This is a genomic window from Pseudomonas sp. RIT-PI-a, assembly GCF_001187875.1.
Taxonomy (GTDB): Bacteria; Pseudomonadota; Gammaproteobacteria; order Pseudomonadales; family Pseudomonadaceae; genus Aquipseudomonas; species Aquipseudomonas coleopterorum.
Genome location: NZ_LGIR01000011.1, coordinates 1 through 452,159, shown reverse-complemented (window position 1 = coordinate 452,159; position 452,159 = coordinate 1). Strand labels below are relative to the sequence as shown.

Genomic DNA, 452,159 nt, shown 5'->3' with positions numbered 1-452,159 from the left:
CGGATTTTCGCGCGAGCAAGCAGTACCGCTTGCTGACCGCACAAAACCTGCTGCGCAAGTGCTTCATCGAATTGCAGTCGCCCCACCTCCAAACGAGGGTGATCGCCCATGTCTGAACATCAAGCGCCCGACAGCCAGGCACGTATGGCTGAACTGTTCGCCCAGGGCCTGACCACCGGCGTTGGCCGGGGCATCAAGCACGACAGCGCCGACAAGCACGTCACCGGTGAGGCGGTGTACATCGACGACCGCCTGGAATTTCCCAATCAGCTGCACGTGTATGCCCGTCTTTCCGACCGGGCCCATGCGCGCATCTTGCGCATCGACACGTCGGCCTGCTACGACATCCCTGGTGTGCGCCTGGCGATCACCCACGATGACATTCCGGGCCTCAAGGACATCGGTCCGCTGCTGCCGGGCGACCCGCTGCTGGCGATCGACAAGGTCGAGTTCGTCGGCCAGCCGGTGCTGGCCGTGGCAGCCCGCGACTTGGACAGCGCCCGCCGCGCGGCGATGGCCGCCGTGATCGAATACGAGGACCTGCCGCCGGTGCTGGACGTGGTCCAGGCGCTGCGCCAGCAGCATTTCGTGCTCGACAGCCACACCCACCAGCGCGGTGACTCGGCAGCGGCACTGGCCAGCGCACCGCATCGCCTGCAGGGCAGCCTGCACATCGGCGGTCAGGAGCATTTCTACCTGGAAACCCAGATCAGCTCGGTGATGCCCACCGAGGACGGCGGGATGATCGTCTACTGCTCGACGCAGAATCCGACTGAAGTGCAGAAACTGGTGGCCGAGGTGCTGAACGTGCCCATGAGCCAGGTGGTGGTGGACATGCGGCGCATGGGCGGCGGTTTCGGCGGCAAGGAAACCCAGGCCGCCAGCCCGGCCTGCCTGTGCGCGGTGGTGGCGCACCTGACCGGGCAGCCGACCAAGATCCGCCTGCCGCGGGTCGAAGACATGCTCATGACCGGCAAGCGCCACCCCTTCTATATCGAGTACGACGTGGGCTTCGACGACAATGGGCGGCTGCAGGGGATCGATCTGGACCTGGCCGGCAACTGCGGCTATTCGCCCGATCTGTCGGCGTCGATCGTCGACCGGGCGATGTTCCATGCCGACAACGCCTATTACCTGGGCGATGCCACCATCAATGGCCACCGCTGCAAGACCCACACCGCGTCCAACACCGCCTACCGCGGCTTTGGCGGCCCCCAGGGCATGGTGGCCATCGAGGAAGTGATGGACCGCATTGCGCGCCACCTGGCCCTCGACCCGCTGGCGGTGCGCAAGGCCAACTACTACGGCAAGACCGAGCGCAATGTCACCCATTACTACCAGACGGTGGAGCACAACCTGCTCGAAGAGATCACCGCCGAGCTCGAAGCCAGCTGCGACTACGAACAGCGCCGCGAGGAGATCCGGGTGTTCAACGCCGACAGCCCGGTGTTGAAGAAGGGCCTGGCGCTGACCCCGGTCAAGTTCGGTATCTCGTTCACGGCCAGCTTTCTCAACCAGGCCGGCGCGCTGATCCATATCTACACCGACGGCAGCATTCACCTGAACCACGGCGGCACCGAGATGGGCCAGGGCCTGAACGTCAAGGTCGCGCAGGTGGTGGCCGAAGTGTTCCAGGTTGACATCGCGCGTATCCAGATCACCGCCACCAACACCGACAAGGTGCCCAACACCTCGCCCACTGCGGCGTCCAGCGGTGCCGACCTGAACGGCAAGGCGGCGCAGAACGCGGCGCTGATTCTCAAGCAGCGGCTGGTCGAGTTCGCCGCGCGGCACTACCGGGTCAGTGACGAAGACGTGGAGTTCAGCAACGGCCACGTGCGCGTGCGCGACCAGTTGCTGACGTTCCAGAGCCTGGTGCAGCAGGCGTGGATGGGCCAGGTGTCGCTGTCCAGCACGGGCTACTACAAGACGCCGAAGATTCATTACGACCGCAGCCTGGCCCGTGGCCGGCCGTTCTACTATTTCGCCTATGGCGCGGCCTGCTGCGAAGTGCTGATCGACACCCTGACCGGCGAGTACAAGCTGCTGCGCACCGACATCCTCCACGACGTTGGCGCCTCGCTGAACCCGGCCATCGACCTGGGTCAGGTGGAAGGCGGTTTCCTCCAGGGCGTGGGCTGGCTGACCTGCGAGGAGCTGGTGTGGAGCGATCAGGGCAAGCTGCTGACCAGCGGCCCGGCGTCGTACAAGATTCCGGCGGTGGCCGACATGCCCCAGGACCTGCGCGTGCGGTTGGTGGAAAACCGCAAGAACCCGGAAGACACCGTGTTTCATTCCAAAGCCGTGGGCGAACCGCCGTTCATGCTGGGTATCGCTGCCTGGTGCGCGATCAAGGATGCCGTGGCCAGCCTGGGTGACTACCGGCTGCAACCCAGCATCGATGCCCCGGCCACGCCGGAACGGGTGCTGTGGGGCTGCGAGCAGATGCGCCAGACGGCGTCGGGGAGCGTGTCTCATGACTGACTGGATCGGTGCCCTGGCCGAACACCAGGCCCGTGGCGAAGCCTGCATGCTGGTGACCATCATCGAAGAGAAAGGCTCCACGCCGCGCAATGCCGGGGCGAAGATGGTGGTCAGCGCCACGGCGCTGTTCGACACCATTGGCGGCGGTCACCTGGAATACAAGGCGCTGCACATCGCCCGCGAGATGCTCGCCGAGAACACCCGCGCCACACGCCTGGAGCGTTTCAGTCTGGGCGCCAGCCTGGGGCAATGCTGCGGCGGTGCCACGGTGCTGCTGTTCGAGCCGGTGGCGCAAACGCAGGCGCAGGTAGTGGTGTTCGGTGCCGGCCATGTCGGCCGTGCGCTGGTGCCGCTGCTGGCGAGCCTGCCATGCCGGGTGCGCTGGGTCGACTCGCGCCCCGAGGAGTTTCCGGCCAGCCTGCCCGACGGTGTCTGCCAGGTGATCACCGACGAGCCGGTGGACGAAGTCGCGAGCCTGCCGGTGGGCAGCTACTGCATCGTCATGACCCACGATCACTCGCTGGATCTGGAACTGACCCGAGCCATCCTCGAGCGCAACGACTTCACCTGGTTCGGCCTGATCGGCTCCGCCACCAAGCGCGCGCGATTCGAGCACCGCCTGCGCGAGCGCGGCATCGCGCCCTCAGCGGTGCAGCGCATGCGCTGCCCCATGGGTCTGGCGGCGGTGAAGGGCAAGCTGCCCATGGAAATCGCCGTTTCCATCGCCGCCGAGATCATCGCCACCTACAATGCACACTTTGGCGCCCGCGCCGAGCCGGGGACAGCCAGCTCGCCGGGGGTCGCCCAACTGCTGCCGCGCTCGCGCCGCAGCCCCGTTCCCTTGAGAGATGCACCATGAGCCTTACCCGCAAAGCCTATCGCGCCGCGATCCTGCACAGCCTCGACGACCCTGCCCTGGTCGGTGTCCAGGCCTCCTACGAATACTTCGCCGATGGCGTGCTGGTGGTCGAGGACGGGCGGATCAGTGCGTTGGGCGCCGCCAGCGAGGTGCTGCCGACGTTGGCAGACAACGTCGAGGTGACCCATTACCCCGATGCCTTGATCACCCCCGGCTTCATCGACACCCACATCCACTTCCCCCAGACCGGCATGGTTGGCTCCTATGGCGAGCAACTGCTGGACTGGCTGAACGAGTACACCTTCCCCTGTGAAGGCCAGTTCGCCGACAAGGCACATGCCGATGGTGTCGCCCAGATCTTCCTCAAGGAACTGCTGCGCAATGGCACCACCACCGCGCTGGTGTTCGGCAGCGTTCACCCCGAATCGGTCGACGCCCTGTTCGAGGCCGCCCAGGCCCTGGACCTGCGCCTGATCGCCGGCAAGGTGATGATGGACCGCAATGCGCCGGACTATCTCACCGATACCGCCCAGAGCAGCTACGTCCAGAGCAAGGCGCTGATCGAGCGCTGGCACGGCAAGGGCCGCCTGCACTACGCGGTGACGCCGCGCTTCGCGCCGACCAGCAGCGAGGCCCAGCTGACCCTGGCCGGGCAACTGCTGCGCGAGTACCCGGACGTCTACCTGCAGACCCACCTGAGCGAGAACCTCCAGGAAATCGAATGGGTCAAGGCGCTGTTCCCCGAACGCAGCAACTACCTGGACGTGTACGACCACTACCAGCTGCTCGGCGAGCGCTCGGTGCTGGCCCACGGTGTGCACCTGTGCGACGCGGAGTGCGCGCGCCTGGCCGAAACCGGCTCGGCCATCGCCTTCTGCCCCACCTCCAACCTGTTCCTGGGCAGCGGCCTGTTCAACCTGCCCCAGGCCGAGCGCTTCAACGTCAACGTCGGCCTGGGCACCGACGTCGGCGCTGGCACCAGTTTCTCGCTGTTGCATACCCTGAACGAGGCCTACAAGGTCATGCAGTTGCAGGGTGAGAAGCTCAACCCGTTCAAGTCGCTGTACCTGGCGACCCTGGGCGGCGCCCGCGCGCTGCGCCTGGAGGACCGCGTCGGCACGCTGCAGCCGGGCACCGATGCCGACTTCGTGGTGCTCGACTACCATGCCACGCCGTTGCTCAGCTACCGCATCGCGCAAGCCAAGACCTTCGAAGAGGTGCTGTTCGTACTGATGACCCTGGGCGACGACCGCGCGGTCTTGCAGACCTACGCCGCTGGCCGTCGGGTGCACAGCCGCGACTGACCGCCGTACAGATTCGCATGGAACTTTTGCAGGAAAACCGCCCCTCAATCGGGTACCCTGCCCACTTTTTCAGAAAGGAGAATCATCATGGCTAAAGCCACTGCCCGCCACATCCTGGTTGCCGACGAAGCCAAGTGCAACGACCTCAAGGCCCAGATCGAAGGCGGCGCCGATTTCGCGGAAATCGCCAAGGCCAATTCCACCTGCCCATCCAGCCGCCAAGGCGGCGACCTGGGTTCGTTCGGTCCAGGCCAGATGGTCAAGGAATTCGACACCGTCGTGTTCAGCGCGCCGATCAACGTCGTGCAAGGCCCAGTGAAGACCCAGTTCGGTTACCACCTGCTGGAAGTCACCAGCCGTCAGGACTGATTCGTCCGCGGTCTGCGTTACACCCGAACGGCCCGTCTATCGCGGGCCGTTCTGCGTTTGCAATACCACCGGGCCATGATGTTAGGCTGCACCCTTCGCTTTTCGACCCAGGCAGACAATGCGCGCAGTTTTCCTCTCTTTCGTTCTTTGTGCCCTGTTCACCACGGCGGCCCACGCCCAGGCCGCAGCGCAGCATGCGCTGACCGTCTACGGCGAAGCACCGCGCTACCCCGCCGACTTCCAGCATTTCGACTACGTGAACCCCGACGCGCCCAAGGGCGGCAGCCTGCGCCGTTCGGCCATCGAGATCGGCCAGTACGACCATATCCTGCCGTACATCGACAAGGGCATCGGTGTCAGCCAGGTCGACGGCCTGCTCTACTCGCCCCTGGCCGTGCGCTCGCTGGACGAGCCCTACACCGTCTATGGATTGGTGGCCGAGCGCATGGAGCGCGGCGATGACGGCCTGTGGCTGCGTTTCTACCTCAACCCCAAGGCCGTGTTCGCCGACGGTCAGCCGATCACCGCCGAGGACGTGCGCTACACCTTCGAGCTGCTGATGCGTGAAGGCAGCCTGGGCTATCGGACTCAGTTCGCCAACGTCGCCGATGTGCAGGTCGAGGGTCCGCGACAGGTGCGCTTCAATTTCAAGAATGCCGAAAGCCGTACCCTCCCGCTGGACCTGGCCACCCTGCCGGTGCTGCCCGAGCATTGGTGGAAGACACGCGACTTCGCCAACGGCGGCGGTTTCGAGGCGCCCTTGGGCAGCGGGCCTTACTCGATCGAAAAGATCGACAACGGCCGCAGCATCACCTTCAAGCGCAATCCCGACTGGTGGGGCAAGGACCTGCCCGAAGCGCGCGGCATGTACAACTTCGACCATTTCAGCATCGAGTACTTCGGCGACACCGACGTCGCCCGCCAGGTGCTGCGTGGCGGTGGCTACGACTACAACCGCGAGTTTTCCGCCACGGCCTACACCATCGGCTACAACGGCCCGGCGCTCGACGACGGTCGCCTGCAGCGCGCGCACTTGGCCAAGCAAGGCCTGCAACCGGCCCAGGGCTTCGTGTTCAACCTCCAACGGCCGGTGCTCCAGGACCGACGCGTGCGCCAGGCGCTGGCCATGCTCTGGGATTTCGAATGGAGCAATCGGCAGATGATGCGCGGCATGTACATCCGCCAGCAGAGTTTCTTCTCCAACAGCCCGCTGGCCGCTCGGGAACTGCCAAGCGACGGCGAACTGAAAATTCTGGACAAACTGCGCGGCCAGGTGCCGGATGAAGTGTTCACCCAGGTGTTTCATGCCCCGGTCAGCGACGGTTCCGGGCTGATCCGCGACAAGCAGTTGCAGGCGCTACGGCTGCTCCAGCTGGCCGGTTGGCATGCCGACGGCGACCGTTTGGTGAATGCCGAAGGCAAACCGCTGAGCTTCACCTTCCTCAACACCCAGAACGGCCTGGAGCGCCTGCTGCTGCCGTGGAAGCGCAACCTGGCGCAGATCGGCATCACCATGGAGATCCGCCGCATCGATTCGTCGCAATACGTCAACCGGCTGATGGCCCGCGACTACGACATGATCATTACCGGCTATCCGGTGACCCCGACGCCGGGTATTGAACTGTACGGCTTTTTCGGTTCCAGCGTGGCCACCGACCCGGGTTCCAACAACCTGATGGTGCTCAAGGATCCGGCCGTGGACGCGCTGATCAACGGCCTGGGCGCGGCCAGCACGCAGACGCAGATGCGCGACTACGCCCACGCCCTGGACCGGGTGCTGCAGTGGAACTACTACTGGGTGCCCAATTACTACCCGCCGGGCACCTCGACGGTGTGGTGGAACCGCTTCGGCATGCCCGCCTCCCCGGCGCCCAATGACCCGGCGATCGAAACCTGGTGGGAGGTCAGCCCCACGGCGCTGACCACCGAACAGATGCGTGACCGCCTGACAGGGAAGACTCACTGATGCTGGGTTACACATTACGTCGCCTTTTGCTGATCGTGCCGACCCTGCTGGCGATTCTGCTAGTCAACTTCGTCATCGTCCAGGCTGCGCCGGGCGGCCCGGTGGAACAGGCCATCGCGCGCTTGCAGGGTGTGGGCGGCGGCAGCGTCACCGGCGGTGGCGGCGACACCTTGCAAGGCGGTTCGCGCGCCAGCCGTGGCCTGGACCCCAAGCTGATCAAGGACATCGAGCGCCAGTACGGTTTCGACAAACCGGCCCATGAACGCCTGTGGCTGATGATCAAGAGCTACGCGGTGCTGGATTTCGGCAACAGTTTCTTTCGTGGTGCCAAGGTCACCGACCTGATCCTGGACAAGATGCCGGTGACCCTCTCGCTGGGGTTCTGGGCGACGCTGATCACCTACCTGGTGTCGATTCCGCTGGGCATCCGCAAGGCGGTGCACCACGGCAGCCGCTTCGATGTGTGGAGCAGCAGCCTGATCATCATCGGCTACGCCATGCCGGCATTTCTGTTCGCCATGCTGCTGATCGTGGTGTTCGCCGGCGGCACCTCGTTGAACTGGTTTCCGGTGCGGGGGCTGGTCTCGGACAACTTCGCCGAGCTCAGCCTGCTGGGCAAGATCGCCGACTACTTCTGGCACCTGGTGCTGCCGGTGACCTCGCTGGTGATCGGCGGTTTCGCCACCCTGACCATCCTCACCAAGAACTCGTTTCTCAACGAGATCACCCGGCAGTACGTGGTGACGGCGCGGGCCAAGGGCCTGAGCGAGCGACGGGTGCTGTACGGCCATGTGTTTCGCAATGCCATGCTGTTGGTGGTGGCCGGCTTGCCCCAGGCGTTCATCAGCGTGTTCTTCGCCGGTTCGTTGCTGATCGAGGTGATTTTCTCCCTCGACGGCCTGGGCCGCCTGAGCTATGAAGCGGCAGTGTCGCGGGACTATCCGGTGGTGTTCGGCTCGCTGTTCATCTTTACCCTGCTGGGGCTGCTGATCAAACTGATCGGCGACCTGTGCTACACCCTGGTCGATCCACGCATCGACTTCAGCGCGAGGAATGCCTGATGCGTCTGTCGCCCCTGGCCCGTCGTCGCCTGGACCGCTTCAAGCAGAACCGCCGTGGCTGGTGGTCGCTGTGGCTGTTCCTGGCCCTGTTCGCCCTGACCCTGGGCGGCGAACTGGTCGCCAATGACAAGCCGCTGGTGCTCAAGTACGACGGCGAGTTGTACTTCCCGGTGTTCAAGCGCCACACCGAGCAGGAGTTCGGCGGGCAGTTGCCGTTCCAGGCCGACTACCGCAGTGACTACGTGCGCCAGTTGATCGCCTCGCGTGGCGGCTGGATGCTGTTTCCGCCGATCCCGTTCAGCGCCGACACGCCCAACTACGACCTGACCCAGCCCGCCCCGAGCCCACCGTCGACGACCAACTGGCTGGGGACCGACGATCAGTCCCGCGACGTGCTGGCGCGGGTGATCTTCGGTGCGCGGGTGTCGATTCTGTTTGCTCTGGCGCTGACCTTGATCAGCTCGCTGATCGGCATCGCTGCCGGAGCGTTGCAGGGCTACTACGGGGGTTGGGTGGATTTGTTCGGCCAGCGCCTGCTGGAGGTCTGGTCGGGGCTGCCGGTGCTTTACCTGCTGATCATTCTCTCCGGGTTCGTGGAGCCCAATTTCTGGTGGCTGCTGGGCATCATGGCGCTGTTTTCCTGGCTGGCGCTGGTGGACGTGGTGCGCGCCGAGTTCCTGCGCGGGCGGAATCTGGAATACGTGAAGGCCGCACGGGCGCTGGGTTTGTCGGACCGTAAGATCATCCTGCGGCACATCCTGCCCAATGCCATGAACGCGACCTTGAGCTTTCTGCCGTTCATTCTGACCGGGGCGATCTCGACCCTCACGGCGCTGGATTTCCTGGGCTTCGGCATGCCGGCCGGCAGTGCTTCGCTGGGCGAGTTGATCGCGCAGGGCAAGCAGAACCTGCAGGCGCCGTGGCTGGGCTTCACGGCGTTTTTCACGCTAGCGCTGATACTGTCGCTGCTGGTGTTCATTGGAGAGGGGCTGCGCGATGCGTTTGATCCGCGTGCTTGATGTGGGGTTTTGTGGTGGGTTTGGGGGCCTCTTCGCGGGCAGAGCCCGCTCCCACAAGGGCGTGGTGGGAGCTGAATCTGTGGGAGCGGGCTGTGCCCGCGAAGAGGCCCGTACCGTCACCCCAAAAGGCCACTGCCTATGACCGCTGAAAACCTCATCGAAATCCGCCACCTCACCGTGGCCTTCAATGGCCAAACAGTGGTCAAGGATGTCGGTTTCGACATTCCTGCCGGCCAGTGCGTGGCGCTGGTCGGCGAGTCGGGTTCGGGCAAGTCGGTGACCGCCCACTCCATCCTGCAACTGCTGCCAGTGAGCGGCTGCCAGAGCAGCGGCAGTGTCCGCTATCAGGGTCAGGAACTGCTGGGCGCCGATGCGGCCACCCTGCGCCGCATGCGCGGCGATCGCATCGCCATGATCTTTCAGGAGCCCATGACCTCGCTGAACCCTTTGCACACGGTGCAGAAGCAGATCGGTGAAACCCTGCTGGTGCACAAGGGCATGGGCGGCAAGCAGGCCGAGGCGCGCATTCTGGAGTTGCTGCAGATGGTGGGCATCCAGGAACCGCACAAGCGCCTGAAGGCCTACCCGCACCAATTGTCCGGTGGCCAGCGCCAGCGCGTGATGATCGCCATGGCACTGGCCTGCGAGCCGCAGTTGCTGATCGCCGATGAGCCCACCACCGCGCTCGACGTCACGGTGCAGCGACGCATCCTGCTGCTGCTCAAGTCGTTGCAGGAGCGCCTGGGCATGTCGCTGCTGTTGATCAGCCACGACCTCAATCTGGTGCGCAGCATCGCCCAGCACGTGTGCGTGATGCGCGCCGGGGAAATCGTCGAGCAGGCCCCTTGCGAACAGCTGTTCAGCGCACCGCAACACCCCTACAGCCAACTGCTGCTGGATGCCGAACCCGCTGGTGTGGCGCTGTCCCACGAGGCTCGGCCCGAGCTGTTGCAGGTCGAGCAGTTGAAGGTCTGGTACCCGCTGAACGGCGGGCTGTTTCGCAAGCCGCGCGAGTTCGTCAAGGCGGTGGATGGCATCAGCCTGAGCGTGCGGCAAGGCAAGACCCTGGGTATCGTCGGCGAGTCCGGCTCGGGCAAGTCGACTCTGGGTCAGGCGATCCTGCGCCTGGTCGATTCGCAAGGGGGTATTCGTTTCCAGGGCCAGGCGCTCGATGGCCTGGATCAGAAGCAGATGCGGCCGTGGCGCAAGCAGATGCAAGTGGTGTTTCAGGATCCGTTCGGCAGCCTCAGCCCGCGCATGTCGGTGGCGCAGATCATCAGTGAAGGTCTGGAAGTGCACAGCGGCGCCAACGCCCGCGCGTGCGATGAACAGGTGATCCAGGTGCTGCGCGAGGTGGGCCTGGACCCCGAGGCGCGGCACCGCTACCCCCACGAGTTCTCCGGCGGCCAGCGTCAGCGCATCGCCATCGCCCGCGCGCTGGTACTGCGCCCGGCCTTGATGCTGCTGGACGAACCGACCTCGGCCCTCGACCGCACGGTGCAGAAGCAGGTGGTGCAGCTGCTGCAGCAGTTGCAGGAGCGCCATGGCCTGACCTATCTGTTCATCAGCCACGACCTGGCGGTGGTGCGGGCGCTGGCCCATGATGTGATCGTGGTCAAGGATGGCAAGGTGGTGGAGCATGGCCCCACCGATCGGCTGTTCAGCGACCCACGGCACCCCTACACCCAGGAACTGCTGCAGGCAGCGATGGTGTAGCCTGGTATAGCGTGCATAACTACCACAAGGACACTGCACATGGCACTCCACGGCAAGACGGCTTTGGTTACCGGTTCCACCAGCGGCATCGGCCTGGGCATTGCCTCGGTGCTGGCCGCCCACGGCGCGAACGTCGTGCTCAACGGCTTCGGCGATCCGACGGTGGCCCTGGCCGAAGTCCGTCGGCACGGCACCCAGGTTGCGCACCATGGCGCTGATGTCAGCGATCCAGCGCAATTGGCCGAGTTGTTCGAGTACGTCCGAACGAGCCTTGGCGGTGTCGACATTCTGGTCAACAACGCCGGCATCCAGCACGTCGAAGCGGTCGAGGCCTTCCCGGTGGAGCGCTGGGACGCGATCATCGCGATCAACCTGTCTTCGGTGTTTCACGGCATTCGCCTGGCGCTGCCCGGCATGCGCGACAAAGGCTGGGGTCGGATCGTCAATATCGCCTCGGTGCATGGCCAGGTCGGGTCGGTCGGCAAGTCGGCGTATGTGGCGGCCAAGCATGGGGTGATCGGTCTGACCAAGGTGGTGGGCCTGGAAACGGCCACCACGCAGATCACTTGCAATGCCATCTGTCCCGGCTTTGTCCTGACCCCGCTGGTGCAGAAGCAGATCGACGACCGCGCGGCCAAGGGCGGTGACCCGGCGGCCGCCCAGCGCGAACTGCTGGCTGAAAAGCAGCCGTCGCTGGAATTCGTCACCCCCGAGCATCTGGGCGAGTTGGTCCTGTTCCTGTGCAGCGAAGCCGGTAGCCAGGTGCGTGGCGCGGCCTGGAACATCGACGGTGGCTGGCTCGCGCAATGAGGCGGGGAACCGCCCAGTGCCGGCAAAGTCGGAGTAAGGACATTCTCATGTGCAAGGAGCTTCTGTGACCATCGCTCCCCCCAGCGACCCCCTCGGCCCGCAAACGCCGGACCAGCCTCGTGAAGTGCATCGCCTGCGGGTGCTGACGGTGAACACACACAAGGGTTTCACCGCCTTCAACCGCCGTTTCATCCTGCCCGAGTTGCGCGAGGCGGTGCGCAGCACCAGCGCCGATCTGGTGTTCCTGCAGGAAGTGCTGGGCGGCCACGATGGCCATGCGTCGAAGTTCTCCAACTGGCCACAGATGTCGCAGTACGAGTTTCTCGCCGACAGCATGTGGAGTGATTTCGCCTACGGGCGCAACGCGGTGTATCCGGACGGCCATCATGGCAATGCGGTGCTGTCCAAGTACCCGATCCTGCGTTACACCAACCTCGACATCTCGATCACCGGGCCCGAGCGCCGCGGCTTGCTGCACTGCGTTCTGCAGGTGCCGGGGCATGATGAGGTGCATGCGATCTGCGTGCACCTGTCATTGCTGGAAAGTCATCGGCAACTGCAATTGAAGCTGTTGGGTCAACTGCTTGATTCATTGCCTAAAGATGCGCCAGTGATCATCGCCGGGGATTTCAACGACTGGCAGCTGCGCGGCAACGCGACGCTGGCCAAGCGCCAGGACCTGCACGAAGCGTTCGAGCGGCACAACGGGCAGCTGGCCAAGACCTACCCGGCACGCTTCCCGCTGCTGCGCCTGGACCGGATTTACGTCAGAAACGCGACCAGTCATGGGCCGATCATCTTGGGCAACAAGCCGTGGACGCACTTATCGGACCATTTGCCCCTGGCAGTGGAAATCCACCTGTAGCAGCTGCGCGAGCTGCGTCGGCGGCATACGCGGTGTGCCTGGATGAACGCGGTGGACCCGGACGCGGCTTGCACCGCTGCTACAGGGGACCGCGTTCGATCAACAGCGTCTGCGATGCAGCTGGAACACCGTGGCCTTGGGTATTTCCTGTAGCAGCTGCGCAAGCTGCGTCGGCGGCATACGCGGTGTGCCTGGATGAACGCGGTGTGCCCGGACGCGGCTTGCGCCGCTGCTACAGGGGTCCGCGTTTCATCAACAGCGTCTGCGGTGCATCTGAGATAATGCGGGCGGTGGTGGGTCAGTGCGGGGTTTCTGGGTCATCTGCCACGAGGCCCCAATCTGCGCTTTTGCGGTCGGGGGCAGGTGTGGGCGGGGCCGGCGCGGTGGTGTGTTGCACGCCTTCCTCGCCTTGCAGTTTCAAGCGCAGGCGCAGGTTGTTCACCGAATCGGCGTTCTTCAACGCCTCTTCTTCACTGATCGCCCCTTCCACCGCCAGCTCGTAGAGCGCATGGTCGAAGGTCTGCATGCCCAGGTTCACGGATTTCTCCATGATGCCCTTGAGCTCGGAAAACTCGTTGCGGTGAATGAAGTCGCGGATGGTCGGGGTGCCCAGCATCACTTCCACCGCCGCGCGGCGCTTGCCGTCGGTGGTGCGCACCAGCCGCTGCGAAACGAACGCCTGCAGGTTGTTGCCCAGGTCGTTGAGCAACTGCGGGCGGCGGTCTTCGGGGAAGAAGTTGATGATGCGGTCCAGGGCCTGGTTGGCGTTGTTGGCGTGCAGAGTGGATATGGCCAGGTGACCGGTGTCGGCGAACGCCAGCGCATGCTCCATGGTTTCACGATCGCGGATCTCGCCGATCAGGATGACGTCCGGCGCCTGGCGCAGGGTATTCTTCAAGGCCGCCTGGAAGCTGCGCGTATCGACCCCCACCTCGCGCTGGTTGATGATCGATTTCTTGTGCCGGTGGATGAATTCCACCGGGTCCTCGATGGTGATGATATGCCCGCTGCTGTTGCGGTTGCGGTAGTCGATCAACGCTGCCAGCGACGTCGACTTGCCCGACCCGGTGGCGCCGACGAACAGCACCAGGCCGCGTTTTTCCATGATCACGTCGAGCAGCTTGCGCGGCAGCTTGAGGTCTTCGAAGCTGGGAATGTCGAGCTTGATGTTGCGTGCGACAATGGACACTTCGTTGCGCTGCTTGAAGATGTTGACGCGAAAGCGCCCTACCCCGTGGATCGACAGCGCCAGATTCATTTCCAGCTCGCGCTCGAAATCGATACGCTGCTCGGCGTCCATGATGCCGGCCGCGATCTCGGCGATGTCGCCGGGCTTCAACGCCTCGGCGCTCAAGGGTTTGAGCACGCCGTTGAACTTGGCACAGGGCGGCGCACCGGTGGACAGGTAGAGGTCGGAGCCGTCCTGACTGGCCAGGAGCTTGAGCAATGCTTGAATTTCCATGTGCTGGGGTCCTGCGAAGGCCGTCGATAGTAAGTACGCTATAGCTTGGCTGCATCTGCAGCCGCGGTAAATCAAAGGATAACGCAATGAATGCCTCACCTGTGGGCGGCAAGGTCGCGACATTGATCGCAAGCATGGACTGGGCCGACAGTCCCCTGCCCGCCCCCGATGCCTGGCCGCAGAGCCTGCGCACTGCCGTGGACATCGTCACTCACTCGCCCATGCCAATGCTGCTGCTGTGGGGCACGCAGCTGTGCCAGCTGTACAACGATGCCTTCGCGCTGCTGGTGGGCAGCAACCACCCGCGCGCCCTCGGCCAGCCGGTGGACAGCATCTGGCCGGAACTCAAGGCGTTCACCGACCCGATCTACGCCGCCGTGTTGCAGGGTGAGGTGCGCACCTTCAGCGAAAAGGATTTCAATCTGCCGCGCGAGGGCGATTCCGAACAAGTCTGGCTGGACCTCACCTACAGCCCGATCCGCGACGAAAACGAGCGGGTGGCCGGCATTCTGGTGACTGCTATCGAGGCCAACGAGCGGCGTGAAGTCAGCGCGTTGGGCCGTCGCGCCGAGCAGGATCTGCGCGACCGGGAAGCGCATTTTCGCATGGCCATCGAGCTGTCACCTGCCGTGCACTGGACGGCCGAGGCCAATGGCCGGACCGACGGCAAGAGCCAGACCGAGCGCTGGCGACAACTGACTGGCATCCGCGGCCTGCAGGCGGATGAAGACTGGGCGCATCTGATGCACCCGGATGACCACCTGCCGACCCTGGACACCTGGCAACTGGCAGTGAGCACCGGCCGCCCCTACGACGCCGAGTACCGCTTGCGCATGGCCGACGGCAGCTATCACTGGATGCATGCCCGCGCACTGCCCCAGCGCGATGCCGATGGCGTGATCCGGCAGTGGTTCGGCATGACCGAGGACGTGCAGAATCGCCGTCAGGTCGAGCAGGCCCTGCGCGAGCTCAACGAGCACCTGGAAACCCGGGTCAGCGAGCGTACCCAGGCCTTGGCCGAGGTCAACCTGCGGCTGCAGAACGAAATGCAGGAGCGCGAGCGCGCCGAAGAGGCGTTGCGCCATGCACAGAAGATGGAAGCGCTGGGCCAGTTGACCGGCGGTATTGCCCACGATTTCAACAACATGCTCACCGGCATCATCGGCAGCCTGGACCTGATGCAGCGCTACATCGACGCCGGGCGCAGCAGCGAGATCAAGCGCTTCAGCGAGGCGGCGATCAGTTCGGCGCATCGCGCGGCGGGCCTGACCCACCGACTACTGGCGTTTTCGCGACGCCAGTCGCTGGACCGCAAGCGCCTGGCGCCCAACGAGCTGGTGCACTCGCTCGAAGAGCTGTTCAGCCGCACCTTGGGCGAGCACCTGCAACTGCGCCTGCAATTGGCCGAGGACGTGTGGCCGGTAAACACCGATGCCAGCCAACTGGAAAACGCCCTGCTCAATCTGGTCATCAACGCCCGCGACGCCATGCCCGAGAGCGGCGTGCTGACCATCGAGACCGCCAACTGCGAACTGGACGCCACGCCGGAAGGCGCGACCCTGGAACCGGTCAAGCCGGGCGCCTATGTCATGTTCCGGGTCAGCGACAATGGCAGTGGCATGAGTGCACCGATACTGGCCAAGGCGTTCGACCCCTTCTTCACCACCAAACCGATCGGCCAAGGTACCGGCTTGGGGCTGTCGATGATCTATGGCTTCGCCCAGCAATCGGGCGGTCAGGTGACGTTACAGAGCCGGCCTGGCGAGGGCACCTGTGTGCGCCTCTATCTGCCGCGCCACAGCGAACCGTTCGGCGACACCGCCGAGCGACGCACTCCAGCCGTGGCACCGATGGCCCAGGCCGGGGAAAGCGTGCTGGTGGTCGAAGACGATCCGGCGGTGCGCATGCTGGTGCTGGATGTGCTGGACGAACTGGGCTATGCCGCGCATTCGGCAGCTGACGCCAGCGCCGCATTGGCGCTGCTCGAAGCAGGCCTGCACATGGACCTGCTGGTCACCGACGTGGGTCTGCCGGGCCTCAACGGCCGGCAATTGGCCGAGATTGCGCGTCAGCAGCGGCCTGGACTGAAGGTGCTGTTCATCACCGGCTACGCGGAAAAGGCCGCCGAGCGTTACGGGTTCCTGGCCGAGGGCATGGACATGATCACTAAACCGTTTTCCATCGAACGACTGGGCAGCAAGATCCGCGACATGATCAACCTGTCCTGATTTGCGGCATAATCAGCGGCTTTTTTCAGCGAGCATCGGGTCATGAAGGCACAAGCAAGGCACATTCTGGTCAAGACTGCCGAGGAAGCGGAAGCGCTGCGCCTGCGGATAGCCAAGGGCGAAGCGTTCGATGTGCTGGCGAAGAAGTATTCGACCTGCCCGTCCGGCAAGCGCGGCGGCGATCTGGGCGAGGTCCGCCCTGGGCAGATGGTGGGAGCGATCGATCAGATCATCTTCAAGAAACCGCTGCGCACGGTACATGGCCCGGTGAAGAGCAAATTCGGTTACCACTTGGTGCAGGTGTTCTACCGCGACTAACACCACATCGGCAGACACCGCGCTCCATCAGAGCCACCGCCCACTTGCGATGTCGCATGGACGAACGCCGTGGTCCCTGAAAACGACCACCCCCTGTAGCAGCGGCGCAAGCCGCGTCGGAGGCACACGCGGTTCGTCGAAATGAACACGGCACAGTCGTTGCTGATTCAGAGGTACTCGCCGACAGCCCTCGGCATCTGATGCTGGCGCTTGAGGTCGGTGCGCATGCCCGCAATCAGATTGGAAATCGCTCGGCTGCTGGTCAACTGCTCGGTGCGGATTCCGCTCAGTGTGTAGTCGACCTTATGCGTTGCCTGATCGAACACACGTACGGTCAAGGAACGATCGGTGGCTTGGGTGCACTGGCAGCGCTGGGGCAGGAAACTGCTTTCAATGATGTTACGCAGTTCAAGGGTGGACAACATGATGACACTCCATTCTTGGTCTTATCCCTGAAGTCGGGCTTGCCCGAAGACAGTGCACCTTTCATGCCCTCTGCACCAAAGCGTACTTCCTATATCAATCAAAGAGTTAGCATTCAGACCTGATCGACGCGTCGTGCATTGTGCAAGATCACGGTGCACAGCCGTTGCAATTTGCATAACCCTAGGCCATTGAAACTTTGCCGATCCCCGTAGGGTCCCCTGCAGACACACCGCTCAGGGGCAATTCTCACCATGGCAAGAGCAATCTGGAAAGGCGCGATCAGTTTCGGTCTGGTGCACATCCCCGTGGCCCTGGTTTCAGCCACTGCCTCACAGGGCGTCGACTTCGATTGGCTGGATAAACGCAGCATGGACCCGGTCGGCTACAAGCGCATCAACAAGAAGACCGGCAAGGAGATGGACAAGGAAAACATCGTCAAGGGCGTCCAGTACGAGAAAGGTCGCTACGTTGTCCTGAGCGAAGACGAAATCCGAGCGGCCCACCCTGTATCGACACAAACCATCGATATCTTCTCTTTCGTCGACCGCACCCAGATCCCCCTGCCCAATATAGACACACCCTACTTTCTCGCCCCGGATCGCCGTGGCGAAAAAGTGTATGCACTGTTGCGGGAAACATTGATCAGCACCAAGAAAGTTGCACTGGCCCTGGTGGTATTGCATACCCGTCAGTACCTGGCTGCGCTGATGCCGCTGGACGGTGCACTGGTGATGGTGAAGTTGCGCTGGCCTTCCGAAGTGCGTGACCTGGATATTCTGGAACTGGGCAAGGAAGTGAAAAAGCCCGAACTGACCAAGAAAGAACTGGACATGGCCAAGCGTCTGGTCGAAGACATGAGTGGCGACTGGCAGCCCGAAGAATATGTCGACAAGTTCGAGCAGAAGATCATGGCACTGGTCGAGAAGAAGGCCAACAAAGGTGAAATCGAAGACGTGGAAACCGAGTCCGACCAAGCGTCACGGCAAACCGCCGACGTCATCGACCTGACCGAGCTGCTCAAGCGCAGCCTCGCTGGCAAGCCTTCCGCTGCGGCCAAGCCCAAGCCGGCCAAAGCGAAAACCGCCGCGAAAAAAGCCCCGGCCAGACGTAGCCCGCGCAAGGCTTCTTGAGCACAAACAGCCAGGAACACCTTTGCAACTAATAGCGGCATCGATGAATAACTTTTTTCATCCATGCCGCTATTGAATAACTTCATACCACTCTGCCTTTTAAAGCAACTTCCAACATTCGTCGACTACACTCGTTGCACCATGTGATTCCATTAACCACTTGATCGCTCACCGCGCCTTGTTTCGCGGCGAACGCGTGTGTGGGAGTTGTCGATGAACACCAACGAGTTGTTTAGATACCGCTGTTTATTGACCGCGTCGTTGTTGACCAGCTGGGCCGCCTCCGACATGGCGTCGGCCGACTGCACGTTCGCCCCCGGCCTAGGCAATGACGCCTACGTGTGCGACAGCGGAACAGCTCCCTCGCTGAGCGATCTGCTGGGCAACAACAGCCTGACCCTGCCCCCAGGCGGCACCGGAACCATTACTGGAGCGGTCGAATTCGGCCCTGGCCAGGACAGCGTGTTGCTGGGCTCGGGCAGCATCGAAGGCGTGCTGAACACCGGTGCAGGCGCGGACACGGTGCTCGTCAGCGGGGGGCGATTGTCTTCCCTGATTCAGGGCGATGGCGCCGATACGCTTGAAGTGATAGGCGGTACCATCAGCGGCCCGGTCAGCCAGGGCAGCGGCATCGACAGCTTCATCATGCGCGGCGGGCAGATCCAGTCGCTCAGCCAAGGTGACGGGCTGGACACCTTTTCCATGACCGACGGCACTATCGTTGGCGCCTTCGAGGACGGTGATATCGCGCGAATGAGCGGCGGCACCATTGGCCGAGTCGACATGAAGCTGGACAACAACCTGTTCGAACTGTCTGGAGGCCGCATCAACGGCAATCTGGTCGCCGGCTTCGGCAACGATACCATCGCCGTGTCGGGTGGCAGCATCGGCGGCAACATCAGCGTCAGTGGCGGCGTCGACGAGGTCACGGTGAGCGGTGGCGACATCGGCGGCAATGTCTTGCTGAGCTTCGGCGACGACCGCTTCATCTGGCGCGACGCGGGCCTGATCCACGGCACCATCAGCATGGGCGCAGGCGACGACACGGCGCTGTTGAGCAACCTGGAGGAAACCCAACTGGCATCGCCGCGCCTGATCTACGGGGACGCCGGCATTGATACGTTGACCCTCGACAACAGCAGAACAACTGGCGGCGCACGCTACAGCTACTGGGAAACGATCAACCTGAGCAACGGCTCGGTGCTGGACTTGCCTGATCGCCTGAGCCTGGCGGACGATTCGACGCCGCCGAACAGTGGCCTGCTCACTCTCGACCGCAGTAGCACCCTGGGCGCGACCCAAGGCACGGTCGGCCCGATCGTCGAGGGTCAGACGATCACGCTGAACAATGCCGGGCTGATCGACCTCACCCGCAGTGGCGCCCAGGCGGAAGACCGCCTGACCGTCATCGGCAACTACGTGGGCAACGACGCGCGCCTGAAACTGCAGACGGTGCTCGCCGGTGACGACGCCCCTTCCGATCGGCTGGTCGTGGCTCAAGGCACGCTCAGTGGCCTCACTGCCATTACCGTCGACAACCTCGATGGCCGTGGCGCGCAGACCACAGCCAACGGCATCACACTGGTGGAGGCCACTCAAGGCGCGACCAGCACCAACGGTGCCTTTACCCTGGCCAACAACCTGTCGGTCGGCGCCTATCAGTATTACCTGTTCAAGGGTGGGGTCACTGCGGGCAGCGAGAACAGCTGGTTCCTGCGTTCGTCCGTGGTGGCACCGCCCGTGGTGGTACCGCCGGTCACTGAGCCGCCCGTGGTGGTACCGCCTGTCGTTGAGCCCCCTGTGGTCCAGCCCCCCACGGTCGAACCGCCTGTCATCGAGCCGCCAGTGGTCGAACCCCCTGTAGCCGAGCCGGAACCACCGGTCATAGAACCGCCCGCAGTCGAGCCACCCGTCATCGAGCCGCCGGTCCAGCCGCAGCCTCCTGAACCCGAGCCAACGCCACCCAGCCCTGCGCCGGGCGCTCAGGAACCCATCGCGGCGATCGGCACGCCGAACCTGCCACACCCGGCCCCCGGTCAGAGCATCGTGCTGTACCGGATCGAAGTGCCTGCCTACAGCGTCGTACCGCCCGCTGCCGCCTTGCTGGCGCTGGACAGCCTGGGGAGCTTCCATGAGCGTCAGGGCGAGCAAAGTCTGCTTACGGAACGCGGCGTCCTGCCTGCCGGGTGGGCCCGGACCTTCGGCAGTCACGGGCGGCAGCAGTGGGCCGGCGCAACGACTCCCAATCTGAGCAGCAATGTCAGTGGCTACCAAGTGGGTCATGATCTGTTCGCCACCCTTGGCGACAGTGGCTACCGCCATCACGCCGGGCTGTTCGTCGGGAACGCTCGACTGGATGGCAGCATCCGCGGCTTCGCCTTGGGGTTCGAGGACACCCCTTCGGGCAACATCCGCCTGCGCGCCGACAACCTCGGCGCCTATTGGACGGTTATCAGCCCCGCAGGGGCCTACCTTGACCTGGTCGCGATGAGCACTCGATTTGAGGGGCGCAGCCGCTCCGAACGCGGCTATACGCTCGACCTCGACGGACACGGAGTGGCTGTTTCCCTGGAAGCCGGTTACCCGCTAAGACTCACCGAGCAATGGCTGCTGGAGCCGCAGGTGCAGGTGGTCGGACAGAAAATCACGCTGGACACGGCGCGTGATCCTGTGTCGAAAGTGGCATTCCACAGCGAGCACTATTGGCAGACACGCCTGGGAGTGCGTTTGAAAGGTGAGTGCCGAGTGGGCGGTACGCCGGTCGAGCCCTATGTACGAACCAACCTTTGGCACACGTTGGACGGCGAAGACGCAGTGACCTTCGATGACATCGATACCCTGCACAGCCAGCATCGGGCGACCCAAGCCACACTGGGCGTGGGCCTGGCCGCGCGGCTCAGCGACGACGTCAGCCTGTACCTGAACACCGACTACGCCCGCAGCCTGGATTCACAACCCCAGGAAAGCCTGCAGGGCAGCCTGGGGTTGCGAATCAGCTGGTAGGCTCAGGCCGGATCGTCAGGGCTCACGTCGGCGTCGCCGGTCTGGGTGCGCACCTGGCGCGGGTCCAGCTCAGGGTCGCGGTCCATCGGCACGGGCGACAGGCCTTCGTCGCCAGGCCGCACGTCCTCGTCGAGCTTGCCCTCGGCGAAGGGTTCGGGCGCGACCGGGTCGTTGGGACGGTCCAGAGGGTCGGGAATCTGCGTCGAACTGCTGGGTGCCATATCATCCTCACAAAGCACAGTGGTTTCAGTGGATCGATGAACTCATGGCATCAGACGTGATCGCGACGCAGGGGTGCAGATTATTTTGTCGCAGAATCAAAGCGTTTCACGCTTAGAGGCAGGTGGCCAGCGATGCCAGTCGGCGCGTGGCGACCTCGCCCTGCTCGCGGGCGTAGAAGCTGACCTGACTACCGGCACCGCGTGGGCGGATGTCGGCGAAGTACGTGGCTGCGGGAGTGAACACGGTGTAACCGCCATCGCTTGCTTCACTGGACGCATCGGTCATCACGCCGAACATGGCTTCGTCCTGCCAGCTGAACTGCACGCATTGGGCGATCTTCTGCGCCGGTTTCTCCGACGTCACGGTCTGCACCGGCGCACTGCTGCGCGCCTGTTTCATGTTGAGGCTGGTGCAACCAGTGAGTACGCACAGGCCAAGTGCTGCAGCGATGATTCGCATCGTCGTTTCCATTCCGGATTCAGATAAACCGCGAATGTAGCATCGACGTGAACGGGCAGCACCATTGCCGGAGCATCATTGGCAAAGGTGCATGGCGGTGAGCAGCAGGAAGAAGGCACCAAGCACCTCGAAATGGCCGAGCAACCAAGTGCCGAGGCGCGAGCGCCCGACCGTCCCGGAGCGGCCACACCATTGCGGCCACAGAGCGGCCGAAGTCGCCAGCACGGCGCCTGCCAACAGCAACAACACGTAGGCCATCGCAAGGTCCTGCGGTGATGAATGGAGATAGGCCTTAGTGCTCGCCAGGCACCGCGCGTTCCACTGGCTTACGTGCACTTCGTCACAAAACCGCACGCACCCAGCATTGCCTGCATCGACGGGGGCCTGCACAATCGTGCCCTTTCCCACACCGATCGAAGGCCCCATGGCAGAACCCGATTCGCGTCACCAGGCCGCACTGGACCGTTTTCTCGAGATGAGTCCCGAGCTGCAAACGGAACTGGGCAGCCTCAACCCCCTGGCCGCACGTGCGGCAGGGCTGAGCATCGAGGAATATCGCGCCGAACGTCTGCACGAGGCCTTCGAAGAAGCCGCCAATGGCCAGGACCTGTTCGCCTGGGAACTGACCCTCAAGCTCACCGCCGACACCCCGGAAGACTTTCAGGCGCAACGGCTGGAGGTTCACAGGGAAGTGGCCGAGATGGCTGGCATGCCGTGGGAGGAGTACATGCAGCTCAATGGCCTGAAGGACGCCTCGGGCTCGGCGTAAAACGCAAGCACCCTGCGCAAGGCAGGGTGCAGGTTCACTGGGCAGGCCGGGCTTTTATCTGGAGGATATTGGCTAGAGGCTATTGCCGGGCGAAGGCTCTTCGTCTTCGTCGACGGGTGGATTGGCCTCGGTATCGGGTTCTCCCACCGCCTTGTTGCCAGGCGAGCCGTCCTGTTCGTCATCATGCTCGTCTTGGATATCAGGGTAGCCCTCTTCCCCGCTACCTGGCTCGGCGGGCCCTGGATACGGATTCTGCGGGGGGTTGTTGTCTTCGACCATGATATGTCTCCTTTCGTGGAGCGGTTCATCCGCACCTGATAGTGGGAGATCACCGCAACCCGGGAAGTGCCACTGACGTGACGAGCGGTTTGCTCTTCCCTGCAAACCAGCCACTGCCTTGTCTTCTGAGGTTTCTTTGCTATAGCTAAAGGCCTCTCTGATCATTCAGGCAATGGAGTGGCCGTCATGAAAAAGATGAGTGTGAGTCAGCTGACCATGCTGACAGCCGTCAACATGCTGGGATCCGGCATCGTTCTGTTACCCACCAAGCTCGCCGAAGTCGGCGGCATCTCGATCCTCTCCTGGCTGATCACGGCTACCGGCTCCCTGGCCCTGGCCTATGCCTTCGCCCGCTGCGGCATGCTCAGCCGCAAGACCGGCGGCATGGGCGGTTACGCGGAATACACCTTCGGCAAGTCGGGCAACTACATCACCAACTACACCTACGGACTGTCCCTGCTGATCGCCAACGTGGCGATCAGCATCACGGCGGTGGGTTACATCCAGACCCTGTTCGATATCAGACTTGATTCGCTGCAGGTGGGCCTGGCGACCATCGCGCTGTTATGGCTGACCACCTTCGCCAACTTCGGCGGGGCGAGCGTCACCGGCAAGATCGGCTCGATCACGGTGTGGGGCGTGATCGCACCCGTGGTGCTGGTGTCGACGATCGGCTGGTTCTGGTTCGACAGCGGCACCTATGCGGCGGGCTGGAATCCCCACGACATGCCCTGGTACGAAGCGGCCGGTGCCTCGGTGGCAATCACTCTGTGGGCGTTTCTTGGCCTGGAATCGGCGTGTGCCAACGGCGACGCCGTGGAAAACCCGGAAAAAAACGTACCCATTGCCGTGCTCGGCGGCACGTTGGGCGCGGCGGTGATCTACATCCTGTCCACCAATGTGATCGCCGGCATCGTCGACAATGCCGAGCTGGTTTCCTCCACCGCGCCGTTCGGCCTGGTGTTCGCCAAGATGTTCACGCCGACGATCGGCAACCTGGTCATGGGCCTGATGGTGCTCGCCTGCATCGGTTCGCTGCTGGGTTGGCAGTTCACCGTGGCCCAGGTCTTCAAAAGCTCAGCCGACACGGGCTACTTTCTGCCGATCTTCGCCAAGATCAACAAGCACGGGGTGCCGATCATCAGCATGCTGATCCTGCTCGCCATCCAGACCGCGATGGCCTTGCTGACCATCAGCCCAGACCTGGCCAAGCAGTTCGACACCCTGGTGAACCTGGCGGTGGTCACCAACCTGGTGCCGTACATTCTGTCGATGGCCACCTTGATGACCTTGCAGAAGGTGTCGAATGTCCCGGCCAACAAGGCCTTGATAACCAACGTCGCCGCCGCGGTCGCGACGGCCTACAGCTACCTGGCGCTGTACAGCTCCGGAGCCCAGGCCCTGATGCTGGGCGGCGTGGCGACCATCGTCGGCTACACGCTGTTCGGCTTCGTCAACAACCGCCTGATTCGCCTGGAAGCGCTCAACAACAGCGCCCCGACCCAGACCGTTGCCGCCCAGCACATCGTCGGCACGCCGATTCTGGTGAACAGCCTGCCCCGTACCCCAACCAACCCCCTGCCCTGGAAGCGCGACCATGACGGACCATAGAAACCTGCTCGGCATGCTGGCTTTGTTGATCAGCGATCAACCCGACAAACGCACTGTGTTCGGACGGGCGCTGATTCAGCTGATCACCGACGTGGAGGAGCGATCCATCAGCGTGATCACCTCCGAGCGTCTGGACGATGCCAAGTCGATCCTGAGCACCGACCCGGCGATCCAGTGTGTATTGCTCAGTTGGGAAATGGACAGGAGTGCCGACCATCAGCAATGCATCGATCTGCTCGCCCGCCTGCGCGAGCGCAACACGCGCGTGCCGGTGTTCCTGATCAGCGACCGCAGCACCGCATCCAACGTGCCGTTGATCGTCATGCAGCACGCCGACGACTTCATCTGGCTGCCCGAGGACACCAGTCGTTTCCTCAGTGGGCGGATCCTGGCCGCCATGGAGCGCTATCGCCAAGCGGTGCTGCCGCCCATGTTCGGCGCCCTGCTCAAGTTCGCCCGCAGTTATGAATACTCCTGGCACACCCCGGGCCACGCCGGCGGTACGGCCTTTCTGAAAAGCACGGCTGGCCGGGCGTTCTATGAGTTCTTCGGGGAAAACCTGCTGCGCTCCGACCTGTCCATTTCGGTTGGCGAACTGGGCTCGCTGCTCGACCACAGTGGCCCCATTGGCCAGGGCGAGCGATACGCGGCCAAGGTATTCGGCGCCCATCGCACCTACTACGTCACCAATGGCTCGTCGATGTCGAACCGGGTGATCCTGATGGCCAGCGTCACCCGCGATCAGATCGCGCTGTGCGACCGTAACTGCCACAAGTCTGCCGAGCACGCGATGACCCTGTCCGGGGCCATCCCGACCTACCTGGTGCCGACGCGCAATCGCTTCGGCATCATCGGCCCGATCCTGCCGCAGACGTTGAGCGCGGCCGCGGTACGCGCGGCCATTGCGAGCAACCCGCTGGTCGGGGCGCACATCGACCCCACGCCGGTGCACGCCATCGTCACCAACTCCACCTATGACGGCTTGACCTACAACGTCACGCGGGTCGAGGAGTTGCTCGGGCAAAGCGTCGACCGCCTGCACTTCGACGAGGCGTGGTATGGCTACGCGCGGTTCAATCCGTTGTACAAGGACCGCTTCGCGATGCACGGCAGCCCCGATGACCACGACGCCTCCAAGCCGACGGTGTTCGCCACCCAGTCCACCCACAAACTGCTGGCCGCGCTGTCCCAGGCATCGATGATCCATGTGCGCAACGGGCGCAATCCTATTCACCACGCACGCTTCAACGAGTCGTACATGATGCATGCGTCGACCTCGCCCAACTACGCGATCATGGCCTCCTGCGACGTCAGTTCGGCCATGATGGAGGCGCCGAGCGGGCAGATCCTGACCAATGAATCCATCGAGGAAGCCATTGCGTTTCGCCAGGTGATTTCACGGATGCACGCTGACATGCGGGCCAACGACGACTGGTTCGTGTCCTGCTGGCAGCCACCGTCGATAGACATCGGCGGGGCCGCCATCGACTTCCATGAAGTCGATCCGGCGAAGCTCAAGTCCGACCCGAACTGCTGGGTGCTGCACCCCGGCGAAGTCTGGCATGGTTTCGGCGACATCGAAGACGGTTACTGCATGCTCGATCCGATCAAGGTGTCGATTCTGACCCCCGGCATGGGCGACGACGGGCAACTGCTGGACTTCGGCATTCCGGCCTGTGTGGTGAGTGCGTATCTGGGCCGGCAAGGGATCGTGGTCGAGAAAACCACCGACTTCACCCTGCTCTTCCTGTTCTCCATCGGTATCACCAAGGGCAAGTGGGGCACCTTGGTGAACGCACTGCTGGATTTCAAGCGCGACTACGACGCCAACCTTGAGCTGGAACTGTGCCTGCCCGACCTGCTTGCCGTCACGCAGCAGCGCTACGGCGGCATGGGCCTCAGAGACCTGGCCGAAGAGATCTTCACGGCGATGAAGGCCAATCGCACCACGGCCGCCATGGCGGCAGCCTTCGGCATGCTGCCCCAAGCCGAGTTCAGCCCGGTACAGGCCTACGAAAAACTGGTCCGCAACGAGGTGGAACTGGTGACGCTGGACGATGCGGCTGGACGGGTGGTGGCGACGGGCATCGTGCCCTACCCGCCCGGCATTCCGTTGCTGATGCCCGGCGAGAACGCCGGTGCGGCGGACGGCCCGCTGCTCGCCTACCTGAAGGCGCTGGAGAGCTTCGACCGCGCGTTTCCCGGCTTTGCCCACGACACCCATGGGATCGACAACGATGCCGGGGTGTACCGACTGTCGGTGCTCAGGTAGGGAGACCAACGGCAGTTTTCAGCTTTACGGCCGTGCTATCGGCTCGGCCGCATTTCTGAGAAACTGGACCGTCGGGCACCTCGCCCCGTACCTCTCTCATCCATCGGAGATCCGCTTGCACATCGTACCCAAGGGTCTCGACAGTGATGAACGACTGTCCCACGTGCTGCAGGCCAGCGAACGACTGGCCATGGCCGAGTCCATCGACGAGGTGGTGAGCGTTCTTCGCGACACGGCTCGGGCGACGGTGGGCGCCGAGGGCATCGCGATCGTCATCGAAAACGGCGGGCACTGCACCTACGTCGCCGAGGATGCGATTTCCCCGCTGTGGAGCGGCAAGACGTTTCCGATCGATCGCTGCGTGTCCGGCTGGGCGATGCTCGACAACAAGACGTATGTCATCCCGGACGTGCGGCTGGACCCGCGTATCCCGCGAGAAGCCTACGACCCGACGTTCGTGCGCAGCCTGGTCATGGTCCCGATCGGCAAACCGCTGGCGGTGGCCGCGCTCGGCGCGTACTGGTCACAGGTGCGCCCTCATAACCGCGACACGATCGAACGCCTGGAAAGCCTGGCGCGTCTGGCCACCATTGCCATCGAAAACGCGCGCCTGACCCAGGCGCGCAACCGCGCGGCCGCCATCGGCGCTGCGCAGAACCGCATGCTCGCGCTGGCAGTGGCCGAAGGCAGCCTGGACGTGACGCTGGAAGCGATCGTGCGCGAGGTCGAAACCCTGTCCACGTCCGGTCTGCTGGGAAGCGTTCTGCTGCTGGACGACCAGGGGCGGCGCGTGCAGCGCTTCGTGGGCCCCAGCCTTCCTGGTCACTACACCGGGGCGGTCGAAGGTCTTTGCCTGGACTTGGACGCTGGCAAGACGAACGCCGGCGACAGTTCGAACGAAGTGTTGGCAAACCAGCTGGCAGTGTTGGCCAACGAGCATGGCTTGCAGGTGTGCTGGTCGACTCCGATCCGTTCCACGCAGGGCGTCGTGATGGGTGCCTTTGTGCTGTATCACCCAGAGGTACGGCAGGCCGTGCCAGCCGATGTGGAGATCATCGATTTCGTCGTGCAGACCATCGGTCTCATGGTGCACCGCGCGCAAGTCGATGTGGCCGTGCGCACCAGCGAGGCCCGGTTGCGTCTGGCGGTGGACCACGCCGATGTCGGGTTCTGGGACGTGGACCTGGTGCAGAACACGCTGGTGTGGCCACCGCAGACCAAGGCGATGTTCGGCATCTCGGCCGATGTGTCGGTGACCATCGAGGATTTCTATCAGGGCCTGCATCCTCACGATCGCCGGGCAACCCTGGAGGCCTTCAGCGCAGCCATGGACCCTGAACGCCGGGCGCTCTACGACGTGGACTACCGTACCATCGGTCGCGAGGACGGCGTGGTCCGCTGGGTGGCCGCCAAGGGACGAGCCGTGTTCGATGAGCACGGACGCTGCCTGCGCGTCACTGGCACGGCGATGGACATCACCGCCCGCAAGAACGCCGATGAGAAACTGCGCGAACTCAATGCCACCCTCGAAGGGCGCGTGGCCCAAGCCATCGCCGAGCGTGAAGAAGTCCAGTTGGCTTTGCGGCAGAGCCAGAAGATGGAAGCCATGGGGCAGCTCACCGGTGGCGTGGCCCACGATTTCAACAACCTGCTCACCCCGATCGTCGGCACGCTGGACATGCTCCAGCGCCGGGGCGTGGGCGGCGAGCGGGAGCAACGGCTGATCTCCGGCGCCGTGCAATCGGCGGATCGCGCCAAGACGCTGGTACAGCGGCTACTGGCCTTTGCCCGACGCCAGCCGCTGCAGGCGGTCGCCGTCAACGTCGGCAAGCTGGTCAGCGACATGGGCGACCTGCTGGCCAGCACCACCGGCCCGCAGATCAAGGTCGTCGTCGATGCGCCGGAGCATCTGCCCGCGGCGATCGCCGACGTCAACCAGCTCGAAATGGCGCTGCTCAACCTCTCCGTCAACGCCCGAGACGCAATGCTCGAGGGCGGAACACTGCGCATATCCGCCTGCACGGAATCGATCGAGGCAGGGCATCGGTCGGGACTTGCCGTGGGCAACTACCTCTGCCTGTCTGTCGCGGACACCGGCTCGGGCATGGACGCCGCCACGCTGGCGCGTGCAGTGGAACCGTTCTTCTCCACCAAGGGCGTCGGCCAGGGCACCGGCCTGGGGCTGTCGATGGTGCATGGGTTGGCCTCGCAGCTGAACGGCGCGCTGACCATTCAAAGCTCACCGGGCCTGGGGACCAACGTCGAGCTGTGGCTGCCACGCAGCGCTACCCTTCCCGCCGAGGCCCTGCGCTTGGTCGACACGCCGGAGCTGTCCTCCAGCCGCGGCGTCGCGTTGCTGGTGGACGACGAAGAGCTGGTACGGGCAAGTACCTCTTACATGCTGGCCGAACTGGGCTATTGCGTCATCGAGGCCGCATCCGGCGAGGAAGCCATCGCCCTGATGGACACCGGCGAGGCCTTCGACCTGCTGATCACCGACCACCTCATGCCGGGCATCAGCGGCACCGATCTGGCCAGGCAGGTCCGCTGCTCCCGGCCGGGGACCGCGATCCTGCTGGTTTCAGGCTATGCCGAGCGCGAAGGCCTCGACCCCGACCTGCCGCGGCTGAGCAAGCCGTTCAGGAAGAATGAGCTGGCGACGATTCTGGCGCAGCTGGGGCGCGAGGGCTGACAGTGGAGACACGGTCCGTCACACGGCCGTGGCCTTGCGATGGACCAGGCTTTCGCCGAACCGAGAGTACGTCGAGCAGACGTACAACTACCACCGTACCTATGCGACAATAGCCGCACTGTCCGGTCTGCATCCCGCCTTTATTGCCCGGCTCCAGCGTGGTATCGCGTCGGCCATCGAATCGATATCACCTGAACCCATCGCTCCCCCAGTTATTGATAGGTAAGCTCCTTGATCTCCACAGCTAACATCACCATGCAGTCTTGAGTGGTTGCTGAGGTTAGCTGTTGATCAATGTTTTCGGGCAATTGCCGCTCGATAGCACTCACCGCATATCAACGAATAACTGCCATTGGTATCAAAATTGGTATCAGATGACTCCTCCTATCCGTATGCCGGTTCGGCATACGGATCCCCGCTCCCTGCTACATCCCATCCTGTCCCCTACCCATCCGACACACCCGAATGGCCGACATATACACCTTGCCTTTCCAGCTAGTCCGCACATACGAGTTCGTCACTGTCCCAGAACAGGGCTGTTCAAGCAGTAGAAGGGCCCGCAGCCTGGGTTTTGCGCGAATCGATGAAGCGTCCTGCCGCTCTGTGCGGACAAGATTCTGGTGTATCGTGATGCGAGCAATCACAGGCTTATTGACACCCAACCTTTCTGCAGGAAGCAGTGATGTCTGAAAAAAAGATTTCGCGCCGACTTTTCTTCGCCACGGCGACTTTGCTTTTCAGCAACACAGGTCATGGCCGCAGCGGAGGCCACGGAGGGAGTAGAGGCAGGTCGAGTAGCGGAGGATCAAGCGGGTCAGGCGGGTTGATCTTTATCGGAGTACTACTCGCCGTAGGTGCTACGTTCTGGATAATCTCGACCATCTCTGGAAGAAGTAGGACCGGCAAAGCTAAGGCTCAACCACCTGATACTTCACACCATCTCGACGATGAACCTAGAAAGCTAACTGCGGCTGATATCGAACAGCGAAATCGGCTGGGGCTTTGTCCCTTGTGCGGGAAAAGTATGCAAAGGCGCGTTGCCAGCTACCCGGGCCGGACATTTTTTGTGTGCAAAACCCACCCAATATGCCTCGGAACCCGACCAGGGTCCAGGTTGCCGTGAATCGCTACAATCCGGTAGGGCAACATTAGTGGTGAAAAAAAGGCCCAGCGCCTGAACGGCGTGGCCTAGAGCAATTTGCTGTCTAAATCTCAAAGCCTTCATCGCGCCTTTTACAGGCAACATGCGCAAGGTAGCAGCCGCCAGTATTAGACAGGCTTTCCGCCCTTTCTCCGAGCGTTCTGCTCACCCTCACCCAACATTCCTGCACCATCCATCGACCCAGCCTTGAGCAATCCCCCTCACCTCCAATACTGTACGCACATACAGTATCGGTGAGAAGCAGTATGGAAATCGAAGACGAAGAGTTCGGATGCCTTGGCATACCCACCGAAGCGCAGATATGGAAGCAACAGGCCGAGCTGGTCCAGGCAGAGTATGAGCAGGTGGCCGCCGACCTGCGCCAGGCCCGGACGAATATCCTGAAGTTGGTCGACATCCACGCCGTCACTGCGCGCGAGCGCGATCAGGCGCTGCATTTGCTGGCGTCGTACAAGCGCGACCTCTCCGCCGCCCACGTCGAGCTATCAGCGCTCGGCAATCGGATGCGCGGGATGCAGATGGCAGCGCGGCAGTCAGCCGAGAGCCCCTATCCTTTCCGCGAAACATTGGCGGCGCCAGATCCGAAGCCACCCTTGCCCGCGCGTTGCCCGAGCGAAGAGCAGCAGAGCCTACTACGCTTGGACCAGGACAACGGAGGCGCACATGGACACGCTGGAATGGCTGAACCTAACACCAAAGCTCAGTGATGTAGACACCTGGACCAGATTCTGGTCCGTGCACGATGATCCCTTTCCACACATCCGCTGCAGGAGTTGCGATGGGTGGCAGTCGCTACAGGATTCGGTAAAGCCATTCGTGCATGGTCCATCCTGCAAGCTGACTCAGGTTCAAAGCGTATTCCCCTGGCGAGACCTATTGTGGATCGTCGGCAATACTGACCGAGGATCCTTGTAACCGGCAAAGAGTCAATCGGTACGCTGCTCCTTTCCACCGTACTATCCAGTTTTTGTCAGAGTAGAGTGGGTCGTGGCAGTAGCAGGCACCACTGATTGGTAATGGTCGGCCCAACGCCTTCAAGGCTTTGCGATCCGCAATGATGCCGGAGCGAACATTGAAAACAGATCGTCTAACGGTTCCAGCAAGGACTCATGCCAGAAAACTCTGATTACCGGATAGGGATTCGAACCCTATCGGGTCGTATCGCAGTACCTCGCAGCCCCCATAATCATTGGCTTCTGGTGGGACCTTGATGGACAGTGACGTACCCGAAAGGACCCTGTTTTGCCCTAAATTTGCCCTAGAAACCCAACACGCTGCCCGGCCTCTCGTTCGCGAACCCCTGTAGCTATTCAGCCTCGCCAGGCTTATACATTCTTGGTCTGGCCATGGTGTAGGAATGAAACAGAGAATCCTTGAATCTGTAAAATCGCTCACGGATTTTTTCCAGTTCTGCACCATACTCTTCTGTAACCAGTTGGCCTACGTACTGGCTAGAATTGTCGACTCCCATTTCCAACGCTGCTTTGTAAGCGTTTGTTGTGAGGATCTCATTTGCCTCATCCCGTGCCCCAGCCATTGCTTTGAGTACGGTTTCTCGCTGAGAAGATGAGCCCACGGCACGCCGATATTTACCCTCAAGCACAGGATCTGCCTTCCTTTCAGCAATTCCTGCAAGAGTGGCATTTATATCGTCCAGAGTTATCACATCACTCTGCTTGTTATAGCTGGACCTAAGAGCAAACTTACCAATCAAATGCACCATATATGGGTGACCCTGAGCCAGACTGATAATACGCTTACGCGCCCCGGCATCGAAAGTTATATGCTTTCCAATTGACATTTCGGCATTATCGATGATTTCTTGCAATTCCTTTTCATTCATTGGATCCAAACTAACGATACTTCCTGCAAAAAGTCTATCTGTGGATTCATGCTCCTTCATGAGGGACTGAATATCCTTGGCGACTCCAACTATACAAAACTTAACTTGTGGGCAATTAGTGGCGAGCGCTTTAATGAATGAAGCGAACCCGTCAGGATTAGCTATTTGATCGAATTCATCTATGATGATAAGTATTCCATTCTCGGCTACTTTGGCATCAGCTATAGCTCCGACGACATTCGAAAAAACCACGTCAACGCTGTGGCTTGTAAGGGCTGGAGCGCTTGAACTTTCGTTGGATTTTACACCCCCTAGCTCAGCGCCAATACCAAAGACTTTTGCACTAAATTTGGGCGAATAGGATCCCATGACCTTCGATGCCTGAGGTATGTCATAAATCCAGCGACCCAGGCAACTCGCAGAAGTGAGCAATGTTTCAAGCAGTTGCTCAGTACTCTTTATACTATTGCCGCAGGCAAAGTACACGGTTAAAAAATCCAACTTGCTGTCATGGCGAACTCCGGTTTTATCGAGAATAGAGTTATCTCCACTCCCAATAGCAACAACCTGCCTGGCCAATGACGTCTTACCTATTCCTCTATTCCCTACAATGGCAATATTAGAACCATCTGCGAGCAGAGCGTAGAAAACATCTTCTATTGCAGATTCCCGACCTGCAAACTTAGCTGAGTCACTTATTTCCTTGGCGGGAATAAACGCGTTTTCAATTGCAGATATAGTTGGAGTAGCCATTTGTGATTCCATTCGTTGGTTTCCGCGCTAGTAAATGCGCTTTCGAGGCATCGAATGTACAGGTATTGGTCATTTCAGCCAAGGGGATCGCCCATCAGCAGTACCTTCCATTGCACGCGTTTCACGCGGCACATAGCAGTATGGCACCCACATCACTTACCGCTATTGAAGTAGTCGCGGTAAGGCTGCACGGTTGCATCCTTGGTGAGGTTGAGCTTCATAAGCCGCAACCGGCCGACGCCGCCCAGACCCTGGAATCGGATCCAGACCTTCTTCGTATCGGCGCCGGTGGTGAACTGCAGTGACCAACGAGTTTCGGCCGCAGCTGCCGTGAATCGCATGGAGCTCAGGGTGGTGCCGGGGAAGGCATGGCCGGCGCCGTCATCTGCGCCGGTATTGATCTGCACCTGAGGATAGTTCCCGGTGAAGCTGGCGGTTCGGGTGCCGCTGACGATGTAGGTCGTGGACGGCTCCACTAGCATCCCCGAATCAGCATCGTTCGAAGTCGTGAAGTTGTCGAAATTTCCTGACATGCCGTTGTACTCGACAAACGGATCGCCGCCGTTGAACCCTGGCTCCGTCTTTCGAGCGTAGGCAGGGTCGGCAGCCCATCCGGCTAGGTCGGTGGCGAACTTGTAGTTCTGGATCAGCTGCAGCCCGCGGCGATCCTCTTTGCTGGCTATGACGCCTTGAATCGACGCTCTGCTGCCTGGCCCCGCACTGCTCCCATTGCCTGCCGTGACCGTCATAGCTCATCCGTCTCATACAGGGCTTCCCCTGTCGGGGTCACGCGGAAGCGGCCGCGACCCAGCCACAATGCTTGGCAGCCGGTTTCGGTGAATGTGAAGGCGGGAACCCACGTATCGCCCGCCTGCTTCTCGACGACTATCGTGCCGGATTTAACCACAGCGGTGATCACGACCGGCGAATTGGAGAGGCGCCAAGGGAATACATTTTGAACGGTGTATGCAGCCATGGTGGTCACCTTTAGAAAGCCGCGCAGTGGAGCGCATGATTGTTGGTCAGGTCACGCGATACCCAGGAACAGGCCTCGCTCGGCGGCGCGGCGATTTACCAGGCCCGGCAGGACTTTGCCGCCAGCGTTGACCCAGCGGGAGAACTGCTCGGCGCCGCCGGGGGTATCGCCGGCATTCAGCTTGCGCAGCAGCGTCGACTTGGTGAAATTGCCCTCCCCCACGTTGTAGGTGAACGACACCAGCGCATCGAACTGGCCTTGGTTGAGCGGCACCCGCACCAGGCGCTCCACGATGCGCTCGAACCGCACCAGGTCGGCCGCCAGCATCTGCTCGGCCTGGGCTTCCGTAATGACCATGTTCCGGGTGACGCCCGACGTGCTGCCGTACCCGATCGTCCAAGGCAGGCCACCGGTGCCGGGATCTGGGTATGCCTTGAGCCGCAGCCCTTCGGCGGATTTAATCAGGGCGATGCCCTTCGGTGAGGTCTTCATGCTTTTCTCCGGACGTAAAAAAGCCCGCTCGAGGCGGGCATATGGAGTAGTGAGTTTTACTCAGCAGCCGGCGATTCATCTGCGGCCGGCGAAGGCTCCGGAACGGCCTTGGTGCTGATCGTCACCTTCGCGCTGTAGCTGTTGAGCAGCTGAGCGGTCCGGATCGACGATTGGGGGAACGACTGCAGGATCTCCCGCGCTTTGGCATCCGCCTCGGCTTCGGTGGCGTATTCCACCTGGTTATTCGGGTCGTACGAGTTCGCACCGTTGATGACGATGTAAGGCATGTGAATCTCCAAATGAAAAAGCCGCTCTATGGCGGCAAAGGGTTCTAAATGAATCGTTTAATTAAAAGGAAACGGCAAGTTTGACGTGCGCGTTACCAACGCTACAGGCATCCGGTCGAAGACCATCGAATAATAACCAACACGCTGGCCACCCGCTTGAGTAGACGGCGACCCGCCAGCGGGTCCAAACATGAATTGAACGCCACCAACATAACCGCCTGCGCCTTCAATCACGCTATAACCCATTGCACCACCGTTATCTACAACTGCTGCGTTACGGCTGAATGGCAAGTGTACCGCGTACTCTTCATTTCCTAGTGGTACGCGCACCTTTGAATACTGGATTGATGGATAACTACCCTTGATCAGCTCGTTATTTCCACCTGCATAGGCAGTCACATACGTGTTTCCTTGCTGCGTTCCTGGGCCGGGCGCTGCTACTTGGGCAATAATATTCAGCGGCACCATGTATGAATTGAACGTAATAGCGCCTGTTGCGACATTTCGGCAACGCAGCCTGGGGCCAGAGCCCATTTCACGCATCTGATCAAATGCGTACACCCTCGTCGATCCCGAAGCGTTGCCGAAAATGTAGGTTCGAGTATTGCCCGAGGCGCTGACGCCATTCAGACACCCATCACCCACCAGAAACAGCATGGGTGCTACACAATCCGGCACTGTGAAGATCCACTGTTGATCGCCAGTACCCGGAGCATCGTCGGCCCAGCTCGTCCCTTGGGAAGGGTCGAGATTGATCGAACGAATGCGCTTGCGCGGCCATACCTCGCCTTGCGTCAGGTATCCGCTTTTGACCAAGCCGTAAGTGATCTTTTCACTATCGAGCAACATTGTGCCGTCCAGCTTCCTGACTTTTAGGCCAGCCATTAAAAGTACCCATAGGCAATTCGGCAGTTCGCCGAAAAGAAGCCCCAACCGTTTGTGTTGTATGAATACGCCCATGAGAGCGTACTCCCTGAAATGGTAATGCCTGGGCGCTTACCTTTTTCTCTCTGCAGATCGACCAGCGGCAAGATGCTATAGAACAACGTCTTCCCAGCTGGAGGTGCCGGAATGGTCACTGAGCCGTTGTTACCATTCGTTATAACCGATCCTAAATCCTGACTGTAATTACCGGTCATGCTTAGAATCTCTTGACCATTTGCAGGATTACGCAAAATCAATCCAGCCATTCTTTGATCACCCCATACTCAGCTCCACTACAACCACGCCGTTCTGCACCATGAATATCCCGTCCTGCCGGATAAACATATAAGCACCGTTGGTTGTTCTGTTTTGGATAAGAATCTGCCCAGCATTAAAGTCCACGTTCATTACCGGCGCGCCGTAGTTCGTAAATGTTTGCGAGTACAGGCCTTGCCCCACGATACCCTGCTGGATTGTGGCTTTCTTGATGTAAGCATCTGCGATGAAAACCTGGCCGTTTTCGACAGCAAACGGTGACGACAACGTTGCCCCGCCCCCCAAGTTTGCATTCAGGACAACAAACCGGTCAGCGCTGACTGCGAAGGTGGATTGCGTTACCCCTCCTTCACTTTCCAAGCCCAGGCCAAATCCTGCAGCCACCTTCATTCCGCTGCTGGTCGTCATGACTTTCACGGAATACTGGGCGTTGACCTGACCGTTCAGCCCGGCCAGCGCTGTCGAGGTCTGCTGCACCGATGCATTCGTATCGCCCAAAGAGCTTTGCACCGTATCAATGCGCTGCCCCAAAGCCGCATCAGCATTGGCTCGGGTAGACGATTCGCCTTGGATCAAAGCATTGGCACTGCCCACAGAAGACTGCACAGTGTCGATACGCCGACCAAGTGCGGTATCCGCATTGGTACGCGCTGTAGCTTCGGTCTGGATGGCTGTGTTGGCATTACCAACCGCCGTTTGCAGCGAAGCCACTTGTGAGGCCTGACTTGTGAGTGTTGCCCCTTGCTGGGTTACCTCGCTCGTCAAAGCCGAGACCGCCTGCGCAGACGCTGCAGCCGATCGGCGTCCTACGGCAATGTAGGCGATATCGATGCTACCGTTTGTATCGGTCGAAATCATCATATCCAGACGGATTGCCCAGATCTTCTTACCGTTCCAGCCCACATGCCCGGACAGGTCAAACTCGATGTCTTGCCAGTCCTCCGTGGCGATATTGATCGGCCAGTTAAACCGCCGGGCTTCGGCCAAACCGCCATCTTCGTTCGCCCAGTACATAGCTGCCGTTGCACGATTAGTACCGCGCCGGCGCAAGCGCACGCGCATGTATGGGTTCTCGGCACCAATTATGGTGCCAAACGAAGACGTAGCCTGGATGTTCGTGTACTTCGAAACCGTCGCGAACAAAGGCCCGGCGCTGATGGTTGCTCCAGATGATTCAGCCGTCCAATTACGCGTCGAATTGACGAACTCCCATGAGTACCCAGCCACGAACGGCGATGCACCGCCCACAGAATTCTTGAGCTGGGTGATATCGCTGCTTTGGCTGGTGAGCGAGTTTTCTGCCGAAGCTACACGATTGGATATGTCACTGACCGCACTGGCGCTGGCTTTAGTTGCAAGACCGTTGACTGTGCTGTTGATGGTATTTTCGAGAGAGGTTGTCCGCCCGGATACGCTGGTGAGGGTACCCCCTTGCTGGATGACGGTCGAAGTTACCGCGTCCAGTGCTTTGCTGGAAGCAGACGGACCCACTCGACCGATAGCGATCCAATCCACGTCAAAGATGTCAGACGCAGTACTCCCGAGATCGATGCGTATGCCCAAGATTGTATTGTCTACCCAATCCGATCCCCCGGACGAAAGCGCCGCCATGTCGTACTCAAGAACCGTAGTTTGCCCCACGGCCAGATTTGGATTCGGCTGATCTTTAAACCAGGCACCCCAGCTATGAGCGGCTGTACGCGTAAACAACCTACCATCCCACCCAGAGCCCGCAACACGTGTAACCCGAAGCCGAATCCGCGTGTAGATTGAGCCTTGTAAAGACAGAATCGGCGAAAGGATCTGTGGGTCGCTTCCTGAAGAAGCCACCCGCAGCAATCCTTTTGAAACAGAAATGGACGCCCCCGCACTGGCCCACCCTTCCAAGTTATCGTCGAAATTCCAAAGAGCGTTTGCCGCTGGATCAAGGCCTGACGATCCTATTCCAGACTGTATGCCTGTCACGGTATTGGACAGACTCACCAAGTTGCTGCTGGTGGATGTAAGAGTAGCCCCTTGTTGATCCACACGACTGCCAAGCGTAGAAACTGCCTCGGACGTAGCCAACAAGTTGGAGGCATCCACTTGCCCGTTGTTGCTCCAGCCAGTGGGCACAGTCCCGTACTCAATCTGGGGCCGAGCCATGTCGATAAAGCCATCTGTCACCGAGGCACTGCCGTACACCCGGTAGAAAATCGCGAGAGATACCGTGTTTGCCACAGGTGCGGGTACTGCCAGAGCGATCCGCTGAATAGCATCGGTGAGGTAGTACATGATCGTGTTAGTTGTGGAGATCGTAGCCCCTGCCGCGTTCACTTGTTGAATGAACATCCGGAACCCTAACCCCGGCGTGCCTTTTACGTTGATCGAAGCACAAACCGGCTGACCTGCGATGATCTTAGGCAGACGGTTCTGAGCGTTCCGAATGGATCTATAAAGCGTACTCTCATTCAAGCCTGTGACGGTGATCCTCTGAGCCTTCTCACCAGAGTTCATAAACGATGGAACAAGCGAAAACACCCCAGTGGATGATCCAGCGTTTCCAGGCCCATCAGCGAGATAACCCTCAGGCAAATCATTAGCCGTTCCTGCGGCTTTATTGAAGTCAGGGTTATAAGCTAGGTTTTCGCCCCCAGCATTGGATAGGCTATTGCTCAAGCTGGTGACGTTGTTACTTACTGATGTAATGGTGGTTTCGGTTGCGTTGACCCGATTACTCAATGCCGTCACGGCGGAAGCATCGGCTTTGGCTTGCACCTGGGTCAGTGCATTGGACGCTGCTGCTGCCGCATCCGTAGCCACCTTGTCAGTCACCGGCACCCAGGCCGAACCGTTCCAGCGCTTGGGTGTGTTGGCCCCGCCTGTGATATCGATCCACAGGTTCTGCGCCAGCTGGTCCGCCGCCGCCGGCGCCGCCGTCTGCACCAGCACCTTGCCTTTGCTACCGGCCAGCGTGGCCGCGTTGTTTGCAGCGGTCTGAGCAGCGCTGACGTTGGTGTTCGTGGTGTTGAGGCTGCTGTTCAAGCCGGTCAAGGCCGAGCCTTGGCTGCTGATCGAGTTCTCGGCAGTCGTCACTCGGTTGCCGATGCTCTGCACACTGCTCGCCGACGCCTTGCCGTCCACGTCTGTGCGCAATCCGGTGATCTGCTGCGCCTGGGCGGTGTTCACCCCTTCCACCGAAGTAACCTTCGTCTCTACCGTTTGCACGCGCGCAGCGAGGCCGTTCGCAGTGACCACCGCCTGACCGACGTTCAGCCAGAACGTCGTGTTAGGTGGCGGCGTCTTGACCGGCACATCCTTGACGGCTTGGTAGATGACACCATCGGTACCCAAGACGCCCTGGCCCGAAGCATAGGTCTGGTCGGGTTTGTACGGCATCGAGTCAGCAAGATCGGCGACTGCATCAATCTGCGCTTGCAGGTCGTTCTTCACTCCTTCCAGTTCGGTATCGACAGCGGCTATCTGCTCACCCAAGCGTGCGCGCGCTTCATCTGCCGAAGCCTTCGCTTCGTCCAGGCGTTCGTTCACCGAACCTGGCCCGATGCCGGTGATCAATTCGATGTCTGACGCCAGTTCCTTGCCCAAGGCAGATTTCTCTACCTTACCTGCGATAGCCTGGAGGTATGTACTGACATCGTTGGATGTCGTGGCAGGGACATACAAAAAGTCGCTCTTTCCGTAGGCGTTCACCGAGCGGATGAAGTAGTAATAGATCGTCGAAAAAGCCAGACCTGCGTGGGTGAAGCTCAGGCCCTGCCCCAAATACTGCGCGCCCGCTGCGGTAGCCTTGGGATTCATGCTGTAGAAGAATTCGTAGAACCCGCTATTCAATCCGTTGCGTGCATTGCTTGGGACAAGCGTGATCGAATCGATTGAAGAGTGAACCGCACATGCCTCTGGTGTGGGCGGCCCGTTGATTGAAACGTTGATCGAGACCTCGCCTGACCTGGTCATGGGTCCAACAGCCGCCACACTCATCGTATAGTCGCCAGAAATCAGCCCCGTGATATTACAGTTGAGGCTGCTGGCGGGAACGGTATGAGCCTGCACTACCGAAGTGGCCTGCCGGACAGTGACCACATATTCCGTCACGATACCGGTCGGTGGTGCCCAGGACAGAACGCCCTGAATGACCTCAGCCACTGTCTCCGCCGCCCATGCAACACCGGAAGGCGCCCCCAGCCCACCGGAAGGCAGATTGATGAAGCCCAGCGGGTTGTAGGGCTGGCCCACGGCGTCATCGAAGAATGCCTGCTCATACTGCGCCACGGACACCGTGCAGCCTTCCTTGGCACCCATCGCCCAGTTGGTGACGATGAACTCGCCTAGGATGTTCAGCGAAGGCAGGTTCACGCGCACCACGCGGCCGGGCCGGCAGTTGTACCCAGCAAAGTTCATCGGGATGCTGATCGCGCCGCCCGCGCGCCGCCGGCGCAACTCGATGTTGGCCAGGCGTTGCGGCTGATAGGCGTCCGTCACATAGGGATAGCTCAAGGTCTCCGCCGCTTCGCCGCCGTCCTCAACCAGCCACTGGCTGACTACCACCTCGGGATAGTCCGTTTCGGCCCAAGCCTGGGTGGTATCGATGAACGTGCCGCGCACTGTGTTGATGGCCGCATCATTGGTGGACTCGGTACCGCCCTTGATCGTGCCAATCACCATGTCTTCGGTGATTTCGAAGTCATACGGGCCATAGTAAGCACCGGCCTGCAGCATCCAGCGACCGCCGACCCGTATAAGTTTGCCTGCGCAGGAAGCTTCCAGTTTTTGAATGACCTGGGTGCGCTGCTCATTGGCCGCAATCACGCAGGCCGTGGTGTAGCGCTTACTGCTGGTCCCGTCAGCGTTTGTCACCAGCTCGTCGCACACGTTGGCCCCGCTGGCGAAGGTGGAAAACACGATCTCGTCGTCAGGCACGCCGCAACGGGTGCGCAGATACCAGAGGATGTGCAGCGCCGTGTTCTGGGTGTAGCCGGAGGCGCCGGTGCGCGGATCGTAAATGTCGTCGCGCCCTCGCACCACAAACCGCACGTCCGGAATGCCTGAGGGGAATTTCTCGGCGTTGTAACGCAACGAGAGGCGCACATAGGACAGGCCCCGGCCGATCTGCGTGTCTTTCCAGTCCGGGCAGTTCGCCTTGAGAAAGGCGTTGACCGTGGTCGGATTGACCACCAGCTCGTACGTGGCATCGTCGCCAAATTTGCTGATCGATTCTTGCCCCAGGAAAATGTCTTCCAGCCTGCTGACGGGGCCTTCGCTCAGGACATAAACCAGGTGCACCCACTCCCCTGCCCCTTGAGCGCCACTCTGCTCCTGGGCCCAGACAAGCACCCCGCCTGTGCTGACGCGACCCAGGATGAACCGGATCGGCGCCTTGGATGACCGCACCGTCTGAGCAGACGGCTCACTGGCACGTGTGGACGAATTGTTGGTGAGCGCTTCCTGCTGAGAAGCAGCATAGAACGCCAGGCCAGCGCCAATAGCCGCGCCGATCGGACCGCCTTGAACAAAACCCACGACAGCGCCCACGGCCACCTGGGCTATTTTCTTGACTCCGCCGCTCATTCAACTCTCCACACAGCTGTCGCTTCACACACCACCCGTGCGGCGCCGTCATCGGTCGCTGCCCAGAACTCACCTGCCCAGAACACGGCAATTGCCTTACCCTGCGGCCCTTCGTACATGGCGACGTCACCACGCTGGACGAATGCCGGCGCCACCCTGGCAAAGCAGGCATCCCACGCTGCCTCGAGGCTGCCGTGATTTTTCTTCAGCGCACGTTTGGCGCCCGCCTCGGTGCTGTACTTGCCGCGGTACAGCGCAGCAGGATCGACCCCGCAAACGGCCACCGCGCAGTCGGCAGCAAACAGGCAGCAGTCAAATTCGCCCCATGAAAAAGGCCGCTCTAGGGCGGCCTTGATGACGTCGTGCAGACGCGTGGTCCAATCTCGATTTCGCATAGGGTCACTTTTCGTAGGTGAACGCCGGAGCATCCTTGCCAGCGCCCCAGTACAGGGGCCATTCGGCCATTTGCGCGACGGCGTAGAAGAAGCGATCGCCGTCGTGGCGGGCCTGGTGATTTTCATCCGTCCAGCGCTCGGTGCCCGTGCGGTTCCACTCCGCCATTCGGTCGATCACCGGGACGGTGATGCTGTTGCCGTCGCTACCATTTCCGCCGAACTGAAACTCGGCGGCGTCCATGCGGCCGGAGAACAGGATATCGGCCGCGTAGTTGCCGGCCTCGTCGAACGCGACAAACATGAGCTTGCCAGGCCTGCCGCGACAGCCCCGGATGTTCGTCTCGCGCAGGATGTAGGCGTCCAGGCCGGACAGCTTCAGATCCACCGACATGGGCGACCCAGAGTTATCGCTCTCCTGCGACTGCCCAATCTCTCCGAACTGACCGACGCCCTCATAGGTGATGCCATCGATGACGATCTGCCCGGTGCCCGTGTGCGCGTACACCATGCCGTCGATGAAATCCAACTGGCAGGCATAGACCACCATAAAGCGACCGGTGGACAGGATGTCGATGACGCCCTGGCTGAAGGGAACGGATGTAGCCATCAGAAGGCCTCCCGGAATTGCAGCGTGCAGTTGGATACAACCGGCTGGATGGCCACCTCGTGGGTGTCCACAACGCGGCGCATCTCCGAGTACGGGTTGCGGTACTCCACCGCGGCGTCCACCTTGAGCGCTCGGCGGATACGCTTGTTCAGCATCACCGTTACCCGACCCTGGGCATTCGCGTAGGCGTCCTGCACAACCTCGAACATCTCGCCTTCGATCGTCAGGTAGTCGCCCAGGGAAAAAACCCTGGCGTTTGGAGTGACGCCCCCGATGATCATGGTAGTGGCCTGGGCGACTCCGGAAACGACCACCGCCGCGCCAACATCATCCTCACGGGTGCGTGTGAGCGCGGGAATCTTTACCGTGCCGAACATCCCGTGCAGTCGACCGATCAACGCCGTCAGCTGCCGCTCATCCTCTTCAAACAGCACGCCGAAGGTCAGCGTGCACATCCAGTAGGCGCCAGGGTAGCCAACGATCTGCTGCGCGTTAGAAAGCGTCGAGGTGAACGCCTGGTTGTTGTAGGTCATGCCCCACGAAGTTTCGGTCGGCTCCAGCGATTCAGGCCACTCAAGCGCCATGGGTACTCCTAAAGCCGGTCACCGGCGATTGATCAGTTGTCGGGCTGCCCCGTTTCTTTTGAGGTCGCCGAGCACCATCTGGTAGCCGGCCTGTGCGCCTTCCTGCGCCGCCTGCTTGAGCTCCGCCCTTGACACCGCATCACCGCCGCCACTGAAGTGAAAATGCTGAGTCACGCCCGCCAGGGTACTGGCGGCCTTCGAGCTTGAGTCGGTATCGCCGCCGCCCAAAGCACGTACGCCCAACGAGCCGTCCGCACCACGCGTCAGTGGCATGATCGCTTCCGGACCGGCTTCGGCGAAAATCCCTGCACCCTTGGCGAAGGCAAATGTCTGGGGCGTGTTGTAGACGCCGTTTGAGAAGGTCGAAAGACTGGGCGAGTCGTAAACTCCGCCCTTGGCGTTCGCGACGAAAGATCCCCCGCCGAATCCAGTCATGGTTCCCTGACCCAAAGCCGCGCTACCACCGGACAGAAAGCTGAAGGCGGAACTGGCCAGCCCGACCAGGGCCTGCTTGGCCTGGATACGGATCAAGTCCTCCACCACGGAGTCGGCCAGGCTTTTGAACGACAGCTTGCCGGTTTTGACGAACTGCACGATCGCGTCTTCGGTGCTACTGAGCGCATTGGAGAACAGCGATTCAGTCTGGCCAGCAACATCGGCAGCGCTGTCGCGGTAGTTTCCCCACGCCCGGCTTACGCCATTGCTCCAGTCGCTTTGGGCCTGGTCGATCTTCTGCCAGCCTTCCTGCATAACCTGCACTTGCCGGGTGCCGTACTCCTCGGTCAGCTCGATCTGCTTCTGCAGGTCCTGCCGTTGCTTTTCTGTGGTAGCCGTGGCCAGGTCGGTGCGCAGCGACAGGATCTTGTCGTTCGTCTGACGCTCCAGATCGAGCCGCGCCTGTGCGCGCTCCGATTCCTTGTCGCCCATGCCGACAGCCGATGCCATGGAGTCGTAGGAGGCACGGGCGTTGCTCAGCTGCTTTTCCAGATCAGCCTGATACTGCATTGCCTGGGACAGGCCCGTCGCCGAGGCAACCGTTGTGTCGTACTGATCCTTCAGCCAGCCGAGGCTTTTGGTGTACTCGTCAAGCGAAAGCTTTTTGCTTTGGAACAGCAGGTCGAGCTCTTCGGTTTTGGTCTTGAGTTCGTCTTGCGCAGCGCCTACTGGGTCAAAAGCCTTCTTCAGAGCATCGAACGATGCCTGCGCCGTTTTGACCCGCTGCTCCAGTGCACTATCAGCGGCCTTGCGCGCCTTCTCAGCAGCCGACTCTTCCTTCGTCGCGGCTTTATCAGCCTCCTTCAACGCATCGACGGCTTTGGCGCGCTCGCGAATCTTGGCGGCCAACTCGCTTTCGGGGTCGATCTTCTCCTGAAGGATCAACGTCTCGGCCTGCTCGAGCGCTGTCTTATCCTTCAGCGTCTGGATCTGCTTGTCGAGCTGCTGCAGGTAAGTGTTGCCGGCGTTGATCGCAGCCGTGTTGTCCGGCACAGGTGCCGTCGGGCCGGCCGCCAGGTCCTTCGTCAGCGCCTTCTGCGTTTTGGTGAGTTTGGCAGCGGCCTCATTGGCCGAGCTGAATGCGCCTGCGCTCTCACGGATCGATCTGAGGTTTTCCTCAGGAATGTTGAAACGCTTCGTAAGGTCGTCGACGACCGTTGAAAGCTGTTTGCCGGATGCTCGCGCTGCATCGAATTCAGCGCCTACGCGCGTCCCCACCGTAGAGCCCAGGTTCTGCCGGACTGTCTTCAGGAAGTCGCCGTAGGCCTCATCGGCGGCGGACACGGCCCGCTCCTGGTCGCGCGCCACTTTTACCAACTCGGCGCCCTGCTGATCCTGAGTCAGCTTTCGAAACTCTTCGCGGACTTCCTTCAGCGGACGCTTCAGGGCGTCCAGGCTACTGGCTACCTCGTTGGTGTTGTCGCGCATGGTCAGAAAAGCGATGCCAGCGCCGACCGCCAGAGCTGCAATACCGGCCGGGCCACCCAGCAATGAGAGGATGCCGGTTGAAACAGTCTTCAACGTGGCCTGCGCCACGGCGACTTGCGCAGTTGCTGCGCGCTCCGCCATCCGGGCCTCGGCCAGCTGGATCGACATCTGCGTTTGAACTGCCGTGCCGCGCGCGGCGATGGCTTCCTTCTCCGCCCGGAGCGTGGCTGATTGCGCCGCGATCTGATTGGCGGTGGCCACCTGCACTGCGCTGGCTGCCTGGGCAATGTTCGCGGAACGAGACTGCACGCTGGCCGCGGTACTGGCCGCCAGGTTCGACAGGTAGCCGACAAAGGCTGCTGCCACCTTGCCGCCGAGGATCGCCACCAGGATATTCAGGTTGTCGGCAAGAAAGCCGATACCAGCGCCCAAGCCTTCGGTGACGCCATTCTTGGACATCGCGTTGAGGCGCTGCGTAACGCTTTCGATACCAGGCAGCATTCCAGCCACCAACTGGTGCGAAGCCCCGGCAAACGATGCCTCAAGCGTCTTGATGGACTGGTTGACCTCAACCAGCCGAGCCACCTGGATATTCGAAAGAATGTTGCCGGCCGACTCCGCTTGATCGCCAAGCTGCTTGAAACCTGCGCCGTTGTTCCTGAGCAGTGGAATCAGCGCTGTCGCTTCATCCGCCATGGCCTCCATGTAGGTGGTCATCTGCTGCTGGTTGAGCCCCGCCTTTTCCAGCGAGTTGTAGTAGAGCTGCAAGGCCTGAGGCCCGGACAGGTTGGCGAACATCTGGGCAGTGACGCCTACCCGAGGCGCGATCTCCTTGAAGAAGTCCGCCATCTCGCCACCGCCCCGCGAGATGAATTCCCCGGCGCGGTCGGTGGTGTCCTTGTAGATATCGGCCAGCTTTTCCTGCTCGACACCCACGGTTCGGGCGCCGGCGGCCATGCGCTGGAACTCGGTGGTAGACGTGTTCGACAACGTGGAGAGGTTACGCACTTCCTGCGCATAATCGGCCGTCTTGATGGTGATCGCCACCAGCCCCGCGATCGCAGCTGTTGCGGCCAGGCCCATGCCCGTGAATGCCGCGCTGATCGAGCGCTGTAGCACGCTGGCATTGGCACCGGTGCGGTCGAAGGCTTTATCGACCGCACCCAGGCTGTTATCGATTTGGCCGGACGTTTTGGCCACGGCCGTTTCGCCCCGCGCCAGCTCTTGGCGCAACTGAGCGGTGGTGGCCTCGATGCGTACGAGCATCCCCTGGACGTCGGAATCAGCCATGCAGGGCCCCTAATGATGGTTCACGGATCTACTGCGCAGCCTTGCGCCCGGTCAGTGCCTGGCGCAGTTTTTCAGCCACGGTGGTGGGTTTGGGTTTTTCGGCCGATCGGCCACTGCCAAATGGGTTGGTGATACGAGCCCATTCGATCTTGGCGTCCATGGCAATGAAGAGTTCGGGGAGAGGCGTTCGCCAGGCAACGTCTGGTGCCCAACCTAACCAGCCGGTGGCCACCGCAAATAGGCGGTCCACATAGCTGCCGTCTTCGACGGCGCTTACGCCTTCCCCGCTTCGACGTTTCCCGGCGTGTCGCCGCGGGGGTTGTACAGCGCACCGAGGTAACCGGTTAGCTGCGCGGCAATGCCGGACACGCCGGCCAGCCAGACCTTTTCGGGCATTTCGCGGGAGGCATCGGCGCTGAGCCCGGCGCCGGCGGCGATGATCAGCGCCACACTGTCAACGCTCAGCACACGCAGCGATTCAGCGGCGCCGCGCAGGCCACCAAAGTGCGCTTCGATCTTGCGCACCGCCGCCAGGGTAATGGTCAGGTCGAACGATTCGTCACCGACCTGCACCGAGGTCGCGCCGTGTAGGGTTTTGCTCATGGATCAATTCCTTGGGAAGCGGGGCCGCAGCCCCGGCAATCAGGCGGCAGGGCCGGCGATCACTTCGATGATGTCGGAGTTGATGCCCATGGTGATGTTGCGGCGGACGACGTTGTCGGCAGCGCCCGGCGCCACGGTGTTGTTCATCACCTTCACCCGGAAATAGAAGGTGGTCGGCAGCACTGCCGGGTTGGCCGTCGGGTCGCCATCGTTCAGAGTGACCTTGATGTTGTAGTCACCCTTAGTACGGTCCTTGTGCGCGACCTTCACAGCCTTCTGGCCCAGGTCGCCGTTATCGAGGCCTACCGTCAACGTCAGGTCGCCCGCATCGGCGGTGCCCTTGTACTTGCGCACGCGGCCATCCTTGAGCGACGTGAAATTCACGCTGCTGAAGGTGTCGCCGAACTCGCCCAGATCCTCAATTTCGCCCACGTCGACGTAGACGTCCTTTTTGTAATCGGCTTCGGTGTTGGCACCGGTCTTGGTGCCGATGCCGAGGCGGCACCCGGCGGCGGTGTTCAGATTGTCGGCCATGGAAATTCCTCCAAAAGGCACATTGGATAAAGCCGCGAGGCGGCCGATGTTGAATCAGTGAGTGGTGATGACGCGGACCGTGATAGCGCCCATGTAGGTGACGCCGTCGGCATCGCGCTGCGCATCCGCGCGCTCGACCCGGACAGACACCGCCCGGCCCTCTTCCAGCGGCAGGCGGCGCTCATCCAATGCGGCTGTTACTTCGGCGTTGAGGCGCTTCACCTCGGCCTGTCCATGGGCATCTGACCAGACGGTGAGATAGATCAAGCGCATCTGCCGCTTGCGGCCGACTATAGGGCTGATGTTGGTCGAGATTTCGCGGTCGATGGAGAGGTACGGCATCGGCGTGTCGAGTGGCGCGCCATCGTAAATGGGGCATGACACTTCGGCCTCCAGCCGCGCAACCAGCGCAACCTGAAGAGCAACGGATGGATCAGCCATCGCTCACCCCCTGGCTGGCCTTCTTCAGCGTTCGGTTCACAGCAGCGCGAATGTCCGCCAGCACCACCTCACGGTTCACGTCCAGCGCAGGCCGCAGCCATGGGTGTGCCGGTAGCGCGGGAATGTCTGGGTACTTGCCGAAAAAATGGCTACCGTCAGATTTGTTCTTGACCGAGCGGTTGCGGTTGCCAGCGCGCTTCTTGCCGTCGTAACCCTTGGTTCCATACTCCAGAAACCGCAGATAGAAAAACCGGCGGTTGTCCTTTTTGCCCCGGATGCCGATCTGCGCATCCAGCCCGCTCTTGGACACGAACGCCTGCAGGGCGCCGGCAGCCTCACCCGTGTCGCGCGGCACGGTCGCCTGCATGGTGGCCAGGATCTTGTTGGCGGCCTCCTGCATGGCCGGGCGCAGTTCGTTGTCCATCGTCTGATGGATATTGCGTAGCGTCCGGCGCAGCTTGAAGTCGCCGGACATGCGGGACCGGCGCGCCACGGCTTACTCCTTGGCCTTGGTGGGCTTGGTCGGGGTGCTCGCGTCGTCATCGACTTTTGCCACTAGGCCGCGGTCGATCAGCGACTGGGCGGTGGTGGCGTCGGTGACAAACTCGTCGCCGGCGGCGCGATCGCCTACGGTACCGGACAGATCGGCCAGTGCTTGAACTTTCATCGGAACATCCTCAAGGGTTGGGAACGTTGGTGCAGAGCAGACGGAGCATCGAAAGCTCGTTGTCCGGCAGCGCTGCCACGATCAGATAGGTGACACCCCTGTTCTCCAGGCGGCAGCCGGCGACCAGATCAGCGCGGGGCCTGACTCGCACTTCTGCGGTCACGATCGCAGATAGCTGTTCAGCCACCGCTTCGATGCGGCCGGTGGGCAAAGTGAACTCGGCCCACAGCTGGCCAGAATCGACCCAGGTGTCATCAAAGCCACCGGTTCGATTCTTGACCCGCACAGGTTTGTAGAGGGTGGGACGATGTCGCAGAGGCCCGGCTCTCATCAGAATTTCTTCCTGTACCAGAGCAATCGATCAACCGCCAGCGGCACCTCGGCAGGCGCGCCACCGATAACCACCGCTTCACGGTTGGCGTACCAGTGGCCTACCAACAGCAGGACCGCCTGCTGAACATCCTTGGTCAGCGCCATCTGGTCCGGAAGTACAGGGACGCCCTCGACGAGCACACGGTCGCAGTGCTGTTCGACGTGAGCCAGCGCGGCCGCCATATAGCCTTCGATCAGTTGATCCTCTTCGACCCCGTCGACGCGCAGGTGCGTCTTGACCAGGGCGAGCGCGATCATTACGAGGCCTCTTTCTTGGCCTTTTCCTCGGCCTCGAGGCGATCGGCTTCATCCTTCTCGGCCTGCTCCTTCAGCCGCTCCTGCTCAGCTTTTTCAGCTGCCGCCTTTTCTGCTGCCGCTTTCTTTTCGGCTGCCGTGGCCGGCTTGGTCTCCTTCGGCGCAGCACCGTCGGTAACCTGAACGGCCAGGCCCTTGCCGATCAAGCCATAGGCATACTCGTCCTCAACATCCTCGAGGACTTCGCCGGCGCGGATCCGCGCGAACACCACGCCCAACTTGGTCGGGTCACCTTCAAAGCCCCACAGGGTTCGAATTTTCATGCATCACCTCAACAAAAAGGGGCCCGCAGGCCCCAGCGACTGGAAGGGTTACTTGGCAGCCGCGAAGCGGCCTTTGACGAAAGCGTATGGACGGCGAACCGCCAGGCCCAGGCGCTCTTCCACCAGCAGCACGCGCTGGTTCTTCACGAAGTCGTCATTGATCCAACCCACCTTCACGGTGAAGGCCATGCGGTCGTACAGGCGGGCGCCCCGGGCAAACGAGCCAACCCCGAATTCACCGCCGGTCGCCGCTACACCGCCAGCAGCAGGCACGCCTTCGTCCATGCTGTCGGACACCACGACCGGGCGACCCCACAGCACAGGAGTGACCATGCCCTGCAGGTTGGCGAACAGGTAGCGGCTGTCCGCATCCTTGAGCAGCTCGATGTTCATCCAGTCCAGGTCGGTCATGACGATCGCGTCAGCGCCGCGTTTGGACTGCTTGCGGACCTGGTAGATCGCACGACGCACAGTATCGATCGCCGTATCGCCAGCCTGGCCTAGGGCAGCGTTGAAAGCGCTGGCCTGGGTCATGATGCCGTTCAGGTTGTTGCCCTGACCGTCGCCTTTGAGGATCTGCCCTTCTTCCTTGAGCTTCAGGTCGTAGCGCAGCAGTTCCTGGATGTAGCTGTACAGCTGAGGGATATCGTCGAGCGCTTCGTCGGTGACCGGCATCCACACGGCGATCTTGCGCACGTTGTCGGTTTTCTGCTCGAACGTGACGTCGCTGGACGGCTTGGCCGCGCCTTCGGCAACCATGCCGGCACCGCGGGTATGCAGCTTCTCGAGGAAGTAGCTGTAGCTCTGGCCATCCACCGGGGTGGTGGGGATCAGGTCGCGGATCACCAGATCCTGGCGGGGTCGATCTTGGATGACAGGATCCCACTGCGTGGGCACCAGACCGGCGCTGGTCAACTTGGTTTCGGACATGGAAGCCATGTCGGACTTGGTGATTTCGATCTCGGCCTGGTTCTGGTTCTTCTGCTGCAGCGCCTTGTAGGCGTCGTTGCCCTTGACCAGATCGATGAAGCTTTTCTTCTCGCCGACCTGGTTGCGCAGCTGGATGCCCTTTTCTTCGAGCTTCTGCACTTGCTCGATGACGCGCTCGATCTCGCCTTTATGCTTCTCGATGTTGGACTTCATTTCCAGCGTCACGGAGTTGCCTTTCTGCAACTCTTCGGTGACGTGGTCGTACTTTTGCTGCAGGCCCTGGAAGCCCTCTTTCAGTTGCTTGTCCAGGGAATCGCGCAGCTCTTTCACTTCGCTCATTGTGATGCTCCGAAATGTTGGGTGAAAAGGGTTGAAATGTCTTTCAGCTCATCCACGATCACCGTGGCCGCTGCGCCACCATCACGGTGCACAGCGGAGTAGCCGAGCGAAGCGACAGCCGCCGCTTCCTTTTGCGAAAGGCCCATGCGGTCGCGCAGCGCCTTCTCAAAAAGTCTGATGTCCGATTTGACGTCGGTGACGGTGGCTTCCGGGTTCATGCCGAAAGGCACCAGCGAGGCTTCCCACAACTCAGCCTGCTTGATAATCCTGATGCTGCGGCCCTCGCGCTCTTCGTACGCGGCCAGCAGCGTGTTGAAGCCGATGGACATGCTGTCCAGCGTGCCTTCCTTCATCAGCTCATACGCATCGCGCGCATAGCTCACAGCCAGGTTGACCTTGCCCTTGATGTAGAGGCCGTGTGCATCCTGGGTGAAGTCCGCAGAGCCGATCAGCCGGGTCAGGTCATGAAACAACGCCAGCTTCAGACGGCCCGCGCGGGTGGTTTTCACCTTCGTGAAGGCGTCCGGCAGAATGACGTCGTCACCCAGGTCGACGTTGTTGAACACCGCCGCATAGCCTTCGAAGTTGCCAGCGTCGTCGACGGCCTTGACCTCGAAGGGAAACTCAATTTTTGTCAGCATTGCCTTGCGTCTCCCACCGGGTGACCCGGTTGTATTCGTCGCCTACCAGCGGCGGCAGGTTTTCCTTTTCGCGGACCTCATTGATGGTCATCCAGCCAGAGCCACCAGAGCCGCCAAGCGCGCCTCCAAAATAGGTCGCACGAGCAGCGCTGTCGGCACGAAGCAGACCCTCGACGACGAACTCGACGAACCGATTAGTGCTCGCATAGAGCTTGTCGTTGAGCTCGTCTTCGATGGCATCGAGGTAGGGCTTCACGCCGAACGTCACAAAACCGCTGGTTTGCTGCTCCAGGTTGGAACCCATGATCGAGGTCTTGCTGGCCCGGTTGGCCAGGTACAGCGGAACGCCCCAGACGCCGGCCAAGGCCTCTTCCTGGAACTGCTGGGATTCAATGAACTGGCTATCTTTCTGGGTCAGGCCGGCGGGCACGATCGTTGGCCCGCCCTGAAGGATGGCCATCTTGCCGAGGTCTTCGGTGTCGGCCTTGCGCACGTCGGGAAACTTGGCCATCACCTGAGCCTGCTGCTCAGCAGTGAGGAAGTTGTCGTAGATGACGTAGCCGCCGGTGAACCCACCCTTGCGCATGAACCGCGCCGACCAGTCGTGCGCCGCTTTGGCCAGGCCGATGGTCTCCGCCTGGTGCTCCACCGGCGACATGCCATTAATGCCGTCGGTGCTGAACAGCTTGAAGTGCAGCATGTTCTCCGGGGAAACCGGAACACGCTTGCCATCGAGGTTGACGTAATAGATCAACCGAGATTCGAGCGTGTCGACGGTGACGTTGTCGGGAGATACGAGGGTGAATCCAATCGGATCGCCCGACCCGTTGCGTTCGATGATCGCGTACGCATTGCCGCGCAGCGCCATGTTCACCACCACGGCCTTGAGGAAGTTCAGCCGCGTCATGTACGGGTTCGGCTTGCGCAAGATACGACTGGCCCGGTCGTTCGCCCTTACTATCTGACGCTTGCCGTCTTTGTCGTCGTAAAGCTTGAGAGGCAGTCCGGATACCGTTTCACTGAGGATCTTCACGCAGGCCCAGACAATGCTGATATTCATCGCCTTCGTCGGCGTGATGCGCACACCGGCTTTGGTCGCCTTGCCGCCAACAGTCATGTCGACTTCGACGTAGTCGCCGGTTTTCGGATCCTCATAGCCGAACATCCGCCAGGACAGCGGGTTGTACCAATGAGATGCCATAGTCAGCCTACAAGGTCGAAGAAACCGTTTTTCAAGTAGTCATCCATCCCGCCTTTGCTTTCGGGGTTGAGTGACATGAGAGATACCGCGTTGAAGGTCGCCATGAGCGGGTCGATCTTTGCCGAGCCGGAGGCCTGCTTGGTGATCAGGATCGAGTTGCCGCGCGGCTCGACGCGGGCGTTGCCGCAGCACCAGGCCATCATCGGTTGCCCGCCATGGATCAGGCCGCCCTCGGCCAGCTTGCGCTCGGTCGTCTTGATCGCGCCGCCCAGCTTCCAGCCCTGCGAGATGCCGATGATCTTGTCTTGGGGAACACCTGCCGCGACCAGGGCGTCGAGCACGCCGCCGATGCCGGCCGGGTCGACACCGACCTGGTCCAGCAGGCCAGCCTTCTCAACGCGCGCGGCCAGATCGGCGACCTCTTCCAAGTCATCGCCGATCAGCTCGACCATGGTCAGGTGCTTTTCCTTGGCGAAGTCATGGAGCCGCGGCGCCTCGGCCTTGCGCCGGTCGAGCACTGAGGGATGCGCCCAGGCATGGGTCCACAGCAGCCACTGGCGTGTGGCCTTGTCGCGGCCAATCGCCGCGAACCCCAGCAGGTCGTCCAGACCGCCGCCATCGATGCCGATATCGATCACTTCGCAGCGCTCGATCAGGTCATCCAGCGTCAGGCCGGGCGCCTTTGCCTGGACCTCCCAGAATTCGGCGCCCGCCCAGCGATCGGAGCGCAGCGCCAGCCCGATCTCGACGTTCAAGTGCTTGGCGAGAAAGCCACGAAACGACTCTTCGCCGTCGATTTGCGCCTGCGCAAACCCGCGCTCAATGAATGGCTCGTCCACCGACAGCCCCAAGTTGGGGTTGGTGATGTACGCGTTCTTCACATCGCGGTGAGCGCCGGCGTCGATCATGTGCTTCGGGAATTCGTAGAGCACTGGCAGAAACGACTTGTCGACGATGCCGCCGTCTCGCACCTGGCGGGCATAGAGCAGCTTCTGCCGGAAGACGCCTGCAGGTGGCTCATCGGACTGGGTCGTTGCCCAGATGATGAAACCCTCAGGCCTCGAGGCCAGCCCACCGGTAGCCTCGCGCAACATGGCCTCGGCGTTGGCTCGCTTGCCGAAGACCCAGAGTTCGTCGATGAAAACGCCGATGGCTTTCTTGCCCGAGACAGTCTCGCTGTCGGCCGCCACCACCTTCAACGTGGCCCCTGTCTGGTGATGAGTAACCGTGCGCAGGTGATCCTGCACCTTGAACAGGTCCTTGAGTTCGTCGTCGGCTTTGACCATGTCCCGGATCGGGATATAGGAGTTGTCAGCGATCTCCTTGGTCGGGGCCAGGATGATGAACTCGCCCGAGGTCCGCCAGTTCAGCACCAGGGCGGTCAGCATGATGCCGGCGGCAATGGTCGACTTGCCGTTCTTCTTGCTGATCAGGAGCATGAACTCGCTGATCATCCGGCGACCGCTGTATGGGTCATAGGCGCCGAAGATGGCAGCGACGAACTCGTTTACCCAGGACCGCACGGTCTCGCTCATCAGCGGCCTGCCGGTGGCATCCACCATGCGCAGGCCGCCGAATACTTCCAGCGCCTCGGCCGCTTGATCTGGGAACAGCGGGTCAAACGGGATCAGGCTCTGGCGGGCAACGATGCGCTGCTCCCAGTCTGTGCAGGCGGTTGACCACTCCATCATTTCACCACCGCCAGCGGGCCTCTACGCACACCGAACTTGCCCTGAGCGGCACCGGCCGCCTTGTCCTTGGCCACCTCTTTCTTGCCGCTCTCCCCCTTGCGCGGGTGAATGAATGGCATCAGTGCTTTGGCTGCGTCCAGGCGCAGTTTGGCCTCGGCCTCGAAGTCATTCATCGTCGCCAGCAGGAAGTCCTTCGGATCGGAAAACCGCAAAGCCTTCGACAGATCGAAGCTTGGGTCGGGCTCATCAGTCGGCGCCTGGTCAAGTGCGGCGGTAGCCTCTGGGCCTTTAACAGTTTTAACAGGCGCTTTAACAGGATGCAGTGCATTCAGCTTGAGCAGCTCGGCAATCACATCCGGGTCTTTGGCGAGCCGTGAACCAGCCGCGGAGGCAGTCTTTTCGGGGCATCCAGCGGCAATGGCTGCATCTTTGTTAGACGCACCTTCCCTCACCGCACCGATGAACGCGCGTTTTTTGGGTGTTAAAGCCATTAACAAAAAATCCTGAGCGGGAAAAAATCTGTACGTGCGGTCGAGGGCGGTCTAGGGTGTATAGATTACCTATATTTAGACCACCCCCTCCATAGGGAAAACCTATATGCACCAAAACCGTGCAAATTCGACGCGAACCGGTCAAATCGCCCGACCCGCGGCCTCCTCGCGCTGCTTCACGCCGTCATGACAGGGCTTGCAGAGGGATTGCCAGTTGGCGCGATCCCAGAACAGGGTCTGGTCACCGTTGTGGGCGGCGATGTGGTCGACCACCGATGCAGCGACTACCAACCCGGCTCGGTCGCAGTACACGCACAGTGGATGAGCTGCCAGATGCACCAGTCGCGCCTTCTGCCAGGCGTAGTTGTAGCCTCGCTGGTTGGCCGTGGTCTTACCCGCGCGCCATGTGGCCGGAGGGGCGATACCCACTCGGTCAGCTTGAGTAGCTACTCGGTTAGCAAGGGTCTTCAATCGTGCCATGTGCCGCCTCGCTGTCTCTCAGTGCGCGTCGACCGCTCCGGGCCAGCACAATGTCCTGGCACCGATGGATAGCAGCACAGAACTCGGCCTGCTCCATTGGGTGCTCGACAGGCAGCGCCAGGTAGGCGTTCCACACCTCGCCGAGCAGCCGCGCTACGACGGTTTCCTGTTCGGTTGGCATTGGCTATTTGCTCTGGCTGCGCTTGATCTGCGCATCAACTTGATCAGCACAGGTATCAAGCAGGTTGATGGCCCGATCCTTCAGCGCCCAAAGGTCGCCGTTTAGCGCCAGGTTGTCATCGCTATCGCTGACCCGCTCGCACGGCACCATTTCCGGCGCTTCCAGCCTTACCGCTGATGTCTTTTCCGGCGCTGGCTGCGGGCTTGCCGCGCAGGCCGTCAGGCAAAGGCTGATCAGCCCACTTGCGAACAGCCGGGCTCTTACGCTTGAGGTCTTCAAAGTCCTTCCTCGCTTGGCGGGCCTTGTCTTCGCTGGCCTTGAGGCGCTGCTGCAGATCGGCCAGGTAGTTGGCGTTGCGTTTGGCCTCGGCCTGGAGTGTGGTGATGGTCTTCAGGCTTTCAGTGTTGGCTTCGGTTGCATCCTTCGCCGCCCGCGTCTGCACCGTCACCTGCCCTTCCAGCGCGATCACGCGGTACTGCTGGATGGCAATAAGCAGTGCAGCCACCAAACCGATGATCAGTGCCGCGGCGATGCTTTTGAGCATGTTCATAGGCCGTCCGCCTTGCGTCCGAGGAATTTCACGATCATTTCGCGGATGACGGTCACACCGACAAAGCCGATCGCACCGCCGGCGGCAACGGACAGGCTCGAGGGCCATTCCATCCACTCGATCACGCTGCTCGCGGACAGGCTCAGCCCACCACAAATCAGTGACTCCAGCAGGATGCGGCGCTTGCTGGTCTCTTTGGCCTCGTACAACACACGAAGCCCAGAAATTACCGTTGCCATGATCGCTCCTTGCCAGAGAGGGTTGGCCAGGTACAGGCGTAGGTGCAGCCATACCTGAGCCCAGAGGTCGGGGTCTTTCTCTGGCATGATTGAAATCCGAATGCCTCCCCAAACTGGGGAGCTAGAAACGAAAAAACCCGGCGCAATGGCCGGGTTTCGGATGTTTTATTGTCGTTGCGTATCAGCGCACGCAAGATCGACATGATGGGGATAATTTACGGCCAATCGGCCATCCCGGTCAAGCGGCGTCCAGAAAGATTTGCTCGGCGTCAAATATCTCAGTCGCGTGGATCACGGCGGCTTCCTCCAGCTGCTCAAGGCGCTTGTGAATTCCAGCGCGCCAGTTGCGGCGAGTCCGCTCTGGCGATGCCGCAGGATCCCAAGTGTTCATGTCGTAGAACTCGGCCGGCAGGATGATCATGTCGGTGGAGCGCTTGCCAGACTGCTCACCCTTGAGCTTAGGGATAGCCCAGGCGGTGAGCGCTTTGAAGACGAACAGTTGCGGCGCCGGGCTTGTCATGCGGCTCACCAGACGGCCAATGGCGGCGACCTTGTTGGCCTTGTGCGTCGAGTACTTGGCGACCAGCACATCCCAGTGGGCCGAGGCCAGTTCGCGGTGCAGCAGTGCGTACAGGCAGCAGTCGTAGTCGAACTTGTCGCGAACCGAGATAGTGCTGCCGGTACCACCTTGGCGCAGATCGGCATCGATCAACTTCTGCCAGGACTGCTTGGTGCTGTTGTCGATGTTGTCGGCGGCCAGCACGCGCACCAGGGTGCCCATCACGTCTTTATAGATGCCCATCGCTCAATCCCCTGTGTAATTCGTGCCGCCGGCGCCGCGGCGGTTGTTCTGTGTGTACTGGGCGGTCGGGCCATTCATCGGCACCGACCGCTTCAACTGTTCGATCTGCTGTTCGGCGGCCTGTAAGCGGAGGCTGAGCTGCGTCACCAGCACATCAAGCGGCAGCGCCTCGCCGGCCTCAGCCGAAACCCAGCCGGACGCATTGCACCGGTCGCATGGCAAATCATGGAAAACGCCCTGCACCACAGCGCGACCACGGCAGGCCGAGCACCTGGTGAGCTTGATGCGAGCAGCACGGAAAGCAGGCCCATGGCTCTTTTTCATGCTTTTGAAACCTCGCCTATGGTTGATTCTTGAATTGGCTCGCAGCCCATGTGCGGCGCGGCGTCCAGACCGCTGCTGGACTCTTTGTTTTCGACGCCCTCCAACCCGTGAATCACGCTGAATCCCTTGGCGTCTAAATGGCTGTGCCACTTCTCCAAGGCCTCGCGCTTGCGCTCTTCAACTGTGGTGTGGATGTAGGCCTGCACGTTGTGGCCCATGGCGTGGTTGATCAGCATCTCGCCGATCAGGAAGTCGATACCAAGGTCCGCCCAGCCGGTGCGGGCCAACTTGCGCAGGTCGTGACTGGTCCACTCGCCCTGCCCCAGCTGCGTGAATACCAGGCTGGCCTGACCCTCGCTCATGCCTTTGCCATGACGGGCCGGAAACAGGTATTGCCCGGTGTAGCCGATATCGGTCTGGCGATGACGGTAGCGGGCCAGCAGCGCACGCACCTGATCGGTCAGGGGGAGCGAATGCTCGACTCGGGTCTTGGTGTGCACCGCCGGGATATGCCACGTGCGGTCGGCCAAGCTGATATGCGACCAGAGCGCCATGCGGGTCTCACCAACGCGCGTACCGTGGCACAGCATCATCAAGGCCAGCATGCCGTGCGCCGGACGCCGCTCGAAGGCATCGGCCAGTTGCTCGAGCAGATCCTGGACCTGCACACCGCGCAGCCGTGCCGCTTTGGCCTTGATCTTCGTCTTGGAGAAATCGCTGAACTTGATCCCGGCCATCGGATTGGTGGGGATCATGCCGAGCACGAATGCCTGCCGGCATGCCAGCACCAGCAGCGCGAATATCAGCCGAACGAACTCCAACGACAGCTTCTCCTGCAGCGGCCACATCAGCTTGGTGTCGAGCGTAGCGCGATCAATCTCAGTGAAGGCCAGGCCGCCCACGCGCGTGATCAGATGGCACGCAATGGCGGACTTGGCCGTGGCCTTGCGCTTGGCGGACAGATGCCGGTCTCGACTCATCCGGTCGCTGTACCAGGCCAACAGCTCGCCCAAGGTGGCCCACGGGCATACCGCAGCGGTAGCGCTGGCGTCCGCGCCCAGCCGCTGCCGAGTCTCAGGCAGCGCCGCCAGCACAGCCTTGGCCGACAGATCAGGGTAGGAGCCGATCCGCATCCACTTCTTGCGCACCACCAAGCTCCACGTGCCACGCGGGCGGGCTTCGGTAAACCGGAAGTACAGGCCGGGGTGACGCGGGTCGCGCATGAGCACAGCAGAGGGGTCATCTGCGCGGCGGCGCAGCTCGGCATCGGAGAAAGCGACCAGCAGCGTCATACCGCGACTCTCGTTGGTTCCAGGCGCAGGTAGGCCCGCAGCTGCTCCATCGCATCGAAGTGCCCGCGGCAGACGATCGCCAGATAACCCTGCTCACTGAGCTGACGTATCCATGTGTACTGGCTGATTGATACAGCGGCGTCGTTTGGCGGAGTGGCCTTGAACTCGATGTACAGGCCGAAGAACCCGCCCCGCGCCATCGGCAGGACCAGGTCCGGCACGCCGGCCTTCACGCCCTGCCCTTTCAGCTTGGCGGCGACGGCCTTGTGCCGTTGCCCGCCGTTGGGGACGTGGTAGATCAGCGCGAATACATCGGGATGGCGCAGCTCAATCTCGAGCATCAGGGCGGCCTGCTCGTGGCCCTCGCGGTCGCCGGATTTGGCGCGCACGGCTTTGGGCTTGAACAATTTCAGCTCCACAGCATTCATCACTTCACCTCAGCCATAGGCCAGATACTGCGAGCCGTGACCAGGGCCTCGGCGTAATCCATGTCAGAACCGCCCATGGTGAAAGGTCGGTAGCCAGGTACGGTTACCTGCCAGCTGCGCTTTTTCACAGGCGGACGCTCCACTTACAGGCTCTTCAGCAGGGACTGGAGCTGCTTGAGCTTGCCCAGCGCCTCGGCGTTGCCCTCACGCTCGACTTCCACTGACAAGGCAACCTCTTCGATCCGCCCGGCCAAACGCTTCATGCGCTCACCGATATAGTCCGAAAGCTCCACGACCTCTGCAGACAGGCCGGCCAGCGCATCAAGCGCCTGGACTTCCGGCCGCTTGATGGCGACGACGGTTTCTTTCGCTGCAACGGGCATGGCGATTTCCTTGACGGTTTTTTGTGAGTAGGCGTCGCGCTGGAACTTGCCGCCCGTGGGCTCACGGATGATCCCGGCGTCTTTCATTTCGTTGAGCGCGCGGCGCACAGCATGTACGGCTACAGAGGTGGCATTCGCTGCAAGAGCAGCGATCTGGATATCGTGGGCACTCCAACTTTCCTGGATGGGCACGTGCGGGAACACCTTGCGTGCTGTCGAGGATTGGCCAGCCAGAAGCTGGACTACTCGCGATTCGGACATAGCCATCAGGCCACCTTCCCTTCACGAATCAGAATGTCCTGGGTGCGCATGACGCCCTCGGCGTGAAGCTGGCGAGCCACAAGCCGATCATCAGCGCGACGGCTACCGCGACGGCCGTCGACGTAGTCGTGGCAAGCCGAGCACGCCCAGGCGCCCTGGAAGTCATTCGGCTTGCAGCCCATGCCGCTTGTACCGGCCAGACGGTAGTGCGCCAGCACGGTCGTCTCCGGGTTGCCATTGCACACACCGGGCACACGCACCTGGCAGTCACGGCCGCGGGCGGCCTTGGTCAATTTGGTCTGGCTGACGCTCATGGGCCTGCTCCTGATACTTTCGAACGAAGGTTTGCCAGGGCAGCACGGGCCACCTCTGGGTTGCGCGGCGCGGCCGGCGCGGAGAGCTCTGCCACCGGGACAGCACCCAGCTGCTCGCCCTTCCAGATCTTCCGGCACTGGTCCAGATAGTGCTTTTCGAACGAGGCCACGCCCAGTTCGCGGGTGAGCAGCGGCAGGCTGTGGAAGCCGGCGGCGGCCGTGGCGTGGTAGACCGCCGGGTGCATCCACTTGGCTTCTGCGCGCATGGCCGGATGGCAGTTGCGCAGGCCCTGGGCATAGGCCTTCTCGACACTGGGCAAGCCCAGGCCTTCTGGCGCGAAACACCAGCTCACGAACTCGCCTGGGGTGGGCACGAATGCCCGCTTGCTGGCGCTCACAACGCGCATCCCGTGGTCAATCTGTTCCATGCGGTTGATGCCCGCGCGCATGAACTCAGCCAGCCATTCCAGCTTGGAAGCGTTCATCACAGCCTCGGTCGGCCAAGACTGGCGCCAGGCGCCGCACGCGCCGCGCAGGCGCAGGAACAGGTCGTCGATCACGTTCTGTGTGGCAGCGTCTACCGCCACTGCACCGGGCTGGACGGATGATTGATAGGCTGGGTCGGTACGGCGAGTCGCGATGAGTTCGCGGACGTTGGTTGGCTTGTTCACAGGCGAACCCCCTTGGCTGCCCAGTCGTTCGATCCTTCGTCAGCGGCAGCGCTCTCGGTCGCTTGGCGCTTGATCCACTTGGCCAGGCGGTGATGCCAGCCGCCGTCGGTGTCGCGGATATCAGGCTTGGCGATGTGGAAGCCCATGAACGACCCGAAGGTCTCGTCGGTGAGGGCCGTGGTGATCCCCATGATCTTGAGCTGGGCAGCCAGGGCGGCGTGGTTGACGGCCCATTCGGCGTGCATCGAGAAGCGCTGGCGACCTTCGGCAGATCCATCGAGCGCTGCAGCGGCGGCCATGTCCTGCTCAGCGATGACATCCGCAAACTCGTGCGGCTGCTGCTGTTCGGTTAATTGATGGTTAAGTGATGTATTGGGTGCAATGGCTGCACCCCGTTCTGTCGTAGGTTGCACCCCGTTCTGTTGCTGGCTGCACCCCGTTCCCTCTTCACGGGGTGCATCTACTGCACCCCGCTTGAGCATCAAGTCGTAGACCACCGGGCGGCGGTCATGGCGGTCGATGTACACGGCGGCCAAGGCCTGGTTGCCACGAACGATGAGGCCTTGGGCTTCGAGCAGATCGAGCTTCGAACGCACGGTGCGCTCGGACAGGCCAGTGTCTTCGGTCAGGGTCTTGGCCGATGGGAAAGCGCCACGGCCGTCGGCGGCGGCATAGTTGGCCAGGCACAGCAGCACATGGCGCGCGCTCGAGTCTTTACCGAGGTCGCGGCGGGAGAGTGCCCAGGACATTGCTTGAACGCTCACAGCGAGGCTCCAATATTCATCTCGGCCAAGCAGGCGAGGCTTTTCGGTGTAACGAGGAGTTGACAGGCGGCACGTCCGGCGCTGGGTTCGTCTTGATAGCTGTCCCCAAATTTGGGGCCAGTTATTTCCAGCTTGAACAGCATGCGGCGGACGTCGCGAATAACATGGTCTCGGCGCTTGCCGGTTAGTTCGGCGATCGCGCGCGACGACATGACATGACGCTTCATGGTTTGATGATTCTGAACTGGTGCCGAATCATCGAGGGTATTGCGGGGTGTGATCTGGGTGTGCATAATCGGTCCCACGTTTTGTTGTTGAAGAAGCCGCCCGGCCAGGCGGTTTTTTTTCGTCTGCGCTTTTGTTACTGGTTAAATCAACAGCCCTACAGTGTCCCTGGCGGCTTTGTGCTACCAGCGTCAGAATCTAACCACTCAAGATGCTTAAGGCCCGGGTCATGCTGCTTTGCGCTTGGCCTTTAAAGTTTTCTTGTGCAGAAGCTCAATCGCCTTACCGTTCTGGTAACTGGTGTCGCCACCCTTGGTGATCCTGAAGATCGTTGGCTGCGTAACCCCGCACTGCTCGGCAATGCGTGCTTGGCTCCAACCTAGCTCTGCCAAATCGGCCAGCATTTGCGTGATGGTCATCGTACGTCACCAATGCGGTTTGTAATTAAAATGATAATACGCTACCGAATTAGCTCAGGCAATACACTTCGCCCTCCTCAAGTTCGCCGAGTCGAAAACATGACGATCGCGACGCGATTGCGCTCGAAGATGAATGAAAAAGGTCTAGGGGAAAATGAGCTTGGCCGGCGGGCCGGAGTGCCCCAACCGACAATTCATAGAATCCTTAACGGCGATAGCAAGACCCCAAGGAAGGCAACCATCGAGAAGCTTGCCCGCGTGCTTGGTGTCACACCTGAATGGTTGCTTTTTGGCTCAAGTCATGGAAATGTCGAAGCTGCTCCCGCTCCCCACCGCGCGGCTAAGGAGTATCCCCTGATCAGCTGGATCGCTGCTGGAGCCTGGGCCGAGTCCTGTGGAACATTCCAACCGGACCCAAGTACTGAGCAGATAGTTTCAGATGCTTATGCCGGAGAATGTGGCTATTGGCTTGAAGTACTCGGTGATTCGATGACGCCCGCACAGGGAAACGGCTTCATGCCAGGTATGCGCGTTTTGGTCCAACCGGAAGGATTCGATCTGGTGAGTGGAAAATTCTACATAGCCCGGCTCGGATCAACAGGCGAAACGACTCTGAAACAATACGTTAGGGACTCAGGAATAAGCTACCTGAAACCTTTGAACACTGAATTCAAGATGATCGTAATCACTGATGACGTTGAGATTATTGGACGCGTTGTTGACGTGAAATTCCCTAGCACCTTCTTGTGATGGATCACACATGCACCCTCGTAAAACCCTCCTCGCGACCCTAATTTTGGTGGGAGGTCCTGTTTTGAGCGCTGAGCCTTCACCCTCCAAAACATCAGATTTGTGCACTGCAATGGATGTGGTGGCCAAGACGACCATGGAAGCTCGCCAGGCCGGCGCGCCGATGATCGAGCTTTACAAAAAAGCTGATGCCTACGGGGATGACGTAGCTCCGACTTTGAAACCAGTCATTCAACGAGCCTACAAAGAGCCGTTAGGGCAAACTGACAAGGAGAAAGCTTGGCTGATATCCGAGTTCAGGAACGCGATCTATATGGCCTGCATTGAGGCTCACCCTCAAACCTAATGAGCCAGACTAGACAACCCGCTTCGGCGGGTTTTTTTACGTCTGCTGCCTGACCAATTCGCTAGCGAATTAAAAAAGCTTGACTCGTCTAATTCGCTTTCGTATTGTCTGCATATCGAGACGCACAGCGACTCGGGACACGACTGGTGAAGCCGCCAGTTAGCACGGGGTCAGCGAATTGGCCTCCCAGCCCCGCGAGGGATCGACTGGAACCAAGTTCTTTAAGAGAGACGGATTTCACTGGCTGGCCTTGGCGACAGGGCCAGACGGGAAATCGAACGAGCTACCAAGTCTGAGGAATCATCATGGAAACCATCATCAGCGGCGAATGGAAAGGCCACCTCGGACGAGGCCTGGCGCCCAAAGAGCTGCAGTACTGCATGTCCGTCGCTGCTGGTATGACGGCCAAGGAAATCGCCAAGGTGTTCGGCATCTCGCCGGGCACCGTGAAGAAGCGGCTGGACGTGGCCATGTTCAAGCTAGGTGTGCACCGCCGGGCCGCGCTGGTGGCCGAGGCCATGAAGCGTCAGATCATTTCACCGGTGTGCATCCTGCTCGCCGCGCTCATCACCATGCATGCCGTGGCTGATGACCATTCAATGCGCCGCGACCGCCGCGCGCCGGAGCGCCGTACCGCCGAGGTACGTGTGATGCGCAAGGCCGAGGCCTTCGAATACTGCGCTTGAGGGGTGCCGCTGCCATACCAGCGGCGTACGAATGGAGGGTTGAGCCAATGAAGCGATAACCAGCGCCCGCCCAGGGCAGCACGCACCGCTCTCGTAGGGTGGTACCACTTGAGCGCAAAGCCCGGCATGTCCGGGCTTTTCTTTGGCCGTCGATATGAGCCAGCACCCTGCCCCAGGGTCCTGACCAATGCCTTCTGACAAGGAGAAAGACATGCACCCTTTGATGCATCAGCGCGTAACCGTCCTTGAGGCCGTGCGCGCTCGAATGAACACCGCCACCGTCGACCTCTTCACCCGCATCGGGAGACGCTCACCAGTGCAGCAGATTCGCTATCAGATCGTGGGCAAGGGCCCAGGCGCCTTCCAAGTCACGGAGCGCTCGACCGGTCAGGTAGTTGGCGAGCGGGACACTTGGAAGGAAGCGAGCAACTTCGCTCAGGAGATGGAATCGCGCGCTGACGCCAAAGCGCTGATCGATGGCTCCGGGTTCGAATCCTGACGTGTTTCGCCAAGACGCTAAGCCAGCGGCGACGCCTGGCCTGGCTGGATTTACCGACGGGCGACTGTATGCAAAAGATCACTCGAAACCACACGAACCATCGCTGCGGCGCCAGCCACCAGCGGGCAAAACTTACCACTGAACAGGTAGCCGCCATGCGCGCCGAGTACGAAGCGGGCGTTGGCGGTTACGAATATCTGGCGGCCAAGTACGGCTGCGGTGTTTCCACTGCTCGGGACATCGTGAAGTACCGCACCCGCTGGGCTAGCTGAACAACATTGTCTTGAGATACGTGATGCCTACACGAACAGATACCACCGAGTTCCTCGAGGAATTGAACGGCGACGCTCGCCTTGGGTTCGTTCGACCCACGTTAACGGGACGGGGGGCCCTGAGATGGGCCTGCCCTCCTGCAGGCTACCGAGGTACCAATGCCCGCAAGTAAAAAGCCCAGCAAGCCCCAGCTCGAAACGCTCGAGCACATCCGCCAGTACATTGCAAAGCACGGTTACTCGCCTACCTTGGCTGACCTTGCCGAACTCGCCGGCGTGCGACAGAACTGCATAGCAGAACGCCTTGGCGCCTTGGTGAAGCTCAGGCTGATCACGAAGACCCCCGGAATTGCTCGCAGCATACGTCCGGTAGCATGCTGATGATTAAGCAGGATCCGGGGAACTAAATTATTTCATCGTTACGCGTCGGGCCATAAAGAAACGCCAGTCTTAACAATTGCTATTAATGACGCGGCGACCTTGGTAACTCTCTCAGTGGCGCCGAGAACAGTGCCAAGTTTAGATCTGGCAACGGTTTCTGTCATTTCTTGGTCGGTGGCGTTTGGATGCTTTTTAAGCTCGGCAATTACTGCCTTGATGTCTTCCGGATTTACGTCGGTGGGGATGTCTAGCTTGTGCATTACCTCCGGGTCGAATAGATCAAATCCTTTTTGACAGCCTTGTATCACGGTGTTTTTCGCGACTATGTCTATGGTACTAGGAGCACGGACAGCCGTGCCACAGCTGATAAAAGTACAACCATCTATAGTGAGACCCATTTCATTCTCCATCCGGCCTCATGCCGGCCAATACTTATAGTCCACCCCACCCCTATTTGCCACTCACCGAGATATCGGAGGGCGGGATACGGCGTGAGGTCAAGAGTCGAGAATTTCGCCGGCAGCTTTCAGCACTGCCTCTATAGCCGCCTCATTGGATTCCCACGGCCCCTGGATGACCTTGCTCTTCAGACCGACGATCACGTTGATGATGCGCAGCGGAGGCGATTCACCGGCTCCACACGTCCAGTGAACAAAGGCCCGGACCGTATGCCCTTTGTAGCTCAAGGGCTTTGCATCATTGATTCCTGCGTCCATGGCTGTGACATCCAGAGCAAAAATTCATTTTAACGGGCATTGCTTGCTTCCGGATACGGATGGCGGCGTCTGAAACGGAGGTCGCCCTGGGAAGCTGAGCGAGCTGATGCACAGGGCGGGATCATTGATAACACTGGCTTTCGAGCGCAAGAGTATGCTGATTCCGCCAGATTCCAGGTTGGAAGATGCTAAGCCCTATCAGCGGGAAAGATGATCGAGATAGAGGTCGAGTTCAATGAATTTCGTTGCAATCTGCTCGAGCTCAAGGGAGGCATGCGTCCAATAGACCACACGGACGGTGATGCCGCGTGCCTTCAGTTTCTCGATGGCAGGGGCATAGTCTGAGCCACCGGCAACAAGGGTCATTTCGTCGCCTGGCTGCAGAGCGAGAAAGGAGTCCTTGATCATCGTCACCACGAGATCTGTATGGATTTGGTGCTCTTGATTTGCCGCACTGCGATCGCAGATTTTCACATCCCATCCGTTTCTACGGGCTGCTTCCCACAACGAGTCATTGTGCGGTGGCCGGCGCCCGAATAGCGCCACTTTCGCGACATTCGTCGTACTGCCACCAGCACGGGCAATGAGTTTTCCGAAATCTAGATTCCAGCTGTTGTCACAGATGTTGTTGGTGACCGCGTCACAGAGGCTGGGCGCCAAACCGTATGCGTAAGCTGCTACATGCTGCCCCTCAATGCATGTGACTGAATTATCGACGTAGATCAGATTTGCCATTTCAGCTCCTTGATCCAGACCTCAACTCGACCAGCGCCTAAACCTCATCACGATAAACGGCTCGGCAGGGCGTCGCTGTCGGATGTGTCCCTGCGTCTCACCAGATCAGCTAGCCAGCGTGATGGCTTCCACGATTTGGTCGACAGCATTTTGGGATTCACTTACCAATTCGGGACCCACAAATCTGTACGCGGAACCTGATTCGATTCCCTGCTTAGCGAAATCAGCACTCACCGCTAGATCGCCTCCAGATATGTGCATTTCAGCGAGCAGAGCAATGGTCGCCTGCTCAATAGCTATGACATTTTCAACGCGGCTGGACATTGACTCTTCCTTTGTCCGGCCGAATGCCGGGCCCCATCTATACGCTAACGCACGCCTACTGGCCACTCATTGAGCAGTCACAGGCCGCACACGTCAGGAACGGATGACTGGATCCATCACAACTGTGAAGCTGCCTGATAGATGTTTTCTGAGCAATGCGGGCATGTCGTAACTGAAGCTGATGACCCACAACCCATCCATGCGTCGTGACGAGGACTGGCGGTAAAGGGCCACTTCGTCCTCGGTAATCCTGATAAGCGCAGAGACTTCAGCATTGGTCGGCATCGTTTTCATGAGCGGAACACTCGCCGACGGGATGCCGGACCACACTCTTACTTCTTGACACAGAAAATAGCCACTTCCGAGCGACGGAGGGGCGCCTGCAATGGAGATTGCCATGAGCGAGCAGCATCGCATTCTGGTCGGCGACTGCATCGAGATGATGCGGACGCTGCCGGATGAGAGCGTGCACACCTGCGTGACAAGCCCGCCCTATTACGGCTTGCGTGACTACGGTGTCGAAGGCCAGATCGGCCTGGAACAAAGCCCGGCCGTATTCATTGCCCGCCTGGTCGAAGTTTTTCGCGAAGTGCGTCGGGTGCTCCGGGCTGACGGTACGATCTGGGTGAACATGGGCGACAGCTACGCGGGTAGCTGGGGTGCTCATGGCCGTGACGATATGGGAGTCGGCGCTTCGACTATCAGTCAGCGCCAGGTAATGGCAAGCCAGCGGAAATCGAAAGCTACATCTCACGTCGAATACAAGCCGAAAGACCTTATGGGCATGCCTTGGCGTCTCGCTTTCGCGCTGCAGGATGATGGCTGGTACCTGAGGCAGGACATCATCTGGCACAAGCCGAATCCGATGCCCGAATCGACACGCGACCGCTGTACGAAGGCTCACGAATACGTGTTCCTGCTTAGCAAGTCACGCCGATATTACTGCGACATGGCCGCAATCAGAGAGCCTGCTGCCGAGTCCAGCTTGACCAGATGGGGGCAGAATCTGGAGTCGCAGGCCGGCAGCACCCGTTCGCCTGGCAAAACAAATGGACCAATGAAGGCAGTCGGCGGCGATCGCAGCAGGCGTGACAGCTTCCAGCGTGAAGACTCGAAGCGCGAGCAGCCAATTCCCGGCCAGTCCAAGGGTACGCACCGGCCAGACCGGCTGGAAAGCAACCACGATGTGCTGACGCGCAACAAACGAAGCGTATGGTCAGTCTCGACAAACAGCTTTAAGGGTGCCCACTTCGCAACCTTCCCGCCGGATCTGATCCGGCCATGCATACTCGCCGGCGCGCCGCGCGGGGGCCTGGTGCTGGACCCCTTCGGCGGCGCTGGCACCACGTCGCTGGTTTCGATGCAGGAAGGACGACGGTCAGTCATCTGCGAACTGAATCCCGAATACGCCGCACTTGCTCAAGCACGAATCAACGGGGCCTGGCTCGACGGGGCAGCGCAGATGGACGTGTTCCATGACGCCATGCCGGCAGCCCGATGATTAGATCAACCCCTTTTCCCTGAGTGAGTCACACCATATCTCGGCTTGCCGGACGCCATAGTCGGTCGCCTCTTGCAGGGTCCCCCAGTTTTGATCTTTCTCAATGGAGCCGAGCGTGGAGTGCTGACCAGGTCGTCCAGTGCAGTTGATAACTACGGATGACGGAACATCTATCCCGTTTCTCCACTTGAAATCGACGATCAGCGTTACGCCTTTGTACGCGTGGTGGACTGGCCACCAAGTATCTATCCCTGCCATGTATGCCTCCTAATCGGCCCTATGCCGGGTCGATACAAATAACCCAATTCCACGAATCACGCCACCGGCGAGGCCGCCCTATGTCCGAACATCAGAAGAAACACCCGCTCGACTTCAAAACCCAGTATGGCCTTGGCTTTGACCCGATAGATGACGAGATCGTGGTCGACTTTTTCTGCGGCGGAGGCGGCGCCGGTACCGGGCTGGAAATGGGCCTGGGTCGCGCAGTGACAGTTGCCAAGAACCACAACCCCGCAGCGATCAGCATGCACACCGCCAACCACCCGGCGGCACGGCACTACACCACCGACGTGTTCGAGGGTGACCCGGACGAGGAATGCGGCGGACGCGCCGTCGGCTGGTTCCACATGAGCCCCGACTGTACCCACCACAGTCAGGCGGCCGGCGGCCAACCGCGTAAGCGTGAGATCCGCAACCTGTCGTGGATCGGCCTGAAATGGGCCGGTAAGAAGCGGCCCCGGGTCATCAGCCTGGAGAACGTGAAGCAGATCCTGCAGTGGGGCCCGCTGATCGCCAAGCGCGACAAAGTCACCGGGCGGGTGATGAAGCTGGGCGGCCAGGTCGCTGCGCCTGGCGAGGTTGTGCCGGTACATCAGCAGTTCCTGGTGCCCGACCCAAAGCGCCGCGGCACGACTTGGCGACGGTTTGTTGCACTGCTGGAAGGCATGGGCTATTCGGTCGAGTGGCGTGTGATCAAAGCCTGCGACTTCGGCGCGCCCACCAGCCGCGAACGGCTGTTCATGATTGCCCGATGCGATGGTCAGCGCATCGTGTGGCCAGAGCCAACGCACGCTCGCAAGCCCGCCAAGGGCCAACAGAAGTGGCGCACTGCCGCCGACTGCATCGACTGGTCGGTGCCGAGCAAAAGCATCTTCGGCCGCAAGAAGGACCTAGCCCCGGCCACCCTGCGCCGGGTTGCCAAGGGTATGAAAAAGTTTGTGATCGACAGCCCCAGCCCATTCATCGTGCCGATCGCTAACTGGTCCGGCGAACTGGCCCAAGCAGCCCATGAGCCGCTGCGCACGGTGACGTCGTGGCCACGCGGCGGATCATTCGCCATGGCCAGTCCAATCATCGCGCCAGCCACGCATCAGGGTAGCGACCGGGTCAACGATCCAGGCCAGCCGCTGCCAACTGTGACGTGCGCCAACCGGGGCGAGCTGACATTGATCAGCCCTGTGATGGTCACCGCAGCACATGGTGAAGGCAAGCCAGGCGGCGTCCAGCGATGGGGCCAGGGCACCAAGGACAGTGCGGAACCTCTAGGTACCGTCACTGCATCCGGTGGCCATGCAATTGCTGCGGCCCACTTGGTGAAGTTCCGGTTCGATGATGCGGGCAAAGCGATTGATGAACCTCTGCCAACCATCACCAGCGGCGGCAACTACCAGCGCCCGGCCGGCGCCGCGCATGCCATGGGCGTGTGCACGGCATTCATGGCCCAAATGAACGGCGGATTCAACACCACCGATGCCAAGCCCATGGACGAGCCCATGACCACTGTCACCAATACCGGAAGCCAGCAGCAGCTGGTCACCGCCAACCTGGTGCACCTGCGCGGTAATTGCGATGCGCGAGACGCCGCCGACCCGCTGCACACGATCAGCGCCGGCGGTACCCACCACGGACTGGTCACCGCCTTCATGGAACGGCAGTTCGGCGCCAGCGTCGGCCAGGCTATCGACGAACCCGCACCGACAATCACGGCCGGCGGTGGCGGCAAGAGCTCGCTGGTGGAGCTGAAGCTGTCGCCCGAGCATGAAGAAGGCGCGCTACGCGTTGCGGCGTTCCTGATCAGCTACTACGGCACGGAGAACGTGAGCGGCTGCGACAGCCCGGCGCCGACGATCACGACGAAAGATCGGCTGGCACTTGTGACCGTCATGGTCAAAGGCACCCCCTATGTGATCGTCGACATCTGCCTGCGCATGCTGCAGCCGCATGAGCTGTACCGCGCCCAGGGCTTCCCCGCCGACTACATCATCGACAGAGGCGCAGACGGCCGGAAGTTCACGAAGACAGAGCAGGTGCACATGTGCGGCAACAGCGTCAGCCCACCGCCAATGGCCGCACTTGCTCGAGCAAACGATCCATGGCGCGCTGCGGCGCGTGAGGCGGTAGCAGCATGACCATCATCATTGCCCAATGCGTCATCGTGTGGCTCTGCCTGCAGCTTCCTCTGGGCATGATCCTCGGCCGCTACATCGCAAGCGCCGACGTCATCGCCAAGTAACCCCTTCCCTCCCATCTATGCAGTCTGCCGGTGATCGGCGGGCGGAGCTATGCCATGACAAAAGATGAACTCGAAGGGCTGCCAGAAAAGATCCGGATAGCCGTGGCCGCAGGCGTCGAGGCCGCTAACGCTCAGCCAGACGATGGCGGTAGCGCAAATCTTGATCGCGTTGTGATCCCGATGCGCCCGGTGCGTGAATCCACAATCGCAAAACACGGCTTGCCTGGCTATCTCTCTGCGGCCAGCCGCTGGCACGGACGAGCGCTTCACCTTGATGCGCCATTTAGGGGCCAGGGGAATCGTCGCTATGCCGGCGTCCAGGCCATGCACAAATCGCTGCAAGCTCAGGGCGTCAACTGCTACGTCTATTACCAGATCGATTAACCCCTGCTACCGCCAAGCGCGGCATGCTTCCAACTAAGGGCGCCGACTGCCCGAGTGCGGGCCGAAATTCAATTGGAGAGGTACCAAAACATGAGCGCAGAGCGCGAGGTGGCCGTTGTCCACGAAATGGACAAGGTATCGGAAGAGAAAATGGCGGACCTGCTGGGCACCACCGTATATGCGTTGCGGGCCAGGCGTGCACGCCGCCAGATCCCCATGGGAGTGTGGATCAAGCAAGGCAGCCGAATCATCTACAGCATCAGGAGATACGAAGAATGGCTGGAAAGTCAGTGGGTATGCCCCGAGGGGTGGAAGTCTTCCGGAACGCTCTCCGTGTCCGGTTTACCTACAACGGGGTCCGGCGCTGTGAAACGCTCCCCTATCCCCAGACACAAAAAGGCATCGCAGCTGCATCCAAGCTTCGCGATCAGGTAGTCAGCCTCATCAAACATGGGCTGCTTGATGACGACAAATACGCCGAGCTGTTCCCCGGCTCGGCAACCGTCTCCGGAAGCGCGCTCAGCTTCGGCCAATATGCCCAGCTTTGGCTGGATAGTCGGGAGATCGCTGCAGGCACCAGAAACAATTACAAGGGTACGCTCAACCTATACTGGGTGCCGCGCCTGGCACTGGTGCGGATCGATCTGATCACCCCTACCCTGATCCGCACGATCATCACTTCTACGGCCTGGGCTTCACCTGGTGTGAAGCGCAACGCTCTGACCAAGCTTTCTACAGTGCTGAAGTCGGCCGTCTCCGACGGGCTCCTGGCGAAGAACCCCGCCGACTCGATCGAACTGCCCAAACGCAACCGCAAAGAGATAGACCCATTCACCCTAGAAGAGGCCAACCGGATCATTGTTCAGCTCTACGCCCACAAGCACTGGCCAGGAACAATCTACGCAGCCTTTTACGAGTTCGTCTTTTTCACGGGCCTGCGGCTCTCTGAAGCACTTGCGTTGCGCTGGGACGCGATCGATTTCAACAAAAAGATCGCTCACGTCTGTCGGACAGTCGCCCTAGGAGAGATCGAAGAGCGCACGAAAACCGGCGGCGATCGGTTCGTATTGCTGAACGATCGCGCGCTTCACGCCTTGGAGTTCGCGCGAGATTATGCAGAACGTCGGAAAAGTGGAGTTGGTAAGGTGCTTGAGACTCCCTACGTTTTCCCCCCCTCGAAGAACGGAGAGTACGTAAAACAGACATCGGACATCCACAAGCAGTGGCGTCCAGCCCTGCTGGCGCTGGGAATTCGCTACCGGCCGCCATACAACTGCCGCCACACCTATGCGACAATATGCTTAATGTCCGGTTTGAATCCCGCCTTTATTGCTCAGCAGCTCGGCCACAGTGTGCAGATGCTGCTGTCAACGTATGCGCGATGGATCAACTCAAGCTCAGATTGGAGCGAGATGGAAAAGCTCCAAAATGGTATCAAATCGGTATCAACTGAAACCACCGCTCCTCAAGTTATTGATAGGTAAGCTCTTTGATCTCCACAGCTAACATCACCATGCAGTTTGGCGCCAAGCCGCTGTTCGAGAACGTTTCCGTGAAATTCGGCAACGGCAACCGCTACGGCCTGATCGGCGCCAATGGATGTGGCAAGTCGACGTTCATGAAGATCCTGGGCGGCGATCTGGAGCCCTCGGGTGGGCAGGTCATGCTCGAACCGAACGTGCGCCTGGGCAAGCTGCGTCAGGATCAGTTCGCCTACGAGCAGTTCAGCGTGATCGATACGGTCATCATGGGCCACGAGGAGCTGTGGAAGGTCAAGGCCGAGCGCGACCGTATCTACTCGCTGCCGGAAATGAGCGAGGAAGACGGCATGGCCGTCGCCGAGCTGGAGACCGAGTTCGCGGAAATGGACGGCTACACCGCCGAGTCCCGTGCCGGCGAGCTGTTGCTGGGTCTGGGCATTCCGCTGGAGCAGCATTTCGGCCCGATGACCGAAGTCGCGCCGGGTTGGAAGCTGCGGGTGCTGCTGGCACAGGCGTTGTTCTCGGATCCTGAAGTGCTGTTGCTCGACGAACCGACCAACCACCTGGACATCAACACCATTCGCTGGCTGGAAAACATCCTCACGGCGCGTAACAGCACCATGATCATCATTTCCCACGACCGGCACTTCCTCAACAGCGTCTGCACCCACATGGCCGACCTGGATTATGGCGAGCTGCGTCTGTTCCCAGGCAACTACGACGAGTACATGACCGCAGCGACCCAATCACGCGAGCAGCTGCTGTCGGACAACGCCAAGAAGAAAGCCCAGATCGCCGAACTGCAAACCTTCGTTTCACGCTTCTCGGCCAACGCTTCCAAAGCCAAGCAGGCGACGTCGCGGGCCAAGCAGATCGACAAGATCCAACTGGCCGAGGTCAAGCCTTCGAGCCGTGTCAGTCCGTTCATCCGCTTCGAGCAGAACAAGAAGCTGCACCGCCAGGCGGTCACCGTCGAGCGCATGTCCAAGGGCTTCGACGGCAAGCCGTTGTTCGAGAACTTCAGTTTCGTGGTCGAGGCTGGCGAGCGTGTGGCGATCATCGGCCCGAACGGGATCGGCAAGACCACCCTGTTGCGTACCCTGGTCGGCGAGCTGACCCCGGACGCGGGCGCGGTGAAGTGGACCGAAAGCGCGGAGCTTGGCTATTACGCCCAGGACCACGCGCACGATTTCGAAGACGACATGAACCTGTTCGACTGGATGGGCCAGTGGACACAGGGCGAGCAGATGGTGCGTGGCACCTTGGGCCGCATGCTGTTCTCCAACGACGAGATTCTCAAGTCGGTGAAGGTGATTTCCGGTGGTGAGCAGGGGCGCATGCTGTTCGGCAAGCTGACCTTGCAGAAGCCCAACGTGCTGATCATGGACGAGCCGACCAACCACTTGGACATGGAGTCGATCGAGGCGCTGAACCTGGCGCTGGAGAACTACCCTGGTACGTTGGTGTTCGTGAGCCATGACCGTGAGTTCGTCTCCTCTCTGGCCACCCGCATCATCGAGCTGAGCGCCAGCGGCGTGGTCGATTTCAGCGGCACGTACGACGACTACCTGCGCAGCCAAGGCGTGGTTTTCTAAACCCGAAGTCCGTGTAGCAGCGGCGCGAGCCGCGTCCGGGGGCGCCGCTGCTAAAGGGATTCGGGGCGGCCGAGGAGGAAGCCTTGGGCGTTGGCGGCGCCCAGGCGTTTGAGTTGCGCCAGTTCGGCTTCGGTTTCCACGCCTTCGGCGACGATCACGCTGCCGGTCTCCCGGGCGAAGGCGATCAAGGCCGACGCCATGGCGCGGCGTTGGAAATCCTGATCGATACCGCGGGTCAGGCTCATGTCGAGCTTGATGATGTCCGGGCGCACCTGAAGGATGTGGCGCATGCTGGCATACCCGGCGCCCGCATCATCGATCGCCACCCGTACGCCTCGCACCCGCAATGGCTGCAACGCCACCTGCAACGATGCGTAATCCTGCACCACGGCATGTTCGGTCAGCTCCAGCACCAGGCGCTCGGCAGGATACTCTTGGAGAACCCCCAACAAGACGCCGCTGAGCACCAGCTCCGGCGAGCAGTTGATGCTCAGGTAGGTGTCCGGCGCCAGTCGTGACAGGCCGGCCAGCGCTTCGCGGATGGCGAGGCATTCCAGCTGCGTTCCCAGCCCGACTTCGGCGGCTTCCTTGAACCACACGTCCGGAGTGCGTGCCGGTACGCCGCTGAAACGTGACAGGCACTCCCACCCGGCCACACGCATGGTGTGGAGGTCGAAGATCGGCTGATAGACCACCCGTGGCTGACGCGACTCGATGACTTCCAGCACTCGCGAGGTCTTGACGTCATGGTCACGGGCCCTCTGCAGATCGGTCTCGAGCCGCTCGGCGATCAGTTCGGCGAAGACGTTCATCATCTTCAGATCGCGCTCGCTCAGCCCCGGATCGGGCGTGTGACTGAAACAGCAAAAGGTCCCGTACAATCGGCCATCGCTCAAGTGGATGGGCACGCTCATGTGCGCACCGACCGGCAGGCCTGGGGTTTGGGGCACGGCCATGGCGGCCGGCAATTGACCGGTGTCACGAATCAATCCGGGCAGTTCGCCGCTGACAACGCCGCGACAGTAGCCAGCGCTCATCTCGAGGACATCCCCTGGGCTGAGCGGCACCGGGCTGGCGGCATCGACGTGAGTGAACACGCGGTCGCTGTCGCGAAAATGGGAAACGAACGCTACATCCATGCCTAGATGTGTGCGCATGGCGCGCAACACACGATCCACGCAGCCTGCCTCGGTGGCAGACAACGGCTTCAGCGCAACCAGGTCCATCAGGTTATCGGCTGTCATGACGCACTATCGCCTCCTAATGTGATAGTGCCATCAGTGTAGATGGACCTCCCCCCCTCCCTTCAAGTAAAAAACGACGAGACGCCCAACGGTAGGCTCGAATCGCTCCGCAATCAGCGGCAGCGAACCGGCGTGCCGTCCACCGTGGCACTGCTACACTTCGGCATCCAACCGTGCAAAGGACACCGTGCCCGATGCTTGCAATCTTCAACGTCGCCTTTCCAGTGTTCGGCTTGATTCTGGTGGGTTTCGTCTGCCGTCGGCGCAACGTCCTGGGCCCCAATGCCTCCATCGAGCTCAACCGATTCGTGATCTACCTGGGCCTCCCTGCCCTGCTGTTCGAAGCCATGGCGCGGCTGGGTACCTTGCAGGGTCTGAACCTTGGCTACGTGCTGGCTTTCGGCCTGGGCATGGGCATCGTTTTTCTGCTGACCCTGTGGCTGCGGTTGCGCGCCCACGCGCACTTTCTCGACGCCACCATCGACGCGTTGGGCGCCGGCTATCCCAACTCGGGATTTCTCGGTATTCCCCTGTGCCTGCTGACCTTCGGCGATCCCGGCATCGCTCCGGCGGTGATCGGTGCGGTGATGACCGCCTGCCTGTTGTTCGCCGTGGCCATCATCATGATCGAGACCTTCCAGCAGACCGAGAAACACTTGGGGCGTACGCTGCTCAAGGTCGGCCACTCGCTGTTGCGCAATCCGATCATGGTGGCTCCGGTGCTGGGCTCGCTGGTGGCCTACAGCGGCCTGGTGCTCCCGGTGGGCGTTCGCCAGTTGTTCCAGTTTTTGGGTGCTGCGGCCGGGCCCTGCGCGCTGGTGTCGATCGGGCTGTTTCTGGCCGCGGAGAAATCGCAGAAAGCCGACAGCAAGACCCTGGCCATGCTGGTAGCGATGAAACTGCTGCTGCAACCGGCGCTGACGGCGTGGTTGGCGTTCTGGGTGTTCGACATCCCGGCGATGTGGGCGTGGGCAGCGCTGCTGGTGAGTGCCCTGCCCATCGGCAACGGGCCGTTCATGCTGGCCGCGCTGTATGGCCGCGAGGCCGATACCATGTCCCGCGCGATTCTGGTATCGACCCTGTTGTCGCTGGTCACGGTGTCGCTGATCCTGGCGTTGATACCGGCTGCGGTGCAGCGCTAGTCGCGCATGTAGCCGCCGTCGACGTCCATGATCTCGCCGGTGACGAAGCTGGCCGCATCGCTGGCGAGGAAGCACACGGCTGCGGCGATGTCCCGCGGTGAGCCGGCACGGCCCAGGGGCATGTCGGCGAGCACCCGGGCGCGCGCTTCAGGGGCCAGGGCTCGGGTCATCTCGGTGTCGGTCAAGGCCGGGGTGATGGCGTTGGCGGTGATGTTGAACGGCCCGGCTTCGCGGGCCAGGCCCTTGGTCAAGGCGATGACGCCGCCCTTGGCCGCTGCGTAGCAACTGTTGCCCAACAGACCACCGCCGCGCTTGCCGGCCACCGAAGCGATGTTGATGATGCGCCCGGCGCGCCGCGCCATCATACCGGGCAGCACGGCCTTGGCGCAGAAGAACACGCTGGTGAGGTCGATGGCCAGGACCCGGTTCCATTCGGCCGCGCTGACGTCCAGCAACGGCCCGGTCGAGACGATCCCGGCGTTGTTGACCAGAATGTCGATACCGCCCAGCGTTCGTTCGATGGTCTCGACCATGGCCTGCACTTGGCCTTCGTCGGCCACGTCCACGGCCACGCCGATGGCGTCGATGCCCAGTTCACACAATTGCCCGGCAGCGGCGCTGGCGGCCGCGCCGTCGAGATCGGCAATCGCGACCCGCGCACCGCATTGACCCAGCGCCTGAGCGATGGCAAAGCCGATACCGCGCGCGGCACCGGTCACCACCGCCACCTGGCCGGTGATGGCAAGACTGATAGGGGCATTCATTATTGTTGTTCCCTTGGTTGAAGAGCATGCAGCGCAAAGCGGGTCGTCAGGCCGGCTGGTAAACGCCCTGGGCGAGTTGGTCCTTGAGCGGCGGGATACCCAGCCGGCGCAACACCCGGTAAAGCGACGGCCGACAGATGCCCAGAGCACGGGCTGCCGCGGACATGTTCCAGCGGCAGGCGTTGAGCACATCCAGCACGTCGGCGCGCTCGTCGACCGGCGTGGCCAGGGTGGCCGGGCGGCGGATCGGCGTGACGTTGGCAGGCGCTGCCTGGGTGGACGTAACCTGTTGCGCAACAAAGTCCGCGGGTAGATCGCTGCGCTGGATGCGGCTGCCCTCCATCACCGCGCAGGCGTAGCGAATCACTGCACGCATCTGCCGCAGATTGCCTGGCCAGGGGTGATTGAGCAGCAGCGGCCAGACATCCGAAGCGATGACCTGCCGCGGGTCGCAGCCGGGCAGTTCGCTGGCCACCATCCGGCAGACCAGTTCGGCGCGATCGGTACGCTCGCGCAGCGGCGGCAACTGCACGACACCGGTGGCGATGCGATAGAACAGGTCTTCGCGAAAAGCACCCTGCTCGACCAGGCCGGTGAGGTTCTGGTGGGTGGCGCAGATCAGCGCGAAGTCGACCTTGACGCTGCGCTCGGCACCCAGAGGGCTGACTTCGCGTTCGGCGATGACCCGCAGGAGGCGGGTTTGCTGCTCGAAGGGCATGTCGCCGATTTCGTCGAGAAACAAGGTGCCGCCGTCGGCCTGCTGAACCTTGCCTTTCTTGCCGCAGGGCAACGCGCCGGAAAAGGCGCCGCGCGAGTAGCCGAACAGCTCGCTCTCGATCAGGCTTTCCGGAATGGAGGCGCAATTGAGCGCCACGCACTGGGCCTGATGGCGTTGACTGTGGGCATGCAGCGCGCGGGCCAGCACTTCCTTGCCGGTGCCGGTTTCGCCCTGAACGAGCACGGCGATGCCGCGTTCCATCAGGCGCAGGGCGCGGCGGAAGGCTTGGCGCACCTGGGGGTCGCTGTCGTTGGCGATATCGGATTCGGGCAGTGCCGCGCAGGACAGTGCGGGCGAAGTGGTACGTGCAGTGTGTTCGCGAACGGAAGACATCGGCGTCACCTTTTATTGTTTTATAGCTCGTGACTATCTCGAGGTCTGGCGCTCGTGACGCAAGCCTCGACGCTGTGGCCATTTCACAATACGGCAGGCGGAGTTATGTTTTCCAATCCATAATCAGGTACCCACTGATACCTTTGCGAGCATCATGATCGAGCTCAGGCATTTACAGTATTTTCGTGCGTTGGCTGAAACCCTGCACTTTGGCCGCGCCGCCGAGCGCCTGCACATCTCCCAGCCACCGCTGTCGCGACAGATTGCGCTGCTGGAGCAAGAGCTGGGCGTGAAGCTGTTCGATCGCTCGCGGCGCCACGTGGAGCTGACCGATGCCGGCCAGCGGTTCTATCTGGACACCGGCACGGTGTTCGCCGCGTTCGAACAGGCCAAGCGCAATGCGCTGGCGGCGGCGCGGGGGGCGGCGGGTGAGTTGTCGGTGGGGTTCATGATGTCGACGGCCTACAGCGTCACCCCGGCCATCACCCGGCGTTACGCGGCGCAGTACCCGCAGGTGAACCTGAAGCTGACCGAAACTCTGCCCATGGACCTGGCCCAGGACATCAGCAGTGGCAGCAAGGACGTGGCGATCATGTACCGGCCGCAGGATTGCAGCGGGCTGGAAACGGTGACCATCTACCGTGAAGAGATGACGGTGGTGCTGCCGCCGGGGCATCGGTTGCTCGAACAGCCGCTGATCGATCCGCGCGACCTGGCGGCGGAAACCTTCATCATCGTGCCACGGCGCATCGCCCCGGCGCTGCATGACATGATCGTCAATTACTGCCTGCAGCATGGCGTAACGCCCAATGTCGGGCTGGAAATCAACATGCAGCAGACCATCGTCAACCTCGTCGGCGAAGGCCTGGGCATCGCCATCGTGCCGCGCTCGATGCGCAACATGCGCCTGACCACCACCACCTTCCGCCCGCTGGTGGCGCCGCCGGTGGTCGAGGTGGTCGCGGTGTGGAAGGCCGACAATCACAATCCTTGTATTGCCACTTTTGTGGAAAGCGCAATGCGCGCGGGTGAAGAGGCGACGCTGCTGGATCAGTGAGTGTCCGGTATATCGAAGTGCCCCTTTCGCGGCCGATGACCGCTCCTACAGTGGGATGGTGATCGACCGCAGTGTGTGACCGGCCGTAGGAGCGGTCTGTGGCCGCGAAGGGTTGACGGGGTATGCCAGACACACCGCGTTGTTTATGGCTGGGCGCTCAGATTTCCAGAATGCCGGACGCCATATAGCCGCCATCCACAGGAATCACATGACCGCTGATGTAGGAAGCATCGTCGGAGGCGAGGAAGGCCACCGCGCCGGCCATTTCCGCCGGGGTGCCGTAGCGACGCATGGGGACGGCGCGGGCATAGGAGTCGCGGGTGGCACTGGAGTGCAGGCGCTGGGTCAATGGGGTGTCGACCGGCCCAGGCGCGATGCCATTGACGGTGATGCCGTACTCGGCCAGTTCGACCGCCATCTGCCGGGTCAGACCGATCACCGCGGCCTTCGACGTGCCATAGGCGGTCCGCCCCATGCTCGCGCGCATGCCGCTGATGGACGCGACGTTGATGATCCGCCCCCAGCCCTGCTCCTTCATCAGCCGCGCGGCCTGCTGACCGCACAACAGCGCGCCGGTCACGTTGATGTTCAACACCCGCTGCCAATCGGCCAGGTCGCAGTCCAGAAAGGCCTGGGTCCTGGCGATGCCGGCATTGTTCACCAGCACGTCGCAGCGCGACAGACCGGCGAACACCTCGGCGATCGACTGCGCATCACCGATATCGATCATCACCGCCCGCGCCTCGATACCCTGGGCGCGCAAACCGGCGACCATTTCCTCGGCAGCGCCGCGGTTGATGTCGGCCACCACCACACTGTGGCCGTCCTCGCCAAGGCGCTGGGCGATCGCCGCGCCAATGCCCATGGCCGCGCCGGTGATGAAGGCCACCCGGCCCTCGCCGCTCTTGCTGGGAAGCTGTCTGACTGCTTGGCTCATGACCAGGACTCTCTTAAAGGAAACCGATGGAAATCCACGGAAAACAGGCAACGATGACCAGCGCCACCACCAATGCTGCCAGGTAACCCCAGACGCGGCGGATGACATGGTCGGACGGCGTCTTGCTGATCGCACAGGCGGCGTAGAAACCCACGCCCAGGGGCGGCGCGAACAGGCCGATGCCCATCGCCAGGATCACCACCATGGCGTAGTGCACCGGATGGATGCCGAGCATTTCGGCGAGCGGGAACATCAGCGGGCCGAACAGCACGATGGCTGGAATGCCTTCGAGCACGCTGCCCAGAATCAGGAACGTCACGATGGTGACGAACATGAAGCCGATGGCGCCGCCCGGGATTTCGCTGATCAGGTCGACCAGATTGGCCGAGAACCCCGACTGGGTCAGCGCCCAGGCCATGGCCGAAGCCATGCCGATGATCAACAGGATCGCCCCGGACAGCGCCGCGGCCTCGATCATCATCGGGTAGACCTTGCGGAACTCGATGTGGCGCATGAACAGGTGCATCACCAAGCCCACCAGCACCACATAGGCCACGCCGATGGTCGAGACTTCGGTAGCCGTGGCTGCACCTTCGAGCACCGCCACGCGGATCAGCAATGGCAAGGCCAGGGCCGGCAGCGCGACCATGAAGGTCTTCGCCACCACCGACATCGGCGCCCGCTTGACGGTGGGCATGGCTTCCTTGCGCGAGCGCCACCAGCAGACGATGGCGATGACCACGGTGGCCACCACCGCCGGCATCAGGCCGCCGATGAACAGCGCGGTGATCGAGACACTGCACACGGCGCCAATGGTGATCAGCACCAGGCTCGGCGGAATGGTTTCGGTCATCGCACCGGTGGCAGCTAGCAAGGCGGCCAGCTCTTCGGGCTCGGAGCCGCGCTTCTTCATTTCCGGAAACAGTGCCGGTGCCACCGCGGCCATGTCGGCCACTTTGGAGCCGGAAATCCCCGACACCAGGAACATGGCGCCGAGCAGCACGTATTGCAGACCGCCGCGCACATGCCCCAGCAGCGAGGCCATGAAGTCGATCAGCGTGCGGGCCATGCCCGACAGCTGCAGCACCACGCCCAGCAGGACGAACAGCGGTACGGCGAGCAGCACCATGTGCGACATGCCCTCGTCCATGCGACCGACGACGATGGACAACGGGGCATGGGTCGCCAGCGCCAGATAGGCCATGGTGGCGGTGCCGAAGGCGAACGCGATCGGGATGCCCCCGAACACGCAGGCGCCCAGCAGCACCAGGAAGAACACCACCAAGTTGTAGTTGCCGATCTCGGCGAGCAGCGGCTGGGCCAGCCACAGCGTACCGCCCACCACGGCGACCACGGCCACCCCGGCCACGAACTGACGCAGGGTGGAATAGCGGGCCATGCGCGCGACCGCCGCCAGCAGCATGAGCATGGCGCCGACCGGCAGTGCGGCGGCACGCACGCCGTCGGGAATGCCCAGGGCCGGCGTGGTGATCGCCATCTGCTCATGGGAGTGGACCATCGCCGGGGTGATGATCATGGCCACGAACAGCACCACGATCAGCGCCGACAGGGTTTCGCTGAAACCGCGCCAGGCCGGGGGCAGCTTGTTGACCAGCGCCGACATGCGCATGTGCTCGCCCCGATCGAGCGCCAGCACGGCGCCGAACATCGCCAGCCAGATGAACAGCGACGAGGCCAGCTCGTCGGTCCACACCAGCGGGTTGTGAAACACGTAGCGCGAGACGACGCCGGCGAGCAGCACGCAGGTTTCCACCAGCACCAAGGCCACGGCAAGCACCTCGACCACGCGCATGGCGCAGCGATTGAGGCAGGTCAGCGCCCGGGCCGGCAGGCGCATGGCAACGGTTTCGGCCGGCATCGCCTCGGCGCTCATCATGCCAGCTTCCCGGAGTATTTTTCGAGGATGGCCCAGGCGGCCTCACCAAACTTCTCGTGCCAGTCGGCGTAATAGTTGGCGCTGCGCAGCTTCTCGCGGAACGCCTGCGGCTCGGTGTCGGCCAGCTCCAGGCCTTTTTCCTTGAGGGTGTCGCGGATGCTGCCCTGCAAGGCGGCCAGGTCGGCGCGCTGGCCCATGACCGCAGCATCGATGTGCTTGCGCACCACCGCCTGCACGTCGGCCGGCAGGCGGGCGAACGACTTGCTGTTGCCGAGCATCCAGAATCCGTCCCAGACATGGTTGGTCAGCGAGCAGTACTTCTGCACTTCATAGAGTTTGGCCGACGACACCAGGGTCAGCGGGTTTTCCTGACCCTCGACGATGCGCGTCTGCAGGGCCGAATACACTTCGGCGAAATTGATGCTGGTGGGCGCCGCCTCGAATGCCTTGAAGATCGACATGATGATCGGACTGGGTGGCACGCGCAGCTTCATGCCCACCAGATCTTCGGGCTTGAGTACCGGGCGAGTGCTGGTGGTGGTGACGCGAAAGCCGTTGTCCCACATCTTGTCGAAGGCGAACAGGGTTTCGGTCTTGGCGATCTCGCTGCGTACATGGGCGCCCAGGTCGCCGTCCATCGCGCTCCAGACCTGATCGTAGTCCTTGAAGGCAAAACCCACGGCGCTGATCTGCACCGAAGGCACCAGGGTACCGAGGATGACCGGCGACAACGCGAACAGGTCCACCGCGCCGGAACGCACCTGAGCCAGGGTATCGGTGTCGCTGCCCAGCTGGCTGCTGGGGAACACCTGGATCTGCACCGCACCGTTGGTTTCTTCCTTGATGGCCTTGGCCATTTCCCGCGCCCGCACGTTCATCGGGTGAATCATGGGCAGGTTGTTGGCGAACTTGAGCCTGAAATCCGCCGCCTCGCTGCGTGGGCTGAACAAGCCCAGCCCCGTGGCGGCGACGGCCGCCGATGCGAGGGTGGCGGTCTTGATGAAACGGCGGCGCGAGAAATCACTCATGTAGCTCTCCTGACCTTCTTGTTTTTATTGACCAGCTTTCATTCACCGGGCTGCCGGGGCAGGCGCTGGGGTACCGGTGAGAAAGCAAATCGGGTGCCACCCCTGCCCGACCCGCGGAAAAACCGTGCCCATCGGCGTGAAGCGGACAGCAAGCTGCTGTTTTGCCTGAACAAACTCGCACCGATGTGAATGTATCTGCAGATGTCAGGCGCCAAGCCCTGCCCGGCTCGATGTAACAGGTGTCTCCCTCAGGTGTCGCCCATCACCGACGAAGCGACACCTGGGGCGACACCCGACGTCTGCGGGGTAACAGCCAGCCCGCCACCGGCTGGCGTTTCAAAGCCTTGGCACCGCTCTTGCTATCGCCCTTGGCAAACAACATCAACAAGCCTTCAATCGAGGACACACCTCATGGGTTCGCCAGTCATCAGCGGTTGGTTCCACTCCCCCTTCGGCAAATTCGACCAGCTCGACCCCGAGCAGATGATGGCCGATGCGGCCGTGGGCGCGCTCGAACATGCCGGTCTGGACGCCGAGCAGATCGATTCGGTCCACGTCGGCCATTTCAATGCCGGCTTTCTGTATCAGGACTTTCCTTCCGCGCTGCTCGCCAATCATATTCCGGCGGTGCGCTTCACCCCGTCGGTGCGCCTGGAAAACGCCTGCTCCACCGGCTCGGCAGCCATCCACTCGGCGCTGCAGGCGGGGCTCTCGGGGCAGGCTCGGCACGCGCTGGGGGGGGGCTTCGAGAAGATGAACACGCTGCCCACTGACGAGGTCGGCAAGATCCTGCTCAAGTGCTGCTACGCCAAGGAGGAAGCGCAGATCGAAGGTGGCTTCGCCGGGGTGTTCGGCACCATCGCCCAGACCTACTTCGAGCGCTACGGCGACCAGTCCGACGCGCTGGCGATGATTGCCGCGAAAAACCACGCCAACGGCGCACTGAACCCCTACGCGCACATGCGACGCGACCTGGGCTACGACTTCTGTCGCGAGCCGTCGGCGAAGAACCCGTTCGTGGCCGGACCGCTCAAGCGCACCGACTGCTCGCTGATCACCGACGGCGCCGCCGCGCTGGTGATCAGCCGCGACGACCACGCGCCCGGCCGGGGCCAGGCGATCAGCTTCAGGGCGGCGGTGCAGGTCAACGACTACCTGCCGCTGTCGCGCCGCGACCCGACGGTGTTCGAAGGCGCCGCGCGGGCCTGGCAACAGGCGCTGGATACCGCGGGGCTGAGCCTGGCTGATCTGTCGCTGGTGGAAACCCATGACTGCTTCACCATTGCCGAGCTGCTGGAGTACGAGGCCATGGGCCTGGCCGAGCGTGGCCAGGGCGCGCGGGTGATTGCCGAAGGCATCAGCCGCAAGGACGGCCGCCTGCCGGTCAACCCGTCCGGCGGGCTCAAGTCCAAGGGCCATCCGATCGGTGCCACCGGGGTGTCGATGCACGTGATGGCGGCCATGCAGCTCAGCGGCCAGGCTGGCGACATGCAGTTGGCCAAGGCCGATCGCGCCGGCGTCTTCAACATGGGCGGCGCGGCGGTGACCAACTACGTGAGCATTCTGGAGCGCGTGCAATGACCGGCATCGACAACGTGATGAACCTGGGCGAACTGCTCAACCAGATCGCCCGGCGCTACCCCGACGCGCCGGGTTTCATTCGCGGCGAGCAGGTGCACACCTGGCGCAGCATTTCGCAACGGGTCGACAGCGTCGCCGCGGCGCTGCGCGCGCGTGGGCTGGGCAAGGGCGATAAGTTGCTGGTGCATTCGCGCAACAACCTGCCGCTGTTCGAGAGCGCCTGGGTGGCGTTTCGCCTGGGCGCGGTGTGGGTGCCGACCAACGTGCGCATTACCCCGCCGGAGGCCGCCTACCTGGGCAGTTCCAGCGGTGCGGTGGCGATGCTCTACGACGAGGGGCTGGCGCATTACGTGGATGCGGTGCGCGCCGAGTCACCGGCGCTGGCGCAGGTGATCGCCATCGGCGAGCCACGCGCGGGCGAACTGAGCTACGGGCAATTGCTCGACGAAGGCGCGCCACACGCCAGCACGTTCCGCGCCGCCGACGTCAATTACCATGACCCGCTGTGGTTCTTCTACACCTCAGGCACCACCGGTCATCCAAAGGCTGGTGTGCTCACCCACGGGCAGATGGCCTTCGTCATCAACAACCACATCGCCGACCTGATGCCGGGGCTCTCCCAGCATTCGCGCTCGCTGGTGCTGGCGCCGCTGTCTCACGGGGCCGGCATCCACGCGCTGGTCAACGTGGCGCGTGGCGCCGCCTGCGTGCTGCCGGCCAGCGACCGGCTGGACTGCGACGAAGCTTGGCGCCTGGTGCAGGAACACCGCGTCGACAACCTGTTCACCGTGCCGACCATCGTCAAGATGCTCACCGAAGACCCTGCCGTCGACCGCTATGACCACAGCAGCCTGCGCCATGTGATCTACGCCGGCGCGCCGATGTATCGCGCCGATCAGTGCCACGCCCTGCGCAAGCTGGGCAAGGTGCTGGTGCAGTATTACGGCCTGGGCGAAGTCACCGGCAACATCACCGTGCTGCCCGCCGATTGCCACGACGCCGAAGACTCCCCCGCCGCCAAGGTCGGCAGTTGCGGCTATCCGCGCACGGGCATGCAGGTGGCCATTCTGGACGACGCCGGCAACGAGTTGGCCACCGGTGAGGACGGGGAGATTTGCGTGCGCGGACCGGCCGTGTTCAGCGGGTACTACAACAACCCGACGGCCAATGCCAGCTGCTTCAAGCACGGCTGGTTCCACACCGGCGACCTGGGTCATGTCGACGAGCACGGTTATCTGTTCATCACCGGGCGGGCCTCGGACATGTACATCTCTGGCGGCTCCAACGTGTACCCGCGCGAGGTCGAGGAAGCGCTGCTGACGCATCCGGCGGTCAACGAGGTGGCGGTGCTGGGCATGCCGGACGAGAAATGGGGCGAGTGCGGCTGCGCGGTGATCGTCACCACCGGCCAGGTCAGCGACGAGCAGTTGCTGGCGCACCTGGAACCGCGCCTGGCCCGCTACAAGTGGCCCAAGCGCTTCGTGCGCTGGGACGCCATGCCCAAGTCCGGCTACGGCAAGATCGTCAAGAAGCAGATCCGCGCGTTGCTGCAGGAACGCGAGGAGGTGGCCTGATGAATCCCCATTTCGAGGAGCGCGACGGCGTGCGGGTTTTCGTTCACGGCGGGCCGGCCCAGCAGCCGCGTCGGCTGGACCGCAGCGTGGCACAGGGTGAAGAACTGCGCCTGGTGCTGCCGCTGGCGTGCAACGTCGGCGCAGGCGTACTGCAAGCCCTGCAGGGGCGTCGGTACGGCAGCGCCGTGGGCCGCATCCTGTGTGGTGGCGCGGCGCACCTGAGCTACCACCGCATGGTGGTCACCGACAAGCCGGAGCGGCCCTACGACTACGGCGCCCCGGTGGTGCTGGACGGCTACATCACCTTCATCAGCGGTGCCATCACCGTGGGCCGGGATGCGCAGAACAAGCCATTGCTGCACTGCCACGCCGGTTTTCTGGATCGCGATGGCCAGCAGCACGGCGGCCATCTGCTGCTCGACAGGCTGGTGGTCGGCAGTGAAAACCTGGTGATCCGCCTGTGCCTGTTCGATCACGTCGCTTATCAATCGCAACCCGACGCCGAAACTCATTTCAGCCTGTTGCACCCGATCGACCAGGAGGCTTCATGAACGCCAGCGCCGTACTCGAACCCGACCTGTCCGCCTCAACCGTTCAGACCGGTCGCCTGGGGCGTCTGGTGGTGGCGCGGCTCAAGCCCAACGAAGACATCGTCGAAAGCGCCGAAGCCCTGTGTGCCCGTCACGGCATCGAGCTGGCCGTGATTCGCGGCGGGCTGGGCAGCCTGATCGACGCACAGCTGGGCTATCTGGGACGACAGGGCATGAAGACCCTGACCGTACCCGGGCCCGGCGTGGAGATTTTGAGCATCAGCGGCGAGATCGTCATCGGTGAGAGCCGACTGCAAGCCGTGGTGGCCGACGCCGACGGCAACATCTTCGCCGGACGCCTGGAGCGCGGCCGCAACCTGTCGTTCATCACCGTGGAACTGACCCTCCAGGAATGGCTGCCCGACTGAATCGGCGGCAACCCTGTGAGCGAGAAACAACGGTGACCCTTGGACAAGAACCAGTGGTGCCCCTGTGGGAGCGGGCTCTGCCCGCGAAGGGGACGCCGCGGTCTACCAGATGCACCGCGTCGAGTTCTTCGCGGGCAGAGCCCGCTCCCACAAGAAACGGCGGTGGCCTTATGGACAAGAAACGGTGGTGGCCACTGGACAAGAAGCAGTGGTGACCCTGTGGGAGCGGGTTCTACCCGCGAAGGGGACGCCGCGGTCTACCAGATGCACCGCGTCGAGCTCTTCGCGGGCAGAGCCCGCTCCCACAAGAAACGGCGGTGGCCCTTTGGACAAGAAACGGGGGGGGCCCCTGGACAAGAAACCGTGGGAACCCTTGGACAAGAAACAGTGGGGCCCCCGTGGGGGCGGGCTCTGCCCGCGAAGGGGACGCCGCGGTCTACCAGATGCACCGCGTCGAGCTCTTCGCGGGCAGAGCCCGCTCCCACAAGAAACGGCGGTGGCCCCTGGACAAGAAACGGTGGTAACCCTGTGGGAGCGGGTTCTACCCGCGAAGGGGACGCCGCGGTCGACCAGAAGCACCGCGTCGAGCTCTTCGCGGGCAGAGCCCGCTCCCACAAGAAACGGCGGTGGCCCTTGGACAAGGAACAACGGTGACCCTGTGGGAGCGGGTTCTAACCGCGAAAGGGACGCCGCGGTCACTCGTGCCAGTGGCGGCACTTCGAGGTCTGGCCGACACCCGGATTGAAGGCGTTGCACGGGTCCAGTTGCTGATAGAAGGCCTTGAGCGCCGGCTTGGCCGGGTACAGATGGCCGACGTTGTGCTCGGCCGGATACTCTGCGCCGCGTTCGTCGAGCAGGGCCCACATGCGATGCTCGACCGCCAGACAATCGCTGCCCTTGCGCAGGATGTAGTCCTGGTGGAACACGTGGCAGAAGAAATGCCCGTAGTAGAGCTTGACGATCATCTGCTGATCGATGTCGGCGGGCAGCGTCTCGAACCACTGGCGATCATTGCGCGCCAGGGCAATGTCCAGCGCCACGATGTCCTCCACCTCCCGATCGTGCACGGCGCGATAGCGCACCGCAGCACCGGCGGCAGCGAAACGATGCAGGAAGGCCTTGCTGCCCTCCTCCACGGTGCACCGGAAGAAATCACCGTCACGTCCGGCGAACAGCTCTTCCAGCAGCTTCTGGGTTGGCGCCACCGAGCCGGCGGACACCTTGAGCATCAAGTAGTGTTCATAACGCTGACGGAACTCGCGAATGCGCGGCGGCAGGTGCTCGGGAAAGCAACGCGCCGCCAGTTGCAGGACACGGTCGGCGAGGTTGGCACGCAGCCAGGGAAAGCGCTTGAGAAAAGTGTCGGCGCGGCTCTTCAAGGCGAACAACTTGGGCAGGCGCTGGGTGCCCAGGTGATGGATCATCAGAAACGTGTCCTTGCCGTATTCGGCGGCCACGTCGTAGGCGTCGCGGTGCATGTACTCGCCGGCGATCGGCAGCTCGTCGAACCGTTCGAGCATGTGCCGGCGGATCTGGGTGAGGTTGGCGGTGTCGTTGCTGCCGATGTAGAACACCGCGGTGTCGCGCTCGGCGGCGAAGGTGTCCAGGCGTACCGCGAACACCGCCAGCTTGCCGGCACTGCCGCTGGCCTCGTACAGGCGCTGGTGGTCGGCATTGAACCGTGCGGGCGTGGGCGCGTCGACTTCGCGCACATAGGCGGCGTAGCCATGGTCGGAGCCCAGCCCGGCGTCGGCCTTGATATCGGCGGCGGTGTAGCGCTGGGCGTCCAGGTTGCCGAGGATCTGCTCGGGCGTATCGCCCAGTTCGACGCCCAGGTGGTTGACCAGTTGCAAGGTGCCATCGGCGTCGAGCTGGGCGTACACCGCCATCTGCGTGTAGGCCGGTCCGCGACGCACCAGCGAGCCGCCTGAATTGTTGCAGACGCCGCCGAACACCGACGCGCCGATGCACGAGGAACCGATCACCGAATGGGGCTCGCGGCCCAAGGGTTTGAGGACCTTCTCCAGCTGATCGAGGGTCGAGCCGGGGAAGCAGATGACCTGACGGCCCTCCTCGATCACGTGCACCGTGCGCATGCGCAAAGTACTGATGATCACCACTTCACGGTCGTAGCCACCGTCGGGGGTGGAACCTCCGGTCAGGCCGGTGTTGGCCGCCTGCATGATGACGATCACGTCGGCCGCCACGCAGGCCTTGACCACCTGCCACTGCTCCAGCAGCGAGCCGGGGCGGACCACTGCCAGTGCCTGGCCGCTGCCGAAGCGGAAACCCTGACGAAAGCGTTCGGTCTCGGCCGAGTCGGTGAGCACATGGCTGGCGCCGACGATGTCGCGCAGTGCGCTGATCAATTCGCTCATTGCGGCATCACCGCCACCGCATCGACTTCGATGAGCATGCCGTCCAGGGCCAGGCGCGGAACCGGGATCAAGGTGCAGGCTGGCGTCATGGCATCGCCCCACGCCTCGCGCAGGGTGTCGATCCAGATGGCCAGGCGCTCATGGTCGTGGTCGACGATCAACACGGTCAGCTTGGCGACGTGGGCGTAGTCGGCACCGGCTGCACCGAGGGCAGTGCGCAGGTTGGCCAGGGCCTGCCCGGCCTGTAACTGAAAGTCCGCGGAAATGCTGCTGTCCAGGCTTTCACCGCCTTGCCCGGCGATGAACAACAACTTGCTGCCACCGGCGACCTCGGCCACATGGGAGTAACCATAGGGCGCCGGGTCGAACAGGCCGGGCGGATTGCTGAGCTTGAGCGGGACGTGGTCGGGCATGGGCAGGCTCCTGTTGGCTGACAGACCTTACCCTAGCACGGCTTGCCGGGCGCATCGCGGCTTCTTCAGGCGTCTTTCGGCCAGCCGCCGCCGAGGGCCCGATACAGACGCACGCGGTCGATCGCCGCGGCAGTGGCACTGTCCACCAGCTGGCTTTGCGTGGCCAGCAGCGCACGCTGCACACCGAGCACGTTGATGAAATCGGTCGCGCCCTGATTGTAGCGGTCGCGGGCGGTACCCAGGGCCACCGTGTTCTGCCGCACCGCCTCGCTCAACGCAGCATGGTGCTGCTGTTCGGCGGCGTAATCGCTCATGGCATCGTCGACCTCGTGCCAAGCGGCCAGTACCACCCGCTGATAGTCCAGCGCCGCTTCCTGCTGCTGATGTTCGCGCAGCTCCAGCGTGCCCGTCAGGCGTCCGCCCTGGAAGATAGGCAGGTACAGGCTGGGGCCGAACGACCAACTGCGCGAATCCCAGCCGCCCAGGTCGGAGCCATTCAGGGCCTGAAAGCCGAAGCTGGCGCCCAGGCTCACCCGTGGATAGAAATTGGCCTTGGCCACGCCAATGGCGGCCGTGGCCCGATGCAATGCTGCCTCGCTGCGCTGGATGTCAGGCCTGCGCTGGGCCAATTCCGAGGGCAGACCCATGGGCACGTCCGGCGCCGGGTCGGGAATGGCGCGCGAGGTGCGCAGTTCGTTGGCCAGGGCGCGCGGCGGTTCGGCCAGCAGGTAGCTCAGCGCATTGATCAAACGGTCCTGCTGCGCCTGCAGCACGGGCAGCGAGGCTTCGATGGTTGCCACCAGGGCAGCGGCGTTGGCGGTGTCCAGGTTGGTGGTGACGCCATTCTCGTAGCGAGTCTGGGTCAGGCGCTGGCTCTGCCGGGCGATCTCGAGATTCTCCCGCGCCACAGCCAGGCGCGCCTGCACGCCACGCAGGCGGATGTAGTCGGTGGCCGTGCGCGCGGCGATGCTCAGGCCGACCGCGTCGCGCTGGGCCTGGCTGAACTGGACGTCGGCGTCGGCCATCTCGACGCTGCGCTGGACGTGCCCCCACAGGTCGACCTCCCAGCTGGCGTCGAGCGCCCCGCTCCACAGCTCGAACGGTGCTCGGCCGCTCTGCCCTGACGGGTCGTTGAGGCCTTCGGCGCTGTTGCGCTCGCGCTGATAGCCACCGCGCGCGCTGAGCCCCGGCAACTGCTCGCTGCCGCTGACCTGGCGCAGGTCCTGGCTTTGCTGCACGCGGTTGGCCGCCGAACGGATGTCCAGGTTGGCCTTGGCGGCGCGGGTCACCAGCGCGGTCAATTGCGGGTCGCCCAGCTGTTGCCACCAAGCGCTGTCCAGCGCTGCGTCGGCTCGGGTACCGGCGCTGTCCTGCCACTGCGCAGGCAGCGCCGCTGCGGGCCGCTGGAAGTCCGGCCCGACGCTGCACGCGGCCAGGCTGCTCAAGGTCAGGGCAAGCAATGCACGTTTCATCTCAGGGCTCCTGGGTGGTATCGACCGACGCAACCACCGACAAGCCAACGCGCAGCCGGTCCAGATGGGGCTGATCGGTTTCGAACACCACCTTGACCGGAATGCGCTGGACCACCTTGGTGAAGTTGCCGGTGGCGTTGTCCGGGCTGATCTGCGCGAACGACAGACCCGTGGCCGGCGCGACGCTGTCGATGTGGCCGTGGAAGACCTGGTCGGGAATGCTGTCGACATGAATGTCCACGCGCTGGTTGGCGTGCATGTGCGCCAGTTGCGTCTCGCGGAAGTTGGCCACCACGAACGCCTGGTGCAACGGCACCACGGCCAGCAGGGGTCGACCGGGGGCGACATAGGCACCGACGCGCACCGAGCGCTGACCGATCATGCCGTCGGCCGGTGCCAGAATCTGCGTATAGGACAGGTTCAGTTCGGCCTGTTCCAGCGCCGAGCGATCCTTGTCCACCGCCGCTTCGGCCACTTCCAGTTCGGCCTTGAGCACATCCAGGGTGCGCTGGGCGGCGACCCGTGAGGCGCCATCACGGTCGCGCGAGGCTTCCCAGCCCTGCAACTCGGCCTCGGCCTTCTGCCGCTCTTCCTGGGTGCCAGCGCCGGCCTGGGACAGGTTGCGGTAACGCTGGGCATTGGCCTGGGCGAACTTCAGGGATGCGGCGGTGGCACGCGTGGCAGCGCTGGCTTGGTCGATCACCGCCGCCTGCCGCTCGATGCTGGCGCGCAGGTTCTTCACCTGCGCCTGCGCGGCATCGACGTTGGCCCGGGCCGCTGCCACCGAGGCCGTGTAGTCGCGCGGGTCCAGGCGCGCCAGCAGCTGCCCGGCCTTGACCGACTGGTTGTCCTGCACCAGTACCTCGGTGACCACCCCGGCCACCCGCGGCGCCACCAGCACCGAATCGGCGCGGATGTAGGCGTCGTCCGTGCTCTGTACGCCGCTGCGGTGCAGCACCTGGTAGAGGCCATAGGCGGCGCAGACGAGGATGACAGCAACGATGAGAAAGACAGCGGTGCGATGTTTGATGACAGATTTCATGACGGTACCGGGGGTTGCGGTGGATAGGCGCGTTTGGGCAGGGTCAGCAACACCACCAGCAGCACGGCGATGAAGGCCAGCAGCGCCAGGAACGCGTCGCTGTAGCTGAGCACGAAAGCCTGGGCGCGAACGCGGCCGGCCAGTTCGGCAGCCGGCTCGCCGTACAGCGGCAACAGGCTCTGGTAGCTGTTGCCGACCTGATCGAGCAAGGTATTGGAATGCAGATGCTCACGGGCGGTGACGAAGTTTTCCAGCACCACGCCGGCGACCACCGACGACAAGCCGCGCAGGGTGTTGACCATGGACGAGGCGAACGGCCCCTCCAGCGGATGGATGACCCCGGTGGCGATCATCAGCAGCGGTACCACCACCATCGGCTGGCCGAAGGTGTGCAGCGCCTGCAACAGATAGAAGTCATCGCGGATCCATTCGCCGGTGAGCTGCGAGCCACCCAGCAGCGCCAGGGTCAGCAGACCGAAACCGGCGGCCATCACGTAGCGCGAGTCGACCCAGTTGCGGTTGATCACGAACGCGACCAGCGGCGCGATGAGCAACTGCGGGATGGCAATGCACAACGCGGTGGGCATGGTCTGCAACGGCCGATAGCCCTGAATGTGAGTCAGGTACCCCGCCGGAATCGCGCTGCCGGCCATGCCGACGAACAGGAACAGGCACAGCGTGGTGATGCCGAAGGCGAAATTGCGCCGCCCCAGCAACTGCAGCTTGAACAGTGGCAGCGGGTGAAACCATTCGTTGAGCAGAAACAGCGGCAGGCACATCCCGGCGCCGATCAGCAGCAAGGCAATCAAGGGCGACTCCAGCCAGTCCAGCCGTTCGCCCTGGGTCAGGCCGATGATCAGCATGCTCAGGCCGGCCGTGCCCAGCAATGCACCGCGCCAGTCGGCCTGCTTGAAGCGCTCCAGACGCAGTGGATCCTGCGGCAGACCGTAGGCGATGCACGCGGCACCGATCAGGCACGCCGGGATGATCTGCCAAAACACCATCCGCCAGTCGCTGCCCTCGGTCCACAGCGCGGCGAGGGGCATGGCCAGGTTCGGTCCGAAGGTCGCGGTGAGCGCGTAGGCCGACAGCCCGTACAATTTGATGTGCCATGGCAGGAAACGCAGTGCGGCGGTCATCAGCAGTGGCGGAAGCGCGCCTCCGGCCAGACCCTGAAGCACGCGCAACAGCAGCAGGCTTTCCAGGTTGGGGGCGAAAGGGCACAGTGCGCCGAAGCCGGCGAAGGCCACGGTCACCACAATGGCGAAGCGCCGCAACGAAAAGGTCACGGCCAACCAGGGCGCCAACAGCATCGCCGACACCTCGGCCGCCGCGTAGGCAGAGCTGATCCAAGTGCCTTCGTCGTGGCCGAAGCCATAGATCCCCAGCAGGTCAGCCAAGGTGATGTCGGTGACGCGGTCGTTGATGCCGGAAGTCAAGGCGGCGATCAGCACGCCGACCAGCCCGATGGCCAGGCGCCAGCCGAACGGCGCCGGGACCGGAGGTGAAGGTGGGGACACGAATGAAACCTGCTTGCTGCAAATGACGATGAATCAATAATTGCGATACACTGTACCGAACAGCGATACAAAAGGCAAATTGGATGAGCAGCGACAACGACCGTAGCGGCATACAAGTCATCTCTCGGGCAGCAGCGATCCTGCGCTGCCTGGAAAGCGAGCCCGACGGCCTGAGCCTGGGCGCGATCGCCAAGCGCATCGACCTGCCCCGCTCCACGGTGCAACGGCTGGTCGATGCGCTGGCCCATGAGGAGCTGCTCAAGGTCCAAGGCGCCGGTGGCGTGTGCCTTGGCCCGGCATTGATGCGCCTGGCGTCGAACAGCCATGTCGACCTGATCACCCAGGTGCGTCCTTATATGGAGGCACTGACCGAACGCACCGGAGAGACGGCAGTGCTGGTCAACCGCAACGGTACCCACCTGATGCTGCTGCATTCGGTGGTGTCGCCGCAGCCCTTGCGCGTAGCGCCCTCCTCGGGCAGCTTCCTCAGTGTCTACGCGACTTCGGGCGGCAAGGCACTGTTGGCCAAGATGAGCGACGAGGCCGTGGTGCAACTGCTCGGCCCGGTGTTGGAACCACTGACCCCGAGCACCCCGGATCTGCCACGCCTGCTCGAACAGCTGGCCGAGGTCCGCGATCGAGGGTATGCCTGCGACGCCAATGAGCACATGATGGGTGTCGGTGCCATGGCCGTGGCCCTGCAGACCTCGCAAGGGCAGTACGCCTTGGCACTGGTGGGCCCGGTATGGCGAGTCGAGGCGCAACACGTGCTGTTTCGTGAGGCGCTGTTCGATACCCGCGAGGCCTTGGCCGGTGTCCTCAGTGCTGGACTGCGCGCAAGCGAGCCATCGTCAAGTTGAAACAAAATGCCATTAACTTGAGCCGGGCAAGTCGTGAACAAAATGGCAACATGGCACTCAGAGAGTCGTCCCTGCCACTGGATAACGGGCAGGAAAAATAAAGACAGGGAGAACCCGGGCGTCTGCGTGCAGCGCGCATCGGTCGGGTGTGTCGGCTAACCCAACGAGAGTTAAAGACCCTTCCCATGAAAACCTTGAGCGACTGCGTCCGGCAGTTGAAACGCTACTCCTACGCCTTGCCTGCCCTGCTGCTGGCGGGTACCTGTTCCTTCCTCGCCCTGGAAATCAGCGACAGCCGCGCCGAGTCCGTCGATGGCACGCAGACCCTGGTGTTCCTGCGTCACGCCGAGAAGCCCGCCGGCGGCCTGGGCCAGCTCAACTGCCAAGGTCTCAACCGCGCACTGAATCTGGCCGAGTTGCTGCCAGAGCGGTTCGGCAATGCCGATTACGTGTTCGCCGCCGATCCCGGCCGGCATGTAGAAGAAGGCGAGAACGACGAATCCTACAGCTACCTGCGTCCGCTCATGACCATCAGCCCCAGCGCCATCAAGCTCGGCCTGCCGGTGAACATCGACTACGGCGCCAACGACACACAGGACCTGGCCCGGGAGCTGATGCGCGACAAGTACCACAACGCGGTCATCTACACCGCCTGGTCCCATGGCTACCTGCCCGAGCTGATCAACGAAGTGGCCGGCCGCGCGGTGGGCCAGGAAATGAACATCACCGACGATTGGGCAGCCAACGACTTCGATTCGGTCTACGTGCTCACCCTGACCTGGCACGACGGCAAGGCCAGCCTGCTCTCGCGCAACGTCAAGCAAGGCTTGGACAACGGCCACACCGCCTGCCCGGCCTAGCAGCGGGCCTGGGTTCACACGCAGCACCAAGCGTTGCAAGGGAGGCTCGGGTATACTGCCGCTCCCTTTCAACGTGCTGCCCCGGAGTCACCATGCCTGCCAATCAACATCCCGATGCCGAGCCGATCGTTCAGGACGCCGAAGTCGATGGCCAGGCAGCGATCCCGGCCTTCGCGTTCCCGTTCAAGCCCGGCGCGTTCGCGACCAAGCAAGCGGCCAGCTACCCCGGCGCGGGCAAGTCAAACCATGACAAGACCCCAGGCCGCGCCCCGAACGGCACTCGCCGCTCCATGGGCAAGCGCTGATCCCGTTTGCCAGGACGCCAGAATGAGAAAGCCACCCGAGGGTGGCTTTGTCGTTTTCAGGGGGTACGGCGTTCAGGGCTTGTCGCGCTGCTGCGCATATTGCCGCTGCTGCGAACGCTGGCGCAGGATGATCGGCAGGATGCGCCGTCCGTCGTTCCAATAACGTCCGGCCAGGCGGCTCGGTTCGCTGAGAATACGGTGCAGCCATTCCAATGAGAGCTTCTGCACCCACATCGGCGCACGTTGCACCTTGCCCGACAGGAAGTTCAACGCCGCACCGGTGCACAGGCCCACGCCATGGGTGCGGCCGCGGTCGGCGATCAGCTTGCACAGCAGTTCCTGGCGTGGCGAGCCGACCGACATGATCAACAGCTGCGCCCGATGCTGCTCGACGAACTGCAAGGTGGCCTCCACTTCCGCGGGGTTGTCGATGAAGCCCATCGGCGGGTTGTAGTGCAGGAACGTCACCGCCGGATAGCGCTGGGTCAGTATTTCCACCACATCGGGGGTGGAGCCGACGACCGTCACGGTCCAGCCTTCGCGCTGGGCTTCGTCCATCATCAACACGGTCAGGGTGCTGCCGGGAATCGCCTCGGGCACGCCCGCGTCGAACTTGCGCAGCACCGGCATCAGTACCCGGCTGTCGCAGATCCGATAAGCGGCCCCATCGTAGGCATTGCGGAATTGCGGACTGTCTTCGAGCAGTACAACATGGTTGACGTTGGCGGTGACCACGTAACCAAAAGGCTTGTTCACGTCGCCCTTGATGGCACGGATCAGGTCCCTTTGGTCACCTTTGTAGAAATCTATCCCAAAAACTTTCATCCAGGCCGTCCTATCAGTTCTAGAATGCGTTGATGCAGCGCCGTAGAAAGGCTGCGGGAGCTTGGACGATTCGGCTTGTTCGTCTAAAGCATGTAATTGATTGTCTTCTATCCATAGGCTTAGCCGATGAACATCAAAAGGTTGTTTTCACGTGCAGAGTTCGAGCGCGCTGTACCTTTCGTGCTCAGGCCCGACCCGTTACGTCCCCGTCGCGCTTTGTTGAGTGCGACGATGGCGTTGCTGTTGGGCTCTGGCGCTGCGTTCGCGGATGTGCCGATGACACAGGTCAACGTGTCGGGGGCCGAGTTCTCCGAAAACGTGTTTCCGGGCGTGGAAGGTACGCACTATTTCTTCCCGCGCGAAGGCTTCTTTGCCAACTGGAAGCGTCGTGGCGTTCAAAGCGTGCGCTTCCCGTTCAAATGGGAGCGACTGCAGCCTACGCTGGGGGGGCCGCTTGACCCTGTCTACGCCAAGCTGATCGACAAGATGCTGGTGCAGGCCGCGCAAGCGAACATGCAGGTGATCCTGGACGTGCACAACTACGGGCGCTACCGCGGCAAGATCATCGGGACCCGGGACGTCACGGTGGATCACTACAAGAACCTCATGAGTCAGATAGCGCGCCGCTGGAGCGGTTACAGCGCCCTGGCCGGCTACGACCTGATGAACGAGCCCCACGACGAATCCGATGCCATCTGGCCGACGGCCGCTCAGGCGGGCATCGATGCCATTCGGGCGATCGACAAGAACCGTCCGATCTACGTCGAGGGTCGTTCGTGGGCCAGTGCCGAGCGCTGGCCGAACTACAACAACGATCTGCTCAAGCTCAAGGACCCGTCCAACAAGCTGATCTTTTCCGCGCATATCTACCTCGATCCTGACGGCAGTGGTAACTACAAGAATCGAATTTCCGGCACATGGAATCCGGACATCGCCGTGAACCGGGTCAAACCCTTCGTCGAGTGGCTCAAGCGCAACGGCAAGAAAGGCCACATCGGCGAATTCGGCATCCCTGACAACGACCCACGCTGGCTGGACGCGGCCGAACGTCTGCACAAGTACCTGGCCCAGCAGTGCATGCCCCTGACCTACTGGTCGAGCGGCCCCTACTGGGGTGGTTACTTCATGGCGGTCGAGCCGATCAACGGCCAGCCTCGTCCTCAATGGACAGTCATGGGCAGGTACCTCAAAGAGCCGAAGTGCAAGGCTATCGGCCCGACGTAACCGCCAGGCCCGCAGTACCGGCCGGTCGTCCCAGCGGACGATCGGCCGATTGCGAAGCCGGCACCCTCGCCTGCCCGTAATACACGAATGCCGCAACCGCGAGCGCTGCGATGTTGCCGTCATACATCATGGCCGGCGACAGGAACAGATTGATCAGGTTGAAGCACATGTCGAGAACAAAGGCAGCAAGCAGGTCACCTTTGTTCCGGCACTGGCGACTGATTCTCCAGAATCCGACGAAATACACCAGAATGATCAGCGGCATGATGAAGCCGTAGCGGTACATCACGCCCAGCACACCCACGTCGGACAGGTAGAAGTAAGAGCTGTACAGGCGCGAGAAACCACCCTGCCACTGCAGCGACAGTGCGCCCATCCCCACGTACCAGTTCGCGGCCGTATCGCGCAGGATGATCGCGGTGGTATCGGCACGTACCCCACCCGGCTCGGTCGCTTCCTGCACCAGGGCCATCAAACGCTCGTACTGGGCTTCGAACGGCGCTGGCATCACCATGTAGGCGACCCCACCCACGACGATGATCGCCAAGCCCAGCTTGACCAGCACGTGTAGGTGCGCGCGGAAGATCCACAACGCGGCCAGGGTCCACACCAGCATGGTGTTACGTGTCTGCAGCACCAGCCACAGGTAGGCGGCGAACAGGCCCAGCAACAGCACCGGTACCAGCTCGATACGGCGGCGCAGGCGGTACATCAGCATCATGGCGCACAGCGAGACGTAGGAGCCGCCGATGCTGAAGCGGTCCGGACGCAGCGGATTGAGGCCGTAGTCCTTCTCGTCGACGTTGAAGGCGACCGCAGCGTTTTCCGGGACGATCTTGAAGTAGTAGAGAAAGCCGACCGCCACACATGCCAGGCCGCCGATCAGGAAACAGCGCTCGAGCTGCTCCTGGGTCGGCTGTGCCTTCAGCATCAGGTACAACGCCGGAAAGAACAGCAGGTACAGGAAGTTGCGGCGTTCTTCGAGCAGGCCGTAGAACAGTGGCTGCTCGAAGTGATACCAGGAGAACAGTGCCGACATCACCGGCAGGGCCACGCCCATGAACAGGATCCACATACTGGCCCGCGACTGCCACGGGCGTTGCCACATGGCCAGCAGCAGCACGGCCGAGCCAACCACGCCAGCCAGGTACAGCTCGCGCAGGTATGGCAAGCCTGCCAGCTTGTTGTCGGTCAGGAAAAGAAAGCCGGAGTTGACCACCACCAGCAGGCACAGCAACGTGCGTGGATTGAGCAAAGCCTGGAGCATGTCCGTTACCTCGTGGACGATAGATCACTCAGCGCCATTTGAACGCCAAGCCCTCGGTGATGCCCTTGATGCCGAACTTGATGTTCTTGGCACTGCCGCGGTTCTGCAACACGGTGATCGCGCCCAGGGCGACCGCCGAGACGAAGGTGCACGCGGTCGAATGGAAGCGCTTGTTGTACATGATCGCCGCACGGTTGCGGTAGTAATGAAACATGTGGCTGCGCCCTTTGGTGCTGCCGCTGTCGCCATGACGGGCGAAGCTGTCGAGGGCCACGCGGCCATGCCAGCCCACGGCGGCGGCACGACGTTCCCAGTCCACTTCTTCGGAGTACATGAAGTAGCGGTGGTCCATCATGCCGACCTCTTCGATCACCTCGCGGCGTATCATGAGGCTCGCGCCCATCAGGTAGTCGGGCTCGGGCAAGCCGGCGGTGGCCAACTGCGCGCGGTCCATGTTCTTGCCCATCAGCTTGGTCTTGCCCAACCAGGGGAACAAGGTGCCGCCACCGACGCACTGGACCACCTGTGGGCGGTCCGAGTAGACCAGCACGGAGGCCGAGAAGCCACATTTGGGCGACTGTTCCAGGGTGTCACGCAGTGCTTCCAGGGCGCCGGGCTCGACGGTGACGTCGTTGTTGAGCAGCCAGATGTAGCGATAGCCTGCGCGCACGGCGTAGTCGATGCCGACGTTGTTGCCGCCGGCGTAGCCGTGGTTGCCTTCGTTGATGATCAATACCCGCTCGTGCGGTGTGTCATAACTGCCGGCTGCGCGCTCGTCGATGACTTGAACGTCCGGGCCGGTCGAGTCGTTGAGGAACTGCTTGAGGCGCGACACGCTGTCGTCCTTGGAATCGTTGTCGATCACCACCACCGGGACGCGGCAATGGGCGTCCAGGGCGCGGATGCAGTCGATGGTGGTATCGGCGCCATTCCAGTTGAGGATGATCGCGCACACGTCGTTGTTGGATCGGGTCATGCTTGAGCCTCCTGTAGAGTGCCACTCTGGCGGTTCTGCCAGGCACGCGCCTTGAATACGACGATCGACATCATCGCCAGATAGATGAAAATGTTTGCTGCCGCGATAGCGATCACCACCGCCAGGGCCGAGCCGCCCCACAGGGCGCCGATGGCCACGGCGCCGAAGCGCAAGGACGTGGCGAAGACTTCGAAGCCCAGGAAGTAGGCCTGCAGGCGCAACGCCGGGATGGCGACTTCGCACGGCATCGCTGCGAACCGGGCCAGTTCTGCCAGAGCCAGCCAGCGCGCGTATTCGCCCGCTTCGTGCCACTGGGCGCCGAAGGCCAGGGTGAACAGCCACGGCCCGGCGATGACCAGAATCAGAAAGCCTGATGCGCCGATCGCGGTCATCGCGCCGACGCCCTTGAGCAGCAGGCCGACCACCGCCTCACGAGCGTGCACCGCGGCGGCGATACGCGGGTAGAAAACGCTGCCCATGGCCTTGCCGATGAAATTGCTGGGCATGGCCAGCACTTGCAGGCACAGGGCGAAATAGCCTGCCGGTATGGCACCGAACAGCGAGGCCAATACCAGTGTGGGCATGTGCACCGACAGCGCGTTGATCAACACCTGCGGGGCACGGAAAAGGGGGAAATCGCGGTATTCGCTGGCCAGTTGGCGCAGGGTCTTGCGCGGGGCCTCGTCGACCTCGGTCGCGTCGGCCGGTGCTGCCTTGCTCATGGCCATGCCGATCAGGATCAGCAGGCTGTGCACCACGTAGTACAGCGCGCTGGTGACCACCAGCATGGTCGCGCTGTTGTTGAACAGGCCGCCGACACTGCGCATGCCGTTGTAGACCAAGGCATGGCTGGTGGCCGCGCGGGCGGTCAGGCGGTAGCGGCCATGGCGATACAGCCACTGCTGCAGCACTTCGAGGACCGCCGAGCTGAACATCACCAGCGGCAGCAGCATCAGGTACGGGGTGAGCAGTTCCAGGTTCCAGCGCTCGGCCAGCATCGGCCCCCAGAACAACAGCACGACCGCCACCAGCAGGGACACCAGCAAGGCGACCACGGTCGCCAGCTTGGCCAGCCCGCTGGCGTCGCGATGGCGCTGCGGCAGGACGATGGCCATCGACCAGGTCAGGCTGCAGGCCGGGATCAGGATGATCGTCAGGCTGAGGAAGGTACCCACCACCCCGAACGCTTCGGGGCCGTAGATACGCATGATCACCGGGATCAGCGCCAGGTTGATCAGCTGCGCGCCGGCCGAGCCGCCGAGCGCTGTCGCCAGGTTTCGCACCATGCGGTTCTGGCGCAGCTGCTGGATCAGGCCGGGGGCCGCTGCCGGCCCCTGGCTCAAGTCGTGTTCCATCCCAGCCTCCGGGCTCAATAGATGTTCCGTGAGAACAAGGTGAACGGGGTCTTGATGAGGATCTTGATGTCCAGCCACAACGACCAGTGATTGATGTAGGCCAGGTCACGCTCCAGGCGCCCCTGCATCTTGTCCAGGGTATCGGTTTCGCCGCGGAAACCGCTGACCTGGGCCAGACCGGTGATGCCCGGCTTGATGCGATGACGCGCCATGTAGGCCATCAGCTTGTCGCAGTAGTAATGGTTGTGGGCGATCGCGTGGGGACGCGGACCGACCAGGGCCATTTCGCCACGCAACACGTTGATCAGTTGCGGCAGTTCATCCAGCGACGAGCGACGCAGGAATGCACCCACGCGGGTCACTCGCGAGTCGTTGCGGGTGGCCTGCTTGACTTCCTGGTCGTCGTGCATGCGCATCGAGCGGAACTTGAAGACGTGGATCACGGTGCCATTGCAACCGTCGCGCCCCTGGCGGAAGAACACCGGGCCTGGCGAGGACAGCTTCACCGCCACCGCGCAGGTGATCAGCACCGGTGCCAGGACCACGATCGCCAGCAGTGCCAGGCTGCGGTCGATCAGATCCTTGGCCATGGCGGCGGCCGGGTGCGAACTCAACGGGGTTTCGTTGAGGTAGATAGCCGGGAACTGTTCGATCTGCGAGATCGACTGGTTGAGCAGCATCATGCTGCCGAAGTCCGGCACCCAGACCACGTCCACTGCCAGGTCGAGCAGGTCGACGTAGATCGATTCGATCTGCACCATGCGATCCAGTGGCAAGGCGATGTACACCCGGCGTACCTGTTCGCGCTGGACGATGTCGCGCAGTTCGTCGAAACCACCCAGGTGCGGTACACCCGGCACCGGCACCCAGTCGGCATCGACTTCGGCATCGGGTGCGATCACGCCCAGCACCGGAACGCGCGGCTTGAGCTGACGAGCCAGCTTGCCGGCCAGTTCCCCGGCACCGATGATCACTGCCTTGCGCTCGTTCTTGAGCCGCTGGTTATGGCGGTTGAGCAGGAAGCGCAAGGGAATGAACGTCGCCGCCTGGGCCAGGAAGCCGTAGACGATCAGCTTGACGGCCATGCCTGGCGCCAGGCTCTGCGGACTGCCGCTGAGGTAGATGACCACGGCCAGCGCGGCGACCAGGGTCAGCCAGCCGCCGAGCAGGCGCAGCAGGCCGCTGAGGTAGTTCAGGCGTTTGTGGTAGACGTGCAGGAAGCTGTAGACCGGAACCGAGGCAAGCACCCCGATCATCATCAGCACGCGGTACTGCGGCGGGAATTCATTGAAGTGTGCGTACAGCACACTGAATGTGAGCGCGCATGCCAGAGCGGCACCCGCGAGCCACATGGTCCAGAACGTCAGGCCCCGGCGGTTTACCATCGGGTGCAAGCGAGGCGCAATCATGGAAGTTTCCTCAGCAGACAAATGCGGCGTGGATTGGCATTTTCCGTAACGCGGCCAGCCGGGCGCACTGCTCGCCCCAAGGGGTGAGCGGCGCGGCTGCAAGGTCGGAAAGGTTTATTGGGCCGGGGCTGCCGGCAGGTAATCGTAGTAGTGGTCGCGACGCTGACCGGGCTCGGGACGCGAGACCTGGTTGAGCACCACGCCGGTGATCGGCGCGCCGGTCTGCAACAGCTGACCGATGCTCTTGCGTACCAGCGGCATGCTCGTGGCCTCGGACTTGATCACGTAGATCACCGAATCGGCCATGCCGCACAGCAGTGCCGCATCGCTCACCGACTGGCTGGCCGGGGTGTCGAGGATCACGCGGTCGTAGCGGTGACGTGCCCACTCCAGGAAGGTCTGCATGCGCGTGCTGGCCAGCAGTTCCTGCGGGTTGTAGGGCATTTCACCGGCGCAGATCACGTCCAGGCTGCCGATGCTCTGCAGGCAGTCATCGACGCCCGCCTTGCCGGCCAGCAACTCGGCCAGGCCGATGTGGTGAGCGTCCAGGCCCAGGTTGGTGGCCACTTTCGGACGGCGCAGGTCGGCTTCGACCAGCAGCACGCGTTCGACACGAGCCATGGCACCAGCCAGGTTGATGGCCAGGGTGGTCTTGCCTTCGCCCGGCGTGGTCGAAGTCAGTACCAGGGTCTTGCGACGGACATCGTCGTCGTTGAGCATCACGCCGGTGCGCAGGGTCCGTACGGCTTCGGCGAAAGCCGCGTCGTCGTTGCGCTCGAACTGGCGATGGATGCGCGAGCGGTTGCGGCGCTTGAGCATCGGCACCACGCTGAGCACCGGCAGGTGCAGATTGCGTTCGACGTCGGCGCTGTTCTTGAAGCTGTTGTTCCAGGCTTCACGCAGCAGGGCAATGGCGCAACCGGCAATCAGCGACAGCAGTGCAGCCAGGACCACCAGAATGGCCTTGCGCGGCGTGGTCGGGAACAGCGGAGCGATGGCCGGATCGACCACGCGGGCATTGCCCGAGACCAGGTCGGCGGTCGCCATGGTTTCGCGCAGCTTGGTCATGAAGGTGTTGTACACGTCACGGTTGCTGTCGACGTCACGCTGCAGTTCACGCAGGGCGAACTCCTTGCGGGAGATGTCCTGGATTTCCTGCTTGTTGCTGTTGAACGAGGAGCGCAGTGCGTTCTCGTTGTCCTGCGCCAACTGATAGTTGTGCTGCAGGCCGGCGACGACCTGGCTCACCTGGCTGCGCAGGCTGGCCTGGGCGGCTTGCAGTTCCGAACGGGCGGCAACCATCTGCGGGTGCTTGTCGCCGTAGCGCTGGCTGTATTCGTCGACACGCGCCTGGGCGGTGGCGGCGACGGCCTGGAACTGCTGGATCACTGGGTTGTTGATGACCGCAGGCACGCTGGACAGGTCCAGGTTGCCGCCGCGGGCCAACAGACCCTGCACCTGACGGTACTGGCTCTGGGCATCGGCACGTTCACGGCGCGCATCGACCAGACGGTCGCTGGTGCGAGCCAGCTCGTTGGCGGTGATGGTGGCAACGCCGCCGACGTCGACCAGGCCCTGGCCATCGCGGTAGGCCTGCAGCTTGCTTTCAGCCTGCTGCAGTTGGGTACGCAGTTCCACCATGCGGGTGTTCATCCAGCGGCTGGCGTTCAGCGATTCCTGCTGCTGCGAAGACTGGCGGCTGGCGAGGTAGCCCTGAGCCAGGGCGTTGGCGGTAGCCGCGCCGGTTTCGGCGTCGGCCATGGTCACGCCGATGCTGACCAGATGGCTCTTGCCCACGACCGTCACGCTGGTGCGCTGACGCAATTCCATCACCGCACTGTTGAAGGCCTGCTCGTCGGTGTAGTTCAGCTCCTGGTGCCAGCTCTGCGGGAACCAGTCGGCATGCCAATTGGACAGTTGCGCCTTGATCTTGGACAGACGCGAGGCTCTCTGGCGTGGGTCCAGTTCTTCATGGTGCGACAGGTCCAGCTCACGCACGGCGCGCTCGGCCACTTCGCGGCTCTGGATCAGGCCCATCTGGGTCTGCAGGTAGTCGCTGTTGGGATCCGGACGGTCCGGCGTCTGCTGGAACGTGATGACCTGGTTGCCACTGGGCTCGATCACCAGGGTGGCGACGGAGCGATAGGTCGGCGTCATGTTCAGCGCGTAGATCACGGCGGCAGCGGTGCCTACGGCGAAGACGCCGAGGATCATGCCGCGGCGACGCCACAGCGTGCGCCACAGTTTACGCGAGTCCAGTGCGTCGCGATCTTCCGGCGCGGGCGAGGCCTGCCATGGGGCCATGCCCTGGCTGTTTCTTACGGCAATCTGGCTCATCTTAGAAGAACCCCTGATCAATAGTGATGGTGTCGCCCGGTTCTACCGGTGTTGCCAACTGGGCCGGCTTGGCGCTGCCGCCGCGGTTGATATTGATGCGGTTGACCGAAGCACGCTCGGTCAGACCGCCCGCCAGAGCGATGGCGCGGTCCATGGTCAGGCCCGGCTTGTAGGGATACCCGCCCGGCGCCTTGACTTCACCGCCGATGTAGAAAGGACGGTATTCGACGACGCTCACGGTCACTTTCGGATCCTTGAGGTAGTCACCGCTCAGGCCCTTGGTGATGACCCGCTCGATCTCGTCGGTGGTCTTGCCGAGCGCTTTCACGTTGCCCAGAAAGGGGTACGAGAAGGTCCCGGAGTCGTTGAGGTGGACTTCTTCGTTGGTCAGGTCAGGTTCACCCAGGACGGAGACCCGGATGACGTCGCCCGAAGCGAGTTTGTAGGCATCGGCCTGGGCTCCCAGGCTGAACAGTGCCAGTACGACGATCAATGCTTGCTTGAACATGGTGGCTTCTCCCCTTTAGGTCAGGTTCACAGGGACAGCTTGAGGCTGAGCAGGTAGATGTTGCGAACGTAGTCTTCGCTGTCCACGTTCGAGTTGTTGTCCACGCGGTTGTAGCCCAGGGAAACCTCGGCCCAACGGCTGGCGGTGTAGATGATCTCGGCACCGGCGGCATTCTGGGTGTCGTCACGACCACCCGTGCCCAGGTACTCGCGCTGTGCGTGGCGATAGTTGACGTCGGTGGCGAAGAACGACGACCAGCTGTGGCGCCAGCCCAGGCGGCTGCTGGTCACGTGCACGGTGTTGGCACCGTCGTCACCTTCGTCGAAGGCGCGGCGCATGTTCACCGAGATGGTGGAATAGGTGCGTGGCTTGTAGTCCATGCCCACTTCCCAAGTGCCGCTGCCGTAGTCGTTGCTCTGCGAGCTTTCGAAATCCTTGCGCTCGTAACCGGCGCGGGCGGTACCGCTGAGCTTGGCGGTGACGTCACGGTCGATACCGAACAGCACGCGGTTGCCCTTGCTGTTACGGCGGTCGAAGTCCAGGTAGTCGTAGTCGACGTGGTCCAGCTGGACCAGGGCGCGGGTGCTGCCGCCCAGGCGATGGAACCAGGTACCGCTGACGCTGGTGGCGTCGTATTCCTTGTCGTCGTTGATGCCATCGGCGTTGCGATAGCGCTGCTGACGGTAGCCGCCACCCAGCTCGATCTGGTTCATGGCGCTGAGGGCGCCGAACGTGTACTTCAAGCGACCGCCCTGGCGGGTGTACTTGTCGTTCTCGCGCTCGTCGGCGGAGTCGACGGTTTCTTCGCCGCGCTTGTAATCGAGCGTAGCGTCGAGGCGATTGCGCGAATCGAAAGCCCAGATGCCGCTCAGCTCGGCATCGTGGTCGATGTGGCTGGCGTCGGCGTGGTCCAGATAGGTCTGGCTGTCGGCCGAGTACTGGAACTTGTAGCCGGTGTTGCGGGTTTCGCGGGTAAACAACAGGGTCGGCTTGACCGAGGTGATCCAGGACGCGTCCTCATTGCGATCCACGGCGCGAAAGTTGTCGTCGTAGCGTTCGCTTATCTCCAGTGTCGGAGTGAAGTTCACGGGGCCCAACTCGACCTTTGCCGGTTCCAACGCCCAAGCGCTCAAGGGCCAGGGCGCCAGCGCCAGGCATGCCATCCACTGTTGTTTATTCATATCCATTCCCACTGCGTAATTCGGGTAGACGCCAGAGGCGCCTAGAAAGAAAAGCCGATTTCATTGCGTCGCAGATCGGCCTCGACCATCATCCGGCACAGCTCTTCGAGGCTGGTCTGCGGCTGCCAACCCAGCACTTCACGCGCCTTGGCCGGGTCACCGATCAACAGATCGACTTCGGCCGGACGGTGGAACATCGGGTTGACCTTGACCAGCACCTTGCCGGTCGCGCGGCAGGTGCCGCATTCCGAATCATCCTTGCCCGACCAGTCCAGGCTGATATCCACAGCCTTGAACGCCATGCTGACGAAGTCGCGCACGGTTTCGGTACGGTTGGTGGCCAGCACGAAAGTGTCCGGCTCATCGGCTTGCAGCATGCGCCACATGCCTTCCACGTATTCCTTGGCGAAACCCCAGTCGCGCTTGGCGTCCAGGTTGCCCAGTTCGAGCACGTCGAGCTTGCCCAGCTTGATCTTGGCTACGCTGTCGGTGATCTTGCGGGTCACGAACTCACGGCCGCGCAGAGGCGACTCGTGGTTGAACAGGATTCCGCTGGTCGCGAAGATGCCGTAAGACTCGCGGTAGTTGATGGTCATCCAGTGGGCGTACAGCTTGGCGACGCCGTACGGGCTGCGCGGATAGAACGGCGTGCTCTCGATCTGCGGAATCGCCTGCACCTTGCCGAACATCTCGGAGGTGGACGCCTGGTAGAAGCGGATCTTCGGGTTGACGATGCGGATCGCTTCAAGCAGGTTGACCACCCCTACCCCAGTGATCTCGGCCGTGGTCAACGGCTGCTCGAAGGACACGCCGACAAAGCTCTGGGCCGCAAGGTTGTAGACCTCGGTGGCCTCGGTGTTCTGCAGCAGGCGAATGCTGGCCGACAGGTCGGTGAGGTCGTACTCGACCAAATGCAGGTTGGCATGAGTCGCGACACCGAGCTCTTCCAGACGCCAGAAGTTCACCGAACTGGTGCGGCGGTAGGTCCCGTAGACGGTATAGCCTTTTTCCAACAAGAGCTGCGTCAGATACGCCCCATCCTGGCCGGTTACACCGGTGACAATCGCTTTCATGCAAATCTCCAGAGTCTTTGGTAAGCAATAACAACCAGTGCAACGCCCGACGGTACATCCGGAGGAGCTGACCTTGGACAAGCTATTGCAGCAAGGTTCAGTACGGACATCGTATAAGCGTGGCATTGGCGCAAAATAAATCAGGTACACGCCCTGCCCAGCACTGTGAGGCGCTGCAACTGTGGTGTACCCATGGCATTGGCGATCGTGTGCGTCCTGTTCGGTCGCTCTTTGTCAGTGCCGACTCTGGGGCGGCATCGGTAAGGCGAGGTGATACTAGGTGTCGAAACTCCGGCAGTGCAAGCTGAGTGCTATTACCCGCCTCCAAATAAATAACAACGCGCGTGATTTTTTATAAAAACGTTATAAATCAATAGCTTATATATTCTGTAATGATGGCGCCAAATATCTGCAGGCCCATGGTGTTATTTTTATTGGCGCCAATAAACATTTGCTCAGCAATGCAAGTCGAAAGTCCGTCGAGGCGCGACGGTTCATTGGCGAAACGGTACCAACTTCGTGTGTGGCTCAGGTGCAGCCCACGGTTGGCGAGGGCCGCAATGATCAGGTCAGGTCACCATGTGCAACACGCACGAAACAGGTTTGTTAAGAAATGGCTTCACACCCATCCGTGTCGTTCTGGATAACCGCCAGTAAACCGACTTGCAGGCTGCTTGGTCATTGCACGGCGTGCAGTCGCGCCCCTTGCTTCGCGTTGGCTGACATGCTGGTATCAGCACCCGTTTGGCTGCTGCAGTGGCCCATTGGTTAACACAAGGAAGTCCTGTGTCATCGTCTGAATCTGTAAAACGTTGGTGGGTGCTGGTCGCGGTCATGATGGTGTTTCTGCCGGTGGTGCTGGACGTGACCATCCTGCACGTGGCGATCCCGTCACTGACCTTGGCCTTGCAGGCCACCGGCACCGAAGTGCTGTGGATCATCGACATCTATCCGCTGCTCATGGCCAGCCTGCTGATTCCCATGGGCACCCTCGCCGACCGGATCGGCCATCGGCAACTGCTGATCACCGGGCTGTGCATCTTCAGCCTGGGTTCGGTAATGGCCGCCTTTTCGCCCAGTGTCGCGGCGCTGATTGCCGCGCGGGCGTTCATGGCGTTCGGCTCGGCAATGATCATTCCCTGCACCTTGGCCATCCTCCGCCAGACCTTCGACGACGAGCGCGAGCGGGCGCTGGCGTTGGGTATATGGGGCGCGACCGGTTCGGCAGGCGCGGCCATCGGGCCCTTGGCGGGCGGCGCGTTGCTGGAGCATTTCTGGAGGGGCGCGGTGTTTCTGGTCAACGTGCCAGTGATGATGATCGTGATGCCGCTGGTGCTCAGGCACGTACCCCGTACCTCGATCACTGGCGACGGCAACTGGACCATTGGCCAAGCCTTGATCCTCATGCTCGGTATCATGGCCTCGGTCTATGCGCTCAAGTCGGGGTTCAAGCCTGGCAGTTCGGCGTCGCTCACCACGGTGTCGGCAGTTTTGGGCCTGGGCATGCTGGGCTGGTTCGGGCACAAACAGTTGCATGCCCCGCGACCGATGCTGGATCTGAGTCTGTTCCGCTCGCCGGCGATCAGCGCCGGAGTGGTCATGGCGCTGGTGGTGATGGGTGCCTTGGCGGGGGTGGAATTGATGCTGGCGCAGGAGCTGCAATTCGTCCTCGGACAGACGCCCTTGCAGGCTGGGATGTTCCTGTTGCCTTTGATGGTCGCCTCGGCGATCGGCGGGCCCATGGCGGGGTTGCTGCTGCGCGCCATCGGTCTGCGCTGGGTCGGCAGTCTGTCACTGGGCGCCGCCAGCGCCAGCCTGGCGGGCTTGGCCATGGCTGACCTGCACCAGAGCGGATGGGCGGTGATCGGGCTGCTGGTGGTCCTCGGCCTGTCCCTGAGCATCGGCCTGACGGCGTCCTCGGTGGCGATCATGAGCAGCACCCCGCCGCACAAGGCGGGCTCGGCCGGCGCACTGGAAGCCACCAGCTATGACTTGGGTACGGGCTTTGGGATCACCGGCTTTGGCCTCGTGCTGGGCAGCGGCTACATCCGCTCGATCCGGTTGCCCGATGGCTTGCCGCCGGAAATCGCCGAGAGCGCCCGGCAGTCGATCGGCGAAACCATGAGTGCAGCGAAGACCCTGGAAGGTCAACAGGCGGCCGATCTGGTCGCGGCCGGTCAAGCGGCGTTCAGCACCTCGCACAGTCTGGTACTCATGTCCGCCGCGACATTGATCGGCATCCTGGCCGTGGTCATCTGGGTAACATTGCAGCGCCATGGGCACAGCCACAGCCAGACTCCCTGACCGCAAGGCACGCCCCCATCCACTGCGATCGCTGTAGCAGCGGCGCAAGCCGCGTCCGGGTGCACCGCGTTGTTCCAGGCGAACCGCGTCCACCGCCGACGCGGCTCGCGCCGCTGCTACAGGAGCGCCGCGTCCGGGGGCAACGCGTTACCGATGCCGTGCTCCGAAGCTGTCGCGGTAGAAGGAAGGCGCCAGACCAACGGTCCTGCGAAACGCCACCCGGAAACTTTCCGCCGACGCGAACCCACAACGTTGAGCTATCTGTTCAGTGTCGAGCCCACTGGTTTCCAGCAACGAACGGGCTCTGGCCATTCGTTCGTGCTGCAGCCAGGCTTTGGGCGTCATGCCGGTCGCGTCATTGAAGCGCCGCAGAAACGTGCGTTCGCTCATCAGCGCCCTGGCGGCCATCTGTGGAATCGTCAACGGTTTATCCAGATGTTCGCGAACCCAATCCAGGACCACGGCCAAGTCGTGCCGCGGGGCCTGGGCGACCGGCGCGGCAATGAACTGCGCCTGCCCACCACCGCGCTGTGGCGCCATGACCAGCCGACGCGCCACGGTATTGGAAACGTGAGCGCCAAAACCCCGCTCGACCAGATGCAGGCAGGCATCGATGCCCGCCGCACTGCCTGCCGAGGTGATCACCTGCCCGCTGTCCACATAGAGCACCGAGGAATCGACAGCGATGCCCGGAAACCGCCGCGCCAACTCGTCGCTGTAGCGCCAATGGGTGGTGGCCCGCTTGCCATCCAGCAACCCAGCTGCGGCCAGCACGAAGACACCGGAGCAGATCGACAGCAGGCGCGCACCCCGTGCGTGCGCCTTACGCAGCTCCACAAGCAGGGCCTCGGGCGGCGGCTCATCGCGACTGCGCCATCCGGGGACGATGATGGTATTCGCCTGGGCCAGCACCTCCAGCCCGGCGTCGGCGCCGACAACAAAGCCGCCCGTCGCACGCAGCGGCCCCGGATCGACGGCAACGATGCGATGCGCGTACCAGGCGAAATCGAATTCCGGCCTGGGCAAGGCGAATATCTCGATGGCAATGCCGAATTCGAAGGTGCACAGACCATCGTAGGCCAGGATGGCCACCAGTCCGGGGATGTCTTGCATTGGCGGAAAATTACCGGTCGATGTCGAGTGCGCCACTGTAGCTCAAGCTCTGCCCTCCCTTAAAGTGATGTCACACGAACCTTGAACGGAGCCACCTGATGCCAAGCCTGATCACTGAATACCCGGCGGCCAGCGCCGAGCAAGCCCTGGCCCACTTCAGCCAGCGGCTGCGCTTTGAAACCGATTGCGCCGATGTCTACCACAGCCAGCAGGCGGGCCAGGTGGACTATGTCCTGGTGGATGTTCGCAATGCCACTGCATTCGCCGCCGGCCACGTGCCAGGCGCGATCAGCCTGCCAACCCGTACGATCACGCCCGAGCGCCTTTCCGCATTTCCGGCCAACAGCCTGTTCGTCATCTATTGCGCCGGTCCGCATTGCAATGGCGTACACCGCGCAGCGGCGCGATTGGCCGGTCTGGGCCACTCGGTCAAGGAGATGATCGGCGGCATCACCGGTTGGCTCGACGAAGGTCTCCCGCTTGCAGAAGCGGATGAGCAACCCGCGGCTACGACAACGGTCACGTCGTGCGCCTGCTGAGCGCCTTCAGATGCCGCTGAACCAGTTGTAGCCCTGATCTTCCCAGTAGCCGCCGGGGTAGTCGTTGCTGACGAAGATTTCGACGATGTGCTTGGGGTTCTTGAAGCCCAGCTTGGTCGGCACCCGAACGCGCAACGGGTAGCCGTATTCGGGCGGCAGAGCGACTTCAGCGTAATCCAGGGCGAGCAGCGTCTGCGGGTGCAGCGCGGTGGGCATGTCCAGGCTGGAGTAGTAGCGATCGGCGCACTTGAAGCCGACGAACTTGGCGGTGGTGTCGGCGCCGATGCGTTCCAGGAAGGTTTTCAGCGGTACCCCACCCCACTGGCCAATGGCGCTCCAGCCCTCGACGCAGATCAGGCGGGTGATGTCGGTGCGCTGAGGCAGCTTGCGCAGGCCTTCCAGGGTCCAGGGGGCCTTGTCGCGGACCAGGCCGGACACGGCGAGGGAATAGCCGGGTACGTCGATATCGGGAATGTCGTCTTCGCCGTAGAACGCGTTGAACGGGAACGGCTGGGTCATCTGCGCCTTGCTGTAGGTGGGTGCCAACCGCTGGCCGCTGAACAGCCAGGCCTGCACGCGATCGTTCCAGCGCGACATGGCCCACAGCACTTTGTCGACCTGATCGCCGTCCTGAAGGTTGCAGCCGCTGAGCATCGCCATGGCGCCGACGGTCAGGCCGCCACGCAAGAAGTGCCGGCGCTGGAGGTTTTCCAGCTGAGTGCGCTGGGCAGGCTCGAGTCTGATCGGGGCGCTGCGTCGGGGTTTGGGTTCATTCATGGTCAGTCTTCCCGGTGTTCAGCGGTCGTACGCCGCCAGTGATCATCGGTGGTAGGGTCTTGGGCACCAGCAGCACCAGGACCAAGTGCACGATCACGAACGCGCCGATGGCCGACATCGCCGCGAAGTGCACATAGCGGGCGAAGTCATAGCCGCCCAGCAGAGCGACCAGTTCCTGGAACTGAATGGGCTTCCAGATGGCGACGCCGGAAATCAGGATCAGCACGGCAGCCGCCAGCACCAGCCAGTACATCAGGCGCTGCACGGCGTTGTAGACGCCCTTTTCGTGGACCAGTCGCAGGCGCAGGGCGTCGCGCAGATCACGCTTGACCGCGCTGGGGGTCACCGGTAGCAGGTCGCGCTTGAAGTGGCGGCTGCCCAATCCGTAGAGCACATAAATGAGGCCGTTGATCACCAGCAGCCACATCACCGCAAAGTGCCAGGCCAATGCGCCGCCCAGCCAGCCGCCCAACGTGAACGAGGGCGGGAAGCGGAAGGCGAACAAGGGGGAGGCGTTGTAGATGCCCCATCCACTCATGAACATGCAGGTCATGCCAAAGGCATTGATCCAGTGGGTGAGACGTACCGTGAGTGAATGTATGCGTTGCACGGCCATGGAAAGGGCCTCCCCTGTTTAAAAAACCACTGCCCCTGGTGGGAGCACCGCCCATGTGGGAGCCCTGCCATTGTGGGAGCACCCCCCCTTGTGGGAAACCTGCCCTTGTGGGAGCACTACTGTCCCTTGTGGGAGCACTACTGTCCCTTGTGGGAGCACTACTGTCCCTTGTGGGAGCGGGCTCTGCCCGCGAAGCAGGCGCCGCGGTATGGCTGAAGCCCCGCGGCGCCTGCTTCGCGGGCAGAGCCCGCTCCCACAGGGGTTCTCCTCACAGAGGTCCTCCTCACAGAGACCCTTCTCACAAAGCCCCCCCTCACAGAGATCTTCCCCACAGGGAACCGGCTCACTCAGGGGCCTGGCACCTATGGGGAGAGCATCACCCGCTGCTTACATCGGCGGCTGGAAGCCGTCCTTGCCTACGGCCACACCGCGTGCGGTCTTGCCGTCATCGGCTGGGAACACGACGATCTTGGCGCCCTTGACCAACTGCTCCGCCTTGCCCGCTTCGACGTAGGCGATCGGCACGTCTTCAGGCACCACCACTTGCTTCTCGCCGCCTTTGTAGTTCACGGTCATGGTACGGCCGTTGGTCTGGGCCAGCTTGCCCACGGTACCGTTGGTCATGGTGCCGGTAGTGCCGTCGGCGTTTTCCCAGCCGTAGTGCCCTTCGCCGCTGCCCTTGAGGCTAGGTTCGAAGACCGTCACTTCCAGCGCCTTCAAGGTGCCGTCCGCCTGAGGCGTGGCGGCCGAGCCGATGAAGCTGTCGGCCTTGATCGAATCGATGTTGGCCTTGGACACCAGGCGGATGCCGGTCTTGTCGGTCAGGCCGATGGTCTGATGCGCACCGCTGCGGGTGGTGAAGGACAAGGTGTTGTTGTCAACGCCATCGACCGTGCCCCGCATTGGCTTCACGACTGGCATGTCCGCAGCCGACGCCATCACGGCGGCACTGAGCAGCAACGTGCCGAGGGTGGTCGACAGGGCAGTTTTGATCTTCATCGGTACGACTCCTTGGGGTAGGTGTGCATGCATCCTCGGCCCTCGATGGGTACGCGTGCATGACCGGGCGATGACATTTCTGTCATTCAAGCAACGACGCTATCGATGACAGGAATGTAACCGACAGCGTCGTGCCGCTCGTTTAGACTGCACGGCGCGGGCCCCGTTCGCCGCGCAGTCTGAACCCGAACCGTCAACGCCCCAGCGAGCCTGATCGATGCACATCCTGTTGATCGAAGACGACATCAAGACCGGCGAGTACCTGAAAAAAGGCCTTGGCGAGTCCGGCTACAACGTCGACTGGGCGCAGCACGGCGCCGACGGTTTGCACCTGGCCTTGGAAAACCCCTACGACCTGCTGGTGCTCGACGTGATGCTGCCCGGCATCGACGGTTTCCAGATCATGGAAGTGCTGCGCGCCCGGCAGGCCGTGCCGGTGCTGTTCCTGACCGCCCGCGACCAGCTGCAGGACCGCATTCGCGGCCTGGAACTGGGCGCCGACGACTACCTGGTCAAACCCTTTTCCTTCACCGAGCTGCTGCTGCGCATCCGCACCATCCTGCGTCGCGGCACCGCCAGGGAAGCCGATCGATTCCATCTGGCTGACCTGGAACTGGACCTGCTGCGCCGTCGAGTGACCCGGCAGCAGGAGGTGATCACCCTGACCAACAAGGAGTTCGCCCTGCTCCACCTGCTGCTGCGCCGCGAAGGGGACGTTCTGTCGCGAACCCAGATCGCTTCGGAAGTGTGGGACATGAATTTCGACAGCGACACCAATGTGGTCGACGTCGCGGTCAAGCGTCTGCGCAGCAAGATCGACCAGCCGTACCCGGTCAAGCTCATCCACACCGTGCGCGGCATCGGCTACGTCTGCGAGGTGCGCGCATGCGACGCCGACGCCCAGCATCCCTGACCCTGCGCTCGACCCTGGCCTTTTCCCTGGTGGCGATGCTCACCGTGGCGGGCGCCGGCTGGTACCTGTACGAGTCGATGAAGACGTCGGTACTTGCGCGCAGCGACAACGCCGTGCTGGGGCGGCTCGATCACTTTCGCAAACTGCTGCACTACGACCTGACCCTGGACAAGCTTTCGAGCAGCCCGCAGATCTTCCAGAACATGCTCGGCAGCGAAGACGACATCTTCGTCATCGCCGAGGTCGGTCAGCCGCCGGTGATCCAGGTCAATCCGCTGCGCGCGACCCTACCGCCCCTGCCCGAGGTGGCCCAGGACGCCGTGCCCACCGCTTCCGACCTGCGCACCGGTACGGCGCCGTCCGGCATACCGCTGCGCGCCGCGAGCGTCTTGACCACGTCTGGCGGGCGCGAGGTGACGCTCACCGCTGCGCACATCATGGTCAAGGAAATGGCCATGCTCGGCGAGTTCCGCCAGCGCATCTACCTGGCCGTGGGCATGGCCTTTCTGCTCACCGCCCTGCTCGGCTTCGTCCTGCTGCGGCGCGGCTTGCGGCCCCTGCGCGAGATGGCGGCGCACGCCACCGACATCTCCCCTGCCCGCCTGCACAGCCGCATGAGCAGTGACAACACGCCCGTCGAACTCCAGCAACTGAGCGACGCCTACAACGCCATGCTCGATCGTCTGGCCGAGGGCTACCAACGGCTGACCCAGTTCTCCGCCGACCTGGCCCACGAGATCCGCACCCCGGTAGGCTCGCTGATGGGCCATTGCCAGGTCGCCTTGCGCCAAGGCCGCAGCGCCGACGAGTACCAGGCGCTGCTGGCATCGAACCTTGAGGAGCTGGAGCGGATTTCACGCATCGTCGAAAGCATCCTGTTCCTGGCACGCGCCGAAGACACCCAAGCCGTGGTGCAGCGTCAGCCGCTGCAGGTGCACGACGAACTGGAACGGGTGACCGAGTATTTCGAGGGGCTTGCCGAAGAGCGCAGGATTCGTCTGTCGATTGCAGGCGACGCCACCCTGAACGCCGATCCGCTGCTGCTGCGTCGGGCCGTGAGCAACCTGGTGGCCAACGCCATCCGCTATGCCGACCCGCACAGCGAGGTGCAGATCGACGTGGCGTCGACGCCGACACAGTGCGTGATCAACGTAGAGAATCAGGGCCCTGCGCTGGACCCGGCAACGCTGACCCACCTGTTCGACCGGTTCTATCGCGGCGACGCGTCGCGCCAGCACAACTCGGACTCCAACGGCCTGGGCCTGGCCATCGTCGCGGCGATCATGCAACTGCACGCCGGTGAAGCCAGCGTCAGCCAGCCGCAGCCCGGACGCATTCGCTTCGCCCTGAGCTTTCCTGTCTTGGGCAGGTCCTGAAACGGGACTATTCAGGTTTCTTCCGGGCACGAAAGGCCGCCACCTTCATGCGATTGCCGCAGGTCGCCATGCTGCACCAGCGCCGTCGGTGCGACTTGCTCAGGTCATGGAACAGCAGTATGCAGTCATGGGCCTCGCACTGGCGCACGAACTCGAACTTGTCACCGGCAACCAGGCTGACCAGCGCGTCGGCCACCGGCCACAGCAGGCTTTCCGGACCAGCATCCCTGGGCCGGGTGGCGACACGAAACGCCTGGGCTGGATCCTCCCAGCGCAAATAGCTAACCGGACGCCCTGTTTCCAATACCTGATTGACCACCGAGGGATCGGCTTCCACCCCCGCCATCGCTGCCTCCAACACCGCCCTGGAATTGCTGCGCAGGGCGTGGGCCTGAGCCAATAGCCCATCGAAAACCTCGGGGCGATCCTGCGCGGCGAGCAGCCCTGCCGACTCAAGCCACGTCAGCACATCCTCGTCGTCGCGCAGGCAGTCCTGGCGTTGCTCGCCGACACCGTATTCGGTATTGAGGAAATCCAGGGCGATATTGTCCGCCACAAAAAGCGTATCGGGCGCGGTGCGGGTCGAGCTCATGATGACCTGTAACTTATGAAATGTGTTTGACAGGTTACCAAATTAGTCCGTAACCTTCAAACACATGCATATCAGGTTACACAAGGAGACATCATGACTACGCCCACACCCACAGCAGCAGCCGCGCTTGCCGCGTCATTGCTCATCGGCGGTACCCACGTAGCCCAAGCCGACGACACCGTCCACTACCGCCACGAGCAGGTCGGCGATGTGAAGGTGTTCTATCGCGAGGCGGGCAACCCCAGCGCGCCTACCGTGTTGCTGCTGCACGGCTTCGCCGCCTCGTCGTTCATGTTCCGCGACCTGATCCCGCAATTGGCCGACCGCTACCACGTGATCGCCCCGGACCTGCCCGCGTTCGGCTTCACCGAAGCGCCCGCCCGGGGGCAGTACGCCTACACCTTCAGCCAACTAGCGCAGACCATCGGCCAGTTCACCGAACAGCTGAAGCTGGAGCGTTACGCACTGATGGTGCATGACTACGGCGCGCCGGTGGGCTGGCGCCTGGCCGTGGCTCACCCGGAGCGCGTGACCGCGATCATCTCGCAGAACGGCAACGCCTATGAGGAAGGTCTTGGTGCCGGATGGGCGCCGATTCAAACGTACTGGCGCGAGCCTACGCAGGCGCACCGCGACGCCCTGCAGGACTTCCCGACACCGGCGTCGATCAAATGGCAGTATCTGGAAGGTGTGAGCGACCCGAGTGTGGTCTCGCCGGACGGCTACACGCTGGAAGGCCTGCAGATCTCACGCCCCGGCAATGCCGACATCCAGCTCGATCTGGTGCTGGACTACGCCTCCAACGTGGCGATGTATCCCAAGTTCCAGGCGTACTTCCGCCAGTACCAGCCGCCGCTGCTGGCAGTCTGGGGCAAGCACGATCCGTTCTTCCTTCCTGCGGGCGCCGAGGCCTGGAAGCGTGACCTGCCCAAGGCGGACATCCGGTTCTACGACACCGGGCACTTCGCTCTGGAAACCCACGGGCGGGAGATCATCCCGGTGATCCGTGAGTTTCTGGACGAGCACCTGAAGTAACGGCGCTACTACAGGTCCTGCGGCTGAAACCGCACTGCCAGCGTGTCGGCGCGGACCTTGGTGGCCTTCAACAGGCACATCTGAGCGTTGATCCGGTCGAGCGTACCGCCGGTCAGGCCCGCCTCGATGGCGCAGTCGGCGTCGCGAAACTGGATCCACAGCCGCTGCGCATCGCGCATCGCCGTGCGCTTGGTGCCTTCCAGGGTTTTCATGCCGGCCTGGTAGTTGGCATTCAAGCGTGCGTCCTGCCGCTTGGTCTCGTCGGCGGCGCAGCTGACCATGCCGGTGGTGGAACTGTTGCTGTCCATGCAGGTGGTGTACGCCGAGCTGTAGTCGGACGCCGAAGTGGAACCTTCGGCCGAAGCCAGGGTGGCCTGGCCTGCGCAGAGCGACAGCAACGCAGCAGTGAGTAAAGGCTTGCAGAGGGGTGTCATAAAAGACCTTTCGAATTCATGAAAAGGTCTGGATCTTACCAGCCCCCACCCTCCAAGGATCCCACCCATGCTTTACATCGTTTTACTTGGCGGCAAGCACCCCAGAGCGCGCATCGAAGTGCACGACATCGCCTGCGCGGTCGCCGACAGCCTGGAGGCCAGCTACCCGCAGTTGCGCGCAGACTGGTTCGGTACTCAGAAAGGCTTGCACATCGATGCCTGGATGGCCGTGGACGGCGTGGAGCAATGGAAGGTCGAATTCAGCCCGCTGGCGCCCGCCGCGGGCATGCCGCGTCTGTATGTGATCAATCTGGGCGGGTACGAGGCGCGCTCGTTCGGCGAAGCGCACCACTACGTGCTGGTGGTGGCGCAAAACGCTCGCGATGCCAGAAACCGCGCCCGGCGCCTGTACCTGGAGCAGTGGCGCCAGCCCCACACCGACGCCGTCCTGGATGTGGACGATTGCGTACCGATCGAGCTGGTGGGTGGCCGCTACGTGCACCTGGTCGAAGGGCCTCATCGGGGCGTCGAGCAGCGCAATGAGTACATCGTGCTGCCGGCGGGCTGACCGGAGCCTGGGGTCCGGATCACCCGAGAATGAACTTGTGACCATAACCCGTTACAGTCACGCTCTGTCGATCCACGCCCAAGAGCCCACCCGCAGCCATGACCCGTCAGCCCCCCACGTTCCCCTCACGAGGCCCGTCCGATCACAGCGTTCGCGATCAGATCGTCGAGGCCGCCATGCAGCATTTCGGTCACTACGGTTACGAAAAAACCACGGTGTCTGACCTGGCCAAGGCCATCGGCTTTTCCAAGGCCTACATCTACAAGTTCTTCGAATCCAAACAGGCCATCGGCGAGAGTATCTGCGCCAGTCGGCTAGCCATGATCATGGCCGTCGTCGACCAGGCGATGGACGAAGCCAGCAGTCCGTCCGACAAGCTGAGCCGTCTGTTCAAAGCCTTGGTGGAAGCCGGCGCTGAACTGTTCTTCCACGATCGCAAGCTGTATGACATCGCTGCCGTTGCGGCCCGTGATCACTGGCCCTCGGCGGAGGCCCACCGCGAGCGCCTGCACCGGTTGATCGAGCAGATTCTGCGCGAGGGCCGGGACAGCGGGGAATTCGAGAGCAAGACGCCGCTGGAAGAAGCCAGTCATGCGGTGTTTCTGGTGATGCTTCCCTATATCAGCCCCGTGCAACTGCAATACAACCTGGAGACCGCCGCCACCGCTGCGCAGCAGCTCCCCGCGCTGATACTGAGAAGTCTGTCGGCGCCATAAGTGACCATTGACTGAATTAGTCACTCGTATCAAAATCGGGTTCCTTTCCGTTTGTGCCCGTAAGGAATCCCATGTCTCGGCTTCGCGCCTCCGCGCTCGGTATCTGCCTGCTCCCTGTGCTTCTCACGGCCTGCGACCGTCCGCCGAGCGTTGCCGACCCGCGCACTCAGCCGCCCAAGGTCAGGGTGGTCGAGGCAGGTCCTGCGCCGGAGGGTCATCGCGCCTTTACCGGCGTGGTCACGGCGCGCGTGCAAAGCGATCTGGGCTTTCGGGTGAGTGGCAAGGTGATGGAGCGCTTCGTCGATACCGGCCAGGCGGTGATCCGCGGACAGCGCTTGATGCGCCTCGATCCGGCCGATCTGGCGCTGCAGTCCAACGCCCGCGAGCAGGCAGTCGCCGCCGCCCAGGCTCTGGCCACGCAGACCGCGAACGATGAGCGACGCAATCGCCAACTGGTCGCCAGCGGTGCCATTTCCGCCGCCAACTACGACCGCTTCAAGTCGTTGGCCGACACCGCCCGCGCCGATCTGGTAGCGCTTCAGGCCCAGGCCGCCGTGAGCCGCAACGAGCAGAGCTATGCCACCCTGAGCGCCGATTCCGACGGTGTGGTGGTGGCCACCCTGGCCGAACCAGGTCAGGTGGTGAACGCCGGGCAAGCGGTGGTGAGGCTGGCCAAGGCAGGCCTTCGCGAAGCGGTGGTGCAACTGCCCGAGACGCTGCGGCCAGCATTGGGCAGTTCGGCACAGGCTACCCTGTTCGGCGCCTCCGGCAATGGCGGCACCGCCACGCTGCGGCAGCTGGCCGACGCTGCAGACCCACAGACTCGCACCTTCGAAGCCCGGTATGTGTTGGGCGGCGAGCAGGCCAATGCGCCGTTGGGTTCGACCGTGACCCTGTCCATCGCATCGAACCCTTCCGTATCCGACGCCCTGAGCGTGCCCATTGCTGCCATTCATGACCCAGGCACCGGGCCGGGTGTGTGGACCGTCGAAGGCGAGCCTTCCAAGGTCGTGTGGCGGGCCGTTCAGGTCATTGGTCTGAGCGACGCCATGGCCACGGTGCGTGGTTTGCACCCAGGCGAACGCTTGGTTGCCCTGGGCCCTCACCTGCTGCACGAGGGGCAAGAGGTGCTGGTGGCGCCGCAGGATCTGCGCGCCCAGACCGGGGACCAGCCATGAGCGGCAGCCGCTTCAACCTCTCGGCGCTGGCTGTGCGGGAACGGTCGGTCACGCTGTTCCTGATCCTTCTGGTCGCCGTCGCCGGCACCCTGTCGTTCTTCAAACTGGGGCGCGCCGAGGATCCGCCGTTCACCGTCAAGCAGCTGACCGTGGTCACGGCCTGGCCCGGTGCGACCGCACAGGAGATGCAGGACCTGGTCGCAGAGCCCCTGGAGAAGCGTCTTCAGGAGCTGCAATGGTACGACCGCAGCGAAACCTATACCCGTCCGGGCCTGGCCTTCACCCTTCTATCGCTGCAGGACAAGACGCCGCCGGCCCAGGTCGAGCAGCAGTTCTACCAGGCCCGGAAAAAGCTCGGCGACGCGGCGAGCACCTTGCCGGCAGGCGTGGTCGGGCCGCTGGTCAACGACGAGTTCGCCGACGTCACCTTCGCCTTGTTCGCCCTCAAGGCGCGCGGCGACCCGCAACGCCTGCTGGTGCGTGAAGCCGAATCCCTGCGGCAACGGCTGCTGCATGTGCCAGGGGTGAAGAAGGTCAACATCATCGGCGAACAGTCCGAACGGATCTTCGTGTCCTTTTCCCATGAGCGTCTGGCGACCCTGGGTCTGTCACCCCAGGACCTCTTCGCCAGCCTGAACGACCAGAACCGGCTGACCCCAGCCGGCTCGATCGACACTCGAGGCCCCCAGGTGGTGGTGCGGCTCGATGGTGCCTTCCAGACCCTGGACGCCATTCGCAACACCCCGGTGAACGCTGGCGGACGCACGCTCAAGTTGGCGGATGTGGCGACCGTGGAGCGTGGCTACGAAGACCCAGCGACCTTCATGGTGCGCCATCAGGGCGAACCGGCGCTGATCCTGGGCGTGGTCATGCGCGATGGCTGGAACGGCCTGGATCTGGGCAAGGCGCTGGCCGCCGAGACGGCGCGGATCAACGCGGCCATGCCGCTGGGCATGACCTTCGCCCAGGTCACCGATCAATCGGTGAACATCGGTTCGGCGGTCGACGAGTTCATGATCAAGTTCTTCGTCGCCCTGCTGGTGGTGATGGTGGTGTGCTTCCTGAGCATGGGCTGGCGCGTCGGCGTGGTGGTCGCCGCGGCGGTACCGCTGACCTTGGCCATGGTGTTCGTGGTGATGGAAGCCACTGGCAAGCACTTCGACCGCATCACCCTGGGTTCGCTGATCCTCGCGCTGGGATTGCTGGTGGACGATGCGATCATCGCCATCGAGATGATGGTGGTGAAAATGGAGGAAGGCTACGACCGCATCAAGGCGTCGGCCTATGCCTGGAGCCACACCGCCGCACCCATGCTCGCCGGCACCCTGGTGACCGCCGTGGGCTTCATGCCCAACGGCTTCGCGCAGTCCACGGCCGGTGAATACACCAGCAACATGTTCTGGATCGTCGGCATCGCGCTGATCGCTTCCTGGATCGTGGCGGTGGTGTTCACGCCGTATCTGGGGGTGAAGATGCTGCCGCCTATTAAGGCCGTCGAAGGCGGTCATGCGGCCATCTACGACACCCGTCACTACAACCGCTTTCGCACCTGCCTGAGCTGGATCATCCGCTGGAAATGGCCGGTGGCGGGCATCGTGATACTGGCCTTCGCGCTGGCCATCGTCGGCATGGGCCTGGTCAAGAAGCAGTTCTTCCCGACCTCCGATCGCCCGGAAGTGCTGATCGAGGTGCAGATGCCCTATGGCACGGCCATCGAGCAGACCAGTGCGGCCACGGCCAGGATCGAAGCCTGGCTGCGCAAGGATGACGCGGCCAAAATCGTCACCGCCTACATCGGCCAGGGTTCGCCGCGGTTCTATCTGGCGATGGCGCCCGAGCTTCCCGACCCCTCCTTCGCCAAGATCGTCGTGCTCGCCGACAGCCAGGCGGCTCGGGATGCCCTGAAACTGAGAATCCGCGAGGCGGTGGCGCAGGGTCTGGCGCCCGAGGCGCGGGTACGGGTCACGCAGCTGGTCTTCGGGCCCTATTCACCCTACCCCGTCGCCTATCGAGTCATGGGTCCGGACCCGCAGGTCTTGCGGGACATCGCCGGCAAGGTCGAAGCGCTCATGCAGGGCAGTCCGATGATGCGCACCGTCAATCAGGACTGGGGGCCGCGGGTTCCTGCCTTGCATTTTTCCCTGAACCAGGACCGGTTGCAGGCGCTGGGCCTGAGTTCGGCCGCCGTGGCCGAACAGTTGCAGTTCCTGCTTTCAGGGGTGCCGATCACCGCCGTGCGCGAAGACATCCGTTCGGTGCAGGTGGTGGCCCGCGCCGCAGGGCCGGTGCGCCTCGACCCGGCAAAAATCCAAGGCCTGACCCTGGCCGGCGCGAACGGCCAGCGCATACCGTTGGCGCAGATCGGGTCCGTGGAGGTGCGCATGGAAGATCCCATCCTGCGACGCCGCGATCGCGTACCGACCCTGACCGTGCGCGGAGACATCGCCGAGGACCTGCAGCCGCCGGATGTCTCCACGCAAATGACCAAAGCGCTGCAACCGATCATGGCGGCGCTTCCCGACGGCTACCGCATCGAGCAGGCCGGGTCGATCGAAGAGTCGGCCAAGGCCACCGCCGCACTCGCGCCGCTGTTCCCGATCATGATTGCCATCACCCTGCTGATCATCATCGTGCAGACACGCTCGATGTCCGCCATGGCCATGGTCTTCCTCACCGCCCCGTTGGGGCTGATCGGCGTGGTGCCCACGCTGCTGCTGTTCAACCAACCCTTCGGTATCAATGCCCTGGTCGGTCTGATCGCGCTGTCCGGGATTCTGATGCGCAACACGCTGATCCTCATCGGACAGACCCACCTCAATGAGAAGAATGGCCTGGCGCCTTTCGATGCCGTGGTCGAAGCCACCGTGCAACGCGCCCGGCCGGTGCTGCTGACGGCACTGGCGGCAATCCTGGCGTTCATTCCGCTGACCCATTCGGTGTTCTGGGGCACCTTGGCCTACACGCTGATCGGCGGCACGTTCGGCGGCACGCTGATGACCCTGATCTTCCTGCCCGCCATGTATTCCATCTGGTTCCGCATCCGCGCGGGTGGCGATACAACCCATCATTCAACGAAAGACCTGGAGAGACACCCATGAACAATCGAGATGGCCAGAAACGCATCGTCGTCACCGGAACCGGTCTGGTCACCCCGCTGGGCTGCGGCGTCTACGAAGTGTGGCGCCGACTGCTGGCGGGCACGTCGGGCATCGGTGCGCTGCCCGCGCACATCGGTGAAGGCACGGGCGTTGCCGTGGCTGGGCAGGTGCCCACGCTGGAAGCGGACCCTGTGGCCGGCTACAACCCGGAGGCGCTGATACCGGCCAAGGAACGCAAGAAAATGGACCGCTTCATCGAGTTCGCGCTGGTCGCCGCCCATGAAGCGCTGGCCCAGGCGCAATTGCATCCCACCGACGAAGCTCGGCAACAGCGCACGGCGACCGTCATCGGTTCCGGCGTGGGCGGGTTCGGCGCGCTCGCAGGCGCCGTACGCACGACGGATGAACGTGGGCCGCGACGGTTGTCGCCGTTCACCGCCCCGTCGTTCCTGGCCAACATGGCCGCCGGACACGTCTCCATCCATAACGGCTTCAAAGGCCCCTTGGGCGCGCCAGTCACCGCCTGCGCCGCGGGCGTGCAGGCCATCGGCGATGCCGCGCGGCTGATCCGCAGCGGAGAAGCGGACATCGCTATCTGCGGTGGCACCGAGGCGGCCATCGACCGGGTCACCCTGGGCTGTTTCGCTGCCGCCCGTGCCTTGTCCACCGGCTTCAACGACCGCCCTGAAGAGGCCAGCCGCCCCTTCGACCGGGATCGCGACGGGTTCGTGATGTCCGAAGGTGCAGGTCTGCTGGTCATCGAGTCCTTGGAACACGCCCTGGCCCGCGGCGCGACACCGCTGGCGGAATTGATCGGCTACGGCACCAGTGCCGACGCCTACCACCTCACGGCAGGTCCGGAAGACGGCAGCGGTGCTCGCCGCGCCATGGAACAGGCCTTGCGCCAGGGCGGTATCGATGCGCAAGACGTCCAGCACATCAATGCCCACGCCACCTCCACCCCGGTCGGCGACAAAGGTGAGCTGGCCGCCATTCGTGCCCTGTTCGGCACCCGTAGCGGACTGGCCATCACCTCGACCAAATCCGCCACCGGCCACCTGCTCGGCGCCGCTGGCGGCATCGAGGCCATCTTTACCGTGCTGGCCTTGCGCGACCAGATAGCGCCGCCGACGCTGAATCTGCAAACGCCGGATGAAGCGGCCGAAGGGCTCGACCTGGTGGGCCCGATCGCCCGCAAGACGGCAATCACCCACGCGCTTTCCAATGGCTTCGGTTTCGGCGGCGTGAACGCCAGCGCGCTGTTTCGACGCTGGGAGGGTCAGTGATTCAAAGATCAGATGAAAGGTTTCAGCTTCAACCCCCGCGGGCATTGGGCCGCGCGGCATTGGTGCCCCGCAGTGAAGATATGTTCATCCTCGACCCCGCTTTTCCGCCCTAGACTCCAGGGGTAAACATCATGAACTGACAGGAGTTGACCATTATGTTTTCCCACGAAAGCACTGGATTGATCGCGTTGTACGTCATTGTCGCGCTGATCGTGGTAAGTACCGCTGGACACATCGCGCACAGCCACTGGCAGTATCGCCAGGGCAAGCGTGATCGGTCTTTGGAGCGTAATGGACGGGACTGACTGGGTTGGGGCCCGTCGCTCGGTTCGTGGGGAGAATGATGTGCTGGATCTTCGGACGGATCGAGCGGCTGGATAAGTGAACGCGTGTAGGCAGGCCACTTCGCGACCAAAAGGGCTCGCTGCCTGCCCCGCTGAATCGATCGCGCTAATGATGACTATCAAGGCTCACGCCTCGGTGATGGTCGCAACCCTGCCTTATACTCGCCGCCAATCCCCCCGTTACCTCCGCCTGCTCACAGGCGACTGTCTCCTTGGAATCCATTCCCATGCCAAGTCCCCATCTGGCCGCCCCAGGCCTTTCCGAACCCAATTCGCAGAGCGTCAAGCAGCAGTGGCTGGCCATTCTTTCGGTAGCCGTGGGCGCCTTCGCCTTGGTGACCAGCGAATTCCTGCCCGTGGGCGTGCTCAACGATGTCGCCAGCGACCTGGGCATCAGTGCCGGGCAGGCGGGCCTGATGGTCACCCTGCCCGGCATCATGGCCGCCCTGGCCGCGCCGTTGCTGTCGGTGGGCATCGGTGCCATGGACCGCCGCTACCTGCTGACCGGCCTGACGCTGATCATGATCATCGCCAACTGCATCGTCTCCTTCGCCAATGACTTCAACGTGCTGTTGTTCGGCCGGGTATTGCTGGGAGTCAGCATCGGCGGCTTCTGGGCCACCGCCATTGCGTTGAGCGGTCGCCTGGCACCCAGGGGTGTCGGTGTGGCCAAGGCCACGTCGATCATCATGATGGGCGTGACCCTGGCCACGGTGCTGGGCGTGCCCGTGGGCACCTGGCTCAGCGGCTTGATGGGCTGGCGCATGACCTTTCTGGTGACCGCGCTGGTGGGTGTGCCGGTGCTGCTGGCGCAGATCTTCCTGCTGCCACCGCTGCACCCGGACCGCGCCATTCGGGTCAGCGACCTGCCGGCCCTGTTCACCAATCCCCAGGCGCGGGTGGGTTTGATCGCCGTGCTGCTGATCGGTCTGGCGCACTTTGCCGCGTACACCTATGTCGCCCCGTTCTTCAAGCAAAGTGCCGGTTTCGACGGGCCGACCATTGGCTCGCTGTTGCTGCTCTATGGCATGGCCGGGGTGCTGGGCAACGTGTTCGCCGGCTTCGCCGCCAACCGCAACGTGCGCTACACCTTGCTGCTGGTGGCGCTGATGATCGGCACCAGCACGGCCCTGTTCCCGCATTTCGCGACCGGCCTTGTCGGTGCCGCGATGCTGATCGCTCTGTGGGGTTTTGCCTTCGGCGCGTTCCCGGCCTGCTCCAGCATCTGGATGTTCGTGGTCGCACCCAAGGACGTCGAGCGCGGCATGCCGCTATTCGTTGCGCTGTTTCAGGTGATCATTGCGCTGGGATCGTTCTTCGGTGGGCAGATCGTCGACCAGCTGGGCAGCTCGGTGCTGCTGAGCCTGGCCACAGCCTTGGTCGGCGCAGGTTTTGCGACGGTGCTGGTGTTGGGCCGCAAGGTCAGCAACAACGTGGTGGCCCAGCCCTGCTGAGCCCGCGTGCGCTGACGATCCCGGCAGGATTGTCAGCGCACCTGCGCAGATTGCAAAAAAATTTTGAACTGCGTTTCCGCCCATTCACCTAATGATCAGCCTGTGAATATTCCCACAGGCATTGTGTCAATATCGGCACTCTCCGAGAGGTGGTCAACGTGGCTAAAGACGAAAAGAAAACCAAAAGTGACGCTTCGAAAGCCAGCAAGGAATTGAAGGACAAAAAGTCGTCACCGGAAAAGAAATCTGCCGCAGCCTCAGCGCTTTCGAAGTCCTCCGACAAGGAGAAAAAAGACAAGAAGAAAGACGCCGAGCCCAAGAAAACCGCAAAGAAAGCTGACAGCAAGCCGGAAAAGGCTGAGAAAGCCAAGAAGTCCGACAAAGTGGAAAAAGCTGAAAAGCCTGCGAAGAAGAAAAAGTGACATTCGCTGTCTGCTAGGGCCCCCGCGCCCTAGCGTTCCCTCTGTAGTCCCCTGCCTCCCCTCCCCCGCCTATCCTGTTTTCGACTCCGTTCACGCACGCGTCTGATTCACCACCACCACGGTCAGCCAAGGCATTCGATAGATCCGTACCGGCTGAGTGCGGGCAAGCATATCGAGCATGCCGGGAACATCGTCCAGGTTGAACACACCGCTCACCGCTGTGCTGGGCAAGCGACCGGCGATGACCAGTGAGCCCGGCAGGTAACGTTCGATGTCAGCGAATACCTCGGCCAGCGGCTGCCGATTGAAGATCAGCTTGCCGCGCTGCCACGCCGACGCCGTACCCAGGTCCAGAACGCCTGTCGCCGACGGTGTCGCGCCAGCGGTGTACGCCAGGCGCTGAGCGGCCTTCAACGGCACCACGGCGCCGCCGGACGAGACCCTCACTTCTCCTTCCGTTACCCCCACACGCACCTGTTCACCCTGGCGATCGACATCGAAACGAGTGCCCACCGCCTGCACGCTGCCGCCCGAGGCCTGAACCACGAACGGCCGCATGGCATCCTTGCTGACTTCGAACAACGCCTCGCCCTTGAGCAGGCTGATCTCTCGACGCGCTGCCGAGTAATTCACCGACAAGGCCGAGCCGCTGTTCAACCAGACCTGGCTGCCGTCTTCCAGGGTCAACGCCCGGCGTTCCCCGACCGCCGTGGCGTAGTCGGCGAAATAGACCTTGGCCGGCTCGCTCAAGCCGGTCAACGCCAGCGCGCCCAGCCCGGCGGCCAATGCCGCCCAGCGCAGCGGCCGTCGCTCGCGCCTGGGTGGGGCGACGAAGGTTTGCGCTGTGTGGGTCTGTGGCAGTGCCTGCCACATCGTTTCGGCCAGCCGTGCTGCGGCTTCATGGCCCGCACTCTGCCCACGCCAACGGGCGAAAGCGTGGCGATCGGCATCACTGGCCTGGCCGGACGTCAGGTGCACCCACTGCTCGATGGCCTGGTCTTCCAGGTCAGTGGCGCAAGGGACGCGGTTCAAGGGTTCGGTCATGGTGATGGGCTCGCAGGCGCCGCCGGAAGGAAGTCGGTTGCGTGCATTCTAGAGGCACTCCGACTGACGAAGCCAATCGCGGCAATGGCGCATGGCGAGCACCAGGTACTTGCCCACCGAGCTTTCCGAGACCCCGAGGCGCAGGGCGATCTGCGCGTGGGTCAGGCCTTCGAGACGGCTGAGCAGCAACGCCAGGCGGGCGTTGCTGGGCAAATGCTGCAGGGCATGGTCGAGTTGCTCGATGGCCTCGGCAGCCAGGAACGTGCGCTCCGGCGAGGCGATGGGATCGCAGGGCTCCTCGTCCGGCTCCTCGACCTGCAACGCGCAATAGCGCCGTTCCTGGCGCAGGCGGTCGATGGCCAGATTGCCCGCGACGCGGAACACGAACGCGCGAGGTTCGAGAATCTGCGCCGTGTCTGCCAACCCCGCCAGGCGCACGTAGGTGTCCTGGGCCACGTCGGCCGCCTTCTCCACATTCCCCAGGCGCCGCGCCAGAAAGGCCAGCAGGTCGGCATAGTGCTCCTGAAAGACCATCAGCAAAGGGTTGGAATTGGGTGACACGGACATTCGCACGGCCCCGGCAGTTGAGGGCCGCATCCTATCCCAATTGAGAACCCTTATCATCAGAATGGCGGATGATAATGAAAATAATTTCAATCTGGACGGCAAGGTTTGGCCTGCTCGGTCGTCGTTGGAGAGAGAACCCTGATTCCCGGGCATTTCATCTCCATTCGATAACGGACGTTTCAGATGCAGGCACGTTTTCCGCACTTCGCTCCCGCTGCCAGTCGCACCCTGACCCTGGCGCTGATGCTGGCCATGACGACCGGCTTGCCGACGCTTTCACTTTCGGCACAAGCGGCCGAAGCCGGCACGGCGCTGGACCTGCAATCGGTCGAGCAGTCGCTGGACCAGGCATTGACCCGGTTGGCGGACCAGGCCAACGTGCGGTTGATCTTCAACTCGGCGGACGTGGCCAACCTGCGTGCTCCTGCCTTGAAGGGCCGGTACACCCTCGGCCAGGCCATGGAAATCCTGCTGCGCGGCAGCGGCTTCACCTGGCAACTGCTGGACGAGCGCACCCTGGTGCTGCAGAAACTGCCCGCCCGCGATGACCCGGCCATGGCCCTGGGCGCCACCACCGTCAATGCCATGAACGATCTGGGCAGCACCACCGATGGCACTGGTTCCTACACCACCGGCAGCAGCAGTACCGCCGCCAAGCTCAATCTGAGCCTGAAGGAAACCCCGCAGACCGTCAGCGTGGTGACCCGTCAGTTGATGGACGACAAGAAGCTCACCAGCCTGGACAAAGTGCTCGAACAGACTCCGGGCATCACCTTCCAGTACCGCAACTTCGGCGGCCACGTGTACACCTCTCGCGGGTTCTCCCTGCTAGCGGAAAGCTTTCTGGTCGACGGCGTTCCCGGTCAGGGTTACCAGATCACCGGCTGGATGAAGCCCGACACCGCCATCTACGATCGCGTCGAGGTCCTGCGCGGCGCGAGCGGTCTGTTGGTGGGGGCCGGCGAGCCGGGTGGTGCGGTGAATCTGGTGCGCAAGCGCCCGACCGCCGAACCGCGGCTGACGGTGCAAGCCAGTGCGGGATCCTGGGACCGTTACCGCATGGACCTGGACGCCAGCGGCAAGCTCAACGATGCCGGCAATGTACGCGGCCGGCTGGTCACTGCCTACGAAGACAACGGTTCCTATCTGGACGAGCGCAACACGCGCACGCCGCTGGTGTACGGCATCATCGAGGCCGATCTCGACCCCGACACCACGGTGAGCCTGAGCCTGCGTCATCAGCAGAACGTCATCAACGGCTATTCGATCTACGGCCTGCCGCGCTACAGCAACGGCAATGCGCTGGACATCTCCCGCTCCACCTCCCTGGTGCAGGACTGGAACCGGCACGAAAGCGAGATGAGCGAGGCATTCGCCGAAATCGAACATCGCTTCAACGAGCGCTGGTCGAGCACCACCTCGGTGACCGTGTCCCAAGGCAGCTTCGATCAGCAGATCGCCTACGCGCGGCGCGCCATCAGCCCGGTGACCAATACCGGCTCGGTGTTCCAGGCGGCGCTGTTCCGCCAGGACGAAGTCACCAGCACCGGGCTGGACAGCCATGTCAGCGGCAACTTCGATGCCTTCGGCCTGACCCACGACATCACCGTCGGCGGCACCTGGTCGCGCCAGGAAGCCAATACCCAGCAGGCCACCGCCAGCCTGCGCAACCAGCCACTGAACATCTTCGACGTGGATCACCATGCCATCGCCAAGCCCGCCCGGCCGGCCTGGACCACGGACATCGACATGACCGAGGAGCGTGCGGGCCTGTACGCCAACTCCCGGCTGCGCCTGAGCGAGCCGCTGAGCCTGGTGCTCGGCGGCCGCGCGAGCTGGTACGACTACACCTACGACATCAAGCGCGGCGCCGCCCTGCCCTACGAGTCCAAGGTGACGCGCAAGGTCACGCCCTACGCTGGGCTGATCTACGACATCAACGATGACTGGTCGTGGTACGCCAGCTACGCGGAAATCTTCAACGCCCAAGGCAACTACGTCGACACCCGCGGCACGCCGCTCTCCCCGTCAGAGGGTGACAACTACGAGACCGGCATCAAAGGCGCCCTGTTCGACAACCGCCTGAACCTGTCGATGGCGCTGTTCTACATCAAGCAGACCGACGTCGCCCTGGTGGACCTGGCCAACACCAACTGCACCAGCAACGACTCCGAGGGCACCTGCTACGTCAATGGCACCATCAAGCGCAGCAAGGGCATCGACCTGGAGGCCAGCGGCGAGATCCTGCCGGGCTGGCAAGTGTTCGGCGGCTACACCTTCAATCTGCTGCGCAACAACACCGAGGATGTCGAAGTTGCCTACGAGACGCCCAAGCACATGCTGCGCCTGCAGACCAGCTACAACCCGCCCGGAACCTGGGACCGGCTGACCGTGGGCGGCGGTGTTTCGGCGCAGTCCTACTACAAGGCATCGTCGACCACCGGGCTGGACTTCGGCAGCCAGGGCTACGCCATCTGGGATGCCCGCGTGGCCTGGAAACTGGACGATCACTGGCGGGTGCAACTCAACGCCGAGAACCTGTTCGACAAGCGCTACTACACCACCGCAGTGGCGGTCGACCGTTCGAACGTGTTCGGCGAGCCGCGCAGCTACATGCTGACCTTGCGAGGCGATTTCTGATCGCATCGGTGCAGGACGCATTGCAGTGAAGGGCACGCTGCGCCGGTCGATGGCGTGGCTGCACACCTGGTGTGGCCTGGTGTGCGGCTGGGTGCTGTGCGTGATCTTCCTCACCGGTTCGTTGAGCGTGTTCCGCGAACCCATCACGCGCTGGATGGAGGCGCAGCCAATCGCCACGTCCGACGCTGGCGCTTGGGTGAACGAAGGGCTGGCCGCATCCCAGGCGCAGCGCTACCTTGCCACACATGCCTCGGGCGCACGGCTGTGGCGGGTGCAGCTGCCGGCGCATCCGGGTGAAGCGGTGCGCCTGCTCTGGCGGGACGGCAGCGGCACCCGGCAGATCGCCCTCGATCCTGCGACCGGCACACCGTTACCGCCGGCGGCGCTGCGCCAGACCGAAGGGGGCCGGCATTTCATGTCGTTCCACTACATGCTGCAACTGCCGGTGCTGGGGTTCTGGATCGTCGGCGCACTGACCGTTGGCTTTCTGGTGGCGCTGGTCTCCGGCGTGATCATCCACCGGCGCATCTTCGCCGACTTCTTTACCTTCCGGCCCGGTACCGGCCCGCGCGCCTGGCTCGATGCGCACAACGCCGCGGCCGTACTGACGCTGCCGTTCCTGCTGATGATCGCCTACACCGGGCTGTGCATCTTCGCCAGCAGCTACATGCCCTGGCCCGTGCAAGCGGTGTACGGTTCGGACGATGGCGCCTACGCACGCTTCACCGCCGAGCTCGCCGCCGAACCGACCGTGGTCCGCTCCGTGGCGCAGCCGACCGGCGCTGAGCCGGGCTGGGCAGCGCTTCTGGACCAGGCCCGCACGCTCACCGGGCAACCGGCGCAGATGCTGCTGGTAAACGCGCCCGGCGCTGCCAATGCGAGCGTACGCATCATCGGCCGTGCGGACCCGGGGCAGCCTGCGGACCACCTGTTCACGCCCCTAGCCAGCGTGCTGTTCGACGCAGCCAGCGGTGACGTGCTGCAGGTCCGGCGGCCAGACCCGGCCAGCGTGTCCCTGGGCTCCCGGATCGAAGGCGTGGTGCGCTCCCTGCACTTCGCCGACTTCGGCAGTTGGGCACTGCGCTGGGTGTACTTCGCCAGCGGCCTGCTGGGTACATCGATGATGGTGGCGGGCACCGTGCTGTTCTCGATCAAGCGACGGATCAAGGGCCAGCGCGAATTTGGCGACGCCACGCGACGCTTCTACCACTGCGTCGAGGCCTTCAACGTGGCATGCAGCGTCGGCATCGGGATGGCGTGCTGTGGTTACTTCTACGCCAACCGCCTGCTGCCGCTCGAGTTGCCGGGCCGTGCCCAATGGGAGATACGCGCCTTTGTGCTGATCTGGGCGGCGACCTTGCTGCACGCACTGTGTCGGCCACGCCTGCGGGCATGGACCGAGCAACTGGGCCTGACCGCGCTGTTGTGTCTGTGCCTGCCGCTGCTCAACCAATGGACCACAGGCCAGGCGTTGTGGCACTACGCACGCGTCGGCGACTGGCAACGGGCGAGCGTGGAAGCGGTATGCCTAGGCTTTGGTGCGTTGCTGATAAACATCCTGGTGAAGCTGCGCCGGCGCCGGTTGCGCCAGGGCTTGGTGCGCTAGGCCGATGGATGCCGATTCAAGCGGGGAAAAAGCGTATACCCTATACGCTCAATCCTTCGAATGACCCAGTGACGTGGCCCAGACCAAACTCAACGCGCCGGACCTCGGCAACTCCCCCTCGACCTCGGAGATCATCACCCGGCACCTGCGCGACGCGATCGTCGCCGGGCATTTTGCCGAGGACGAACCGATCCGGCAGGACGACATCGCGCGCCAGTTCAATGTCAGCAAGATCCCGGTTCGCGAAGCGCTCAAGCGTCTGGAAGCCGAAGGCCTGGTGATGTTCCAGCGCAATCGCGGGGCGATGGTCACGCGGTTGTCGGACGCCGAGCTGGCGCAGTTGTTCGAGGTGCGCATGCTGCTGGAAGACAAAGTGCTGCGCCTGGCCATCCCGAACATGACCGAGGCGACCTTTGCCCGCGCCGAGAGCATCTGCCGCGAGTTCATCGGTGAAGACGACGTGGGTCGCTGGGCAGAGCTGAACTGGGAGCTGCATGTCTGCCTGTACGAGCCCGCCCAGCGTCCGTTCCTGGTGGGCCTGATTCGCTCGGTCAACGACAAGCTGGAACGTTACCTGCGCATGCAGATGAGCTTGTCGGCCGGTAAGGATCGCGCAGACCACGAGCACCGGGAGATCCTCCAGGCATGCCGCGAGGGCGATGTCGAACGTGCCGTGCGCCTGCTCGACGAACACATTGCCGGGGTCTGCCAGACCCTCTTCGAGCACCTGCCGAGCGCGCGCTGAGCGCGTCGGCTGGTAGCCATCCTTCGCATCGGACACTGTGCCGAATTCGTCATCGGCATGCGCTAAATCGCTCAAGCCCGACGGCTTCATCTGCGCCACCCTAAGGTTCACTGAACCAACTCGACAGGTGGCCCGATGAACCGCATTGAAGTGATCGACTCGCATACCGGGGGTGAGCCCACGCGTCTGGTGATCGAGGGTTTCCCGGATCTTGGCACGGGCACCATGGCCGAGCGCAGGCAACTGCTGGCCGAACGGCACGATGCCTGGCGGGCCGCCTGCGTGCTGGAGCCGCGCGGCAGCGATGTGCTGGTAGGTGCGCTGTTGTGCACACCAGTGGACCCCAACGCCTGCGCAGGGGTGATCTTCTTCAATAACACCGGCTATTTGGGCATGTGCGGCCACGGCACCATCGGGCTGATCGCCTCGCTGGCGTATCTGGGCCGGATCGGCCCTGGCGTGCATGCCATCGAAACCCCGGTGGGTACCGTTCAGGCGACATTGCATGAAGACGGCTCGGTCAGCGTGCGCAACGTGCCCGCCTATCGCTACCGCAAGGACGTAGCGCTGCAGGTGCCGGGTATCGGCACAGTCATCGGCGACATCGCCTGGGGTGGTAACTGGTTCTTTCTGGTGGCCGAGCATGGGCTGGCGGTTGCCGGGGACAACCTCGAAGCCCTGACTGCCTACACCATCGCCGTGCAGCAGGCACTTGAGGATCAAGGCATACGCGGTGAAGACGGCGGCCTGATCGACCACATCGAATTGTTCGCCGAAGACGATGACGCCGACAGCCGCAACTTCGTGCTGTGCCCCGGCAAGGCCTACGATCGCTCGCCCTGTGGCACGGGGACCAGCGCCAAACTGGCTTGCCTGGCGGCCGACGGCAAGCTGCAGCCTGGCCAGATCTGGCGTCAGGCCAGTGTCATCGGCAGCACGTTCGAAGGGTCCTACGAGCCGCTGGAGCCGAGCGCCGATGGGCGGGTGGTGCCGACCATTCGTGGGCAGGCGTATGTGAGTGCCGAAGCCACGCTGATCTTGCACGGTAACGACCCTTTCGCCTGGGGCATTCGCCTGTGAGCACCCAGGCCGTGGCGGACGCCATCGTGATCGGCGCGGGCATCGTCGGCGCCGCCTGCGCCCAGGCGCTCGCCAAACGCGGCCTGAACGTTCAGGTGCTGGACGCCGGCCAGCCCGGCGCTACGGCGGCCGGCATGGGTCACCTGCTGGTGCTCGACGACAACGCCGCCGAACTGGCGCTGAGCCAATACTCGCTCAGGCGCTGGCGCGAGATGGCCTCTGCGCTGCCGCAGGGCTGTGCGTACCGCAGCAACGGCACCCTCTGGCTGGCTGCGAACGATGAGGAAATGGCCGTTGCCGAGCACAAGCTCAAGGTGCTGCGCGAGCATGGCGAGGCGTGCGAAATCCTTGGCGCAACCGCCCTGCGCGCGCGTGAGCCGCTGTTGCGCGAGGGCTTGGAAGGCGGTCTGTTGATCAAGGGCGACGGTATCGTGTATGCACCGGCGACCGCGCAGTGGATGCTCGACCATCCCTTGATTCGTCAGCAACGCGCCACGGTCATCGAGGTGGACGGCCACCGTGTGCGCCTGGCCGACGGTCAATGGCTGAGCGCCGATCTGGTGCTGTTGGCCAATGGCATCCAGGCCACCGAGCTGTGCCCCGAGTTGCCCGTCCAGGCCAAGAAAGGTCATCTGGCGATCACCGACCGCTACCCTGCGCAGATTACCCACACGCTGGTGGAGCTGGGCTACGTCACCAGCGCCCACACCGCCAGCGGCCCGTCTACGGCCTGCAACATCCAGCCGCGCCCGACCGGGCAATTGTTCATCGGTGCTTCGCGACAATTCGGCACTACCGAGCCTGATGTCGAAGGCTGGATGCTCGCCAAAATGCTCAGGCGCGCGGCCGAGTATGTCCCTGCCCTGAACGACATGAACGTGATTCGTGCCTGGACCGGTTTTCGCGCGGCCAGCCCGGACGGCTTGCCCTTGGTGGGTGAGCATCCACAGCGTCCGGGCCTGTGGCTGGCGGTGGGTCATGAAGGCTTGGGAGTGACGACCGCGCCGGCGACCGCCGACCTGCTGGTGGCGCAACTGTTCGACGAATCGCTGCCGCTGGCCGCAGCACCGTACCTGCCACAGCGTTTTCTCGGAGCACGTGCCCATGCCTGAATTGACCGTGAATGGCCGCACACTGCGTGTGGCTGCCGGCACCAGTGTCGCAGCCGCGCTGGCGATCGCCGGTGACGGCTGCATGCGGACCTCGGTCGGCGGCCAGCGGCGTGCGCCCCTGTGCGGCATGGGCATCTGCCAGGAGTGCCGGGTCACCATCGACGGTTCCCGGCGCCTGGCGTGCCAGACGCACTGCCGCGACGGCATGCAGGTGCACACCTCATGATGAACGAACACGCCGAGGTCCTGATCATCGGTGCTGGCCCCGCTGGCCTCCATGCGGCACTGGCAGCGGCGCCCAGCGGGGCTCGCATCGTGCTGCTCGACGACAATCCGGCCCCCGGTGGGCAAATCTGGCGCGACGGGCCCCACGCCGCGTTGCCGACTCAGGTGATTCGACTGCGCGAGCGTTTGCAGGGATATGGCAATGTGCAGGTCCACACCGCCACCCGAGTGATTGCCCGGCCCGCGCCCTACCGCTTGCTGGTGGAGAACGAGGAGCGCGGCTGGATCATCGACTATGCCAAGCTGATCCTGTGTACCGGCGCCCGTGAGCTGTTGCTGCCCTTCCCCGGCTGGACGCTGCCCGGCGTGACCGGCGCGGGAGGCTTGCAGGCTCTGGTCAAGGGCGGCCTGCCCATCGCGGGCGAGCGTGTGGTTGTCGCGGGCAGCGGTCCGTTGCTGCTGGCCAGCGCCCACACCGCGCAAAAACAGGGCGCTCGGGTGATCCGCATCGCCGAGCAGGCCAGCCCCGGCGCTGTCGCGCGCTTCGCAGCGCAGTTGCCACGCTGGCCGCACAAGGCGCTGCAAGCGCTGCAACTCGGCTCAGCGGTGTATCGCACCGACAGCTACGTACTGGCCGCGCTCGGCAGCGAACGGCTCGAAGGCGTGCGCCTGATGCAACGGGGGCGAATCGTGGAAATACCGTGTGAGCGCCTGGCCTGTGGCTTCGGCCTGGTACCCAACACGCAGTTGGGGGAGGCCCTGGGCTGTGCGTTGCAGGCCGGAACTATTGCCGTCGATGGCTGGCAGGCGAGTAGCCTGGCCGACCATTTCGCCGCCGGCGAATGCACGGGTTTCGGCGGCAGCGAGTTGGCTTCGGTCGAAGGCAGCATCGCTGGGCACGCTGCGGTGGGCGATCAGGCTACAGCCGCACGGCTTTGGTCGAAACGCAGCCATTGGCAGGGCTTCGCCGCCGTGCTGAACCGTGCATTTACCCTGAGGCCGGCGCTCGCCACCCTGTGCGAACCGGACACACTGGTCTGCCGCTGTGAAGACGTGCCCTACGCGGCCGTTCAACCATACGGCTCCTGGCGCGAGGCCAAGCTGGCCACCCGCTGCGGGATGGGCGCCTGCCAGGGCCGGGTGTGTGGTGCTGCCACCGCGCAGCTGTTCGGCTGGCAGCCGTCCACACCCCGCCCGCCGTTCAGCCCAGCCCGGATAGCGACCTTGCTCTGCATCGACGACCACCCGCCTACTTGATCCCATCGCCAGCGCTTTGCGCAGCAGGCAGGGGGCACTATGCTCCGAGCGTCCTTTCCGGAGCCTGACGCCATGCTCGCCGCCCTCGTTCCTGCCAGTCCCTGCCACCTGCCCGACCTGCTGGTCAGCCTGCAACCGTTGGCGCCACTGCTCGATGCGTTAGCCGATGTGGTGTTCTTCATCAAGGACGACGCCGCCCGCTACGCCTTCGTCAACACGACCCTGGTGCAGCGTTGCGGCTTCAGGACCGGCCAGCAACTGCTGGGGTTGACTGCGGAGCAGGTGTTCCCGGCGCGCTTCGGGTCGCTCTACACCGAACAGGACCGCAAGGTGCTGGGCAGCGGCCGCGCGCTGGCCAACCAGTTGGAATTGCACCTCTATTTCGGCAACCAGCCGGTGTGGTGCCTGACCCACAAGATCGCCCTGCACAATGAACAGGGCCGGATCGTTGGCCTGGCGGGCATCTCCCGCGACCTGCAACTGCCGCAATCCAACCATCCGGCCTTCCAGAAAGTGGCGGCGGTCGATGCGCACATCCGTGCCCACTACCACCGTCCGATCAGCCTCGCGGAGCTGACCGCAATCGCCGGGCTGTCGGTCGCACAGCTCGAGCGTCACTGCAAACGGATCTTCCAGCTCACGCCGCGCCAGCTCATTCACAAGGCGCGTCTGGAAGAAGCCTCGCGTCTGCTGCGCGATGAGGACCTGCCGATCACCGACATCGCCCTGCGCTGCGGCTACACCGACCACAGTGCCTTCAGCCGACAGTTCCGCGCCCTGACCCACCTGTCCCCGAGTCTGTATCGCGACAGCCACCGCTGATGTTCCGTTAGCGGGCAGTGCGGCCTTGCGATGCTCCCTTATGTAACACCTCTCTCTTGTTAACACCTCGTAACTGCACCTGCACAAAAGCGTGATTCGCCGCTGAACGAGCACTGTCGCGGCTTCAGCGGGACTGTATCCGAAATGGGCACGCCTGTTGCATTTGAAATATCGTATACGAAATTCCATAAATCCCAGCGATCACTTAAACGTCGAGGCTTCCATGAAAAAATCTGCTTTTGCCGTCGCCTTTGCCGCCGCGCTCAGTACCGCTTTCATGGCAAACGCCCAGGCTGACAAACTGGACGACATCATCGGCTCCGGCAAACTGCGCTGCGCGGTGACGCTGGACTTCCCGCCCATGGGTTTCCGCGACAGTGCCAACAAACCTGCAGGGTTCGACGTCGACTACTGCAATGACCTGGCGAAGGTACTGGGCGTGGATGCCGAAGTCGTCGAAACGCCCTTCCCGGATCGGATTCCTGCATTGGTCTCAGGACGTGCCGACGTTATCGTCGCTTCCACTTCGGACACCCTTGAGCGTGCCAAGACAGTCGGTCTCAGCGTGCCCTACTTCGCGTTCCAGATGGTGGTGCTGACCCGCGACGACACCGGCATCAACAGCTTCGAAGACCTCAAAGGCAAGGCGCTGGGCAACACCAGCGGCACCTATGAGGCCATCGCCCTGGAGAAGGATGTGAAAAGCTGGGGCAGCGGCAGCTTCCGCGCCTACCAGTCGCAGAACGACACCATCCTGGCCGTCGCCCAAGGCCACATCCAGGCCACCGTGGTCACCAACACGGTGGCTGCCGCAACCCTGAAGTCGGGTAAATACAAGAACCTCAAGGTCGCCGGCAACGCACCGTACGTGATCGATTACGTGTCCCTGGGCGCCAAGCGCACCGAGTACGGGCTGCTCAACTACCTCAACCTGTTCGTCAACCAGCAAGTGCGCAGCGGCCGCTACAACGAGTTGTTCGTGAAATGGGTCGGTACCGAGATCGCGCCCACCTCACTCACCGTACCCAACGTCTACTACTGAGATGAAGACAATGCCCGGTATCGTCAGTGGCCGCTGCCTGATCGATGGCAGCGCGCAGGGCGCCCTGCTGTTCGCCGACACCGGCCTGAGCTTCTGGGGCGGGGTCGATCCCTCCAGCGGCGAGGTCATCGATCGGCACCATCCGCTCAGTGGCCAGAGCGTCGCGGGCCGGGTTCTGGCGATTCCGGGCAGTCGTGGTTCCTGCACCGGCAGCAGCGTCATGATGGAGCTGATCAGCAACGCCCATGGACCGGCAGCATTGGTGCTGGCTGAACCCGATGAGATTCTGACCTTGGGAGTGCTAGTGGCGCAGCACTTCTTCGGCCGCTCTCTGCCCGTGCTGTGCGTGGGACAACACGCCTTCGACACGCTGCGCGGTCAGCCATGGGCGCGAGTCGACGGCGCATCGTTGAGCCTCTACAGCCAAGCGCCAAATGACGCTTGGCTGCCTCACGAAGCCGAAAGCGAAAACGAAAACGAAAACGATACAGCCGACGGCGCCATCGAACTGAGCCGCCGCGACCAGGAACTGCTCGACGGCGCCCACGGCAAGGCAGCCCAGGTGGCGATGCAGATCGTCCTGCGCATGGCGCGCCTGCAGGGCGCTCGGGAACTGATCGACATTACCCAGGCGCATATCGATGGGTGCATCTACACCGGTCCCGCCAGCCTGCGTTTCGCCGAACGGTTGGTGCAATGGGGTGCCCGGGTGCAGGTACCCACCACGTTGAACGCCATCTCGGTAGACCAGCGCCGCTGGCGCGAACTGGGCATCGACCCGGCCCTTGGCGAGCCCGCGAGCGCGCTGGGCGATGCGTACATGGCCATGGGCGCGCGACTGAGCTTCACCTGCGCGCCCTATCTTCTCGACAGCGCGCCGAGCCTTGGCGAGCACGTGGTGTGGGCCGAGTCCAACGCCGTGGTGTACGCCAACAGCGTGCTCGGCGCACGTACCTTGAAATACCCCGACTACCTCGACATCTGTATCGCCCTGACCGGCCGAGCGCCGTTGATCGGCTGCCACCTCCCGGAGCGGCGCCAGCCGCAACTGCAGATCCAGGTGCCGCCCCTGGCTGGAGCCGATGACAGCGTCTACCCGTTGCTCGGCTATCACATCGGCGGCCTGTGCGGCAGCCGTATTCCGTGGATCAGCGGTCTGCATCAGCAGCATCCTGACCTGGATGACCTGAAAGCGTTCGGCGCCGCCTTCGCCACCACCAGCGCCGCACCGATGTTCCACATCGCCGGGGTCACCCGCGAAGCCCTGGACCCGGAACTCTCGAGCGGGTTATCGGAGGCACTGCCCTGCGTGTCGATCACGCCACAGGATCTCCTCGCAAGCTGGAAGGAACTCAATACCGCTCGGGACACGCAGGTGCGGATGATCTCTCTGGGCAATCCACATTTCTCCCTGAGCGAATTCGCCCGCCTGGCCGCCCTCTGCCAAGGCCGACGCAAGCACCCGGGAGTGGTGCTGGCCATCACCTGTGGCCGGGCGGTGCTGGAACAGGCCCGCGCGGCAGGTCACCTGGCCGGGCTCGAAGCCTTCGGTGCGACGCTGATCACCGACACCTGCTGGTGCATGCTCGGTGAACCGGTAGTTCCCGTGGACTGCCGCAGCCTGATGACCAACTCGGGCAAGTACGCCCATTACGCACCGGGTCTGGTCGGGCGACGCGTTCACTTCGACAGCCTGGGCGCGTGTGTCGACAGCGCGTGCAGCGGTACCCGCAGCGGTCGACCACCGGCCTGGCTGTCGCCCATTTCTCTCGCGGAGCCTGCAGACCATGTTTGATTACACCTTTCAGTGGCGGGCTGCGTGGCGCGCCTTGCCCGACATGTTGCAGGGCGCCTGGGTGACATTCGAAACCGCGGCGCTGTCGATGGTCTTCGGTGTGCTCATCGCCTTGCTCTTGACGGTGATGCGCGCCGGCACCCACCCGGTGCTGCGCGGCTTCGGCGACGGCTGGGTGTCGATCGCACGCAATACCCCATCGCTGTTCCAGATCTACATCCTTTACTTCGGCCTGGGCTCGATGGGCCTGCACGTCAGCTCGTGGCTGGCCCTGCTGGCCGGTATCACCTTCAACAACGCCGGCTACCTGGCGGAAAACTTTCGCGGCGGCCTCAAGGCAGTGCCCGAGACGCAGATGCGCGCTGCACGGTCGCTGGGCATGAGCGCGTTCCAGGCATACCGGATGATCATCGTGCCGCAATTGCTGCGCGTGGTGTTCTACCCGCTCAGCAATCAGATGGTCTGGGCGGTCCTGATGACCTCGCTGGGTGTTGTGGTCGGTCTCAACGACGACCTCACTGGCGTCACCCAGGACTACAACGTCAAGACCTTCCGCACCTTCGAATATTTCGCCATGGCCGCGGTGCTCTATTACCTGATCGCCAAGCTGATCGTCGGCCTCGCCCGACTGTCGAGCTGGCGCCTGTTTCGCTACTGAGGAGCGGCGCATGTTCTCTACCAGCCTCACCGCGACAGACCTGGTGTACATGCTCGACGGCGCCTGGGTCACCCTGCAACTGACGTTCTGGGCAATTCTGCTGGGTTCGTTCGTCGGTTTGCTGTGTGGCCTGCTGCGGGCTTTGCTGCCACGCGCCAGCTTGCCGCTGGCCTGGGTGCTGGACGTGTTCCGCAGCGTGCCGCTGCTGATTCAGTTCGTCCTGCTCAATTCGTTCAAAAGCATTGCCGGGCTGAACATCAGCGCCTTCAGCGTCGGCTGTCTGGTGCTGGGTGTGTACGCCGCAGCGTACTTCACTGAGATCGTACGCAGTGGCGTGCTGGCCGTGTCGCCGTCAGTGCGCCGCGCCAGCCGCTCGCTGGGCCTGAGCTACTGGCAGGACCTGCGCTACATCGTCCTGCCGATGGCCACCCGAGTGGCCTTCCCCGGCTGGCTCAACCTGGTGCTCGGGGTCATGAAGGACACCGCACTGGTGATGTGGATCGGCATCGTCGAACTGCTGCGCGCATCACAGACCATCGTCACGCGCATACAGGAGCCGCTGCTGGTGCTGTGCATCGCCGGCCTCATCTATTACGTCATGAGCCTGGTAGTCGCACGCCTGGGCGCTCGTCTGGAAAGAAGGTGGCAGGAAAATGATTGAGATCGACAACGTACACAAATCCTTCGGCGAACTGGAGGTCATCAAGGGCGTCAGCCTGACGGTGAGCAAGGGTGAGGTGGTGTCGATCATCGGTGGCTCGGGTTCGGGCAAGTCCACCCTGCTGATGTGCATCAATGGCCTTGAACCGATCCAGAAAGGCAGCATTCGGGTCGATGGCGTCGAGGTTCATGAGCGCAGCACCGATCTCAACCGGCTGCGCCAACGCATTGGCATCGTCTTTCAGCAGTGGAATGCGTTTCCCCACCTGACGGTGCTGGAGAACGTGATGCTGGCGCCGCGCAAGGTGCTGGGCAAGAGTCGAGAGCAGGCCGAGGCGCTGGCCGTCCAGCAGTTGACCCATGTTGGCCTGGGCGACAAGTTCAACACCTTTCCCGGCAAGCTGTCGGGTGGCCAGCAGCAGCGCATGGCGATTGCCCGGGCGCTGGCCATGTCGCCGGACTACATGCTGTTCGACGAGGCCACCTCGGCGCTCGATCCGCAGTTGGTCGGCGAGGTGCTCGACACTATGCGCATGCTGGCCGAAGACGGCATGACCATGGTGCTGGTGACCCACGAGATTCGGTTTGCCCGTGATGTATCCGATCGTGTCGCTTTCTTTCGCAACGGCTTGGTGCATGAGATCGGCAGCCCGGATCAGGTCATTGGCAATCCCTTGCAGCCGGAAACGGCTGCGTTCTTGAAGTCGGTCAAATAGCCTCAAGCAGGCGATAGCTGACTTGCAACAACCGGCTTCATCAATACCGCTCACTTAAACCGTATACGAAATACTTAATCCCTGGAGACATTCTAATGAGCAAGCGCATTAACTGGAGTGGCGTATTCCCGGCCGTCACCACTCAATTCAACGATGACTTTTCCATCAACCTGGAGAAGACCCACCAGGTGATTTCCAACGTGATCCGCGACGGCGTGTCCGGGTTGGTGGTCTGTGGTTCGGTGGGCGAAAACACCTCGCTGACCGCCGAGGAAAAGATCGCGGTTACAGAGGTGGCCGTGGACGCCTCCGGTGGCCGAGTACCGGTCATCTGCGGCGTGGCCGAGTTCACCAGCGTCGCTGCCGCGAAAACGGCCAACGCCGTGCGCAAGGCCGGAGTCGATGGCGTCATGTTGATGCCAGCGCTGGTGTACGGCTCGAAACCCTTCGAAACCGCCGAGCACTTTCGCTACGTGGCCAGGCATGCCGACGTGCCGCTGATGGTCTACAACAACCCGCCGATCTACAAGAACGACGTCACTGCCGAGATCCTCATCTCTCTGGCCGACTGCGACAACGTGGTGTGCTTCAAGGACTCGTCTGGCGATACCCGACGCTTCATCGACGTGCGCAACGAGGTAGGCGACCGTTTCGTGCTGTTCGCCGGGCTCGATGACGTCGTCCTGGAGAGCATCGCAGTGGGCGCCGAAGGCTGGGTGTCGGGCATGTCCAACGTCTTCCCGCAGGAAGGCGAAACCATCTTCCGCCTGGCCAAGGCCGGACGTTTCGCCGAGGCCATGGAAATCTACCAGTGGCTGATGCCGATCCTGCACCTGGACGCCCGTGCGGACCTGGTGCAATGCATCAAGCTCTGCGAAGCCATCATGGGCCGCGGCAGCGCCCTGACCCGCCCGCCACGCCTTGCCCTGCCGGAGGAAGACCGCCTGTTCGTCGAGCGCATCATGGCCAAGGCCTTGGCCAACCGCCCCACCCTGCCCGACGTCGGTCTCTGAGTTACGCCCGGGCCAGGCATATCCGCCAGGCCCGGCCACCTGCCATCGCCCTCTCAGGAAGCCTGATCATGTCCACATCTTCCACCGCGACCACCCCTGCGGGACTCAAGCGTGTCGTGGCGGCCGCCATGGCCGGCACCGTCGCTGAATGGTACGAGTTCTTTCTCTACGGCACGGCGTCGGCGCTGGTCTTCGGTCAGCTGTTCTTTCGCCAGACCGACAGCCCCATCGACGGCATCATCGCAGCTTTTGCGCTGTATGCCGTGGGTTTTCTGGCGCGACCACTGGGCGGGCTGGTGTTCGGCCATTACGGGGACAAATTCGGTCGCAAGCGGCTGCTGCAACTGAGTCTGGTGGTCGTGGGCATCACCACTTTCCTGATGGGCTGCCTGCCAGGTTTCGCCACCATCGGTTACGCCGCGCCGGTATTACTGGTGCTGTTGCGCCTGATCCAGGGTTTTGCCTTCGGCGGCGAGTGGGGCGGAGCGATCCTGCTGGTGTCCGAGCACTGTCCCGACAACCGCCGCGGTTTCTGGGCCAGCGGGCCGCAGGCAGGCGTGCCGGCGGGCAACCTGATCGCCACGGTCGCTTTGCTGGGGCTGTCCAGCGGGCTTTCCGAAGAGCAGTTCCTGGCCTGGGGTTGGCGTGTGGCGTTCTGGCTGTCGGCCATCGTCGTGCTGATCGGCTACTGGATCCGCAGCAGCGTCGACGACGCGCCCATCTTCAAGGAAGCCCAGGCGCGGCAGGCGTTGATTCAATCCGAACAACTGGGTGTAGTCGAGGTACTGCGCCACCATTGGCGTTCCGTGTTGGTGGGCATCGGCGCGCGGTTTGCCGAGAACATTCTGTACTACACGGTGGTGACCTTCTCCATCACCTACCTCAAGCTGGTGGTGCACAAGGACACGTCGCAGATTCTGCTGCTGATGTTCGGCGCACACTTGCTGCACTTTTTCATGATTCCGCTGATGGGTTACCTGTCCGACCTGATCGGCCGCAAACCGGTGTACCTGACCGGAGCGGTATTGACGGCGTTCTGGGGCTTCGTCGGCTTTCCGATGATGGACACCGGCAACAACTGGCTGATCATGGCAGCCATCACGCTAGGGCTGGCCATCGAGTCCATGACCTATGCGCCCTACTCGGCGCTGATGGCCGAGATGTTCCCAACCCACGTGCGCTACACCGCCCTTTCACTGTGTTATCAAGTGGCACCGATTTTTGCCGGTTCGTTGGCTCCGCTGATCGCGATCACCTTGCTCAACAAATACCAGAGCTCCACGCCTATCGCCTTTTACCTGGTGGGCGCCGCGGTGATCTCGATCATCGCCGTCAGCCTGACCCGAGAAACTCGGGGCAAATCGTTGCGCACAGTGGACGCCGAAGCGGCCACACGCGTGGCCGCCCGTGAGCAGGCTGAAGTAACGCGCGCCAAACTGGTCTGAGCGGTTGGCGCTGCCCCCCCCCGTCAGCGCCTCCTCAAAGCCCCAGATCACTCAAGCCTGGGTGATCGTCGGGGCGGCGGCCCAGGGGCCAGTGGTATTTGCGCTCGGACTCGGCGATGGGCAGGTCGTTGATGCAAGCGAAACGCCGTTGCATGAGCCCGTTGGCGGCAAACTCCCAGTTCTCGTTGCCGTAGGAGCGGAACCAGTTGCCCGAATCGTCGTGCCACTCATAGGCGTAGCGCACGGCAATGCGGTTGTCGGCGAAGGCCCACAGTTCCTTGATCAGGCGATAGTCCAGCTCTTTACGCCATTTGCGTTCGAGAAACGCCTGGGCCTGGGCGCGTCCTTCGATGAACTCGCTGCGGTTACGCCAGTACGTGTCCTGGGTATACGCCAGTGCCACCTTGGCGGCATCGCGGGAGTTCCAGCCATCCTCGGCGCCACGCACCTTCTGGATCGCGGTTTCGAGGGTGAACGGCGGCAGTGGCAGGCGTTTCTCTTCGCTCATGTCGATGCTCCTAGAGTCGATGCTCCTAGAAAGGTTTGTAGGGCAGGAATTTGCCGTCCAGGGTGATCACGGCGCGGGATCCGCCTTCTGGATCTTCGACCTTCTTGATGTCGAGCTTGAAATTGATCGCGCTGATGATGCCATCGCCGAATTGCTCGTGCACCAGCGCCTTCAGGGTCGTGCCATAGACCTGGACCATTTCGTGGAAGCGATAGATGGTCGGATCGTTCGACACGTCTTCGGCATTGCCGCGTAGGGGTATGGTCTGCAGTTCGACTACCGCCTCGGCGTCCAGCCCCAGGCGTTCAGCCACCACTTCGGCCACTGCCTGAGGCAATGGATGCTGGCCCAAAAGCGCGGCGGTCACATACACCGTGCTCAACCCGGTGCCTTCGGCCAGGCCCGCCCAGGTCAGGTTGTTCGCGGTCTTGGCCTGCAAGACGCGCTCGGTCAGGGTCTGGCGTGGTGCCTTGGAAACGTTGCTCTGGGACATGGTCGATTCTCCGGATGGGAACGCAAGGTCAGGTGTAACGCTTGGAGGCACAGAATCAACAAAACCCACCATAATGGCCAAGACTCATTTCAGATCATTTCCATAATTCCAACTTATGGTGAATCCGTGCTGCTACGTCATATCCGCTACCTGCTGGCCGTTGCCGATCACGGTAATTTCACCCGCGCCGCCGAGGCCCTGCATGTGTCCCAACCTGCGTTGTCGCAACAGATAAAGCAACTGGAATCGAGCATGGGCGTGCCCTTGTTCGACCGCAGTGGCCGCAGCATCGTCCCCACCGATGCCGGTCGCGTGTACCTGGAACATGCGCGGCGCTCGCTGCGAGAGCTGGAGGCGGGTCGGCGCGCGGTGATGGACGTCAGCGATCTGTCGCGCGGCCAATTGCGCCTGGGCGTCACGCCGACTTTCAGCGAATACCTGGTAGCGCCGCTGATCGACCGCTTCTCGGCACGGTACCCAGGGGTTGCGATCAGCCTTACGGAAATGTCGCTGGAACAGATACTCGACGCCCTGGCCCGCGATCTGCTGGATGTGGCCATCGGCTTCACCGGCGAGCATGGCGCCGATATCGATGCGCAGCCCCTGTTCGAGGAGAAGCTGTGCCTGGTCACGGCAGGCTCGGCGCTGGACCCCGGTCAGCAGAACAAGGTGCTGACCCTGGCCGATCTGCAGACGCTGCGCTTCGCCCTGCTGGCCCCGGCCTTCGCCACGCGTATCTCGGTGGATGCCTGGTGCCGCAAACAGCGCTTCACGCCCAACATTGCTCTGGAAGCCAATTCGATCGCCATATTGCTCAAGGTGATCAAGCAGGGGCGCATGGTGACCATCCTGCCCGATGCCATCGTGCGCGAGCAGCGCGACCTCTACGAGCTTCGTACCAGACCGGTGCTGCCCAGGCGCACGGCGGCCTTGCTACGGCGCAAGAACGGCTATCGCAGCGTCGCCGCCGATGCATTCGCCACGTTGGTGAAGGGGTTGCAGGACTGAACGCATCGGTGCCGGCGCAAACTTTTTCCTGATTCAGGCGTCAGCTTGAGAGCGACCTTTCGCCACCGCACTTTCGCCTTTGCACTTTCGTCATTGAACAGGGACTCACCATGGTTTTCTTCATCTTCCTGCTGGCCTGCGCCGCTGCGGCCAGCACCGGCATCATCTTCAAACCCGGCCAGTGGTACGCCTCGTTGGTCAAGCCTCGTTTCACCCCGCCGAACTGGGCATTCCCCGTAGCCTGGACGGTCATCTACCTGCTGCTGGCCTGGGCCGGCTACCGCCTGACCCAACTAATCGGCAGCGAGACGGTCCTGGCACTCTGGGCCGCGCAGATCGCCCTCAACACCCTGTGGACACCGGTATTCTTCGGCGCCCACCGCCTGCTGGCCGGTCTGGTGATCATCGTACTGCTGTGGCTGGTGACCGCCGCCATGGTGGTTCTGGCCATCCGCCTGGACCTGATCACCGGGCTGATTCTGTTCCCCTATCTGGCCTGGCTGTGCGTGGCGGCCGCGCTGAACTTCTCGATCCTGCGCAACAACCGCTGAGCTCGGTGCTACGCCGCCTGGCTCAGGTCAGATGGCGAACTCACCCACCAATGCCGTCAGACCGACCGCCAGTCGCGACACTTCGCCACTGGCGGTCGCCGTCTGGGGGGCACCCGCAGCACTCTGCATCGAAAGATCGCGAATGCTGGTGATGTTGCGGTCGATCTCCCGCGCTACCTGAGCCTGCTCTTCGGCGGCGGTCGCGATCACGGTGTTGCGTTCGCTGATCAGGTTGATCGATTCGGAGATCTGGCTGAGCGAGGTACTGGCGTGCTGCGCCACGGCCGACGAATCGCTGGCCATCTGCTGGCTCTGCTCCATGGCCTGGACGGCCTGCACCGAATCGGTCTGCATCGAGCCGATCATCTTCTCGATCTCCTGAGTCGACTGCTGCGTACGGTGCGCCAGAGCGCGCACTTCATCGGCAACCACGGCAAAGCCTCTGCCCTGCTCACCGGCGCGGGCCGCTTCGATGGCGGCGTTCAATGCCAGCAGGTTGGTTTGTTCGGCAATGGCACGGATCACCTCGACCACCGTGTTGATCTCACGCGCCCGAGCCGACAGCTGTTTGACCTGAGTGCTGGTGCTGCCCACGTTGGTCGCCAGCGCCTGGATAGCGGTCAGGGTCTGTTCGACCTTGCCCAGACCATCCCTCGCCAGCGATTGGGTGGTGGCCGAGGCGTCGGCGGCTTCGGCCGCGTTACGCGCCACCTCGTCGACCGCCGAGCTCATCTGGGTGACCGCACTGGCCGCCTGATTGACCTCATCGTTCTGGCGCACCAGCCCCCGGCTGGATTCCTCGGTCACCGCGCTCATCTCTTCCGAGGCGGCGGCCAGTTGGCTGGAGCTGTCGGAAATGTGCGCGATCGTCTGCCGCAGGTTGGCCTGCATCCGTGCCAACGCCGTGAGCATGCTGGCGGCTTCGTCCTGGCCAACCACGACGATCTGTTCGGTCAAGTCCTTGCGCGCGATGCGCTGGGCGATCTGCACGGCTTCCTGGATGGGCTGGGTGATGCTGCGGATCAACAGCGCCGCAAGCAGGATGGTCGCCAGCACGGCCGCAGCCATCAGCCCAATGACCCAGGCACGGCCCGACTCGAAGGTCGCGAGCGCCGCATCCCCGGCGTCGGTGGCACCGCGGTCGTTCAGCGCCATGAGCTCGTTGACCTTGCCTTCCAGGGTGTTGGTCAGCGGGCGAATGGCCGTGTTGATCAGGCCGGTTGCCGCCGTGGTGTCGGCAGCGCGCAGCATGGGTTCGAGCTGGCCCAGCAGTTGGTCATACGCAGCCGCATCGGAACGTATGGAGTCGTAAAGTTTGCGGTCATCGTCGCTGGCAACGGTGCTTTCATAGTGCTTGATGGTTTCCTGAAAAGCACGGCGATAGCCGGGAAACGCAGCGATCGTCTGTTCACGAAGCGCGGAATCGGTGGTGGTGGCGCCGCGCATGCTTTCGAGCCGCAACCTCAAGAGCCCACTGTTCATCTGGCCCGCGTCGCGGATACCCAACATCCAGTTGGTTTCCACATCCTGCTCGGCCTGGTACAGCTTGTCCATCTGGACGATGGAAAGACTTCCAAGAAGGATGACGACCACGACAATGGCCGAGAAGAATGCAATAGCGCGGGGGGCGAGGTTCAGGCGTCGAATGATCATGCAGGATTCCATTGCGATCAGGGGTTGATGCCTTCAGTCATCGGCCTGCGGCGCAAACACTTGAGCTAGAGGGCCCTGGGCAAATGTAAGCAAGCGCGAGAACAGGCCAGCTGTATGCCTGTACAGCCATTCAAGGGCAACCTATGTATAATCGCCCGCTTCAACGAAAATGGGTCCGCGCATGTCCAACGCCGATTACGAGGGTTCGCTCCCGCCACCTGCCGAAATGACCGTCATCCCCGTCATTCTGCGCCTGGTCAAAGAGGCGACCGGTCTGAGATTTGCGGCAGTGGCCAGGGTCACCGCCACGCGCTGGGTCGCCTACGCGGTGGACGACTCGGCCCACTTGGACATACGCCCGGGCGATCAGCGGCCACTTGCACAGACGTTGTGCAACGAAGTCCGCCAGCGTCGCCAGTCGCTTGCCTACGGCGAAGGCATGCACGTTCTGGCCGACGGACGCTACGAGCCGGAAACCCAACCAGGCCTGGAAACATTCAAAAGCCATATCTCGGTGCCCATCATCACCTCAGCAGGCGTGTTCGTAGGGACCCTCTGCGGACTGGACCCGGAACCGGTCGCGGTCGAAAATGCCAGCGTGATCGACACCCTCGAACTGTTCGCACAACTGCTGGCCAGCCATCTGGAACTTCACGCGCGGCTGCACGACAGCCAATCCGAACTGGGGGCATCCGAAGAAACCGGGCGATTGCGCGAGCAATTCGTGGCGGTACTGGGGCACGACCTGCGCACGCCGATCAGCGCCGTGCGGATGAGTGCCGATCTGCTGGACCGGCAGGTCACCGATAAGCGCTCCAAGACCCTCGTGGCCGCGATCCAGAGCAGCGCCAAGCGCATGTCGGCGTTGATCGACGACGTGCTGGACTTCACCCGCTGCCGCCTGGGCAGCCGCTTCGTGATCAACCTGAACCGCGTCGACAACTTGTTCGAAGCGTTGATCCCGGTCATCGCCGAAATCCGCCATGCCCACCCGCTGGCCGATGTCAGCTATCACTACACCGATGCCAAACCCGTTCAGTGCGATTTCGGACGCATCAGCCAGTTGGTCTCCAATCTGCTGTCGAACGCCGTACACCACGGCGCACCCGGCGGCCCGATCAGCATCGATGGACGCATCGAGCAGGACAGCCTGGTGCTGTCGTTTTGCAACGAAGGCCTGCCCATCCATCCCGACCGGATGGATCTGCTGTTCAAGCCGTTCACCCGCGCCGACAACGACCGGCAAAACGAAGGACTGGGTTTGGGTCTCTACATCTGCTCGCAGATCGCAGAATCCCATGGCGGACAGTTGCAGGTTACTTCCAGCGATCTGCACACCGTGTTTACCGTGCGATTGCCGGTACTCCGATAGCGCTGCCACCACGCTCCTGTAGCAGCGGTGCAAGCCGCGTCACGGCGTGTGCGTTCCATCAGGCCAGCGCCAGATAACACGCCACACCCACCACCACCTCACGCTCTGCCAAACAGAAGCTTCAAGCCTGCTCCGGCAAACACCATCGCCAAGGCGCCCTCGATCCAGCGGCGCGCCTTTTGATAGGCGCGCACCATCGGCGCTGTGGAAAACACCACCGCGGAGCCGCCGAAGATGGTCACGCTGAGCACGGCGCAACCGGCCAGGATGATGGCGACCGTCGAAGTGGTAGCCCCTGGCCCCAGACCGAGGGTCATCGTCGCGATCCAGCTCAGGATCGCCTTCGGGTTGGTGAGGTGCATCAACAGGCCACGCTGATAGAGCTTCCATCCGGATGCCTTGGGCGCCGATGACAACTCGTTGGCAAAGCGTTCGTTGGAGGTCAGCGCCGAGCGGCAGGCCTTGCTGGCAAGAAAGAGCAGATAGGCGCCCCCTATCACCTTCAAGACGATGAGCGCCTCGGCGTATTGAACGATAACGGCGGAAACCCCTGTCGCGGCCATGGATCCCCAGAAGAACGAACCGCTGATGACACCCCCTGCCAGCATCAGCGCCGGCCGTCTGCCCTGATGCATCGCCACGCTCATGATCCGCATGTTGCTGGGGCCGGGGCTGGCGGCACCAACGATGTAGGTCACGAACACCAGCAGTAGAAGGTGAATATCGAATGACATTGAAGGACTCCATTCCAAGGCGGCAGGTTATCGGTTTGGATACCTTATAGTACCGTCACGCTTTGAAGTATCCCCAGCCGCCACTTTCAATACCGAGGAGCTCTTGCATGTTCACAGGTCTCAGCGCGTTCCCATTGACCCCGCTGCGCGATGGCAAGGTGGACGAAAACGCCTTCGTCGGCTTGATCGAAAACCTGGTCTCGGCCGAGGTCGATTCCATCGGCGCCTTGGGATCGACAGGCAGCTACGCCTATCTCAACCGCCAGGAGCGGCGCCTCGCCGCCCAGCTGGCCGTCGCCGCGGCAGGTGACGTCCCTGTGATCGTCGGCATCGGCGCGGTCGCCACGCGGGACGTGCTGCTGCTGGCCGAAGATGCCCAGGCTGCCGGGGTGTCGGCGCTGCTGCTGCCGCCGGTGAGCTATCAGGCGCTTCGTGCGGATGAAGTGTTCGAACTCTATGAAACGGTCGCCCACCGGGTATCGTTGCCGTTGGTTGTCTACGACAACCCCGGTACCACGCATTTCCAATTCACCGACGAGCTTCACGGGTGCATCACCGCCCTGCCCAACATCGCGTCGATCAAGATCCCGGCTGTCCCGGCCGACCCGACACAGGCGTCAGCCAGGGTCGTGAGCCTGCGGGCGGTCATCCCCGGTCACGTCAGCATCGGCGTGAGTGGCGATGCGGCCGCAGTGAACGGCCTGAATGCAGGCTGTGAGTTGTGGTACTCCGTGATGGGCGGCCTGTTTCCGCGAACCGCACGGGCACTGGTCGAGGCAAGCCGATCCGGGCAGGCCGAGCGAGGCCTTGAGGAATCGGCCCGGCTCGAACCGTTGTGGGCCCTGTTTCGCGAGTACGGTAGCCTCAGAGTCGTCGCAACGGCCGCCGAAGTCCTCGGCCATGCCGCAGCGAACTGCCTGCCGCGGCCGCTCAAGGGGCTCGACGGGCCATCGACCCAGCGAGTCGCACAGGTCGTGCAGACACTGCAGCTGGCCTGAGGCGCTTTATCGCCCCGTGACCATGCCCAGGCTCAGGGCCGGGCGGTTACCAGGCCCACGTCCGACGGTGCCTGCAGCCTGTAACCCATGCTGTGCACGGTATGCAGCAACGGCACCTCGAACGATTTGTCGATGGTTCGGCGCAGCATGTAGATGCCGGTTCGCAGGCTGTCCGAATCGGGCGTTTCCTCACCCCACAGCGCCAGTTCCAACTCGCGGCGCTTCACGATGGCGGGGCTCTTGCGCATCAACAGTTCCAGCAGCACGAGGGTGGTGGGGTTGAGCTTGAGCAACCTGCCCGCCCGCTTTACCTCCAGTGAATCCAGATCGAAGCTCAGGTCATGGACTTCGAGCACGTTTTTCCTCATCCCGGCCGAACGTCGACTCACTGTCTCGACGCGGGCAAACAGCTCGGACAAGGCGAACGGCTTGACGATGTAGTCGTCGGCGCCAACGCGAAATCCCGTCAGCCGGTCCTCCAGCTCGTCACGGGCAGTCAGCATCAGAATGGGCGTGTGCCGCCGGGAGACCGAGCGCAGCTTGTGACAGACCTGGTTGCCGTCCATGCCGGGCAGCATCACATCGAGAATGATGGCGTCATAATTGCCGGTCATCGCCAGGTGAAGCCCGGTCACGCCATCCAGTGCACCGGTCACTTCACACCCCTTGAGCACGAAGTATTCCGAGACGTTGGCGAGGATATCGGCATGATCTTCGATGACCAGTATGCGCATGGGACTCTCTTTTTATGTAAGGCACGAGTACGAAACACAACTACCCACTCAACGCTGGACCGGCATTTGTTTCGTGGCCACAAGCGCATTGCCGCTCACCCCTCTGCAGCCGGCAAACATGTCCAGCGCGCTGTTGTAGACCCGCGTCTGGACATTCAACAAGCCTAGCATCGAGTGAAAGAGATTGTCCTGACTCAGCGGATCGTTGCGTGTGCGCTGCAAACAATGACTGTCGACGGCAAGCGCACGTTGGTAACTGTCGGAGAACCATACCAGCAGTGGGACGTGTTTCTGCTGGTCAGGTGCCAACATGTAGGGCGTGCCGTGCAGGAACACGTTGTACTCGCCAAGAGACTCGCCGTGATCGGAGAGATAGATCATGGCGGTGGCCACACGGTCCTGGTTGTTGCGCAGGGTATCGATCAGCCGCGCCAGAACGTGATCGGTGTACAGCACGGTATTATCGTAGGCATTGACGATACTCTCCCGGCTGCAGGCGTCCAGCGCGTTGCTCTTGCACACCGGAGTGAAGTGCTCGAAGGCTTGCGGATAGCGCTTGAAATATTCAGGCCCGTGGCTGCCCATCTGGTGCAGGACCAACACGGTATCGTTGGAAAGGTGGTCGATAAACGCCTGCAAACCCTGCAGGAGGATCTCGTCCCGGCACTCGCTGTCAGCGCACAGAGCCGGGTCCTTGCCGTGGCTGACATCCAGCTGGGTGACCCGGTCGCAGGTGCCCTTGCAGCCGGACTGGTTATCCCACCACACCACGTCCAGGCCGGCACGCTTGAGCACGTCCAGCAACCCTTCCTGGTTTTTCGCGACGGCTGGTTTGTACTGCTTGCGGCCCATGTTGGAAAACATGCAGGGCACCGACACAGCGGTTTCGGTGCCGCAGGAATGCACGTCGGTGAACGACACCAGACCCTGCTCAGCGGCCAGTTGCGGTGTGGTATCGCGCCCATAGCCGAGGATGCCGAAGTTATCGGCCCGGGCACTTTCGCCCACCACCAGTACGGTCAATGATTTGGTGGGGTGGTTGCCCACGTTCACCGCACGCATCGCATCCTCACCCAAGGGCACGAAAGGATGCTCGACGGTCGACACCTGCTCGCGGGCATAACCGATCGAGGCGCCGATGTAGTTGCTGGGCACCACCATCAGGCGCAACTCGTGGTGATTGCGCAACAGTGACGACAGCCCCTGATAGTCCAGCAATGCGACGCCGGTGATGATGCCCGCACAGCCGGTGCCGATGAGCACTTTGTGGAGCAGCTCGCGATGGGGTTTGCGATACGCAATAGGTGTCTTCCATAACAGCACACACGGCAGCACGCCCAGCGCCAGCAGGTAGACCCACAGCAGGGGCGACAGCAGGCCTTCCACTTCGGTCACGTTGGTTTCGACAAGATTGCGGAACATGCCCGCGTCGACCACGATTCCGTACTGCCCCATGAAATACGCCACACAGGCGCTGACCAGAAACAACACCATCAGCAGCGGTTTCAACAGTTTGGGAAAGGCCAGCATCGTCAACACGAAGTTGAAGACGCACAACAGCAACACCCCAAACGCCCAGGCCAGTTGCTTACCTGCGCCCTCGCCGCCCGTGATGGACGCCAGGTGTTGCCAAAGTGGTGTGTTGAAAGCAATCAAGAGAAACAGGCTTGCAGCCAGTGTGACTAATTCCGGACGAACAGGTTTTATCTTGAACATGCGAGTCTACTGTCAGGCAGATAGGCGGGCCGTGCGCAATGCGCCGGGTATCGACAGCGCGGACTGTAATCTCGAATAACTCAAACTTTCGTGAAAGATTTGCGAGGAAAAGCTTGCTGGAAAAAAACCCGAAGTGTGCTTATCCGGCGCATTGATCATCAGTCGCAGTCACCTGCTGAACGCTGCGCACCTAACGCATTTTTCACATCTTCTTCACCCATCACTGAAGGCCGGAAATCTATCGTCGCCAGCACAGCACGCTGCAGGCAGGACCTCTGGCTGAGCAACGCTTGCGAGACTTCGTGCCTACCGTCCTCATTGACTGTCTACCCACCGATCGGAGCCGTTCATGGCTATCGAAGTACCTTCCCGTGCGTCCCGGCCTTTTGACTTTCGTTTCGCCCTGGGTGTGCCACTCGCCCTCATGGCAGTGATGCTCTGGCTGTATCCGCCGGCACTGGACTTTGCGCTTGCACAAGTGTTCTACGTACCCGGCAGCGGCTTCATCGGGCGGCAAAGTTACTGGCTGGAAAACATCCTGCACGACCGCGCCAAACAGGCCGTGATCGCCTTCGCCGTACTGGCGCTGGCCGGATTCATCGTCAGTCTGTGCAGCCCGAAGTGGCGGCAATGGCGCCGGCCTTTGGGCTACGTGGTGCTGTCGATGGCCCTGACGACTGCGGTGGTGATGCCACTCAAGGTGCTCACCGCAGTGCATTGTCCGTGGAGCTTGAAGGAGTTCGGCGGCCAGGAAACCTACACGCCCCTGCTCAGCCCACGCGCCGAGACCGAAAAACCCGGTTTGTGCTGGCCGGGCGGTCACGCGTCGAGCGGCTTCTCGCTGCTCGCGCTGTTCTTCTTCTGGCGCGACCGCCGCCCACGCACCGCGCGAATCGCCCTCGCCGTGGCGCTGGGATTGGGCGCGATCTTTTCCCTGGGCCGCATGGCGCAGGGCGCGCATTTTCTCTCCCACAACATCTGGACCCTGCTGATCGATTGGATGATCTGCGTGCTGTGTTACCGCTGGATTCTCTATCGCCCTGCGGCGTCCCGGATCACTCGCAGCCAGGCCACGATGCTCACCGGAGATCGCTGAAATGAGCGCCAGACGCCAGCCGTTCAAACAGACGAGCCTGCTGTTGGCTCTGGCAATGGCTGCCGCCCTGCTCAGCGCGTGCCAGACGACACGCGAGCGTCTGTTGGCCGAAGGCTACCCCGCGCCGTTCGCCAACGGCTTCGAGGACGGCTGCAGCAGTGGCCGCAACGCGGCGCAGGCGCTGGGGGAATTCCGCAAGAACGTCCCCACCTACCTCGCGGATCGCCAGTACGCCACCGGCTGGGACGACGGCTTTCGCCAATGTCAGGCCAGCGTCGCCAGCGATTTCCAGCGCCGCATCGGTACCGACAGCAAGGCCGACCGCGACTGGCGGCATGCCCGGGATCAAGACATGGGCAGGGCCTTGGGTCGTACGTCGCGTGACTAGGCAGATCGGTTAGATTGCCGTCACTTCGCGACCATCGTTCGGATGCTCCGCATCGACGATCAGCGTCGCGCGGGCCAGACGAATACGCGGCGGCGCCGTCGTAGTGATAGCGCAGATGAGCAAGCAACATACCGATTGGCGCACGCGGCGACTGCCACGGTTCGCGTGACCTCCGTATCCACCCGCCAACAGTCCTTCCATTATGCGAGATCCCAATTCTGCAACAAGCCGAAAGATATGCTGTGTCGTTGAGCTCGCTGCAAGACAGCAACTGCGTTAAAAATGGCGTGAATGGCTGAACGTGGTGTCTATGTAGCGTGAAGAACATTGCCTCGTTTTCAGGCGCCGCTTGCCAATACCCACACGGAACGCTCATCGATGCACGAGAACCCCCACTGGCCGCTGACACTCTACTTCGACGGTGACTGCCCCCTGTGCGCTCACGAGATCAAGGTCCTGAGCGCTCGCGCCTCACCCGATCGCCTGCGTTTCGTCGACATCAGCGATCCGACGTTCGATGCCCCATCCCTGGGGTTTAGTCGTGCACACATGGAGTCGTTGCTGCACGCCCGCTTCGCCGACGGAACATGGGTCACCGGCCTGGACGCCACGCTCTGGAGCTGGCGAGCCGCAGGCCTGGGCGTGTGGGCGGCGCCGTTGTCGTGGCGCTGGGCCCGGCCGCTGTTGAACGTGGGCTATCGCCTGTTCTGCCGCTGGCGCCCGCACCTGGCATGGCTGCCCCACCCCGACGGCAGCGCGCGCTGCCGTGGCGACAGCTGTGCGCTTCCCGATACGGATCGTACGACGCGCAGGCAGCCGCCTTCTGAGCCTCGGTGAGCGCCCGGGCAGTCGCTTTCACGCCCTGTGTCGCATGGCAAACGAACCCATCAAATCGTCGCATGTTGTCAAAATTGACAACATGCGTATGATGGACTACAACGCAAGGAATGCTCGTGGACGTACTCAAGAAGGATCGGTTCGATGAAGCCTGTCGAAGGCATCCAACGTGCGCCAACGCACTCCGGACGTGCTATCGAGTGCTGTGCGCTATCGAACCTGAAAGCTACAACGACTTGAGCAATGCCTTCGGCAGCAGGCTCGATCTGTTCAAACCTCGTTCTGGTGCAGGATGGGTTGTGATTGATATTGGCGGTAACAAGTTAAGGCTGATCGCGGGCATAAACTACGAACGGAAGAAGTTGTACGTAAAACATATCTATACACATGCGGAATACGACGCTGCAAACCAATGGTATGCCAGAAACAGTCAAGGAGTGAGGCCATGACCGCTGTGCTTGAAAACTCGCAAGCTATTCGCGCTGCTCTGGAGAGCCTTCAGCGGCTGGTCGAGCAACTTCGTGAGTCTTTCGTTGGCGGAATCCATACGCCTGACGAGTACCAACGTGCGTCTGTTCTGCTGGACGAGCTGACCGATGGCCACCCCCTTAACAAGTACGAGACACAAGTTCTGATCGAGCTTGAGGAGGCCATTGAGCTATATGAGCGCGAATCCGAACAATTCGCGGCTATCAATGCGAACCTGACATCCGCCGTCACGCCCGTGCAGCTCCTACGTGACTTCATGGACGTGCTTGGGCTCACCGGTTCGGACTTGCCTGAAATTGGAGACAGGCACGTAGTCTCCAAAGTGCTTTCGGGCACGCGTCCGATCAGCCACAAGATGGCCTATGCGCTGGCCGAGCGGTTCAGCACCAAACCGGATGTTTTTTTGGAGAAGCAAGAGCGGTCCTGACGTTGCTCGATCGTCTCGGCGAAGACTATCGGCGTCACGGAAACTGCGCCGTTCACGAAAGCGCAGTGGTGGAAGAAGGCGCTGTACTCAACGGCGCGATCATCATCGGTGAAGAAGCCTTCGTCGCCGCGGGTGCGTACCTGCGTGGTGGCGTTTACCTGGGCAGGCAGTGCATCGTGGGCCCCTGCTGCGAGCTCAGATGCAAGCAAGTGACACGTTCACTTTCCTGAAAAAACACAGAAACATTTTGAAACACGCGGCGCATCTCCCTACTCCAACGTCTTTCTCTCAAAGACTAATCCATGAAGACGCCCCGTCCTGCCGCACGTTTGGAACCGCTCGAGCAACTGCGTAACTTGAAGATGGCGCGATCCGCCCATGCCTATGTGCGGGGCAGCACGGTGCAATTCTATGACTGGCTGCAGTCGCAATCGGGCCGACGCTTGCCCAGTGGTCCGCCGGTGTGGATCTGCGGCGACTGCCATGCCGGCAACCTCGGCCCGACCGGGGATTCGAAGGGCCGTATCGATATCCACATCCGCGACCTGGACCAGACCGTCATCGGCAACCCGGTGCACGATCTGGTGCGGCTGGGCCTGTCGCTGGCGACCGCCGCACGCGGCTCGGACCTGCCGGGCGTGGCCACGGCGCGCATGCTGGAAGAAATGATGGTGGGTTATGAACAGGCCTTCGAGAACAACCACGACGAAGAACCGCAACGCCCCGCCCAGGTGAAGGCCGGCATGCGCAGCGCCGTGCAGCGGACCTGGAAGCACCTGGCTCAGGAACGCATCGAGGACATGCGCCCGACGATTCCATTGGGCAAGCATTTCTGGGCCTTGTCCAAGACCGAGCGCAGCGCCATCAAAACGCTGTGCGCCACCGATGAGATTCATGCCTTGGTCACGTCGTTGAAAGGGCGATCGGGGAGCGACAGCGTCGAACTGCTGGATTCGGCTTACTGGGTCAAGGGTTGCAGCTCTCTTGGGCTCAAGCGCTACGCCGTGCTGCTGGGCGTGGGCGACGATGACGATCAGGAGTTGTGCCTGCTCGACATCAAGGAAGCCGTGGCGGCCGCAGCGCCGCGCACGGTTCGCGCAGGGATGCCACGGGACAACGGCAAGCGCGTGGTCGAAGGCGCCCGGCACCTGTCACCGGGTCTGGGCAATCGCATGCTGGCCACGCGCATGCTCGACCATGGCTTCTTCATTCGCGAACTGCTGCCTCAGGACATGAAGCTCGAGCTCGATCAGTTGAGCGAAACCGAAGCCATGCGTGCGGCCAGTTACCTGGCCAGCGTCGTCGGCACGGCCCATGCCCGGCAGATGGACCTTTCGACCCGAGCCGCCTGGATCCGCGAGCTGCAGACCAACCGCTCCAACACCCTGGATGCGCCTTCCTGGCTATGGTCCAGCGTCGTGCATCTGGTAGGCAGCCACGAGCAAGGCTATCTGGAACACTGTCGCCGTTACGCGCTGCAGAATTGAACATCGGCGCTTGCGTCGAGGACTAAATTGAAACCTTGCGCAGCCCCTCACTTAGGAACCCCGTGTATGCATATTCTTCATATTGCCAGCTCTCCTCGCGGGGAGCGTTCGGCCTCCCTGAAACTGGCCGATCGCTATCTCGAAACGGCTGCTTCGGTTGAGCCCGGCACGACCGTCGACGTACTGGATGTCTGGACCACCGACCTGTTGCCGTTCGACGGCCCCGCGTTGAAAGCCAAATACGCGGACCTGGAAGGTGTGGAAATGACCGCCGAGCAGGCGGCCGTCTGGAAGCAGATACATGCCTTGGGCGAGCGTTTCCACCGCGCGGATGTGATCGTGTTCAGCGTGCCGATGTGGAACTTTGGTGTGCCCTACCGCCTCAAGCACCTGATCGACTCGGTGTCGCAGCGTGGCGTGCTGTTCGACTTCGACGACAAGGGCATGGTCGGCCTGCTCAAGGGCAAGAAAGTGGTGGTGCTGGCCACCCGCGGGGTGGCGCTTGGCGAGGATTACCCGACCGAAGACTTCGACCATCAGGTGGCCTTTCTGCGGACCTGGGCCCGCATGGTAGGGATTCCGGCCATCGATACCGTCGAATCGGAAGGCACGCTCGGCGATGCGGCAACCGCCGAGGCCAACTTCAACGCCGCCCTCGATGCAGCCGCGAAGCTGGCCAGGACACTGACTTCCTGAAGCGGCCAGCCACACTAGACTTTGGTATGCCGATCCGCCGGTTGGCGCGGATCGGCACCGCTCACCTCCCCTCCTTACACCTTGAACCGCGAGACCACCGTGCGCAGCTCGGTCGCCAGCAAGGTGAGTTCTTCCGCCGTCACGGCGTTGTCCTTGATACCTTCCATGAGCGCCAGGCTGCCATTGCGGATCTGGGTCACGTTGCGGTTGATGTCCTCGGACACCGCGTGTTGCTGCACCGCCGCGCTGGCTATCTGGGTGTTCATGCCGACGATCTGTTCGACGCCATCGCTGATGGCATCCAGGCTGGTCGAAGCGGCATCGGCCGACTGCAAACATTCCTGAGCACGCTGCTTGCCGGCCTTCATCTGCTCGACGGCCGCAGAGGTGGCCGATTGCAGTTCCTGAATGATTCGGCGGATTTCTTCGGTGGAGTTCTGCGTGCGTGAAGCCAGGGTCCGCACCTCGTCGGCGACCACCGCAAAGCCACGCCCCTGCTCCCCGGCACGGGCGGCTTCGATGGCAGCGTTCAAGGCCAGCAGGTTGGTCTGGTCGGCGATGTTGCGGATCACCTCGATCACCCCGCCGATCTGCTGGCTGTGCTGGGCCAGTGCCGAGACCTTCTGCGCGCTGCGCTCCACCTCATCGGCCAGGGCCTCGATGGTGACTTTGGTTTCATGCATCTTCGCCAGACCGGCCTGGGACGACTGACTGGCGTGTTCGGCAGCGTGGGCCGCCCCTTCGGTGTTCTGCGCCACGTCGGCCACGCTGGTGGTCATCTCGTTGATGGCCGTGGCGACCTGTTCGGTCTCGCTTTGCTGAGTGTTCATCGATTGCTTGGCCCGATCGATGGACACGCCCATGCGCGCGGCGGCATCCGAAACCGACTGCGAGCTGCGCTCGACCTGGGTCAGCGAGCTGCCGAAGGCCTGCACCATGTGGTTCAGGCTGTTGCCCACGTCGGCCATTTCGTCCTTGCCACGCACCTGGACACGTGCGCTCAAGTCACCTTGGCCGATGAGCCGGGTGGCCTGCAGCACATCCTCGATGCTGCGGCGCATGGCACTGTAGATACCGCAGAACACGTACACCAGCAGCAGGCCGACGACGGCGAACATGCCAAGAATGAACAGCCGCTCCGAGGTCTTTTCCTGAGCCCGCTGGGCCAGGCGGTTGAGCAGTTCTTCCTGCAGCGTGTCCTGTGCCTTGTACAGCTCGGCCACGACCGCGTTGCCTTTGGCGGGCACGTTCTGCACGTTGACCAGCGTGTCACTGGTAGAAGACGTGACCGCTTCCAGGTCCGCACGGAAGCCGGTCAGGCTCATGAACGCACTGTCGATAGGTGCCTGAATGCGATCGGCCAGGGCGGGCTCTCGGCGACGCAGCAGCTCCAGGCTTTGCTGAAGCTCCTTGTGGATCAGCAATTCGGTCTTGAGCATCGACCTGATCACGCCACGCGTCGCGGGGCTCAACGGCTGCCCCTCACGCAGCCCGCTGGCCAACCCGCGCAATTGCCCGACGATGTTGATCTGGCGAGGCAGACGCAGCGTACTCAGGTCGATCATGAACAGCGATGCGTAATCCTCATCCAGCACCATGCCCGACGTGGCGGAGACGTAGTAGACGAAATTCAGGGTCTCGATCAGTTGGTCGTTCCATTGATCGAACATGCCCCCAGGATCGACACCGGGCTTGGCCAGCGACATCAAGCGTGTGGCCGAGGCATGCAGGCGTTCCACGCGATCGCCGGTCTGCAGGGCGTCGTTGAACTGGCGGTCAGTGGTGGCCAGTTTCGAGAAGGCGTCTTCGATCTTTGCCTGATTGGCCAGCACATCGGCCTGTGCGGTCTGATCGCCGCTGAGCAGGCGGTTGGTCAACGCGCGCTGCATCATGGACAGGCGCAGGATCGGCGTCACATCCAGCAGGTAGCGCTGGCCGGTCTGCTCCGAGCGTATGACCGCCAGGCTGTCATTGAGCTGAACGATGAAGCGGGTACCGAGCAGGAGCAGCGGGACCAGAACGATGATGGCGAGCACCGCGAATTTGGTCTTGAAGCGTAATCGGTTGGCGAGCGTTACGGCAGGAGCAAGGATGTTCATAGGGTTCTCACAGCCCGGAATGGACGGTTAGTGGTTAATCGTGAGTGAGAACGGTCCATTTCTCGGACGCCGGGGCTCTGTCCGGCCCCTTGGCCGAGCACAGGTGTTCTGTGCTCAAACGTCCGTATCGGTTGGGTTTCGGATAACTTTACGAGGATTTGTACAAATATCTTTATTTGTACAGGTTTTGAACTTCATGAACTGAGTAATGTCGCGGCGACATCACTGCGGGGATCAAAAAAATAAAGATTGAATACTCACAGAAAATGTTATTTAAATAACATAAATAACAGCCGACGGTGGGTCCGTCGGCGCTGGCGAGGTCACAACAACAATGAGCAAGATCGCAGTCATCGGCAGCAACATGGTCGACCTGATCACCTACATCGAGCGCATGCCCGCCCAGGGCGAAACCCTCGAAGCACCGCGTTTCGCCATGGGCTGCGGCGGCAAGGGGGCCAACCAGGCCGCGGCGGCGGCCTTGCTGGGTGCCGACGTCCTGATGCTGAGCAAGGTCGGCGACGACGGCTTCGCCGATACCACCCTGGCTAATTTCCAACGGCTGGGCATCGACTCGCGCTTCGTCGAGCGGGTACCGGGCGTGTCCAGCGGCGTGGCGCCGATCTTCGTTCAGGAGAACTCCCACAACAGCATCCTGATCGTCAAAGGCGCCAATGCCCATCTGCATCCGGCCGACATCGATCGCGCCGAGGCGCAATTGCGTGATTGCGCCCTGATCGTGCTGCAACTGGAAATCGAACTGGCGAGCGTGTACCACGCCATCGAATTCGCCCGACGCCACGTCATTCCGGTGCTACTCAACCCCGCCCCTGCCCTGGCCGGCCTGAGCAACGACCACCTGGCGCTGCTGGACTTCCTGATTCCCAACGAGAGCGAACTGGCGCTCATCAGCGGGCTGCCGGTGAACTCTGCCGACGAAGCGGCGCACGCCGCGCGAACCCTGGTGGCCAAGGGTGTACGCCACGTCATCGTCACCTTGGGTGAACAAGGCGCCCTGTACGTCGGCGCCGAAGGCGAGTGGCAGGTCCCGGGCGTCAAGGTCGAGGCGCGCGACACCAGTGGCGCGGGCGACGCCTTCATCGGCTGCTTCGCGAGGCACTGGAGCCAGGACGCCGATATCCATCAGGCGATGCAACAGGCGGTGGCCTACTCGGCCTGCTCGGTCACCGGCCTCGGCACGCAGTCTTCCTACCCGGATGCAGAAACGTTTGCACGCTTTCTGGATGCATCGGCTCGCTGACACCTCACCAGCACTCTCGCGGAGAACAATAATGAACAAACCTGCGCTGCAACAAACCCCGGACGGGTTCTACCTGGACCGTACGCCATGGTTCGCCTTCATCCTGCTGTGTCTGATCTTCGCCCTGTGGGCCGCTGCGGCCGGCATGAACGACGTGCTGATCGCCCACTTCAAGAAGGCCTTCCTGCTCAGCGACTTCCAGTCGGCCTTCGTCCAGTCGGCGTTCTACCTGGGCTACTTCTTCGTCGCCATACCGGCAGCCCTGGTGGTGCGCCGTTTCAGCTACAAGACCACGATCCTGGTCGGCCTGATGCTGTACCTGTTCGGCTGCGCGCTGTTCTTCCCTGCCGCGTCCACCGCCAAGTACGGCATGTTTCTGATCGCCCTGTTCGTCATCGCCGCCGGCCTGTCGTTTCTCGAGACCGCCTGCAACACCTATTCGACCCTGATGGGTCCGCGGGAAACCGGCACGCGGCGCTTGAACATCTCCCAGACCTTTCACCCGTTCGGGGCCATGACCGGGGTGTACGTCGGCAGCTTCGTGATGTTCAAGGACACCGACGCCAGCCACGAGCAACTGGCGCAGATGAGTGCCAGCGAAGCGGCCGTGCAGCAGTTGCAGATGATCCAGTCGACCTTGCTGCCGTACAAATGGATGATCGCGGTGCTCATTCTGATGTTCATCCTGATCGCCATCACCCGCTTTCCCGCCTGCAAGGGCAACCGCACCGGCAGCGAACCCCGGGCCAGCCTGGGTGAAAGCCTGGGACGCCTGCGCCGCAACCCGCGCTTCTGTTTCGGCGTGCTGGCGCAGTTCCTCTACGTCGGCGCTCAGGTGGGCGTCTGGAGCTTCACCATTCGCCTGGCCATGCAGATGGGTGGCATGAACGAACGCAGTGCCTCTTGGTTTCTGTTGATCACCTTTGCCGCCTACTTCGTCGGCAAGATGGTCGCCAACGTGCTGATGCGCAAGCTGCACCCCGCCAAGGTGCTGGCTCTGTACGGCGTGCTGTGCATCCTGTTGCTGGCCTACACCATCTTCGTACCCAACATCACCGCGGTGTACGCAGCAGTGGGTGTCAGCGTCTTTCTCGGTCCTTGCTGGCCGACCATCTACGGCCTGACCATCGACGGGCTCGGCGAAGACACGGGTGTCGGTGGTTCGCTGCTGGTGATGAGCATCGTCGGCGGTGGCGTGATCCCGATCTTCCAAGGCCTGCTCAGCGACGCCAACAACGGCAACATGCAGATCGCCTATACGGTGCCGCTGCTGTGCTTCGTGGCGATCGTGCTGTACGCGGTGCGCTGCATGCGCCAGCCACAGCCGAGCTTGAGCGGCTCGGCCGCGGCGGTGGCGCAATGAGTACCGAACGCCTGCGCCTGCCACTGTACCCGCAACTGTGGGCCAGCACCCGCCAAACCCTTCTCGAATCGCGTCATTTCACCGTACATGCCTGGACCTACCCCAGCGGAGTCAAGGCACTGTCGCTGGAGAACAGCCGCGGCAAGCTGGTGATACTGCCCTGGCAGGGTCAGATGATCTGGTCGGCCGAGTTCGATGGCCACGACCTGACCATGCGCAACATGTTCAGCCAGCCCCGCCCCAGCGACACCATCATCGGCCCCTATGGCTGCTTCATGTTCCACAGCGGCCTGCTGCGCAACGGTTGCCCAGGCCCGGAAGACACCCACGCGCTGCACGGCGAGATGCCCTGCGCGCCGATGGACGAGGCCTGGCTGGAAAGCGGTGAAGACGAGCATGGCGCCTACCTGCGCCTGGGCGGTACCTGCGAGTACGTGCAGGGTTTCGGCGACCACTACCGGGCCAGTCCCAGCGTCACCCTGCGCCCGGTCAGTGGGGTATTCGAGATCGGCATGGAAGTGGTCAACCTGGCGGGCAAGGCCATGGACCTGATGTACATGGCGCACATGAACTATGCCTATGTCGAAGGCGCGCGGCTGAGCCAGCCGCTGGGCTGCGATCGCACCCGAGTACGCAGCAGCGTGCCGGCCCACGTACGGCCGACGCCAGCCTGGAGCGACTACATGGCGCAGCTGAGCCAGGATCCGCAAGCCCTGGAAGTGCTCGACTCCCCTGCCCTGTACGACCCGGAAATCGTCTGCTTCTTCGATGAAGTACGCTGCGATGCCGAGGGGCAGGCGCATTTCTTTCTGGAACACCCCGACGGCGCGGCCTTCTACACCGGCTACAGCCCGCAGCAGTTCGAGCATGCCGCGCGCTGGATCCTGCACAACGCGGATCAACAGGTCGCCGCGTTCGTCTTGCCCGCCACCTGCGAACCGGAGGGTTACCGCGCCGAACTGACCAAGGGCAACGTGCGCAGCCTGGCACCCGGTGCGCGCGCCGAGTTCAGCGTGCGCACCGGTTTTCTCAGCGCCACGGAACGGCGAGCGTTGCCGACGTGACCTGCCTACACCACCAGTTGAGCACCGCCGGCCTGGATGGCCTCGCGGTACGCGCGGGGGATTTTCTTGTCGCTGACCACGCACTGGAAGTCGCTCAACGCGCCGAAATGCGCCGTGCGCACGGCGTCGAACTTGGAGTGATCGGCCAACAGCAGGCACTGCCGCGCCTGACGCATGACCTTCTGCTTGACCTCCACCTCGTGGAAATTGAAGCAGGTGACGCCGCACTCCAGGCTGACGCCGGCCGCGGAAACGAATGCCCAGGTGAGCCGTACGCTGTCGAGAATGCTGGCTTCGGCCTGGCTCTCGAATACCTGGTTCTTGCGGTGGAAAACGCCGCCGCACAGGACGATGTTGCAACGGGTTTTCTGCTGCAGCTTGAGCAGCACGTTCAGCGAGTTGCACACCGCAGTGAACTCGAGATCGTCGGGAATGAAGTCGACCACGAAGGGCACCGTCGTACCGCAATCGAAGAACACCGTGTCGCCCGGCTGAATGAAGGCGGCCGCCAGCTTGCCGATCCGGCGCTTTTCCTCGACATGCCGGGTGTCCTGCTCGCTGACCCGGTAATCCCCCGGCTCCGGGTCGTCGTGGGCGCGGGTGATGTAGCCGCCCAGCAGCCGCAACTGTTCCGGATGCCGGCTCAGGTCGCGGCGCAGGGTCATTTCGGACACGTCGAGCAAGGCCGCCATTTCGCGCAGATGCACGGCTTTCTGGTCTTGCAGGACCTGTTGGATCTGTTTGATTCGGTTGGTTTTCTTGACGTCCACGGGCATCCAGGCAATCCGTTGGTGAGGTAGATACGGTTGATACCGCGAACAAAGTAACACCAATTGTTAATTTTATAACGTGTGGGCCAAGGCCCCGTGTTTCCATTGATGACAGGAATCGCTTCATGACTTCACTCGACCCCACCGCACTGGCGCAGACCATCGATCACACCTTGCTGGCGGCCGATGCCAGCCGCGAACAGATTGCCACGCTTTGCGCGGAGGCCCGTGAGCACGGTTTCTACTCCGTGTGCGTGAATTCCAGCCAGGTGCCCGTCGCGGCCCGGCATCTGGCGGGATCCGCCGTCAAGGTCTGCGCCGTGGTGGGCTTCCCGCTGGGTGCCGGCCTGAGCGCCGCCAAGGCAGCGGAAACCGTGCTGACCATCGCCGCCGGCGCACAGGAAATCGACATGGTGTTGAACATCGGTTGGCTCAAGGAAGGGCTGTACACCGACGTCCGGGACGATATCGCTGCGGTGCTGCAGGCCTGCGGCGAGGTACCGCTCAAGGTGATCCTGGAAACCTGCCTGCTCGACGATGCGCAGAAGGTGCGCGCCTGCGAGATCTGTCGCGAGCTGGGTGTGGCGTTCGTGAAAACCTCCACGGGTTTCAGCCGCAGCGGCGCCACGCTCGAAGACGTCGCCCTGATGCGCCGGGTGGTTGGCCCGGACATCGGCGTCAAGGCGTCGGGCGGCGTGCGTGACGTCGCCACCGCCCGGGCGATGATCCAGGCCGGCGCCACCCGTCTGGGCACCAGCTCGGGAATCGCCATCGTCACCGGCGGCCAGGCAGGTAGCGGCTACTGAGTCCACGTGCGATTGAGGAATGTTTTTCACCAGTGTCGATCCAAAAGGTCGGAAACAGACGTCAGGCTGACCGTTAGACTGATGTCATCTCTTGAATCTTGGACAGACACTATGAATGTACGAAATCAGGACACTCGATCGCACGATCTGGCTGACCATGACGCGTTCAGCCGTACCTTCCAACAGGACCAGTTGAGCATCGGCTTCATCGCCCCGGCCTGCGGCTATCCCGACAGCCCGTTCCCGAGCCTGTCGGACCAGGCCGAGATCGTGCAGAGTCTGGACCGCAGCGACGCCGCAGCCCTGTGGCTGCGCGACGTGCCGTTCTACGACCCCTCGTTCGGCGACACCGGCCAGGTCCTCGATCCGCTGGTGTACGCCGGCTGGCTGGCCGCCCTCACCCAGCGCATCGCGATCGGCACCGCCGGATTCGTCACGCCCCTGCGTGAACCGGTGATCACCGCCAAGCAGATCACCACCGCCGACCAATTGCTGGGCGGACGCTTTCTGGCCGGCATGGCCTCCGGTGACCGACCCACCGAATACCCGGCCTTCGGCGTCGACTTCGGGACCCGTGTCGAGCGCTATCGCGAAGCCGTGGCCTTGATCAAGACGTTGACCTCGGTGTCATTCCCACGCCTGAAGACCGAGCATTTCGGCCATTTGCGCGGGGACATCGACCTGGTACCCAAGCCGGCAGCCTCGCGCATCCCGCTCATCGCCATAGGTCGCGCCGGGCAGAGCCTGGAGTGGCTGGCCGAACACGTCGACGCCTGGATCTGGCACGGCGACGCTCAACGCATGCCGGAAGTGGTGCCGCACTGGCGCGAAATGACCGAATCGCGCGGCTTCGTGCCCTTCGGCTACGGTGCGATGTTCGATCTGGACAGCAACGCCGACGCCCCATTGCAGACCGGCCGAGTCCTGCGCGGCGGCCGCCATGCCTTGAAGCAGTTCTTCGCGCAGCAACGCGATGCGGGCATCAACCACGTCGCCCTGAACCTCAAGCCGACTCGACGTCCGGCATTGGAGGTGATTGCGGAGCTTCAGGAACATGTGCTTCCCGAGTTCTCGCTGGCATAAGGTTCATCAGCCCCTCTCGCCTCGGTGTGCTGTAGGCCGCCTGGGATAGCAGGGTCTAGAGCTTGTCCCGGCGCATCTGTGACACCAGAGTGAAGCGGTCCTGGGGGTGGGTGGTTTCCGAAACCACCATTACCGCCCCGTCCTTGTCGCGGTATTGCCGCAGAATGTTCAGGCCGGGTGAACCGACGTCCGCATTGAGGCTTTTGGCAATCTCGACCGAGAGCAGTACCGCACGTACCTGCTGATCCACCACATCAATGTACCGGCCGAAATGCCGTTCGATCAGGGCGGCGATCAGCTCGTCGGGATGCTGGTTGGCTAGCTCGATCACTTCCGAATAGATATCTTGGGCGTACACATCGGTCCAGCAGAGCGGCGCGCGCGGGTTTTCCTGATCGACGCGCAGGCTGGATACTCGAAAGTAATGCTCCCCAGGCTCAAGGCCCAAGCGCTTGGCCTGCGCGATGTCGGCCACGAAATGCAGGACGTTCTGAATGCTGCGCACTTGGGTTTCGGCCAGGTGCACCAGATCCGATACCGAGGCCAGCGACTGCGAGTATCCACCGATGGGTGTGGCCGACTCGACCCGTGTGCCGACTCGCTTGCGGCGTGACACCAGGCCCTGATTCTGCAGCTGGGTAATCGCCGCGCGCACGGTGTGCCGACTCACCCCATAGAGGTCGCACAGCTCCAGCTCGGTGGGCAGCAAGGTGCCCACCGGAAATCGACCGCTGGAAATCCCTTCCCTCAAGTCCTTCGCAACGACCTCATAGCGCGTCTGGCTCATACCTTCCATCAGTCTCAAGCGATCAACGAGTTGACAGTGTACCAGTGCGCGCGCAATTATTATGTACGTACATATTAATATGTATGTTTAATAACAAACATAACAGGATCTTCTCATGTCCAGCACCGTCTTTGATTCCGCTCTCTTTCGTGACATGTTCGGCACAGCGGAAATGCGTGCCGTGTTCTCCGACCAGGCGCTGATCGAACGCTATATCGAAGTGGAAGTGGCACTGGCGCGCGCGCAGGCAAGCTGTGGCGTCATTCCCGGCGAGGCCGCCGAACGCATTGCCGAAAGCGCCACCTATGCATCCCTCGACCTGGCGCTCATGCAGCATGAGACCGAAATCGTCGGGTACCCGATTCTCCCGCTGGTCGAGCAACTGTCGAAAACCTGTGGCGATGCAGGTCGCTACGTCCATTGGGGGGCGACCACCCAGGACATCATGGACACCGCCGTCGTACTGCAAGTCCGCGCCGCGCTGCTGCTGATCGAGCGTGATATCAAAGCGGTGCGGGGCCTGCTCGCCGACCTCGCCAGGCGCTACCGCGACACCCCCATGGCCGGTCGCACCCACCTGCAGCACGCCCTGCCGATCACCTTCGGCTACAAATGTGCCGTGTGGTTGAGCATGTTCGATCGCCACGCCGAGCGTCTGGTCGAACTGCGTCCGCGGGTTGAAATCGGCCAATTCGCAGGCGCCGCCGGAACCCTGGCGTCCCTGGGCGACAAAGGTCTTGAGGTGCAGGAAGCGCTCATGGCGGAATTGAACCTCGGCGTTCCGCAAGCCACCTGGCACGTTGCCCGGGACGGCCTGGCCGAAACCCTGAATTTCCTCGGCCTGGTCACCGCGTCCCTGGGCAAGGTCGCACTGGACGTCATGATGATGATGACCAGCGAACTGGGCGAGGCGTACGAACCTTTCGTCAAGGGACGCGGCGCCAGCAGCACCATGCCGCAGAAGCGCAATCCCATTTCCTGCGAACTGATGTATGCGGCCGCCAAAGGCGTGCGTCAGCAGGCCGGGCTGATGCTCGACGCCATGATTCAGGACTTCGAACGCTCCACCGGTCCATGGCAAGCCGAATGGATCGCCATTCCCGAAGCCTTCGCCTTGAGCGCCGCGTCGCTGGCCCAGGCCAAGTTCATGCTGGCGGGTCTGGAAGTACGTCCCGAGCGCATGCGCAAGAACCTCGACATGACCAAAGGGCTGATCGTGGCCGAAGCCGTGATGATGGGCCTTGCGCCGGCGCTGGGTCGTCAGGTTGCGCACGACGTGGTCTATGCCGCCTGCCGCCTCGCCAACGATGAAGGCACCAGCCTGCTCGACGCGTTGCTTGCCCAGGGCGAAGCCACCGCTGAACTCGATATCGAAGAGCTCAAGCGACTGACCGATCCGGCCAACTATCTGGGCCTGGCACCGCAGATGGTGGATATCGCCCTGGCCCGTGAGGGCAGCGTCAAACGCTGATTGTTCGAAGGCTCGCCGCGATTGAGCCCTTCTGCCTATTGCTCGCCTATAACAACAACGAGACTGCAGACATGACGACCCTCAACAAAAAACCGTTCTATAAGGACCTGACCTTCCAGGTCATCGCCGCCATGGTGCTGGGCATTGCCTTCGGCTTCCTGGCGCCGGAACTGGCAGCCAAGTTCAAGATTCTCGGGGATATCTTCCTCAAGTTGATCAAGACCGCCGTTGCCCCTCTGGTGTTTTTCACCGTGGTCCACGGCATCGCTTCGGCGGGTGATATAAAGCGGGTCGGCAAGGTCGGCCTGCGCGCGCTGATCTACTTCGAAATCGTCTCCACCATCGCCCTGGCCATTGGCTTGCTCTGGGGCAATCTGCTGAACATCGGCTCGGGCATGCACGATGCGCATCCGAGCAGCGCCACTGCCGCAGCAGCGACTGCGGCAGTCGCCAAAGGTCACGCCCCGGCCTCGACCCTGGACTTCATCTACGGCATCTTCCCCGACAACTTCGTCGGTGCGTTCGCAGGTGGGCAGTTGCTGCAGGTACTGGTCATCTCGGTCTTGTTCGGCTTCGCGCTGCTGGCGCTCAAGCCCGAACGTCGCAGCGTTATCGAGGATGGACTGAGCCGCATTTCCGAATGCTTCTTCGAGTTCATCAACCTGATCATGAAGTTCGCCCCTTTGGGTGCCTTCGGCTCGGTGGCCTATGCCGTAGGCAGCAACGGCGCAGCGGTCCTGATGTCCCTCGCCAACCTGGTGCTGATGTTCTACGTCTGCATCGCTTTCTTCATCTTCGTTGTGCTCGGCATCGTCTGCCGAATCTCGGGGTTCAGCCTGTGGCGCTTCCTCAAGTACATCAAGGATGAAGTCTTCATCGTACTCGGCACCGCTTCTTCCGAGAGTGCCCTGCCCCGACTGCTGCAGAAGCTCGAGAAGTTCGGTTGCTCCAAGCAGAGTGTGGGACTAGTGCTGCCGACCGGTTACGCCTTCAACCTGGATGGCACCTCCATCTACATGTCGCTGTGCGTGCTGTTCATCGCCAACGCCTATGGCGTACCTCTGAGCTGGGAACAGCAATTGGGCATTATCGCCATCATGCTGGTGACGTCGAAAGGTGCCGCGGCGGTGTCCGGTGGCAGCTTCGTGGTCTTCGCCGCCACGGTTACCGCCATCGGCTCGCTGCCGGTGGAAGGACTGGCGTTGCTGTTCGGCGTGTACCGGTTCATGTCCATGGCGATCGCCACCTGCAACACCATCGGCAACAGTGTGGCCACGGTGGTGGTGTCGAAGTGGTCCGGCGAGTTCACCGAGCACACCGCGCGGGCGGAGTACCATCGGGTATTGGGGCGCAACCCGCAGGCAGCGCTCTGAGCGTCGGCAAGTCGGCAAGTCGGCAAGTCGGCAAGTCGGACTTGGTGAACAGGGCTCATGGGTTTATCCAGTCGTAGGCCATAGTCACCCATGCGCTTGCTCTCGCTGGCCCTGGACGAAGCCGGCGAGAGCAAGCGCCGAGCCGCGGTGCAGTCGGCCACGAGGCAAGTGGCGCCCAAGCTGGGCGAATACACCAACGACGTTCTACCTGGTCTTCTACGTCGGCTGGCCCAAGGCGATGTCGGCGGTGCCAGTGCCAGGGAGGTGGTCACGTCACGGGGGTGAGCGTCCAGCATCAAAGTGGCCATGCTGGAAGCGCTAACGTTTTACCCCGCAGCGCTCGGGGTTTTGCAACGGGTGTACTCCAACTGGTAAAGCGTCGCTTCCGGGGTGCTGGACTGCCCTTCCAGCAACCGGTGCAGCTCGACCATGAAGGCATCGCCCGCGGCCTCGACATAGTCGGCAGCACAGCCTTCGATCATGACGATCCAGGCCGGAATCTGCGTGCCTTCGGCGCGGGCCTTTTTCTCGGCGGTTTCGACCTTGCTGACCGCCTCGTCAGCCACGCACAGATGCACGCCCGTGATGCCCTGCCTGTCAGCCAGCGGGGCCAGGACCCGTTGACGCAACGCATCGGAAACGGGCTTGTGCTGCTCCTGTTCAACGTCGAAGCGGATAGTCAGTAGATAGGCGCCCTGCCCCACGCCGCTGGTGTACGTCACATCGCAGATCGAGCGTGCGACGTTGCGATAGGATTTCACCGACTGCTGCGTCCAGGGCGTCGGCGTATTGAGACGCGACAAGTAGTCCTGTCCGCCCAGGACCTGCACGCTGTCTGCCTCGTAAAGGTTGAAGTAGGTCGGCCCCGCATTCAGCGCAATGTAGCGACGCCCGCGCAGAAAGCCTGGAATACCGGCACGCTCGGGCATGTGCTCGCGGTTGTGCCATTCATAGAACTCATCCCGCGCTTCGGGCAGAAGATCGTGCCAGATCGCGACCACACCTGTTCCTGCAAAACTCATGGTGTTCTCCTCGGGTAGTAGTCAGTCAACGTTCGGATGGCGACCGGCTACCCAGGCAGCACCCATTTCGGCCACGTAAGGCACCACTGCCTGAGTTTGCTCGCCCAGACCCTGGCCGCCGACGCGCATCGTGTCACCTGCCTTGAGGAACACGGGTGGCTTCTGCCCCAGGCCGACCCCCGGTGGCGTACCGGTGATGATCACGTCGCCAGGCATCAGCGGCATGAAGCGGCTCAGGTACGCCACAATGTGGGCGACGCTGAAAATCATTGTGCGGGTGTTGCCGGTCTGCAGGCGCTTGCCGTTGACGTCCAGCCAAAGGTCCAGCGTCTGTGGGTCGGCGATCTCGTCACGGGTAACCAGCCATGGCCCCAGCGGAGCGAAGGAAAAACCGCTTTTGCCCTTGGCCCACTGGCCTTCGTATTCGAGCTGGTAGGCCCGTTCCGACACATCGTTGGCCAGGCAGTAACCGGCGATATGATCCAGCGCCTGCGACTCCGGGATCTGCCAGGCGGGCGTGCCGATAACGATGGCCAGCTCCACTTCCCAATCGAGCTTTTCGGCGCCGGTCGGCAGGATGACCGGATCGTTGGGCCCGCTGATGGAGCCGGTGTGCTTGTTGAACACCACTGGCTGGCTCGGGATGGGCGTGTTGGTTTCTGCGGCGTGGTCGGAGTAGTTCAGGCCGATGCAGATCAGGTTCGGCACACTGCCCACGCAGGGACCCAGGCGAGTGCCGGGCGCCACCGGTGGCAATTTTTCAATGTCGACGCCGCGCAACTTCTGCAGTACATCCGGGCTGAGGGCTGACGCGTCGATGTCATCGACGATGCCCGAAAGGTCGCGGACCTCTCCCTTCGAATCCAGAATGCCTGGTAGTTCCTGCCCCGGTGAACCGAAACGAACTAAGCGCATGTATTACTCCTTGAGCGTTGAGAAATGGACAGACATGGAGCCTGCACGGCCGAACCGAATGTGCAGCGGCTCATTGACGGGTACATCGAGCACACCGGCATAGGATCCGGTGATGATCACCTGGCCTGCCCGCAGGCCTATGCCCTGTGCAGACAGAAAATTGGCCAGCCAGACGATGGGCAGAATGGGGTCGGCGTCCGGGTGGCGCCCGTTGATTTCGATTGGCTGGGCGGCACCGCGCACGGAAATGTGCAGTTCGGCGGGCAACCTTGCACAGGACAACGTCGTCCGCGGTCCAAGGACCAATCCGTGGTTGAACAGGCCGTCGGCCAGCAATTGCTCGAACGGCAGCGATTGCGGATCGGTGTATCGGCAGCCGATCACCTCCAGGGCCAAGTGGGTATCGCCGATGGCAGCGATGATGTGTTCGGCGGTGTAGGGTTCGCCTCGTACCGGCAGATCGCGGGTCAGGATGCAGGCAAGCTCCGGCTCGATCCGCGCCTGCTGGGTATCGGCGGGTACGCCATAGCGCTCGCCGCTGACGATGCTGTCGCTGTAGAGGGGCGCCACGATCCACTTTCCGGTGGGCGGCAATGCACATTTCCATCCGCCCACGGTCTTGCCGGCCAATGGCCCGACGCGCTGCTGAATGGCGAAGCCTTCGGCCAGGCTGGTGGGCCGGCCAGACTCCGGCAGCGCTGTCAGGCGGATACCTTCGCGGCGGGCGTGGACCAGGGCAGCGGCTGCGGTGTCCAGCGCAGTTGCTGTTTCACTATGGACTGTTTCACTGCGGGCGCAAGGCTGCTCGTTCATGGACGCACCGAGTGCACATCGTTCTGCCGCGGCCACACCGTGCCCACCTTGTGGGCGGCGTCTTCGAGCAGCGCATGCAGCTCTTCATAGCGCTCCGGCTGCATGCGCATGACCGGGCCTGCGATGCTCATGGTGCCCACCACCGACCCGCCGGGAATGAGCCTGACCGGCACCGCGATCGCCCACACCCCGGCCTCGGCCTCTTCAACGACCAGACCATACCCGCGCTCGCGTGTCAGCTTCAGATCGCTGAGCAGCGATTCGATGGTGCTGAGCGCTTTGGGCCCCTGACCGGGATTCGCCTCGGTGCTCCCCAGTCCACTGCGCAGCGCAAGCTCGACGGCCTGCTCATCGGGCATCGACGCCAGCCAGGCCTTGCCGTTGGCCGTCGCGTACAGATTGATCGGGTGATCCATGGCGGGCGAATAGACCAACCCAGGCGCCGCGCCTTGCGCTGACGACAGCCAGGACAGGCTGCCTTCGCTGACGACGGTGAGCCGCACCAGTTCCTGGCACTGCCTGGCAACCTGCTCGATGATCGGCTGAACGCGCTCGGGCAAACCGATGCCGTGCAGGTAACGCTGGCCCAGCAACGCCAGTTTCAGGGTCAGGCGATATTGCGACGTTGCCTCGTCCTGTTCCGCCCAACCCTGTTCGACCAGTTGCGCGAGCACGCGGTGAGCCGGTCCCTTTTCCAGGCCCAGGTCGGCAGCGATGTCGGACATACGCATCCAGCGGGCTTCACGTGCCAGCAGCTCGATGGCTTCAAGACAACGGTCGACGGCACCTTTGACGACTCTCATATTTTTCTCGACTTATCTTTGACATCACGGTGGATTTGATCAACATTGCTCTTAACGGAACAGTGTTCCAACAGTATGCAGTCCCCGTTGGATAAGTCAAACCGCTGCGGATATTCCATGCATGTACCAGAGAATCCGATCTCGCCTACAGCAAGCCTCGCGCCGCGAGGTTGTGCATCACCGCCCGCAGGCCGTAGGTCCATGGGGCAGCCTCATGGCTATAGGTCACCGTATTGCGCAGGCTGCCCAGCAGCGCGCTGCCGATGCTGACCTCGTCGCCCTGCTTGTGGGTGAAGCCGCTGCCGGGGGCTTCACGATCCTGGGTGGGCGCAAAGAGAGTGCCCAGAAACAGCATGAAGCCATCGGGGTATTGATGTTCACCGTTCAGCGTCTGGGCCACGAGTTCCAGGGGATCCCGGCTGATCAACGCCATGGAGCTGCTGCCTTCCAGGGTGAAGCCGTCCTCACCCTGAACGTGCAGATCGACCACACAATTGCGCACGTCGTCGAGGTTGAAGGTCTCGTCGAACAACCGAATGAACGGACCGATGGCGCAGGACGCATTGTTGTCCTTGGCCTTGCTCAACAGCAGCGCGCTGCGGCCCTCGAAATCACGCAAGTTGACGTCGTTGCCCAAGGTCACGCCATGCACCAGCCCCTGACTGTTCACCGCGAGCACGATCTCCGGTTCCGGATTGTTCCATTCGGATTTGCGATGGATGCCGATTTCGCTGCCACTGCCGACCGCGGCCATCACCGGCGCCTTGGTGAAGATCTCCGCATCCGGACCGATCCCCACCTCCAGATACTGCGACCACATCCCCTGCTCAATGAGCACGGCTTTCAGACGCATCGCCGCGGGCGAGCCGGGTTCGATGGCGCGCAAGTTGTCGCCTATCGCCTCCTGAACCAGCCGCCTCACGCTTTCGGCCTTGGCCGCGTCACCTCGCGCCTGCTCCTCGATCACCCGCTCGATCATGCTGGATGCGAAGGTCACACCTGCGGCCTTGATCACCTGGAAATCGGCCGGCGGCAGGAGCGACGGCTCGTTCGGATCGGCATGCTTGCCGGTATTGGCCAGCAACGCCTCGACGGTGCCGATGTACCGGCCCGGCGTCAGACGAACCGCGGACAACGGCGAGCGGTGCTCCAACAGGTCGCTCATCGTGGAAAAGCTGTCGGAAAGATCGAACACGCCTTCATGACGAATCACGATCGGCGAGGGTCCTGCGATAGCACCTGGGACCCAGGCGCGGCCAATCAGTGTGCCGGCTACGCCATCCACCGGCAGCGTGTTCTGGCGCGTCAGTTTCAAAAGTCCCATCGCAGGTTCCATTTCAGTCGGCTATCGGAGCCTTGAAAGTACTGGACGGGCTTCGAAAATCCCAATGACTCAATCTCACCCATCAATGCTGTTTCGTTATCGACGCGCAGGGGCTCACCGACATGCACAGCGACCACATCACGTTTTCCAGCGTCACCCGGTGGCTGAAGATCAAGCATCTGGTTCTGGTCAACAGCCTGGCCAAGACCCGGAACATGCACACCACGGCGCAACACATGAATGTCACCCAGCCGGCCATCAGCAAGCTGCTGCGCGACTTGGAAGAGTTGCTGGGTTTTGCGCTGTTCGAGCGACAGACCCGCAATCTGGTGCTGACCGAGCTGGGCGTGTTCGTCGCCCGCTACGCACGCGTTACCCTGGAAGACACGGAGTCATTCGTGGACCAGGTCAACAAGCTGCGCAAAGGCGGCCATGGCCACTTGAAGATCGGCACCATTTTCGCAGCCACCTCGGTCGTGCTGCCCGAGGCCATCGCCTGCATCAAACGCAAACGTCCGCTGCTGGCCATCGAGGTGATCGAGCAAACCAGCAATCAGTTGCTGGAGATGCTGGAGCAGAAAAAACTCGACCTGATCATCGCGCGCTTCACCCACGATGATTGCCAGTCGTTCGAATTCGTCCCGCTGGGGCCCGAGCCGTTTTGCCTGGTCGCCAACCATGCCCACCCGCTCTGCCAGCTCGACGAAGTACCCTGCGAAGCGCTGAGCGAGTGGCCATGGGTCATGTACCCGTTCAATACCCCCATTCGCCGGCGCATGGAGCGTGCCTTCCGGCTGTTCGACATCGCGTCGCCCACCAATACGGTGGAAACCATTTCGATGCAGACCTTCCTGCAGTTGCTCCAGTCCGGCCCGATGCTGGCCATGCTGCCGGAGTCGATGGTCCAGTCGCACGTGCAGAGCGGACAGTTGCGAGTGCTCAGGACGCCCTTCAGCGTCGAGTCCCAGGACTACGGTGTCATCACCCGAAAGGATGAGCAGGTATCGGAACCGACGCAGAGCTTCATCGATACGCTGCTCTGGTTCGCCAGCCAGAGGCGCGCTGCCACCGGCGATGGATGAGCGCGTCGAACCCTGCCATGAGACAAAGTTATCGAGCAATCGAAAGCTCTCATTGGGCAGCCTTTGCGCCGAATCCTATAGTGCCGGCACAAGAATGCGGCGCTCATTGGCGACCGCGCATCACCCCGCAGCCCGTGAGGATGCAATGGACCTGATCATGAAAACCGGCGCCGCCCCCGTGCTGCGCTTGAATGCCCTGGACGATGTGCTGATCGCCAGACGGCCCTTGCTGGAAGGCGAAGTACTCGAGCAGGAGGGCATCACCGTTCGGCAATCGATCGTTCCGGGCCACAAGGTTGCCTGCCGCCGTATCGAAGCCGGTCAACCGGTGAGGCGCTATGGGCAGATCATCGGTTTCGCCATCGCCGCCATCGAACCCGGTGATCACGTCCATGTACACAACCTGGCCATGGGTGAGTTCTCGCGTGACTACGCATTCGGTATCGATGTACGGGCTGCGTCGACGCCAACCCGGATACCCACCTTCATGGGCATCGTACGCCGCGACGGACGCGTGGCGACGCGCAACTACATCGGCATTCTCACGTCGGTGAATTGCTCGGCCACGGTGGCCCGCGCCATCGCCGACCATTTCCGCAGGGACATCAACCCTGCCGCCCTGCAGGCGTATCCGAACGTGGACGGCGTCGTGGCACTGACCCACTCGGCCGGTTGTGCGGTCGATGCCTCGGGCGATGGCCTGAGCCTGCTGCGGCGGACGCTGGCCGGCTACGCGACCCATCCCAACTTCGCAGCAGTGCTGGTCATCGGCCTGGGCTGCGAGACCAATCAGATCGACGCCTTGCTCAGCACTAAAGGCCTCTCGCGCAGTGACACCCTGCGCACATTCAGCATCCAGGATACCGGCGGCACGTCCAAATCGATTGCCAAGGGGATCGCCCAGGTCCAGGCACTGCTCGGCGAAGCCAATCGGGTCCGACGCGAGCCGGTCGGCGTGCAGCACCTCACCGTGGGGCTGCAGTGCGGCGGTTCGGATGGCTACTCGGGCATCACGGCCAATCCCGCGCTGGGCAATGCGGTGGATCGGCTGGTGACCTGTGGGGGCACCGCAATTCTTTCCGAAACGCCGGAAATCTACGGCGCCGAGCACCTGCTCACCCGTCGAGCCGTCAGCCGCGAGGTGGGCGAAAAGCTGATCGCGCGAATCCACTGGTGGGAACGCTACTGCGCGCGCATGGGCGCCGAGTTGAACAACAACCCCTCGGCGGGCAACAAGGCAGGCGGCTTGACCACCATTCTGGAGAAGTCGCTGGGCGCGGTGGCGAAGGCCGGCTCGAGCAACCTGACCGATGTCTACGAATACGCGCAAACCGTGACGGCCCATGGCCTGGTGTTCATGGACACCCCTGGCTACGACCCGGTGTCCGCCACAGGGCAAGTGGCTGGCGGGGCCAACCTGATCGCCTTTACCACGGGCCGCGGATCGGCCTATGGATGTGCGCCCGCCCCCTCGATCAAGCTGGCGACCAACAGCGCCCTGTGGGCTCGACAGCGCGAGGACATGGACATCAATTGCGGCGAGATCGCCGAAGACAAACAGACCATCGAAGCCTGCGGCGCGGCGATATTCGATGCGATGCTGCGTATTGCTTCAGGCGAGCGCAGCATGAGCGAGCAACACGGGTACGGGCAGAACGAGTTCGTGCCGTGGCAGATCGATGCCGTGACCTGAGTGTGCAGCAACGCTTTCGACACCGCGCCTATCATCACCGGACATTGGGCAATCATGGCCACACACATCAAAGGCTCCACTCGACTCTACGGATTGGTCGGCCATCGGTTGGCCGCCGCCAAATCCCCACAGCTGCTCAATCCCGTGTTCATGGACCAGGGCGAAGACGCGGTCTGCATTCCGTTTGAGGTAACGCCCGATGGCTTGAGCAACTTCGTGATCGGCGCCAGAGCCTTGAACAACCTGGCAGGCCTGCTGGTCACCATGCCACACAAGCAAAGCATGTTGGCCCTGGTCGACGAGCTTCACCCAACGGCTCGCCAGGTGGGTGCAATCAACGTGGTCCGATGCGAAAGCGATGGACGCTGGGTCGGTGCGGTGTTCGACGGCCTGGGCTGCGTTCTGGGCATGCAACAGGAAGGTCACGAGCCTGCGGGCAAGAGCGTGCTGTTGGTGGGCGCGGGCGGTGCCGGCCGCGCGATCGCCTTCGCTGTCGCAGGCGCGGGTGCCCGGTCACTCACGGTGTGCGATGCCGACGAGCAGCGAGCTCGGAGCCTGGCCGAGTCCGTGGCGGCAGAAACGGGCTGCGCCACACGTGTGGGCCCACCTGATCCGCGCGGTCACCATATCGTGATCAACGCAACACCTCTGGGCATGGGCGCCCATGACCCCCTGCCCGTCGACCCGGAACGGCTCGAGCCCGACATGCTGGTCGTCGACATCATCAACTCGCCCCACTCGACACCCCTTTGCCGAGCGGCGCGCGAGAAAGGCTGCAGCACCCAGGACGGCGGCCATCTGCATCGCGGCCAGGCACGCCTGGTTCTGCGCTTCCTGGGATTGAATCAGGACGCGGATGGCGAACCTGGTGGCTTGCCTCCAGAACACGCTCGACCGGATCAGGCCATGACTCGAAGGTTATGAGGGCTGTGCTCGTTCAGGCCAGCGGCGGGACAGCAGTGATGCCGGTTTGCGCCGTCATGCGCCCGCTGTCGACCCGCCAGCTTCGGAATACTGCACACACAGCTGGTTCTTGCCACTGCGCTTGGCGCGGTACAACGCCTCGTCGGTGGCCTTGATCCAGTCGCGCTCGCTGGCGTATTGATGGGAGTACGGCACCAGGCCGATACTCAGCGTCACCTCGATGGGCACGGTCGCATCGACCCAGTCGGAAAACTGCCTACGGATGTCGTCCAACCGCTGAGTGGCTTCACCCAGGCTCATATCGAACAGCAGCAGACAGAATTCATCGCCGCCATAGCGCCCAGGTGCAGCCGATGCACCCAGTCCTGAACGCAGCAGATTGGCCAGGCGGCCGATGATCGCGTCGCCCATCAGATGGCCGTGCTCGTCGTTGATGCGCTTGAAGTTGTCGATGTCTATCAACGCCACCATCGCGATGACCTCACCTCGTCGGCATCGAGGAAAGATCTCTACCAGCTTTTCCATCCACGAAGCGTGGTGCAGCAGGCGGGTCATGCCGTCCAGCTTGCTGATTAGCTTGAAGGCTTTCTTGTGCACCGCCAGTTGCACTGACACGGCGTAGCTGGCGCGGGCCACGATCAGCGGATAGATGATCAGCATGGGCAGGCAGGCCAACTGCTGCAGCGCGCTGGTCGCCAACGATAACTCAAAGCCCTTCAGGCCCAGGGCCAGAAGCAGCCCCACCCCCTGCAACCCGACGGTGATCCGCAACAGGCGCCATCCGCCCGCTGCCATCGCGTTCATGGCGACCATGGACAGCAGCAGCACGGATGGCAGCAGGTTCAGCGCCATCAGCCCCGCCCAGCCGCCGGCGAACAGGCCATCCAGCGCGAGGCTGCGCAGTTCGACCGCGAACGGATCTGCGGCTCTGCGTGCGAGCAGGTAGGCAAGAGTCGGCCAGACCATGAGGTTGGTCAGCATTGCGCCCCACACCCACATCGGCGTGTCGGGGTCGACCCCCAGCACCGTACCGATGAACGTTGCACTCAACAGGCAGCCGATGGAACGGGGCCCGTAGATGCGGCGTGCAAACGTTTCTCCCAACTCACGACGACTGAGTGGCATTCCAAGGCTCTCCGGCGCTGCAATCGATGTGCCCTATCAGAGCTTGGCAGTGCCGGTGATCCGCCAGGAACTTCAGGTCAGGCGGGGTGGCACTTTGGCATCGATTTTATCGCAAGCCGAGGATGCAGTCAGCAGCCATTCGGTAGACACAGACAGGTTGGCGACGAACGCCGGACCGCCCCTTCACTGCGCTTGGCCGTAGTCCTCATCGGTGACCTGCTCCAACCACTCCACGACATTACCGTCCAGGGCTTCGGCAATGGCAATGTGGCTCATGCCGGTATCCGGCGTTGCGCCGTGCCAGTGCTTGACCTTGGGAGGAATCCACACGGTGTCGCCGGGACGAATCGATTGCCGGACCTGACCCTCCTGCTGCACGTAGCCCGCGCCTGCGGTCACGATCAGCGTCTGCCCCAGTGGATGAGTGTGCCAGGCAGTCCGCGCACCCGGATCGAAGGTCACGGTGGCGCCGCCGATGCGTGCGCCGTCGGTGCCTTTGAACGGCGCATCGACGCGTACCTTCCCGGTAAAGTATTCAGCGGGTCCGACGGCGGACGGCTGGGAACCTGCAGGCGTGACGGTGATATTCATGGGCTGAGCTCCTTCACTTTCGAAAGCTGACAAGGACAATGAGAGCGCTGCGATCGCGAATGTTTTCATCGTGTGCCCTTTTGGGGTTCGTGCAAGGGCTTCCAATCTACCGGTTACCTGCCCGTTCGATTAGTCGTGGGAAGCTGCATGCATAAGTGAGCGGAGCTCATCAATGCGGCGGGAAGACAGGCATGGGCTTCCTTCGTCGCCTTTGAACTATCGCAAGGTTTAATGAATGGATTCGCCAATGAAGGTTAGGGAGCGTTCAGTCCCTTTCACGCGGGGTGAGGCCTTCGTCGTTCAGGGCAGTCTTCAAAAAAGCTATCAACGCTTTCAGTGCGCTAGGCATCCGATGTCTGGAAAGGTAAACCGCATGGATGCCTAGCGGTGACAACTCGGTGTCGGGAAAGAGGCGTACGAGACGTCCGTCTGCAATCTCTTGCGCAACGGCAAAACCAGGTAGCATGGCAATGCCCGTTCCGCTCAGCGCAGCCCGCACCACGATCGCGGCTTCGTTGGTCGTGAAACTGCCCGTGACCGGGACCAAGACCGTGCCCGTAGCTTGCTTGAACTTCCATTCGCTCCGCCCGAAGTGGGCGTAGGTCAGACAGTTATGGGCCGTCAGGTCTTCAATAGCATCAGGTGTTCCGCACCGACCCAAATATTCAGGACTGGCGCAGATGTAGGAGTGAACACTTCCCAGCCTGGTCGCGATCAGAGTGGGATCCAGATCGTTGGTCACTCGGATAGCCAGATCGATACCGTCCTGCGCCAGGTTCGTCATGCGATCCACGACCTGCAGGTCAACAGAAACCAGCGGGTTCAGCTGCAGGAACTTCATCAAGATATCGGTCAGGCAATGTTCTGCAAAGATGGACGATGCAGTCACCCGAACGAGCCCTTTCGGTGTGCAGTGCGACGCAGTACCCACGGCAGACACCGTTTCGCTGAGTCTGATGAGTTCCTCGCAGATCGGAAGCGTCAACTCACCCGCCGGTGTCAGGCTGAGTTTGCGAGTGGTTCGATGCAGCAGACGTGCCTGGGCCCACTCCTCGATCGAACCTACGTATCGTGAAGCCATCGCGCGCGACATTCCCAAGTGCTCTGCGGCACCGGAAATGCTGCTTCGCTTGACAGCCTCCAAAAAAACCTTGGCGGCGATGATCCGGTCCATTCGCTCGATCCATGCAACAAAGCGTCAACCATAGCCCGGTATATCTGCACTGGACAAGCAAATAGACTGCGGACACAACGCTGGTTATGAAGTTCGAGACTTCCATATTTTTGGACGCAGAGGCTGGCCCTGCCAGTATCCGACTCAAACCAGGGAAAGTCGCACCCATGCCTACTCAATGTTCATCGAGAGTCCAATATCCATGTCTTTTAGCGAAGGTAAAACGCTGCGCTTGATTTTTCCCCAGTGGCAAGGTGGCAACAATGCGCCGTATCACTTGGGTGCAGAGTTGCTTGCCTGGTTGGCGCCCGAGCACTCAGGCCCCACAGAACATGTTCCCGTAGAGCCTCCCTCTGCAGGGGCACCGCTCGAAGAGTTGGGGATCGTTGGGCGCCGCGCGTTGCTGAAACAGCTGAACAGCGCGCAAACACTATTGAGCCGACACTCTGCGGACCGCTTGGTCATACTCGGTGGAGACTGCCTCGTTGACTTGGCTCCATTTGCTTATTTGAACGAACGCTACCAAGGCGACCTTGCCATTCTCTGGGTGGATGCTCATCCCGATATCATGACGCCAGAGCAATTCAACAATGCGCATGCCATGGTCCTTGGCATGCTGCTCGGCAATGGCGATCCGGACTTCGTCCAAGCAGTGGCCCGCCCGCTGAAGCCGCAAAACATCCTGTATGTGGGAATGCATGATCCTACCGATTGGGAGGCTTCCGAAATCGATCGTCTGGGTTTGCAGAATGTGAGTCCAGCCCAGATCACTCAGCACGGAAGCAGCGCCGTTCTTGATTGGTTCAAATCGACGGGTGCAAAGCACTTGGCCATTCATCTGGATCTGGATGTGCTGGACCCAAGACTGTTCCGCTCGCTTCTGTTTGCCAATCCCCATGCCCCGGAGAAATCGTTTGAGGGGGTGGCGCAAGGTCAGCTAAGTATCGAACAGGTACTGGACGTGCTGAGGGATGTTGCCAAGATCACTGATGTGGTGGGGCTGGGCATTACCGAGCATCTTCCCTGGGATGCCTTGGCGCTCAAGAACATGCTTGCCAGGCTGCCGCTGATTGGAGACGCGGGAAGATCCAATCCGTCATGAACATCATCCTATCGGGCACCGCCCTTGGTGTGAGCGCGCGACTGACAGTGGTCTTCCTTGCTCTGAGAAGGACCAGCGACGGTCCGAGATTGTCACCTTGAGCTACAGATCTTACGGTCAATAGACCACCTAACGAATGTCAGGTGATCTATTGACCGTAACTCTTGGGAAGTCTATGGTGAGCCTACCTAACAAACGTTAGGTAGGCTAATTTCCAAAGGACGCGCCCATGACCACCAAACTGCAGCTCTTCACCTCCCCCTCCGCCTTCCCCAATCCGCAACGGCTGCGGTTGTTCATGCACGAGAAAGGCATCGCCGATCAGTTCGACGAGGTCATCTACGACATGGCTCCGGGTGGACAGCAGCGCGGCTGGCGCCACCTGAACATGAACCCGTGGGGCGAAACGCCGACGCTGCAACTGGCCGATGGCAGCTACCTGGCCGAAACGGCGGCCATCGCGCGTTATCTGGACCAGACTTATCCAGGCCGCAAGATCATGGGCGACAGCGCGCTGGAACAGGGTCTGGACACCATGTGGGACAACCGCATCTGGGTGCACATCCTCTATCGCATCGTCACCGCGTTCCATGTGTTGCACACCGGGCTGGGGTTCAAACTCGAACTGACCAGGAACGAAGCATGGGGCGAGCATTGCCGCAAAGAAGCGCTGGCCCATGCGGCCCTGGTAAACCGTCATCTGGCCGATGGCCGTGAATGGCTACTGGGCGGCGCCGAGCCCACGTTCGCCGATATCACCCTGGCCACTGCCATCGCTTTCTCCAAGTTCCCGGTCAACGCCACCCCGCTCGACGAGCGTTTCGAACACCTGGACGCCTACTGGCAGCGCTGGCAGCAACGCCCGGCCTTCAAGGCGGCCTACGCGGATCGCAGCAGCGGCATCCCGGAGCTGGATTCGCCTGCTGCGTGAGGTGCCGCAAGGGGTATCGATAACCGCGACCGCCAACCCTTGGCGGTCGCGGTGTGAGTCATGCCGGTCCCTTTTGTTTTAAGATGACCGGCTTCCCCGAGAACACGTCCGACGTACACAAGGCACGACAATGAGCATCAACGCCCGCGAGGCCATACTTCTGGCTGCCCGCAACATTGCCCAGTCACAGGGCTACAACGGCCTGAATTACCGCGATTTGGCCAGCGCCGTGGGTATCAAGCCAGCCAGCATCTATTACCACTTCCCCAGCAAGGCCGACCTGGGCATTGCCGTGGCTCGACGGTACTGGGAAGACGGAGCGGCGGCACTTGAAGTCATCTGCGAGCAAACCCCGAACCCTCTGCAGGCACTGCAACGCTTCCCGGAGATCTTTCGGCGCTCGCTCGAGGCAGATAACCGGCTGTGCCTGGGCAGCTTCGTGGGGGCCGAGACCGATAATCTTCCCCCTGCCATGGCCGAGGAGATCCAGGCGTTTGCCCAGGTCAACATCGCCTGGCTGAGCCGTCAGCTGGTCGCTGCACAGGTGTGCGACGCGGGCGACAGTGACGCGCGGGCACGGGCCATTTTTTCGGCCGTGGCCGGTGCCCAACTCATTGCCCGAAGCCGGGCGGACATCTCGTTGTACGACACGCTGATCCAATCCTATCGAGCCTATGGGCCACTGCCGGCGTGAAGCCGCAATCGATTCAACTCCGCGCTGCGGAAATAAAAGCGGTTACTCATCGGCTTTCCCAACTATTTACTAAACATTGATTGAGCTTTGCGATGAGCGGTCGATACCCCTGGAACAGGGATACATCCAATCCGAGGGTAACAACGTGTTCAATTCAGCGCTGAAACGTAAGTTGCAATCCCAGGACGCTGAAATCATCAAACACCAAGGATTGGTGAATGCTCTGGACCGCTCGATGGCAATCGTCGAGTTGGGTCTGGATGGCAAAGTCATTCGTGCCAACGACAACTTCTTGAGGATCATGGGCTATCGCGCCGAGCAGATTCTCGGCGTGGCGCATTCGGATCTTTGTCCGACCGCATTGGTTCGCAGCTCGGCGTATAACGAGTTGTGGGGTCGTCTTCGAGCCGGAGAGTTCGTGTCCGGCACTTTCCAGCGGGTCGGTGCGGACGGCCGAAAGGTGTGGCTGGAGGCCAGTTACAGTCCGGTGCTGGATGAGCAGGGAAAAGTCTGCAAGGTCGTCAAGTTCGCACTGGATGTCACGCAAAAGGTGCTCCAGGATGCCGAGGCCAACAGCAAGCTCAATGCGCTGGATCGAGCGATGGCGGTCATCGAGTTCGACCTCAACGGCAATATCATTCAGGCCAACCAGAACTTTCTGAATACCATGGGCTATGTCCAGACTGACCTGAAAGGTAAGCATCACAGAATGTTCTGCGAAGCCGATCTGGTCGGCAGCAGTGAATACACTGACTTCTGGAAACGACTCAACTCCGGAGAAGTCTTCAGTGGTCAGTTCAAGCGCATCGGCAAGCACGGAAGGACGCTGTGGCTTGAAGCGACCTACAACCCCGTCTTCGATGCGGACGGCACCCTGACCAAGATCGTCAAGTTCGCCAGCGACATCACCGAGCGCGTGGAGAAGTTCGAAGAAGACTCGCGCAGCGCTTCGCGCGCCTACCATATCTCGGCCGAAACCGAGAAAGTCGCCGAGCAGGGCGCCGAAGTCATTCAGCAGACGGCGGTGGAAATGCGCCTGATCGCCGACCATATCGAGTCCTCGGCGCGCCTCGTGGGCCAACTGGGTGATCGCTCGGAGCAGATCACGGCGATCGTCAACACCATCCGCAGCATCGCTGACCAGACCAACCTGCTGGCCCTCAACGCAGCCATCGAAGCGGCGCGCGCCGGCGACCAGGGTCGCGGCTTTGCCGTCGTGGCCGACGAAGTAAGGCAACTGGCGGGCCGCACCAGCCGGTCGACCAGCGAGATCGCCGAGATGATCGGCAAGATTCTGGCCGAGACCCGGGATGCGGTGACCAGCATCAACTCCACCCACGAAGGCGCGCAGCGCGGTGTCTTGCTGGCGGAACAGGCCGGCCTGGTCATTCTGCAGATCCGTACCGGTACCAGCGATGCCGTGGAGGCGGTGAGCATGTTCGCGTCCAAACTGGATGAGTCGGAGGTCATTCCAAAGACGGCAGTTGGCTGGATGGGTTGATTCACATAAACACATTCGAATGTGTTAATGTATGGCTACTTTCAGTAGCCCTACGGAATCACTATGACCGACGCCAGCTTGTTCAGCCCTCTCACCCTCGGTGGCCTGACGCTCAAGAACCGCATTGCCCTCCCTCCTCTGACGCGGTCCCGGAGCAGCCAGCCGGGCGACGTCCCCAATGCCTTGATGAGCACCTATTACCGGCAGCGCGCCAGTGCCGGGTTCATGATCACCGAAGGCACGCAGATAGAACCACGCGGCCAGGGTTATGCCTGGACGCCTGGCATCTACAGCCAGGAGCAGATTGCCGGCTGGCGACAGGTGACCCGCGCCGTTCATGAAGAAGGCGGCGTGATCTTCTGCCAGCTCTGGCACGTCGGGCGCGTGTCCCATAACAGCCTGCAACCTGACAACCAGCCACCCGTCGCGCCCTCCGCCATTACAGCAACGGCGGTGAAAGTGTTCATCGAGACCGGTCCTGAAACGGGCGAGCTGGCAGACCCCAGCCTGCCTCGCGCACTGTCCACGGCAGAGGTCAAAGCGCTGGTGGAGTTGTACCGCGTGGCCGCCGTGAACGCGAAGGAAGCAGGCTTCGACGGCGTCGAACTGCATTCGGCCAACGGTTACCTGCTCAATCAGTTCCTGTCCGAACACACCAACCAGCGCACCGACGAATACGGCGGCACTCTGGAAAACCGTCTGCGTTTTCTGCGTGAAGTGACCGAAGCGGTGATCTCCGTGTTTGGCCGGGAACGTGTCGGCGTGCGTTTCGCACCGCTGTTCGAAACCACCGAAGAGGCCCGTGTCTACCTGGGCCTGGTGGAAAGCGATCCTCATGCCACCTACGTTCAGGCGGCGGCCATGTTGAATTCGCTGGGGATCGGTTACCTGTCCATTGCCGAAGCCGACTGGGACAACGCTCCGGAGTTGCCTGTGAGCTTCCGCCGGGCACTGCGCGAAACCTTCGGCAATCCGATCATGTATTCCGGCTGCTACACCCGGGAAAAAGCCGAACGGGTGCTCGCTGACGGTCATGGCGATCTGTTCGGATTCGGCCGCACGTTCATCGCCAACCCGGATTTGCCCAAGCGCTTCGCGCACGGCGCACCCCTCAATCCGGTCGACCACGCAACGCTTTATGGCGGTGGAGAACGGGGTTACATCGACTATCCGTTCATGACCCCTTAAAATAGCCGCTTCCGGGCGGGTTCACCCTCGCCCATCCACAGGGTCAGGCATCCACATGACGGCGTTGAACGAGGCATTGAAAGTTCTATCCAGCCCTACGCGGCGAGCCGTCCTGACCTGGCTCAAGGATCCTCATCGATCGTTCGCAGGCTACAGCCAGCTGTACGATTTCAGTGTGCATGGCGTCTGCGCCAGCCTGATTCAGGACAAGGCCGGGCTGTCGCAGCCGGCCACCTCCATCTGCCTCAAAGCCTTGCTCGACCAAGGTTTCGTCGAAGCCAGCAAAGTGGGCAAATGGACCTACTACAAACGCAACGAGGAGCAGATCACGGCGGCGATGGCCGGGTTGCTGACCGATCTGGAAGTCGACATTGCGGATCGATAGCGCACGCTCCATCATGCCGAGTTCTGGTCCTGCGCTTCGCGCCCTCTTTTGAAATCCATGATCTGGGGCAGGTTGTCCTCGATCCAATCCACCACCGTTTCCAGCTTCGTAGCGGCCTGAGTGCCCAGCGTCGTCAGGCTGTACTCGACGTACGGTGGTACCACCGGCAGCGCCAGACGCTGCACCAGTCCGTCGCCTTCGAGCCGTTGCAGCGTTTGAGCGAGCATCTTCTCGCTGACGCCGCCGATCTTGCGCCGCAGCTCGCTGAAGCGATGGGTGCCTTCCAGCAGCACCACCAGCACCAGCACGCCCCAGCGACTGGTCATGTGCTGGAGGATCTCCCGCGAAGGACAGTCCGCCTGCAACACTTCGCCGCGACGCAGCTTCTCGGCAAACCGGTGCGAATCGCTTTCAGCATGAGACATGGTACTTACCTTTTCGTACGTACTTACTTTTCGTAAGCTTCTATTCTAGCATCGGATTTTCTTCAACGAGAATCGAGGTGCTTTCATGATCGCCATTACCGGTGCAACGGGCCAACTGGGCCGCTTGGTCATCGATGCATTGCTGAAAAACCAGAAACCCGCAGCCCTGAGCGCGTTGGTGCGTGACCCGGCCAAGGCGCGTGACCTGGCCGCCAAAGGCATCGACGTGCGGGCAGCGGACTACAACGAACCCGACACCTTGCACAGCGCGCTGACAGGCGTGGAGCGTCTGTTGCTGATCTCATCCAGTGAAGTCGGGCAACGCCGTGCACAGCACCGCGCCGTCATCGAAGCCGCCCGGTCCGCAGGCGTGAAATTGCTGGCCTACACCAGCCTGCTGCATGCCGACACATCGACGCTCGGCCTGGCCTCGGAGCATCGCGATACCGAACAGGCACTGGCCGAGTCTGGCCTGCCCCACGTCATCCTGCGAAATGGCTGGTACAACGAGAATTACACGGCCGGCATTGCACCGGCTGTCGAACACGGCGCGATTCTGGGCAGCGCGAGGGACGGTCGAATTTCCTCGGCAGCTCGTGCGGACTACGCCGAGGCCGCAGCGGCGGTGCTGAGCCGCGACGACCAGGCCGGCAAGGTCTACGAACTGGCCGGCGACGACAGCTACACCTTGGCTGAGCTGGCCGCCGAAGTGGCGCAACAGTCAGGCAAGGCCGTCGTCTACAACGACCTGCCGCAAGCGCAGTACCAAGAAGCGCTGGTCAGTGTCGGCCTGCCTGTCGAATTAGCGGCGATGCTGGCCGACTCGGACGCCGGCGCAGCCAAAGGTGACCTGTACGACAACAGCCGGCAATTGAGCCAACTGCTGGGTCGCGCCACGATACCGATTGCCCAGTCGGTCAGCGCCGCCCTGAAACACTGATCAACGCTTCAGGGATCGGCAGGGGCAAAGGCGAGCCTGCGGCAACGCCCCTGCCCGCCTGCCTTCAGTGACCGCTGACCACCTGCGCGGAAACCCGGCCTCCTCCGGCAAATCCATGCACCCGCGCCTGGTAGGCAATGCCCAGGCCGATGAGCGTCAAGGCCAGCAGCCCCCAGGGAAACGTACCCACACCCCAATGGCCCAACAAGACGCCCCCCAGTACCCCCCCGCCTGCAATCGCGCTGTTCCACACCACGACATTCATCGACAGGGCCACATCGGCGCCCCGGCCCGCGGAGTCGGCCAGTGCCGTCTGCAACAGGGTGGCGGCGCCGCCGAACGTCAGCCCCCAGATCACCACACCCAGATAAATCGCGATCGCCGAGGTCATGAACAGGCCGAGAAATACTGCAACGGCGGCAAAGCTGGCCAGACTGAACAGGACCGCTGGGCGCAGATGACGATCGACCAGGCGCCCCGTCACCCAGATGCCCGCCAGCGCGGCGATGCCGAAGGCCAGCAGGACCAGATCGACATCGTTGGCCAGCCCCGCCTTGGCTACGAAAGGTGCGATGTAGGTATAGAGGATGTTGTGCGCCAGCATCCAGGTGAACACCACGCCCAGCACCGGCCGCACCCCTGGGGTGAAAAAGACCTCGTGTAACGCCAGCCGCTGGGTCGAAGACTGCCCCGGATAGTCCGGCACCTTGACCAGTACCCAGCCGATCAGCACCAGCGTCAAGACGGACATCAACGCAAACGCCATGCGCCAGCCCATGAAGCCGCCCAGCCAGGTACCCAGGGGCACGCCCAGCGACAAGGCAATCGGGGTGCCAATCATCGCCACGGCCAGCGCCCGGCCCTGCAATTGCGGCACGACCATGCGTCGCGCATACCCGGCAATCAAGCTCCAGGCCAGACCCGCCGACACGCCGGCAAAGAACCTGGCGACCAAGGTCAGTACGTAATGGGACGACCAGGCCGTGATGGAATTGAACAGCAGAAATCCTGCGATCGTCAGCAGCAGGACGGTTCTGCGCCGCCAGCTCTGCGTCGCGATGGTCAACGGGATGGCCGCCAGCAATGACCCCAGGGCGTAGACGGTCACCATCTGGCCAGCCAGCGACGGCGAGATGCCAAGGCCGCTGCCGATCTGCGGAAGCAGGCCAGCGGGCAGCGTCTCGGTGACGATGCAAATGAAACCGGTCATCGCCAGGGCCAATAAAGCGCCGAGCGGGAGTGTGTCGTGTTGTGTTTCATCCGTGGTCATCCGGTGTGCTCCTCTGGATTTATATATCGATCGATACAAATCTAAACAAGCCGCTCAGCGTGGTCAACCACTTATGTATCGTTTAGTATCTATGTACCAACGAAGGAGATCCGACATGGCCCAGATGGGACGTCCTCGTACGTTCGACCGCGACGAGGCAATCACTCAGGCGATGCACCTGTTCTGGGAGCATGGCTACGACGCCACCTCGCTCAGCCAGCTCAAAGCCAGCATTGGCGGGGGTATCACCGCGCCCAGTTTCTACGCCGCCTTCGGCTCCAAGCAGGCGCTGTTCCATGAGGTTGTCGAGCGCTATCTCGGCACCCATGGCCGCGTCACGGAAAGCCTGTTCGATCCCGCCCTGCCTCCCAGGACGGCCATCGAACTAACCCTGCGCCGCTCGGCCAGCATGCAGTCCGAGGCCGGTCACCCAACCGGATGCCTAGTCGCTCTGGGGCTGATGAGCGCCTGTTCGGCCGAGAGCAAAATCATCTCCAAGCCGTTGGTGAACGCAAGAAATGCCAACCGGGCCGGCCTGCGCGCCTGCGTCGAGCGCGGAATCAACACCGGTGAGCTCCCGAAAACCGTGATCCCTGAAGTGCTTGCCACCGCGTTCGACAGTTTTCTGCTGGGCCTGTCGACCCTGGCTCGCGACGGTGTGACGGCGGCTACCCTGGACGCAGCGGTCGATCAGATGATGGGACTGTGGGACAGCCTGAGCACAGGTCACGATGTCTGATCGCCGTTCGGGTCAGCCCCGACAGCGTTGCGATGAACGCTGGCCTCTGTGATTTTCCCTCCACGCCATTACTGAGCGTCATTCACTACATCATCCCGCCCATCGACGTTATCGCCACTCGCCTGATGCCTTAACCTTGAAGGGTGTAGGGGATCTGCTTCAGCAGCTGCTGGATTCACCTGCCTCAATCCGACGTGTCCTTTGCGTGGGTCATTGTTGTTCGTGCCGACGGGCATTGCTGAAGGAGAGAGTGATTTGGATCATCTGCAGCCCAAAGACGGCCTCAGGCTGTCTCGCCGACAGGTATTGGTGGGAACGGCAGGCTCGGCCGTGTCGATGGCCCTGTCGGCTGCGCCAGTGAACGCCGTCGAGCCCGGCAAGACAGCCGCGCAGGCACCGGCGAGCTCTTCTGTGACCTTCACGTTGAACGGTCGCCGGCAGACCCTTGAGGTGGACAACCGAACCACGTTGCTGGATGTGTTGCGCGAGCGCCTGAAGCTCACCGGGACCAAGAAAGGCTGCGACCATGGCCAATGCGGCGCCTGCACCGTGTTGGTGGAGGGACGCCGGATCAACGCATGCCTGAGCCTGGCGGTCATGCATGAAGGCGACAGCATCACCACTATCGAAGGCCTGGGCACGCCGGAGCGTCTGCACCCGATGCAGGCCGCCTTCATCAGGCATGACGGCTATCAATGCGGCTACTGCACGCCTGGACAGATCTGCTCGGCGGTGGCGGTGCTGGCCGAATTGAAAGCCGGCATTCCCAGTCACGTCACCCAGAACCTGATCGCGCCGGTGGTGCAGACCCCAGCCGAACTGCGTGAACGCATGAGCGGCAACATCTGCCGCTGCGGCGCCTACTCCAACATCATCGATGCCATTGCCGAGGTTGCGACGGGGGAAACCGCATGAGGTCATTTACCTACGAGCGTGCGACGTCGCCCGAGCACGCCGTCGCGGCAGCAGCGGCCAACCCCGCAGCGCGCTTCATTGCCGGGGGCACCAATCTGCTGGATTTGATGAAGCTGGAGATCGAAACCCCACAGCACCTGATCGACGTCAACGGCCTGGCCTTCGATACCCTCGAGGCCACGCGCGAGGGTGGTTTGCGCATCGGCGCGCTGGTGCGCAACACCGACCTGGCTGCCGCGCCCGAAGTCAGGCGCGACTATGCCGTGCTGTCCAGGGCCCTGGTGTCGGGCGCATCCGGGCAGCTGCGGAACAAGGCGACGACGGCGGGCAATCTGCTGCAGCGAACGCGCTGCTCGTACTTCTACGACACCAACCAGCCCTGCAACAAACGCCGTCCCGGTACCGGTTGCTCAGCGCTGGGCGGCGTGAGTCGTCAGCAGTCCGTGATCGGTGTCAGCGATGCCTGTATCGCCAGCCATCCCAGCGACATGGCGGTGGCCATGCAGGCACTGGATGCCGCTGTCGAAACCCTGAACGCCAGCGGCCAGACCCGCACGTTTCCGCTCGCGCAGCTCTACAAGGCGCCCGGCGATACGCCTCACTTGGAGTACACCTTGACCCAGGGCGAGTTGATCACGGCGGTCATCCTGCCCAAACCGGCAGGCGGCAGACACATCTACTACAAGGTCCGTGACCGCGCCTCGTACGCCTTTGCCCTGGTCTCGGTGGCGGCAGTGGTGCAGCCGGATCGGACGGGACGGATCGCGCTCGGAGGCGTTGCCTACAAGCCGTGGCACGACGTCGCCGCAGACGCTTTGCTGCCTCAAGGCGCGGCCGCAGTGAGCGCCCGCCTGCTCGGCGACGCCCGCCCCACGGCGCAAAACGCATTCAAGGTGAAACTTGCTGAGCGCACGCTGGGTCTGGCACTGGCTCAAGCGTCGTCGTAACGCCGCCCGTTGCATGTCGCGCTAGCCGACCGGCGAACCGAACAGGAAGATTGCCCATGAAATTCGATACGCCCGCGACGACCAATCCGATCGATCAGCTCAATGTCATCGGCCAGCCCAAAGACCGCATCGATGGCAAGCTCAAGACCACCGGCACTGCCACCTACGCCTATGAGCAGAATGCGGCGGTCACCCATCCTGCCTATGGTTATGTGGTCGGGGCGGCGATCAGCAAGGGGCGCATCTCGTCGATCGACTCGGAGCAAGCCAGGCTGGCATCGGGCGTGATCGCTATCGTCACTCATGAAAATGCCGGCAAGCTGGACAAGGGCGAGTTCTATGTCAGCCGGGCGCTGGGCGGCCCCCAGGTGGATCACTATCACCAGGCCGTGGCCATCGTGGTGGCCGAAACCTTCGAACAGGCTCGCGCGGCGTCTGCACTGCTGCGCATCTATTACGTTCGGGAGGCTGGACAGTTCGACCTGAAAGCCCAGAAAGACGCGGCGCAAACGCCGCCGCCCGCCGCCTTCGGTCCCCCCGCGCAAACCGACGTCGGCGATTTCGACGGCGCGTTCCAACGCGCGGCGGTGCAACTCGACGAAACCTACAGCACCCCGGATCAGGCTCACGCCATGATGGAACCCCATGCCACCATCGCTCAATGGCAAGGCGATCAGCTGACCCTCTGGACCTCGATCCAGCAGATGAACTGGGGCGTTCGCGACTTGGCCAAGACACTCGGCATCGCCAAGGAGCAGGTCCATTTGATCTCGCCCTACATCGGCGGCGGTTTCGGCGGCAAGGGTACGATCCTGTGCGACGCGGTGCTGGCGTCGCTCGCGGCCAGAGAGGCGCGGCGCCCGGTCAAGGTCGCCCTACCCCGGCCGCTGATGTTCAACAATCTGACCCACCGCCCGGCCACCCTGCAGCGTATACGCATCGGTACGGACAGCAATGGCAGCATCACTGCCATAGGTCACGAGAGCTGGTCGGGCAATCTGCGCGGAGGCCGTACCGAACCGGCGACGGCGGCGACCCGCTCGCTGTACGCAGGCGCGAATCGTCTGACGCGCCTGAAACTGGCCGTCCTGGATCTGGCCGAGGGCAACGCCATGCGCGCGCCCGGTGAGGCGCCGGGCATGATGGCGCTGGAAATCGCCATGGATGAAATGGCCGCCAAGCTGAACATGGACCCTGTCAGGTTTCGGGTCATGAACGATACGCAGGTCGATCCCGAACAACCCACCCGACCCTTTTCCAGGCGTCAATTGATCGAGTGCCTGACCCTCGGCGCCGAGCGCTTCGGGTGGAGCAGACGGCGCCCGGCGCCGGCTCAGGTCCTGGACGACGGCTGGTTCATCGGGATGGGGGTGGCCTCGGCCATCCGGGGCGCGCCGACGAGTAAATCCGCCGCTCGCGTACGAGTCGACCGGCAAGGCCGGGTCACCGTGGAAACCGACATGACGGACATCGGCACCGGCACGTACACCATCATTGCCCAGACCGCCGCTGAAATGATGGGCGTGGATATCGATCACGTCGAGGTCCGTCTCGGTGACTCGCGATTCCCCGAGTCTGCCGGGTCAGGCGGCCAATGGGGGGCGGCCTCCTCCACCGCGGGTGTCTATGCCGCCTGTGTGAAGCTGCGCGAAGCCGTTGCGCAGAAACTCGGCCTGGACCCGGTGACGGCCGAGTTCGTCGACGGCCAGGTGCGCGACACCGACGCCAGCTTTGCGCTGGCCAGCGCTGCGGCGCACGGCGATATCGAGGCTGAGGATCTGATGGAATATGGCGATCTGGCCAAACGCTTCTCCCAGCAGACGTTCGGTGCGCACTTCGTCGAGGTCGGGGTGAATGCAGCCACCGGCGAGATTCGCATCCGCCGCCAACTGGCGGTGTGCGCCGCCGGCCGTATCTTGAATCCGAAAACGGCACGAAGCCAGATCATCGGCGGCATGACCATGGGCGCCGGCGCGGCGTTGATGGAGGACATGGTGGTGGACCATCGCCTGGGTTTCTTCGTGAATCACGACCTGGCGGGTTACGAGGTCCCCGTGCACGCCGACATTCACCATCAGGAGGTCATCTTTCTCGATGAAGTCGACCCGTACGCGACGCCGTTGAAAGCCAAGGGGGTGGGTGAGTTGGGCATCTCCGGTGCGGCCGCCGCCATTGCCAATGCCATCTACAACGCCACTGGGGTGCGGGTTCGGGATTATCCGATCACGCTGGACAAGCTCATCGATCAGTTACCCGCTTCTGTATGATTGCCCTTTCAAGTGCTCCGCTAGCGGGTGATCCATGCAACTGAGTCGTGCGAACCTGGCTGACATCATCTATTTCCTGGCCATTGCCAAGCACCAGAGCTTCAGCCGTGCGAGCGTCGAGGTCGGCATCAGCGCTTCGGCGCTCAGTCACGCCATGAAAGGCCTGGAGGCGCGCCTGGGCGTTCGCCTGCTCAATCGCACCACCCGCAGCGTGACCCTTACCGCTGCCGGCGAAGAGTTGCAGGGGCTGGTCAGCCACCCACTGACCGACATCAGCAACGCCCTGGAGACCCTCAACCGGTTGCGCGACGAGCCCGCGGGTCGCATTCGTTTGAACGTCCTCAGCGATGGCGCGAAATTACTGCTTGGCCCTGTCCTGCCGGTGTTCGTGGAGCGCTATCCCGACATCGAAGTGGACCTGACCGTCACCAATCGGATGATCGATGTGATTGGCGAGGGCCACGACGCAGGCATTCGTTTCGGCGGCACGGTACCCAGTGACATGATCGCTCAGCGACTGTCCCCGGATGTGCGCTGGAGCGTGGTGGGCACACCCGGCTATCTCGAGCGCTTCGGTGTGCCCACCCATCCCGAGCAGTTGAAAGAGCATCGGTGCCTGAAGATCCGCCTCGGCAATGCGCGATTGTATGACTGGGAGTTCGTCAAGGACGGCCAGAAACTCGAGGTGCAGGTACCCGGCGCGATCACCATCGATGAAACCCGCGTCGGCGTTGCATTGGTCACCCGCGGAGCCGGTCTGATGTACGTACCTGAACGTGTCATCGCCCGGTACGTCGAGGACGGCACCGTGCAGGAGGTCCTGAAGGACTGGGCCCACACCGATCCCGGCTTCCACATCTACTACTCGAGCTTTCGACAGGTGCCCGTCGGCCTCCGGCTGCTGATCGATCTGATCCGGGAGCTGGAGCCCATGGGACCGCTGCCTTGACGCCAGGATCGTCGGGTGACCGGGCGGAATACGATCTGATTGCGCGCTAAATATATCGACGCTAACTTAGGCTCATTTGCAGTTCAGGATGATTCCATGAGCGTCGACGACAGCCGTCCCATTGCACCCGTCGCAGAGCGCAGCCACCTGTTGCTGGCCAACCAGCTGTGCTTTTCCCTGCACTCCACGTCGCTGATGATGACCAAGGTGTACAAACCGCTGCTTCAGGCCCTCCACCTGACCTATCCTCAGTACCTGGCCATGCTGGTGCTATGGGAGGAGGACGGGCTGACCGTGTCGGACCTCAGCGCCAGGCTGCTCACCGATCCGGGCTCGATGACGCCCCTGCTTAAACGGCTTGAAGCCGAAGGCTTGATCATGCGCACCCGCAGCAGGGACGATGAACGGGTCGTCCGGCTTGTGCTGACCGACGCCGGCAAGGCGCTTCGCCAGGAAGCCGAGAACATCCCGGCCTGCATTCTGGCGGCGTGCGGCATCGCGCAGCAGAAACTGGAAGCGCTGCAAGGGGAGCTTCTGACACTTCGCAGCCAGCTTCAGACGAGCCTGACGCCGCCAGATCAGTAAAAAATCCAGGCGAATCAGAGCGTTGTCGACGCGCATGAAAAACTTCGAAATATTATCTTGCGCACTAAGCATTAGCGCGATAAATTAATCCCAGCTGCCCAGCCCGCACAGGTAAAGCTGGCGGCACCTCAATCCTGTCCTGAAGAGATAAATCCATGAACGTTCTCTATACCGCAACCGCAACTGCCACCGGTGGCCGTGATGGCCGTGCTGTCTCCAGTGACAAGATCCTCGACGTGGCACTGGCAACCCCGAAAGAACTGGGCGGTGCCGGCGGTGCAGCGACCAACCCGGAGCAACTGTTCGCGGCGGGCTACTCGGCCTGCTTCATCGGCGCCCTGAAATTCGTCGCCGGCCAGAGCAAGCGCAGCGTGCCGGCCGACACCTCGATCACGGCCAAAGTGGGCATCGGCCAGATCCCCGGCGGTTTCGGTCTGGACATCGATCTGCACATCCACCTGCCAGGTCTGGAACAGGCCGACGCCGAAGCGCTGGTCGAAGCGGCCCACCAGGTCTGCCCGTACTCCAATGCTACCCGCGGCAACGTCGACGTTCGTCTGCACGTCACTGTCTGATGCACCCCTGCGATCGCTCTGATCGCAATGGCTGGCCCCGCAGTTCGCCTGAACTGCGGGGCCTCCTTACACGCTACTGATGTGATATCGACGACAAGCAAACTTCGCTGTCCTGCCTCCTGCTTGCTGGCCTAGAATGCCGCAATGCCCATCTCCACTGTCTCCCTCGTATTATTCGCCGCCCTGTTGCATGCCGGTTGGAACGCCCTCCTGCGCGGTGGCGCGGATCGGCTGTGGTCGATGACCGTCATGTGCCTGGCCGTGGCCGCGACCTGCATCGTGCTGGCCTTGTTCATGCCTGTCCCCGCCCAGGCAAGCTGGCCCTATGCCGTGCTCTCGGGCGTGCTGCACGTGGGCTACAACCTGTTTCTGGTGCGCAGCTACCGGATGGGCGACCTCGGGCAGACCTATCCGGTTGCCCGCGGCTCGTCGCCGATCCTGATCGCGCTGGGTGCAGCGATATTCGCCGGCGAGCACATCCAGGCCAGTGCCTTGACCGGCATCTGCCTGGTCTCGGGCGGGATCATTCTGCTGGCCTTCAGCAAGGGCAAACTGGCCGTTCCCAGCTTGCCGTACGCCCTGGGCACTGGCGCGTTCATCGCGGCCTACAGCGTCACCGACGGCATCGGTGCGCGCCTGTCCGGCGCCCCCATGGCCTATACCGTGTGGATGTGTGTGCTGTGGGGGGTGCTGATGCCGATGGTGTATATCGGTCGGCGCGGAGCGCGCAGCCTGTTTGCCTATCGTCCCGGAATGGCGACGGCTGCCGCCGGTGGCCTGGTGTCGCTGCTGGCCTACGGCATCGTCATCCAGGCGATGACCGATGCGCCCATGGGCATGGTCTCGGCGCTGCGCGAGACCAGCGTGCTGTTCGCAGCCTTGATCGGCTGGTTCTTCCTAGGCGAGAGCCTGACCGTGCGCAAGGTGCTGGCATGTACGATCATCGCCGCAGGCACCATCATCATCGGTTGACCGCGCAGGCTTGGTATCACCCGCTCGCCGCTCCTTGGAACGGCAACAGTTCCACCACCCACTCGATGAATACCCGAAGCTTCAAGCTGATGTGTCGATTGGGCGGATAGGCGATGTACATCGGCATGGACTCCAGTTGCCAGTCCTGGAACAACGCAACGAGCTCGCCGCGCGCCACGGGTGCGCGGGCCATGTACTCCGGTAGCCACAAGACACCCATGCCAGCCAGCCCGGCGGCCAGATAGGCATTGCCGTCGTCGACCGAAAGCACCGCTTGGCCGCGTACGGTCACGCGCTCGCCGTCGCGCTGCAGGGTGTAGGCCAGCGCCCTGCCCGTCCGCGCCCAGAGAAAGCCGATCACGCGGTGATCGGACGCTTCCAGATCGCCGGGATGCTGGGGCGTGCCGAGTCGGCGCAAATAGCCGGGCGCTGCATAGACCCCCAGTTGCAGGTCGCCCAGGCGGCGCGCCATCAGCGATTGATCGCTCAGTTCACCACCGCGTACGACACAGTCCACGTTCTCGCCGATGATATCGACCATACGGTCGCTGACGCCCATGTCGATCTGGATATCCGGGTAGCGGCGATGAAACTCGGGCAGGGCCGGCATCAGCACATGGCTGGCGAAGGGACTGGGCACGTCGACCCGCAGCCTGCCGCGCGGCACGGTGGCGGCACTGGACAGACCGGTCTCGGCGTCGTCCAGATCGGCGAGCAGGCGCACCACCCTGTCGTAGTAGACGGCGCCGTCGGCGGTGACGTTGACCCGGCGCGTGGTGCGGTTGAGCAGCTTCACCCGCAGACGCGCTTCGAGCTGCTGCACCAGTTGGGTCACCGTGGTCTTGCTCATGTGCAGGGTGTGCGCCGCCTGGGTAAAACTGCCCGTCTCCACTACTCGCGCGAACGCCTGCATGGCATCGAAACGGTCCATCGGTACCTCGTTGTCAGGAGCCATTGTTTGGGAAACGCAAACAGTCCTGGCCAGATTTGCTCGTTTATCCCGCCAGGGCAAGCCTCTACTGTTTCCCTTCGATAGATAACGGGTCGCCCGGCCCGCTTACGGAGGCAATCCCATGACTCAACGTGACGTCGTTTTTCCAGTCGGCCGCCAGGCCCTTTATGAACGCAACCGCTATTCACCCGCCGTTCGCAGCAATGGCCTGCTGTTCGTGTCCGGCCAGGTCGGCAGCCGCGAGGACGGCTCACCCGAGCCGGACCTGCGAGACCAGGTGCGCCTGGCCTTCCAGAACCTCAACGCCGTGCTGCACGCGGCGCAGTGCACCTTCGACGATGTGGTGGACGTGACGGTGTTCATCGTCGATCCGCAATCCCGGTTCGAAACCATCTGGGAAGTGGTGCCTGAATACTGGGGCCAGGCGCCTTTCCCGAACATCACCTGCGTGGGGGTGACGTGGTTGTATGGCTTCGATTTCGAGATCAAGGTGATAGCCAAGTTGCCTGAGGTTTGAAGGGTCCAAGGCGTCGACCAGGCACGGATCAGAACGTACCTTGTGCCCTACTCCCCCGCCCGCGCCGCAGCCATCTGGTCGTTGAAGTTCGTGAAGAACGGTCCATAGCCGCCATTGGCTTCGGCGAAACGCAAGGGCTTGACCCGCTCGACGAGAATCTCCTCGGCATCCGGCGAGCGTTCGAAAATCGCCATGACTTCGTCGATGAACTCCGCCAGCGGCATCGCATGGGGGTCGTTGGCTTGGCGCTGGCCCATCAGTTCGGTTTGGACGTACGGCGGCACTAGTTCGTGGACCTTCACGGCGGTGTCCTTGAGCTGGTAGCGCAGTGACTGGCTGTAGGAGTGGACCGCCGCCTTGGTTGCGCAGTAGCTGGGGGTCAGGGCCAACGGAACGAACGCCAACCCGGAGGAGACCGTCACGATGGCCGCGTGGGGTCGAGTGAGAAAGTGCGGCAGCAGCAGGCCATCCAGATGAATGGGGCCCAGCAGGTTGGTAGCGACCGTGGCTTCGAGTTCGGTGGGACCTGCGCGCAGTGACTCGCCGCGCATGATGCCGGCCGAGTGAATGACCGTGTTGAGGTCCGGGTGGCGTTCGATCAGCTGTTCGACAACCCGTTGCCGGTCCTGCGCATCGCTGGTGTCGAGCGCCGTGTAGTGCAAGCCGGGATTGGCCTGAGCCACTTGTTCGAGCAGTGACTCTCGGCGCCCCGCGATGATCACTTCGTTGCCTCGGGCCAGAAAGGCTTCGGCCAGGGCGCGACCGATGCCGCTGCCGCCACCGGTGATCAGGATCGTGTTGCCTGTGGTGTGCATGGGAGTCTCCAGTGAGATGGGGAAGTCATTGCGCTTGAGTCTGGTCTACCATAGGACGCGCGGGAGCAAGGCGCCAGCTGCCCGCATCTCCGTTCATTCGTTTGCCTTGCGAGCCACTCATGCAGATCGTCCTCATCGTCAACGGCCAACAGCTGCAACCTCCTCATCAGACCGAACCTGCGGTGCCATGGTGGAGCTTCACCAAGACGGTGCTGGCGGCCACAGCGCTGGCTCTGGTGCGTGACGGACGGCTGCGTCTGGACGACCCGCTCGCCGGCGCCCGCTACACCTTGCGCCAACTGCTGCGGCACGAGGCAGGGCTCGCAGACTACGGCGAGCTCGCCGACTACCACGCCGCCGTCGCGCGTCACGAGACTGCGTGGCCAGCGCAGGAAATGCTCGAACGATTGCAGGCCGAGCGTCTGCGGTACACCCCTGGCGAAGGCTGGCGCTATTCGAACGTCGGCTACTGGCAGGTGGCCCGGCTGATAGAGCGCACCAGCGACCTGTCGCTGGCCGACGCCGTCCGCACGCGCGTGCTGCAGCCGCTGAACATCGCTGACACGGTACGTTTCGCGACGTCCAGGGTAGAGCTCGGGCAATCCTGCGCCAGCCTTGCCCGCTATGATCCGGGCTGGGTGTATCACGGCTTGCTGATCGGCCCGCTGTCGCAGGCGGCGCTGCTGGTCGATGGTCTGCTGGGGGGTGCTCTGCTGCCCGCCGGGTTGCTCCAGACCATGCAGGACACCACGACATTGGGCGGGCCGATACCCGGTCGACCGTGGCTGGCGCCAGGCTATGCGCTGGGGCTGATGCGTGGGCCCGTGGCTGGGGGGCTGGTACTGGCGGGACACACCGGATGCGGGCCCGGCAGCGTCCTCGCGGTGTACAGAGGCCTCATGGACGAGCGATCGGTGAGCTGTGCTGCTTTTGCCGAAACCGCGGGCGAAGGTGAGGTCGAGGGCGCCGTGGTTGAGCAGATACGCCGGCATGTCGCAGGGTGATGCACCGCGGCAATCTCTTCACGTCACCAAGCGCTCCGACGAGGGGGTGAACCTTGGTCGCCAGTCCGCAGATACCGTCATCGATGCAGCCGTGCCGGTCAGCCAAGCCCCGACGGCAACGGATGAAGGTCCCGATTACGGCCCGCCTTCGCCACCTGCCCCGGCATCTCATGCCCCAACAGTGCCGGCAAGGTGCGGGACAGCTCGAGCAGACGGGGCAGATCGATGCCAGTGGGAATGCCTATTTCCTCGCACAGGTTCACCAGGTCCTCAGTGCAGATGTTGCCCGACGCGCCGGGTGCGAACGGGCATCCGCCCAAGCCACCCAGCGATGCATCGAAGCGCCGGGCCCCGGCTTCATAGGCTGCCAGCACGTTGCTCAGCCCCAGCCCGCGGGTGTTGTGAAAGTGCAGCGTCAGCGCATCGGCGGGCAGTTGCTCCAACACCCGCCGGACCAGTCCATACACCTGGCGCGGATTGGCCATGCCGGTGGTGTCGGCCAGGGTCACGCCTTGCAGGTCCAGCCGTTGGTAGGCATCGACCAGGCCCATGACAACCGTTTCATCGATGTGCCCTTCGAACGGGCAGCCGAAGGTCGTGGCAACGGTACCGTTAAGGCTGACCGACGTGCCGCGAGCCAGCTCGACCACCTCGGCGAAGCCCGCCAGGGACTGCTCCCGACTCATGCGCATGTTGGCGAGGTTATGACTCTGGCTGGCTGACAGCACCAGGTTGAGCTCGTCAGCCTTGGCTGCGAGGGCACGCTGCGCACCCTTGAGGTTCGGGATCAATGCCACGTAGGTGACGCCCGGCTGGCGTACGATGCCGCCAAACACCTGCTCACCATCGCGCAAGGCTGGCACGGCCTTGGGCGAAACGAAGGAGCCAGCCTCTATACGGCTGAAGCCGGCGAGCGAGAGCTGGTCGATCAAGGCGATCTTGTCTTGGGTGGCGACCCACATCGGTTCGATCTGCAGGCCGTCACGCGGCGCCACCTCCTGAACGATGAGACGTTGCGAGTAATCGCTGATCATTGCACGATGCCCTCATCCTTCAGGCGCTGGATGGCGCTCTCGCTCAAACCCAGCTCGGTCAGTACAGCCTGGGTGTGTTGGCCCAGGCTCGGCCCTTGCCAGTTGATCACACCGGGAGTTTCGGACAGTTTGGGCACCACGCCGGGCATTTTCGTTTCCACCCCACCGGGCAGTTGCGCGTCGAGAATCATGCCCCGTGCCTGATAGTGCGGGTCGGCGACGATATCGGCGACCGAGTAGATGCGCCCGGCAGGCACCTCCGCTGCTTCCAGCACGCGCAGCACTTCATCGATGGGACGCTGAGTGCTCCACGCGCTGATGGCACCATCGAGCATATCGCTCTGCGCGGCGCGGCCGTCGTTGTGGGCAAACGCAGGGTCGTCGCCCAGATCGCCTCGACCGATGGCGGTCATCAGGCGCTTGAAAATGGGATCGCTGTTGCCCGCGATCACGACATAACCGCCATCGGCAGTCGGGTAGGTGTTGGACGGCGCGATGCCGGGCAACGCGCCACCGCTGCGCTCGCGCACGTGGCCGAGCATGGCGTATTCCGGTACCAGGCTTTCCATGACATTGAAGACGCTTTCGGCCAGCGACACATCGACCACCTGGCCGTCACCCTGGCCGGTCTTGACCCGCAGCAACGACATCAGCGCGCCCATCACCGCATGCATGGACGCCAGCGAGTCGCCTAGGCTGACACCCACTCGCGCCGGCGGTGAGTCCGGATTCCCGGTGGTGTAGCGAATACCGCCCATAGCCTCGCCGATCGCGCCGAAACCCGGCCGATCACGATACGGGCCGGACTGGCCATAGCCGGAAATGCGCACCAGGGTCAGCTTGGGATTGAGCGCGTGCAGCACATCCCAGCCCAAGCCCAACTTTTCCAAAGCGCCGGGGCGCAGGTTCTCGATCAGCACATCGGCGCTTTCGGCCAGTTGCTTGACGATCTCGATACCCTCGGCGGACTTCAGATTCAGTGCCAGGGATTTCTTGTTGCGCGATTGCAGGTACCACCACAACGAGGTGCCTTCGTGGAGTTTGCGCCACTTGCGAAGGGGATCGCCCTGCCCCAGGGTTTCGATCTTGATCACCTCGGCACCGAACTCGCCGAGCAGGCGCGCAGCGAACGGTGCAGCGATGAGGGTTCCGATTTCGATGACGCGGATTCCGCTCAGAGCAGTCATGGGGGCAACCTCGATATGCCTTGGAATTTGCACCAAGACTAGAGGCATACCCGCGGCAATTACCAGCCGCGGGGCAACGATCGGTGAACATCCGTCACCATTCAGCCCTGATTGACACCCTCGGGCACCAGTTGATCCTCACCCAGGAAACCACCGCTCTGGTGCTGCCACAACCGGGCATAGATGCCGTTTTTGGCCAGCAATTCGGCGTGGGTGCCCTGCTCCAGAATCCGACCTTGATCCATGACGATGAGGCGATCCATGGCAGCGATGGTCGACAGGCGATGCGCGATGGCGATCACGGTCTTGCCCTGCATCATGTGATCCAGGCTTTCCTGGATCGCCACTTCGACTTCCGAATCCAGCGCGCTGGTGGCCTCGTCGAGCAACAGGATCGGCGCATTCTTGAGCATTACCCGCGCGATCGCCACGCGCTGGCGCTGGCCGCCGGACAGCTTGATGCCGCGCTCGCCCACCAGCGTGTCGTAGCCACTGTGGCCCTGACGGTCGCTCAATTGGCTGATGAATTCGTCAGCCTGAGCGCTCGCCGCGGCGCTGCGTACTTGCTCGTCGGTCGCATCGGGACGGCCATAGGCGATGTTGTCGCGAATGGAACGGTGCAGCAGCGAGGTGTCCTGAGTGACCATGCCGATGGCGCTGCGCAGGCTGTCCTGGGTCACGTGGGCGATGTTCTGCCCATCGATGCGGATCTCGCCGCTGTCGACATCGTAGAAGCGCAGCAGCAGGTTGATCAGCGTCGACTTGCCCGCCCCCGAACGCCCCACCAGGCCGATCTTCTCGCCCGCGCGGATGTTCAGGCTCAGGCCGTCGAGCACCTGACGTTCACCGTTGTAGTTGAAACTGACGTTGTCGAATGTCACTGCACCGCCTGTGGTGCTCAGTTCGCCGGCATTGACCGCGTCCTGCACCTTGGCGCCCCGGGTCAGGGTGCCCATGCCATCCTGCAGGGTGCCGATGTTTTCGAACAACGAGGTCATCTGCCACATGATCCAGTGCGACATGCCGTTGATGCGCAAGGCCATGGCCGTGATCGCCGCCACGGCGCCGGTGCCGATCTCGCCCAGGTGCCAGAGCCACAGGGCATAGCCACCGGCCGCCATGAGCAGACCGACCACCAGCGCCTGGTTGACGATCTCGAACTGGCTGACCAGACGCATCTGGCGAAAGCCGGTGTTCTTGAAGTCTTCCATGGCCGCGCGGGCGAAATGCGCCTCGCGATTGGAATGGGAGAACAGCTTGACCGTAGCAATGTTGGTGTAGGCATCGGAGATGCGTCCGGTCATCGACGAACGCGCATGGGCCTGCTCCTGGCCGACCTTGCCCAGGCGTGGCACGAAGTACCACATCGCCAGGCCGAACAGAATGAGCCAGGCCACGAACGGCAGCATGAGCTTGGGCGCGAAGCCGCCGGCCAGCGCGATGATGGCGATGAAATACACGCCGATGCCGGGCAGGATCTCGATCAGGGTGAACAGCACGTCGCGTACGGCCAGGGCGGTCTGCATCACCTTGGTGGTGACCCGTCCGGAAAACTCGTCGGAGAAGAACGACAGGCTTTGCCGCAGCATCAACCGGTGAAAGTCCCAGCGCAGCCTGAGCGGCAGGTTGATCGCCAGAATCTGGTGCTGAACCATGGTGCGCAAGGCGACCAAGGCGATGCTGCCCACCATGACCAGTCCCATGCCCCACAGCACACGGCTTTCCTGGGCGGCAGCCTCGCCGCCCTGCTGCCAGGTGGTGAGCAGGTCGACGACCTGGCCCAGGAAGGAAAACAGCCAGGCTTCATAGATCGACACGGCGGCGCTGAGGACGGCGAAGGCGATGATGTAGCCCCGCGCACCGCGGGTGCAGGCCCATAGAAAGCGCGCCAGACCGGTTGGCGGTGGTGGCACTTCGTCAGGTGGAAAAGGGTCGAGCCTGCGTTCGAATGCGCGAAGCATGGGGGTCTCCATTGGAATCAAGTGGCGCAGATTCTGCCACTTAATGACCGCCAGGTGGGTCGCAATGGATGGCTTTGCCAACAATGGCCTGGTTCTGGATCCACGTGACCAGCTCTTCGGCGGGCATCGGCATGGCGATGAAGTACCCCTGCCCCTCGTCGCAACCCCAGCTTTTCACCGCGTCGAAATTGGTCTGGTTTTCGATACCTTCGGCCACGACCTTGTAGCCCAGGCGCTGGGCCAGGTCGATGAGCGTGATGACCAGGCGCCGGTCCCGTTCCTCGTTCTGGATGTCCTTGATCAGTGAACGGTCCAGCTTCACCGAGGTGGCCGGCAATTCGCGCAGGTAGGTCCAGTTGCTGTAACCGGTGCCGAAGTCATCGATGGAAATCTCGACGCCCAGTGCCCGCAGGCGCGTCAGCTGGTTGCGGCATTCGGCGGGATTTTTGATCAGCGCGCCCTCGGTGAACTCGATCTCCAGCGTCGTGGCCTCAACACCATGGCGTATGAGCGCCTGGATCAGCCGGTCGGTGAAGGCCGGCCCCTCGAGGTCACAGGGGCTGACGTTGATCGCCACCTTGAAGTCGTACCCGGCATCTCGCCACTGCCGCGTCTGCTGGATGGCCGCCTCGACCACCCAGACGCTCAACAGACGGATCAGATCGGTCTTTTCCGCGAGCGGCACGAACTCATCCGGCCCGATCGGGCCCAGGGTCGGATGGGTCCAGCGCAGCAACGCCTCGACCGCACAGCAGCGTCCGCTGGCGAAATCGATGCGCGGCTGGAACACCAGCCCCAGTTGCTCGGACTCTTCCAGGGCATAGGACAGCGAACTGAGCAACACGAAGGCACGCTGCTGGGCGATGTCCAGCTCGGCCTGGTACCTGGCCCAGCCAATGCCCCGGTCGCGTGCGTAATCGGCAGCGCTGACCACGAGGCGGACCCAGTCGCGGTCGTCGATGGTATGGCGGTCGAGTTCCAGCGCGCCCATGCCGATCTGGGCGCGAATGGGAATGCCGTCGTGCTCGACCGGCAGGGCGAAGGCCGTGGAAAACTTTTCGTACAAGGTCGACAGGCACTCGTCCCGCGGCTTGATGAACGCGAAGCGCGTGAGGCCGATTCGATAGAGCACGCACTCAGGCCCTATCAGGCTGGCCACCCGGCGGCTGATTTCACTGACCAGGTGCTGGGAAAACGAATAGCCCAGTGCCTTGACGATATCGTTGACGAAGCCGGGCGAGAGGAAATCCACCGCGATCAGCAGCGGCTCTTCGCGCTGACTGAGGTGGCGGTGAATGTCTTCTTCCAGACGGATGCGGTTCATCAGGCGCGTGGGCCGGTCGATAAACGACGCGGCACGCAGGTCGTGCAGCCGCAGCACCACCAGCTGGGACAGATGATGCAGGCTGGCCAGCTGAGCCGCCGACATCGGCGGGCGCGGTTTCTGGTCGATGACGCACAGGCTGCCCAGGGCGAGGCCGTCGTGGGTCAGCAACGGAACGCCGGCGTAATAGCGGATGCCCGGTGCACCGGTGACCAGTTCGTTGTGCCGGAAGCGTGGATCGAGGTGGGTATCCGGAATTTCGAAGAAGTCATCGACCAGAATGGTGTGGCCGCAGAACGAGACGTCTCGCGATGTGGAAGTCGCACTGATGCCGATCTTGGCCCGGAACCATTGCTGCTGTTCTTCGAGAATGGAGATGAGCGCGATCGGCGTGTCGAACACCTCCACGGCCAGGGCAACGATCCGGTCCAGCACCTCGTCGTCGACCGCGTCGCGGTAGCACAGGTCGGCAACACGCCGAACGCGCTCACGCTCGTTGTCTGGCAAAGGTGGAGCGAAATGGGTCATCACTGTGGTCGTTGCCCGATGGTCAGTCGCAAGGGGAATCACTCGAAACGAGGCTGCATAGGATGTATCGGCAGCCTTTCCCCAAACTGTATACGGCTTCGCGCAAAGCGTTCCACTGCCCTTCGTCCGTCTAGACCGCGCCGAAGAACGCTACCTTCTGCGACAGTCGATCGGCCAGTCGTGCCAGCTCGGTGCTGGCGGTGGCGACCTGTTGCGAGCCGGTCGCCGACTGCACCGTCGAGCCGTGGATCCGTGTGATGTTCTGCGAGACATCGTCGGCCACCGCGCTCTGTTGCACCGAAGCACTGGCGATCTGCGCGTTCATCAGGTTGATCGCGCCCACCTGCTCGCTGATCTTGGCCAGGGCGTCCTGGGCACTGCGGGTCTGGGTGACGGTCTGCCCGACCAGTTCACAGCTGCTGCGCATGGTCTGCGCCGCCGCTTCGGTACCCGACTGCAGGGTGCTGATCATCTCGCGGATTTCTTCGGTGGACTGCTGAGTGCGGTTGGCCAGTGAACGCACTTCGTCGGCGACCACCGCGAAGCCACGACCATGCTCGCCGGCGCGAGCGGCTTCGATCGCGGCATTGAGGGCCAGCAGGTTGGTCTGCGCGGCGATCGAATTGATCACATCGATGACCGACTCGATCTTTTCGCTGTGACGCGAGACCTGGTCGACGGTGTCGGTGGTCTGTTCCAAGGTCACCGCCAGTTGCTCGATGGCCTGGGTGGTGCTGGCCACCAGCCGGTTGCCGCTTTCCACTTCGACATCCGCCAGCCGTGACGCATCCGCAGCCTGGGCGGCGTAACCGGACACTTCACTCACGGTCGCGGCCATCTGGGTGATGGCCGTGGCCACCTGCTCTGCCTCGCGGGTCTGCAGGCGGATGTGCGCGTCGTTGGACGTCGAGGTGGCGGACAGCTGTGCAGAGGAGTGATTGACCTCCCGCGCTGCAGTGCGCACCTGCTCGATGGTTTCGGCCAAGTGGCCCAGCGCGGTCTTCAACACGCCCATGACGCTGCCGGGGTGCTGGGTGACGATGGTCTGGTTGAGGTTGCCCGCCGCCAGTTGCTCGATGGCCAGAGCCACTTCGGCCGGCTCGGCGCCTAGTGTCGACTTGACGAAGCGAATGATCACGATCGACAGCACGATGCTCAGCAACAGCGCGATGCCGGTCGCCACCAGCATCAGCGTGCTGAACTGACTGGCTGTGGCCTGCACTGCGCCCAGCTTGGACTTGATCGAGGCCTCCTCGTAATCGATCAGCGCATTGATGCGTTTGAGCCATTCGCTGTAGTCGGCCGAGGTCTGGCGCAGCAGCAAGGCCTGCGCGCCCTGGATATCACCGGAGCGGCGCAGGTCGATCAGGGTACGGCTGGAGTCAAGGGTCTGGCGCTCGATGCTTTTGATCGCACCCAACAACTCGCGCTCTTGGGGCGTCACGGAGGCCTTGTCGTAGAGCTGATCCATCGGCGCGGCCGAGTCGATGTAAGCCTTTTCCAAGGTGGCCACTTCCGCCAGGTGTTTTTCCAGGTCACGGTCGTTGTCCACCAGCACCGCATCACGGATCGCGATGGCCCGGTTGTGCACACTGCCGCGGAAATTGATGGCGTAGCGCTGGATCTTGGCGGCATTTTCGCTGACGTCACTCAATGTCGAGTCGATGAAGGCGACCCGTTGAATGCCGATGGCAGTGATCATGATCAACAAGGCAAGGATGGCTGCGAAGCTCAGGGCTATGCGCGTGGCCAGGGACAAGGGTCTTTTCATGGGAGGCTCGGCAGTAGTCCCGGCGAGGACTGAATAGGTGCGCGATGCTGAACTGCGATCACGCCGACGTGGCGGACTTTACGGCGCCACCGATCCAGAAACCAATTGCAATTTCACTGAAAAATAATAGCGAAATGCTATCAAACTTATGAAGCCTGCAACTGTATCACGCACTTGACAGGTAAAACGATCGCTTTACACTTAATTCATGGACAAACGAACCGAAATTCTCGCCAGTGCCGCCCGTACCTTCGAAACCCAGGGCCTGCGTGGCGTTGGCATCGACCAGGTCCTCGCGCCCTCCGGCGCTTCAACGCGAACCCTCTACAAGCACTTCGGCTCCCGTGACGGTCTGGTGATGGCCGTGCTCGAAGACCGCCATCAGCAATTCATGGCCCAACTGGCCAGCGAGCGTGCAGACGGCGAGGCGATCGCATCCCTGTTCGATACGCTGGCGCATTGGGTGAACGCCCGGGGTGCCAGCGGCTGCATGCTGCTGCGCGCGCGCAGCGAATACGCCCAGGCCAACGAGGCCATCGTCGCGTTGGTGCAACAGCAGAAAGCGCAGTTCCATGCCGAGATTGCCGCGCGCGTGCACACCGATCTCGGCCGTGAAGAGACCGCGCTGGCCCTGCAGGTCTGGATACTGTTCGAAGGCGCCACGGCTGCGGCCACCGTCGCCGGCCCGGCAGTCATCGATCAGGCCAGACAAGCTGCTTTGACCCTGATGGCGTGTGCCAAAGCCGCTCGGTCATGAAGCGCGGCCTCAATCTGGTCGCGGCCGCTTTCGCCCTCACCGCGCTTTCATATGGGCTGGCGCGCTTCGCCTATGGCCTGTTGCTGCCGCAGATCCGCGCGGAGCTGGCGCTGGACGCGACCGCCGCTGGCTGGATCGGCAGCGGTGCCTTTGCCGCTTACTGCGTCGGTATCGTCCTGACCTTCGTCTGCAGTGCGAGCTTCACCCCACGCACCCTCGCCGCTTTCGCCGGCCTGACCGCCACGGCTGGCATGGCGTGCATCGTGGTCGCCTCGTCGGCCTGGATGATGGGTGCAGGCGTTGCATTGGCGGGGCTGAGCACCGGCTTGACGTCTCCACCGCTGGCGAGCGCGGTCGCCGCGCACTTCGTCGATGAAGGCCGGGCGAAAGCGAATGCCGCGATCAACGCCGGCACGGCCGCTGGCATCGTCTTCTCAGGCGCGGCAGCGGCCATGACGGAGAGCGCATGGCGTGAACTGTATGCCCTCTTCGCCCTGATCGGCGCCGCAGTCACGCTATGGCTGTGGTTCGCCCTGCCGAAGGCGCGGAGCAGCGAAACCACTGCGGGCTTCTCGCTGCAGATCCTGCGTCGCCCCGGGCTGGCAGTGCTCTGCGCCAGCGCCTTCGCCATGGGCCTCTCGAGCACCGCCATCTGGACGTTCGGCGCCGACATTCTGCGCGGCACCTTTGGCCTGAGCGACACCGGCATCGCCTGGGCCTGGATCGTACTGGGGGCTGCCGGTGTCAGCGGCGCGGCCACCGGTGTATTGATCGAGCGTTTCGGTACGGCACGGGTCCACGCCTTTTCGCTGCTGGGCATCGTTGCGGCGATCCTGACCCTGGCGGCAAGCGGATACAGCCTCGCCTTCGGCTTCGTGGCAATGGGCGTATTCGGGGCTGCCTATATCGTGTCGTCCGGCACCTACCTGATCCAGGGCATCGCCCTGCTCCCGGATCGACCGGACCTGGGCCTGGGATTCCCGTTCCTGTGCCTGGCGCTGGGACAGGCAACCGGCGCTCCGCTGTTCGGTGCAACTCTGGATGCCGTGGGGGTCACAGGCGCCCTTTTCGCCTTCGCCCTACCGGCCGTGGTGGCGATCTTTCTAAGGCCTCGAGTCGGCTAGAAAAATCTTCACGCGGTCGCGCCGCTGCGTCTGGAACTTACGCCCGTTTCGCCCACTCAGTTCTGTACCTGTCTGCCCTCATCCGAGACCACTGCCTTGGCCACATCTGCCACTTCGCGGCGTAACGCGCTGTCTCTCGACGGCCTGAATTTCTTCCTGGCCGATGTCCGTGACGGGCTCGGGCCGTATCTGGCGATCTACCTGCTGGCCGTGCACAAATGGGATCCTGGCAGCATCGGCCTAGTCATGACCCTGGCGGGTCTGGCGGCACTGCTGACCCAGACACCGGCGGGCGCGCTGATCGACAGGACCCGACGCAAGCGCGCGGTGGTCGTGGCCGCCGCCCTGCTGGTCACTGCCAGCTGCGTAGTCCTGCCATTCATTACCTCGTTCGGCCTGGTCGCCGCCACCCAGGCACTGGGCGCCATCGCAGGCTCGGTGTTCGCACCGGCCATCGCCGCCATTTCCCTGGGCATCACCGGCCCGAAAGCGTTCACCCGCCGTACCGGGCGCAACGAAACCTTCAACCATGCCGGCAACGCTTTCGCGGCCCTGCTCGCGGGTGGTTTTGCCTACCTGTTCGGACCGGTCGCGGTGTTCTATCTCATGGCCGCCATGGCGCTGGCGAGCGTGGTGGCGGTGAGCTGCGTGAAAGCGGACGCCATCGATCACGACGTCGCGCGCGGGCTGGAAGCGCATCACCAGGACGGGCACGACCAACCCTCAGGTTTCAAAGTGCTGCTCGGCAACCGCGCGCTGCTGGTATTCGCGGTCAGCTGTGCGCTGTTCCACCTGGCCAATGCGGCCATGCTGCCGCTGGTCAGTCAGAAGCTGTCACAGATCGACCTGAGCATGGCCACGCCGCTGACGTCGGCCTGTATCGTCGCCGCGCAACTGGTGATGGTCCCTGCCGCCCTGCTGGTGGGCGCGCGGGCCGATCAATGGGGCCGCAAGCCGTTGCTGCTGGCCGGCTTCCTGATTCTGCCGATTCGCGGCGTGCTCTATACGTTTTCCAATGACCCTTACTGGCTGGTCGGCGTGCAACTGCTCGACGGCATCGGTGCCGGCCTGTTCGGCGCACTGTTTCCACTGGTCGTCAAAGACCTCACCCACGGCACCGGGCGCTTCAATGTCAGCCTGGGCGCGCTGACCACCGCATTCGGCCTGGGTGCCGCACTGAGTAACGGTCTGGCCGGTTTCGTCGTGCAGGAAGCCGGCTACAGTGCAGCCTTCCTCACCCTGGCTGGCGTCGCCGGCGCGGCCTTCCTCCTGCTGCTCACCGCCATGCCTGAAACCCTGCGCCGCGACACCGAAGAGGAAGCCGTACCTTGCCCCACGCCAGTCTGATCATCTGGGGCGTCAGCCTCTTCGCCACCTTGGGCATCATCACCCGACCCCTGCGGATTCCCGAATACGTCTGGGCACTGGCAGCTGCGATCGGGTTGGTCGCAGGTGGTCTGATCGCCTGGTCGGCGGCTCTGGCCGCAGTGCTCAAAGGCGCCGATGTCTACCTGTTCTTGGTGGGCATGATGCTGCTGGCCGAACTGGCCCGACGCGAAGGGCTGTTCGACTGGCTGGCGACCGTTGCCGCCCGCCAGGCCCGTGGCAGCGCGCAACGACTGTTCGATCTGGTGTTTGCGGTGGGCACGCTGGTGACCATCTTTCTGTCCAATGACGCCACGGCCGTGGTGCTGACACCGGCGGTGTATGCAGCCACACGGGCAGCCAAGGTCAACCCGCTACCGTATCTGTTCGTTTGTGCGTTCATCGCCAATGCCGCCAGCTTCGTGCTGCCGATTTCCAACCCAGCCAATCTGGTGATATTCGGCGAGCACATGCCGCCGTTGCTGGAGTGGCTGGCCATGTTCAGCCTGCCGTCGCTGGCGGCCATCGGCATGACCTACCTGGTGCTGCGCCTGACTCAGCGACGGCATTTGCAGCAGCGTCTGGAACTGATCGAAGAACTGCCCCACCTGAGTATGGGCGCACGACTCACCGCCGCCGGGCTGGGCGTCACGGCCGTGGTGCTGCTGACCGTATCGGCGCTGGACGAAGCCTTGGGCTTGCCGACCTTCCTGGCGGCCTTCGCCACCCTTGCGGTGGTGCACCTGTACAAGCGCAGCAATCCCTGGCCGGTCTGCAAGGGCGTGGCCTGGGGCGTGCTGCCATTGGTGGCCGGGCTGTTCGTGCTGGTGGAAGGCATCGGTCAGACCGGGGTGACCGCACACCTCGCCAGTTGGCTGGAGCAGGCGGCGAAGCAGGCGCCGGAACAGGCTCATTGGTGGGCTGGAATACTGGTCGCCATAGCCTGCAATATCGGCAACAACCTGCCGGTCGGCCTGCTCAGCGGATCCATCAACGAGCTGGGCCATCTGCCGCCCAATGTCACCGGGGCGCTGGTGGTCGGCGTGGACCTGGGCCCCAACCTGTCGGTCACCGGCTCCCTGGCGACCTTGCTGTGGTTGATCGCGGTACGCCGCGAAGGGGTGCAAATCAGCGCCTGGGCCTTTCTCAAGCTGGGGGCGGTGGTCATGCCCCCGGCCCTGATCGCAGCGTTGTGGCTGCTGTGAGGGCTAACCGGAAGGCGTCTTTCAGAACTTTACGCTGGCCGTGAGCCGCGCCGTGCGCAACGCACCCTCTTCCACCTGCAACGCGCTGCTGCCGGTGGTCGATGGGTAATACTGCTTGTTGAACAGGTTGTCGATGTTCAACTGCAGGCGCGTCTCGTACCCACGCGTCGGCAGATCCCAACGTACGAAGGCGTCTGCCAGGGTGTAGCTGTCCATCCAGAAGCTGTTGGCGTTGTCACCCGGCCGCTCGCCCACGTAACGCGCACCGGCGCCCACATGCCACTGACCGGTCTGCGCCGGCAAGGCCAGATGGTGGGTCAGGTACAGGCTGGCGGTGTGCATCGGCGCATTGGGCAGACGATTGCCCTCCTGCTCGGGCGCTTCTGCGTTCTTCAGCACTTCGGTATGGCTGTAGGCGTAGGTGCCGATCATGCTCCAGTCCTGGGCGATCTCGCCGGTCACATCCAGCTCGATACCCCGTGAGCGTGCCTTGCCGACGGCCTCATCGAGGCTGTCGCCATTGCTCTGCAGCACGCTGTTGACCAGGTTCTTCTTCTCGATGTCATAGACCGCCAGGTTGACGTTCAACGCCGCGCTCGGGGTGTACTTGATCCCCGCCTCATAGCTGCGACCCTCGGTCGGCTTGAAGCTGTTGCCCGCGTCGTCGGCGTCGTTGGGCACAAAGGAGCGGCTGTAGTTGGCATACAGCGCCACTGTGTCACTGGGCTGGTAGACGATCCCGCCGAACGGAATGAATTCATCGCCATTGGAGTCCGCGCCGGGTGCGTACGAGCGGCCCAGACCCTGGTCGCTGTACTGGTCCCAATGCGCCTGACGGCCACCGAACACCAGGATCCAGCGGTCGTTCAAGTGCCAGTTGTCCTTGAAGTACAACGAGGTGGTGACCAGGTTGTTCTCGGCATTGCTCTGCGCCGCACTGACCGTGGTCGGTTCGGCCAGACGGCCATAAACGGGGTTGCGGATGTCGATGTTGCCGGCGGCGGTGTTGGCGTTGCGGTAGGTCTTGCCGCGGTATTTGTCCAGCGACTCGTTGTCCACGCCCACCACGATTTCGTGGCGCTGGCCGAACAGCTGCTGATCGCCGATCAGATCCAGCGCGGTATAACGGCTTTCATAGTCGTAATGGCCGCCATTGGCGATGCGTCGCAGCGTGTTGCCGTTGAGGGTATTGGGCTGGGCGATGGCGAGGCTGTAACGGTCCTCGGTCCAGCCGTAGGTCAGGCGGCTGCGCCAGGCATCGCTCAACTGGTACTCGAACTTGGCGGTGGTGCTCTGGCTGATGCCGACCGTCTTGGCCCAGCGCTCGTCGAGGCGGTCACGGTAGCTGATGTCGGCCGGCCGCCCGCCGACGAACACGGTGCCGCGATCGAAGGGACTGGCATAGTCGTTGTAGGTGTAGGCCAGCGAGGCGCTGGCGCGCTCGCCGACCCAGGCGATCGACGGCGCGATCAGCGTATGTTCGTCGGTCCCGTAATTGCGCCAGTAATCCTCATGACTGCGCTCAGCCACCAGTCGGTAGGCCAGATCGGTGTCACCCAGCGGGCCGGTGGTGTCCACCGACAGCGAACCGCCGCCCTCGCTGAAACCCGAGGCGCTGAGGGTCGTGCTGCGGGTGAACTGGGGCTGCTTGCTGACGACGTTGATGACCCCGCCCGGTTCCAGTGCGCCATACATCAGCGACGCCGGGCCCTTGAGCACCTCGACATGATCGGTGGTCGCGCCCAGGTTGCGGCCGATGGCCGAGCGGATACCGTCGCGCAGGATGGAGTTGTCGTCGTTGCTGCCAAAGCCGCGCTTGATCAGCGCATCCTTGGTCCCACCCAGGGTGTTGGTCTGGGTGACGCCGCTGACGAAACGCATGGCGTCATTGAGGTCCTTGACCTGATAGTCGTCCAGCGTCCTGGCGGTGACCGCATTGACGGTTTGCGCTTCGTCGCGATTCTGCGTGGCGCTCTTGCTCGCCGTTTCCCCGCGGGCCTGGGTGTAGCTGTCGGCGCCGTCAGCTTCGCCGGTGGCCTGGATGACACTGGAAGGCAGCTCTGTGGCTGCGATGGCCAGGCCAGGCAGGACTGAGCACAACAGCACCCACGAAGGGGCCCGATTCAACGACTTGACCACGCATGTAACTCCGTACTGGATGAAAGACGCGAATGCGTCCCATCTGTATTGTACGGGTTACCGTGATCATTTGCCGAGCCCGTTGAACCATTTCGAACATTTTACAGACGGAAGCGGCTCACCAGATCATTGAACGAGGTGGCCAGGCGTGACAGATCCTGGGTCGATGCGCTGGTCTGATGGGCACCGGCTGCGGTCTGCGTGGACAGGTCCTGAATGTTGATCAGGTTGCGGTCCACTTCGCGGGCCACGTGGGCCTGCTCTTCGCAGGCACTGGCGATCACCACGTTGCGGTCATTGATCTGCGCGATCCCGGTGGCGATGGATTGCAACGCCTCCCCGGTGGCCTTGGCCAGCACCTGGGTATCGCCCACCAGCCCCTGACTCTTGCCCATGGCCGCCACCGCCTGATCCGCACGCGAACGTACCGCCCCGATCATGCTTTCGATTTCGCCCGTCGAAGACTGGGTCCGTGCCGCCAGGGCCCGGACTTCGTCGGCAACCACGGCGAAACCGCGTCCCTGCTCGCCGGCACGGGCCGCTTCGATGGCCGCGTTGAGGGCCAACAGGTTGGTCTGCTCGGCGATCCCGCGGATCACATCGAGCACCTTGCCGATATCGCGTACCTGTACCGCTAGGTCTTCGACGATGGTGGTCGACGACTGGATCTCGACCGTGGCGTTGTTCACCGCATCCACGGCATTGCGCGCCTGCACAAGACCGTCGGTGGCCTGGCTGCTGGCGGTCTTCGAAGCTTCGGAGGTGGAAATGGCATTGCGTGCGACTTCTTCCACCGCCGAAGTCATCTCGGTAACGGCCGTGGCCGCCTGCTGAATCTCGTCGTTCTGGCGCAGCAGCCCGCGACTGCCGTCTTCGGTGACCGCATTCAGTTCTTCCGCAGCCGAAGCGAGCTGGTTCGAAGCATCGGCGATCTGGTGAATGGTCGCCTTGAGGCCTTCCTGCATCTCGCCCAGCGCCGTCAGCAACTGCCCGGTCTCGTCGCGCGCAGCGCTGCCGATGGTATGGGTCAGGTCACCCTTGGCGATCAACTGAGCGCTGGCCACTGCTGTGGCGATGGGGCGGCTGATCAAGCGGCTGATGAACAGCCCGAGTGCCAGGGCAGCCAGGAAGGCCAAGGCGATGCCGATGTACAGCACGGTGATTGCCGCCTGTTCCTGCTCTTCGGCGTCACGTGCGCCTTCGCCGATCTGCCGGTTGTTCGACTCGACCATGATGGTCAACTCGTCCATGACCGTACGATAGGCCTGCTGGATCTCGCCCGACATCAGCGCGCGCGCTCCCTGGACGTTGCCGGAATCGAGGACGGTCAGCACTTTCTGGATCTGCGCCTGATAGATTGGCCAATCACGTTCCATCTGGTCGCCAGCGGCACGCTCGTCGTCCGCCAGCGGCGTCTTGCGATAGATCGCGAAGGCCTTCTCGCTGTCCGCCTGGTTGGTGGTCATGGCCTGGCGGATGGTGTCCTTGACACCCTGCGCATCGTTCTCCGCGTGAGCGGCTATCAGCGCATACAGATCCTTGAGCTGGGCAATCGCCTTGCTCTTGGCTTCGGCCGTCTTGGAAACCGACACCAGGTTGTTGGAGAACACCAGCTTGAGACTGTCCGACAACTGGCTGACGCCTCGACTGCCCAGCAGGCCGACGCCCAGAGTGATGAGCGCACACAACCCGAAGGCTGCGATCAATTTGGAAGATAACTTTGCATCGCGCAGCCACGTCATACGAGAGTCCTGTCAGGTCGACCGAAAGCGCCGTAGAGTCGGCGCTTTACATAAAGGTCATGGGCGTTATGAGCGGTCTATCGGCGCTGACGATAGAAGCTTGAATGACATTCGTCGCCGACGCCTTGCCACTCGCCAGTGCGGTTTCGTGGCGACCAAATGCACATGAATGCCGATCAGCGGTGGGAACACTTATGGAATAATGGCTGTCTGACATCACTCCATCCTCCACCTGGCCCTGCGAGGCCACCATGACCGATCTACACCGCCGAAATCCGTGCCGCCTGCCCACGCTTCTGCTGCTCAGTCTGCTTACCGTGGTGGGTCTTTCCATGCTCTGGGAATTCCACCTCGAAGCCTCCGTCATGCATTGGCTGAACCTGCCCTACGACGGTGATTTCGAAGACGCCGAACGCTGGCGCTTCGTCCTGACGGCCTCGGGCTTTTCGATGCTGTCCCTGATCCTCCCCACCGTTGTGCTCAAGCGCCTGGTGGTCAATACGCAATCGAGCTATCGGCGCCTGCAAATCATCCAGGCGCAGACCGAGACCCTGGCCAAGTACGACGCCCTCAGTGGGCTGATCAATCGACGCGTATTCATGGACGTCCTGCATAAACATTTGGACGAAAGTCGGCCCGTGGCGATCTTGCTGATCGACCTGGACCATTTCAAGGCCATCAACGATCAGCACGGTCACTCGGCGGGAGACAGCGTGTTGGTGGAGATCGCTCATCGACTGCAGGGCATTGCCGCAATCCACGCGGGCACGGCCGCGCGCCTGGGCGGGGACGAATTCTGCCTGATGTTCCAGGGCCACCGGGAAGAAAGCGAACTCAGCGAAATCGCCGAGCTGACGGTGCGCTGGCTGAGCGAGCCGGTACTCGAAGCTACGCTGTGCGGGCGCCTGGGCGCGACCATCGGCATTTCCCGTTCATGGATGGACGCCAGGGAAGCCTCGTCCCTGCTGCATTGCGCAGATACCGCCATGTACCGGGGGAAGAACACCGGACGCTCGACGTTCAATTTCTACGACAACGATTACGAGCGGCTGATGCGCGCTCAAGCCGATCTGGATCTGGCGCTCAAGCACGCGGTGGACCGAGAAGAAATCGTGCCGTTCTTCCAGCCCATCGTCACCCTGCCCTCACAGCAGGTCGTGGGTTTCGAGGTCCTTGCACGCTGGCTGAAGCCCGATGGCAGCACCGGCATGCCTGGGGATTTCATACCGATCCTGGAGCGCCTGGGGCTGATTCCGGCAATGACGCGCTCGCTGGTCAGGCAAGCCTGTCGAGCGGCCAGCCGCTGGGATGACCACCTGCATCTGTCGCTGAACGTCAGTGCGACGATGATCACCGACGAGCTGTTTCCGGATCACCTCTTCGACCAACTCAAACAGGAGAACTTCCCGTTCGAGCGATTCGAAGTCGAGATCACCGAAGAAGCGCTGGTGGGCAACCTGGAAGCAGCCCAGCGCAACCTCAGCAAACTGCACGGGCATGGCATCAGCGTCGCGTTGGATGACTTCGGGATCGGCTACTCCGGCCTGTATCATCTGACTCGGCTGTCCATCGACAAGATCAAGATCGACCGTTCCTTCTTCGAAGCCGGAAACATCGACCATCTGCCCATGGTCGAGGCCATCCTGGGAATGGCACGCAGCCTGAACATGAAGGTGACGGCCGAGGGCATCGAGGATTTCCACCAACCCTACCTGCCCAAATGGCTGGCGGAAAACGGCTGCCACTATGCTCAGGGCTACCTATATGGGTATCCGCAGGCAGGCAGCACGATAGCGACTGCCGTTCACGGGCCTTCGATCGCCTGCATCGCGGCTCAGAACTGAACCCGGCGACCCGTCACCGGGTAGCTCGGGTCGGTGTACCCGGGCGTCGAGCTGTGGCCTGCCACGACCAGGCCATCGACGAACGCCTCGTCTTCTTCGGTGAACCGGTACTGCAACGCTGGCACATAGTCCCGCCATTGCGCCTCGGTACGCGGGCCGGCGATCGTCGAGCTGATCAACCGATTGTTCAGCACCCACGCCAAGGCAAACTGCCCCGAGGTGATGCCTCGCGCCTGGGCGTGATCCTTGATTCGCTGGGCCAGGTCGAGCGACTCGGGACGCCATTCGGTCTGGTGCAGCCGCGGATCGCTGCGTCCTGCCCGCGTGTCGCTGCCGGGCTCGGCTCCGGGCTCGTACTTGGCGGTCAGCACGCCGCGCGCCAATGGGCTGTAGGAAACCACACCGATGCCGTAATGCTCGGCCGCCGGCAGATGCTCGCTCTCGATCTGCCGATTGGCCAGGTTGTACAACGGCTGGCTGACGGTGGGCCGCTCGACGTTCAGCAGGTCTGCCACACGGCAGAATTCGGCAAGCTTCCAGCTGCTGTGGTTCGACAACCCGTAACCCCGGATCTTGCCGGCACGTATCAGATCGGCCAAGGCACGCACCGTTTCCTCCACGGGGGTGAACGGGTCTTCGCGGTGCACGTAATACAGATCCAGATAGTCGGTCTGCAACCGGCGCAGGCTGCCTTCCACCGACTCGACCACACTGTGCCGCGATGCCCCACGTCCGTTCGGCCCCGGGACACCGGGGTTGGGATTGACGAACTTGCTCGACAGCACCCAGCGCGAACGCTGGCCGGCGATCAGCTTGCCCACTGTGATTTCCGAGGCACCATCATTGTAGTTGTTCGCCGTGTCGATGGCGTTGATGCCCTGCTCCAGCGCATCGTCGACGATGCGCCTGGCAGTGGCGTCGTCGGTCTGGCCGCCGAACATCATGGTGCCCAGGGTGATTTCGGAAACCTGAAGACCATGACGGCCCAGGCGGCGGTATCTGACGTCACTCACAGGTACATTCCTCCATTGACGGGAATAGCCATCGTGATGGCCCGGTTCCTCGATGCTGGCCTATCCCAAGCGATCCATCAAGCGCGAAGCCTATCGCTAGCATCGACAAATACTATTGAAGTTCAGTGGGGCATGGCCGATAGACTGGTTACATCCCTATCAGAACGCCGTGCTCATCGATTGGCCAGGACGCCGAAACAACGATAGAGCCTTTGGAGCAGCTCATGGCCGCCACCCACCTCAAGGAAATGCAAGCTGACGTACAAGACGCCGCACTCCAGCTGGAGATGCTGTATCAGATGCTCAGCGGCCACGCTCTGTTCCTGCGCAGCCGGAACATCGACCACCTGATCGATGACGTGTTGTTGATCGAAAACCAGGCAGGTGCTCTGGCACTGTCGATCCAGGACTTGAAAGGTGCAGCATTGAGAATGGGCGAAGCCGCGTAACTTCGACGCCCATTCTTTGCACTCATCATTTATTCCATTCAGTGCTTTCTAGAGAGCCTTTGGTGATTATCCAGACATAAGTGTCAGTGCTACTGTCGGTCGCATAACGATCAGCAGTTGCGTGACTTCATATGCCTAACTACCTGGATACCCATCACCGACACTCCATCCTGCAATTGCAGGCCACCTGGACCGCGCGCAGCGAGTGGCCTACGTGGCTGTTGCTGTTGGGCATCACCGGCGGCTGGTGGACGGTGATCACTCTGACCCCTTCCATCGGGCGTGTGCTGACCCTGCTGCTATTGATCCCCCTCATCACGCTGTGGATGTCGCTGCAGCATGAACTGCTCCACGGGCATCCCACACGCTGGCGCGCCGTGAACAAGTTGCTGGGCTACGCGCCGCTGGCCATCTGGTACCCCTACACGCTGTATCGCGACAGCCATCTGGCCCATCACCGTGATGAAACCATCACCGTGCCGCAGCACGATCCCGAAAGCCGCTACCTCGATGCCCAGACCTGGTCGGGCAGCGCCGGGCTCGGGCAAGCGTTGCACTGGCTGAACAAAACCCTGATCGGCCGTCTGGGTGTGGGCCCGGCTCTGGCGCTGGCCGGGCTGGCCAAAGAGCAGTGCACACGGCTGGTGCGCGGTGACAGGCAGGCCTGGCTGATGTGGACGACCCACCTGGCGTGCGTGGCGGTACTGTTCTGGTTCATCACCCGTCACGGCGTGCCGGTGGTCGACTACCTGCTGGCCAGCGTGCTTGCACTTGCGTTGTCCATGGTCCGCTCCTATTACGAACATCGCCCCGCCGATGCCCCCGAGCAGCGTTCGGTGCTCAACGAAGCGGGCTGGCCGTGGCGCTGGCTGTTCCTCAATCTCAATCTGCACCTGGTCCATCATGACCTGCCGGGGTTGCCTTGGTACTACCTGCCCAGGGTCTACCGCGAGCGGCGGGCCGACTGGCTGCAACGCAGTGGGCATTTTCTGGTCAATGGCTACAGCGAACTGTTCCGCAACTATGCCGTGCGCCCCGTGGACAGCCCCCTGCACCCGCGCAGCGCCAGCGCCAGCGCCAGCGCCTGAACATGAGTCGTGAAGTGATCGCCGAACTGTCGATGTACCCCGCACCCACCGCCGTCGGGAGCGCCTACCAGCGCTGGCTGCAAGAAACCCTGCAGTTGCTGGACATTCAGCGGCGGGACAATTGGCAGGGTTCCCTGCACGAGCTCTGGCTGCATCCGCGACTGCTGCTCGCGCAAACCTGCGGTTTCCCGCTGGTCACCGAGCTCAAGAAACAGGTCCGCGTGGTGGGCCGACCTTGTTTCAAGCTGCCCCACGCATCGGCGGGACAGCACTGCAGCCTGTTGATCGTTCGCCATGATGACCCACGACAGACCCTTCCCGAGTTCTTCGACTGCCGCGGCGCCTACAACAGCATTGACTCCAACAGCGGCATGAACCTGTTGCGCCACGCGCTCATTGCCCATGTGCGCGACGGTCGATTCTTCAAGCACCTGGAAGCGACCGGCAGCCACCGCCAAAGCATCGCTCACGTGGCTCTGGATCATGCCGACCTGGCTGCCGTCGACAGCGTGACGTTCGCCTACCTGGCTCGGCATGCGCCGAGCGAGGTGGCGGGCGTGCGCGTGCTGGCCCGTACCGCCAATGCGCCGACCCTGCCGTTCATCACCGGCTTTCAGGGCCCGGAGCCGGAATCGATCCGAGCGGCGATGAACGCCGCCCTGGCCAATCTGCCCGAGGTGGCTGAGGCGCTGGGCATCGTGACGGTCGAGGAAACCGCACTGGAGGATTACAACGTATTGCTGGGGTATCGGGAGGCAGCTCGGCTGGCGATCACCCAGCAGGAATTGTGGTGAGCATCCTCGCCGTGGCGCTGACTTCGTGCCTGCATCGCCATTCTGGACGGTAATGCGCTGGTCCCGCCGTTGTCACAGCCTCATCACCCACAGGAGGATGAGCCAGTGAAAATGATTCAAGCAGGCGTGCTCAACGTCGCGTACCGGGACCTTGGCCCAGCCGATGGGCCTGCGGTCGTGCTGTTGCATGGCTTCCCCTACGACATCCGCGCCTACGACGCGGTGGCCGAACGGATCATCGCCGCCGGTTGCCGATGCATCGTCCCCTACCTGCGCGGATACGGGGGCACGCAGTTCATCGCCGCCAGCACGCCTCGCTCCGGTGAGCAGGCGGCCTTGGGTGCGGACCTGCTGGCACTGCTGGATGCATTGCAGATTCCCCAGGCCGTGCTTGCCGGCTACGACTGGGGTGGCCGCGCAGCGTGCGTGGTGTCCGCCCTGTGGCCCGAGCGCGTCGCGGGACTGGTCAGTTGCGAGCCGGGCTACAACATCCAGGACATTGCCCATGCGACCCGCCCCGCCGCCCCGGAAGCCGAGCATCGCTTGTGGTATCAGTACTACCTGCACGGCGCCCGTGGCTACGCCGGCCTTGAAGCCGATCGGCATGCCTTCTGCAAGCTGCTGTGGCGACTATGGTCGCCGACCTGGGCATTCACCGACGAGGTGTTTTCGGCCTCGGCGCAGTCGTTACACACCACCGACTTCGTCGACGTGGTCACGCACTCCTATCGCCATCGCTTCGGACTGGTCGACGGCGATCCGCAGTACGCAGCCATCGAACAGAGACTGGCGAAGCAACCGGTCATCGCCGTGCCGACGGTCATCCTGGCCGGTGCCAGCGACGGTGTCACTCCGGTTCAGGATGAGCAGCAGGCGCTACGACGATTCAGCGGCCCTGTTCGTCGGACGATTCTCGAAGGCGTGGGCCACAACGTCCCGCAGGAGGCACCGGATGAATTCGCTCGGGCGGTGTTGAGCCTGGTGGGGATTTGAAGGACTGACCGTTCTGCGCACCCGACAGCTGGCGCCAGGAGTGCCTTCACTCATCAGCGTGCGCAGCAGCGCCATCATGGGCTCGACCGCCGCGCTGTCCACTGATCACATCATAAGCACGCTCGCACGCCTGACCGGCTATTCGGGCGCGGTCATAAGCCTTCGCCAAGTCTCCCGCTCGCGCATCAGCGCGCTCGAGCAATTGGGAGAGCACCAGGGCGGCGCGGGCGGCTGACGGGCCTCGGTCGGCAGCGCCGGCAGTGCTGGCGCAGGTACCAGCGTTGGCGGCAAGCTTTCCGGCCTGGATGCGCAAGCGGTCAGCAGAAGCATCGATGCCAACAGCATCGGAATTGGCAGCAGCGATTTCCTTTCTTGCATCGATTCCTACCTGATTGGCTTCGCGCTGGAAGCGTTGCTCATCGTCGCGAGCGGCCTGAACGGCTCGCACCTGTTCGACCTGCTGGGCGGCCACGGCCTGCGCCCACTGTGCGTCTCTGGCAGCATGGGTCACCGTCACCCCATGGCGGTAGGCGCCATACAGCGCGGTGGCGCCCAGCCCTAGCACGATGACGAGCCGGACTTGCGCTACCCCTGACATCACGTGATGCCCAGAAACAGCGCGCGCTCGGCGGCGCGACGCTTGACCAGGCCCGGCAGGACCTTCCCGCCGGCACTCACCCACCGGCTGAACTGCTCGGCTGCGCCAGCGGTATCGCCCGCATTCAACCGATGCAGCAGTGTCGATTCGGCAAAGCTGGCTTCGCCGACGTTGTAGGTGAAGGACACCAGTGCATCGAATTGCCCTTGGTCGAGTGGCACAACCCCCCGCCGCTCCACAGCCCGCTCGAATCGAACGAGATCCTCGCCCAGCATTCGCTCAGCCTGGGCCTCGGTGATGACACTGTCAGGGGTAACGCCCAATGTCCGGCCATATCCGATCGTCCAGGGCGGCCCGCCAGTGCCAGGGTCCGGGTACGCCTCAAGTTTCAAACCTTCAGCGGACTTGATCAGAGCAATGCCTTTTGCGGATGTCTTCATGTGTTCCTCCAGACGAAAAAAAGCCCGCACGCGGCGGGATGGGAGATGTGAGGGGTGAGGTGCGATACGCGCCATTGCGCTTGTGTCTATCAAACCGAGCCACCGAGCTGTGATCGCAGTCGAGCGATCTCGGCACTTTGCGTAGTGACCTTGTCCGTGAGCTGAGCGACCTGCCCGGTGAGGGCCTCTATCTTGCCTTCCATGCGGCCCACGGCAGCGGCGAGTGCATTGCGTTCCTTGGCGAATTGATCGGCGCGGGCGTCGGATTCCCTGCGGGCCATGCGTTCGGCGTCGAGCAATTCCGTGAGCCGGCGGACGGTATCGATATCGGCTTTGTCCATTGCCCTATCGGTGGCATCCCTGGACAGGAACTTGCGCAGCCAGAGAAATCCGCCCAGCAATACGGTGCCCGTCCCGCCCAGCCACGCGGCTGTGCCCGGGCCGAGGTCGTTAGGGTCCATAAGTGCTCCGGTAAGTTTGAAGTGGGATACAAACGCTCTTTCCAAAAAAGCGTTTGATGGGGTTGCGAGCCGGTCGAGACACGTTGTCTCCCGGACTCGCGGAAATTGGGTGTGACGCTCGCTGTTGCGCAAGGATGTCGCGGATGCCTTCGTTATGGCAGCAGCATCCGCGACCTCCAAGACCGTCAGGCGTGGGTAGTGGTCAGTTTATAAAACAGCGCTTCGGATTGGTTGGCGTCCTCCACGGTGCTGGTAGCAGTGGAGTTGTTGTAGACACCGGCCTTGAAGTAGAACAGCGGCGCCGTGCTCTGTTGCAGCCACAGCGCCAGATCCCCGGCAAAGTTCTCGCGCACCTCGCCCACCTGAACATAAGCAGTGAGTTTCCCGGTCGAACTGACTTTGACGTAGTACTGGATCCGGGCACCCTTCGCGATGCCTTTGAACAGATCACTGTTGACAGGATCCTTGTCCGGATCTGCACGAAAGGAAGCCACCACCTTGTAAGTCGTCGCAGGCGCGCGCTCTTTTTCGTAGGTGAATTTGAAAAGCGGGCTCTCGCCATTGTCGACATGGATCTGGCCGATGTATACCGAGCCTTCTCGCGTGTCTACCTTGTCGGGAACACGGTTGACGACCAGCGACGCACCCATGGCATGGGTGCCGCCGGAGGCTTCCCAGTTCCACTCCTGATTGGTGCCGGGCTTGTATTCCCGGAACTCGCTACGGGTCTTGGTGGATCGTGCGGTGGTGAAACCATTGACCGGCGCCGTGAACCGCAGATAGCTGTCGGTGATCTCGAAGTACTTGTTGCCGGTGATGGCCGCTACTTGCGAGGGCGTGTAGGTCTTGGCCGAGTTGCCGTCAGCTTCGGGGGTGGTCAGGGACCAGTGAAGATCGATTGGAGAAGTTGCCATGTGAAGTTACCTTTGAGTTGAGTTTGATGCGGAGAATTCCGCTTTCGTGTCGCTCACAGGCGATCGCTCGAGGCTCGTGGCCTTCACATGATTCAATGTGCCGCAGCGGGTACATTTGATCTGGAGCTCAGTGAACTCGCCCATGCGGGCAAGCAGTCGTTTGCATTTACCGCATCGGCAATCTTTCAACATCTGCTGATTCCTTCTATTCTGGCCACGCTCCGCTGTTGGGCGTAATAAACGTAGCGAACGGGCAGGCGGGTTCCTTGCGAGTTGCATCACCCGCGAAAGCGACCTTTCGTTTTTGCAAAGTGCAGAAACGCGAAAGCCCCGAAATATTCGGGGCTCTCAGGTTTCTGTAAGGCATAAAAAAACCCGACGCTGGGTCGGGTTTTTAAAATTATTTTCTTTGAGCCAGGTTCTGAAGACTAAGTTCTCAAGATAGGGAAATGATGCCTGACTGCCGACAAAAGATCAAGCAACTTCTTTCATGGCAGCGATTGTTTTTGCAACGGGCGCCAACGCGGCCTTATCCAGTTGGTTGCAGGCATCAAAACAGCGCTCGACGAAACTTCCCCAGTCCCTGGCCCACTGATCACCCACCAGTCGCACCCCTGAAGTTTCCAGAATGTACTCGCGCATCTTCTCCACTGTTGGTAGAGGGTCGATCCCCTCCCCCTGCCCGCCCTGGTTCAGACGCTTGTAGCGCAACAGCACCACTTGAGCCACATACCGTGCCTTCTCGAACTTGCGCGCCGTCATCTTCGGGCCGGCGGCGTAAGCGATGTGCAGCACGCGCTCCTGCGCCTCTTCTTGCTCATCGACATCGCTGAGCGGACTGTACAGATGGTTGCCAAAGGCCTGCAGATAACCTGGCAGTGTTGCGATCGCCTGCTGGATCCGCGCAGAGATCGACTGGTGCATCGCGTGCCGGCTGTTGATCGATTTCGCGGTCTTTTGCACCGAGCAGCCCAGACGGCCGATCTGTTCGAAGTGCGCACCTTGGCGGTCCCATGGGGTATAGAAAGCGTCGTGCCAGGCTGCCCGGGCGCTGTTGAGTTGCATCATGCTGTGCTCTCCTTGAATTCGCCGCAGTCAGTCATCACGAAATGTTCCGCTTGCCCAATGTCGCCATCAGCAGCTCGCGGGCCTGGGCGCCGTCCGCTGGAATACCCTGCTGAATCATCCGCGCCTGCACCTGACGATCAGCGTGTTCATCAGCACGCTGCAGCTCGGTCTTGCGCCGCTTCTGGTCAATCTGGATCACGGCTTCCATGGGGCGGCCCGCCTGCGCGCGCAGCAGGATGACCGCATAGTGACGGTCGAAGCGCTGGCGCAGGCCTTTATCGTCCGGCCTGGCCCCACGCAGATCGAACAAACCGGTGGCCCTGGCCGCCAGATGGACGCCCTCATGGCTGTAAGTGCCCATCAGCACTTCGATCCACGCCTCCATCGCCGACGGCATGCCCAGGCATTCGGGGCCTGGCCTGCACATGGCGATGAACTCACCCACGCTTGGTGCGAACGGCTTCTGCGCCTTGCGGCAGTTCTGGATACCGAACTCGATCTGCTCCAGCGAACGAATACCCTGCGCTGCGAACCCCTGGATCCACTCTTCCTTCGCCGCGTTCAGTGCCTCGGTCGATGGCCACGCCTGGCGCCAGGCCGGGAAGATTCCGCGCAGCTTGCGAAACAGTGCATTGACGACTGCGGTGGTTTCGGCCGAAACCGGCACAGCCTGGACCGTCTCGACCGCAGGCAGATTATGAGCGGATGCCAGCAACTGATTCACTGATTTCATGCCTTCACCATCAGCCCTTCGGCCCACGAAGTGTCATCGAAATCAGGCTCGCTGGCCTTGCGCAATGGGAACGGATGGACGCTCGCGCCGGTGGCCGCATCGCGCTTGATCCACTTCACCAGCAGACTCACCCAGGCCAGCTGCGTCTCGAAACGGCCAGAGGCGGCGTAGTGACAGACGAACGCACCGATGGCCTCATGCGTGAACAGCGCCTCGGCCAGACCCATGCGTTTGGCGAAGGCGGCCAGCAAGCGCGGGTCGGGCTTCCATTCGAGGCTCATCTGGCAAGCCGCTGTGGGATCGACTGATTCAGGGGGATGTTCACCGCGCGCGCCGAGCGAGTTGTGTTGATCTTCTCCTGTTCCATTCCCTTCCCTTCCGGCGTCGAGCGGTCGACGATCGCTCGACGACTCGTCGTAGAGCGCCGCCGGAAAAGGCGGATGCCTGAAGTTCTTTTTCTCGATCTTCTGGTGCTTCCAGCCCATGACATGCAAGTACTGCTTGCCCTCGACGGTGTAGCGACGCGTCAGATGGGCGCCTTCCAGCTCGCCCAACAGTTCGCTGACCTCATCGCTGGTCATGTCATCGCCGGGAAACACGAGCGCCTTGATCGTCCTGGGTGACAGCGGATGGTTGCCGCCGTCGTCGCAGAAATTCCAAAGACCAATGAACAGCAGACGGGCCAATGGGCGGCAGGACATGACCTGCTCGCTCGACCAGAACTCGGGTTTGACGGTGCGGATACGGGCCATTTACTGGGCCTCCCTGTAAATATATGCACACAATAATGCACTAGTGCATATATGTAAACAGAGTGCATCCTTGATGTATGCACCGCCTGAAGCGACGATTGCACTCATGCATAAAACTATCGATAAAATCCTGGCCGAGCTGATGGCTCGCGAAGGACTGAACCAGGCCAGGCTTTCAGCCCTGACGAAGGTCGGTCAGCCCACGATCTCGCGAATACTCAAGCCCAACGGCCCAAAGGGAATCAAGAACCCGACCGACACCCAGGTGCGGCCGATCGCCGATCACTTTCGGATCAGCACCGATCAATTGAGAGGCTATGCGCCACTGGATGCTGCCGCGACCCAGGACTCGGCAGCACAGGCCGAGCCGGCTTCGGCCATAGCGCTGGTGAAGGACATGCTGGCGCGCGCTTCCAAACTGCCGGAAGGCTTGAAGCAAAGGATTCTTGCCACTGCCGAGCACGGAGACAACGTCATCACGGTCGATTTTTCGCGCCCTGGCCAGGTCGGGGATGAAGTGTGGATTGCCCATTACGACGTGCGCGCCGCCATGGGTGGCGGGCAGATCCCCCATGAATACCCGGAAATGCTCCAGGACATCAGGGTCAGCCCGCAGCACCTTCGCGAGATGGGGGTCAGGTTCAAGGAGCACTTTCATCTGAAGATGATCACCGGCTGGGGCCAGTCGATGGCGCCGACGATCAAGGACCGTGATCCCCTGCTGGTGGATGTGACCATTCGCGAGTTCACCGGCGACGGCATCTACCTTTTCTCCCACGATGAGATGCTCTACGTGAAGCGTCTTCAGAAGAAAGGCAAGGATCGCTTCAAGATGATCTCGGACAACGAGCATCACGACCCGGAAGAAATCCGCGTAGACGATACGCATATCCTGGCCCGGGTGTTGTACGTGTGGAATGGGCAGCCCGTTTGACGGGCGGCTGAAGCTCGATAATGAAGGTAGGTGCTATCTGTACATTCAGAATGGCGCCGATCTGGAGTCGGAGGCCCAGGGATCCGTTGCCACCTGGCTATCCTGCTCCCATTCATCCACGCCCGGCCTGCCTTTCTTTTCAGGCTCCTCCCAACGGACCGTTACGCTGCCGTCATCATTGTGCGACAACTCCAGTTCGTCGGTATCGGCCAGTATGCCCAGCACCTCGTCCCACTCCCTGTCGCCATCGCTGTCCAGCCTGGCAATAGTCACCCATCGCTGAAGTTGGGCGATCGGATGATTGATCATTTCGGACACGCGCAAGCTCAGGCGCTCCATCCCTGTCAATCCTTGGCGCTCCTCGTGCGCCGCCTCCACGTGCCCCACCATACCGCCCCCTTAAGCTGTATGCATATCCAGTATTAGGCGGAAGCATAACGAGGGCTGCGGGAAATGTGAACCCTGCGTTGTGGGATTTTTCCTTCAAGCATGCAGGGGTCGGATGATGCACCGGCGCATGCCCGCACGAGCGGCATCCTTCGGACAGCACTGCAGCATTAGCTGTCTCGACTGCTCATCCAATGGCAAAGAAAGTCTTGCCCAGCATCAGCAGGCTCACGCAGACGCAGAGCACAGAAAACATTTGCTGCAAAAGCCGTGCAGGCAGGTTCGGCGCCGCAAGGCGACCGCCAATCATTCCAACCAGAGCTGCCGCAGTGAACAAAGCGCCTGACGAGGAGAACGTCATACCCTGGCTGAACAGATGGCCCCAGGTGCCCAGCGAGACCAGCGTGACGACCATCAACGAGGTGGCGACCACACCGTGCATGCGCACATCGCTGAACTTCCGAAAAGCGGGGACGATGAGAAACCCTCCCCCCACGCCCAACAGGCCGGTCAGAAATCCCGACGCTGCGCCAATCGAGGCCAGGGTGGCCAGGCAGCGGGCATTCCAGTCGAGTCGACCCGTGGCTGGATCGAGCATGCAGTTACGCTGCAACGTGCCTTGCGCTTCGTTGTCAGCCCTGGCCTGCAGGTACATCCGACAAGCCACCACCAGCATGACTGCGGCGAACAAGATCATCAGCGCTGTGCCGGGGACAAGCGCGGCGACGTAAAGTCCCAGCGGCGCAACCAACCAGCCTGCGGCGGCCATGGTGGCTGCCGCCTTGTAGCGCACCAGGCCTTGGCGCAGCCCCTGCATCGCGCCGATCAGCGCCGCGCTCCCGACCGCGAGCAAGGCGACGGGCGTGGCCTGGGTCACCGACCAACCCAGCCCCAGGGTCAGGGCTGGAATTGCCAGGATGCCACCACCTGCGCCGGTGAGCCCCAGCACCAGGCCCACGCAGGCCCCCAGCAGGAACGTCAGCATCCGCTCACTTCGAGGCGCAGTCGGTGAACCACTCGCGCCCCTTGAGCATGCCGTTCCAATAGAACCATGGCAGCAATCGCGCCTTGAGGAACCACGCCGACCGGCGCGGTATGGTCGGGTCCATGGGAAACGTCGGCAGCAGTTTCCCGCCATAGCCGAACTCGGCCAATATGACCTTGCCCTTCTCGACAGTGAGTGGACACGACCCGTAGCCGTCGTAACGACGAGGCGGTTCAAGGCCTTTGCGCAGTGCCATGAGATTCTCCGCAACCACCACGACCTGCTTGCGGGCTGCCGCAGCGGTCTTGGCGTTGCTGGTGCCGCAGACATCGCCTGCGGCGAAGATTTCCGGATAGCGCGGATGCTGCAAGGTCGCCGGGTCGACCTCGAACCAGCCTGCCTTGTCGGCCAGTTCGCTGCGGCGAATCACATCCGGCGCTTGCTGGGGTGGCACGACGTGCAGGACATCGAAAGGCTTCTGCACACGGGTCACATTGCCGTGCGCGTCCGTGACATCGAACCAGGCGGTTTTGCCGGGACCGTCGACCTTGACCAGATTGGACTGAAAGGCCAGTGCTGCGCCGTACGCTTCGACGTACTTCATCAGCGGGGCGACGAATGTGGCAACCCCGAACAACGCAGGCCCCGCCAGGTTGAATTCCACGGAAATCGACTTCAGCACGCCCTCCTTGCGCCAGTGATCGCAGGACAGGTACATCGCCTTCTGCGGTGCACCTGCACATTTGATCGGCATCGCCGGCTGGCTGAACAAGACGTTCCCGCTGCGCAGAGCGCGCACCAGTTCCCAGGTGTAGGGCGCCAGATCGTGTCGGTAGTTCGAGGTCACCCCATGCTTGCCAAGCGTGTCTTCGAGACCCTCGATTTTCTCCCAGGCCAGCTGCAGTCCAGGGCAGACGATGAGCTGCTGGTAACCCAGCTCGGTACCATCGCTGAGCAACACACGCTGACGGCCGGGCGCGAAGGCCGATACCGACGCCTTGATCCAGTGTGCGCCCTGGGGAATGACGCTGCCCATTGGACGCAGGGTGTCATCGATGTTGTAGGCGCCCCCGCCCACGAGCGTCCAGGCGGGTTGGTAGTAATGCTCGCTGGCGGGCTCGACGATCGCAACGCGTAGCGAAGAATCCCGCTTGAGCAGACTGGCCGCGGCAGCGATGCCGGCAGAACCACCGCCCATGATCACGACATCGTACTGCCGGGTTTCGGGGCTGCCCTTGGTTGCAAGCTCGTAGAGCCTGGCGGATCGATTGCCGGTACGGCAGTAGGCAAGAATGGGCTTGGGCAGCCGCTCCAGCAGTGCCTTCAGCGCTTGACCCTGCGCCTCGGTGGCACCAGAACTGGCCACAGGCAGATAGTGAAATTCCAACCCTGACGCGACGGCCGCGCGCTCCATGGCCAGATGATCGGGTTGCTCCGCCCCACCCTCTTGATCCGGACGATTGCAGATCACGCTGGCGAAGCCTTGCGCCCGCACCTGCGGCAGATCACCCGGCTCGAGCTGGCCCGCCACCGAGAACCCTGCATCTATACGCTTTACCACTTGCTCCATTGCAAACTCCAGGCATGTACGCTGTATGAGGGTGCAGAGGCTTACTTCTTCAGCGCCTGGCCGCAGTACAGGCCCGACAGCGTTTGCATCAACGAGACCACTTCGAAGCTGGCCAACGAGTAGTAGATGTACTTACCCATCCTGCGCGTGTTGACCATGCCCTCGTCACGCAGCACGCCCAACTGCTGCGACAACGTCGGCTGCCTGATCCCGGACAATGCCTCCAGCTCTCCCACGTTGCGCTCGCCCTGAGTCAATTGGCACAGCAACAAAAGACGGTCCTCGTTGGCCAATGCCTTGAGCAAGGCACACGCCTTGGAGGCTGAATCGCGCAGCAGACCGATTTCCTCGGCAGACAATTGAGCAGACATGGCAAGCCCCAACAGTGGAAGATCGACAGTCTACGATTGGATAGTATATCTTTCAATATAGTGTAATGACGTGCATTGAAGGAGGCTGACAATGGCCGCGCAGATCGAAGGTTCCTACGACACCGCCACGGCAACCGTGAGCTATGTCGTTTTCGAGGCTCCGGGAGGACCTTGCGCGATTGTGGACCCGGTGCTGGATTACGATGCCAAGGCCGGACGCATCCACACCGACAACGCAGACCGTATCATCGCGTTCGTGAACGAGCACCGGCTGCAGGTGCAGTGGCTGCTGGAAACCCACGCGCATGCGGATCACCTCTCCGCCAGTGCCTACCTCAGGGATGCACTCGGCGGCCAGATCGGCATCGGTGCGCAGATCACTGCGGTGCAGAAAGTGTTTCGCGACATCTACAACCTCGAACCCAGCTTCCTGCCCGATGGTTCGCAGTTCGACAGGCTGTTCGAGGCGGACGAGGTGTTTCACATCGGCGCGATCCCGGTGAAAGTTCTGCATGTACCTGGACACACGCCAGCAGACATCGCCTATCAGGTCGACGACTCACATGTCTTCGTCGGCGACACGCTGTTCATGCCTGATGTAGGCACCGCTCGATGCGACTTTCCGGGCGGGGATGCCGAACAAATGTACGGATCGATCAAAGGCCTGCTGAGCCTGCCTCCACCAACCCGACTGTACATGTGCCACGACTACCCTCCCGCTGGCAGAGAGGCGTGCTGGACAACCACCGTGGCCGAGCAGCGGGAGAAGAACATCCACGTCAGCGACGCGTCGGATCTGGCGTCGTTCGTGCGCATGCGCACAGCACGTGATGCCAGCCTATCAGTTCCAGCGCTGTTGTTGCCGGCGATACAGGTGAACATCCGGGCCGGGAATCTTCCGCCTGCGGATGAAAGCGGGTTGTGCAGCTTGAAGATTCCGGTGAACAGGTTTTGAGAGTGTCTGGAGGGCCGAGGTCGACGCTGCACCTTGATATCGGTAAAGTCGCCAGATAGTTTTGTGCATACACAAAAAAGCCACTTTCGGGAGGTGGCTTAAGTGCCTGATTTCCTGCAACAGTACGCTTAGTAGCCGGATCGAGTGACTTTAAAGACCGAGCACAACAAATTAACCGGCTCCTGTGAGCGGAGTTGATTGACTAACGCAATGGCTCTTGTTCGTCGGATCATCAAGAACGCGGTAGCCTTTTTCAAATCGATTTCTCTCGTTCCAGGCGGTTGATTCGGGCTTCCAGTCCCTGGATTTTCTGCTGTCAGGTGTCAGCGCTTTGCTGGGCGGTGTGGCACCGGCTCGTTTCTGCTGGAGCTGGTTCACCTACTGGCGCAAGGCCGACTCTACCAACTCTGGCGACTAGGCTGCATCAGCGTGGCTAAAGCCTTGGTCAAGCAGCAGGCTGGCAGGTTCGCGCTTGAACTTGGGGTAAAGGTCCGTCGCTGTCTGCTCATTGAGTAGCAAGTTTGGGGGCAACGCTCACCTTGGCTTGAATATCGCTCGACAAACCAGCCTTGAGTCAGCACATCGATGACTTTATGCCGTCAACGCGCCAGGTCTAACTAGGTAGCTATCAAAGTAGCTACACCTAGGGACCGACTCCGGAGGACAAGAAAGCTCATGACAACGCCCAAGACGGGCCTGAAGAAAGACCTGATCTGCGGCAAGAATCGATTGTGGAATTGGAATGGCCATGCTTTTTGACGGAGTGCTGCAGCACAGATATAAGCTAGCCAAGAGCGCGCCGCAGCTCACAATGCTGGATGAATTCAGCGGTCGGCGGGCTCACAGCTTTGTGGTGGTACAGCCCCACCAAGATGAAGACGAATTCATTGCGGCGATGGCGAAGTTGCCCGTTGATTACAAAACGCAACTGTTGTCGACGTTCCTGTGTGCGGCAGATGGAGCATGTCGCGGTTCGTCGGCGACGTTGAAAGTGGTGATGTCGAAAACGTAGAAGCGCCAACCGCTGCAGCTGCATGTAACCATTGCCGACTCCCCAAGCAACAGGCCGTCGGCAACAATTCTGTTCATGGGCACGTTACAGGCGCGGCCTATGCTGCAAAAAAAAATTAGCGTCCTTCGAGCGTGCGATCCTCCTGAGACACCACCAACTGAACTTCCACCCGCCGATTTTCTGCGCTCGCCGGGTTCAGGCCAGGTTTGGGTCTGGAATCACCGTAACCCGCCACAATCACTCGCAGTGATTGCTGCTCGTCCAGAGCCAAAACCAACAACCTGCGTGCTTCCCGTGCCCGAGCAGCCGAGAGCGTGTAGTTATCGTCATAGACCGTGCAGTACCGCGCATAATCAGTAACCGGTCGGCTTACCGGCACATTGTCGGTATGGCCCTCGACCAATACCTGGCCCTGGTCGTAATCGTGGATGAAGGTAGCGACGCGAACGCTCAACTGCGTCAGCGCACGCTTGGCCTCGTCGGTAATACAGGCGCTGCTGCGGCCGAAGGCGTTATCAGGCAACGTCAGGCGCCGGTTCTTGATATCGATATCGATCAGCCCCCCTTCACCGCCGTGTGCCAGATCCTCCTGCATCGCCTCAAGCAAAGCGCTCAGACGAGTTTGTTGTGTTGCCGCGCCTTGGGCTTTTTCTGCCTGACGCGCCGCCTCCAACTGTTGCTTCTCGACTTGCATTGCTGCTTCGGCCGCTTTGTTCTGCAGAACCGAAACTACAAGCATGAGCATCACGACCGCCATGACTCCCGCCATGAGGTCTGAGATGGAAATCCATTCGGTGGGCTTTTCTTTCATGGTCGACTACGCCGGCTGAGCTTTATTGGTCTGCAAACCACTCGGAGGCGCAGGTTCATAGTCCACCGTGAGTCGGCCAAGCAATGTCACTGTCGACTGTGCAGCGTCGCTGAGCACCTGGAGGCGATTGGCAAACTGGTTGTCGATATTGGCCGCCAGCTTTTCAGGCAAAGCGCTCATGGCTTGTTGGCCTTGACGATGCGAGTCCGCAAGCGCCTTCACGTCCTGAACAACCGAAGGCAACTGTTGCGCCGAATCACATAATTGCTCAAGCAGTTTGACGCTGGCTCCCAGAGGGTCCAACCTGGCCGGCAACGCTTCCAGAGATTCCTGGGTTTTAGCGCCTTGGTCTGTCATGGTTTTGAACTGCACATTGAGCGTAGTCAACTGCTCGGCGAGCTGCGGGAAAGTCACCAGTTTGCTCGCCACCGCATCCATCTTGTGTCCAGCTTTGGATGCCTCCTTCAAGCCCTCCGAAATGCTCTTGCCGAGCTCATCCATGTTGGAGCTCATCGTTGCGATCGCTTCGTTAAGCGTGGCGCTTGTCTGCGAGAACTGAGAGCTGGTTTTCTTCTGCATATCCTTGGCGTCTACTATCGTCCCCTGAACTTGCTTGACCACCGTGCCGACATGCTCTGACAAACTATCGACCGCAGTGGAAATATTATCGGTCGCGCCTTTCAGGTTGGCAGCCATGTCCTGGGTGTTCTGGGTAAACTCCCGGCTCATCGTGGTAATTGTGCCGGTCAGGCTCCCTTCGATAGTCTCCATGACGGTGCCCAGCCTGGTGATGTTGCCATCCATGCTCGCCTTCATTTCTACCAGGTGCCCGGCGAAATCCTCATTGAGCGACTCGATCGCACCGCTCAGTTTTTCCTGCATGACCTGCACGCTGCCTTTAAGCAGTCCTGCCGAATCTGCAAGTAACGTGGCAGATTCGCCCATTAACTGTACTGCCGCCTCCTGGCGCTGCAGGTTGTCGGTCTTGGCCTCTACATACCCTCGCAGGCACTCACTCGACGTCCTCGTGCTGTTTGCCACTTCGCCTAGTCGAGTCTCGACCGCCTGCAGACCTTTGAGGCTTTCTTCGACATTGACCAAGCGGCTGAACTGCGTACTCATCTCGGCAATTTGTGCAAGGTTTTCACTGAATCTGGCGATCTCGCCGAGCTGTTGCTGATGGTCGGCAAGCCGGGTATCTACCGCGTTGAAATGGCTCTCCGCCTGTTTACCGTTCTTGAACTCAACCGCCTTAATCTGCTTGAGCTCTGTGGTCACCAGCAGACCTTGGGCATTGAACGCCCCGACCAGCCGGGTACCGACACTCTCCAGGGCAGCCAGGTGCATTTCGTCACGTTCGGCATGCCGTGCAAGCTCGGCTTTTCGACTCAAATCAATCTCTGCTTTCATGTGCTCCAGGCACCAGTCCGTGCGCTTGCTTTCCGCTGACCACGGCGCGGCCTCCCACAGCTTGATCAAAATGAAGGCAATGATGCCCCAAGTGGAGGTTTTAAACTTGGTGCCTAAATCTTTCATCATGCCGGTGAGCTGAGTCAGGGAACCGCTCATGGCGTTGAGCGAGTCATCATGCCCCTGAAGGATGGTCGAGGCCTTGTCCAGCGCCAGGCCCAGCCCCAGAAACGTGCCTAAAAGCCCAATGATCAGCAGCAACCCCGGCATATTGGAAGCAAAGCGCTCCCAACCTGAAGCGACAGCGTGGCTCAACTCACCAATTGAGCCGTGCTCAATGTCCAGCGCATTGATGCGAGCCCCACCGCGCCAGTTTTTTTCCCACTTCGCCGGTTGGCCAAAAACCTGTGACGTAATCAGTGACAGCAGCAGACCGAACGCGATGATGCTGAAAAAAAACACTTCCAGCGGGTTGCTCAGCGAGGGGGTCAAGAACTGCAGGATTTCGCCAATCATGCCGCAACCTCAATCACTTTGAACGCATCCGTCCGTTTCTTGCAGTCGGCCTCGAAGATATTGGCGAAGCTGACAATCAACGATTTCTCCTCCGGTTCCAAGCGTTCCCATTTTTCGCCATTCTGTGCACAGCGCACCAGAATCTCGCCAACCTTGCCACCGTGGTCGATCAAATACTCCTGATCGTCGGCCACAATTTGCTCCTCGCTCTTCTCAAGCAGTTGCAGAAAACCTTCTGCTGCGAACACATAGTTACGCTTGGCACGAGTCTCGTTACCCAGCGTTTCAAGTTGAGCTTCGTCACGTGGCAACAGCTTGCGTAGGTCGTCCAGTACCAGCGCCTCTTCCAACTCCAGTGGTTCCAGTTCTGCCTCCAGCTCCAGGCGTCGCTTGAGCACTCGGTCCCTGACCACGCGTTTATTGAGTTCTTCCCAGGCTGCTTGAGCATTTTGCAAACTCAGGCCCCACACCAGAATCATTTCCTCGAATACAAACGGAATCACGGCCTTGCCGAAGTGCTTGACGGTCATATCGTCCAGGCGCTGTACGTCAGCATCGCTCAATTCCGCCCGTGCCTCGATCAGTTGGGCAGCGACGTCGATAATGAACAATGGCTCCTGGCAGAGTGACACGACGTCTTCCAGCTGAGTCATTTGTTCTTCGTAAACTTGCAGCAGCTTCTGCACGGCGCGAACCCGCAGGTAATGGTCGAAATCCACGAACGCTTCTGTTTCGACGAGGCGATTAGTCAATGCCTTGACCAAGTGATAGCGGTTGGCCAACGCAATCGCCTGGAGTGCTTCGCGGTCTGCTCCCTGGGTTTTGGCCATGGCAGCGTTCAAATCTCGCTCCCGCGCCTGTGCTTCGGCGATCTCCTGCTCATCCAGCAATTTTTTCTGCCATTCACGGGCACGCTCAATCACCCAGTCGATGGCCTGCTGCACTTTGGCTGCCAACGGGTGGGTATCCAGGTGCTCCAGCGCGGCCAAGGCACGCTCCAAGCCAAGGCTCAAGGCCTTAAGCCATGGCCACGGCACATGGTTTGCGAGCGTTCGAAGTCCCTCGCGCATGCTGGAAATGTAAGGCTTGGCTACCTGGTAAAGTCGCTTGACTTCTCCTACAAAAATTTCTGCTTCGTCGGCGAGCCATTTGACGGCTTTGCTAACGATTTGCTTGACGGCACCAAACGCAGACGACGCAACGTTTTTCACCGTACTTACGAGAGAATCAAACCAGCCCATTAACTATCACTCCTTTGATGAATACCCAATGCTTTACGATTCGCCGCGACAGTGCCGAGATCAACCTCGGGCCGCGAAGCGTGAATGTCTTGACGCGCAGCCAGTAGCTGAGCGAGTGCTTCCTGAAGATGAGCCTGCTGCAGCACACCGGCGTTTTGGGGCAGCAGGGGCTTGGGCAAAGCCAGTCTCAAACAGGTGCGTATTTCACGACCCGATAGTCCCTCGGACGCGGCGGCGAGGACGTCAAGCACCCCTTCCCGCTCCTCTGCCAGGGGAATACCCGGTACCAGCATGCGTGCCCATAGCGCTCGACGCTCATCTTCGCCAGGCAGCTCGAAACGGATGTGCTGAGAAATGCGGCTGACAAAGGCGCTGTCATAGTTGCGTGCGAAGTTGGTCGCAAAAATCACGATGCCAGTGTGCTTCTCCAACTCGATAAGCAGCGTGGAGCGCATGGCATTGACCTCGTTATCAATGCCTTGGGTGACGGAAGACAAACGTTTACCCAGCAACGTGTCAGCTTCGTCCAGGAACAATACGGCGTCTTCGGCACGCGCCAACGTGAACAACTGCGCAATATTCTTTGACGTATCGCCCATGAACTTGCTTTCAATGTCGGCAATGCTGGCGCTGATAAGCCGTTTGCCGATACTTCCGGCAAATGCCTCGGCCGTCAGCGTCTTTCCCGTACCCGGCGCGCCGTGAAAGTTCAGGATCGTGCCGCTGCCACAAGGGTCGACCTCAGCGAAGCCCCAGGTGACGTAGATGGTGTGATGGTGGTGAATTTTCACCAAGGCTTCATCGAGCTGTTGCTTGACCTGCGGCGAAAGCACTACGTCCCGCTCCAGTGTGAAGCGAGGCAATGTGCTTCGCGATGCGGGCGCCGTCTTGGCGGGGGGTTCTTCGGTGGCGGCCAACAGCTCAGGCCGTAACTTCTGATAGAGATAGTCTCTGGAGGACACTGTAATCACCAGTCCATTGATTTGAGCTCTTCCGCCTTGCAAAAGAAGCTTGCGCAAGTCCGCAGGCAGTGTCTTGATTAAGCCGTTGGAAAGGCAACGGCGCATCAGAAAGTTATCGGACAGCAGACGTCGAACTTTAAGACTTTTGAATCAATCAAGAACCCAGGCGACTAGCATATCACCCCCCCGTCGGAAGCCGACTTGCGCCAGGTATCATTCTCTTGCTCCATCTGTTTGTACTTCAGATACAGATCAAAGCTCGCTTTGAGCACCACGGCTAAACCGATGGCAGCCATCACATTCTTCAGCATTTCGCACCCCTCTCTTGTCGTCTGTACTGAGACTACAAGCCGGTCGCGACTGTAGAAGACCATGAGGGCTCCAAGTTCAAGTCCAGCGTAACGGCTGGCCTTGATGATTAGCTATAGGACAACGTCACGGTACGGAAGCCGCGACTTTTAAGCTCTTCCAGAATTTGCTCCAGAGTAGATTCAGACAACGATTCGCCGATATCCTGCTTCTTGGCTTCCGCCTCGACCTCCTCATCGTCAACCTCGAAAAGGGCCTTGTTAAGCTCCTGCCAAGTCCCCATTGTCGGCTGCGACTCGCCGCGCTCATAGCGACCGGGCATCACCCCAGAAATACCAGCCTCTTCAGCCAACTGAGTCAGAGTGAAGCCAGCCTCTTTACGTGCCGAGCGGAGTGCAGAAGGAAAATTACTGCTTTTTGGGTTGGGTAGCATGGCTAAACTCCTGTAGTGAGCTGCCAATATATATACCGAAAACCAACTATTCAAGCTACTTTTGTATCATGGCCAGTATTTTTTTATACCCTAACAGCAAACAAGCCGTGATTCTGAAGGCAGTCCGCAAACTGCGTTGCGTTCGGCCGAGCTGGCGCCACCGGCAATGGCCGGCGCAGCAACGCCTCCTGCGCGCCCAGGTCTGCAGGAATGATCATGTCAAACTTGCCGGCGTAACTGATCAATTTCTCTGTAGTGGCGTAGCTTTCGGCATTCAATACGCTGCTACCGTCTTCAACGATGAACATGGCTTATTCCTTGGTATTGTTCAGGCGGTCAGCTTCAGGCTTGACTGCGGCTTCATCGCCAGCGAAGTCGCTGAATCGTAAACCGTCGCGGGTGATAAGGATCCATTTTGTCCGATTCCAGCTTCGGAACGTAGACCGGCTCGTGGCTGATGCCGTCTTTCTGGGTACCATTGAAATCAGGCTTGGTCGGATCCTTGCCTGGCTTAGTGGGAACCCTCCCGACGGCCTTCGCATTGCCCTTGACCGTGGTCTTGCGGGTTTCGACTTCCACGACGATTTCGACCGGCTTGTCGGCATCGACAATCTCGGGATAGTTGCCAACCATGGTAACCCTGGTCACGCCGCACTCCACGTTACCGAAGAGGTCCGGGTTGCGGTAGCGCTTGTTCGGATCGAAGTCGGCTTTCCGGTTGCTGTACACGAGTTCCATGATCTCCATGGCGGCCATTGCTGGCCGCGCCTTTGAGCGGCTTATGAGGTAGCTTGGGTGAGCTCGATCATCACGCCGGCAGTGACCTTGTCGCTGTTGAAGTGCTTGACCCAGTTCGCGGACGAGCCGACAGCTGCCAGCGCCGCCAGCGGTTTCCTTCCAGCTGTAGCCCAGCGCATCGATTTTAAGGAGGCCTTCAGCGCGATAACCGATGCCCAGGTTCTCTTCGTCGTTCACTTCGTACGAGCGGAAGCCGGGACCCTGGGGCTCGGTGATGGACACGGCATCTAATAGCAGGCCGAAGCTCACATCAACCGGCGCCGTGTCAGTCACGAGCACAGGCTTGCCGAGGGTGCCAGGCAAGCCGCCATAGATCACGACACCGGCTTATTCGTACGGCTTGTTGATGATGGCTTCGTCGACAATGTCGAAGTAGGCCGGGGAGCGCATGACCCAAAGCGCGATGCGGCCGAACTTGCCGCCGAATTTGCGCATTCCAGGGGTCAGCGCCATTTTGCCATCGGTTTCAATGCTGGCTTCGACAACCATTGCGGCATTGCAGCCGATGGGGGCGCAGGGCTGCAATGGCGTATTGCACGAAGCCTTACAGTGTTGCATCAGCCACGTCCTGACCGATGATCTGAGAACTCTTCCACCGGACGGCCGCGACGCTTGAACGCCTCTTCGATGGTCTGGTAGAGGCCGTACTCCCAAGGCGCCTTAATGCGCACAGCCTCGCCCGCGCTGGTTTTGTTGGCGGCGACCTTGGCTTCGGAGTTGACGTCACGGTGATCCAGCGAGCCGGCCAGCTTTTAGAAAGCACGCTTACGGAAGTTACCTTCGATCCACGGGTTGTCGAGGATGATCGCGCCGTTGGACGATTCGTTGAAGATGTCCAGGTTGTCTTGGACGCGTTCCAAGTATGCGGTCTGAGCCTCATTGTTGTAGATGATCAGATCGCTGTTAACAGGTGTAGCCATAGTGGATCCTCTTTGCTTGGGCAATTGCGGGAATGCGGTTTGGCTATGTTTGCGCTGATAGTTGCGCTTTTGCGTGGCTGACATTTCGAAGCACTTCAGTGCAGCCTGGCCGTAACCCCCGCTCGGGGCATTCGTACCCGAGGCCCTTAGCCATAGGTGAGGTGCGCTTTCGCGCAAGGACTCCGCCCATTCAAGCGGGGTCAGAGGAGTCTTGCCGTCTTTACCTAGGATGGGCGAAACCTCCTCGTCTAAGGCAACGGCTTCACCCTCAGCATTCGGGGAGAACACGCCTTTGGCGCGCAGGTTGATGTCGTGAGTGGCCTCGGTGAGCGCGCCAGCCTCCAATGCAGCACCGCGGACAGCGTCGCCCAAGACTTTACCTTGGAACTTGGTGGCGAAGGATCCAGCCTTTTCGGCCCAATCAGACAGCGCCTTAAGCTGCTTGGTGTATTCACCACGCAAGCGCTCAGTGCGGCGATTGAAGATCTTTTCAACCTAGCCTTCGGTCAGCAGTTTGGTGTCTTCGTCTTGACCGGCTTTGCTCAGCAGGCCATTCACAGCCTCGATGTCAACGCCTTGGAACTGGCTCTTGAACTGTGCCAGTTTGCCGGAGGCGTCCTTCAGTTTGCTCAGCGGCTCGGTGTTTTTGGTTTTCAAGCCAGCCACCGATGTCTCAGCGGTTTTTTCGATGGCGGCCTTGATTTCGAGGTTTTGCAGATCGATGATGTTTTCTTCTGCCACTGTGTTGCACCCCCTTGGGTTTAGTCAGCCCGCCTGACGGGCATAAAAAAACCCGCCGGAGCGGGTTCTGGATAATCGCCTGTCACCCAGGCATGAATCGGTAAGTGTAGGGAGCCAGACGCTCAATCTTTATCAAGTCGCCGGACAGGAGCCCGTGGTCGTCCAAGAACCGGCTGACGAAGCGACCCTTTCTTTGCTGGAAGATTTTCTTATCCCGGAGCAAGAACTCTTCAACGGTCTCAATACACCCGTAAATCACATAAGCAGTGCGGGCTGCTGGCTCAGAAGCGCTAACCCCGCCGATGATTTCTGGCTCAAACCAGTCGAAAATCTCGGATAGAAGGATATAGTCGCGAGTAGCGTTTGTCCGTAGCTTGATTGTCTTCGTGTCCATGGTGATTCACCGCAGTTGAGATTGGGGCTATGGTTTCAATCCGAGATAGGCAATTCAAGCACTTTAAATTCAATACATATCAAACACTTATGCGTTTACACTAGCTTTTCTAACGCCAAAGGCTTTAGCTTTTTCATTTGATTCAGAATCAGCGGCTTGAAATTTTCATCAAGCTGCACTTCGGAGAACCGCTCGGGCGTCAGCCCGCCGCATCGGAACAGCTTGGCCCGGGCCGAACCCAGTGCTTGATCTTACGGCTGGAGCTCGAGCCAATCATAGTAGTTGAGATCGGCAGCGACCTGGCCGCCACCGTTCGGACCTACGGAAGCGCGTGTGGCGTCTTTGCTGAGCAATTTGGTCCACTTCGTCACGGGAGCGAAGGTCGTTCGGCAATTCGGGTGAAACGGCGGCCTTGGCCCGGAATCGACCGGAAACCGCCGCTTATCCAAGCCGCACAGTACCCGGATATAAGTCTCGTCGCCTTCTGGCTTTTGATGCGAGCCGGCTGCGGGTTATACACCACCAAACCGGCCTTGGTATTGCACCACCGGACGTGACCTACCTCATTGCCATTGACGAAGACTCGGCGATACCCGCGACCATCATGGTAGCCGTGGAAGCTGTCGGATTTCGGAATGGTCACTCCGCGCCACGCAATGGCAGGCTTGGAATTGTGGCGCCCTACTGAATCGCCCTGTTGAGCGCTTCCCCAGCATTGTCCGCAGCTCTGCTCGCAGTGTCGGCCGTCTGTGTGGCGCTGCTTGCTGGCGGCTCGAGCTTTTCGTCTGTGTTGACGGTGTTATCGGCAAGTCTACGAGGCCAAAGTCCTGTCTCAGCGCGAGCTCGCCCAGGCCACTCTCGACCTCTACAAGGTTCGGTTCAAACAGATCCGGGCCGCGCTCGGAGACGCTGTGATCGATTGCATCCCATCCGCATGGTGGCCGAGGATGATGTCCCGAAAAAATCCCCACGCATGAAAAAGCCCAACCTGTGAAGATTGGGCTGTCATTTAACGAAGTATGAAGCGCAGCTACCAGAGACACCATGCGAACGTGGTCTGGTCGGAGGTCCAAGCAGACTTGGATATCAGCGGTATCGCGAGATAGTTTTGCGCATGTTTTACGCAGGCACAAAAAAGCCACTTTCAAGAAGTGGCTTAACTGTCTGATTTTACTCAGGAATAAATGGTCGGGACGGAGTGATTCGAACACTCGACCCCTTGCACCCCATGCAAGTGCGCTACCGGGCTGCGCTACGCCCCGACCGAGCGTAAAGCTGTTCCAGAACCTCTGAGAACGTCGAGAAATATACCTTAAGCATTTGAATTATGGAAGTATTTTTTTCCAAAAATTCACTTCTTCAGGACACTCAGAACATCTTCGAGCTCGGAGATCGTCTGGCGAATCAATTGCTTGTACTGCGTGGTGTCATCCTTGGCTTCGTCACCGGACAGACGCAGACGCGCACCGCCGATGGTGAAACCCTGGTCATACAGCAGCGCACGGATCTGGCGGATCATCAGCACGTCCTGGCGCTGGTAATACCGACGGTTCCCGCGACGCTTCACGGGGTTGAGCTGAGGAAATTCCTGCTCCCAGTACCGCAGCACATGAGGCTTTACGGCACACAAGTCGCTGACTTCACCGATGGTGAAGTAGCGCTTGCCGGGAATGGGCGGAAGTTCGTCGTTATGACTTGGTTCCAGCATAGGCCTCAACTCGGGCTTTCAGTTTCTGCCCTGGACGAAAGGTGACCACGCGGCGAGCCGTGATCGGGATTTCTTCACCGGTTTTCGGATTGCGGCCAGGCCGCTGGCGTTTGTCCCGAAGGTCGAAATTGCCGAAACCCGACAATTTGACCTGCTCGTTGTCTTCAAGAGCGTGCCTGATTTCTTCGAAGAACAGCTCGACCAATTCCTTGGCCTCTCGCTTGTTCAGGCCCAACTCTTCATAAAGACGTTCCGCCATTTCAGCTTTCGTCAAAGCCCCCCATGCGCTACTTCCTTAACGTGGCGTTCAACCTTTGTTCGAGCGAGGTGAGGATGGCTTGTGTCGTGGTATTCACCTCATCGTCGTTAAGAGTGCGCGATGGATGCTGCCAGGTCAAGCCAACAGCGAGGCTTTTTCTATGAGGATCAATGCCTTTACCCTGGTAGACGTCAAACAACCTGAGGTCGGTGAGCCATTCCCCGGCGTTCTCGCGAATGACCTCCATTACTGCACTGGCAGCCACATCACGATCGGCCAGCAATGCCAGGTCACGACGCACTTCAGGGAAGCGCGACAGCTCCTGGAATTTCGGCAGACGACCTTCGGAAACTTCGGCAAGCACCAGCTCGAACACGAAGACGGCGCGGTCCAGACCCAACGACTTCACCAGCTCCGGATGCAAGGCACCCAGGTAGCCTACTTCCTGACCAGCGCGTTCGATACGGGCGGTCTGGCCTGGATGCAGCGCCGGGTGCTGACCCGGAACGAAGGTGAAGGCGTCCAGCGCACCGGCGAAGCCCAATACGGCTTCCACATCAGCCTTGACGTCGAAGAAGTCTACGGTTTCGCGGCCCTGAGCCCAGCCTTCCGGCAGGCGACTGCCGCAGACGACGCCAGCCAGCATGGGCTCCTGCTTCAACCCGTCCAGTTGACCAACGAAGCGCAGGCCGCTTTCGAACAGGCGCACGCGGTCCTGCTGGCGATTGAGGTTGTGCTGCAGGGCCTTGACCAGACCTGGCCACAAGGACGCGCGCATGGCCGCCATGTCGGTCGAGATCGGGTTGGCAAGCAACAACGGCTCGACGCCAGGGCTGAACAGCTCGAACAGCTTGGGATCGATGAAACTGTAGGTGATCGCTTCCTGATAGCCACGGGCGACCAGCAGGCGACGCAGGGCTGGCAGGTCGGAGCGAGCTTCAGGGCTGGCCTGCGGCGCCAGACGCGCCTGTGGGTAGCGTACCGGCAGACGGTTATAACCGTAGAGCCGAGCCAGCTCCTCGATCAGATCGACTTCCAGACTGATGTCGAAGCGATGACTCGGCACTTCCACCGACCACTGCCCTTCCCCACTGGCCTCGACGCCCAGACCCAAACCGGTCAGCAGCGCTTCGATCTCGCTGCTGCCCAGCTCCAGCCCCAGCATCTGGCTGACCCGCTCGGCACGCAAGGTGATCGGGGCGATCTGTGGCAGGTGTTCCGGTCTGACGCTTTCAATGATCGGGCCCGGTTCGCCGCCGGCGATGTCCAGCAGCAACGCGGTCGCGCGCTCCATGGCTTCACGGGCGAGGTTCGAATCGACACCGCGTTCGAAGCGATGGGAAGCGTCGGTGTGCAGCCCATACGAACGTGCCTTGCCTGCCACCGAGATCGGTTCGAAGAACGCGGCCTCGAGAAACACATCGCGGGTCTTGGCGGTCACGCCGCTGTTCTCGCCGCCCATGACGCCAGCGATGCCCAGCAGGCGCGCGTGGTCGGCAATGACCAGGGTATCGCTGCGCAGAGCGACTTCCTGACCGTCGAGCAGGGTGATCTTCTCGCCCTCCTCGGCCATGCGTACCCGGATGCCGCCGTCGATTTCGGCCAGGTCGTAAGCATGCATCGGCTGGCCCAGCTCGATCATCACGTAGTTGGTGATGTCCACTGCGGCATCGATACTGCGCACTTCACTGCGACGCAGACGCTCGACCATCCACAGCGGAGTGGCCCTGGACAGATCGACATTGCGCACTACACGGCCGAGAAAACGCGGGCAAGCTGCCGGCGCAAGCACTTCCACCGGACGCACATCGTCGTTGACCGGAGCGACGGCGGCGATGACCGGGCGAGTGACCGGCGCGGCATACAGCGCACCCACTTCACGGGCCAGACCTGCCAGGGACAGGCAGTCACCACGGTTGGGGGTCAGGTCGACCTCGATGCTGGCATCGTCCAGCCCCAGGTACACCCGAAAGTCTTCGCCGGTCGGCGCATCGGCTGGCAGCTCCATCAAGCCGTCATTACCTTCGCCAACCTGCAGCTCGGACTGCGAGCACAGCATGCCGTTGGACTCGACGCCGCGCAGTTTGGCTTTCTTGATCTTGAAGTCACCGGGCAGTTGCGCACCGATCTTGGCGAATGGAATCTTCAGGCCGGGGCGCACGTTCGGCGCACCACAGACCACCTGAAATGTTTCATTGCCATCGCTCACCTGGCACACGCGCAGCTTGTCGGCGTCCGGGTGCTGCTCGGTGGCCAGCACCTCGCCGACCACCACACCGCTGAACTCGCCTGAGGCCAGGGTTACGCTGTCCACTTCCAGACCTGCCATCGACAGACGCGCAACCAGCTCGTCTCGCGAAGCCTGCGGGCTTACCCAGCCACGCAGCCATTGTTCACTGAATTTCATCCTGCTCTCCTGAAAGATTCGTTACGGCTAGCGAAATTGCGCGAGGAACCGCAAGTCGTTGTCGAAGAACAGGCGCAAATCATTGACGCCGTAACGCAGCATGGCGAGACGCTCCGCACCCATGCCGAAAGCAAAACCCTGGAACTCTTCGGGGTCGATACCCGACATGCGCAGCACGTTGGGGTGCACCATGCCGCAGCCCAGCACTTCCAGCCAGCCGGTCTGCTTGCAGACCCGGCAGCCCTTGCCGCTGCACATCACGCATTGAATATCGACTTCAGCCGAAGGTTCGGTGAAGGGGAAGAACGAGGGACGGAAACGAACCGCCAGCTCTTTTTCGAAGAACACCCGCAGGAATTCCTCGATGGTGCCTTTCAAGTCCGCGAAGTTGATGTCGCGGTCGATCAGCAACCCCTCGACCTGATGGAACATCGGCGAGTGGGTGATATCCGAGTCGCAACGATAGACCCGGCCCGGGCAGACAACCCGAATCGGCGGCTGTTGCGACTCCATGGTCCGCGCCTGCACCGGAGAGGTGTGGGTGCGCAGCAACATGTTGGCATTGAAATAGAAGGTGTCGTGCATCGCACGGGCCGGGTGATGGCCTGGGATGTTGAGCGCTTCGAAGTTGTGATAGTCGTCTTCCACCTCGGGACCTTCGGCGATGCCGTAGCCGATATGGGTGAAAAACTGCTCGATCCGCTCCAGCGTCCGGGTGACCGGATGCAGGCCGCCAGTTGTCTGGCCACGGCCAGGCAGGGTGACGTCGATCTGCTCGGCAGCGAGCTTGGCGCTCAGCTCGGCTTCTTCGAAAGCCGTCTTGCGCGCATTGAGGACATCTGTGACACGCTCCTTGGCTTCGTTGATCAGCGCACCCACTTTAGGACGCTCATCGGCAGGCAGGTTGCCCAAGGTCTTCATCACCTGAGTCAGTTCGCCTTTCTTGCCAAGGAATTGAACCCGGATCTGCTCCAGGGCATTGATGTCTTCAGCGTGTTGCACGGCCTCCAAAGCTTGAGAGACCAGCGCATCCAGGTTTTCCATGTACAGACTCCAGATACGAAATAGGGGAAGAGCTTGAAGGCTCTTCCCCTATTCATGACGTTTAACACCCCAACCCGCCGACGGCGGGCCAAGGTGATTGTCGGGGTACTTAGGCCAGCGAGGCTTTAGCTTTCTCGACAATCGCAGCAAACGCCGCTTTTTCGTTCACTGCCAGATCAGCCAGAACCTTGCGGTCGATCTCGATGGACGCTTTTTTCAGGCCGGCGATGAAACGGCTGTAGGACAGACCGTTGACACGAGCACCAGCATTGATACGAGCGATCCACAAGGCGCGGAACTGACGTTTTTTCTGACGACGGTCGCGGTAGGCGTACTGGCCTGCCTTGATGACCGCTTGCTTGGCTACACGGAATACGCGCGAACGAGCGCCGTAGTAGCCTTTAGCCAGTTTCAGAATTTTCTTGTGACGCTTACGGGCAATGACGCCACGCTTAACACGAGCCATGAGTTAGTCCTCTATCTTTGACCGAAATTAACGAAGGCGCAGCATGCGCTCGACTTTTGCCACGTCAGACGGGTGCAGCAAGCTGCTACCGCGCAATTGACGCTTACGCTTGGTCGACATTTTGGTCAGGATGTGGCTCTTGAAAGCGTGCTTGTGCTTGATGCCGTTGGCGGTTTTCAAAAACCGCTTCGCTGCACCACTCTTGGTTTTCATCTTTGGCATGTTCGGGTACTCCACATTCAATTGATAAACATAACCGCAAGGCCTGCCGTGCCCTGGTGGTTACTTCTTTTTCTTGGGGGCGATGACCATGATCAGCTGGCGTCCTTCCATCTTCGGATGCTGTTCAACGGAGCCGTATTCGAGCAGGTCACCTTCGACCCGCTTCAACAGCTCCATGCCCAGCTCCTGATGCGCCATCTCACGGCCGCGGAATCGCAAGGATACCTTGGCCCTGTCCCCATCACTCAGGAAACGTACCAGGTTGCGGAGTTTTACCTGGTAATCCCCTTCTTCCGTCCCTGGACGAAACTTGATTTCTTTTACCTGAACCTGTTTCTGGTTCTTCTTCGCCGCAGCAACCTGCTTCTTCTTCTCGAAGATCGATTTGCCGTAGTCCATCACCCGACATACGGGCGGGATGGCATCGGCGGAGATTTCCACCAGGTCCAGCTTCGCTTCTTCAGCGATACGAAGCGCTTCATCGATAGAGACGATGCCAATCTGCTCGCCGTCAGCGCCAATTAACCGAACCTCGCGTGCCGAGATATTCTCGTTGATCGGGGCTTTCGGTGCAGCTCGTTTATCTTGTCTCATTTCACGCTTAATAATAATTACTCCGAATCTGGGCGACCACGCCGGGATACCGCTTGTGCCAGGTACTCGGTGAATTGGGCGATGGGCATGGAGCCCAGGTCAGCACCTTCACGGGTACGCACAGCGACAGTTTGCGTTTCAACTTCCTTGTCCCCGATGACCAGGAGATAAGGAACCTTGAGCAAAGTATGCTCACGGATTTTAAAGCCGATCTTTTCATTTCTCAAGTCGGACTTGGCACGAAACCCGCTTTCCGTCAGATTTTTTTCGACGAGCTGCACGAAATCCGCTTGTTTATCAGTGATATTCATCACCACGGCCTGCACAGGCGCCAGCCAGGCCGGGAATGCACCTTCGTAGTGCTCGATCAGGATACCGACGAATCGCTCGAACGAACCCAGGATCGCGCGGTGCAGCATCACAGGATGCTTGCGTCCGTTGTCTTCGGTGACGTATTCAGCGCTCAGACGGATCGGCAAATTGAAATCGAGCTGCAGTGTACCGCATTGCCAGACGCGACCCAGACAATCCTTCAGCGAAAACTCGATCTTGGGACCGTAGAAGGCGCCCTCGCCCGGCTGCAGGTCGTAAGGCAGGCCAGCGGCATCGAGCGCTGCGGCCAAGGCCGACTCGGCGCGATCCCATAGCTCGTCGGAGCCGACACGCTTCTCGGGACGGGTCGACAGCTTGAGCTGGATGTCCTTGAAGCCGAAATCGGCATAGACGTCCATGGTCAGCTTGATGAAGGCCGCCGATTCGGACTGCATCTGCTCTTCGGTACAGAAGATGTGCGCGTCGTCCTGAACGAAGCCGCGCACGCGCATGATGCCGTGCAGCGCGCCGGAAGGCTCGTTGCGGTGGCAGGCGCCGAACTCGGCCAGGCGCAGCGGCAGCTCGCGGTAGCTTTTCAGGCCCTGGTTGAACACCTGCACGTGGCATGGGCAGTTCATCGGCTTGATGGCGTAGTCGCGATTTTCCGACTCGGTGGTGAACATGTTCTCGGCGTAGTTGGCCCAGTGCCCGGATTTCTCCCACAGGCTGCGATCGACCACCTGCGGCGTCTTGATTTCCAGGTAGCCGTTCTCGCGCTGGATCTTGCGCATGTACTGTTCGAGTACCTGGTAGACGGTCCAGCCGTTGGGGTGCCAGAAGACCATCCCAGGCGCTTCTTCCTGAAGATGGAACAGACCCAGGCGCTTGCCGATCTTGCGGTGATCGCGCTTCTCGGCTTCCTCGATACGCTTGACGTAGGCGGCCAGTTGCTTTTTGTCTGCCCAGGCAGTGCCGTACACGCGCTGCAACTGTTCGTTCTTGGCATCGCCGCGCCAGTAGGCACCGGACAGCTTGGTCAACTTGAAGGACTTGAGAAAACGGGTGTTCGGCACGTGCGGACCGCGGCACATGTCGACGTACTCTTCGTGATAGTACAGGCCCATGGCCTGTTCATCCGGCATGTCTTCGACCAGACGCAGCTTGTAGTCTTCGCCGCGAGCGGTGAATACGTCGATGACTTCGGCACGCGGCGTGACTTTCTTGATCACGTCGTACTCGGTGTCGATCAACTGCTGCATGCGCTGCTCGATCGCCGCCATGTCGTCGGGTGTAAAAGGCCGCTCGTAGGCGATGTCGTAATAGAAGCCTTCTTCGATGACCGGGCCGATCACCATCCGCGCGGTGGGGTACAGCTGCTTGACAGCATGACCGACCAGGTGGGCGCAGGAGTGACGGATGATTTCCAGCCCCTCTTCGTCCTTGGGCGTGATGATCTGCAAGGTGGCGTCGGCGGTGATCAGGTCACAGGCGTCGACCAGTTGGCCGTTGACCTTGCCGGCCACGGTGGCCTTGGCCAGGCCGGCGCCGATGGATGCGGCGACCTCGGCAACGGAAACCGGGTGATCGAACGAACGCTGACTGCCGTCGGGAAGAGTAATGGTGGGCATGGCGCCTCCTCTCCTAGTGGTGACCCCTACCAAAGGTCACATGGGTTGGGATGAGCCAGTACGCGATTCGCCCGGTATGCCCGCCTTACGTTGGCAGGAGCCTTGCGGCCGACCGGAATACGAACCAGAGTGACTGGAGCAATCGAAAAAGGTGAATCCCGCGCTTCGCGCTGCCGAACAAGGCAGTGCCGAGCGCAAGGCCGAACATCCTAGCACACAAGGTGCGTCGAATTGGTGCGTCATGCGTGCGATATGGCAACTCACCGGGTCGCTGAACTTGCGGCCCGTTCCACCCCTCAGATGTGGTGAGTCCAAACCGCCTGAAAACAAGGAGCTATTCATTATGGGTCTCAAACGACTTCTTCCCCTGAGTGCCTGCCTGGCCCTGATGCTTCCATTCGCGGCCCAGGCTGCCGCGCTGTCCGCCGACGCCAAGGCCGAATACACCGCTCAATGTCAGGCTGCAGCCGTGCAGCAAGGCGTCGATGCTGCCAAAGCACAGGCACACTGCAGCTGCGGCGCGAAAGTGATCGAGGACAAATTCACCCAAGCCGAGATCGACCAGTTGACCAACAAGCAGGTCGAACCACCGATGGCGCTACGCCAGAAGTTGATGAAGGAAGTGCTGGTTTGCAAAAACCAGTAACCTCGATAGCCCACCTGAAGAGCACTTCGGGCGTTCTTCAGGCCTGATAACAGCAGACGATCGATTTATTTGCGACGGAATGCGGTTTTTTTTAAAAGAATTTTCAGGTGCAAACCCTAACAAAATAAGGGGTTTAGCCGCTTCGGACAGGTCAAAAGGCGACAACCTTGGCTTCCTGCCCCAATCAAAGGGGGTTCACAGTCCAGCTTTTGGACTATGATAGGGACCGTGTGCCCAGTTGGCCTGAGCAGCACAGCACTACTGAATATTATGTTTCTTGGAGATTCACCATGTCTAATCGCCAGTCCGGCACCGTAAAATGGTTCAACGATGAGAAAGGCTTCGGCTTCATCACTCCTCAAGGTGGCGGTGACGACCTGTTCGTACACTTCAAAGCTATCGAATCCGACGGTTTCAAAAGCCTGAAAGAAGGCCAGACCGTTTCGTTCGTGGCTGAGAAAGGCCAAAAGGGCATGCAAGCTGCTCAAGTTCGCCCAGAGTAATCTCGGCAGCTGAAAAAACCCGTCCATGTGACGGGTTTTTTTTCGCCTGCGATTCGTGCCGCGTTCAGCCGCAGTTGACGCGAGTGATCTGACCGCTGTCGTCGGCGTTCAGATTGAGACGGTCGGAACGGTACTCCAGGGTGACCATGTCGTGGGGACGCAGTATCCGGGCAACCTGGGCGCCTGCCTTGACCCTGGCCTCTTCGAGCAGGTCGGCGGAAGCTGGCTTGCCGACGGTGTAGCGTGCGCCATCGGCGTTGCAGCGTCCGTCGAACGCGGGTGCGGCAGCGGCAGACGACTGGGTCGACTTTTCTGAGGTAGAGCAGCCGCTGGCGGCCAGGGCGGCCATCAGGATCAACAGGGTCTTGCGCGGGAAAGGCATGCAGCCTCCTCTTTTTCCAGTAGGTTTTCGAATAGTCAAGGTTGTGCGACCGCCTGCAACTGGATTGGTTGCACACTGGGCCAGTCTGCCCCAGGGCACCGTAAACGAGTGCCTGCGAATTCGTCACGGGATGTGTGGTGACATCGCATTCAGTACAGATCGATGTAATCGGATCGGGGCACAGGCCAGTGAGTCTGCAACGCGGTATGGATCTGCTGGATCCATTCGGCGTCCTCGGCGGCAGCCGGACCCACGTAGCCCGATCCGGCAGACCAGGTCTCGAGACGGAAACACAGTCCCTGCACGTCCATGCCACCGATCGCCTGAGTGGAAAGGAAAGCGATACCGTCGCGGGTGACGCGTAGCTGGTTATGAACGGCCGGGTTTCCCGAGGCGATCAGGGCGCGGACTGCCTTGAGGGTCAGCGAGTCGGGCTGCTTGAGATCGATGTGCACATGAGCCTCCATGCTGAAGATAGACCCCAAGTTTGGCACGAGGCCGGCCATCTGCCCAAGGGCCGGTGTAAAGCGTGGACGAAAATGCTTTACTGGATCACGTGGAGCGAACGTCGTTCGCTTGTGACCGTTGGCGAGAGCAACATGGCAAACGTATCGATCAAGGCGGACATCAAGGTCCAGTGGCCTCAGGGCCAGAGCTCTTTCAGTCCCGGCACGCCTGAAGAACTGGCGATCATCGGGGTCGACGTGCTGGTCAAGGCACTGGGCACCGAGGCTGCGCGCAGCTTCGTCATTCAGGTGTTCGAGCGCTATGCCCACGAACACGCGACAGCGTCGGTCAACAGCGTGGGCCATCCACTCAAGAACGTACCCACGCCGTAGCTCGCTGAAGCCCGTCATGGGCTCGACAGATCAAGGCAGACGCTGCAGCCGTTGCGTCAGCAGATCGAAGAACCCCTGCGCGTTGCCGTCGTTTACCCAGAATACATTCGTGGGCTGTTTGAGTGTGCCGTACCAGTCGGCCACGGTCTGACCGAAGGTAGGGCCTTCGCGGCTGTCGATGGTCAGGTTGACTTGGCGACCGCTGAACAGCTGCGACGCCAACAGGTAGGCAATCACGCTGGCATCGTGTACCGGGCCGCCTGGCAATCCGTAGTGCTCCATATCGGCCTTGACGTACGCCTGGAGGATATCCACCACCCGAGGACCCGCCTTGTTCGACAACGCGGCCAGTTGCTGCAGACGTGCCGGACTGGTCAGGATCTTGTGGGTGACGTCGAGCGGTACGTAGGTGAGCTTCACCCCGCTCGCCAGCACGACCTGAGCGGCGTGCGGGTCGGCGAACAGGTTGAATTCCGCTGCCGGCGTGATGTTGCCGCCGTTGAAGTGGGCGCCGCCCATGACGATCACTTCCTTGATGCCCTGGGTAATGCCAGGGGCCTGGATCAACGCCAGCGCCAGGTTGGTCTGTGGCCCCAGCATGGCCAGGGTGATGCTGTGGGGTTCGGCATGGCTGAGGGTGTCGATCAGGTATTGCACCGCACTGCCTTCGGCAAGGCCCTTGGCCGGCTCTTGGACGACGATACCCGGCATGCCCTCCTCGCCGTGCACATTGGCGGCATAGATGGGCTCGCGGACCAGCGGCTTGGGCGCGCCGGCATACACTGGCACGTCCTCACGGCCAGCCCATTCACGGGCCAGTCGTGCATTGCGCGAAGTCTTGTCCAGGCGCACGTTGCCGGCCACGGTAGTGAGCGCGCGAACGTTGATCTGCTCAGGTGAGGACAGGGCCAGCAGCAAGGCGACGAAGTCATCGGCACCCGGATCGGTATCGATGATCAGATCGATCTTGTCGGCCGCCATGGCGGTGGCGCTGGTCAGCAAGGCCATCAGCGAAAATCCTCGGATCAGGGTCAGGAAAAAACGTTGCATATCACACTCCTTGTGCTCATTGATGAATCTAGAAAGTAACACCCGCCAGCAGGGCAATGTTGCTGTAGGGCTGGCATTCGCCGGTCCGCACGATAGCGCGGGCGCTTTTTGACAGTTCCTTGAAACGCGCATGGCTGACTATCTGGCGCACACCCAGTGCGCCTTGATCATGCAACTGCTGGATCCGGGTCGATGCCGGGGGCAGTACCTGAAGCATCTCCTCGGCGATCACGTGGCTTTCCACCTGCATTTCGCTGAGCAGCACCTCCAGTGTGCTGACGAAGCTGGGAATGCCCGGCGTGAGGGCCAGGTCGATCAAGGGCACGCCCGGTGGCACCGGCAGGCCCGCATCGCCGATCACGACGATGTCGCCATGGCCCAGAGAGGCGACCAACTGTGACAGGGAAATGTTCAGCAATGCAGTCTTTTTCACGATAGCACCTGCTCGACCTGCGCCAGGGTTGGAATGGAAGGCTGCGCACCGGCGCGGGTGACCGACAGCGCCGCAGCGGCCTGACCGAAGGCAATGGCCTGGGACTCGTCCAGGCCGCGGGCCAGGGCCGCGGCAAAGCCACCAACGAAGGTGTCGCCCGCCGCCGTGGTATCCACGGCCTGCACCTTGCGGCCAGGAGAGTGCCGGAACTGCACGCCATCGGCAAACAAGACGCCGCGCTCGCCCAGGGTGAGGATGATCTTGCCTGCACCGGCCTCGCGCAGAAGGCTGGCGGCCTGCTCCGCCTCGGCAACCGAGTTCACCGCAAGCCCGGTCAGGGCCTGCGCTTCGGTTTCGTTGGGGATCAGGTAGTCGATCCAGCCCAGCCACTGCGACGGCAAGGGGCCGGTCACCGGCGCGGGGTTGAGAATGACGGTTTTTCCTGCCTCGTGAGCGCGTTGCAGGGCGAAAGCGACCACCGGGTAGGGAATTTCCAGCTGGCATACCACTACGTCGGCGGTTTGCAGAAGGCCATCGAAGCGCTCGATGTCGGTGGATTCGAGTTGGCCATTGCCACCTGCCACGATGACGATCGCATTCTGGCTGTTGGCATCGACCACGATCATGGCAATCCCGGTCGCCACGTCCTCGGCCACCCGCACGCCCTGACAGTCGATACCTTCATCGGCCAGCGCCTGTCGCAGCGCGTGGCCATAGGCGTCGGCGCCCACACAGCCGATCATTGCCACCTGGCCGCCCAGGCGCGCCGCCGCGACTGCCTGATTGGCGCCCTTGCCGCCCGGAACCGTCGCGAAGGACTGGCCCAGCAGCGTTTCTCCCGCGCGCGGCAAACGTTCGGCCTGTGCCACCAGGTCCATGTTCAGACTGCCTATTACCAATACGTTCGCTTGCATCGTGTGCCACTCTCAGCGCAATTCATGGGGAAGACCGGCGTATCGCGCCGTGGACTCGCGCACCACGATCTGTGGCGCGATGATGTGTTGCGTGGCGGCTGTGCCGGCAGCGCCAGCGATCCGGGCCAGGAGCCGCTCGGCGGCGCTCTCGCCCAGCTCGCCGATACGCTGGCCCACGGTGGTCAGGGCCGGGTAGACGTAGCGGCTGAGCTGGATGTCGTCGAAGCCGATGACCGATAGCTGCTCGGGCACGCGGATTCCCTGTTCGGCGGCTGCGCGCAGTACGCCCAGACCGATCATGTCGTTGGCGGCGAAAATCGCCGTGGGCCGCTCGCCCGCCAGCAATTGCACCGCCGCCCGGTAGCCGCCCGGGCTGGTGAAATCGCTGTGCAGGACATGACCTTTCGCGGGCTGTATACCGCACTCGGCGAGCGCGCGATGGTAGCCGTCCATCCGCAGTTGCGCCACATGGGTATGCGCAGGCCCGCTGATGCAGGCAATGGCGCGATGGCCCAGTTCCAGCAGGTGCAGGGTGGCCAGGTAGCCGCCCTGCTCGTGGTCGATGCACACCAGATCGGCCGTCACCTCGTGCAAGCCGCGGTCGACGATGACCATGGGCGTACGCACCGCCGCCAGCATATCGGTCAGCGCGGCATCGCCACCGACCGAAGCGAACACGATGCCGTCGACGCGTTTTTCAAGCAACACACGTAGGTAGTTGCGCTGCTTCTGCGGATCGTCGTCGGAGTTGCACAGGATCACGCAGTAGCCATTGCGCTCGCAGCAGTCCTCGATACCCCGCGCCAGTTCGGCAAAATAGGGGTTGACGCTGTTGGGCACCAGCAAGCCGATGGTCGCCGTGCTGCGCGCCTTCAACGAGCGGGCCACGGCGCTGGGTACATAGTTGAGTTCGGCGATCGCCGACTCGACCTTGCGCCGCACGTGCGCGCTGACCGGGCGGCTGTTGTTCACCACATGGGAGACCGTGGTGTAGGAAATCCCCGCCCGCGCCGCCACATCCTTGATGGTCGCCATGCTAGCTCCGCTTGCGCGCGCGTTGACTGCGATAGGTGTCCAGGACCACGGCGATGACGATCACGGCACCGGTGATGATGCGCTTGGTCGGTTCGCTGGCACCGATCTGCGCCAGACCGGCAGCGAGTACGGAAATGATCAGCACGCCGAAGAAAGTGCTGATGACCGACCCGCGCCCGCCCATCAGGCTGGTCCCACCGATGACCACTGCAGCGATCACCTGCAGTTCCAGACCGGCCCCGGCGTTGGGATCGGCCGCCTCGAGGCGGGAAATCTGGAACAGCGCCGCCACGCCCGCCAGCAGACCCATGAGGGAGAAGACCAGCACCTTGTAGGGCTTGGGATTGATCCCGGCCAGGCGGACGGCTTCCTCGTTGGTGCCGATGCCGATCAGGTAGCGGCCGAAGACCGTGCGGGTCAGGGTCAGGTGGGCGATGACGATCACCCCCAGCGCAATCAGGAACGAAGGCGCGATGCCGAAGGCCACCGGTCGGACAGCCAGGCGAAGGCGTCACCGATGTAGGCGGTGCGTGAATCGGTCATCTGGTAGGCCACCCCGCGGGCCATTTCCAGCACGCCCAGGGAGAGGATGAACGAAGGGATGCGCCAGGCCACGGTGATCGAACCGGTGATGGTGCCGGCGAGCGCCGCGCAGCCCATGCCCAACAGCGCGGCGGGCAATACACTCCAGCCCCAGCCGAGGATCGCCACACTGACTGCCGAAGCAGCCAGTGCCAGCACCGAGCCTACCGACAGGTCGATGCCGCCGATGATCAACACGAAGGTCATGCCAACGGCGAGAACCATCAGGTCGGGGATCTGGTTGGCGATGGTGCTGAAGGTGCTGTACGAGAGAAAGTGACTGCTGAGCACGGAGAACAGAACGATCATGGCCAGCAAGGCGCCGGCCAGGCCCAGATAGGTCCCCAGGCCCAGGTAGGTGCCGCTGGGTTTGGCGCCAGGCGTGGCTTTGGGCAGTGTTGAAGTTTTCATGCAGGGATCCTTGCTGCAGGCTCGGCCAGCAGCGCATTGCGTTTTTGATAACCGGCGAACGCGGCGGCCAGCAGTTCATCCTGGCTCCAGTGTTCGCGCTCGAAAGTGTCGATCAGACGGCCGGCCGAGAGCACCGCGATGCGGTCGCAGATCAGCATCAGCTCGCGCAGGTCGCTGGAGACCACGACCAGCGCCTTGCCCTGGCGGGTCAGTTCGCCCAGCAGGGCATAGATGTCGAACTTGGCGCCGACGTCGATGCCACGAGTCGGCTCGTCGAACAGCAGCACGTTGCAGTCGCGCTCCAGCCAGCGGCCGATCACCACCTTTTGCTGGTTGCCGCCCGAGAGCTCGGCCACGGTTTGTGCCGGGCTGGAGCTGCGGATGCGCATGGCTTCGATCTGGCGCTGGGCCAAGGCCCGTTCGGCCTGGTTGTCGACGACACCTGCGGCGGAAATCGCCGGCATGTTGCCCAAGGCGATATTGGCGCTGATCGATTGCGACAGCAGCAGGCCTTCGCCCTTGCGGTCTTCGGTGATCAAGGCGATGCCATGGGCCACGGCATCGGCGGGACTGCGGATCGTGACCGGCCTGGGTGGCTGGCCAATGGCAACGGTACCGGCATCGCTGGCGTCGGCGCCGAAGATCAGCCGCAGCAGTTCGGTGCGCCCTGCCCCGATCAATCCGGAAATGCCGAAGATCTCGCCCTGACGCACCTCGAAGGACACGTCCTTGACCTTGTCGCCGCGGCTCATGCCTTGCACCTGGAACATGGGCGCGCCAATGCGTCGCTCACCCAGGTCGATGCGTTCGCCCAGTTCGCGGCCCACCATGAGGTTGACCAGTTGCTCGCTGTCGTAGCGCGCCATCGGCTCGACACACACCAAGCGCCCGTCGCGCAGCACGGCGATGCGTTGCGCAACCTGGGCCAGTTCTTCGAGGCGATGGGAAATGTAGATAATCGACACGCCGCGCTCGCGCAGGCGCAGGATCTGCGCGAACAGCATGTCGACCTCGCGCGCGGTGAGCATCGCGGTGGGTTCGTCGAGGACCAGCACCCGACAGTCGCCGATCAGGTTGCGGGCGATCTCGACCATTTGCTGATGACCGATGCCCAGGTCGCTCACCAATGTATCCGGGTCGATGGCGTCTAGGCCCACCTGGGCCATGGCCTGGCGGGCCTGCTCACGCAGGCGTCGACGATCGATCCAGCCACCGCGGCTGGGCAGATCGTGAAGGAACAGGTTTTCCGCAACGGTCAGCGTCGGCAACAGGTTGAGCTCCTGCATGACCATGCGCACCCCGCCACGCTCGGCGGCGGTACGGCTGCCGGGCAGCCAGGCCTGGCCCTGGAACTGCATCTGGCCGGTGGTTGGCGCTTCCAGGCCACCGATTATCTTCGACAGGGTGCTCTTGCCCGCGCCGTTCTCGCCGGTCAGGGCCAGCACTTCGCCGCGGTGCAGCTCAAGGTCGATGTCCCACAGCACGGGCTGGGCATAGGTCTTGCCGATGCCACTGACCGACAGTACAACATTGGATGTCATAGGGTTCTCCAGACGCGCCTGCCGATAGCAGGCCGAGGCAATGCCCAGGCCTGCCGCGAGACGCTCTGCATCAAGGCTTGGTGACGAGCTCGACCGGGGTCTGGATCACGCCATTGGCGTCGACGTCCAGCTTGTCGCCCTTGATCATGCCCAGCGCACTCTGAATGCCGAACACTGCCTGGCGGGCGGCGAACTGGTCGGCCGTGGCCAGTACGCGACCGTCCTTGAGCATTGGCTTGATAGCATTGATGTTGTCGTAGCCCACCACCTGGACCTTGCCCGCCTTGCCTGCGGCACGCACCGCGGAGACCGCACCGAGCGCCATGCTGTCGTTGCCGGCCAGCAGGGCCTTGAGGTCGGGGTATTCATTGAGCATGGCGGAGGCGACGGCATTGCCCTTGTCGATTTCCCAGTTGCCCGACTGCACGGAGACGATCTTCATCTGCGCCGCTTCCATGGCGTCCTTGAAACCGGCCGTGCGCATCTGTGCGTTGGTGGTGGTCGGTACGCCTTCGATGATGCCAACCTGGTCACCGGCAGTGAGTTGCTTGGCCAGGTAGTCGCCGACCAGCTTGGCGCCCTTGCGGTTGTCGGGACCCACGAACGGCACCTGGATGCCTTTGCTTTTCAGCACGCCGGCATCCAGCTGGTTGTCGATGTTGACGACCTTGATGCCGGCATCCATGGCCTTCTTGATGATCGGCACCAGGGCCTTGGAGTCTGCCGGGGCGATGACCAGCGCATCGACCTTGGCCACGATCATCTGCTCGACGATGCGAATCTGATTGGCGGTGTCGGACTCGTCCTTGATGCCATTGGACACCAGATCGAAATCGGCGGCGTGTTCTTTCTGGTAGCTCTTGGCGCCGTCTTCCATGGTCAGGAAGAATTCGTTGGCCAGGGATTTCATGACCAGCGCGACCTTGGGCTTCTGGGTGTCGGCGAAGGAGGATTGCAGCGGGGCGATGGTGCCGATGGCAGCCATCAGGGAGACAGCTAGCAGGCGTCCAGCGAAGGGCAGCTTCATGGGGTCACTCCGATCTTATGATTGTTTTCGAGCAACGGTTCGCGGTTATTCGCAAACGTTTGCGTACTGGAAACTATGGCCATGCATCAGTCCTTTGTCAATCTCGTGGACATGCTTCCACCCAAGCATCTGTAGCACTCGCCATAACACCGCCCTGCAGGTGCGAGGCAGCTCCGCATCACGATACAAAGTCAGTCATTCATTCATCCTCGGGCCGAGCCCATAAAGATTGCCATGACTAACCACGAAGCCCTTGCCCTTCATACTGCAACCCCCAGGCTGCACGTTGTCGACGGCCGTGCACTTGCGCGGCGCGATGTCGTGTACCACAGAGATCAACCCGGTTTCACGCAGGCACGTATTACCCGCCATGATTACAACGCCGGTGAGCAGCGTGTCTGTAGCATAGACCCTCGCCTGCATGCGGCCCGGTCCGAGCAACCCGACATCGAGCCCAATCTGCAACAACGTTACAGCCTGGGAGGTCGCTGCCTGCGCAGCCGTAGTGTCGACGCCGGCACCACTGTGACCTTGCACGACGCCTGCGGGCGTGAGGCGGTGACATGGCTCGCCAATGGTGTCGAGCAGAGCCGGCACTACGAGGCTGCGCCACTGCCTGGGCGACTCTTGTCGATCACAGCGCTGGGAACCGACGGAGCCACGCGGACAGCCGAGCGCTGGCAATGGGCTGATGGCCAGCCATGGGTGCGAGAGCGCAACCTTGCCGGGCACTGTCACACACGTTTCGACGGCGCCGGCAAGAATGTTGTCCAAAGCCGTAGCTTGCTCGGCTCAATCACCAGCGAGTGCTTGCAGCTGCTGCAAGGCCATGAGGAAAGCGACTGGTCTGGTGACGACCCCTTGGCTTGGGCAAGATGCCTGGAGCCAGAATGTTCGAGCAGTTCGGTGATTGTCGATACTTGCGGTGCGATCGTGGCCAGTGAGGATGCCAAGGGGCATCGTCAACGCCATGGTTTTGATCGCTGTGGGCAGTATCGGGCCAGCTGGGTCACCCCCATGGGCAGCACCGAAACGCCTGTGGTACTGGATGTCAGCTACGACGCCAACGGCCAGAGGCTGATGGAGCATGATGCCAACGGGTTGGTCACCCACCATACCTACGCACCCGACACCCTGCGGCTGGTCGGCAGGAAAACCACCCGCCTGCACGACCGTCGGGTTTTGCAGGATTTGCGTTACCAGTACGACCCTGTCGGATTGGTGACCCAGGTACGCGACCATGCCGAGCAGACGCGATTCTGGCGCAACCAGAAAATAGAGCCACAACAGGACTACCAGTACGACTCGCTATCGCAGCTGATACTGGCCAGCGGGCGTCAAATGGCTGCACTCGGCCGACCTGATAGCCTGCCCCATGCGCTGCCTGTCGATACCCATGCCTACACCCTCTATCAGCGCCGCTACACATACGACCAGTCGGGTAACCTGCTGAACATTCGGCACACCGTCCCGGCTACCAGCACCGGCTACACGATCAGGCTTACAGCCTCCGCGCGGAGCAACCGGACCCTCCTGAGCGACCTTTGCGACGACCCCGCATTGATCGATAGCCACTTCGATGCCGCTGGCCAGCAGCGAGCGGTGGACGGCGCTCAACGCGCTGCCTGGAACAGTCGCATGCAACTGGGCAGTGTCACGACAGACGCAGCAGGTAGCGAGCATTACCTTTACGGCCAGCATCACCAGCGGCTGCGCAAGACTCATGCTCACGGCAGTACTCGCTATTTACCGGGTCTGGAGTTGCAGCAGCACGACAGCCATGCTTTGCACTGCATCAATGTGACCGAGCACATTCGCGTGCTGCACTGGCCTCAGGGCAGCCCAGAGGGTCTGGCCAACGATCAGTTGCGCTACAGCTACACCGACCTGCTGGGCAGTCATGGCTTGGAAATCGATGGCGACGGCTGTGTCATCAGCCGCGAGGAATTCTTCCCGTTCGGTACCACCTCTGTGTGGGCCTGCCGCAATCAGACCGAGGCCAGTTACAAGACTCTCCGCTACTCGGGCAAGGAACGCGACAACACCGGCCTCTACTATTATGGCTACCGCTATTACCAGCCATGGACCGGACGCTGGCTCAGCGCCGACCCGGCGGGCGCTGTGGATGGTCTGAACCTGTACGCCATGGTCCGCAACTCACCGTTGTCAGCAGTGGACGACGACGGTCGTATGCTGCGGATCGTCGTAAAAGGCGGGATCGGTGCAGCCGGGATCGGCTACGAGGCCTATAAGCACAAGGACCGACAGTCCCAGGCGCCAGCACAGCCTGGCGACGCTTCGACGAGCGGCTCCATGGGCGACCGGCGGGCAGACCAGGTGATCGGCAAGATCCAGCGGATGAAGGACGAATTCAGCCCAGGGCAACAGATTCTGAACAGTGCAAAGGGCCGCGCGCAAACGGCGGATCATCTGGCGCATGGTCAACTGCCGGGGGCCAATGCAGTCCTCAAGGGCGCTGAAAGTGTCGCCACTGTGGTCGAGTTCAGCCAGACAGGCGATCTTTCCCAGATCAACAAAGCGCCTCTGGCGAACGCAGTAGCTACAGACGCGGTAAACGGCGTTGCTCACAGCATCAAGGCCACCATCAAAAACACCCAGAAAGCCGTGAAAGGGGCTGCCGAAGTGGCAACGCTTTCCGACACCAAAGCTGCGGAAGTGGACGCGTCACTGGGCGATTTGAAAGAAGTTGCGAAAGACAAACTGATCACGAATGTGTCGCTGGGCGCCACGGTCAAAGCGGGCCTGGATGGAGCCGCCGCGGTAGTGCCTCATCCCGTCGCCAAGGTTGGCCTCAGAATCCTGTCTGCGGCGTGGACGGTGACGGGCGTGGTGCATGGCGCTGAAGAGCTGGGTGAGATTGCCAAAACCCACGAGGATCTGCTCGTGAGTAAGACCGGCGAAAACCTCATGGGGCAAATGAAGACGGTGAATGCGTCGAATCGTGGAGTGATCTTGGATCGCGTCAAAAAGAGCTACGGCTTCTCCGACACTCCATGAGGCCGGGCGCCGTCTGTTGCCAGAGCAGTAGCGCTGGCTATCTGCGACGTTTTGCCACTCAACTAATGGCCCCACCAACAGTCACAGCTGAATCGGTTACATTTTGTAGCCATTTTCAGGGGTGCGAGCCCGAAGAGGCCGGATGAGCTTTATCTTGTGGATGGCCGTGCTGGGCGTCCTGCTGTTGATGCTGGCGCTGACGGCGTCTTACCTGCGCTGGCTGCCAGTGACCACCTCGGCGGTGTGCCTGGCATTCGGCGTGGCCATCGGTCCCATGGGGCTGGGGCTGTTCACCACCGATTTCAAGGACACCGCCTCCTGGCTCGAACGCCTGGCGGAGGCGGCAGTGTTGTTTTCTCTGTTCAGCACCGGCATCAAACTGCGGCTGGGGTTGGGCCGCAGTGCCTGGCGCGCAGCTTATATGCTGTCGGGCCCGGTGATGATCGTTTCGATTCTGGGCGTCTGCCTGGTAGCGCACTATGCCCTGGGCTTGTCGTGGGGGGTGAGCATGCTGCTCGGGGCGATGCTGGCGCCGACCGATCCGGTGCTGGCGTCCATGGTCCAGGTGAACAGCGCGCAGGACTTCGACCGCGTGCGCTTCGGGCTGTCGGGCGAGGCCGGACTCAACGACGGCACGGCCTTTCCGTTTGTGATCCTGAGCTTGCTGATGTTGCATCATGGCAGCCTCGACAGCCACTGGCTGGGTCAGTGGGCCCTGGAAAATCTGGTGTGGGGCGTGCCGGTCGGATTGCTGATCGGTTACGGGATGGGCCGGGCGATCGGCCACTTGATGATCTACCTGCGCGTGCGCCATGCCGACAGCACCAACTCGCCGAACGATTTTCTGGCGCTGGCCTTGATCGCACTGTCCTACTTTGCTGCCGCTTCCGTGGGCGCCTTTGGTTTTCTCGCCGTGTTCGCCGCAGGCCTGGGGTTGCGGCAGGCGGAGGTACGCACGTCGAACTCCGAGGTGCCTTCGGAGCACCTGGCCAAGCCAATCAGCGGGCACCGTGACATGGCTCCCGAAGAAGGCACCGTCACCCATCCCAACGATCTGGAAGACGGGCAGCTGGCCGCAGGGGTGATGATGGGCGACATCCTGGTGTTCGGCAATCTGGTGGAACGGTCCATGGAGGTACTGCTGATCACCATTCTGGGGGCGACCTTGTCCGCCTATTGGGATTGGCGAGCGGTGGGCCTGGCGGCCGCGCTGTTCTGCGTGATTCGGCCATTGAGCGTGTGGCTGCTGGTGAGCCGGCGGTTGCTCGACGGGCATCAGCGCGCGTTGCTGGGCTGGTTCGGCATCCGCGGGGTCGGGGCGATCTATTACCTGTGCTATGCCCTCGCCCACGAACTGCCCGAGTCGGTCGGGCAGGTCTGCATCAGCCTGACGCTGTCGGTGGTGGCGTTGAGCATTCTGGTGCACGGCATCAGCACCCAGCCGCTGCTGGAACATTACGAGCGTCGGCGAAAGCCGGTTTAGCGGCGGACGCCGTAAGTCAAGGAGGGCGCGGTGCTGCCGGCCGTGTGGATCCACCCCGTGCCGCGATCCCTGTAGCAGCGGCGCGAGCCGCGTCAGCGGTGCGTGCGCTGTGCCTGGAGGTTCGCGGTGTTGCCGGACGCGGCTCGCGCCGCTGCTACAGGGTATCGGTTCGGATGCACCGGCCCGGTCAAAAAGGTATAGAATCCCCAGCATTTGAAGGATCGGTCCTTGTCATCCAGACGGGACCGATCGCGCATAACCCATACAGGCAGATCGGATATTGGAACAGCTAAAGCGCCTCGCTAGCGGGATTGAAGGGCTCGATTTGTTGCTCAAGGGTGGGCTGGTGGCCGGTGCGTCGTACATCGTGCAAGGCCGTCCCGGCTCAGGCAAGACGATCCTGGCCAATCAGTTGGGCTTCAATCGCGTGCGTCAGGGCGGCCGAGTGCTGGTTGCCACACTGCTCGCCGAGTCCCATGAGCGCCTGTTCCAATACCTGTCCACCCTGAGCTTTTTCGACGCTTCGAAGATCGGTAATGAAATCCAGTTCGTCAGCGCTTTCGACACGCTGGAAAACGAAGGCCTGGATGAGGTGGTCAAGCTGCTGCGCCGTGAAATCAGTCGGCAGAAGGCAACCATCCTGATCGTCGACGGTGTGCTGAACGCCCGCTCCAAGGCCGATTCGCAGATCGACACCAAGAAGTTCATCTCCGAGTTGCAAGGCCATGCGGCGTTCGCCGGGTGCACCGTGCTGTTCCTGACCAGTTCGCGTCTGGACGACGGCAGCCCCGAACACACCATGGTCGACGGCGTCATCGAGCTGGGTGAAGAACTGTTCAACACCCGTTCGGTGCGCCGCATCCAGTTGCGCAAGACCCGCGGCAGCGGCGCGCTGTCCGGCCTGCATGAGTGCGAGATCACCGACGACGGGTTGGTGGTCTATCCGCGCCTGGAAAGCCTCTACAGCCGCCCTTCCTGCCCTGACCTCACCGATCTGAGCCGAGTGCCTAGCGGCATTCCTGATCTGGACAACCTGATCGGTGGCGGACTGCCGCGTTCCTCGGTGACCCTGGTCATGGGACCCTCGGGTATCGGCAAGACCAGTCTGGGCATCAACTTCCTGGCGGCCTCGACCCCTGAGGAACCCGGACTGTTGTTCGGCATGTACGAATCCGAGCGCCGCCTACAAGTGAAGGCGCGGTCACTGGGCCACGACTTCGAGACCCTGCAGGCCAGCGGCGCCCTGCACGTGTGCTGGCAGCCGACCACCGAAGGCCTGCTCGACGGGTTGGGCGCGCGCCTGCTGCATCAGGTCGAGATTCACGGCATCAAGCGCGTGCTGATCGACAGCCTGGGCGGCATGGCTCGCACCGCGACCAGTACCGTGCGCCTGACCGAGTTCTTCAGCACCTTGATGAGCGAGCTGCGCACACGTGGCGTGACCGTATTCGCCACGTGGGAAATCCGCGGCCTGTTCGGTCCGGAGATCACTTCGCCGGCTCCCGATCTTTCCAGCATCGTCGACAACATCCTGCTGACGCGATTTGTCGAACATGAGTCTGAACTAAAGCGGCTGATTTCCATTCTTAAGGTCAGAGACAGTTTTTATGATCCGTCGCTATTGGAGCTGGTCATCCATGGTCAGGGAATCGACCTGAGAAAGGCGTTCAAAAATGCAGAGGCAGTGTTATCAGGTAGCGCCTCCACGATATCGAATCCGTGATGTTGCCGGGGTCGAACTGACATGGCCACTATCCTGATCGTCGACGATGAGTATCTCATCGCCGACATCCTTGGTTACGCGCTTGAAGACGAAGGCTACATGGCCGTGACGGCTGGCAATGGCAAGCGTGCATTGGAGATCCTCGATCGCGAGCATCCCGCGCTGGTCATCACCGACTTCATGATGCCAGGCATGAACGGCCTTGAGCTGGCGCAAAGAATTCGCGGTAACGAATCGTTTTGCACCGTGCCCATCCTGTTGATGAGTGGAGCGCAAGGCAGCGTCGGGCGTGCCACGCCCGATCTGTTCGCTGCCGTCTACGACAAGCCATTCGATATCAACCAAGTGGTGGCGAAGGTTCGCGAGCTGGTGCCGCTGGAGCCCCTCAAGCCGCTTTGAGCGATAGCTTGCCTTGCTACAGCGTCAGGATCTCGTAACCATCAGCCGTGACCGCCACCATGTGTTCCCACTGCGCGGACAACGACTGGTCGCGCGTAACCACCGTCCAGCCATCGGCCAATTGGCGGGTGCCCGCCTTGCCTGCGTTGATCATCGGCTCGATGGTGAAGATCATGCCCTGGGTCAGCCGCATCCCCTCGCCCTTGCGGCCATAGTGCAGTACCTGCGGTTCATCGTGATAGATCTGGCCGATGCCATGCCCGCAGTATTCACGCACGACACTGAAGCCTTCGCGGTGCGCGACGCTCTGGATTGCGTGACCGATGTCGCCCAGGGTGGCGCCCGGCTTGACCATTTCTATACCGGCCAGCATCGCTTCATGGGTGGTTTCCACCAGACGCTTGGCCAATGGGCTCGGCTCACCCACGTAGTACATCCGACTGGTGTCGCCGAACCAACCGTCCTTGATGACCGCCACATCGATATTGACGATGTCGCCGTCGGCCAGCACGACCTTGTCGCTGGGCACCCCGTGGCAGACCACCTGATTGACCGAGATGCACGCCGTCTTGGTGAAACCATGGTAGCCAACGTTGGCCGGGACCACCTTCAGCTCGTTCACGATGTAGGCGTTGCACAGCTCGTCCAGGTATTGCGTGGTGACGCCTGCCTGCACGTGTGGGGCGATCATGCGCAATACGTCAGCGGCCAGGGCACCGGCGTGGCGGGCCATGGCGATTTGCTCCGGGGTGCGGCTCAGATTCTTGCGGCTCACTGATTTCTCCTGCTATTGGAACCCCTATGCTAGCAGAGCGCCGGTGCATTGCCTCGTCGTGGCGCATCGACCTGATTTAATTACAAACCCCACAAAACTTTTTGTAACCATTTCGTTCATAAGACTCACAGCCCAGCGCCACACCGGCAGATGGTCGCGAAAAGCGCACAGGCAGTGACTTCGAACGCGGTTCGAAGACTTCAAGCTCCAAGCAGTTCGACATAATCATAATATCCGCTGGCACCGACGGCCCTTGGGACCGTCCCCCTCCATGCCCGGCATCGCACCACCGAACGCTGACACTTGCCTTGCTCTTTTCGTGCGCGATCCTGCGTGACGCATCACGACCTATTGCCTGCGAGCAATGAAAGGAATGAGCCTTGTCCAGTTCCAACACCACTGCACCTGATACATCGCCCGCGGGCGAAGAAAATGACGCCACCCGTACTTCCCCCGGCCAGATCGTGGTGCGCGTAGCGATCATCGCCACCATGGGCGCTCTGGCCTTCGGCTACGACACCGGGGTGATTTCCGGCGCCCTGCCCTTCATGACCCAAGGGCCGGACCAGGGTGGCCTGGGGCTTACTCCGTTCACCGAGGGTCTGGTAGCGTCCTCGTTGATCCTCGGTGCGGCGTTTGGCTCGTTGTTCGCCGGTCATCTGGCCGACAAATACGGCCGCCTGACCGCGCTCAAGGGCCTGGCCATCCTGTTCATGATCGGCGCCCTGGGCTCGGCCCTTGCCCCGACCGTGGCCATCATGGTCGCCACTCGATTCGTGCTGGGCCTTGCGGTGGGGGGTGCATCGGCGATCGTGCCGATGTTCATTGCCGAGATAGCCGGGCCCAACAAGCGAGCCCGATTGGTCAGCCAGAACGAACTGATGATTGTCACCGGGCAACTGGTGGCCTATATCTCCAACGCCCTGCTGGCGCATTTTGCCCACACCCCTGACGTGTGGCGTTGGATGCTCGCCATCGCGGTGATCCCGGCGGCCTTGCTGTGGATCGGCATGCACTTCGTTCCGACTTCGCCACGCTGGCTCGCCAGCAAGGGACGTATGGAAGAAGCCCGCGAGGTGCTGGAAAAGATCCGCTCGAGCAAGAAGCAGGTCGACAAGGAAATGAAGGAGATCCAGGCCCAGAACGACGAGGAACGTGCTGACGTGAGCTGGTCCTCGATCTGGGCCGAACCCTGGCTGCGTCGGTTGCTGCTGGTGGGCATGGGCCTGGGCTTCGTGGCCCAGCTCACAGGGGTCAACGCGTTCATGTACTTCACCCCGGTGATTCTCAAGTCCACGGGACTGGGCACCAACGCGGCGCTTACCGCGACCATCGGCAACGGTGTCGCATCGGTGATCGCTACCTTGATCGGCATCTGGCTGGTCGGTCGCCATGGCCGTCGGCCGATGCTGATGACCGGTCTGTGCTTTGTGGTCCTGGCGCAGGTGCTGCTGTGTGGCGTGCTGACCATGCTGCCCTCCTCGCTGCTGCAGAGCTACCTGGCGCTGGCCTGTATCCTGATGTTCCTGCTGTTCATGCAGACTTTCATCGCCCCGGTCTACTGGCTGCTGATGTCCGAGCTGTTTCCTTCGCATCTGCGCGGCATGATGACCGGTACGGCGGTGTGCTTCCAATGGCTGTGCAATGCGTCGGTGGCGTTCCTGTTCCCCATCGCCCTGGCCGGCTTCGGCCCCTACACCTTCATGCTGTTCGCGGCGATCAACGTCATGTCGCTGATCTTCGTCGCGATGTGCGTGCCGGAAACGCGCGGCAAGTCGCTGGAGCAGATCGAACGGCACATGGAGAAGGAATTCACCCCGGACGAACCCGCCAGCGCCTGAGGCGATACCGATCGCGGCTCGATATGTCCAGTCGGGGGTGTTGCAGGTAACATGGCTGAAGTTGTTTTCATCTTCAGCCTGCCGCCTGCAAGGAAGAACGCCCCCATGACCCACCCCGACGACGTCATCGCCAGCCGCGTTCTGCACCTGCTCGAACAACGCGCGGTGGGCACGTCCATCTGCCCTTCGGAAGTGGCGCGCTCGCTGGAGCAGGACGAGCCCGCGTGGCGTGCGCTGATGCCGGAGGTTCGCCGGGTGGCTCGGGCCCTGGCGGCTGCCGAGATCATCGACCTGACCCAGGGCGATGACCGGCTGAATCCCGACAAGGAACCGGAGGGGCCGATCAGACTGCGCCGGGGTGCGCATTTCAAGCACCCTTGAGGTCAATCCGCGGACGTGCGTTTGCAGACGTATACCTGACGGCCACAGTTTGCTAGGTTTCCCGACCGCCTTCCCCGATCTGGCCGAAATCAATGACCCGTACTCCTCCCCACGCTGCCACCGGCGCACCTGATCAACCGTCCCACCAAGCGAGCTTCTGGCTGATCGCCGTGGCCTTTCTGATCACCATGGTCGGCACCACCCTGCCGACGCCACTGTACGCCCTGTATCAACAGCATCTAGGCTTCGGTCCGACCTGGGTGACGTTGATTTTCGCCATCTATGCGGCCGGGGTGATCAGTGCATTGCTGGCCGTCGGCAGCTGGTCCGATCAATTGGGTCGGCGACCGATGCTGCTGGCAGGCTTGGCCATGGGCGCGATCAGCGCGGTGATTTTTCTGTGCACCGACTCCATTGGCGGATTGCTGATCGCTCGGCTGATCTCGGGCTTTTCGGCCGGGATCATGACCGGTACCGGGACGGTGGCAGTGATCGAGGCGGCGCCCAAGCGCTGGCAGAACAGCGCAACATTGGTCGCCACGGCGGCCAACATGCTTGGCCTGGGCCTGGGCCCGCTGCTGGCCGGTTTCACTTCACAGTTTCTGCCCTGGCCGGTGCACCTGGCCTTCGTTGTGCACCTGGTCCTGCTGCTGGCGGCCACGGCAGCCATCCTGGCCGTCGGCGAGACGGTGCAGCGACCCGCCAAACCACGCCTTGGATTCCAGCGCCCGAGCCTGCCGGCTGCAGTGCGCGGCCCGTTCGTACCCGCTGCCATCGCCGGCCTTGCCGGGTTCAGCGTGACCGGATTGTTCACCTCGCTGGTACCGGCGATCATGCGTCAGGTCATGGGGCACGCGGGAGGCCTGGTGATCGGTGCAGTGATTCTGGTGCTGTTCGCTGGCTCCATCGTCGGCCAGGCCTGGGTCAGGCGGATTCGCGAAGCCGCGCAGATGACCGTTGGTTGCACTGTGCTGATCCTCGGTGTCGCCTGTCTGGGCCTGAGTATCGCCAGCGCCCAGCTCTGGCTGCTGGTGCTCGGCGGCGCCCTGAGCGGAATCGGCCAAGGCCTGACCTTTCGGGCCGGCATGGGCGCGGTGGCCAATGCCGCGCCCGTCGGCCAGAAGGCCGGGGTCACCTCGGCACTGTTCATCGTCTATTACCTGTCCATGTCGGTGCCGGTGATCGCGGTGGGCGTGAGCATTCCCGTGTTCGGGCTGCATCATTCAGCCGAGTTCTTCAGCGCCGTGGTGGCACTGATAGCGGTGCTGGCAATGCTCAGCATGAACATCGTGCGCGCCCGAGCGTCCAATGCCTGAGTCGACCGTCTGCAGGTCGCCAACAGGAGAATGACCATGACACCTGAAACCGAAGGCAAAGAAGAAAAAGGCCCCAATGGTGTGCCCTTCATCAACGATCCAGGCAGCGAGGACCCAGGCTCGGTGACCACCCAAGACGCCACCGTGCCGCTTCAGGATGAAGATGACGAGGATGACGAGTCCTATCAATAGGCCGAATCGGCCACAAGCCTGACTCTGAGGGTCGGCGCCGCCCAAGCGCCATTGCGCCCCGCTATGCTGGATGCTTCCTGCATCCCCAAGCGAGGCATTCGTACCGATGGAGACCCTCACTCCTGCCGCGAACAGTTGGTTGACCCTTCCCGCCCACCGGCACTGGCTGGCCCAGCAAGGCCAGCGATTGCTGGAGTTCGCCAAGGCGGCGCGCATCGAAGACGGCTTTGCCGACCTCGACAACCGGGGCCGACCGGTGCTGGCCAGCGGTGCATTGACCATCCAGACCGCCCGCATGACCCATAGCTTCGCCCTGGCCTGCCTGCAGGGCATCCCAGGCAGTGCGGCCATGGTCGACCATGGCATCCGCGCGTTGCAGGGTCCATTGCGCGATGCACGGCACGGTGGCTGGCATGCCAGCGCCAGGCCGGCCTCCACGTCGCGCAAGCAAGCCTATCTGCATGCATTCGTGGCCCTGGCGGCGAGCTCGGCCGTAGCGGCCGGACGACCAGGCGCCGCGGCGTTGCTGGCCGACGCGGTCGACGTTCTGGAGCGGCATTTCTGGTGCGAAGCCGAGCAGGCATTCGTGGAATCCTTCGCTCAGGACTGGAGCGACCAGGAAGACTACCGGGGTGGCAACAGCAACATGCACGGAGTGGAGGCCTGCCTGGCCCTGGCCGACGTCTGCAACGACGCCAAGTGGCTGGATCGCGCGCTGGCGATCAGCGAGCGGCTGATTCACCAGCACGCGGCTGCCACCGGCTACCTGCCCGTCGAACATTTCGACGCCCACTGGCAAGCGCTACCCGACTACAACCATGACCGCCCCGGGGACGAGTTCCGTCCCTACGGGCAAACGCCAGGGCATGCCTTCGAGTGGGCGCGGCTGCTCCTACACCTGGAAGCCGCACGGCACCGCATCGGCCTGGCCAACCCCAGCTGGCTGGCCGAAGACGCCCAGCATCTGTTCGCCGCAGCCTGCCGGATCGGCTGGGCGGGGGATGGCCAGCCGGGAATCGTCTACACGGTGGACTGGCAACAACGGCCCGTGGTTGCGCAGCGCCTGCACTGGACGCTGGCAGAAGCGGTGGCTGCCGCCGCGGCGCTGTACCAGCGTACCGGCGATGCCTGCTATGAGCGCTGGTACCGTGAGTTCTGGGACTACATCGACCTCTACCTGATCGATCGCGAGCATGGCAGCTGGCACCACGAACTCGATACGGGCAATCAACCGGCGCAGACCATCTGGCCGGGCAAACCCGACCTCTATCACGCCTATCAGGCGACCCTGCTGCCAACCCTGCCACTGGCGCCCAGCCTGGCGACCGCGCTGGCGCGCCAGTCGGGGCTGGGATGAGCGCCACACGCTTCATGGGATTGGCGTGGCAGCGCCAATCCGACTGAATTTTTCAGACGGGCCGGACTCCGAAACTCATTGCGACGCACCTCACAAGGAAGATCTTCGGCCCCATGAACAACGCAAAACTGTTCGTCATCGATTACACCCTGCACGGCGACCCCAAGTCGTTCATCATTCGAGCCGAGAAAATGGACAGCAGCGAGGCCTGGCATTGGGCAAGCTGCGATGCAGGGGTCGGCCGCATCGGTCGATTCGGCCGTGAGCATGTGAAAAAGACCAGTCAGCCATCGGCCGAAAAATTCGGCATCAATGGTGTCAGCTGGCGTCCGGCCTGAGCGTCAAAGACCTGCGTCACTGCCTGGCTGGCGAACGAATTCACTTTACCTGAGGTTGATCTGGAACATATTGTTACAAGATATGTTCCCGGCGTTGGACCGTTGTGCCCGAAAGCTCGACGCGTCTACCGCCATGGGTCACCTATAAGATCAAGTAAAGTGAGCACAGCCATGACGTCTGAGGTGGGTAAAGGCAAGGCGATCTTTCGCGTTGTCAGCGGCAATTTTCTGGAAATGTTCGATTTCATGGTCTATGGCTTCTACGCCACGGCCATCGCCAAGACATTCTTTCCGACCGACAGTGCCTTCGCTTCTCTGATGCTGTCGCTGGCCACCTTCGGTGCCGGCTTTCTCATGCGCCCCCTGGGGGCCATCTTTCTGGGTGCGTACATCGACCGGCACGGACGGCGCAAAGGGCTGATTGTGACCTTGGCCTTGATGGCTTTGGGCACAGTATTGATTGCCTGCGTACCTGGTTACGCGACCTTGGGCGTTGCGGCCCCGCTGCTGGTGCTGCTCGGGCGATTGTTGCAGGGCTTCTCGGCAGGCGTGGAATTGGGCGGTGTGTCGGTGTACCTGGCCGAAATCGCCACGCCGGGGCGCAAGGGTTTCTTCGTCAGCTGGCAGTCGGCCAGCCAGCAGGTCGCCGTGGTCTTCGCCGGCCTGCTCGGGGTGTTGCTCAATCACTTTCTCGATGCGCAACAGATGGGTGATTGGGGCTGGCGGGTGCCGTTCCTGGTGGGCTGCATGATCGTACCGGTGATTTTCTTCATTCGTCGTTCGCTTGAAGAGACGCCCGAGTTCGAAGCGCGCACCCATCGACCCACGCTCAAGCAAGTCGTGCATTCGGTGGCGCAGAATTTCCGTCTGGTCCTGGCGGGCATGGCGCTGGTGGTGATGACCACCGTTTCGTTCTACCTGATCACCGCCTACACGCCGACGTTCGGCAAGAACGAGCTGCACCTGTCGGACATGGATGCGCTGCTGGTGCCCATGGCCGTGGGCCTTTCCAACTTCATCTGGCTGCCGATCATGGGCGCATTGTCGGACCGCATCGGGCGCAAGCCGTTGCTGCTCGCGGCCACGGTGCTGGCGATTCTGACGGCCTACCCGACCTTGTCGTGGCTGGTGGCGGATCCCAGCTTTGGCCGTCTGCTGGCGGTCGAGCTGTGGCTGTCGTTCCTGTATGGCTCGTACAACGGTGCCATGGTCGTGGCGCTGACCGAGATCATGCCTCTGGACGTGCGCACCACCGGGTTTTCGCTGGCCTATAGCCTGGCCACGGCGACGTTCGGCGGGTTCACCCCTGTGGCGTGCACCTACCTGATTCACGCGCTGGACAACAAGGCGGCACCGGGCATCTGGCTCAGTGGCGCGGCGGTGTTGGGGCTGGTAGCGACGTTGGTACTGTTCCGCGGCGACCGGCATGCGCAACGTACGGCTTTGGCGGCGCAGGCCTGATACCGCGGTGCGCCCTTCGCAGGCAGATGGCTCGCCGCCCGCCCCGCTCCCACAGGGATCAAGGTGTATTGGGACCTGTGGGAGCGGGCTCTGCCCGCGAAGAGGCCATACCTGGCACCCCAAAAAAAACGCCCCGAACCAGTCGGGGCGTTTTTCATTCAGCGCTCAGGCTCAGTGTGGAAAGGCTGGAGGGTTGACGCCCGCCATGTCTTCCATCACACGGACCACCTGGCAGCTGTAGCCGAATTCGTTGTCGTACCAGACGTACAACACGACGCGGTTGTCGTTGCAGATGGTGGCCTCGGCGTCGACCACACCGGCGTAGCGCGAGCCGACGAAGTCGGTCGATACCACTTCCTGGGAGTTGACGAAGTCGATCTGCCGGGACAGGTCCGAGTGCAGCGCCATGTAGCGCAAGTACTCGTTCATCTCTTCGCGGGTGCTGGCCTTCTCCAGGTTCAGGTTCAGAATGGCCATGGAGACGTTCGGCGTCGGCACGCGAATGGCGTTGCCAGTCAGCTTGCCGGCCAGTTCGGGCAGCGCCTTGGCGGCAGCGGTGGCAGCGCCGGTCTCGGTGATGACCATGTTCAACGCAGCTGAACGGCCGCGACGGTCGCCCTTGTGGAAGTTGTCGATCAGGTTCTGGTCGTTGGTGTACGAGTGAACGGTTTCGACGTGGCCGTTGACGATGCCGAACTTGTCGTTGACCGCCTTGAGCACCGGCACGATGGCGTTGGTGGTGCAAGACGCCGCCGAAACGATCTTGTCGTCGGCAGTGATCGTGCCATGGTTGATGCCATGCACGATGTTCTTCAGCTTGCCCTTGCCCGGTGCGGTCAGCACCACGCGGTCGATGCCTGGGCAGGCCAGGTGCTGGCCAAGGCCGTCGGCATCGCGCCAGACGCCGGTGTTGTCGACCAGCAGGGCATTCTTGATGCCATACTGGGTGTAGTCGACTTCGCTCGGGTTCTTGGCGTAGATGACCTGGATCAGGTTGCCATTGACGGTCAGGGTGCTGTTCGCTTCGTCGACATGGATGATGCCGTCGAACGAGCCGTGCACCGAGTCGCGACGCAACAGGCTGGCGCGCTTGACCAGGTCGTTGTCGGCGCCTTTGCGCACGACGATCGCACGCAGACGCAGGCCGTCGCCGGCACCCGCCTTCTCGACCAGGATGCGCGCCAGCAGGCGACCGATGCGGCCGAAACCGTACAGCACCACGTCGGTACCGGTACGCTCGCCCTGGTTCTGCTTGCCGACCACGTCCGCCAGCTCTTCACGCACGAACTGTTCGGCGCTGCGCCCGTTGCCGCTTTCCTTGAACTTGACCGCGAGCTTGCCCAGATCCACGGAAGCGGCGCCCAGCTTGAGTTCGCTCATCGCCTTGATCAGCGGGAACGTCTCGTGCACCGACAGCTCCGAGGAATCGGACTGGCGATGGCGAGCGAAGCGGTGCGCCTTGAGCAGCTCGATCACCGAACGGTTGATCAGGCTGCGGCCGTAGATGGAGGTGACTACGTTGTTATTGCGGTAGAGCTGGCCGATCAAAGGAATCATCGCTTCAGCGAGTGCTTCACGATCGATCCATTCACCAAGACACTGGTCGGGCTTCTGAGTCACGGTAACCTTCCACATGTAGGGGCTGAGAAAACGGGCTACATTATGACTTCGCCGCGCGGCCGGAGCAATCTGCGCTTATCGACGTCGTGAAGTTTGGCGAATAGGACCGTCAAAAAAACCGAGGCGCGCCAACGAGGTAGCTCATACCCGGCGGTTTTATGACAAGAGGCCGTGCGAAGCAACCGGGTGCGCCCTTGGCCGACCGCTCAAGCCGCCGCAATGGCACAACCCCATCACAGCACCTGACAGCCCACCGTCGCCCCGGTACAATCCCCGTTTTCCGCCGCAACGCTTGGAGCTCAACCTCCCGTGCCTGTTCTGCGCCTTCCGCAACTCCCTGCCTCGGCAGGCAAACACGCCTGGGGCAACCTGCCCGGGGCCGCCCTGAGCCTGGCGATCGCCGAAGCGGCCAATGCCGCCAAGCGCTTCACGCTTCTGCTCACCGCCGACAGCCAAAGCGCCGACCGGCTGGAGCAGGAACTGCGTTTCTTCGCCCCGCAGTTGCCGGTGTTGCATTTCCCCGACTGGGAAACCCTGCCGTACGACCTGTTCTCGCCGCACCAGGACATCATCTCCCAGCGTATCGCCGCCCTCTATCGCCTGCCCGAGCTCGCGCACGGGGTTTTGGTAGTGCCCATCACCACTGCCCTACATCGGCTGGCGCCGACCCAGTTCCTGCTGGGCAGCAGCCTGGTGCTGGACGTGGGGCAACGCCTGGACGTAGAGCAGATGCGCACGCGTCTGGAGGCCAGCGGCTATCGCTACGTCGACACGGTGTACGAGCACGGTGAATTTGCCGTGCGCGGCGCCCTGATCGACCTGTTCCCCATGGGCAGCAAGCTGCCCTATCGGATCGACCTGTTCGACGACGAGATCGAGACGCTGCGCACCTTCGATCCGGAGACCCAGCGTTCCATCGACAAGGTCGAGTCGATCCGCCTGCTGCCGGCCCGCGAATTCCCCCTGCAGAAAGAAGCGGTGACCCGCTTCAAGGCACGCTTTCGCGAACGTTTCGACGTCGACTTCCGTCGCTGCCCGATCTTTCAAGACCTGAGCAGCGGCATCACCCCAGCCGGTATCGAGTACTACCTGCCGCTGTTCTTCGAAGAAACCTCGACCCTGTTCGACTATCTGCCCCAGGACACCCAGGTGTTCTCGCTGCCGGGCATCGAACAGGCCGCCGAGCATTTCTGGAGCGACGTGCGCAACCGTTACGAGGAGCGGCGGGTCGATCCTGCGCGTCCGTTGCTGCCGCCTGCCGAACTGTTCATGCCGGTGGAAGACTGCTTCGCCCAGCTCAAGACCTGGCCACGCATCATCGTCAGCCAGGATGACCTGGAGCCGGGGCCGGGCCGTGAACGTTTCGCCGCAGCGGCGCTGCCGGACCTGGCCATCGAGGCCAAGGCCACCCAGCCCCTCGCCGCGCTGGCCGGATTCCTCGACCAGTTTCCGGGCCGGGTGCTGTTCACCGCCGAATCCGCCGGTCGCCGTGAAGTGCTGCTGGAGCTGCTGGAGCGGCTAAAGGTCCGCCCTCGCACGGTGGACGGCTGGAACGAGTTCGCCGAGGGCGAGGAACGTCTGGCGATCACCATCGCGCCGCTCGACGAAGGCCTGCAGATTCTCGACCCGGCTCTGGCGCTGATCGCCGAGAGCCCGCTGTTCGGCCAGCGCGTGATGCAGCGCCGCCGCCGCGACAAGCGCGCCGACGCGGCCAATGACAACGTCATCAAGAACCTCACCGAGCTGCGCGAAGGCGCGCCTGTGGTGCACATCGACCACGGTGTGGGCCGCTACCTGGGGCTGGCGACCCTGGAGATCGACAATCAGGTCGCCGAATTCCTCACCCTGGAATACGCCGAGAACGCCAAGCTCTACGTGCCGGTGGCCAACCTGCACCTGATCGCCCGCTACACCGGTAGCGACGACGCCCTGGCCCCGCTGCACCGGCTCGGCTCGGAGGCCTGGCAGAAAGCCAAGCGCAAGGCCGCCGAGCAGGTGCGCGACGTGGCCGCCGAGCTGCTCGACATCTATGCCCGCCGCGCTGCGCGCGAAGGCTATGCGTTCGCCGACCCGGCCCTGGATTACGCCACGTTCAGCGCCGGCTTCGCTTTCGAAGAAACCCCGGACCAGCAGTCGGCCATCGAGGCCGTGCGCCACGACATGCTGGCGCCCAAGCCCATGGACCGCTTGGTGTGCGGCGACGTCGGCTTCGGCAAGACCGAAGTGGCCATGCGCGCGGCGTTCATCGCCGTGCACGGTGGCCGTCAGGTGGCCATTCTGGTGCCGACCACCCTGCTCGCCCAGCAGCACTACAACAGCTTCCGCGACCGTTTCGCCGATTGGCCGGTGACGGTCGAAGTGATGAGCCGCTTCAAGTCGGCCAAGGAAGTGGGTGCCGCCGTCGAGCAACTGGCCGAAGGCAAGATCGACATCGTCATCGGTACCCACAAGCTGCTGCAGGACGACGTCAAGATCAAGAACCTGGGCCTGGTGATCATCGACGAAGAACACCGCTTCGGGGTCCGTCAGAAAGAGGCGCTCAAGGCCCTGCGCAGTGAAGTCGACATTTTGACCCTGACCGCCACGCCGATTCCGCGCACGCTGAACATGGCCGTGGCCGGCATGCGCGACCTGTCGATCATCGCCACGCCACCGGCGCGGCGCCTGTCGGTGCGCACCTTCGTCATGGAGCAGAACAAGAGCACCGTGAAGGAAGCGCTGCTGCGCGAGCTGTTGCGCGGCGGCCAGGTGTACTACCTGCACAACGATGTGAAAACCATCGAGAAATGCGCTGCCGACCTCGCCGAACTGGTTCCCGAGGCGCGCATCGGCATCGGCCACGGACAGATGCGCGAGCGCGAGCTGGAACAGGTGATGAGCGACTTCTATCACAAGCGCTTCAACGTGCTGATCGCCTCGACCATCATCGAGACCGGCATCGACGTGCCCAGCGCCAACACCATCATCATCGAGCGCGCCGACAAGTTCGGTCTGGCGCAGTTGCACCAGCTGCGCGGGCGCGTCGGCCGCAGCCACCACCAGGCCTACGCCTACCTGTTGACCCCGCCGCGCCAGCAGATCACTCCGGACGCCGAAAAGCGTCTGGAGGCGATCGCCAATACCCAGGACCTGGGCGCCGGTTTCGTCCTGGCGACCAACGACCTGGAAATCCGCGGTGCCGGCGAGCTGCTTGGCGAAGGCCAGAGCGGGCAGATCCAGGCGGTCGGTTTCACTCTGTACATGGAGATGCTCGAACGTGCGGTCAAGTCAATCCGCAAGGGCGAGCAACCCAACCTCGACCAGCCCCTGGGCGGCGGTCCGGAGATCAACCTGCGCCTGCCAGCGCTGATTCCCGAGGACTATCTGCCCGATGTGCACGCTCGCCTGATCCTCTACAAGCGCATCGCCTCGGCGGTGGACGAGGACGGTCTCAAGGACCTGCAGGTGGAAATGATCGACCGCTTCGGCCTGTTGCCCGAACCGACCAAGAATCTGGTGCGCCTGACCCTGCTCAAGCTTCAGGCCGAGCAGCTGGGTATCACCAAGGTCGATGGCGGCCCGCAGGGTGGGCGCATCGAATTCGGCCCGAGCACGCCGGTCGATCCGCTGACCCTGATCAAGCTGATCCAGAGCCAGCCCAAGCGCTACAAGTTCGAAGGCGCCACGCTGTTCAAGTTCATGGTGCCGATGGAGCGTGCCGAGGAGCGTTTCAACGTCATCGAAGCGCTGTTCGAGCGCCTGACGCCAAAAGCCGGTTGATATGCCCGATGAGCGCGTGATCGATACGCTGCAACCGCGGCCACGGCTGTGGCTGGGCAGCGTCGAGTTCAGCGCCTTCGAACCGCGCAACGGCAAGATGCAGCGTTACGTGCAGCATCGTGCGGCGCTGGCCTACGGCTACGCCGGCGAATACGTCAGCGGGCCGCGCCCCACCAGCGTCGCGCGCCAGTGGCAGAACCAGAACGCTCGAATCCTGCGCCAGCCGGCCGCCGAGCGAGCCCTGCGCGAGCAGTTGCAGGGCATCGGCTTCAAGCTGGCGACCCGGCAGAGCAAGGCGCTGCCGGAAAGCGCTGGCGAGATCTTCGAGCTGCCCAGCGATGCTGCCTGGCTACGCTTCATCCTCAACGAGCTCCCGGGGTTGCGCGAGCAAGGCTGGGAAATCGAATACGCCGAGGCGTTCGCCTTCGACCTGACGCCGGTCGAGCGCTGGTACGCCACCATCGAGGAAGGTCCCGAGCGCGACTGGTTCGATCTGGAACTGGGCATCGTGATCGACGGCGAACCGCTGAGCCTGTTGCCGATTCTGCTCAACCTGCTGCGCAGCCACCCGGAACTGCTCAACCCGAGCCACCTGGCGCGACGTCGCGACGACGAACAGATCCTGGTGCCCGTGCATACGGCGCAAGACGGCGTTCAGCGAACCTTGCAGGTCGCCCTGCCCTATGGCCGCTTGAAACCGGTGCTGGCAACGCTGGGGGATTTCTACCTGCGCGAACCGGGCGACACCTCGATACGCCTGGCCACCGCCGACGCCACCCGCCTCGAAGGGCTAAGGACGTTGCCTCTGGACTGGCAAGGTGGCGAGCGGGTACGTCACTTTGCCGAACGCCTGCGCGACATCCGCCACTGTCCGGTCACCGCACCCGACGGTTTGAACGCCACGCTGCGTCCTTACCAGCTGGAAGGCGTGAGCTGGATGCAGGCGCTGCGGCAACTGGAAGTGGGCGGCATCCTCGCCGACGACATGGGCCTGGGCAAGACCCTGCAGACCCTCGCCCATCTGCTGATCGAAAAACAGGCCGGGCGTCTGGATCGCCCGGCCATGGTGGTGATGCCCACCAGCCTGGTGCCGAACTGGCAGGACGAAGCCGCCCGCTTCGCGCCCGCACTCAAGGTGCTGGCCCTGCACGGCGCCACCCGCAAGAAACACTTCGCGCATCTGGCCGAGTACGACGTGCTGCTGACCACCTATGCCCTGCTGCCCAAGGACACCGAAGTCCTCGAACAGGTGCCGCTGCACGTACTGGTGCTCGACGAAGCCCAGTACATCAAGACCCCCGGCAGCAAGGCGGCGCAGGCGGCACGTCAGCTGAACGCGCGGCAACGCCTGTGCCTGAGCGGCACGCCCCTGGAGAATCATCTGGGCGAACTCTGGTCGCTGTTTCATTTCCTGATGCCGGGCTGGCTGGGCGACAGCAAGCAGTTCAGCCGCGACTACCGTCTGCCGATCGAGCGACAGGGCGACGAGACGCGCCTGCAGCACCTGAACGCGCGTATCAAGCCATTCCTGCTACGCCGCACCAAGGAGCAGGTGGCCACCGAATTGCCGGCCAAGAGCGAGATCGTCCACTGGGTCGAACTCAACGAGGCACAGCGCGACGTGTACGAGACCGTGCGCCTGGCCATGGATAAAAAGGTACGCGCCGAAATCGACCGCAAGGGCGTGGCGCGCAGTCAGATCATCATCCTCGAAGCACTGCTCAAGCTGCGTCAGGTGTGCTGTGACCTGCGCCTGGTCAACAGCGTTGCAGCACCGCCGCCGGGCCACAGTTCGGGCAAGCTGGCCAGCCTGCTGCGATTGCTCGACGAACTGCTGGACAGCGGTCGGCGCATCTTGCTGTTCTCCCAGTTCACCTCCATGCTGGGCCTGATTGAGCAGGAGCTGCAGCAGCGAGGCATCCCCTACGCATTGCTGACCGGTACCACGCGCGATCGCCGGGCACCGGTCAGGGACTTTCAGGACGGCAGGCTGCAGATCTTCCTGATCAGCCTCAAGGCCGGCGGCGTGGGCTTGAACCTGACCGCAGCAGACACGGTGATCCACTACGACCCTTGGTGGAACCCGGCTGCGGAAAACCAGGCCACCGACCGCGCCTACCGTATCGGCCAGGAAAAACCGGTGTTCGTCTACAAGCTGATCACCCGCGGCACGGTGGAAGAAAAGATCCAGCACCTGCAGCAGGAAAAGTCAGCCTTGGCGGCCGGCATTCTCGATGCAAGGGAAACCGGCGACTGGCGCCTGCAGGACAACGATATCGACGCCCTGCTCGCGCCGCTGCCGAGCCCACCGGCCAAACGCCGATAGTTGCCTGAACGGCGTTTTCAGTCGACGAAATCGGCGACCGTTGCGCGCTCCCCGAGCAAAAACCCGTCGGCCACCAGGCGCAACGGCTGCAGATCGGTGTCACTGTTACCGGCCTCGATCAGTCGCGCGAAGTGCCGGTAGAGCAACGGGTATTCACCTACCGTTTCGAGCGTCTGCGGCACATCGTCGATGAGCAACTGCGCACCGCCGTGGGTCAGGCGCAGGCATCCTTCGTCGCAACGTACTTCAATCTGCCAGAGCTCGTCATGACCGTGGTCCCAGTCGAAGGCGGCGCTCACCTGCAGGCCGTTCGCGTCGCTCATGCTCAGGTCAGCCGCGATCGGCGCCTGGCGATTGCCGGGAAAGCGCAGGCTGGCCTGGATGACGAACAGGGCTTCAGGCAGCACGTGGCTGATGATCGACAGGGCGTTGATGCCCGGATCGAACACGCCGAGGCCGCCGGCCTGCCAGATCCACTGCTGGCCCGGGTGCCACTTGCGCACGTCTTCCTTCCACTGGACCGTGACCGACTGCAGGTGTTTGCCCGCCAGCCAGGCCCGAGCGCTTTCGACCCCTGCGGCGAAGCGCGAATGCCACGCGAACAGGCAGGTCACACCCTGCTCGGTGGCCAGTTCGACCAAGGCCATGGCCTCGCCAAGGCTGGCGCAGGGCGGTTTTTCCACCAGCACGTGCTTGCCGGCCAGCAGCGCTTCGCGGACCTGCGCATAGCGGCCTTGGGGCGGTGTGCAGAAAGCCAGCGCCTGGATATCCGCGGCCTGTTCGAGCAACTCGTGCAGGCTGCCGAAATGCGTGACGCCGGGGCATGGCTCGCCGAGGGTGGCCACGGCGACCAGCTCGAAGGATGGGTCATTGCGCAGGGCGGGAACGTGCTGATCCTGGGCAATCTTGCCGTAGCCGACCACGCCGAGACGAATGGGGGACATCGCTGACTCCTTTTTATTGTTGGGCCTGGGCGTTATAGCAGTTACGCAGCCGTCGGCATACGTGGCAATGCAGGCGACGGGCGCAACGTCGGGACCGGGATTTGCATGCAACCGTGCCGTCCCTCACCGAAGTTGCGAGCCCGCCATGCCTGATCGCGCCCTGCCTGATCGTCCTATGCCCCCTGCCCTGCGTTTCATGCTGGCCGCTCGCCGCAGCGAACTCGAAGGCCTGCGCGGGCTGGCCGACACCTGTCAACTGGTAACGCTGATCAGCCGCCTGGTGCATGCCCTGCAGCGTGAACGTGGCTACACCAACCTCTATCTGGGCAGCCAGGTGGAAACCCACCGCCGGCAATTGGACCTGCACACCGAGCAGGCTCAGGCGCTGGAGCAGGACGTGCTGCAGCGCTTGCAGGCCGTGGACCTCAATGCAGCCAGCGCGGCCGACCGTGCCCGCCTGTTCAACCGCGTCGCCTACGTTCTGCACGGTTTCGACGAATTGCCCGGCCTGCGGCGGCGCATTCGCGAACGCCTGCTCGCACCCAGCCTGGCCACGGCGGCCCTGACCCGTCTGATCGGTGGACTCATGGCCGTGGTCTTCGAAGCGGCCGACACGGCCATCGACCCGGACATCACCCGGGTGCTGGTGGCGCTGTTCAACTTCATGCAGGGCAAGGAGCTGGCCGGTCAGGAGCGGGCCACCGGCGTGGCCGGCTTCTCGGCGGGGTTTTTCGACGCCAGTGTGCAGGAGCGCATCCTGCACCTGACGCAAAGCCAGGAGCGCTGCTTCCAGACCTTCAGCGAATTCGCCGACCCGCTGGCCGGTCAGCGCTGGGCCGAGTTGCAGCGCAGCGAACTCACCACACAGTTGTTGCGCCTGCGCGAAGTCGGCATGCGCACCTCGGCGCAACATCCGGTGGACCCGGGCCTCTCGCAGCTCTGGTTCGAACTGCACAGCCAGCGCATCGATCAGATGCACGAGGTGGAGAAGCACCTTGCCGAACAACTGTTGGCCAGTTGTCAGAGCAGCATCAAGCTGGCCAATGCCGACCTCGACAACCACCGCGTGCTGTTGCAACGCCTGGCCAGTCTGGAAACCATGGGCTGCGGCGATGCCCGGCTGTTCAGCGTGCATGCCAGCGATCTCGACAGCCCCGCGCCCGACGGCCACGGACCGCAGATGGGCCGCTCGCTGCTGGACCTGCTGCAGGCCCAGACCCACCGTCTGCAGGATGCCAACCTGCAACTGGACGAGGCACGCCAGGCGCTCAATGAACGCAAGCTGGTGGAACGGGCCAAGCAATTGTTGATGAATGAATATGCCCTCAGCGAAAGCGAGGCGTACACCCGACTGCGGCAATCGGCGATGTCGCGGGGGCTGCGCATGGTCGACATGGCGCAGAACGTATTGGCCGTGGCTGGCAAAGGTTGAGGCGCAGACTGCGCCCTATTTGCGCACCCTGCGGGCCGTATGCTCCGCATCCGTGCACACGGACGCTCCATTGCGCGAGGACCACTACGTCCCGTGCGGCTCTCGACGCCTTGGCACGCAATCTGCTTTGAGACACACAGGATCGCAGCCAACTGCGGTCGACTATTCGAATCCTGGACAACGGCGTCCACGCGTTCCGGCAGCACTGCCCGGAGCGCGTGACCGCCGTTTTTTTTTGCATTTTTTTGGCCGCCAGCAGCAGGGGAATCAGCGATGGATGACACGCCTTTCAAAGCACACCCGCACGACGCCAAGCGTCGGCACTTTCTCAAGCAGTCGTTGACCGTGGCCGGTGCCGGTGCAGCCCTTGGACTGCTGCCACCCGGGCTGTCCTCGGCGGTCTGGGCAGCGGGCAGCGACGGTCTGGAAACCACCACGGCCAAGCTGGGCTTCATCGCACTGACCGATGCCGCGCCGCTATTCGTCGCCGACGAGAAAGGCTTTTTCGCCAAGCACGGCATGACTGGGGTGGAAGTGCTCAAGCAGTCGTCCTGGGGTACAACGCGGGACAATCTGGTGCTGGGTTCGGCCGCCAACGGCATCGACGGCGCACACATCCTCACACCCATGCCCTACCTGATCGCTGCTGGCAAGGTCACGCCCAACAACCAGCCAGTGCCCATGTACATCCTCGCGCGGCTGAACCTGTCCGGCCAGTGCATCTCGGTGGGCAACGAACACGCCGACCTCAAGCTGGGCCTGGATTCCGCACCGTTCAAGGCGGCGCTGGCCAGCAAGCGTGCCAGCGGCAAGACCGTCAATGCCGCGATGACCTTCCCCGGCGGCACCCACGATTTGTGGTTGCGCTACTGGCTGGCCGCAGGCGGCATCGACCCGAACAAGGACCTGTCCACCATCGTCGTGCCCCCGCCGCAGATGGTCGCCAACATGAAGGTCGGCAGCATGGACAGCTTCTGCGTCTGCGAACCGTGGAACGCCCAGCTGATCAATCAGAAAGTCGGCTACACGGCCAACACCACGGGAGAGATCTGGAACAAGCATCCGGAGAAGGCCCTGGCCCTGCGCGCCGACTACGTGGACAAGCACCCCAACGCGACCAAAGCCCTGCTCAAGGCCGTGATGGAAGCGCAGATGTTCTGCGAGCGGCCGGAGAACAAGGACGAAGTGGCAGAGATCTGCGCCAAGCGTCGCTGGATCAACGCGCCGGTGGCGGACATCATCGAGCGCATGAAAGGCAACTTCGACTACGGCACCGGCAAGGTGGTCAAGGACAGCCCGCACATCATGCGCTACTGGGACGACTTCGCCTCCTACCCATTCAAGAGCCACGATCTGTGGTTCCTCACCGAAAACAAGCGCTGGGGCTACCTGCCCAAGGATTTCGACAGCCAGGCCTTGATCGCCAAGGTCAATCGCTCCGACCTCTGGCGCCTGGCCGCCGCAGAATTGAGCGTGCCGGCCGCGCAGATTCCCGATTCCGACTCGCGCGGTGTCGAGACCTTCTTCGACGGCAAGACCTTCGATCCTCAGAACCCGCAGGCCTATCTCGACAGCCTGTCCATCAAGGCCCTGGCCTGATGTTTCCCGCACTCACCGGAGGTCACTATGAATGCTGAAGTGAAGAAGCTGCACAGCGCCGCCCGGGCCGTCGCCAAGGCCCAGGTCAAGCCGCCGGTGATGGCGAAACTGCTGAAGAACGCCCGCCGCTTCGTGTTGCAGCAGTGCCTGCCACCGGTAGTGATCGGCGCCCTGTTGTTGCTGATCTGGCAACTGGTGTGCAGCGGCAAGGGTGCGGCGCTGCCGCCGCCCACTCAGGTGATCAGTGACACCTGGGAGCTGATCGTCGATCCGTTCTACGACAACGGCGGCAATGACAAGGGCATGGCCTGGCAACTGCTGGCCAGCCTGTCGCGGGTTGCCTATGGCTATGCCCTGGCCGTGGTGGTGGGGATCAGCCTGGGTGTGCTGGTGGGTCAGTCGACCTGGGCCATGCGCGGGCTCGATCCGTTGTTCCAGATCCTGCGTACGGTACCGCCGCTGGCCTGGCTGCCGCTGTCGCTGGCCGGTTTCAAGGACAGCTACCCTTCGGCGATCTTCGTGATCTTCATCACCGCCATCTGGCCGATCATCATCAACACCTCGGTGGGCGTGCGCAACATTCCCGAGGACTACCGCAACGTGGCCAAGGTGCTGCGGCTCAACGGCGTCGAGTACTTCAGCAAGATCATGCTGCCGGCAGCTGCGCCCTATATCTTTTCCGGCCTGCGCATCGGCGTCGGCCTGTCGTGGCTGGCGATCATCGCCGCGGAAATGCTGATTGGCGGTGTCGGCATCGGGTTCTTCATCTGGGACGCCTGGAACGCCTCGCGCATCAGCGACATCATTCTCGCCCTGGCCTACGTGGGCATCGTCGGCTTCTGCCTCGATCGCTTGGTGGCGATGGTCGGACGCCTGGTCACCCGCGGCACTTCGCAAAGTTGAGGAGGCAACATGAGCCATTACTTGAGTATCGAAAACGTCGACAAGCACTTCGAGCGCGACGGTGTCACCAGCCAGGTGCTGCGCGGGATCAACCTGAACGTCGCACGCGGCGAGTACATTTCCATCATCGGCCACTCGGGCTGCGGCAAGTCGACGGTGCTGAACATCGTCGCCGGGCTCATCGAATCGAGCAACGGTGCGGTGATTCTCGACGGCAAGGAAGTGCGCCAGCCGGGGCCGGACCGCAGTTTGGTGTTTCAGAACCATTCGCTGCTGCCCTGGCTGACCGTTTATGAAAATGTGGCCCTGGGCGTGGACAAGGTCTTCAAGCACAGCAAGAGCAAGAGCGAGCGCCATGCCTGGACCCTGCAAAACCTGGAAATGGTCAACATGACCCACGCGCTGCACAAGCGCCCGAGCGAGATTTCCGGCGGCATGAAGCAGCGTGTGGGCATCGCCCGCGCGCTGGCGATGCAGCCCAAGGTGTTGTTGCTCGACGAACCGTTCGGCGCGCTGGACGCGCTGACCCGCGCCCACTTGCAGGATGAGGTGATGCGCATCCAGAGCGAGCTGCACAACACGGTGATGATGATCACTCACGATGTCGACGAGGCGGTGCTGCTGTCCGATCGCATCGTGATGATGACCAACGGCCCGGCGGCGACCATCGGCGAAATCCTCACCATCGACCTGCCCCGCCCCCGCAGCCGCCTGGCCCTGGCCGACGATCCGCGCTACAACCAGTACCGCCTGGCGGTGCTCAGTTTCCTGTATGAGAAACAGGGAAAAGTCGTCGAAGCCGTCGCCTGAACCACCGCACCCGCCGCCGACGCGAGCGCCGCGTTCCCTGTAGCAGCGGCGCAAGCCGCGTCCGGCCTCACCGCGGTACCCCTGACCCACCGCAACCACCGCCGACGCGGCTCGCGCCGCTGCTACAGGAACGGCGCAAGCCGCGTCCGGCCTCACCGCTTCAGGTCCCGAAACGACACCGAACCCCGTTACGATGGCTCGGTCTACTGGATGCCGGCCAGCGTCCATCACCCGTGCAAATTTGCAGGCATTACCTGCATTAATCTGCATTGAAAGCTGCAAACTTGCCTGTCACGATCACCTGGTCCGCTTATTTATCTCAGGAAATCAATAACAAGCAGGGATTCAGCGATGACAACTCAGGTCTTTCCACCTCCCCAGCGGTCTTCCCTGGGGCTCGATGATCAGGTACTCGGCGAAGTCCGTAACCACATCGGCCACTTGACCCTCAACCGCCCCGCCGGTCTGAATGCACTCACCCTCGACATGATCCGTGGCCTACGCGGCTATCTCGACGCGTGGGCGCTGGACCCGCACATCCATGCCGTGGTGCTGCGTGGCGCTGGCGACCGCGGCTTCTGCGCCGGCGGCGACATTCGCAACCTTTACCTCAGCTATCGCGGCCATGAAGCCCTGCATGAGGTCTTCTTCGACGAAGAATACGCCCTGGACCAGTGCCTGCATCAGTATCGCAAGCCCGTACTGGCCCTGCTCGACGGCTACACCCTGGGCGGTGGCATGGGCCTGGCTCAAGCGGCCGAACTGCGCGTCGTCACCGAGCGCAGCAAGCTGGGCATGCCTGAAGTCGCCATCGGCTATTTCCCCGATGTCGGCGCCAGCTATTTCCTGAGCCGCATCCCCGGTGAAATCGGCACCTACCTGGGCGTCACCGGGGTCCAGATCGAGGCCGCCGATGCACTCTATTGCGGTCTGGCGGACTGGCACCTGGAAAGCGACCGGTTGACCCTGCTCGATGAGCGCCTGGACAGACTGCAATGGGGCGACAACCCTCTCAAGGATCTGCAGGGCGTCCTCGCCCGTCTCGGCGTGCAAAGCCTGCCCGACGCCCCGCTGCACCGGCTGCGGCCGGCCATCGATCACTTCTTCAGTCAGGACGACTTGACCAGCCTGGTCGAGCAACTGGAAAACGTGAACGTCGCCGACAGTCAGCAGTGGGCGCAGAACACCGCGCGGCTGATGCGCACCCGCTCGCCAGTGGCGATGGCGGTGACCCTCGAACTGCTGCGCCGCGGTCGCCACCTCAGCCTGGACGACTGCTTCGCCCTGGAGCTGCACCTCAACCGCCAGTGGTTCGAACAGGGCGACCTGATCGAAGGCGTCCGTGCTTTACTGATCGACAAAGACAAGAACCCGCGTTGGAACCCACCGACGCTAGACCGGCTCACGCCTGCGCGCATCGAGCCTTTCTTCCAAGGCCTCTGAGGCCGGAGTCTGCCATGCAAGACCTGGAACTGAGCGAAGAACAGATCATGATCCGTGACATGGCGCGCGACTTCGCCCGCGCCGAAGTTGCCCCCCATTCCCGTGCCTGGGAACAGGCCGGCTGGATCGATGACGCCCTGGTGGCGCAGATGGGCACCCTCGGGCTGCTGGGTATGGTGGTGCCCGAGCAATGGGGCGGCAGCTATACCGACTACGTCGCCTACGCCCTGGCGGTGGAAGAAATCTCCGCCGCCGATGGCGCGCTGGGGGCGTTGATGAGCGTGCACAACTCCGTAGGCTGCGGCCCCCTGCTCAACTATGGCAGCCCGGCCCAGCAGGACGCCTGGCTGGCGGCGCTGGCCAGCGGAGAGGCCATCGGCTGCTTCTGCCTGACCGAACCTCAGGCGGGCTCCGAGGCGAACAACCTGCGCACCCGCGCCGTGCTCGATGGCGAACATTGGGTCATCGACGGTGCCAAGCAATTCGTCACCAACGGTCGTCGGGCCAAGCTCGCCATCGTCTTCGCGGTGACCGACCCGGAACTGGGCAAGAAGGGCCTGTCCGCCTTTCTGGTGCCCACCGACACGCCCGGGTTCACCGTCGACCGCAGCGAGCACAAGCTCGGTATCCGCGCCTCCGACACCTGCGCCATCACCCTGAGCCAGTGTCGCGTCCCTGCCGCCAACCTGCTTGGCGAGCGCGGCAAGGGCCTGAACATCGCCCTGTCCAACCTGGAAGGCGGCCGTATCGGCATCGCCGCCCAGGCACTGGGCATCGCACGCGCGGCGTTCGAAGCGGCGTTGGGCTACGCCCGCGAGCGGGTTCAGTTCGGCAAGCCGATCATCGAGCACCAAAGCGTGGCTAACCTGCTGGCCGACATGCAGGTGCAGGTCAACGCCGCGAGACTGCTGGTGCTGCATGCCGCACGCCTGCGCAGTGCAGGCCTGCCCTGCCTGTCCGAAGCCTCCCAGGCGAAGCTCTTCGCCTCGGAAATGGCCGAGCGGGTCTGCTCCAGCGCCGTGCAGATACACGGCGGCTATGGCTATCTGGAAGATTATCCGGTGGAGAAGTATTACCGCGATGCGCGCATCACCCAGATCTACGAAGGCTCCAGCGAGATCCAGCGCATGCTGATCGCCCGCGAGCTGCGCAACTACCTACTGTAACTGCGCTGTAATCACCGCATAGCGACAGGGCTGGCTATGGACCAGCCCTGTTTCGATCAATTCCCCTTGAACTGCGGCTCGCGCTTGGCGATGAACGCCGCCATCCCCTCTTTCTGATCTTCGCTGGCGAAGGCGGCGTGAAACACCCGACGCTCGAAACGAACCCCTTCTGCCAAGCTCACCTCGAACGCACGATTGACGCTTTCCTTGACCATCATCGCGATCGGCAACGATTTCGCTGCGATCTGTGCGGCAACCTCCATGGCTTCATCCAACAACCCGTCGGCGGCCACGATGCGGGCCACCAGCCCTGAGCGTTCGGCTTCTTCGGCGCCCATCAGGCGACCGGTCAGGCACAGCTCCATGGCCTTGGCCTTGCCCACCGCATGGGTCAGGCGCTGCGTCCCACCCATGCCCGGCAGCACGCCCAGCTTGATTTCCGGCTGGCCGAACTTGGCGTTGTCGGCGGCCAGGATGAAATCGCACATCAACGCCAGTTCGCACCCACCGCCCAAGGCGAAACCGGCCACGGCAGCGATGATCGGCTTGCGTCGGTTGGCGACCCGGTCGCTCTCGTGAAACAGATCGTCCAGGTAGATCTGCGGATAGCGCAGTTCGGCCATTTCCTTGATGTCCGCGCCGGCGGCGAACGCCTTGGCCGAGCCGGTGAGAACGATGCAGCCGATCTCACGATCGCTTTCCAGAGTATCCAAGGCCTGATTCAGCTCGTCGATCAACTGAGCGTTGAGAGCGTTCAGCGCCTGCGGGCGGTTGAGCGTGATCAAACCCACGCGACCGCGGGTTTCCAAGAGGATGGTTTCAAAAGCCATGGCCTATCTCCAGGTGGAGGCATTCTCTGCCTCGATGATTATTGTTGTAGCGATCCATGGACGGCTCCCCGGCCATGATCGTGCGTCGTGTTTGTAGCATTCTGAAACCTGATGCGGGACATTTCTCGTCGCAGCCGGGCACCACCGGGCCATGTCGGCCTCCAATAGGTGCTACGGTGCTGGCCGGCAACACCCTGCAACCGTACGTCCATCCTGCGCCACCGTCCATTCCAGGAGGTCTCCATGCTTCGCCTGTCCCTGCTGGCGCTCGCCAGTGTCATCGCCCAGACGCTGCTCGCCGCCGAATCCTCGCCCGCCTACGGTCCCGAACTGCAGGGCTTCGACTATCCGTACACGCTGCAACATTACGCCTTCGAGTCCCAAGGCAAAAGCCTGCAGATGGGCTACCTGGACGTTGCCGCCAATGGCAAGGCCAACGGCCGCACCGTGGTGCTGATGCATGGCAAAAACTTCTGCGCCGCCACCTGGGAAAGCTCGATCAAGGCGCTCAGCGATGCCGGCTACCGAGTGGTCGCACCGGACCAGATCGGCTTCTGCACCTCCAGCAAGCCGGAACACTACCAATACAGTTTCCAGCAGCTGGCCAACAACACCCATGACCTTCTGACCCGCATCGGGGTCAAGGAAGCGGTGATCATGGGCCACTCCACCGGCGGCATGCTGGCGACCCGCTACGCCTTGATGTTTCCCGAGGACACCGAGCGCCTGGCCATGGTCAACCCGATCGGCCTGGAAGACTGGAAAGCCCTGGGCGTGCCCTATCGCAGTGTCGACCAGTGGTTCGAGCGCGAGTCCAAGGTCACCGCCGAGGGCATCCGCAACTACGAGCGCACCACCTACTATGGCGGTCGCTGGAAGCCGGAATACGATCGCTGGGTGGACATGCTCGCCGGCCTGAACAAAGGCCCGGGACATACCTTGGTGGCATGGAACTCGGCGCTGATCTACGACATGATCTTCACCCAGCCGGTGGTCTATGAGTTCAAGGACCTGAAGGTGCCGACCCTGCTGCTGATCGGCGACGCCGACACCACGGCCATCGGCAGCGATATCGCACCGCCCGAGGTCAAGGCACGGCTGGGCAAGTACGCCGTGCTGGGCAAGCAGGCCAGTCAGATGATCCCCCACAGCACCCTGGTGGAGTTCGCAGGCCTGGGCCACGCGCCGCAGATGGAAGAACCGGCGCGCTTCCACAAGGCCCTGCTCGACTGGCTGGACGTTCCCCAGAAACCGCTCTGACAAGAGGCAATGCCCATGCGAATAGCCGTCATCGACGATTGGCAATCGGTGGCTGAAAACGTGGTCGACTGGACCCCGCTGCAGGCTGTCGGCCAGCTCGACTTCATTCACGATTACCCTGCCGACGGCCGCGCTCTGGCCGAGCGTCTGGCGACCTATACCGTCATCTGCGTGATGCGTGAACGCACCTGTTTCGACGCAGCCCTGCTCCAGCAGCTGCCGCAACTCAAACTGCTGGTGACCGGCGGTATGCGCAACGCCGCCATCGACCTGCAGGCCGCGACCCGACTGGGCATTCAGGTCGCCGGTACCGACAGCTACAAGCATGCGGCGCCGGAGCTGACCTGGGCCCTCCTGATGGCCTTGACCCGTGACCTGCTCGGCGAAGCCCATTCGCTGCGCAGCGGTGGCTGGCAAATCGGCCTGGGTGGCGATCTGCATGGCAGCACCCTGGGCTTGCTGGGCCTGGGTAGCATCGGTGAGAAAGTGGCGCGCTTCGGCCAGGCGTTCGGTATGCGCGTGATCGCCTGGAGCCAGAACCTCACGCCGCAACGCGCCGCCGAAGTGGGCGTGGAGTACGTCGACAAACAGCAGTTGTTCGAACAGGCCGACGTGCTCAGCGTGCATCTGGTGCTCAGCGAGCGCAGCCGTGGGCTGGTCGATGCACAGGCTTTGACGTGGATGAAGCCGGGCGCGCGGCTGGTGAACACTTCACGCGGCCCGATCATCGACGAGACCGCGCTGATCCAAGCCCTGCGCGAGGGTCGCCTCGCTGGCGCGGCACTGGATGTGTTCGACGAGGAGCCGCTGCCGCAAGATCATCCGTTCCGCACGCTGCACAACGTGCTGGCGACGCCACACATCGGCTACGTTACCGGCAACAACTACCGGCTGTTCTTCACTCAGATGATCGAAGACATACTGGCCTGGCACGCCGGCCAGCCCGTGCGCCTGCTGGCCGGCCAGTAACCGCGGTCAGTCGATCAATGCCGCCGCGCGCAGTGCAGCAGTCGCCTGCTGCCAGCGCGGATGCTGACGGTACTCGACATTGGCGAAGGCCTGGCCGCGCATGGCGGCGATGCGTGGCGAAGGCTGCACGCCCATGCGCTGGGCAGCGCTCAAGGCCAGTTCGGCCGCAGCGCGGTCGTTGCACACCAGGCCCATGTCGCAGCCCGCGCTCAGGGCGGCTTCGATCCGACTGGCAGCGTCACCCACGACGTGAGCGCCGGCCATCGACAGGTCATCGCTGTAAATCACCCCTTCGAAACCCAGTTCGCCGCGCAGAATGTCCTGCAGCCAGCGACGCGAGAAGCCCGCCGGGTTGCCGTCCACCTGTGGGTAGATGACATGGGCCGGCATGACCGCCGCCAACTGGCCGGCCAACCGCGCGAAGGGCACCAGATCGCACGCGCGAATCTGCTCCAGGGAACGCTCGTCGGTGGGAATCGCCACGTGGGAGTCGGCTTCGGCCCAGCCATGGCCGGGAAAATGCTTGCCGCACGCTGCCATGCCTGCGGCATTCATGCCTCGGATGAACGCCCCGGCGAGCGCCGTCGCGCGCTCGGGATCACCCTCGAAGGCACGGGTACCGACCACGGCGCTGTGGCCATGATCGAGGTCCAGCACCGGCGCGAAGCTCAGGTCCAGGCCCACAGCCAGCACTTCGGCGGCCATCAACCAGCCGCAATGCTCGGCCAGGCCGACCGCATCGGCATGATGCGCCAACTCACGCATGGCCGGCAGACGCACGAAGCCCTGACGCAGACGTTGCACGCGTCCCCCCTCCTGATCCACAGCCAGGATCAGCTCCGGCCGTACGGCGCGGATGGCCGCGGTCAGCTCGCGTACCTGGCGTGGATGCTCGATGTTGCGCGCGAAGATGATCAGTCCGGCGACTTCGGGTTGGCGCAACAGATGCCGGTCCTCGGCGGTAAGCCAGGTGCCGGCGACGTCGACCATCAGGGAGCCTTGCAGACGAGCGCTCATGAGGTTTCCTTGTAGAGGGGGATCGGGAGGTTGGCCGTGCAGGCCTCAGGCCTTCACGGCGGCCGGCGTGCTCTTGCTGCGCGGGCGCAGCTGGGCCGCAGCCATGGCCGGGTCGGTCACCGCACTCTGCGCGCGCATGCCCGCCGCGAGGAATGGCACCATCAGACGCATGACCTGCTCGATTGAGGTGTCCATGCCAAAGTCGGTTTCGGCGATGGCACGCAGCGCCTTGATCCCGGACATGCTGAACGCGGCGGCGCCGAGCATGAAATGCACGCGCCAGAACAGCTCGATGGGCGGAATGCGCGGCGCTGCCTCATTGACCAGCAGCATATAGCGGCGGAACACCTTGCCGTACATGTCTTCGAGGTAACGACGCAGGTGACCCTGGCTCTGGCTGAAGGCCAGGCCCAGCAGGCGCATGAAGATGGAAAGGTCGTTGCCACTGCGCGGTTGCACCACCAGGGCCTGCTCGACGAGAATCTCGAGCAGCTCCTCGAGGCTGGCCTTGGGCGTGGCACTGGCCTGACGTCGCTCCAGCTCGCGGTCGAGGCTGGCACAGAAAGGCCCGAGGAATCGCGAGAACACCGCTTGGATGAGCGCCTTCTTCGAGCCGAAATGGTAGTTCACCGCCGCCAGATTGACCCCGGCCTTGCTGGTGATCAGGCGCAGCGACGTTTCCGCGAAGCCTTTTTCCGCAAAAAGCTGTTCCGCGGCATCGAGGATGCGTTCAACGGTTTCCGACTGGGCCATGGCAACTCCGCCTGACAAACACTTGTTTGAAACATACGTTTCAAAGCGCCCGACTGTCAAGTCCGAGCGGGCTGTTCGTGGCCATGGGGTCACGTATTAAAGCATACAAATTCATCGCCTTAGCGCAGCATGCGAACATCCACCGACCTCTGCTCCAGAAAACGATGTTGCCAAGCGCAATCCACTGTATATAATCCCAGTCACTGTACAAAAAGACAGAGCCATCCAAATGTTGAAATTGACGCCACGCCAAGCTGAAATTCTCGCCTTCATCAAGCGCTGCCTTGACGACAATGGCTTCCCACCTACCCGTGCAGAAATCGCCCAGGAACTGGGCTTCAAATCCCCCAACGCCGCTGAAGAACACCTCAAGGCCCTGGCGCGCAAAGGCGCGATCGAAATGACCCCGGGCGCCTCACGCGGCATTCGTATTCCCGGCTCCGAAGCGCGCAACGACGATTCCAGTCTTCCAGTGGTCGGCCGCGTTGCAGCGGGCGCGCCCATTCTGGCGCAGGAACACATCGAGGAGTCCTGCAAGATCAACCCGGGCTTCTTTCATCCACGCGCCGATTATCTGTTGCGGGTACAGGGCATGAGCATGCGTGATGTCGGCATCCTCGACGGCGACCTGCTCGCCGTGCACACCTGCCGTGAAGTGCGCAATGGCCAGATCGTCGTGGCCCGTATCGGCGATGAAGTGACGGTCAAGCGGTTCCAGCGCGAGGGCAACAAGGTTTTCCTGGTTGCGGAAAACCCCGACTTCGCACCCATTGAAGTCAACCTCAAGGATCAGGATCTGGTCATTGAAGGTCTGAGCGTCGGCGTCATTCGTCGATAAGGAGGCGTCATGCAGTTTCCCCTTTCATCCCAACAAGCACAGATGTCGCTGTTCGAAGCTTTCATGTCTGCACCGGTGGCGCCGCGATTCAAGGAGGCCGTCGAGTCGCCCTGGACCGTTGCCGAGCCGGATGTATTCAGCGAGATGTCGCTGCGCGGTGCTGCGGGGAACTGCCTGAACCTGCTGGCCCCCATGCTGCGCGAACTGAGCGAGGAGCAGGACGCGCGCTGGATGACCTTGATCGCGCCACCGGCGAGCCTGACCCAGGCCTGGCTGCGCGATGCCGGGCTCAATCGCGAACGGATACTGCTATTGCAGCCGCGGGGCACGCAGAGCGCACAGCAACTGGCGTGCGAAGCGCTGCGTCTGGGTCGTAGTCATACTGTGGTGAGCTGGCTCAATCCGTTGCCGGCCGTGGCCAGGCAACAATTGATCACGGCCGCACGCCAGGGCGGCGCGCAGAGCTTGAACATTCGATTGGGATAGCCAAGAAACACACTGGGTACTGTCCGCCCAGGCAAGCGCGAGGCGCTCGCTGAGCGGCAGCATCAGTGCAGGACGCGCGGCCCGTCGTCCTTGTCGATTTCACCTTCCACCAGCTTGCCGGCCATCTGTACGCCGACACTTAGCATGGCCTTGGCCACTTCTACATGCTGGCCCTGCAGAAATGCCTTGGCATCTTCGGAAAAATTCAGCGTCACCAGCGAACCTTCGTCCTCGGCACGACGCAACTCGATGCGGCCGTCAGGCAGCTCGACAATCTCAAGAAAGGACGTAGGCATAAGGACATGTTCTCCACGAAAGGCGAGCATTGTAGCAGCGCCACGCTGAATCAGCACTCACTCAACCCTTCTCTGAAGCGAACGGTCAAGCCCTTGAGCTGCTGACGCCAGCTTTCGAGCACCTCGCGACTCAGTTCCGGCTCCTCCACCTCGTCCAGATTGACCGCCTGTATCAACGGCTGGGTCACGTCCCCCTTGGGCTTCTTGGGCGCCCTGGGCGGTACGAACAGCGCGCCATGGGCGGCAAGCAACTGCGCCAGCCAGGTATGCGGATGCTGGGCCAACTCCACCAGTTCACCAAGTTCGGGAATCGACGTGCCATCCAACGCCTGCGGCGTCAGCAGGGTTTCGGCGCGCGCTGTGCCGGCCTGTGGCAGGCGGTAGTAACCGGCGATCTCATGGCAGAGCCCCAGCAAGGCACCGTAGAGGTGGAACAGCGCCGACTCGCGCTGCGCCTGCAACTGCGCCTGGGCGTTGATCGCCTGGCCCTGCTCGGCCTTGCCCATGGCTTCCAGCGCCAGCCCGGCGAAATAGATTTTCTGGTTGGTACGGGTGTAGAGCTCATAGGCCATGGTGGCGGTCTCCGCAATGAACACTGATCGCCTACAGTGTCGGGAACCCGCAGAGCCAGTGCAAGCCACAAATGAAAAAGGCCGCACGGTCCTGGCGGACGGTGCGGCCTCTTTGCAACCAGCGACTCAGCGCTTGTCTTCGACCTTCCAGGTCTTGCCGTCGTAGAAAGCCTTCCAACCGGTCGGCTTGCCCTCGACCTCGCTCTGCACGTACTGCTCCTTGGTCTTGCGGCTGTAGCGGATCACGGTCGGGCGTCCGTCCGGGTCCTTGATCGGCGCATCGAACAGGAAGCTGTACTTGGGATCGATCTCGTCCTTGTGCGGAATGATCTCCAGTACCAGCGGCGCGCGGGTCTCACGGTTCTTGGGGAACTGGCTGGCGGCCAGGAACAGACCCGAAGCGCCGTCGCGCAAGACGTAGGTGTCGTTGACCTTTTCGCACTTGAGCTCGGGCATCTTCACCGCGTCCATTTTCGGCGGCGCCGCTTCGCCGCTCTTGAGCAGCTTGCGGGTGTTCTTGCATTCGGGATTTGTGCAACCGAAAAACTTGCCGAAACGGCCGGTCTTGAGTTGCATCTCGCTGCCACACTTGTCGCACTCCAGGCTCGGGCCTTCGTAGCCCTTGATGCGGTAGTTGCCCTCTTCAATCTCGTAGCCTGGACAGTCGGGGTTGTTGCCGCAGATGTGCAGCTTGCGCTTCTCGTCGACCAGATAGGCATCCATGGCCGTTGCACAGATCGGGCAGCGATGCTTGCCGCGCAGGATCTGCGACTCGGACTCACCCTCGTCGTCGGCCGCGATCTCATCGCCCGGAATCAGGTTGATGGTCGACTTGCAGCGCTCCTTGGGCGGCAACGCATAGCCCGAACAGCCCAGGAACACCCCAGTGGAAGCGGTGCGGATCATCATCGGGCGGCCGCACTCGCGGCAGGCGATGTTGGTCAGGGTCGGCAGGTTGGCGCGCATGCCGCTGTCGGCAGCACCTGCAACATCGAGCTTGCCCTTGAAGTCGCCGTAGAACTCGTCGAGCACGTTCTTCCAGTCGCGCTCACCGTGAGCCACGTCATCGAGATTCTCTTCCATGCCGGCGGTGAAGCCGTAGTCCATCAGGTTGGAGAAGCTCTCGGACAAGCGCTCGGTGACGATGTCACCCATCTTTTCCGAGTAGAAGCGACGGTTGTGCAGCGCCACGTAGCCGCGGTCCTGGATGGTGGAGATGATCGCCGCGTAGGTCGAAGGTCGACCGATGCCGCGCTTCTCCATCTCTTTCACCAGGCTGGCTTCGGAATAGCGCGCAGGCGGCTTGGTGAAGTGCTGGGTCGGGTCTAGGTGCAACAGCTTGAGCTGTTCGCCCTGGTTCATGTCCGGCAGCACGTCGTCGTCGCCCGGCTTGCTCATCTGCGGCAGCACACGGGTGTAACCGTCGAACTTGAGGATGCGGCCTTTGGCGCGCAGCTCGAAATCGCCGGCCGCTACAGTAACCGTGGTGGACAGGTACTGGGCAGGCGGCATCTGGCAAGCCAGGAACTGACGCCAGATCAATTCGTACAGACGCTCGGCGTCACGCTCCATGCCGGCCAGCTTGCTGGGATGGGTGTTCACATCCGAGGGGCGAATGGCTTCGTGCGCCTCCTGGGCGCCTTCCTTGCTGCCGTAGACCATCGGCGCTTCGGGCAGGTACTTCTTGCCGAATTCGCTCTCGATGTAGGCACGCGCCATCTGCACGGCGTCCACCGACAGGTTGGTGGAGTCGGTACGCATGTAGGTGATGTAGCCGGCCTCGTACAAGCGCTGCGCCATCATCATGGTCTTCTTCACGCCGTAGCCCAGGCGGTTGCTTGCGGCCTGCTGCAAGGTCGAGGTGATGAAGGGCGCCGAAGGCTTGCTGCTGGTCGGCTTGTCCTCGCGCTTGACGATGCTGTAGCTGGCGTCCTTGAGCTTGGCCAGCGCGGCCATGGCCTGGGCTTCGTTCAAGGGTTTGAAGGCCTCGCCGTTCTCGCGGGCCACTTCGAAACGCACCTTGGCGGCCTTGGCCGACGCCAGGTCGGCGTGCACTTCCCAGTACTCTTCAGGGTTGAACGCGCGGATCTCGCGTTCGCGCTCGACCACCAGCTTCACCGCCACCGACTGCACGCGGCCTGCCGACAGCCCACGGGCGATCTTCTGCCACAGCAGAGGCGAGACCATGTAGCCGACCACGCGGTCGAGGAAACGTCGGGCCTGCTGCGCATTGACGCGGTCGATGTCCAACTCGCCAGGACGCGAGAACGCTTCCTGGATGGCTTTCTTGGTGATCTCGTTGAACACCACGCGCTTGTAGCGGCTGTCGTCACCACCGATGGCTTCGCGCAGGTGCCAGGCAATGGCTTCCCCCTCGCGGTCCAAGTCCGTCGCCAGATAGATGGTGTCGGCATCCTTGGCCAACCGGCGCAGCTCCTCGATGACCTTTTCCTTGCCGGGAAGGATCTCGTACTTGGCCTTCCAGCCCTGGTCCGGATCCACGCCCATGCGCGCCACCAATTGCTTGCGGGCCTTTTCCTTGGGCGAAAGCGCCGCTGCGTCGCTGGCGGCAGCCTTGCCGCGCTTGGCGGCCGGCTCCTTGCTGGCGCTCGCCGAACCGCTGGTGGGCAAGTCTCGGATATGGCCGATACTCGACTTCACCACGTACTGGTCACCCAGATACTTGTTGATGGTCTTGGCCTTAGCCGGGGATTCCACAATGACCAGCGATTTGCCCATGGATCGGAAAATTCCTGAATTCTTGAAATGAAAGGCATGCGGCGCCTTGCGAGGCTCCGCTATATATAGTGGTGAGAACCTGAGGTCAAGCGCCGGGGTTCAAGCGGTCGGCGCCTGCGGAACTGAAAACAGGCTGGGTTCGGCTTCGATCAAAGCAAAGCGCGGGACGCTCTCGCCGTCAACCTCGACCGACTCCAGAAACATGCTCAGCGGTCGAACCCAGAGGCCGTATTCGCCGTAAAGCGCCTGATAGAACACGACTTCCTGCTCGTCCTCGGAACTGCGCGCGACGCCGTAGACACGATACTCGGGGCCTTTGTAGTGACGATAGAGCCCTGGCTGTAACTGCATGGTGCGCCTCGCTTGAAATACGTGTTGAAAAACTTTTTGAGTAAACCGGAAAAAAGCAAAACCGGGACACTGGGCCCCGGTTCGCTCGACTCCATGCGTCTGGACTAGACGCGTTCGAAAACCGTGGTGATGCCCTGCCCCAGGCCTACGCACATGGTAGACAGACCGAACGTACCACCGTTCTGCTTCATGACGTTGAGCAGCGTGCCGGAAATTCGAGCACCTGAACAACCGAAAGGATGCCCCAGGGCGATGGCGCCGCCATGCAGGTTAACCTTCTCGTTCATCTTGTCGAGCACTTTCAGATCCTTGAGCACAGGCAGGGCCTGTGCCGCGAAGGCTTCGTTGAGCTCGATGAAGTCGATGTCGGCAATGCCCAGACCTGCGCGATTGAGCGCTTTCTGGGTCGCCGGAACCGGTCCGTAACCCATGATCGCAGGGTCGACGCCGGCCACGGCCATCGAACGGATCACCGCCAATGGCGTGATGCCCAGATCCTGGGCGCGCTGCGCCGACATCACGATCATGCACGAGGCACCGTCGGTGATCTGCGACGAGGTACCGGCCGTGACCGTGCCGCCCTTGGGGTTGAACGCAGGCTTGAGCGCGGCGAGGCTTTCCAGGGTGGTGTCGGGACGAATGGTTTCATCGTAGTCGAAGACCTTGATGAAGCCATTTTCGTCACAGCCCTGCATCGGGATGATCTCGTCCTTGAACTTGCCCTGCACCGTGGCCTGGTGCGCCAACTGGTGCGAGCGCACGCCGAAGGCGTCCTGTTGTTCGCGGGTGATGCCGTGCATTTTCCCGAGCATCTCGGCGGTAAGGCCCATCATGCCCGATGCCTTGGCGGCGTACAGCGACATGTGCGGGTTCGGATCGACGCCGTGCATCATGCCGACGTGCCCCATGTGCTCGACGCCACCGACCACGAACACGTCGCCGTTGCCGGTCATGATGGCCTGAGCCGCAGTGTGCAGTGCGCTCATGGACGAGCCGCACAGACGGCTGACGGTCTGGCCGGCTGCCGTGTGCGGGATCTGGGTCATCAGCGACGCCATGCGCGCGATGTTCCAGCCCTGCTCCAGGGTCTGGTTGACGCAGCCCCAGATCACGTCCTCGACTTCGGCCGGGTCGACCTTGGCGTTGCGTTCCAGCAGCTTGCTGATCAGGTGCGCCGACATGTCCTCGGCGCGGGTGTTGCGGTGCATGCCGCCCTTGGAACGGCCCATCGGGGTGCGACCGAAGTCGACGATCACCACGTCTCTAGGATTCAAGCTCATAAGTCATTCACCCTTGTTCTGTACGTTGGCCGCTTGCCCGAAGAAGGTCTGCCCGGTGCGCGCCATTTCACGAAGCTTCGGCGTTGGCTGGTACAGCGGACCCAGCTCCGCGTAGCGGTCGGCCAGGGCGACGAATTCGGCAACGCCCAGCGAATCGATGTAGCGCAGCGCACCGCCGCGGAAGGGAGGGAAACCGATGCCGTAGACCAGGCCCATGTCGGCCTCGGCCGCAGTTTCGACGATGCCGTCTTCCAGGCAGCGTACGGTTTCCAGGCACAGCGGGATCATCATCCAGTTGACGATATCCTCGTCGCTGACTTCGCGCTGTTCGTAGATCACTGGCTTGAGCACATCCAGAACCGCAGGATCGGCGACCTTCTTCGGCTTGCCGCGCTTGTCGGTCTCGTAGGCGTAGAACCCCTTGCCGTTCTTCTGCCCCAGCCGGTTGGCTTCGTACAACGCGTCGATGGCCGAGCGACGCTCGTCCTTCATGCGGTCCGGGAACCCTTCGGCCATCACGTCGCGGCCATGGTGACCGGTGTCGATACCGACCACGTCCATCAGGTAGGCCGGGCCCATGGGCCAGCCGAACTTTTCCATGACCTTGTCGATGCGCACGAAATCGACACCGGCGCTGACCAGTCGGGCAAAGCCGCCGAAATACGGGAACAGCACACGGTTCACCAGGAAGCCAGGGCAGTCGTTGACCACGATCGGGTTCTTGCCCATCTTGCGGGCGTAGGCGACGGTGGTCGCGACGGCGACTTCACTGGACTTCTCGCCACGAATCACTTCGACCAGCGGCATCATGTGCACCGGGTTGAAGAAGTGCATGCCGACGAAGTTCTCCGGGCGCTTGAGCGCCTGAGCCAGCAGGTTGATGGAAATGGTCGAGGTGTTGGACGCCAGGATGGTGTCGTCCTTGACCTGGGCCTCGACCTCGGCCAGTACGGCCTGCTTGACCTTGGGATTTTCCACTACAGCTTCGACGACGATGTCGACATGGCCGAAATCGCCATAGGACAGCGTCGGCCGAATGTCGTTGAGCGCTTCGGCCATCTTCGCTGCGGTCAGACGCCCTTTTTCGACACGGCCGCCCAGCAGTTTGGAGGCTTCGGCCAGGCCCTGCTCGATGCCTTTCTCGTTGATGTCCTTCATCAGGATCGGCGTGCCCTTGAGCGCCGACTGATAGGCGATGCCGCCACCCATGATGCCGGCACCGAGCACGGCAGCCTGGCTCACGTCGCGAGCCACCTTGTCGTAGCCACGGGCCTTGCGCTTGAGCTCCTGATCGTTGAGGAACAGACCGATGAGGCTTTGTGCAGCCGAGGTCTTGGCCATCTTGGCGAAACCGGCGGCTTCGATTTCCAGGGCTTTCTCGCGACCGAAGCTGGCTGCCTTCTGGATGGTCTTGATCGCCTCGACCGGCGCCGGATAGTTGGGCCCGGCCTGGCCGGCAACGAAACCCTTGGCGGTTTCGAACGCCATCATCTGCTCGATGGCGTTGAGCTTGAGCTTGGCCAGTTTGGGCTGGCGCTTGGCCTTGAAATCGAACTCGCCGCTGATGGCGCGCTTGATCAGGTCGAGCGCCGCGGCTTCGAGCTTGTCCGCTGCCACCACCGCATCGACCGCGCCCACCTTGAGCGCATCGTCGGCACCGTTTTCCTTGCCGGAGGCGATCCACTCGATGGCATTGTCGGCACCGATGATGCGCGGCAGGCGCACCGTGCCACCGAAACCCGGGTAGATGCCCAGCTTGACTTCGGGCAGGCCGATCTTGGCTTCGCTGGACATGACCCGGTAGTCGGCGGCCAGGCACATTTCCAGGCCGCCGCCCAGGGCGATGCCGTTGATGGCGGCAACCGTGGGAACCTCGAGGTCTTCGAAGTCGCTGAAGATACGATTGGCCTGCAGGTTACCCGCGACCAGTTCGGCCTCGGGCAATTTGAAATTCTCGACGAATTCGGTGATGTCCGCACCGACGATGAAGACGTCCTTGCCGCTGCTGACGATCACGCCCTGGACCGAAGCGTCGGCCTTGATCGCCGCGATCGCTTCGCGCAGCTCTTCGAGCGTGAGACGGTTGAACTTGTTGACGGACTCGCCCTTGAGGTCGAACCGCAGTTCGACGATGCCGCTTTCAAGAGCCTTCACCGAGATGGCTTTACCTTCGTAAATCATCCACTGATCTCCACGATATGGAAGCTGAACAGTACACGCCGGACGCTGGGTAAAAAGGGGGCGGTACATGGCCGCCGCTCTCTGTAGCCAGGCATACCCGTCAGCGCGGTAGTCGGGATAGTGCTGGAGCGTGACAGAAAAACGCTCGATTCATACGCCCGTTTGATTGGGGTGCGTGTACATTCACGGAAATGCGGGCGATTGTCAAATGCCGCGCTAGGCCTTTGAAAACGCGACTTTGCGGTCATTTCTGGAATGGGGAATAACACGCACCTGCGACAGCCTGCCGCAGGCATATGACGATAGCTGGAGATCGGGATCAAGCCAGCGCTTGCAGGACCTTGGCAATATCCTGAAGCACCTTTTCATCGCCCTTCTCGCCCCAGTACAGGGCCAACATCTGCGGACCGGCTTCGAGCTTGTAGACATCGGGCGGCAGGGTCGCCAGGTGCGGCAGCAGATGCGGATCGACGCAGGTTTCGCGCCATTGGTTGCACCACACGCCCGGTTCAGTTTGCCAGTAGCTCCAACTGTCGAACCGACCCTTGCGGCGTGGCCGATGGTATTGCGCGCACGGGTCGGGCGGCTCGACGCTCAACCAGTGTGGCCACTGCTGCGGCGCCAGCTGCATCGCCAGACCCATGCGACGGGCCTGCATGCGCACGGCCATGCGCCCGCTCTGGCTGCGCGAGGGCCGCAGCCATACCATGGGGCTGAGAATCAGCGCAAGGATTGACACGACTATCCACACCGTCATAAAGAGTACACCCGCTAAGCGTTTCAAATAGGTCGGCGAGGGATGTTCATGTCGCACCTCGCCCAAACAGTTCATACTCAAGCTATCGCAATTGTCAGGAGTGCTTCTCATGCCCTACCAACACATTCTGGTCGCAGTCGACCTCACCGAAGAGTGTGACCCGGTCATCAAACGGGCCAGGGAACTGGCGGTCAGCAATGGCGCCAAGCTCTCGCTGGTGCACATTGTAGAACCGATGGCCATGGCATTCGGCGGGGATGTGCCGATGGATCTCTCGCAATTGCAACAGCAGCAGTTCGACCAGGCCAAGGAGCGCCTGGAAACGCTGAAGCTCAAGTACCCGGACCTGGTAGTGGGCGACTGCCATCTGACCTATGGCCAGCCGCGCCAGGAAATTCACAACCTGGCGAAGAAGTCCGAGTGCGATCTGGTCGTGGTTGGCAGCCATGGCCGTCACGGCCTGGCGCTGCTGCTGGGCTCCACGGCCAACGACGTGCTGCACGGTGCGCCGTGCGACGTGCTGGCTGTACGCTTGGTCAAGCGCGCCGAGTAAGGATCATCAGCGGGGCCGAGCGGCAGCTGCGGCCTCGCTGAAGATTCCGGTGTCGTGCCTCAGGCGTCGAGCTCGGCCCAACGCTCGACCATGGCTTCCAGCTCGGCCTGCGAAGCTTCCAGTTTGGCTATGACGGCGGCGGTCTGTTCGGCAGGTCGCTGGTAGAACCCGGCATCGGCCATCTCGGCCTCCAGCGCCGCGATTTCCTGCTCCTTGGCGTCGATCTGGCCCGGCAGGGCTTCCAGCTCACGCTGAAGCTTGTAGCTGAGCTTCTTCTTCGCTGGCGCCGGTGCTTCGGCTGGTACAGGCTCCGGGGCCTTGACCACGGCACTGTTGAGCTCGGCCTTGCCCGACTTGTTCTCGGTCACGCCCAGCAGCTTGGGCGAGCCGCCCTGGCGGATCCAGTCCTGATAACCGCCCACGTATTCACGCACCTTGCCCTCGCCTTCGAACACCAGGGTGCTGGTCACGACGTTGTCGAGGAATGCCCGGTCGTGGCTGACCATCAGCACGGTGCCCTTGAAGCCGGAAAGCACTTCTTCGAGCAGTTCGAGGGTCTCGACGTCGAGGTCGTTGGTCGGTTCGTCCAGTACCAGCAGGTTGGCCGGCTTGCTGAACAGCTTGGCCAGCAGCAGGCGCGCACGCTCACCGCCCGACAGTGCCTTGACCGGCGTACGGGCACGCTGGGGACTGAACAGGAAGTCGCCCAGGTAGCTCAACACGTGGCGGCTTTGCCCGTCGATGTCGATGAAGTCGCGGCCTTCGGCGACGTTGTCGATGACCGTCTTCTCCAAGTCCAACTGGTGGCGCAACTGGTCGAAGTAGGCGACGTCCAGGCGCGTGCCGACGTCGACCGAACCACTGGTGGGCTGCAGGTTGTCGAGCATCAGCTTGAGCAGGGTGGTCTTGCCGGTACCGTTGGCGCCCAGCAGGCCGATACGGTCCTCGCGTTGCAGGACCATGGAGAAATCCTTGATCAGCATCGGCCCACCCGGATGGGCGAAGCTGACGTTGTCGAGCACCATGACCTGCTTGCCGGACTTGTCGGCGGTATCGAGCTGGATGTTGGCCTTGCCGGTGCGTTCGCGACGCTCGCCACGTTCCACACGCAGCGCCTTGAGGGCACGCACACGGCCTTCGTTGCGGGTACGCCGGGCCTTGATGCCCTGACGGATCCACACCTCTTCCTGGGCCAGGCGCTTGTCGAACAGCGCGTTGGCGGTTTCCTCGGCGGCCAGCATGGCTTCCTTGTGCACCAGGAAGCTGGCGTAGTCGCCATTCCAGTCGATCAGGCCGCCGCGGTCCAGTTCGAGAATGCGGGTGGCCAGGTTCTGCAGGAAGGAACGGTCGTGGGTGATGAACAGTACCGCGCCCTGGAAATCCTTGAGGGCTTCTTCGAGCCAGGCGATGGCGCCGATGTCCAGGTGGTTGGTGGGTTCGTCGAGCAGCAGCAGATCCGGCTCGGACACCAGCGCCTGGGCCAACAGCACGCGACGGCGCCAGCCACCGGAGAGTTGCTTGAGGGTCTTGTCGGCTGGCAGCTGCAAACGGCTCAGGGTGCTGTCGACCAACTGCTGCAGGCGCCAGCCGTCACGGGCTTCGAGGTCCTGCTGGACATGCATGAGCTTGTTCAGGTCTTCGTCGGTGACGATGTTCTGGCTCAGGTGGTGGTATTCGGCCAGCAATGCGCCGACGCCGTCCAGGCCTTCGGCAACCACGTCGAACACGGTCCGTTCGTCGGCCACCGGCAGTTCCTGGGGCAATTCGCCGATTTTCAGCCCGGGCGCGCGCCAGACGGCGCCGTCATCGGGTTTCTGCACGCCCTTGACCAGCTTCAGCATGCTGGATTTGCCAGTGCCGTTGCGGCCGATGATGCACACCCGCTCACCACGGGCGATCTGCCAGGACACCTTGTCCAACAACGGCATCGCGCCGAATGCAAGGGACACATCGCTGAATTTGAGCAGGGTCATGAGCTTCTCCAAAAACCGGGCGCGCATTCTAACCGACTTTTGCCCTGGCTGACCGAAGGCGGCAATAAAATGAATGATCCTGAACGCTTTCATCGCGCCTGCTCTAGAGGCTAAGCTAGGCTCACTTCTTTAGTGCTGGCACTGCCGACACTTGTCACGTCCTCTCTGCCTGGAAGTCTCATGCGCAGTCGCCTGTTCAGCCTGTTTTCCTGCCTTATCCTGTCTGCTTCCAGTGTCGCCACTGTTCAGGCCGCCGACCTGGCCACCCAGCGCCAGTACTACGACGAAGCCAAGCGCGCCCTGGCCAAGGGCGACAGCGGGCCGTACATGCGCTACGCCGCCGAGTTGCAGGATTACCCTCTGGAGGCGTACCTGGCCTACGACGAGCTCACGCCGCGCCTGCGCAGCGCGAGCAACGCCGAAATCGAGGGCTTCCTGGCCAAGCATGGGGACCTGCCCCAGGCCAACTGGATGAAACTGCGCTGGCTGCGGCAACTGGCCGAGCGCGGCGAGTGGGCACCGTTCGTCAAATACTACGACCCCAAGCTCAACTTCAAGGAGCTCGACTGCCTGTACGGTCAGTACCAGTTGAGCAACAGCCAGCTGCGCGCCGAAGGCTATGCCAACGCCGACAAGCTGTGGCTGACCGGCAAAACGCTGCCCACGGCCTGTGACGGCCTGTTCCAGCGCTGGGCCAGTGAAGGCCAGCTCACCGAGAACAAGCGCTGGCAGCGCGCCAAGCTTGCCGCCCAGGCGCGCAACTATCCATTGGCTACCAGCTTGGTGCAGGGTCTGACCACGCTGTCGAGCCAGGGTCGCCTGCTGCTGGATGTCGCGCAGAAGCCCGAATTGCTCGACCAGCCTTCGCGCTTCATGCCGGTGGACGAAGCCATGTCCGACGTGGTCGGGCTGGGTCTGCGCCGCCTGGCTCGGCAGGATCCGGACAAGGCCATGCTGATGCTCGACAGCTATGCCAGCAGCATGCGCTTTTCGGCCGAGGAAAAAGTCGCCATTGCCCGCGAGATCGGCCTGACCCTGGCCCGCCGCTACGACCCGCGCGCGCTTGAGCTGATGACCCGCTACGACCCGGAGCTGCGCGACGACACCGTTACCGAGTGGCGCCTGCGCCTGCTGCTGCGACTGGGCCGCTGGCAGGACGCCTACGACCTGACCACCCGCCTGCCCAAGGACCTGGCGCAGACCAACCGCTGGCAGTACTGGCAGGCACGCAGTCTGGAGCTGGCCCAGCCGCAGAGCGCCAAGGTGCCGCAGCTGTACAAGGCCGTCGCCAAGGAACGTGACTTCTACGGATTCCTGGCGGCCGACCGCCTCCAGGCACCCTACTCGCTCAACAACAAGCCCCTGGTGATGAGCCAGGCGCTGGTCAACAAGGTGCGCAACACCGCCGGCATCCGTCGTTCGCTGGAGCTGTATGCGCGCGGCCAGATCGTCGATGCGCGGCGCGAGTGGTATCACGTCAGCCGTCATTTCGATCGAGATGAGATGGTCGCCCAGGCCAAGCTGGCCTACGACATGCGCTGGTATTTCCCGGCCATTCGCACGATCAGTCAGGCACAGTACTGGGACGATCTGGACATCCGTTTCCCGATGGCCCACCGCGACACCTTGATCCGCGAAGCCAACGTGCGCGGTCTGCACACCAGCTGGGTGTTTGCCATCACCCGTCAGGAAAGCGCGTTCATGGACGACGCCCGTTCCGGCGCCGGTGCCATGGGGCTGATGCAGTTGATGCCGGGCACTGCCAAGGAGACCTCGCGCAAATTCAGCATCCCGCTGTCGTCACCGCAGCAAGTCCTGGACCCCGACACCAACATCCAACTGGGCGCGGCCTACCTGAGCCAGGTGCACAGCCAGTTCAACGGTAACCGAGTGCTGGCCTCGGCAGCGTACAACGCAGGTCCGGGCCGTGTTCGGCAGTGGCTCAGAGGCGCCAACCATCTGAGTTTCGATGTCTGGGTGGAATCCATTCCGTTCGACGAGACACGCCAATACGTGCAGAACGTATTGTCCTACGCGGTCATCTACGGCGAGAAGCTCAACGCGCCGCAGCCGGTGGTGGATTGGCACGAGCGTTTCTTCGACGACCAGTGAGTCGATGGCGGCAGCTCCAGGGCTGCCGCCAGCTCACTCCAGGACAGTGATGGGCATGCCCACTTCAAGCACGCCGGCGCCATCGCAGACCAGGTTCTGACCGAACATGGCATGGCCGTCCTGAAGCCGGTAGCCCTTGAGCGTGGTCAACGGCTCGCGATCGGCGCTGCGCTCGCCGGTCTGCGGATCCAGGGTGGTGAGAATGCAACGCGCACACGGTTTGAGCACGCGGAAATCCACGTCACCGATACGAATGCGTTTCCAGTCATCCTCGGCAAATGCCGGGCTGCCCTGCACCACCAGGTTGGGGCGAAACCGGATCATTTCCAGCGAGCGGCCGACTCGTGCAGACAGATCGTCCAGCGAACCCTGGCCGATCAGCAGCAGCGGAAACCCATCGGCGAAGGCCACCTTGTCGCCGTGCTCGCCATAGACGGCACTGACCGTTCGGGCGCGGTCAGCGGGCATATAGACCAGCCGAGTGGGTTTTCCGAGGAAATCGCTCACCCAGTGCGCGGCAGCGTCGCCTGCGTCAGGCGCTTCGAAGCTGTCGTACCAGACCTTGACCTGGCGCAAGTCACCTGAAACGGGCACCGGTACATGCAGGTCGGGGAAATCCGTTGCACTCAATACCAAGTCACCCTCGGCTGTAACTCGCGTGTGCAACTGTGTCAGGCGTGGCACCGAGCGTTGCGAGAGGAACAGCCCACGCTCCGCGTCGACCAGCATCCAGCGTCGATCACCCACCAGCCCCAGACCGTCGACGGCCGACTGCTGCAGGGACTGACCCAAGGCTGATTTGAGCGGATAACGATACAACGCGGCAAGGCTCGACATGGCCAAGTTCCTTTGAGCAAAAGAACCGAGTCTAGCGGAACCGCCAAGGCCATGACGAGTCGGGATCAGTGTCGATCCATTTCCAGACGCTGGCGGACCACGTCGACCAGCTTGTCGGGCTGAAACTTTGACAAGAAATTGTCGCAGCCGACCTTTTTCACCATGGATTCGTTGAAGCTGCCAGATAGCGAAGTGTGCAGCACCACGTACAGTTCGCGCAGCCGTGGGTCGTTGCGGATTTCGGTGGTCAGGCGGTAGCCGTCCATTTCCGGCATTTCGGCATCGGTGAACACCATGAGCAGCTTGTCGGTCATGCGCTCGCCGGTGTCGGCCCAGGCCTTGAGCTTGTTCAGCGCCTTCAGGCCATCGCTGGCCACATGCATCTTGATGTCCAGCTGCGACAGCGTATCGCGCAGCTGCGCCAGAGCCACCGAGGAGTCGTCCACCAGCAGCACTTCACGGCCACGTGCGCGCGCCAGGATCGGATCGTCGAGTTTGTCCCGGGAAACACGGGCGTTGTAGGGGACGATTTCGGCGAGCACCTTTTCCACGTCGATGATCTCGACCAGTTGCTCGTCGACTCGGCTGATCGCAGTGAGGTAGTGCTGGCGCCCGGCGCTGGCCGGAGGCGGCAGGATCGATTCCCAGTTCATGTTGACGATGCGGTCGACACCGCCGACCAGAAAAGCCTGAATCGAGCGGTTGTACTCGGTCACGATGATGGTGCTGCTGGGCCCTGGCACCAGCGGGCGCATGCCGATCGCTTGGGAAAGATCGATCACCGGCAGGGTCTGCCCGCGCAGGTTGATCACGCCGCAGACGAAGGGGTGACGCTGCGGCATCAGCGTCAGCTTGGGCAACTGCAGGACTTCCTGGACCTTGAACACGTTGATCGCGAACAGTTGCCTGCCAGCCAGGCGAAACATGAGCAGTTCCAGCCGGTTTTCGCCCACCAGCTGCGTACGTTGGTCAACCGTGTCGAGAATGCCGGCCATGTGAAGCTCCAAAGCCCAAGTGAAAGTAGAGGTACCGGGCTATCGGCGCTGACGGGAATATCTTGACTGCGGTCGCTGATCTTTATTGGGTCAATCGGCGGCTGAGCAGTGGCGAGCCAGCGGGCAAATGGACCTTCAATGCCTTGGGCATGGCACTGAAGCGCAGATTCTCGCCGCGCAGCGGTTCGCCATCGAGGTTGATGTCGAGGTTTTCCTTGCTGTTGATTTCAACCCAGGGCAGCCGGGCACGGACGAACAGGGTTTCCAGCCCACCGCCGCCGAGCAGGCTTTTCAAGGTGCCGACCACTTCGGTGGGTGCCGGCAGGATGCTGATCTCCAGCAGCCCATCGTCGACCACGGCTTCGGGGCAGAGCTCGTGGCCACCGCCGGCCTGACGACCGTTGCCGATGCCCAGTGCCAACAGGTCGCCTTCCCAGTGGAAGTCCGGACCGCTGAGCGACGCGGAGGCGGCGCGCAATTCGCTGAACCGCGACAGACCGGTGAACAGGTAGGCCGCGCCACCGAGCACTTTCTTCAGGTCTTCGGAGGTGTTGGCCGTGACCTGGCTGCCGAAGCCGCCGGTGGCCATGTTGAGGAACACTTGTCCGCCCACCTCGCCCAGGTCGATCGCCTGGGGTTCGCGGGCAAGCAGCGCCAGCGCAGGTTCGGGTTCCAAGGGCACCCCGGCGGCACGGGCGAAATCGTTGGCCGTGCCCAGGGGCATCAGGACCAGACTGGCATCGGTCTTGGCCAGTGCCATGGCTTCGGCGACATCGCGCAGGGTGCCGTCGCCACCGCCGGCGATGATGTGGGTATACCCCGCTTGCAACGCCTCCTCGACCAGACGCTGGGCATCACCGCCTTCCCAGGTCAGACGCACGGCCAGGTCATTGCCCTGCTCCCGGTAGCGCTCGACCGCAGCGCGTACCTCTTCGTTGGAAGCTTGTTTGCCGTGCAAAATCAGGATTGCCTTGCGCTCGCTCATGCTGCATGTCTCCGGTGACCAATGAGTTGAACTCTGCCTGATATGACCACAGCCGCAGCAAAAAAAGCCCGGACGAAAAGTTTTTAACCATTCGTGCATTTACCACTCGCCAACGGTTCTCGTTTAGGCTTTACTGCGACGCAACTGGCCATCATCGAAGTGGCCGTTACCCCTCCGATTCCTGCACGTCCGGCCCGTCTCCGGCTGGCGGTAGCATTGTCGAATCGCTGACTTCTTCGTTCTGCCCTTTTTTCCATCGACCCTTTCATGCATCCAGCCTGGCTGGTCGTGTACGCCTGCCCATGCAGGTGCCGCCCGCCTTCTCCAACTCGAGGCTCGACCTATGACGACTCTGATTCCCTGCATCATCGCCGGGGGCTCCGGCACCCGCCTGTGGCCCGTATCGCGCGAAGCCATGCCCAAGCCCTTCATGCGCCTGCCGGACGGCGAAAGCCTGTTGCAGAAGACCTTCACCCGTGCCTCGCAACTGCCGGGCGTGGATCGGGTGCTGACCGTGACCAACCGCGAAGTGTTCTTCCGCACCCTGGACGACTACCGCCAACTGAACGATCGCAACGCCCTGCTCGATTTCATTCTCGAGCCTGCCGGTCGTAATACTGCGCCGGCCATCGCCAGCGCTGCCCTGCACGCGGCCAAGCACTACGGCGCCTCGGCGCAGTTGCTGGTGCTGCCGGCCGACCATCTGATTCGCGACATCGACGCGTTCCAGGCAGCCGTCAGCGCGGCACGCAAGAAAGCCGACGAGGGCTGGCTGGTCACCTTCGGCCTGGTGCCGCAAACGCCGGAAACCGGCTTTGGCTACATCGAGCGCGGCGCCGATCTGGGCGACGGCAGCTACCAGGTAGCACGGTTCCGCGAGAAGCCGGATCAGGTCACCGCCCAGGCCTACCTGGACAGCGGTGACTACCTGTGGAACGCCGGCATGTTCTGCATGCGCGTCGACGTACTCCTGCGCGAGCTGGAAAAGCACGCACCGGACGTGCTGCTGGCCGCCACCACCTGCCTGCAGGTCAGCGACATCAAGCAGGGCAACCGTGAGCTGCAGGTCGAACTGGACAGCAGCACCTTTGCCCTGGCACCGGACATCTCGATCGACTATGCCCTGCTCGAACGCTCCGACAAGGTCGCAGTGATTCCCTGCCAGATGGGCTGGAGCGACATCGGCTCGTGGCAGGCCGTGCGCGAGCTGACTCCGGCCGACGCACAAGGCAACCAATGCAACGGCGAGACCGTATTGCATGACGTGAGCAACTGCTACATCGACTCGCCCCGTCGCTTGGTCGGCGCGGTCGGCGTGGACAATCTGGTGGTGATCGACACCCCGGACGCGCTGTTGATCGCCGACGGCAGCCGCACCCAGGACGTCAAGCTGCTCGCCCAGCAACTCAAGCGCCAGGGCCACGACGCCTTCCGCCTGCACCGCACGGTCACCCGCCCATGGGGCACCTACACCATTCTTGAGGAAGGCAAGCGCTTCAAGATCAAGCGAATCGTGGTCAAGCCCGGTGGCACGCTGTCGTTGCAGATGCACCACCACCGCAGCGAGCACTGGATCGTGGTCAGCGGCATGGCTCGGGTCACCAACGGTGACAACGAATTCCTGCTCGACACCAACGAATCGACCTTCATCAAGCAGGGCCACGTGCACCGCCTGGTCAACTCCGGCGTGATCGACTTGGTCATGATCGAAGTGCAGAGCGGCGAATACCTGGGCGAAGACGACATCGTGCGCTTCACCGACATCTACGGCCGCGCACCGGCAGCCGTGGAGTCGGACAAGAGCAAGGTTTAGAACAGCTCGCTGAACGGGATGAAGGTGACCAGGTCGCCTTCAGCCACCGTGCAACCTTCACCGATCTCGACCAGTCCATGGGCCCAGGCGGCGCTGAGCAGCACGCCTGAGCTCTGATTGGGGTAGATCACCACCCGCCCCTGTTCGACACGCCCGCGCAGGTACTCACGACGGGTGCCGGCGCGAGGCCAGGCGAACTCGGCGGGCAGTTGGAAGCGTAGCGGCGCGACGTCCTGTACACCCAGGCGGCGCAGCAGGTAAGGCCGTGCCAGAAGGGTGAAGGTCACCAGTGTAGAAGCGGGATTGCCCGGCAGACCGATGACCGGCACGCCACGAAAGTGGCCGAAGGTCAGCGGCTTGCCGGGTTTGATCGCCAGTTTCCAGAGGGCCAATTGACCCTCCTCGCGCAGGGCGACGCCGAGAAAATCGGCTTCGCCCACCGAGACGCCCCCCGTGGACAGAATCAGGTCCACATCACCCAACGCCGCCAGGCGCTGGCGTGTCTGTTGCAGATCGTCGGGCAGAATCCCGGCATCCACCACTTCGCAGCCCAACCCGCTCAAGGCACTGCACAGCACCTGACGATTGCTGTTGTAGATCTGTCCGGGCCCCAGCGGCTGACCCGGTTCGACCAATTCATCGCCTGTCGACAGTACCGCCACCCGTGGTCGGCGAACCACGTCGATATGGGCCTGCCCCATGGACGCCAGCAACCCCAGCTCGATCGCGCCCAGGCGGCTGCCCGCCGTCAGCAGGCGGTCGCCGATACGGGTTTCCTGCCCTTGCGGACGGATGTTCTGGCCAACTCTCAAGGCCTGGTTGAAGCTCACCCGCTGATCATCCTCGATGCGAGCGTTTTCCTGCATCTCCACGCAGTCGGCGCCGTCCGGCATCGGGGCGCCGGTGAAGATGCGTGCGCAGGTGCCGGGCTCCAGCGGCTCGGGCACGGCGCCGGCGAAGATACGCTGGCTGACGCGCAGGGGTTGACCCTGCCAGTCGTCTCGGCGCAGCGCGTAGCCGTCCATGGCGCTGTTGGGCCAGGGTGGCAGGTCAAGTGTGGCGATCAGGTCATCGGCGAGGACCCGACCGCTGCCTTGGGCCAGGGCGATCTGCTCACGCTCGCGAATGGGCGCGGCATCGGCCATGGCCAGCAGTTGTGCCAGCGCCTGTTCGACCGGCAGCAGCGGCTGCGCCGCCGGCAACTCAGCCACGGCTGACGCAGGGCTCGGCCTGCTTGAGGTGCACGACGAAGTTGCAGGGCCGGTGACGCACGTCCAACTGCTCGGCAAGAATGCCGTCCCAGCCGGTGCGGCAGGCATTGGTCGAGCCCGGCAGGCAGCACACCAAAGTGCCATTGGCGAGCCCGGCCAGGGCGCGGGACTGCACGGTCGAAGTGCCGATGTCGGCCACGGAGATCTGCCGGAACAGCTCGCCGAAGCCGTCGACCTGCTTGTCCAGCAGGCAGCTGACGGCTTCCGGGGTACTATCGCGACCGGTGAAGCCGGTGCCGCCAGTGATCAGCACCACCTGGCATTGATCGTCGGCGATCCACTGCGCCACCTGGGCGCGGATCTTGTACAGGTCGTCCTTGAGCAGCGCGCGGGCATAGAGACCGTGACCGGCCGCACTGAGGCGATCGACGAACAACTGACCGGAGGTGTCGGTTTCCACGGTGCGGGTGTCGCTCACCGTCAAGACGGCAATATTGAGGGGCACGAAGGGTACATCTGCCTTGGCTTTCATTGGCGAGGTCCGGTTGTCTGATGGAATGGGCGGTGTTATATCACAGCCCCCAGCCACTGTCCGAGCGCCCGAATGAACGCTGCCGATACCCTGCCCCTCTGCTCTGTCCTGCTCCTGGCAGGTGGCCGCGGCCAACGCATGGGGGGCCGTGACAAAGGCCTGATCGACTGGCGTGGCCAGCCGTTGATCCAGCATCTGCAGCGCTGTGTACGGCCAATGACCGATGACCTGATCATTTCCTGCAACCGCAACCACGAGCACTACGCCGCCTTTGCCGATCGGTTGGTGCACGACCAGAGCAGCGACTTCCCGGGACCGATGGCCGGGATGATCGCCGGGCTGGAGGCTGCGCGGCACCCGTTGCTGCTGGTGCTGCCCTGCGACGTGCCGGGGGTGGACTCTGCGTTGCTCGCTGCCATGCGCCAGACCCAGCAAAGGCACCCGGAACAGCCACTGATGGTCCGCCAGGGCGAGTTCTGGGAACCGCTGCTGTGCATCGTGCCCAAGGCCCATCTGACCGCGATGCGTCAGGCCTGGGATGCCGGCGAACGCAGTCCGCGGCGTGTGCTCCTGGCGCTCGGCGCACAGGCACTGCAATGCGCCGAGGATGATCCACGCTTGGCCAATCTCAACACGCCGCAATTGCTGGGTCGCTGACAGCGTTCTCAGGCGCTAGACTGTGACGGTCGGGCCAACGGAACTTTGCTGGCACAAATACCGTCTCACCCCCGTATACGCCAGTACCCTTTTTTGTTTTGTGGAGAAACATAATGACTCACCGGATCCTTCCCGCCTTCATGCTCGCGCTGGGCCTGGCATCGCTCGCCGGTTGCGCATCGCCTACCGTGATCACCCTCAATGACGGTCGTGAAATCCAGGCAGTGGATACCCCCTCCTACGACGAAGACGCTGGCTTCTACGAATTCAAGCAGCTGGACGGCAAGACCACTCGGGTCAACAAGGACCAGGTGCGGACCGTCAAGGAGCTGTAATGGCCGGGCGCTTTTTGCGGTGACATCACCGCAGGCGCGCCCTGCAGCACGTTTGAAGATCACGGAGTGTAGCGCAGCCAGGTAGCGCGTCTCGTTCGGGACGAGAAGGCCGCAGGTTCGAATCCTGCCTCTCCGACCATCTGCAAGAAAAAGCCCGCCTTTCGGCGGGCTTTTTTCGTTCTAGAACGCCAGGCTCAGGCGCGTTTCGAAGCTGCGCAATCGCCCGTCGAGCGGATCCTGGAACTGCAGCGACCGAGCCAGCAGCTTCAAGGGCCGGGCATAGTCGTCCACCTCGGTGTCGATCAACTGCGGGTAGAACGGATCGTTGCAGATACTGGCGCCCAGTGCGGTCATGTGTACCCGCAACTGATGGGTCTTGCCCGTCACCGGGTTGAGCACATAGCGCCACAGGTGCTCGCCTTTTTCGGCGACCTCGATGCGGGTTTCGCTATTGTTCTGCCCCGGCGCCTCGCGCATGCGGAAGAACGGTTCGCCGTGTTCCAGGCGGCTCCGGTGCACGAGGGGAAACTGCAGCTCGGGCAGCGCGGGCGCGATGGCTTCATAGCGCTTTTCGATCTGGCGGGTGGGAAACAGTTGCTGATAGACACTGCGCGTCTGCGGGTTGGCCGAGAACAGCACCAGGCCGGCGGTGTGTCGATCGATGCGGTGCAGCGGCACCAGATGCGGGTTGTCGAGACGACGGATCAAACGGCGCAGCAACGTGTGCTCGACATATTCGCCCGTCGGAGTCACCGGCAGAAAGTGCGGCTTGTCGGCAACCACCAGGTGTTCGTCGACGTGCAGCACCTGCTCTTGCGCCGCGATCGGCCGCTCGTTCGGTACTTCACGGAAATAGTGGATGCGCAGACCCTGCTTGTAGGCATGGGCGGGACCGATGGGCACGCCCTCGGCATCCAGCACCCGGTCTCGGGCCATGCGGCTCAACCACTGGGCGCGGTCGATGGCCTGGAAATGTTCGCAGAGGCAGTCCAGCACGGTCGCCCAGTTGCCAGGGGGCAGGCACAGGGTACTGGCCTGGTGAGCCGCGGGGTCGAACTTGGGTGCAGACATGCCTTGATTCCACGATCGTTTCAGACCGCGATTATCGCCCACGGCGACACGGCTGTCATCGCGCGTGGACGGCCTGCGCCGCTTCGGTAAACTCCTTGAGCCAGCGCAGCACGTCCACTGCATCCCAGCGGGTGGGATCGTACAAGGCATACAGCAAGCCGTTGTAGCCGACCACGTCCAACGGACGGTGATAACCGGCACGCTGGAAAAGTGCTTCTACTTCGGCAAAGCAGGTGTTGAAGTGCAGCTTGCTGAAAGGCGTCTTGCCTTCGGTGACCAGGCCGTCGAGACGCAGCTCGAGCACCGCCTCCCGGACCACATCCGGGCTCATGCGGTTGACGCTGTACTTGAGTTGTTCGACGTTGAGCATGGGTAACGAGTTATCCATATACTGTATCTTTATACAGCATAAGCGAGCTGCCAATGGCCAGTCAATTGCACCCACACAGGTGATTTTGGGCTATACAGGAGAAAGCCCCGCGTAATGGCACTGAACCTTCGGGATCACCCCTACTCGAAACATCCAGACGCCACCCATATGGAGATCAACATGGCCACCCCGACCACCAAAGCAGCTCAAGAAGTTCTCAAAGCGGATTTTCAAGCACTGGTCCGTGACACCGAAAAACTGCTCGAGCACACTGCGAGCATCGCCGGTACCCAGGCTGAAGAGCTGCGTGCGCAGATCAACGAAAGCCTGCTCAAGGCTCGCGAATCCCTGCAGCAGACCAAGGAAACCGCAGCCGAGCGCAGCCAGGAGGCCGTAGTCGCGGCCGAAGGCTACGTGCAGGAAAATCCTTGGCAGTCCGTCGGCATCGCTGCCGGTGTAGGCTTCCTTCTGGGCCTGCTGGCTACAAGGCACTGATATGTCCCTCCTCGACTCCGATACCACAGACAACAGCACCGGCTCCACGTCCCGGCGCCTGGGTGCTGCCATGCTCGGCCTGCTGCGCAGTCATGTCGAACTGTTCGGCATCGAGTTGCAGGAGCAGAAATCACGAACCGTCAGTCTGTTGCTTTTCGCAGGGCTGGCCCTGGTCTTCGCGCTGCTGGCACTGGTCGCGTTGTCCGGTCTCATCCTGATTCTGCTGTGGGACAACTACCGCATGGCCGGCATGGTCGGCCTGGCGGTGTTCTACGTGCTGGCCGGTATCTTCTGCGCCTTCCGCCTCAAGGCGGCGGTGTTCGATGAATCCTCGCCGTTCAGTGGAACACTGGAAGAACTGGCCAACGACAGGGAGCGACTGCTGCCATGAGCCGAACCGAACCCACCAGCGCGCAATCGCGGCGCGACATGCGCAAATCGTTGATTCGCCTGCGCATGGAGATGCATCGTCAGGAGCTGCGGCATGAGTCGCGGCAACTGGTCAATCCGCTCAACCGCCTGCGCGGTCTGGGTCAGTCGGTGCAAACCGGCATGGGCATCAAGCATGCTTCGCTCTGGGGTATTGCCGGGGTCACGCTGATGGGCTTCCTGACCGGACGCGGGGCTGGCAACAGCGTCCGTGCCCCGGTGGTGGCTCCGGTGCGTGCCCCTGGTCGCCTGTCTCGACTGGCGAAAGTCGGCGCCACCCTGTTGCCGCTGATCAAGCTGGCCATGCAGGGCACTGCGCGCAGACGCTAGCATTGCAGCACAAGGCAACCCGGATGCGGTCTTCACTGCGTCCGGGTTGCTTTTTTTTGCTCGACGTTCAGGCCCGCAATGCACTTTTCGATACGTTCACGGCCCGCTGCCAGCCTTGCCAGCCGGCCTGCGCAGGCCGACACTGCAGGCTCGATTGGCTCCCGGAGGAATCGCCTTGGATTGGCACACACTGCTTACACGCGAACGCTTGGGCAAGCCCCTGCACAGCCCTGAAGAACTGGGCCGCAGCCCGTTCCACAAGGATCACGACCGCATCATCTTTTCCGGTGCCTTCCGCCGACTGGGGCGCAAGACCCAGGTGCATCCTGTTTCCAGCAACGACCACATCCACACGCGCCTGACCCATTCGCTGGAAGTCAGTTGTGTGGGCCGCTCCCTGGGCATGCGCGTGGGCGAAACCCTGCGCGATCAATTGCCGCAATGGTGCGAGCCCAGCGACCTGGGCATGGTGGTGCAGTCGGCCTGCCTGGCCCATGACATCGGCAACCCCCCCTTCGGCCATTCCGGGGAAGACGCGATTCGCCACTGGTTCCGCCAGGCGGCAGGACGCGGCTGGCTCGATGCGATGAGCGAAGTGGAGCGCAACGACTTCCTCAACTTCGAGGGCAATGCCCAAGGCTTTCGTGTGCTCACCCAGCTGGAATATCACCAGTTCGACGGCGGCACCCGGCTGACCTATGCCACCTTGGGTACCTACCTCAAGTATCCCTGGACCGCGCGCCATGCCGACGCCCTGGGCTACAAGAAGCACAAGTTCGGTTGCTATCAGAGCGAGCTGCCGCTGCTGGAGCAGATTGCCGGCAAGCTGGGCCTGCCGCTGCTCGAAGAGCAGCGCTGGGCCAGGCACCCGCTGGTGTACCTGATGGAGGCAGCGGATGACATCTGCTACGGCCTGATCGACCTGGAAGACGGCCTAGAAATGGAGTTGCTCGACTATGCCGAGGTCGAAGCCTTGCTGCTCGATCTGGTGGGCGACGACATCCCCGACACCTACCGCCAACTGGGGCCGCTGGACTCGCGCCGACGCAAACTGGCGATCCTGCGGGGCAAGGCCATCGAGCACCTGACCAATGCGGCCGCACGCGCGTTCGTCGAACAGCAAGAGGCGCTGTTGGCCGGCCAGCTGAGTGGCGATCTGGTCGAGCACATGCATGGCCCGGCCAAGCGCTGCGTGCTCGATGCCAAGGACATGGCGCGCAAGAAGATCTTCCAGGACAAGCGCAAGACCCTGCACGAGATCGGCGCCTACACCACGCTCGAAGTGCTGCTCAACGCCTTCTGTGGCGCGGCGCTGGAGCAGCACACCACCGGTAAGCTGTCGTTCAAGCACCAGCGCATTCTCGATCTGCTGGGTCACAACGCACCGCAACCGGATTGGCCGCTGCACAAGTCGTTTCTGCGCATGATTGACTTCATCGCGGGCATGACCGACAGCTATGCCGCGGAGATGGCCGGAGAAATGACCGGGCGTTCCAGCTCGTTCTAGTAGAGCGTATTGAAATAAACGAATACAAACGATAGTTGACTCTTTTGAATCAAACTATCTTTGTATTCCGTTACGCTTAATTCTGTAGGAAGTTTCCTAGAATCATACTTTGCAGGGTCCGTTCGTATGCCCTTTTGAGCAACTGGGCTAAGGTGCGCGCTTTTACTGGATCGTTCAGGAGAGGCTGCATGCGTAATGTATTCATCATCGATGATCACCCTGTCATTCGGCTGGCCGTCAGAATGATTCTGGAAAACGAAGGCTACTGCGTTGTCGGCGAAAGCGACAACGGGGTGGATGCGATGCAGATGGTGCGCGAGTGCCAACCCGACCTCCTGATTCTCGATATCAGTATTCCCAAGCTCGACGGGCTGGAAGTCCTGACCCGGTTCCACGGCATGAACGTGCCGTTCAAGATCCTGGTATTGACCGCGCAGGCTCCGGCCTTGTTCGCCATACGCTGCATGCAGTCGGGCGCCGCCGGTTTCGTCTGCAAGCAGGAGGCACTCAGCGAGTTGATCAGCGCCGTGCGCGCGGTGTTTTCCGGTTATAACTATTTTCCCAGCCAGGCGTTGATCCCCTCACGCGAAGACGACGGGCAACTTCAGGAACTTGAATTGTTCAAGGCCATCAATGACCGTGAGTTGATGGTCCTGCAATTGTTTGCCCAAGGCCGCAGCAACAAGGAAATAGCCACTGGCATGTTTCTGAGCAACAAAACCGTCAGCACCTACAAGAAGCGCCTCATGCAGAAACTTCAGGCCAATTCGCTGGTGGAACTTATCGAAATGGCCAAGCGCAATGCATTGGTGTGATTGAGCGCATGAACACGATCGACCAACTTCAAGCCCTGACCGGGGGCAACAGGGCATTGACGCGGCGACTGCTCGAAGAAGTGTTGCGCAGTTGCACGGACGACGGTCAGCAATTGCTCGCCATTGCTCACGATGATCATCCACGGATAGTGGACATTGCCCACAAGATCCATGGCGCGGCTCGGATCGTGCAGGCACGTGCCGTGTATGAAGCGTGTGAGGCGCTGGAAGCGAGCACGGCACAGGACGACCTGGAGCCGCTGCGCGAAGCCCTGCACCTGGCCCTGACGCAATTGCAGGCCGAACTGGGGCAGACCCTGGCCGGGTTGGACCCGTGATTGCCAGGGTCAGACTGGCAGTGGTTCATTTTGTCACTGAATCGGGCAGGCGCTCGGCTTAACTGGTAGACTGCGCCGCGATATTACCTAAGAGGATTGTTTCATGGCCACTAACCGCTCCCGTCGTCTGCGCAAAAAACTGTGCGTCGACGAATTCCAGGAATTGGGTTTCGAATTGAACCTGGACTTCAAGGAGGATTTGGGTGACGAGGCAATCGACGCATTCCTCGACGCATTCCTGACCGAGGCGATGGATGCCAACGGCCTGGACTATGTTGGCGGCGACGACTTCGGTCTGGTGTGCTCGGCCAAGCGTGGTTCGGTCACCGAAGAGCAGCGCAGCACCGTCGAAGCGTGGCTCAAGGGCCGCGATGAACTGACCCGCGTCGAAGTCAGCGAATTGCTGGACGCTTGGTACCCAGAGAAGCCGATCAACCCGGCTGCTTGATGTACCCCTGAAAAAGGCCATCTGCGGATGGCCTTTTTTGTGGGCGCGATTTGCTACCGCGCCCCGGAAGCGCCGATACGGGCGCGTGCCACGCGCGACGCGCTCTGCCGGCCCAGCGCGAGCATGATCGCCTGGCCGGCCTGGACGACCCGATCCAGATCCACACCGGTCGAGATGCCCAGCCCGTGCAGCAGATAGAGGACATCCTCGGTCGCCACATTGCCGCTGGCGCCGGGGGCATAGGGACAACCTCCCAGCCCTGCCACGGAACTGTCGAACACCTGGACGCCCTCCAGCAGGCAGGCATAGATATTGGCCACCGCCTGGCCATAGGTGTCGTGAAAGTGCCCGGCCAGCTGCCCACGTGGCACCCGCTGCGCGACGGTGTCGATCAATCGCCTCGCCGCACCAGGCGTACCGATGCCCAGGGTGTCGCCCAACGACAGTTCGTAGCAGCCCATCTGCAGCATGGTATCGGCCACGTCGCGCACCCGCTCCGGCGCGATGTCGCCCTCGTACGGACAGCCCAGCACGCAGGACACGTAGCCGCGCACCTTGATGCCGTGGGCGACGGCGGCAGCGAGCACCGGCTCGAAGCGTTGCAGGCTCTGCGCGATGGAACAGTTGATGTTGCGCTGGGAGAAGGATTCGGACGCGGCGGCGAACACCGCCACCTCGGACGCGCCTGCGGCGATGGCCGCTTCGAAGCCTTGCAGGTTGGGCGTCAGCGCAGCGTAGGTCACGCTTGGCGCGCGCGCGATGGCGGCGAAGACCGCCGCGCTGTCGGCCATCTGCGGCACCCAACGCGGCGATACGAAGCTGCCGACCTCCACATGCTCGAGGCCCGCCGCGACCAAGGCGTCGACCAGCGCCACCTTGTCCTCGGCACGAACTCGGCCCTGTTCGTTCTGCAGGCCGTCACGTGGGCCGACTTCGACGATCCGCACCCGCTCAGGCAGCATGATCGGCCTCCTGCATCTCGATCAACACAGTGCCTTCGCTGACCATCTGGCCTTCTTCGCAGCACAACGCCCGGATCACGCCCGCCCGGCTGGCGCGCACGGTGTGTTCCATTTTCATGGCCTCCAGCACCACCAGACCATCGCCCTGCTCGACCGCCTGACCTGGGCTGACCAGCAGGCGGACAATGCTGCCGTTCATGGGCGCCGCCAGCGAACCCTCCAGCACCGCACCCGCGGTACCTGCGGACAGGGCGTCGACCGGGCTGACCTCGTAGGGATCGCCCTGCCAGTACAGGTAAACAACGTCGCCGCGACGGCCGATCAGCCGGGTTTCATCCAGGCCCGATGGCGCTGCCAGGCTGACCGTGCACAATCGGGTCTGCGCGCCACAGCGTAGATCCAGCGTGGCTTGCGCAGGTGCCAGCAGGCGCCAGCCCGTCGGTGCGCTCCAGGGTGAATGCCGGTCCTGCTCGCACACACTGTTCGGGGGCGAGCGCAGGTACGCCCGCGCGGCGCTTTGCCAGAAGGCCTGGGTCAACGTCGGGGGGGTGGGCAACAGCGCTGGGGTATGCCGTTCGATGAAACCCGTGTCGACTTCGCCCTGAGCGAAGGCGGGCGTGGCAAGGATGCGTTGCAGCAGCGCCAGATTGCTCTTGATTCCGCCGACCGCGGTTTCGCCCAGCATGGCCAGCAGGCGCAGGCGGGCCTCTTCGCGGGTTTCGCCCCAGGCGATGAGTTTGGCGATCATCGGGTCATAAAAAGGGGAAATCGTGTCACCTTCGCGCACCGCGCTGTCCACCCGCCGGCCAGGCCCGGCTGCCGGCTCGCGGTACAGCGCCAGTTGCCCGCTGGCAGGCAGGAAGCCGCCCGCAGGGTCCTCGGCGTACAGACGCACTTCGATGGCATGGCCGATCAAGGGCACCTGTTCCTGAGTCAGCGGCAAGGCTTCGCCGCGGGCGACACGGATCTGCCAGGCCACCAGGTCCAGCCCGGTGATGGCTTCGGTCACCGGATGCTCGACCTGCAAGCGGGTATTCATCTCCATGAAGTAGAAACGAGCGTCGCTATCGAGCAGGAATTCGACGGTGCCAGCGCCGACGTAGCCAATGGCCTGGGCGGCGCGCACGGCGGCTTCGCCCATGGCTCGGCGCAAGGACGCATCGAGCCCCGGCGCCGGTGCCTCCTCCAGCACTTTCTGATGCCGGCGCTGGATGGAGCAATCGCGTTCATGCAGGTAGAGACAGTGCCCGTGACCATCGGCAAAGACCTGGATCTCGACGTGCCGCGGGGCCGCCAGGTATTTTTCGACCAGCATGTGCCCGTCGCCGAAGGCGGCCAGCGCCTCCCGTCGTGCGGAGTCCAGGGCAGGCCCCAGCTGGGCGGCCGATTCGGCCCCCTTCATGCCTTTGCCGCCGCCGCCCGCCGCGGCCTTCAGCAGCACCGGGTAACCAATGCGCTGGGCGGCGTCGACAAACGTCTGCAGGTCCTGGGCACTGTCGTGATAGCCCGGCACCAGTGGCACCCCGGCCTGTTCCATCAAGGCCTTGGCTGCGGACTTGCTGCCCATGGCTTCGATGGCCTCGGCGGGCGGGCCGAGAAACAGGATGCCCTCGTGCGCGAGGCGCCGGGCGAAGGCGGCGTTTTCCGAGAGAAAACCGTAGCCGGGATGAACCGCATCCGCCCCACAGGCCAGCGCCGCAGCGACCACTTTGTCGATCTGCAGGTAGCTGTCGGCAGGCTTGCTGCCACCCAGGGGGATGGCAAGATCGGCCTCGTGCACATGGCGAGCATCGGCGTCGGCTTCGCTGTAGATCGCTACGCTGCGGATGCCCATGGCTCTGGCGGTACGAATGATGCGACAGGCGATCTCGCCGCGGTTGGCGATCAACAGGGTTCCGAGGGTCTGGGTGGACGGTTTCATGGCAACACCTCGGCCCAGGCGGGCGCGCGTTTTTCGAAAAAGGCTTGCATGCCTTCCTGACCCTCGGCGCTGATACGCAGGCGAGCGATCAGGGCTTGCGCGCAGGCTTGGCGTGGCGCCGTGGCCTGGCCATCACCGATCTCCAGCAGCAGCGCCTTGCAGGCACGCATGGCTTCGGGACCGTTGCCGAGCAGGCGGCGCGTCCAGTCCTGCACCGCCTGTTCCAGCTCGGCACGTGGATACACTTCATCGAGCAGCCCCAACTCCCTGGCTCGCGGGGCATCGAAGCGCTCGGCGGTCAGGGCGTAGCGGCGCGCCGCGCGCGGCCCCATGGCCTGGACCACGTAGGGACTGATCACCGCCGGAGCCAGACCCAGGCGCACCTCGCTCAGGCTGAACAGCGCATCGTCGGCGGCGATGGCCATGTCGCAACAACTGACCAAGCCCATCGCCCCGGCGAACGCAGCCCCTTGCACCACCGCGACCGTCGGCAGTGGCAGGCGCTGCAGTTGCTCCATGAGCTGACCCAAACGCGCGGCTTCAGCGAGGTTTTCCGCGTAGCTCAAGCGAGCGCTGGCCTGCATCCAGGCCAGATCGGCGCCCGCGCTGAAGTGGCGGCCATGGCCGCGCAGGAACATGAAGCGCAATGCCGGCTGTTGGCTGATCCGATCGAAGGCTTCATGCAGCTCCTCCAGCATGAGCGCATTGAAAGCATTGTTTTTGTCCGGCCGATCGAGCCAGACGCTGGCGACCTGGTCGGCGCTGATGTGCAGCTGTACCGTGGAAAATTCGTGCATACCCTGATCCCCGATTCCTGATGAGTGCATGGGCTACATGCGGAAGACGCCGAAGCGGGTTTCGGCCACCGACGCGTTCAACGCCGCCGAAAGCCCGAGTGCCAGCACCGTTCGGGTCTGCGCCGGATCGATCACCCCGTCATCCCACAGCCGCGCCGAGGAATAGAACGCGTGGGCCTGCTGCTCGTACTGCGCCACCAGGGGTTCGGCCAATTGCCGCGCCTGTTCGTCGCTGAACGCCTGTCCCTGGCGCTGCGCCTGCTCCTGCTTGACCTGCACCAACACGCCAGCCGCTTGTTGAGCGCCCATCACGCCGATCTTCGCGTTCGGCCACATCCACAGGAAACGCGGATCGTAGGCGCGCCCGCACATGCCGTAATTGCCCGCGCCGTAGCTGGCGCCAATGATCACGGTGAACTTGGGCACCTGCGCGCAGGCCACTGCGGTGACCAGCTTGGCGCCGTGCTTGGCAATGCCGCCGGCCTCGTATTTCTGGCCGACCATGAACCCGGTGATGTTCTGCAGGAACACCAGGGGAATGCCGCGCTGGCAGGCCAGTTCGATGAAATGCGCGCCCTTCTGCGCGGCTTCGGCGAACAGCACGCCATTGTTCGCCAGAATCGCCACGGGGTAGCCGTGGATGTGGGCGAAACCACAGACCAGGGTCGGCCCGAACAACGCCTTGAACTCGTCGAAGGCCGAGTCGTCGACGATGCGCGCGATGATCTCGTAGATCGGCAAGGGCTGCTTGGGGTCGGTGGGCACCAGGCCGTAGAGTTCATCCGCCGCATGGCGCGGCGGCAAGGGTTCGACGCAGGCCAGCCACCCTTGCTTGCGCCAGTTCAGGCGGGCGACGCAGCGACGGGCGATGGCCAGCGCATGCTGATCGTTTTCCGCGTAGTGATCGGCGACCCCCGACTGCCGGCAGTGCAGGTCGGCGCCGCCCAGCGCCTGAGCGCTGACCACCTCCCCGGTGGCCGCCTTGACCAGTGGGGGACCTGCGAGAAAGATGGTTGCCTGATCGCGGACCATGATGGTTTCGTCGCTCATGGCCGGCACATAGGCGCCCCCGGCCGTGCACGAGCCCATGACCACGGCGATCTGGGCGATGCCCTGGGCGCTGAGGGTGGCCTGATTGAAGAAGATCCGCCCGAAATGCTCGCGATCCGGGAACACTTCGTCCTGGCGCGGCAGGTTGGCGCCGCCGGAATCGACCAGGTACAGGCAGGGCAAGCGGTTGTGCTGGGCGATTTCCTGGGCGCGCAGATGCTTCTTCACGGTCAGCGGGTAATAGCTACCGCCTTTAACCGTGGCATCGTTGGCGATGATCATGCATTCGACGCCAGACACCCGGCCGATGCCGGTGATCAATCCGGCAGCCGCGACCTGTTCGCCGTACACCTCATGGGCGGCCAGCAGCCCGACTTCGAGGAACGCCGAGCCGGGATCGAGCAGCACATCGATGCGCTGGCGTGGCAGGAGTTTGCCGCGGGCGACATGGCGCGCCTGGGCGGCTTCGCCACCGCCCTGATGGATCTGCGCTGCGCACCGCTGCAGCGTATCGAGTTGCTGCAGCATCGCCTCGCGGTTGGCGACGAAGTCGGCTGAACGTGTATTGACCTGACTGTGGAGAATGGCCATGGGCATTTCCTGTGCGGGTACGGCACCGATGGGAGAGGCAGCGAGAAAACGTCAGCGCGTCTGCTCGAACAGTTCACGACCGATCAGCATGCGGCGTATCTCGCTGGTGCCTGCGCCGATCTCGTAGAGCTTGGCGTCGCGCCACAGACGCCCGGCAGGAAACTCGTTGATGTAGCCGTTGCCGCCGAGGATCTGAATGGCCTCGCCGGCCAGCCAGGTGGCTTTTTCGGCGGCATACAGGATGACCCCGGCGCAGTCCTTGCGGACCTGACGGATCGGCGCCTGGCCCAGCCCGTCCAGGTGTCGGCCGACCGCATAGAGATAGGCGCGGCACGCCTGCTGGGTGGTGTACATGTCGGCGAGCTTGCCCTGAATGAGCTGGAATTCGCCGATGCTCTGGCCGAACTGCTGCCGGTCGTGAACATAGGGCAGCACCAGGTCCATGGCCGCCTGCATCAAGCCCAGCGGGCCGGCACTGAGCACGGCGCGCTCGTAGTCCAGACCACTCATGAGCACACCCACCCCCTGCCCCGGCTGGCCGAGCACGTTCGCCACCGGCACCTCGACGTCCTGAAACACCAGTTCACCGGTGTGCGAACCGCGCATGCCCAGCTTGTCGAGCTTTTGCGCGACGCTGAAGCCCGGCGCGCCTTTCTCCACGATGAACGCGGTGATGCCCTTGGCGCCGGCCGCCATGTCGGTCTTGGCGTAGACCACCAGCACGTCGCAGTCCGGGCCGTTGGTGATCCACATCTTGGTGCCGTTGAGCACGTAGCGGTCGCCCCTGAGGTCGGCACGCAGGCGCATGGAGACGACATCGGAACCGGCGTTCGGCTCGCTCATGGCGAGGGCGCCGATGTGCTCCCCGCTGATCAGCCTGGGCAGGAAACGCGCCTTCTGCTCGGCGCTGCCGTTGCGGTTGATCTGGTTGACGCAGAGGTTGGAATGGGCCGCGTAGGACAGACCGATGCCGCCCGAGCCGCGGGAGATTTCCTCCATGGCAACCATGTGCGCCAGGTAGCCCATGCCCGTCCCGCCCCACTCCTCAGGCACGGTCAAGCCCAGCAAGCCCATGTCGCCGAACTTGCGCCACAGGTCGGCTGGAAACTGGTCGCTGCGATCGGCTTCGGCGGCGCGCGGGGTGATCTCGCGCGCCACGAAGGCCGCCACCGAATCGCGCAGCATGTCGATGTCTTCGCCAAGGAAGAAATCCAGTCCCGGTACTGAAATCATGTTCATCACTCGCTTTTTTTGTATTTATCAAGGAGATCAAGAAGGTCGAGAAGATCGCAGGGAATGCCCAGCCGCGATCAGGCTTGCAAGGCCGCGCGGCACCGCTCTTCGGCGGTGTCGAGTTCCACCTGCATCTGTTCGATGTCGAGCATCTGCTGCTGCAGTTGCGCCCTGCGCTCGGCGATTTTCTCCAGGAACCGGTCGAGCTGCTTGCGGTTGCCCGAGGGGTCGTACATGTCGATGAGCTCCTTGCATTCGGCCAGGGAGAAACCGATGCGCTTGCCCCGCAGGATCAACTTCATGGCCACCAGATCGCGCGCCGAGTAGACCCGTTCCTGCCCCCGACGCGTGGGCGCCACCATGCCCTGCTCCTCGTAGAAACGCAGCGTTCTGGGCGTGACGTCCAGCAGTTGGGATATTTCGGAGATGCTGTAGAGAGTGCTCACGTGGATCTGTTCCCGATGCTTTACGTTAACGTAAACGTCAATATGCAGCGTGTCAACACGCGGACTGGCATGGCTCGCAGATCATATGGGTGTGTGTTGAGGGAGGGATAGTCAGAAGCGGCGCATCGAATGCGCCGCACAGGCCCGGTCAGGCGAAAGCAGGCACACCGCTGTGGAAGCGGAATTCCGGATCGGGGCTTTCGATCAATTCAGCTTCGGCCACGCGGACCTTGTCGACGGTGCGGGCGATGTCGGCGGCATCGCCGTATTGATGGGCCAGTTTCAGATAGCCCTGGTAGTGCCGCGCCTCGCTCATCAGCAGGCCGTTGTAGAAGGTGCCCAGTTCTTCGTCCAGATGCGGAACCAGCGCCGCGAAGCGCTCGCAGCTGCGCGCCTCGATGAAGGCGCCGACCACCAGGGTGTCGACCAGCTTGACCGGCTCGTGATTGCGCACCTGCTTGCGCAGCGCCGAGGCGTAGCGACCGGCCGACAGCGGTTGCAGCTCGATCTTGCGGCGTTTCATCAGGCGCAGAACCTGCTCGTGATGGACCAGCTCTTCGCGCGCCAGGCGCGACATCATGTTGATCAGGTCAACGTGGGTGCAGTACTTGGCGATCAGGCTCAGGGCCGTGGACGCTGCCTTGAATTCGCAGTTCTTGTGGTCGATCAGCAAGGTGTGCTGGTCGGCCAGCGCGGCCTGGACCCAGGCATCGGGCGTGGGGCAGCCGAGAAAGGCATGAATTTCAGACAACATGGCCAGGCACCTGGAAAAAAGGGGGCGATTATACCCAGCTCGCCTGCAACTGGGTATGTGCGCCGCACACGGGCCGGGCTGGGACGATCAGTCGCTTTTCTTGCGGATCCAATAGAGGTAGGTACCGCCCTCCTCCTCTTGCTGCACCAGCTCGTGGCCCAGGAAGACGCAGAACTTGGGAATGTCGCGGCGGGTCGAGGGGTCGGTGGCGATGACTTTGAGCAGGCCACCGGCAGGCAGGTCGCGCACGTGCTGGTGCAACATCATCACCGGCTCCGGACAGCTCAGGCCAGTCGCATCCAGGGTGTGGTCGGCAGACAGGGTTTGGGTCATGAAAAACTCCAGATCAAGCGGGCATTCAGGCAGACGGTCGAGACGGACAGTGTAGCGGCGCAGCGCAGGCCGGACGCACAGTGCGACCCCAGGCCGCGGCACATCGGGGGTCAGCGTCGGACGCTGTCGAGTCGGCGCAGGTGGCAGGTGACTTCCTCGCGATCATGGTACAGCTGCTTGCAGCCGATCTGGACCTTGATGCCACGGGCCTTGAAGCCATCCTCGATACGGTCGAGCAACCGGCGCACTTCGGCATAGCGCTGCTTCATCGGCAACTTCAGATTGACCACCGCTTCGCGGCAGAGGTTCTCGCCCAGCCAGGTTTCCAGCAAGGCAGCGTTGCGCGCAGGCTTCTCGACGATGTCGCAGACCATCCAGTCCACGGTCTGCCTGGGCTTGTAGGTGAAGCCGTCGGCCATCAGATGAGTGACCAGGCCGGTGTCCATCAGGCTCTGCGCCATCGGACCGTTGTCGATGGCGGTGACCAGCATGCCGCGGCGGACCAGTTGATAGGTCCAGCCACCCGGCGCGGCGCCCAGGTCCACGCCGGTCATGTCGCCGTGCAGGCGCTCGTCCCACTGCTCGCGGGGAATGAAGTGGTGCCACGCCTCCTCCAGCTTCAGGGTCGAGCGGCTGGGCGCCTCGCGCGGGAACTTCAGCCGCGGGATGCCCATGGGCCACATGGCGAAGTTGCCCGCCTCGGCCACCCCGAGAAAGACTTCGCGGCCACTCTTGAAGGTAAGCAGCAGGCGCGGCAGGCGGGGATCCTCCACCAGACGGCCAGCACCGAGCAGGGCCTTGCGCAGCGGGGCCTCGAACTTCTTGCAGAAGTTCGACAGTTCCTTGCCATCGTTGGTGTCGAGCACTTCCAGCCACAGGCTGCCGCAGACTGGATAGGACGCTAGCTGTTCGAGCAGCACGCTGATGCGATCGGTCTCGGGCAACTGCACGAAGTCGCCACGCGCCCACTGCCGGGGAAATATCAAGTCACTAAACCGCAACTCGCTCATCAGCCGTGCCGGACCGGCCGGTTCGTGGCAGATGAATTCGGCGCAGGCGGTCTGCGGCTTGGCCTTGGCATAGCCGGCAACCCCCAGCCGTGCGGCGTGTTCAGCGATCTCCGAGCAGACCTCGCCTTCGAAGCCGGGGCGGCAATGCATAAACAACGTATTCATAAAGAGACTTTCACTGCCTGGGGCCGAAATCGGCGCATGATAAAGGAAATCGGAACCCCCGGCATGTACCGGAAGTCCCTCACTGAAAGAACCTGATTATTCAGCCCGTGCCGTGCGGGCCCGAAAAGGAGCTGACAGATGCCTTCCCTCGATAGCCTGAAAACCCTCAACACCCTGGACGTTGCCGGCACGTCCTATCATTACTTCAGCCTGCCCGAAGCCGCCAAGAGCCTGGGCGATCTGCAACGACTGCCGATGTCGCTCAAGGTGCTGCTGGAAAACCTGCTGCGCTGGGAAGACGGCAAGACCGTCACCGGTGATGACCTGCGCGCCCTCGCCGACTGGCTGCATGAACGCCGCTCCGACCGCGAGATCCAGTACCGCCCGGCGCGCGTACTGATGCAGGACTTCACCGGGGTGCCGGCCGTGGTTGACCTGGCTGCCATGCGCGCTGCAGTGGCCAAGGCCGGTGGCGACCCGCAGCGAATCAATCCGCTGTCGCCGGTGGACCTAGTGATCGACCACTCGGTGATGGTCGACCGTTATGCCAGCGAACAGGCGTTCGAGGAAAACGTCGACATCGAAATGCAGCGCAACGGTGAGCGCTATGCATTCCTGCGCTGGGGCCAGAGCGCGTTCGACAACTTCAGCGTGGTGCCACCGGGTACCGGCATCTGCCACCAAGTCAACCTGGAGTATCTGGGCCGTACGGTCTGGACCAAGGATGAGGACGGCTGTACCTACGCTTTCCCCGACACCCTGGTGGGGACCGACTCGCACACCACCATGATCAACGGCCTGGGCGTGCTGGGCTGGGGCGTCGGCGGCATCGAAGCCGAAGCGGCCATGCTCGGCCAGCCGGTGTCGATGCTGATCCCCGAAGTGATCGGCTTCAAGCTCACCGGCAAGCTCAAGGAAGGCATCACCGCCACCGACCTGGTGCTGACCGTGACGCAGATGCTGCGCAAGAAAGGCGTGGTCGGCAAGTTCGTCGAATTCTACGGTGACGGCCTGGCCGATCTGCCCCTGGCCGACCGCGCGACCATTGCCAACATGGCGCCAGAGTACGGTGCGACCTGCGGCTTCTTCCCGGTGGACGACGTGACCCTGGGCTATCTGCGCCTGTCCGGTCGGCCGGAAGCGACGGTGCAGTTGGTCGAGGCCTACTGCAAGGCCCAGGGCATGTGGCGCCTGCCCGGTCAGGAGCCGGTGTTCAGCGACACCCTGGCGCTGGACATGGGCGAGGTCGAGGCCAGCCTGGCGGGCCCCAAGCGTCCCCAGGACCGCGTGGCACTGCCCAAGGTCAGCGCAGCGTTCAACGACTTCATCGGTCTGCAGCTCAAGCCGACCAGCAAGGAAGAAGGCCGCCTGGAAAGCGAAGGTGGCGGTGGCGTGGCCGTGGGCAATGCCGACCAGACCGAAGGCACGCCCTATACCTGGCGTGGCCAGACGCACAATCTGCAACACGGAGCGGTAGTCATCGCCGCCATTACCTCGTGCACCAACACCTCCAACCCCAGCGTAATGATGGCTGCCGGGCTGGTGGCCAAGAAAGCGGTCGAAAAAGGCCTGACCACCAAGCCTTGGGTCAAGACGTCGCTGGCTCCAGGCTCCAAGGTGGTGACCGACTACTACAAGGCAGCCGGCCTGACCCAATACCTGGACACCTTGGGCTTCGACTTGGTGGGTTACGGCTGCACCACCTGCATCGGCAACTCTGGGCCGCTGGACGAGCCCATCGAGCAGGCCATCCAGAGCGCCGATCTGACCGTCGCTTCGGTGCTCTCGGGCAACCGCAACTTCGAGGGCCGGGTGCATCCGCTGGTGAAGACCAACTGGCTGGCTTCGCCGCCACTGGTGGTGGCCTATGCCCTGGCCGGCAGTGTGCGCACCGACATCAGCAGCGAACCGCTGGGTACCGGCACCGATGGTCAGCCGGTCTACCTGCGCGACATCTGGCCGACTCAGCAGGAGATCGCCGACGCCGTGGCCAAGGTCGATACGGCCATGTTCCACAAGGAGTACGCTGAAGTCTTCGCCGGCGATGCACAGTGGCAGGCCATCGAGGTGTCACAAGAGCCCACCTATGTATGGCAGGCGGATTCGACCTACATCCAGCACCCGCCTTTCTTCGAGGACATTGCCGGTCCGGCCCCGGTCATCGCCGACGTGAAGGACGCCCGCATTCTGGCATTGCTGGGGGATTCGGTGACCACTGACCACATCTCCCCCGCCGGCAACATCAAGGCCGACAGTCCCGCTGGGCGTTACCTGCGCGAAAAGGGCGTGGAACCGCGAGACTTCAACTCCTATGGCTCGCGCCGTGGCAACCATGAAGTGATGATGCGCGGCACGTTCGCCAACATCCGTATCCGCAACGAAATGCTCGGGGGAGAAGAAGGCGGCAATACCCTGTTCATTCCGACGGGCGAAAAACTGCCGATCTACGATGCAGCAATGCGCTACCAGGCAGCGGGAACCCCGCTGGTGGTCATTGCCGGTCAGGAGTACGGGACCGGTTCCAGCCGCGACTGGGCGGCCAAGGGGACCAACCTGCTCGGCGTCAAGGCCGTGGTGGCCGAGAGCTTCGAGCGCATTCACCGCTCCAACCTGGTCGGCATGGGTGTGCTGCCGCTGCAATTCACCAACGGCCAGAGCCGCAAGAGCCTGGGGCTGACCGGGCAGGAGACGCTGGATATCGTTGGTTTGACGGGTGCGCATCTGCAGCCCCACATGCGTCTGGACCTGCTCATCCGTCGCGAAGGTGGCCAGGAAGAAACCGTGGAGCTGCTGTGCCGGATCGACACACTCAATGAGGTAGAGTATTTCCGCTCCGGTGGGATCCTGCATTATGTGCTGCGTCAGTTGATTGGGAACCCGGTGGTGTGAGCCACCTGTAGGAGCGGTCAGCGGCCGCGAAAAGGACACCGCGGATGATCTGATATACCGCAGTGTCTGGTTCGCGGCCAATGACCGCTCCTACGCGAATCGAGGGGATTCCTCCCATTGACGGACGGGCATCAATCACTTCGCGGCCTGCAGCGCTTTTCGAAACATTCGGTTTCAAATAAACGCGCCTCAGATTCATTTGGTTCTTGTTCTCATTCTTGTTTATCCAGTGCAATAGCGGCCTTCCAAATCGGTGGCCACCTGTTCGCTGGAACCACAGCCTGCCCGTCCGGCTGTCGGTGTCGTGAATCGAGAACGTTTTCCCATGTCCAAGAAATCCCGCTCGAAAATCTGGTTTCTGGTGCACAGCTGGTTGGCCCTGCCGATCTGGTTCTTCGTGCTGATCGTTTGCGTCACCGGCACGCTGGCGGTGGTCAGCACCGAAATCATGTGGCTGATCAACCCGGAAATGCGCGCCAACAAGCCGTCCGATGACGCCCAGCCGTTGAACTACGACCAGTTGATGAGCACCATCCAGCGCGATCACCCCGAACTGCGCGTCAGCAACCTCACCCATCCGGACGGCGACTACTTCGCGGTCAACGCCAGCGTGACCTACCCCGACGGCCGTTCACCCACGGTCTACGTGAACCCCTACACCGGCGCGCTGCAAGGCGTCAGTCCGGCATTCGACTTCCCGGCCTTCACCCGCGCCCTGCATGGCTGGTGGCTGGTGCCCTTCACCAACGGTTTCTCCTGGGGCTGGTACCTGGTGTCGTTCCTCGGGCTGCCGTTGCTGGTGTCTCTGATCACCGGCCTGGTGGTCTACAAGAAGTTCTGGAAGGGCTTTCTCAAGCCCACCCTGCGCCTGAACCAGGGCGCCCGGGTGTTCTGGGGCGATTTCCACCGCCTCAGTGGCATCTGGTCGATCTGGTTCATCGTCGTGATCGCAATCACCGGCGTGTGGTTCCTGATTCGCGCCATCCTCTACGACAACCAGATCAGCATCTCCAGCTATTCGCCGGTGACCTCGGTGATCGCACGGGCCGACGTACCGCTGGTGGCCAATGGCACCCCGGCACCGATGATCCCGGTCGAACAGGCGATTGCCGTGGTCAAGCAGCAGGTGCCTGACCTGGATGCCAGCTACGTGTCCCTGCCGCTCAATGCCTACAGCCCGATGGAAGTCGGCGGCCGCAGCTGGTACCCGCTGATGTTCCAGACCGCCAGCATCAACCCCTACACGGGGCAGTTGATCAGCTCGCACCTGCTGGGCGACCGCAACGCGCTGGAGTTCGTCACCGAATCCATGCGCCCGCTGCACACCGGTGACTTCGGGGGCCTGTGGATCAAACTCATCTGGGCTTTCTTCGGCCTGCTGCTGAGCATGATGGTGCTCAGCGGCCTGATGATCTGGAGCAAGCGCACGGCCCTGGCGACCGCCCAGGCGTTCAAGCGCAGCAATCGCCAGGAAGCCGCGCAAATGCCCGTCGGCGACGTGCGTCCGATGGCCCATACCACCGCGGAGCGCAGCCTGTGAGCCGAGTCGTCACTGCCCCTTCGCCCTCGCCGCTGTCGCGTTTGTGGCGCAAGTGGCGCTTCCACATCAACGTGTTGCTGGTGCTGATTCCACTCGGCTTCATGCCGCACTACTTCGCCGAAAATGCCATGGATCGCGGTGACAGCGGCCTGGGCGAACGCACCGTCGGCGACATCGCCGTCGGGCCCTGGAGCCTGACCCTGGCCGAGCGCCGCATCGAAGGCCCGACCGCCGAAAGCGGTCAGGACATCAAGTACTTCACCGCAGCCCTGTGCAAGTCCTGCATCGATCAGGTCAAGGCCACCTACCTGCGCATCGGCAAGCCGCGCAGCCTGAGAGCTGCGGGCGTGATCTTCTTCGGCAGCGGCTACCGCATGTTTGCCGGCCTGCCGGTGCCGAGCAAAACCGAGACCGATGCGCAGCTGTGGATCACCATGGAAGGCTGGGACGGCTCCATGCATCAGACCTCCATTCCCTTGAGCCAGGCGTCGCCCGCAACGGTGGCCTGGCTGAAGAAACGCCAAGGAATCCAACCATGATCCGCGTTTCATTCCCCCGCTGGCCTGCCTTCACGCTCGGGCTGCTCGCCGCCGCTTGCAGCGGTGTTGCCCTGGCCCACAACCCCATGTGCGAATGCAAGCAGATCGACGACCAGCAGATTCGCTGCACCGGGGGGTTCTCTGATGGCAGCGGCGCGCCGGGGGTGACCCTGGACGTGGTCGGCTATGACGAAAGCATTCTGGTGCCCGGCAAGCTGGGCAGCGATTCGACGGTGACCTTCAAGCGTCCCGATGCCGAATTCTATGTGCTGTTCGATGCCGGTCCCGGCCATGTCGTGGAAATCGACCAAGCCGACATCCAAGCACCATGAGTACGCCGGTCACCCAGATCGTCCGCCCTGCCGGGGCGGGTCATGAATCCCTCTACGTCGGCCTGCTCTGCCTGTTCATCCTGCTGGCTGCGGCCGGCGTGGTGGCCTGGCACGGTGTCAGCCACGAGCCCGTGGCGGTGCCGGCCCATCAGCTCGACGCACGGCGCGACCTGACGCCTGCCGAACAGGGCATCTACGCCGACTTGCGGGTGACCCTGGACGAGGTGCGCCTGCTCGCCGAGGAACAGCCCGAACCGGGGACGCCTGCGCAGTTGGCCAGCGAAGGCTTCGCACCCTTCGCCCAGGACGCCAGCTCGGTCAACCGGGGTAGTCATGCGTGGGAAATGGTTCAGAGCTCCTATGTGGGCCTGAGCCAGGCGCCCGCGGTGGCCGGTTCGTTCCTGTTGCGGGTGAACGGTCCCGACGCGGATGTCTGGATCAATCGCGCTTCTTCGGCCAGCACACCTTCGCAGATGGATGACAAGACGCTCGCCGCCGCCGGCTGGCAACAGGTGATCGCCCAGTTCGACACCGGTGTCACCCGCCAGCACCGCCATTGAATACGCCCTCTTCCCCAGGATTTTCCATGCCCCGATCTATCGCCCGCCGTCCGTTGCTGCGACTCCTGTCCGTCGCAGTCCTGGGTACCCTGCTCAACAGCACCGCCTGGGCCGCCGACGGCAAACCGCTGCGCATCGGCATCACCCTGCACCCCTACTACAGTTATGTGGCGAACATCGTCGGCGACAAGGCCGAGGTGGTGCCGTTGATCCCGGCCGGGTTCAACCCCCATGCGTACGAGCCACGGGCCGAGGACATCAAGCGCATCGGCAGCCTGGACGTGGTGGTGCTCAATGGCGTCGGCCATGACGACTTCGCCGACCGCATGATCGAAGCCAGCGAAAAGCCTGACATCGCCGTGATCGAGGCCAACGCCGACGTGCCGCTGCTAGCCGCCACCGGGACCATGGCCCGCGGCGCCGGCAAGGTGGTCAACCCGCACACCTTTCTGTCCATCAGCGCGTCCATTGCTCAGGTCAACAACATTGCCCGCGAACTGGGCAAGCTCGACCCGGACAACGCCAGGTTCTACACCGCCAATGCCCGGGCCTACGGCAAGCGCCTGCGCACGCTGCGTGCCGATGCCCTGGCCAAGCTGACCCAGGCACCCAACGCCGAGCTGCGGGTCGCCACGGTGCACGCGGCCTATGACTACCTGTTGCGCGAGTTCGGTCTGGAAGTCACTGCCGTGGTCGAGCCGGCCCATGGCATCGAACCCAGCCCCAGCCAGTTGAAGAAGACCATCGACCAGTTGCGGGCACTGGACGTCAAGGTGATCTTCTCGGAGATGGATTTCCCCTCGACCTACGTCGAAACCATCCAGCGCGAATCGGGCGTCAAGATGTACCCGCTCTCGCACATTTCCTATGGCCAATACAGCGCCGACAAGTACGAGAAGGAAATGGGCGGCAACCTCGACACCGTGGTACGGGCGATTCAGGAGGCCGGCGCATGACCGCGGCCGAACCCTTCGCTCTGGCTCACTGCGGACCAGCCATCGATTTCGATCAGGTCGGCCTGGTGCTGGGCCGTACGCAGATTCTCGACGATGTCAGCTTCCGCGTGGCCAGCGGCAGCGTACATGCGCTGGTCGGGCCCAACGGCGGTGGCAAGAGCTCGCTGATCAAGACCCTGCTGGGGCAGATGCCCCACCGCGGGCAACTGAGTCTGCAATGGCCGGGCAGTCCCGGTGTGATCGGCTACGTGCCGCAGGCGCTGGAATTCGACCGTGGCCTGCCGATGACTGTCGACGACTTCATGGCCGCCATGTGCCAGCGTCGCCCGGCGTTTCTCGGCCTGTCCAGGCACTATGCCGGCGCCATTGGCGAAGCGCTCGAACGCGTGGGCATGCAGGACAAACGCAAACGGCGCATGGGCGCGCTGTCGGGCGGTGAACGCCAGCGCGTGCTGCTGGCGCAGGGCCTGATCCCGGCGCCGCAGTTGCTGATTCTCGACGAACCCATGTCTGCCCTCGACGAGGCCGGTATCCAGGTGTTCGAGCGTCTGCTGCTGGACTGGCAGCAGGCTGGCATTACCGTAATGTGGATCGAGCATGACCTGGAAGCCGTCAAGCGTCTGGCCGACCGGGTCACCGGGCTCAACCGCCGCGTGCTGTTCGACGCCACACCGGCCGAGGCACTCACGCCGGACCGACTGCTGACGCTGTTCTCCACCCATCCCCGCGCCGGAGGCCTCGCCTGATGGACTACGAACAGTTTCGTCTGGCCATCCAGGGCCTGGCCTCGGACGGTTATCTGCCCGCTGCGCTGGCCTACGGATTCGTGGTCAACGCCTTGATCGCCGGCCTGCTGATCGGTCCGGTCCTGGGCGGCCTGGGCACCCTGGTGGTGGTCAAGCGCTTCGCGTTCTTCTCCGAAGCGGTGGGCCATGCCGCACTGACCGGCGTGGCCATCGGCATCCTGCTCGGCGAACCCTACACCGGACCCTACGGCAGCCTGTTCGGCTACTGCCTGTTGTTCGGCATCGTGCTCAATTACCTGCGCAACCGCACCGGCCTGGCGCCGGATACCCTGATCGGCGTATTCCTCTCGGTATCCCTGGCCCTGGGAGCCAGCCTGCTGCTGACCCTGGCCGGCAAGATCAACGTGCACATTCTCGAGAACGTGCTGTTCGGTTCGGTGCTGACGGTGAACGGCAACGACCTGCTGGTACTGGCCGTGGTCGGCGCGCTGGTGCTGAGCCTGAGCCTGCCGCTGTACAACCGCATCATGCTGGCCAGCTTCAACCCGCAACTGGCCGCCGTACGCGGCGTGGCGGTAAAAGCGCTGGATTACCTGTTCGTGATTCTGGTGACGCTGATCACCGTGGCGGCGGTGAAGGTCATCGGCGCGATCCTGGTCGGTGCGCTGCTGGTGATACCGGCAGCGGCGGCGCGGCTCTTGAGCCAGTCGCTGAAGGGGTTCTTCTGGATCTCGGTGATCATCGCCACGCTGAGCACGCTGTGCGGGATCCTGCTGCCGATCCTGTTCGATCTACCGGTACCCTCCGGTGCCGCCATCATTCTGGTCGCAGGCGTGGCCTTCGCCCTCGCCGCCATCGCCCGCGGCACCTTGCCCAGCCTCAGAGGGAACATCGGATAAATGCCTATTCTGCGCAAACTGACAACGGCCCTGACCCTGTGTGCGGTGCTCGCCCCCGCCGCCTTCGCCGCCGAGCCGGTGAAAGTCCTCGCCAGCCTGCCGATCACCTACGGCCTGGGCCAGTTGCTGCTCAAGGACAGCGGTGTGCAGCTTGAGCGTGCAGCCGCGGCCAATCTGCCCGGCTCCCGGCAGAATGCCTATTTCACCGGCCGCGGTGCAGAAGCCCTGGCCGGCCTGGCCAGCTCCGCCGATGCGGTGATCGGACTGCGCTCGCTGTGGCCCGATGATTCGCTGTACCCCCTGGCACGCCGCAGTAACATTCGCATCGTCGAGATCGACGCGGCGCGCCCGGTGGACGGGGTACTGCCCGGTATCGCCGTTCAGCCCGGCGTCAGTGGCCTGAACAGCCAGCCCTGGCTGTCGAGCAACAACATGGGGCGCATGGCCGATGTCATGGCCGCCGATCTGGTGCGTCTGGCGCCCGCCGCCAAGCCGCGGATCGATGCCAATCTGGCTGCGCTCAAGCAGCAGTTGCTCAAGCTCAGCGCCGACAGCGAAACCCGCCTGGCCAAGGTCGACAATGTTAGCGTGATCAGCCTCAGCGACCGCTTCGCCTACCTGACCGCCGGCCTCAACCTGGACACGGTCGCCACCCAGGCGCTCACCGACGAGCAATGGGATGCCGCGCAACTGGAGAACCTGAGCACGACGCTCAAGGACAACGACGTCGCCTTGGTCATCGACCATCGGCAACCCCCCGAAGCGGTCAAGGCGGCCATCACCGCCGCAGGCGGCAAACTGCTGGTACTGGCCGAGGAAAGCGATGACCCGATCGCCGACCTGCAGGCGCACATGAACGCCGTCATCCAGGCGCTCTGACCACTTCCTGGCCCAAGGCGATGCGCACGCTTCGCCCTTGGCCTGACGGCACACGCATCCCGCCTCGCTCCTGGGGAAATTCGATTCAACCTTTTCCCGATTTGGCCGAGAACCTGTCAAAGCCCCACGGAATGAATGGACACTCATGCGTAACAATCAGCCTATCACTCAGCGCGAACGGACTTTTCCTGCTCAACAGCGCCTGATTTCTACGACCGATACCCAAGGAATGATCACCTACTGCAACGACGCGTTCGTGGAGATCAGCGGGTTCACCCGAGACCAGCTGATTCGCGCGCCGCACAACACCGTGCGCCATCCGGACGTTCCGCCGGCGGTGTTCGAGCACATGTGGGCGACCCTGCGCCAGGGTCTGCCGTGGATGGGTATCGTCAAGAACCGTTGCGAGAACGGCGACTACTACTGGGTCAATGCCTACGTCACCCCGGTGCTGGAAAACAAGCAGGTGGTGGGTTACGAATCGGTGCGAGTCAAGCCGTCCGCCGAGCAGGTACGCCGGGCCCAGGCGCTCTACGAGCGTCTGAACAAAGGCAGATCCGCGGTACCCGGCCGCGATCGCTGGATGCCGGTGGTACAGGATTGGCTGCCGTTCATTCTGGTCAGCCAGATCAGCTTCATGATCGGCGCCTGGCTCAATACGTCGTGGGGCTTCGCCCTGGCGGCCGGCCTGTCGATTCCCTTGGGCCTGATCGGCCTGAGCTGGCAGCAGCGCGGCATCAAGCGCCTGCTCAAGCTGGCGGACCAGACCACGTCCGACCCGCTCATCGCGCAGATGTACACCGACAGCCGCGGCGCCCAGGCGCGTCTGGAAATGGCCATCCTCAGTCAGGAAGCGCGCCTCAAGACCTGCCTGACCCGTCTACAGGACACTGCCGAACACCTGACCGGTCAGGCCCGGCAGTCGGACGCCCTGGCTCACCAGAGCTCCCAGGGCCTGGACCGTCAGCGCCTGGAAACCGAACAGGTCGCCGCGGCGGTGAACCAGATGGCCGCCACCACCCAGGAGGTCGCCAGCCATGTACAGCGCACCGCCGACGCCACTCAGGAAGCCAATCGCCTGACCAGTCGCGGCCGCGACATCGCTGGCGAAACCCGCGAGGCGATCCAGCGATTGTCGGTGGTGGTGGGCGAAACGGGGCAGACCGTGACGCAGCTGGCCAAGGACAGCGACGAGATCGGCGGCGTGGTGGATGTGATCAAGGGCATCGCCGACCAGACCAACCTGTTGGCGCTCAACGCGGCCATCGAAGCGGCGCGCGCAGGCGAAATGGGGCGTGGCTTTGCCGTGGTCGCCGATGAAGTCCGCCAGCTGGCACAACGCACCAGCGAATCGACCGGACAGATCCACGGGCTGATTGCCAAGCTGCAGCAGACCGCCAACAACGCCGTGCAGACCATGGATGCCGGTCACCGCCAGGCCGAAGATGGCGTGGCCCGGGTGCTGGAGGCCGACCGCGCATTGATCGGCATCAGCGAGGCGGTAGCCAACATCACCGACATGACCACCCAGATCGCCGCAGCCACCGAAGAGCAAAGCGCGGTGGCCGAGGAGATCAGCCGCAACATCACCACCATTTCGCACCTGGCCGACGAAACCAGCGAGCAAGCGCAGAACTCGGCCTTGCTCAGCGAAGAGCTGACCAAGACCGCCAACAGCCAGTACTCGCTGGTAGAGCGCTTCAACCGCTGATCGGCCTCTGGATTCGCGGCGCCGCCTCCACGGGAGCCCGCGTCCAGCTTGCAGATCAGGACAGAAAAGCCACGATCCGGTCGGCAGCGGTCTGCAGATGCTGGTCGTGGCTGAACCCCGAGGCCTTCAACGGCTTCAGATCGTGGTCGGCCGCGCTCAGCCAGTACACTTCGATCTCTTCCGACAGTTCATAGCCCGCCACCGTCTCGCAGTTGCCCAGTGCATCGCGTTCGCCCTGAATGATCAAGGTCGGCGTGCGCAGCTTGGCCAAGTGCTCGACGCGCGGTTTCTCCGGTTTGCCCGCCGGGTAGAACGGATACCCCAGGCACACCAGCGCATCGGCGCCCAATTCGTCGGCCAGCAGGCTGGCCATGCGCCCGCCCATGGACTTGCCGCCCACCGCCAGGGTTCCGGTCACCAGGGGACGCACCAGGGCGTAGGCCTGCCGCCAGCTCTCCAGCAGGCTCGCCTGCGGGCTGGGCGGACGTTTGCTGCCGCCACTGCGGCGCTGGGCCATGTAGGGAAACTCGAAGCGCACCACGCTGACACCAGTGGCCGCCAGACGCTCGGCCATGGCGTTCATGAACGGGCTGTCCATGGGCGCTCCGGCACCGTGCGCCAGGATCAGGCAAGGCGCCTGGGCGCCGGTCTGGGCGGGATTCCACAGCCAGCCGTTGTCTTGCATGCGTTGGGTCCACTGGTCTTCGCTCATGATCTTTCCGTCGACGTTTGGCACTATTGGCGATTTACGGACTCTGAGGCAAAACGCGGCGCAGGAACAGTGCCCGATGCAGGATGGCGCTACACTAGGCCGTCGTGTGCAGTGCCATCATCCAGGCACGCCTTCCCAACCTTTTTCGCCAAGGATAGCGATTCATGAACTTCGACTGGCACAGCGCGCCCATCACTCGTTACACCCCGTTGGACCGAGGCTATCGCAACACGCAGAACGTGCGGCGCTTCCTCACCGAGGCCTGCGGCCCCAGCTTTCATTTCGACCGCGCCTTCATGGCCTGGCTCAAGAGTGGCGAGGCCAAGACCATGGGCCAGGTTGCAGATCACTGGAAGCTGATGCATCGGCGCTGACGCATGAAGTGGTGGCCGGGTGGCAAAACGCTGCTTTAATGAGTGCAACCCTTACCGTCCACTGTCCTGCGACAGGAGTACCCGATGGATCGCCTCAGTGCCAAAGACTTCTCCCCCGAGCTGCTCGAGCTGTACGACTTCTACGCTCACGGCAAGATCAACCGCCGCGAGTTTCTCGACCGCGCCGCGTTGTTCACTTTCGGTGGGCTGACCGCGGGCGCATTGCTGGCCAGCCTGAGCCCTAATTACGCGCTGGCCCAGCAGGTGGAATTCACCGACCCGCAGATCATTGCCGAGTACGTCACCTACCCGTCGCCGAACGGTCACGGCCAGGTGCGTGGCTATCTGGTGCGGCCGGCCCAGGCGACCGGCAAGGTCCCCGGCGTGGTGGTGGTGCACGAAAACCGTGGCCTGAACCCCTATATCGAAGACGTCGCGCGACGGGTCGCCAAGGCTGGCTACATGGCGCTGGCGCCCGACGGGCTGAGCTCGGTCGGCGGCTACCCCGGCAACGACGACAAGGGCCGAGCCTTGCAGGAGAAAGTCGACCCGACCAAGTTGATGAACGACTTCTTCGCCGCAATTCCATGGCTGATGCAGCATGAGGGCAGCACCGGCAAGGTCGGCATGACCGGCTTCTGCTATGGCGGTGGCGTCTCCAATGCCGCGGCGGTGGCCTATCCGGAGCTGGCCTGCGCGGTGCCCTTCTATGGTCGCCAGGCCGATGCCAAGGATGTGCCGAAGATCAAGGCACCCCTGCTCCTGCATTTCGCCGAGCTGGACACACGCATCAACGAGGGCTGGCCGGCCTACGAGGCGGCGCTCAAGGCTGCGGGCAAGACCTACGAGGCCTACATCTACCCCGGCGCCAACCATGGCTTTCACAACGACTCCACCCCTCGTTACGACAAGGCCGCAGCCGACTTGGCCTGGGAGCGTACCCTGGGCTGGTTCGAAAAGTACCTGAGCTGACGTAGAATGCCGGCCCTTTGCAGCCGTGATTTGAACCATGAACGCCGACGCCCTCGCCACCTTGCACCAACACCTGCTTCAGGCCCTCACTCAGCCACCGCTGGAAACCCGCCGGCTGTTTCACGGCCGCGGGCGGCGCTGGCCAGGGCTTGAGCAACTGACGGTCGATTGGCTGCAGGGCATCGTGCTGGTGTCGCTGTTCAAGGAGCCGCCGCCCGAGCAACTGACCGCCTTGCAACATCTACTGGTTCAACTGGGCGACTCGCCGGAGTGGGCCAGCAGCGGCGCGCGCAGCCTTGCCCTGCAACACCGCTATCTACCCACCAGCGACGTGCAATGGCTTGTGGGCGAGGCGCAAGAGCAGGCGATTCTGACCGAAAACCGCCTGCAGTACCGCATCGACCTGGGGCGCAAGCAGAACAACGGGCTGTTCCTGGACATGCGCTACGGCCGCGACTGGGTACGGGAGAACGCCCAGGGCCGACGGGTGCTCAACCTGTTCGCCTACACCTGTGGGTTCTCTGTGGCCGCGATCGCCGGTGGCGCTGCCCATGTGGTGAACCTGGACATGTCGCGCCCCGCCCTGAGCCGGGGACGTGAGAACCATCACCTCAATGGTCACGACCTGGGCAAGGTCAGTTTCCTGGGGCACGATCTGTTCAAGTCCTGGGCGCGAGTCTGCAGGGACGGCCCGTACGACATGGTCATCATCGACCCGCCGTCGTTCCAGAAAGGCAGCTTTCTGCTGACCAAGGATTACCAGCGGGTGCTGCGTCGCCTACCGGAACTGCTCAGCGAATCAGGTGTGGTACTGGCCTGCATGAACGATCCGGCGCTGGGCCCGGAGTTTCTCGTCGAGGAATTGCGTCGCGAGGCGCCGGGCCTGCGTCTGGAACGACGTCTGGACAATCCGCCGGAGTTTGCCGACATCGATCCGGCCAGTGGCCTCAAGGCGCTGGTGTTCGTGCAGCGTTGAATTGATATGGCGAAGGGAAGATCTGCGAGGGCCTAACATACCGTACGGCGACTGACCATCTTAAATATTGAACGCTTTTGCGTGCCTGGCGAACCAAGTAAAAGAGAGCCACCGGGAGGTGAGAGTCCCGGCGGCTCGGGTGACACATCGAATGAAACCCTTGAGAGGTATCCGCCATGTCAGCGCAGGAATATAACACCATCCGCCACACCCCTGTCAGTGCATTGGGCTCGATCCCGGCCAGTCAGTTGATCGCTTTTGTCGAAGCCTGCCGTCCGCTGGTGCGCGACGCGATCCTGAATGCCAGATTGACCCGATGAGCCTGCTGGTAGTGTGCAGCCCCGCCATGGCGGGGCTTTTTAATGTCTGCAGAACCGGTTTCAAGGCTGACGCTGGGTGATCAGGGTGCGCACCCGCTCGCTCAACGCTTCCAGCGCAAACGGCTTGGTCAGCACCTCGGTGCACGGCTGCAGATGGCACTTGTCCAGTGTCAGGTTCTGCGCATAGCCGGTGATGTACAGCACAGGCAGTCCGGGTCGAGTCACCCGCCCCAGCTCTGCCATCTGCCGGCCATTCAGGCCGCCCGGCAGGCCCACATCCGTCACCAGTAGATCGATGCGAACCGTCGACTGCAGCAGGTCGCGCCCCTGAGCGCTGTCTGCGGCCTGCAGGACCACATAACCCAGACTTTCCAGCAACTCGGCCACAGCGTCGCGCACCGATGCCTCGTCGTCGACCACCAGCACCGTCTCGCCGGCCCCCCCCGTTTCGATGGGCGCATGACCCGCATCGACGGGTGCGACATCCATGCCGGCACAATGCCTGGGCAGGTACAGGCTGACCGTAGTGCCGTGACCCGGCCGCGACTGGATCTTCACCAGTCCGCCGGATTGCCGGGCGAATCCGTAGATCATGGACAAGCCAAGGCCGGTGCCCTCGCCGACTGGTTTGGTGGTGAAGAACGGCTCGAACACCTTGGCCATCACTTCATCGGTCATCCCCGAGCCGTTGTCGGTGACGTGTAGCGCCAGGTACTCGCCAGCCTGCACCTCGTGATTGTATTCGTCACTGTAGGGCAACCACTGGTTCGCGGTTTCGATGGTGATGCGGCCACCCGCAGGCATGGCGTCGCGAGCGTTGATGCACAGGTTGAGCAAGGCGTTTTCCAGCTGCGTCGGATCGATCAGGGCGGTCCACAACGCGGGGGTATCGCGCACACTCACTTCGATGGCCGGTCCGACCGAACGCCGCACCAACTCTTCCAGGCCACGAATCAGCGCGTTGACGTCGGTCGGCACCGGCGCCAGGGTCTGGCGACGGGAGAACGCCAGCAGGCGATGGGTCAGCGACGCGGCGCGCTTGACCGCGCCTTGGGCCACGTTCAGGTAGCGTTCCAGATCATCCATACGCCCCTGCTTGAGGCGCATGTGCATCAACTCAAGGCTTCCGGACAGGCCCGCCAACAGGTTGTTGAAGTCGTGGGCGATGCCGCCGGTCAATTGCCCCACGGCCTCCATCTTCTGCGCCTGATGCAGCGCCGCCTCGGCCTTTTCCCGTTCGGCGATGGCGATGCGCACGCGCTCTTCGAGGGTCTGGTTCAGCTCCATGACGGCAGCCTCGGCCTTCTTGCGTGCCGTGACGTCGATGGACGAGCCGATCAAGCCGATGACTTCGCCGTCCTCGTCCACCAAGGGCGTCTTGAGCGACAGCCAGGTCGCTGCCGTGCCGTCGGGAAGGCGCACTTCTTCTTCCACTTCCTGGGTGTGGCGGCCTTCCATGATGCGCCGGTCGGTCTCCATGATCACCCTGGCCTGGACCTTGTCTTCCAGAAACTCCAGGTCGGTGCGGCCGATGTACTGCTCGGGCGGTTTGCCGATGAGTTCGCTGGTGCCGCGGTTGGCCACCAGCATTCGCCCCTGGCGATCCTTGGCGTAGACCACACCCGGCACGGCAGCGGTGAAGGTGCGCAGCAGGTGGGTCATGCGATCGCGTTCGGCCTCGGCGGCGCGGCGCTTCTGAATGTCCAGCAGGACACCGGGAAAGCGCTGGGGCCGGCCGGCTGCGTCGAATTCCACATGGCCGTTGGCTTCGATCCAGCGATAGCTGCCATCGCTTTGCAGCACTCGATACTCGCAGCGGTAATGACCGCCGTTGCCGAGCGTCTCGAACACGGCCGCCTCGACCCGGGGCCGATCCTGCGGGTGAACGCCGGCCATGGCCTCTTCCAGCGGCAGGCCTTGTGCGCAGACCTTGGCGGACAGGCCGAAGGTGCGGGCGAAGCGGTCGTCAGCACTGAAGTGGTCGGCTGCGACATCCCACACCCAGGTGCCCACGATCGCCCCGGTGTCGAGGGCCAGCTGCAAGCGCTCGGCCGTATCGGGAGCGTTCGGCTCGTCAGGCGCGCAGGGATCGCGAGGGTGTTCGGGAGGCTGGGTCGGCATATCGGCTCACAGCGGAACGCAGGGTGCGCTGATGGTGACCTTGACGTAGGGGTAATACAAGCCTGAGCAACGCAAAATCCCCGTAGCAGCGGCGCGAGCCGCGTCCGGCTGCGCCGCGGAGTGTCAGGTACGCCGCCTAAGCAGATAACTGTCCATGATCCACCCATGCCGATGCCGCGCCTCCTGCCGCGCCTGAACGATGGTGTCGGCCATGTCATCGAGCCGTCCGCTCAGCAGCACTTCATCCACGGTCCCCACATAAGCGCCCCAATAGATGTCCAGGTTCTCCCCGAGCAAGGCCAGGAAGCCGTCCTGCGCATCGAGCATCACCACCACCGTATCGACCCCATCCGGCATCCCCGCCGCCAGACGCCGCCCCGTGGTGATCTGCACCGCGCCGGCAATGCTGTTGAGGGTGATCCGGTGCGCCGCCGTCAGCGCCTGAACGCTGGTCACGCCGGGAAACACTTCATAGTCCAGCGCCCGCACCCCGTCGGCAGCAATCGCCTCGACGATGCGCAGCGTACTGTCGTACAGCGACGGATCGCCCCACACCAGCACCCCGGCGCACTCGCCATCGGCCACTTCGTCGTCCAGCAGTTGCTCGAAGACCGCACGCTTGCGCGTGTTCAGAACATCCACCGACGCCCGATAATCCGAGTCGGCCGGACGCTCCGGCTGAAGCACCTCGACCACTCGATACGCGCCAGGCGCTGTGTGACGTTCCAGAATGTCGCGACGCAGGGCATTGAGCTTGCCCTTGTGCTCGCCCTTGTCCAACAGGAAGAACACATCGACCCGCGCCAGCGCACGGGCGGCCTGGACGGTGATGTGTTCGGGATGACCGGCACCGATGCCGATGATGAGGAGTGTTTTCACAGCAGCTCCATAAAGGACAAAGCCCTGAAGCGCCAGGGCAGTGACGACGCCGCACGCACCGCCACTACCCAAGTGAGTCGCGCCTTACAGCGTCCACTTCACGGTGAAGACCGCATTGCGCGGATCGCCGTAATTCAAACTGCCAAAGCCCACACCACTGTAATAGCTGCGGTCGAAGACATTGTTGAAGTTTATGCGGGTATCCACATTTTCGCTGACCTTGTAGCCCACCATCAGGTCGACCAGGGCATAGCTGTCCTGCTCGAAGTTCGAATAGCCCTCGGGATGGGTTTCGGTCTGCGCCGTCAACGTACCGCCCACTCGCCACTTCTCGAACTGCGGCAGGCGATAGGTGGTGTTGAGCTTGAGCAGGTGCCGAGGCATTTCCGGCGAGAAGCGGTTGCCTTGGTTGACGTCGTCCTTCTTGTAGATCACGTGGGTGTAGGTGTAACCGGCACTGGCATTCCAGTTGTCGGTGATCGCACCACTGACGTCCAGGTCGATACCCTTGCTTTGCACTTCACCCGAGGCACGTGAACAGTAGATGGACGTCGGCGCGCTGGGGCAAGGGCTGGGGCCGCTCAGATCGTTGGTCGCACGGTTTTCCTGATTGACCAGGAACAGCGCCGCACCGGCATTGAGTCGGCCGTCCAGGTACGCGCCCTTCACACCGATCTCGTAGTTCTTGCCAACGATGGGCGCGATGACCGATCCGCCTGCATCCAGTGCACTCTGCGGTTTGAAGATGTCGGTGAAACTGGTGTACACCGAGTAGGTATCGTCGATGTCGTAGACCAGCCCCGCATAGCGGGTCACATGACGGGTGACCTTGTAGTCGCTCTTGGCGCCGCCGGTGCTTTCGATGTCGGCGTCGTACCAGTCCAGACGTCCACCCAGGATCAGCTTGAGATCGTCCGCCAGGTTCCAGCGAGTGGTCACGTAAGTGCCCACTTGAGAGTTGTCGGTCTTGAGCGTCCAGCCCTGTAGATCATAGCTGGGCTTCTGCTCGGTGACATCGCCATACCCACCGTGGCCGTCGAACAACTCTTCACGGTAACCGGTGCCCACCACCAGTTCATGCTCGCGCCCGAACAGCTGGAATGGTCCTGAGGCGTAGAGGTCATAGGAGCTGTGGTCGTCGGTATAGATATAATTGCCGCCACCGAACGAGAGTTCGTCACCGCTGTAATAGCTGTAGGCGCCGAGCATGTGGATGCGTGCCCACATCTTGTTCATCGCCAGGTTGATCTTCCAGCCGTTATCGAAGGCGTGCTGCAGGTTGGCGAACGCCTGGGTGTTGTCGGTATCCCAATAGGCCCACTTGGGGCCGACGTAGGTCGAGCGCGACAAGTGCAGATCGGTGCCGGCGGCGCTGAGCGGCAGGCCCGTCCAGTTGTTGGCCTTGTTGTCATCCTGATGAGAGGCGCCCAGTGTCAGAGTGGTCGCATCGGTCACGTCAGCTTCGAGCACTCCGTAGAAAACACCGCGTTCGCGCTCGACGTAATCCTGGAAGCTGTTGCCATCCTGGTAGGCGCTGACCAGACGTCCTCGCACACTGCCCTGCTGGTTCAGGGGCCCGGACACATCGACTTCGGTCCGGTAGCGGTCCCAGGTCCCGGCACTCGCGGTAACGCTGGCCTGCAGATCTGCGGTGGGCTTCTTGCGCACCATGTTGATGGCCGCCGCCGGGTTGCCCGCGCCTTGCATCAAGCCGGTCGCGCCACGGACCACTTCCACGCGATCGAACATTGCCGAATCGGCGCCGGTCACCACGTCCTGGGTGTAGGTGGACACATCGGTCGGCAGACCGTCATACATCAGATTGTCGACGCTGAAACCCCGCGCCACGTAGCTGACTCGTTCCGGACCATAGGACTGCACGATCACACCTGTGGTGTTCTTCACCACGTCGTTGAGGTCGGTCATGTTCTGATCGTCCATGCGTTGACGCGTGACGACCGTGACCGACTGCGGTGTTTCGCGAATCGACAGCGGCAGCTTGGTCGCAGTGTTCATGCTGCCGGTGGTGTAGGAACCGGTACCCTCGGTCGTCGCGATCCCTTCCAGGGCATTGCCCTGCGCCGAGACTGCGGTTGCGCCGAGCTCCACGGCACCGGCCGAAGCGGCCGTTGGAGCAGTCACGCTGACCACGTTGCCCTGCACACTGCCCACCAACCCACTGCCCGCCAGCAAGCGCTGCAGCGCCACGCCTGGCTCCATCCGGCCCGCCACCTGCGGCGCCGTCTTGCCCGTTACGGCAGCCGGCTCGTAGACCACCTGCAGGCCACTGGCTCGGCCAAGGGTCTGCAGGGAGTCGCCAAGCGGCTGCGCAGGTAGATTGATGGCAACCGGCGCCGCCTGTGCCAGGCCGACGATGAACAGCGAAACGCATAGCGCAAGTGAGCGCTGAGGGAAGTGAGTCATGGATATCGATGCCCTAGGAATGGATCGCAAGACGGCCCGCCCATCCTGGGCAGCGACTCGCCGCGGCATGGCACGGCGGCGAACTTGCGGACATGACCGCTCGGCTGCGGTCGCGGCACACGGTAATTAAATGTGAAATTTTTGTAAATGATTATTTATGTCGTTTGGGAACCGAATGCAGTCGTGAATGTCTGCACGCCTTGAACAAAGCAGGCGCATTGCACGCCTGCCCGATCGATCACCGTCTCAGAGCGACCATTTCAATGAGAGCATGACGTTGCGCGGGTCGCCATAAGTGCCACTGCCCGTGGCGGTGGGGATGCCCTGCCAATACCTTTCATCCAGCACGTTGTTGAAGTTCACCCGAGCGTCCCAGTGTTCGTCGAAGCGGTAACCGGCCATCAGACCCAAGACCGCATAGGCGTCCTGTTCGGCATGCCCGGTGCCCACACGGCCATAGGAAGCGCTTTGCGCGAGCACATCGGCGCCGATACGGAGCTTGTCCAGTGCGCCTTCGAACTCATAGGTCGTCGCAGCCTTGAACAGATGCTTGGGCTGGTTCGGGGCAAACAGATTGCCTTTCTCATACGTGCGGTCTTTCACGTACTGGCTGAGTACGAGGGTGTAGGCCGCCGAAAATTGCCAGTTGGGCAAGAAGGCGCCACTGATCTCCGTGTCAAGCCCGCGACTGCGTACCTCTCCGGCCGCCTCGTAACAGGTGCGGTTGGTCGCCCGACAGCTGGCCGGCTGATCGGCAATCGCGTAGGCACGGTTCTGCTGAGTCATGTCGAACGCGGCCACCGACGCATTCAGGCCGCCGTCGAAGTACTCACCCTTGATACCGATTTCGTAGCTTTCACCGGTCATCGGGTCCAACACCGAGCCACCGACATCCTGTTGCGTCTGCGGCTTGAAGATCTCGGTGTAGCTGGCGTACACCGAGTAGGTGTCGTTCAGGTCATAGATCACACCGGCGTAGGGGGTGACTTCCTGAGTCACCTTGTAGTCGCCAATCGCCGAGCGGTTATCGTAGTCGTACCAACTGACCCGACTACCGACGATGATATGCAGCGGGTCCAGAGGGTTGAAGCGCGCCGCGGCGTAGATGCCCTTTTCCGTCGCCGTGTTCTTGCTTTCATAGAGGCGATAGTCGCTGCGAGTGCGCGACGGCTTGGAAATGACGCCCGGATCGAAATTGTAGATGTCGATGGGCGTGGAGTTGTTCCAGTAGCCACCGGTCTGGTCGAACTTCTCCTGACGGCGGCTCGCACCGACGGTCAATTGATGCTCCCGGCCGAAGAGTTGGAAGGGGCCAGCCAGGGAGGCATCCACATTGGTCTGCACGTCGGTGGTGTCGTACGCACCTGTAGCCTGCCCGTAGACGCCATTGCGCGGTGCCGTCAGGTAGCTGGAAAAGGTGTTGGACTCCGCCCAGATCTTCGCGGCGGCAGCCTTGGCCGTCCAACCGTTGTCGAAGCGATGGGTGACATCAGTGAATACGCTGACGTTGTCCCGATCCCAATACGCCCAGTCGTTGCTCAGGAACGTGGAGCGAGACAGGTGCAGGTCTTCGCCATTCGGACCGGACGGCAGACTGCCCCAGTCCGAAGTCGCATCGTCACGCTGCTTGGAAGCGCCCAGGGTCCAGGTCGTGGCATCGCTTAGGTCGGCCTCGAAGACCCCATAGAACGTCTGACGCTGCTTCTCGCGCTCATCGATGTAGCTGTTGCCGTCTTCGTAGGCGGCCACAACGCGGCCACGCAGGGTGCCGGAAGCGTTGAGCCGGTTAGAAGCATCCACTTGAGTTCGGTAGCGATCCCATGTGCCAGCACTGGTGGTGATGCTGACCTGGGGCGTAGCAGTGGGACGCTTGCGCACCAGGTTCAGGGTCGCCGACGGGCTACCAGCCCCGGTCATCAGGCCGGTGGCGCCGCGCACCACTTCAACCCGGTCATACAGGGCCAGGTCTGCCCCCGCGATGGTATCCAGAGTGAACTGGCCAATGCTGGTTGGCAGACCGTCGTACATGATGTTGTCGATAGAAAAACCGCGCGCCTGGAACGCCTGACGATCGCCGCCGAACTTGCGCAACGTGATACCCGGCGCGTACTTGACCACATCATTGAGGTCATTCATGCCCTGGTCATCCATGCGTTGGCGCGTGATGACGCTGACCGACTGTGGCGTTTCACGGATCGACAGCGGCAGCTTGGTCGCGGTGCTCATGCTGCCCGTGGTGTAGGAACCGGAGTGCTCAGTGGTGCTCGTGCCGGCAATGGAACTGCTGGTGGCAGACACGGCTGTCGCGCCCAGCTCGATCGCTGCGCCATTGGACACTGTGTCTGTCGACGCCCCGCCCACAGGTTGTGCCGATGAACCTTCAGGCATCGGAGCAGCGTGGGCCAGGCCGGCGATTGACAGGGAAATGCAGAGCGCAATGGGGCGCAACGGAAATTGATTCATGGCATGACCTCAGGAATCCACACAAGGCGGTCCGCCCCCCCCGGGCGAAGACTCGAATGCGGGCTGTAGGAAACCTCGCAAACTTGTGTGCGAAACCGCGTTGAATGCGGAAGCGCGGCAAGGCTATGCAAATGTAAAAAATATGTAAACGATAATTAATCACGCCTGACAGGGATTCGCGCTTGACATACGCAAGCGTCTGAAGCCTTTGACTCGCGCTTGCAGTGGACGCAGGTGTGGGAATCAGTAGCGCGATCGCACACACATCGCCTGAAAGGCGCAGCGGGGGCGGGCTGTGGCGGGAGGGGATAAAATCAAGGGGACTTGCGACAGCAAACGCCCCGCCCTGGCACGCACCAAGGTCGGGGAATTATGTCTGGATGTGTCTAACTTTGGAGATGTACCGCTCAGCCGCGCGCAGGAAGCTTCCAGTTCGGCCGTATGAAATGGCAGGTATAGCCGTTGGGAATACGCTCCAGGTAGTCCTGATGCTCGGGCTCGGCTTCCCAGAAATCACCCGCCGGGGCCAGTTCGGTCACGCCCTTGCCAGGCCACAGATCCGAGGCGTCGACATCGGCGATGGTCTCCAGCGCCACACGCTGCTGTTCTTCACTGGTGTAGAAGATTGCCGAACGGTAGCTCAGGCCCACGGCGTTGCCTTGGCGGTTGGCAGTGGACGGGTCATGGATCTGGAAGAAAAACTCGAGGATCTGGCGGTAGCTGATCACGCTGGGATCGAAAACGATCTCGATGGCTTCAGCGTGAGTGCCATGGTTGCGGTAGGTGGCGTTGGGCACATCGCCCCCGCTGTACCCGACCCGCGTTTTCAGGACGCCTGGATAACGACGAATCAGGTCCTGCATGCCCCAGAAGCAGCCACCCGCCAGCAGAGCGGTTTCGGTCTGGACTGTCATATCGATTACCTTCGCTGAATGAACGTCGCCCATTCTAATACAACCGTCGCGAAGGCGCCGTACAGGCCGTCAGAGGTTGGTGAAACGAGCGACCGCCTCCACCACCTTTTTTGCCCCATCCTGGATTTCGACGATCACGTCACCGGCCTGCCCGGCCAGTTGAACGCCCTGCTCGGCCTGCAGCCTGCTGTTGGCCATGTCGCGTACCGTGCCATCGACCAGCGCCTGGTTCTGCTGAACCACCGCGGCGATCTCGTCGGTCGCGGTGCTGGTGCGCCCCGCCAACTGCCGGACTTCATCGGCCACCACGGCGAACCCACGCCCCTGCTCGCCGGCACGGGCCGCTTCGATGGCGGCGTTCAAGGCCAGCAGGTTGGTCTGTTGCGCGATGCTGCTGATGGTCTGGATGATCGAACTGATCAGCAGCGACTGCTTGCCCAGCGCCTCCACACCGCTTGCCGCCGACTGCATGTCGTCGGCGATCTTGCGCATGGTCTGCACTGTATCGGTCACCACCACCGCGCCCCGCTGTGCGCTGGTGTCGGTACTGCGCGAGATATCGTAGGCAGTCTGCGCCGCCTGGTTGACTTCGGCCTCGCGCTCGACCTGATCGGTGACCACGGTGGCAAACTTGACCACCTTGTAGAGCTTGCCTTCGGTGTCGTAGACCGGGTTGTAGGTCGCTTCCAACCAGATGGTGCGACCCATGCTGTCCAGGCGCTTGAAGCGTCCGGCCATGAACTCGCCGCGGTTGAGGCTCGCCCAGAACTCGCCGTAGCTGGGAGCGTTGGCATCCTCGCTGTGGCAAAACATGCGATGGTGTTTGCCTTGCACCTGCGCCAGGGTATAGCCCATGCCGCGCATGAACTGATCGTTGGCCGACAGCACGTTGCCTTTCAGATCGAATTCGATGACCGCCGTGGACCGCAGCAAGGCGTCGATGAACGAGGCGTTTTCCGCGGCCTTCTCCATGCTCTGGGTGACATCGGTTGCAAAGCACTTGATGTGCATGAGCACACCCGCCGCGTTTCTGATGGGTTTCCAGTGGGCGTTGACCCAGACCAGGCTGCCATCGGCCTTGAGGTAGCGATAGTTGTCGGACACCGACGTACCCGCTGCCACCGCCGAGCGGAAGTTGTTATAGCAAGGCAGCTTGGTCACGTAACTGGGAACCAGCTCGGTCATCAACCGGCCCACCAGCTGCGCCTCGGTATAGCCCAGGGTGGTGGCGAACAATTCGTTGCAGGCAATGATGCGCAGCGACGTATCGATGTCGAGGCTGAGCATTTCATTCGTCATGCCGGCGACCAGTTGGCGCAGCTCCACCAGTTCGTCGGCCTGGGCGCTGAGTTGCTGTTTGAGTTTATTGTTGAACATAGGGCACCGGCATCAGGGTCATGTGCACGTTATCGGCGGTATCTCGCCAGGGTTTAGGCGGTCACGGTAAATGTTCTTGCTGCCAGGCGAGCTGATCCCGTGCTAGAGCGGGCCGTCGGGACAATCCACAGAAGCTGTGGATAAGTCAGTGGACAACACCCCCCCGCCCCTCGCAAACCCGTATGGAATGGGGCCTGAAGTCAAACTGTCGATTTTTTCACCAACTCGAAAAGACGTTTTTTTTCATTGACTTAAGCGACTGATAACGAGTAGCCATGATCCAGGAGTGCTTGGCAGGCCCTGCAGACACCTCTTCGTACACAGGCGGCCCTCAACGCTTCGTTTGCATCTGCATCGGCGTCATAGTGCATTTTTTTGCAAAAGAGCTTGCGTAGTCTGCGCCGGCTGCGATAGTCTTCGACCCGTTAGTACCAAGCTGAAAGTCAATTCAGGTCGACCACCCTGTTCACACGGGATCGACCAACATGATGGTCTCCAGGTAACGCCCCCCGACTTGCGAACAAGTCCGGCATCAAGCGAATTACTCTGCCCCGACCAACCTACGATTGATCAGGATCTGCTTCCAGGGCCATGAACCTCAGCCCGGAATGTTGCCTGCCCTCCTAAGTACCTACCAGTCAGTCCAACAGCCATATCAAAGCGGCGCTGTTCACTGGCTGTCTTGTTCCAGACAGGTTCTTCGCCCGGCCAAAAGGCCCGCGTCACTGGAACGTTTTTATCGATCACGGCTCCAAGTCGTGACCATTGCAGGAACACACAACAACATGACTCATATCCAGACCCAGGATGCTATCCGCACCCTCACCCACGCCTTCGCTCCGATGAACTGCCTGATCATGGCAGCACGCAAAGGCTGCTTCAGCTTCACCATCGTCAACGAGCACGGCATTGCCCGTCACAGCGAGCGTCTGTACCCGGAACAGTATTCCAGTGCAGAACCGCTGCAGGCCGTGATCGAACGCACGCGTCAGGCACTGGTTGCCTGATCGCCGCGGCGTCGCACGAAAAGCCCCGACATCCGGGGCTTTTTCTTGCCCGGGATTTGACCTTCGGCGCATGGCATTGCGGCCATTTGTGACGACCAACTGTAAACGCAAGTTACCGCACACCTGTCTTGGATTGAACCCTTTGTGGAACCGAAGGTCGGGCCCGGCGTAATTCTGACGTCAGTTCTTTTTTCCTGAATGCAACCCCAAGTGACCGGTCTAGACGGCTCGACCTGACCTGCCAGATGCCCGTTAGTGCCCGCAGCACGGGCACCACAGGTACAGGCAGCATGCAGAACGGATTTGAACGCTCGCGAAATCTGGTCGGATTGTCCTACAAAACCGCTCTAGCCGGAGTGTTTCAGGCTATAGCGTTGCGATCAAAATGTTGGTAGCTTGCGCCTCAGTGCCCCCCTAGAGTTAAAACAATGAAAAGACTAATGCTCAAGACCACTCTCGGCCTCGCTGTCACTCTGGCATCCGGCCAACTCTTCGCTGCCGGCTTCGCCCTCAACGAACAAAGCATCAGCGGCATGGGCACCGGCTTCGCCGGGCGCTCGTCATCCGCCGAAGACGCCAGCACCGTCTATGGCAACCCGGCCGGCATGTCGCGTATCAAGCGTGAGCAGGTCAGCGTCGGCGCCGCAGCCATCGTCGCCAAGACCGACCTCAGCGGACGCGGGACCTTCGGCGGCAGCAACGACGGCGACATGGTGCCGTTCGTTGGCGTTCCGATGGGCTACTACGTCAAGCCGCTGGATGACAACTGGACCGTCGGTCTGGGCCTCTACGCCCCGTTCGGCCTGGTCACCGACTATGAAAGCGGCTTCGCTGGCCGCTACTGGGCTGACAAGAGCCATGTGGCCGTCGTCACCCTGCAGCCCACCATCAGCTATGCCTTCAACGACCGCGTCTCGATCGGCTTCGGCCCGACCATCAACCGCCTCGAAGGCGAGCTGACGTCGGCCACGCTGAACCGCGCCACACCCGGCCGCAACGACGGCGAAGTCAAGATCAAGGGCGACGACACCGCCGTGGGCTTCAACGTCGGCGTGCTCGTGCAGGCCACTGACGACACCCGCCTGGGCCTGACCTACCACTCCAAGGTCAAGTACAAGCTCGATGGCCATACCAAGGTCGAGGGCTCAGGTTTCGGGCCGTTCAACGGCAGCAAGTACGACGCCTCGCTGGACATCGACACGCCTGAGTCGGTGGACTTCTCGGTCACCCACGAGCTCAACCAGGACTGGACCCTGTACGCAGGCAGCACCTGGACCCGCTGGAGTCGCCTGAAGGAAATTTCGGTCGAGAACGACGGCGTGCCTGCACTGCTGCGTTCCTCGATCGGCACCATCACCGAAGAGCAGAACTGGCATGACACCTGGTCCCATGCCGTGGGCGCCGCCTATAAGCTGAACAAGCAGTGGACGTTGCGCACAGGGTTCTCGGTTGACCAGTCGCCGACCAACAACACCAACCGCTCGCCACGCATCCCGACGGGTGATCGCGCCATTCTCAGCTTTGGTGCTGGATGGAGCCCGACCGACGACCTGACCTTCGACTTCGCCTATTCCTACCTGAAGGAAGAAGACACGAAGATCAATCTGGTCAGCGCCACCAAGGGTGCCTACCAGGCCAAGTACGAGAACAGCGCACATGGCTTCGGCACTTCCGTGACCTATCGCTTCTGATCGATCGGTTCACAGCAAAAGCCCCGACACGTTCGGGGCTTTTTCATGTTCAGGCTCAGCACAGGCTCATGTTCAACTGCAGCAAGGCCAGACCGCCCTGCTGCCATCCCCACCACGCCAGCCCCAACAGCCCCAGCAGCACAGCCACCACAGCCAGTTGCAGACTTCGCAACCTGTTCATGCTGTCGCACCCTGCGCTTGCAGCCGTGCAACAGGCCGCTCGCGCACCGGCCAATTGAGCGCTCCTGCAAGCAGGCTCAGGGCAATCGACAACTGCCAGACCAGGTCATAGCTGCCGGTCTGGTCGTACACCAGGCCGCCCAGCCAGCCGCCGAGAAACGCTCCCAACTGGTGAAAGAGAAACACGATGCCACCGAGCATCGACAGGTTGCGCACGCCGAACAGGGTCGCCACCGTGCCATTGGTCAATGGAACCGTGGACAGCCAGAGCAAGCCCATCGCCATGCCGAACAGGCAGGCGCTGAAGGTCGTCACCGGGAACCACAGAAACAGCACGATCACCACGGCGCGCAGCAGGTACAACGCGGTGAGCAAGCGCGGCTTGGACATGCGACCGCCCAGCCAGCCGGCGGTGTAGGTGCCGACAATGTTGAACAGGCCGATGAGTGCTAGCACGGTGGTGCCCACGCTCGCGGGAAGGTGCTGATCGACCAGATAGGAAGGCAGGTGCACGCCGATGAACACCACCTGGAAACCACAGACGAAAAAGCCCAGCGCCAACAGCCAGAAGCCCGAGTGACTGCAGGCTTCGCGCAGCGCCTGGCCCAGGGTCTGCTCAGGACCCTGGCTCGGCAGTGGTCGGTCTTTGAGCAGGCGCACCAGCGGCACGATGAGCGCTACCAGCACGCCCATCACCAGCAAGGCCGCGGACCAGCCCAGCCAACTGATGAGGCCGAGGGTGCCTGGTAGCATCGCGAACTGGCCGAACGAGCCGGCCGCGCTGGCGATGCCCATGCCCATGCTGCGGTGCTCGGCTGGCAGGGCTCGCCCGACCACCCCCAGGATTACCGAGAAGGACGTGCCGGAAAGCCCCAGACCGATCAGCAGACCTGCGCTGAGGGTCAGGCTCAGCTCGGAATTGGCCAGGCCCATGCAGCCCAGGCCGACCGCATAGAGCACACCACCCAGCGCCACCACTCGCCCGGCGCCGAAGCGGTCAGCCAAGGCGCCGGCGAAGGGCTGGGCCAGTCCCCAGATCAGGTTCTGCAGGGCAATGGCCAGGGCGAACACGCCTCGCCCCCAACCGAATTCTGCGCTCATGGGCGCCAGAAACAGGCCGAAGCCGTGACGAATGCCCAGGGACAGGGCGAGGATCAACGCTGCGCCGAGCAGCACCCAGCCGCTGGTACGCCATACCGATGTCATTATTGTGTGCTCCGGGCAGGAAGGGACAGGCTGCCCGATTGTATGCCTGTTCAGCGCTGACAGGCAGCATCCCGTGCACGGCCATGGAGGGTGATGTCTACAGCGCGGCGACGAGCAGCACCAGCAGTTCAAGCAATTCGAGCATGGCACCGGCGGTGTCACCCGTGGTGCCACCCAGGCGCCGGATCATCTGGCGTCGCAATGCCCAAAAGCCCACCAGCACCCACAGGCTGATCCAGACCCCACAGAACCCCAGACTGGCGAGCGCGACAGCGCCCAATACCCAACCCCCGGCACGGCGTGGCAAGTGGTCGGCCAACGCCTGGCCCAGCCCACCGGCACGCACGTACGGCGTGCTCATGAACAGGCCGAGCATGGCGGCTCGCGCCAGCACCGGAGCCAGGACCAGAGCGGCCTGCTGGCCCTGTTCGAGCAAGGCCAGCAGCGCGCAGAACTTGACCAGCAGCACCAGCACCAGGGTGACCACGGCCATGGGTCCGCTGCGCGGGTCTTTCATGATCAGCAAGGTGCGCTCGCGGTCGCCGAATCCACCCAGCCAGGCATCGGCGCTGTCCGCCAGGCCGTCCAGATGCAACCCGCCGCTGAGCACCACCCACAGCGTCAGCAGCAACGCCGCATGCAGAAGTATCGACGTTCCAGCGAGCAGAGCGTTGGCAGCCCACAAGAGTGCGCCAAACAGCAACCCCACGGCCGGATAGAACAACAGCGAACGGCCCGACGCCTGGGCACTGGGCATGCCAGGCAAACGCACTGGCAGACTGCTTAGAAACTGCAGGGCGATCCAGAAGGGCAGCATGCTCAGGACCGCTCGCTCAAGCGGCCGTCGGCCGCCATCGTCACGCTGAACAAGGCACCGTGGCCGACCTCGACCTGGAGCAGCTGTTCGCGTGGCAGCCCGCGCGCTTCGGCCAGCAGCAGGCGCATGACTCCACCGTGCACCACCAGCAGCAACCGCTCGCCCGGATACTGCAGGTGCAGCCTGCTCAACGCGGCATGGATGCGCGCGGAGAAATCCAGCATGGGCTCGCCGTCGGGCGGCGTGAACGCATAGGGATCGTTCCAGAACAGGCCCAGGCCGGCTTCATCGGTCTGCATCAACTGCGCTGCACTCAGCCCTTCCCAGGCACCGAAGTGCAGCTCTTGCAAACCGGCGTCGACGCTCAGCGGCAGCCCGCGTTGTTCGGCCAGCACCTGGGCAAAGCGTGCGCAGCGCTGCAGTGGCGAGCTGACGATCCGGTCCCAGCCGGAGCGCTCGGCGATTGCCGCATGCAACTGCGCCCAGCCGCGTTCGGTCAGGGCATCGTCGAGGCTGCCGCGAAAGCCGCCGATCTCGGTTTCGCCATGGCGCAGCAGGTCCAGGTGCAGGGTCATGCCGGGCGATCCGCCACGGCGGCTTCGGCGAAGGTCGCCATCTGCCCGTGCAGGTCGCACGCCAGGCGCAACAGCGGCACCGCCAGTGCCGCACCGCTGCCCTCACCCAGACGCAAGCCAAGCTGCAACAACGGTTGCCCGTCGAGCGCCGCAAGTACGTGACGATGGCCCGGCTCGGCGCCGTTGTGCGCGAACAGCAGCCAAGGCCGAATGGACGGATTCAACTGCACCGCCACCAGCGCAGCGACGCTGCAGATGAAGCCGTCGACCAGGACCGCAATGCCCTCCTGAGCACAGGCCAGGTAGGCGCCGACCAGCGCGGCGACTTCGAAGCCGCCGAAGCAGAACAAGCGTTGCAAAGGCTCGTCGGGCAGGTCGGCGTGAACCTGCAAGGCCCGTTCGATGACCTGCACCTTGTGCGCCACACCGACAGCGTCCAGGCCCGTGCCCGGCCCTGCCAGGTCGGCCACCGCGCACGCCAGGGACGCACAGGCCAGGGCGGTGGCGGACGTCGTGTTGCCGATGCCCATTTCACCGCCGATGAACAGTTCGCTGCCGCCGGCCTTGGCTCGCAACACGCTGTCGCGACCGGCCTGCAGTGCCTGCAGGCCTTGCTCGAAGCTCATCGCTGGAGCTTCGATGAAATTGCGCGTACCGGCGGCGATGCGTACATGCTGCACGCCGGGCAGATCGTTGAGTGGCGTGGCGGTCCCCAGGTCCACGATTTCCAGGCGCGCCGCCAAGCGACGGGCCAATACGCTGATGGCCGCCCCACCATTGACGAAGTTGTGCACCATCTGCGCGGTGACTTCCTGCGGATAGGGTGAGACACCCTCGGCGACGATGCCGTGATCGGCAGCGAACACCGTGATCCAGACCTGTTCGACCGAAGGTTTGAGTCGACCTTGCAGCGCCGCCAGTTGCACGGCGGTCTGCTCGAGCGCGCCCAGCGAGCCGGCTGGCTTGGTCAACTGCTGCTGACGCTCCAGCGCTTGGCGATGAACGTTCGCATCGGGTGCACGGGCAGTTTGCAGCCACCAGGCTGAGTTCATAACGCAGGTCCTTTCAGTATCATGGGGAGGCCGGCCACCGTGAACACCACTCGCTCGCAACGTTCGGCCAGCGCCTGGTGCAGCAGGCCGGCCTCGTCGACGAAGCGCCGGGTCAGCTCGCCCAAGGGCACCACGCCCAGGCCGGTTTCGTTGCTCACGAAGAGGATCTCACCCGGCAGGCTGGATAAGGTGTCAAGCAGCGCCTCGCGCTCTGCGTTCAGACGCTGTGCATCGTCGAGCATGAGCAGGTTGGTCAACCACAGGGTCAGGCAATCGACCAGCAGACAGCGATCCGCCCGCGCCTGGCTGCGCAGCACTTGTGCCAGGGCCAAGGGCTCTTCCACCAGCCCCCAGTGATCGGGACGACGTGCACGGTGCAAAGCCACACGTTGGTCGAGCTCGCCGTCCAGCGGTTGGCTGGTCGCGATGTAGATCACCTCGAGCTGGCTGTCGGCAGCCAGGCGTTCGGCCAGGCGGCTCTTGCCCGAGCGGGCGCCACCCAGAATCAGTTGCAGCATGTCAGTCACTCCCGCCGGGCAGGCTACACAGTTCACGCAGGCGAGCGGTGTCCAGATGCCGCTCGACCAGATCGGCCAGGCGCTCGATGTCCGCTTCGCGCAGCGCGTGGTAGTCCACCGATTGCACGTCGGCGAGCCCCGCCCAGCGCAGCAGTGCCACGGACGACTGCGGCGCTTCGAACAGTCCATGCAGGTATGTGCCCAGGATCTGCCCGTCCGCGCTGATCGCGCCGTCGCACCGACCATCACTGAGCTGCACGGCCGGACGCTCAAGTGCCGCGCCGACGGTGACGCCGGCGTGAATCTCGTAGCCGCTGACGGCAGCCTGTTCGAGGCTCAGTCGGCCAGTGACGTTGCGCAACTGTTTTTCCGCATGCAATTGGGTGGTGAACTCCAGCAGGCCCAGGCCTGCACTGGAACCGGCGGCGCCTTCGAGCCCCAAGGGGTCATCGATGCGCGTGCCAAGCATCTGCAGGCCGCCGCAGATCCCCAGCACCTTGCCGCCGTAACGCAGGTGACGGTTGATCGCCTCTTCCCAACCCTGGGCCCTGAGGTGCGCCAGATCGGCGCGCACGCTCTTGGAGCCGGGCAGGATGATCAGGTCAGCCGAGGGGATATTGTCACCTGCGCCGATGAACTGCAGGTCGACCTGCGGGTGCAGGCGCAGCGGATCGAAATCGGTGTGGTTGCTGATGCGCGGCAGCACCGGCACGACCACCTTGAGCACGGTGTCGGCCTTGCCCGACTGACGCCGATCCAGGCCGTCTTCGGCTTCCAGGTGCAGGTCCATGACGTAGGGCAGCACACCGATCACCGGCTTGCCGGTGCGGGCTTCCAGCCAATCCAGGCCAGGTTGGAGCAAGGCGATGTCGCCACGAAAGCGATTGATGATGAAGCCCTGCACTCGGGCCTGCTCACTGGGAGACAGCAATTCCAGGGTGCCGACCAGATGAGCGAAGACGCCGCCACGATTGATATCGGCGATCAGCAGAACCGGGCAGTCGACCGCTTCGGCAAAGCCCATGTTGGCGATGTCGCCGGCGCGCAGGTTGATCTCGGCCGGCGACCCGGCGCCTTCGACCATCACCACATCATACGTGTCGTTCAAACGCTGGTGCGATGCCAGTACCGCCTGCATCGCGATGGCCTTGTAGTCGTGATAGGCGACCGCGTTCATGGTGGTCACGGCACGGCCGTGAATGATCACCTGGGCACCGGTGTCGCTGTTGGGCTTGAGCAACACCGGGTTCATGTCGGTGTGCGGCTCAAGGTACGCGGCCTGGGCCTGCACGGCCTGGGCGCGACCGATCTCGCCGCCGTCGGCGGTCACCGCGCTGTTGAGGGCCATGTTCTGCGGCTTGAACGGCACCACGGCGACACCCTGGCGGGTCAGCCAGCGGCACAGCGCGGTGACCAGGGTGCTTTTGCCGGCATCGGACGTCGTGCCCTGGACCATCAATGTGCTCATGCCAAGTGCTCCCGATAGTCGCTCAGGGCAGCTTCGAGTCGCGCCCAGTGATCCTCTTCGGCTGGCAGGCCGAAGCGCAGGCGGCTGTCCTGTTTGAACAGCCTTACCAGAATGCCACGCTGGGCCAGAAACCCCTGCAGGTGCTCGGCCTGCGCGCACGATACCGACTGGAACAGCGCGCAGCCGCCCTGAGGCGCCAGGCCGTGATGTTGCAGGCACCGCAGCAGGCGCTCACTGGCCTGCGCGCAGCGGGCAATCTGGGCACGCTGTGCAGCCTCGTCTAGCAGGCACGCCTGGCCCAATCGTCGTGTCGGACCGCTGACGGCCCAGGGCCCGATCAGCTCGGCCAGCGACCGCAGCAGGCACGGCTCGCCCAGAACGAAGCCCAGGCGCACGCCCGCCAGGCCGAAGAACTTGCCGAACGAGCGCAGCACGATCAGTCCGGGCTGAACACCGTGCCTTGCCAGACTGCCCTGCGGCGTGTTGTCCATGAAGGCCTCGTCAACCACCAGCCACCCGCCGCGACAGTTCAACCGGGCGTTCCAGGCCAACAGCCGCTCGGTGGACAGCAACCGCCCGGTCGGGTTGTTCGGGTTGACCACAACCAGCACGTCGAGGCTGTCGATGAAGTGCTCGACTTCCTCTTCGTTGAGTTCCCGCACCACATGCCCGGCCTGGCGCCAGCCTTCGGCGTGTTCGGCGTAACACGGCGACAGCACCCCTACCCGACCGCTGCGACGCAGGCGTGGCAGTGTCTGGATCGCCGCCTGCGAACCCGGCACCGGCAGCACGTGCTGGAAACCGTAATAGCCGCGTGCAGCGTCTTCCAGGCCGTCGTCGTTTTCCGGCAGCCGGGCCCAGGCACGGAGTGCGATGTCGGGAATGGGGAACGCCCAGGGGGCAATACCGGTGGACAGGTCGACCCAGTCCGCTTCGGCAATGCCGTAATCGAGCACTGCCTGGCGCAAGCGCCCTCCGTGTTCAAGCATCGATCAAGCCTCCCAGGCACAGTACCAGCAGCCATAGCCAGACGCCGTGCCGAACCAGAGCCCAACCGCGCTCGATGGCGTCGGCATCGGCCGGCACGCCTTCGCCCAGCACGGCGCGCTCATGCAGTTCACCTTGGTAGATCGCCGGGCCACCCAGTTGCACACCGAGCGCGCCGGCGCCTGCCGCCATCACCGGGCCGGCGTTGGGGCTGTCCCACTGCGGTGCCTGTTGGCGCCAGCAACGCAGGGCCGGGCGGGTCTTGCCCAGGACCGCGTAGGTGAGCGCGACCAGGCGCGCCGGAATGTAGTTGAGCACGTCGTCGATTCGCGCCGCGGCCCAGCCAAAGCGTTCGAAACGTTCGTTGCGATAGCCCCACATGGCGTCCAGCGTATTGCTCAGCCGGTAGAGAACGACCCCAGGGGCGCCGGCCACGACGAACCAGAAGATGGCCGCGAACACGGCGTCACTTCCGTTTTCCAGCACCGATTCGGTACCGGCGCGGGCCACCGCTTCGGCGTCGAGCGCTTCGGTCTGGCGGCTGACCAGGTAGCCGACCCGCTGACGCGCAGCGTCCAGGTCGTCGCTGCGCAGCGCCTGGGCCACGGGCATCACGTGCTCACCCAGGCTGCGCATGCCCAGCGCCAGGTACAGCGCGAAAATCTCGACCAGCCAGCCCACCAGCGGCAGCCAGGACAGCACCGTGGCCAGCAGGGTCAAGGGCACCACAGCCAGGAACCAGGCGGTGACGCCGTGGCTGCGCCAGCCACGCCCGGCGCGGTTGAAGCGTGTTTCGATGCGATTGGCCAGACGGCCGAAAGCCACCAGCGGATGGTGCTTGCGCGGCTCGCCCAGCAGGGCATCGAGCGCCACCCCGGCGACCGTCATCAACGCAATACTCACAACGATGTTCCCCACTGGTTTTCGTACAGCATCTGTTCGAGTGGCTGGCCTGCTGCCCAGCCCTGCAGTTCCAGCATGGGCGCTTCGTAGAATTGCTCGACCGGCCCCAGGCACAGCACCGCCACCGGCTTGGCCCCGGCGGGCATGCCCAGCACCTCGGCCAGGGCCTGGGGATCGAACAGCGATACCCAACCCATGCCCAGGCCTTCGGCGCGTGCGGCCAGCCACAGGTTCTGGATGGCGCAGGAGACCGAGGCCAGGTCCATTTCCGGCAAGGTCCGGCGGCCGAACACATGGCGCTCGCGATCGTCCATCAGCGCGGCTACCAGCACCTCGGCGCAGTCATTGATGCCCTCGACCTTGAGTTGCATGAACTGGTCGGAGCGCTCGCCCATGGCCTGCGCGGTGCGAAGCCGCTCCTCCTCGACCAGGGCCTGGATGCGGCCGCGCAAGGCCCGGTCGCTGATGCGGACAAAGCGCCACGGTTGCATCAGCCCGACACTGGGCCCTTGATGGGCAGCCGCCAGTAAGCAGGCGAGCAGCGCGGGAGGCACGCTGCCGCCGATGAAGTGGCGCATGTCGCGGCGTTCGGCAATGACACGGTAGATGGCGGCGCGCTCGCTGTCGCTGTAGGGCTCGTTCATGACGCGTCCCGATGCTCGGTTGCACGCGCGCAATCAGCGGGGGCGAACAGCCCTGCCACCGCCGCCGGATTGGACGGGAAATAGAAATGCACGTAAGAGGCCGTCATCCGCCCCTGGCGGTAAACCGCCTCGGCGCCACGACCGCCATTGGGGCTCACGCCACGCGCGATCGGCTGCAGTTCGGTACTGGTCAGCGAATGGTGGTAGGTGTGCCCGCGCAGGACGCCCTCAGGCAGCTCGACCGCCTGCAACGCGAGGGCGGCCAGGCGTTTCTGCATGACCGCCTCGCCCGGCAGCAACCCCAGCAGCTCGGCGCGGGCGCCGTCGACATCGGTCAGCGCGTCGAGCAGGTAGAGCATGCCGCCGCATTCGGCCAACAGCGGTTTGTCCGCTGCGTGATGGGCACGAATGTCGGCGAGCATCGAAGTATTGGCGGCGAGCGCTAGGTGATGCAGCTCCGGGTAGCCGCCGGGCAGGTAAAGGCTGTCGCACGCGGGCAGGTGCGCATCGTGCAGCGGCGAGAAGAACACCAGCTCGGCGCCCATGTCGCGTAGTACATCGAGGCTGGCGTCATAGACGAAGGCGAAAGCGGCATCGCGGGCCACGGCGATGCGCACGCCGTCGAGGAGGCGCGCAACTGGGTGTTCGACCGGGACGGCGAACGTGACCGCGGGCGGCAAGGCCACCTGGCACGTCTGCGCAAGGGCCGCAGCCGCGGCATCCAGACGGGTGTCCAGATCGTTGAGCTCGCTGGCCTGCACCAACCCCAGATGGCGGCTGGGCAATTCGATCCCGGTTTCCCGGGACAAGGCCCCGTACCAGCGCAGCCCCTGGGTCAGGCTGCCTTCGAGCAACTGCGCATGGCGCACGGTGCCGACACGGTTGGCCAGGACGCCGGCAAACGGCAGGTCGGGCTGGTAACAGGCCAGACCCAGCGCCAGGGCGCCGAAAGTCTGCGCCATGGCCGTGCCGTCGATCACCGCCAGCACGGGAACACCGAAATGGCGCGCCAGGTCAGCGCTCGAGGGTGTACCGTCGAACAGCCCCATGACGCCCTCGATGAGGATGATGTCGGCTTCCTCGGCCGCTTCCCACAGCAGCCGCCGGCTGTCCTGCTCGCCGACCATCCACATGTCCAATTGATAGACCGGAGCGCCGCTGGCCCTGGCCAGGATCATCGGATCGAGAAAATCCGGGCCGCACTTGAACACCCGTACGCAGCGGCCCTGATTGCGATGCAGGCGCGCCAGAGCGGCGGTGACGGTGGTCTTGCCCTGCCCGGAGGCCGGCGCGGCGATCAGCACCGCCGGGCACTGGCGCGGTTCGGTCATAGCTCGATGCCCTTCTGGGCACGGATGCCGGCCTGGAAAGCATGCTTGATCATGCCCATTTCGGTCACCGTGTCGGCCAGCTCGATCAGCTCGGGCTTGGCGCCACGACCGGTGACGATCACATGCTGCATGGGGGGACGCGCCTGCAGATCGCTCAGCACGGTGTCCAGGTCGAGATACCCGTGCTTGAGCGCGATATTGAGTTCGTCGAGCACTACCAGGCCAATGGCTGGATCGCGCAGCAGTTGCCTGGAGACTTCCCAGGCTGCTTCGGCGGCCGCGATGTCACGCTGGCGATCCTGGGTTTCCCAGGTGAAACCTTCGCCCATCACGTGGTAGCGCACCTGCTCGGGAAAGCGCCGGAAGAACAGCTCCTCGCCGGTGCTGTTGCGCCCCTTGATGAACTGCACCACGCCGCACTGCAGGTCGTGGCCCATGGCCCGCGCGAGCATGCCGAAAGCCGAGCTGCTCTTGCCCTTGCCGTTGCCGCTGAGCACCAGCAGCAAGCCACATTGGTTGGGGGAGTTGGCGATGCGTTCGTCGATCACGGCTTTCTTGCGCAGCATACGCGCCAGGTGACGGGCGTCGCGCTCGGCTGTTTCGTTCATGGTGGCTCTCCGCTACACCTGCGCGCAGGCGGCATCGACGCGACACCGTGGCCGACTGGCCGGACAGTGAACGTCAATGCCGCTCTCCCCGCGCGACAGAAGATGGATCAGGGCACGCCCCAGGCCCACGCCATCGTGGGATGAACGCAGGTTCTGCAACGAGCCGTAAAAAGTGCACCAGGCCGGTCTCCGGGCTCACGAGCGGGGTCTGTACACCCAGGCGACACGCCTTCCCGAATCGCTTCAGTGGCATCGTGTGCAGCCTTGACTCGTCTACCGTTGCGGGGGCAGCGCCGGCATGGCACGTAGACGCTGCGCACCGGCTTCCCTGTTTCACCCGGGTCGATCGCCTGATCGCCGAGCACCTGGAACAGCCGCGCAGGTTAGAGGGTTGCGCCCGGAGCGTCAATTGATCCACCACCGCTGCTGACGGACAACGCGGTTGAACCTTGCCCAGGCCCGGTGCCTCTACCCTGTGTGAACAAAACCTCAGAGAGCCCGACCATGCACAAGACCCGCCTCGCTACATTGATCCTGCTGGCAGCCGGCCTCGCCGCCTGTGGTGAAACGTCATCGTTGCAGGTCAGCGACGGGACCGGGCCCTCGCCCAAACTGCCCGAGCCCAACAAGACCCTGATCCCCACCGTAAACATCGCACCGGCCGTAGGCTGGGCCGAAGGGGGCAAGCCCACAGCGGCGCCCGGTACTCAAGTAGCCGCCTTCGCCGCGGACCTGGACCACCCCCGCTGGCTCTACGTGCTGCCCAACGGTGACGTGCTGGTGGCTGAAACCAACTCCCCGGCCAAGCCGGACGACAGCAAAGGCATACGTGGCTTCGTCATGGAGAAGGTGATGAGCCGCGCCGGCGCGGGCGTGCCCAGCGCCAACCGGATTTCCCTGTTGCGCGACAAGGACGGTGACGGTGTGGCCGAAACCCGCACGGTCTTCATCGCCAACCTCAACTCGCCCTTCGGCATGACCCTGGTCGGCAACGATTTCTATGTGGCGGACACTGACAAGCTGCTGCGCTTTAAGTACACCGACGGCGCCACCTCGATCAGCGGCGCTGGCGAGAAAGTCGTCGACCTGCCGGGCGGCACGCTCAACCACCACTGGACCAAGAATGTCATTGCCAGCCCCGACGGCAAGAAGCTCTACGTCACCGTCGGCTCGAACAGCAACGTTGGCGAAAACGGCATGGACCAGGAACAGGGTCGTGCAGCGATCTGGGAAGTGGACGCTGCCACCGGCCAGCACCGCATCTTCGCCTCGGGTTTGCGCAACCCCAACGGCATGGCCTGGGAACCGAAGACCGGCAAGCTGTGGACAGCCGTGAACGAACGTGACGAAATCGGCAGCGACCTGGTGCCCGACTACATCACCTCGGTCAAGGACGGCGGTTTCTATGGCTGGCCCTACAGTTATTACGGCCAGCATGTAGATGTGCGCGTCGAGCCGCAGAACCCTGAACTGGTGGCCAAGGCCATTGCTCCCGATTACGCAGTCGGCCCGCACACCGCTTCGCTGGGTCTGAGTTTCGCCGACGGCAGCGGCTTGCCCGCACCTTTCACCACCGGCGCCCTGATCGGCCAGCATGGTTCCTGGAACCGCAAGCCGCACAGTGGTTACAAGGTGGTGTTCGTACCGTTCGTGGACGGCAAGCCGAGCGGTCAGCCGATCGATCTGCTGAGCGGCTTTCTCAATTCAGACGAGAAGGCCATGGGTCGCCCGGTCGCGGTATTGCCCGATCACAAGGGTGGAGTGCTGGTTGCAGACGATGTGGGCAACAAGATCTGGCGAGTCACTGCCGCCAAGTGATCTGGATTGAACAGGGCGAGGAAACTCGCCCTGTTGCCGTCACGGGTTGCGGGCCAACTGGCCGGGTTGCAGCACCCGCTTGGCGTTGAGGTAGGCTTTCTGCCAATAGGGCTTGTTCAGGTAATCGAGCTTGACCGTACCGCCACTCGACGGTGCGTGCACGAAGCGTCCCTCACCCACATAGATCCCCGCGTGGCTGACCTGCGAGCCGCCGCTGGTGGCGAAGAACACCAGATCACCGGACTGCAGGTGGGACTGGTCGACATCGGGGGAGCGCATGACGATCATTTCCCGAGTCGAGCGCGGCAACGCGATACCGGCGGCGTCGCGGTAGACGAAGCTGATCAGGCCGCTGCAGTCGAAGCCCGAGTCGGGTGTATTACCCCCCCAGCGGTACGGTGTACCTACCAATCCCAATGCCCGAAACAGCACGTCGTCGGCAGCGCCGACCATGTCGTTGTTGGGGTTCTTGACGATCGGGTTGATGACCTTGGGCCTCACCACTTTGGCCGGAGGCGCGCTGGCGCACCCAGCGAGGATGGCGGCCATTGCGATTGAAGCGAAAACGCGTGCCTGGGTAGACATGTACCGAACCATCCTGAGCCAACTGCCGTAATAGACTAGATTCATTACCCGAAAACACAAACGGCGCTGAGGTTTTCACCTCACCGCCGCTTTGTTGCGCTGCGTCTGTTATTTGCTGGAGATCATCGTGGCAGGCGCCATGGCCAAGGCCCGCTTGGCCTCGATGAAGGTCTTGCTCCAGTAGCTGTCGCCCAGGCTGTCGACTCGTACACCACCGCTGCGGCGGCTGCTGGAGTGAATGAACTGGTCATCACCCAGGTAGATACCGGCATGGCTGACACGACCGCGGCCATTGGTGCTGAAGAACAGCAGATCACCTGGCTTGAGCTTGTTGCGTGCGACCAGAGGCGCCTTGACGTTGATCATTTCGCGAGTCGATCGCGGCAGGTTCATGCCCGCCTCTTCGCGAAACAGATAACCGATGAAACCGCTGCAATCGAAACCGGACGCCTTGTCGGTGCCACCGAAACGATAGCGGGTGCCGATCAGGGACTTGCCACGTTCCAGAATGCTGTCGGCCAGGATCGGCAAGCTGTAGGCCTTGCTGCCGTCGAACTGGGCCAGTTCGTCTTCGGTGGCGATTTCGTCTTCGAAAACCAGCGAGGCCTTCGAGGGGGATTGATGCGGCTGGACGGCGGTGACCGGGTCCAGGACCTGCTGCTGGGAGACCGGGGCTTGCGCCGCGCAACCGACCAGAAGGGTCAACAGTGCGATGGGCACGAGGGGTGCTAAGCGATTGAGCATGGGCACGACCGTGACAAGGAATAGTTGAGAAGTGGCGACTATACCCGTCTGGCGATTATTTGCAAATTCAATCGAACGAAATGTGACTCCGGAGAATTATGCTGACATCTAACGCCCCGTTTTGCAGCCCGGCGTATGGGCGTTTGCACGGTAATGGCCCAAAATCCCCGGAATCATTGGGCGATAAATGGTCGCACATAGCCATCACTGGGACTGGACAGGTATACAGATAAACTGGGTGTGCAAGTTCCGTTAGAACCGAATGGAACATCCATGAAACAGGTCATAGAGCGGTTGAATCGAGTCGCTCGACTACCAGCCCAGCGTTTCCTTGAGGAAGGGGATGGTCAGCTTGCGCTGCGCCTGCAGCGAGGCCTGGTCGAGACGCTCCAGGAGGTCGAACAGCGCGCTCATGCTTCGCGTGCCACGGGTGAGGATGAAATGACCGACCTCGTCGGTCAGGTGCAGACCGCGACGCGACGCACGCAATTGCAGGGCGCGCAGTTTGTCCTCGTCGGACAGCGGACGCATCTGGAAGATCAAGGCCAGGGTCAGGCGGGACTTGAGGTCGGCGAGCTTCACCGGCAGTTCGCGAGGCGAGTGGGAGGCGGCGATTAGCAAGCGGCGGCCGCTGTCGCGCAGGCGGTTGAACAGGTGGAACAGGGCCTCTTCCCATTCCGGCTTGCCGGCCACCACTTGCAGGTCATCCAGGCAGACCAGCTCGTACTGGGCCAGGTCATCGAGAATGCCCACGCCGCGATCGAGCAACTCGGCCAGGGGCAGGTAGACCGCCGGTTCGCCCAGTTGCTCGAAGCGCAGGCAGGCAGCGTGCAACAAATGGGTGCGCCCTACCCCATGCTTGCCCCACAGGTAGATCAGACTTTCGGTCCACCCGGCCTCGGCTTCGCACAGGCGCTCGACGTAGCCGAGTGCCGCAGCATTGGCGCCTGGATAGTAATTGATGAAGGTCGCGTCATCCCGCAGACGCACACCTAGGGGCAGCTGAATCGGTTTCATGCTGGCTGAACAGCCCTGGGATCGAGCTGCAACGGGCCTCAATGTGAAGTGTGCAAAGTCTATACCTGCCCGAGCAGCCGCACAATGCGCAACACTGCTTGATAAATCAACGGTTTACCTGGGCCTGCGAAGGCCCAGGCGGCCGGTCGGGTTCAGAGGTCTGGATCCTCGGACCCGGCATAGATGTCCGATTCCTTGTATAGGTCGTGCATGTGCCGTACCAACACCATGATCACCGCCGCCACCGGCAAGGCCAGCAGCACACCGGTGAAACCGAACAGCTCGCCGCCGGCCAGGATGGCGAAGATCACCGCCACCGGATGCAGGCCGATGCGATCACCCACCAGCAGGGGCGTCAGCACCATGCCTTCGAGCGCCTGGCCGATCATGAACACGGCCACGATGGCAATCAGGTGGAAAGGATCCAGACCGAACTGGAACAGCCCGGCGATGATCGCCGAACCGATGCCGATGACGAAGCCCATGTACGGCACGATGGCCGCGAGCCCCGCCACGACTCCGATCAACAGGCCCAGTTGCAGACCTACCAGCATCAACCCGGTGGCATAGATCACGCCCAGGGCCAACATCACCAGCAACTGCCCGCGCACGAACGCGCCAAGCACCTCGTGACACTCGCCAGCCAGGCGTACGATCTGCCCTTCGCGTTGACGCGGGAGCAGGCTGCGGATCTTCGCCATCATCAGGTCCCAGTCGCGCAGCAGGTAGAACGCCACCACCGGGATCAGCACGAAGTTGGCCAGCCAGGCCATCAGCGCCAGCCCCGAGGCAGTGGCCTGGGACAGGATCACCCCGACCACATCGGTGGTCTGCCCCATGTGGCTGCTGATGGCAGCCTTGATCTGGTCGAATTTCCAGAAGCCTTCGGCCAGACCCAATCGGGTTTGCACCCACGGCAGGGCCGTGTGCTGCAGCCAGTCGAGCATCTGCGGAGCCATCTGGTACAGGCTGACGAGCTGCTTGGCGAGCATGGGGATCACCACCAGCAGCGCCAGCACTAACAGCAGGGTGAACAGAGCGAACACCACCACCACACCCCAGGTCCGCGACAGCTTCCATTTCTCCAGCTTGTCGACCAATGGATCGGCCAGATAGGCCAGCAGGATACCCACCAGGAATGGCGAGAGAATCGGGTGCAGTACATAGAGGAAGACGCAGAGCAGCAACACTGCCCCTAGCCAGAACCAACGGCGCATATCAGTCATCAGGCAGCTCAGCTATATATAGAAGAGATGAAAAGCGGATTCAGTCAGCGAGAAACGAATGCGCCACGAGAGCGGCGGCGCATTTTCTCGACCACTTACCAGCGGAAGTTCAGGTCCGGTGCGGGTTGCGCCGCCGGTACCGGTGCGCCGGGGGCGGCCTGGGCATCGACCGGTAAGACCGGCGCCTGGTACGGCACTTCCTGCAGTTTGGCCAGACCCAGCTGGGCGCGCAGTTGCTCGGCGCTGCCGGTCACGCGATAGACCACCTTGTCGCCATCCACGGTACGCACTCGTGCACCGTAGGATTCAAGCAGGCGACCCATCTGCGCGTAACGCTCCAGGTTCATGCCTTCCACCGCCAGGGTCATTTCGGTGCTGGCGCCGGGTTTGGCAACGAAGCGCGTGGCCAACCGCTGGCTGACGGCCAGGAGCACGGCATCGGCAAGGGCCGCTTGATCCGCGCCCTCGGCCTTGCCCTGCTCACGCTGGTTGCCCAGCCACAGGCGCCAGGTGCCCGACCATTTGCCCTCTTCTTCACGGGCATGTACGGCGAGCAGAGCATCGGCGCCGTAGCGCTCGGAAGCGCTGCGCAACGCTGCCGGATCGCTGGCCTCGATGTTCTGCGCGGTGCCGACGCCCTGCTCGCCGAGATCGGCCAGGGGCAGGCGCAACGGCAGGCCACGATGCTGAGCCGCACGGCGCAGCGGCTCGGCGGCCGATTGCCCGTCGCCGACCAGACTGCTGCCCTCGACGCTGTCGCTCAACCACCAGCCCAGGATCGAGGGACGATTGCTGCCCCATGTCGGCAGGCCGGCCGAGCGCAGGGCATTATCGGTACTGGCAATGTCGAAATCGACCTGCAGCGACTCCGGTGGGCCGGCATCGTAGCCGTACTGGCTGATGATCTGCTGCGGATCCTGGCGCACGCTGGCCAGGCCGGGGTTGGCAATCGCCTTGGCATCGCCGGTCAGGCGCAGCACCAGGGTCTCCAACGCTCGCTGGGTAGCCTGGGTACGTTCCTCGGGCGTCTGGCTGGCCACGGGCTCGCGTACCTGATACAGGTTGCTGATGGTTTCGGCGTGAAGCGGCACGCTCGACAAGGTGATGCAGGTGGCTAGCAGGCAGTGGCGCAGACGCATGGACGTTTCCCGACGGTGATAGCGGATTGAGGCTGTGACCGTACAATCGGCAAAAAGCTCAGTGGTCAATCTCGGCGCCCAATGTAGCATGACCACGCAACCCTTGGCTGCGGCCGACCTGGCGCCGGTATGCGGACAACCATCGAACCGCGCTGGTGACGTTCGGGCAAGCCTGATAAAATCGCGCGCCTTCGTGGATCGACGACGGTCGACTCCCCCGACTCCCTCCTTTAAAGGCCTGGATCATGAGCAATAAACCCTCCGTGAGCTACAAGGACGCCGGTGTAGACATCGACGCCGGTGAAGCATTGGTCGAACGCATCAAAGGCGTCGCCAAGCGCACCGCGCGCCCGGAGGTCATGGGCGGCCTGGGCGGTTTTGGTGCCTTGTGCGAAATCCCGGCCGGCTACAAGCAGCCCGTCCTGGTGTCGGGCACCGACGGCGTGGGCACCAAGCTGCGTCTGGCGCTGAACCTCGACCGCCATGAAAGCATCGGCATCGACCTGGTCGCCATGTGCGTCAACGACCTGGTAGTGTGCGGCGCCGAGCCGTTGTTCTTCCTCGACTACTACGCCACCGGCAAGCTCAACGTCGACACCGCTGCCACCGTGGTCACCGGTATCGGCGCCGGTTGCGAACTGGCCGGCTGCTCCCTGGTGGGCGGCGAGACGGCCGAAATGCCGGGCATGTACGAAGGCGAAGACTACGACCTGGCCGGCTTCTGCGTAGGCGTGGTCGAGAAGGCCGACATCATCGACGGCAGCAAGGTCGCCAACGGCGACGCGCTGATCGCCCTGCCCTCCTCGGGCCCGCACTCCAACGGCTATTCGCTGATCCGCAAGATCATCGAAGTCGCCGGTGCCGACATCGAGAACGTCCAGCTCGACGGCAAGCCGCTGACCGACCTGCTGATGGCACCCACCCGCATCTACGTCAAGCCGCTGCTGCAACTGATCAAGGACACCGGCGCCGTCAAGGCCATGGCCCACATCACCGGTGGCGGCCTGCTCGACAACATCCCGCGCGTTCTGCCAAAAGGTGCCCAGGCCGTGGTCGACGTCGCCAGCTGGCAGCGTCCCGCCGTGTTCGACTGGCTGCAGCAGCAGGGCAATGTCGATGAGCACGAAATGCACCGCGTGCTGAACTGCGGTGTCGGCATGGTCATCTGCGTGACTCAGGCCGACGTCGAGAAGACCTTGTCTTCCCTGCGCAGTGCCGGTGAGCAGCCGTGGGTCATCGGTGAAATTGCCCAGGCCGCCGAAGGCGCCGCTCAGGTCGAACTGAAGAACCTCAAGGCTCACTGATGCCTTCGACCTGTAACGTAGTGGTGCTGCTGTCGGGCACCGGCAGTAATCTGCAGGCGTTGCTGGACAGCATGCAGGCGGGCCACCCCGCCCGCATCGCCGCGGTGATTTCCAATCGCGCCGATGCGCTCGGCCTGCAGCGCGCCCGCGATGCAGGCATCGAGGCACGGGTGCTGGAGCATCAGGGTTTCGCTGATCGCGAAGCCTTCGATGCGGCGCTGATCGATCTCATCGATCAGTACCAGCCGCACCTGGTGGTGCTGGCCGGCTTCATGCGCATTCTCAGCCCGTACTTCGTGCGCCACTATCACGGCCGTCTGCTCAACATCCACCCCTCCCTGCTGCCGCGCTACAAAGGCCTGCATACCCACCGTCGCGCCCTCGAGGCGGGTGATGCCGAGCACGGCTGCAGTGTGCACTTCGTCACCGAGGAACTCGATGGCGGACCACTGGTCGTACAGGCAGTGATTCCGGTACAGTCGACCGACACGCCAGAGACCCTGGCGCACCGGGTGCATGCCCAGGAACACCAGATCTACCCGCTGGCAGTGCGCTGGTTCGCCGAAGGCCGTGTGCGCCTCGACGAACACGGTGCACTGCTCGATGGCCAGCCACTGCCGGCTTGTGGCCATTTGATTCGACCCTAGGAGTTTATATGCGTCGCGCCCTGCTCTTCGCCGCCGCCCTGCTGGCCCTTCCGGTCCATGCCGCAGAGCTCAAGCCTTTTTCCGCCAGCTACACCGCCGACTGGAAGCAGTTGCCCATGAGCGGCACTGCCGAGCGCAGCCTGAGCAAGAACGCCAATGGCGACTGGACCCTGGCGTTCAAGGCCTCGATGATGATCGCCAGCCTGACCGAAGTCAGCACCCTGCGTGTCGATAAAGAGGCCATGCTGCCGGAAACCTACACCTTCGAACGTGGCGGCCTGGGCAAGGCCCGCAAGGTCGACCTGGACTTCGACTGGGCAGCCAAGAAAGTCACCGGTACCGACCGTGGCGATCCGATCAACCTGCCGCTCAACAACGGCGTGCTGGACAAGTCCACTTACCAGCTGGCCCTGCAACACGACGTGGCCGCCGGCAAGAAGAGCATGAGCTATCAGGTGGTCGATGGGGACGAGATCGACACCTACGATTTCCGCGTGCTGGGCACCGAAAAGGTCGAGACCAAGGCTGGTCAGGTCGACGCGATCAAGGTCGAGCGGGTGCGTGACCCCACGCAGAGCAAGCGCATCACCGTGCTCTGGTTCGCCAAGGACTGGGACTACCTGCTGGTGCGCCTGCAACAGGTGGAAACCGATGGCAAGGAATACAACATCATGCTGCTGGACGGCACGGTGGACGGAAAATCGGTGAAAGGCAGCTGAGCAGCTGCATAGCACTGAAACGAAAAGGGCCCTGCTGGGCCCTTTTTTGTGGGCGGATATCCGCCATGCACAGGCCCTTCAGGGGCGACTGGGGCGGATTCCCGCCACTTGTACAGCTATGTGACGACAACCATACCCCTGCCTAGGCCGCAGCCACTCGCGCTATGGCCATCAGTACGCAACTATGGCACGGCACCTGCAATACAGTCGGCAGAGGCCTGCCAATGCGCAACTCGCCCACAACAAATCCCTCCAGACAGGAGGGTTCGTGCTTTAGGTGTCGCGACCACTCCGGAACGGGTGCCAGGCGATACACTTGAGGAACTTGCAAATGACGACTCGTCAGCCACTGTACAAATCGCTGTATTTCCAGGTGATCGTCGCGATCATCATCGGTATCCTGATCGGCCACTTCTACCCTCAGTTCGCGGTCAAGCTCAAGCCTTTCGGCGACGGCTTCATCAAGCTGATCAAGATGGTCATCGCCCCTATCATCTTCTGCACCGTGGTCAGTGGTATCGCCGGTATGCAGAGCATGAAATCGGTCGGCAAGACCGGTGGCTACGCCCTTCTGTACTTCGAAATCGTCTCGACCTTGGCACTGATCATCGGCCTGGTCGTGGTCAACGTGGTCAAGCCGGGTGCCGGCATGCACGTCGACGTATCGACCCTGGATGCCAGCAAGATCGCCAGCTATGTCTCGGCAGGCGCTGACCAGAGCATCGTCGGCTTCATCCTCAACGTGATCCCGAACACCATCGTCGGCGCCTTCGCCAACGGCGATATCCTTCAGGTGCTGATGTTCTCGGTGATCTTCGGCTTCGCCCTGCATCGCCTGGGTGCCTACGGCAAGCCACTGCTAGACCTGATCGATCGCTTCGCGCACGCCATGTTCAACATCATCAACATGATCATGAAGCTGGCCCCACTCGGTGCGTTCGGTGCCATGGCCTTCACCATCGGTGCCTACGGCGTGGGTTCGCTGGTGCAGCTGGGCCAGTTGATGATCTGCTTCTACGTCACCTGCGTACTGTTCGTGCTGCTGGTGCTGGGCGCCATCTGCCGCGCCCACGGCTTCAGCGTGATCAAAGTGATCCGCTACATCCGTGAAGAGCTGATGATCGTTCTGGGCACTTCCTCCTCGGAATCGGCACTGCCACGCATGCTGATCAAGATGGAACGCCTGGGTGCACAGAAATCCGTGGTAGGCCTGGTGATCCCGACCGGCTATTCGTTCAACCTGGACGGTACCTCGATCTACCTGACCATGGCCGCCGTGTTCATCGCTCAGGCGACCGACACCACCATGGACATCACCCACCAGATCACCCTGCTGCTGGTACTGCTGCTGTCCTCCAAAGGCGCCGCCGGCGTCACCGGTTCGGGCTTCATCGTGCTGGCCGCCACCCTGTCGGCCGTAGGCCAACTGCCGGTGGCCGGCCTGGCGCTGATCCTGGGTATCGACCGCTTCATGTCCGAAGCACGTGCACTGACCAACCTGGTCGGTAACGCTGTCGCCACCCTGGTGGTTGCCAAGTGGGTAGGCGAGCTGGACGAGAAAGTCCTGCAGACCGAACTGGCTTCCGGTGGCCGTGGCATCGTCGATGGTCGTCCTGAAGATGATCTGGGCGTGGCCGAAGGCCGCGATCCGGTTCAGGACACCACGACTCAGGGCACTACCCTGCGCTGATCGGCTGTCGAACTGAAAAAACCCATCTTCGGATGGGTTTTTTATTGGATGAAATTTGTTTCACCGCCGTGAACTCGCTGCGACAATCCGCCGCACGGCACGTCGTGCGGGCGTTTGCGGATTGTCTCTAGTTCGGTAAAAAACTGTTGCAGAAATCGTCTGTTTACTTAGCAAGCTACTCAAATCTATAACAAAGACCTGCACACGCCACGTGCAGATATTCGAGGCAGCTATTCGAGACAGGAGCTTTCCCATGACAGTAAAAGTGACCGAACGCGACGAAGCCCACATGTCCCACGAAGGCGTGGCGGCAGGCATCCAGATCTGGGATGTCTATCAACAGGACCTGTTGGTGGGGATGTTCCATAACGAGAACGATGCTCAGAGCTACAAGAACGAACTGGAAACACTCGAAAGCCAACGCGCTTCGAATTGACCGTTCGCCGCGCAAGAAAAACCCCGCTCAGGCGGGGTTTGTCGTTTCAGTGGGTTACCACATCAAGTCGTCCGGAATCTTGTAGGCGGCGTACGGGTCTTCCGCCGAGTCGACTTCTTCGGTCGCCACGTTGAGCATCACGATGCGCTGCGGTGCGCGTTCCTGCACCTTTAGCGCAGCCTCGCGCGGGATAACCTCGTAGCCACCTCCATGCTGGACGATGGCCAGCGAACCGTTGCTCAGCTTGCTGCGCATCAGGTTGTTGACCGACAGACGCTTGACCTTCTTGTCGTCGACGAAGTTGTAGTAGTCCTCGGTGGTCAGCTTGGGCAGGCGGGTCGCTTCGATCAGTTGCTTGACTTGGGCGGCGCGTGCCTTCTCCTCGACCTTCTCCTGCTGCTGGCGATTGAGCTCCTGGTCGCGGCGCGCCTTCTCGGCCATGGCTTCCTGGGCGATGCGCTTCTGCGTGTCGTCGATTTCGACCTGGCCCTTGTTCTCCAGGCGCTTCTGTTTCTGCTTGTCCTTGCTGACTTGCTTGACCTGCTTCTGGTTGACCAGTCCAGCTTTCAACAATTGGTCGCGGAGGGAAAGGCTCATGGTGTTCTGCTCACTTATAAAACGGCTCAGCCACAGCTGGGCAGATTCTGTTCCTGACGTTTGGCCTCGCCCCACAGGGCGTCCATGTCTTCCAGGGTGCAATCTTCGATGTTGCGGTGGGTGTCGCGCAATGCCTGCTCGATGAAACGGAAGCGCCGGTCGAACTTGACGTTGGCGCCGCGCAAGGCGTTCTCCGGATCCACCTTGAGGTGGCGAGCCAGATTGACCACGCTGAACAGCAGGTCACCGATTTCCTCGGCGACTGCCGGTGCATCGTCTGCGGCCATGGCCTGAAGCACTTCGTCCAATTCTTCGCGGACCTTGTCCAGCACCGGCAACGGCCCTGGCCAGTCGAAGCCGACCATCGCCGCGCGCTTCTGCAGCTTGGCTGCGCGCGCAAGAGCGGGCAGCGCGGCAGGTACGTCATCGAGCAGGGACAACTGCTCACCCACCCCGCCTTTTTCCGCGCGCTCCTGGGCCTTGATCTCTTCCCAGCGTTGCTTGACCTGGTGTTCGTCCAGGCGCGGCGTATCCAGCGCGGCGTATAGATCGCCGGTGGGGAACACGTGGGGGTGGCGTCGAATCAGCTTGCGGGTGATACCGTCGACCACGCCGTCGAATTCGAAGCGGCCCTCCTCGCGCGCCAGCTGGCTGTAATAGACCACCTGGAACAATAGATCGCCGAGCTCGCCCTTGAGGTGCTCGAAGTCTTCGCGTTCGATGGCATCGGCCACCTCGTAGGCTTCTTCCAGGGTGAACGGGACGATGCTGGCGTAGGTTTGCTTCACATCCCACGGGCAACCGTGCTGCGGGTCACGCAGCCGGGCCATGAGGTTGAGCAGGTCTTGCAGTGTGTACATGCTCGGACTCGTTGCAGAGGTGTCGGGATCCGCGAATTCACGGCGTGCGGTTACGCCGTGTCTCGATGATGTTCGGCAGCTGCGAGATCCTGCCGAGCAGGCGCCCGAGGGCGTCCAGGCCGGGGATCTCGATGGTCAGCGACATCAGCGCGGTGTTGTCTTCCTTGTTCGAGCGGGTGTTGACCGCCAGCACGTTGATCCGTTCGTTGAGCAGGATCTGCGAGACGTCGCGCAGCAGGCCCGAGCGGTCGTAGGCGCGGATGATGATGTCGACCGGATAGGTCAGCACCGGCACCGGCCCCCAGCTGACCTGGATGATACGTTCCGGCTCGCGACCGCCAAGCTGCAGCACCGAGGCGCAATCCTGGCGGTGGATGCTCACACCGCGCCCCTGAGTGATGTAGCCGACGATGGCATCGCCGGGCAGCGGCTGGCAGCAGCCGGCCATCTGCGTCATCAGGTTGCCCACGCCCTGGATCTGGATATCGCCGCGCTTGCCGGGCTTGTAGCCGGTGGCCTTGCGCGTGACCAGTTCCACCGGCTCGTTGCCGCGCTCGGGCTCGACCAGTTGCTGCGCCGAATTGACCAGATGGGCCAGGCGCAGATCGCCTGCACCCAGGGCGGCGAACATGTCTTCGGCGCCTTTGTGGTTGGCTTTTTCGGCAAGCTGGTCGAAATCCACCTGGGGCAGGCCCAGGCGGCTGAGTTCGCGCTCCAGCAGCGACTTGCCGGCGGCGACGTTCTGGTCGCGTGCCTGCAGCTTGAACCAGTGGACGATCTTGGCCCGCGCCCGGGAAGTGGTGACGTAGCCGAGGTTGGAGTTGAGCCAGTCGCGGCTGGGCGTGCCGTGCTTGCTGGTGATGATCTCGACCTGCTCGCCGGTGTTCAGGCTGTAGTTGAGCGGGACGATGCGCCCGTTGATCTTGGCGCCACGGCAGTTATGGCCGATCTCGGTGTGCACGCGGTAGGCGAAGTCCAGCGGGGTCGCGCCCTTGGGCAGGTCGATGGCGTGGCCGTCGGGGGTGAACACGTAGACCCGGTCAGGCTCGATGTCGACCCGCAACTGGTCGGCCAGGCCGCCGATATCGCCCAGTTCCTCGTGCCATTCCAGCACCTGGCGCAACCAGGAGATCTTTTCTTCGTACTGGTTGGAGGTGGACTTGACGTCGGTGCCCTTGTAGCGCCAGTGCGCGCAAACGCCCAGCTCGGCTTCCTCGTGCATGGCGTGGGTGCGGATCTGCACTTCCAGCACCTTGCCCTCGGGACCGATCACCGCCGTGTGCAGCGAGCGATAGCCGTTTTCCTTGGGGTTGGCGATGTAGTCGTCGAACTCCTTGGGAATGTGCCGCCACAGCGTGTGGACGATCCCCAGCGCGGTATAGCAGTCGCGCATTTCCGGGACCAGCACGCGCACCGCGCGCACGTCGTAGATCTGGCTGAACTCCAGGCCCTTGCGCTGCATCTTGCGCCAGATGGAATAGATGTGTTTCGCCCGCCCACTGATGTCGGCCTTGACCCCGGTCTCGAGCAGCTCGTTGTGCAACTGGCTCATCACCTCGGTGATGAAGCGCTCGCGATCCAGCCTGCGTTCGTGCAGCAGCTTGGCGATCTGCTTGTACTGATCGGGCTCCAGGTAGCGAAACGAGAGGTCTTCGAGCTCCCACTTGATGTGGCCGATGCCCAAGCGATGCGCCAGTGGCGCGTAGATGTCGAACACCTCGCGCGCGACCCGGTTGCGTTTTTCATCGTCGGCGCCTTTCACCGCGCGGATCGCGCAGGTGCGCTCGGCAAGCTTGATCAATGCGACGCGGACATCGTCGACCATGGCGACGAGCATCTTGCGCAGGTTCTCGACCTGCACCTGCGAGCCCAGCACCATGGATTGGCGCGGGCTGAGGCTGGCGCTGATGGCGGCCATGCGCAGCACGCCGTCGATGAGCTTGGACACGGTGCTGCCGAAGCGTCGGCCGACGTCTTCAAGGCTGGCCTTGCCCTCGCGGACGGCCCGGTAGATCACCGCGGCCATCAATGAATCCTGGTCGAGCTTGAGATCGGCGAGGATCTCGGCGATCTCCAGGCCCGCCTGGAAACAGGAGGTGCCGTCGGCCCAGGAGTGCTGGGCCGGGTTGCCCTGCAGCTCGGCGGCCTGGGCGAATTCACAGGCCTGCTTCAGGGCTTCGCGATCCAGCACCAGATCGACGCTGACGATATGATCCAGCCATGCATCGAGATTGATACTGCCGTCCGTATTGATCGGCTGGTGTGCTCTCACCTGTACCATGTTGCTTACCTTTCCCTACAACACGCCGAAGCGCATCAACAGTCGCTGGCTATGACCGATGCTGGGCCGGCATCGATCAGGCGTTTCGCGCGCCAGTCGGATTGGACGGGCCGTCCTGGCCCGCTTCAAATAACGCCATGGCCTCGACATGCGCGGTCTGCGGAAACATGTCGAGGATCCCGGCTCGTTTTAGCCTGTAGCCCTGCCTCAACAATTCGACCGTGTCGCGGGCCAAAGTTGCCGGGTTACAGGAGACATACACCAAGCGTTGCGCACCCAGCGCACGGATCGTGCGCACCACCTCGAACGCGCCATCTCGGGGTGGATCCAAGAGTACCGCAGAAAAACCCTCGCGGGCCCACTCGGCGGCGTCCAGAGGCTGCGACAGGTCGCTCTGGTAAAAGTCAGTGTTATGCAAATTGTTGCTGGCGGCGTTGTCGGCAGCCCGCTGCACCATGGCCGCGACCCCTTCGACAGCCACCACCTCACGCGAGCGCTGGGCCAGCGGCAAGGCGAAGTTGCCCAGCCCGCAGAACAGGTCAAGGACCCGCTCCTGGGGGGTGGGCGCCAGCCAGTCCAGGGCCTGCGCGATCATCGCATCGTTGACCGCCGCATTGACCTGGACGAAGTCGCCCGGCCGGTAGGCCAGCTCAAGGTTCCAGGGCGCCAGGGCGAAACCCAGCGAGGCGTCCGCCTGCACGGGCGATGGCTCGACTTCGCCCTGCAGCCACAGTTGCAGGTTCGCGGCGGCGCAGAAAGCCTGCAGCGCTTGCAAGTCAGTATCAGCCAGCGCCGCAGTGTGGCGAAGCAGCAGCGCCAGTGAAGTCCCTGCGTACAGCTCGACGTGGCCGAGCACCTGGGGCTTGGCAAAGCTGCGCAGCAGCGTCGGCAGCTGTTCGACGACCGGTTGCAGGGCAGGCACCAGCACCTGGCATTGGGTGATGTCGACGATGTCCTGGCTCGCCGCCGCGCGGAATCCCACCGCCAGGTGACGGGCCTTGGGGTCCCAGCGCACGGCCAGCCGAGCACGACGGCGATAGCCCAGCTCGGGCCCGCTCAGCGGCGCCGCCCATTCCTGCGGCTCGATGCCGGCCACGCGCGACAGTTGCTCGGCGAGCAGGCGCTGCTTGAGGGCCAACTGCTGATCATGGGGCAGGTGCTGAAGGCTGCAGCCACCACAGGTGCCGAAATGCGGGCACGGCGCCGAGCGGCGCAGCTCGCTGGCGACCAGCACGCGCTCGCAACGCGCTTCGACGATCTTGCCGTGGGCATTGAGCACCCGGGCCTCGACCTGCTCACCGGCCAGGGCGCCGCTGACGAACCAGGTGCGCCCTTCGAAAAAGGCGATCCCGCGTCCGTCGCTGGCCAGGCGTTCGATCGGCAAGCGCTGTTTCTTGCCGGTCGGCACTTGCGGCGCACGGGTTCCGCCTGTCGGCTGGAAGCGCAGGCCCGGTTTGGTTCTGGCCATCAGTTGGATGCGTCGAAGATGCCGCTGGACAGGTAGCGATCACCGCGATCGCAGATGATCGCGACGATGACCGCATTGCTCACTTCCCGCGACAGGCGCAGCATGCCCGCCACTGCGCCACCGGACGACACGCCGCAGAAGATGCCTTCTTCACGGGCCAGACGGCGGGTCATGTCCTCGGCTTCCTGTTGCGCCATGTCGATGATCCGGTCGACCCGGTCGGCCTGATAGATGCGTGGCAAATACTGTTCCGGCCAGCGACGGATACCTGGAATGGCGGCGCCTTCCATGGGTTGCAGGCCGACGATCTGCACCGCTGGGTTCTGCTCCTTGAGATAGCGCGAGGTGCCCATGATGGTGCCGGTGGTGCCCATGGAACTGACGAAATGGGTCACGGTACCTGCGGTCTGCTGCCAGATCTCGGGGCCGGTGCTGCGATAGTGGGCCTCGGGGTTGTCGCCGTTGGCGAACTGGTCGAGGAGCTTGCCGCGCCCTTCGCTCTGCATGCGTTCGGCCAAGTCGCGTGCGCCTTCCATGCCTTGCTCGCGGCTGACCAGGATCAGCTCGGCGCCATAGGCGGTCATCGCAGCCTTGCGTTCGGCCGTGGAGTTGTCGGGCATGATCAGGATCATCTTGTAGCCCTTGATCGCCGCGGCCATGGCCAGGGCGATGCCGGTATTGCCGGAGGTCGCTTCGATCAGGGTGTCGCCGGGCTGGATCTGCCCACGTTCTTCGGCGCGGCTGATCATCGACAGCGCCGGGCGGTCCTTCACGGAACCGGCCGGGTTGTTGCCTTCCAGCTTGAGCAGCAAGGTGTTGCTGGTCTCACCGGCCAGGCGCTGCAGGCGCACCAGCGGCGTGTTGCCGACGCAGTCGGCGATCGTTAGGTACTGCGGGGTCATGGCGTATTCGCAATCCGGACTGCGGGGGTCGCCTATCATACCGGCAAACGCCGGATACCCATATCACGCAAAGTGCGCACCTTATAGCGTGAAAGCATAAGCAGCCGGCAAGCGCATGTTCAGCCGCAGGCCACGCGCGGTATTCTGCGCCCACAATGCACCGCCCTGGCGGGTCAGGGCATTGCGCGCAATGCTCAGCCCGAGGCCGAATCCCCCGTCGCCGGGCCGCGATCCGTCGAGGCGCGTGAAGGGATCGAAAATTCTCTGCAGGTCCGCCTCGGCGACACCACCGCCCTCGTCTTCCAGCCACAACAGCCAGTGATCGCCATCACGCTGACCACTCAAGGTCACGCGACCGCCGCTGGGCGAGTGACGAATGGCATTGCGCAAGCCGTTTTCCAGCGCCTGGGCCAGGCTGTCGAGATTGCCCTGCACCCAGCAATCGGCGTCGACTTCGCAGTGCAGTTGGCGGGCCGGCCACTGGCTTTCGAAGCAGGCATTCTCCGCCAGCATGTCCCACAGTGCCTGCACCTGGATCGCTTCGCTGGCCAGCGGCGCGCGCTCGGCATCCAGCCACGCCAGTTGCAGGGTATCTTCGACCAGACGCTGCATGCCGTCGATCTCGCGACTCAGCCGTTCGCGCAGGCGCTGCTCATCGAGCTCACCTTCGCAGGCCACGCGCAGGCGGCTCAGGGGTGTGCGCAGCTCGTGGGACAGGTCACGCAGAATCTGCTGCTGCAGGGCAACGGTGCCTTGCAGCCGCTCGGCCATGTGGTCGAAGGCGCGTCCCAGTTCACCGAGCTCATCGCTGCGGGCAGTGGTGTTCGCGCTCAGGCGGGCGTTGAGCTGATCGGCACGCCAGGCGTTGGCCTGCTCACGCAGTTGGTTCAGAGGGACGATGAGCATGCGGTACAGCCCGATGCACAACAGCAGGGTGAACACGCCGGGAACCAGCGCGTTGGTCAGCAACGCCCACAACCAGGCGTGCCGGCCGGGTGTGAAGCGCTCGGGCAGGGCCATTACCAGGCTGCCCTGCTCCGGATGCTCGATGAAAGGGATCTGCATCCAGGGCGCGCCCCGCGAACGGCGACTCATGGGCATCTCCAGATGGCGCAGGAACGTCAGGCGCTGCTGTTGTACAGCGTCCAGTGGTCGACTGCTCAAGGAAGTGAGATCAGCCCCCACCACGGCGATGAAACCAGGCTCGCTCGCCGACATCCGCGCAAGCCAGGCATCGACCCCAGCCCGTCCACCTTGCCCATGGGCCTGCTCGGCCGCTGCCGCGTACTGGCGTAAGGCATGCCGTGCGTCGGCGCTCAGGTAGGCGTTGCGCTCCTGCAGGTACTGGCCCCAGTACCAGCTCAGCCAGATCATCAGCAGGCAGAACGCGACCAGCAGTATCGACAGTTTCCAGAACACCGAGTGGCGATGGGGCAGTTTCATGCCTCGCCGCCGCCGAACAGGTAGCCCTTGCCCCACACCGTGCGCAGTTGCTGGCGCTGGTAGCCCAGCGCCTTGAGCTTGCGGCGTATCTGGCTGACATGCATGTCCAGGCTGCGATCGTGCTGCGAATAGCCGCGCTGCAGCACATGCTGATAAAGGAAGGCCTTGCTCAGCACTTCCTCGCGCTGACGGTGCAGGGTATCGAGCAGACGGTATTCGCTAGGCGTCAGCCCCGCCGGCTGGCCGTTGACCAACACATCGGCACTGCGCTCGCAGAACTGCAGCTCGCCCTGTTGCGCCACGCCCTCTCGCGGCTGCACGCGCAGACGCTCCATGGCTACCCGGCGCAGGATGGCTTCCACGCGCACCTGCAGCTCGGCCATGCTGAAGGGCTTGGGCAGGTAGTCGTCGGCACCGCGACGGAAGCCGCTGATGCGATCGGCCTCGGCGCCCAGCGCCGACATCAGAATCACCGGGGTGGCCGAGCTGCGACGCAGGGCGTACAGCACATCCAGGCCGTTCATGCCCGGCAGCAGGATGTCCATCAGCACCACGTCGAACTGGTTTCGCTCGGCCAGCGCCAGCCCTTCGCGGCCGTTCTGGCACCAGGTCACTTGAAAGCCGCAGCGCCCGAGCTGCTCATTAACGTAGCTGCCCAATACCTGGTCGTCTTCGATGGCCAGGATGGTATGGGCGCCTGCTTGGACGGGATTCATTTTCGCCTGCTAGTGGGTGTCATTCTCAAGTGCGGATTATTGGAGATCACGCCGCAGCAGGCAACCTTTGCTGATCGCTGTTCGCCCACTGACCGCGTCGCACTGCCCTCTGGGGTCCGCCGTCGGTGCGCGTGACTGGCGCATCGTCCCGCCCCCCTGTATTTTCCCCCTATTGCTCAGTCAGAAAGGCGCCTACGGCGTGTTGAAGAAACTCGGTATCAAAAGCCGCGTGCTGTTACTTGCGCTCACGCCGGCCACTTGCATGGCGCTGATTCTGGGCGGCTATTTCACCTGGATGCAGCAGTCCGACCTGCAGCGCCAGTTGCTGCAACGCGGCGACATGATCTCCGAACAGCTGGCGCCGCTGGCGGCACCGGCGCTGGTGGCCAAGGACCGCGAGCGGCTGGAACGCATCGCCGCGCAATCCCTGGAGCTGACCGACGTGCGCTCGGTGACCTTCCTGGGCGCAGACCGGACCCTGCTCGCCCACGCCGGGCCCATGATGCTCAACGCCGTGCCCATCGGTAACAGCACCCACTCGCTGCAACGCAGTGGCTTCGATGCGACACGCTACCTGATGCCGGTGTTCGGCCGCCACCGCGACCTGGCCAGTGACGAGGTGCCTGCCGAGGTCGACCACCTGCTGGGCTGGGTCGAGCTGGAGCTTTCCCACGATGGCACCCTGCTGCGTGGTTACCGCAGCCTGTTCGCCAGCCTGCTGCTGATTCTGACCGGTCTGAGCATCACCGCATTGCTGGCGGCGCACATGAGCCGCAGCATCAGTGCGCCGATTCGGCAGATCAAGGACACCGTGACCCAGATCAAGGACGGCAACCTGGAAAGTCGCGTGCCGGCCATGGGCAGCCACGAGATGGACGCCCTCGCGGCTGGCATCAACCGCATGGCCGAAACCCTGCAGGACGCCCAGGAAGAACTGCAGCACAGCATCGACCAGGCTACCGAAGACGTCCGGCAGAACCTGGAAACCATCGAAATCCAGAACATCGAGCTGGACCTGGCGCGCAAGGAAGCGCTGGAAGCGAGCCGGATCAAGTCCGAATTCCTCGCCAACATGAGTCACGAGATCAGGACGCCACTGAACGGCATTCTGGGCTTCACCCACCTGCTGCAGAAAAGCGAGTTGACCCCGCGCCAGCTGGATTACCTGGGCACCATCGAAAAATCCGCAGACAGCTTGCTGGGCATCATCAACGAGATCCTCGATTTCTCCAAGATCGAGGCCGGCAAGCTGGTGCTCGACAACATTCCCTTCAATCTGCGCGATCTGCTGCAGGACACCCTGACCATCCTGGCGCCGGCCGCCCATGCCAAGCAGCTCGAACTGGTCAGCCTGGTCTATCGCGATACGCCGCTGTCGCTGATCGGCGACCCGCTGCGGCTCAAGCAGATCCTGACCAATCTGGTGAGCAACGCCATCAAGTTCACCCGCGAGGGCACGATCGTCGCCCGCGCCATGATGGAAGACGAGAGCGAAGACGGTGTGCAGTTGCGCATCAGTGTGCAGGACACCGGCATCGGCCTGTCCGGCCAGGACGTGCGGGCGTTGTTCCAGGCATTCAGCCAGGCCGACAACTCACTGTCGCGGCAGCCTGGCGGCACCGGTCTGGGGCTGGTGATCTCCAAGCGACTGGTCGAACAGATGGGCGGCGAGATCGGGGTCGACAGTGCTCCGGGCGAGGGTTCGGAGTTCTGGATCAGCCTCAACCTGCCCAAGGCTCGCGACGACGCCGAGGACTTGCCGTCTGCGCCCCTGCTCGGCCGTCGCATCGCCATCGTCGATGGCCATGAACTGGCGCGGCAGGCCTTGCAACACCAGCTCGAAGACTGCGGTCTGGACGTGACCGACTTCAAGTCGCTGGACAAGCTGGTGCTGGCCACCCATGCCGCACGGCAGGCGGGCCAGCCGCTGGACCTCGCGGTGCTGGGCATCACCGCCCACGAGATTTCGCCGGAACGCCTGGCCGTGCAGATCCGCGAGATCGAACAGAGTGGCTGTCAGGTGCTGGTGCTGTGCCCCACCACCGAGCAGGCCCTGTTCCACGCCGCGGTCCCCAACGCCGACCGCCAGCTGCAGGCCAAACCCAGCTGCACGCGCAGGTTGCGTCGCGCGCTGGCCGACCTGATCAACCCCAAGCAACTGCGCTACGAAAGTCCCGAGAACAGCGGCGAGCGCGCGCCGCGCGTACTGTGCGTGGATGACAATCCGGCCAACCTGCTGCTGGTGCAGACCCTGCTCGAAGACCTGGGTGCCGAAGTGCGCGCGGTGGACAACGGCGCAGCGGCGATCAAGGCGGTACAGGAAGGCGGGCTCGACCTGGTGCTGATGGACGTGCAGATGCCGGAAATGGACGGCCGCGAAACCACCGAGCGCATTCGCGTATGGGAGAGCGCCCAGCTCGGCGCTGCATTGCCCATCGTGGCGCTGACCGCCCACGCCATGGCCAATGAGAAGCGCGCCTTGCTGCAGAGCGGCATGGATGACTACCTGACCAAACCCATCAGCGAACGGCAGTTGGCGCAGGTCGTGCTGAAATGGACGGGGATGGCGTTGAACCCGCAGGCGTTGGACAAAACGGCTGAGCAGCCGTTGGATACCAATACCCTGCAGGTGCTCGATGCCGCCGAGGGCCTGCGGTTGGCGGCCGGCAAGGCCGACCTGGCTGCCGACATGCTGGCAATGCTGCTGGCCTCGCTGCAGGCCGATCGCGAAGCCATCCAGTTGGCGCGGATAAACGCCGATCAGAATGCCATGATCGAGCGCGTGCATCGGCTGCACGGTGCGACCCGCTATTGCGGCGTACCGCAGTTGCGCGCGGCGTGCCTGCGCAGTGAGACGCTGCTCAAGCAGAACGATCCGGCGGCCCTGTCTGCGCTCGACGAACTGGACGAGGCCATCGTGCGGCTCGAGGAGCAGGCCCGGGCGATGGCCTGAGGCCGCACCATGACCGGCGTGCTAGCATGTCGCGTCTATTTGGAGGACCCATGGTCGAACACGATTTCCGCTTCAGCTTGCTCAACCCCCAGCACACCCTGATCGAGTGCCGCGCGCTGATGCCCGGCCGCTACCAGGTCACCGGCAACGGCGGCTCGATCCACAACGGCGACACCCTGCTGGTGACCCTCAAGGGCAGCAAGGACCTGTCCATGCGCTTGGTGGTGGAAAAGGTCCGTCACCTGATCAACCCGCCCGGCCAATGGGTGGCAGTGGCCACCGGCCCGGTGTTCGGCGAGCTGGCGATCCATCAATGGAAGGTCAACTGCGACAGCTGCGGCAAGGTGCTCGACTTCGAGTTCGCGGTGGATGCCAAGCTCGGCACCAAGGCGCAGAAACCGGCGGCGGAAGCCCGCATTGCCGAGCTGGGTTGGAGCACTGCCAACGGCAAGCACCTGTGCCGTCAGTGCAAGGTGGCTTGAGCGGGTTGATGGTGTTTGCCTGATTCAACGCGATGGGCCTGGATCCGGATTGCGCTGTACCTGATCGATTGCGGTGCGGCCGGACGCGGCTTGCGCATACCCTGTAGCAGCGGCGCGAGCCGCGTCATCGGTGCTTGCGGTGTATCTGGATGAACGCGGTGCGGCCGGACGCAGCTTGCGCATACCCTGTAGCAGCGGCGCGAGCCGCGTCATCGGTGCTTGCGGTGTATCTGGATGAACGCGGTGCGGCCGGACGCGGCTTGCGCCGCTGCTACAGGGGCGCGGTGTCGGTGGGGGTGGCGGGCATCGATGCTTGCGGTGTATCGGGATAAATGCGGTGCAGCCGGACGTGACAGAAATCGCAGGCACAAAAAAAGCGACCCTAAGGTCGCTTCTCTTGTGCTTCAGAGAGTTCAAGGGCTCTGAAGCGGAATTAATGGCGCAGCGGACGGGACTCGAACCCGCGACCCCCGGCGTGACAGGCCGGTATTCTAACCGACTGAACTACCGCTGCGCGTAACACTGAGAGAGATTGGTGGGTGATGACGGGATCGAACCGCCGACCCTCTGCTTGTAAGGCAGATGCTCTCCCGGCTGAGCTAATCACCCTTTGTCTCTCGGTGTGGCGCGCATTCTACGGAGCGACCCAAACTCTGGCAAGCACTTTTTCAAAAAAATTTTCGAGCGCTTCCAAACACTTAGCACAGGGATGGCGTCAGCTCCGCACACGGAGAATAATGCCCCCCTAATGTTGAGGAGTGCTTCACCCCATGTGGTTCAAAAACCTGCTTGTCTATCGTCTTACCCAGGATATCCCTTTCGACGCCGAGGCTTTGGAAACCGCACTGGCCAGCAAACCAGCACGCCCCTGCGCCAGCCAGGAACTGACCACCTACGGTTTCGTCGCGCCGTTCGGCAAGGGTGAGGATGCGCCGTTCGTTCATGTCAGCCAGGACTTCATGCTGATCGCCGCACGCAAGGAAGAGCGCATCCTGCCGGGTAGCGTGGTGCGCGATGCGGTCAAGGAAAAGGTCGAGGAGATCGAGGCCGAGCAGATGCGCAAGGTCTACAAGAAGGAACGCGACCAGATCAAGGACGAGATCATCCAGGCCTTCCTGCCCCGCGCCTTCATCCGCCGCTCGTCGACCTTCGCCGCCATCGCGCCCAAGCAAGGGTTGATCCTGGTCAACTCGGCTAGCCCCAAGCGTGCCGAAGACCTGCTGTCGACCCTGCGCGAAGTGATCGGTACCCTGCCGGTGCGTCCGCTGACCGTGAAGATTGCGCCGACCGCGACCATGACCGAGTGGGTCAAGACCCAGAAAGCCGCCGACGACTTCTATGTGCTGGATGAATGCGAGCTGCGCGATACCCATGAAGACGGCGGCATCGTGCGCTGCAAGCGTCAGGACCTGACCAGCGAGGAAATCCAGCTGCACCTGAGCACTGGCAAGCAGGTCACCCAGCTGTCGCTGGCCTGGCAGGACAAGCTGTCGTTCGTGCTGGACGACAAGATGGTGGTCAAGCGTCTGAAGTTCGAGGAACTGCTGCAGGACCAGGCCGAAGAGGACGGTGGCGAGGAAGCGTTGGGGCAGTTGGACGCCAGCTTCACTCTGATGATGCTGACCTTTGGCGAATTCCTGCCGGCCTTGTTCGAGGCCTTGGGTGGCGAAGAGCTGCCGCAGGGGATTTGATCTGCAGTAACTGCTGTGGCTCGGTAGGTGGGAGTGGTGTTTGGCCGGGAACCGGGGGCTGTGTTGTATCTGGTGGACCGTAGTGCGGCTTTCGCGGGCAGAGCCCGCTCCCACAGGGGGCCGACATGTTGAATCTATATAAGAAGGAACTACACCATGCGCGCCTTGGCCGCTTTGAGTCGCTTTGTCGGCAATACCTTTGCCTATTGGGTGTTGTTGTTCGCCGTCCTGGCGTTTCTGGTGCCTGAATGGTTCATCGGTCTCAAGCCGTTGATCGTGCCGCTGTTGGGCTTGGTCATGTTCGGCATGGGCCTGACCCTCAAGCTCGACGATTTCGCCGAAGTCGGTCGCCATCCATGGCGCGTGGCCCTGGGTGTGGTGGCGCATTTCGTGATCATGCCGGGCGTCGCCTGGCTGCTGTGTCAGGCGTTCCACCTGCCGCCGGAAATCGCCGTCGGGGTGATTCTGGTCGGGTGCTGCCCGAGCGGCACCTCGTCCAATGTGATGACCTGGCTGGCCAAGGGCGACCTGGCCCTGTCGGTGGCAATTGCAGCGGTGACTACCCTGCTCGCTCCGTTGCTCACCCCGGCGCTGATCTGGCTGCTGGCTTCGGCGTGGTTGCCGGTATCGTTCATGGGGATGTTCTGGTCGATCCTGCAACTGGTGATGCTGCCGATCGTGCTCGGCGTGCTCGCGCAGAAACTGCTGGGCGCACGGGTGCAGGTGGCCGTCGATGTGCTGCCGCTGGTGTCGGTGGTCAGCATCGTGCTGATCGTCTGCGCGGTGGTCGCGGCCAGCCAGGCACGCATCGCCGAGTCGGGATTGCTGATCATGGCGGTGGTGATTCTGCACAACAGCTTCGGCTTTGTGCTGGGTTACTTCACTGGCAAGGTGTTCAAGCTGCCACTGGCGCAGCGCAAGTCGCTGGCGCTGGAAGTGGGCATGCAGAACTCCGGCCTGGGTGCGGCGCTGGCCAGCGCGCACTTCTCGCCGCTGGCAGCGGTGCCCAGCGCGTTGTTCAGTGTCTGGCACAACATTTCCGGGGCGCTGCTCTCGACTTATTTCCGCCGCATGGAAGGGACCGAGCCTGGTGGATTGAAGACCGACCCTTGATCCGCTGCACTTGATCCATCGCCCAAGGATGGGCAACATAGTGTTCGGCGCCGGGACGACCCGGCGCTCTCTTTCCTGCAAACGGGGACGACCCCATCTTCGATGAGGGTTTTTCCATGTCCTGGTTTCTGTTGTTTCTCGCCGGTCTTTTCGAAGTGTGCTGGGCCATTGGCCTCAAGTACACCGATGGCTTCAGCCGTCCCCTTCCCACTGTGTTGACCGTGGCCGCCATGGCGGCAAGCCTGGGCCTGCTCGGCCTGGCCATGCGCGAGCTGCCGCTGGGTACGGCCTATGCGATCTGGACCGGTGTCGGTGCGGTGGGTACGGTGATCGCCGGAATCGTGCTGTTTGGCGAGTCGATGGCGTTGATGCGGATGATCAGTGTGGGTCTGATCATCCTGGGGCTGGTGGGTTTGAAGGTCAGCACCTGACCCTGGGATCTTCTGTAGGAGCGGTCGTCGGCCGCGAACCTGACACTGCGGTGCATTAGACAATCCGCAGCGCCCTGTTCGCGGCCACTGACCGCTCCTACGGGATATAACAATGCCGGCGAGCCCTCTGCCCGCGAAGAGGCCCTACGGATCAACCCCTCAAGCCAGGCTTTTGCTGACCACTTCGTAAACGTCGCTAGACAGCGGGCCTGAGGCCAGGATTCGCTCCAGCTCGGCTTTCATCAAGGCCTGACGCTTGCCGTCGTACTTTCTCCAGCGGGTCAGCGGCGACAGCTGGCGCGAGGCGATCTGCGGGTTGAGGGCGTTGAGTTCGATCACCAGATCGGCGAGGAAACGGTAGCCCGAGCCATCGGCGGCATGGAAGTTGATCAGGTTCTGACCGGCGAACGCGCCGATCAGCGCACGCACCTTGTTCGGGTTCTTCAGGGTGAACGCAGGGTGCTGCATCAGCGCCTTGACCCGTGCCAGCCCGCCCGGCAAACCACTGGCCGCCTGGACGCTGAACCATTGGTCCATGACCAGAGGGTTGTCTTTGAAGTGCTCGGCGAACGCTTGCAACGCGCGGGCCTTTTCCGCTTCGAACGGCGAGTTGACCAATACCGCCAATGCCGTCAGGCGTTCGGTCATGTTATCGCAGGCATCGTATTGTTCGAGGGTAGCGGCCAATACTTCCGGGCGCTCACTGAGCATCAGGTACGACAATGCGATGTTCTGCAGCGCACGGCGGGCGAAATGTTCCTTCTCGGCCACGTACGTCGTGCTCCGGGACACTTCGCGGTTGGCCTGATAGCGCGCCCACAACCCATCGAACAGGCCATCGGCCAACTGCTTGCGGGCGAACTCGCGGGCGGCGTGGATCGCATCGACGTCGGCGACCTCGCTGATTTCGGCCAGGTACGCCTCGCTGGGCAGCGAGAGCATCTCGGCCACCATCGCAGGGTCCAGCTCGGTGTTGTCCAGCACGCTGGCCAGGGCCGTCAACAGACGCGAATCCATCGCCAGCGACTCGCCGCGCTGGTACTGGCCGATCATTTCCTGCAGAACCTGCACAGACAGTTGCTGGCCCGCATCCCAACGGTTGAAGCCGTCAGTGTCGTGCTGCATGAGGAACATCAGCTGGTCACGGCTGTACGGGAAGCTCAGCTTGACCGGCGCGCTGAAGCCGCGCAGCAGCGACGGCAGGGGTTGCTCGGCGATGTCGACGAAGGTGAAGGTCTGCTCGGCATCGGTCACTGCCAATACCCGGCTGGTGCCGACCGCCGTGGCTTCGTCGGCCAGACGCAGCGGCAGCTCCTGACCGCTGGCGTCGAGCAGGCCCAGCGCAACCGGGATCACGAACGGCAGCTTCTCGACCTTGTCCGGGGTTGCTGGACAGCTCTGGCGCAGGGTCAGGCTGTAGGTGTGGGCCTGGGCATCGAAATGCTCGCTGACCTGCAGGCGCGGCGTGCCGGCCTGGCTGTACCAGCGCTTGAACTGGCTCAGCTCGACACCGTTGGCGTCTTCCATGGCGCGGATGAAATCATCGCAGGTCACGGCTTGGCCATCGTGACGCTCGAAGTACAGGTCGCTGCCCTTGCGGAAGCCTTCGGCGCCCAGCAGGGTATGCAGCATGCCGACCACTTCCGAGCCCTTCTCGTACACGGTCAGGGTGTAGAAGTTGGAGATCTCGATGAAGCTGTCCGGGCGCACGGCGTGGGCCATGGGGCCTGCATCTTCGGCGAACTGGTGGGTGCGCAGGTAGGCGACGTCCTGGATGCGCTTGACCGTCGGCGAATGCATGTCGGCGCTGAAGCCTGCATCGCGGTAGACGGTGAAGCCTTCCTTGAGCGACAGCTGGAACCAGTCGCGGCAGGTCACGCGGTTGCCCGACCAGTTGTGGAAATACTCGTGGGCGACGATCGCCTCGACGCGCTGGTGGGCGGCATCGGTGGCGGTTTCGGCGCGAGCCAACACGGCGCTGGAGTTGAAAATATTCAGGCCCTTGTTTTCCATGGCGCCCATGTTGAAGTCGTTGACCGCGACGATCATGAAGATGTCCAGGTCGTACTCGCGGCCGTAGGCCTCTTCGTCCCAGCGCATGGATTTCTTCAGGCTGGTCATGGCGTGGGCGCACTTGTCGATATTTTCCGGCTCGACATAGATGCGCAGCGCCACATCGCGACCGCTCTGGGTGGTGAAGCTGTCTTCGACGCACCACAGGTCGCCCGCCACCAGAGCGAACAGGTAGGCCGGTTTCTTGAACGGGTCTTCCCAGGTCGCCCAATGCCGTCCGTCTTCCTGGGGGCCGTTGCCGACCGGATTGCCGTTGGAGAGCAGGATCGGGTACTGCTGCTGGTCGGCGATCAACGTGGTGGTGAAGCGGCTCATCACGTCGGGGCGGTCGAGGTAATAGGTGATCTTGCGAAAGCCTTCGGCTTCGCACTGGGTGCAGAACATGCCGGTGGACTTGTACAGGCCCTCCAGCGCGGTGTTGGTTTCGGGGTGGATGCGCACGCTGGTGTCGACGGTGAAGGCATCGCTGCGCGGTTGCAGGGTCAGACTGTCCGCAGCCAGCTGGTACTGATCGGCCGTCAGGTCAGTGTCGTCGAGCTTGACGCCCAGCAGCTCCATCAACTCGCCGTCGAGCACCAGCGGTGGCAGACCGGCCCCGCGTTCCGGGTTGCGGCGCATGACCAATTGCGCATGGACCAGGCTGTGATCGTCGAACAACTCGAAGGTCAGGTGGGTCTCGTCGATCAGATAATCGGGCGCCTGATAGTCTTTCAGGTAGATCATTTTCGGTTGTTCGGTACGCATGCCAAAACCCTTCTACTGATGCACGGCCAGTTGGTAAGCCGTGTATTTGCGAATATTGATGACGCCGGAATCGAATATCAGGTATTGACCCTTGATGCCCAGCAACGTGCCTTCGGCGACGGGGTTCTTGTCCAGGTTGAAGCTGACGATCTTGCTTGGGTAAGTGTGCACCGGATAGCGGATCTCGATCGGCTCGACATCGTTCAGTGCCTGGATCGCCTGGAGACCGAAGCGGTCCTGGAGCATATGAATACCAGCGGCGCAGCTCTCGAACAATTGTTCGCGGATCGCCACCAGATCCACCGCCGGGGCGTCACCCTTGAGCAGCGCGCGCCAGTTGGTGCGGTCCGCCACCTGGGAGCGGAACAGGTCTTCGACCAGGCCCGATTGCTGTCGGGTCGCCACGCGCATGATCGGCAGCGCCTGGCTGGCGCCCTGGTCGAGCCAGCGGGTGGGCAGCTGGCTGGCCCGGGTGATACCGACCTTGACCCCCGAAGAGTTGGCCAGGTAGACCACATGATCGGTCATGCAGAACTGCTCGCCCCAGGACGGATCGCGGCAGGTACCGGCGTCGTAGTGGCATTTTTCCGGGGCCATGATGCACACGTCGCACTGCGCCAGCTTGGTCATGCACGGGTAGCAGTAGCCCTGGCTGAAACTGGTCTTGGTCTTGCGACCGCAATTGACGCAGTGGATGGCGCCGAGAAATTCCAGGCGTATCCGCGTGCCGATCAGGGGGTTGGCGGCTATCTGGGTTTCGCCCAGACGCAGCTGGTATTGCACCACCGGCGCTTCGAGGCGCGCGGACATCTTGCTGGCCGAACCACGGCCAATCTCCTGCAGGGTGTCTTGCGTGAAGAGATCGCTGGTCAATGGATCGAGTCCGACTTGAACAGGATGTTCTCGATCGGCGCGGACTTCGAGGCGCATTCCTGCGGGCCCATGTAGCCGGTGCGCTGGTCTTCGGGCAGGTTCTTGGCTTCCCAGGCGATGATCGCCTGCAGGGTCAGTTCCTTTTGCTCGGCGGTCAGCTTGCGGCCGTCGGACCATTTGCCGATCTCGACCGCCAGCTTCAGGCTTTCGTAGATATCAGGGGTGATGTTTTCGATCATGTGGGCGAATGACGACATGCGGAAGCCTCCAATGGATGCTGGCATTTTAAACGCTGTGCCGGGTGCGTAAAGGGAAATCCCGGCGGCCCTTCACCCAACCGTGCCTGCCGGGGTCAGCCGGGCGGTGAGGAACTCCAGCAGGGCATGCACCTTGGGCAGGCCTTCGCGGCTTTTCAGCCACACCAGGTTCATCGCCAGGCCATCGGTGGCCAGTGGCGCCAAGACCTCGACCAGGGCGCCGCTGTCCAGATGGCGCTGTACCAGCCAGGTCGGCAGTTGGGCGATGCCCTGCCCGGCCAGCACCGCCATGACCTGCCCTTCGCCATCGCCGACCGCCACGTGGGGATGGATGATCCGCCGCTCCATGTCGCCGGCCTGGCGGCCCTTGAAGTACCAGGGATAGACCGAGCCATCGGTCTGCCCATAGCCAACGCAGCGGTGCTGTTCCAATTCTCGCTCGCCCTGGGGCGTGCCGTGTTCGCGCAGGTAGGCGGGCGCGGCGCAGAACACCAGGCGCTGGCGACCGAAGAAGCGCCGCCCGACGTTGCTGGGCCAGGCATCCGAGCCGCCGATGCGCACGACGATGTCGATGCCTTCCTGAGCGGGGTCGACGAAACGGTCCGAGAAGGATATGTGCGGCTGCAGCCGGGGGTGCTGGGCGGCGAACTCGAGGATCAGCGGCAGCACGTGCAGCCGCCCGTAGGACGCCGGCAGGTCGATGCGCAGGCGGCCATGGGGTTCGCGCTGTTCGGCGCTCATCGCCAGCTCGACTTCTTCCAGGTCGGCGAGCACGCCGGTGCAGGTGCGGTAGAAGGTCTGCCCCGCTTCGGTCAACGCCAGCCGCCGTGTGGTGCGCTGGAACAGCCGTACGCCGAGCCGGGCTTCCAGGCGCGCCACGCCTTTGCTGACCGCCGAGTTGCTGAGGTTCAGGCGTTCGGCGGCGGCCGTGAAACTGCCCAGGTCCGCGACGCTGACGAAGACATCGATGCCCTTGAGGCGCTCCGAAGAAAACATAGCCGCTCCGATTGGTGAATTCAGTTCAATTCACAAGGTACCAGATGACCGGAATATGCCGGAGATTCCTCAATAGACTATTGCAAAATCCTTCCGGAGTTAAGTTCGATGCCTTCTTCCCCTATCGCCGGAGCCGTGCCCTCGGCTTCGGTCAACACCGCCTCGGGCATACAGATCCTGATCATGGCCGTGGCGGCGTTCATTATCGTGACCACGGAGTTTCTCATCGTTGGTCTGCTACCCAGCCTGGCGCGCGACCTGGACATTTCCATTGCGCTGGCAGGCCAGGTGGTAACCCTGTTCGCCTTTACCGTGATGCTGTTCGGACCCTACCTGACGGCGCGCCTGGCGCACGTCGAGCGCAAGAAGCTGTTCACCCTGATTTTGCTGGTCTTCGCTGCGTCCAACGTGTTGGCGGCAGTGTCCACCAATATCTGGGTACTGGCCATCGCGCGCTTCATCCCGGCCCTGGCGCTGCCAGTGTTCTGGGGCACCGCCAGTGAAACCGCAGGGCAACTGGCTGCGCCGGGGCAATCGGGCAAGGCGGTGGCCAAGGTCTATCTGGGCATTTCCGCAGCCCTGGTGTTCGGCGTGCCGCTGGGCACCGTGGCCGCCGACCTGATCGGCTGGCGCGGCAGCTTCTGGGTACTGGCCGGGGTATCGTTGCTGATCGGCGTGCTGATGCACCTGGTGATGCCGAAGTTGCCAGGCTCGCCGGTCGCTGCGGCCGGCGAGAAGCAGACGGCGATCTTGCGTCAGCCGCGCTTTCTGGCCCATGTGCTGCTGTCGGTGCTGACCTTTACCGCCATGTTTACGGCTTACACCTATCTGGCGGATATCCTGGAACGTCTTGGCGGTGTGCCAGCGGGTCAGGTGGGCTGGTGGCTGATGGGCTTCGGTGCGGTGGGCATGCTGGGTAATCACCTGGGCGGCAGTATGGTGGACAAGCGTCCGCTGGGCGCCATGGTGGTGTTCCTGGTGGTGCTGGGTGCGGGCATGACGGCGGCCGTGGCGTTCGCCGAGCAGCGTACCTGGTTGATCGCTGCGCTGATCGCCTGGGGCATCGCGTACACCGCGCTGTTTCCGATCTGCCAGGTACGGGTCATGCAGGCCGGTGCCAAGGCTCAGGCCCTGGCGGCTTCGCTGAACATCTCGGCGGCCAATGCGGGTATTGGTCTGGGCGCCATTCTCGGTGGCCTGGGCATCCGCCAGTTCGGCCTGGACTCCCTGGGTTTGCTGGCCACCGGCATGGCAGTCCTGGCGTTGATCGTGGCATTGCTGATGATCAAGCGCCCGGCCACCGCCAAGTAAGTGCCCGTGTAGCAGCGGCGCGAGCCGCGTCGGCGGGCAACGCAGGGTGCCTGGATGAACGCGGTGAGGCCGGACGCGGCTTGCGCCGCTGCTACAGGGATCGCGGTGTCGGTGGGTACGGCGGTGTGTCTGTAGCAGCGGCGCGAGCCGCGTCGGCGGTGGATGCAGCAAAGTGGCGGCGTGCATGGTCTGAACCCGCAAGGAGTTTTTCGCCATGCCCTCACGCCATACCGACATCGAATTGTTCTATAAGCCGCCCTTCGACTGGCAGCGTCTGCTCAGGTTTTACGGCGGTCGCTCCCGCGCGTTGGTCGTGACAGTCATCGACGGCGTGTATCTACGCACCGTCGAATGGCAGGGCGACGAAGGCCTGCTCAGTGTCCGGCGGGACGCGGGCCGCGACTGCCTGATCGCGCGAGTCGATGGGCCGGCCAGCGTTCACCTGCCTGCCCTGGTGCCGCGCCTGCGACGCATGTTCGATCTGGATCTGGACCCGCAGCAGCTGCATGCCGCACTCGACGGCGATCCCTGGCTGGGCCGCCTGCTGCTGCAGACGCCGGGCTTGCGCGTGCCAGGCACCTGGTCGACCTTCGAACTCATCGTGCGCACCATCGTCGGCCAGCAGGTCAGCGTCAAGGCGGCGACGACCATTGCCGGGCGCCTGGCCGAGCGTGCCGGGCGGGCCGTGGCGCATCCCCAGCACGCACAGGTGGCGTGGCAGTTTCCGACCCCGGCCGCCCTGGCCGACGTCAATCTCGAGCGGATCGGCATGCCCAGCAAGCGGGTGGCGGCGTTGCAGAACTTTGCGGCGGCGGTGGCCAACGATCAGCTGCAGATCGAAGCCTTCGTCGATGAACACACCCGTGCCGACCTGACACCCCTGCGCAAGGGCCTGCTGGCGCTGCCGGGGATCGGTCCGTGGACGGTCGAATACGTGGCCATGCGGGCCTGGCGCGACCGCGACGCCTGGCCAGGCAGCGACCTGGTGATCATGCAGGAGATCACCCGCGAGCATCCGGATCTGCTGAAACTGGGGCACCAACGGCTGCGCAGCGAAGACTGGCGGCCGTGGCGCGCCTACGCCGTCATGTACATCTGGAACAAGCTCATGGACCGCACCGACGGCCAGCGCGGTGGCTGAAAACGTGGCGCCACAGACGCCACGTTTTCAGCCAGACGCTCAGCGCTGCAGCGGTGGCGTGCGCGGCGGGATCACCCGGCGTTGACCGGTGGCCTCGAAGGCCGCGGCCAGGCGCAACAGCTGCGTGTCGTCATAGGCGCGACCGGCAAAGGTCAGCCCCACCGGCATGCCGATGTCGGCCATCAGGCCCATGGGCACAGTAACGGTCGGCACGCCCAGGTGACGGATCGCCAGATTGCCGTTGGCCACCCATACCCCGTTGCTCCAGGCGATGTCCGCTGCCGCCGGATCGACATCAGCCTTGGCTGGAGCCACGCCGGCGACGGTGGGAAACACCACCGCATCCAGCTTCAGGGCCTGCATCCAGTCTTCCAGGTCGATCTTGCGGGTGTGCTCCAACGCGCGCAGACCGTCGGCCAGGGTGTCGATCTGGTCCCAGGGCGTAATGCCCCGCTCCGCCATCTTCACGTATTCGTCCATGCCGGCGGCCAGGTCGCCCTCGCGATTGGGCAGCGTGCCGGGGTCATGGGGGAAGATCAGCGGGCCGTCGACATCCACCAGCCGATTCAGGGCTGGATCGCCGTTGGCGCGCAGAAAGTCGTCGAAGGCCCAGGCGGTGAGGTCCCACAATTCATGATGCAGGAACGCCGGGTCGACGATGCCGCGGTTGAACACGGTCGGCGCACCCGGTCGATCGCCTTCGCAGTTGGAGACCAGCGGGAAGTCCACTTCGACCACCTCGGCACCTGCCGCTTCAAGGGCATGGCGGGCCTGCTGCCAGAGGTCGATCACCGAAGCACGGGTGTGAATGCGCTGCCCGGTCGGGCCGCCAATGCCCGGCTGCTCGGCCGTGCCGGCCAGCGGGTCGGCATTGATGTACATGCGCGGCACACCGAAACGCTTGCCCGCCAGTGCTGCGGGCGATACGGCCAATTGCACATAGGACGCCGGGCGCACGCTGGCCACCTTGGGTATCGGCACCCAGGGTTGCAGGCGCCACAGGTCGCCACGGGTGTCGGGGTCGTCGGCGACCACCACATCGAGGATTTCCAGCAGATCGGCCATGGTCCGCGCAAAGGGCACGACTACATCCATGGTCGGCGTCAGCGGCCAGTTGCCGCGTACCGAGATGATCCCGCGCGAAGGCGTGTAGGCGCACAGACCGTTGTTGGACGCCGGGCCGCGTCCGCTCGACCAGGTTTCTTCGGCTAGCCCGAACGCGGCGAAGCTGGCTGCGGTCGCCGTGCCCGCACCATTGGACGAGCCGGAAGCAAACGGCGCGGTGAGGAACTCGGCGTTGTACGGACTTTCGGCACGGCCGTAGACGCCGCGCTGCATGCCGCCGTTGGCCATGGGCGGCATGTTGGTCTTGCCTAGGCAGATCGCTCCGGCAGCGCGCAGACGCTCGACGGTGAACGCGTCGCGCTGGGCGACCAGCCCGGCAAAGGCCGGACTGCCGGAAGCCGCGGTCAGGCCCTTGACCAGGTAGCTGTCCTTGGCCGTGTAGGGAATGCCATCGAGCGGCCCCAGCGTCTGGCCGCTCGCGCGCCGTGCGTCGGCCGCCTCGGCTTCGGCCAGGGCCGAGGGATTGGGCACCACCACGGCGTTCAGCGCGGTGGCCGTGTCGGCGCCGTCATAGGCCGCGATGCGCTCCAGGTAAGCCTGGACCAGTTCGACCGCCGTGGTCTGCCCGCTCTCCAGAGCCGCGCGCAGTTGGGCGATGGAAACCTCGGTGACTTCGATCATGCTGCTCTCCTGCACGATCAGCCCTTGGCGGCCATGGCGGTGACTTCGACACGCATGCCGGGGGCGGCCAGCGCAGTGATACCTACGGCGGCACGCACCGGCCAGGGCTTGGCGAAGAAACGCTGGTAGACCTCGTTGAAGGCCGGGCGGTCAGCCATGTCGGTCAGGTAGATGGTCAGGTGCAGGACGCGATCCAGCGAACTGCCGGCCGCTTCCAGCGCCACTTTCAGCGCCTGCAGCGTGCATTCGCTCTGCTCGGTGATGCTGCCCAGTTCCAGGCTGCCGTCGGCGCGGGTCGGAATCTGAGTGGTCACCAGCAGGCCGCCGAAGCCTGCGACGTCCGAGGAAATCGACTCCGGGTCAGGGTCCGGCACAAAGGTGATGTCTGAATGGGCCATGGGAAGCTCCTGAGGTCAATGATGGGCAATGGCGGGCATGTTACAGCCCAGCCATTGCAAATTGAAACGCCAGAGGGTTCAGCCCACCAGGTGCAGGAAGTGCATGTGCCGCTCGTAGTGATCGAGGATGTCGCCGATCACCTCGTCGCGCGACCAGCCCATCACATCGTGGTCCTGGCCCCCTTCGCGCAGGTGCACTTCGGCGCGGAAATACTTGCGCTCCTCGCCGGTGGGTCCGCTCATGACGAAGCTTGGGGTGGCGTAGGCATGGGGCCGGATTTCATAGATGAAGGCATCATCGGTCGGGCCGACACTCAGGCGCACACCGCCCTCCTCGCCGTCTTCCACCGTGCAATCATAACCCTGCAGGCGCCATTCCTCGGCGACGCTGAGGCAGGCCGGAAGGGCCACTTCCTCGATGAAGCGCACCACATGGGCGCGGCGCGGGAACATGGCCAGGGTGCGCAGACGACGCTGCCAGTTCCCGCCGGCCCGTGGCGTGCTCGGGGAAATCGCCAGGGCCTGATGGCGCAGGCCGCGCTTGGTGGCGTCCAGCTTGAGCGCCTTGAGCAGGCCGCGCATGCTCAGCAGCAGCGCCAGGGTAAAGGGTAGCGCACTGGCGATGGTCGCCGTTTGCAACGCCTTGAGGCCGTCGGCCAGCAATAGCGCGATGGCCACCAGGCCCATGCTCGAGGCCCAGAAGATGCGCTGGCGCACCGGCGTGTTTTCCGACCCACCGGAGGCGAGCATGTCCACCACCATCGCGCCGGAGTCGGCCGAGGTGACGAAGAACACCACCACCATGATGATCGCCAGGGCGCTGATCACGCCGGAGAACGGAAAGTGCTGGAGAAACGCGAACAGCGCCAGCGACGTATCCTTGTCCACAGCCATGCCCAGGTCGGTCATGCCCTGCTCGAGAATCATGTGGATCGCGGTGTTACCGAACACGGTCATCCACAGCAGGGTGAACGCGGTGGGCACCAGCAGCACCCCGGTGACGAATTCACGGATGGTACGACCGCGCGAGATGCGCGCGATGAACAGCCCCACAAACGGCGACCAGGCCAGCCACCAGCCCCAGTAGAACAGGGTCCAGCCACCGATCCAGTCGGTGGGCTGGTAGGCGTTGAGGTTGAGGGTGCGGCTGACGATCTCGCTGAGGTAGCCACCGGTGTTCTGCACGAACGTCTGCAGGATCAACACGGTGGGGCCGAGGATCATGACCATCGCCATGAGCAGCACCGCCAGGCCCAGGTTGAGCTCGGACAGCCGGCGGATGCCCTTGTCCAGCCCGGACACCACCGACAGCGTGGCCAACGCGGTGGTGCCGATGATCAGGGCGATCTGGATCGGGATCGATACCGGAATGCCGAACAGCGCGTTGAGACCGGTGTTGATCTGCGCCACACCGAAGCCCAGCGAAGTGGCCACCCCGAGTACCGTGCCGATGATGGCGAAAATGTCCACGGCATGCCCGATGGGGCCATAGATGCGTTCGCCGATCAGCGGATAGAGGGCCGAACGCAGGGTCAGCGGCAGGCCGTGGCGGAAGCTGAAATAGGCCAGGATCAAGGCGACGATGGCGTAGATGGCCCAGGCGTGCAGGCCCCAATGGAAGAAGGTGATCCGCATCGCCTCACCCGCAGCGGCAACGGTGTCGCCCTCGCCGTAGGGCGGATTGAGGAAGTGCATGACCGGCTCGGCGACGCCGAAGAACATCAGACCGATGCCCATGCCCGCCGAGAACAGCATGGCAAACCAGGTCATGCTGCTGTAATCGGGCGTGCTGTGGTCCGGGCCCAGCTTGATGTCACCGTAGCGGCTGACGCCCAGGAACACCACGGTGCCCAGGATCACCGCCACGGCGAGAATGTAGAACCAGCTGACGTTGGTGAAGATCCAATCCTGCACATGGGCGAACAGGGTTTGCGCCTGTTGGGGCATCAGGCTGGCGAACAGCACCAGCAAGAGCAGCAGAATGGCCGATATCCAGAAGACCGGCGGATTGAGTGTCGAGGCCTCGACGGGGTCTGACTTCACAGTCATTGAAAAGCTCCTGATGAGACGGTGCAGCAGTGGGTGTGTGGCTAGCTGTGACCGCACTGCGCGGCTGGGGTTTACCGACACGCTTCGTCCAGTCCGCCTTTGATCGAACGATTATGTGTCTGGATGTATTTGCTCACATATTCGCGCGGCGAGGCCGGCACGATTGCCGGTGGCGCTCTGTCTATCAGTGACGCTGCAACCTGTTCTTCGATCATCAACCGCTCGACCACCAACCGGAGGATCCATGGCATTCGTCGACACTTATGTGAAAGAGATCATCGCGCTGGAGGTGGCGCTCTTTCATGCGCGGGCTCGTCTGGAAGGCGCGGCGGATGCCGAAGCACTGCACGACCTGCGTATCGCCGTGCGGCGCATCCGCAGCCTGCTGATCCCGGTGCGTGCGGAACCGGCCATGGGCCCGCTGCTGGCGGCGGCCAAGGCCGTGGGACAACTCACGACCCCTACCCGCGACCTGGAAGTGATGGCCCAGGAACTGGAAAAGCGTGGCATGGGCGGTGCCGCCGACAGCCGCCGGGCGCGCCTGGAACTGGAGCACCAACTGATCGCCGAGCATGCCACCCTGCAGGCCTTGTTCACGGCGCTGGACGGATGGCCCGCCGCGTTCCGCGCCAGTGAGCCGGGCCTGGATTCAAAACACTTCGAAAAGAGGGTGGTGAAGACCTTGAACAAGCACGTCGACAAGCTGCGCCGTGCCCTCAAGGATGCCCAGTTCGATCGGCACGAACTGCGCATCCTGGTCAAACGCACGCGCTACCTGACCCAAGCCTTCGCCGACCTTTCTCCGCTGTCATCCAAGGCGGAAAAATCGCTCAAGGCCGTGCAGTCGGCGCTGGGCTCGTGGCATGACCACCATCAGTGGCGCCTCAAGGCCAAGGTCGAAGCCGATCTGCAACCGCTGGCGCAGGTCTGGGCCGAAGACTCGGCCGCCGAACTCGAGCGAGCCGAGGCCGAGCTCGACACCCTGGCGCGTCTGCTGCCCAAGCGCAGCAAGCGCTGAGGGCAGCCACGCGGTGGCCGGGCCGCGCGCGGGTCACGCCGCCTTGATGCGCGACGTGACCTGCCCCAGCTCAGTCGACAGTTGATGCAGGTGGCCGCTGGCGCTTTGGGTGCGGTCGACGTTGGCCTGGTTGGTGGTGGCGATGGCGGTGATTTCGACCAGGTTCTGGGCGATGTCGTCGACCACCGCGTTCTGCTCTTCGGCGGCCGTTGCGATCTGCCGGTTCATGTCCCTGATCGCCTCGATCGACTGGGTGATGCGGGTCAGTGTCTGCCCCACTTCCACCACCTGCTCGACGCCCTGATCGCTGCGTTGCTGGCCATTTTCGATGGCTTGCACCGCGTTCACCGCGCCGGTTTGCACGGTGTCGATGATCTGATGGATTTCCAGGGTCGAAGCCGCGGTACGTTGCGCCAGGGTGCGCACCTCGTCGGCGACCACGGCGAAACCGCGACCGGCATCCCCGGCCCGCGCCGCCTCGATGGCGGCATTGAGCGCCAGCAGGTTGGTCTGGTCGGCGATGCCGCGGATCACTTCCAGCACCTTGCCGATCCGACCGCTGTCGTCGCGCAACTGACGAATCACGTCGCCGGTCAGGGCAATCTCGCCGCGCATGCGGGTGATGGTATGGATAGTGGCCTGCATGGACTGCTCACCACTTTGCGCCTCGCGATCGGCATCGGCAGCGGCGGTGGCCGCGCCGGCAGCATGACGGGCGACTTCCTGCGCGGTGGCGGACATTTCCTGCATCGCCGTGGCCACCTGATCGGTGCGCTCGAACTGCTCGTTGGTGCCCTGCAGCATCACCGCAGCGATGGTGTTCAGCTCGCCGCTGGCCTGGTCCAGATCGGCCGTGCTGCGTTGCAGGCGGGTGAAGGTATCGGCGAGAAAGTCGCGCAGGGTGTTCGCCGCCACGGCGAGATTGCCCAACTCGTCACGCCGCTGGCTGACCACGCGCTCGGCCAGATGGCCCTGGCTCAGGCGCGCCACGTAGTCGATCAGGTCGCGCACCGGCGTGACCAGATTGCGGTTGACCAGCCACAGGCTCAGGGCGGTGATCAGCAGACCGGACAACAGCATGATGCCGATGCCCCAGACGATCGCCTGGTGGCCCTGCTCGTTGATCAACCGCGACTGCTCATCGGCCAGCCCGCGCAGCTCGGTCACCAGGGCGTTCATCTGCTCGCTGGTGGCACGGTCGACGCCGGCCACGGCGCGGTCGCCGCTGGCGGCGTCGGCCCCGCTGGCCAGGAAGGCTTCGCGACCCTGACGATAGGCCTTGCCCAACGTAGCGTGTTCATCACGCAGGCGCTGGGCGTTCTGGCTGACGCTGGCGGGGACGCCGGGCAATTCGCTCAGGGCCTGCAAGGTGGCCGCCACCGCCCGCTCCTGCTCCTCGAACTGGGCCCAGTACTTGTCCGCGGCTTTGGGGTCCTTGCCACGCAGCAGCACATTCTTCCATTCCTGCACCTGGGTCTTGAACTGAACGTTGGCACGATCGACCAGTTCAGTGGCCCGCAGCGGTCCGGCCACCAGGTGTGTGTAGTCATCCAGGCTTCCTGCGAGGAATTTGAAGCTGCCCAGAGCAATCAGCAGCAGGATGAGCAACCCACCGGCCAGCAAGGCCAGCACCTGGGCGCGCAGAGACGTTTTGAACATGACGAACCTCATGATTGGAAGCCCTTGCGAACGCGTGGGCAATCGCTATATCGGCAGGGCTCGGGCGTTGCTTGAGCGCGCCGGCGACGGGGCGACGTCCAGTGGCGAGTCTCGGGGCGCCCGATAATATTTCGACACGAACGCTTGTGAACTAACGCTTGGCGGCGGCGATCCTCTCTATGCGCAATAAGCGCGTCTGACCCGCCGGTGCATCCGTGCCGATGTTGTCCTTTGATGAGGGATTGTCGTGACCACTACTACCCAACTTGCCTATCGACACAGGCCAGGTCCGCTGCATGCGATCTTCCTGGCCGGTACCGTTCCGCTCTTTCTGGGCGGGCTACTGAGCGACATCGCCTACTACCAGAGCTACCAGATCCAGTGGAGCAACTTCGCCGCCTGGCTGATCGCCGGTGCCCTGGTGTTCTGTGGCCTGGCGCTGCTGTGCGCCCTCATCAACCTGGTCCGCGCGGAACATAAGGGCGGTCGTCCAGTCGTGTACTTCCTGCTGTTGCTGGTGACGTGGGTACTGGGTCTGGTCAACGCCTTCGAACATGCCAAGGACGCCTGGGCAGTCATGCCTTCGGGGCTGATCCTGTCGGTGATCGTGACGGCACTGGCGCTGATCGCGGCCTGGGTCGGTTTGACCAATCTGCGTTCCGGAGGTGTTCGATGAACTATTCAGGCGCCTTGACGGCCATCAGCGTGGCCTTGTTGCTCGCCGGTTGCGGCAGCGAAGCCGACAGCACCCAGGCCCGCGGGCCCGATCCCAAATTGCCGGAAGCACAGCGCGGCCTGTTGCCGAGCATGAAGATCGCCGAGCCAGTGGCTTGGGGCGACAGCAAACCGACCGTGCCACAGGGCTATACCATCAGCGCGATTGCCACCGACCTGGCGATTCCGCGCCAGACCCTGGTCCTGCCCAACGGTGACATCCTGGTGGCCGAAGGCCGTGGCGGCAGCGCTGCCAAGCTCAAGCCCAAGGACGTGATCGCCAGCTACATCAAGGCCAAGGGCAATACCCAGGTCAAGGGCGGCAACCGCCTGACCCTGCTGCGCGACGCCGACGGCGATGGCACCTACGAGCTGAAGACCGTGTTTGCGGAAAACCTCAACGCGCCCTACGGCCTGGCCTATGCCGACGGCAAGTTGTACGTCGCCAACCAGGATGCCCTGGTGCGCTTCGACTACACCGACGGCCAGACCAAGGCCAGCGCAGCACCGACCAAGCTGGCCGACCTGCCCTCGGCGATCAACCACCACTGGACCAAGTCGCTGGCCATCAGCGACGACGGCCGCTACCTGTACGTGGGCATCGGTTCCAACAGCAACGTGACCGAACGAGGCATGGAAGTCGAGATCGACCGCGCCATGGTCTGGCAGATCGATGCCCAGACCGGCGCGCACAAGCCCTATGCAACGGGTATCCGCAACCCGACGGCACTGACCATCCAGCCGGGCACCGGCCAGCTGTGGGCCGTGGTCAACGAACGTGACGAGCTGGGTCCGGACCTGGTGCCGGACTACCTGAGTTCGGTCCGCGAAGGGCAGTTCTATGGCTGGCCGTACAGCTACTGGGGCCAGAACGTCGATCCTCGCGCCCAGCCACAGAATCCGGAAAAAGTCGCGGCGGCGGTCAAGCCCGATTACAGCCTTGGCTCGCACGTGGCCGCCCTGGGTGTGGATTTCTCGATTCCAGCCATGGGCGAGAAGTTCGCCCAGGGCGCCTTCGTTGGCGAACACGGTAGCTGGAACCGCGACAACCCCGTGGGCTACAAGGTGATCTTCGTGCCGTTCGCCGGCAACAAACCCGCCGGCGAGCCCATCGATTTCGCCACGGGCTTCCGTGGTGACGATGGCAAGACCCGTGGCCGTCCGGTCGGTGTAACGGTCGATCCGCGCGGCGCGCTGATCATCGCCGACGACCTGGCCAACACCATCTGGCGCGTCACACCCAGCCGTTGAGGCTGGCTTCGGGGCGCCCTGCCCCGAGGTGTTGTCCACCGGCGCGCGTTCAGCGCGCCGGTTGTTTATTGCCCCCCTGCTTCCCGATCAGCGACTCATCACCGTCAAGGCATCGACCAGGGCGTGCATGTCGGCGGGCGTCGTGTTGATCCCCGGTGTCACCCGAATGCAGGGCCCGCAGGCGGAGCCGTCACGGGCGACGGTGAAGATATCGAACTGGGCGAGGAGCTGGTCGATCTTGCCCTGCTGGTCCTGCACGTCGCGAAAACGGAACGAGGCGATGCAGCAGGACAGGCGCGGGTCTTCGGGCGTGAGCACTTCGATGCCCGGCAGCCTTCGTGCAGGCGTCAGCCACAGGTCACGCAAGTAACGCAGGCGCGCGCCCTTCACTGGCCAGCCGCCCAATGCCTGGTGTTCGGCAAACACCGTGGGCAGGCTCATCAACGCGGGGACGTTGGGGGTGCCGTAGGGGCTCAGGCAGCGAATGTCGTCGGCTGGATAGCTGGGGTTGCCCATGTCCGGGGAGAAATCGGCCAGGCGTTCGCGGCGAACGTGAATGACCCCCAGGCTGAGCGGCGCGCCGATCCATTTCTGCAGGTTGAAGCCCGCCAGCTCGATGCCCAGGTCGTGCAGATCGACCTCCATCTGACCGAGCGAATGGGCGCCGTCCAGAATCACGTCGATGCCGTGGGCACGGGCCTCGGCGGCAATGCCCTTGATCGGCATGACCAGCCCGGTACGGTGCGTGACGTGAGTCAACGCCATGAGCTTGAGCCGCGGATGGGTGGCGAAGGCCCGGCGGTAGGTCTGGAGCAAAGCCTCGTAGCTGGCGGGGTGATCATGGACCAGACGTACCAGCTCGACACCGCGGGCCTGCTGCAGCCAGTCGAAGGCACCCTGCACCGAGCCGTAGTCCAGGTCGCTGATCAACACCTGATCGCCCGGCTGCAGACACGTGTAGTTGCGGATCAGCGAATACAGGGCCTCGGATGCGCTGCGGGCGAAGGTCAGTTCGCCTGCGGGCACGCCCATCAGCTCGGCGAGCTGCTGGCGGATGGCGTCGGCCTCATGCTTGTCGAAGTGCTGGCGCACGTGCACCGAGTTGCTGCGGTTGACATGACGGATCGCGTCTTCATAGGCGCTCACCACGCCTTCGCTCATGCGACCGAAATAACCGCCGTCGAGGTTGATCGGCCCGTCGTCGCGTGGGTAGCGTGCAGCAACGTCCGTCCAGAAGGTTTCATCCATGGCCAATTCGGCGGGGCTTTGCGTTACGCAGGGCATGACAGCACGCTCTTGAGGGGAAGACACCGAGCATCGCTTTGCCGGACGTGGGATGCAAGGGGCAACGCCGGTCGTCGCTGACATGAACTGAGCGCCCTTGGTTATTTGACCATTCGTTCAACAATCCCTAGGGTAGCCAGCTTCATTTTTGTCCGAGACGCTCATGACCACCCGTTCCAAGCTTCCGCCGACCGTCTACCTGTTGGGGTTGACGATTTTCTCGCTGGTGACCGCCGAGTTCATGGTAGCCGGGATGATGCCCGCGCTGGCCGCCGCGTTTTCCGTGAGCCTGGCCCAGGTCGGCAACCTGATTGCGCTGTATGCACTGGGCATGGCCCTGGGCGGGCCACCGGTCACGGTGCTGTTGCTGTCGCGCGGGATCAGCAATCAGCGGGCGCTGGTCGGTCTGCTGGCGGTGTACGTGCTGGCCGGGGCGCTGGCCGCCGCCGCGCCCACCTACACGGTTCTGGCCTTGGCACGCATCGTCATGGGCGTGTCCAGCGCCGCCTGCATCGGCCTGTGCATGACCCTGTGCGCCGGGCTGGTCAGCCTGCAGGACCGCGGCCGGGCCATTTCGGTGGTGCTGGCCGGGCTGATGCTGTCGCCGGTGGCCGGCGTACCGGCGACCGCCTGGGTCGAACATCACTATGGCTGGCGGGCCAGTGCCTGGCTGGTGGTGGCCTTGGCCTCGCTGTGCACGGTGCTGGTTGCGACGCGCCTGCCGCGCGCCGAGGCCGGCGACGAGCCGTCGCTGGGCAGACAGTGGATCAGCCTGAAGAACCGCAGCCTATGGGGTGCCTACATCACCAGCGGCCTGATCATCGGCGCGACCTTCGCTGCGTTCAGTTATTGCACGCCGATCCTGATCGAGGAAGTCGGCGTGGCTCCCGCCCAGGTGGCGCCGTTGCTGGCGCTGTACGGCGTGGCCAACGTACTGGGCAACATGGTAGTGGGCCGGATCGCCGATCGGCATACCTTCGCCGCCCTGGGTTGGGGCTTGGCCCTGCTGGTGCTGGCGCTGGGCGGATTCGCCCTCGCCGGTCAGGTGTTCTGGCTGAACCTGGCCTGCTTCCTCACCGTTGGCCTGACCGGGGTCGCGCTGAACCCGGCCATGGTCGCGCGGGTGATGAAGGCCGCCGAGCCCGGCGCGCTGGTCAACACCCTGCACACCTCGGTGATCACCGCTGGGCTGGCCCTGGGCAGTTGGGCCGGTGGTGCGGTGATCGATGCTGGTCTGGGGCTGCGCGCCCCGTTGTGGCTGGGCGCCGGCATGGCGCTGCTGGGCCTGCTCAGTCTGCTGCGGCCCTGGTACAACGCCACCGCGCCCGCCGCCGCGGCACGCTGAGACCAACTCAGCCTAAAGCGGTTTGGCCAATATGCCGGAGGGGGCATGGTCGGCCGCCGACGCTGGGTCGGTCTGATCCAGCTCTCGTGACACCGAAAGCCGCTCCTCGGCGATGCGCTGAACCAGATTCAGCGCACGCTCGGCACTGCCCAGCAACGCCAGGATGGCGCCGCGTTCGTCCCAGCCCAGTTTCTGCTCGGGCTGCAGGCAGCGCTCGCGCAGGGCCAGCAGGTCCCTGGCATGGGCGTTCGGCAGGTAGGCGCCCTGTGGCCCCTTGCGCACGGCCGGCTCGACGATATCGAGAATGGCGTCGACGATTTTCCGCGCATTGGCGCAGAACACCTGGCGCTCGATGCGGCGGGCGATCTGCGACAGGGTTCGGGTCAGGCTTGCGCTGAAGTCTTCTTCCTCGATGAGGCTGGCGAGCAGATTGGTTTGCCGCGCCGTGACATCGTTCTTGAACATCTGCGCGGTGTAACCGCGAATTTCCTGGCTCAGGGTGTCCAGCGCATGCTCATGTTCCGCGGCGTTCTTCAGCGCCTGGGATTGGCCGCGCGCTGCGTCCAGCAGCAGGCCCATGCCCTGGCTGTAGCGGGTCAGTTCCTGGCTGACGGCGGCCACGCCGGTGTTGACGTTGGCCAGCGCGGCACGGTCGAGATGACGCGGTACGGCATAGTCCTCCGCGTCGCTGCGGCTGGCGCCGATGCGCGAGAGCACACGCTCGAACACGCCGATGAAGGGAAACATCAGCGCCGTGTTGAAGATGTTGAAGCCGATGGAGTAAAGCCCCACCGCCACGGGCACCATCGGGAAGCTTTCCTTGCCATCGACCGTATCGGTACGGGTCACGTCCATGCCGAACAGGCCCATGGTCCCTTGCAGGATGTCCATGGACACAAAGAACAGCGGAAACATCACGGCAACGCCGATGAAGTTGAAGGCGATGTGGGCATAGGCCGCGCGCTTGGCGTTCTTCGACAGGTTGAGCGAGGCCAGCCATGAGGTGACGGTGGTGCCCAGGTCGGCGCCGAGGGAGAACGCCACCGCCGTCTGCCAATCCAGAATGCCAGCCGCCCCCAGGCCCATGACGATGCCGATGGTGGCCGACGAGGAATGGATCATGGCGGTGATGCCGGCGGCGGTCAGCACGCAGATGGCCAGGCCGGTGTAGCTGTCGGCGCGCAATCCGGAGATGACCGACATCACTTCCGGCAGTTCGCGCAGGGGCTTGAGCCCGCCGGTCAACAGGTTCAGGCCGTAGAAGATCAACGAGAAACCGATGATGGCAATGGCCAGATGACGGGTCTTTTCGTTCTTGCTGAAGACATAGACCAGGGCGAACAGCCCGGCGAAGATCAGTCCCAGCGGCCCCAGCGGCATGGCGATCAAGCCGTTGCCCAGGGTGGTGCCGATGTTGGCGCCCATGATCACGCTGATGGCCGGCCGCAGCCCGACCACGCCGGCGTTGACCAGCCCGACCGTCATGACGGTCATGGCCGTGCTGGATTGCAGTACGCCGGTGATCACGGTGCCGGCGGCCAGGCCCTTGGCCGGCGTGCCGGCCAGCTTGGCCAGCCAGGCGCGCATGCGGTTGGCCGCCAGGTTGTTGATGCCGTCGGACATGAATTCCAGCCCGAGCATGAAAATGCCCAGGCCACCGATGACAGGGACCAGCAGGTCTTTGAAGATATCGATTTCCATGGCGGCTCTTTGCGGTAGGGAGGATGGCCGGCGCGCCCGGGGTGTGATCCTCGAAGCTAGACATGAAATGTGACATATGGGTGACGCGCGGCCGCCATTTCCCCTTGCTGCGACCGCCGGTGTAGTGGCCGAGTGCAGCTGAAGCGGCTTGCGCCGCTGCTACGAAACACCGCGTTCCCCTGTAGCAGCGGCGCGAGCCGCGTCCGGGACAACGCGGAGAAACGGACACACCGCATGGCCAATGACGCGGCTTGCGCCGCTGCTACAGAGGCTTGCGAGCCGCGTCCGGGGACGACGCGAAAGGATTGACGCGCCGCTCAAGCGTGACGCGGCAACAGGGCATTTTTTGCCGTCATGAGCGACGTACGTAGGAAATTTCTGACACAATAGTGCAAACGATTCGCATTATCTTGTCTAGCCAGGAAGCTTTTCATGTCTCGCATGTCCCGTTCGCCGCTCCCCTACCCTCCGCAAAACCTGCTGGCCCTGGCCATCTGCATGGCAACGATCACGCCGGCCCTGGCCGACGACAGCGCCGCAAGCCAGCAGCAGGCGGCGCCTGGAGTCATCGAACTGGGTGCCAGCGAGATCACCTCGAACGCATTCCAGCTGGGCAGCTACACCGAGGGTTCCCAGTCCTACACCACCGGCAGCATGGCGACGGCTACCAAACTGCCGCTGAGTTTGCGTGAAACGCCCCAGGCGGTGACCGTGATCACCCGCCAGCGCATGGACGACCAGGCCATGACCAGCATCAACGATGCGGTGCGCGCCACCCCTGGCCTGTTCCTCAGCTATGCCAACGGTCCCGGTCGCCAGGCCTATACGGCACGCGGTTTCGACATCGACAACCTGATGTACGACGGCATCCCCAGCGGCTACTCGGGCGTCACCATCGGCGCCCAGCCCAACCTGGCGATGTTCGATCGGGTCGAGGTCGTGCGTGGTGCGACGGGCCTGGTCACCGGTGCCGGTAATCCCTCGGCGGCCATCAACCTGGTGCGCAAACGCCCGCTCGCCGAGCAGAAGGTCACCCTCACCGGCGCCGCTGGCAGCCACGACGACTACCGTGGCGAAATCGACGCTTCCAGTCCGCTCAATCAGGCGGGCACGCTGCGCGGTCGCGTGGTGGCATCCTACCGCGACGCCAACAGCTTCATCGATAATGTGGAAGAGGATCACGGCCTGTTCTACGCGGTGACGGAAGCGGATTTGAGTGAAGACACCCTGCTGACCGTGGGTTTCTCTCACCAGAAGGACAAGACCAACTATTTCTGGGGTTCGTCGATGATCGGCCAGAACGGCCATCACCTGGACCTGCCGCGCTCGTACAATCCGGGCACCGACTGGGAGAACAAGGACCAGGAGATCAACACCGTGTTCGCTGAAGTGCGCCAGCGCCTGGCCAACGACTGGAACCTGCAGGTCAACGCCAACTATGCCGAGCAAAACGGCTTGTTCTCGGGTTCTTATCAATCGCGCTGGTTCGAAAATACCTTGGCACGTACCGTGTACCAGTCGGCACACGATGAAAACCAGGCTGGCCTTGATGCCTTCGTCAGCGGGCCGTTCCAGGCGTTCGGACGCACTCACGAACTGGTGGTCGGCGCCAGCAGGCGCATCTACGACATGACCACGCACAACTACGATCCCTACGACACCAACTGGCCGATCAACGCCGGCAAGCCGAACTTCACCCATACCGACAACGACCGCGAAGTCACCACCCAGGATGGCCTGTACATGACCACACGCCTGAGCCTGGCCGACCCGCTGAAGCTGATTCTCGGTGGCCGCCTGGACTGGTACGACTATGACAACCGCGATGGCGAAGGCGACTACAAGGTCACCCGCAATGTCACCCGCTACGCCGGGCTGATCTTTGATCTGGACGACCACCATTCGCTGTATGCCAGCTACAGCGACATCTTTACCCCGCAAAGCGCCCAGGACACCAGCAGCACGCCGGTGCGGCCGATTCAGGGCAAGAACTACGAGATCGGCATCAAGGGCGAGTATTTCGATGGCGCGCTGAATGCCAGCCTGGCGCTGTTCAGGGTCGATCAGGAAAACCGCGCGGTGCAGATCTTCGTCGAGAACTGCCCGCAGCTCAGCTGCTACGAAGCGTCGGGCGAAGTGCGCAGCCAGGGCATCGACTTCGAGCTGCAGGGGGCGCTGACCGAGAACTGGCAGGTGGGCGGTGGCTACACCTACGCGCGGGTACACACGCTCAAGGACAGCGCCAACCCACAGAACGAAAACCAGCGCTACGACACCGACATTCCCGAGCACCTGTTCAAGGTCACCACCACCTACCGCTTCCAGGGCCCGCTGGAGAAACTGCGCGTGGGCGGTACCCTGTCCTGGCAGAGCCGCCTGTACAACGACGTCGACCTGGCCGATGGCGGCAGCTACCGCCTGGAACAGGGCAGCTATGCCGTCACCGACCTGATGGCCGGCTATCAGGTGAGCCGCAACCTGGACCTGCAGGTCAACGCCAACAACGTGTTCGACCGCAAGTACTACAACGCCATCGCCACCTCGACCAGCTATGGCGGCGACAGCTACGGCAACCCGCGCAACCTGATGCTGACGGCCAAGTACACCTTCTGATCGGCAGCCGCGAGCGGGTCGATGGGCCGTACTGGTATCATCGACCCACTTCTCCCCTGGGCCACGCCATGAATCGTCGCAAGAAGATCAAACAGCTGTTGCAAGCACATGCCAAGAAGGCCAGCGCCAAGTTGGCGCCGCAGAGCAAGGACCGTTACATCAGCAAGGCGGACCGGGCGAAGCTGGCGCTTGAGGCCGACAGCGCAAGTCCCGCTGTCGATCAGGCCTGAAGCGGATCGGGCCTGCGCTTCAGAGGTAGTGCAGCGGCAAAATCTGGTCGCGCGTCAGCGGCGCCAGTTCGAGCTTGGCCACCGTTGTGGCATCGACCCACAGCGCTTCTTCGATTTCCGCAGCGGGGCTGACCTGAGCCTTGATGCGTACCTGAAAGAGCTCGCAATGCACTTCATGGCCGGGCTCGTTGGCGGCCACGGCTGTGTAGGTACCCAGAAATCTGGCTTCGGCCGGATCCACCGCGATGCCCAACTCCTCCTCCAACTCACGAACCAGTGCCTGGGCAGGCTGCTCGCCCGATTCGATCTTGCCGCCTGGCTGCATGAAGGCACGCGTGTTGCGCTTGCGCACCAGCAACGTTTGCCCTTGCTCGTTGAGCAGCAGTGCGGCAGCGATATGGATGGTGGCGGCCATGGCGTCTCTCCTGAAAAAAGGTGGGCACCATGGCACGCCGTGCATGAGCTGGCAATTGCTACTGGAGAACGTTTGGGGGTGGTTCTCGGTCCTATCGGTACGATCTTCTGGCAGGGCGGTGGACCATGGCGTTGATACCCGATCTATCCGGCAGTGCGTCTGTACTGGTTTGTGGCGCCAGCCAGGGCATCGGCCTGGCGTTGTGCGAGCAGTTGTTGCAGCGTGAGGATGTCGCCCAGGTGTTTGCGGTTTCCCGGCAGGCCACGACCAGCGCCGAGCTGGCGGCGTTGGCTGAGCGCCATGGGCCTCGTCTGGTCAGCCTCGATTGCGATGCGCGCGACGAACAGGCCCTGCAGCGGCTGGCCGATGCGGTGGCGGCCGATTGCGCTCATTTGCACGTGGTGATCAGCACGCTGGGCATTCTGCATCAGGACGGCGCGCGGCCGGAAAAAGGGCTGGCCCAGCTGGATCTGAGCAGCCTGCAGGCCAGCTTCGCCACCAATGCCTTTGCCCCGGTCCTGCTGCTCAAGCATCTGCTGCCCCTGCTGCGCAAACAGCCCGCCACCTTCGCCGCGCTGTCGGCCAGAGTCGGTTCGATCGGCGACAACCGCCTGGGTGGCTGGTACAGCTATCGCGCCAGCAAGGCGGCGCTCAACCAGCTGTTGCGCACGGCCAGCATCGAGCTCAAGCGTTTGAATCCTGCGGCCACGGTGTTGGCTTTGCACCCTGGCACCACCGACACCCGGCTCTCGCAGCCCTTCCAGGCCAACGTCCCGGCGGGCAAATTGTTCGACCCCGATTTCGCCGCCCGTTGCCTGCTCGAATTGATCGGCCAGCACGGACCGGTGCAAACCGGCAGCTTCTGGGCCTGGGATGGCCAGCCCATACCGTGGTGAATCTGACGCATTTCCCTGTAGCAGCGGCGCGAGCCGCGTCCGGGACCGCCGCAGGGCAACTGACACACCGCGTGCGCAGTGACGCGGCTTGCACCGCTGCTACAGGGGGTTGAGGGATTCGATCCATTGGATGTGTCGGGCCAGTTCGAGGCGTTTGCCGTCGAGTCCGCTTTGGCGAGCGTGGGACAGGCGTTCGAGGGTGCGGCGCTTGAGGTGCAGCAGGCGCTGCCATTTGGCCAGGAACGCCGGAGTACGCTGGCGCAGCTGCAAGGGTCCGAAAAACAGCTCCTGGGGGCTGTAGGTCACCGGTTCGCCGTGATCGGCCACGATGATCTCGTAGTCGAAGCGGTTTTCCCGCAGCACTTCTTCATGCTGGATGCGATAACCATTGTCCATCAGCCACTGGCGCAGATCGCATTCGCCGCCATTGGGCTGCAGGATCAATCGCTCACCACGGGTCAAATGCCCCCTGCCCGCCTGCAGAATGTCGCGGATGGTTTCCCCGCCCATGCCGCACAAACTCACCGCTGTGATCCGATCGCACGCTTGAATCGCCGCCAGCCCGTCGGCCTGACGCACGTTGATGCAGTGCTCCAGCCCGCTCTCGCGAACGCTGCGCCGGGCCGCCAGAAACGGCGTCTGGGCGACCTCACCGGCAACGGCCTGGGGGATGACACCACGCAGGACCAGCGCCACCGGCAGGTAGGCGTGATCCGAACCGATGTCAGCCAGGTGCGCGCCGACGGGGACCTGGGCGGCCACGCGCTCCAGACGATGGGACAAGCTGTGCGGATTCACGAGCGATCGGTTCTCTTGATTGGGCGCGCATTCTGGCGAGCGCGCCCGTGCATTTCAACTCATCCGACAGGGTCCGCAGCAACCTATGCCGCCAACAGTCGGACGATCCACTCACGGCTGTGGACCAGAGCCCTGTCGGCCATGGGTGTGGGAAAGTGGATGAAACCGTGGGGCGACACCGGCAACAGGCGCAGGTCCACAGGGGCCACCTTGCCCCAGCGTTCGGCCATCAACAGGGTGTCGTCGCGCAGCGGATCCAGCTCCCCGACGAACATCAGCGCGGGCGGCAGGCCTTGCAGGTCACCGTACAGGGGCGATACCACCGGCTGCCGGCGTTGCTGATCGTCCAGGTCCGGGGTCAGCAGCCGCAACGCCTCGACCATGCCCGGACCGTCCAGCACCAGCGTGTCGGGCCCGGCGTTGCGCACGCTGGGGGTGCCGGTCAGGTCGAAGACACCGTAATACAACAGCGCCCCGCACACGCGCTGCAGCAACGCAGGCCATTGCTTGAGCTGCAACAGAGTGGCGGCGGCCAGATGTCCACCGGCGGACTCGCCAACGACGATCACCGGGAGGTCGGCAAACTCGGGAAAGGCATCGCCCAACACGCAGCGTGCGGCCACCAGGCAGTCGTCGAGCAGACCTTGCAGGGGCGTCGAGACAGCCAGGCGATAGTCGACCGAAACCACTGCGACATCACAGGCCTGCACCAGGGCGATGTTGAGGTCATCGTTCATCTGGGCATTGCCGATGACCCAGCCGCCGCCGTGGAAATCCAGCACCAGACCCTTGGGCGGCCGGGATGGCCGCAGGATGCGCACCTTCACCGGGCGGGCGTCGGGCAGGCGCAGCAGGCGCTCTTCGATGGCCACGTCATGGCGCACGGGCTTGAGCGAGCTGGCCAACTGCCCTGCACGGAGCAGGGTCTGGATCAGCATCGGGGTGACGCGATTGCGGATACGGAACCGCGGCAGGCGGCTCAGGGTCTTGTTGAAGCGCTCTGCCTGCGCGATCTGCGCTGCATCGAACGACCAGCTTTGCTCGGTCTCCACCAGGGGTGTCCTCATACATGAGTAGATGTCAGATAGGAGGGTCTGCGCGTGGTGCGGTTCCCGCATGAGCAGATAACGCGATTAGCGACTATGCTGGCCCTCTTGGTGCCCGTCACCGAATACCGTCGGATCGTTGCAATGGATCATCTGAACCGCTTGCGCGGGTCGCTGTTCAAGTCGGTCTGCGCCCTTTTGCTGTACAGCTTGCTCGACACGGTCGCCTGGGCAGCGAGCCCGCGAGCCTTCGATCTGTACATGCCCGAGGCGCCGCCGCTGAGCATGGCCGGCGTCGCAGGCCAGCAAGGCATCGTGGCCGATGCCGCCGGGCAGGCCATGGTGCTGGCGGGCTATCGAATGAACACCCATATACTGCCCTGGCTCAGGGCGCAACGCACGGTGCAGCAAGGCCAGGACATGCTCATCGTGCCCCTGTCGCGCACCCCTGACAGGGAAGCGGCCTACACCTGGATTGCGCCAATCATGAGTATGGACCGGGCGTTTTTCAGCCTTGACCAGCGCGTCGAAAGCTTCGCCCAGGCGCGTCGCACCTATCATCGCATTGCGGTGGGCATGGGCAGTGCGCAGGAACGCAAGCTGTATGACGAAGGATTCGATGCTTCGCAGATCTACCCGCTGCGTATCGGTGAGAATCCGGCGCAGATGCTGCTGCTGGGGCGCGTCGATGCCTGGTTCAATGGGGTGCCCGAGTCGAAATACATCTGGCGGCAGGTGTCCGAACGGCCGTTGCTGATGAGCCCGGTGCTGATGACGTCGGATCTGTATCTGGCCTGTTCGAAGAGCTGTTCGCCGCAGATGGTGCGCAGTCTGCGCGACGCGGTGCAAACCCTGCATCGCGACGGTTCGATAAAGCGATTGGTGGAGCGATACCTGAGCGCTCCGCTTTGAGCACGGTGGTGCTGCCGGGACGCGGTGGGTCAGAACCAACGCGGCGATCCCGGACGCGGCTTGCGCCGCTGCTACAGGGGCCGTGCGAGCCGCGTCGGCGGTGCAGGCAGGTGGCAAATCCGGCTCGCGCCACCCGTGTAGCAGCGGTGCAAGCCGCGTCGGCGGTGTACGCGGTGGGTCAGGACTGGGCGCGGGCGCTGTGGAGTTTCTTGTAGCTGTCGATCAGGCGCAGATGACGATCCAGGCCTTCGAGCTTCATGCTCGTGGGTGTCAGGCCATGGAAGCGCACGCTGCCGTCCACCGAGCCCAACGCTGCATCCATCCGCGCATCGCCGAACATGCGGCGGAAATTGACCTCGTAATCGGCCATGTCCAGATCGCTGTCCAGCTCCACCTCGAGCACCACGTTCAAGGCCTGGAAAAACAGCACACGGTCCAGGGTATTGGCGTTGTATTGCAGGAACATCTCGACCAGCTCCTTTGCGTCGTCGAAGCGCTCCAGCACCAGCTGGATCAGCACCTTCAACTCCAGAATGGTCAACTGCCCCCACACCGTGTTCTCGTCGAACTCGATGCCGATCAACGTGCGGATATCGGTGTAGTCATCCAGCTCCGACTCCTCCAGGCGTTGCAACAGATTGCCCAGTGCATCGTCATCCAGACGATGCAGATTGAGAATGTCTTCGCGGAAAAACAGCGCCTTGTTGGTGTTGTCCCAGATCAGGTCTTCGATCGGATAGATCTCCGAGTACCCCGGCACCAGAATCCGGCACGCCTTGGCGCCCAGGTGCTCGTAGACCGCCATGTACACCTGCTTGCCCATGCCGTCGAGAATGGCGAACAGCGTCGCCGCTTCCTCGGTATTGGCGTTGTCGCCCTGAGCGGTGAAGTCCCAATCGGCAAAGGCGAAGTCGGCCTTGGCACTGAAGAAACGCCACGACACCACGCCGCTGGAATCGATGAAGTGCTCAACGAAGTTGTTCGGCTCCATCAGGGCATGGCTTTCGAAGGTCGGTTGCGGCAAGTCGTTGAGCCCTTCGAAACTGCGGCCCTGCAGCAGCTCGGTAAGGCTGCGCTCCAGCGCCACTTCCAGGCTTGGATGGGCGCCGAACGACGCGAACACGCCGCCGGTGCGCGGGTTCATCAAGGTCACGCACATCACCGGGAAGCGCCCGCCCAGGGAGGCGTCCTTGACCAGCACCGGAAAGCCCTGCTCTTCCAGCCCCTGAATGCCTGCCACGATGCCGGGATAGCGCGCCAGCACCTCGGCCGGAACATCGGGCAGCGCCAGTTCGCCTTCGAGAATCTCGCGCTTGACCGCCCGTTCGAAAATCTCCGACAGGCACTGCACCTGGGCTTCGGCCAAGGTATTGCCGGCACTCATGCCGTTGCTCAGGTACAGGTTCTCGATCAGGTTGGACGGGAAATACACCGTCTCGCCATCCGACTGACGCACGAAGGGCAGCGAGCAGATACCGCGCTCGATGTTGCCCGAGTTGGTGTCGTGCAGATGGGAGCCACGCAGCTCGCCATCGGGGTTGTAGATGGCCAGGCAGTGGGCATCGAGGATCTCGCTGGGCAAGGCATCCTTGCGGCCTGGCTGGAACCAGCGCTCGTCAGGGTAATGGACGAAGTCGGCCTGGGCGATGTCCTCGCCCCAGAACTGGTCGTTGTAGAAGAAATTGCAGTTCAGGCGCTCGATGAACTCACCCAGGGCCGAAGCCAGCGCGCTTTCCTTGGTCGCCCCCTTGCCGTTGGTGAAGCACATCGGCGAGTAGGCATCGCGGATGTGCAGCGACCAGACATTGGGCACGATGTTGCGCCACGAGGCGATCTCGATCTTCATGCCCAGCCCGGCGAGGATGCCGGACATGTTGGCGATGGTCTGCTCCAGCGGCAGGTCCTTGCCCAGCACATAGGTGCTGGCGCCCGCCTGCTGGGTCGGCATCAACAGGGCCTGGGCATCGGCGTCGAGGTTGTCGACTTCTTCGATGATGAAGTCCGGCCCGGTCTGCACCACCTTCTTCACGGTGCAACGGTCGATGGAGCGCAGGATGCCCTGGCGGTCCTTGGCCGACATGTCCGCGGGCAGCTCGACCTGGATCTTGAAGATCTGGTTGTAGCGGTTTTCCGGGTCGACGATGTTGTTCTGCGACAGGCGAATGTTGTCGGTGGGAATGTTGCGCGTGTTGCAGTACAGCTTGACGAAGTACGCCGCGCACAGTGCCGACGAGGCCAGGAAATAGTCGAAAGGCCCCGGCGCCGAGCCGTCGCCCTTGTAGCGAATGGGTTGGTCGGCCACCACCGTGAAATCGTCGAACTTGGCTTCAAGTCGAAGGTTGTCGAGAAAATTGACCTTGATTTCCATGGGGGAGCACCTGATGCAAGCAAAAACGAATGGCGCGCATTATCCGGTTTTTTCACCCGTGCGTCTTGGACGATCACCGACGGCGGTAATCGGGCAGGCGAACGGACCGCTGTGGCGATACTAAATCGCCGCCACCAGTGAATTTTTTGGTGTCAATTTGTATCTCATGGGGACAAGCCGCTTTGACACAAAGAGAAACATCGATGAAATCTCGTAGAAAAAAAGTCAACCCGATCGGGTTGAACGACATCACCATCGTCGACGACGTCAAGATGCGCAAGGCGATCACCGCCGCCGCGCTTGGCAACGCCATGGAATGGTTCGACTTCGGCGTCTACGGCTTCGTGGCCTACGCGCTGGGCAAGGTGTTCTTCCCGGGTGCCGATCCCAGCGTGCAGATGATCGCGGCCCTGGCCACCTTCTCCGTGCCTTTCCTGATTCGCCCCCTGGGTGGCCTGTTCTTCGGCGCACTGGGCGACAAATACGGCCGGCAGAAAGTCCTCGCCGCCACCATTGTGATCATGTCGCTGAGCACCTTCGCGATCGGCTTGATTCCGTCCTACGACTCCATCGGAATCTGGGCCCCGATTCTTTTGCTGCTGGCGAAGATGGCCCAAGGCTTCTCGGTGGGCGGTGAGTACACCGGCGCGTCGATCTTCGTCGCCGAGTACGCCCCGGACCGCAAGCGTGGCTTCCTCGGCAGTTGGCTGGACTTCGGCTCGATAGCCGGTTTCGTGCTCGGCGCCGGTGTGGTGGTCGGGATTTCTGCCGTGATCGGCGAGGAGAAGTTCCTCGACTGGGGCTGGCGCGTGCCGTTCTTCCTGGCCTTGCCGCTGGGCATGATCGGCCTGTACCTGCGCCATGCGCTGGAAGAAACGCCAGCGTTCCAGCAGCACGTCGACAAGCTCGAACAGGGCGATCGCGAAGGCCTGGCCGGTGGCCCGAAGGTTTCGTTCAAAGAGGTGGCGACCAAGCACTGGCGCAGCCTGCTGACCTGCATCGGCATCGTGGCAGTGACCAACGTCACCTACTACATGCTGCTCACCTATATGCCCAGCTACCTGTCGCATAACCTGCACTACAGCGAAAGCCATGGTGTGCTGATCATCATCGCAATCATGGTCGGCATGTTGTTCGCGCAGCCGGCGATCGGCTATGCCAGCGACAAGTTCGGCCGCAAGCCCTTCATTCTGTTCGGCAGTATCGGCCTGTTCTTCCTGGCCATTCCGGCCTTCATGCTGATCAACAGCGGCAAGATCGGCCTGATCTTCGCCGGCCTGCTGATGCTGGCCGTGGTGCTGAACTTCTTCATCGGCGTGATGGCCTCGACGCTGCCGGCGATGTTCCCCACGCACATCCGCTACAGCGCCCTGGCCAGTGCCTTCAACGTCTCGGTACTGATCGCCGGCGTGACGCCGACCGCGGTCGCCTGGCTGGTGGAAAGCACCGACGACCTGTACATGCCTGCCTACTACCTGATGGTGTTCGCCGTGATCGGTTTCGTCACTGCCATCACCATGAAAGAGACCGCCAACCGGCCTCTGCGTGGTGCGGCACCGGCGGCGTCGGACATCGAAGAAGCCCGTGAGCTGCTGGTCGAGCACCACGACAACATCGAGCAGAAAATCGAAGACATCGACACGCAGATCGCCGAGCTGGAAGCCAAGCGCAAGTCTCTGGTGGAACAGCATCCGCGCATCAACTAAGCCTCGACCTGGCCTGGCTGCGAACCGCGCCCGCGGTTTTCAGCCTTTGGCCAGGCGCTCGCGCAGGTAGTCGACCACGGCGGCCTGGTCGCCGGCGAATTCGATCCGCGACGCCTTGCTTTCACGCTGGTAGGCGTACATCGGATCGTAGTACTCGTGCAGCAACCCCTCGATCCACCCGCGATGCAGATCGACCTGACCACTGCGCTGCTGTTCGTCCAGCGCGGCCTGCATCAGGCCCTGCAGACGCTGATGTCGCTCGCCGCCCAGGCGCTTGTAGATCCGATCCAGGCTTTGCAACAGACGCTCGACAAACAGCTCATGGCCCTCTTCGCCGTGCAGGCTGACGAACTCCGCGCACAGGTCCACCACGTAGTCACGCAGAATGCGCTCGACACGGTTATCGAAGCTGTCTTCCAGCCACACCAAGGGATAACCCTGCATGCCCTGATGCAGGGACAACGGCACGTTGCAGCTGCCGACCAGACGGCTTTCGTCTTCGAGCACGAACTGCTCGATGCCGGCGGCACGCTTTTTCAGCACGTCGATGGCCAGGCGGTTCTCGAAATCGATCTGCGCCGGCTGCCCGGTCGCGCGCTTGCCGAAGCTGGAGCCGCGGTGGTTGGCATGCCCTTCCAGGTCCAGGGCATTGCTCAACTGCGCCAGTACGTCGGTCTTGCCGGTGCCGGTCATGCCGCCCAGCACCACGAACCGGCATTGCTCCACCGCCTGTTCGAGGGTGTCCAGCAGGAAGCTGCGCATGGCCTTGTAGCCGCCCAGCACTCGCGGATAGTCGATTCCGGCTTCTTGCAGCCAGCGTTGCACGGTCTGCGATCGCAGGCCGCCGCGGAAGCAGTACAGGTAGCCGTGCGGGTTGGCCTTGGCGAATGCCGCCCAGGCCGCGATCCGGCGTTCCTTGATGTCGCCCGACACCAGGCGGTGGCCCAGGGCGATGGCGGCCTCCTGGCCGTGCTGCTTGTAGCAGGTACCGACCTTCTGCCGTTCCAGGTCGTCCATCAGCGGCAGGTTGTGCACACCGGGGAACGCGCCCTTGTCGAACTCCACCGGCGCGCGGGCATCCATCATCGGCACATCGCCCAGGAACAACGCGCGGTAGTCGCTGCTGTTGTCACGCATCAGATCACCTCGACCGCATGGGGCAGACGTTCGATCAAACTGCCGATGGGTGCCAGTTGCAGGCCCAGTTCCGCGGCCAGGGCGACGAACTCGGCCTCACCGGCGGCGCTGACCGCGACCAGCAGGCCGCCGCTGGTCTGCGGGTCGCAGAGCAGGTCACGCTGCTCATCGGTCAGGGCAGCGATGCGTTCGCCGTAGCTTTCGAAATTGCGTTGAGTGCCGCCAGGCACGCAGCCCTCGCGCAGGTAGTGATCGATGCCGGGCAGGCGCGGCACGGCGGCGTAGTCCAGGCGTGCGGTGAGCTGCGCGCCATCGGCCATCTCGACCAGGTGCCCGAGCAGTCCGAAACCGGTGACGTCGGTCATGGCGCTGACCCCGGCCAGTTTGCCGAAGCGACTGCCGGGCTTGTTCAGGGTGCACATCCAGTCGCGGGCCACGCCGACGTCTTCGTCGCGCAGCCTGGATTTCTTCTCGGCGGTGGTGAGGATGCCGATGCCCAGCGGCTTGGTCAGGTACAGGCGGTCGCCGACCTGGGCGGTGTCGTTGCGCTTCATGTGGCGCTTGTCGACCAGGCCGGTCACCGCAAGGCCGAAGATGGGTTCGGGGGCGTCGATCGAATGCCCGCCGGCCAGCGGAATGCCGGCGGCGTCGCACACCGCGCGGCCGCCGCGGATCACTTCGCGAGCCACTTCCGGCGGCAGCAGATTGACCGGCCAACCGAGAATGGCGATGGCCATCAACGGATCGCCGCCCATGGCGTAGATGTCGCTGATCGCGTTGGTGGCCGCGATGCGCCCGAAATCGAACGGGTCATCGACGATGGGCATGAAGAAATCGGTGGTGGACACCACCCCGCGTTCCTCGTCGATCGCGTACACCGCAGCGTCGTCGCGCGAGGCATTGCCGACCCACAGCTTGGGGTCCAGGTTCTGCGCGCCGCTGCCGGCCAGGATCACTTCCAGGACCTTGGGCGAGATCTTGCAGCCGCAACCGGCACCATGGCTGTATTGGGTCAAACGGATGGGCGAATTCATGGCAGCCTTCTCGAGGTCCGGGAAACAGGCTGCGAAGTCTATCAAAGCTGGCCTTTCCTGCAGTGACTCTTATAATCGCGCCACCTCTATCCTTGCGTACCGGGCCTCGCCCGCGCGCCTTGCGCCACCTTTCGGAGACCCATCATGTTCAAGCGCTCCCTGTCACTGGTTGCCGGCTTTGCCTTGTGCGCCAGCGCGGTCACCAGCTTCGCCGCCGACGTTCTGCGGGTGTCCGCCATCCCCGACGAGGCGCCCACCGAACTGCTGCGCAAGTTCAAGCCGCTGGGTGCGTACCTCGAGCAGCAGACCGGCATGAAGGTCGAGTTCGTGCCGGTCGCCGACTACCCGGCGGTGGTCGAGGCGCTGGCCACCGATCGTCTGGACATGGCCTGGCTGGGCGGCTTCACCTTCGTCCAGGTGAACCAGAAAACCGGCAACGCCATTCCCCTGGTGCAGCGTGAGCAGGATGCCCAGTTCACCAGCAAATTCATCACCAGCGACCCGAACGTCAAATCGCTGGCCGACCTCAAGGGCAAGAGCTTTGCCTTTGGCTCGATCTCGTCGACGTCCGGCAGCCTGATGCCGCGCTATTTCATGCTGCAGGACAACATCAAGCCTGAGACCTATTTCAGCCGCGTTGCCTATTCGGGCGCCCATGACGCCACCGCGGCGTGGGTGCAGGCAGGCAAGGTCGATGCCGGCGTGCTCAATGCCAGCGTCTGGCAGAAGCTGGTCGACAGCGGCAAGGTCGACACCAACAAGGTCAAGGTGTTCGCCACCACGCCGACCTACTTCGACTACAACTGGACCGTGCGCGGCACCCTCGACCCGGTGCTGGCGGAAAAGCTCAAGCAGGCGTTCCTTGCCCTCGATCCGGCCAAGCCCGCAGACAAGGCGATCCTCGACCTGCAGGCAGCCAGCCGCTTCATCGCCACCAAGCCTGAGAACTACAAGGGCATCGAGGACGCCGCCCGCGCTGCCGATCTGTTGAAATGACCCTGCGCCTGACGGCCGTCGACCTGCGCCACCGCAACGGGGTGCAGGCCCTGCGCGACGTGCATCTGAACATCGCCGCCGGGGAGCGCGTGGCGATCATCGGCCCGTCGGGCGCCGGCAAGTCCAGCTTGCTGAATGTACTGGCGCCTGCCCGGCCGCCCCGCGCGGGCGGGCCGGCGGTGCTGGGCGGGCAGCCCTGGCAGCGGAGCAGTCGCGCGCGACAGCGCCGGCGGGCGCGCCTCGGTCTGATCCATCAGGCCCCGCCGCTGCCGCCCCGGCAACGGGTGGTCACGGCGGGGCTGGCCGGCGAGCTGGGGCAATGGGGGCGGGGCAAGGGCCTGCTCAACCTCCTGCATCCGGGGGACGTTGCCGGCGCCCGGGCGCTGCTGGCGCGGCTGGACCTGGACGACAAGCTGTTCGCCCAATGCCAGCAGCTGTCGGGCGGGCAATTGCAGCGCGTTGGCATCGCTCGCGCCCTGTACCAACAGCCAGCGCTGTTGCTGGCCGACGAGCCGGTCTCGGCGATGGACCCCAGGCTGGCCCGGCATACCCTGGACCTGCTCTGCCAGCACGCCAGCGAACAGCGCGTCACCTTGGTGGCCAGCCTGCACACGGTGGAGCTGGCATTGGCCTGCTTCCCACGAATCATCGGCGTGCGCGACGGCCGGATCGCCTTCGACCTGAGCGCTGCCGAAGTCACCGCACAGCGCCTGGATGACCTGTATGCCAACGCGCAGCTGAGCCCTGCCCCCACGTCAGCGGACACCGCGACGCCCTGGCTGCCGCGATGCTGAGTCGGCACCAACGCGATCCGGCCGCTCTGCCGCGGCTGCTGCTGGCCGCGCTGGCGGTGCTGTTGCTGTGGCCCGGCATCCGTCTGGCCGAGCTGAACCCAGGCGTGCTGTTCGATCCAGCCGTCAGTCGATCCACCGGTGCCTTCCTGGCCGGTTTCTGGCCGCCGGCCCATGACCAGGACTTTCTGGCGCTGCTGTGGGACGCGACCTCGCAGACCTTGGCCATCGCCACCGCGGGCATGTTTCTGGCGCTGGTGCTTGCGGTGCCCGCCAGCCTGCTCGCCAGCCGAGCCTTGTCGCTGTCGGCGGCCAGCATCGGCGCTCGCCCTGGCTGGCCGGGCACCTGCGTGCGCTGGCCGGTGCGTGGCGTGCTGATCTTTCTGCGCAGCGTGCCGGAGATCGTCTGGGCCCTGCTCTTCGTCCGCGCCGTGGGCCTGGGCCCGACCGCCGGTGTGCTGGCGATTGCCATCACCTACGCGGGGATGCTCGGCAAGGTGTATGCCGAGATCTACGAGTCGATCGATCAACGTCCGGCACAGGCCCTGATGCGTGCGGGCGCCGGGCGCCTGGCCGCGTTCGCCTATGGCACGCTTCCGGCCGCTGCCGCCGAACTGATGTCGTACACCGTATATCGCTGGGAGTGCGCAGTGCGCGCCTCGGTGGTGATGGGCTTCGTTGGCGCCGGTGGGCTGGGCCAACAGATCAACCTGTCGATGCGCATGTTCGCTTCCGCCGAAGTGGCCAGCATCCTGTTGACGTTCATCGTGCTGGTGCTGTTCGCCGACCTGCTCAGCCGGGTGCTGCGAGGGCGTTTCACATGAGGCGCCTGGGCAATGCAGCGCTGGTACTGGCCATCATCCTGGCGGTGGTCGCCTCCTTCGCCTATCTGGGCCTGAACCCATTCAACCTGGGCGATGCCGACAGCCTGGGTCACATGGCCCGTTACGCGGCGCGCTTCCTGTCTCCGGATTTCACCGCCGGACACCTGTGGGCCGTGGGCCATGCCTCACTGGAAACGCTGGCGATGTCGGCGCTGGGCACGTTGCTGGCCGCGATGGCCGCCTTGCTGCTGGCTATTCCCGCCGCCGGCCGATTGGGCTGGCCGATGCAGGGTTTTGCCAAGCTGCTGCTCAATGCCCTGCGAGCAGTACCCGAGCTGGTCTGGGCGGTGCTGATGGTGCTGGCCGCCGGGCTTGGACCCAACGCTGGTACCCTGGCGCTGGCCTTGCACACGGCCGGTGTGCTCGGCCGGCTGTTTGCCGAAGCGCTGGAAAACACCCCGCCCGAACCTGCCAACGCGATCCGCCTGCAGGGCGGCAACGCCTGGCTGGCGTTCTGCTACGGCACCCTGCCCAACCTCTGGCCACAGCTGCTGGCCTATACCCTGTACCGCTGGGAAAACAACATTCGCATGGCCAGCATCCTTGGTTTCGTCGGTGCCGGCGGGCTGGGACAGATGCTTTACGTCAGCCTCAGCCTGTTCCAGGAGGCGCGCGCCAGCACGCTCATTCTGGCCATGCTGCTGCTCGTGCTGGGCGTGGATGCCCTGAGCGGTTGGATGCGCCAGCGCTGGATTCGCCTCTAGACCCTGGCAGTCACCCGCCTGTCGGCAACGGCTGAGCTCACGCGCGGCTTTCGCCATTAGTCGCGTTGACAAGATCGTCAAGAGCTGTCGATAATCCGAACCAAGTCATACGACAACAGATGACAAAAACAATAACGACAAAGGACTCGCTCATGACAGGCATTCACACCGTCCAGAATCCCTTCAATCGCCTTCTCCTGACCGGCGCCGCCGGCGGTCTGGGGAAGGTGCTTCGAGAAAGTCTGAAACCCTTCGCCCGCACCCTGCGGCTCTCCGATATCGTCCCTCTTCCCGCCTCCACCGACACCCGTTCCGATACCTCCGAAGAATTCCAGTTGTGCGATCTCGCCGACAAGCAGGCGGTGCATGAACTGGTACAAGGCGTGGACGCCATCGTGCATTTCGGCGGCGTATCGACGGAGCATGCTTTCGAAGACATCCTCGGCCCCAATATCTGCGGGGTCTTTCACATCTACGAAGCGGCGCGCCGACATGGCGTCAAGCGCGTAGTATTCGCCAGCTCCAATCATGTGATCGGTTTCTACAAGCAGGACGAGACCATCGATGCCCATTCGCCGCGGCGTCCGGACAGCTACTACGGGCTGTCCAAGTCCTACGGCGAGGACCTGGCCACCTTCTACTTCGATCGCTACGGCATCGAAACCGTCAGCATCCGCATCGGCTCCTCGTTCCCCGAGCCGGCCAACCGCCGAATGATGAGCACCTGGCTGAGTTTCGACGACCTGACCCGCCTCATCGAACTGAGCCTGTTCACCCCCAACGTGGGCCACACGGTGGTCTACGGCGCTTCGGCCAACCGCGATGTGTGGTGGGACAACCGCTATGCCGCGCACCTGGGTTTCGCCCCCAAGGACAGCTCGGAAGTGTTCCGCGACAAGATCGACGCGCAACCGATGCCCGCTGCCGACGATCCGGCCATGGTCTATCAGGGTGGCGCCTTTGTCGCTGCCGGACCGTTTGGCGACAACTGAATCCTTTGCGACACCAAAACAACAACAACGCTGGAGTTATCCATGGATTTCAAACGCACGTTACTCGTAGCAGCACTCCCGCTCGCCTTCTGCCTGTCCGGGTTGGCGCAGGCCGCGATCAACATCAAGTTCGCCGAAGTGCACCCGGCCGGTTATCCGCCGGTGGTGGCCGAGCAGGAGATGGGCAAGAAACTCGTAGAACAGAGCAATGGCGAGATCACCTTCAAGATGTTCGCCGGTGGTGTGCTGGGTTCCGAGAAAGAAGTGGTCGAGCAGGTTCAGAGCAACGCTATACAGATGACCCGGGTCAGCCTGGGCATCGTCGGCCCGGTGGTGCCCGACGTGAACGTGTTCAACCTGCCGTTCATCTTCCGTGACCAGGCGCACATGCGCAGCATCATCGACGGTGAAATCGGCCAGGAGATCCTCGACAAGATCACCAATTCCGAATTCAACCTGGTGGCATTGGGCTGGATGGATGGCGGCACCCGCAACCTCTACAGCAAGAAGCCGGTACGTCAGATCAGTGACCTCAAAGGCATGAAGATCCGCGTGCAGGGTAACCCGGTGTTCATCGAAACCATCAATGCTATGGGCGGCAATGGCATCGCCATGGCCACCGGCGAGATCTTCAGCGCCCTGCAGACCGGCGTGATCGACGGCGCGGAGAACAACCCGCCGACCCTGCTCGAACACAACCACTACCAGAACGCCAAGTTCTACACGCTGACCGAGCACCTGATCCTCCCCGAGCCCATCGTGATGGCGAAAGGCACCTGGAACAAGCTCAACCCGGAACAACAGGCGCTGGTGAAGAAGCTCGCCCGCGAAGCGCAGATGGAAGAGCGCGTGCTGTGGGACAAGAAATCCAGCGAGGCGGAAGCCAAGCTCAAGGCCGGTGGCGTGGAGTTCATCACCTTGACGCCAGAGCAGAAGAAAGCCTTCTACGACGCCACCCAACCGGTGCGGGACAAGTACGGCGCGCCGTACAAAGAGCTGATCACCCGCATCGAAGCCGTCAAGTAAGCCTGTCCGTCAACACCAAGGGGGAGCCGGCAGTCGCCCGCTCCCCCGCCGCTGGGTGAGCCTCATGAAAAACACTGTGCTGCGTTTGAACGACTTGCTGTACCGGGTCTGCATCGGGATCGCCGGCTTGTCGGTCCTGACCATGACCCTGATCATTCCATGGGGCATCTTCACCCGCTACGCGCTGGGCAGCGGTTCCAGCTGGCCGGAGCCGGTGGCGATCCTGCTGATGGTGGTGTTCACCTTCTTCGGCGCGGCGGCCAGCTACCGCGCCGGCGCGCACATGGCCGTGGCCATGGCGGTGGAACGCATGCCGGCGCAGGCGCGCCGAGTGGCGGCGGTGGCCGTGCAGATCCTGATGGCGGTGGTCGCGCTGTTCATGATCGTCAAGGGCTTCAAGCTGTGCGCCAACACCTGGAACCAGTACCTGGGTGAGATTCCTTCCCTGCGAGTGGGTATTTCCTACTTGCCCATCCCGCTCGGCGGCATCGTGACCCTGGTGTTTATCCTGGAAAAGCTCTTCCTGGGTGACCAGAGCCACCGCGCCGTGATGCGGTTCGACGTCGTAGAAGCCAGTGAAGGTGCTGCGTAAATGGATGCTCTCATACTGTTGGGCAGCTTCATCGCCCTGATCCTGGTGGGGATGCCGGTCGCCTATGCGCTGGGCCTGTCGGCCTTGATCGGGGCCTGGTGGATCGAGATTCCGGCCGACGCGCTGATGATCCAGATCGCCGGTGGGGTCAACAAGTTCTCGTTGCTGGCCATTCCGTTCTTCGTGCTCGCCGGCGCGATCATGGCCGAGGGCGGCATGTCGCGACGGCTGGTGGCCTTCGCCGGCGTGCTGGTGGGGTTCGTGCGCGGCGGGCTGTCGCTGGTCAACATCGTCGCCTCGACCTTTTTCGGCGCCATCTCCGGCTCGTCCGTGGCCGACACCGCCTCGGTGGGTTCGGTGCTGATTCCGGAAATGGAGCGTGCGGGTTATCCGCGCGATTTCTCCACGGCGGTGACGGTCAGCGGCTCGGTACAGGCTCTGCTCACGCCGCCCAGCCACAACTCGGTGCTGTACTCGCTGGCCGCGGGTGGCTCGGTGTCGATCGCCTCGCTGTTCATGGCCGGGGTCATGCCGGGGCTGTTGCTCAGCGCGGTGATGATGGGCCTGTGCATGATCTTTGCGCGCAAGCGCAACTATCCCAAGGGCGAAGTGATCCCGATGCGCCAGGCGCTGAAGATCGCCGGTGAAGCGCTGTGGGGGCTGATGGCGCTGGTGATCATTCTCGGCGGTATCCTGTCGGGCGTGTTCACCGCGACCGAGTCGGCGGCCATCGCCGTGCTCTGGTCGTTCTTCGTGACCATGTTCATCTACCGCGACTACAAATGGCGCGATCTGCCCAAGCTGATGCATCGGGCGGCACGGACCATTTCCATCGTGATGATTCTGATCGGCTTCGCTGCCAGCTTCGGCTACATCCTGACGCTGATGGAAATCCCGATGAAGATCACCACGGCGTTCCTGACCCTGTCGGACAACCGCTACGTGGTGCTGATGTGCATCAACGTGATGCTGCTGATGCTCGGCACGATCATGGACATGGCGCCGCTGATTCTGATCCTGACGCCGATCCTGCTGCCTGTGGTCGTCAGCGTGGGCGTGGATCCGGTGCATTTCGGCATGATCATGCTGGTCAACCTGGGCATCGGCTTGATCACACCACCGGTGGGCGCGGTGCTGTTCGTCGGTGCGGCGATCGGCAAGGTGACCATCGAGGCCACGGTGAAGGCGTTGCTGCCGTTCTACCTGGCGCTGTTCCTGGTGTTGATGATGGTGACCTACATCCCTGCCATCTCGCTGTGGCTGCCGAGCGTGGTGTTGTAAATCCGATTGCCGCGGTGTGTGCGACACACCGCGGCAGTCCGTCACGCCAAAACCCCTGTAGCAGCGGCGCAAGCCGCGTCGGTGGTGCGTGCGGTCAGGCTGTTATATCGCGGCTAATTCGGACGCGGCTTGCGCCACTGCTACAGGGGTAATGCGCGGGGTGTAAAGGATGGGGCGGTGTTGGGCTGCCAATCGGCACTCCCAACGCCAGGCGTCGCGCAACATGTCGTCCAGGGTGCGTCGGGCCTGCCAGCCCAGTTCACGGCGCGCCTTGTCCGGATCGGCCCAGCACTGGGCAACATCGCCCGCACGCCGGGGCTCGAACACGAGCGGCACAGACACCCCGCACGTGCGCGTGAATGCATCGACCACCTGCAACACCGAATAGCCCTGCCCCGTCCCCAGGTTCCAGACCTGCACCCCGCTGCCCCCTATCAAGGCCTGCAAGGCCAGCCAGTGCCCCTCGGCCAGGTCCATCACATGCACGTAGTCACGCACCCCGGTGCCATCCACCGTGGCGTAGTCGTTGCCATATACGTGGAGCACGTCCCGCTGCCCGCTGGCCACCTGCAGCAGATAAGGCAGCAGGTTGTTCGGCACCTGCGCAGGCGCTTCGCCCAACTCGCCGGAATTGTGCGCACCGATGGGATTGAAATAGCGCAGCAGCCCGACCGACCAGCGCGCATCGGACGCGGCCAGGCTAGTCATGACATTCTCGGCCATCAGTTTGGAAAAACCGTAGGGGTTGGTCGGCAGCCCGGTCGCACAGCATTCGTCGATGGGCTTCCGCGGGCTGTCGCCATAGACCGTCGCCGACGAACTGAAAATGAGGGTAAAGACCCCAGCGGCCGCCATGGCCTGACACAGCGTGATGCTGCCGCCGACATTGCTGTCGTAGTAGCGCAACGGTTCGCGGACGCTTTCGCCGACCGCCTTCAACCCCGCACAGTGAATCACCGCGGTAATGGGAAAGTCGGCGAACAGCGCGTCCAGCTGCGCCCGATTACGCACGTCGCCCAAGACGAAGCGTGCCCGCCGTCCGCCCAGCCTGGCGATGCGTTCCAGGCTGGTGCGCGAGCTGTTGCACAGGTTGTCGAGAATGACCACCGTCTGCCCGTGGCCCAACAACTGCAAAACGACCTGCGCGCCGATATAACCCGTACCGCCTGTGACCAGAATCATCGTCGTCGCTCCCGGCGCCCGCAGGCACACTGGTCAAGATCAAGGGATAGCACCTGCGTGATACGACGACGGGATCAGGCCTATGAAGCTATGCCCTCGGGCCCTCCATGGAGTTCCCATGCAGTGCCGGACGGTCGCTTGGGGAAAGTTGAACGAGCGCAGCTTCGGCAGCGTCCAAACCTTGCCAAAGCACAGATCATGACCTTCCCCACCGGGTCTGTTCATTGCCGCGCACAATCCATACGGGTGGCGTCGAAGCTCAGTCCCTGCTGACTTCAGTCCCGATTCAGGCTCTGAAACAAGGACACCCCCATGAACGATGTGGCGCCCAACGGCTCTACCCCGACTGCTCATTCCCGCGCCCTGCGCGATCCTGCGCCGACCCGCCGGCCGCTCATGCTGTGTCTGTCCCATCTGCGCTGGGGCTTCGTCTACCAGCGCCCACAGCACGTCATGTCACGCCTGGCACAAGGCTATGACGTGCTGTTCTTCGAAGAGCCAGTGTTCGCTGACCATGTCGAGCCGCAGTTGCTCACCAGCCAGCCTGCCCAAGGCGTGACCGTGCTGGTGCCGCAGTTGCCTGCGGGTGTGCCGCACGAACGGGTCATCGCCTTGCAACGTGAACTGCTCGATGCCTACCTGGCCGACCATCGACACGATGAATTGCTGCTGTGGTACCTGACGCCGATGAGCCTGGCGTTCACCGACCACCTGCAGGCCCAGGTGACGATCTTCGATTGCATGGACGAGCTGTCGGCGTTCATGGGTGCGCCACCGGAGCTCATCGAAAGGGAACGTCAACTACTGGCGCGTGCCGACGTGGTGTTCACCGGCGGGCACAGCCTGTGGGAGGCCAAGCGCCACCAACACGCCAACGCCCACGCCATGCCCAGCAGCGTCGACATCGCCCACTTTGCCCAGGCCCGAGAGCTGCTTCCTGATCCGACCGACCAGGCGGCGATCGGCCATCCGCGCCTGGGCTTTTTCGGGGTGATCGACGAGCGCTTCGACATCCAGCTGGTCGATGAACTGGCCCGACAGCGGCCGCAGTGGCAGATCGTGCTGATCGGCCCGGTGGTCAAGATCGACCCGCAGACCCTGCCGCGACGCGCCAACATTCACTACCTGGGCGGCAAGCAGTACAGCGACTTGCCGCGGTATCTGGCTGGCTGGGAAGTCGCTTTGATGCCCTTCGCCATCAATGCCTCCACGCGCTTCATCAGTCCGACCAAGACCCCCGAATACCTCGCCGGTGGACGTCCGGTGGTGTCCACGCCGATCACCGATGTGATCAACGATTACGGTGACAGCGGGGTCGTGACCATTGCCGACACACCGCCTGCCTTCATCGCCGCGGTAGAACATGCCCTGGGCGCCGAGGCACGTGACAGCGTGCTGGCCCAGGCCGATGCAGCATTGAACGGCATGTCGTGGGACAAAACCTGCGCGGCCATGAAGGAGCAGATCGAATGCCTCAGGTAAACATCGAAAGCGCCAGCCGCGGCCCTTCCGCCCATGGCGACGGCCGTCCCTACGACTATGTGGTGGTGGGCGCCGGTTTTGCCGGCAGTGTCATTGCCGAGCGCCTGGCCGAAGGGCTTGGCCTGAACGTGCTGGTGATCGACCGCCGCGAACACATCGGCGGCAACGCCTACGACCACCTGGATGCAGCCGGCGTGATGGTCCACCGCTACGGGCCGCATATCTTTCACACCAATGCCCAGCGCATTGTCGACTATCTGTCGCGCTTCACCCAGTGGCGCCCCTACGAGCACCGAGTGCTGGCCCAGGTCGACGATCATCTGGTGCCGATTCCGATCAACCTCACCACGCTCAACACGCTGTTCGGCCTGCAGATGGATGAGGCTCAGTCCGAACGCTTTCTGGCCGAGCGCGCACAGCCGGTGGAGTGCATCCGTACCTCCGAGGACGTGGTGATCAATCAGATCGGCCAGGAGCTCTACCAGAAGTTCTTCCAGGGCTACACCCGCAAGCAATGGGGCCTGGACCCGTCGCAGCTGGACAAGTCGGTGACCTCGCGCATCCCCACGCGCACCACCGAGGACGACCGCTACTTCACCGACAGCTTCCAGGCCATGCCGCTGGAAGGGTACACACGCATGTTCGAGAACATGCTCGACCACCCACGTATCGACGTGCTGCTGGACACCGATTTCGCCCAGGTTCGCGAGCAGTTGTCCTACGCCCAGCTGATCTACTGCGGCCCGGTGGATGAGTATTTCGGCTTCCGTCTGGGCCGCCTGCCCTACCGTTCGCTGCGCTTCGAGCACAAGACGTTGCAGCAACCCCAGCTGCAAGCGGTGGCCGTGGTCAATTACCCGGACGAAGCGGTGCCCTACACACGGATCACCGAATACAAGCACCTGACCGGGCAGCAACACCCGCAGACCAGCATTACCTACGAATACCCCTGCGCCGACGGCGACCCCTACTACCCCATCCCACGGGCCGAAAACGCCGCGCTGTATCAACGCTACAAGGCGCTGGCGGACGAAACGCCGGGGGTCACCTTTCTCGGGCGACTGGGCACCTACAAGTACTACAACATGGATCAGGTAGTCGGTCAGGCGCTGGCGCTGTACCAGCGAATCGAGCAGGTGGGTGCGCCCGTCCCCGGTGCGACGGCTGCCGTGGAACTGCTCGACGAGCGCGGCGCTTGAGCGCGTGTGGCCTGTTCGACACGTTCATCATGGCCGGTTACGAATGCGCCGCTCAGCGGCGACGCGATGGCGAACGAGTCGATCTCCAGGTCAGCACCGGGCATCAACGCTGGGCGGCTGAAGATTATCGCCAGTTGCGGGTCGATGGTATCGGCTGCGCCCGGGATGGCCTGCGCTGGCACGAGATCGAACGGCGTTCCGGGCACTACGACTGGAGCAGTTTTCTACCCCTGCTGCGCGCGGCGCGTGAGTGCAATCTGCAAGTGGTGTGGGATTTCTGTCATTACGGCTACCCAGACGGACTGGACATCTGGCGGCCGGAATTCGTCGAGCGCTTTGCCCGCTTTGCCGGTGCCGCAGCGCGGCTGATGGTCGATGAGGGTTTCGAGGTGCCCTTTTGCTCCCCGGTCAACGAGATGTCGTTCTGGAGCTGGGCCGGCGGCGACGTCGGCTATTTCAACCCTGGCGCCCATGGTCGCGGGCTGGAGCTCAAGCACCAGTTGGTGCGGGCCAGCATCGAGGCCATCGATGCGATTCGCACGCACGCGCCCCAGGCGCGCTTCGTGCAGTGCGATCCACTGATTCACATCGTGCCCGATTCGCCGCGTGCCGTGGACCAGGAGCGCGCCGAGGGTCATCGGCTGGCGCAGTTCCAGGCCTGGGACATGCTCGCCGGGCGTCAGTGGCCGGGGTTGGGCGGCTGCGAGGGGTATCTGGACATCATCGGCGCCAATTTCTACCCGCAGAACCAGTGGCGACAGAACGGCGAACGGATCCTGCTGGGGCATCCCGAGTTCCGCCCGCTGGCGGGGTTGCTGGCTGAACTGAATCGGCGCTATGGCCGACCCATCCTCTTGGCCGAAACCGGCACCGAGGCGGATGCGCGAGGGCCGTGGCTGGAATACGTGGGTGAACAACTGGCGCTGGCGATTGCGCGTGGCGTCGATGTTCAGGGGCTGTGCTGGTATCCGTTCCTGGACTACCCCGGTTGGGACGATGGCCGCTCCTGCCCCGCCGGTGTGTACGGCGCAGCCGACGGTCAAGGCTCACGGGCGCCCTATCATCCGTTGCGGGTGCAATTGCAAACGCTGGAGCGCCTGCACGGTCGCCGCCCATAACCCACCGCATCCCACCCACAAATCCGCAGCGCCCCCGGACGCGGCTCGCGCCGCTGCTACAGGAATGTCGTATGCCCTCCCAGACGCGTCACGCGGATGTGCGGAACGCGCATGCCGCCCCCGAGCCGCGTCCGGCCACACCGCGCAATACCTGCCGGAACGCATGCCGCCCCCAAGGCACGCACAACCCCTGTAGCAGCGGCGCAAGCCGCGTCCGGCCACACCGCGCAATACCTGCCGGAACGCATGCCGCCCCCAAGGCACGCACAATCCCTGTAGCAGCGGCGCAAGCCGCGTCCGGCCACACCGCGCAATACCTGGCGGAACGCATGCCGCCCCCAAGGCACGCACAACCCCTGTAGCAGCGGCGCAAGCCGCGTCCGGCCACACCGCGCAATACCTGCCGGAACGCATGCCGCCCCCAAGGCACGCACAACCCCTGTAGCAGCGGCGCAAGCCGCGTCCGGCCGCCCTGCGCAATACCTGGCGGATCAGATGCGGAACCCACCCACCAGCTGCTGCAATCGTGCGGCTTCCTGTTCCAGCGCCGTACAGGCGCTCAGGGTGGCTTCCAGGTTACTGACGCCCTGCTGGTTGAGCAGGTTGATCTCGCTGATGTCCAGGTTCAACGTCTCCACCACCGCTGTCTGCTCTTCGGTCGCCGTGGCCACGGACTGGTTCTGGCCATCAATTTCACCGATGCGCTCGGTCACGGTGGTCAGGCGCACGCCGGCCTGCTCGGCGACTACCATGCTGTGGGCACTCTGCCGCTGGCTTTCCTGCATCAACGCCACGGCATCGCGCGAGCCGCCCTGCAGCTCCTCGATCATCTGCTGAATCTGCTGCGCCGAGCTCTGCGTGCGGCTGGCCAGGGAGCGCGCCTCGTCGGCCACCACGGCAAACCCGCGCCCGGCTTCACCGGCGCGCGCCGCTTCGATGGCGGCATTGAGCGCCAGCAGATTGGTCTGTTCGGAAATTCCCCGTATCACGTCGAGGATCTGGCCGATATTGGCCGCCTTGCCGTCCAGCGCATCGATGTGCTCGCAGCTGCTGCCGATCTTCTGCGACAGCGCCTGCATCGCCTGCAGGGCCTCACCCAGCACGCTGCGACCTTCCTGGCTCTGCACACGCGCATCGCTGGCCTGCCCCGACGCATGCGCGGCGTTGCGCGCGATCTCTTCGGCGGCCGCGCCCAACTGGTTGATCGCCGCCGCCACACTCTGGGTGCGCTGCGCCTGCACATCGGACTGCTGCATCGACGACTGTGAAGACTCCAGCACCCGACGCGTGCCTTGGGTCAACTGCTGGGTGCTGTGCGCGACATCGCGAATCGAGCCGTGGACACGTGCCACGAACGAGTTGAACGCCGTGGCCAGCGCGCCGAACTCGTCGCGCGCCTCCACCGGCAGACGCCGGGTCAGATCGCCTTCGCCCTCGGCGATGTCGTCCATCGCGCGAGTGAGCTCGCGCAGCGGTCGCAGCAGGATCTGGATCAGCAATCCGAGCAAGGCGATGATCGCGACCACTGCCACCACCGTGGCGATGATCGCCAGATTGCGCGCCCGGGTCACCGGCGCATAGGCCTTGGCCTCGTCGATCGACAGCCCCAGGTACCATTTCACCGACGGCAGCCCTTCCACAGGCGTGAAGCTGACCAGCCGCTGCGTGCCATTCTGCGGCACCGAACTGAAACCCGGCGCCAGGTTCGGCGTGCCTTCAGTGAACACCTCGGGCAGGCGCTTGAGCACCTGTTCGGGATGACTGCTGACCAGGATCTTGCCTTCCGCATCCACCAGGAAGGCTTCGCCCAGGCCGCCGGCGTTGAGCGAGCTGATGATGGTGACCAGCGTCGACAGGTCCAGATCGCCGCCGACCACACCGGCCATGCGGCCATCGCGCATCAACGGTGTGGCGATGGTGATGCCCAGCTTTTTCGACGAGGCCGACATATAGGGTTCGGTCACGATCATGCCACCGGCCTTGGCCGCCGCCGCATACCACGGCCGCTGGCGCGGATCGTAGCCGGCCGGCAACGGGCCGTGGGGACGCTTGGTGTAGGTGCCATCGACCTCACCCAGGTAGGTGAGGTCGAAGTTGTCGGTGTACAGCTTCTGCTCGAGCAGGCCGGTCAGGCCTTCTGCGCTGCGATCGCGGGCCAGGACCTGAGCCTGGCTGTCGATCAGCTTGATGCGCGCGTCGAGCCAATAGGCAACGTTGCCGGCCGTCACTCGACCGGTTTCGGTCAGCGACGCACGCAGGCTCTGGTCGATGGCCTGGCGTTGCAGGTAGGCATTGAAGCCGGCGAAGGCGGCCAGGGCCGCCGTCACGACCAGAGCGGCGGCCAGCAGGATTTTATGGCTGAATTTCAGGTGTTTGATCAAGGGTCGAATACCGGCAGGAGAGAAGAAGCAGCGTCAACGGATACCGCCGTGCTATCGGCTCGCTTCTGTGCTTCTTGAATGACCCGCTCAGCCCGTTGGCAAACTGATGGAAAGCAGCAGCGCATCGAAGCTGGCACCCTCGAGCGGGCGGCTCAGGTAGTAGCCCTGGCCTTCGTCGCAGGCCACGGAGTCGAGCAACTTGAGATGTTCCAGGGTTTCCACACCTTCGGCGGTTACCGTCAGCGACAAGGCCCGGCCCAGGCCGATCACGGCCTCGACGATGGCCAGGTCTGGTTGGCTGTCACCCAGTCGGCTGACGAAGCTGCGGTCGATCTTGAGCCCATCGAAGGGAAAGGAGCGCAGATAGCTCAACGATGAGTAGCCGGTACCGAAATCATCCATGGTCAGGCGCACGCCCAGTGCCTTGAGGCTGCGCATCAGTATCAGGGCATTGTCGGCGTCTTCCAGCATGACGCTTTCGGTGACCTCCAGTTCAAGCCTGTTCGCCGCCAGCCCGGAGCCCTGCAATGCCGCCTTGACCCGCTCGACCAACTGCCCGCTCTGAAACTCTCTGGACGACACGTTGACCGACACGAACAGTGTTTCGGGCCATTGGCTGGCCTGCCTGCAGGCGGCATCCATCACCCATTCGCCCACGGCAGTGATCAATCCCACCTCCTCGGCGATGGGTATGAACGCATCGGGCGCCAGCAGTCCGCGCTGAGGGTGTTGCCAGCGTACCAGGGCTTCGGCGCCGACCATGCGCCCGTCGGCAATGCGAAAGCGCGGCTGGTATTCCAGACGCAATTCGCCATGTTTGACCGCATAGCGCAAATCGCCTTCCAGGCGGCGCCGCTCGACAATTCGCGCGTTCATGTCACCGTCATAGAAACGCCAGGTACCGCGCCCACTGGTTTTGGCCTCGTACAGCGCGATGTCGGAATAGCGCAACAGTTCGGGCGCATGTGCGGCATCCCCCGGAGACACGGCGATGCCAATGCTGGCGCTGACATGAATTTCCTGCTCGTCGACATCGATCACTTGCTCGATCAAGTCGATCAGCCGTCGGCACAAGGCTTCGATCTCCTGATGCCCGACCATGCCCGACACGACCATGACGAATTCGTCACCGCCGACTCGGGCGACGATGTCCTGGCTGCGCACGCACTGCCTGATGCGGGCGCCGATTTCGTGCAGCACCAGGTCGCCGGTGGCGTGTCCGAGCAGATCGTTGACGGGCTTGAAGCGATCCAGGTCGATGGTCAGCATCACCAAGGGCTGGCTGGCGGCCAGGGCATTTTCGAGGCGGCTTTCCAGATAGTCGCGCAACTGACTGCGATTGGGCAGGCCGGTGAGCACATCGTGGCGCGAGAGGTACTCGACCCGTCGCCGGGCCTCGATCTCCTCGGTAACGTCGGTGGCGGTGCCGCGAAACCCTTGAGTACCGCTGGTGCGTGCGGCAATCCTGGCTGTGCGTTGCTGCAGGTGCTTGTCGACATAGCTGCATTCGGTGACCAGGTTGCTCTGCCCGACATTGCTGCGCAGCCGGTCCAGCAAGGTACCGTCGGGCAGGTCCACGAGTTGGTCCAGCGAAGTTCCCAACCACTGCGCCTTGTCCAGCCCGGTGACAGCTTCGAAACGGTCGGACAGGTAAGTGAGGCGCCCCTCGCAGTCGGCCTCCCAGATCCAGTCGGAGCTGGCCTCGGCGACATCGCGAAAGCGTGACTCGCTCAGCGTCAGCGCCGCCTGGCTGGTGCGCAGCAGTTCGTGACTGCTGTCCAAGGCACGGGCCGCGCGGGTATTGCGGCGCAACATGACCCAGGTCATGCCGAAAATGATCAGCGTCGCCAGAATGATCAGCGGCAGCACCACAATGATCATCTGCCGCCCGGGTCGGGTGGCATCCCACTGCAGATCGAAATGCGTACCGTGCTCGCCCGTCAGTTCTGCGTGAGCGACCGCAGGGTCATCGGCCCGGCCCAGGCGTACTCCGCGCAAACCCATGTTGGCGCCCAGCTCCTCGAGGCGCCGCGGATCGAGTCGGTTGACCACGAGCATGACCGATGGCGGCCGGTCGTCGGTCTGCACGGTAGGGTCGGTACTGGGCGTGATGGCTGCTGCCACGACCAGCGCCGGCGTGCCGGCCAGGCTGGTCAGTGTTGTGAAGACCTTTTCGTCATCGGCGAGCGCGCGGGCTTCGGCCACCCACTCGTCGACAGAGCGCCCCAGCCACTGCGCCGCTGCCACGGTCTCGTAGCGGCCTTCGATCACCGCATAGACCGATCGGCCGCTCGGGCCGATGACAAAAGCCGCTTCATAGCCAAAATCATCGTACAGCGCGGGGCCGAAGTTCTCTCGCACGAAGGCCCACTCCATGTCGACCTTAAGGTGCAGATGCCGATACGCCTCACCCCAGAACGAGTAATCCTTGATGGTCAGTTGCAGGAGCCGGCGTTCGGCCTCGATGCTTTTCTGTATCAGTGACTGCCCTTGGGCCTGCTCTGCACGATCCAGGCCGTGGGCGAAATACAGTGACAGCGAGACCGCCAGCGCGAAGACCACGGCAAGGCTGGCACAGAACGTGACCAACGACGCCTGTGCCAGGGAAGTGCTGCTCGCTGGCTGTGCAGGCGAGGCAGGAGAGGTGAAGCTGGACTTGAGCATGGATGGCCTGGAGAAGAGTACTGCGCAGCTGATACGGGGTGTATCGGCCGCCCTCGAGCTTCCATGAACACAGGGACGCTTCAGGAGAAGCGCTTTCTGTGAAACCTGCTCTTTGTAGGCTCAGCTTTCCTGTGGACTCAGCTTTTCTGTGGGAGCAGCTTTTCTGTGGGAGCAGCTTTTCTGTGGGAGCAGCTTTTCTGTGGGAGCGGGCTCCCACAAAGAGCCCGCTCCCACAGAAAGAGGCCTGTCCCACAGAAAGAGGCCTATCCCACAACGAGCCCTACCCCACCCGCCCCCTGCCGAAC

The 452,159-nt window shown here is 62.8% G+C and carries 432 protein-coding genes, 4 tRNA genes, 13 pseudogenes and 1 riboswitch (1 of these 450 running past the window's edge); of the genes and pseudogenes, 211 read left to right on the top strand and 238 right to left on the bottom strand.

The genetic code is table 11. The features are described from left to right. The 11 genes from xdhA to AC788_RS04370 all read left to right on the top strand — a co-directional run. Positions 1 to 116, top strand: the 3' portion of a protein-coding gene (gene xdhA, locus AC788_RS04420) for a xanthine dehydrogenase small subunit (RefSeq protein WP_049859388.1). The gene continues 1,339 nt to the left of window position 1, outside the view; only the last 116 of its 1,455 coding nucleotides appear in the window; its start codon lies off the left edge, out of view; the stop codon is at positions 114 to 116. Then, on the top strand, positions 109 to 2,484 hold the full coding sequence (gene xdhB / locus AC788_RS04415) for a xanthine dehydrogenase molybdopterin binding subunit (RefSeq protein WP_049859387.1): 2,376 nt from the start codon (positions 109 to 111) through the stop codon (positions 2,482 to 2,484). The genes xdhA and xdhB overlap by 8 nt, the downstream gene beginning before the upstream one ends. Continuing rightward, positions 2,477 to 3,343: a xanthine dehydrogenase accessory protein XdhC gene (xdhC, locus tag AC788_RS04410; protein ID WP_049859386.1), complete on the top strand. Its 867-nt coding sequence runs from the start codon at positions 2,477 to 2,479 to the stop codon at positions 3,341 to 3,343. The genes xdhB and xdhC overlap by 8 nt, the downstream gene beginning before the upstream one ends. After that, on the top strand, positions 3,340 to 4,647 hold the full coding sequence (gene guaD, locus AC788_RS04405; protein WP_049859385.1) for a guanine deaminase: 1,308 nt from the start codon (positions 3,340 to 3,342) through the stop codon (positions 4,645 to 4,647). Before xdhC ends, guaD begins: the two co-directional genes overlap by 4 nt. A gap of 87 nt (positions 4,648 to 4,734) precedes the next feature. Next, positions 4,735 to 5,016 (top strand): peptidylprolyl isomerase, encoded by a 282-nt coding sequence (locus AC788_RS04400; RefSeq protein WP_043189047.1) that lies wholly within the window; start codon positions 4,735 to 4,737, stop codon positions 5,014 to 5,016. Positions 5,017 to 5,134: 118 nt separating this feature from the next. After that, entirely contained in the window at positions 5,135 to 6,982 is a 1,848-nt protein-coding gene (locus AC788_RS04395; protein WP_049859384.1) for an extracellular solute-binding protein, read from the top strand. Continuing rightward, the gene (locus AC788_RS04390; RefSeq protein ID WP_049859383.1) at positions 6,982 to 8,043 is read left to right on the top strand and encodes a microcin C ABC transporter permease YejB; all 1,062 of its coding nucleotides are present in this window, start codon (positions 6,982 to 6,984) and stop codon (positions 8,041 to 8,043) included. Before AC788_RS04395 ends, AC788_RS04390 begins: the two co-directional genes overlap by 1 nt. Then, entirely contained in the window at positions 8,040 to 9,062 is a 1,023-nt protein-coding gene (locus tag AC788_RS04385) for an ABC transporter permease (RefSeq protein WP_049859808.1), read from the top strand. Before AC788_RS04390 ends, AC788_RS04385 begins: the two co-directional genes overlap by 4 nt. 138 nt (positions 9,063 to 9,200) lie before the next feature. Continuing rightward, complete coding sequence (locus tag AC788_RS04380; RefSeq protein ID WP_049859382.1) at positions 9,201 to 10,778, top strand: ABC transporter ATP-binding protein; 1,578 nt, start codon at positions 9,201 to 9,203, stop codon at positions 10,776 to 10,778. 39 nt (positions 10,779 to 10,817) lie between these two features. Then, positions 10,818 to 11,588 carry a 3-hydroxybutyrate dehydrogenase gene (locus AC788_RS04375; protein ID WP_049859381.1) on the top strand — a complete coding sequence of 257 codons (771 nt, stop codon included), beginning with the start codon at positions 10,818 to 10,820 and terminating at the stop codon, positions 11,586 to 11,588. 70 nt (positions 11,589 to 11,658) lie between these two features. Then, positions 11,659 to 12,453, top strand: a complete 795-nt coding sequence (locus tag AC788_RS04370; RefSeq protein ID WP_082223590.1) for an endonuclease/exonuclease/phosphatase family protein — start codon at positions 11,659 to 11,661, stop codon at positions 12,451 to 12,453. A 298-nt stretch (positions 12,454 to 12,751) separates the two neighbouring features. Here the strand turns inward: AC788_RS04370 and AC788_RS04365 are convergent, their stop codons facing one another. Further along, positions 12,752 to 13,915 (bottom strand): PilT/PilU family type 4a pilus ATPase, encoded by a 1,164-nt coding sequence (locus AC788_RS04365; protein WP_049859379.1) that lies wholly within the window; start codon positions 13,913 to 13,915, stop codon positions 12,752 to 12,754. A gap of 86 nt (positions 13,916 to 14,001) precedes the next feature. Between AC788_RS04365 and AC788_RS04360 the strand changes: the two genes are divergently transcribed. Continuing rightward, a complete protein-coding gene (locus AC788_RS04360) occupies positions 14,002 to 16,143 on the top strand; it encodes a hybrid sensor histidine kinase/response regulator (RefSeq protein WP_049859378.1) in 2,142 nt (713 codons plus the stop codon). A gap of 42 nt (positions 16,144 to 16,185) precedes the next feature. Further along, the gene (locus AC788_RS04355; RefSeq protein ID WP_043189034.1) at positions 16,186 to 16,461 is read left to right on the top strand and encodes a peptidylprolyl isomerase; all 276 of its coding nucleotides are present in this window, start codon (positions 16,186 to 16,188) and stop codon (positions 16,459 to 16,461) included. A 167-nt stretch (positions 16,462 to 16,628) separates the two neighbouring features. Here AC788_RS04355 and AC788_RS04350 read toward each other — a convergent pair whose 3' ends face one another. Beyond that, positions 16,629 to 16,886 carry a DUF1652 domain-containing protein gene (locus AC788_RS04350; protein WP_049859377.1) on the bottom strand — a complete coding sequence of 86 codons (258 nt, stop codon included), beginning with the start codon at positions 16,884 to 16,886 and terminating at the stop codon, positions 16,629 to 16,631. Positions 16,887 to 17,138: 252 nt separating this feature from the next. Here AC788_RS04350 and ku point away from each other — a divergent pair, with 252 nt between their 5' ends. Beyond that, positions 17,139 to 18,017, top strand: a complete 879-nt coding sequence (gene ku / locus AC788_RS04345) for a non-homologous end joining protein Ku (RefSeq protein WP_049859376.1) — start codon at positions 17,139 to 17,141, stop codon at positions 18,015 to 18,017. 213 nt (positions 18,018 to 18,230) lie between these two features. Next, the gene (locus AC788_RS04340; RefSeq protein WP_049859375.1) at positions 18,231 to 21,020 is read left to right on the top strand and encodes an autotransporter family protein; all 2,790 of its coding nucleotides are present in this window, start codon (positions 18,231 to 18,233) and stop codon (positions 21,018 to 21,020) included. Positions 21,021 to 21,022: 2 nt separating this feature from the next. Here AC788_RS04340 and AC788_RS04335 read toward each other — a convergent pair whose 3' ends face one another. The 3 genes from AC788_RS04335 to AC788_RS04325 form a co-directional block, all read right to left on the bottom strand. Next, complete coding sequence (locus AC788_RS04335) at positions 21,023 to 21,241, bottom strand: hypothetical protein (RefSeq protein ID WP_049859374.1); 219 nt, start codon at positions 21,239 to 21,241, stop codon at positions 21,023 to 21,025. Between the two features lie 112 nt (positions 21,242 to 21,353). Beyond that, on the bottom strand, positions 21,354 to 21,701 hold the full coding sequence (locus AC788_RS04330; protein WP_049859373.1) for a hypothetical protein: 348 nt from the start codon (positions 21,699 to 21,701) through the stop codon (positions 21,354 to 21,356). Positions 21,702 to 21,776: 75 nt separating this feature from the next. After that, on the bottom strand, positions 21,777 to 21,959 hold the full coding sequence (locus AC788_RS04325; RefSeq protein WP_049859372.1) for a hypothetical protein: 183 nt from the start codon (positions 21,957 to 21,959) through the stop codon (positions 21,777 to 21,779). 166 nt (positions 21,960 to 22,125) lie between these two features. Between AC788_RS04325 and AC788_RS04320 the strand changes: the two genes are divergently transcribed. Further along, a complete protein-coding gene (locus tag AC788_RS04320) occupies positions 22,126 to 22,470 on the top strand; it encodes a DUF6388 family protein (RefSeq protein WP_049859371.1) in 345 nt (114 codons plus the stop codon). Between the two features lie 72 nt (positions 22,471 to 22,542). On the opposite strand, the gene AC788_RS04315 is transcribed toward AC788_RS04320, so the two are convergent. Beyond that, on the bottom strand, positions 22,543 to 22,749 hold the full coding sequence (locus tag AC788_RS04315) for a hypothetical protein (RefSeq protein ID WP_049859370.1): 207 nt from the start codon (positions 22,747 to 22,749) through the stop codon (positions 22,543 to 22,545). A 177-nt stretch (positions 22,750 to 22,926) separates the two neighbouring features. Here AC788_RS04315 and potE point away from each other — a divergent pair, with 177 nt between their 5' ends. From potE to AC788_RS04295, 4 genes are all read left to right on the top strand, one after another. Continuing rightward, positions 22,927 to 24,360 carry a putrescine-ornithine antiporter gene (gene potE / locus AC788_RS04310; protein ID WP_049859369.1) on the top strand — a complete coding sequence of 478 codons (1,434 nt, stop codon included), beginning with the start codon at positions 22,927 to 22,929 and terminating at the stop codon, positions 24,358 to 24,360. Next, the gene (locus AC788_RS04305; RefSeq protein WP_049859368.1) at positions 24,347 to 26,632 is read left to right on the top strand and encodes an Orn/Lys/Arg decarboxylase N-terminal domain-containing protein; all 2,286 of its coding nucleotides are present in this window, start codon (positions 24,347 to 24,349) and stop codon (positions 26,630 to 26,632) included. Before potE ends, AC788_RS04305 begins: the two co-directional genes overlap by 14 nt. 190 nt (positions 26,633 to 26,822) lie before the next feature. Continuing rightward, positions 26,823 to 29,324, top strand: coding sequence for an ATP-binding protein (locus tag AC788_RS04300; protein WP_177327950.1), 2,502 nt, complete (start codon positions 26,823 to 26,825; stop codon positions 29,322 to 29,324). A 1,407-nt stretch (positions 29,325 to 30,731) separates the two neighbouring features. Then, a complete protein-coding gene (locus AC788_RS04295) occupies positions 30,732 to 31,193 on the top strand; it encodes a hypothetical protein (protein WP_049859367.1) in 462 nt (153 codons plus the stop codon). 599 nt (positions 31,194 to 31,792) lie between these two features. On the opposite strand, the gene AC788_RS04290 is transcribed toward AC788_RS04295, so the two are convergent. The 26 genes from AC788_RS04290 to AC788_RS04170 all read right to left on the bottom strand — a co-directional run bounded on the left by AC788_RS04290 (position 31,793) and on the right by AC788_RS04170 (position 55,369). Continuing rightward, complete coding sequence (locus AC788_RS04290; protein ID WP_049859366.1) at positions 31,793 to 33,082, bottom strand: nSTAND1 domain-containing NTPase; 1,290 nt, start codon at positions 33,080 to 33,082, stop codon at positions 31,793 to 31,795. A gap of 152 nt (positions 33,083 to 33,234) precedes the next feature. Next, positions 33,235 to 33,831 carry a hypothetical protein gene (locus AC788_RS04285; RefSeq protein ID WP_049859365.1) on the bottom strand — a complete coding sequence of 199 codons (597 nt, stop codon included), beginning with the start codon at positions 33,829 to 33,831 and terminating at the stop codon, positions 33,235 to 33,237. Further along, entirely contained in the window at positions 33,828 to 34,058 is a 231-nt protein-coding gene (locus tag AC788_RS04280) for a hypothetical protein (RefSeq protein WP_049859364.1), read from the bottom strand. Before AC788_RS04280 ends, AC788_RS04285 begins: the two co-directional genes overlap by 4 nt. A gap of 51 nt (positions 34,059 to 34,109) precedes the next feature. After that, complete coding sequence (locus AC788_RS04275) at positions 34,110 to 34,550, bottom strand: lysozyme (RefSeq protein ID WP_049859363.1); 441 nt, start codon at positions 34,548 to 34,550, stop codon at positions 34,110 to 34,112. A 56-nt stretch (positions 34,551 to 34,606) separates the two neighbouring features. Continuing rightward, positions 34,607 to 34,837 carry a hypothetical protein gene (locus AC788_RS04270; protein ID WP_049859362.1) on the bottom strand — a complete coding sequence of 77 codons (231 nt, stop codon included), beginning with the start codon at positions 34,835 to 34,837 and terminating at the stop codon, positions 34,607 to 34,609. Positions 34,838 to 34,894: 57 nt separating this feature from the next. After that, positions 34,895 to 35,797, bottom strand: coding sequence for a hypothetical protein (locus tag AC788_RS21570; protein WP_049859361.1), 903 nt, complete (start codon positions 35,795 to 35,797; stop codon positions 34,895 to 34,897). A 237-nt stretch (positions 35,798 to 36,034) separates the two neighbouring features. Then, positions 36,035 to 41,602, bottom strand: a complete 5,568-nt coding sequence (locus tag AC788_RS22055) for a phage tail tip fiber protein (RefSeq protein ID WP_049859360.1) — start codon at positions 41,600 to 41,602, stop codon at positions 36,035 to 36,037. Then, positions 41,599 to 41,997: a DUF6950 family protein gene (locus AC788_RS04255; protein WP_049859359.1), complete on the bottom strand. Its 399-nt coding sequence runs from the start codon at positions 41,995 to 41,997 to the stop codon at positions 41,599 to 41,601. Before AC788_RS04255 ends, AC788_RS22055 begins: the two co-directional genes overlap by 4 nt. Before the next feature lie 4 nt (positions 41,998 to 42,001). Then, positions 42,002 to 42,604, bottom strand: coding sequence for a hypothetical protein (locus tag AC788_RS04250; protein WP_049859358.1), 603 nt, complete (start codon positions 42,602 to 42,604; stop codon positions 42,002 to 42,004). Beyond that, positions 42,604 to 43,188, bottom strand: coding sequence for a hypothetical protein (locus tag AC788_RS04245; RefSeq protein WP_049859357.1), 585 nt, complete (start codon positions 43,186 to 43,188; stop codon positions 42,604 to 42,606). The genes AC788_RS04250 and AC788_RS04245 overlap by 1 nt, the downstream gene beginning before the upstream one ends. An 18-nt stretch (positions 43,189 to 43,206) precedes the next feature. Continuing rightward, positions 43,207 to 46,401 carry a phage tail tape measure protein gene (locus AC788_RS04240; protein ID WP_049859356.1) on the bottom strand — a complete coding sequence of 1,065 codons (3,195 nt, stop codon included), beginning with the start codon at positions 46,399 to 46,401 and terminating at the stop codon, positions 43,207 to 43,209. Positions 46,402 to 46,429: 28 nt separating this feature from the next. After that, a complete protein-coding gene (locus AC788_RS04235) occupies positions 46,430 to 46,651 on the bottom strand; it encodes a hypothetical protein (RefSeq protein WP_376787034.1) in 222 nt (73 codons plus the stop codon). Between the two features lie 23 nt (positions 46,652 to 46,674). Continuing rightward, entirely contained in the window at positions 46,675 to 47,004 is a 330-nt protein-coding gene (locus AC788_RS04230) for a hypothetical protein (RefSeq protein WP_049859355.1), read from the bottom strand. 39 nt (positions 47,005 to 47,043) lie between these two features. Then, entirely contained in the window at positions 47,044 to 47,538 is a 495-nt protein-coding gene (locus AC788_RS04225; RefSeq protein ID WP_049859354.1) for a hypothetical protein, read from the bottom strand. A gap of 54 nt (positions 47,539 to 47,592) precedes the next feature. Beyond that, the gene (locus AC788_RS04220; protein WP_049859353.1) at positions 47,593 to 47,979 is read right to left on the bottom strand and encodes a DUF3168 domain-containing protein; all 387 of its coding nucleotides are present in this window, start codon (positions 47,977 to 47,979) and stop codon (positions 47,593 to 47,595) included. After that, positions 47,972 to 48,472: an HK97-gp10 family putative phage morphogenesis protein gene (locus AC788_RS04215; RefSeq protein ID WP_049859352.1), complete on the bottom strand. Its 501-nt coding sequence runs from the start codon at positions 48,470 to 48,472 to the stop codon at positions 47,972 to 47,974. Before AC788_RS04215 ends, AC788_RS04220 begins: the two co-directional genes overlap by 8 nt. A 3-nt stretch (positions 48,473 to 48,475) precedes the next feature. Further along, positions 48,476 to 48,646, bottom strand: coding sequence for a hypothetical protein (locus AC788_RS21835; protein WP_177327942.1), 171 nt, complete (start codon positions 48,644 to 48,646; stop codon positions 48,476 to 48,478). A gap of 10 nt (positions 48,647 to 48,656) precedes the next feature. Then, the gene (locus tag AC788_RS04210; RefSeq protein WP_049859351.1) at positions 48,657 to 48,977 is read right to left on the bottom strand and encodes a head-tail adaptor protein; all 321 of its coding nucleotides are present in this window, start codon (positions 48,975 to 48,977) and stop codon (positions 48,657 to 48,659) included. After that, the gene (locus AC788_RS04205) at positions 48,977 to 49,276 is read right to left on the bottom strand and encodes a head-tail connector protein (RefSeq protein ID WP_049859350.1); all 300 of its coding nucleotides are present in this window, start codon (positions 49,274 to 49,276) and stop codon (positions 48,977 to 48,979) included. The genes AC788_RS04210 and AC788_RS04205 overlap by 1 nt, the downstream gene beginning before the upstream one ends. Then, positions 49,276 to 49,596, bottom strand: coding sequence for a hypothetical protein (locus AC788_RS04200; RefSeq protein WP_049859349.1), 321 nt, complete (start codon positions 49,594 to 49,596; stop codon positions 49,276 to 49,278). Before AC788_RS04200 ends, AC788_RS04205 begins: the two co-directional genes overlap by 1 nt. A gap of 48 nt (positions 49,597 to 49,644) precedes the next feature. Beyond that, positions 49,645 to 50,865 (bottom strand): phage major capsid protein, encoded by a 1,221-nt coding sequence (locus AC788_RS04195; RefSeq protein WP_049859348.1) that lies wholly within the window; start codon positions 50,863 to 50,865, stop codon positions 49,645 to 49,647. Then, positions 50,862 to 51,506 (bottom strand): HK97 family phage prohead protease, encoded by a 645-nt coding sequence (locus AC788_RS04190; RefSeq protein ID WP_049859347.1) that lies wholly within the window; start codon positions 51,504 to 51,506, stop codon positions 50,862 to 50,864. The genes AC788_RS04195 and AC788_RS04190 overlap by 4 nt, the downstream gene beginning before the upstream one ends. Continuing rightward, complete coding sequence (locus AC788_RS04185; RefSeq protein ID WP_049859346.1) at positions 51,490 to 52,707, bottom strand: phage portal protein; 1,218 nt, start codon at positions 52,705 to 52,707, stop codon at positions 51,490 to 51,492. The genes AC788_RS04190 and AC788_RS04185 overlap by 17 nt, the downstream gene beginning before the upstream one ends. Before the next feature lie 2 nt (positions 52,708 to 52,709). Further along, a complete protein-coding gene (locus AC788_RS04180; protein WP_049859345.1) occupies positions 52,710 to 54,398 on the bottom strand; it encodes a terminase large subunit in 1,689 nt (562 codons plus the stop codon). Beyond that, positions 54,395 to 54,889: a terminase gene (locus AC788_RS04175; RefSeq protein WP_049859344.1), complete on the bottom strand. Its 495-nt coding sequence runs from the start codon at positions 54,887 to 54,889 to the stop codon at positions 54,395 to 54,397. The genes AC788_RS04180 and AC788_RS04175 overlap by 4 nt, the downstream gene beginning before the upstream one ends. A 141-nt stretch (positions 54,890 to 55,030) precedes the next feature. Continuing rightward, positions 55,031 to 55,369: an HNH endonuclease signature motif containing protein gene (locus AC788_RS04170; RefSeq protein WP_049859805.1), complete on the bottom strand. Its 339-nt coding sequence runs from the start codon at positions 55,367 to 55,369 to the stop codon at positions 55,031 to 55,033. A gap of 64 nt (positions 55,370 to 55,433) precedes the next feature. Here AC788_RS04170 and AC788_RS21720 point away from each other — a divergent pair, with 64 nt between their 5' ends. Then, positions 55,434 to 55,655, top strand: coding sequence for a hypothetical protein (locus tag AC788_RS21720; protein WP_161804284.1), 222 nt, complete (start codon positions 55,434 to 55,436; stop codon positions 55,653 to 55,655). Here the strand turns inward: AC788_RS21720 and AC788_RS21940 are convergent. The 13 genes from AC788_RS21940 to AC788_RS04105 all read right to left on the bottom strand — a co-directional run bounded on the left by AC788_RS21940 (position 55,554) and on the right by AC788_RS04105 (position 62,222). Continuing rightward, complete coding sequence (locus AC788_RS21940) at positions 55,554 to 55,772, bottom strand: hypothetical protein (RefSeq protein WP_236690478.1); 219 nt, start codon at positions 55,770 to 55,772, stop codon at positions 55,554 to 55,556. The two genes, AC788_RS21720 and AC788_RS21940, sit on opposite strands and share 102 nt — an antisense overlap. Continuing rightward, the gene (locus AC788_RS04160) at positions 55,672 to 56,100 is read right to left on the bottom strand and encodes a hypothetical protein (protein ID WP_236690457.1); all 429 of its coding nucleotides are present in this window, start codon (positions 56,098 to 56,100) and stop codon (positions 55,672 to 55,674) included. Before AC788_RS04160 ends, AC788_RS21940 begins: the two co-directional genes overlap by 101 nt. Further along, positions 56,097 to 56,426: a phage holin, lambda family gene (locus tag AC788_RS04155; protein ID WP_049859342.1), complete on the bottom strand. Its 330-nt coding sequence runs from the start codon at positions 56,424 to 56,426 to the stop codon at positions 56,097 to 56,099. Before AC788_RS04155 ends, AC788_RS04160 begins: the two co-directional genes overlap by 4 nt. 151 nt (positions 56,427 to 56,577) lie before the next feature. Then, the gene (locus AC788_RS04150) at positions 56,578 to 57,141 is read right to left on the bottom strand and encodes a hypothetical protein (RefSeq protein WP_049859341.1); all 564 of its coding nucleotides are present in this window, start codon (positions 57,139 to 57,141) and stop codon (positions 56,578 to 56,580) included. A gap of 3 nt (positions 57,142 to 57,144) precedes the next feature. Continuing rightward, on the bottom strand, positions 57,145 to 57,465 hold the full coding sequence (locus AC788_RS04145; RefSeq protein WP_049859340.1) for a hypothetical protein: 321 nt from the start codon (positions 57,463 to 57,465) through the stop codon (positions 57,145 to 57,147). Next, positions 57,462 to 58,757, bottom strand: a complete 1,296-nt coding sequence (locus AC788_RS04140) for a tyrosine-type recombinase/integrase (RefSeq protein WP_049859339.1) — start codon at positions 58,755 to 58,757, stop codon at positions 57,462 to 57,464. The genes AC788_RS04145 and AC788_RS04140 overlap by 4 nt, the downstream gene beginning before the upstream one ends. Next, entirely contained in the window at positions 58,754 to 59,185 is a 432-nt protein-coding gene (locus AC788_RS04135; protein WP_049859338.1) for a VRR-NUC domain-containing protein, read from the bottom strand. The genes AC788_RS04140 and AC788_RS04135 overlap by 4 nt, the downstream gene beginning before the upstream one ends. Positions 59,186 to 59,328: 143 nt before the next feature. Continuing rightward, the gene (locus tag AC788_RS04130) at positions 59,329 to 59,835 is read right to left on the bottom strand and encodes a hypothetical protein (protein ID WP_236690456.1); all 507 of its coding nucleotides are present in this window, start codon (positions 59,833 to 59,835) and stop codon (positions 59,329 to 59,331) included. Further along, on the bottom strand, positions 59,835 to 60,143 hold the full coding sequence (locus AC788_RS04125) for a DUF1364 domain-containing protein (protein ID WP_049859337.1): 309 nt from the start codon (positions 60,141 to 60,143) through the stop codon (positions 59,835 to 59,837). Before AC788_RS04125 ends, AC788_RS04130 begins: the two co-directional genes overlap by 1 nt. Next, on the bottom strand, positions 60,140 to 60,814 hold the full coding sequence (locus AC788_RS04120) for a replication protein P (RefSeq protein ID WP_049859336.1): 675 nt from the start codon (positions 60,812 to 60,814) through the stop codon (positions 60,140 to 60,142). The genes AC788_RS04125 and AC788_RS04120 overlap by 4 nt, the downstream gene beginning before the upstream one ends. Next, complete coding sequence (locus AC788_RS04115; protein ID WP_152965699.1) at positions 60,811 to 61,578, bottom strand: DnaT-like ssDNA-binding domain-containing protein; 768 nt, start codon at positions 61,576 to 61,578, stop codon at positions 60,811 to 60,813. Before AC788_RS04115 ends, AC788_RS04120 begins: the two co-directional genes overlap by 4 nt. Next, complete coding sequence (locus AC788_RS04110; RefSeq protein ID WP_152965698.1) at positions 61,575 to 61,871, bottom strand: Rha family transcriptional regulator; 297 nt, start codon at positions 61,869 to 61,871, stop codon at positions 61,575 to 61,577. Before AC788_RS04110 ends, AC788_RS04115 begins: the two co-directional genes overlap by 4 nt. 159 nt (positions 61,872 to 62,030) lie before the next feature. Further along, positions 62,031 to 62,222 (bottom strand): helix-turn-helix domain-containing protein, encoded by a 192-nt coding sequence (locus AC788_RS04105; RefSeq protein ID WP_049859333.1) that lies wholly within the window; start codon positions 62,220 to 62,222, stop codon positions 62,031 to 62,033. 99 nt (positions 62,223 to 62,321) lie between these two features. On the opposite strand from AC788_RS04105, the gene AC788_RS04100 reads away from it, so the two are divergent. The 6 genes from AC788_RS04100 (at position 62,322) to AC788_RS22180 (ending at position 65,156) form a co-directional block, all read left to right on the top strand. Beyond that, positions 62,322 to 62,972: a LexA family protein gene (locus tag AC788_RS04100; protein ID WP_049859332.1), complete on the top strand. Its 651-nt coding sequence runs from the start codon at positions 62,322 to 62,324 to the stop codon at positions 62,970 to 62,972. Positions 62,973 to 62,982: 10 nt separating this feature from the next. Further along, the gene (locus AC788_RS04095) at positions 62,983 to 63,318 is read left to right on the top strand and encodes a hypothetical protein (RefSeq protein WP_049859331.1); all 336 of its coding nucleotides are present in this window, start codon (positions 62,983 to 62,985) and stop codon (positions 63,316 to 63,318) included. A 305-nt stretch (positions 63,319 to 63,623) separates the two neighbouring features. Then, a complete protein-coding gene (locus AC788_RS04090) occupies positions 63,624 to 64,004 on the top strand; it encodes a helix-turn-helix transcriptional regulator (RefSeq protein ID WP_043188907.1) in 381 nt (126 codons plus the stop codon). 211 nt (positions 64,005 to 64,215) lie between these two features. Then, positions 64,216 to 64,503: a hypothetical protein gene (locus AC788_RS04085; RefSeq protein ID WP_049859330.1), complete on the top strand. Its 288-nt coding sequence runs from the start codon at positions 64,216 to 64,218 to the stop codon at positions 64,501 to 64,503. A gap of 68 nt (positions 64,504 to 64,571) precedes the next feature. After that, a complete protein-coding gene (locus AC788_RS04080; protein ID WP_049859329.1) occupies positions 64,572 to 64,775 on the top strand; it encodes a hypothetical protein in 204 nt (67 codons plus the stop codon). 159 nt (positions 64,776 to 64,934) lie between these two features. Next, the gene (locus tag AC788_RS22180) at positions 64,935 to 65,156 is read left to right on the top strand and encodes a LexA family protein (protein WP_049859328.1); all 222 of its coding nucleotides are present in this window, start codon (positions 64,935 to 64,937) and stop codon (positions 65,154 to 65,156) included. Positions 65,157 to 65,194: 38 nt separating this feature from the next. Here the strand turns inward: AC788_RS22180 and AC788_RS04070 are convergent, their stop codons facing one another. The 5 genes from AC788_RS04070 to AC788_RS04050 form a co-directional block, all read right to left on the bottom strand. Then, complete coding sequence (locus AC788_RS04070; protein WP_152965697.1) at positions 65,195 to 65,554, bottom strand: hypothetical protein; 360 nt, start codon at positions 65,552 to 65,554, stop codon at positions 65,195 to 65,197. 99 nt (positions 65,555 to 65,653) lie between these two features. Further along, positions 65,654 to 65,872, bottom strand: coding sequence for a hypothetical protein (locus AC788_RS04065; protein WP_049859326.1), 219 nt, complete (start codon positions 65,870 to 65,872; stop codon positions 65,654 to 65,656). Between the two features lie 198 nt (positions 65,873 to 66,070). Beyond that, positions 66,071 to 66,607 (bottom strand): NYN domain-containing protein, encoded by a 537-nt coding sequence (locus tag AC788_RS04060; protein WP_049859325.1) that lies wholly within the window; start codon positions 66,605 to 66,607, stop codon positions 66,071 to 66,073. A 105-nt stretch (positions 66,608 to 66,712) separates the two neighbouring features. Further along, complete coding sequence (locus AC788_RS04055) at positions 66,713 to 66,931, bottom strand: hypothetical protein (RefSeq protein WP_049859323.1); 219 nt, start codon at positions 66,929 to 66,931, stop codon at positions 66,713 to 66,715. Positions 66,932 to 67,024: 93 nt separating this feature from the next. Further along, positions 67,025 to 67,330 carry a hypothetical protein gene (locus tag AC788_RS04050; RefSeq protein WP_152965696.1) on the bottom strand — a complete coding sequence of 102 codons (306 nt, stop codon included), beginning with the start codon at positions 67,328 to 67,330 and terminating at the stop codon, positions 67,025 to 67,027. Here AC788_RS04050 and AC788_RS04045 point away from each other — a divergent pair. The 5 genes from AC788_RS04045 (at position 67,329) to AC788_RS04020 (ending at position 74,404) form a co-directional block, all read left to right on the top strand. Beyond that, positions 67,329 to 68,432: a DNA-methyltransferase gene (locus AC788_RS04045; protein ID WP_049859802.1), complete on the top strand. Its 1,104-nt coding sequence runs from the start codon at positions 67,329 to 67,331 to the stop codon at positions 68,430 to 68,432. The genes AC788_RS04050 and AC788_RS04045 overlap by 2 nt on opposite strands. Before the next feature lie 338 nt (positions 68,433 to 68,770). Beyond that, positions 68,771 to 70,840, top strand: coding sequence for a DNA cytosine methyltransferase (locus AC788_RS04035; RefSeq protein WP_049859320.1), 2,070 nt, complete (start codon positions 68,771 to 68,773; stop codon positions 70,838 to 70,840). Positions 70,841 to 70,998: 158 nt separating this feature from the next. Beyond that, positions 70,999 to 71,328 carry a hypothetical protein gene (locus AC788_RS04030; protein ID WP_049859319.1) on the top strand — a complete coding sequence of 110 codons (330 nt, stop codon included), beginning with the start codon at positions 70,999 to 71,001 and terminating at the stop codon, positions 71,326 to 71,328. A gap of 275 nt (positions 71,329 to 71,603) precedes the next feature. After that, complete coding sequence (locus AC788_RS04025) at positions 71,604 to 72,812, top strand: tyrosine-type recombinase/integrase (RefSeq protein WP_049859318.1); 1,209 nt, start codon at positions 71,604 to 71,606, stop codon at positions 72,810 to 72,812. 5 nt (positions 72,813 to 72,817) lie between these two features. Beyond that, the gene (locus tag AC788_RS04020) at positions 72,818 to 74,404 is read left to right on the top strand and encodes an ABC-F family ATPase (protein ID WP_082223560.1); all 1,587 of its coding nucleotides are present in this window, start codon (positions 72,818 to 72,820) and stop codon (positions 74,402 to 74,404) included. A gap of 50 nt (positions 74,405 to 74,454) precedes the next feature. On the opposite strand, the gene AC788_RS04015 is transcribed toward AC788_RS04020, so the two are convergent. Further along, positions 74,455 to 75,648 (bottom strand): sensor domain-containing phosphodiesterase, encoded by a 1,194-nt coding sequence (locus AC788_RS04015; protein ID WP_049859316.1) that lies wholly within the window; start codon positions 75,646 to 75,648, stop codon positions 74,455 to 74,457. 194 nt (positions 75,649 to 75,842) lie between these two features. Between AC788_RS04015 and AC788_RS04010 the strand changes: the two genes are divergently transcribed. Next, positions 75,843 to 76,790, top strand: a complete 948-nt coding sequence (locus AC788_RS04010; protein ID WP_049859315.1) for an AEC family transporter — start codon at positions 75,843 to 75,845, stop codon at positions 76,788 to 76,790. On the opposite strand, the gene AC788_RS04005 is transcribed toward AC788_RS04010, so the two are convergent. Beyond that, a complete protein-coding gene (locus tag AC788_RS04005; protein ID WP_049859314.1) occupies positions 76,787 to 77,554 on the bottom strand; it encodes an SDR family NAD(P)-dependent oxidoreductase in 768 nt (255 codons plus the stop codon). The two genes, AC788_RS04010 and AC788_RS04005, sit on opposite strands and share 4 nt — an antisense overlap. Before the next feature lie 46 nt (positions 77,555 to 77,600). Further along, the gene (locus AC788_RS04000) at positions 77,601 to 78,665 is read right to left on the bottom strand and encodes a sigma-54-dependent Fis family transcriptional regulator (RefSeq protein ID WP_049859313.1); all 1,065 of its coding nucleotides are present in this window, start codon (positions 78,663 to 78,665) and stop codon (positions 77,601 to 77,603) included. Positions 78,666 to 78,819: 154 nt separating this feature from the next. On the opposite strand from AC788_RS04000, the gene AC788_RS03995 reads away from it, so the two are divergent. Continuing rightward, positions 78,820 to 79,722: a LysR family transcriptional regulator gene (locus AC788_RS03995; protein ID WP_049859312.1), complete on the top strand. Its 903-nt coding sequence runs from the start codon at positions 78,820 to 78,822 to the stop codon at positions 79,720 to 79,722. Between the two features lie 157 nt (positions 79,723 to 79,879). Here the strand turns inward: AC788_RS03995 and AC788_RS03990 are convergent, their stop codons facing one another. Genes AC788_RS03990 through AC788_RS03980 form a run of 3 tightly spaced genes read right to left on the bottom strand, consistent with a single transcriptional unit; the run spans position 79,880 to position 83,584 of the window. Then, the gene (locus AC788_RS03990) at positions 79,880 to 80,659 is read right to left on the bottom strand and encodes an SDR family NAD(P)-dependent oxidoreductase (protein WP_049859311.1); all 780 of its coding nucleotides are present in this window, start codon (positions 80,657 to 80,659) and stop codon (positions 79,880 to 79,882) included. Positions 80,660 to 80,672: 13 nt separating this feature from the next. Further along, complete coding sequence (locus tag AC788_RS03985; protein ID WP_152965695.1) at positions 80,673 to 82,556, bottom strand: TRAP transporter large permease; 1,884 nt, start codon at positions 82,554 to 82,556, stop codon at positions 80,673 to 80,675. Continuing rightward, positions 82,553 to 83,584 carry a TRAP transporter substrate-binding protein gene (locus AC788_RS03980; RefSeq protein ID WP_049859310.1) on the bottom strand — a complete coding sequence of 344 codons (1,032 nt, stop codon included), beginning with the start codon at positions 83,582 to 83,584 and terminating at the stop codon, positions 82,553 to 82,555. Before AC788_RS03980 ends, AC788_RS03985 begins: the two co-directional genes overlap by 4 nt. A 411-nt stretch (positions 83,585 to 83,995) precedes the next feature. On the opposite strand from AC788_RS03980, the gene AC788_RS03975 reads away from it, so the two are divergent. From AC788_RS03975 to AC788_RS03960, 4 genes are read left to right on the top strand one after another with little or no spacing between them, the layout of a single operon-like run. Further along, positions 83,996 to 85,165: an acetyl-CoA acetyltransferase gene (locus AC788_RS03975; RefSeq protein ID WP_049859309.1), complete on the top strand. Its 1,170-nt coding sequence runs from the start codon at positions 83,996 to 83,998 to the stop codon at positions 85,163 to 85,165. After that, entirely contained in the window at positions 85,162 to 86,739 is a 1,578-nt protein-coding gene (locus AC788_RS03970; protein WP_201777928.1) for an acyl-CoA synthetase, read from the top strand. The genes AC788_RS03975 and AC788_RS03970 overlap by 4 nt, the downstream gene beginning before the upstream one ends. Then, complete coding sequence (locus AC788_RS03965; protein WP_049859308.1) at positions 86,739 to 87,290, top strand: hypothetical protein; 552 nt, start codon at positions 86,739 to 86,741, stop codon at positions 87,288 to 87,290. Before AC788_RS03970 ends, AC788_RS03965 begins: the two co-directional genes overlap by 1 nt. Next, the gene (locus AC788_RS03960) at positions 87,287 to 87,697 is read left to right on the top strand and encodes a PPC domain-containing DNA-binding protein (protein WP_049859307.1); all 411 of its coding nucleotides are present in this window, start codon (positions 87,287 to 87,289) and stop codon (positions 87,695 to 87,697) included. The genes AC788_RS03965 and AC788_RS03960 overlap by 4 nt, the downstream gene beginning before the upstream one ends. A 695-nt stretch (positions 87,698 to 88,392) precedes the next feature. On the opposite strand, the gene dld is transcribed toward AC788_RS03960, so the two are convergent. The 5 genes from dld to AC788_RS03935 all read right to left on the bottom strand — a co-directional run bounded on the left by dld (position 88,393) and on the right by AC788_RS03935 (position 94,522). After that, a complete protein-coding gene (gene dld / locus AC788_RS03955) occupies positions 88,393 to 90,075 on the bottom strand; it encodes a D-lactate dehydrogenase (RefSeq protein ID WP_049859306.1) in 1,683 nt (560 codons plus the stop codon). Continuing rightward, on the bottom strand, positions 90,072 to 90,488 hold the full coding sequence (locus AC788_RS03950) for a RidA family protein (protein WP_049859305.1): 417 nt from the start codon (positions 90,486 to 90,488) through the stop codon (positions 90,072 to 90,074). The genes dld and AC788_RS03950 overlap by 4 nt, the downstream gene beginning before the upstream one ends. A gap of 65 nt (positions 90,489 to 90,553) precedes the next feature. Continuing rightward, positions 90,554 to 91,960 (bottom strand): efflux transporter outer membrane subunit, encoded by a 1,407-nt coding sequence (locus AC788_RS03945; protein WP_049859304.1) that lies wholly within the window; start codon positions 91,958 to 91,960, stop codon positions 90,554 to 90,556. Position 91,961: 1 nt separating this feature from the next. Then, positions 91,962 to 93,002 (bottom strand): HlyD family secretion protein, encoded by a 1,041-nt coding sequence (locus AC788_RS03940; RefSeq protein WP_049859303.1) that lies wholly within the window; start codon positions 93,000 to 93,002, stop codon positions 91,962 to 91,964. After that, complete coding sequence (locus AC788_RS03935) at positions 92,999 to 94,522, bottom strand: MFS transporter (protein ID WP_049859302.1); 1,524 nt, start codon at positions 94,520 to 94,522, stop codon at positions 92,999 to 93,001. The genes AC788_RS03940 and AC788_RS03935 overlap by 4 nt, the downstream gene beginning before the upstream one ends. 83 nt (positions 94,523 to 94,605) lie before the next feature. Between AC788_RS03935 and AC788_RS03930 the strand changes: the two genes are divergently transcribed. The 3 genes from AC788_RS03930 (at position 94,606) to AC788_RS03920 (ending at position 96,547) form a co-directional block, all read left to right on the top strand. Further along, positions 94,606 to 95,382 carry an IclR family transcriptional regulator gene (locus tag AC788_RS03930; RefSeq protein WP_049859301.1) on the top strand — a complete coding sequence of 259 codons (777 nt, stop codon included), beginning with the start codon at positions 94,606 to 94,608 and terminating at the stop codon, positions 95,380 to 95,382. Between the two features lie 185 nt (positions 95,383 to 95,567). Continuing rightward, the gene (locus AC788_RS03925; RefSeq protein WP_049859300.1) at positions 95,568 to 96,242 is read left to right on the top strand and encodes a hypothetical protein; all 675 of its coding nucleotides are present in this window, start codon (positions 95,568 to 95,570) and stop codon (positions 96,240 to 96,242) included. 92 nt (positions 96,243 to 96,334) lie between these two features. Then, the gene (locus AC788_RS03920; RefSeq protein WP_049859299.1) at positions 96,335 to 96,547 is read left to right on the top strand and encodes a hypothetical protein; all 213 of its coding nucleotides are present in this window, start codon (positions 96,335 to 96,337) and stop codon (positions 96,545 to 96,547) included. Positions 96,548 to 96,619: 72 nt separating this feature from the next. On the opposite strand, the gene AC788_RS03915 is transcribed toward AC788_RS03920, so the two are convergent. After that, positions 96,620 to 97,372 carry a WecB/TagA/CpsF family glycosyltransferase gene (locus tag AC788_RS03915; RefSeq protein ID WP_049859298.1) on the bottom strand — a complete coding sequence of 251 codons (753 nt, stop codon included), beginning with the start codon at positions 97,370 to 97,372 and terminating at the stop codon, positions 96,620 to 96,622. A gap of 276 nt (positions 97,373 to 97,648) precedes the next feature. Between AC788_RS03915 and AC788_RS03910 the strand changes: the two genes are divergently transcribed. Next, entirely contained in the window at positions 97,649 to 98,596 is a 948-nt protein-coding gene (locus AC788_RS03910) for a glycoside hydrolase family 5 protein (protein WP_161804283.1), read from the top strand. On the opposite strand, the gene AC788_RS03905 is transcribed toward AC788_RS03910, so the two are convergent. The 8 genes from AC788_RS03905 to gmd form a co-directional block, all read right to left on the bottom strand. After that, entirely contained in the window at positions 98,580 to 99,863 is a 1,284-nt protein-coding gene (locus AC788_RS03905) for a hypothetical protein (RefSeq protein WP_049859297.1), read from the bottom strand. The genes AC788_RS03910 and AC788_RS03905 overlap by 17 nt on opposite strands. A gap of 28 nt (positions 99,864 to 99,891) precedes the next feature. After that, positions 99,892 to 100,839 (bottom strand): glycosyltransferase family 2 protein, encoded by a 948-nt coding sequence (locus AC788_RS03900; RefSeq protein WP_049859296.1) that lies wholly within the window; start codon positions 100,837 to 100,839, stop codon positions 99,892 to 99,894. Beyond that, positions 100,836 to 102,194: a lipopolysaccharide biosynthesis protein gene (locus AC788_RS03895; protein ID WP_049859295.1), complete on the bottom strand. Its 1,359-nt coding sequence runs from the start codon at positions 102,192 to 102,194 to the stop codon at positions 100,836 to 100,838. The genes AC788_RS03900 and AC788_RS03895 overlap by 4 nt, the downstream gene beginning before the upstream one ends. A gap of 14 nt (positions 102,195 to 102,208) precedes the next feature. After that, a complete protein-coding gene (locus AC788_RS03890) occupies positions 102,209 to 103,603 on the bottom strand; it encodes an undecaprenyl-phosphate glucose phosphotransferase (RefSeq protein WP_049859294.1) in 1,395 nt (464 codons plus the stop codon). A 114-nt stretch (positions 103,604 to 103,717) separates the two neighbouring features. Beyond that, positions 103,718 to 105,940 carry a GumC family protein gene (locus AC788_RS03885; protein WP_049859293.1) on the bottom strand — a complete coding sequence of 741 codons (2,223 nt, stop codon included), beginning with the start codon at positions 105,938 to 105,940 and terminating at the stop codon, positions 103,718 to 103,720. 1 nt (position 105,941) lies between these two features. Then, a complete protein-coding gene (locus AC788_RS03880; RefSeq protein ID WP_049859292.1) occupies positions 105,942 to 106,448 on the bottom strand; it encodes a polysaccharide biosynthesis/export family protein in 507 nt (168 codons plus the stop codon). 26 nt (positions 106,449 to 106,474) lie between these two features. Then, positions 106,475 to 107,629: an outer membrane beta-barrel protein gene (locus tag AC788_RS03875; RefSeq protein ID WP_049859291.1), complete on the bottom strand. Its 1,155-nt coding sequence runs from the start codon at positions 107,627 to 107,629 to the stop codon at positions 106,475 to 106,477. Between the two features lie 41 nt (positions 107,630 to 107,670). Further along, positions 107,671 to 108,702: a GDP-mannose 4,6-dehydratase gene (gene gmd / locus AC788_RS03870; protein ID WP_049859290.1), complete on the bottom strand. Its 1,032-nt coding sequence runs from the start codon at positions 108,700 to 108,702 to the stop codon at positions 107,671 to 107,673. 786 nt (positions 108,703 to 109,488) lie between these two features. Between gmd and AC788_RS03865 the strand changes: the two genes are divergently transcribed. Further along, the gene (locus tag AC788_RS03865) at positions 109,489 to 111,006 is read left to right on the top strand and encodes an MFS transporter (protein WP_330218323.1); all 1,518 of its coding nucleotides are present in this window, start codon (positions 109,489 to 109,491) and stop codon (positions 111,004 to 111,006) included. Between the two features lie 147 nt (positions 111,007 to 111,153). On the opposite strand, the gene ftrA is transcribed toward AC788_RS03865, so the two are convergent. After that, positions 111,154 to 112,119: a transcriptional regulator FtrA gene (gene ftrA / locus AC788_RS03860; protein ID WP_049859288.1), complete on the bottom strand. Its 966-nt coding sequence runs from the start codon at positions 112,117 to 112,119 to the stop codon at positions 111,154 to 111,156. 98 nt (positions 112,120 to 112,217) lie between these two features. Between ftrA and AC788_RS03855 the strand changes: the two genes are divergently transcribed. Further along, positions 112,218 to 112,658: a rhodanese-like domain-containing protein gene (locus tag AC788_RS03855; RefSeq protein WP_049859287.1), complete on the top strand. Its 441-nt coding sequence runs from the start codon at positions 112,218 to 112,220 to the stop codon at positions 112,656 to 112,658. Positions 112,659 to 112,664: 6 nt separating this feature from the next. Here AC788_RS03855 and AC788_RS03850 read toward each other — a convergent pair whose 3' ends face one another. From AC788_RS03850 to AC788_RS03840, 3 genes are all read right to left on the bottom strand, one after another. Next, entirely contained in the window at positions 112,665 to 113,435 is a 771-nt protein-coding gene (locus tag AC788_RS03850) for a molybdopterin-dependent oxidoreductase (RefSeq protein ID WP_049859286.1), read from the bottom strand. Beyond that, positions 113,428 to 114,051 carry a cytochrome b/b6 domain-containing protein gene (locus tag AC788_RS03845; RefSeq protein WP_049859285.1) on the bottom strand — a complete coding sequence of 208 codons (624 nt, stop codon included), beginning with the start codon at positions 114,049 to 114,051 and terminating at the stop codon, positions 113,428 to 113,430. The genes AC788_RS03850 and AC788_RS03845 overlap by 8 nt, the downstream gene beginning before the upstream one ends. A gap of 387 nt (positions 114,052 to 114,438) precedes the next feature. Then, a complete protein-coding gene (locus tag AC788_RS03840; protein ID WP_082223586.1) occupies positions 114,439 to 115,044 on the bottom strand; it encodes a hypothetical protein in 606 nt (201 codons plus the stop codon). Between the two features lie 223 nt (positions 115,045 to 115,267). On the opposite strand from AC788_RS03840, the gene AC788_RS03835 reads away from it, so the two are divergent. Together AC788_RS03835 and AC788_RS03830 are read left to right on the top strand one after the other, a co-directional pair. Next, complete coding sequence (locus AC788_RS03835) at positions 115,268 to 115,963, top strand: heavy metal response regulator transcription factor (protein WP_049859283.1); 696 nt, start codon at positions 115,268 to 115,270, stop codon at positions 115,961 to 115,963. Continuing rightward, on the top strand, positions 115,936 to 117,339 hold the full coding sequence (locus AC788_RS03830) for a heavy metal sensor histidine kinase (RefSeq protein WP_049859282.1): 1,404 nt from the start codon (positions 115,936 to 115,938) through the stop codon (positions 117,337 to 117,339). The genes AC788_RS03835 and AC788_RS03830 overlap by 28 nt, the downstream gene beginning before the upstream one ends. Positions 117,340 to 117,346: 7 nt before the next feature. Here AC788_RS03830 and AC788_RS03825 read toward each other — a convergent pair whose 3' ends face one another. Further along, positions 117,347 to 117,931, bottom strand: coding sequence for a CGNR zinc finger domain-containing protein (locus AC788_RS03825; protein WP_049859281.1), 585 nt, complete (start codon positions 117,929 to 117,931; stop codon positions 117,347 to 117,349). A 93-nt stretch (positions 117,932 to 118,024) separates the two neighbouring features. Between AC788_RS03825 and AC788_RS03820 the strand changes: the two genes are divergently transcribed. Continuing rightward, a complete protein-coding gene (locus AC788_RS03820) occupies positions 118,025 to 118,966 on the top strand; it encodes an alpha/beta fold hydrolase (RefSeq protein WP_082223558.1) in 942 nt (313 codons plus the stop codon). Positions 118,967 to 118,974: 8 nt separating this feature from the next. Here AC788_RS03820 and AC788_RS03815 read toward each other — a convergent pair whose 3' ends face one another. Then, positions 118,975 to 119,400, bottom strand: coding sequence for a lysozyme inhibitor LprI family protein (locus AC788_RS03815; protein ID WP_177327941.1), 426 nt, complete (start codon positions 119,398 to 119,400; stop codon positions 118,975 to 118,977). A gap of 67 nt (positions 119,401 to 119,467) precedes the next feature. Between AC788_RS03815 and AC788_RS03810 the strand changes: the two genes are divergently transcribed. From AC788_RS03810 to AC788_RS03780, 8 genes are all read left to right on the top strand, one after another. Next, entirely contained in the window at positions 119,468 to 119,968 is a 501-nt protein-coding gene (locus AC788_RS03810; protein ID WP_049859280.1) for a DUF1543 domain-containing protein, read from the top strand. 98 nt (positions 119,969 to 120,066) lie between these two features. Then, the gene (locus AC788_RS03805) at positions 120,067 to 120,684 is read left to right on the top strand and encodes a TetR/AcrR family transcriptional regulator (RefSeq protein ID WP_049859279.1); all 618 of its coding nucleotides are present in this window, start codon (positions 120,067 to 120,069) and stop codon (positions 120,682 to 120,684) included. Between the two features lie 71 nt (positions 120,685 to 120,755). Further along, positions 120,756 to 121,862 carry an efflux RND transporter periplasmic adaptor subunit gene (locus AC788_RS03800; protein ID WP_049859278.1) on the top strand — a complete coding sequence of 369 codons (1,107 nt, stop codon included), beginning with the start codon at positions 120,756 to 120,758 and terminating at the stop codon, positions 121,860 to 121,862. After that, a complete protein-coding gene (locus AC788_RS03795; RefSeq protein WP_049859277.1) occupies positions 121,859 to 124,960 on the top strand; it encodes an efflux RND transporter permease subunit in 3,102 nt (1,033 codons plus the stop codon). The genes AC788_RS03800 and AC788_RS03795 overlap by 4 nt, the downstream gene beginning before the upstream one ends. Continuing rightward, entirely contained in the window at positions 124,957 to 126,246 is a 1,290-nt protein-coding gene (gene fabF, locus AC788_RS03790) for a beta-ketoacyl-ACP synthase II (protein ID WP_049859276.1), read from the top strand. The genes AC788_RS03795 and fabF overlap by 4 nt, the downstream gene beginning before the upstream one ends. Before the next feature lie 155 nt (positions 126,247 to 126,401). Then, entirely contained in the window at positions 126,402 to 126,551 is a 150-nt protein-coding gene (locus AC788_RS21715; RefSeq protein WP_161804282.1) for a hypothetical protein, read from the top strand. Between the two features lie 266 nt (positions 126,552 to 126,817). Then, positions 126,818 to 128,044: an MFS transporter gene (locus tag AC788_RS03785; protein ID WP_049859275.1), complete on the top strand. Its 1,227-nt coding sequence runs from the start codon at positions 126,818 to 126,820 to the stop codon at positions 128,042 to 128,044. Positions 128,045 to 128,193: 149 nt separating this feature from the next. Beyond that, positions 128,194 to 128,466: a hypothetical protein gene (locus AC788_RS03780; protein ID WP_049859274.1), complete on the top strand. Its 273-nt coding sequence runs from the start codon at positions 128,194 to 128,196 to the stop codon at positions 128,464 to 128,466. Between the two features lie 90 nt (positions 128,467 to 128,556). Here the strand turns inward: AC788_RS03780 and AC788_RS03775 are convergent, their stop codons facing one another. Then, entirely contained in the window at positions 128,557 to 129,510 is a 954-nt protein-coding gene (locus tag AC788_RS03775; protein ID WP_236690455.1) for a FecR family protein, read from the bottom strand. A 48-nt stretch (positions 129,511 to 129,558) separates the two neighbouring features. After that, on the bottom strand, positions 129,559 to 130,077 hold the full coding sequence (locus AC788_RS03770; RefSeq protein ID WP_049859273.1) for a sigma-70 family RNA polymerase sigma factor: 519 nt from the start codon (positions 130,075 to 130,077) through the stop codon (positions 129,559 to 129,561). A gap of 183 nt (positions 130,078 to 130,260) precedes the next feature. Between AC788_RS03770 and AC788_RS03765 the strand changes: the two genes are divergently transcribed. The 15 genes from AC788_RS03765 (at position 130,261) to abaF (ending at position 146,893) form a co-directional block, all read left to right on the top strand. Beyond that, positions 130,261 to 132,717 carry a TonB-dependent siderophore receptor gene (locus AC788_RS03765; RefSeq protein ID WP_082223557.1) on the top strand — a complete coding sequence of 819 codons (2,457 nt, stop codon included), beginning with the start codon at positions 130,261 to 130,263 and terminating at the stop codon, positions 132,715 to 132,717. A 25-nt stretch (positions 132,718 to 132,742) separates the two neighbouring features. Next, a complete protein-coding gene (locus AC788_RS03760) occupies positions 132,743 to 134,323 on the top strand; it encodes a PepSY-associated TM helix domain-containing protein (RefSeq protein WP_049859272.1) in 1,581 nt (526 codons plus the stop codon). A 73-nt stretch (positions 134,324 to 134,396) separates the two neighbouring features. Further along, on the top strand, positions 134,397 to 135,068 hold the full coding sequence (locus AC788_RS03755) for a GntR family transcriptional regulator (protein ID WP_049859271.1): 672 nt from the start codon (positions 134,397 to 134,399) through the stop codon (positions 135,066 to 135,068). 135 nt (positions 135,069 to 135,203) lie between these two features. Then, entirely contained in the window at positions 135,204 to 136,148 is a 945-nt protein-coding gene (locus tag AC788_RS03750) for a 4-hydroxyproline epimerase (RefSeq protein ID WP_049859270.1), read from the top strand. Continuing rightward, entirely contained in the window at positions 136,145 to 137,260 is a 1,116-nt protein-coding gene (locus AC788_RS03745) for an NAD(P)/FAD-dependent oxidoreductase (RefSeq protein ID WP_049859269.1), read from the top strand. The genes AC788_RS03750 and AC788_RS03745 overlap by 4 nt, the downstream gene beginning before the upstream one ends. Next, entirely contained in the window at positions 137,253 to 137,486 is a 234-nt protein-coding gene (locus tag AC788_RS03740) for a (2Fe-2S)-binding protein (RefSeq protein WP_049859268.1), read from the top strand. The genes AC788_RS03745 and AC788_RS03740 overlap by 8 nt, the downstream gene beginning before the upstream one ends. Then, positions 137,486 to 138,742 (top strand): NAD(P)/FAD-dependent oxidoreductase, encoded by a 1,257-nt coding sequence (locus tag AC788_RS03735; RefSeq protein WP_049859791.1) that lies wholly within the window; start codon positions 137,486 to 137,488, stop codon positions 138,740 to 138,742. Before AC788_RS03740 ends, AC788_RS03735 begins: the two co-directional genes overlap by 1 nt. A gap of 72 nt (positions 138,743 to 138,814) precedes the next feature. After that, on the top strand, positions 138,815 to 139,564 hold the full coding sequence (locus AC788_RS03730; protein WP_049859267.1) for an AraC family transcriptional regulator: 750 nt from the start codon (positions 138,815 to 138,817) through the stop codon (positions 139,562 to 139,564). Between the two features lie 223 nt (positions 139,565 to 139,787). Further along, complete coding sequence (locus tag AC788_RS03725) at positions 139,788 to 140,606, top strand: ABC transporter substrate-binding protein (protein WP_049859266.1); 819 nt, start codon at positions 139,788 to 139,790, stop codon at positions 140,604 to 140,606. Positions 140,607 to 140,616: 10 nt separating this feature from the next. Next, positions 140,617 to 142,401: a cis-3-hydroxy-L-proline dehydratase gene (gene lhpI, locus AC788_RS03720; protein WP_049859265.1), complete on the top strand. Its 1,785-nt coding sequence runs from the start codon at positions 140,617 to 140,619 to the stop codon at positions 142,399 to 142,401. Further along, entirely contained in the window at positions 142,394 to 143,059 is a 666-nt protein-coding gene (locus tag AC788_RS03715) for an amino acid ABC transporter permease (protein ID WP_049859264.1), read from the top strand. The genes lhpI and AC788_RS03715 overlap by 8 nt, the downstream gene beginning before the upstream one ends. A gap of 10 nt (positions 143,060 to 143,069) precedes the next feature. After that, positions 143,070 to 143,720: an amino acid ABC transporter permease gene (locus tag AC788_RS03710; RefSeq protein WP_049859263.1), complete on the top strand. Its 651-nt coding sequence runs from the start codon at positions 143,070 to 143,072 to the stop codon at positions 143,718 to 143,720. Continuing rightward, positions 143,713 to 144,435 (top strand): amino acid ABC transporter ATP-binding protein, encoded by a 723-nt coding sequence (locus AC788_RS03705; protein WP_049859262.1) that lies wholly within the window; start codon positions 143,713 to 143,715, stop codon positions 144,433 to 144,435. The genes AC788_RS03710 and AC788_RS03705 overlap by 8 nt, the downstream gene beginning before the upstream one ends. Positions 144,436 to 144,530: 95 nt before the next feature. Next, positions 144,531 to 145,448, top strand: a complete 918-nt coding sequence (locus tag AC788_RS03700; protein ID WP_049859261.1) for a dihydrodipicolinate synthase family protein — start codon at positions 144,531 to 144,533, stop codon at positions 145,446 to 145,448. Between the two features lie 68 nt (positions 145,449 to 145,516). Next, complete coding sequence (gene abaF / locus AC788_RS03695) at positions 145,517 to 146,893, top strand: fosfomycin efflux MFS transporter AbaF (RefSeq protein ID WP_049859260.1); 1,377 nt, start codon at positions 145,517 to 145,519, stop codon at positions 146,891 to 146,893. A 34-nt stretch (positions 146,894 to 146,927) separates the two neighbouring features. Here abaF and AC788_RS03690 read toward each other — a convergent pair whose 3' ends face one another. Beyond that, positions 146,928 to 147,401, bottom strand: a complete 474-nt coding sequence (locus AC788_RS03690) for a nuclear transport factor 2 family protein (protein WP_049859259.1) — start codon at positions 147,399 to 147,401, stop codon at positions 146,928 to 146,930. A 25-nt stretch (positions 147,402 to 147,426) separates the two neighbouring features. Then, a complete protein-coding gene (gene cynS / locus AC788_RS03685; RefSeq protein ID WP_049859258.1) occupies positions 147,427 to 147,894 on the bottom strand; it encodes a cyanase in 468 nt (155 codons plus the stop codon). Positions 147,895 to 148,020: 126 nt separating this feature from the next. Here cynS and cynR point away from each other — a divergent pair, with 126 nt between their 5' ends. Then, on the top strand, positions 148,021 to 148,902 hold the full coding sequence (gene cynR, locus AC788_RS03680) for a transcriptional regulator CynR (protein WP_049859257.1): 882 nt from the start codon (positions 148,021 to 148,023) through the stop codon (positions 148,900 to 148,902). 110 nt (positions 148,903 to 149,012) lie between these two features. Then, positions 149,013 to 149,453: a tryptophan-rich sensory protein TspO gene (gene tspO, locus AC788_RS03675; protein WP_049859256.1), complete on the top strand. Its 441-nt coding sequence runs from the start codon at positions 149,013 to 149,015 to the stop codon at positions 149,451 to 149,453. Positions 149,454 to 149,480: 27 nt separating this feature from the next. On the opposite strand, the gene AC788_RS22175 is transcribed toward tspO, so the two are convergent. Together AC788_RS22175 and AC788_RS22170 are read right to left on the bottom strand one after the other, a co-directional pair. After that, positions 149,481 to 150,269, bottom strand: coding sequence for a methyl-accepting chemotaxis protein (locus AC788_RS22175; RefSeq protein WP_442965531.1), 789 nt, complete (start codon positions 150,267 to 150,269; stop codon positions 149,481 to 149,483). Between the two features lie 66 nt (positions 150,270 to 150,335). Then, a pseudogene (locus tag AC788_RS22170) lies at positions 150,336 to 151,106 on the bottom strand (MCP four helix bundle domain-containing protein); the annotation flags it as partial. 181 nt (positions 151,107 to 151,287) lie between these two features. On the opposite strand from AC788_RS22170, the gene AC788_RS03665 reads away from it, so the two are divergent. Then, a complete protein-coding gene (locus tag AC788_RS03665) occupies positions 151,288 to 152,478 on the top strand; it encodes a sensor histidine kinase (RefSeq protein ID WP_161804281.1) in 1,191 nt (396 codons plus the stop codon). Positions 152,479 to 152,576: 98 nt separating this feature from the next. Here AC788_RS03665 and AC788_RS03660 read toward each other — a convergent pair whose 3' ends face one another. Next, positions 152,577 to 153,176: a LysE family translocator gene (locus AC788_RS03660; RefSeq protein ID WP_236690454.1), complete on the bottom strand. Its 600-nt coding sequence runs from the start codon at positions 153,174 to 153,176 to the stop codon at positions 152,577 to 152,579. A gap of 143 nt (positions 153,177 to 153,319) precedes the next feature. Between AC788_RS03660 and AC788_RS03655 the strand changes: the two genes are divergently transcribed. Continuing rightward, positions 153,320 to 154,210 (top strand): dihydrodipicolinate synthase family protein, encoded by an 891-nt coding sequence (locus AC788_RS03655; protein WP_049859252.1) that lies wholly within the window; start codon positions 153,320 to 153,322, stop codon positions 154,208 to 154,210. Positions 154,211 to 154,242: 32 nt separating this feature from the next. On the opposite strand, the gene AC788_RS03650 is transcribed toward AC788_RS03655, so the two are convergent. After that, positions 154,243 to 154,944: a response regulator transcription factor gene (locus AC788_RS03650; RefSeq protein WP_049859251.1), complete on the bottom strand. Its 702-nt coding sequence runs from the start codon at positions 154,942 to 154,944 to the stop codon at positions 154,243 to 154,245. Positions 154,945 to 154,992: 48 nt separating this feature from the next. Next, complete coding sequence (locus AC788_RS03645; protein ID WP_049859250.1) at positions 154,993 to 156,660, bottom strand: phosphoethanolamine transferase; 1,668 nt, start codon at positions 156,658 to 156,660, stop codon at positions 154,993 to 154,995. A 349-nt stretch (positions 156,661 to 157,009) separates the two neighbouring features. On the opposite strand from AC788_RS03645, the gene AC788_RS03640 reads away from it, so the two are divergent. The 8 genes and pseudogenes from AC788_RS03640 to AC788_RS03610 all read left to right on the top strand — a co-directional run bounded on the left by AC788_RS03640 (position 157,010) and on the right by AC788_RS03610 (position 162,080). Further along, positions 157,010 to 157,756, top strand: a complete 747-nt coding sequence (locus AC788_RS03640; protein WP_049859249.1) for a phosphatase PAP2 family protein — start codon at positions 157,010 to 157,012, stop codon at positions 157,754 to 157,756. A 55-nt stretch (positions 157,757 to 157,811) separates the two neighbouring features. Continuing rightward, complete coding sequence (locus AC788_RS03635; protein ID WP_049859788.1) at positions 157,812 to 158,144, top strand: hypothetical protein; 333 nt, start codon at positions 157,812 to 157,814, stop codon at positions 158,142 to 158,144. Between the two features lie 378 nt (positions 158,145 to 158,522). Continuing rightward, positions 158,523 to 158,981, top strand: a complete 459-nt coding sequence (locus AC788_RS03630) for a thiol-disulfide oxidoreductase DCC family protein (protein ID WP_049859248.1) — start codon at positions 158,523 to 158,525, stop codon at positions 158,979 to 158,981. 116 nt (positions 158,982 to 159,097) lie between these two features. Next, entirely contained in the window at positions 159,098 to 159,430 is a 333-nt protein-coding gene (locus tag AC788_RS21220; protein ID WP_082223585.1) for a type II toxin-antitoxin system HigB family toxin, read from the top strand. Further along, complete coding sequence (locus AC788_RS03625) at positions 159,427 to 159,897, top strand: helix-turn-helix domain-containing protein (protein ID WP_049859247.1); 471 nt, start codon at positions 159,427 to 159,429, stop codon at positions 159,895 to 159,897. Before AC788_RS21220 ends, AC788_RS03625 begins: the two co-directional genes overlap by 4 nt. Further along, positions 159,894 to 160,097 (top strand): annotated as a pseudogene (locus AC788_RS03620) (transferase); the annotation flags it as partial. The gene AC788_RS03625 and the pseudogene AC788_RS03620, both read left to right, overlap by 4 nt. Positions 160,098 to 160,199: 102 nt before the next feature. Further along, positions 160,200 to 161,384, top strand: a complete 1,185-nt coding sequence (locus tag AC788_RS03615) for a DUF2252 domain-containing protein (protein ID WP_049859245.1) — start codon at positions 160,200 to 160,202, stop codon at positions 161,382 to 161,384. 66 nt (positions 161,385 to 161,450) lie between these two features. Then, positions 161,451 to 162,080: an FMN-dependent NADH-azoreductase gene (locus AC788_RS03610; protein WP_049859244.1), complete on the top strand. Its 630-nt coding sequence runs from the start codon at positions 161,451 to 161,453 to the stop codon at positions 162,078 to 162,080. Positions 162,081 to 162,154: 74 nt separating this feature from the next. Here AC788_RS03610 and AC788_RS03605 read toward each other — a convergent pair whose 3' ends face one another. Beyond that, a complete protein-coding gene (locus AC788_RS03605; protein WP_049859243.1) occupies positions 162,155 to 164,179 on the bottom strand; it encodes a methyl-accepting chemotaxis protein in 2,025 nt (674 codons plus the stop codon). A 334-nt stretch (positions 164,180 to 164,513) separates the two neighbouring features. On the opposite strand from AC788_RS03605, the gene rbsK (AC788_RS03600) reads away from it, so the two are divergent. From rbsK (AC788_RS03600) to AC788_RS03590, 3 genes are read left to right on the top strand one after another with little or no spacing between them, the layout of a single operon-like run. Continuing rightward, on the top strand, positions 164,514 to 165,440 hold the full coding sequence (gene rbsK / locus AC788_RS03600; RefSeq protein ID WP_049859242.1) for a ribokinase: 927 nt from the start codon (positions 164,514 to 164,516) through the stop codon (positions 165,438 to 165,440). 31 nt (positions 165,441 to 165,471) lie between these two features. Next, positions 165,472 to 166,803, top strand: a complete 1,332-nt coding sequence (gene fucP / locus AC788_RS03595) for an L-fucose:H+ symporter permease (RefSeq protein WP_049859241.1) — start codon at positions 165,472 to 165,474, stop codon at positions 166,801 to 166,803. Further along, positions 166,800 to 167,867: an aldose 1-epimerase family protein gene (locus AC788_RS03590; RefSeq protein ID WP_049859240.1), complete on the top strand. Its 1,068-nt coding sequence runs from the start codon at positions 166,800 to 166,802 to the stop codon at positions 167,865 to 167,867. Before fucP ends, AC788_RS03590 begins: the two co-directional genes overlap by 4 nt. 5 nt (positions 167,868 to 167,872) lie before the next feature. Here the strand turns inward: AC788_RS03590 and deoR are convergent, their stop codons facing one another. Then, positions 167,873 to 168,643, bottom strand: a complete 771-nt coding sequence (gene deoR / locus AC788_RS03585) for a DNA-binding transcriptional repressor DeoR (RefSeq protein WP_082223554.1) — start codon at positions 168,641 to 168,643, stop codon at positions 167,873 to 167,875. A 119-nt stretch (positions 168,644 to 168,762) separates the two neighbouring features. On the opposite strand from deoR, the gene deoC reads away from it, so the two are divergent. Beyond that, on the top strand, positions 168,763 to 169,443 hold the full coding sequence (gene deoC, locus AC788_RS03580; RefSeq protein WP_049859239.1) for a deoxyribose-phosphate aldolase: 681 nt from the start codon (positions 168,763 to 168,765) through the stop codon (positions 169,441 to 169,443). A gap of 111 nt (positions 169,444 to 169,554) precedes the next feature. Next, the gene (locus AC788_RS03575) at positions 169,555 to 170,526 is read left to right on the top strand and encodes an LLM class oxidoreductase (protein WP_049859238.1); all 972 of its coding nucleotides are present in this window, start codon (positions 169,555 to 169,557) and stop codon (positions 170,524 to 170,526) included. A 55-nt stretch (positions 170,527 to 170,581) separates the two neighbouring features. On the opposite strand, the gene AC788_RS03570 is transcribed toward AC788_RS03575, so the two are convergent. Continuing rightward, a complete protein-coding gene (locus tag AC788_RS03570) occupies positions 170,582 to 171,313 on the bottom strand; it encodes a GntR family transcriptional regulator (RefSeq protein WP_049859786.1) in 732 nt (243 codons plus the stop codon). A 115-nt stretch (positions 171,314 to 171,428) separates the two neighbouring features. Here AC788_RS03570 and AC788_RS03565 point away from each other — a divergent pair, with 115 nt between their 5' ends. The 3 genes from AC788_RS03565 to AC788_RS03555 all read left to right on the top strand — a co-directional run bounded on the left by AC788_RS03565 (position 171,429) and on the right by AC788_RS03555 (position 174,442). Continuing rightward, positions 171,429 to 172,784: a class-II fumarase/aspartase family protein gene (locus tag AC788_RS03565; protein WP_049859237.1), complete on the top strand. Its 1,356-nt coding sequence runs from the start codon at positions 171,429 to 171,431 to the stop codon at positions 172,782 to 172,784. A 71-nt stretch (positions 172,785 to 172,855) separates the two neighbouring features. Further along, positions 172,856 to 174,157: a C4-dicarboxylate transporter DctA gene (dctA, locus tag AC788_RS03560; RefSeq protein WP_049859236.1), complete on the top strand. Its 1,302-nt coding sequence runs from the start codon at positions 172,856 to 172,858 to the stop codon at positions 174,155 to 174,157. A 90-nt stretch (positions 174,158 to 174,247) separates the two neighbouring features. Next, entirely contained in the window at positions 174,248 to 174,442 is a 195-nt protein-coding gene (locus AC788_RS03555; RefSeq protein ID WP_049859235.1) for a hypothetical protein, read from the top strand. A 41-nt stretch (positions 174,443 to 174,483) separates the two neighbouring features. Here the strand turns inward: AC788_RS03555 and AC788_RS03550 are convergent, their stop codons facing one another. From AC788_RS03550 to AC788_RS03530, 5 genes are all read right to left on the bottom strand, one after another. After that, positions 174,484 to 175,179 carry a DUF4286 family protein gene (locus tag AC788_RS03550; protein WP_049859234.1) on the bottom strand — a complete coding sequence of 232 codons (696 nt, stop codon included), beginning with the start codon at positions 175,177 to 175,179 and terminating at the stop codon, positions 174,484 to 174,486. 21 nt (positions 175,180 to 175,200) lie between these two features. Further along, positions 175,201 to 176,094, bottom strand: coding sequence for a fumarylacetoacetate hydrolase family protein (locus tag AC788_RS03545; protein WP_049859233.1), 894 nt, complete (start codon positions 176,092 to 176,094; stop codon positions 175,201 to 175,203). 3 nt (positions 176,095 to 176,097) lie between these two features. Next, positions 176,098 to 176,907, bottom strand: a complete 810-nt coding sequence (locus AC788_RS03540; protein WP_049859232.1) for a 2-keto-4-pentenoate hydratase — start codon at positions 176,905 to 176,907, stop codon at positions 176,098 to 176,100. Beyond that, on the bottom strand, positions 176,904 to 177,710 hold the full coding sequence (locus tag AC788_RS03535; RefSeq protein WP_049859231.1) for an IclR family transcriptional regulator: 807 nt from the start codon (positions 177,708 to 177,710) through the stop codon (positions 176,904 to 176,906). The genes AC788_RS03540 and AC788_RS03535 overlap by 4 nt, the downstream gene beginning before the upstream one ends. A gap of 145 nt (positions 177,711 to 177,855) precedes the next feature. Then, positions 177,856 to 179,034 (bottom strand): fumarylacetoacetate hydrolase family protein, encoded by a 1,179-nt coding sequence (locus AC788_RS03530; RefSeq protein ID WP_049859230.1) that lies wholly within the window; start codon positions 179,032 to 179,034, stop codon positions 177,856 to 177,858. A 122-nt stretch (positions 179,035 to 179,156) separates the two neighbouring features. Here AC788_RS03530 and AC788_RS03525 point away from each other — a divergent pair, with 122 nt between their 5' ends. From AC788_RS03525 to AC788_RS03515, 3 genes are all read left to right on the top strand, one after another. Beyond that, positions 179,157 to 180,116 (top strand): LysR family transcriptional regulator, encoded by a 960-nt coding sequence (locus AC788_RS03525; protein ID WP_049859229.1) that lies wholly within the window; start codon positions 179,157 to 179,159, stop codon positions 180,114 to 180,116. Positions 180,117 to 180,261: 145 nt separating this feature from the next. Beyond that, on the top strand, positions 180,262 to 181,809 hold the full coding sequence (locus AC788_RS03520) for a UxaA family hydrolase (protein ID WP_049859228.1): 1,548 nt from the start codon (positions 180,262 to 180,264) through the stop codon (positions 181,807 to 181,809). Between the two features lie 54 nt (positions 181,810 to 181,863). Further along, positions 181,864 to 182,733 (top strand): shikimate dehydrogenase family protein, encoded by an 870-nt coding sequence (locus AC788_RS03515; RefSeq protein ID WP_049859785.1) that lies wholly within the window; start codon positions 181,864 to 181,866, stop codon positions 182,731 to 182,733. A 54-nt stretch (positions 182,734 to 182,787) separates the two neighbouring features. Here the strand turns inward: AC788_RS03515 and AC788_RS03510 are convergent, their stop codons facing one another. The 3 genes from AC788_RS03510 to AC788_RS03500 form a co-directional block, all read right to left on the bottom strand. Beyond that, positions 182,788 to 183,858, bottom strand: coding sequence for a diguanylate cyclase (locus tag AC788_RS03510; RefSeq protein WP_049859227.1), 1,071 nt, complete (start codon positions 183,856 to 183,858; stop codon positions 182,788 to 182,790). 183 nt (positions 183,859 to 184,041) lie between these two features. After that, positions 184,042 to 184,518 (bottom strand): (R)-mandelonitrile lyase, encoded by a 477-nt coding sequence (locus AC788_RS03505; RefSeq protein WP_049859226.1) that lies wholly within the window; start codon positions 184,516 to 184,518, stop codon positions 184,042 to 184,044. A 196-nt stretch (positions 184,519 to 184,714) separates the two neighbouring features. Beyond that, positions 184,715 to 185,623: a LysR family transcriptional regulator gene (locus AC788_RS03500; RefSeq protein ID WP_049859225.1), complete on the bottom strand. Its 909-nt coding sequence runs from the start codon at positions 185,621 to 185,623 to the stop codon at positions 184,715 to 184,717. A 202-nt stretch (positions 185,624 to 185,825) separates the two neighbouring features. On the opposite strand from AC788_RS03500, the gene AC788_RS03495 reads away from it, so the two are divergent. From AC788_RS03495 to AC788_RS03470, 7 genes and pseudogenes are all read left to right on the top strand, one after another. Next, a complete protein-coding gene (locus AC788_RS03495) occupies positions 185,826 to 186,725 on the top strand; it encodes an arginase family protein (protein WP_049859784.1) in 900 nt (299 codons plus the stop codon). Between the two features lie 229 nt (positions 186,726 to 186,954). Further along, a complete protein-coding gene (locus tag AC788_RS03490; RefSeq protein WP_049859224.1) occupies positions 186,955 to 187,656 on the top strand; it encodes a glutathione S-transferase family protein in 702 nt (233 codons plus the stop codon). 130 nt (positions 187,657 to 187,786) lie between these two features. Then, the gene (locus AC788_RS03485) at positions 187,787 to 188,350 is read left to right on the top strand and encodes a TetR/AcrR family transcriptional regulator (RefSeq protein ID WP_049859223.1); all 564 of its coding nucleotides are present in this window, start codon (positions 187,787 to 187,789) and stop codon (positions 188,348 to 188,350) included. Positions 188,351 to 188,495: 145 nt separating this feature from the next. Then, positions 188,496 to 189,263, top strand: a pseudogene (locus tag AC788_RS22165) (PAS domain-containing protein); the annotation flags it as partial. 3 nt (positions 189,264 to 189,266) lie between these two features. After that, complete coding sequence (locus AC788_RS22160) at positions 189,267 to 189,851, top strand: methyl-accepting chemotaxis protein (RefSeq protein ID WP_269083343.1); 585 nt, start codon at positions 189,267 to 189,269, stop codon at positions 189,849 to 189,851. A gap of 63 nt (positions 189,852 to 189,914) precedes the next feature. Then, positions 189,915 to 191,039 (top strand): alkene reductase, encoded by a 1,125-nt coding sequence (locus AC788_RS03475; protein WP_049859221.1) that lies wholly within the window; start codon positions 189,915 to 189,917, stop codon positions 191,037 to 191,039. A 55-nt stretch (positions 191,040 to 191,094) separates the two neighbouring features. Further along, complete coding sequence (locus tag AC788_RS03470; RefSeq protein WP_049859220.1) at positions 191,095 to 191,424, top strand: ArsR/SmtB family transcription factor; 330 nt, start codon at positions 191,095 to 191,097, stop codon at positions 191,422 to 191,424. 11 nt (positions 191,425 to 191,435) lie between these two features. Here the strand turns inward: AC788_RS03470 and AC788_RS03465 are convergent, their stop codons facing one another. After that, on the bottom strand, positions 191,436 to 191,849 hold the full coding sequence (locus AC788_RS03465) for a winged helix-turn-helix transcriptional regulator (protein WP_049859219.1): 414 nt from the start codon (positions 191,847 to 191,849) through the stop codon (positions 191,436 to 191,438). 85 nt (positions 191,850 to 191,934) lie between these two features. Between AC788_RS03465 and AC788_RS03460 the strand changes: the two genes are divergently transcribed. Next, entirely contained in the window at positions 191,935 to 192,789 is an 855-nt protein-coding gene (locus AC788_RS03460) for an SDR family oxidoreductase (RefSeq protein ID WP_049859218.1), read from the top strand. A 64-nt stretch (positions 192,790 to 192,853) separates the two neighbouring features. Here the strand turns inward: AC788_RS03460 and AC788_RS03455 are convergent, their stop codons facing one another. Next, positions 192,854 to 194,059, bottom strand: coding sequence for an MFS transporter (locus tag AC788_RS03455; protein ID WP_049859217.1), 1,206 nt, complete (start codon positions 194,057 to 194,059; stop codon positions 192,854 to 192,856). A gap of 115 nt (positions 194,060 to 194,174) precedes the next feature. On the opposite strand from AC788_RS03455, the gene AC788_RS03450 reads away from it, so the two are divergent. The 8 genes from AC788_RS03450 (at position 194,175) to AC788_RS03415 (ending at position 202,008) form a co-directional block, all read left to right on the top strand. Continuing rightward, positions 194,175 to 194,798, top strand: coding sequence for a TetR/AcrR family transcriptional regulator (locus tag AC788_RS03450; protein ID WP_049859216.1), 624 nt, complete (start codon positions 194,175 to 194,177; stop codon positions 194,796 to 194,798). Positions 194,799 to 195,062: 264 nt separating this feature from the next. Beyond that, positions 195,063 to 195,713 carry an aldehyde dehydrogenase iron-sulfur subunit PaoA gene (paoA, locus tag AC788_RS03445; protein WP_082223584.1) on the top strand — a complete coding sequence of 217 codons (651 nt, stop codon included), beginning with the start codon at positions 195,063 to 195,065 and terminating at the stop codon, positions 195,711 to 195,713. After that, positions 195,710 to 196,660, top strand: coding sequence for an FAD binding domain-containing protein (locus AC788_RS03440; RefSeq protein WP_049859214.1), 951 nt, complete (start codon positions 195,710 to 195,712; stop codon positions 196,658 to 196,660). The genes paoA and AC788_RS03440 overlap by 4 nt, the downstream gene beginning before the upstream one ends. Before the next feature lie 56 nt (positions 196,661 to 196,716). Further along, complete coding sequence (gene paoC, locus AC788_RS03435) at positions 196,717 to 198,927, top strand: aldehyde oxidoreductase molybdenum-binding subunit PaoC (RefSeq protein ID WP_049859213.1); 2,211 nt, start codon at positions 196,717 to 196,719, stop codon at positions 198,925 to 198,927. A gap of 34 nt (positions 198,928 to 198,961) precedes the next feature. Further along, positions 198,962 to 199,876, top strand: a complete 915-nt coding sequence (locus tag AC788_RS03430; protein ID WP_049859212.1) for a LysR family transcriptional regulator — start codon at positions 198,962 to 198,964, stop codon at positions 199,874 to 199,876. A gap of 96 nt (positions 199,877 to 199,972) precedes the next feature. After that, complete coding sequence (locus AC788_RS03425; protein WP_049859211.1) at positions 199,973 to 200,461, top strand: MarR family winged helix-turn-helix transcriptional regulator; 489 nt, start codon at positions 199,973 to 199,975, stop codon at positions 200,459 to 200,461. Positions 200,462 to 200,616: 155 nt separating this feature from the next. Further along, on the top strand, positions 200,617 to 201,036 hold the full coding sequence (locus tag AC788_RS03420) for an organic hydroperoxide resistance protein (protein ID WP_049859210.1): 420 nt from the start codon (positions 200,617 to 200,619) through the stop codon (positions 201,034 to 201,036). Between the two features lie 144 nt (positions 201,037 to 201,180). Beyond that, on the top strand, positions 201,181 to 202,008 hold the full coding sequence (locus AC788_RS03415) for an EamA family transporter (RefSeq protein WP_049859209.1): 828 nt from the start codon (positions 201,181 to 201,183) through the stop codon (positions 202,006 to 202,008). A 16-nt stretch (positions 202,009 to 202,024) separates the two neighbouring features. Here the strand turns inward: AC788_RS03415 and AC788_RS03410 are convergent, their stop codons facing one another. Beyond that, entirely contained in the window at positions 202,025 to 202,939 is a 915-nt protein-coding gene (locus tag AC788_RS03410) for a LysR family transcriptional regulator (RefSeq protein WP_049859208.1), read from the bottom strand. Between the two features lie 142 nt (positions 202,940 to 203,081). Between AC788_RS03410 and AC788_RS03405 the strand changes: the two genes are divergently transcribed. After that, complete coding sequence (locus AC788_RS03405) at positions 203,082 to 203,477, top strand: RidA family protein (protein WP_049859207.1); 396 nt, start codon at positions 203,082 to 203,084, stop codon at positions 203,475 to 203,477. Between the two features lie 47 nt (positions 203,478 to 203,524). Here AC788_RS03405 and AC788_RS03400 read toward each other — a convergent pair whose 3' ends face one another. Continuing rightward, a complete protein-coding gene (locus tag AC788_RS03400) occupies positions 203,525 to 204,292 on the bottom strand; it encodes an SDR family oxidoreductase (protein WP_049859206.1) in 768 nt (255 codons plus the stop codon). A gap of 119 nt (positions 204,293 to 204,411) precedes the next feature. Here AC788_RS03400 and AC788_RS03395 point away from each other — a divergent pair, with 119 nt between their 5' ends. Further along, the gene (locus AC788_RS03395; RefSeq protein WP_049859205.1) at positions 204,412 to 205,296 is read left to right on the top strand and encodes a serine hydrolase domain-containing protein; all 885 of its coding nucleotides are present in this window, start codon (positions 204,412 to 204,414) and stop codon (positions 205,294 to 205,296) included. A 98-nt stretch (positions 205,297 to 205,394) separates the two neighbouring features. Here the strand turns inward: AC788_RS03395 and AC788_RS03390 are convergent, their stop codons facing one another. The 6 genes and pseudogenes from AC788_RS03390 to AC788_RS22150 form a co-directional block, all read right to left on the bottom strand. After that, positions 205,395 to 206,330, bottom strand: coding sequence for a hydroxymethylglutaryl-CoA lyase (locus AC788_RS03390; protein WP_049859204.1), 936 nt, complete (start codon positions 206,328 to 206,330; stop codon positions 205,395 to 205,397). Then, the gene (locus AC788_RS03385) at positions 206,327 to 207,517 is read right to left on the bottom strand and encodes a CaiB/BaiF CoA transferase family protein (RefSeq protein WP_049859203.1); all 1,191 of its coding nucleotides are present in this window, start codon (positions 207,515 to 207,517) and stop codon (positions 206,327 to 206,329) included. The genes AC788_RS03390 and AC788_RS03385 overlap by 4 nt, the downstream gene beginning before the upstream one ends. Before the next feature lie 101 nt (positions 207,518 to 207,618). Next, on the bottom strand, positions 207,619 to 209,478 hold the full coding sequence (locus AC788_RS03380; RefSeq protein ID WP_049859202.1) for an ABC transporter ATP-binding protein: 1,860 nt from the start codon (positions 209,476 to 209,478) through the stop codon (positions 207,619 to 207,621). Between the two features lie 40 nt (positions 209,479 to 209,518). Beyond that, complete coding sequence (locus tag AC788_RS03375; protein WP_049859201.1) at positions 209,519 to 211,330, bottom strand: putative bifunctional diguanylate cyclase/phosphodiesterase; 1,812 nt, start codon at positions 211,328 to 211,330, stop codon at positions 209,519 to 209,521. A gap of 130 nt (positions 211,331 to 211,460) precedes the next feature. After that, positions 211,461 to 212,168 carry a methyl-accepting chemotaxis protein gene (locus AC788_RS22155; protein ID WP_414705007.1) on the bottom strand — a complete coding sequence of 236 codons (708 nt, stop codon included), beginning with the start codon at positions 212,166 to 212,168 and terminating at the stop codon, positions 211,461 to 211,463. A 423-nt stretch (positions 212,169 to 212,591) separates the two neighbouring features. After that, positions 212,592 to 213,101: pseudogene (locus tag AC788_RS22150) on the bottom strand (MCP four helix bundle domain-containing protein); the annotation flags it as partial. Positions 213,102 to 213,309: 208 nt separating this feature from the next. Here AC788_RS22150 and AC788_RS03365 point away from each other — a divergent pair. From AC788_RS03365 to AC788_RS03350, 4 genes are all read left to right on the top strand, one after another. Next, the gene (locus AC788_RS03365; RefSeq protein ID WP_049859199.1) at positions 213,310 to 213,858 is read left to right on the top strand and encodes a TetR/AcrR family transcriptional regulator; all 549 of its coding nucleotides are present in this window, start codon (positions 213,310 to 213,312) and stop codon (positions 213,856 to 213,858) included. After that, positions 213,855 to 214,982, top strand: a complete 1,128-nt coding sequence (locus AC788_RS03360; protein ID WP_049859198.1) for an MFS transporter — start codon at positions 213,855 to 213,857, stop codon at positions 214,980 to 214,982. The genes AC788_RS03365 and AC788_RS03360 overlap by 4 nt, the downstream gene beginning before the upstream one ends. Positions 214,983 to 215,078: 96 nt before the next feature. Further along, positions 215,079 to 216,329, top strand: coding sequence for an MFS transporter (locus AC788_RS03355; protein ID WP_049859197.1), 1,251 nt, complete (start codon positions 215,079 to 215,081; stop codon positions 216,327 to 216,329). Beyond that, positions 216,311 to 217,552, top strand: coding sequence for an arsenic transporter (locus tag AC788_RS03350; protein ID WP_049859196.1), 1,242 nt, complete (start codon positions 216,311 to 216,313; stop codon positions 217,550 to 217,552). Before AC788_RS03355 ends, AC788_RS03350 begins: the two co-directional genes overlap by 19 nt. Before the next feature lie 21 nt (positions 217,553 to 217,573). Here AC788_RS03350 and AC788_RS03345 read toward each other — a convergent pair whose 3' ends face one another. From AC788_RS03345 to AC788_RS22140, 3 genes and pseudogenes are all read right to left on the bottom strand, one after another. Further along, positions 217,574 to 219,658 carry a TonB-dependent siderophore receptor gene (locus AC788_RS03345; RefSeq protein WP_442965530.1) on the bottom strand — a complete coding sequence of 695 codons (2,085 nt, stop codon included), beginning with the start codon at positions 219,656 to 219,658 and terminating at the stop codon, positions 217,574 to 217,576. A gap of 134 nt (positions 219,659 to 219,792) precedes the next feature. Further along, positions 219,793 to 220,656 carry a methyl-accepting chemotaxis protein gene (locus AC788_RS22145; protein ID WP_442965529.1) on the bottom strand — a complete coding sequence of 288 codons (864 nt, stop codon included), beginning with the start codon at positions 220,654 to 220,656 and terminating at the stop codon, positions 219,793 to 219,795. Beyond that, positions 220,651 to 221,433: pseudogene (locus AC788_RS22140) on the bottom strand (MCP four helix bundle domain-containing protein); the annotation flags it as partial. The pseudogene AC788_RS22140 and the gene AC788_RS22145, both read right to left, overlap by 6 nt. Before the next feature lie 251 nt (positions 221,434 to 221,684). Between AC788_RS22140 and AC788_RS03335 the strand changes: the two are divergent. After that, positions 221,685 to 223,277: a putative bifunctional diguanylate cyclase/phosphodiesterase gene (locus tag AC788_RS03335; RefSeq protein WP_049859193.1), complete on the top strand. Its 1,593-nt coding sequence runs from the start codon at positions 221,685 to 221,687 to the stop codon at positions 223,275 to 223,277. Here AC788_RS03335 and AC788_RS03330 read toward each other — a convergent pair. Next, complete coding sequence (locus AC788_RS03330; protein ID WP_082223553.1) at positions 223,268 to 224,290, bottom strand: aldo/keto reductase; 1,023 nt, start codon at positions 224,288 to 224,290, stop codon at positions 223,268 to 223,270. The genes AC788_RS03335 and AC788_RS03330 overlap by 10 nt on opposite strands. A gap of 224 nt (positions 224,291 to 224,514) precedes the next feature. On the opposite strand from AC788_RS03330, the gene AC788_RS03325 reads away from it, so the two are divergent. The 4 genes from AC788_RS03325 (at position 224,515) to AC788_RS03310 (ending at position 227,614) form a co-directional block, all read left to right on the top strand. Next, positions 224,515 to 224,739 carry a hypothetical protein gene (locus AC788_RS03325; protein WP_049859192.1) on the top strand — a complete coding sequence of 75 codons (225 nt, stop codon included), beginning with the start codon at positions 224,515 to 224,517 and terminating at the stop codon, positions 224,737 to 224,739. A 131-nt stretch (positions 224,740 to 224,870) separates the two neighbouring features. Further along, positions 224,871 to 225,827, top strand: coding sequence for a fatty acid desaturase (locus AC788_RS03320; protein WP_049859191.1), 957 nt, complete (start codon positions 224,871 to 224,873; stop codon positions 225,825 to 225,827). A 2-nt stretch (positions 225,828 to 225,829) separates the two neighbouring features. Then, a complete protein-coding gene (locus AC788_RS03315) occupies positions 225,830 to 226,621 on the top strand; it encodes a phosphate/phosphite/phosphonate ABC transporter substrate-binding protein (RefSeq protein ID WP_049859190.1) in 792 nt (263 codons plus the stop codon). A gap of 111 nt (positions 226,622 to 226,732) precedes the next feature. Then, complete coding sequence (locus AC788_RS03310) at positions 226,733 to 227,614, top strand: alpha/beta fold hydrolase (RefSeq protein ID WP_201777931.1); 882 nt, start codon at positions 226,733 to 226,735, stop codon at positions 227,612 to 227,614. A 46-nt stretch (positions 227,615 to 227,660) separates the two neighbouring features. Here the strand turns inward: AC788_RS03310 and AC788_RS03305 are convergent, their stop codons facing one another. The 8 genes from AC788_RS03305 to AC788_RS03275 form a co-directional block, all read right to left on the bottom strand. Beyond that, the gene (locus tag AC788_RS03305; RefSeq protein WP_049859188.1) at positions 227,661 to 228,212 is read right to left on the bottom strand and encodes a DUF2514 family protein; all 552 of its coding nucleotides are present in this window, start codon (positions 228,210 to 228,212) and stop codon (positions 227,661 to 227,663) included. After that, positions 228,212 to 228,652 (bottom strand): lysozyme, encoded by a 441-nt coding sequence (locus AC788_RS03300; RefSeq protein WP_049859187.1) that lies wholly within the window; start codon positions 228,650 to 228,652, stop codon positions 228,212 to 228,214. The genes AC788_RS03305 and AC788_RS03300 overlap by 1 nt, the downstream gene beginning before the upstream one ends. Before the next feature lie 89 nt (positions 228,653 to 228,741). Beyond that, the gene (locus tag AC788_RS03295) at positions 228,742 to 229,113 is read right to left on the bottom strand and encodes a chemotaxis protein (protein ID WP_049859186.1); all 372 of its coding nucleotides are present in this window, start codon (positions 229,111 to 229,113) and stop codon (positions 228,742 to 228,744) included. A gap of 185 nt (positions 229,114 to 229,298) precedes the next feature. After that, positions 229,299 to 230,027, bottom strand: a complete 729-nt coding sequence (locus AC788_RS03290; RefSeq protein ID WP_049859185.1) for a polysaccharide lyase family 7 protein — start codon at positions 230,025 to 230,027, stop codon at positions 229,299 to 229,301. A 6-nt stretch (positions 230,028 to 230,033) separates the two neighbouring features. After that, positions 230,034 to 230,219, bottom strand: a complete 186-nt coding sequence (locus tag AC788_RS21215; RefSeq protein WP_082223552.1) for a Com family DNA-binding transcriptional regulator — start codon at positions 230,217 to 230,219, stop codon at positions 230,034 to 230,036. A gap of 282 nt (positions 230,220 to 230,501) precedes the next feature. Continuing rightward, on the bottom strand, positions 230,502 to 231,095 hold the full coding sequence (locus tag AC788_RS03285; RefSeq protein WP_236690453.1) for a hypothetical protein: 594 nt from the start codon (positions 231,093 to 231,095) through the stop codon (positions 230,502 to 230,504). A 34-nt stretch (positions 231,096 to 231,129) separates the two neighbouring features. Beyond that, positions 231,130 to 231,828 (bottom strand): replication protein P, encoded by a 699-nt coding sequence (locus AC788_RS03280; RefSeq protein ID WP_049859184.1) that lies wholly within the window; start codon positions 231,826 to 231,828, stop codon positions 231,130 to 231,132. After that, positions 231,825 to 232,580: a DnaT-like ssDNA-binding domain-containing protein gene (locus tag AC788_RS03275; RefSeq protein ID WP_049859183.1), complete on the bottom strand. Its 756-nt coding sequence runs from the start codon at positions 232,578 to 232,580 to the stop codon at positions 231,825 to 231,827. The genes AC788_RS03280 and AC788_RS03275 overlap by 4 nt, the downstream gene beginning before the upstream one ends. A 106-nt stretch (positions 232,581 to 232,686) precedes the next feature. Here AC788_RS03275 and AC788_RS03270 point away from each other — a divergent pair, with 106 nt between their 5' ends. After that, on the top strand, positions 232,687 to 233,514 hold the full coding sequence (locus tag AC788_RS03270) for an XRE family transcriptional regulator (RefSeq protein ID WP_049859781.1): 828 nt from the start codon (positions 232,687 to 232,689) through the stop codon (positions 233,512 to 233,514). 45 nt (positions 233,515 to 233,559) lie between these two features. Here the strand turns inward: AC788_RS03270 and AC788_RS03265 are convergent, their stop codons facing one another. The 4 genes from AC788_RS03265 to AC788_RS03250 form a co-directional block, all read right to left on the bottom strand. Next, on the bottom strand, positions 233,560 to 233,904 hold the full coding sequence (locus tag AC788_RS03265; protein ID WP_049859182.1) for a DUF1654 domain-containing protein: 345 nt from the start codon (positions 233,902 to 233,904) through the stop codon (positions 233,560 to 233,562). Between the two features lie 184 nt (positions 233,905 to 234,088). After that, complete coding sequence (locus AC788_RS03260; protein ID WP_049859181.1) at positions 234,089 to 234,886, bottom strand: sulfite exporter TauE/SafE family protein; 798 nt, start codon at positions 234,884 to 234,886, stop codon at positions 234,089 to 234,091. Positions 234,887 to 234,890: 4 nt separating this feature from the next. Next, entirely contained in the window at positions 234,891 to 236,456 is a 1,566-nt protein-coding gene (locus AC788_RS03255; RefSeq protein WP_082223551.1) for a bifunctional protein tyrosine phosphatase family protein/NAD(P)/FAD-dependent oxidoreductase, read from the bottom strand. A 41-nt stretch (positions 236,457 to 236,497) separates the two neighbouring features. Then, entirely contained in the window at positions 236,498 to 236,827 is a 330-nt protein-coding gene (locus tag AC788_RS03250; protein ID WP_049859180.1) for an ArsR/SmtB family transcription factor, read from the bottom strand. A 91-nt stretch (positions 236,828 to 236,918) separates the two neighbouring features. Here AC788_RS03250 and AC788_RS03245 point away from each other — a divergent pair, with 91 nt between their 5' ends. Further along, on the top strand, positions 236,919 to 237,782 hold the full coding sequence (locus AC788_RS03245) for an MBL fold metallo-hydrolase (protein WP_049859179.1): 864 nt from the start codon (positions 236,919 to 236,921) through the stop codon (positions 237,780 to 237,782). 131 nt (positions 237,783 to 237,913) lie between these two features. Here AC788_RS03245 and AC788_RS21935 read toward each other — a convergent pair. After that, positions 237,914 to 238,291, bottom strand: a pseudogene (locus tag AC788_RS21935) (transposase); the annotation flags it as partial. Between the two features lie 233 nt (positions 238,292 to 238,524). Here AC788_RS21935 and AC788_RS03240 point away from each other — a divergent pair. Next, positions 238,525 to 238,794, top strand: a complete 270-nt coding sequence (locus tag AC788_RS03240; protein WP_049859178.1) for a hypothetical protein — start codon at positions 238,525 to 238,527, stop codon at positions 238,792 to 238,794. Positions 238,795 to 238,909: 115 nt separating this feature from the next. Here AC788_RS03240 and AC788_RS03235 read toward each other — a convergent pair whose 3' ends face one another. The 21 genes and pseudogenes from AC788_RS03235 to thrS form a co-directional block, all read right to left on the bottom strand. Then, positions 238,910 to 239,605 (bottom strand): OmpA/MotB family protein, encoded by a 696-nt coding sequence (locus AC788_RS03235; RefSeq protein WP_049859177.1) that lies wholly within the window; start codon positions 239,603 to 239,605, stop codon positions 238,910 to 238,912. A 6-nt stretch (positions 239,606 to 239,611) separates the two neighbouring features. Further along, positions 239,612 to 241,531, bottom strand: coding sequence for a hypothetical protein (locus AC788_RS03230; protein ID WP_049859176.1), 1,920 nt, complete (start codon positions 241,529 to 241,531; stop codon positions 239,612 to 239,614). Beyond that, positions 241,528 to 242,772: a hypothetical protein gene (locus AC788_RS03225; RefSeq protein ID WP_049859175.1), complete on the bottom strand. Its 1,245-nt coding sequence runs from the start codon at positions 242,770 to 242,772 to the stop codon at positions 241,528 to 241,530. Before AC788_RS03225 ends, AC788_RS03230 begins: the two co-directional genes overlap by 4 nt. Then, a complete protein-coding gene (locus tag AC788_RS03220; RefSeq protein WP_236690452.1) occupies positions 242,772 to 243,839 on the bottom strand; it encodes an ATP-binding protein in 1,068 nt (355 codons plus the stop codon). The genes AC788_RS03225 and AC788_RS03220 overlap by 1 nt, the downstream gene beginning before the upstream one ends. Before the next feature lie 65 nt (positions 243,840 to 243,904). After that, positions 243,905 to 244,045, bottom strand: a complete 141-nt coding sequence (locus AC788_RS21820; protein WP_177327940.1) for a hypothetical protein — start codon at positions 244,043 to 244,045, stop codon at positions 243,905 to 243,907. 107 nt (positions 244,046 to 244,152) lie between these two features. Continuing rightward, complete coding sequence (locus tag AC788_RS03210) at positions 244,153 to 244,476, bottom strand: helix-turn-helix domain-containing protein (protein WP_049859173.1); 324 nt, start codon at positions 244,474 to 244,476, stop codon at positions 244,153 to 244,155. Between the two features lie 83 nt (positions 244,477 to 244,559). Beyond that, positions 244,560 to 244,784: a DnaT-like ssDNA-binding protein gene (locus tag AC788_RS03205; protein ID WP_049859172.1), complete on the bottom strand. Its 225-nt coding sequence runs from the start codon at positions 244,782 to 244,784 to the stop codon at positions 244,560 to 244,562. 52 nt (positions 244,785 to 244,836) lie between these two features. Then, positions 244,837 to 245,232: a CTP synthase gene (locus AC788_RS03200; RefSeq protein ID WP_236690451.1), complete on the bottom strand. Its 396-nt coding sequence runs from the start codon at positions 245,230 to 245,232 to the stop codon at positions 244,837 to 244,839. Positions 245,233 to 245,255: 23 nt separating this feature from the next. After that, positions 245,256 to 246,194, bottom strand: a pseudogene (locus AC788_RS03195) (major capsid protein). A 15-nt stretch (positions 246,195 to 246,209) separates the two neighbouring features. Further along, a pseudogene (locus AC788_RS22135) lies at positions 246,210 to 246,935 on the bottom strand (hypothetical protein); the annotation flags it as partial. A gap of 82 nt (positions 246,936 to 247,017) precedes the next feature. After that, positions 247,018 to 247,329, bottom strand: a complete 312-nt coding sequence (locus AC788_RS03185; protein ID WP_049859171.1) for a hypothetical protein — start codon at positions 247,327 to 247,329, stop codon at positions 247,018 to 247,020. Positions 247,330 to 247,424: 95 nt separating this feature from the next. Continuing rightward, positions 247,425 to 247,778, bottom strand: a pseudogene (locus AC788_RS21925) (phage head morphogenesis protein); the annotation flags it as partial. 736 nt (positions 247,779 to 248,514) lie between these two features. Next, a tRNA-Pro gene (locus AC788_RS03175) sits at positions 248,515 to 248,591 on the bottom strand. A gap of 89 nt (positions 248,592 to 248,680) precedes the next feature. Beyond that, a complete protein-coding gene (locus tag AC788_RS03170; protein WP_043188397.1) occupies positions 248,681 to 249,037 on the bottom strand; it encodes a MerR family transcriptional regulator in 357 nt (118 codons plus the stop codon). Beyond that, complete coding sequence (ihfA, locus tag AC788_RS03165; protein ID WP_256596220.1) at positions 249,018 to 249,311, bottom strand: integration host factor subunit alpha; 294 nt, start codon at positions 249,309 to 249,311, stop codon at positions 249,018 to 249,020. Before ihfA ends, AC788_RS03170 begins: the two co-directional genes overlap by 20 nt. Positions 249,312 to 249,324: 13 nt before the next feature. Further along, positions 249,325 to 251,703, bottom strand: coding sequence for a phenylalanine--tRNA ligase subunit beta (pheT, locus tag AC788_RS03160; protein WP_049859169.1), 2,379 nt, complete (start codon positions 251,701 to 251,703; stop codon positions 249,325 to 249,327). Between the two features lie 27 nt (positions 251,704 to 251,730). Further along, positions 251,731 to 252,747, bottom strand: coding sequence for a phenylalanine--tRNA ligase subunit alpha (gene pheS, locus AC788_RS03155; RefSeq protein WP_049859168.1), 1,017 nt, complete (start codon positions 252,745 to 252,747; stop codon positions 251,731 to 251,733). Positions 252,748 to 252,856: 109 nt separating this feature from the next. Further along, positions 252,857 to 253,213, bottom strand: coding sequence for a 50S ribosomal protein L20 (rplT, locus tag AC788_RS03150; RefSeq protein WP_043188388.1), 357 nt, complete (start codon positions 253,211 to 253,213; stop codon positions 252,857 to 252,859). Between the two features lie 27 nt (positions 253,214 to 253,240). After that, positions 253,241 to 253,435, bottom strand: a complete 195-nt coding sequence (gene rpmI / locus AC788_RS03145) for a 50S ribosomal protein L35 (RefSeq protein ID WP_002553160.1) — start codon at positions 253,433 to 253,435, stop codon at positions 253,241 to 253,243. 60 nt (positions 253,436 to 253,495) lie between these two features. Further along, entirely contained in the window at positions 253,496 to 254,047 is a 552-nt protein-coding gene (gene infC, locus AC788_RS03140; RefSeq protein WP_177327948.1) for a translation initiation factor IF-3, read from the bottom strand. Next, complete coding sequence (gene thrS / locus AC788_RS03135) at positions 254,047 to 255,969, bottom strand: threonine--tRNA ligase (protein WP_049859166.1); 1,923 nt, start codon at positions 255,967 to 255,969, stop codon at positions 254,047 to 254,049. The genes infC and thrS overlap by 1 nt, the downstream gene beginning before the upstream one ends. 151 nt (positions 255,970 to 256,120) lie before the next feature. On the opposite strand from thrS, the gene AC788_RS21565 reads away from it, so the two are divergent. Beyond that, entirely contained in the window at positions 256,121 to 256,615 is a 495-nt protein-coding gene (locus AC788_RS21565; RefSeq protein WP_134721346.1) for a hypothetical protein, read from the top strand. Between the two features lie 290 nt (positions 256,616 to 256,905). Beyond that, positions 256,906 to 257,118, top strand: coding sequence for a cold-shock protein (locus AC788_RS03125; protein WP_032631434.1), 213 nt, complete (start codon positions 256,906 to 256,908; stop codon positions 257,116 to 257,118). A gap of 64 nt (positions 257,119 to 257,182) precedes the next feature. Here AC788_RS03125 and AC788_RS03120 read toward each other — a convergent pair whose 3' ends face one another. Continuing rightward, positions 257,183 to 257,500, bottom strand: coding sequence for an I78 family peptidase inhibitor (locus AC788_RS03120; protein ID WP_049859164.1), 318 nt, complete (start codon positions 257,498 to 257,500; stop codon positions 257,183 to 257,185). 149 nt (positions 257,501 to 257,649) lie between these two features. Further along, positions 257,650 to 257,955 carry a hypothetical protein gene (locus tag AC788_RS03115; protein WP_049859778.1) on the bottom strand — a complete coding sequence of 102 codons (306 nt, stop codon included), beginning with the start codon at positions 257,953 to 257,955 and terminating at the stop codon, positions 257,650 to 257,652. 144 nt (positions 257,956 to 258,099) lie between these two features. On the opposite strand from AC788_RS03115, the gene AC788_RS03110 reads away from it, so the two are divergent. Next, the gene (locus tag AC788_RS03110; protein WP_049859777.1) at positions 258,100 to 258,339 is read left to right on the top strand and encodes a hypothetical protein; all 240 of its coding nucleotides are present in this window, start codon (positions 258,100 to 258,102) and stop codon (positions 258,337 to 258,339) included. A gap of 30 nt (positions 258,340 to 258,369) precedes the next feature. On the opposite strand, the gene AC788_RS03105 is transcribed toward AC788_RS03110, so the two are convergent. From AC788_RS03105 to AC788_RS22130, 8 genes and pseudogenes are all read right to left on the bottom strand, one after another. Next, complete coding sequence (locus AC788_RS03105) at positions 258,370 to 259,389, bottom strand: nucleoside hydrolase (protein WP_049859163.1); 1,020 nt, start codon at positions 259,387 to 259,389, stop codon at positions 258,370 to 258,372. Positions 259,390 to 259,417: 28 nt separating this feature from the next. After that, complete coding sequence (gene rbsD / locus AC788_RS03100; protein WP_049859162.1) at positions 259,418 to 259,822, bottom strand: D-ribose pyranase; 405 nt, start codon at positions 259,820 to 259,822, stop codon at positions 259,418 to 259,420. Then, entirely contained in the window at positions 259,819 to 260,736 is a 918-nt protein-coding gene (rbsK, locus tag AC788_RS03095) for a ribokinase (protein WP_049859161.1), read from the bottom strand. The genes rbsD and rbsK (AC788_RS03095) overlap by 4 nt, the downstream gene beginning before the upstream one ends. A 12-nt stretch (positions 260,737 to 260,748) precedes the next feature. After that, the gene (locus AC788_RS03090) at positions 260,749 to 261,771 is read right to left on the bottom strand and encodes a LacI family DNA-binding transcriptional regulator (protein WP_049859160.1); all 1,023 of its coding nucleotides are present in this window, start codon (positions 261,769 to 261,771) and stop codon (positions 260,749 to 260,751) included. A gap of 1 nt (position 261,772) precedes the next feature. Next, positions 261,773 to 262,764 (bottom strand): annotated as a pseudogene (locus tag AC788_RS03085) (ABC transporter permease). Continuing rightward, positions 262,761 to 264,305: a sugar ABC transporter ATP-binding protein gene (locus tag AC788_RS03080; protein WP_049859159.1), complete on the bottom strand. Its 1,545-nt coding sequence runs from the start codon at positions 264,303 to 264,305 to the stop codon at positions 262,761 to 262,763. Before AC788_RS03080 ends, AC788_RS03085 begins: the two are co-directional and overlap by 4 nt. Before the next feature lie 70 nt (positions 264,306 to 264,375). Continuing rightward, on the bottom strand, positions 264,376 to 265,332 hold the full coding sequence (locus tag AC788_RS03075) for a sugar ABC transporter substrate-binding protein (protein WP_049859158.1): 957 nt from the start codon (positions 265,330 to 265,332) through the stop codon (positions 264,376 to 264,378). A 195-nt stretch (positions 265,333 to 265,527) separates the two neighbouring features. Continuing rightward, positions 265,528 to 266,106 carry a hypothetical protein gene (locus tag AC788_RS22130; protein ID WP_442965512.1) on the bottom strand — a complete coding sequence of 193 codons (579 nt, stop codon included), beginning with the start codon at positions 266,104 to 266,106 and terminating at the stop codon, positions 265,528 to 265,530. A gap of 567 nt (positions 266,107 to 266,673) precedes the next feature. Between AC788_RS22130 and AC788_RS22125 the strand changes: the two genes are divergently transcribed. The 4 genes from AC788_RS22125 to AC788_RS03050 all read left to right on the top strand — a co-directional run bounded on the left by AC788_RS22125 (position 266,674) and on the right by AC788_RS03050 (position 271,955). Further along, positions 266,674 to 268,350: an RHS repeat domain-containing protein gene (locus AC788_RS22125; RefSeq protein WP_442965511.1), complete on the top strand. Its 1,677-nt coding sequence runs from the start codon at positions 266,674 to 266,676 to the stop codon at positions 268,348 to 268,350. A 142-nt stretch (positions 268,351 to 268,492) separates the two neighbouring features. Then, positions 268,493 to 269,833 (top strand): cation:proton antiporter, encoded by a 1,341-nt coding sequence (locus AC788_RS03060; RefSeq protein WP_049859155.1) that lies wholly within the window; start codon positions 268,493 to 268,495, stop codon positions 269,831 to 269,833. Positions 269,834 to 270,110: 277 nt separating this feature from the next. Next, positions 270,111 to 271,556 carry an ATPase domain-containing protein gene (locus AC788_RS03055; RefSeq protein WP_177327947.1) on the top strand — a complete coding sequence of 482 codons (1,446 nt, stop codon included), beginning with the start codon at positions 270,111 to 270,113 and terminating at the stop codon, positions 271,554 to 271,556. A 21-nt stretch (positions 271,557 to 271,577) separates the two neighbouring features. Next, a complete protein-coding gene (locus tag AC788_RS03050) occupies positions 271,578 to 271,955 on the top strand; it encodes a response regulator transcription factor (RefSeq protein ID WP_049859153.1) in 378 nt (125 codons plus the stop codon). Positions 271,956 to 271,971: 16 nt separating this feature from the next. Here AC788_RS03050 and map read toward each other — a convergent pair whose 3' ends face one another. Next, positions 271,972 to 272,730 (bottom strand): type I methionyl aminopeptidase, encoded by a 759-nt coding sequence (map, locus tag AC788_RS03045; protein ID WP_082223548.1) that lies wholly within the window; start codon positions 272,728 to 272,730, stop codon positions 271,972 to 271,974. 380 nt (positions 272,731 to 273,110) lie between these two features. On the opposite strand from map, the gene AC788_RS03040 reads away from it, so the two are divergent. From AC788_RS03040 to AC788_RS03015, 7 genes are all read left to right on the top strand, one after another. After that, complete coding sequence (locus AC788_RS03040; protein ID WP_049859152.1) at positions 273,111 to 274,571, top strand: sugar porter family MFS transporter; 1,461 nt, start codon at positions 273,111 to 273,113, stop codon at positions 274,569 to 274,571. 51 nt (positions 274,572 to 274,622) lie between these two features. Beyond that, positions 274,623 to 274,952, top strand: a complete 330-nt coding sequence (locus tag AC788_RS03035; protein WP_201777927.1) for a DUF3253 domain-containing protein — start codon at positions 274,623 to 274,625, stop codon at positions 274,950 to 274,952. Between the two features lie 92 nt (positions 274,953 to 275,044). Next, entirely contained in the window at positions 275,045 to 276,268 is a 1,224-nt protein-coding gene (locus AC788_RS03030; protein WP_049859150.1) for an MFS transporter, read from the top strand. Between the two features lie 36 nt (positions 276,269 to 276,304). After that, positions 276,305 to 276,460 (top strand): hypothetical protein, encoded by a 156-nt coding sequence (locus AC788_RS21815; RefSeq protein ID WP_177327939.1) that lies wholly within the window; start codon positions 276,305 to 276,307, stop codon positions 276,458 to 276,460. A gap of 106 nt (positions 276,461 to 276,566) precedes the next feature. Continuing rightward, on the top strand, positions 276,567 to 277,817 hold the full coding sequence (locus AC788_RS03025) for a D-mannose isomerase (protein ID WP_049859149.1): 1,251 nt from the start codon (positions 276,567 to 276,569) through the stop codon (positions 277,815 to 277,817). A gap of 113 nt (positions 277,818 to 277,930) precedes the next feature. After that, positions 277,931 to 278,155 carry a DUF6555 family protein gene (locus AC788_RS03020; RefSeq protein ID WP_049859148.1) on the top strand — a complete coding sequence of 75 codons (225 nt, stop codon included), beginning with the start codon at positions 277,931 to 277,933 and terminating at the stop codon, positions 278,153 to 278,155. A gap of 171 nt (positions 278,156 to 278,326) precedes the next feature. Further along, positions 278,327 to 279,616, top strand: coding sequence for an MFS transporter (locus AC788_RS03015; RefSeq protein ID WP_049859147.1), 1,290 nt, complete (start codon positions 278,327 to 278,329; stop codon positions 279,614 to 279,616). A gap of 171 nt (positions 279,617 to 279,787) precedes the next feature. Here AC788_RS03015 and AC788_RS03010 read toward each other — a convergent pair whose 3' ends face one another. Then, positions 279,788 to 281,251, bottom strand: a complete 1,464-nt coding sequence (locus tag AC788_RS03010; protein WP_049859146.1) for a glyceraldehyde-3-phosphate dehydrogenase — start codon at positions 281,249 to 281,251, stop codon at positions 279,788 to 279,790. A gap of 294 nt (positions 281,252 to 281,545) precedes the next feature. On the opposite strand from AC788_RS03010, the gene mfd reads away from it, so the two are divergent. Then, positions 281,546 to 284,995 (top strand): transcription-repair coupling factor, encoded by a 3,450-nt coding sequence (gene mfd, locus AC788_RS03005; protein ID WP_049859145.1) that lies wholly within the window; start codon positions 281,546 to 281,548, stop codon positions 284,993 to 284,995. Between the two features lies 1 nt (position 284,996). Beyond that, positions 284,997 to 287,321, top strand: coding sequence for a DEAD/DEAH box helicase (locus tag AC788_RS03000; protein WP_049859144.1), 2,325 nt, complete (start codon positions 284,997 to 284,999; stop codon positions 287,319 to 287,321). A gap of 17 nt (positions 287,322 to 287,338) precedes the next feature. On the opposite strand, the gene AC788_RS02995 is transcribed toward AC788_RS03000, so the two are convergent. After that, positions 287,339 to 288,265, bottom strand: a complete 927-nt coding sequence (locus tag AC788_RS02995) for a Gfo/Idh/MocA family protein (protein WP_049859143.1) — start codon at positions 288,263 to 288,265, stop codon at positions 287,339 to 287,341. A 175-nt stretch (positions 288,266 to 288,440) separates the two neighbouring features. Here AC788_RS02995 and AC788_RS02990 point away from each other — a divergent pair, with 175 nt between their 5' ends. The 6 genes from AC788_RS02990 (at position 288,441) to AC788_RS02965 (ending at position 295,618) form a co-directional block, all read left to right on the top strand. Next, a complete protein-coding gene (locus AC788_RS02990) occupies positions 288,441 to 289,697 on the top strand; it encodes a nitrate regulatory protein (protein ID WP_049859142.1) in 1,257 nt (418 codons plus the stop codon). Between the two features lie 273 nt (positions 289,698 to 289,970). Continuing rightward, the gene (locus AC788_RS02985; RefSeq protein WP_049859141.1) at positions 289,971 to 291,296 is read left to right on the top strand and encodes a CmpA/NrtA family ABC transporter substrate-binding protein; all 1,326 of its coding nucleotides are present in this window, start codon (positions 289,971 to 289,973) and stop codon (positions 291,294 to 291,296) included. A 27-nt stretch (positions 291,297 to 291,323) separates the two neighbouring features. Continuing rightward, complete coding sequence (gene ntrB, locus AC788_RS02980; protein WP_082223547.1) at positions 291,324 to 292,199, top strand: nitrate ABC transporter permease; 876 nt, start codon at positions 291,324 to 291,326, stop codon at positions 292,197 to 292,199. A gap of 9 nt (positions 292,200 to 292,208) precedes the next feature. Next, the gene (locus AC788_RS02975) at positions 292,209 to 293,009 is read left to right on the top strand and encodes an ABC transporter ATP-binding protein (protein ID WP_049859140.1); all 801 of its coding nucleotides are present in this window, start codon (positions 292,209 to 292,211) and stop codon (positions 293,007 to 293,009) included. A 351-nt stretch (positions 293,010 to 293,360) separates the two neighbouring features. Continuing rightward, complete coding sequence (locus AC788_RS02970) at positions 293,361 to 294,452, top strand: enoyl-CoA hydratase/isomerase family protein (RefSeq protein ID WP_049859139.1); 1,092 nt, start codon at positions 293,361 to 293,363, stop codon at positions 294,450 to 294,452. Between the two features lie 14 nt (positions 294,453 to 294,466). After that, on the top strand, positions 294,467 to 295,618 hold the full coding sequence (locus AC788_RS02965; protein WP_049859138.1) for an acyl-CoA dehydrogenase family protein: 1,152 nt from the start codon (positions 294,467 to 294,469) through the stop codon (positions 295,616 to 295,618). Between the two features lie 56 nt (positions 295,619 to 295,674). Here the strand turns inward: AC788_RS02965 and AC788_RS02960 are convergent, their stop codons facing one another. Continuing rightward, positions 295,675 to 296,448, bottom strand: coding sequence for an enoyl-CoA hydratase (locus tag AC788_RS02960; protein WP_049859137.1), 774 nt, complete (start codon positions 296,446 to 296,448; stop codon positions 295,675 to 295,677). 243 nt (positions 296,449 to 296,691) lie between these two features. On the opposite strand from AC788_RS02960, the gene AC788_RS02955 reads away from it, so the two are divergent. Together AC788_RS02955 and AC788_RS02950 are read left to right on the top strand one after the other, a co-directional pair. Next, the gene (locus AC788_RS02955) at positions 296,692 to 297,708 is read left to right on the top strand and encodes an alpha/beta fold hydrolase (RefSeq protein WP_049859136.1); all 1,017 of its coding nucleotides are present in this window, start codon (positions 296,692 to 296,694) and stop codon (positions 297,706 to 297,708) included. 9 nt (positions 297,709 to 297,717) lie between these two features. After that, positions 297,718 to 298,677, top strand: coding sequence for a D-2-hydroxyacid dehydrogenase family protein (locus AC788_RS02950; protein WP_049859135.1), 960 nt, complete (start codon positions 297,718 to 297,720; stop codon positions 298,675 to 298,677). A gap of 6 nt (positions 298,678 to 298,683) precedes the next feature. On the opposite strand, the gene nagZ is transcribed toward AC788_RS02950, so the two are convergent. Both nagZ and AC788_RS02940 read right to left on the bottom strand, forming a co-directional pair. Beyond that, positions 298,684 to 299,682: a beta-N-acetylhexosaminidase gene (nagZ, locus tag AC788_RS02945; RefSeq protein ID WP_177327946.1), complete on the bottom strand. Its 999-nt coding sequence runs from the start codon at positions 299,680 to 299,682 to the stop codon at positions 298,684 to 298,686. Between the two features lie 57 nt (positions 299,683 to 299,739). After that, positions 299,740 to 300,447, bottom strand: a complete 708-nt coding sequence (locus AC788_RS02940; RefSeq protein WP_049859133.1) for a TetR/AcrR family transcriptional regulator — start codon at positions 300,445 to 300,447, stop codon at positions 299,740 to 299,742. Between the two features lie 229 nt (positions 300,448 to 300,676). Between AC788_RS02940 and lexA the strand changes: the two genes are divergently transcribed. Together lexA and sulA are read left to right on the top strand one after the other, a co-directional pair. After that, positions 300,677 to 301,285, top strand: a complete 609-nt coding sequence (lexA, locus tag AC788_RS02935) for a transcriptional repressor LexA (RefSeq protein ID WP_049859132.1) — start codon at positions 300,677 to 300,679, stop codon at positions 301,283 to 301,285. Between the two features lie 9 nt (positions 301,286 to 301,294). Further along, a complete protein-coding gene (sulA, locus tag AC788_RS02930) occupies positions 301,295 to 301,771 on the top strand; it encodes an SOS-induced cell division inhibitor SulA (protein WP_049859131.1) in 477 nt (158 codons plus the stop codon). 62 nt (positions 301,772 to 301,833) lie between these two features. Here sulA and AC788_RS02925 read toward each other — a convergent pair whose 3' ends face one another. The 7 genes from AC788_RS02925 to AC788_RS02895 form a co-directional block, all read right to left on the bottom strand. Continuing rightward, a complete protein-coding gene (locus AC788_RS02925; RefSeq protein WP_049859130.1) occupies positions 301,834 to 302,067 on the bottom strand; it encodes a hypothetical protein in 234 nt (77 codons plus the stop codon). A gap of 50 nt (positions 302,068 to 302,117) precedes the next feature. Next, the gene (locus AC788_RS02920; protein WP_049859772.1) at positions 302,118 to 302,639 is read right to left on the bottom strand and encodes a DUF6586 family protein; all 522 of its coding nucleotides are present in this window, start codon (positions 302,637 to 302,639) and stop codon (positions 302,118 to 302,120) included. Positions 302,640 to 302,765: 126 nt separating this feature from the next. Beyond that, the gene (gene topA, locus AC788_RS02915) at positions 302,766 to 305,378 is read right to left on the bottom strand and encodes a type I DNA topoisomerase (RefSeq protein WP_049859129.1); all 2,613 of its coding nucleotides are present in this window, start codon (positions 305,376 to 305,378) and stop codon (positions 302,766 to 302,768) included. A 99-nt stretch (positions 305,379 to 305,477) separates the two neighbouring features. After that, complete coding sequence (locus tag AC788_RS02910; RefSeq protein WP_049859128.1) at positions 305,478 to 305,729, bottom strand: DUF1653 domain-containing protein; 252 nt, start codon at positions 305,727 to 305,729, stop codon at positions 305,478 to 305,480. A 104-nt stretch (positions 305,730 to 305,833) separates the two neighbouring features. Next, positions 305,834 to 307,009: an acetyl-CoA C-acyltransferase FadA gene (gene fadA, locus AC788_RS02905; protein WP_049859127.1), complete on the bottom strand. Its 1,176-nt coding sequence runs from the start codon at positions 307,007 to 307,009 to the stop codon at positions 305,834 to 305,836. Between the two features lie 3 nt (positions 307,010 to 307,012). Continuing rightward, positions 307,013 to 309,190, bottom strand: a complete 2,178-nt coding sequence (fadB, locus tag AC788_RS02900; RefSeq protein WP_049859126.1) for a fatty acid oxidation complex subunit alpha FadB — start codon at positions 309,188 to 309,190, stop codon at positions 307,013 to 307,015. A 319-nt stretch (positions 309,191 to 309,509) separates the two neighbouring features. Next, positions 309,510 to 309,947, bottom strand: a complete 438-nt coding sequence (locus AC788_RS02895) for a hypothetical protein (RefSeq protein ID WP_049859125.1) — start codon at positions 309,945 to 309,947, stop codon at positions 309,510 to 309,512. A 109-nt stretch (positions 309,948 to 310,056) separates the two neighbouring features. On the opposite strand from AC788_RS02895, the gene AC788_RS02890 reads away from it, so the two are divergent. Next, the gene (locus tag AC788_RS02890; RefSeq protein WP_049859124.1) at positions 310,057 to 310,500 is read left to right on the top strand and encodes a universal stress protein; all 444 of its coding nucleotides are present in this window, start codon (positions 310,057 to 310,059) and stop codon (positions 310,498 to 310,500) included. 59 nt (positions 310,501 to 310,559) lie between these two features. Here the strand turns inward: AC788_RS02890 and AC788_RS02885 are convergent, their stop codons facing one another. Beyond that, the gene (locus AC788_RS02885; RefSeq protein WP_049859123.1) at positions 310,560 to 312,473 is read right to left on the bottom strand and encodes an ATP-binding cassette domain-containing protein; all 1,914 of its coding nucleotides are present in this window, start codon (positions 312,471 to 312,473) and stop codon (positions 310,560 to 310,562) included. Between the two features lie 180 nt (positions 312,474 to 312,653). On the opposite strand from AC788_RS02885, the gene AC788_RS02880 reads away from it, so the two are divergent. Next, a complete protein-coding gene (locus AC788_RS02880; protein ID WP_049859122.1) occupies positions 312,654 to 314,585 on the top strand; it encodes a transglycosylase SLT domain-containing protein in 1,932 nt (643 codons plus the stop codon). 33 nt (positions 314,586 to 314,618) lie between these two features. Here AC788_RS02880 and AC788_RS02875 read toward each other — a convergent pair whose 3' ends face one another. The 3 genes from AC788_RS02875 to yegS all read right to left on the bottom strand — a co-directional run bounded on the left by AC788_RS02875 (position 314,619) and on the right by yegS (position 317,402). Next, entirely contained in the window at positions 314,619 to 315,422 is an 804-nt protein-coding gene (locus AC788_RS02875) for an MOSC domain-containing protein (protein ID WP_049859121.1), read from the bottom strand. 65 nt (positions 315,423 to 315,487) lie between these two features. After that, positions 315,488 to 316,417, bottom strand: coding sequence for a chemotaxis protein CheV (locus tag AC788_RS02870; protein WP_049859120.1), 930 nt, complete (start codon positions 316,415 to 316,417; stop codon positions 315,488 to 315,490). A gap of 82 nt (positions 316,418 to 316,499) precedes the next feature. Further along, positions 316,500 to 317,402, bottom strand: coding sequence for a lipid kinase YegS (yegS, locus tag AC788_RS02865; protein ID WP_049859119.1), 903 nt, complete (start codon positions 317,400 to 317,402; stop codon positions 316,500 to 316,502). Between the two features lie 343 nt (positions 317,403 to 317,745). Here yegS and AC788_RS02860 point away from each other — a divergent pair, with 343 nt between their 5' ends. Beyond that, on the top strand, positions 317,746 to 319,215 hold the full coding sequence (locus AC788_RS02860) for a mannose-1-phosphate guanylyltransferase/mannose-6-phosphate isomerase (RefSeq protein ID WP_049859118.1): 1,470 nt from the start codon (positions 317,746 to 317,748) through the stop codon (positions 319,213 to 319,215). On the opposite strand, the gene AC788_RS02855 is transcribed toward AC788_RS02860, so the two are convergent. Next, entirely contained in the window at positions 319,212 to 320,426 is a 1,215-nt protein-coding gene (locus tag AC788_RS02855; RefSeq protein WP_049859117.1) for a molybdopterin molybdotransferase MoeA, read from the bottom strand. The two genes, AC788_RS02860 and AC788_RS02855, sit on opposite strands and share 4 nt — an antisense overlap. Next, positions 320,419 to 320,958, bottom strand: a complete 540-nt coding sequence (gene moaB / locus AC788_RS02850) for a molybdenum cofactor biosynthesis protein B (protein ID WP_049859116.1) — start codon at positions 320,956 to 320,958, stop codon at positions 320,419 to 320,421. Before moaB ends, AC788_RS02855 begins: the two co-directional genes overlap by 8 nt. Before the next feature lie 72 nt (positions 320,959 to 321,030). Between moaB and mobA the strand changes: the two genes are divergently transcribed. The 3 genes from mobA (at position 321,031) to AC788_RS02835 (ending at position 322,089) form a co-directional block, all read left to right on the top strand. Continuing rightward, positions 321,031 to 321,615, top strand: a complete 585-nt coding sequence (gene mobA, locus AC788_RS02845; protein ID WP_049859115.1) for a molybdenum cofactor guanylyltransferase MobA — start codon at positions 321,031 to 321,033, stop codon at positions 321,613 to 321,615. A gap of 113 nt (positions 321,616 to 321,728) precedes the next feature. Continuing rightward, a complete protein-coding gene (locus tag AC788_RS02840; protein WP_049859114.1) occupies positions 321,729 to 321,950 on the top strand; it encodes a YgdI/YgdR family lipoprotein in 222 nt (73 codons plus the stop codon). Positions 321,951 to 322,012: 62 nt separating this feature from the next. After that, positions 322,013 to 322,089, top strand: a tRNA-Pro gene (locus AC788_RS02835). Between the two features lie 41 nt (positions 322,090 to 322,130). On the opposite strand, the gene AC788_RS02830 is transcribed toward AC788_RS02835, so the two are convergent. Further along, a complete protein-coding gene (locus AC788_RS02830) occupies positions 322,131 to 323,021 on the bottom strand; it encodes a pseudouridine synthase (protein ID WP_049859113.1) in 891 nt (296 codons plus the stop codon). A 55-nt stretch (positions 323,022 to 323,076) separates the two neighbouring features. Then, positions 323,077 to 323,391, bottom strand: a complete 315-nt coding sequence (locus AC788_RS02825; RefSeq protein WP_049859112.1) for a hypothetical protein — start codon at positions 323,389 to 323,391, stop codon at positions 323,077 to 323,079. 180 nt (positions 323,392 to 323,571) lie between these two features. Here AC788_RS02825 and AC788_RS02820 point away from each other — a divergent pair, with 180 nt between their 5' ends. From AC788_RS02820 to AC788_RS02790, 7 genes are all read left to right on the top strand, one after another. Beyond that, the gene (locus AC788_RS02820; RefSeq protein WP_049859771.1) at positions 323,572 to 323,886 is read left to right on the top strand and encodes a DUF883 family protein; all 315 of its coding nucleotides are present in this window, start codon (positions 323,572 to 323,574) and stop codon (positions 323,884 to 323,886) included. 1 nt (position 323,887) lies between these two features. Beyond that, on the top strand, positions 323,888 to 324,277 hold the full coding sequence (locus tag AC788_RS02815) for a phage holin family protein (RefSeq protein WP_049859111.1): 390 nt from the start codon (positions 323,888 to 323,890) through the stop codon (positions 324,275 to 324,277). Further along, positions 324,274 to 324,645 carry a hypothetical protein gene (locus AC788_RS02810; RefSeq protein WP_049859110.1) on the top strand — a complete coding sequence of 124 codons (372 nt, stop codon included), beginning with the start codon at positions 324,274 to 324,276 and terminating at the stop codon, positions 324,643 to 324,645. The genes AC788_RS02815 and AC788_RS02810 overlap by 4 nt, the downstream gene beginning before the upstream one ends. 175 nt (positions 324,646 to 324,820) lie before the next feature. Continuing rightward, complete coding sequence (locus tag AC788_RS02805; RefSeq protein WP_049859109.1) at positions 324,821 to 326,152, top strand: deoxyguanosinetriphosphate triphosphohydrolase; 1,332 nt, start codon at positions 324,821 to 324,823, stop codon at positions 326,150 to 326,152. Between the two features lie 188 nt (positions 326,153 to 326,340). Beyond that, positions 326,341 to 326,967, top strand: a complete 627-nt coding sequence (locus AC788_RS02800; RefSeq protein ID WP_049859108.1) for a response regulator transcription factor — start codon at positions 326,341 to 326,343, stop codon at positions 326,965 to 326,967. Positions 326,968 to 326,975: 8 nt separating this feature from the next. Then, positions 326,976 to 327,305, top strand: a complete 330-nt coding sequence (locus AC788_RS02795) for an Hpt domain-containing protein (protein WP_049859107.1) — start codon at positions 326,976 to 326,978, stop codon at positions 327,303 to 327,305. Positions 327,306 to 327,408: 103 nt separating this feature from the next. Continuing rightward, positions 327,409 to 327,753: a YggL family protein gene (locus AC788_RS02790; RefSeq protein WP_049859106.1), complete on the top strand. Its 345-nt coding sequence runs from the start codon at positions 327,409 to 327,411 to the stop codon at positions 327,751 to 327,753. 53 nt (positions 327,754 to 327,806) lie between these two features. On the opposite strand, the gene AC788_RS02785 is transcribed toward AC788_RS02790, so the two are convergent. The 9 genes from AC788_RS02785 to rlmM form a co-directional block, all read right to left on the bottom strand. After that, the gene (locus tag AC788_RS02785) at positions 327,807 to 328,718 is read right to left on the bottom strand and encodes a hydroxymethylglutaryl-CoA lyase (RefSeq protein WP_049859105.1); all 912 of its coding nucleotides are present in this window, start codon (positions 328,716 to 328,718) and stop codon (positions 327,807 to 327,809) included. Further along, the gene (locus AC788_RS02780) at positions 328,705 to 330,636 is read right to left on the bottom strand and encodes an acetyl/propionyl/methylcrotonyl-CoA carboxylase subunit alpha (protein ID WP_049859104.1); all 1,932 of its coding nucleotides are present in this window, start codon (positions 330,634 to 330,636) and stop codon (positions 328,705 to 328,707) included. Before AC788_RS02780 ends, AC788_RS02785 begins: the two co-directional genes overlap by 14 nt. Beyond that, positions 330,633 to 331,433 (bottom strand): enoyl-CoA hydratase-related protein, encoded by an 801-nt coding sequence (locus AC788_RS02775; RefSeq protein WP_049859103.1) that lies wholly within the window; start codon positions 331,431 to 331,433, stop codon positions 330,633 to 330,635. The genes AC788_RS02780 and AC788_RS02775 overlap by 4 nt, the downstream gene beginning before the upstream one ends. Positions 331,434 to 331,466: 33 nt before the next feature. Then, a complete protein-coding gene (locus AC788_RS02770; protein WP_049859102.1) occupies positions 331,467 to 333,074 on the bottom strand; it encodes a carboxyl transferase domain-containing protein in 1,608 nt (535 codons plus the stop codon). A 51-nt stretch (positions 333,075 to 333,125) separates the two neighbouring features. Beyond that, complete coding sequence (locus AC788_RS02765; RefSeq protein ID WP_201777930.1) at positions 333,126 to 334,304, bottom strand: isovaleryl-CoA dehydrogenase; 1,179 nt, start codon at positions 334,302 to 334,304, stop codon at positions 333,126 to 333,128. Between the two features lie 80 nt (positions 334,305 to 334,384). Continuing rightward, a complete protein-coding gene (locus AC788_RS02760; RefSeq protein ID WP_049859101.1) occupies positions 334,385 to 334,753 on the bottom strand; it encodes a MerR family transcriptional regulator in 369 nt (122 codons plus the stop codon). Positions 334,754 to 334,901: 148 nt separating this feature from the next. Beyond that, entirely contained in the window at positions 334,902 to 335,507 is a 606-nt protein-coding gene (locus AC788_RS02755) for a tRNA-(ms[2]io[6]A)-hydroxylase (protein ID WP_049859100.1), read from the bottom strand. A gap of 87 nt (positions 335,508 to 335,594) precedes the next feature. Beyond that, positions 335,595 to 335,840: a sulfurtransferase TusA gene (gene tusA / locus AC788_RS02750; RefSeq protein ID WP_049859099.1), complete on the bottom strand. Its 246-nt coding sequence runs from the start codon at positions 335,838 to 335,840 to the stop codon at positions 335,595 to 335,597. Between the two features lie 110 nt (positions 335,841 to 335,950). Next, positions 335,951 to 337,015, bottom strand: a complete 1,065-nt coding sequence (gene rlmM / locus AC788_RS02745; RefSeq protein ID WP_049859098.1) for a 23S rRNA (cytidine(2498)-2'-O)-methyltransferase RlmM — start codon at positions 337,013 to 337,015, stop codon at positions 335,951 to 335,953. Positions 337,016 to 337,153: 138 nt separating this feature from the next. On the opposite strand from rlmM, the gene acnA reads away from it, so the two are divergent. The 10 genes from acnA to AC788_RS02695 all read left to right on the top strand — a co-directional run bounded on the left by acnA (position 337,154) and on the right by AC788_RS02695 (position 348,066). Then, the gene (gene acnA / locus AC788_RS02740) at positions 337,154 to 339,904 is read left to right on the top strand and encodes an aconitate hydratase AcnA (protein WP_049859097.1); all 2,751 of its coding nucleotides are present in this window, start codon (positions 337,154 to 337,156) and stop codon (positions 339,902 to 339,904) included. Between the two features lie 325 nt (positions 339,905 to 340,229). Further along, positions 340,230 to 341,444 (top strand): PepSY-associated TM helix domain-containing protein, encoded by a 1,215-nt coding sequence (locus AC788_RS02735; RefSeq protein ID WP_049859096.1) that lies wholly within the window; start codon positions 340,230 to 340,232, stop codon positions 341,442 to 341,444. Continuing rightward, positions 341,441 to 341,983, top strand: coding sequence for a hypothetical protein (locus tag AC788_RS02730; protein ID WP_049859095.1), 543 nt, complete (start codon positions 341,441 to 341,443; stop codon positions 341,981 to 341,983). Before AC788_RS02735 ends, AC788_RS02730 begins: the two co-directional genes overlap by 4 nt. Next, positions 341,980 to 342,315 carry a hypothetical protein gene (locus tag AC788_RS02725; protein WP_049859094.1) on the top strand — a complete coding sequence of 112 codons (336 nt, stop codon included), beginning with the start codon at positions 341,980 to 341,982 and terminating at the stop codon, positions 342,313 to 342,315. Before AC788_RS02730 ends, AC788_RS02725 begins: the two co-directional genes overlap by 4 nt. Next, a complete protein-coding gene (locus AC788_RS02720) occupies positions 342,312 to 342,875 on the top strand; it encodes a DUF6162 family protein (protein ID WP_049859093.1) in 564 nt (187 codons plus the stop codon). The genes AC788_RS02725 and AC788_RS02720 overlap by 4 nt, the downstream gene beginning before the upstream one ends. A gap of 26 nt (positions 342,876 to 342,901) precedes the next feature. Beyond that, positions 342,902 to 343,831, top strand: coding sequence for a metal ABC transporter substrate-binding protein (locus AC788_RS02715; protein ID WP_049859092.1), 930 nt, complete (start codon positions 342,902 to 342,904; stop codon positions 343,829 to 343,831). Next, a complete protein-coding gene (locus tag AC788_RS02710; protein WP_049859091.1) occupies positions 343,828 to 344,577 on the top strand; it encodes a metal ABC transporter ATP-binding protein in 750 nt (249 codons plus the stop codon). Before AC788_RS02715 ends, AC788_RS02710 begins: the two co-directional genes overlap by 4 nt. Beyond that, the gene (locus tag AC788_RS02705; RefSeq protein ID WP_049859090.1) at positions 344,577 to 345,476 is read left to right on the top strand and encodes a metal ABC transporter permease; all 900 of its coding nucleotides are present in this window, start codon (positions 344,577 to 344,579) and stop codon (positions 345,474 to 345,476) included. Before AC788_RS02710 ends, AC788_RS02705 begins: the two co-directional genes overlap by 1 nt. After that, complete coding sequence (locus AC788_RS02700; protein ID WP_049859089.1) at positions 345,477 to 346,355, top strand: metal ABC transporter substrate-binding protein; 879 nt, start codon at positions 345,477 to 345,479, stop codon at positions 346,353 to 346,355. Positions 346,356 to 346,500: 145 nt separating this feature from the next. Then, positions 346,501 to 348,066 (top strand): methyl-accepting chemotaxis protein, encoded by a 1,566-nt coding sequence (locus AC788_RS02695; protein WP_049859088.1) that lies wholly within the window; start codon positions 346,501 to 346,503, stop codon positions 348,064 to 348,066. Positions 348,067 to 348,121: 55 nt separating this feature from the next. Here AC788_RS02695 and AC788_RS02690 read toward each other — a convergent pair whose 3' ends face one another. Beyond that, positions 348,122 to 348,778 carry an alpha/beta family hydrolase gene (locus tag AC788_RS02690; RefSeq protein WP_049859087.1) on the bottom strand — a complete coding sequence of 219 codons (657 nt, stop codon included), beginning with the start codon at positions 348,776 to 348,778 and terminating at the stop codon, positions 348,122 to 348,124. Positions 348,779 to 348,942: 164 nt separating this feature from the next. Between AC788_RS02690 and AC788_RS02685 the strand changes: the two genes are divergently transcribed. From AC788_RS02685 to AC788_RS21710, 4 genes are all read left to right on the top strand, one after another. Next, positions 348,943 to 349,152, top strand: coding sequence for a DUF6434 domain-containing protein (locus tag AC788_RS02685; protein ID WP_043188013.1), 210 nt, complete (start codon positions 348,943 to 348,945; stop codon positions 349,150 to 349,152). An 84-nt stretch (positions 349,153 to 349,236) separates the two neighbouring features. Continuing rightward, a complete protein-coding gene (gene yghX, locus AC788_RS02680; RefSeq protein WP_049859086.1) occupies positions 349,237 to 350,124 on the top strand; it encodes a YghX family hydrolase in 888 nt (295 codons plus the stop codon). A 37-nt stretch (positions 350,125 to 350,161) separates the two neighbouring features. Further along, positions 350,162 to 351,100, top strand: coding sequence for a class I SAM-dependent methyltransferase (locus tag AC788_RS02675; protein WP_049859085.1), 939 nt, complete (start codon positions 350,162 to 350,164; stop codon positions 351,098 to 351,100). A gap of 176 nt (positions 351,101 to 351,276) precedes the next feature. Further along, on the top strand, positions 351,277 to 351,420 hold the full coding sequence (locus tag AC788_RS21710; protein ID WP_156463138.1) for a hypothetical protein: 144 nt from the start codon (positions 351,277 to 351,279) through the stop codon (positions 351,418 to 351,420). Between the two features lie 60 nt (positions 351,421 to 351,480). On the opposite strand, the gene AC788_RS02670 is transcribed toward AC788_RS21710, so the two are convergent. The 7 genes and pseudogenes from AC788_RS02670 to AC788_RS22115 form a co-directional block, all read right to left on the bottom strand. Next, positions 351,481 to 353,541, bottom strand: a complete 2,061-nt coding sequence (locus AC788_RS02670) for a hybrid sensor histidine kinase/response regulator (protein ID WP_049859084.1) — start codon at positions 353,539 to 353,541, stop codon at positions 351,481 to 351,483. 123 nt (positions 353,542 to 353,664) lie between these two features. Continuing rightward, the gene (cobF, locus tag AC788_RS02665; protein ID WP_049859083.1) at positions 353,665 to 354,420 is read right to left on the bottom strand and encodes a precorrin-6A synthase (deacetylating); all 756 of its coding nucleotides are present in this window, start codon (positions 354,418 to 354,420) and stop codon (positions 353,665 to 353,667) included. Positions 354,421 to 354,504: 84 nt separating this feature from the next. Next, positions 354,505 to 356,844, bottom strand: coding sequence for a TonB-dependent siderophore receptor (locus AC788_RS02660; protein ID WP_049859082.1), 2,340 nt, complete (start codon positions 356,842 to 356,844; stop codon positions 354,505 to 354,507). A 246-nt stretch (positions 356,845 to 357,090) separates the two neighbouring features. Continuing rightward, on the bottom strand, positions 357,091 to 359,307 hold the full coding sequence (locus AC788_RS02655; RefSeq protein ID WP_049859081.1) for a TonB-dependent siderophore receptor: 2,217 nt from the start codon (positions 359,305 to 359,307) through the stop codon (positions 357,091 to 357,093). 407 nt (positions 359,308 to 359,714) lie between these two features. Beyond that, positions 359,715 to 360,221, bottom strand: a complete 507-nt coding sequence (gene msrA, locus AC788_RS02650) for a peptide-methionine (S)-S-oxide reductase MsrA (RefSeq protein ID WP_049859080.1) — start codon at positions 360,219 to 360,221, stop codon at positions 359,715 to 359,717. Positions 360,222 to 360,290: 69 nt separating this feature from the next. Then, positions 360,291 to 360,722, bottom strand: a pseudogene (locus AC788_RS22120) (methyl-accepting chemotaxis protein); the annotation flags it as partial. A gap of 99 nt (positions 360,723 to 360,821) precedes the next feature. Then, positions 360,822 to 361,508 (bottom strand): annotated as a pseudogene (locus AC788_RS22115) (PAS domain-containing protein); the annotation flags it as partial. Positions 361,509 to 362,383: 875 nt separating this feature from the next. Here AC788_RS22115 and AC788_RS02640 point away from each other — a divergent pair. Beyond that, positions 362,384 to 362,605, top strand: a complete 222-nt coding sequence (locus tag AC788_RS02640) for a hypothetical protein (protein WP_049859078.1) — start codon at positions 362,384 to 362,386, stop codon at positions 362,603 to 362,605. A 428-nt stretch (positions 362,606 to 363,033) separates the two neighbouring features. Continuing rightward, positions 363,034 to 364,296, top strand: a complete 1,263-nt coding sequence (locus tag AC788_RS02635; RefSeq protein WP_049859077.1) for an OmpP1/FadL family transporter — start codon at positions 363,034 to 363,036, stop codon at positions 364,294 to 364,296. A 55-nt stretch (positions 364,297 to 364,351) separates the two neighbouring features. On the opposite strand, the gene AC788_RS22030 is transcribed toward AC788_RS02635, so the two are convergent. The 12 genes from AC788_RS22030 to cobO all read right to left on the bottom strand — a co-directional run bounded on the left by AC788_RS22030 (position 364,352) and on the right by cobO (position 374,585). After that, on the bottom strand, positions 364,352 to 364,477 hold the full coding sequence (locus tag AC788_RS22030; protein WP_269082549.1) for a hypothetical protein: 126 nt from the start codon (positions 364,475 to 364,477) through the stop codon (positions 364,352 to 364,354). Next, positions 364,474 to 365,682 (bottom strand): MFS transporter, encoded by a 1,209-nt coding sequence (locus AC788_RS02630; protein ID WP_049859076.1) that lies wholly within the window; start codon positions 365,680 to 365,682, stop codon positions 364,474 to 364,476. The genes AC788_RS22030 and AC788_RS02630 overlap by 4 nt, the downstream gene beginning before the upstream one ends. Before the next feature lie 97 nt (positions 365,683 to 365,779). Continuing rightward, positions 365,780 to 366,499, bottom strand: coding sequence for an adenosylcobinamide-GDP ribazoletransferase (locus AC788_RS02625; protein WP_049859075.1), 720 nt, complete (start codon positions 366,497 to 366,499; stop codon positions 365,780 to 365,782). 2 nt (positions 366,500 to 366,501) lie between these two features. Further along, a complete protein-coding gene (gene cobC, locus AC788_RS02620; RefSeq protein ID WP_049859074.1) occupies positions 366,502 to 367,074 on the bottom strand; it encodes an alpha-ribazole phosphatase family protein in 573 nt (190 codons plus the stop codon). Further along, complete coding sequence (gene cobT, locus AC788_RS02615) at positions 367,071 to 368,126, bottom strand: nicotinate-nucleotide--dimethylbenzimidazole phosphoribosyltransferase (RefSeq protein WP_049859073.1); 1,056 nt, start codon at positions 368,124 to 368,126, stop codon at positions 367,071 to 367,073. The genes cobC and cobT overlap by 4 nt, the downstream gene beginning before the upstream one ends. After that, entirely contained in the window at positions 368,123 to 368,644 is a 522-nt protein-coding gene (gene cobU, locus AC788_RS02610; protein ID WP_049859072.1) for a bifunctional adenosylcobinamide kinase/adenosylcobinamide-phosphate guanylyltransferase, read from the bottom strand. The genes cobT and cobU overlap by 4 nt, the downstream gene beginning before the upstream one ends. A gap of 1 nt (position 368,645) precedes the next feature. Beyond that, positions 368,646 to 370,112, bottom strand: coding sequence for a cobyric acid synthase (locus AC788_RS02605; protein ID WP_049859071.1), 1,467 nt, complete (start codon positions 370,110 to 370,112; stop codon positions 368,646 to 368,648). After that, positions 370,109 to 371,101, bottom strand: coding sequence for a threonine-phosphate decarboxylase CobD (gene cobD / locus AC788_RS02600; RefSeq protein WP_049859070.1), 993 nt, complete (start codon positions 371,099 to 371,101; stop codon positions 370,109 to 370,111). Before cobD ends, AC788_RS02605 begins: the two co-directional genes overlap by 4 nt. Beyond that, positions 371,094 to 371,987 (bottom strand): adenosylcobinamide-phosphate synthase CbiB, encoded by an 894-nt coding sequence (gene cbiB, locus AC788_RS02595; protein WP_161804288.1) that lies wholly within the window; start codon positions 371,985 to 371,987, stop codon positions 371,094 to 371,096. The genes cobD and cbiB overlap by 8 nt, the downstream gene beginning before the upstream one ends. Positions 371,988 to 371,998: 11 nt before the next feature. Next, positions 371,999 to 372,646, bottom strand: coding sequence for a 5,6-dimethylbenzimidazole synthase (bluB, locus tag AC788_RS02590; RefSeq protein ID WP_049859068.1), 648 nt, complete (start codon positions 372,644 to 372,646; stop codon positions 371,999 to 372,001). Further along, positions 372,643 to 373,977 carry a cobyrinate a,c-diamide synthase gene (locus AC788_RS02585; protein ID WP_049859067.1) on the bottom strand — a complete coding sequence of 445 codons (1,335 nt, stop codon included), beginning with the start codon at positions 373,975 to 373,977 and terminating at the stop codon, positions 372,643 to 372,645. The genes bluB and AC788_RS02585 overlap by 4 nt, the downstream gene beginning before the upstream one ends. Further along, positions 373,974 to 374,585, bottom strand: coding sequence for a cob(I)yrinic acid a,c-diamide adenosyltransferase (gene cobO, locus AC788_RS02580; protein WP_049859066.1), 612 nt, complete (start codon positions 374,583 to 374,585; stop codon positions 373,974 to 373,976). Before cobO ends, AC788_RS02585 begins: the two co-directional genes overlap by 4 nt. 163 nt (positions 374,586 to 374,748) lie before the next feature. Continuing rightward, a riboswitch (cobalamin riboswitch) is annotated at positions 374,749 to 374,969 on the bottom strand. Between the two features lie 120 nt (positions 374,970 to 375,089). Between cobO and AC788_RS02575 the strand changes: the two genes are divergently transcribed. Beyond that, positions 375,090 to 376,403: a PQQ-dependent sugar dehydrogenase gene (locus AC788_RS02575; protein WP_049859065.1), complete on the top strand. Its 1,314-nt coding sequence runs from the start codon at positions 375,090 to 375,092 to the stop codon at positions 376,401 to 376,403. A gap of 39 nt (positions 376,404 to 376,442) precedes the next feature. Here AC788_RS02575 and AC788_RS02570 read toward each other — a convergent pair whose 3' ends face one another. The 5 genes from AC788_RS02570 to AC788_RS02550 form a co-directional block, all read right to left on the bottom strand. After that, on the bottom strand, positions 376,443 to 376,988 hold the full coding sequence (locus AC788_RS02570; protein WP_049859064.1) for a C40 family peptidase: 546 nt from the start codon (positions 376,986 to 376,988) through the stop codon (positions 376,443 to 376,445). A 108-nt stretch (positions 376,989 to 377,096) separates the two neighbouring features. Then, positions 377,097 to 377,732, bottom strand: coding sequence for a C40 family peptidase (locus AC788_RS02565; protein ID WP_049859063.1), 636 nt, complete (start codon positions 377,730 to 377,732; stop codon positions 377,097 to 377,099). Positions 377,733 to 378,044: 312 nt separating this feature from the next. After that, a complete protein-coding gene (hda, locus tag AC788_RS02560) occupies positions 378,045 to 378,749 on the bottom strand; it encodes a DnaA regulatory inactivator Hda (protein WP_049859062.1) in 705 nt (234 codons plus the stop codon). Positions 378,750 to 378,901: 152 nt separating this feature from the next. After that, entirely contained in the window at positions 378,902 to 379,975 is a 1,074-nt protein-coding gene (locus AC788_RS02555; protein ID WP_049859061.1) for an AI-2E family transporter, read from the bottom strand. A 95-nt stretch (positions 379,976 to 380,070) separates the two neighbouring features. Beyond that, positions 380,071 to 381,114 carry a DUF2066 domain-containing protein gene (locus tag AC788_RS02550; protein WP_049859060.1) on the bottom strand — a complete coding sequence of 348 codons (1,044 nt, stop codon included), beginning with the start codon at positions 381,112 to 381,114 and terminating at the stop codon, positions 380,071 to 380,073. 245 nt (positions 381,115 to 381,359) lie between these two features. Between AC788_RS02550 and purM the strand changes: the two genes are divergently transcribed. The 5 genes from purM to AC788_RS02525 all read left to right on the top strand — a co-directional run bounded on the left by purM (position 381,360) and on the right by AC788_RS02525 (position 385,910). Then, entirely contained in the window at positions 381,360 to 382,418 is a 1,059-nt protein-coding gene (gene purM, locus AC788_RS02545) for a phosphoribosylformylglycinamidine cyclo-ligase (RefSeq protein WP_049859059.1), read from the top strand. Beyond that, the gene (gene purN, locus AC788_RS02540; protein ID WP_049859058.1) at positions 382,418 to 383,065 is read left to right on the top strand and encodes a phosphoribosylglycinamide formyltransferase; all 648 of its coding nucleotides are present in this window, start codon (positions 382,418 to 382,420) and stop codon (positions 383,063 to 383,065) included. Before purM ends, purN begins: the two co-directional genes overlap by 1 nt. Positions 383,066 to 383,073: 8 nt before the next feature. Further along, entirely contained in the window at positions 383,074 to 383,784 is a 711-nt protein-coding gene (locus AC788_RS02535; protein WP_049859057.1) for a DUF3108 domain-containing protein, read from the top strand. Positions 383,785 to 384,115: 331 nt separating this feature from the next. Next, the gene (locus AC788_RS02530; protein WP_049859056.1) at positions 384,116 to 385,474 is read left to right on the top strand and encodes a dicarboxylate/amino acid:cation symporter; all 1,359 of its coding nucleotides are present in this window, start codon (positions 384,116 to 384,118) and stop codon (positions 385,472 to 385,474) included. A gap of 253 nt (positions 385,475 to 385,727) precedes the next feature. Next, positions 385,728 to 385,910 (top strand): hypothetical protein, encoded by a 183-nt coding sequence (locus AC788_RS02525; RefSeq protein WP_049859055.1) that lies wholly within the window; start codon positions 385,728 to 385,730, stop codon positions 385,908 to 385,910. Between the two features lie 54 nt (positions 385,911 to 385,964). Here AC788_RS02525 and AC788_RS02520 read toward each other — a convergent pair whose 3' ends face one another. The 7 genes from AC788_RS02520 to AC788_RS02490 all read right to left on the bottom strand — a co-directional run bounded on the left by AC788_RS02520 (position 385,965) and on the right by AC788_RS02490 (position 394,177). Then, a complete protein-coding gene (locus tag AC788_RS02520; protein ID WP_049859054.1) occupies positions 385,965 to 386,507 on the bottom strand; it encodes a DUF2058 domain-containing protein in 543 nt (180 codons plus the stop codon). A 26-nt stretch (positions 386,508 to 386,533) separates the two neighbouring features. Continuing rightward, entirely contained in the window at positions 386,534 to 387,367 is an 834-nt protein-coding gene (gene mazG / locus AC788_RS02515; protein ID WP_049859053.1) for a nucleoside triphosphate pyrophosphohydrolase, read from the bottom strand. A gap of 37 nt (positions 387,368 to 387,404) precedes the next feature. Continuing rightward, entirely contained in the window at positions 387,405 to 389,648 is a 2,244-nt protein-coding gene (gene relA / locus AC788_RS02510; RefSeq protein ID WP_049859052.1) for a GTP diphosphokinase, read from the bottom strand. Positions 389,649 to 389,724: 76 nt separating this feature from the next. Beyond that, complete coding sequence (gene rlmD, locus AC788_RS02505) at positions 389,725 to 391,116, bottom strand: 23S rRNA (uracil(1939)-C(5))-methyltransferase RlmD (protein ID WP_049859051.1); 1,392 nt, start codon at positions 391,114 to 391,116, stop codon at positions 389,725 to 389,727. Further along, entirely contained in the window at positions 391,116 to 392,018 is a 903-nt protein-coding gene (gene cysM, locus AC788_RS02500; RefSeq protein ID WP_049859050.1) for a cysteine synthase CysM, read from the bottom strand. The genes rlmD and cysM overlap by 1 nt, the downstream gene beginning before the upstream one ends. An 81-nt stretch (positions 392,019 to 392,099) precedes the next feature. Continuing rightward, the gene (locus AC788_RS02495) at positions 392,100 to 393,461 is read right to left on the bottom strand and encodes a sensor histidine kinase (protein WP_049859049.1); all 1,362 of its coding nucleotides are present in this window, start codon (positions 393,459 to 393,461) and stop codon (positions 392,100 to 392,102) included. Continuing rightward, entirely contained in the window at positions 393,458 to 394,177 is a 720-nt protein-coding gene (locus AC788_RS02490) for a response regulator transcription factor (RefSeq protein WP_049859048.1), read from the bottom strand. Before AC788_RS02490 ends, AC788_RS02495 begins: the two co-directional genes overlap by 4 nt. A 199-nt stretch (positions 394,178 to 394,376) precedes the next feature. Here AC788_RS02490 and AC788_RS02485 point away from each other — a divergent pair, with 199 nt between their 5' ends. Together AC788_RS02485 and AC788_RS02480 are read left to right on the top strand one after the other, a co-directional pair. Beyond that, entirely contained in the window at positions 394,377 to 397,130 is a 2,754-nt protein-coding gene (locus AC788_RS02485) for a response regulator (protein WP_049859769.1), read from the top strand. A gap of 50 nt (positions 397,131 to 397,180) precedes the next feature. Continuing rightward, positions 397,181 to 397,612: a hypothetical protein gene (locus AC788_RS02480; RefSeq protein WP_049859047.1), complete on the top strand. Its 432-nt coding sequence runs from the start codon at positions 397,181 to 397,183 to the stop codon at positions 397,610 to 397,612. A 437-nt stretch (positions 397,613 to 398,049) separates the two neighbouring features. Here AC788_RS02480 and AC788_RS02475 read toward each other — a convergent pair. Both AC788_RS02475 and AC788_RS02470 read right to left on the bottom strand, forming a co-directional pair. Next, positions 398,050 to 398,126, bottom strand: a tRNA-Asp gene (locus AC788_RS02475). A gap of 19 nt (positions 398,127 to 398,145) precedes the next feature. Continuing rightward, positions 398,146 to 398,221 (bottom strand) — tRNA-Val (locus AC788_RS02470). A gap of 161 nt (positions 398,222 to 398,382) precedes the next feature. On the opposite strand from AC788_RS02470, the gene rdgC reads away from it, so the two are divergent. The 3 genes from rdgC to sugE all read left to right on the top strand — a co-directional run bounded on the left by rdgC (position 398,383) and on the right by sugE (position 400,847). After that, positions 398,383 to 399,303 carry a recombination-associated protein RdgC gene (gene rdgC / locus AC788_RS02465; protein ID WP_049859046.1) on the top strand — a complete coding sequence of 307 codons (921 nt, stop codon included), beginning with the start codon at positions 398,383 to 398,385 and terminating at the stop codon, positions 399,301 to 399,303. 156 nt (positions 399,304 to 399,459) lie between these two features. Next, on the top strand, positions 399,460 to 400,416 hold the full coding sequence (locus AC788_RS02460; RefSeq protein WP_049859045.1) for a bile acid:sodium symporter family protein: 957 nt from the start codon (positions 399,460 to 399,462) through the stop codon (positions 400,414 to 400,416). 116 nt (positions 400,417 to 400,532) lie between these two features. Then, on the top strand, positions 400,533 to 400,847 hold the full coding sequence (sugE, locus tag AC788_RS02455) for a quaternary ammonium compound efflux SMR transporter SugE (RefSeq protein WP_049859044.1): 315 nt from the start codon (positions 400,533 to 400,535) through the stop codon (positions 400,845 to 400,847). A gap of 159 nt (positions 400,848 to 401,006) precedes the next feature. On the opposite strand, the gene pepN is transcribed toward sugE, so the two are convergent. The 4 genes from pepN to AC788_RS02435 form a co-directional block, all read right to left on the bottom strand. Next, on the bottom strand, positions 401,007 to 403,664 hold the full coding sequence (gene pepN, locus AC788_RS02450) for an aminopeptidase N (RefSeq protein WP_049859043.1): 2,658 nt from the start codon (positions 403,662 to 403,664) through the stop codon (positions 401,007 to 401,009). Between the two features lie 12 nt (positions 403,665 to 403,676). After that, positions 403,677 to 404,507, bottom strand: a complete 831-nt coding sequence (locus AC788_RS02445; protein WP_049859768.1) for a DUF2797 domain-containing protein — start codon at positions 404,505 to 404,507, stop codon at positions 403,677 to 403,679. A 26-nt stretch (positions 404,508 to 404,533) separates the two neighbouring features. Continuing rightward, complete coding sequence (locus AC788_RS02440; protein ID WP_043187898.1) at positions 404,534 to 404,794, bottom strand: YeaC family protein; 261 nt, start codon at positions 404,792 to 404,794, stop codon at positions 404,534 to 404,536. 72 nt (positions 404,795 to 404,866) lie between these two features. Then, positions 404,867 to 405,790: a LysR family transcriptional regulator gene (locus tag AC788_RS02435; protein WP_049859042.1), complete on the bottom strand. Its 924-nt coding sequence runs from the start codon at positions 405,788 to 405,790 to the stop codon at positions 404,867 to 404,869. Between the two features lie 108 nt (positions 405,791 to 405,898). On the opposite strand from AC788_RS02435, the gene AC788_RS02430 reads away from it, so the two are divergent. Both AC788_RS02430 and AC788_RS02425 read left to right on the top strand, forming a co-directional pair. Next, the gene (locus tag AC788_RS02430) at positions 405,899 to 407,101 is read left to right on the top strand and encodes an MFS transporter (RefSeq protein ID WP_049859041.1); all 1,203 of its coding nucleotides are present in this window, start codon (positions 405,899 to 405,901) and stop codon (positions 407,099 to 407,101) included. Positions 407,102 to 407,315: 214 nt separating this feature from the next. Continuing rightward, positions 407,316 to 408,242, top strand: a complete 927-nt coding sequence (locus AC788_RS02425) for a DNA-3-methyladenine glycosylase family protein (protein WP_049859040.1) — start codon at positions 407,316 to 407,318, stop codon at positions 408,240 to 408,242. Positions 408,243 to 408,281: 39 nt separating this feature from the next. Here the strand turns inward: AC788_RS02425 and AC788_RS02420 are convergent, their stop codons facing one another. The 3 genes from AC788_RS02420 to AC788_RS02410 all read right to left on the bottom strand — a co-directional run bounded on the left by AC788_RS02420 (position 408,282) and on the right by AC788_RS02410 (position 412,435). After that, positions 408,282 to 409,988: an amidase gene (locus tag AC788_RS02420; RefSeq protein WP_049859039.1), complete on the bottom strand. Its 1,707-nt coding sequence runs from the start codon at positions 409,986 to 409,988 to the stop codon at positions 408,282 to 408,284. A gap of 17 nt (positions 409,989 to 410,005) precedes the next feature. Further along, a complete protein-coding gene (locus AC788_RS02415; protein ID WP_049859038.1) occupies positions 410,006 to 410,386 on the bottom strand; it encodes a RidA family protein in 381 nt (126 codons plus the stop codon). A 78-nt stretch (positions 410,387 to 410,464) separates the two neighbouring features. Continuing rightward, on the bottom strand, positions 410,465 to 412,435 hold the full coding sequence (locus tag AC788_RS02410) for a BCCT family transporter (protein WP_152965690.1): 1,971 nt from the start codon (positions 412,433 to 412,435) through the stop codon (positions 410,465 to 410,467). A gap of 244 nt (positions 412,436 to 412,679) precedes the next feature. Here AC788_RS02410 and AC788_RS02405 point away from each other — a divergent pair, with 244 nt between their 5' ends. Continuing rightward, the gene (locus tag AC788_RS02405) at positions 412,680 to 413,453 is read left to right on the top strand and encodes a CHAD domain-containing protein (RefSeq protein ID WP_049859037.1); all 774 of its coding nucleotides are present in this window, start codon (positions 412,680 to 412,682) and stop codon (positions 413,451 to 413,453) included. A gap of 33 nt (positions 413,454 to 413,486) precedes the next feature. Here the strand turns inward: AC788_RS02405 and AC788_RS02400 are convergent, their stop codons facing one another. Further along, a complete protein-coding gene (locus AC788_RS02400; protein ID WP_442965528.1) occupies positions 413,487 to 414,632 on the bottom strand; it encodes a methyl-accepting chemotaxis protein in 1,146 nt (381 codons plus the stop codon). Between the two features lie 727 nt (positions 414,633 to 415,359). Between AC788_RS02400 and AC788_RS02395 the strand changes: the two genes are divergently transcribed. Together AC788_RS02395 and AC788_RS02390 are read left to right on the top strand one after the other, a co-directional pair. After that, the gene (locus tag AC788_RS02395; protein ID WP_049859035.1) at positions 415,360 to 415,788 is read left to right on the top strand and encodes a DUF2231 domain-containing protein; all 429 of its coding nucleotides are present in this window, start codon (positions 415,360 to 415,362) and stop codon (positions 415,786 to 415,788) included. Beyond that, the gene (locus tag AC788_RS02390; RefSeq protein WP_049859034.1) at positions 415,785 to 417,077 is read left to right on the top strand and encodes a PQQ-dependent sugar dehydrogenase; all 1,293 of its coding nucleotides are present in this window, start codon (positions 415,785 to 415,787) and stop codon (positions 417,075 to 417,077) included. The genes AC788_RS02395 and AC788_RS02390 overlap by 4 nt, the downstream gene beginning before the upstream one ends. An 87-nt stretch (positions 417,078 to 417,164) precedes the next feature. On the opposite strand, the gene AC788_RS02385 is transcribed toward AC788_RS02390, so the two are convergent. After that, positions 417,165 to 418,361 carry an aminotransferase class V-fold PLP-dependent enzyme gene (locus AC788_RS02385; RefSeq protein ID WP_049859033.1) on the bottom strand — a complete coding sequence of 399 codons (1,197 nt, stop codon included), beginning with the start codon at positions 418,359 to 418,361 and terminating at the stop codon, positions 417,165 to 417,167. Between the two features lie 163 nt (positions 418,362 to 418,524). On the opposite strand from AC788_RS02385, the gene AC788_RS02380 reads away from it, so the two are divergent. Next, a complete protein-coding gene (locus AC788_RS02380) occupies positions 418,525 to 419,706 on the top strand; it encodes an MFS transporter (RefSeq protein WP_049859032.1) in 1,182 nt (393 codons plus the stop codon). A 12-nt stretch (positions 419,707 to 419,718) separates the two neighbouring features. Here the strand turns inward: AC788_RS02380 and AC788_RS02375 are convergent, their stop codons facing one another. Next, positions 419,719 to 421,407: a Na/Pi cotransporter family protein gene (locus AC788_RS02375; protein ID WP_049859031.1), complete on the bottom strand. Its 1,689-nt coding sequence runs from the start codon at positions 421,405 to 421,407 to the stop codon at positions 419,719 to 419,721. A gap of 441 nt (positions 421,408 to 421,848) precedes the next feature. On the opposite strand from AC788_RS02375, the gene AC788_RS02370 reads away from it, so the two are divergent. Then, on the top strand, positions 421,849 to 424,020 hold the full coding sequence (locus AC788_RS02370) for a TonB-dependent siderophore receptor (RefSeq protein WP_049859765.1): 2,172 nt from the start codon (positions 421,849 to 421,851) through the stop codon (positions 424,018 to 424,020). A 68-nt stretch (positions 424,021 to 424,088) separates the two neighbouring features. Further along, positions 424,089 to 424,250 (top strand): DUF2986 domain-containing protein, encoded by a 162-nt coding sequence (locus tag AC788_RS21200; protein WP_082223545.1) that lies wholly within the window; start codon positions 424,089 to 424,091, stop codon positions 424,248 to 424,250. Between the two features lie 19 nt (positions 424,251 to 424,269). Here the strand turns inward: AC788_RS21200 and AC788_RS02365 are convergent, their stop codons facing one another. After that, positions 424,270 to 424,665, bottom strand: a complete 396-nt coding sequence (locus AC788_RS02365; protein ID WP_049859030.1) for an NUDIX hydrolase — start codon at positions 424,663 to 424,665, stop codon at positions 424,270 to 424,272. A gap of 125 nt (positions 424,666 to 424,790) precedes the next feature. Between AC788_RS02365 and AC788_RS02360 the strand changes: the two genes are divergently transcribed. After that, positions 424,791 to 425,561, top strand: coding sequence for an SDR family NAD(P)-dependent oxidoreductase (locus AC788_RS02360; RefSeq protein WP_049859029.1), 771 nt, complete (start codon positions 424,791 to 424,793; stop codon positions 425,559 to 425,561). 99 nt (positions 425,562 to 425,660) lie between these two features. Here the strand turns inward: AC788_RS02360 and AC788_RS02355 are convergent, their stop codons facing one another. Together AC788_RS02355 and AC788_RS02350 are read right to left on the bottom strand one after the other, a co-directional pair. Continuing rightward, positions 425,661 to 426,359 (bottom strand): tRNA (adenine(22)-N(1))-methyltransferase, encoded by a 699-nt coding sequence (locus AC788_RS02355; protein ID WP_049859028.1) that lies wholly within the window; start codon positions 426,357 to 426,359, stop codon positions 425,661 to 425,663. Between the two features lie 83 nt (positions 426,360 to 426,442). After that, entirely contained in the window at positions 426,443 to 427,411 is a 969-nt protein-coding gene (locus AC788_RS02350; protein ID WP_049859027.1) for an alpha/beta hydrolase, read from the bottom strand. 138 nt (positions 427,412 to 427,549) lie between these two features. Between AC788_RS02350 and AC788_RS02345 the strand changes: the two genes are divergently transcribed. Then, positions 427,550 to 428,317: a substrate-binding periplasmic protein gene (locus AC788_RS02345; protein WP_049859764.1), complete on the top strand. Its 768-nt coding sequence runs from the start codon at positions 427,550 to 427,552 to the stop codon at positions 428,315 to 428,317. 178 nt (positions 428,318 to 428,495) lie between these two features. On the opposite strand, the gene AC788_RS02340 is transcribed toward AC788_RS02345, so the two are convergent. Further along, the gene (locus AC788_RS02340; protein ID WP_049859026.1) at positions 428,496 to 430,685 is read right to left on the bottom strand and encodes an OsmC domain/YcaO domain-containing protein; all 2,190 of its coding nucleotides are present in this window, start codon (positions 430,683 to 430,685) and stop codon (positions 428,496 to 428,498) included. Between the two features lie 203 nt (positions 430,686 to 430,888). On the opposite strand from AC788_RS02340, the gene proP reads away from it, so the two are divergent. Further along, positions 430,889 to 432,391, top strand: a complete 1,503-nt coding sequence (proP, locus tag AC788_RS02335) for a glycine betaine/L-proline transporter ProP (protein ID WP_049859025.1) — start codon at positions 430,889 to 430,891, stop codon at positions 432,389 to 432,391. Between the two features lie 39 nt (positions 432,392 to 432,430). Here the strand turns inward: proP and mnmH are convergent, their stop codons facing one another. After that, positions 432,431 to 433,528, bottom strand: a complete 1,098-nt coding sequence (gene mnmH / locus AC788_RS02330; protein WP_049859024.1) for a tRNA 2-selenouridine(34) synthase MnmH — start codon at positions 433,526 to 433,528, stop codon at positions 432,431 to 432,433. Next, positions 433,528 to 434,562, bottom strand: coding sequence for a selenide, water dikinase SelD (selD, locus tag AC788_RS02325; RefSeq protein WP_049859763.1), 1,035 nt, complete (start codon positions 434,560 to 434,562; stop codon positions 433,528 to 433,530). Before selD ends, mnmH begins: the two co-directional genes overlap by 1 nt. A 144-nt stretch (positions 434,563 to 434,706) precedes the next feature. Here selD and AC788_RS02320 point away from each other — a divergent pair, with 144 nt between their 5' ends. The 8 genes from AC788_RS02320 to AC788_RS02285 all read left to right on the top strand — a co-directional run bounded on the left by AC788_RS02320 (position 434,707) and on the right by AC788_RS02285 (position 441,828). After that, complete coding sequence (locus tag AC788_RS02320; protein ID WP_049859023.1) at positions 434,707 to 435,558, top strand: putative selenate ABC transporter substrate-binding protein; 852 nt, start codon at positions 434,707 to 434,709, stop codon at positions 435,556 to 435,558. After that, entirely contained in the window at positions 435,555 to 436,352 is a 798-nt protein-coding gene (locus tag AC788_RS02315) for a phosphonate ABC transporter ATP-binding protein (protein WP_049859022.1), read from the top strand. Before AC788_RS02320 ends, AC788_RS02315 begins: the two co-directional genes overlap by 4 nt. Continuing rightward, entirely contained in the window at positions 436,346 to 437,173 is an 828-nt protein-coding gene (locus AC788_RS02310; RefSeq protein WP_049859021.1) for a PhnE/PtxC family ABC transporter permease, read from the top strand. The genes AC788_RS02315 and AC788_RS02310 overlap by 7 nt, the downstream gene beginning before the upstream one ends. Next, complete coding sequence (gene phnE, locus AC788_RS02305) at positions 437,170 to 437,937, top strand: phosphonate ABC transporter, permease protein PhnE (protein ID WP_049859020.1); 768 nt, start codon at positions 437,170 to 437,172, stop codon at positions 437,935 to 437,937. The genes AC788_RS02310 and phnE overlap by 4 nt, the downstream gene beginning before the upstream one ends. A 152-nt stretch (positions 437,938 to 438,089) precedes the next feature. Beyond that, positions 438,090 to 438,929, top strand: coding sequence for an NAD-dependent epimerase/dehydratase family protein (locus AC788_RS02300; RefSeq protein ID WP_049859019.1), 840 nt, complete (start codon positions 438,090 to 438,092; stop codon positions 438,927 to 438,929). Between the two features lie 42 nt (positions 438,930 to 438,971). After that, positions 438,972 to 439,955 carry a TRAP transporter substrate-binding protein gene (locus AC788_RS02295; protein ID WP_049859018.1) on the top strand — a complete coding sequence of 328 codons (984 nt, stop codon included), beginning with the start codon at positions 438,972 to 438,974 and terminating at the stop codon, positions 439,953 to 439,955. A 64-nt stretch (positions 439,956 to 440,019) separates the two neighbouring features. Beyond that, positions 440,020 to 440,547 carry a TRAP transporter small permease gene (locus AC788_RS02290; protein ID WP_049859017.1) on the top strand — a complete coding sequence of 176 codons (528 nt, stop codon included), beginning with the start codon at positions 440,020 to 440,022 and terminating at the stop codon, positions 440,545 to 440,547. Then, positions 440,548 to 441,828, top strand: coding sequence for a TRAP transporter large permease (locus AC788_RS02285; protein ID WP_049859016.1), 1,281 nt, complete (start codon positions 440,548 to 440,550; stop codon positions 441,826 to 441,828). It begins immediately after the preceding gene. 102 nt (positions 441,829 to 441,930) lie between these two features. On the opposite strand, the gene galE is transcribed toward AC788_RS02285, so the two are convergent. After that, the gene (gene galE / locus AC788_RS02280) at positions 441,931 to 443,010 is read right to left on the bottom strand and encodes a UDP-glucose 4-epimerase GalE (RefSeq protein WP_082223544.1); all 1,080 of its coding nucleotides are present in this window, start codon (positions 443,008 to 443,010) and stop codon (positions 441,931 to 441,933) included. Positions 443,011 to 443,322: 312 nt separating this feature from the next. On the opposite strand from galE, the gene AC788_RS02275 reads away from it, so the two are divergent. Genes AC788_RS02275 through AC788_RS02265 form a run of 3 tightly spaced genes read left to right on the top strand, consistent with a single transcriptional unit; the run spans position 443,323 to position 446,809 of the window. Further along, entirely contained in the window at positions 443,323 to 444,492 is a 1,170-nt protein-coding gene (locus AC788_RS02275; protein WP_082223543.1) for a glycosyltransferase family 1 protein, read from the top strand. Beyond that, positions 444,480 to 445,691 carry a UDP-galactopyranose mutase gene (gene glf / locus AC788_RS02270; RefSeq protein WP_049859015.1) on the top strand — a complete coding sequence of 404 codons (1,212 nt, stop codon included), beginning with the start codon at positions 444,480 to 444,482 and terminating at the stop codon, positions 445,689 to 445,691. The genes AC788_RS02275 and glf overlap by 13 nt, the downstream gene beginning before the upstream one ends. Beyond that, on the top strand, positions 445,688 to 446,809 hold the full coding sequence (locus tag AC788_RS02265; protein WP_442965509.1) for a beta-glucosidase: 1,122 nt from the start codon (positions 445,688 to 445,690) through the stop codon (positions 446,807 to 446,809). The genes glf and AC788_RS02265 overlap by 4 nt, the downstream gene beginning before the upstream one ends. Before the next feature lie 491 nt (positions 446,810 to 447,300). On the opposite strand, the gene AC788_RS22110 is transcribed toward AC788_RS02265, so the two are convergent. The 3 genes and pseudogenes from AC788_RS22110 to AC788_RS02255 all read right to left on the bottom strand — a co-directional run bounded on the left by AC788_RS22110 (position 447,301) and on the right by AC788_RS02255 (position 451,854). Further along, positions 447,301 to 448,065, bottom strand: coding sequence for a methyl-accepting chemotaxis protein (locus AC788_RS22110; RefSeq protein ID WP_442965527.1), 765 nt, complete (start codon positions 448,063 to 448,065; stop codon positions 447,301 to 447,303). Positions 448,066 to 448,158: 93 nt separating this feature from the next. After that, positions 448,159 to 449,136, bottom strand: a pseudogene (locus tag AC788_RS22105) (HAMP domain-containing protein); the annotation flags it as partial. A gap of 141 nt (positions 449,137 to 449,277) precedes the next feature. Continuing rightward, entirely contained in the window at positions 449,278 to 451,854 is a 2,577-nt protein-coding gene (locus AC788_RS02255) for a bifunctional diguanylate cyclase/phosphodiesterase (protein ID WP_049859013.1), read from the bottom strand. Positions 451,855 to 452,159 lie beyond the last annotated feature (305 nt).

Excerpts from the sequence above, each read along its gene's own strand:
- xdhB (WP_049859387.1), top strand. The coding sequence starts at position 109 with ATGTCTGAACATCAAGCGCCCGACAGCCAGGCACGTATGGCTGAACTG.
- xdhC (WP_049859386.1), top strand. The coding sequence starts at position 2,477 with ATGACTGACTGGATCGGTGCCCTGGCCGAACACCAGGCCCGTGGCGAA.
- guaD (WP_049859385.1), top strand. The coding sequence starts at position 3,340 with ATGAGCCTTACCCGCAAAGCCTATCGCGCCGCGATCCTGCACAGCCTC.
- AC788_RS04400 (WP_043189047.1), top strand. The coding sequence starts at position 4,735 with ATGGCTAAAGCCACTGCCCGCCACATCCTGGTTGCCGACGAAGCCAAG.
- AC788_RS04395 (WP_049859384.1), top strand. The coding sequence starts at position 5,135 with ATGCGCGCAGTTTTCCTCTCTTTCGTTCTTTGTGCCCTGTTCACCACG.
- AC788_RS04390 (WP_049859383.1), top strand. The coding sequence starts at position 6,982 with ATGCTGGGTTACACATTACGTCGCCTTTTGCTGATCGTGCCGACCCTG.
- AC788_RS04380 (WP_049859382.1), top strand. The coding sequence starts at position 9,201 with ATGACCGCTGAAAACCTCATCGAAATCCGCCACCTCACCGTGGCCTTC.
- AC788_RS04375 (WP_049859381.1), top strand. The coding sequence starts at position 10,818 with ATGGCACTCCACGGCAAGACGGCTTTGGTTACCGGTTCCACCAGCGGC.
- AC788_RS04365 (WP_049859379.1), bottom strand. The coding sequence starts at position 13,915 with ATGGAAATTCAAGCATTGCTCAAGCTCCTGGCCAGTCAGGACGGCTCC.
- AC788_RS04360 (WP_049859378.1), top strand. The coding sequence starts at position 14,002 with ATGAATGCCTCACCTGTGGGCGGCAAGGTCGCGACATTGATCGCAAGC.
- AC788_RS04355 (WP_043189034.1), top strand. The coding sequence starts at position 16,186 with ATGAAGGCACAAGCAAGGCACATTCTGGTCAAGACTGCCGAGGAAGCG.
- AC788_RS04350 (WP_049859377.1), bottom strand. The coding sequence starts at position 16,886 with ATGTTGTCCACCCTTGAACTGCGTAACATCATTGAAAGCAGTTTCCTG.
- ku (WP_049859376.1), top strand. The coding sequence starts at position 17,139 with ATGGCAAGAGCAATCTGGAAAGGCGCGATCAGTTTCGGTCTGGTGCAC.
- AC788_RS04340 (WP_049859375.1), top strand. The coding sequence starts at position 18,231 with ATGAACACCAACGAGTTGTTTAGATACCGCTGTTTATTGACCGCGTCG.
- AC788_RS04335 (WP_049859374.1), bottom strand. The coding sequence starts at position 21,241 with ATGGCACCCAGCAGTTCGACGCAGATTCCCGACCCTCTGGACCGTCCC.
- AC788_RS04330 (WP_049859373.1), bottom strand. The coding sequence starts at position 21,701 with ATGCGAATCATCGCTGCAGCACTTGGCCTGTGCGTACTCACTGGTTGC.
- AC788_RS04325 (WP_049859372.1), bottom strand. The coding sequence starts at position 21,959 with ATGGCCTACGTGTTGTTGCTGTTGGCAGGCGCCGTGCTGGCGACTTCG.
- AC788_RS04320 (WP_049859371.1), top strand. The coding sequence starts at position 22,126 with ATGGCAGAACCCGATTCGCGTCACCAGGCCGCACTGGACCGTTTTCTC.
- AC788_RS04315 (WP_049859370.1), bottom strand. The coding sequence starts at position 22,749 with ATGGTCGAAGACAACAACCCCCCGCAGAATCCGTATCCAGGGCCCGCC.
- AC788_RS04305 (WP_049859368.1), top strand. The coding sequence starts at position 24,347 with ATGACGGACCATAGAAACCTGCTCGGCATGCTGGCTTTGTTGATCAGC.
- AC788_RS04300 (WP_177327950.1), top strand. The coding sequence starts at position 26,823 with ATGGCCGAGTCCATCGACGAGGTGGTGAGCGTTCTTCGCGACACGGCT.
- AC788_RS04295 (WP_049859367.1), top strand. The coding sequence starts at position 30,732 with ATGGAAATCGAAGACGAAGAGTTCGGATGCCTTGGCATACCCACCGAA.
- AC788_RS04290 (WP_049859366.1), bottom strand. The coding sequence starts at position 33,082 with ATGGCTACTCCAACTATATCTGCAATTGAAAACGCGTTTATTCCCGCC.
- AC788_RS04285 (WP_049859365.1), bottom strand. The coding sequence starts at position 33,831 with ATGACGGTCACGGCAGGCAATGGGAGCAGTGCGGGGCCAGGCAGCAGA.
- AC788_RS04280 (WP_049859364.1), bottom strand. The coding sequence starts at position 34,058 with ATGGCTGCATACACCGTTCAAAATGTATTCCCTTGGCGCCTCTCCAAT.
- AC788_RS04275 (WP_049859363.1), bottom strand. The coding sequence starts at position 34,550 with ATGAAGACCTCACCGAAGGGCATCGCCCTGATTAAATCCGCCGAAGGG.
- AC788_RS04270 (WP_049859362.1), bottom strand. The coding sequence starts at position 34,837 with ATGCCTTACATCGTCATCAACGGTGCGAACTCGTACGACCCGAATAAC.
- AC788_RS21570 (WP_049859361.1), bottom strand. The coding sequence starts at position 35,797 with ATGGGCGTATTCATACAACACAAACGGTTGGGGCTTCTTTTCGGCGAA.
- AC788_RS22055 (WP_049859360.1), bottom strand. The coding sequence starts at position 41,602 with ATGAGCGGCGGAGTCAAGAAAATAGCCCAGGTGGCCGTGGGCGCTGTC.
- AC788_RS04255 (WP_049859359.1), bottom strand. The coding sequence starts at position 41,997 with ATGCGAAATCGAGATTGGACCACGCGTCTGCACGACGTCATCAAGGCC.
- AC788_RS04250 (WP_049859358.1), bottom strand. The coding sequence starts at position 42,604 with ATGGCTACATCCGTTCCCTTCAGCCAGGGCGTCATCGACATCCTGTCC.
- AC788_RS04245 (WP_049859357.1), bottom strand. The coding sequence starts at position 43,188 with ATGGCGCTTGAGTGGCCTGAATCGCTGGAGCCGACCGAAACTTCGTGG.
- AC788_RS04240 (WP_049859356.1), bottom strand. The coding sequence starts at position 46,401 with ATGGCTGATTCCGACGTCCAGGGGATGCTCGTACGCATCGAGGCCACC.
- AC788_RS04230 (WP_049859355.1), bottom strand. The coding sequence starts at position 47,004 with ATGAGCAAAACCCTACACGGCGCGACCTCGGTGCAGGTCGGTGACGAA.
- AC788_RS04225 (WP_049859354.1), bottom strand. The coding sequence starts at position 47,538 with ATGGCCGACAATCTGAACACCGCCGCCGGGTGCCGCCTCGGCATCGGC.
- AC788_RS04220 (WP_049859353.1), bottom strand. The coding sequence starts at position 47,979 with ATGGCTGATCCATCCGTTGCTCTTCAGGTTGCGCTGGTTGCGCGGCTG.
- AC788_RS21835 (WP_177327942.1), bottom strand. The coding sequence starts at position 48,646 with ATGAAAGTTCAAGCACTGGCCGATCTGTCCGGTACCGTAGGCGATCGC.
- AC788_RS04210 (WP_049859351.1), bottom strand. The coding sequence starts at position 48,977 with ATGAGAGCCGGGCCTCTGCGACATCGTCCCACCCTCTACAAACCTGTG.
- AC788_RS04205 (WP_049859350.1), bottom strand. The coding sequence starts at position 49,276 with ATGATCGCGCTCGCCCTGGTCAAGACGCACCTGCGCGTCGACGGGGTC.
- AC788_RS04200 (WP_049859349.1), bottom strand. The coding sequence starts at position 49,596 with ATGAAAATTCGAACCCTGTGGGGCTTTGAAGGTGACCCGACCAAGTTG.
- AC788_RS04195 (WP_049859348.1), bottom strand. The coding sequence starts at position 50,865 with ATGAGCGAAGTGAAAGAGCTGCGCGATTCCCTGGACAAGCAACTGAAA.
- AC788_RS04190 (WP_049859347.1), bottom strand. The coding sequence starts at position 51,506 with ATGCTGACAAAAATTGAGTTTCCCTTCGAGGTCAAGGCCGTCGACGAC.
- AC788_RS04185 (WP_049859346.1), bottom strand. The coding sequence starts at position 52,707 with ATGGCATCTCATTGGTACAACCCGCTGTCCTGGCGGATGTTCGGCTAT.
- AC788_RS04180 (WP_049859345.1), bottom strand. The coding sequence starts at position 54,398 with ATGATGGAGTGGTCAACCGCCTGCACAGACTGGGAGCAGCGCATCGTT.
- AC788_RS04175 (WP_049859344.1), bottom strand. The coding sequence starts at position 54,889 with ATGGCTTTAACACCCAAAAAACGCGCGTTCATCGGTGCGGTGAGGGAA.
- AC788_RS04170 (WP_049859805.1), bottom strand. The coding sequence starts at position 55,369 with ATGGCACGATTGAAGACCCTTGCTAACCGAGTAGCTACTCAAGCTGAC.
- AC788_RS21720 (WP_161804284.1), top strand. The coding sequence starts at position 55,434 with ATGGATAGCAGCACAGAACTCGGCCTGCTCCATTGGGTGCTCGACAGG.
- AC788_RS04160 (WP_236690457.1), bottom strand. The coding sequence starts at position 56,100 with ATGAACATGCTCAAAAGCATCGCCGCGGCACTGATCATCGGTTTGGTG.
- AC788_RS04155 (WP_049859342.1), bottom strand. The coding sequence starts at position 56,426 with ATGCCAGAGAAAGACCCCGACCTCTGGGCTCAGGTATGGCTGCACCTA.
- AC788_RS04150 (WP_049859341.1), bottom strand. The coding sequence starts at position 57,141 with ATGGGCATCTATAAAGACGTGATGGGCACCCTGGTGCGCGTGCTGGCC.
- AC788_RS04145 (WP_049859340.1), bottom strand. The coding sequence starts at position 57,465 with ATGAAAAAGAGCCATGGGCCTGCTTTCCGTGCTGCTCGCATCAAGCTC.
- AC788_RS04140 (WP_049859339.1), bottom strand. The coding sequence starts at position 58,757 with ATGACGCTGCTGGTCGCTTTCTCCGATGCCGAGCTGCGCCGCCGCGCA.
- AC788_RS04135 (WP_049859338.1), bottom strand. The coding sequence starts at position 59,185 with ATGAATGCTGTGGAGCTGAAATTGTTCAAGCCCAAAGCCGTGCGCGCC.
- AC788_RS04130 (WP_236690456.1), bottom strand. The coding sequence starts at position 59,835 with ATGGCTATGTCCGAATCGCGAGTAGTCCAGCTTCTGGCTGGCCAATCC.
- AC788_RS04125 (WP_049859337.1), bottom strand. The coding sequence starts at position 60,143 with ATGAGCGTCAGCCAGACCAAATTGACCAAGGCCGCCCGCGGCCGTGAC.
- AC788_RS04110 (WP_152965698.1), bottom strand. The coding sequence starts at position 61,871 with ATGCACACCCAGATCACACCCCGCAATACCCTCGATGATTCGGCACCA.
- AC788_RS04105 (WP_049859333.1), bottom strand. The coding sequence starts at position 62,222 with ATGACCATCACGCAAATGCTGGCCGATTTGGCAGAGCTAGGTTGGAGC.
- AC788_RS04100 (WP_049859332.1), top strand. The coding sequence starts at position 62,322 with ATGACGATCGCGACGCGATTGCGCTCGAAGATGAATGAAAAAGGTCTA.
- AC788_RS04095 (WP_049859331.1), top strand. The coding sequence starts at position 62,983 with ATGCACCCTCGTAAAACCCTCCTCGCGACCCTAATTTTGGTGGGAGGT.
- AC788_RS04090 (WP_043188907.1), top strand. The coding sequence starts at position 63,624 with ATGGAAACCATCATCAGCGGCGAATGGAAAGGCCACCTCGGACGAGGC.
- AC788_RS04085 (WP_049859330.1), top strand. The coding sequence starts at position 64,216 with ATGCACCCTTTGATGCATCAGCGCGTAACCGTCCTTGAGGCCGTGCGC.
- AC788_RS04080 (WP_049859329.1), top strand. The coding sequence starts at position 64,572 with ATGCAAAAGATCACTCGAAACCACACGAACCATCGCTGCGGCGCCAGC.
- AC788_RS22180 (WP_049859328.1), top strand. The coding sequence starts at position 64,935 with ATGCCCGCAAGTAAAAAGCCCAGCAAGCCCCAGCTCGAAACGCTCGAG.
- AC788_RS04070 (WP_152965697.1), bottom strand. The coding sequence starts at position 65,554 with ATGGGTCTCACTATAGATGGTTGTACTTTTATCAGCTGTGGCACGGCT.
- AC788_RS04065 (WP_049859326.1), bottom strand. The coding sequence starts at position 65,872 with ATGGACGCAGGAATCAATGATGCAAAGCCCTTGAGCTACAAAGGGCAT.
- AC788_RS04060 (WP_049859325.1), bottom strand. The coding sequence starts at position 66,607 with ATGGCAAATCTGATCTACGTCGATAATTCAGTCACATGCATTGAGGGG.
- AC788_RS04055 (WP_049859323.1), bottom strand. The coding sequence starts at position 66,931 with ATGTCCAGCCGCGTTGAAAATGTCATAGCTATTGAGCAGGCGACCATT.
- AC788_RS04045 (WP_049859802.1), top strand. The coding sequence starts at position 67,329 with ATGAGCGAGCAGCATCGCATTCTGGTCGGCGACTGCATCGAGATGATG.
- AC788_RS04050 (WP_152965696.1), bottom strand. The coding sequence starts at position 67,330 with ATGGCAATCTCCATTGCAGGCGCCCCTCCGTCGCTCGGAAGTGGCTAT.
- AC788_RS04035 (WP_049859320.1), top strand. The coding sequence starts at position 68,771 with ATGTCCGAACATCAGAAGAAACACCCGCTCGACTTCAAAACCCAGTAT.
- AC788_RS04030 (WP_049859319.1), top strand. The coding sequence starts at position 70,999 with ATGACAAAAGATGAACTCGAAGGGCTGCCAGAAAAGATCCGGATAGCC.
- AC788_RS04025 (WP_049859318.1), top strand. The coding sequence starts at position 71,604 with ATGGCTGGAAAGTCAGTGGGTATGCCCCGAGGGGTGGAAGTCTTCCGG.
- AC788_RS04015 (WP_049859316.1), bottom strand. The coding sequence starts at position 75,648 with ATGACAGCCGATAACCTGATGGACCTGGTTGCGCTGAAGCCGTTGTCT.
- AC788_RS04010 (WP_049859315.1), top strand. The coding sequence starts at position 75,843 with ATGCTTGCAATCTTCAACGTCGCCTTTCCAGTGTTCGGCTTGATTCTG.
- AC788_RS04005 (WP_049859314.1), bottom strand. The coding sequence starts at position 77,554 with ATGAATGCCCCTATCAGTCTTGCCATCACCGGCCAGGTGGCGGTGGTG.
- AC788_RS04000 (WP_049859313.1), bottom strand. The coding sequence starts at position 78,665 with ATGTCTTCCGTTCGCGAACACACTGCACGTACCACTTCGCCCGCACTG.
- AC788_RS03995 (WP_049859312.1), top strand. The coding sequence starts at position 78,820 with ATGATCGAGCTCAGGCATTTACAGTATTTTCGTGCGTTGGCTGAAACC.
- AC788_RS03990 (WP_049859311.1), bottom strand. The coding sequence starts at position 80,659 with ATGAGCCAAGCAGTCAGACAGCTTCCCAGCAAGAGCGGCGAGGGCCGG.
- AC788_RS03985 (WP_152965695.1), bottom strand. The coding sequence starts at position 82,556 with ATGATGAGCGCCGAGGCGATGCCGGCCGAAACCGTTGCCATGCGCCTG.
- AC788_RS03980 (WP_049859310.1), bottom strand. The coding sequence starts at position 83,584 with ATGAGTGATTTCTCGCGCCGCCGTTTCATCAAGACCGCCACCCTCGCA.
- AC788_RS03975 (WP_049859309.1), top strand. The coding sequence starts at position 83,996 with ATGGGTTCGCCAGTCATCAGCGGTTGGTTCCACTCCCCCTTCGGCAAA.
- AC788_RS03970 (WP_201777928.1), top strand. The coding sequence starts at position 85,162 with ATGACCGGCATCGACAACGTGATGAACCTGGGCGAACTGCTCAACCAG.
- AC788_RS03965 (WP_049859308.1), top strand. The coding sequence starts at position 86,739 with ATGAATCCCCATTTCGAGGAGCGCGACGGCGTGCGGGTTTTCGTTCAC.
- AC788_RS03960 (WP_049859307.1), top strand. The coding sequence starts at position 87,287 with ATGAACGCCAGCGCCGTACTCGAACCCGACCTGTCCGCCTCAACCGTT.
- dld (WP_049859306.1), bottom strand. The coding sequence starts at position 90,075 with ATGAGCGAATTGATCAGCGCACTGCGCGACATCGTCGGCGCCAGCCAT.
- AC788_RS03950 (WP_049859305.1), bottom strand. The coding sequence starts at position 90,488 with ATGCCCGACCACGTCCCGCTCAAGCTCAGCAATCCGCCCGGCCTGTTC.
- AC788_RS03945 (WP_049859304.1), bottom strand. The coding sequence starts at position 91,960 with ATGAAACGTGCATTGCTTGCCCTGACCTTGAGCAGCCTGGCCGCGTGC.
- AC788_RS03940 (WP_049859303.1), bottom strand. The coding sequence starts at position 93,002 with ATGAAATCTGTCATCAAACATCGCACCGCTGTCTTTCTCATCGTTGCT.
- AC788_RS03930 (WP_049859301.1), top strand. The coding sequence starts at position 94,606 with ATGAGCAGCGACAACGACCGTAGCGGCATACAAGTCATCTCTCGGGCA.
- AC788_RS03925 (WP_049859300.1), top strand. The coding sequence starts at position 95,568 with ATGAAAACCTTGAGCGACTGCGTCCGGCAGTTGAAACGCTACTCCTAC.
- AC788_RS03920 (WP_049859299.1), top strand. The coding sequence starts at position 96,335 with ATGCCTGCCAATCAACATCCCGATGCCGAGCCGATCGTTCAGGACGCC.
- AC788_RS03915 (WP_049859298.1), bottom strand. The coding sequence starts at position 97,372 with ATGAAAGTTTTTGGGATAGATTTCTACAAAGGTGACCAAAGGGACCTG.
- AC788_RS03910 (WP_161804283.1), top strand. The coding sequence starts at position 97,649 with ATGACACAGGTCAACGTGTCGGGGGCCGAGTTCTCCGAAAACGTGTTT.
- AC788_RS03905 (WP_049859297.1), bottom strand. The coding sequence starts at position 99,863 with ATGCTCCAGGCTTTGCTCAATCCACGCACGTTGCTGTGCCTGCTGGTG.
- AC788_RS03900 (WP_049859296.1), bottom strand. The coding sequence starts at position 100,839 with ATGACCCGATCCAACAACGACGTGTGCGCGATCATCCTCAACTGGAAT.
- AC788_RS03895 (WP_049859295.1), bottom strand. The coding sequence starts at position 102,194 with ATGGAACACGACTTGAGCCAGGGGCCGGCAGCGGCCCCCGGCCTGATC.
- AC788_RS03890 (WP_049859294.1), bottom strand. The coding sequence starts at position 103,603 with ATGATTGCGCCTCGCTTGCACCCGATGGTAAACCGCCGGGGCCTGACG.
- AC788_RS03885 (WP_049859293.1), bottom strand. The coding sequence starts at position 105,940 with ATGAGCCAGATTGCCGTAAGAAACAGCCAGGGCATGGCCCCATGGCAG.
- AC788_RS03880 (WP_049859292.1), bottom strand. The coding sequence starts at position 106,448 with ATGTTCAAGCAAGCATTGATCGTCGTACTGGCACTGTTCAGCCTGGGA.
- AC788_RS03875 (WP_049859291.1), bottom strand. The coding sequence starts at position 107,629 with ATGAATAAACAACAGTGGATGGCATGCCTGGCGCTGGCGCCCTGGCCC.
- gmd (WP_049859290.1), bottom strand. The coding sequence starts at position 108,702 with ATGAAAGCGATTGTCACCGGTGTAACCGGCCAGGATGGGGCGTATCTG.
- ftrA (WP_049859288.1), bottom strand. The coding sequence starts at position 112,119 with ATGCAAGACATCCCCGGACTGGTGGCCATCCTGGCCTACGATGGTCTG.
- AC788_RS03855 (WP_049859287.1), top strand. The coding sequence starts at position 112,218 with ATGCCAAGCCTGATCACTGAATACCCGGCGGCCAGCGCCGAGCAAGCC.
- AC788_RS03850 (WP_049859286.1), bottom strand. The coding sequence starts at position 113,435 with ATGAATGAACCCAAACCCCGACGCAGCGCCCCGATCAGACTCGAGCCT.
- AC788_RS03845 (WP_049859285.1), bottom strand. The coding sequence starts at position 114,051 with ATGGCCGTGCAACGCATACATTCACTCACGGTACGTCTCACCCACTGG.
- AC788_RS03835 (WP_049859283.1), top strand. The coding sequence starts at position 115,268 with ATGCACATCCTGTTGATCGAAGACGACATCAAGACCGGCGAGTACCTG.
- AC788_RS03830 (WP_049859282.1), top strand. The coding sequence starts at position 115,936 with ATGCGACGCCGACGCCCAGCATCCCTGACCCTGCGCTCGACCCTGGCC.
- AC788_RS03825 (WP_049859281.1), bottom strand. The coding sequence starts at position 117,931 with ATGAGCTCGACCCGCACCGCGCCCGATACGCTTTTTGTGGCGGACAAT.
- AC788_RS03820 (WP_082223558.1), top strand. The coding sequence starts at position 118,025 with ATGACTACGCCCACACCCACAGCAGCAGCCGCGCTTGCCGCGTCATTG.
- AC788_RS03815 (WP_177327941.1), bottom strand. The coding sequence starts at position 119,400 with ATGACACCCCTCTGCAAGCCTTTACTCACTGCTGCGTTGCTGTCGCTC.
- AC788_RS03810 (WP_049859280.1), top strand. The coding sequence starts at position 119,468 with ATGCTTTACATCGTTTTACTTGGCGGCAAGCACCCCAGAGCGCGCATC.
- AC788_RS03805 (WP_049859279.1), top strand. The coding sequence starts at position 120,067 with ATGACCCGTCAGCCCCCCACGTTCCCCTCACGAGGCCCGTCCGATCAC.
- AC788_RS03800 (WP_049859278.1), top strand. The coding sequence starts at position 120,756 with ATGTCTCGGCTTCGCGCCTCCGCGCTCGGTATCTGCCTGCTCCCTGTG.
- AC788_RS03795 (WP_049859277.1), top strand. The coding sequence starts at position 121,859 with ATGAGCGGCAGCCGCTTCAACCTCTCGGCGCTGGCTGTGCGGGAACGG.
- fabF (WP_049859276.1), top strand. The coding sequence starts at position 124,957 with ATGAACAATCGAGATGGCCAGAAACGCATCGTCGTCACCGGAACCGGT.
- AC788_RS21715 (WP_161804282.1), top strand. The coding sequence starts at position 126,402 with ATGTTTTCCCACGAAAGCACTGGATTGATCGCGTTGTACGTCATTGTC.
- AC788_RS03785 (WP_049859275.1), top strand. The coding sequence starts at position 126,818 with ATGCCAAGTCCCCATCTGGCCGCCCCAGGCCTTTCCGAACCCAATTCG.
- AC788_RS03775 (WP_236690455.1), bottom strand. The coding sequence starts at position 129,510 with ATGACCGAACCCTTGAACCGCGTCCCTTGCGCCACTGACCTGGAAGAC.
- AC788_RS03770 (WP_049859273.1), bottom strand. The coding sequence starts at position 130,077 with ATGTCCGTGTCACCCAATTCCAACCCTTTGCTGATGGTCTTTCAGGAG.
- AC788_RS03765 (WP_082223557.1), top strand. The coding sequence starts at position 130,261 with ATGCAGGCACGTTTTCCGCACTTCGCTCCCGCTGCCAGTCGCACCCTG.
- AC788_RS03750 (WP_049859270.1), top strand. The coding sequence starts at position 135,204 with ATGAACCGCATTGAAGTGATCGACTCGCATACCGGGGGTGAGCCCACG.
- AC788_RS03740 (WP_049859268.1), top strand. The coding sequence starts at position 137,253 with ATGCCTGAATTGACCGTGAATGGCCGCACACTGCGTGTGGCTGCCGGC.
- AC788_RS03735 (WP_049859791.1), top strand. The coding sequence starts at position 137,486 with ATGAACGAACACGCCGAGGTCCTGATCATCGGTGCTGGCCCCGCTGGC.
- AC788_RS03730 (WP_049859267.1), top strand. The coding sequence starts at position 138,815 with ATGCTCGCCGCCCTCGTTCCTGCCAGTCCCTGCCACCTGCCCGACCTG.
- AC788_RS03725 (WP_049859266.1), top strand. The coding sequence starts at position 139,788 with ATGAAAAAATCTGCTTTTGCCGTCGCCTTTGCCGCCGCGCTCAGTACC.
- lhpI (WP_049859265.1), top strand. The coding sequence starts at position 140,617 with ATGCCCGGTATCGTCAGTGGCCGCTGCCTGATCGATGGCAGCGCGCAG.
- AC788_RS03715 (WP_049859264.1), top strand. The coding sequence starts at position 142,394 with ATGTTTGATTACACCTTTCAGTGGCGGGCTGCGTGGCGCGCCTTGCCC.
- AC788_RS03710 (WP_049859263.1), top strand. The coding sequence starts at position 143,070 with ATGTTCTCTACCAGCCTCACCGCGACAGACCTGGTGTACATGCTCGAC.
- AC788_RS03705 (WP_049859262.1), top strand. The coding sequence starts at position 143,713 with ATGATTGAGATCGACAACGTACACAAATCCTTCGGCGAACTGGAGGTC.
- AC788_RS03700 (WP_049859261.1), top strand. The coding sequence starts at position 144,531 with ATGAGCAAGCGCATTAACTGGAGTGGCGTATTCCCGGCCGTCACCACT.
- abaF (WP_049859260.1), top strand. The coding sequence starts at position 145,517 with ATGTCCACATCTTCCACCGCGACCACCCCTGCGGGACTCAAGCGTGTC.
- AC788_RS03690 (WP_049859259.1), bottom strand. The coding sequence starts at position 147,401 with ATGAGCGAAGAGAAACGCCTGCCACTGCCGCCGTTCACCCTCGAAACC.
- cynS (WP_049859258.1), bottom strand. The coding sequence starts at position 147,894 with ATGTCCCAGAGCAACGTTTCCAAGGCACCACGCCAGACCCTGACCGAG.
- tspO (WP_049859256.1), top strand. The coding sequence starts at position 149,013 with ATGGTTTTCTTCATCTTCCTGCTGGCCTGCGCCGCTGCGGCCAGCACC.
- AC788_RS22175 (WP_442965531.1), bottom strand. The coding sequence starts at position 150,269 with ATGAGCGCGGTGACCGAGGAATCCAGCCGGGGGCTGGTGCGCCAGAAC.
- AC788_RS03665 (WP_161804281.1), top strand. The coding sequence starts at position 151,288 with ATGTCCAACGCCGATTACGAGGGTTCGCTCCCGCCACCTGCCGAAATG.
- AC788_RS03655 (WP_049859252.1), top strand. The coding sequence starts at position 153,320 with ATGTTCACAGGTCTCAGCGCGTTCCCATTGACCCCGCTGCGCGATGGC.
- AC788_RS03650 (WP_049859251.1), bottom strand. The coding sequence starts at position 154,944 with ATGCGCATACTGGTCATCGAAGATCATGCCGATATCCTCGCCAACGTC.
- AC788_RS03645 (WP_049859250.1), bottom strand. The coding sequence starts at position 156,660 with ATGTTCAAGATAAAACCTGTTCGTCCGGAATTAGTCACACTGGCTGCA.
- AC788_RS03640 (WP_049859249.1), top strand. The coding sequence starts at position 157,010 with ATGGCTATCGAAGTACCTTCCCGTGCGTCCCGGCCTTTTGACTTTCGT.
- AC788_RS03635 (WP_049859788.1), top strand. The coding sequence starts at position 157,812 with ATGGCTGCCGCCCTGCTCAGCGCGTGCCAGACGACACGCGAGCGTCTG.
- AC788_RS03630 (WP_049859248.1), top strand. The coding sequence starts at position 158,523 with ATGCACGAGAACCCCCACTGGCCGCTGACACTCTACTTCGACGGTGAC.
- AC788_RS03625 (WP_049859247.1), top strand. The coding sequence starts at position 159,427 with ATGACCGCTGTGCTTGAAAACTCGCAAGCTATTCGCGCTGCTCTGGAG.
- AC788_RS03615 (WP_049859245.1), top strand. The coding sequence starts at position 160,200 with ATGAAGACGCCCCGTCCTGCCGCACGTTTGGAACCGCTCGAGCAACTG.
- AC788_RS03610 (WP_049859244.1), top strand. The coding sequence starts at position 161,451 with ATGCATATTCTTCATATTGCCAGCTCTCCTCGCGGGGAGCGTTCGGCC.
- AC788_RS03605 (WP_049859243.1), bottom strand. The coding sequence starts at position 164,179 with ATGAACATCCTTGCTCCTGCCGTAACGCTCGCCAACCGATTACGCTTC.
- rbsK (WP_049859242.1), top strand. The coding sequence starts at position 164,514 with ATGAGCAAGATCGCAGTCATCGGCAGCAACATGGTCGACCTGATCACC.
- fucP (WP_049859241.1), top strand. The coding sequence starts at position 165,472 with ATGAACAAACCTGCGCTGCAACAAACCCCGGACGGGTTCTACCTGGAC.
- AC788_RS03590 (WP_049859240.1), top strand. The coding sequence starts at position 166,800 with ATGAGTACCGAACGCCTGCGCCTGCCACTGTACCCGCAACTGTGGGCC.
- deoR (WP_082223554.1), bottom strand. The coding sequence starts at position 168,643 with ATGCCCGTGGACGTCAAGAAAACCAACCGAATCAAACAGATCCAACAG.
- deoC (WP_049859239.1), top strand. The coding sequence starts at position 168,763 with ATGACTTCACTCGACCCCACCGCACTGGCGCAGACCATCGATCACACC.
- AC788_RS03575 (WP_049859238.1), top strand. The coding sequence starts at position 169,555 with ATGAATGTACGAAATCAGGACACTCGATCGCACGATCTGGCTGACCAT.
- AC788_RS03570 (WP_049859786.1), bottom strand. The coding sequence starts at position 171,313 with ATGAGCCAGACGCGCTATGAGGTCGTTGCGAAGGACTTGAGGGAAGGG.
- AC788_RS03565 (WP_049859237.1), top strand. The coding sequence starts at position 171,429 with ATGTCCAGCACCGTCTTTGATTCCGCTCTCTTTCGTGACATGTTCGGC.
- dctA (WP_049859236.1), top strand. The coding sequence starts at position 172,856 with ATGACGACCCTCAACAAAAAACCGTTCTATAAGGACCTGACCTTCCAG.
- AC788_RS03555 (WP_049859235.1), top strand. The coding sequence starts at position 174,248 with ATGCGCTTGCTCTCGCTGGCCCTGGACGAAGCCGGCGAGAGCAAGCGC.
- AC788_RS03550 (WP_049859234.1), bottom strand. The coding sequence starts at position 175,179 with ATGAGTTTTGCAGGAACAGGTGTGGTCGCGATCTGGCACGATCTTCTG.
- AC788_RS03545 (WP_049859233.1), bottom strand. The coding sequence starts at position 176,094 with ATGCGCTTAGTTCGTTTCGGTTCACCGGGGCAGGAACTACCAGGCATT.
- AC788_RS03540 (WP_049859232.1), bottom strand. The coding sequence starts at position 176,907 with ATGAACGAGCAGCCTTGCGCCCGCAGTGAAACAGTCCATAGTGAAACA.
- AC788_RS03535 (WP_049859231.1), bottom strand. The coding sequence starts at position 177,710 with ATGAGAGTCGTCAAAGGTGCCGTCGACCGTTGTCTTGAAGCCATCGAG.
- AC788_RS03530 (WP_049859230.1), bottom strand. The coding sequence starts at position 179,034 with ATGGGACTTTTGAAACTGACGCGCCAGAACACGCTGCCGGTGGATGGC.
- AC788_RS03525 (WP_049859229.1), top strand. The coding sequence starts at position 179,157 with ATGCACAGCGACCACATCACGTTTTCCAGCGTCACCCGGTGGCTGAAG.
- AC788_RS03520 (WP_049859228.1), top strand. The coding sequence starts at position 180,262 with ATGGACCTGATCATGAAAACCGGCGCCGCCCCCGTGCTGCGCTTGAAT.
- AC788_RS03515 (WP_049859785.1), top strand. The coding sequence starts at position 181,864 with ATGGCCACACACATCAAAGGCTCCACTCGACTCTACGGATTGGTCGGC.
- AC788_RS03510 (WP_049859227.1), bottom strand. The coding sequence starts at position 183,858 with ATGCCACTCAGTCGTCGTGAGTTGGGAGAAACGTTTGCACGCCGCATC.
- AC788_RS03505 (WP_049859226.1), bottom strand. The coding sequence starts at position 184,518 with ATGAAAACATTCGCGATCGCAGCGCTCTCATTGTCCTTGTCAGCTTTC.
- AC788_RS03500 (WP_049859225.1), bottom strand. The coding sequence starts at position 185,623 with ATGGACCGGATCATCGCCGCCAAGGTTTTTTTGGAGGCTGTCAAGCGA.
- AC788_RS03495 (WP_049859784.1), top strand. The coding sequence starts at position 185,826 with ATGTCTTTTAGCGAAGGTAAAACGCTGCGCTTGATTTTTCCCCAGTGG.
- AC788_RS03490 (WP_049859224.1), top strand. The coding sequence starts at position 186,955 with ATGACCACCAAACTGCAGCTCTTCACCTCCCCCTCCGCCTTCCCCAAT.
- AC788_RS03485 (WP_049859223.1), top strand. The coding sequence starts at position 187,787 with ATGAGCATCAACGCCCGCGAGGCCATACTTCTGGCTGCCCGCAACATT.
- AC788_RS03475 (WP_049859221.1), top strand. The coding sequence starts at position 189,915 with ATGACCGACGCCAGCTTGTTCAGCCCTCTCACCCTCGGTGGCCTGACG.
- AC788_RS03470 (WP_049859220.1), top strand. The coding sequence starts at position 191,095 with ATGACGGCGTTGAACGAGGCATTGAAAGTTCTATCCAGCCCTACGCGG.
- AC788_RS03465 (WP_049859219.1), bottom strand. The coding sequence starts at position 191,849 with ATGTCTCATGCTGAAAGCGATTCGCACCGGTTTGCCGAGAAGCTGCGT.
- AC788_RS03460 (WP_049859218.1), top strand. The coding sequence starts at position 191,935 with ATGATCGCCATTACCGGTGCAACGGGCCAACTGGGCCGCTTGGTCATC.
- AC788_RS03455 (WP_049859217.1), bottom strand. The coding sequence starts at position 194,059 with ATGACCACGGATGAAACACAACACGACACACTCCCGCTCGGCGCTTTA.
- AC788_RS03450 (WP_049859216.1), top strand. The coding sequence starts at position 194,175 with ATGGCCCAGATGGGACGTCCTCGTACGTTCGACCGCGACGAGGCAATC.
- AC788_RS03440 (WP_049859214.1), top strand. The coding sequence starts at position 195,710 with ATGAGGTCATTTACCTACGAGCGTGCGACGTCGCCCGAGCACGCCGTC.
- paoC (WP_049859213.1), top strand. The coding sequence starts at position 196,717 with ATGAAATTCGATACGCCCGCGACGACCAATCCGATCGATCAGCTCAAT.
- AC788_RS03430 (WP_049859212.1), top strand. The coding sequence starts at position 198,962 with ATGCAACTGAGTCGTGCGAACCTGGCTGACATCATCTATTTCCTGGCC.
- AC788_RS03425 (WP_049859211.1), top strand. The coding sequence starts at position 199,973 with ATGAGCGTCGACGACAGCCGTCCCATTGCACCCGTCGCAGAGCGCAGC.
- AC788_RS03420 (WP_049859210.1), top strand. The coding sequence starts at position 200,617 with ATGAACGTTCTCTATACCGCAACCGCAACTGCCACCGGTGGCCGTGAT.
- AC788_RS03415 (WP_049859209.1), top strand. The coding sequence starts at position 201,181 with ATGCCCATCTCCACTGTCTCCCTCGTATTATTCGCCGCCCTGTTGCAT.
- AC788_RS03410 (WP_049859208.1), bottom strand. The coding sequence starts at position 202,939 with ATGGACCGTTTCGATGCCATGCAGGCGTTCGCGCGAGTAGTGGAGACG.
- AC788_RS03405 (WP_049859207.1), top strand. The coding sequence starts at position 203,082 with ATGACTCAACGTGACGTCGTTTTTCCAGTCGGCCGCCAGGCCCTTTAT.
- AC788_RS03400 (WP_049859206.1), bottom strand. The coding sequence starts at position 204,292 with ATGCACACCACAGGCAACACGATCCTGATCACCGGTGGCGGCAGCGGC.
- AC788_RS03395 (WP_049859205.1), top strand. The coding sequence starts at position 204,412 with ATGCAGATCGTCCTCATCGTCAACGGCCAACAGCTGCAACCTCCTCAT.
- AC788_RS03390 (WP_049859204.1), bottom strand. The coding sequence starts at position 206,330 with ATGATCAGCGATTACTCGCAACGTCTCATCGTTCAGGAGGTGGCGCCG.
- AC788_RS03385 (WP_049859203.1), bottom strand. The coding sequence starts at position 207,517 with ATGACTGCTCTGAGCGGAATCCGCGTCATCGAAATCGGAACCCTCATC.
- AC788_RS03380 (WP_049859202.1), bottom strand. The coding sequence starts at position 209,478 with ATGCTTCGCGCATTCGAACGCAGGCTCGACCCTTTTCCACCTGACGAA.
- AC788_RS03375 (WP_049859201.1), bottom strand. The coding sequence starts at position 211,330 with ATGACCCATTTCGCTCCACCTTTGCCAGACAACGAGCGTGAGCGCGTT.
- AC788_RS22155 (WP_414705007.1), bottom strand. The coding sequence starts at position 212,168 with ATGGCCGCGACCGTGAGTGAAGTGTCCGGTTACGCCGCCCAGGCTGCG.
- AC788_RS03365 (WP_049859199.1), top strand. The coding sequence starts at position 213,310 with ATGGACAAACGAACCGAAATTCTCGCCAGTGCCGCCCGTACCTTCGAA.
- AC788_RS03360 (WP_049859198.1), top strand. The coding sequence starts at position 213,855 with ATGAAGCGCGGCCTCAATCTGGTCGCGGCCGCTTTCGCCCTCACCGCG.
- AC788_RS22145 (WP_442965529.1), bottom strand. The coding sequence starts at position 220,656 with ATGCAGGAAGGCCTCAAGGCGACCATTCACCAGATCGCCGATGCTTCG.
- AC788_RS03335 (WP_049859193.1), top strand. The coding sequence starts at position 221,685 with ATGACCGATCTACACCGCCGAAATCCGTGCCGCCTGCCCACGCTTCTG.
- AC788_RS03325 (WP_049859192.1), top strand. The coding sequence starts at position 224,515 with ATGGCCGCCACCCACCTCAAGGAAATGCAAGCTGACGTACAAGACGCC.
- AC788_RS03320 (WP_049859191.1), top strand. The coding sequence starts at position 224,871 with ATGCCTAACTACCTGGATACCCATCACCGACACTCCATCCTGCAATTG.
- AC788_RS03315 (WP_049859190.1), top strand. The coding sequence starts at position 225,830 with ATGAGTCGTGAAGTGATCGCCGAACTGTCGATGTACCCCGCACCCACC.
- AC788_RS03310 (WP_201777931.1), top strand. The coding sequence starts at position 226,733 with ATGATTCAAGCAGGCGTGCTCAACGTCGCGTACCGGGACCTTGGCCCA.
- AC788_RS03305 (WP_049859188.1), bottom strand. The coding sequence starts at position 228,212 with ATGTCAGGGGTAGCGCAAGTCCGGCTCGTCATCGTGCTAGGGCTGGGC.
- AC788_RS03300 (WP_049859187.1), bottom strand. The coding sequence starts at position 228,652 with ATGAAGACATCCGCAAAAGGCATTGCTCTGATCAAGTCCGCTGAAGGT.
- AC788_RS03295 (WP_049859186.1), bottom strand. The coding sequence starts at position 229,113 with ATGGACCCTAACGACCTCGGCCCGGGCACAGCCGCGTGGCTGGGCGGG.
- AC788_RS03290 (WP_049859185.1), bottom strand. The coding sequence starts at position 230,027 with ATGGCAACTTCTCCAATCGATCTTCACTGGTCCCTGACCACCCCCGAA.
- AC788_RS21215 (WP_082223552.1), bottom strand. The coding sequence starts at position 230,219 with ATGTTGAAAGATTGCCGATGCGGTAAATGCAAACGACTGCTTGCCCGC.
- AC788_RS03285 (WP_236690453.1), bottom strand. The coding sequence starts at position 231,095 with ATGATGCAACTCAACAGCGCCCGGGCAGCCTGGCACGACGCTTTCTAT.
- AC788_RS03280 (WP_049859184.1), bottom strand. The coding sequence starts at position 231,828 with ATGAAATCAGTGAATCAGTTGCTGGCATCCGCTCATAATCTGCCTGCG.
- AC788_RS03275 (WP_049859183.1), bottom strand. The coding sequence starts at position 232,580 with ATGGCCCGTATCCGCACCGTCAAACCCGAGTTCTGGTCGAGCGAGCAG.
- AC788_RS03270 (WP_049859781.1), top strand. The coding sequence starts at position 232,687 with ATGCATAAAACTATCGATAAAATCCTGGCCGAGCTGATGGCTCGCGAA.
- AC788_RS03265 (WP_049859182.1), bottom strand. The coding sequence starts at position 233,904 with ATGGTGGGGCACGTGGAGGCGGCGCACGAGGAGCGCCAAGGATTGACA.
- AC788_RS03260 (WP_049859181.1), bottom strand. The coding sequence starts at position 234,886 with ATGCTGACGTTCCTGCTGGGGGCCTGCGTGGGCCTGGTGCTGGGGCTC.
- AC788_RS03255 (WP_082223551.1), bottom strand. The coding sequence starts at position 236,456 with ATGGAGCAAGTGGTAAAGCGTATAGATGCAGGGTTCTCGGTGGCGGGC.
- AC788_RS03250 (WP_049859180.1), bottom strand. The coding sequence starts at position 236,827 with ATGTCTGCTCAATTGTCTGCCGAGGAAATCGGTCTGCTGCGCGATTCA.
- AC788_RS03245 (WP_049859179.1), top strand. The coding sequence starts at position 236,919 with ATGGCCGCGCAGATCGAAGGTTCCTACGACACCGCCACGGCAACCGTG.
- AC788_RS03240 (WP_049859178.1), top strand. The coding sequence starts at position 238,525 with ATGGCCATGCTTTTTGACGGAGTGCTGCAGCACAGATATAAGCTAGCC.
- AC788_RS03235 (WP_049859177.1), bottom strand. The coding sequence starts at position 239,605 with ATGAAAGAAAAGCCCACCGAATGGATTTCCATCTCAGACCTCATGGCG.
- AC788_RS03230 (WP_049859176.1), bottom strand. The coding sequence starts at position 241,531 with ATGATTGGCGAAATCCTGCAGTTCTTGACCCCCTCGCTGAGCAACCCG.
- AC788_RS03225 (WP_049859175.1), bottom strand. The coding sequence starts at position 242,772 with ATGGGCTGGTTTGATTCTCTCGTAAGTACGGTGAAAAACGTTGCGTCG.
- AC788_RS03220 (WP_236690452.1), bottom strand. The coding sequence starts at position 243,839 with ATGCGCCGTTGCCTTTCCAACGGCTTAATCAAGACACTGCCTGCGGAC.
- AC788_RS21820 (WP_177327940.1), bottom strand. The coding sequence starts at position 244,045 with ATGCTGAAGAATGTGATGGCTGCCATCGGTTTAGCCGTGGTGCTCAAA.
- AC788_RS03210 (WP_049859173.1), bottom strand. The coding sequence starts at position 244,476 with ATGCTACCCAACCCAAAAAGCAGTAATTTTCCTTCTGCACTCCGCTCG.
- AC788_RS03205 (WP_049859172.1), bottom strand. The coding sequence starts at position 244,784 with ATGTTCATCGTTGAAGACGGTAGCAGCGTATTGAATGCCGAAAGCTAC.
- AC788_RS03200 (WP_236690451.1), bottom strand. The coding sequence starts at position 245,232 with ATGGCCGCCATGGAGATCATGGAACTCGTGTACAGCAACCGGAAAGCC.
- AC788_RS03185 (WP_049859171.1), bottom strand. The coding sequence starts at position 247,329 with ATGGACACGAAGACAATCAAGCTACGGACAAACGCTACTCGCGACTAT.
- AC788_RS03170 (WP_043188397.1), bottom strand. The coding sequence starts at position 249,037 with ATGCTGGAACCAAGTCATAACGACGAACTTCCGCCCATTCCCGGCAAG.
- pheT (WP_049859169.1), bottom strand. The coding sequence starts at position 251,703 with ATGAAATTCAGTGAACAATGGCTGCGTGGCTGGGTAAGCCCGCAGGCT.
- pheS (WP_049859168.1), bottom strand. The coding sequence starts at position 252,747 with ATGGAAAACCTGGATGCGCTGGTCTCTCAAGCTTTGGAGGCCGTGCAA.
- rplT (WP_043188388.1), bottom strand. The coding sequence starts at position 253,213 with ATGGCTCGTGTTAAGCGTGGCGTCATTGCCCGTAAGCGTCACAAGAAA.
- rpmI (WP_002553160.1), bottom strand. The coding sequence starts at position 253,435 with ATGCCAAAGATGAAAACCAAGAGTGGTGCAGCGAAGCGGTTTTTGAAA.
- thrS (WP_049859166.1), bottom strand. The coding sequence starts at position 255,969 with ATGCCCACCATTACTCTTCCCGACGGCAGTCAGCGTTCGTTCGATCAC.
- AC788_RS03125 (WP_032631434.1), top strand. The coding sequence starts at position 256,906 with ATGTCTAATCGCCAGTCCGGCACCGTAAAATGGTTCAACGATGAGAAA.
- AC788_RS03120 (WP_049859164.1), bottom strand. The coding sequence starts at position 257,500 with ATGCCTTTCCCGCGCAAGACCCTGTTGATCCTGATGGCCGCCCTGGCC.
- AC788_RS03110 (WP_049859777.1), top strand. The coding sequence starts at position 258,100 with ATGGCAAACGTATCGATCAAGGCGGACATCAAGGTCCAGTGGCCTCAG.
- AC788_RS03105 (WP_049859163.1), bottom strand. The coding sequence starts at position 259,389 with ATGCAACGTTTTTTCCTGACCCTGATCCGAGGATTTTCGCTGATGGCC.
- rbsK (WP_049859161.1), bottom strand. The coding sequence starts at position 260,736 with ATGCAAGCGAACGTATTGGTAATAGGCAGTCTGAACATGGACCTGGTG.
- AC788_RS03090 (WP_049859160.1), bottom strand. The coding sequence starts at position 261,771 with ATGGCGACCATCAAGGATGTGGCGGCGCGGGCGGGGATTTCCTACACC.
- AC788_RS03080 (WP_049859159.1), bottom strand. The coding sequence starts at position 264,305 with ATGACATCCAATGTTGTACTGTCGGTCAGTGGCATCGGCAAGACCTAT.
- AC788_RS03075 (WP_049859158.1), bottom strand. The coding sequence starts at position 265,332 with ATGAAGCTGCCCTTCGCTGGACGCCTGCTAGCTGTCTCCCTGATGGCT.
- AC788_RS22125 (WP_442965511.1), top strand. The coding sequence starts at position 266,674 with ATGGCTGCACTCGGCCGACCTGATAGCCTGCCCCATGCGCTGCCTGTC.
- AC788_RS03060 (WP_049859155.1), top strand. The coding sequence starts at position 268,493 with ATGAGCTTTATCTTGTGGATGGCCGTGCTGGGCGTCCTGCTGTTGATG.
- AC788_RS03050 (WP_049859153.1), top strand. The coding sequence starts at position 271,578 with ATGGCCACTATCCTGATCGTCGACGATGAGTATCTCATCGCCGACATC.
- AC788_RS03035 (WP_201777927.1), top strand. The coding sequence starts at position 274,623 with ATGGCTGAAGTTGTTTTCATCTTCAGCCTGCCGCCTGCAAGGAAGAAC.
- AC788_RS03030 (WP_049859150.1), top strand. The coding sequence starts at position 275,045 with ATGACCCGTACTCCTCCCCACGCTGCCACCGGCGCACCTGATCAACCG.
- AC788_RS21815 (WP_177327939.1), top strand. The coding sequence starts at position 276,305 with ATGACACCTGAAACCGAAGGCAAAGAAGAAAAAGGCCCCAATGGTGTG.
- AC788_RS03025 (WP_049859149.1), top strand. The coding sequence starts at position 276,567 with ATGGAGACCCTCACTCCTGCCGCGAACAGTTGGTTGACCCTTCCCGCC.
- AC788_RS03020 (WP_049859148.1), top strand. The coding sequence starts at position 277,931 with ATGAACAACGCAAAACTGTTCGTCATCGATTACACCCTGCACGGCGAC.
- AC788_RS03015 (WP_049859147.1), top strand. The coding sequence starts at position 278,327 with ATGACGTCTGAGGTGGGTAAAGGCAAGGCGATCTTTCGCGTTGTCAGC.
- AC788_RS03010 (WP_049859146.1), bottom strand. The coding sequence starts at position 281,251 with ATGTGGAAGGTTACCGTGACTCAGAAGCCCGACCAGTGTCTTGGTGAA.
- AC788_RS03000 (WP_049859144.1), top strand. The coding sequence starts at position 284,997 with ATGCCCGATGAGCGCGTGATCGATACGCTGCAACCGCGGCCACGGCTG.
- AC788_RS02995 (WP_049859143.1), bottom strand. The coding sequence starts at position 288,265 with ATGTCCCCCATTCGTCTCGGCGTGGTCGGCTACGGCAAGATTGCCCAG.
- AC788_RS02990 (WP_049859142.1), top strand. The coding sequence starts at position 288,441 with ATGCCCCCTGCCCTGCGTTTCATGCTGGCCGCTCGCCGCAGCGAACTC.
- AC788_RS02985 (WP_049859141.1), top strand. The coding sequence starts at position 289,971 with ATGGATGACACGCCTTTCAAAGCACACCCGCACGACGCCAAGCGTCGG.
- ntrB (WP_082223547.1), top strand. The coding sequence starts at position 291,324 with ATGAATGCTGAAGTGAAGAAGCTGCACAGCGCCGCCCGGGCCGTCGCC.
- AC788_RS02975 (WP_049859140.1), top strand. The coding sequence starts at position 292,209 with ATGAGCCATTACTTGAGTATCGAAAACGTCGACAAGCACTTCGAGCGC.
- AC788_RS02970 (WP_049859139.1), top strand. The coding sequence starts at position 293,361 with ATGACAACTCAGGTCTTTCCACCTCCCCAGCGGTCTTCCCTGGGGCTC.
- AC788_RS02965 (WP_049859138.1), top strand. The coding sequence starts at position 294,467 with ATGCAAGACCTGGAACTGAGCGAAGAACAGATCATGATCCGTGACATG.
- AC788_RS02960 (WP_049859137.1), bottom strand. The coding sequence starts at position 296,448 with ATGGCTTTTGAAACCATCCTCTTGGAAACCCGCGGTCGCGTGGGTTTG.
- AC788_RS02955 (WP_049859136.1), top strand. The coding sequence starts at position 296,692 with ATGCTTCGCCTGTCCCTGCTGGCGCTCGCCAGTGTCATCGCCCAGACG.
- AC788_RS02950 (WP_049859135.1), top strand. The coding sequence starts at position 297,718 with ATGCCCATGCGAATAGCCGTCATCGACGATTGGCAATCGGTGGCTGAA.
- AC788_RS02940 (WP_049859133.1), bottom strand. The coding sequence starts at position 300,447 with ATGGCCCAGTCGGAAACCGTTGAACGCATCCTCGATGCCGCGGAACAG.
- lexA (WP_049859132.1), top strand. The coding sequence starts at position 300,677 with ATGTTGAAATTGACGCCACGCCAAGCTGAAATTCTCGCCTTCATCAAG.
- sulA (WP_049859131.1), top strand. The coding sequence starts at position 301,295 with ATGCAGTTTCCCCTTTCATCCCAACAAGCACAGATGTCGCTGTTCGAA.
- AC788_RS02925 (WP_049859130.1), bottom strand. The coding sequence starts at position 302,067 with ATGCCTACGTCCTTTCTTGAGATTGTCGAGCTGCCTGACGGCCGCATC.
- AC788_RS02920 (WP_049859772.1), bottom strand. The coding sequence starts at position 302,639 with ATGGCCTATGAGCTCTACACCCGTACCAACCAGAAAATCTATTTCGCC.
- topA (WP_049859129.1), bottom strand. The coding sequence starts at position 305,378 with ATGGGCAAATCGCTGGTCATTGTGGAATCCCCGGCTAAGGCCAAGACC.
- AC788_RS02910 (WP_049859128.1), bottom strand. The coding sequence starts at position 305,729 with ATGCAGTTACAGCCAGGGCTCTATCGTCACTACAAAGGCCCCGAGTAT.
- fadA (WP_049859127.1), bottom strand. The coding sequence starts at position 307,009 with ATGAGCTTGAATCCTAGAGACGTGGTGATCGTCGACTTCGGTCGCACC.
- fadB (WP_049859126.1), bottom strand. The coding sequence starts at position 309,190 with ATGATTTACGAAGGTAAAGCCATCTCGGTGAAGGCTCTTGAAAGCGGC.
- AC788_RS02895 (WP_049859125.1), bottom strand. The coding sequence starts at position 309,947 with ATGACGGTGTGGATAGTCGTGTCAATCCTTGCGCTGATTCTCAGCCCC.
- AC788_RS02890 (WP_049859124.1), top strand. The coding sequence starts at position 310,057 with ATGCCCTACCAACACATTCTGGTCGCAGTCGACCTCACCGAAGAGTGT.
- AC788_RS02885 (WP_049859123.1), bottom strand. The coding sequence starts at position 312,473 with ATGACCCTGCTCAAATTCAGCGATGTGTCCCTTGCATTCGGCGCGATG.
- AC788_RS02880 (WP_049859122.1), top strand. The coding sequence starts at position 312,654 with ATGCGCAGTCGCCTGTTCAGCCTGTTTTCCTGCCTTATCCTGTCTGCT.
- AC788_RS02875 (WP_049859121.1), bottom strand. The coding sequence starts at position 315,422 with ATGTCGAGCCTTGCCGCGTTGTATCGTTATCCGCTCAAATCAGCCTTG.
- AC788_RS02870 (WP_049859120.1), bottom strand. The coding sequence starts at position 316,417 with ATGGCCGGCATTCTCGACACGGTTGACCAACGTACGCAGCTGGTGGGC.
- yegS (WP_049859119.1), bottom strand. The coding sequence starts at position 317,402 with ATGAGCGAGCGCAAGGCAATCCTGATTTTGCACGGCAAACAAGCTTCC.
- AC788_RS02860 (WP_049859118.1), top strand. The coding sequence starts at position 317,746 with ATGACGACTCTGATTCCCTGCATCATCGCCGGGGGCTCCGGCACCCGC.
- moaB (WP_049859116.1), bottom strand. The coding sequence starts at position 320,958 with ATGAAAGCCAAGGCAGATGTACCCTTCGTGCCCCTCAATATTGCCGTC.
- mobA (WP_049859115.1), top strand. The coding sequence starts at position 321,031 with ATGAACGCTGCCGATACCCTGCCCCTCTGCTCTGTCCTGCTCCTGGCA.
- AC788_RS02840 (WP_049859114.1), top strand. The coding sequence starts at position 321,729 with ATGACTCACCGGATCCTTCCCGCCTTCATGCTCGCGCTGGGCCTGGCA.
- AC788_RS02830 (WP_049859113.1), bottom strand. The coding sequence starts at position 323,021 with ATGTCTGCACCCAAGTTCGACCCCGCGGCTCACCAGGCCAGTACCCTG.
- AC788_RS02825 (WP_049859112.1), bottom strand. The coding sequence starts at position 323,391 with ATGCTCAACGTCGAACAACTCAAGTACAGCGTCAACCGCATGAGCCCG.
- AC788_RS02820 (WP_049859771.1), top strand. The coding sequence starts at position 323,572 with ATGGCCACCCCGACCACCAAAGCAGCTCAAGAAGTTCTCAAAGCGGAT.
- AC788_RS02815 (WP_049859111.1), top strand. The coding sequence starts at position 323,888 with ATGTCCCTCCTCGACTCCGATACCACAGACAACAGCACCGGCTCCACG.
- AC788_RS02810 (WP_049859110.1), top strand. The coding sequence starts at position 324,274 with ATGAGCCGAACCGAACCCACCAGCGCGCAATCGCGGCGCGACATGCGC.
- AC788_RS02800 (WP_049859108.1), top strand. The coding sequence starts at position 326,341 with ATGCGTAATGTATTCATCATCGATGATCACCCTGTCATTCGGCTGGCC.
- AC788_RS02795 (WP_049859107.1), top strand. The coding sequence starts at position 326,976 with ATGAACACGATCGACCAACTTCAAGCCCTGACCGGGGGCAACAGGGCA.
- AC788_RS02790 (WP_049859106.1), top strand. The coding sequence starts at position 327,409 with ATGGCCACTAACCGCTCCCGTCGTCTGCGCAAAAAACTGTGCGTCGAC.
- AC788_RS02780 (WP_049859104.1), bottom strand. The coding sequence starts at position 330,636 with ATGAAACCGTCCACCCAGACCCTCGGAACCCTGTTGATCGCCAACCGC.
- AC788_RS02775 (WP_049859103.1), bottom strand. The coding sequence starts at position 331,433 with ATGCACGAATTTTCCACGGTACAGCTGCACATCAGCGCCGACCAGGTC.
- AC788_RS02770 (WP_049859102.1), bottom strand. The coding sequence starts at position 333,074 with ATGGCCATTCTCCACAGTCAGGTCAATACACGTTCAGCCGACTTCGTC.
- AC788_RS02755 (WP_049859100.1), bottom strand. The coding sequence starts at position 335,507 with ATGTTGTCTGAAATTCATGCCTTTCTCGGCTGCCCCACGCCCGATGCC.
- tusA (WP_049859099.1), bottom strand. The coding sequence starts at position 335,840 with ATGACCCAAACCCTGTCTGCCGACCACACCCTGGATGCGACTGGCCTG.
- rlmM (WP_049859098.1), bottom strand. The coding sequence starts at position 337,015 with ATGAATACGTTGTTTATGCATTGCCGCCCCGGCTTCGAAGGCGAGGTC.
- acnA (WP_049859097.1), top strand. The coding sequence starts at position 337,154 with ATGCCTTCCCTCGATAGCCTGAAAACCCTCAACACCCTGGACGTTGCC.
- AC788_RS02735 (WP_049859096.1), top strand. The coding sequence starts at position 340,230 with ATGTCCAAGAAATCCCGCTCGAAAATCTGGTTTCTGGTGCACAGCTGG.
- AC788_RS02725 (WP_049859094.1), top strand. The coding sequence starts at position 341,980 with ATGATCCGCGTTTCATTCCCCCGCTGGCCTGCCTTCACGCTCGGGCTG.
- AC788_RS02720 (WP_049859093.1), top strand. The coding sequence starts at position 342,312 with ATGAGTACGCCGGTCACCCAGATCGTCCGCCCTGCCGGGGCGGGTCAT.
- AC788_RS02715 (WP_049859092.1), top strand. The coding sequence starts at position 342,902 with ATGCCCCGATCTATCGCCCGCCGTCCGTTGCTGCGACTCCTGTCCGTC.
- AC788_RS02710 (WP_049859091.1), top strand. The coding sequence starts at position 343,828 with ATGACCGCGGCCGAACCCTTCGCTCTGGCTCACTGCGGACCAGCCATC.
- AC788_RS02705 (WP_049859090.1), top strand. The coding sequence starts at position 344,577 with ATGGACTACGAACAGTTTCGTCTGGCCATCCAGGGCCTGGCCTCGGAC.
- AC788_RS02700 (WP_049859089.1), top strand. The coding sequence starts at position 345,477 with ATGCCTATTCTGCGCAAACTGACAACGGCCCTGACCCTGTGTGCGGTG.
- AC788_RS02695 (WP_049859088.1), top strand. The coding sequence starts at position 346,501 with ATGCGTAACAATCAGCCTATCACTCAGCGCGAACGGACTTTTCCTGCT.
- AC788_RS02690 (WP_049859087.1), bottom strand. The coding sequence starts at position 348,778 with ATGAGCGAAGACCAGTGGACCCAACGCATGCAAGACAACGGCTGGCTG.
- AC788_RS02685 (WP_043188013.1), top strand. The coding sequence starts at position 348,943 with ATGAACTTCGACTGGCACAGCGCGCCCATCACTCGTTACACCCCGTTG.
- yghX (WP_049859086.1), top strand. The coding sequence starts at position 349,237 with ATGGATCGCCTCAGTGCCAAAGACTTCTCCCCCGAGCTGCTCGAGCTG.
- AC788_RS02675 (WP_049859085.1), top strand. The coding sequence starts at position 350,162 with ATGAACGCCGACGCCCTCGCCACCTTGCACCAACACCTGCTTCAGGCC.
- AC788_RS21710 (WP_156463138.1), top strand. The coding sequence starts at position 351,277 with ATGTCAGCGCAGGAATATAACACCATCCGCCACACCCCTGTCAGTGCA.
- AC788_RS02670 (WP_049859084.1), bottom strand. The coding sequence starts at position 353,541 with ATGCCGACCCAGCCTCCCGAACACCCTCGCGATCCCTGCGCGCCTGAC.
- AC788_RS02660 (WP_049859082.1), bottom strand. The coding sequence starts at position 356,844 with ATGACTCACTTCCCTCAGCGCTCACTTGCGCTATGCGTTTCGCTGTTC.
- AC788_RS02655 (WP_049859081.1), bottom strand. The coding sequence starts at position 359,307 with ATGAATCAATTTCCGTTGCGCCCCATTGCGCTCTGCATTTCCCTGTCA.
- msrA (WP_049859080.1), bottom strand. The coding sequence starts at position 360,221 with ATGACAGTCCAGACCGAAACCGCTCTGCTGGCGGGTGGCTGCTTCTGG.
- AC788_RS02640 (WP_049859078.1), top strand. The coding sequence starts at position 362,384 with ATGACTCATATCCAGACCCAGGATGCTATCCGCACCCTCACCCACGCC.
- AC788_RS02635 (WP_049859077.1), top strand. The coding sequence starts at position 363,034 with ATGAAAAGACTAATGCTCAAGACCACTCTCGGCCTCGCTGTCACTCTG.
- AC788_RS22030 (WP_269082549.1), bottom strand. The coding sequence starts at position 364,477 with ATGAACAGGTTGCGAAGTCTGCAACTGGCTGTGGTGGCTGTGCTGCTG.
- AC788_RS02630 (WP_049859076.1), bottom strand. The coding sequence starts at position 365,682 with ATGACATCGGTATGGCGTACCAGCGGCTGGGTGCTGCTCGGCGCAGCG.
- AC788_RS02625 (WP_049859075.1), bottom strand. The coding sequence starts at position 366,499 with ATGCTGCCCTTCTGGATCGCCCTGCAGTTTCTAAGCAGTCTGCCAGTG.
- cobC (WP_049859074.1), bottom strand. The coding sequence starts at position 367,074 with ATGACCCTGCACCTGGACCTGCTGCGCCATGGCGAAACCGAGATCGGC.
- cobT (WP_049859073.1), bottom strand. The coding sequence starts at position 368,126 with ATGAACTCAGCCTGGTGGCTGCAAACTGCCCGTGCACCCGATGCGAAC.
- cobU (WP_049859072.1), bottom strand. The coding sequence starts at position 368,644 with ATGCTGCAACTGATTCTGGGTGGCGCCCGCTCGGGCAAGAGCCGCCTG.
- AC788_RS02605 (WP_049859071.1), bottom strand. The coding sequence starts at position 370,112 with ATGAGCACATTGATGGTCCAGGGCACGACGTCCGATGCCGGCAAAAGC.
- cobD (WP_049859070.1), bottom strand. The coding sequence starts at position 371,101 with ATGCTTGAACACGGAGGGCGCTTGCGCCAGGCAGTGCTCGATTACGGC.
- cbiB (WP_161804288.1), bottom strand. The coding sequence starts at position 371,987 with ATGACGGTCGCCGGGGTGGCGCTCGATGCCCTGCTGGGCGAGCCGCGC.
- bluB (WP_049859068.1), bottom strand. The coding sequence starts at position 372,646 with ATGAACGAGCCCTACAGCGACAGCGAGCGCGCCGCCATCTACCGTGTC.
- AC788_RS02585 (WP_049859067.1), bottom strand. The coding sequence starts at position 373,977 with ATGACCGAACCGCGCCAGTGCCCGGCGGTGCTGATCGCCGCGCCGGCC.
- cobO (WP_049859066.1), bottom strand. The coding sequence starts at position 374,585 with ATGAACGAAACAGCCGAGCGCGACGCCCGTCACCTGGCGCGTATGCTG.
- AC788_RS02575 (WP_049859065.1), top strand. The coding sequence starts at position 375,090 with ATGCACAAGACCCGCCTCGCTACATTGATCCTGCTGGCAGCCGGCCTC.
- AC788_RS02570 (WP_049859064.1), bottom strand. The coding sequence starts at position 376,988 with ATGTCTACCCAGGCACGCGTTTTCGCTTCAATCGCAATGGCCGCCATC.
- AC788_RS02565 (WP_049859063.1), bottom strand. The coding sequence starts at position 377,732 with ATGCTCAATCGCTTAGCACCCCTCGTGCCCATCGCACTGTTGACCCTT.
- hda (WP_049859062.1), bottom strand. The coding sequence starts at position 378,749 with ATGAAACCGATTCAGCTGCCCCTAGGTGTGCGTCTGCGGGATGACGCG.
- AC788_RS02555 (WP_049859061.1), bottom strand. The coding sequence starts at position 379,975 with ATGACTGATATGCGCCGTTGGTTCTGGCTAGGGGCAGTGTTGCTGCTC.
- AC788_RS02550 (WP_049859060.1), bottom strand. The coding sequence starts at position 381,114 with ATGCGTCTGCGCCACTGCCTGCTAGCCACCTGCATCACCTTGTCGAGC.
- purM (WP_049859059.1), top strand. The coding sequence starts at position 381,360 with ATGAGCAATAAACCCTCCGTGAGCTACAAGGACGCCGGTGTAGACATC.
- purN (WP_049859058.1), top strand. The coding sequence starts at position 382,418 with ATGCCTTCGACCTGTAACGTAGTGGTGCTGCTGTCGGGCACCGGCAGT.
- AC788_RS02535 (WP_049859057.1), top strand. The coding sequence starts at position 383,074 with ATGCGTCGCGCCCTGCTCTTCGCCGCCGCCCTGCTGGCCCTTCCGGTC.
- AC788_RS02530 (WP_049859056.1), top strand. The coding sequence starts at position 384,116 with ATGACGACTCGTCAGCCACTGTACAAATCGCTGTATTTCCAGGTGATC.
- AC788_RS02525 (WP_049859055.1), top strand. The coding sequence starts at position 385,728 with ATGACAGTAAAAGTGACCGAACGCGACGAAGCCCACATGTCCCACGAA.
- AC788_RS02520 (WP_049859054.1), bottom strand. The coding sequence starts at position 386,507 with ATGAGCCTTTCCCTCCGCGACCAATTGTTGAAAGCTGGACTGGTCAAC.
- mazG (WP_049859053.1), bottom strand. The coding sequence starts at position 387,367 with ATGTACACACTGCAAGACCTGCTCAACCTCATGGCCCGGCTGCGTGAC.
- relA (WP_049859052.1), bottom strand. The coding sequence starts at position 389,648 with ATGGTACAGGTGAGAGCACACCAGCCGATCAATACGGACGGCAGTATC.
- rlmD (WP_049859051.1), bottom strand. The coding sequence starts at position 391,116 with ATGGCCAGAACCAAACCGGGCCTGCGCTTCCAGCCGACAGGCGGAACC.
- cysM (WP_049859050.1), bottom strand. The coding sequence starts at position 392,018 with ATGACCCCGCAGTACCTAACGATCGCCGACTGCGTCGGCAACACGCCG.
- AC788_RS02495 (WP_049859049.1), bottom strand. The coding sequence starts at position 393,461 with ATGAAACTGCCCCATCGCCACTCGGTGTTCTGGAAACTGTCGATACTG.
- AC788_RS02490 (WP_049859048.1), bottom strand. The coding sequence starts at position 394,177 with ATGAATCCCGTCCAAGCAGGCGCCCATACCATCCTGGCCATCGAAGAC.
- AC788_RS02480 (WP_049859047.1), top strand. The coding sequence starts at position 397,181 with ATGGTCGAACACGATTTCCGCTTCAGCTTGCTCAACCCCCAGCACACC.
- rdgC (WP_049859046.1), top strand. The coding sequence starts at position 398,383 with ATGTGGTTCAAAAACCTGCTTGTCTATCGTCTTACCCAGGATATCCCT.
- AC788_RS02460 (WP_049859045.1), top strand. The coding sequence starts at position 399,460 with ATGCGCGCCTTGGCCGCTTTGAGTCGCTTTGTCGGCAATACCTTTGCC.
- sugE (WP_049859044.1), top strand. The coding sequence starts at position 400,533 with ATGTCCTGGTTTCTGTTGTTTCTCGCCGGTCTTTTCGAAGTGTGCTGG.
- pepN (WP_049859043.1), bottom strand. The coding sequence starts at position 403,664 with ATGCGTACCGAACAACCGAAAATGATCTACCTGAAAGACTATCAGGCG.
- AC788_RS02440 (WP_043187898.1), bottom strand. The coding sequence starts at position 404,794 with ATGTCGTCATTCGCCCACATGATCGAAAACATCACCCCTGATATCTAC.
- AC788_RS02435 (WP_049859042.1), bottom strand. The coding sequence starts at position 405,790 with ATGTTTTCTTCGGAGCGCCTCAAGGGCATCGATGTCTTCGTCAGCGTC.
- AC788_RS02430 (WP_049859041.1), top strand. The coding sequence starts at position 405,899 with ATGCCTTCTTCCCCTATCGCCGGAGCCGTGCCCTCGGCTTCGGTCAAC.
- AC788_RS02425 (WP_049859040.1), top strand. The coding sequence starts at position 407,316 with ATGCCCTCACGCCATACCGACATCGAATTGTTCTATAAGCCGCCCTTC.
- AC788_RS02420 (WP_049859039.1), bottom strand. The coding sequence starts at position 409,988 with ATGATCGAAGTCACCGAGGTTTCCATCGCCCAACTGCGCGCGGCTCTG.
- AC788_RS02415 (WP_049859038.1), bottom strand. The coding sequence starts at position 410,386 with ATGGCCCATTCAGACATCACCTTTGTGCCGGACCCTGACCCGGAGTCG.
- AC788_RS02410 (WP_152965690.1), bottom strand. The coding sequence starts at position 412,435 with ATGACTGTGAAGTCAGACCCCGTCGAGGCCTCGACACTCAATCCGCCG.
- AC788_RS02405 (WP_049859037.1), top strand. The coding sequence starts at position 412,680 with ATGGCATTCGTCGACACTTATGTGAAAGAGATCATCGCGCTGGAGGTG.
- AC788_RS02400 (WP_442965528.1), bottom strand. The coding sequence starts at position 414,632 with ATGAACGCCCTGGTGACCGAGCTGCGCGGGCTGGCCGATGAGCAGTCG.
- AC788_RS02390 (WP_049859034.1), top strand. The coding sequence starts at position 415,785 with ATGAACTATTCAGGCGCCTTGACGGCCATCAGCGTGGCCTTGTTGCTC.
- AC788_RS02385 (WP_049859033.1), bottom strand. The coding sequence starts at position 418,361 with ATGCCCTGCGTAACGCAAAGCCCCGCCGAATTGGCCATGGATGAAACC.
- AC788_RS02380 (WP_049859032.1), top strand. The coding sequence starts at position 418,525 with ATGACCACCCGTTCCAAGCTTCCGCCGACCGTCTACCTGTTGGGGTTG.
- AC788_RS02375 (WP_049859031.1), bottom strand. The coding sequence starts at position 421,407 with ATGGAAATCGATATCTTCAAAGACCTGCTGGTCCCTGTCATCGGTGGC.
- AC788_RS02370 (WP_049859765.1), top strand. The coding sequence starts at position 421,849 with ATGTCCCGTTCGCCGCTCCCCTACCCTCCGCAAAACCTGCTGGCCCTG.
- AC788_RS21200 (WP_082223545.1), top strand. The coding sequence starts at position 424,089 with ATGAATCGTCGCAAGAAGATCAAACAGCTGTTGCAAGCACATGCCAAG.
- AC788_RS02365 (WP_049859030.1), bottom strand. The coding sequence starts at position 424,665 with ATGGCCGCCACCATCCATATCGCTGCCGCACTGCTGCTCAACGAGCAA.
- AC788_RS02360 (WP_049859029.1), top strand. The coding sequence starts at position 424,791 with ATGGCGTTGATACCCGATCTATCCGGCAGTGCGTCTGTACTGGTTTGT.
- AC788_RS02345 (WP_049859764.1), top strand. The coding sequence starts at position 427,550 with ATGGATCATCTGAACCGCTTGCGCGGGTCGCTGTTCAAGTCGGTCTGC.
- AC788_RS02340 (WP_049859026.1), bottom strand. The coding sequence starts at position 430,685 with ATGGAAATCAAGGTCAATTTTCTCGACAACCTTCGACTTGAAGCCAAG.
- proP (WP_049859025.1), top strand. The coding sequence starts at position 430,889 with ATGAAATCTCGTAGAAAAAAAGTCAACCCGATCGGGTTGAACGACATC.
- mnmH (WP_049859024.1), bottom strand. The coding sequence starts at position 433,528 with ATGCGTGACAACAGCAGCGACTACCGCGCGTTGTTCCTGGGCGATGTG.
- selD (WP_049859763.1), bottom strand. The coding sequence starts at position 434,562 with ATGAATTCGCCCATCCGTTTGACCCAATACAGCCATGGTGCCGGTTGC.
- AC788_RS02320 (WP_049859023.1), top strand. The coding sequence starts at position 434,707 with ATGTTCAAGCGCTCCCTGTCACTGGTTGCCGGCTTTGCCTTGTGCGCC.
- AC788_RS02315 (WP_049859022.1), top strand. The coding sequence starts at position 435,555 with ATGACCCTGCGCCTGACGGCCGTCGACCTGCGCCACCGCAACGGGGTG.
- AC788_RS02310 (WP_049859021.1), top strand. The coding sequence starts at position 436,346 with ATGCTGAGTCGGCACCAACGCGATCCGGCCGCTCTGCCGCGGCTGCTG.
- phnE (WP_049859020.1), top strand. The coding sequence starts at position 437,170 with ATGAGGCGCCTGGGCAATGCAGCGCTGGTACTGGCCATCATCCTGGCG.
- AC788_RS02300 (WP_049859019.1), top strand. The coding sequence starts at position 438,090 with ATGACAGGCATTCACACCGTCCAGAATCCCTTCAATCGCCTTCTCCTG.
- AC788_RS02295 (WP_049859018.1), top strand. The coding sequence starts at position 438,972 with ATGGATTTCAAACGCACGTTACTCGTAGCAGCACTCCCGCTCGCCTTC.
- AC788_RS02290 (WP_049859017.1), top strand. The coding sequence starts at position 440,020 with ATGAAAAACACTGTGCTGCGTTTGAACGACTTGCTGTACCGGGTCTGC.
- AC788_RS02285 (WP_049859016.1), top strand. The coding sequence starts at position 440,548 with ATGGATGCTCTCATACTGTTGGGCAGCTTCATCGCCCTGATCCTGGTG.
- galE (WP_082223544.1), bottom strand. The coding sequence starts at position 443,010 with ATGATTCTGGTCACAGGCGGTACGGGTTATATCGGCGCGCAGGTCGTT.
- AC788_RS02275 (WP_082223543.1), top strand. The coding sequence starts at position 443,323 with ATGAACGATGTGGCGCCCAACGGCTCTACCCCGACTGCTCATTCCCGC.
- glf (WP_049859015.1), top strand. The coding sequence starts at position 444,480 with ATGCCTCAGGTAAACATCGAAAGCGCCAGCCGCGGCCCTTCCGCCCAT.
- AC788_RS22110 (WP_442965527.1), bottom strand. The coding sequence starts at position 448,065 with ATGCAGCAGTCCGATGTGCAGGCGCAGCGCACCCAGAGTGTGGCGGCG.
- AC788_RS02255 (WP_049859013.1), bottom strand. The coding sequence starts at position 451,854 with ATGCTCAAGTCCAGCTTCACCTCTCCTGCCTCGCCTGCACAGCCAGCG.